Origin of the sequence: Micromonospora sp. WMMD987 (assembly GCF_029581435.1) — a bacterium.
Classification (GTDB): Bacteria; Actinomycetota; Actinomycetes; order Mycobacteriales; family Micromonosporaceae; genus Micromonospora; species Micromonospora rifamycinica.
Map to the genome: position 1 here is coordinate 3,626,537 of NZ_CP120861.1, position 461,373 is coordinate 4,087,909.

The 461,373-nt window shown below is 73.5% G+C and carries 388 protein-coding genes, 2 pseudogenes and 7 riboswitches (2 of these 397 only partly in view); of the genes and pseudogenes, 180 read left to right on the forward strand and 210 right to left on the reverse strand.

What is annotated here, in order from left to right; translation table 11 throughout:
* The 4 genes from O7612_RS15300 to gcvP form a co-directional block, all read left to right on the forward strand.
* A protein-coding gene (locus O7612_RS15300; protein ID WP_282265087.1) for a globin domain-containing protein crosses the window boundary here: on the forward strand, positions 1–539 show its end. 688 nt of this gene lie to the left of the window's left edge; 539 of the gene's 1,227 nt are visible here — the last part of the coding sequence; its start codon lies beyond the left edge, outside the window; its stop codon occupies positions 537–539.
* Positions 536–1,165, forward strand: coding sequence for a hypothetical protein (locus O7612_RS15305; protein WP_282265088.1), 630 nt, complete (start codon positions 536–538; stop codon positions 1,163–1,165). The genes O7612_RS15300 and O7612_RS15305 overlap by 4 nt, the downstream gene beginning before the upstream one ends.
* A gap of 81 nt (positions 1,166–1,246) precedes the next feature.
* Positions 1,247–2,107 carry an NAD-dependent protein deacetylase gene (locus O7612_RS15310; protein ID WP_282265089.1) on the forward strand — a complete coding sequence of 287 codons (861 nt, stop codon included), beginning with the start codon at positions 1,247–1,249 and terminating at the stop codon, positions 2,105–2,107.
* Positions 2,108–2,188: 81 nt separating this feature from the next.
* A riboswitch (glycine riboswitch) is annotated at positions 2,189–2,286 on the forward strand.
* Positions 2,287–2,365: 79 nt separating this feature from the next.
* Positions 2,366–5,188 (forward strand): aminomethyl-transferring glycine dehydrogenase, encoded by a 2,823-nt coding sequence (gene gcvP / locus O7612_RS15315; RefSeq protein WP_282265090.1) that lies wholly within the window; start codon positions 2,366–2,368, stop codon positions 5,186–5,188.
* A 128-nt stretch (positions 5,189–5,316) separates the two neighbouring features.
* Here gcvP and O7612_RS15320 read toward each other — a convergent pair whose 3' ends face one another.
* On the reverse strand, positions 5,317–5,517 hold the full coding sequence (locus O7612_RS15320) for a DUF5999 family protein (RefSeq protein WP_067311530.1): 201 nt from the start codon (positions 5,515–5,517) through the stop codon (positions 5,317–5,319).
* A gap of 123 nt (positions 5,518–5,640) precedes the next feature.
* Here O7612_RS15320 and O7612_RS15325 point away from each other — a divergent pair, with 123 nt between their 5' ends.
* Genes O7612_RS15325 through def (O7612_RS15335) form a run of 3 tightly spaced genes read left to right on the forward strand, consistent with a single transcriptional unit; the run spans position 5,641 to position 8,177 of the window.
* Positions 5,641–6,837: a chorismate-binding protein gene (locus O7612_RS15325; RefSeq protein WP_282265091.1), complete on the forward strand. Its 1,197-nt coding sequence runs from the start codon at positions 5,641–5,643 to the stop codon at positions 6,835–6,837.
* A gap of 37 nt (positions 6,838–6,874) precedes the next feature.
* On the forward strand, positions 6,875–7,660 hold the full coding sequence (locus O7612_RS15330; RefSeq protein WP_282265092.1) for a TetR/AcrR family transcriptional regulator: 786 nt from the start codon (positions 6,875–6,877) through the stop codon (positions 7,658–7,660).
* A 10-nt stretch (positions 7,661–7,670) separates the two neighbouring features.
* On the forward strand, positions 7,671–8,177 hold the full coding sequence (gene def, locus O7612_RS15335) for a peptide deformylase (protein WP_282265093.1): 507 nt from the start codon (positions 7,671–7,673) through the stop codon (positions 8,175–8,177).
* Between the two features lie 55 nt (positions 8,178–8,232).
* Here the strand turns inward: def (O7612_RS15335) and O7612_RS15340 are convergent, their stop codons facing one another.
* Positions 8,233–8,580 carry a helix-turn-helix domain-containing protein gene (locus O7612_RS15340; RefSeq protein WP_282265094.1) on the reverse strand — a complete coding sequence of 116 codons (348 nt, stop codon included), beginning with the start codon at positions 8,578–8,580 and terminating at the stop codon, positions 8,233–8,235.
* A 97-nt stretch (positions 8,581–8,677) separates the two neighbouring features.
* Here O7612_RS15340 and O7612_RS15345 point away from each other — a divergent pair, with 97 nt between their 5' ends.
* Positions 8,678–9,292 carry a malonic semialdehyde reductase gene (locus O7612_RS15345; protein WP_282265095.1) on the forward strand — a complete coding sequence of 205 codons (615 nt, stop codon included), beginning with the start codon at positions 8,678–8,680 and terminating at the stop codon, positions 9,290–9,292.
* A 36-nt stretch (positions 9,293–9,328) separates the two neighbouring features.
* Here O7612_RS15345 and O7612_RS15350 read toward each other — a convergent pair whose 3' ends face one another.
* Complete coding sequence (locus O7612_RS15350) at positions 9,329–10,102, reverse strand: TSUP family transporter (protein WP_282265096.1); 774 nt, start codon at positions 10,100–10,102, stop codon at positions 9,329–9,331.
* Between the two features lie 174 nt (positions 10,103–10,276).
* Here O7612_RS15350 and O7612_RS15355 point away from each other — a divergent pair, with 174 nt between their 5' ends.
* A complete protein-coding gene (locus O7612_RS15355; protein ID WP_282265097.1) occupies positions 10,277–11,056 on the forward strand; it encodes an endonuclease/exonuclease/phosphatase family protein in 780 nt (259 codons plus the stop codon).
* On the opposite strand, the gene O7612_RS15360 is transcribed toward O7612_RS15355, so the two are convergent.
* The 3 genes from O7612_RS15360 to O7612_RS15370 all read right to left on the reverse strand — a co-directional run bounded on the left by O7612_RS15360 (position 10,979) and on the right by O7612_RS15370 (position 14,571).
* Complete coding sequence (locus O7612_RS15360; RefSeq protein ID WP_282265098.1) at positions 10,979–11,971, reverse strand: tetrahydrofolate dehydrogenase/cyclohydrolase catalytic domain-containing protein; 993 nt, start codon at positions 11,969–11,971, stop codon at positions 10,979–10,981. The genes O7612_RS15355 and O7612_RS15360 overlap by 78 nt on opposite strands.
* 179 nt (positions 11,972–12,150) lie before the next feature.
* The gene (locus O7612_RS15365) at positions 12,151–13,014 is read right to left on the reverse strand and encodes a hypothetical protein (protein WP_282265099.1); all 864 of its coding nucleotides are present in this window, start codon (positions 13,012–13,014) and stop codon (positions 12,151–12,153) included.
* Positions 13,015–13,086: 72 nt separating this feature from the next.
* Positions 13,087–14,571 carry a PLP-dependent aminotransferase family protein gene (locus O7612_RS15370; protein ID WP_348774230.1) on the reverse strand — a complete coding sequence of 495 codons (1,485 nt, stop codon included), beginning with the start codon at positions 14,569–14,571 and terminating at the stop codon, positions 13,087–13,089.
* A 46-nt stretch (positions 14,572–14,617) separates the two neighbouring features.
* Between O7612_RS15370 and O7612_RS15375 the strand changes: the two genes are divergently transcribed.
* Positions 14,618–16,510 carry a hypothetical protein gene (locus tag O7612_RS15375; RefSeq protein WP_282265100.1) on the forward strand — a complete coding sequence of 631 codons (1,893 nt, stop codon included), beginning with the start codon at positions 14,618–14,620 and terminating at the stop codon, positions 16,508–16,510.
* On the opposite strand, the gene O7612_RS15380 is transcribed toward O7612_RS15375, so the two are convergent.
* Together O7612_RS15380 and O7612_RS15385 are read right to left on the reverse strand one after the other, a co-directional pair.
* Positions 16,460–17,500: a tyrosine-type recombinase/integrase gene (locus tag O7612_RS15380; protein WP_282265101.1), complete on the reverse strand. Its 1,041-nt coding sequence runs from the start codon at positions 17,498–17,500 to the stop codon at positions 16,460–16,462. The two genes, O7612_RS15375 and O7612_RS15380, sit on opposite strands and share 51 nt — an antisense overlap.
* A 532-nt stretch (positions 17,501–18,032) precedes the next feature.
* Entirely contained in the window at positions 18,033–18,761 is a 729-nt protein-coding gene (locus O7612_RS15385) for an SDR family oxidoreductase (RefSeq protein WP_282265102.1), read from the reverse strand.
* Positions 18,762–18,932: 171 nt separating this feature from the next.
* On the opposite strand from O7612_RS15385, the gene O7612_RS15390 reads away from it, so the two are divergent.
* Positions 18,933–19,391 (forward strand): peroxiredoxin, encoded by a 459-nt coding sequence (locus O7612_RS15390; protein WP_282265103.1) that lies wholly within the window; start codon positions 18,933–18,935, stop codon positions 19,389–19,391.
* Positions 19,392–19,457: 66 nt separating this feature from the next.
* Entirely contained in the window at positions 19,458–20,153 is a 696-nt protein-coding gene (locus O7612_RS15395) for a hypothetical protein (RefSeq protein ID WP_282265104.1), read from the forward strand.
* A gap of 66 nt (positions 20,154–20,219) precedes the next feature.
* Here the strand turns inward: O7612_RS15395 and O7612_RS15400 are convergent, their stop codons facing one another.
* The 3 genes from O7612_RS15400 to O7612_RS15410 all read right to left on the reverse strand — a co-directional run bounded on the left by O7612_RS15400 (position 20,220) and on the right by O7612_RS15410 (position 23,973).
* Positions 20,220–21,425, reverse strand: a complete 1,206-nt coding sequence (locus tag O7612_RS15400; protein ID WP_282265105.1) for a GNAT family N-acetyltransferase — start codon at positions 21,423–21,425, stop codon at positions 20,220–20,222.
* A gap of 118 nt (positions 21,426–21,543) precedes the next feature.
* Positions 21,544–22,542: a cytochrome d ubiquinol oxidase subunit II gene (gene cydB, locus O7612_RS15405; protein WP_282265106.1), complete on the reverse strand. Its 999-nt coding sequence runs from the start codon at positions 22,540–22,542 to the stop codon at positions 21,544–21,546.
* Positions 22,543–22,557: 15 nt separating this feature from the next.
* Positions 22,558–23,973, reverse strand: coding sequence for a cytochrome ubiquinol oxidase subunit I (locus O7612_RS15410; RefSeq protein WP_282265107.1), 1,416 nt, complete (start codon positions 23,971–23,973; stop codon positions 22,558–22,560).
* Positions 23,974–24,144: 171 nt separating this feature from the next.
* Here O7612_RS15410 and O7612_RS15415 point away from each other — a divergent pair, with 171 nt between their 5' ends.
* The 4 genes from O7612_RS15415 to O7612_RS15430 all read left to right on the forward strand — a co-directional run bounded on the left by O7612_RS15415 (position 24,145) and on the right by O7612_RS15430 (position 27,980).
* The gene (locus tag O7612_RS15415; RefSeq protein WP_282265108.1) at positions 24,145–24,921 is read left to right on the forward strand and encodes a lysophospholipid acyltransferase family protein; all 777 of its coding nucleotides are present in this window, start codon (positions 24,145–24,147) and stop codon (positions 24,919–24,921) included.
* A gap of 110 nt (positions 24,922–25,031) precedes the next feature.
* Positions 25,032–25,799 (forward strand): glycerophosphodiester phosphodiesterase, encoded by a 768-nt coding sequence (locus O7612_RS15420; RefSeq protein ID WP_282273925.1) that lies wholly within the window; start codon positions 25,032–25,034, stop codon positions 25,797–25,799.
* A gap of 15 nt (positions 25,800–25,814) precedes the next feature.
* Positions 25,815–27,206, forward strand: a complete 1,392-nt coding sequence (locus tag O7612_RS15425; protein ID WP_282265109.1) for an MFS transporter — start codon at positions 25,815–25,817, stop codon at positions 27,204–27,206.
* Between the two features lie 165 nt (positions 27,207–27,371).
* Positions 27,372–27,980 carry a thymidine kinase gene (locus tag O7612_RS15430; protein WP_282273926.1) on the forward strand — a complete coding sequence of 203 codons (609 nt, stop codon included), beginning with the start codon at positions 27,372–27,374 and terminating at the stop codon, positions 27,978–27,980.
* Between the two features lie 6 nt (positions 27,981–27,986).
* Here O7612_RS15430 and O7612_RS15435 read toward each other — a convergent pair whose 3' ends face one another.
* Positions 27,987–28,445, reverse strand: a complete 459-nt coding sequence (locus O7612_RS15435; RefSeq protein WP_282273927.1) for a hypothetical protein — start codon at positions 28,443–28,445, stop codon at positions 27,987–27,989.
* A gap of 111 nt (positions 28,446–28,556) precedes the next feature.
* On the opposite strand from O7612_RS15435, the gene O7612_RS15440 reads away from it, so the two are divergent.
* Positions 28,557–30,263 (forward strand): acyl-CoA dehydrogenase family protein, encoded by a 1,707-nt coding sequence (locus O7612_RS15440; RefSeq protein ID WP_282265110.1) that lies wholly within the window; start codon positions 28,557–28,559, stop codon positions 30,261–30,263.
* A 7-nt stretch (positions 30,264–30,270) separates the two neighbouring features.
* Here the strand turns inward: O7612_RS15440 and O7612_RS15445 are convergent, their stop codons facing one another.
* The 4 genes from O7612_RS15445 to O7612_RS15460 form a co-directional block, all read right to left on the reverse strand.
* Positions 30,271–31,269 (reverse strand): tyrosine-type recombinase/integrase, encoded by a 999-nt coding sequence (locus O7612_RS15445; RefSeq protein WP_282265111.1) that lies wholly within the window; start codon positions 31,267–31,269, stop codon positions 30,271–30,273.
* 117 nt (positions 31,270–31,386) lie between these two features.
* Entirely contained in the window at positions 31,387–31,812 is a 426-nt protein-coding gene (locus tag O7612_RS15450) for an Hsp20/alpha crystallin family protein (protein WP_282265112.1), read from the reverse strand.
* Positions 31,813–31,928: 116 nt separating this feature from the next.
* Positions 31,929–32,318, reverse strand: a complete 390-nt coding sequence (locus tag O7612_RS15455) for a cupin domain-containing protein (RefSeq protein WP_282265113.1) — start codon at positions 32,316–32,318, stop codon at positions 31,929–31,931.
* Between the two features lie 10 nt (positions 32,319–32,328).
* Positions 32,329–33,021: a TetR/AcrR family transcriptional regulator C-terminal domain-containing protein gene (locus tag O7612_RS15460; protein WP_282265114.1), complete on the reverse strand. Its 693-nt coding sequence runs from the start codon at positions 33,019–33,021 to the stop codon at positions 32,329–32,331.
* Between the two features lie 53 nt (positions 33,022–33,074).
* Here O7612_RS15460 and O7612_RS15465 point away from each other — a divergent pair, with 53 nt between their 5' ends.
* Positions 33,075–34,193 (forward strand): NAD(P)/FAD-dependent oxidoreductase, encoded by a 1,119-nt coding sequence (locus tag O7612_RS15465; RefSeq protein WP_282265115.1) that lies wholly within the window; start codon positions 33,075–33,077, stop codon positions 34,191–34,193.
* Positions 34,194–34,247: 54 nt separating this feature from the next.
* On the opposite strand, the gene O7612_RS15470 is transcribed toward O7612_RS15465, so the two are convergent.
* The 3 genes from O7612_RS15470 to O7612_RS15480 form a co-directional block, all read right to left on the reverse strand.
* A complete protein-coding gene (locus O7612_RS15470; protein ID WP_282265116.1) occupies positions 34,248–34,649 on the reverse strand; it encodes a nuclear transport factor 2 family protein in 402 nt (133 codons plus the stop codon).
* A gap of 358 nt (positions 34,650–35,007) precedes the next feature.
* Positions 35,008–35,880, reverse strand: a complete 873-nt coding sequence (locus O7612_RS15475; RefSeq protein ID WP_282265117.1) for an SDR family NAD(P)-dependent oxidoreductase — start codon at positions 35,878–35,880, stop codon at positions 35,008–35,010.
* A gap of 151 nt (positions 35,881–36,031) precedes the next feature.
* Entirely contained in the window at positions 36,032–36,751 is a 720-nt protein-coding gene (locus tag O7612_RS15480; RefSeq protein ID WP_282265118.1) for a TetR/AcrR family transcriptional regulator, read from the reverse strand.
* Positions 36,752–36,839: 88 nt separating this feature from the next.
* On the opposite strand from O7612_RS15480, the gene O7612_RS15485 reads away from it, so the two are divergent.
* Positions 36,840–37,700, forward strand: coding sequence for an NAD(P)H-binding protein (locus O7612_RS15485; RefSeq protein ID WP_282265119.1), 861 nt, complete (start codon positions 36,840–36,842; stop codon positions 37,698–37,700).
* A 68-nt stretch (positions 37,701–37,768) separates the two neighbouring features.
* A complete protein-coding gene (locus tag O7612_RS15490; protein WP_348774231.1) occupies positions 37,769–38,464 on the forward strand; it encodes a maleylpyruvate isomerase N-terminal domain-containing protein in 696 nt (231 codons plus the stop codon).
* Here the strand turns inward: O7612_RS15490 and O7612_RS15495 are convergent.
* Positions 38,391–38,864: a DUF1992 domain-containing protein gene (locus O7612_RS15495; RefSeq protein WP_282265120.1), complete on the reverse strand. Its 474-nt coding sequence runs from the start codon at positions 38,862–38,864 to the stop codon at positions 38,391–38,393. The genes O7612_RS15490 and O7612_RS15495 overlap by 74 nt on opposite strands.
* Positions 38,865–38,951: 87 nt before the next feature.
* Positions 38,952–39,500 carry a GNAT family N-acetyltransferase gene (locus O7612_RS15500; protein WP_282265121.1) on the reverse strand — a complete coding sequence of 183 codons (549 nt, stop codon included), beginning with the start codon at positions 39,498–39,500 and terminating at the stop codon, positions 38,952–38,954.
* 136 nt (positions 39,501–39,636) lie between these two features.
* Between O7612_RS15500 and O7612_RS15505 the strand changes: the two genes are divergently transcribed.
* Complete coding sequence (locus O7612_RS15505) at positions 39,637–40,287, forward strand: LysE family translocator (RefSeq protein ID WP_282273928.1); 651 nt, start codon at positions 39,637–39,639, stop codon at positions 40,285–40,287.
* A gap of 5 nt (positions 40,288–40,292) precedes the next feature.
* On the opposite strand, the gene O7612_RS15510 is transcribed toward O7612_RS15505, so the two are convergent.
* Together O7612_RS15510 and O7612_RS15515 are read right to left on the reverse strand one after the other, a co-directional pair.
* Positions 40,293–41,579 carry an O-antigen ligase family protein gene (locus tag O7612_RS15510; protein ID WP_282265122.1) on the reverse strand — a complete coding sequence of 429 codons (1,287 nt, stop codon included), beginning with the start codon at positions 41,577–41,579 and terminating at the stop codon, positions 40,293–40,295.
* 101 nt (positions 41,580–41,680) lie between these two features.
* On the reverse strand, positions 41,681–43,708 hold the full coding sequence (locus O7612_RS15515) for a beta-galactosidase (RefSeq protein ID WP_282265123.1): 2,028 nt from the start codon (positions 43,706–43,708) through the stop codon (positions 41,681–41,683).
* A 501-nt stretch (positions 43,709–44,209) separates the two neighbouring features.
* On the opposite strand from O7612_RS15515, the gene O7612_RS15520 reads away from it, so the two are divergent.
* From O7612_RS15520 to O7612_RS15530, 3 genes are all read left to right on the forward strand, one after another.
* Entirely contained in the window at positions 44,210–45,430 is a 1,221-nt protein-coding gene (locus O7612_RS15520; protein ID WP_282265124.1) for an ROK family transcriptional regulator, read from the forward strand.
* Positions 45,431–45,667: 237 nt separating this feature from the next.
* Positions 45,668–48,133, forward strand: coding sequence for a glycoside hydrolase family 3 C-terminal domain-containing protein (locus O7612_RS15525; protein WP_282265125.1), 2,466 nt, complete (start codon positions 45,668–45,670; stop codon positions 48,131–48,133).
* Positions 48,130–49,188, forward strand: coding sequence for a LacI family DNA-binding transcriptional regulator (locus tag O7612_RS15530; protein WP_282265126.1), 1,059 nt, complete (start codon positions 48,130–48,132; stop codon positions 49,186–49,188). Before O7612_RS15525 ends, O7612_RS15530 begins: the two co-directional genes overlap by 4 nt.
* Positions 49,189–49,218: 30 nt before the next feature.
* On the opposite strand, the gene O7612_RS15535 is transcribed toward O7612_RS15530, so the two are convergent.
* The gene (locus tag O7612_RS15535) at positions 49,219–49,728 is read right to left on the reverse strand and encodes an NUDIX domain-containing protein (protein ID WP_282265127.1); all 510 of its coding nucleotides are present in this window, start codon (positions 49,726–49,728) and stop codon (positions 49,219–49,221) included.
* Between the two features lie 98 nt (positions 49,729–49,826).
* On the opposite strand from O7612_RS15535, the gene O7612_RS15540 reads away from it, so the two are divergent.
* Positions 49,827–50,987 (forward strand): hypothetical protein, encoded by a 1,161-nt coding sequence (locus tag O7612_RS15540; RefSeq protein WP_282265128.1) that lies wholly within the window; start codon positions 49,827–49,829, stop codon positions 50,985–50,987.
* On the opposite strand, the gene O7612_RS15545 is transcribed toward O7612_RS15540, so the two are convergent.
* Complete coding sequence (locus tag O7612_RS15545; protein WP_282265129.1) at positions 50,975–53,086, reverse strand: molybdopterin oxidoreductase family protein; 2,112 nt, start codon at positions 53,084–53,086, stop codon at positions 50,975–50,977. The two genes, O7612_RS15540 and O7612_RS15545, sit on opposite strands and share 13 nt — an antisense overlap.
* 258 nt (positions 53,087–53,344) lie before the next feature.
* Here O7612_RS15545 and O7612_RS15550 point away from each other — a divergent pair, with 258 nt between their 5' ends.
* Entirely contained in the window at positions 53,345–53,686 is a 342-nt protein-coding gene (locus O7612_RS15550) for an RNA polymerase-binding protein RbpA (protein ID WP_007070998.1), read from the forward strand.
* An 86-nt stretch (positions 53,687–53,772) separates the two neighbouring features.
* Here the strand turns inward: O7612_RS15550 and O7612_RS15555 are convergent, their stop codons facing one another.
* The 9 genes from O7612_RS15555 to O7612_RS15595 all read right to left on the reverse strand — a co-directional run bounded on the left by O7612_RS15555 (position 53,773) and on the right by O7612_RS15595 (position 64,101).
* The gene (locus O7612_RS15555) at positions 53,773–54,303 is read right to left on the reverse strand and encodes an FxsA family protein (protein ID WP_282265130.1); all 531 of its coding nucleotides are present in this window, start codon (positions 54,301–54,303) and stop codon (positions 53,773–53,775) included.
* Between the two features lie 96 nt (positions 54,304–54,399).
* Positions 54,400–55,173, reverse strand: coding sequence for a polyprenol monophosphomannose synthase (locus tag O7612_RS15560; protein WP_282265131.1), 774 nt, complete (start codon positions 55,171–55,173; stop codon positions 54,400–54,402).
* A gap of 22 nt (positions 55,174–55,195) precedes the next feature.
* Positions 55,196–56,758, reverse strand: a complete 1,563-nt coding sequence (gene lnt / locus O7612_RS15565) for an apolipoprotein N-acyltransferase (protein ID WP_282273929.1) — start codon at positions 56,756–56,758, stop codon at positions 55,196–55,198.
* Positions 56,759–57,354: 596 nt separating this feature from the next.
* Positions 57,355–58,701, reverse strand: a complete 1,347-nt coding sequence (locus tag O7612_RS15570) for a glutamate mutase L (RefSeq protein ID WP_282265132.1) — start codon at positions 58,699–58,701, stop codon at positions 57,355–57,357.
* Positions 58,698–59,090: a hotdog domain-containing protein gene (locus O7612_RS15575; protein WP_282265133.1), complete on the reverse strand. Its 393-nt coding sequence runs from the start codon at positions 59,088–59,090 to the stop codon at positions 58,698–58,700. Before O7612_RS15575 ends, O7612_RS15570 begins: the two co-directional genes overlap by 4 nt.
* The gene (locus O7612_RS15580) at positions 59,087–59,860 is read right to left on the reverse strand and encodes an OAM dimerization domain-containing protein (RefSeq protein WP_282265134.1); all 774 of its coding nucleotides are present in this window, start codon (positions 59,858–59,860) and stop codon (positions 59,087–59,089) included. Before O7612_RS15580 ends, O7612_RS15575 begins: the two co-directional genes overlap by 4 nt.
* On the reverse strand, positions 59,857–61,416 hold the full coding sequence (locus tag O7612_RS15585) for a lysine 5,6-aminomutase subunit alpha (protein WP_282273930.1): 1,560 nt from the start codon (positions 61,414–61,416) through the stop codon (positions 59,857–59,859). The genes O7612_RS15580 and O7612_RS15585 overlap by 4 nt, the downstream gene beginning before the upstream one ends.
* Before the next feature lie 64 nt (positions 61,417–61,480).
* Entirely contained in the window at positions 61,481–63,046 is a 1,566-nt protein-coding gene (locus O7612_RS15590; RefSeq protein ID WP_282265135.1) for an amidohydrolase family protein, read from the reverse strand.
* A gap of 5 nt (positions 63,047–63,051) precedes the next feature.
* Positions 63,052–64,101 (reverse strand): zinc-binding alcohol dehydrogenase, encoded by a 1,050-nt coding sequence (locus tag O7612_RS15595; protein WP_282273931.1) that lies wholly within the window; start codon positions 64,099–64,101, stop codon positions 63,052–63,054.
* Positions 64,102–64,279: 178 nt separating this feature from the next.
* Here O7612_RS15595 and O7612_RS15600 point away from each other — a divergent pair, with 178 nt between their 5' ends.
* Positions 64,280–65,686 carry a lysine 2,3-aminomutase gene (locus tag O7612_RS15600; protein ID WP_282265136.1) on the forward strand — a complete coding sequence of 469 codons (1,407 nt, stop codon included), beginning with the start codon at positions 64,280–64,282 and terminating at the stop codon, positions 65,684–65,686.
* A 51-nt stretch (positions 65,687–65,737) separates the two neighbouring features.
* Here the strand turns inward: O7612_RS15600 and O7612_RS15605 are convergent, their stop codons facing one another.
* The 3 genes from O7612_RS15605 to O7612_RS15615 form a co-directional block, all read right to left on the reverse strand.
* The gene (locus O7612_RS15605) at positions 65,738–66,073 is read right to left on the reverse strand and encodes a YnfA family protein (protein WP_282265137.1); all 336 of its coding nucleotides are present in this window, start codon (positions 66,071–66,073) and stop codon (positions 65,738–65,740) included.
* Positions 66,074–66,286: 213 nt separating this feature from the next.
* Positions 66,287–68,749, reverse strand: coding sequence for an NB-ARC domain-containing protein (locus O7612_RS15610; RefSeq protein ID WP_282265138.1), 2,463 nt, complete (start codon positions 68,747–68,749; stop codon positions 66,287–66,289).
* 89 nt (positions 68,750–68,838) lie between these two features.
* Positions 68,839–69,000, reverse strand: a complete 162-nt coding sequence (locus O7612_RS15615; RefSeq protein WP_282265139.1) for a hypothetical protein — start codon at positions 68,998–69,000, stop codon at positions 68,839–68,841.
* A gap of 218 nt (positions 69,001–69,218) precedes the next feature.
* Here O7612_RS15615 and O7612_RS15620 point away from each other — a divergent pair, with 218 nt between their 5' ends.
* Positions 69,219–69,785, forward strand: coding sequence for a histidine phosphatase family protein (locus O7612_RS15620; RefSeq protein ID WP_282265141.1), 567 nt, complete (start codon positions 69,219–69,221; stop codon positions 69,783–69,785).
* Between the two features lie 43 nt (positions 69,786–69,828).
* Here O7612_RS15620 and O7612_RS15625 read toward each other — a convergent pair whose 3' ends face one another.
* The 3 genes from O7612_RS15625 to O7612_RS15635 are packed head-to-tail and all read right to left on the reverse strand — an operon-like array spanning position 69,829 to position 71,752.
* Complete coding sequence (locus O7612_RS15625) at positions 69,829–70,308, reverse strand: Lrp/AsnC family transcriptional regulator (protein ID WP_282265142.1); 480 nt, start codon at positions 70,306–70,308, stop codon at positions 69,829–69,831.
* 59 nt (positions 70,309–70,367) lie between these two features.
* On the reverse strand, positions 70,368–70,583 hold the full coding sequence (locus O7612_RS15630) for a DUF433 domain-containing protein (protein ID WP_067313206.1): 216 nt from the start codon (positions 70,581–70,583) through the stop codon (positions 70,368–70,370).
* Between the two features lie 26 nt (positions 70,584–70,609).
* Positions 70,610–71,752, reverse strand: a complete 1,143-nt coding sequence (locus O7612_RS15635) for an acyl-CoA dehydrogenase family protein (protein ID WP_282265143.1) — start codon at positions 71,750–71,752, stop codon at positions 70,610–70,612.
* Positions 71,753–71,945: 193 nt separating this feature from the next.
* Between O7612_RS15635 and O7612_RS15640 the strand changes: the two genes are divergently transcribed.
* A complete protein-coding gene (locus O7612_RS15640) occupies positions 71,946–73,073 on the forward strand; it encodes a glycoside hydrolase family 5 protein (protein ID WP_282265144.1) in 1,128 nt (375 codons plus the stop codon).
* A gap of 85 nt (positions 73,074–73,158) precedes the next feature.
* Here O7612_RS15640 and O7612_RS15645 read toward each other — a convergent pair whose 3' ends face one another.
* On the reverse strand, positions 73,159–74,226 hold the full coding sequence (locus tag O7612_RS15645; protein ID WP_282265145.1) for a DUF4037 domain-containing protein: 1,068 nt from the start codon (positions 74,224–74,226) through the stop codon (positions 73,159–73,161).
* A gap of 156 nt (positions 74,227–74,382) precedes the next feature.
* On the opposite strand from O7612_RS15645, the gene O7612_RS15650 reads away from it, so the two are divergent.
* Positions 74,383–75,282, forward strand: coding sequence for a 5'-3' exonuclease (locus O7612_RS15650; protein WP_282273932.1), 900 nt, complete (start codon positions 74,383–74,385; stop codon positions 75,280–75,282).
* A 103-nt stretch (positions 75,283–75,385) separates the two neighbouring features.
* Here the strand turns inward: O7612_RS15650 and O7612_RS15655 are convergent, their stop codons facing one another.
* Positions 75,386–76,279 (reverse strand): MHYT domain-containing protein, encoded by an 894-nt coding sequence (locus tag O7612_RS15655; protein WP_282265146.1) that lies wholly within the window; start codon positions 76,277–76,279, stop codon positions 75,386–75,388.
* A 168-nt stretch (positions 76,280–76,447) separates the two neighbouring features.
* Positions 76,448–79,261 carry a DEAD/DEAH box helicase gene (locus O7612_RS15660; RefSeq protein ID WP_282265147.1) on the reverse strand — a complete coding sequence of 938 codons (2,814 nt, stop codon included), beginning with the start codon at positions 79,259–79,261 and terminating at the stop codon, positions 76,448–76,450.
* 164 nt (positions 79,262–79,425) lie between these two features.
* On the opposite strand from O7612_RS15660, the gene O7612_RS15665 reads away from it, so the two are divergent.
* Both O7612_RS15665 and O7612_RS15670 read left to right on the forward strand, forming a co-directional pair.
* A complete protein-coding gene (locus O7612_RS15665; RefSeq protein WP_282273933.1) occupies positions 79,426–80,115 on the forward strand; it encodes an HAD-IA family hydrolase in 690 nt (229 codons plus the stop codon).
* On the forward strand, positions 80,112–81,029 hold the full coding sequence (locus tag O7612_RS15670) for an EamA family transporter (protein WP_282265148.1): 918 nt from the start codon (positions 80,112–80,114) through the stop codon (positions 81,027–81,029). The genes O7612_RS15665 and O7612_RS15670 overlap by 4 nt, the downstream gene beginning before the upstream one ends.
* On the opposite strand, the gene O7612_RS15675 is transcribed toward O7612_RS15670, so the two are convergent.
* On the reverse strand, positions 80,992–81,918 hold the full coding sequence (locus O7612_RS15675; protein WP_282265149.1) for a diacylglycerol kinase family protein: 927 nt from the start codon (positions 81,916–81,918) through the stop codon (positions 80,992–80,994). The genes O7612_RS15670 and O7612_RS15675 overlap by 38 nt on opposite strands.
* Before the next feature lie 42 nt (positions 81,919–81,960).
* A complete protein-coding gene (locus O7612_RS15680) occupies positions 81,961–82,323 on the reverse strand; it encodes a MerR family transcriptional regulator (RefSeq protein WP_282265150.1) in 363 nt (120 codons plus the stop codon).
* A 48-nt stretch (positions 82,324–82,371) separates the two neighbouring features.
* Between O7612_RS15680 and O7612_RS15685 the strand changes: the two genes are divergently transcribed.
* Positions 82,372–83,064, forward strand: a complete 693-nt coding sequence (locus tag O7612_RS15685) for an SDR family oxidoreductase (protein WP_282265151.1) — start codon at positions 82,372–82,374, stop codon at positions 83,062–83,064.
* Between the two features lie 129 nt (positions 83,065–83,193).
* On the opposite strand, the gene O7612_RS15690 is transcribed toward O7612_RS15685, so the two are convergent.
* Entirely contained in the window at positions 83,194–83,517 is a 324-nt protein-coding gene (locus O7612_RS15690; protein ID WP_282265152.1) for a TraR/DksA C4-type zinc finger protein, read from the reverse strand.
* A 411-nt stretch (positions 83,518–83,928) separates the two neighbouring features.
* On the opposite strand from O7612_RS15690, the gene O7612_RS15695 reads away from it, so the two are divergent.
* Together O7612_RS15695 and O7612_RS15700 are read left to right on the forward strand one after the other, a co-directional pair.
* The gene (locus tag O7612_RS15695) at positions 83,929–85,587 is read left to right on the forward strand and encodes an FAD-dependent oxidoreductase (RefSeq protein WP_282265153.1); all 1,659 of its coding nucleotides are present in this window, start codon (positions 83,929–83,931) and stop codon (positions 85,585–85,587) included.
* Positions 85,584–87,020: an ATP-binding protein gene (locus O7612_RS15700; RefSeq protein ID WP_282265154.1), complete on the forward strand. Its 1,437-nt coding sequence runs from the start codon at positions 85,584–85,586 to the stop codon at positions 87,018–87,020. Before O7612_RS15695 ends, O7612_RS15700 begins: the two co-directional genes overlap by 4 nt.
* A 43-nt stretch (positions 87,021–87,063) precedes the next feature.
* On the opposite strand, the gene O7612_RS15705 is transcribed toward O7612_RS15700, so the two are convergent.
* The 5 genes from O7612_RS15705 to O7612_RS15725 form a co-directional block, all read right to left on the reverse strand.
* Positions 87,064–89,199 (reverse strand): radical SAM protein, encoded by a 2,136-nt coding sequence (locus O7612_RS15705; protein ID WP_282265155.1) that lies wholly within the window; start codon positions 89,197–89,199, stop codon positions 87,064–87,066.
* Between the two features lie 10 nt (positions 89,200–89,209).
* Positions 89,210–90,631 (reverse strand): TfuA-like protein, encoded by a 1,422-nt coding sequence (locus tag O7612_RS15710; RefSeq protein WP_282265156.1) that lies wholly within the window; start codon positions 90,629–90,631, stop codon positions 89,210–89,212.
* A complete protein-coding gene (locus O7612_RS15715) occupies positions 90,628–91,788 on the reverse strand; it encodes a YcaO-like family protein (protein ID WP_282265157.1) in 1,161 nt (386 codons plus the stop codon). The genes O7612_RS15710 and O7612_RS15715 overlap by 4 nt, the downstream gene beginning before the upstream one ends.
* A 24-nt stretch (positions 91,789–91,812) precedes the next feature.
* Positions 91,813–92,187 (reverse strand): hypothetical protein, encoded by a 375-nt coding sequence (locus O7612_RS15720; RefSeq protein ID WP_282265158.1) that lies wholly within the window; start codon positions 92,185–92,187, stop codon positions 91,813–91,815.
* Positions 92,188–92,369: 182 nt separating this feature from the next.
* Positions 92,370–92,732 carry a hypothetical protein gene (locus tag O7612_RS15725; protein WP_282265159.1) on the reverse strand — a complete coding sequence of 121 codons (363 nt, stop codon included), beginning with the start codon at positions 92,730–92,732 and terminating at the stop codon, positions 92,370–92,372.
* A gap of 369 nt (positions 92,733–93,101) precedes the next feature.
* Between O7612_RS15725 and O7612_RS15730 the strand changes: the two genes are divergently transcribed.
* Positions 93,102–93,854, forward strand: a complete 753-nt coding sequence (locus tag O7612_RS15730) for a MerR family transcriptional regulator (protein WP_282265160.1) — start codon at positions 93,102–93,104, stop codon at positions 93,852–93,854.
* Here the strand turns inward: O7612_RS15730 and O7612_RS15735 are convergent.
* The 17 genes from O7612_RS15735 to O7612_RS15815 all read right to left on the reverse strand — a co-directional run bounded on the left by O7612_RS15735 (position 93,800) and on the right by O7612_RS15815 (position 120,826).
* Positions 93,800–96,898 carry an ATP-binding cassette domain-containing protein gene (locus O7612_RS15735; protein ID WP_282265161.1) on the reverse strand — a complete coding sequence of 1,033 codons (3,099 nt, stop codon included), beginning with the start codon at positions 96,896–96,898 and terminating at the stop codon, positions 93,800–93,802. The genes O7612_RS15730 and O7612_RS15735 overlap by 55 nt on opposite strands.
* A 22-nt stretch (positions 96,899–96,920) precedes the next feature.
* Positions 96,921–99,101: an NHLP family bacteriocin export ABC transporter peptidase/permease/ATPase subunit gene (locus O7612_RS15740; protein WP_282265162.1), complete on the reverse strand. Its 2,181-nt coding sequence runs from the start codon at positions 99,099–99,101 to the stop codon at positions 96,921–96,923.
* Entirely contained in the window at positions 99,098–99,907 is an 810-nt protein-coding gene (locus O7612_RS15745; RefSeq protein ID WP_282265163.1) for a hypothetical protein, read from the reverse strand. Before O7612_RS15745 ends, O7612_RS15740 begins: the two co-directional genes overlap by 4 nt.
* Positions 99,904–101,352, reverse strand: coding sequence for a SagB family peptide dehydrogenase (locus tag O7612_RS15750; RefSeq protein WP_282265164.1), 1,449 nt, complete (start codon positions 101,350–101,352; stop codon positions 99,904–99,906). The genes O7612_RS15745 and O7612_RS15750 overlap by 4 nt, the downstream gene beginning before the upstream one ends.
* A gap of 76 nt (positions 101,353–101,428) precedes the next feature.
* Positions 101,429–103,711, reverse strand: coding sequence for a TOMM precursor leader peptide-binding protein (locus O7612_RS15755; RefSeq protein WP_282265165.1), 2,283 nt, complete (start codon positions 103,709–103,711; stop codon positions 101,429–101,431).
* Between the two features lie 341 nt (positions 103,712–104,052).
* Positions 104,053–105,078: a hypothetical protein gene (locus tag O7612_RS15760; RefSeq protein ID WP_282265166.1), complete on the reverse strand. Its 1,026-nt coding sequence runs from the start codon at positions 105,076–105,078 to the stop codon at positions 104,053–104,055.
* Positions 105,079–105,229: 151 nt separating this feature from the next.
* The gene (locus tag O7612_RS15765; protein ID WP_282265167.1) at positions 105,230–108,112 is read right to left on the reverse strand and encodes a LuxR family transcriptional regulator; all 2,883 of its coding nucleotides are present in this window, start codon (positions 108,110–108,112) and stop codon (positions 105,230–105,232) included.
* Positions 108,113–108,497: 385 nt separating this feature from the next.
* A complete protein-coding gene (locus O7612_RS15770; RefSeq protein ID WP_282265168.1) occupies positions 108,498–109,178 on the reverse strand; it encodes a DUF305 domain-containing protein in 681 nt (226 codons plus the stop codon).
* 23 nt (positions 109,179–109,201) lie between these two features.
* Positions 109,202–109,957, reverse strand: a complete 756-nt coding sequence (locus O7612_RS15775) for a lytic polysaccharide monooxygenase (protein ID WP_282265169.1) — start codon at positions 109,955–109,957, stop codon at positions 109,202–109,204.
* A 218-nt stretch (positions 109,958–110,175) separates the two neighbouring features.
* A complete protein-coding gene (locus O7612_RS15780; protein WP_282265170.1) occupies positions 110,176–112,293 on the reverse strand; it encodes a transporter substrate-binding domain-containing protein in 2,118 nt (705 codons plus the stop codon).
* 314 nt (positions 112,294–112,607) lie between these two features.
* Entirely contained in the window at positions 112,608–115,658 is a 3,051-nt protein-coding gene (locus O7612_RS15785) for a M48 family metalloprotease (RefSeq protein WP_282265172.1), read from the reverse strand.
* A gap of 94 nt (positions 115,659–115,752) precedes the next feature.
* Positions 115,753–116,388 (reverse strand): hypothetical protein, encoded by a 636-nt coding sequence (locus O7612_RS15790; protein WP_282265173.1) that lies wholly within the window; start codon positions 116,386–116,388, stop codon positions 115,753–115,755.
* Positions 116,389–116,560: 172 nt separating this feature from the next.
* Positions 116,561–117,628 (reverse strand): zinc-binding dehydrogenase, encoded by a 1,068-nt coding sequence (locus O7612_RS15795; RefSeq protein WP_282265174.1) that lies wholly within the window; start codon positions 117,626–117,628, stop codon positions 116,561–116,563.
* The gene (locus tag O7612_RS15800; RefSeq protein ID WP_282265175.1) at positions 117,628–117,990 is read right to left on the reverse strand and encodes a hypothetical protein; all 363 of its coding nucleotides are present in this window, start codon (positions 117,988–117,990) and stop codon (positions 117,628–117,630) included. The genes O7612_RS15795 and O7612_RS15800 overlap by 1 nt, the downstream gene beginning before the upstream one ends.
* Positions 117,987–118,850: an extradiol ring-cleavage dioxygenase gene (locus O7612_RS15805; protein WP_067308360.1), complete on the reverse strand. Its 864-nt coding sequence runs from the start codon at positions 118,848–118,850 to the stop codon at positions 117,987–117,989. Before O7612_RS15805 ends, O7612_RS15800 begins: the two co-directional genes overlap by 4 nt.
* A gap of 36 nt (positions 118,851–118,886) precedes the next feature.
* Positions 118,887–119,684, reverse strand: a complete 798-nt coding sequence (locus O7612_RS15810; RefSeq protein WP_282265176.1) for a citryl-CoA lyase — start codon at positions 119,682–119,684, stop codon at positions 118,887–118,889.
* Entirely contained in the window at positions 119,666–120,826 is a 1,161-nt protein-coding gene (locus O7612_RS15815) for a CoA transferase (protein ID WP_282265177.1), read from the reverse strand. Before O7612_RS15815 ends, O7612_RS15810 begins: the two co-directional genes overlap by 19 nt.
* A 249-nt stretch (positions 120,827–121,075) precedes the next feature.
* Here O7612_RS15815 and O7612_RS15820 point away from each other — a divergent pair, with 249 nt between their 5' ends.
* Positions 121,076–122,536, forward strand: coding sequence for an amidohydrolase family protein (locus tag O7612_RS15820; protein ID WP_282265178.1), 1,461 nt, complete (start codon positions 121,076–121,078; stop codon positions 122,534–122,536).
* Between the two features lie 59 nt (positions 122,537–122,595).
* A complete protein-coding gene (locus tag O7612_RS15825) occupies positions 122,596–123,411 on the forward strand; it encodes an IclR family transcriptional regulator C-terminal domain-containing protein (RefSeq protein WP_282265179.1) in 816 nt (271 codons plus the stop codon).
* Positions 123,412–123,439: 28 nt separating this feature from the next.
* On the opposite strand, the gene O7612_RS15830 is transcribed toward O7612_RS15825, so the two are convergent.
* On the reverse strand, positions 123,440–124,090 hold the full coding sequence (locus O7612_RS15830; protein ID WP_282265180.1) for a TetR/AcrR family transcriptional regulator: 651 nt from the start codon (positions 124,088–124,090) through the stop codon (positions 123,440–123,442).
* A 200-nt stretch (positions 124,091–124,290) separates the two neighbouring features.
* On the opposite strand from O7612_RS15830, the gene O7612_RS15835 reads away from it, so the two are divergent.
* The 5 genes from O7612_RS15835 to O7612_RS15855 all read left to right on the forward strand — a co-directional run bounded on the left by O7612_RS15835 (position 124,291) and on the right by O7612_RS15855 (position 130,365).
* Positions 124,291–125,457, forward strand: a complete 1,167-nt coding sequence (locus tag O7612_RS15835) for an acyl-CoA dehydrogenase family protein (RefSeq protein ID WP_282265181.1) — start codon at positions 124,291–124,293, stop codon at positions 125,455–125,457.
* The gene (locus O7612_RS15840; RefSeq protein ID WP_282265182.1) at positions 125,447–126,586 is read left to right on the forward strand and encodes a CaiB/BaiF CoA-transferase family protein; all 1,140 of its coding nucleotides are present in this window, start codon (positions 125,447–125,449) and stop codon (positions 126,584–126,586) included. Before O7612_RS15835 ends, O7612_RS15840 begins: the two co-directional genes overlap by 11 nt.
* A gap of 256 nt (positions 126,587–126,842) precedes the next feature.
* Positions 126,843–128,453, forward strand: a complete 1,611-nt coding sequence (locus O7612_RS15845) for an RICIN domain-containing protein (protein ID WP_282265183.1) — start codon at positions 126,843–126,845, stop codon at positions 128,451–128,453.
* 107 nt (positions 128,454–128,560) lie between these two features.
* On the forward strand, positions 128,561–129,541 hold the full coding sequence (locus tag O7612_RS15850; protein WP_282265184.1) for an ATP-binding cassette domain-containing protein: 981 nt from the start codon (positions 128,561–128,563) through the stop codon (positions 129,539–129,541).
* Positions 129,538–130,365 (forward strand): ABC transporter permease, encoded by an 828-nt coding sequence (locus tag O7612_RS15855; protein ID WP_282265185.1) that lies wholly within the window; start codon positions 129,538–129,540, stop codon positions 130,363–130,365. The genes O7612_RS15850 and O7612_RS15855 overlap by 4 nt, the downstream gene beginning before the upstream one ends.
* Here the strand turns inward: O7612_RS15855 and O7612_RS15860 are convergent.
* Complete coding sequence (locus O7612_RS15860; RefSeq protein ID WP_282265186.1) at positions 130,325–133,549, reverse strand: BTAD domain-containing putative transcriptional regulator; 3,225 nt, start codon at positions 133,547–133,549, stop codon at positions 130,325–130,327. The genes O7612_RS15855 and O7612_RS15860 overlap by 41 nt on opposite strands.
* Before the next feature lie 49 nt (positions 133,550–133,598).
* The gene (locus O7612_RS15865; protein WP_282265187.1) at positions 133,599–134,837 is read right to left on the reverse strand and encodes a hypothetical protein; all 1,239 of its coding nucleotides are present in this window, start codon (positions 134,835–134,837) and stop codon (positions 133,599–133,601) included.
* Between the two features lie 266 nt (positions 134,838–135,103).
* On the opposite strand from O7612_RS15865, the gene O7612_RS15870 reads away from it, so the two are divergent.
* From O7612_RS15870 to O7612_RS15880, 3 genes are all read left to right on the forward strand, one after another.
* The gene (locus tag O7612_RS15870) at positions 135,104–136,753 is read left to right on the forward strand and encodes an ABC transporter ATP-binding protein (protein ID WP_282273934.1); all 1,650 of its coding nucleotides are present in this window, start codon (positions 135,104–135,106) and stop codon (positions 136,751–136,753) included.
* A gap of 50 nt (positions 136,754–136,803) precedes the next feature.
* The gene (locus tag O7612_RS15875) at positions 136,804–138,483 is read left to right on the forward strand and encodes an ABC transporter ATP-binding protein (protein WP_282273935.1); all 1,680 of its coding nucleotides are present in this window, start codon (positions 136,804–136,806) and stop codon (positions 138,481–138,483) included.
* A 61-nt stretch (positions 138,484–138,544) separates the two neighbouring features.
* Entirely contained in the window at positions 138,545–139,249 is a 705-nt protein-coding gene (locus O7612_RS15880; protein WP_282265188.1) for a VOC family protein, read from the forward strand.
* A 152-nt stretch (positions 139,250–139,401) separates the two neighbouring features.
* On the opposite strand, the gene O7612_RS15885 is transcribed toward O7612_RS15880, so the two are convergent.
* Entirely contained in the window at positions 139,402–139,701 is a 300-nt protein-coding gene (locus O7612_RS15885) for an STAS domain-containing protein (protein ID WP_282265189.1), read from the reverse strand.
* A complete protein-coding gene (locus O7612_RS15890; protein WP_282265190.1) occupies positions 139,698–143,792 on the reverse strand; it encodes a SpoIIE family protein phosphatase in 4,095 nt (1,364 codons plus the stop codon). Before O7612_RS15890 ends, O7612_RS15885 begins: the two co-directional genes overlap by 4 nt.
* A gap of 398 nt (positions 143,793–144,190) precedes the next feature.
* Here O7612_RS15890 and O7612_RS15895 point away from each other — a divergent pair, with 398 nt between their 5' ends.
* The gene (locus O7612_RS15895) at positions 144,191–145,207 is read left to right on the forward strand and encodes a LacI family DNA-binding transcriptional regulator (RefSeq protein ID WP_282265191.1); all 1,017 of its coding nucleotides are present in this window, start codon (positions 144,191–144,193) and stop codon (positions 145,205–145,207) included.
* 81 nt (positions 145,208–145,288) lie between these two features.
* Here the strand turns inward: O7612_RS15895 and O7612_RS15900 are convergent, their stop codons facing one another.
* Together O7612_RS15900 and O7612_RS15905 are read right to left on the reverse strand one after the other, a co-directional pair.
* Positions 145,289–145,978, reverse strand: a complete 690-nt coding sequence (locus O7612_RS15900; protein WP_282273936.1) for a formylglycine-generating enzyme family protein — start codon at positions 145,976–145,978, stop codon at positions 145,289–145,291.
* Between the two features lie 222 nt (positions 145,979–146,200).
* Positions 146,201–147,859, reverse strand: a complete 1,659-nt coding sequence (locus O7612_RS15905) for an FAD-binding dehydrogenase (RefSeq protein ID WP_282265192.1) — start codon at positions 147,857–147,859, stop codon at positions 146,201–146,203.
* A gap of 76 nt (positions 147,860–147,935) precedes the next feature.
* Between O7612_RS15905 and O7612_RS15910 the strand changes: the two genes are divergently transcribed.
* From O7612_RS15910 to O7612_RS15930, 5 genes are all read left to right on the forward strand, one after another.
* The gene (locus tag O7612_RS15910; protein WP_282265193.1) at positions 147,936–149,285 is read left to right on the forward strand and encodes a helix-turn-helix domain-containing protein; all 1,350 of its coding nucleotides are present in this window, start codon (positions 147,936–147,938) and stop codon (positions 149,283–149,285) included.
* Positions 149,286–149,317: 32 nt separating this feature from the next.
* Positions 149,318–150,955, forward strand: a complete 1,638-nt coding sequence (locus O7612_RS15915; RefSeq protein ID WP_282265194.1) for a copper resistance protein CopC — start codon at positions 149,318–149,320, stop codon at positions 150,953–150,955.
* A gap of 112 nt (positions 150,956–151,067) precedes the next feature.
* Entirely contained in the window at positions 151,068–152,321 is a 1,254-nt protein-coding gene (gene kynU / locus O7612_RS15920; protein WP_282265195.1) for a kynureninase, read from the forward strand.
* Between the two features lie 82 nt (positions 152,322–152,403).
* The gene (locus O7612_RS15925) at positions 152,404–153,969 is read left to right on the forward strand and encodes a Na+/H+ antiporter (protein WP_282265196.1); all 1,566 of its coding nucleotides are present in this window, start codon (positions 152,404–152,406) and stop codon (positions 153,967–153,969) included.
* A gap of 274 nt (positions 153,970–154,243) precedes the next feature.
* On the forward strand, positions 154,244–154,414 hold the full coding sequence (locus O7612_RS15930) for a hypothetical protein (RefSeq protein WP_282265197.1): 171 nt from the start codon (positions 154,244–154,246) through the stop codon (positions 154,412–154,414).
* Between the two features lie 52 nt (positions 154,415–154,466).
* On the opposite strand, the gene O7612_RS15935 is transcribed toward O7612_RS15930, so the two are convergent.
* A complete protein-coding gene (locus O7612_RS15935; RefSeq protein ID WP_282265198.1) occupies positions 154,467–155,261 on the reverse strand; it encodes a helix-turn-helix transcriptional regulator in 795 nt (264 codons plus the stop codon).
* A gap of 104 nt (positions 155,262–155,365) precedes the next feature.
* Here O7612_RS15935 and O7612_RS15940 point away from each other — a divergent pair, with 104 nt between their 5' ends.
* From O7612_RS15940 to O7612_RS15950, 3 genes are all read left to right on the forward strand, one after another.
* A complete protein-coding gene (locus tag O7612_RS15940; protein WP_282265199.1) occupies positions 155,366–155,854 on the forward strand; it encodes a VOC family protein in 489 nt (162 codons plus the stop codon).
* A 148-nt stretch (positions 155,855–156,002) separates the two neighbouring features.
* Positions 156,003–157,697, forward strand: a complete 1,695-nt coding sequence (locus O7612_RS15945) for a pectinesterase family protein (RefSeq protein ID WP_282265200.1) — start codon at positions 156,003–156,005, stop codon at positions 157,695–157,697.
* 71 nt (positions 157,698–157,768) lie between these two features.
* Positions 157,769–159,148: a glycosyl hydrolase family 18 protein gene (locus O7612_RS15950; RefSeq protein WP_282265201.1), complete on the forward strand. Its 1,380-nt coding sequence runs from the start codon at positions 157,769–157,771 to the stop codon at positions 159,146–159,148.
* 105 nt (positions 159,149–159,253) lie between these two features.
* Here O7612_RS15950 and O7612_RS15955 read toward each other — a convergent pair whose 3' ends face one another.
* Both O7612_RS15955 and O7612_RS15960 read right to left on the reverse strand, forming a co-directional pair.
* Entirely contained in the window at positions 159,254–161,137 is a 1,884-nt protein-coding gene (locus O7612_RS15955; protein ID WP_282265202.1) for a LamG-like jellyroll fold domain-containing protein, read from the reverse strand.
* 217 nt (positions 161,138–161,354) lie between these two features.
* Complete coding sequence (locus tag O7612_RS15960) at positions 161,355–163,553, reverse strand: carbohydrate-binding module family 20 domain-containing protein (protein ID WP_282265203.1); 2,199 nt, start codon at positions 163,551–163,553, stop codon at positions 161,355–161,357.
* A gap of 274 nt (positions 163,554–163,827) precedes the next feature.
* Between O7612_RS15960 and O7612_RS15965 the strand changes: the two genes are divergently transcribed.
* Positions 163,828–164,124: a hypothetical protein gene (locus O7612_RS15965; RefSeq protein ID WP_282265204.1), complete on the forward strand. Its 297-nt coding sequence runs from the start codon at positions 163,828–163,830 to the stop codon at positions 164,122–164,124.
* Positions 164,125–164,221: 97 nt separating this feature from the next.
* Here the strand turns inward: O7612_RS15965 and O7612_RS15970 are convergent, their stop codons facing one another.
* Positions 164,222–165,673, reverse strand: a complete 1,452-nt coding sequence (locus O7612_RS15970) for a pectinesterase family protein (RefSeq protein WP_282265205.1) — start codon at positions 165,671–165,673, stop codon at positions 164,222–164,224.
* 205 nt (positions 165,674–165,878) lie between these two features.
* Between O7612_RS15970 and O7612_RS15975 the strand changes: the two genes are divergently transcribed.
* From O7612_RS15975 to O7612_RS16000, 6 genes are all read left to right on the forward strand, one after another.
* Positions 165,879–166,811 (forward strand): STM4015 family protein, encoded by a 933-nt coding sequence (locus O7612_RS15975; RefSeq protein WP_282265206.1) that lies wholly within the window; start codon positions 165,879–165,881, stop codon positions 166,809–166,811.
* Positions 166,812–166,817: 6 nt separating this feature from the next.
* Positions 166,818–167,768, forward strand: a complete 951-nt coding sequence (locus tag O7612_RS15980; protein ID WP_282265207.1) for an STM4015 family protein — start codon at positions 166,818–166,820, stop codon at positions 167,766–167,768.
* Position 167,769: 1 nt separating this feature from the next.
* Complete coding sequence (locus O7612_RS15985; protein ID WP_282265208.1) at positions 167,770–168,969, forward strand: STM4014 family protein; 1,200 nt, start codon at positions 167,770–167,772, stop codon at positions 168,967–168,969.
* Positions 168,957–169,760, forward strand: a complete 804-nt coding sequence (locus tag O7612_RS15990) for an STM4013/SEN3800 family hydrolase (protein WP_282265209.1) — start codon at positions 168,957–168,959, stop codon at positions 169,758–169,760. Before O7612_RS15985 ends, O7612_RS15990 begins: the two co-directional genes overlap by 13 nt.
* A complete protein-coding gene (locus O7612_RS15995) occupies positions 169,757–171,082 on the forward strand; it encodes an STM4012 family radical SAM protein (RefSeq protein ID WP_282265210.1) in 1,326 nt (441 codons plus the stop codon). Before O7612_RS15990 ends, O7612_RS15995 begins: the two co-directional genes overlap by 4 nt.
* A 122-nt stretch (positions 171,083–171,204) precedes the next feature.
* Positions 171,205–172,095 (forward strand): STM4011 family radical SAM protein, encoded by an 891-nt coding sequence (locus O7612_RS16000; RefSeq protein ID WP_282265211.1) that lies wholly within the window; start codon positions 171,205–171,207, stop codon positions 172,093–172,095.
* A 106-nt stretch (positions 172,096–172,201) separates the two neighbouring features.
* Here O7612_RS16000 and O7612_RS16005 read toward each other — a convergent pair whose 3' ends face one another.
* From O7612_RS16005 to O7612_RS16035, 7 genes are all read right to left on the reverse strand, one after another.
* Positions 172,202–173,695 carry an MFS transporter gene (locus tag O7612_RS16005; RefSeq protein WP_282265212.1) on the reverse strand — a complete coding sequence of 498 codons (1,494 nt, stop codon included), beginning with the start codon at positions 173,693–173,695 and terminating at the stop codon, positions 172,202–172,204.
* Positions 173,692–175,476, reverse strand: a complete 1,785-nt coding sequence (locus tag O7612_RS16010; RefSeq protein WP_282265213.1) for an IucA/IucC family siderophore biosynthesis protein — start codon at positions 175,474–175,476, stop codon at positions 173,692–173,694. Before O7612_RS16010 ends, O7612_RS16005 begins: the two co-directional genes overlap by 4 nt.
* Complete coding sequence (locus tag O7612_RS16015) at positions 175,473–176,039, reverse strand: GNAT family N-acetyltransferase (protein ID WP_282273937.1); 567 nt, start codon at positions 176,037–176,039, stop codon at positions 175,473–175,475. Before O7612_RS16015 ends, O7612_RS16010 begins: the two co-directional genes overlap by 4 nt.
* 5 nt (positions 176,040–176,044) lie before the next feature.
* Positions 176,045–177,337 carry a lysine N(6)-hydroxylase/L-ornithine N(5)-oxygenase family protein gene (locus O7612_RS16020; protein ID WP_282265214.1) on the reverse strand — a complete coding sequence of 431 codons (1,293 nt, stop codon included), beginning with the start codon at positions 177,335–177,337 and terminating at the stop codon, positions 176,045–176,047.
* A 25-nt stretch (positions 177,338–177,362) separates the two neighbouring features.
* Positions 177,363–178,913, reverse strand: coding sequence for an aspartate aminotransferase family protein (locus tag O7612_RS16025; protein WP_282265215.1), 1,551 nt, complete (start codon positions 178,911–178,913; stop codon positions 177,363–177,365).
* A 173-nt stretch (positions 178,914–179,086) separates the two neighbouring features.
* Positions 179,087–180,331, reverse strand: a complete 1,245-nt coding sequence (locus O7612_RS16030; RefSeq protein WP_282265216.1) for an MFS transporter — start codon at positions 180,329–180,331, stop codon at positions 179,087–179,089.
* Complete coding sequence (locus O7612_RS16035; RefSeq protein ID WP_282265217.1) at positions 180,328–181,038, reverse strand: siderophore-interacting protein; 711 nt, start codon at positions 181,036–181,038, stop codon at positions 180,328–180,330. Before O7612_RS16035 ends, O7612_RS16030 begins: the two co-directional genes overlap by 4 nt.
* 106 nt (positions 181,039–181,144) lie before the next feature.
* Between O7612_RS16035 and O7612_RS16040 the strand changes: the two are divergent.
* Both O7612_RS16040 and O7612_RS16045 read left to right on the forward strand, forming a co-directional pair.
* Positions 181,145–183,175, forward strand: a pseudogene (locus tag O7612_RS16040) (penicillin acylase family protein); the annotation flags it as partial.
* Positions 183,176–183,199: 24 nt separating this feature from the next.
* Positions 183,200–183,760: a GNAT family N-acetyltransferase gene (locus O7612_RS16045; RefSeq protein ID WP_282273938.1), complete on the forward strand. Its 561-nt coding sequence runs from the start codon at positions 183,200–183,202 to the stop codon at positions 183,758–183,760.
* Positions 183,761–183,838: 78 nt separating this feature from the next.
* On the opposite strand, the gene O7612_RS16050 is transcribed toward O7612_RS16045, so the two are convergent.
* Positions 183,839–184,429 carry a hypothetical protein gene (locus O7612_RS16050; RefSeq protein ID WP_282265218.1) on the reverse strand — a complete coding sequence of 197 codons (591 nt, stop codon included), beginning with the start codon at positions 184,427–184,429 and terminating at the stop codon, positions 183,839–183,841.
* A 344-nt stretch (positions 184,430–184,773) separates the two neighbouring features.
* On the opposite strand from O7612_RS16050, the gene O7612_RS16055 reads away from it, so the two are divergent.
* Positions 184,774–185,214: a hypothetical protein gene (locus tag O7612_RS16055; RefSeq protein WP_282265219.1), complete on the forward strand. Its 441-nt coding sequence runs from the start codon at positions 184,774–184,776 to the stop codon at positions 185,212–185,214.
* A 19-nt stretch (positions 185,215–185,233) separates the two neighbouring features.
* Here O7612_RS16055 and O7612_RS16060 read toward each other — a convergent pair whose 3' ends face one another.
* Complete coding sequence (locus O7612_RS16060) at positions 185,234–185,731, reverse strand: DinB family protein (RefSeq protein ID WP_282265220.1); 498 nt, start codon at positions 185,729–185,731, stop codon at positions 185,234–185,236.
* 246 nt (positions 185,732–185,977) lie between these two features.
* On the opposite strand from O7612_RS16060, the gene O7612_RS16065 reads away from it, so the two are divergent.
* Positions 185,978–186,712, forward strand: coding sequence for an alpha/beta hydrolase (locus tag O7612_RS16065; RefSeq protein WP_282265221.1), 735 nt, complete (start codon positions 185,978–185,980; stop codon positions 186,710–186,712).
* Between the two features lie 114 nt (positions 186,713–186,826).
* Here the strand turns inward: O7612_RS16065 and O7612_RS16070 are convergent, their stop codons facing one another.
* Both O7612_RS16070 and O7612_RS16075 read right to left on the reverse strand, forming a co-directional pair.
* Positions 186,827–187,606: a hypothetical protein gene (locus O7612_RS16070; RefSeq protein WP_282265222.1), complete on the reverse strand. Its 780-nt coding sequence runs from the start codon at positions 187,604–187,606 to the stop codon at positions 186,827–186,829.
* A gap of 54 nt (positions 187,607–187,660) precedes the next feature.
* Positions 187,661–188,539: a helix-turn-helix transcriptional regulator gene (locus O7612_RS16075; protein WP_282265223.1), complete on the reverse strand. Its 879-nt coding sequence runs from the start codon at positions 188,537–188,539 to the stop codon at positions 187,661–187,663.
* Between the two features lie 378 nt (positions 188,540–188,917).
* Here O7612_RS16075 and O7612_RS16080 point away from each other — a divergent pair, with 378 nt between their 5' ends.
* The 12 genes from O7612_RS16080 to O7612_RS16135 all read left to right on the forward strand — a co-directional run bounded on the left by O7612_RS16080 (position 188,918) and on the right by O7612_RS16135 (position 207,162).
* Positions 188,918–189,139 carry a GntR family transcriptional regulator gene (locus O7612_RS16080; protein ID WP_282265224.1) on the forward strand — a complete coding sequence of 74 codons (222 nt, stop codon included), beginning with the start codon at positions 188,918–188,920 and terminating at the stop codon, positions 189,137–189,139.
* Between the two features lie 164 nt (positions 189,140–189,303).
* Positions 189,304–189,540, forward strand: a complete 237-nt coding sequence (locus tag O7612_RS16085) for a GntR family transcriptional regulator (RefSeq protein ID WP_282265225.1) — start codon at positions 189,304–189,306, stop codon at positions 189,538–189,540.
* 392 nt (positions 189,541–189,932) lie between these two features.
* A complete protein-coding gene (locus O7612_RS16090) occupies positions 189,933–191,189 on the forward strand; it encodes a Cmx/CmrA family chloramphenicol efflux MFS transporter (RefSeq protein ID WP_282265226.1) in 1,257 nt (418 codons plus the stop codon).
* A 288-nt stretch (positions 191,190–191,477) separates the two neighbouring features.
* Complete coding sequence (locus tag O7612_RS16095; RefSeq protein WP_282273939.1) at positions 191,478–191,945, forward strand: hypothetical protein; 468 nt, start codon at positions 191,478–191,480, stop codon at positions 191,943–191,945.
* Positions 191,945–193,342, forward strand: coding sequence for a hypothetical protein (locus tag O7612_RS16100; RefSeq protein ID WP_282265227.1), 1,398 nt, complete (start codon positions 191,945–191,947; stop codon positions 193,340–193,342). The genes O7612_RS16095 and O7612_RS16100 overlap by 1 nt, the downstream gene beginning before the upstream one ends.
* A complete protein-coding gene (locus O7612_RS16105; RefSeq protein ID WP_282265228.1) occupies positions 193,339–194,736 on the forward strand; it encodes a VWA domain-containing protein in 1,398 nt (465 codons plus the stop codon). Before O7612_RS16100 ends, O7612_RS16105 begins: the two co-directional genes overlap by 4 nt.
* A 14-nt stretch (positions 194,737–194,750) precedes the next feature.
* Positions 194,751–195,863: an AAA family ATPase gene (locus O7612_RS16110; RefSeq protein ID WP_282265229.1), complete on the forward strand. Its 1,113-nt coding sequence runs from the start codon at positions 194,751–194,753 to the stop codon at positions 195,861–195,863.
* A gap of 74 nt (positions 195,864–195,937) precedes the next feature.
* Positions 195,938–198,874: a DUF5682 family protein gene (locus O7612_RS16115; RefSeq protein ID WP_282273940.1), complete on the forward strand. Its 2,937-nt coding sequence runs from the start codon at positions 195,938–195,940 to the stop codon at positions 198,872–198,874.
* Positions 198,875–199,060: 186 nt separating this feature from the next.
* Complete coding sequence (locus O7612_RS16120) at positions 199,061–200,602, forward strand: cellulose binding domain-containing protein (protein WP_282265230.1); 1,542 nt, start codon at positions 199,061–199,063, stop codon at positions 200,600–200,602.
* Between the two features lie 295 nt (positions 200,603–200,897).
* On the forward strand, positions 200,898–202,346 hold the full coding sequence (locus O7612_RS16125) for a phosphoesterase (RefSeq protein ID WP_282265231.1): 1,449 nt from the start codon (positions 200,898–200,900) through the stop codon (positions 202,344–202,346).
* A gap of 309 nt (positions 202,347–202,655) precedes the next feature.
* A complete protein-coding gene (locus O7612_RS16130) occupies positions 202,656–205,448 on the forward strand; it encodes a M14 family zinc carboxypeptidase (protein WP_282265232.1) in 2,793 nt (930 codons plus the stop codon).
* A 142-nt stretch (positions 205,449–205,590) separates the two neighbouring features.
* Positions 205,591–207,162 (forward strand): class I SAM-dependent methyltransferase, encoded by a 1,572-nt coding sequence (locus O7612_RS16135; RefSeq protein WP_282265233.1) that lies wholly within the window; start codon positions 205,591–205,593, stop codon positions 207,160–207,162.
* 76 nt (positions 207,163–207,238) lie between these two features.
* Here the strand turns inward: O7612_RS16135 and O7612_RS16140 are convergent, their stop codons facing one another.
* Positions 207,239–208,126 (reverse strand): hypothetical protein, encoded by an 888-nt coding sequence (locus O7612_RS16140; RefSeq protein WP_282265234.1) that lies wholly within the window; start codon positions 208,124–208,126, stop codon positions 207,239–207,241.
* A 481-nt stretch (positions 208,127–208,607) separates the two neighbouring features.
* On the opposite strand from O7612_RS16140, the gene O7612_RS16145 reads away from it, so the two are divergent.
* Together O7612_RS16145 and O7612_RS16150 are read left to right on the forward strand one after the other, a co-directional pair.
* Positions 208,608–210,077, forward strand: a complete 1,470-nt coding sequence (locus O7612_RS16145) for an RICIN domain-containing protein (protein WP_282265235.1) — start codon at positions 208,608–208,610, stop codon at positions 210,075–210,077.
* Positions 210,078–210,259: 182 nt separating this feature from the next.
* Positions 210,260–211,387, forward strand: coding sequence for a helix-turn-helix transcriptional regulator (locus O7612_RS16150; protein WP_282265236.1), 1,128 nt, complete (start codon positions 210,260–210,262; stop codon positions 211,385–211,387).
* A 7-nt stretch (positions 211,388–211,394) separates the two neighbouring features.
* On the opposite strand, the gene O7612_RS16155 is transcribed toward O7612_RS16150, so the two are convergent.
* Both O7612_RS16155 and O7612_RS16160 read right to left on the reverse strand, forming a co-directional pair.
* Positions 211,395–213,644: a helix-turn-helix domain-containing protein gene (locus tag O7612_RS16155; RefSeq protein ID WP_282265237.1), complete on the reverse strand. Its 2,250-nt coding sequence runs from the start codon at positions 213,642–213,644 to the stop codon at positions 211,395–211,397.
* A gap of 130 nt (positions 213,645–213,774) precedes the next feature.
* On the reverse strand, positions 213,775–215,244 hold the full coding sequence (locus tag O7612_RS16160; RefSeq protein WP_282265238.1) for an arabinofuranosidase catalytic domain-containing protein: 1,470 nt from the start codon (positions 215,242–215,244) through the stop codon (positions 213,775–213,777).
* A gap of 306 nt (positions 215,245–215,550) precedes the next feature.
* On the opposite strand from O7612_RS16160, the gene O7612_RS16165 reads away from it, so the two are divergent.
* Entirely contained in the window at positions 215,551–216,564 is a 1,014-nt protein-coding gene (locus O7612_RS16165; protein WP_282265239.1) for a LacI family DNA-binding transcriptional regulator, read from the forward strand.
* Between the two features lie 143 nt (positions 216,565–216,707).
* Here O7612_RS16165 and O7612_RS16170 read toward each other — a convergent pair whose 3' ends face one another.
* On the reverse strand, positions 216,708–218,450 hold the full coding sequence (locus tag O7612_RS16170) for a trehalase family glycosidase (RefSeq protein ID WP_282265240.1): 1,743 nt from the start codon (positions 218,448–218,450) through the stop codon (positions 216,708–216,710).
* A 500-nt stretch (positions 218,451–218,950) separates the two neighbouring features.
* Between O7612_RS16170 and O7612_RS16175 the strand changes: the two genes are divergently transcribed.
* Together O7612_RS16175 and O7612_RS16180 are read left to right on the forward strand one after the other, a co-directional pair.
* Positions 218,951–220,783 (forward strand): RICIN domain-containing protein, encoded by a 1,833-nt coding sequence (locus O7612_RS16175; protein WP_282265241.1) that lies wholly within the window; start codon positions 218,951–218,953, stop codon positions 220,781–220,783.
* A 194-nt stretch (positions 220,784–220,977) separates the two neighbouring features.
* Positions 220,978–222,579 (forward strand): arabinofuranosidase catalytic domain-containing protein, encoded by a 1,602-nt coding sequence (locus tag O7612_RS16180; RefSeq protein ID WP_282265242.1) that lies wholly within the window; start codon positions 220,978–220,980, stop codon positions 222,577–222,579.
* A 122-nt stretch (positions 222,580–222,701) separates the two neighbouring features.
* Here O7612_RS16180 and O7612_RS16185 read toward each other — a convergent pair whose 3' ends face one another.
* The 6 genes from O7612_RS16185 to O7612_RS16210 form a co-directional block, all read right to left on the reverse strand.
* A complete protein-coding gene (locus O7612_RS16185) occupies positions 222,702–224,954 on the reverse strand; it encodes an ATP-dependent RecD-like DNA helicase (protein WP_282265243.1) in 2,253 nt (750 codons plus the stop codon).
* 111 nt (positions 224,955–225,065) lie between these two features.
* Positions 225,066–228,431 (reverse strand): M12 family metallo-peptidase, encoded by a 3,366-nt coding sequence (locus O7612_RS16190; RefSeq protein ID WP_282265244.1) that lies wholly within the window; start codon positions 228,429–228,431, stop codon positions 225,066–225,068.
* Positions 228,432–228,643: 212 nt separating this feature from the next.
* On the reverse strand, positions 228,644–229,240 hold the full coding sequence (locus tag O7612_RS16195; protein WP_282265245.1) for a GNAT family N-acetyltransferase: 597 nt from the start codon (positions 229,238–229,240) through the stop codon (positions 228,644–228,646).
* A 44-nt stretch (positions 229,241–229,284) separates the two neighbouring features.
* Positions 229,285–230,379, reverse strand: a complete 1,095-nt coding sequence (locus tag O7612_RS16200; protein ID WP_282265246.1) for a winged helix DNA-binding domain-containing protein — start codon at positions 230,377–230,379, stop codon at positions 229,285–229,287.
* A 90-nt stretch (positions 230,380–230,469) separates the two neighbouring features.
* Positions 230,470–231,126 (reverse strand): response regulator transcription factor, encoded by a 657-nt coding sequence (locus tag O7612_RS16205; RefSeq protein WP_282265247.1) that lies wholly within the window; start codon positions 231,124–231,126, stop codon positions 230,470–230,472.
* The gene (locus O7612_RS16210) at positions 231,114–232,340 is read right to left on the reverse strand and encodes a sensor histidine kinase (RefSeq protein WP_282265248.1); all 1,227 of its coding nucleotides are present in this window, start codon (positions 232,338–232,340) and stop codon (positions 231,114–231,116) included. The genes O7612_RS16205 and O7612_RS16210 overlap by 13 nt, the downstream gene beginning before the upstream one ends.
* Before the next feature lie 170 nt (positions 232,341–232,510).
* Here O7612_RS16210 and O7612_RS16215 point away from each other — a divergent pair, with 170 nt between their 5' ends.
* Positions 232,511–232,729, forward strand: a complete 219-nt coding sequence (locus tag O7612_RS16215) for a hypothetical protein (protein WP_282265249.1) — start codon at positions 232,511–232,513, stop codon at positions 232,727–232,729.
* A gap of 71 nt (positions 232,730–232,800) precedes the next feature.
* On the opposite strand, the gene O7612_RS16220 is transcribed toward O7612_RS16215, so the two are convergent.
* The 6 genes from O7612_RS16220 to O7612_RS16245 all read right to left on the reverse strand — a co-directional run bounded on the left by O7612_RS16220 (position 232,801) and on the right by O7612_RS16245 (position 238,283).
* Positions 232,801–233,814, reverse strand: coding sequence for a HEAT repeat domain-containing protein (locus O7612_RS16220; RefSeq protein WP_282265250.1), 1,014 nt, complete (start codon positions 233,812–233,814; stop codon positions 232,801–232,803).
* Between the two features lie 4 nt (positions 233,815–233,818).
* The gene (locus O7612_RS16225) at positions 233,819–234,481 is read right to left on the reverse strand and encodes a HEAT repeat domain-containing protein (RefSeq protein ID WP_282265251.1); all 663 of its coding nucleotides are present in this window, start codon (positions 234,479–234,481) and stop codon (positions 233,819–233,821) included.
* Positions 234,482–234,767: 286 nt separating this feature from the next.
* Entirely contained in the window at positions 234,768–234,947 is a 180-nt protein-coding gene (locus O7612_RS16230; RefSeq protein ID WP_282265252.1) for a hypothetical protein, read from the reverse strand.
* Between the two features lie 154 nt (positions 234,948–235,101).
* Positions 235,102–235,788, reverse strand: coding sequence for a hypothetical protein (locus O7612_RS16235; RefSeq protein WP_282265253.1), 687 nt, complete (start codon positions 235,786–235,788; stop codon positions 235,102–235,104).
* 345 nt (positions 235,789–236,133) lie between these two features.
* Positions 236,134–236,781 (reverse strand): response regulator transcription factor, encoded by a 648-nt coding sequence (locus O7612_RS16240; RefSeq protein ID WP_282265254.1) that lies wholly within the window; start codon positions 236,779–236,781, stop codon positions 236,134–236,136.
* Positions 236,782–237,005: 224 nt separating this feature from the next.
* The gene (locus O7612_RS16245) at positions 237,006–238,283 is read right to left on the reverse strand and encodes an ATP-binding protein (RefSeq protein WP_282265255.1); all 1,278 of its coding nucleotides are present in this window, start codon (positions 238,281–238,283) and stop codon (positions 237,006–237,008) included.
* A gap of 83 nt (positions 238,284–238,366) precedes the next feature.
* On the opposite strand from O7612_RS16245, the gene O7612_RS16250 reads away from it, so the two are divergent.
* Complete coding sequence (locus tag O7612_RS16250) at positions 238,367–239,521, forward strand: histidine kinase (RefSeq protein WP_282265256.1); 1,155 nt, start codon at positions 238,367–238,369, stop codon at positions 239,519–239,521.
* Positions 239,522–239,563: 42 nt separating this feature from the next.
* Here O7612_RS16250 and O7612_RS16255 read toward each other — a convergent pair whose 3' ends face one another.
* Positions 239,564–240,565: a P1 family peptidase gene (locus O7612_RS16255; RefSeq protein ID WP_282265257.1), complete on the reverse strand. Its 1,002-nt coding sequence runs from the start codon at positions 240,563–240,565 to the stop codon at positions 239,564–239,566.
* 73 nt (positions 240,566–240,638) lie between these two features.
* Here O7612_RS16255 and O7612_RS16260 point away from each other — a divergent pair, with 73 nt between their 5' ends.
* On the forward strand, positions 240,639–241,676 hold the full coding sequence (locus O7612_RS16260; protein ID WP_282265258.1) for a LacI family DNA-binding transcriptional regulator: 1,038 nt from the start codon (positions 240,639–240,641) through the stop codon (positions 241,674–241,676).
* On the opposite strand, the gene O7612_RS16265 is transcribed toward O7612_RS16260, so the two are convergent.
* Together O7612_RS16265 and O7612_RS16270 are read right to left on the reverse strand one after the other, a co-directional pair.
* Positions 241,618–242,529, reverse strand: a complete 912-nt coding sequence (locus O7612_RS16265) for a siderophore-interacting protein (protein WP_282265259.1) — start codon at positions 242,527–242,529, stop codon at positions 241,618–241,620. The two genes, O7612_RS16260 and O7612_RS16265, sit on opposite strands and share 59 nt — an antisense overlap.
* A complete protein-coding gene (locus O7612_RS16270) occupies positions 242,526–243,575 on the reverse strand; it encodes an iron-siderophore ABC transporter substrate-binding protein (protein WP_282265260.1) in 1,050 nt (349 codons plus the stop codon). Before O7612_RS16270 ends, O7612_RS16265 begins: the two co-directional genes overlap by 4 nt.
* A 103-nt stretch (positions 243,576–243,678) precedes the next feature.
* Between O7612_RS16270 and O7612_RS16275 the strand changes: the two genes are divergently transcribed.
* From O7612_RS16275 to O7612_RS16285, 3 genes are read left to right on the forward strand one after another with little or no spacing between them, the layout of a single operon-like run.
* Positions 243,679–244,704 carry an iron chelate uptake ABC transporter family permease subunit gene (locus tag O7612_RS16275; RefSeq protein WP_282265261.1) on the forward strand — a complete coding sequence of 342 codons (1,026 nt, stop codon included), beginning with the start codon at positions 243,679–243,681 and terminating at the stop codon, positions 244,702–244,704.
* Complete coding sequence (locus O7612_RS16280) at positions 244,701–245,723, forward strand: iron chelate uptake ABC transporter family permease subunit (protein WP_282265262.1); 1,023 nt, start codon at positions 244,701–244,703, stop codon at positions 245,721–245,723. The genes O7612_RS16275 and O7612_RS16280 overlap by 4 nt, the downstream gene beginning before the upstream one ends.
* Before the next feature lie 43 nt (positions 245,724–245,766).
* Positions 245,767–246,585 (forward strand): ABC transporter ATP-binding protein, encoded by an 819-nt coding sequence (locus tag O7612_RS16285; RefSeq protein ID WP_282265263.1) that lies wholly within the window; start codon positions 245,767–245,769, stop codon positions 246,583–246,585.
* A 24-nt stretch (positions 246,586–246,609) separates the two neighbouring features.
* Here the strand turns inward: O7612_RS16285 and O7612_RS16290 are convergent, their stop codons facing one another.
* The 4 genes from O7612_RS16290 to O7612_RS16305 all read right to left on the reverse strand — a co-directional run bounded on the left by O7612_RS16290 (position 246,610) and on the right by O7612_RS16305 (position 250,048).
* Positions 246,610–246,951: a hypothetical protein gene (locus O7612_RS16290; RefSeq protein WP_282265264.1), complete on the reverse strand. Its 342-nt coding sequence runs from the start codon at positions 246,949–246,951 to the stop codon at positions 246,610–246,612.
* Positions 246,952–247,024: 73 nt separating this feature from the next.
* Positions 247,025–247,663 (reverse strand): 5,6-dimethylbenzimidazole synthase, encoded by a 639-nt coding sequence (gene bluB / locus O7612_RS16295; protein WP_282265265.1) that lies wholly within the window; start codon positions 247,661–247,663, stop codon positions 247,025–247,027.
* Positions 247,664–247,699: 36 nt separating this feature from the next.
* Positions 247,700–247,899: riboswitch (cobalamin riboswitch) on the reverse strand.
* 86 nt (positions 247,900–247,985) lie between these two features.
* Entirely contained in the window at positions 247,986–248,549 is a 564-nt protein-coding gene (locus O7612_RS16300; protein ID WP_282265266.1) for an NAD(P)H-dependent oxidoreductase, read from the reverse strand.
* Between the two features lie 47 nt (positions 248,550–248,596).
* Positions 248,597–250,048 carry a DHA2 family efflux MFS transporter permease subunit gene (locus tag O7612_RS16305; RefSeq protein WP_282265267.1) on the reverse strand — a complete coding sequence of 484 codons (1,452 nt, stop codon included), beginning with the start codon at positions 250,046–250,048 and terminating at the stop codon, positions 248,597–248,599.
* 84 nt (positions 250,049–250,132) lie between these two features.
* Here O7612_RS16305 and O7612_RS16310 point away from each other — a divergent pair, with 84 nt between their 5' ends.
* Entirely contained in the window at positions 250,133–250,594 is a 462-nt protein-coding gene (locus O7612_RS16310) for a MarR family transcriptional regulator (protein WP_282265268.1), read from the forward strand.
* Between the two features lie 90 nt (positions 250,595–250,684).
* On the opposite strand, the gene O7612_RS16315 is transcribed toward O7612_RS16310, so the two are convergent.
* From O7612_RS16315 to O7612_RS16345, 7 genes are all read right to left on the reverse strand, one after another.
* Entirely contained in the window at positions 250,685–250,888 is a 204-nt protein-coding gene (locus tag O7612_RS16315) for a hypothetical protein (protein ID WP_282265269.1), read from the reverse strand.
* A gap of 445 nt (positions 250,889–251,333) precedes the next feature.
* On the reverse strand, positions 251,334–252,545 hold the full coding sequence (locus O7612_RS16320) for a hypothetical protein (RefSeq protein WP_282265270.1): 1,212 nt from the start codon (positions 252,543–252,545) through the stop codon (positions 251,334–251,336).
* A gap of 319 nt (positions 252,546–252,864) precedes the next feature.
* Entirely contained in the window at positions 252,865–254,070 is a 1,206-nt protein-coding gene (locus O7612_RS16325; RefSeq protein ID WP_282265271.1) for an MFS transporter, read from the reverse strand.
* A gap of 274 nt (positions 254,071–254,344) precedes the next feature.
* On the reverse strand, positions 254,345–255,382 hold the full coding sequence (tsaD, locus tag O7612_RS16330) for a tRNA (adenosine(37)-N6)-threonylcarbamoyltransferase complex transferase subunit TsaD (RefSeq protein WP_282265272.1): 1,038 nt from the start codon (positions 255,380–255,382) through the stop codon (positions 254,345–254,347).
* Between the two features lie 3 nt (positions 255,383–255,385).
* A complete protein-coding gene (def, locus tag O7612_RS16335; protein ID WP_282265273.1) occupies positions 255,386–255,934 on the reverse strand; it encodes a peptide deformylase in 549 nt (182 codons plus the stop codon).
* Between the two features lie 9 nt (positions 255,935–255,943).
* Positions 255,944–256,573 (reverse strand): CGNR zinc finger domain-containing protein, encoded by a 630-nt coding sequence (locus O7612_RS16340; protein WP_282265274.1) that lies wholly within the window; start codon positions 256,571–256,573, stop codon positions 255,944–255,946.
* A gap of 77 nt (positions 256,574–256,650) precedes the next feature.
* Positions 256,651–257,109: a transcriptional repressor gene (locus tag O7612_RS16345; protein WP_282265275.1), complete on the reverse strand. Its 459-nt coding sequence runs from the start codon at positions 257,107–257,109 to the stop codon at positions 256,651–256,653.
* Positions 257,110–257,194: 85 nt separating this feature from the next.
* On the opposite strand from O7612_RS16345, the gene O7612_RS16350 reads away from it, so the two are divergent.
* From O7612_RS16350 to O7612_RS16405, 12 genes are all read left to right on the forward strand, one after another.
* Positions 257,195–257,809 carry a superoxide dismutase gene (locus O7612_RS16350; protein WP_282265276.1) on the forward strand — a complete coding sequence of 205 codons (615 nt, stop codon included), beginning with the start codon at positions 257,195–257,197 and terminating at the stop codon, positions 257,807–257,809.
* 2 nt (positions 257,810–257,811) lie between these two features.
* Positions 257,812–258,072: a superoxide dismutase gene (locus tag O7612_RS16355; protein WP_282265277.1), complete on the forward strand. Its 261-nt coding sequence runs from the start codon at positions 257,812–257,814 to the stop codon at positions 258,070–258,072.
* Between the two features lie 226 nt (positions 258,073–258,298).
* Positions 258,299–260,944 carry an alanine--tRNA ligase gene (gene alaS, locus O7612_RS16360; RefSeq protein WP_282265278.1) on the forward strand — a complete coding sequence of 882 codons (2,646 nt, stop codon included), beginning with the start codon at positions 258,299–258,301 and terminating at the stop codon, positions 260,942–260,944.
* The gene (locus O7612_RS16365; protein ID WP_282265279.1) at positions 260,941–261,195 is read left to right on the forward strand and encodes a superoxide dismutase; all 255 of its coding nucleotides are present in this window, start codon (positions 260,941–260,943) and stop codon (positions 261,193–261,195) included. The genes alaS and O7612_RS16365 overlap by 4 nt, the downstream gene beginning before the upstream one ends.
* Positions 261,196–261,315: 120 nt before the next feature.
* Positions 261,316–261,529, forward strand: a riboswitch (cobalamin riboswitch).
* Between the two features lie 113 nt (positions 261,530–261,642).
* Positions 261,643–263,880: a 5-methyltetrahydropteroyltriglutamate--homocysteine S-methyltransferase gene (metE, locus tag O7612_RS16370; RefSeq protein ID WP_282265280.1), complete on the forward strand. Its 2,238-nt coding sequence runs from the start codon at positions 261,643–261,645 to the stop codon at positions 263,878–263,880.
* A 231-nt stretch (positions 263,881–264,111) separates the two neighbouring features.
* Positions 264,112–264,317, reverse strand: a riboswitch (cobalamin riboswitch).
* Positions 264,318–264,522: 205 nt separating this feature from the next.
* Positions 264,523–264,661, forward strand: a riboswitch (cobalamin riboswitch).
* 100 nt (positions 264,662–264,761) lie between these two features.
* Entirely contained in the window at positions 264,762–265,805 is a 1,044-nt protein-coding gene (locus O7612_RS16375; RefSeq protein WP_282265281.1) for a peptidase, read from the forward strand.
* 32 nt (positions 265,806–265,837) lie between these two features.
* The gene (locus tag O7612_RS16380) at positions 265,838–266,323 is read left to right on the forward strand and encodes a hypothetical protein (protein ID WP_067309705.1); all 486 of its coding nucleotides are present in this window, start codon (positions 265,838–265,840) and stop codon (positions 266,321–266,323) included.
* Between the two features lie 82 nt (positions 266,324–266,405).
* A riboswitch (cobalamin riboswitch) is annotated at positions 266,406–266,544 on the forward strand.
* Between the two features lie 141 nt (positions 266,545–266,685).
* Positions 266,686–268,131, forward strand: coding sequence for a cell wall anchor protein (locus tag O7612_RS16385; protein ID WP_282265282.1), 1,446 nt, complete (start codon positions 266,686–266,688; stop codon positions 268,129–268,131).
* A complete protein-coding gene (locus O7612_RS16390) occupies positions 268,128–269,033 on the forward strand; it encodes a hypothetical protein (protein ID WP_282265283.1) in 906 nt (301 codons plus the stop codon). The genes O7612_RS16385 and O7612_RS16390 overlap by 4 nt, the downstream gene beginning before the upstream one ends.
* Positions 269,026–270,267 carry a CbiQ family ECF transporter T component gene (locus O7612_RS16395; protein WP_282265284.1) on the forward strand — a complete coding sequence of 414 codons (1,242 nt, stop codon included), beginning with the start codon at positions 269,026–269,028 and terminating at the stop codon, positions 270,265–270,267. Before O7612_RS16390 ends, O7612_RS16395 begins: the two co-directional genes overlap by 8 nt.
* The gene (locus tag O7612_RS16400; RefSeq protein ID WP_282265285.1) at positions 270,264–271,901 is read left to right on the forward strand and encodes an ABC transporter ATP-binding protein; all 1,638 of its coding nucleotides are present in this window, start codon (positions 270,264–270,266) and stop codon (positions 271,899–271,901) included. The genes O7612_RS16395 and O7612_RS16400 overlap by 4 nt, the downstream gene beginning before the upstream one ends.
* The gene (locus O7612_RS16405; protein WP_282265286.1) at positions 271,898–272,830 is read left to right on the forward strand and encodes an ECF transporter S component; all 933 of its coding nucleotides are present in this window, start codon (positions 271,898–271,900) and stop codon (positions 272,828–272,830) included. Before O7612_RS16400 ends, O7612_RS16405 begins: the two co-directional genes overlap by 4 nt.
* A 65-nt stretch (positions 272,831–272,895) precedes the next feature.
* Positions 272,896–273,059, forward strand: a riboswitch (cobalamin riboswitch).
* A 126-nt stretch (positions 273,060–273,185) separates the two neighbouring features.
* Here the strand turns inward: O7612_RS16405 and O7612_RS16410 are convergent.
* Both O7612_RS16410 and O7612_RS16415 read right to left on the reverse strand, forming a co-directional pair.
* Positions 273,186–273,434: pseudogene (locus O7612_RS16410) on the reverse strand (MFS transporter); the annotation flags it as partial.
* Between the two features lie 240 nt (positions 273,435–273,674).
* Positions 273,675–274,094 (reverse strand): hypothetical protein, encoded by a 420-nt coding sequence (locus tag O7612_RS16415; protein WP_282265287.1) that lies wholly within the window; start codon positions 274,092–274,094, stop codon positions 273,675–273,677.
* A 787-nt stretch (positions 274,095–274,881) separates the two neighbouring features.
* On the opposite strand from O7612_RS16415, the gene O7612_RS16420 reads away from it, so the two are divergent.
* The 5 genes from O7612_RS16420 to O7612_RS16440 are packed head-to-tail and all read left to right on the forward strand — an operon-like array spanning position 274,882 to position 279,843.
* Positions 274,882–276,243: an extracellular solute-binding protein gene (locus tag O7612_RS16420; RefSeq protein ID WP_282265288.1), complete on the forward strand. Its 1,362-nt coding sequence runs from the start codon at positions 274,882–274,884 to the stop codon at positions 276,241–276,243.
* A gap of 11 nt (positions 276,244–276,254) precedes the next feature.
* Positions 276,255–277,226 (forward strand): sugar ABC transporter permease, encoded by a 972-nt coding sequence (locus O7612_RS16425; protein WP_282265289.1) that lies wholly within the window; start codon positions 276,255–276,257, stop codon positions 277,224–277,226.
* Positions 277,223–278,140: a carbohydrate ABC transporter permease gene (locus O7612_RS16430; RefSeq protein ID WP_282265290.1), complete on the forward strand. Its 918-nt coding sequence runs from the start codon at positions 277,223–277,225 to the stop codon at positions 278,138–278,140. Before O7612_RS16425 ends, O7612_RS16430 begins: the two co-directional genes overlap by 4 nt.
* A gap of 39 nt (positions 278,141–278,179) precedes the next feature.
* Positions 278,180–278,896, forward strand: coding sequence for a transporter substrate-binding domain-containing protein (locus O7612_RS16435; protein WP_282265291.1), 717 nt, complete (start codon positions 278,180–278,182; stop codon positions 278,894–278,896).
* Positions 278,893–279,843 carry a cation transporter gene (locus O7612_RS16440; RefSeq protein WP_282265292.1) on the forward strand — a complete coding sequence of 317 codons (951 nt, stop codon included), beginning with the start codon at positions 278,893–278,895 and terminating at the stop codon, positions 279,841–279,843. The genes O7612_RS16435 and O7612_RS16440 overlap by 4 nt, the downstream gene beginning before the upstream one ends.
* A gap of 430 nt (positions 279,844–280,273) precedes the next feature.
* Here the strand turns inward: O7612_RS16440 and O7612_RS16445 are convergent, their stop codons facing one another.
* Positions 280,274–281,485, reverse strand: a complete 1,212-nt coding sequence (locus O7612_RS16445) for a pectate lyase (RefSeq protein WP_282265293.1) — start codon at positions 281,483–281,485, stop codon at positions 280,274–280,276.
* Between the two features lie 545 nt (positions 281,486–282,030).
* On the opposite strand from O7612_RS16445, the gene O7612_RS16450 reads away from it, so the two are divergent.
* Positions 282,031–284,805 carry a PQQ-dependent sugar dehydrogenase gene (locus O7612_RS16450; protein ID WP_282273941.1) on the forward strand — a complete coding sequence of 925 codons (2,775 nt, stop codon included), beginning with the start codon at positions 282,031–282,033 and terminating at the stop codon, positions 284,803–284,805.
* Between the two features lie 51 nt (positions 284,806–284,856).
* Entirely contained in the window at positions 284,857–286,959 is a 2,103-nt protein-coding gene (locus tag O7612_RS16455) for a ThuA domain-containing protein (RefSeq protein WP_282265294.1), read from the forward strand.
* Between the two features lie 171 nt (positions 286,960–287,130).
* Here the strand turns inward: O7612_RS16455 and O7612_RS16460 are convergent, their stop codons facing one another.
* Positions 287,131–287,337 (reverse strand): hypothetical protein, encoded by a 207-nt coding sequence (locus O7612_RS16460; RefSeq protein WP_282265295.1) that lies wholly within the window; start codon positions 287,335–287,337, stop codon positions 287,131–287,133.
* A 23-nt stretch (positions 287,338–287,360) separates the two neighbouring features.
* Here O7612_RS16460 and O7612_RS16465 point away from each other — a divergent pair, with 23 nt between their 5' ends.
* Together O7612_RS16465 and O7612_RS16470 are read left to right on the forward strand one after the other, a co-directional pair.
* The gene (locus O7612_RS16465) at positions 287,361–287,591 is read left to right on the forward strand and encodes a hypothetical protein (protein WP_282265296.1); all 231 of its coding nucleotides are present in this window, start codon (positions 287,361–287,363) and stop codon (positions 287,589–287,591) included.
* A 1,046-nt stretch (positions 287,592–288,637) separates the two neighbouring features.
* Entirely contained in the window at positions 288,638–289,087 is a 450-nt protein-coding gene (locus O7612_RS16470; RefSeq protein WP_282265297.1) for a hypothetical protein, read from the forward strand.
* A gap of 63 nt (positions 289,088–289,150) precedes the next feature.
* Here O7612_RS16470 and O7612_RS16475 read toward each other — a convergent pair whose 3' ends face one another.
* Positions 289,151–289,600, reverse strand: coding sequence for a hypothetical protein (locus O7612_RS16475; protein WP_282265298.1), 450 nt, complete (start codon positions 289,598–289,600; stop codon positions 289,151–289,153).
* A gap of 161 nt (positions 289,601–289,761) precedes the next feature.
* Complete coding sequence (locus O7612_RS16480; RefSeq protein WP_348774300.1) at positions 289,762–290,097, reverse strand: DUF2071 domain-containing protein; 336 nt, start codon at positions 290,095–290,097, stop codon at positions 289,762–289,764.
* A gap of 250 nt (positions 290,098–290,347) precedes the next feature.
* On the opposite strand from O7612_RS16480, the gene O7612_RS16485 reads away from it, so the two are divergent.
* Genes O7612_RS16485 through O7612_RS16570 form a run of 18 tightly spaced genes read left to right on the forward strand, consistent with a single transcriptional unit; the run spans position 290,348 to position 319,166 of the window.
* The gene (locus O7612_RS16485; RefSeq protein ID WP_282265299.1) at positions 290,348–292,363 is read left to right on the forward strand and encodes a phage tail sheath C-terminal domain-containing protein; all 2,016 of its coding nucleotides are present in this window, start codon (positions 290,348–290,350) and stop codon (positions 292,361–292,363) included.
* 12 nt (positions 292,364–292,375) lie between these two features.
* On the forward strand, positions 292,376–292,894 hold the full coding sequence (locus O7612_RS16490) for a phage tail protein (RefSeq protein WP_067315563.1): 519 nt from the start codon (positions 292,376–292,378) through the stop codon (positions 292,892–292,894).
* Entirely contained in the window at positions 292,891–293,610 is a 720-nt protein-coding gene (locus O7612_RS16495) for a hypothetical protein (protein WP_282265300.1), read from the forward strand. Before O7612_RS16490 ends, O7612_RS16495 begins: the two co-directional genes overlap by 4 nt.
* Positions 293,607–294,431: a hypothetical protein gene (locus O7612_RS16500; protein WP_282265301.1), complete on the forward strand. Its 825-nt coding sequence runs from the start codon at positions 293,607–293,609 to the stop codon at positions 294,429–294,431. The genes O7612_RS16495 and O7612_RS16500 overlap by 4 nt, the downstream gene beginning before the upstream one ends.
* Positions 294,428–295,714, forward strand: a complete 1,287-nt coding sequence (locus O7612_RS16505) for a DUF4255 domain-containing protein (protein ID WP_282265302.1) — start codon at positions 294,428–294,430, stop codon at positions 295,712–295,714. The genes O7612_RS16500 and O7612_RS16505 overlap by 4 nt, the downstream gene beginning before the upstream one ends.
* Entirely contained in the window at positions 295,714–297,570 is a 1,857-nt protein-coding gene (locus O7612_RS16510) for an ATP-binding protein (protein WP_282265303.1), read from the forward strand. The genes O7612_RS16505 and O7612_RS16510 overlap by 1 nt, the downstream gene beginning before the upstream one ends.
* The gene (locus O7612_RS16515; RefSeq protein ID WP_282265304.1) at positions 297,567–297,809 is read left to right on the forward strand and encodes a hypothetical protein; all 243 of its coding nucleotides are present in this window, start codon (positions 297,567–297,569) and stop codon (positions 297,807–297,809) included. Before O7612_RS16510 ends, O7612_RS16515 begins: the two co-directional genes overlap by 4 nt.
* Entirely contained in the window at positions 297,806–305,380 is a 7,575-nt protein-coding gene (locus O7612_RS16520; protein ID WP_282265305.1) for a DUF4157 domain-containing protein, read from the forward strand. Before O7612_RS16515 ends, O7612_RS16520 begins: the two co-directional genes overlap by 4 nt.
* Positions 305,377–306,021 carry a hypothetical protein gene (locus O7612_RS16525; protein WP_282265306.1) on the forward strand — a complete coding sequence of 215 codons (645 nt, stop codon included), beginning with the start codon at positions 305,377–305,379 and terminating at the stop codon, positions 306,019–306,021. The genes O7612_RS16520 and O7612_RS16525 overlap by 4 nt, the downstream gene beginning before the upstream one ends.
* Entirely contained in the window at positions 306,018–306,440 is a 423-nt protein-coding gene (locus tag O7612_RS16530) for a hypothetical protein (protein WP_282265307.1), read from the forward strand. The genes O7612_RS16525 and O7612_RS16530 overlap by 4 nt, the downstream gene beginning before the upstream one ends.
* The gene (locus O7612_RS16535) at positions 306,433–307,584 is read left to right on the forward strand and encodes a hypothetical protein (RefSeq protein WP_282265308.1); all 1,152 of its coding nucleotides are present in this window, start codon (positions 306,433–306,435) and stop codon (positions 307,582–307,584) included. Before O7612_RS16530 ends, O7612_RS16535 begins: the two co-directional genes overlap by 8 nt.
* Complete coding sequence (locus tag O7612_RS16540; protein ID WP_145920141.1) at positions 307,581–308,087, forward strand: phage baseplate assembly protein V; 507 nt, start codon at positions 307,581–307,583, stop codon at positions 308,085–308,087. The genes O7612_RS16535 and O7612_RS16540 overlap by 4 nt, the downstream gene beginning before the upstream one ends.
* The gene (locus O7612_RS16545) at positions 308,087–308,431 is read left to right on the forward strand and encodes a hypothetical protein (RefSeq protein ID WP_282265309.1); all 345 of its coding nucleotides are present in this window, start codon (positions 308,087–308,089) and stop codon (positions 308,429–308,431) included. The genes O7612_RS16540 and O7612_RS16545 overlap by 1 nt, the downstream gene beginning before the upstream one ends.
* Positions 308,428–308,790 (forward strand): GPW/gp25 family protein, encoded by a 363-nt coding sequence (locus tag O7612_RS16550; protein ID WP_282265310.1) that lies wholly within the window; start codon positions 308,428–308,430, stop codon positions 308,788–308,790. Before O7612_RS16545 ends, O7612_RS16550 begins: the two co-directional genes overlap by 4 nt.
* Complete coding sequence (locus tag O7612_RS16555; RefSeq protein ID WP_282265311.1) at positions 308,787–311,165, forward strand: hypothetical protein; 2,379 nt, start codon at positions 308,787–308,789, stop codon at positions 311,163–311,165. Before O7612_RS16550 ends, O7612_RS16555 begins: the two co-directional genes overlap by 4 nt.
* Positions 311,162–313,618, forward strand: a complete 2,457-nt coding sequence (locus O7612_RS16560; protein ID WP_282265312.1) for a putative baseplate assembly protein — start codon at positions 311,162–311,164, stop codon at positions 313,616–313,618. The genes O7612_RS16555 and O7612_RS16560 overlap by 4 nt, the downstream gene beginning before the upstream one ends.
* A complete protein-coding gene (locus O7612_RS16565) occupies positions 313,615–315,738 on the forward strand; it encodes a phage tail protein (RefSeq protein ID WP_282265313.1) in 2,124 nt (707 codons plus the stop codon). The genes O7612_RS16560 and O7612_RS16565 overlap by 4 nt, the downstream gene beginning before the upstream one ends.
* A complete protein-coding gene (locus O7612_RS16570; RefSeq protein WP_282265314.1) occupies positions 315,735–319,166 on the forward strand; it encodes a DUF6519 domain-containing protein in 3,432 nt (1,143 codons plus the stop codon). The genes O7612_RS16565 and O7612_RS16570 overlap by 4 nt, the downstream gene beginning before the upstream one ends.
* 175 nt (positions 319,167–319,341) lie before the next feature.
* On the opposite strand, the gene O7612_RS16575 is transcribed toward O7612_RS16570, so the two are convergent.
* From O7612_RS16575 to O7612_RS16585, 3 genes are all read right to left on the reverse strand, one after another.
* Positions 319,342–320,625: a multidrug effflux MFS transporter gene (locus tag O7612_RS16575; RefSeq protein ID WP_282265315.1), complete on the reverse strand. Its 1,284-nt coding sequence runs from the start codon at positions 320,623–320,625 to the stop codon at positions 319,342–319,344.
* A gap of 136 nt (positions 320,626–320,761) precedes the next feature.
* Positions 320,762–321,655 carry a siderophore-interacting protein gene (locus O7612_RS16580; protein ID WP_282273942.1) on the reverse strand — a complete coding sequence of 298 codons (894 nt, stop codon included), beginning with the start codon at positions 321,653–321,655 and terminating at the stop codon, positions 320,762–320,764.
* A gap of 165 nt (positions 321,656–321,820) precedes the next feature.
* Positions 321,821–322,411 (reverse strand): GNAT family N-acetyltransferase, encoded by a 591-nt coding sequence (locus O7612_RS16585; RefSeq protein ID WP_282265316.1) that lies wholly within the window; start codon positions 322,409–322,411, stop codon positions 321,821–321,823.
* A gap of 385 nt (positions 322,412–322,796) precedes the next feature.
* Here O7612_RS16585 and O7612_RS16590 point away from each other — a divergent pair, with 385 nt between their 5' ends.
* Genes O7612_RS16590 through O7612_RS16605 form a run of 4 tightly spaced genes read left to right on the forward strand, consistent with a single transcriptional unit; the run spans position 322,797 to position 327,089 of the window.
* A complete protein-coding gene (locus O7612_RS16590; RefSeq protein WP_348774301.1) occupies positions 322,797–323,501 on the forward strand; it encodes a tryptophan 2,3-dioxygenase family protein in 705 nt (234 codons plus the stop codon).
* 56 nt (positions 323,502–323,557) lie between these two features.
* Positions 323,558–324,907 (forward strand): hypothetical protein, encoded by a 1,350-nt coding sequence (locus tag O7612_RS16595; RefSeq protein ID WP_282265318.1) that lies wholly within the window; start codon positions 323,558–323,560, stop codon positions 324,905–324,907.
* The gene (locus O7612_RS16600; protein WP_282265319.1) at positions 324,904–326,070 is read left to right on the forward strand and encodes an aminotransferase class V-fold PLP-dependent enzyme; all 1,167 of its coding nucleotides are present in this window, start codon (positions 324,904–324,906) and stop codon (positions 326,068–326,070) included. The genes O7612_RS16595 and O7612_RS16600 overlap by 4 nt, the downstream gene beginning before the upstream one ends.
* Positions 326,067–327,089: a methyltransferase gene (locus O7612_RS16605; protein ID WP_282265320.1), complete on the forward strand. Its 1,023-nt coding sequence runs from the start codon at positions 326,067–326,069 to the stop codon at positions 327,087–327,089. Before O7612_RS16600 ends, O7612_RS16605 begins: the two co-directional genes overlap by 4 nt.
* A 118-nt stretch (positions 327,090–327,207) precedes the next feature.
* On the opposite strand, the gene O7612_RS16610 is transcribed toward O7612_RS16605, so the two are convergent.
* On the reverse strand, positions 327,208–328,224 hold the full coding sequence (locus tag O7612_RS16610) for a methyltransferase (protein ID WP_282265321.1): 1,017 nt from the start codon (positions 328,222–328,224) through the stop codon (positions 327,208–327,210).
* A gap of 136 nt (positions 328,225–328,360) precedes the next feature.
* Between O7612_RS16610 and O7612_RS16615 the strand changes: the two genes are divergently transcribed.
* Positions 328,361–328,741, forward strand: coding sequence for a YccF domain-containing protein (locus O7612_RS16615; RefSeq protein ID WP_282265322.1), 381 nt, complete (start codon positions 328,361–328,363; stop codon positions 328,739–328,741).
* A gap of 102 nt (positions 328,742–328,843) precedes the next feature.
* Here O7612_RS16615 and mnhG read toward each other — a convergent pair whose 3' ends face one another.
* The 8 genes from mnhG to O7612_RS16655 all read right to left on the reverse strand — a co-directional run bounded on the left by mnhG (position 328,844) and on the right by O7612_RS16655 (position 336,822).
* The gene (gene mnhG / locus O7612_RS16620; protein WP_282265323.1) at positions 328,844–329,209 is read right to left on the reverse strand and encodes a monovalent cation/H(+) antiporter subunit G; all 366 of its coding nucleotides are present in this window, start codon (positions 329,207–329,209) and stop codon (positions 328,844–328,846) included.
* Positions 329,206–329,469 carry a monovalent cation/H+ antiporter complex subunit F gene (locus O7612_RS16625; RefSeq protein ID WP_282265324.1) on the reverse strand — a complete coding sequence of 88 codons (264 nt, stop codon included), beginning with the start codon at positions 329,467–329,469 and terminating at the stop codon, positions 329,206–329,208. Before O7612_RS16625 ends, mnhG begins: the two co-directional genes overlap by 4 nt.
* Complete coding sequence (locus O7612_RS16630; protein WP_282265325.1) at positions 329,466–330,029, reverse strand: Na+/H+ antiporter subunit E; 564 nt, start codon at positions 330,027–330,029, stop codon at positions 329,466–329,468. Before O7612_RS16630 ends, O7612_RS16625 begins: the two co-directional genes overlap by 4 nt.
* 182 nt (positions 330,030–330,211) lie before the next feature.
* A complete protein-coding gene (locus O7612_RS16635) occupies positions 330,212–331,792 on the reverse strand; it encodes a Na+/H+ antiporter subunit D (RefSeq protein ID WP_282265326.1) in 1,581 nt (526 codons plus the stop codon).
* Entirely contained in the window at positions 331,789–332,286 is a 498-nt protein-coding gene (locus O7612_RS16640; RefSeq protein ID WP_282265327.1) for a Na(+)/H(+) antiporter subunit C, read from the reverse strand. Before O7612_RS16640 ends, O7612_RS16635 begins: the two co-directional genes overlap by 4 nt.
* Entirely contained in the window at positions 332,283–335,105 is a 2,823-nt protein-coding gene (locus O7612_RS16645) for a Na+/H+ antiporter subunit A (RefSeq protein WP_282265328.1), read from the reverse strand. The genes O7612_RS16640 and O7612_RS16645 overlap by 4 nt, the downstream gene beginning before the upstream one ends.
* Positions 335,106–335,254: 149 nt before the next feature.
* Entirely contained in the window at positions 335,255–335,734 is a 480-nt protein-coding gene (locus tag O7612_RS16650) for a potassium transporter TrkA (protein WP_282265329.1), read from the reverse strand.
* A gap of 140 nt (positions 335,735–335,874) precedes the next feature.
* Complete coding sequence (locus O7612_RS16655; protein WP_282265330.1) at positions 335,875–336,822, reverse strand: ion transporter; 948 nt, start codon at positions 336,820–336,822, stop codon at positions 335,875–335,877.
* Between the two features lie 181 nt (positions 336,823–337,003).
* Here O7612_RS16655 and O7612_RS16660 point away from each other — a divergent pair, with 181 nt between their 5' ends.
* The 3 genes from O7612_RS16660 to O7612_RS16670 all read left to right on the forward strand — a co-directional run bounded on the left by O7612_RS16660 (position 337,004) and on the right by O7612_RS16670 (position 339,020).
* Positions 337,004–337,762: a hypothetical protein gene (locus O7612_RS16660; protein WP_282265331.1), complete on the forward strand. Its 759-nt coding sequence runs from the start codon at positions 337,004–337,006 to the stop codon at positions 337,760–337,762.
* Between the two features lie 116 nt (positions 337,763–337,878).
* On the forward strand, positions 337,879–338,433 hold the full coding sequence (locus O7612_RS16665; protein WP_348774302.1) for a DUF6529 family protein: 555 nt from the start codon (positions 337,879–337,881) through the stop codon (positions 338,431–338,433).
* Positions 338,430–339,020 carry a Rieske (2Fe-2S) protein gene (locus tag O7612_RS16670; RefSeq protein WP_282265332.1) on the forward strand — a complete coding sequence of 197 codons (591 nt, stop codon included), beginning with the start codon at positions 338,430–338,432 and terminating at the stop codon, positions 339,018–339,020. The genes O7612_RS16665 and O7612_RS16670 overlap by 4 nt, the downstream gene beginning before the upstream one ends.
* Positions 339,021–339,087: 67 nt before the next feature.
* Here the strand turns inward: O7612_RS16670 and O7612_RS16675 are convergent, their stop codons facing one another.
* The 8 genes from O7612_RS16675 to O7612_RS16710 form a co-directional block, all read right to left on the reverse strand.
* Complete coding sequence (locus O7612_RS16675; RefSeq protein ID WP_282265333.1) at positions 339,088–340,476, reverse strand: transposase; 1,389 nt, start codon at positions 340,474–340,476, stop codon at positions 339,088–339,090.
* Between the two features lie 160 nt (positions 340,477–340,636).
* Positions 340,637–342,274: a CotH kinase family protein gene (locus O7612_RS16680; RefSeq protein WP_282265334.1), complete on the reverse strand. Its 1,638-nt coding sequence runs from the start codon at positions 342,272–342,274 to the stop codon at positions 340,637–340,639.
* A 110-nt stretch (positions 342,275–342,384) separates the two neighbouring features.
* Positions 342,385–343,077 (reverse strand): urea ABC transporter ATP-binding subunit UrtE, encoded by a 693-nt coding sequence (urtE, locus tag O7612_RS16685; RefSeq protein ID WP_282265335.1) that lies wholly within the window; start codon positions 343,075–343,077, stop codon positions 342,385–342,387.
* Positions 343,077–343,832, reverse strand: a complete 756-nt coding sequence (gene urtD / locus O7612_RS16690) for an urea ABC transporter ATP-binding protein UrtD (protein WP_282265336.1) — start codon at positions 343,830–343,832, stop codon at positions 343,077–343,079. The genes urtE and urtD overlap by 1 nt, the downstream gene beginning before the upstream one ends.
* Positions 343,829–345,016 carry an urea ABC transporter permease subunit UrtC gene (gene urtC, locus O7612_RS16695; protein ID WP_282265337.1) on the reverse strand — a complete coding sequence of 396 codons (1,188 nt, stop codon included), beginning with the start codon at positions 345,014–345,016 and terminating at the stop codon, positions 343,829–343,831. The genes urtD and urtC overlap by 4 nt, the downstream gene beginning before the upstream one ends.
* A complete protein-coding gene (gene urtB, locus O7612_RS16700; protein WP_282265338.1) occupies positions 345,013–345,900 on the reverse strand; it encodes an urea ABC transporter permease subunit UrtB in 888 nt (295 codons plus the stop codon). The genes urtC and urtB overlap by 4 nt, the downstream gene beginning before the upstream one ends.
* A 63-nt stretch (positions 345,901–345,963) precedes the next feature.
* A complete protein-coding gene (gene urtA / locus O7612_RS16705) occupies positions 345,964–347,208 on the reverse strand; it encodes an urea ABC transporter substrate-binding protein (protein ID WP_282265339.1) in 1,245 nt (414 codons plus the stop codon).
* 440 nt (positions 347,209–347,648) lie between these two features.
* Positions 347,649–348,815 carry a substrate-binding domain-containing protein gene (locus tag O7612_RS16710; RefSeq protein ID WP_282265340.1) on the reverse strand — a complete coding sequence of 389 codons (1,167 nt, stop codon included), beginning with the start codon at positions 348,813–348,815 and terminating at the stop codon, positions 347,649–347,651.
* 95 nt (positions 348,816–348,910) lie between these two features.
* Between O7612_RS16710 and O7612_RS16715 the strand changes: the two genes are divergently transcribed.
* Positions 348,911–349,351: a MarR family transcriptional regulator gene (locus tag O7612_RS16715; RefSeq protein ID WP_282265341.1), complete on the forward strand. Its 441-nt coding sequence runs from the start codon at positions 348,911–348,913 to the stop codon at positions 349,349–349,351.
* 21 nt (positions 349,352–349,372) lie between these two features.
* Here the strand turns inward: O7612_RS16715 and O7612_RS16720 are convergent, their stop codons facing one another.
* The 7 genes from O7612_RS16720 to O7612_RS16750 all read right to left on the reverse strand — a co-directional run bounded on the left by O7612_RS16720 (position 349,373) and on the right by O7612_RS16750 (position 354,879).
* The gene (locus O7612_RS16720) at positions 349,373–350,173 is read right to left on the reverse strand and encodes an urease accessory protein UreD (protein WP_282265342.1); all 801 of its coding nucleotides are present in this window, start codon (positions 350,171–350,173) and stop codon (positions 349,373–349,375) included.
* Complete coding sequence (gene ureG, locus O7612_RS16725) at positions 350,173–350,910, reverse strand: urease accessory protein UreG (protein ID WP_282265343.1); 738 nt, start codon at positions 350,908–350,910, stop codon at positions 350,173–350,175. Before ureG ends, O7612_RS16720 begins: the two co-directional genes overlap by 1 nt.
* Positions 350,900–351,583 carry an urease accessory UreF family protein gene (locus O7612_RS16730; protein WP_282265344.1) on the reverse strand — a complete coding sequence of 228 codons (684 nt, stop codon included), beginning with the start codon at positions 351,581–351,583 and terminating at the stop codon, positions 350,900–350,902. The genes ureG and O7612_RS16730 overlap by 11 nt, the downstream gene beginning before the upstream one ends.
* Positions 351,583–353,286, reverse strand: a complete 1,704-nt coding sequence (locus tag O7612_RS16735; RefSeq protein WP_282265345.1) for an urease subunit alpha — start codon at positions 353,284–353,286, stop codon at positions 351,583–351,585. Before O7612_RS16735 ends, O7612_RS16730 begins: the two co-directional genes overlap by 1 nt.
* Complete coding sequence (locus tag O7612_RS16740) at positions 353,283–353,669, reverse strand: urease subunit beta (protein WP_282265346.1); 387 nt, start codon at positions 353,667–353,669, stop codon at positions 353,283–353,285. The genes O7612_RS16735 and O7612_RS16740 overlap by 4 nt, the downstream gene beginning before the upstream one ends.
* Positions 353,666–353,968, reverse strand: coding sequence for an urease subunit gamma (locus O7612_RS16745; protein ID WP_282265347.1), 303 nt, complete (start codon positions 353,966–353,968; stop codon positions 353,666–353,668). Before O7612_RS16745 ends, O7612_RS16740 begins: the two co-directional genes overlap by 4 nt.
* Positions 353,969–354,246: 278 nt before the next feature.
* Positions 354,247–354,879 carry an SGNH/GDSL hydrolase family protein gene (locus tag O7612_RS16750; RefSeq protein WP_282265348.1) on the reverse strand — a complete coding sequence of 211 codons (633 nt, stop codon included), beginning with the start codon at positions 354,877–354,879 and terminating at the stop codon, positions 354,247–354,249.
* 294 nt (positions 354,880–355,173) lie between these two features.
* Between O7612_RS16750 and O7612_RS16755 the strand changes: the two genes are divergently transcribed.
* On the forward strand, positions 355,174–355,905 hold the full coding sequence (locus O7612_RS16755) for a GAF and ANTAR domain-containing protein (RefSeq protein WP_282265349.1): 732 nt from the start codon (positions 355,174–355,176) through the stop codon (positions 355,903–355,905).
* A gap of 11 nt (positions 355,906–355,916) precedes the next feature.
* On the opposite strand, the gene O7612_RS16760 is transcribed toward O7612_RS16755, so the two are convergent.
* Positions 355,917–356,627, reverse strand: a complete 711-nt coding sequence (locus O7612_RS16760; protein WP_282265350.1) for a GAF and ANTAR domain-containing protein — start codon at positions 356,625–356,627, stop codon at positions 355,917–355,919.
* Between the two features lie 199 nt (positions 356,628–356,826).
* The gene (locus O7612_RS16765) at positions 356,827–357,441 is read right to left on the reverse strand and encodes a TetR family transcriptional regulator (RefSeq protein ID WP_282265351.1); all 615 of its coding nucleotides are present in this window, start codon (positions 357,439–357,441) and stop codon (positions 356,827–356,829) included.
* Between the two features lie 113 nt (positions 357,442–357,554).
* On the opposite strand from O7612_RS16765, the gene O7612_RS16770 reads away from it, so the two are divergent.
* A complete protein-coding gene (locus tag O7612_RS16770; protein ID WP_282265353.1) occupies positions 357,555–358,439 on the forward strand; it encodes an NAD(P)H-binding protein in 885 nt (294 codons plus the stop codon).
* Between the two features lie 67 nt (positions 358,440–358,506).
* On the opposite strand, the gene O7612_RS16775 is transcribed toward O7612_RS16770, so the two are convergent.
* Positions 358,507–359,355, reverse strand: coding sequence for an SDR family oxidoreductase (locus O7612_RS16775; protein ID WP_282265355.1), 849 nt, complete (start codon positions 359,353–359,355; stop codon positions 358,507–358,509).
* Between the two features lie 119 nt (positions 359,356–359,474).
* On the opposite strand from O7612_RS16775, the gene O7612_RS16780 reads away from it, so the two are divergent.
* On the forward strand, positions 359,475–359,840 hold the full coding sequence (locus tag O7612_RS16780) for a helix-turn-helix domain-containing protein (RefSeq protein ID WP_348774232.1): 366 nt from the start codon (positions 359,475–359,477) through the stop codon (positions 359,838–359,840).
* A gap of 79 nt (positions 359,841–359,919) precedes the next feature.
* Here the strand turns inward: O7612_RS16780 and tatC are convergent, their stop codons facing one another.
* The 5 genes from tatC to O7612_RS16805 form a co-directional block, all read right to left on the reverse strand.
* Positions 359,920–360,873: a twin-arginine translocase subunit TatC gene (tatC, locus tag O7612_RS16785; RefSeq protein ID WP_282265359.1), complete on the reverse strand. Its 954-nt coding sequence runs from the start codon at positions 360,871–360,873 to the stop codon at positions 359,920–359,922.
* 18 nt (positions 360,874–360,891) lie between these two features.
* Positions 360,892–361,272: a Sec-independent protein translocase subunit TatA gene (tatA, locus tag O7612_RS16790; RefSeq protein ID WP_282265361.1), complete on the reverse strand. Its 381-nt coding sequence runs from the start codon at positions 361,270–361,272 to the stop codon at positions 360,892–360,894.
* A 214-nt stretch (positions 361,273–361,486) separates the two neighbouring features.
* Entirely contained in the window at positions 361,487–361,735 is a 249-nt protein-coding gene (locus tag O7612_RS16795; protein WP_282265363.1) for a hypothetical protein, read from the reverse strand.
* A 10-nt stretch (positions 361,736–361,745) separates the two neighbouring features.
* The gene (locus O7612_RS16800) at positions 361,746–362,747 is read right to left on the reverse strand and encodes a YafY family protein (RefSeq protein WP_282265364.1); all 1,002 of its coding nucleotides are present in this window, start codon (positions 362,745–362,747) and stop codon (positions 361,746–361,748) included.
* Entirely contained in the window at positions 362,744–363,742 is a 999-nt protein-coding gene (locus tag O7612_RS16805; RefSeq protein WP_282265366.1) for a WYL domain-containing protein, read from the reverse strand. The genes O7612_RS16800 and O7612_RS16805 overlap by 4 nt, the downstream gene beginning before the upstream one ends.
* 108 nt (positions 363,743–363,850) lie before the next feature.
* Between O7612_RS16805 and O7612_RS16810 the strand changes: the two genes are divergently transcribed.
* Positions 363,851–364,900, forward strand: coding sequence for a cation diffusion facilitator family transporter (locus tag O7612_RS16810; RefSeq protein WP_282265368.1), 1,050 nt, complete (start codon positions 363,851–363,853; stop codon positions 364,898–364,900).
* 10 nt (positions 364,901–364,910) lie between these two features.
* Positions 364,911–365,996 (forward strand): DUF3866 family protein, encoded by a 1,086-nt coding sequence (locus O7612_RS16815; RefSeq protein WP_282265370.1) that lies wholly within the window; start codon positions 364,911–364,913, stop codon positions 365,994–365,996.
* Between the two features lie 60 nt (positions 365,997–366,056).
* Here O7612_RS16815 and O7612_RS16820 read toward each other — a convergent pair whose 3' ends face one another.
* The 4 genes from O7612_RS16820 to rfbA form a co-directional block, all read right to left on the reverse strand.
* Positions 366,057–366,254 carry a hypothetical protein gene (locus tag O7612_RS16820; RefSeq protein WP_282265372.1) on the reverse strand — a complete coding sequence of 66 codons (198 nt, stop codon included), beginning with the start codon at positions 366,252–366,254 and terminating at the stop codon, positions 366,057–366,059.
* A 56-nt stretch (positions 366,255–366,310) separates the two neighbouring features.
* Complete coding sequence (gene pafA / locus O7612_RS16825; RefSeq protein ID WP_282265373.1) at positions 366,311–367,669, reverse strand: Pup--protein ligase; 1,359 nt, start codon at positions 367,667–367,669, stop codon at positions 366,311–366,313.
* Between the two features lie 68 nt (positions 367,670–367,737).
* On the reverse strand, positions 367,738–368,361 hold the full coding sequence (rfbC, locus tag O7612_RS16830) for a dTDP-4-dehydrorhamnose 3,5-epimerase (protein ID WP_282265374.1): 624 nt from the start codon (positions 368,359–368,361) through the stop codon (positions 367,738–367,740).
* On the reverse strand, positions 368,358–369,275 hold the full coding sequence (gene rfbA / locus O7612_RS16835) for a glucose-1-phosphate thymidylyltransferase RfbA (RefSeq protein ID WP_282265375.1): 918 nt from the start codon (positions 369,273–369,275) through the stop codon (positions 368,358–368,360). The genes rfbC and rfbA overlap by 4 nt, the downstream gene beginning before the upstream one ends.
* 88 nt (positions 369,276–369,363) lie before the next feature.
* Here rfbA and rfbB point away from each other — a divergent pair, with 88 nt between their 5' ends.
* From rfbB to O7612_RS16865, 6 genes are read left to right on the forward strand one after another with little or no spacing between them, the layout of a single operon-like run.
* Entirely contained in the window at positions 369,364–370,365 is a 1,002-nt protein-coding gene (rfbB, locus tag O7612_RS16840; RefSeq protein ID WP_282265377.1) for a dTDP-glucose 4,6-dehydratase, read from the forward strand.
* On the forward strand, positions 370,362–371,249 hold the full coding sequence (rfbD, locus tag O7612_RS16845) for a dTDP-4-dehydrorhamnose reductase (RefSeq protein WP_282265379.1): 888 nt from the start codon (positions 370,362–370,364) through the stop codon (positions 371,247–371,249). The genes rfbB and rfbD overlap by 4 nt, the downstream gene beginning before the upstream one ends.
* Positions 371,246–371,653 (forward strand): DUF2304 domain-containing protein, encoded by a 408-nt coding sequence (locus O7612_RS16850; protein ID WP_282265381.1) that lies wholly within the window; start codon positions 371,246–371,248, stop codon positions 371,651–371,653. Before rfbD ends, O7612_RS16850 begins: the two co-directional genes overlap by 4 nt.
* The gene (locus O7612_RS16855; protein ID WP_204960151.1) at positions 371,646–372,347 is read left to right on the forward strand and encodes a glycosyltransferase family 2 protein; all 702 of its coding nucleotides are present in this window, start codon (positions 371,646–371,648) and stop codon (positions 372,345–372,347) included. The genes O7612_RS16850 and O7612_RS16855 overlap by 8 nt, the downstream gene beginning before the upstream one ends.
* A complete protein-coding gene (locus O7612_RS16860; protein ID WP_282265383.1) occupies positions 372,347–373,660 on the forward strand; it encodes a polysaccharide biosynthesis protein in 1,314 nt (437 codons plus the stop codon). The genes O7612_RS16855 and O7612_RS16860 overlap by 1 nt, the downstream gene beginning before the upstream one ends.
* Complete coding sequence (locus O7612_RS16865; RefSeq protein WP_282265385.1) at positions 373,657–374,685, forward strand: glycosyltransferase family 2 protein; 1,029 nt, start codon at positions 373,657–373,659, stop codon at positions 374,683–374,685. Before O7612_RS16860 ends, O7612_RS16865 begins: the two co-directional genes overlap by 4 nt.
* A gap of 55 nt (positions 374,686–374,740) precedes the next feature.
* Here the strand turns inward: O7612_RS16865 and prcA are convergent, their stop codons facing one another.
* From prcA to arc, 7 genes are all read right to left on the reverse strand, one after another.
* Positions 374,741–375,574, reverse strand: coding sequence for a proteasome subunit alpha (gene prcA, locus O7612_RS16870; RefSeq protein WP_282265387.1), 834 nt, complete (start codon positions 375,572–375,574; stop codon positions 374,741–374,743).
* A gap of 59 nt (positions 375,575–375,633) precedes the next feature.
* Positions 375,634–376,473, reverse strand: a complete 840-nt coding sequence (gene prcB / locus O7612_RS16875) for a proteasome subunit beta (protein ID WP_282265389.1) — start codon at positions 376,471–376,473, stop codon at positions 375,634–375,636.
* A complete protein-coding gene (locus O7612_RS16880; RefSeq protein ID WP_282265390.1) occupies positions 376,392–377,078 on the reverse strand; it encodes an endonuclease VII domain-containing protein in 687 nt (228 codons plus the stop codon). Before O7612_RS16880 ends, prcB begins: the two co-directional genes overlap by 82 nt.
* Before the next feature lie 21 nt (positions 377,079–377,099).
* Positions 377,100–377,312, reverse strand: a complete 213-nt coding sequence (locus O7612_RS16885; protein WP_067305652.1) for a ubiquitin-like protein Pup — start codon at positions 377,310–377,312, stop codon at positions 377,100–377,102.
* Positions 377,313–377,420: 108 nt separating this feature from the next.
* Positions 377,421–378,938 (reverse strand): depupylase/deamidase Dop, encoded by a 1,518-nt coding sequence (gene dop / locus O7612_RS16890; protein ID WP_145920211.1) that lies wholly within the window; start codon positions 378,936–378,938, stop codon positions 377,421–377,423.
* A 58-nt stretch (positions 378,939–378,996) separates the two neighbouring features.
* Positions 378,997–381,066, reverse strand: coding sequence for a hypothetical protein (locus O7612_RS16895; RefSeq protein WP_282265396.1), 2,070 nt, complete (start codon positions 381,064–381,066; stop codon positions 378,997–378,999).
* Between the two features lie 153 nt (positions 381,067–381,219).
* Complete coding sequence (gene arc / locus O7612_RS16900; protein WP_067305659.1) at positions 381,220–383,001, reverse strand: proteasome ATPase; 1,782 nt, start codon at positions 382,999–383,001, stop codon at positions 381,220–381,222.
* Positions 383,002–383,178: 177 nt separating this feature from the next.
* Between arc and O7612_RS16905 the strand changes: the two genes are divergently transcribed.
* The gene (locus tag O7612_RS16905) at positions 383,179–383,475 is read left to right on the forward strand and encodes a ferredoxin (RefSeq protein ID WP_282265399.1); all 297 of its coding nucleotides are present in this window, start codon (positions 383,179–383,181) and stop codon (positions 383,473–383,475) included.
* Between the two features lie 146 nt (positions 383,476–383,621).
* On the opposite strand, the gene O7612_RS16910 is transcribed toward O7612_RS16905, so the two are convergent.
* The 3 genes from O7612_RS16910 to O7612_RS16920 form a co-directional block, all read right to left on the reverse strand.
* The gene (locus O7612_RS16910; RefSeq protein ID WP_282265400.1) at positions 383,622–384,194 is read right to left on the reverse strand and encodes a hypothetical protein; all 573 of its coding nucleotides are present in this window, start codon (positions 384,192–384,194) and stop codon (positions 383,622–383,624) included.
* Positions 384,195–384,275: 81 nt separating this feature from the next.
* Entirely contained in the window at positions 384,276–385,265 is a 990-nt protein-coding gene (locus O7612_RS16915) for a tRNA (adenine-N1)-methyltransferase (protein WP_282273943.1), read from the reverse strand.
* A gap of 65 nt (positions 385,266–385,330) precedes the next feature.
* Positions 385,331–386,476, reverse strand: coding sequence for a site-2 protease family protein (locus O7612_RS16920; protein ID WP_282265402.1), 1,146 nt, complete (start codon positions 386,474–386,476; stop codon positions 385,331–385,333).
* 81 nt (positions 386,477–386,557) lie between these two features.
* Between O7612_RS16920 and O7612_RS16925 the strand changes: the two genes are divergently transcribed.
* The 5 genes from O7612_RS16925 (at position 386,558) to O7612_RS16945 (ending at position 393,311) form a co-directional block, all read left to right on the forward strand.
* A complete protein-coding gene (locus O7612_RS16925; RefSeq protein WP_282265404.1) occupies positions 386,558–387,469 on the forward strand; it encodes a PD-(D/E)XK nuclease family protein in 912 nt (303 codons plus the stop codon).
* Between the two features lie 227 nt (positions 387,470–387,696).
* A complete protein-coding gene (locus tag O7612_RS16930) occupies positions 387,697–388,890 on the forward strand; it encodes a sensor histidine kinase (RefSeq protein WP_282265406.1) in 1,194 nt (397 codons plus the stop codon).
* 20 nt (positions 388,891–388,910) lie between these two features.
* Complete coding sequence (locus O7612_RS16935) at positions 388,911–389,636, forward strand: response regulator transcription factor (protein ID WP_282265408.1); 726 nt, start codon at positions 388,911–388,913, stop codon at positions 389,634–389,636.
* Positions 389,637–389,991: 355 nt separating this feature from the next.
* Positions 389,992–390,759 (forward strand): ABC transporter ATP-binding protein, encoded by a 768-nt coding sequence (locus O7612_RS16940; RefSeq protein WP_282265410.1) that lies wholly within the window; start codon positions 389,992–389,994, stop codon positions 390,757–390,759.
* Positions 390,759–393,311 carry an FtsX-like permease family protein gene (locus tag O7612_RS16945; RefSeq protein ID WP_282265412.1) on the forward strand — a complete coding sequence of 851 codons (2,553 nt, stop codon included), beginning with the start codon at positions 390,759–390,761 and terminating at the stop codon, positions 393,309–393,311. The genes O7612_RS16940 and O7612_RS16945 overlap by 1 nt, the downstream gene beginning before the upstream one ends.
* A 144-nt stretch (positions 393,312–393,455) precedes the next feature.
* Here the strand turns inward: O7612_RS16945 and O7612_RS16950 are convergent, their stop codons facing one another.
* Positions 393,456–394,103, reverse strand: a complete 648-nt coding sequence (locus tag O7612_RS16950) for an HAD family phosphatase (RefSeq protein ID WP_282265414.1) — start codon at positions 394,101–394,103, stop codon at positions 393,456–393,458.
* A gap of 119 nt (positions 394,104–394,222) precedes the next feature.
* Positions 394,223–394,990 carry a neutral zinc metallopeptidase gene (locus tag O7612_RS16955; protein ID WP_282265416.1) on the reverse strand — a complete coding sequence of 256 codons (768 nt, stop codon included), beginning with the start codon at positions 394,988–394,990 and terminating at the stop codon, positions 394,223–394,225.
* Positions 394,991–395,431: 441 nt separating this feature from the next.
* On the opposite strand from O7612_RS16955, the gene O7612_RS16960 reads away from it, so the two are divergent.
* Together O7612_RS16960 and O7612_RS16965 are read left to right on the forward strand one after the other, a co-directional pair.
* Positions 395,432–395,833: a YciI family protein gene (locus O7612_RS16960; RefSeq protein ID WP_282265418.1), complete on the forward strand. Its 402-nt coding sequence runs from the start codon at positions 395,432–395,434 to the stop codon at positions 395,831–395,833.
* Positions 395,834–395,842: 9 nt separating this feature from the next.
* Positions 395,843–397,117, forward strand: a complete 1,275-nt coding sequence (locus O7612_RS16965; RefSeq protein WP_282265420.1) for a DUF6596 domain-containing protein — start codon at positions 395,843–395,845, stop codon at positions 397,115–397,117.
* Between the two features lie 81 nt (positions 397,118–397,198).
* Here O7612_RS16965 and O7612_RS16970 read toward each other — a convergent pair whose 3' ends face one another.
* The gene (locus tag O7612_RS16970) at positions 397,199–398,731 is read right to left on the reverse strand and encodes an NAD(P)-binding domain-containing protein (RefSeq protein WP_282265422.1); all 1,533 of its coding nucleotides are present in this window, start codon (positions 398,729–398,731) and stop codon (positions 397,199–397,201) included.
* Positions 398,732–398,850: 119 nt separating this feature from the next.
* A complete protein-coding gene (locus O7612_RS16975; protein WP_282265424.1) occupies positions 398,851–399,723 on the reverse strand; it encodes an endonuclease/exonuclease/phosphatase family protein in 873 nt (290 codons plus the stop codon).
* Between the two features lie 218 nt (positions 399,724–399,941).
* On the opposite strand from O7612_RS16975, the gene O7612_RS16980 reads away from it, so the two are divergent.
* Positions 399,942–400,964: a glycoside hydrolase family 43 protein gene (locus O7612_RS16980; protein WP_282265426.1), complete on the forward strand. Its 1,023-nt coding sequence runs from the start codon at positions 399,942–399,944 to the stop codon at positions 400,962–400,964.
* Between the two features lie 185 nt (positions 400,965–401,149).
* Here O7612_RS16980 and O7612_RS16985 read toward each other — a convergent pair whose 3' ends face one another.
* Together O7612_RS16985 and O7612_RS16990 are read right to left on the reverse strand one after the other, a co-directional pair.
* On the reverse strand, positions 401,150–401,287 hold the full coding sequence (locus tag O7612_RS16985) for a hypothetical protein (RefSeq protein ID WP_282265430.1): 138 nt from the start codon (positions 401,285–401,287) through the stop codon (positions 401,150–401,152).
* A gap of 201 nt (positions 401,288–401,488) precedes the next feature.
* Positions 401,489–403,150, reverse strand: a complete 1,662-nt coding sequence (locus tag O7612_RS16990; protein ID WP_282265432.1) for an LLM class flavin-dependent oxidoreductase — start codon at positions 403,148–403,150, stop codon at positions 401,489–401,491.
* A 198-nt stretch (positions 403,151–403,348) separates the two neighbouring features.
* Here O7612_RS16990 and sthA point away from each other — a divergent pair, with 198 nt between their 5' ends.
* Together sthA and O7612_RS17000 are read left to right on the forward strand one after the other, a co-directional pair.
* A complete protein-coding gene (gene sthA, locus O7612_RS16995; protein WP_282265434.1) occupies positions 403,349–404,752 on the forward strand; it encodes a Si-specific NAD(P)(+) transhydrogenase in 1,404 nt (467 codons plus the stop codon).
* Between the two features lie 133 nt (positions 404,753–404,885).
* The gene (locus O7612_RS17000) at positions 404,886–406,097 is read left to right on the forward strand and encodes an ROK family protein (protein WP_282265436.1); all 1,212 of its coding nucleotides are present in this window, start codon (positions 404,886–404,888) and stop codon (positions 406,095–406,097) included.
* A gap of 54 nt (positions 406,098–406,151) precedes the next feature.
* On the opposite strand, the gene O7612_RS17005 is transcribed toward O7612_RS17000, so the two are convergent.
* The 7 genes from O7612_RS17005 to O7612_RS17035 all read right to left on the reverse strand — a co-directional run bounded on the left by O7612_RS17005 (position 406,152) and on the right by O7612_RS17035 (position 412,318).
* Positions 406,152–406,943 (reverse strand): MBL fold metallo-hydrolase, encoded by a 792-nt coding sequence (locus O7612_RS17005; protein WP_282265438.1) that lies wholly within the window; start codon positions 406,941–406,943, stop codon positions 406,152–406,154.
* On the reverse strand, positions 406,940–407,734 hold the full coding sequence (locus O7612_RS17010) for an alpha/beta hydrolase (RefSeq protein WP_282265440.1): 795 nt from the start codon (positions 407,732–407,734) through the stop codon (positions 406,940–406,942). The genes O7612_RS17005 and O7612_RS17010 overlap by 4 nt, the downstream gene beginning before the upstream one ends.
* 1 nt (position 407,735) lies before the next feature.
* Complete coding sequence (locus O7612_RS17015) at positions 407,736–408,569, reverse strand: alpha/beta hydrolase (protein WP_282265442.1); 834 nt, start codon at positions 408,567–408,569, stop codon at positions 407,736–407,738.
* Positions 408,569–409,375, reverse strand: a complete 807-nt coding sequence (locus O7612_RS17020; protein WP_282265444.1) for an alpha/beta hydrolase — start codon at positions 409,373–409,375, stop codon at positions 408,569–408,571. The genes O7612_RS17015 and O7612_RS17020 overlap by 1 nt, the downstream gene beginning before the upstream one ends.
* 108 nt (positions 409,376–409,483) lie before the next feature.
* Positions 409,484–410,497 carry a helix-turn-helix domain-containing protein gene (locus O7612_RS17025; protein WP_282265446.1) on the reverse strand — a complete coding sequence of 338 codons (1,014 nt, stop codon included), beginning with the start codon at positions 410,495–410,497 and terminating at the stop codon, positions 409,484–409,486.
* Between the two features lie 98 nt (positions 410,498–410,595).
* Positions 410,596–411,561: a helix-turn-helix domain-containing protein gene (locus O7612_RS17030; RefSeq protein ID WP_282265448.1), complete on the reverse strand. Its 966-nt coding sequence runs from the start codon at positions 411,559–411,561 to the stop codon at positions 410,596–410,598.
* Positions 411,562–411,694: 133 nt separating this feature from the next.
* A complete protein-coding gene (locus tag O7612_RS17035; protein ID WP_282265450.1) occupies positions 411,695–412,318 on the reverse strand; it encodes a DUF1349 domain-containing protein in 624 nt (207 codons plus the stop codon).
* 97 nt (positions 412,319–412,415) lie between these two features.
* Here O7612_RS17035 and O7612_RS17040 point away from each other — a divergent pair, with 97 nt between their 5' ends.
* The 4 genes from O7612_RS17040 (at position 412,416) to O7612_RS17055 (ending at position 417,569) form a co-directional block, all read left to right on the forward strand.
* Positions 412,416–413,246, forward strand: a complete 831-nt coding sequence (locus O7612_RS17040) for a PIG-L family deacetylase (protein ID WP_282265452.1) — start codon at positions 412,416–412,418, stop codon at positions 413,244–413,246.
* A gap of 196 nt (positions 413,247–413,442) precedes the next feature.
* The gene (locus O7612_RS17045; RefSeq protein WP_282265454.1) at positions 413,443–415,686 is read left to right on the forward strand and encodes a M4 family metallopeptidase; all 2,244 of its coding nucleotides are present in this window, start codon (positions 413,443–413,445) and stop codon (positions 415,684–415,686) included.
* 173 nt (positions 415,687–415,859) lie between these two features.
* Positions 415,860–416,987 carry a glycosyl hydrolase 53 family protein gene (locus O7612_RS17050; RefSeq protein ID WP_282265455.1) on the forward strand — a complete coding sequence of 376 codons (1,128 nt, stop codon included), beginning with the start codon at positions 415,860–415,862 and terminating at the stop codon, positions 416,985–416,987.
* Between the two features lie 117 nt (positions 416,988–417,104).
* Positions 417,105–417,569: a hypothetical protein gene (locus tag O7612_RS17055; protein ID WP_282265456.1), complete on the forward strand. Its 465-nt coding sequence runs from the start codon at positions 417,105–417,107 to the stop codon at positions 417,567–417,569.
* Positions 417,570–417,748: 179 nt separating this feature from the next.
* Here O7612_RS17055 and O7612_RS17060 read toward each other — a convergent pair whose 3' ends face one another.
* From O7612_RS17060 to O7612_RS17080, 5 genes are all read right to left on the reverse strand, one after another.
* On the reverse strand, positions 417,749–418,489 hold the full coding sequence (locus O7612_RS17060) for a cellulose binding domain-containing protein (RefSeq protein ID WP_282265458.1): 741 nt from the start codon (positions 418,487–418,489) through the stop codon (positions 417,749–417,751).
* A 375-nt stretch (positions 418,490–418,864) separates the two neighbouring features.
* The gene (locus O7612_RS17065; RefSeq protein WP_067306904.1) at positions 418,865–419,887 is read right to left on the reverse strand and encodes a LacI family DNA-binding transcriptional regulator; all 1,023 of its coding nucleotides are present in this window, start codon (positions 419,885–419,887) and stop codon (positions 418,865–418,867) included.
* A gap of 59 nt (positions 419,888–419,946) precedes the next feature.
* A complete protein-coding gene (locus O7612_RS17070) occupies positions 419,947–420,786 on the reverse strand; it encodes a carbohydrate ABC transporter permease (RefSeq protein WP_282265466.1) in 840 nt (279 codons plus the stop codon).
* Positions 420,783–421,736 (reverse strand): sugar ABC transporter permease, encoded by a 954-nt coding sequence (locus O7612_RS17075; protein ID WP_282265468.1) that lies wholly within the window; start codon positions 421,734–421,736, stop codon positions 420,783–420,785. Before O7612_RS17075 ends, O7612_RS17070 begins: the two co-directional genes overlap by 4 nt.
* Positions 421,737–421,835: 99 nt before the next feature.
* A complete protein-coding gene (locus tag O7612_RS17080; protein WP_282265470.1) occupies positions 421,836–423,131 on the reverse strand; it encodes an extracellular solute-binding protein in 1,296 nt (431 codons plus the stop codon).
* Between the two features lie 244 nt (positions 423,132–423,375).
* Between O7612_RS17080 and O7612_RS17085 the strand changes: the two genes are divergently transcribed.
* The 3 genes from O7612_RS17085 (at position 423,376) to O7612_RS17095 (ending at position 427,111) form a co-directional block, all read left to right on the forward strand.
* Positions 423,376–425,001 (forward strand): glycoside hydrolase family 43 protein, encoded by a 1,626-nt coding sequence (locus tag O7612_RS17085; RefSeq protein ID WP_282265472.1) that lies wholly within the window; start codon positions 423,376–423,378, stop codon positions 424,999–425,001.
* 312 nt (positions 425,002–425,313) lie between these two features.
* Positions 425,314–426,507, forward strand: coding sequence for an endo-1,4-beta-xylanase (locus O7612_RS17090; protein ID WP_282265474.1), 1,194 nt, complete (start codon positions 425,314–425,316; stop codon positions 426,505–426,507).
* Positions 426,508–426,514: 7 nt separating this feature from the next.
* Complete coding sequence (locus O7612_RS17095) at positions 426,515–427,111, forward strand: polysaccharide deacetylase family protein (protein ID WP_282265477.1); 597 nt, start codon at positions 426,515–426,517, stop codon at positions 427,109–427,111.
* Positions 427,112–427,252: 141 nt separating this feature from the next.
* On the opposite strand, the gene O7612_RS17100 is transcribed toward O7612_RS17095, so the two are convergent.
* From O7612_RS17100 to O7612_RS17140, 9 genes are all read right to left on the reverse strand, one after another.
* Positions 427,253–428,329, reverse strand: a complete 1,077-nt coding sequence (locus O7612_RS17100; protein ID WP_282265479.1) for a hypothetical protein — start codon at positions 428,327–428,329, stop codon at positions 427,253–427,255.
* A gap of 63 nt (positions 428,330–428,392) precedes the next feature.
* Positions 428,393–430,186 carry a type IV secretory system conjugative DNA transfer family protein gene (locus tag O7612_RS17105; protein ID WP_282265481.1) on the reverse strand — a complete coding sequence of 598 codons (1,794 nt, stop codon included), beginning with the start codon at positions 430,184–430,186 and terminating at the stop codon, positions 428,393–428,395.
* Positions 430,183–431,919: an ATP/GTP-binding protein gene (locus tag O7612_RS17110; RefSeq protein WP_282265483.1), complete on the reverse strand. Its 1,737-nt coding sequence runs from the start codon at positions 431,917–431,919 to the stop codon at positions 430,183–430,185. The genes O7612_RS17105 and O7612_RS17110 overlap by 4 nt, the downstream gene beginning before the upstream one ends.
* Positions 431,916–433,409: an SCO6880 family protein gene (locus O7612_RS17115; protein WP_282265485.1), complete on the reverse strand. Its 1,494-nt coding sequence runs from the start codon at positions 433,407–433,409 to the stop codon at positions 431,916–431,918. The genes O7612_RS17110 and O7612_RS17115 overlap by 4 nt, the downstream gene beginning before the upstream one ends.
* A gap of 70 nt (positions 433,410–433,479) precedes the next feature.
* Positions 433,480–434,676 carry a hypothetical protein gene (locus O7612_RS17120; RefSeq protein ID WP_282265487.1) on the reverse strand — a complete coding sequence of 399 codons (1,197 nt, stop codon included), beginning with the start codon at positions 434,674–434,676 and terminating at the stop codon, positions 433,480–433,482.
* Positions 434,676–435,389: a hypothetical protein gene (locus O7612_RS17125; protein ID WP_282265489.1), complete on the reverse strand. Its 714-nt coding sequence runs from the start codon at positions 435,387–435,389 to the stop codon at positions 434,676–434,678. Before O7612_RS17125 ends, O7612_RS17120 begins: the two co-directional genes overlap by 1 nt.
* Complete coding sequence (locus O7612_RS17130; protein ID WP_282265491.1) at positions 435,386–435,748, reverse strand: hypothetical protein; 363 nt, start codon at positions 435,746–435,748, stop codon at positions 435,386–435,388. The genes O7612_RS17125 and O7612_RS17130 overlap by 4 nt, the downstream gene beginning before the upstream one ends.
* A gap of 115 nt (positions 435,749–435,863) precedes the next feature.
* Positions 435,864–436,190 (reverse strand): hypothetical protein, encoded by a 327-nt coding sequence (locus O7612_RS17135; protein ID WP_197700034.1) that lies wholly within the window; start codon positions 436,188–436,190, stop codon positions 435,864–435,866.
* Positions 436,187–436,720, reverse strand: a complete 534-nt coding sequence (locus O7612_RS17140) for a hypothetical protein (RefSeq protein ID WP_282265495.1) — start codon at positions 436,718–436,720, stop codon at positions 436,187–436,189. The genes O7612_RS17135 and O7612_RS17140 overlap by 4 nt, the downstream gene beginning before the upstream one ends.
* Before the next feature lie 186 nt (positions 436,721–436,906).
* Between O7612_RS17140 and O7612_RS17145 the strand changes: the two genes are divergently transcribed.
* Together O7612_RS17145 and O7612_RS17150 are read left to right on the forward strand one after the other, a co-directional pair.
* Positions 436,907–437,707: a transglycosylase SLT domain-containing protein gene (locus O7612_RS17145; RefSeq protein ID WP_282265497.1), complete on the forward strand. Its 801-nt coding sequence runs from the start codon at positions 436,907–436,909 to the stop codon at positions 437,705–437,707.
* Positions 437,708–437,873: 166 nt separating this feature from the next.
* Positions 437,874–438,293: a DUF4913 domain-containing protein gene (locus O7612_RS17150; RefSeq protein WP_282265498.1), complete on the forward strand. Its 420-nt coding sequence runs from the start codon at positions 437,874–437,876 to the stop codon at positions 438,291–438,293.
* Positions 438,294–438,388: 95 nt separating this feature from the next.
* Here the strand turns inward: O7612_RS17150 and O7612_RS17155 are convergent, their stop codons facing one another.
* From O7612_RS17155 to O7612_RS17165, 3 genes are all read right to left on the reverse strand, one after another.
* A complete protein-coding gene (locus O7612_RS17155; protein ID WP_282265499.1) occupies positions 438,389–439,450 on the reverse strand; it encodes a zf-HC2 domain-containing protein in 1,062 nt (353 codons plus the stop codon).
* A gap of 100 nt (positions 439,451–439,550) precedes the next feature.
* A complete protein-coding gene (locus O7612_RS17160) occupies positions 439,551–440,105 on the reverse strand; it encodes a sigma-70 family RNA polymerase sigma factor (protein ID WP_282265501.1) in 555 nt (184 codons plus the stop codon).
* A 221-nt stretch (positions 440,106–440,326) separates the two neighbouring features.
* A complete protein-coding gene (locus O7612_RS17165; RefSeq protein WP_282265503.1) occupies positions 440,327–441,952 on the reverse strand; it encodes a beta-1,3-glucanase family protein in 1,626 nt (541 codons plus the stop codon).
* A gap of 236 nt (positions 441,953–442,188) precedes the next feature.
* Here O7612_RS17165 and O7612_RS17170 point away from each other — a divergent pair, with 236 nt between their 5' ends.
* On the forward strand, positions 442,189–443,766 hold the full coding sequence (locus tag O7612_RS17170; RefSeq protein ID WP_282265505.1) for a ricin-type beta-trefoil lectin domain protein: 1,578 nt from the start codon (positions 442,189–442,191) through the stop codon (positions 443,764–443,766).
* Between the two features lie 133 nt (positions 443,767–443,899).
* Here O7612_RS17170 and O7612_RS17175 read toward each other — a convergent pair whose 3' ends face one another.
* Positions 443,900–445,396 (reverse strand): S8 family serine peptidase, encoded by a 1,497-nt coding sequence (locus O7612_RS17175; protein ID WP_282265508.1) that lies wholly within the window; start codon positions 445,394–445,396, stop codon positions 443,900–443,902.
* Between the two features lie 339 nt (positions 445,397–445,735).
* Between O7612_RS17175 and O7612_RS17180 the strand changes: the two genes are divergently transcribed.
* Complete coding sequence (locus tag O7612_RS17180) at positions 445,736–447,799, forward strand: hypothetical protein (RefSeq protein WP_282265510.1); 2,064 nt, start codon at positions 445,736–445,738, stop codon at positions 447,797–447,799.
* Here O7612_RS17180 and O7612_RS17185 read toward each other — a convergent pair.
* Complete coding sequence (locus O7612_RS17185) at positions 447,742–448,503, reverse strand: hypothetical protein (RefSeq protein ID WP_282265511.1); 762 nt, start codon at positions 448,501–448,503, stop codon at positions 447,742–447,744. The genes O7612_RS17180 and O7612_RS17185 overlap by 58 nt on opposite strands.
* 109 nt (positions 448,504–448,612) lie before the next feature.
* Here O7612_RS17185 and O7612_RS17190 point away from each other — a divergent pair, with 109 nt between their 5' ends.
* The 3 genes from O7612_RS17190 (at position 448,613) to O7612_RS17200 (ending at position 451,692) form a co-directional block, all read left to right on the forward strand.
* The gene (locus O7612_RS17190) at positions 448,613–448,993 is read left to right on the forward strand and encodes a hypothetical protein (RefSeq protein WP_282265513.1); all 381 of its coding nucleotides are present in this window, start codon (positions 448,613–448,615) and stop codon (positions 448,991–448,993) included.
* A gap of 1,174 nt (positions 448,994–450,167) precedes the next feature.
* Positions 450,168–450,653: a hypothetical protein gene (locus tag O7612_RS17195; RefSeq protein WP_282265514.1), complete on the forward strand. Its 486-nt coding sequence runs from the start codon at positions 450,168–450,170 to the stop codon at positions 450,651–450,653.
* Between the two features lie 43 nt (positions 450,654–450,696).
* Entirely contained in the window at positions 450,697–451,692 is a 996-nt protein-coding gene (locus O7612_RS17200) for a DUF817 domain-containing protein (protein WP_348774233.1), read from the forward strand.
* An 18-nt stretch (positions 451,693–451,710) separates the two neighbouring features.
* Here O7612_RS17200 and O7612_RS17205 read toward each other — a convergent pair whose 3' ends face one another.
* Positions 451,711–452,721 carry a DMT family transporter gene (locus O7612_RS17205; RefSeq protein ID WP_282265516.1) on the reverse strand — a complete coding sequence of 337 codons (1,011 nt, stop codon included), beginning with the start codon at positions 452,719–452,721 and terminating at the stop codon, positions 451,711–451,713.
* Between the two features lie 22 nt (positions 452,722–452,743).
* On the opposite strand from O7612_RS17205, the gene O7612_RS17210 reads away from it, so the two are divergent.
* Positions 452,744–454,138, forward strand: coding sequence for a PLP-dependent aminotransferase family protein (locus O7612_RS17210; protein WP_282265518.1), 1,395 nt, complete (start codon positions 452,744–452,746; stop codon positions 454,136–454,138).
* A gap of 46 nt (positions 454,139–454,184) precedes the next feature.
* Here O7612_RS17210 and pdxY read toward each other — a convergent pair whose 3' ends face one another.
* Both pdxY and O7612_RS17220 read right to left on the reverse strand, forming a co-directional pair.
* A complete protein-coding gene (gene pdxY, locus O7612_RS17215; protein ID WP_282265520.1) occupies positions 454,185–455,036 on the reverse strand; it encodes a pyridoxal kinase PdxY in 852 nt (283 codons plus the stop codon).
* A gap of 194 nt (positions 455,037–455,230) precedes the next feature.
* Positions 455,231–457,384, reverse strand: a complete 2,154-nt coding sequence (locus O7612_RS17220; RefSeq protein WP_282265522.1) for a copper resistance protein CopC — start codon at positions 457,382–457,384, stop codon at positions 455,231–455,233.
* A 325-nt stretch (positions 457,385–457,709) separates the two neighbouring features.
* Here O7612_RS17220 and O7612_RS17225 point away from each other — a divergent pair, with 325 nt between their 5' ends.
* The 5 genes from O7612_RS17225 to O7612_RS17245 all read left to right on the forward strand — a co-directional run.
* Entirely contained in the window at positions 457,710–458,279 is a 570-nt protein-coding gene (locus tag O7612_RS17225; protein WP_282265525.1) for a sigma-70 family RNA polymerase sigma factor, read from the forward strand.
* A 76-nt stretch (positions 458,280–458,355) separates the two neighbouring features.
* The gene (locus tag O7612_RS17230; RefSeq protein WP_282265528.1) at positions 458,356–459,213 is read left to right on the forward strand and encodes a zf-HC2 domain-containing protein; all 858 of its coding nucleotides are present in this window, start codon (positions 458,356–458,358) and stop codon (positions 459,211–459,213) included.
* A 109-nt stretch (positions 459,214–459,322) separates the two neighbouring features.
* The gene (locus O7612_RS17235; protein ID WP_282265530.1) at positions 459,323–459,919 is read left to right on the forward strand and encodes a copper chaperone PCu(A)C; all 597 of its coding nucleotides are present in this window, start codon (positions 459,323–459,325) and stop codon (positions 459,917–459,919) included.
* Positions 459,920–459,942: 23 nt separating this feature from the next.
* Entirely contained in the window at positions 459,943–461,154 is a 1,212-nt protein-coding gene (locus tag O7612_RS17240; RefSeq protein ID WP_282273944.1) for a Dyp-type peroxidase, read from the forward strand.
* A gap of 19 nt (positions 461,155–461,173) precedes the next feature.
* Positions 461,174–461,373, forward strand: the 5' end (the start) of a protein-coding gene (locus tag O7612_RS17245; RefSeq protein WP_282265532.1) for a copper resistance CopC family protein. 382 nt of this gene lie beyond the right edge of the window; 200 of the gene's 582 nt are visible here — the first part of the coding sequence; its start codon is at positions 461,174–461,176; its stop codon lies beyond the right edge, outside the window.

Here is a 461,373-nt window from a genome sequence, read left to right on the forward strand (position 1 = left end):
GTGAGCCGCTGTTGTTGGGGCATCCGACGGGGACGGCGTTGTCGTCGTACGACCGGTCGCCGCAGTTGCCGTTGTTGTTGATCGCCGGGGGGACGGGGTTGGCGCCGTTGCGGGCGGTGGCGGAGGCGGTGCAGCAGGGTCCGGGGCGGCGTACCACGCTGGTGGTGGGCGGGCGGACCCCGGACGACCTGTACGACGAGCCGGCGTTGTCGCGGTTGGTGGCGATGCCGGCGGCGGGTGGGCACGGTGGCGGGGCGGGGTGGTTGCGGTACGTGCCGACGGTGGAGTCGGGGTGGAGCTGGCGTGGCGCGGTCGGGCGGGCCGGGGACACGGCATTGCGGCTGGGTCCGTGGGCGGACACGGAGATCCTGGTGTGTGGGAGTCCGGAGATGACCCGGGAGACGGTGACGATGCTGGTCCGGTCGGGTGTGGAGCCGGAGCAGATCCTGACGGAGAGTTACGACCATTCGTTGTATCCGCCGTTGGCCGAGACGGCTGCGGGTGCGGCGCGTGACTTCAGTGGGACGGGTGTGCGGTGAGTGTGGACCGGGCCGGGGCGGAGCCGGGTGAGGTGGCCCGCCAGTTGGCGGTGTTGGAGGAGCGGCGGTTCCGGGGTAGTCACTGGTTGTCGGCGGTCGAGGTGGCGTCGGTGGTGCGGTCGGCGGACGACCGGATCGGGGTGTTGACGGCGGAGCTGGAGCGGCAGCGGCGGGAGAACCAGGGGCTGCTGAGTCAGGTGGAGATGCTGCGGCACGGGACGTTGCCGAGCAACGCGCCGCAGGGGCCGGATCCGATGACGGTCGAGTTGGCGATGCGGGCGCAGGACGAGGCGAACCGGACGATCGGTGAGGCCAGCGCGGAGGGTGCGGAGATCATCGCCGATGCGCGTCGGCAGGCCGAGGAGATCGTGGCGGAGGCGCACCGGCGGGCTGCGGAGGTGGGCGGGTCGGGTGTGCTGTCGGCCGGTGGGGCGTCGTCGGAGCTGGCCGGGAAGTTGCAGGCGTTGGAGGAGCGGCACGCGGCGGCGTTGGCGGCGGTGGCGGCGGCGCAGCAGCAGTTGAACCGGTGGCAGGCGTACCTGTCGGCGCAGTCGGAGCAGTTGCGGGCGGACGCGGCGGCGGCGGGTGGGGCGAGCGCCCAGTTGCGGGTGGTGTTGGGCGGTTGAGTGGTCGCCGCCGGCCGGTGCCGCGGCCCGCCTGACGGGGGTGGTTGGCCGTCGGGGCGGTGGTCGGGGCAGCATGGACGGGTGACGGAGACGATCGACGCGCTGGCCGGCCTGGTGGCCGCCGGTGGGGTGGTGGTGCTCAGCGGGGCGGGGTTGTCCACCGAGTCGGGTATTCCCGACTACCGGGGGCCGACGGGGGTGGCCCGCCGGCACACCCCGATGACGTACCAGACGTTCACCGGTTCGGCGGTGGCCCGGCGGCGGTACTGGGCGCGGAGCCATCTGGGGTGGCGCACGATCGCGCGGGCGGCTCCGAACGACGGGCACCGGGCGGTGGCCCGGCTCCAGGCGGTCGGCCTGGTCGACGGGGTGATCACCCAGAACGTCGACGGTCTGCACACTGCGGCGGGTAGTCGGCGGGTGGTGGAGCTGCACGGTCGTCTCGACGCGGTGGTGTGCCTGGACTGCGGTGACCGTACCGGGCGGGGGGAGCTGGACCGGCGGTTGGCGGCGGCGAATCCCGGCTTCGACGCGACGGTGGCGGTGGTGCGTCCGGACGGTGACGTGGATCTCGACGACGACCGGGTGGCCGGGTTCCGTCCGGTCGACTGCGGGTCGTGCGGGGGGATGCTGAAGCCCGACGTGGTGTTCTTCGGGGAGACGGTGCCGGCGGAGCGGGTGTCGCGGTGTTTCGCGATGGTGGACCAGGCCCGGTCGCTGCTGGTGGTGGGGTCGTCGCTGACGGTGTTGTCGGGGCGGCGGTTCGTGTCGCGGGCCGCGCGGCGGGGCGTCCCGGTGGTGATCGTGAACCAGGGTGCCACCCGTGGTGACGGTCTCGCGGCGGTGCGGGTGGACGCCCCGTTGGGGCGGGTGCTGCCGGTGTTGGTCGACCGGGTCGCCGCCGTCGTGCCGGGGGCCGCGGGAATTCCGGTGGTGTCCTGATCCGGTGTGCCCCCGATCGGGCCGTACGGGGGTACGACATCCGCCGGTAACAGCGACGCTGGTAGCGTTGACCATGCCGACACCACCCGCGCGGGAGAGATCGCCCAGCAGTATCCGGGCGGCGCCGAAGGGGCAGATTCTCCCCGGAACCTCTCAGGCAGAAGGACCGCGACGGGCAGGCACTGTGGAGCGCCCTGCGGCGTGACTCAGGGGGAGGCCGATCCGTCGACCTCGCCCCCTGGAGTCTGGAGCGCACGTATGACCGTAGAGCAGTTCGCCGACCGGCACATCGGCCCCGGCCCGGACGACGAGCGCCGCATGTTGGAGGTCGTCGGGTACGGCTCCGTGGACGAGCTGATGGACGCGGCGATCCCCGAGGTGATCCGTTGGCACGGCACCCTGGACCTGCCGGCGCCGGCCAGTGAGCGGGAGGCGATCGCCGAGCTGCGGAGCCTGGCGGCCCGCAACACGGTGGCGGTGTCGATGATCGGGCTGGGCTACCACGGCACGCACACCCCGGCGGTGATCCGCCGTAACGTGTTGGAGAACCCGGCCTGGTACACGGCCTACACCCCGTACCAGCCGGAGATCAGCCAGGGGCGGCTGGAGGCGCTGCTGAACTTCCAGACCATGGTCACCGACCTGACCGGGCTGGCCACGGCGAACGCGTCGATGCTCGACGAGGCGACGGCGGCGGCGGAGGCGATGACCCTGGCGCGTCGCGCGTCGCGCAGCGGCAGCCCGGTGTACGTGGTCGACGCGGACACGTTGCCGCAGACCGTGGCGGTGCTCGCCGGCCGCGCCGAGCCGCTCGGTATCGAGGTGCGGGTGGTCGACCTGTCGGCACAGGAGCTGCCGGCGGAGTTCTTCGGGCTGCACCTGCAGTATCCGGGGGCGTCCGGCGCGGTCCGGGACCATGCGCCGCTGGTGGACGCCGCGCACGCGGTCGGGGCGTTGGTGACGGTGGCGGCGGACCTGTTGGCGTTGACGCTGCTGCGGGCGCCGGGGCGGATCGGGGTGGACATCGCCGCGGGCACCACGCAGCGGTTCGGGGTGCCGATGGGTTTCGGTGGTCCGCACGCCGGTTACCTGGCGGTGCGGGCCGGTCTGGAGCGGATGCTGCCGGGCCGGCTGGTCGGGGTGTCGCGGGACGCGGCCGGTCAGCCGGCGTACCGGTTGGCGTTGCAGACCCGGGAGCAGCACATCCGGCGGGAGAAGGCGACCAGCAACATCTGCACGGCGCAGGTGCTGCTGGCGGTGATGGCCGGCATGTACGCCGTCTACCACGGGCCGGACGGGTTGCGGCGGATCGCCCGGCGTACCCATCAGATGGCGGTGCGGCTCGCGGCCGGGCTGCGTGCCGGTGGGGTGCGGGTGGCCGACGTCGCGTTCTTCGACACCGTGACGGCGGTGGTGCCCGGTGGGGCGGCGGCGGTGGTGGCGGCGGCCCGGGAGCGGGGGGTGAACCTGCGGCTGGTCGACGCCGACCGGGTGGGGGTGTCGTGTGACGAGACGACGACGGTGGCGCACCTGGCGGCGGTGTGGGCGGCGTTCGGGGTGGACCAGGTCGACGGGGACGTGGAGGACGTGTTGCCGGCCGGGTTGGCGCGGGACACCGACTTCCTCACCCATCCGGTGTTCCGCAGCCACCGCTCGGAGACGGCGATGCTGCGGTACCTGCGCCGGTTGGCGGACTTCGACTACGCCCTGGACCGGGGGATGATCCCGTTGGGGTCGTGCACGATGAAGCTCAACGCGACCACCGAGATGGAGCCGGTGAGCTGGCCGGAGTTCGCCCATCTGCACCCGTTCGCCCCGGACGAGCAGACCGCCGGGTACCGGGAGCTGATCGGGCGGTTGGAGGGCTGGCTGGCGGAGGTGACCGGGTACGACGCGGTCAGTGTGCAGCCCAACGCCGGGTCGCAGGGGGAGCTGGCGGGGTTGCTGGCGATCCGCGCCTACCACCGGGACCGGGGGGACACCCATCGGGACGTGTGCCTGATCCCGTCGTCGGCGCACGGCACGAACGCCGCGTCGGCGGTGATGGCCGGGATGCGGGTGGTGGTGGTCGCCTGTGACGCCGACGGCAACGTCGACCTGGTCGACCTCGACGCCAAGATCGACAAGCATCGGGACGCCCTCGCCGCGATCATGGTGACGTACCCGTCGACGCACGGGGTGTACGAGACGGGCATCGCGTCGTTGTGCGCGAAGGTCCACGACGCCGGCGGTCAGGTGTACGTCGACGGGGCGAACCTCAACGCGCTGGTCGGGTTCGCCAAGCCGGGCCGGTTCGGGGCGGACGTGTCGCACCTGAACCTGCACAAGACGTTCTGCATTCCGCACGGCGGTGGCGGGCCGGGGGTGGGTCCGGTGGCGGTGCGGGGGCACCTGGCGGCGTACCTGCCGGGTGACCCGGGCGGCGACCGGGTGCCGGGGGCGCCGGCGATCGCGGCGGCCCGGTACGGGTCGGCGGGCATCCTGCCGATCCCGTGGGCGTACCTGCGGATGATGGGCGCGGCGGGGCTGACCCGGGCGACCGGGGTGGCGGTGCTGGCGGCGAACTACGTGGCGGTGCGGCTGCGCGAGCACTTCCCGGTGCTGTACGCCGGCAACAAGGGCCTGGTGGCGCACGAGTGCATCCTGGATCTGCGGCCGCTGTCGAAGGCGACCGGGGTGAGTGTCGACGACGTGGCCAAGCGGCTGATCGACTACGGGTTCCACGCGCCGACGATGTCGTTCCCGGTGGCGGGGACGCTGATGGTGGAGCCGACGGAGAGTGAGGACCTGGCCGAGTTGGACCGGTTCTGCGACGCGATGATCGCGATCCGGGCGGAGATCGACACGGTGGCCTCGGGTGGGTGGCCGGCGGGGGACAACCCGTTGAGCAACGCCCCGCACACCGCGGAGATGGTGTCCGCAGACGAGTGGCCGCACCCGTATCCGCGGTCGGTGGGGGCGTACCCGGGCGGGGTGGACCGGGCGGGGAAGTACTGGCCGCCGGTGCGGCGCGTCGACGGCGCGTACGGCGACCGGAACCTGGTCTGCTCGTGTCCGGCGCCGGAGGCGTTCCAGGACTGAGTCGCGGTGCCGGGGCGGCGGACGTGCCGCCCCGGTGCGGCGACCGGGGGAGGGCAGCCCCCTGCCGGGGGCTAGCCTGGGGTGGCCTGCCCACGCACGGTGAGCAGGTCAGGCGACCCGTACGTGGGTCAGGCGACGAGCGCGTGCCGGGCCGGCCCGCGGTGCGGGGCGATGGTGCTGCCGTCGGGAAGGAGCTCGCCGGTGTCCTCGAAGACGATGACACCGTTGCAGAGCAGGCTCCAGCCCTGCTCAGGGAAGCAGGCGATGACCCGGGCGGCGTCCCGGTCGGTCGCTTCGGCGGAGGGACAGGTGATCTGGTGCTGGCACATCGGGTTCTCCGGACTGTGGGGGCACTGTGTCATGGTTCACATGACCAGTGACGCACAGTACCAAGGGATCGCGCACCGGATCGAGCGGGCTTCGGTCATGTCGCCCCGAAATCCGCTGAACGGATGAGCGGGAATGGTCCACCTGGCGTGGAAACGCTCCCAACGGTGCCGGTGGGCGTACCGGGAGTACCGCAACGCTGCCGCAGCGTGCTCGTCGAGCGGGACCGCTACGAGTGGCGTCTCACCGACGGTGGTGACCCGGCCGCGCGGATCGCCGGTTTCCTCACCGCGCACGGCCTGCCGGTCGACGACCTGACCCGCCCGGCCGCCCACCGCGCCGACGGCCCCTGCGGGGCCGCCCTGTTCGTCTCCGCCGCCGCCGGCGCCCGGATGGCCGGCGCACCCACCGGCCCGCCCAGCCCGGTGCCGCAGCTGCCCGACGTGGTCGTCGTCGTCTACGACCACGCCACCGCCCGCCCCGCCGGTCCCACCCGCCGGGCCGCCGGCCGGCTACGGCTGGCCCCCTGGCGGGACAGCTGGACCGCCGGGCAGCACGCCGACGCCGTGCGCACCGTCCGCGCCGCCATCGGCCGCGGCGACGTCTACCAGGTCAACGTGGTCGGTCACGCCGCCGCCGGATACACCGGCGACCCGCGTCCGGCCCTGGCCCGCCTCGCCGGCCTGCCCGGCGCCCGCTACGGCGGCACCCTGCACGGCGACGGCTGGGCGATCGGCTGCGCCTCCCCGGAGACCCTGGTCGCGGTGCACGCCGGCCGCGTCGTCACCCGCCCGATCAAGGGCACCCGCCCGGCCACCGCCGCCGGCCGGCGCGACCTGCTCGCCTCGGCCAAGGAACGCGCCGAGCACATCATGATCGTCGACCTGGAACGCAACGACCTGGCCCGGATCGCCCGCACCGGCTCGGTGACCGTCGACGAGCTGTTCGCCGTCCGCCGGTGGTGCGACCTGTGGCAGGCCGAGTCGACCGTGTCCGCCGTCCTCGCCGACGGCGCCGGCCTGACCGACCTGCTGCGTGCCACCTGTCCCGGCGGGTCGGTCACCGGCGCCCCGAAACGGGCCGCGCTGAGCCTGATCGCCGCCGTCGAGCCCGTCGGGCGGGGGGCCGGCATGGGCGCGTTCGGCTGGGTCGGCCCCGGCCACCTCGACCTGGGCCTGACCATCCGTACCGCCGCCGCCGACCGCGACCGGCTGCACCTGTGGGCCGGCGGCGGCATCACCTGGGACAGCGACCCCGCCGCCGAGGTCGCCGAGGCCGCGGCCAAGGCCGCCCCGGTGCGTGCCCTGCTCGCCGCCGGCTGACCACCCCGGCCGTACACCATACGGCTAGGCTGGTGGCATGCGCGTCGAGTACAGCGGCACCGGCGACCCCGCCCGCAGCCTCGCCCTGCTCTGGCGCACCCGGGACCGCGCCAGCCGCGGCGGCGACCTCGGCGTCGACCGGATCGTCCGGGCCGCCATCGAGGTCGCCGACACCGACGGCCTCGCCGCGCTGTCCATGCGCCGGGTCGCCGAACGCCTCGGCGTCGGCACCATGTCCCTCTACACCCACGTGCCCGGCAAGGGTGAACTGCTCGACCTGATGCTCGACACGGTGCACGGCGAGACCCCCCGCCCGACCGACGTCCCCGGCGGCTGGCGCGGCCGGCTGGAACGCATCGCCCGCGACACCTGGGCGCTGTACCTGCGCCACCCGTGGCTGTTGCAGGTCGCCACCACCCGCCCCCCGCTCGGCCCGCAGGTCACCGCCCGCTACGACTACGAACTCCGCGCGGTCGAGGGCATCGGCCTGACCGACCTGGAGATGGACGCCGTGATCACCCTCGTCGACTCGTACGTGCACGGTGCGGTACGCGGCGCGGTCGAAGCGGCCCGGGCCGTGCGGGACACCGGCCTGACCGACGAACAGTGGTGGCGGGCGCACGCCCCGTACCTGGAGAAGGTGATGGACCCGGCCCGCTTCCCGACGGCCGCCCGGGTCGGCTCCGCCGCCGGCCAGGAGTACCAGGCCGCCGCCGACCCGGCCCGCGCGTTCGAGTTCGGACTGGCCCGCGTCCTCGACGGCATCGCCGCGCTGGTCGCGCACCGGAGCGCCGACGTGACGCCCCCGACGGCCCCCCGCTAGCCTTCCGGGCATGACCGTACGCCCGATCCGGATCATCGGTGATCCCGTCCTGCGCACCGCCTGCACGCCGGTGACCCGCTTCGACGCCGCGTTGCAGCAGCTCGTGGACGACCTGATGGACACCCTGCTCGGCGCACCCGGCCGGGCCGGTGTCGCCGCCCCGCAGATCGGCGTCGACGCCCAGGTGTTCGTCTACGACGCCGACGGCCACCGGGGGCACCTGATCAACCCCACCATCGAGCTGTCCGACGAGATCCAGGACGACGACGAGGGCTGCCTGTCCATCCCCGGGCTGTACTTCCCGACCCGACGGTCCCTGCACGCCACCGTGCACGGTGTGGACCGGCACGGCGACCCGCTGACCATCTCCGGCAGCGGGTTCCTGGCCCGCGCGTTGCAGCACGAGACCGACCACCTCGCCGGCCGGCTGTACGTCGACACCCTGCGCGGCGACGTCCGTCGCCGGGCGCTGCGGGAGATCCGCGCCGGCCGGTTCGACTCACCCCGCCGCCGCTGATCGGCCGACCGCCGCCGGCGGTCCGACCCGGGGGACGGCACGCCACCGCCGCCGGTCAGCAACCGGCGGCGGGGAGGTTCTCGTCGGCCCAGCGGGCCAGTGCGTCCAACGCCGGCAGCAGGGCGGCGCCCCGCTCGGTGAGCTGGTAGCTGACCCCCACCGGCGGACCCGCGCGCACCGTGCGGCGGACCAGGTCGACCCGGGCCAGCTCGCCGAGCCGGTCCGACAGCACCGACTCGCTGATCCCGGGCAGCGCCCGGGTCAGCTCGGCGAAACCGGCCGGGCCGGCGGCGAGGGTACCGAGGATCATCCCGTTCCACCGCTTGCCGAGGAACGCGAACGCGCGCGACAGGCCCCCCGGGCAGGCGCGGGGCCCGTCGTCGATCGGGGAACACGTCGTCATCCGTCCAGCATACGTGGTGCGCACCTCACACTAGCGACTACGAAAAAGCTAGCTGCTATCGTTGCCGCAGCACATTCGAACCGACCGGAGGCACCCCGTGACCGACGTCCTGCCCGACCAGCTGATCACTCTCAGCCCCGCCGCCCAGGCGCAGCTGTTCACCGAAGCCCGCACCGCCAACACCTTCACCGACACCCCCGTCGGCGACGACCAGCTCCGCGCCATCTTCGACCTCGCCAAGTACCCGCCCACCGCCATGAACGTCCAACCCCTGCGGGTCCTGTTCGTCCGCCCCGGCGCCGGCCGCGACCGCCTCCTCACCCACGTCGCCGAAGGCAACCGGGCCAAGACCGCCCAGGCCCCCGTCGTCGCCGTCCTCGCCGCCGACACCGACTTCCACGAACACCTCGACACCCTCTTCCCCGTCCGCCCCGGCATGCGCGAACACTTCGCCGCCGACCCCACCGCCCGCGACGGCATGGCCAGGTTCAACGCCGGCCTCCAGGTCGGCTACTTCCTGCTCGCCGTCCGCGCCGCCGGCCTCGCCGCCGGCCCCATGGGCGGCTTCGACGCCGCCGGCGTCGACACCGAGTTCTTCACCGGCACCGGCTGGAAATCCCTGCTCCTGGTCAACATCGGCCACCCCGGCCCCGACGCCTGGCACCCCCGCCTGCCCCGACTGGACTACGACACCGTCGTCCGGCACGCCTGAGACCCAGCCGAAGGCCGGCCGGGCGCCACCGCACGCTCAGCCGGCCCACCACTGGTCGTACCCCAGCTTCACCAGCAACGCCACCACCACCACCAGCAACACCACCCGCACGAACCCCGCACCCCGCCGCAACGCCAACCGCGCCCCCACCGCCGCCCCCGCCACGTTGCACACCGCCATCGCCAACCCCAACCACCACCACACGTGCCCGGTCGCCGCGAACACCACCAACGCCCCCAGGTTCGTCCCCGCGTTAACCACCTTCGCCATCGCCGACGCACCCAGGAAATCCGCCCCCACCACCACGGTGAACGCCACCACCAGGAACGTCCCCGTCCCCGGACCGATCAACCCGTCGTACACCGCGATCCCCACCCCGCACACCAACACCGCCACCACCACCCGCACCGGAGTCCGCCGCCCCGGCACCGGCACCGTCCCCAACCGCGGCCGCAACACCACGAACAACGCCACCACCAACAACACCACCAACACCACCGGCCGGTACGCCGACGCCGGCACCGCACCCGCCAACACCGCACCCACCCCGGCGCACACCACCGCCGCCACCGCCGCCGGACCCGCCACCACCCAGTCCACCCGGGCCCGCCGCGCGAACGTCACCGCCGCCGTCGACGTACCCGCGATCGCCGCCAACTTGTTCGTCCCCAACGCCGTCGCCACCGGCACCCCCGGCGCCACCACCAACAACGCCGGCAACAGCAGCAACCCACCCCCGCCCACCACCGCGTCGACCGCACCGGCCAGGGCCGCGGCAACCAGCAGACCGATCAACGACACAGGATCCACGGGCCGCCATTCTTCCCACCCGCCACCCCCCGCCGCCCGCCCGGGTGGCCCACCTCACCGCCCCCGACGCCGCCGCAACCACACCCCCACCCCACCCAACGCCACGAACACCAACACCGAACAACACAACAACTTGATCATCCGGTAACTGTGCCACGGACGTAGGGTGCACAGGTGCGCCTGGCGACCTTCAACCTGCTGCACGGCCGCTCCCTGACCGACGGGCTCGTCGACCCCGACCGGCTCACCGCCGCCGTCCACGCCCTCGACGCCGACATCCTCGCCCTCCAGGAAGTCGACCGCGACCAGTCCCGCAGCGGCCACCACGACCTCACCGCCCTCGCCGCCCACGCCCTCGACGCCCCCGAACACCGCTTCGCCGCCGCCGTCGTCGGCACCCCCGGCGAACAGTTCCGGCCCCTACGCCACGACGACGACGGCCACGGCGAACCCTGCTACGGCATCGGCCTGATCAGCCGCCACCCCGTACGCACCTGGCACGTCACCCGCCTCACACCCGCACCCGTCCGCTCACCCCTCTACCTCCCCGGCCCCGGCGGTGGCCTCATCCTTCTGCGCGACGAACCCCGCGTCGTCCTCGCCGCCGTCCTCGACACCCCCCACGGCCCCCTCACCGTCGCCGCCACCCACCTGTCCTTCGTCCCCGGCTGGAACGCCCACCAACTCCGCCGCGTCGTCCGCGCCCTGCGCGCCCTGCCCGCCCCCCGCATCCTCCTCGGCGACCTCAACCTCCCCGCCGGCCCCGCCCGCCTCCTCACCGGCTGGCAGCCCCTCGCCCGCCGCCCCACCTACCCCGCCACCGCCCCCCGGGTACAACTCGACCACATCCTCGCCGACCCCCACGGCCTGCACCGGCTACCCCCGGTCACCGCCGTCGACACCCCCCGCTCGACCATCTCCGACCACCGGCCCCTCGTCGTCGACCTCGGCTGACCGCCCCGGCCGGGACACGTCAGCCCGGCCCGCCGCCCGCTGCGCCGCCCGCACCGCATTACGGAACAGCATCGCCACCGTCGTCGGACCCACCCCACCCACCCGAGGAGTGATCGCCCCCGCCACCCGCGCACACGACTCGTCCACGTCCGGCAACAACCGGCGACCCGCGTACCGCACCCCACCACCGACGACCACCGCACCCGGCCGCACATGCTCCGGCCGCACGATCCCCGGAACCCCCGCCGCCGCCACCAGGATCTCCGCCCGCCGGGTGAAACGCGGCCAGTCCGCCACCCCGGTGTGCACCACCGTCACCGCCGCGTTCGCCGTCGGCCGCTTCTGCGCCAACAACATCGCCAACGGACGCCCCAACGTCGCCCCCCGACCCAGCACCACCACCTCCCGACCCGCCACCGGCACCCCGTGGAACGCCAACAACGCCTCGATCCCCGCCGGCGTACACGGCAACGGCCCCGGCAACCCCAACGCCAACCGGCCCATGTTCACCGGATGCATACCGTCCACGTCGGCATCCGGATCCAACACCTCCAACGCCCGGTCGTAGTCCAGATGCCCCGGAACCGGATGCTGCACCAACACCGCGTGCACCCCGGCGTCGTCGTTGAAATCCCGCAACACCCGGTGCAGATCAGCCTGCGTCGCCGACCCCGGCAGCCGCACGTGCGGCGACGCGAAACCCAACTCCGCCGCCTGCCGCGACTTGATCCGGATGTACCCCACACTCGCGTCGTCGTCACCCACCAGCACCGTCGCCAGCGTCGGCACCACCCCGACCGCCCGCAACGCCGCCACCTGCTCGGCGACCTCGGCGAGAATCCGCTCCGCCACCGGCCCACCCGGCAACAACCGGGCCGTACCAGACGTGGGGGAGGAGGAAGAGGAAACAGACATGGCGCACCCCGACCACGGAGGCCCAGGCGGTCGACCCCCGCGACGAGCTCCCCGATGGTCACCCATCCCCGTGCCGCCAGTCGCGTCCACCCCCACCATGCCACAACCCCACCCCCCACCACGACCGCACACACCGGACCCGGCCGCCACACGACGACCGGGTCCGGCGGACCGACCCGCTACGAGACCGTGATCTGTGCGACCCCACCAGCCGGATTGCTGATGATGCCGACCATCGACCGGCGGCACGACCCGATGACCGGATCGTTCGCACACCCGGGCGCGCTGAAGTCCACCGCCACCACCTGGATCCGGTGGTTGGCCACCGTCGGCGAGTAGACGAACGGCGACCCCACCGGGCAGCTGCTACCACTCCACTGCGAGCCCAGCAGACCCAGATCCGTCCAGACACCCCCGGCATCCATGTCGTTGATCCAGATACGCAGCGGCCGCCGGTCGTTGTGACAGTTGTACGTCACCAACGTCCGCACCCCGGTCACCCCCGAATCCGGCGGCGTGACCATCGCATCACCCGACCAGATCAGATTGACCCCCCACGGCCGGCTGCCGTACACCACGTAGTCGTTACGGCTGCGATTGAACAACGCCTGACCACCCGCCGTGGTGATCAGATTCCACTCGTAGACCGCGGTGGCCGACCACACCAGGTCGATGCCGTAACTCTGCGCACCCCACCGCAGGTAACCGCCGCCCGGAACCCGCAACGCCACCTTCGTGGTGCTCGTGATCGGCGCGTTCGTCGGCAGGCCCTCCCCGTACACCTCCCACCGGGAATTCGGCCAGTCGGTCCAGTTCAGATTGATGCCGTAGTCGCGCTCCGCATACCGCAGCGCCTTCAGACCGTTGCTCTGGTTACGCATCGGGCCGTACCCGCCACTCCAGGTGGGCAGACCCTCCCAGTCGACGACCGCACTCGGCGGCGTCGCCGACCCACCCGGCCCGGCCGACGCCGGAACCGCACCGGTCAACCCGGCAAGGACCACCGCCACCAGCAGGCCGAGCACTCTGTGAACACGGGACATATCTCCTCCGAATCAGGACACCAACACGGACACCGGTGAGGCGTTCCACCCCGTGCCATCCCGTGCCACCCCTCAATACGCCGTACCCACCTCCTCCGGCGCACGCCGCGCGATCGCGGCCAGCAACGCCAGGCTGCCCCGCAACGTCTCCACGTCCGGCGACGACGTCGACAACCGCACCGCATCCGGCACCGGCGCCCCCCCGACCGCATAGTCGGCCGCCGGACTGACCACCACCCGCTGCCTGGCCGCGGCGGACACGAACGCCCCCGTCGACCACCCACCCGGCAACCGCCACCACACGTGGTACGACCGAGGATCAGCACGCACGTCGAACCCGGCCAACACCTCCGCCACGATCGCCTGCCGCAACCGCGCGTCCTGCTGCTTGAGCCGCACGATCCGCTGCGCCGTGCCATCGGCCACCACCGCGGTCGCACACGCCAACGCCACACCCGGCACCCCCCACGTACCGGAACGCACCGCCGCCGCGACCCGCCCGGTCAACCCCACCGGACACACCAGCAACCCCAGATTGAGCCCCGCACCCACCCGCTTGGACAAACTGTCCACCAGGATCGTCTGCTCAGGAGCATGCGCGGCCAACGGCAACTCCTCGTCGTACAGGAACGCATTGATCCGATCCTCGATCGCGACCAGACCCAACCGCGCCAGCCGCCGCCCCAACTCCGCCCGCCGGCCCGCCGACATCGTCACCCCCAACGGGTTGTGCAACGTGGGCTGGAGGTAGACCGCCGCGAGCGGACCACGACGATGCGCCTCCTCCAACGCCGACCCACTCAACCCCTCCCCGTCCATCCCGATCGGCACCAACGTCACACCGTGCCGCGCCGCGATCGTCTTCACCACCGGATACGTCAGCTCCTCCACCCCGAGCCGCTGCCCCGGCGCCACCAACGCCACCATGGCCGCCGCGATCGCCTGCCGCCCACTACCGGTGAACAACAACCGCTCCGGCTCCACCGCCCACCCCGGCCGGGACAGGAAGGACGCACCGACCCTGCGCGACTCCCGCGTCCCGGTCACCGGCACCGGATGCATCGCCGCCTCCAGCCCCGCCGGCGCCAGCACCCGCCCCAACGCCCGCGCCACCATCGACGACTGACCCGGCAGCACCGGAAAGTTCGCCTCCAGATCGACCAGGTCCGCATCCCCCGACCGCGCCGAGAAATCCACCACGAACGTGCCCCGCCCCACCGCACCGGCCACCAGACCGCGCCGCGCGAGCTCCTGATAGACCCGGGCCGCCGTCGACACCGCCATACCGCGCCGCCGGGCGAACTCCCGCTGGGGCAGCAGCCGCTGCCCCGGCCGCATCCGCCCGGACCGGATGTCAGCCGCCACCGCATCGGCCACAAGCCGGAAATCGTCCCCCACCGTCACCTCGTCTCCCGACACACCCGCACCCGCACAGCCTCCTATCAATCCGACCACAACCTCGGTGCAATCAACAGTCACCCAGCCACGCAAAACCCCCCGATGTCGGATCCCCGCCCCACAACACCGTTGACGCCACCAACCACACCGATGCGACACTCACCTCAATCACCCCATTGACTCGGTTCATTGAGAGGGGCGACCCGTGAGGACACCCACCACCACCCACCCGACCGAACTGCTCCACCGCGCCGCCCACGCCCTGTGGACCGACGGCGACCTCACCACCAGCCGCACCCACTTCGACGCCGCCTACCGCGCCGCGCAAGCCACCGGCGACCACCACACCCGCACCCTCGCCGTCGCCGGCATGGGCGGCCTCTGGGTCCACGAACACCGCACCACCAGCGACACCACCCTCCTACTCCACCGCCTCCACCACGCCATCGCCGACACCGACCCCCACACCCCCCTGGGCATCCGACTACGCGCCCGACTCGCCGCCGAACAGGACTACCGCACCGCCACCCACACCGCCACCCTCGCCCTCCTCGACCAGGCCCGCGCCACCGGCGACCCCGTCACCCTCACCGAAACCGCGAGCCTCGCCCACCACTGCCTCCTCGGCCCCGACCACACCCGCCTCCGCCACGAACTCAGCCAGGACGCCCTCACCGCCGCCCTCGCCACCGACCGCCCCGGCGACCTCCTGGTCGCCCTCCTCTGGCGCACCGTCGGACAGTTCCTCGACACCCACCCGCACGCCGAACGCAGCCTCGCTGAACTCCACACCCACCTCACCCACCACGACCACCTCGCCGTCTCCTACGTCGCCCACGCCATCGACGTCATGCTCACCATCCGCGCCGGCACACTCACCGAAGCCCTCGCCCGCGCCGCCACCTGCGCCCGACGAGGCACCGCCGCCGGCGACGCCGACACCGCCGGCTGGTACGGCGCCCACCTGACCACCATCGCCTGGTACCAGGGCAACCTCACCGACCACCTCCCCATGCTGCGCGAACTCGCCGTCTCACCCACCCTCAGCCCCGTCGACCACTCCTACCGGGCAGCACTCGCCGTCGCCTCCGCCCTCGCCGGACACCGCCGCGAAGCCACCGCCGCCCTCGCCCGCCTCCACCGCCACGACCTCACCACCCTGCCCCGCTCCAGCAGCTGGCTCGTCACCCTCCACGGCATCGTCGAAGCAGCCCACCTCCTCGACGACGGCCACCTCGCCACCGAGGCGTACGACCTCCTCGCCCCCTACGCCGACCGACCCATGCTGGCCAGCCTCGCCATCACCTGCTTCGGCTCCACCCACCACGCCCTCGGCACCGCCGCCCTCACCGCCGGAGAAACCGACCGCGCCATCACCCACCTGCACGCCGCCATACAGGACAACCTCAGCCTCGGCCACCTCCCCGCCACCACCCTGTCCCGCGCCCGACTGGCCGACGCCCTCACCCGACGCGCCGGCCCCCACGACCGCCGGGAAGCCGAACGACAACGCCACCTCGCCCACACCGACGCCACCGAACTCGGCATCACCCTCCCCACCCCACCGGCACACCGGCGCACCCCCCACCGCCCCCGCATCCAGTGCCACCGCCACGGCCGACACTGGCAACTCGCCCTCGGCCACCGCACCGCCACCATCGACGACAGCGTCGGCGTCCGATACCTCGCCACCCTCCTCGCCAACCCCGGCCACGACATCCCCGCCATCGAACTCGCCGGCAGCGCCGAACCCACCACCGGCCACCAACCCGTCCTCGACGACACCGCCAAACGCGCCTACCGGCGACGACTGAGCGACCTGGACGCCGCCATCGACGACGCCGACGCCGCCCACGACCCGCACCGCGCCGAACAGGCCCGCACCGAACGACAGTGGCTCCTCGACGAACTCGCCACCCACACCGGACTCCACGGCCGCGACCGCACCTTCACCGGCAACACCGAACGCGCCCGCATCGCCGTCGGCAAAGCCATACGCCGCGCCCTGGACCGCATCACGGCCACCGACCCGGTACTCGGCGAGCACCTACGCACGACGATCAGCACCGGCACCCGCTGCTCCTACCGCCCGAGCTGAACCCGACACCAACCCCACCAACACCCGGTTCGTCCGGTTCGACCGCACCGCCGCCCGCTGCTGACCCGCCGTCACCTCGATGTACGTCTGCGACGACGCCAACGACGCATGCCCCAGCAACCGCATGATCTCCGCCGCGCCCGCCCCGTCCTCGGCCAACCGGGTGGCGAACGTGTGCCGCAACGCGTGCAACCGCGCTCCCGCCGGCACCCGATCGGTGATCCCCGCCCGCCGGTAACAGGAGTCCACCAGGTACTGCAACCCGCCCCGCCGCAACGGCTCACCACGGCGGTCCACCAACAACACCCCGTCCGGGCGTACGCTGCGCGCCCCGAACCGATGCCGCCGACTGTCCAGGTAGGCCGCCACCACCTCGTCCAACTCCGGCTCCACCGGCACCACCCGGGGCCGGCCGCCCTTGCCGGCTACCGCCACCCGGCGCTCACCGGCCCGCCCCGACACCGACGACACCCGCAACGCCAGCAGCTCCGCCAGGCGCAACCCCGCGCACAACGCCAGCGCCAGCACCGCCACGTCCCGCTCCGGCCACGGATCACGCTGCCGGGTGTCGTCCCGCGACACCGACGCCAGCAGCACCTCCGGGGTGTCCTCGCCCCGCAACGGCTTGGGCTGGGGGAGCGGGGTGCGGGGACGCCCCACCGCCGGCATCGGGTTGCCCGCCACCACCTGCTCGGCGACCAGGAACGAGAAGAACCCGTTCCAGCTCGACCAGGCCCGGTGCACCGACGAGGCCGCCCGGGGAGCGGCGAACCGGGCGAACGCCGCCCGCATCACCCGGGGGGAGAGGGTGGAGATCATCAGGGCGTCGGGGGACAGGGGAGGGGTGTGGTCCGCGCCGATCAGCGTCGCGACGGTGCGCAGGTCACGCCGGTACGCCTCCTGGGTGTGCGGGGACGGTTTGCGGGTGGCGCGCGCGGTCAGGAACTCCTCGATGAGCCGTCCAACCGATTCGTCCTGTTTGTCATGCATAAGTGATATTATGCAGCTTTCTCGGGTTCCTGGCCACCGGGGAGGGGGAGTGGCGCACCTGCGGTGCGTCAGCCGCCCACCAGCGAACGCTCCTGCGGGGTACGCGGTACCGGGCGGAAGCGGTGCGAGCGACCCCGTCGATGCCCGGTCAGGTGATCCCGCCGTGTGCCCGTCGGGGGCCGGACGCGTCCCGGCCGGGGTTCGGCCTGCCGCCGGAGGTGCCGGTACGCACCGGATCTCCGCCTGCGACCGGAGCATCGCCGGCGAATTCGCCGGCGATGCTGGCAGCGGTTCCGCCGGAGATCAGCTGCCTCCCGACCTGCCCGGCTGCGCGGGGCCTGCCGGCGCGACCCCGGGTCAGGGGCGCGGGCGTGTCGTTGCCCTCCGGCGGCCCGGTGGAGAGGGGCACCGGGCCGCACGGCCGTCGGGAGGAGTCCCTCTCCCGGTCAACTTGACATAATGTGCATTATCGAATCGAACCCGGGGGAGGCGGACGGCCCGTCCGCCGATCGTCCGCGTCGCATCGTCGGCCTTACAGTCCGCCGGCCACCCGCAGCACGGTGCCGGTCGTGTAGGTGGCGTCGGGGCCGAGCAGCCAGGCGACGGCGCCGGCGACCTCGTCGGGTTCGCCGGCCCGGCCGAGCGGGATCCGGGCGGCCGCGGTGTCGGGGCGGTCGGGTGCGCCGGACAGGGCGTGGATGTCGGTGCGGATGATGCCCGGGGCGACCGCGTTGACCCGGATGCCGTCGGGGGCGAGTTCCTTGGCCAGGCCGATGGTGAGGGTGTCGGTGGCGGCTTTGACGGCGGCGTAGTGGACGTACTCCCCCGGGCTGCCGAGGGTGGCGGCGGCCGAGGAGATGTTGACGATGGCGCCGCCCCGGGTGAGCCGTCGGGCGGCCTGCTGGGCGCAGAGGACGTACCCGATGAGGTTGACGTCGACGACCCGGCGCAGGTCGTCGGGGCGCAGGTCGGTGAAGGGGCCGATCGGGCTGGTGATGCCGGCGTTGTTGACCAGGGCGGTGAGGGGGCCGAGGTCGGCGGCGGCGGTGAAGAGGCGGTCGACGTGGGTGGGGTCGGTGGTGTCGGCGGGGACGGCGACGGCGCGGCCGCCGAGGCGGTGGATGTCGGCGACGACGGCCGCGGCGGCGGCGTGGTCACGGTGGTAGCCGATGGCGAGGTGGTGGCCGTCGGCGGCGAGTCGTCGGGCGGTGGCGGCGCCGATGCCGCGGCTGCCGCCGGTGATGACGGTGACCGGATTCAATGTGCTGCTCCCCTGCTGTGTGTTGTCGCCGACGGTGACCGCCCGGTGTGCGGTGGGTGTCGACGGTATCGTCCGCGCGGCGGGCGGGTGGCCACGGTGGGGCGCGGGGGTGATCGCTTACGCTCACCGCGCGTCGGTCGGCGTCGGTACCGGAACTGGTGGAGGTGCGTGGTGGGTGTGAATGTCGGTGACCTGGTGGAGGATTTCGAGCTGCCGGACCAGGCGGGTGCGCCGCGGCGGTTGACGGAGTTGTTGACGGCGGGGCCGGTGGTGTTGTTCTTCTACCCGGCGGCGATGACCCGTGGGTGCACGGCGGAGAGTTGTCATTTCCGGGATCTGGCGGCGGAGTTCGCGGCGGTGGGTGCGCAGCGGGTGGGGATCAGCCGGGATCCGGTGGCGAAGCAGGCGGAGTTCTCCCGGTTGCACGGGTTCGACTATCCGCTGTTGTCGGATGTGGACGGGGTGGTGGCGCAGGCCTTCGGGGTGCGGCGGCGGTTGCCGTTGGGTCCGTTGGGCACGCGTCGGATGACGTTCGTGATCGGTCGGGACCGGCGGGTGCTGGCGGTGGTGCACAGCGAGTTGGGGATGAACGAGCACGCCGACGAGGCGTTGCGGGTTCTCGGGGGCTGATCTTCCGGTTGTCGTGGTGGGCTGGTATCAAGGCAGGATCAGACACGTGTACGAAAGAGGACTGTGATGGCGGACCAGGGTTTGTCCGATGACGAGGTGCGGGGCATCCGGGAGGCGTTGGCGGCGGGGCGGAAGCCGAAGGTGGTGTTCACCGCGTCGGCGGGGCAGATCGCCGGGCAGGTGGGTCAGGTGGTGGAGCTGACCGATCCGGCGGTGTCCGACGAGTTCGTGGTGGTGCGGTTCGGCCGCGACGAGTTGCCCTTCTCCCCCGCCGACGTGGCGGTGGCGCCGCGGGGTGCGGGTCGTCGGGTGGTGGAGGCGAAGCCGGAGCCGGCGGTGGAGCAGGTGGAGCCGGCGAAGCCGGAGCCGGCGTTCGTGTTGGACACGCCCCGGGTGCCGGGGCCGCGTCGGGAGGAGTCGAGGGTGGAGCCGGTGGCGGCGGTGGAGAAGCCGGCGGCGCGTCGGCCGGCGAAGGTGGCGAAGCCGAAGGGGCCGGCGGGGTTGACGGTGACGTTGGCGTATGCCGACGGTGAGTGGACGGTGGCGGCGCAGCAGGGTGCGAAGGCGTTGGCGAAGCCGTACGTGGTGAAGCCGGCGGAGGCGTTGCGGATGGTGGCGCTGGTGGATGTGCCGGGGGTGCAGGAGGCGGTGGAGCAGATCCTGTCGGCGGAGCGGTCGGAGGCGGAGCAGCAGGCGGAGAGGTTGCGGGCCGAGTTGGCGGAGATCGAGGCGCGGTTGGCGGAGTTGCGCGAGGCGCGCTGAGTCGCGGTGGGGTGGGGGTCGTCGGGGGTGTGGTCGGCGGTCCCCGCCGGTGTGCGGGGCGGGTGGTCAGAAGTAGTCGCCGAGGTGGGCGGGTCCGCCGGCGGCGAGCAGGTCGAGGGGGGCGGGGTCGGTGCCGGCGGGGTGGTGCAGCAGGCCGGCCTGGGCGACGGTGCGGGCGGTGGCGGCGCCGGTGTAGAGCAGGGCGAAGCCGCGGACGGTGAGGTGCAGGTCGGCGGGGGTGGTGGTGCGGCGCAGGTCGGCGTTGCCGTGGGCGATCTCCAGGTGCCAGGTGCCGGTGTTCCAGTCGGCGAGGGGGTCGTCGAGGGTGAAGGTGGCGGTGCCGTGCAGGTGTGCCGGCCAGCCCCGGTCGTGGATGGCGCGGGTGACGTCGACGGGGCGGTGCATCCAGGTGTCCTGTTCGTGTTCGCGGGCCTTTTCGACGGGCAGGTGTGGGATGAGGGGGTCGCCGGGGAGCAGGGTCAGGCGCAGGGTGGGGGCGACGCTGTGCCAGCTGGCGAGGGTGCCGACGAGGGCGCGGGCGGCGTCGGCGGTGCTGGCGGCGAGGTCTTCGATGGTGAGGGTGCCCTGGTCGCCGTAGCCGTCGCGGCGGTCCCAGCCGGCGTAGCCGACCAGGTGGCCGTGGTGTTCGACGAGGGTGAGGCCGTCGTAGGGCAGGGTGTCGTCGGTGGTGTGGCGGGTGCGGCGGTGTTGGTGCAGGGGTCCACTGCGGGCGAGTAGGCCGCGGCGGTGGCGGGTGGTGGTGGTGTGCAGGTCGTCGACGGCGGTGAGGTCGGCGGTGGTGCCGGGGCGGACGGTGAGGTGGGGCGCGGGGCGGTGCCGGGTGAGCTGGGCGGTGGGTAGGGCGACGGTGCGGAGGCTGCCGGCGGTTTCCCAGCCGCAGGTCCGGTAGGGGGCGGCGACGGTGGGGAAGAGCGCGCTGATGGCGGCGCCCCGGTCGTGTGCGCCGCGCAGCAGGGTGGTGAGCAGGGCGCGGGCGATGCCGCGGCCGCGGCTTTCGGGGGCTACGGCGACGCTGGCGATGTCGGCGGCGGCGACGGCGCGGCCGTCCCACCACTGGTCGTGGTGGAGGTCGAGGGCTTTGCCGATGAGGCGGCCGGTGTGGTCGAAGGCGCCGTAGCGGGTGGTGCCGGGGGTGGCGGTGGTGTCGTCGGGGGGTGGTTGCGGGGTGTAGCCGAAGGTGGTGCGGCCGAGGTGCCAGGCGGCGGTGGCGTCGTCGTCGGTGAGTTCCCGGACGTGGGGGGCGTCGTGCATGCGGCGACGATAGCGGTGGGTGGGGGTGGGGGCGATCGGGTTTGGGTGGGGGCGCGTTGCGGGGCCGGTGCGACCCCCTCGCTCCGGCCCCGCGTCCCCGCGCCCCTCGCGCGTCTTTTCAGTGTTGCGGGATGTTCTGTACCCCGATTCGCTTGCGGAACACCCAGTAGGTCCAACCTTGGTAGGCGAGGACGATCGGGGTGAAGATCACCGCGACCCAGGTCATGATTTTCAGGGTGTAGGGGGTGGCGGCGGCGTTGGTGGCGGTGAGGGTGCCGGCGGGGTCGCCGGTGGAGGGCATGACGTTGGGGAACAGGGCGGTGAAGAGGGTGGCGACGGCGAGGGCGATGGCGAGGGCGGTGCCGGTGAAGGCCCAGCCTTCGCGGCGTACCCGGGCGGCGGCGAGTGCGCCGATCAGGGCGAGGGCGGCGCCGGCGGCGAGGGTGACGGCGGCGGGGTTGGCGCGGATGGTGAGGGTCCAGGTGAGGAAGGCGACGGCGGTGACGGCGGTGCCGAGGCCGAGGCGGACGGCGAGGGTGCCGGCGCGGTGACGGATGTCGCCGGTGGTCTTGAGGGCGAGGAAGACCGCGCCGTGGGTGAGGAACAGGCCGAGGGTGGTCAGGCCGCCGAGCAGGGCGTAGGGGTTGAGTAGGTCGAGCAGGCCGCCGACGTACTCGTGGTCGGCGTCCAGGGGTACGCCGCGCAGGATGTTGGCGAAGGCGACGCCCCAGAGCAGGGCGGGGATGGCGGAGCCCCAGAAGATGGCGTGGTCCCAGCGGCGTTTCCAGCTGGCTTCGGGGCGCTTGTGGCGGTATTCGAAGGCGACGCCGCGGGCGATGAGGGCGAGCAGGATGAGCAGCAGGGGCAGGTAGAAGCCGGAGAAGAGGGTGGCGTACCACTCGGGGAAGGCGGCGAACATGGCGCCGCCGGCGGTGATGAGCCAGACCTCGTTGCCGTCCCAGACGGGGCCGATGGTGTTGATGAGGACGCGGCGTTGCCGGTCGTCGCGGCCGAGGACGGGGAGCAGCATGCCGACGCCGAAGTCGAAGCCTTCGAGGATGAAGTAGCCGGTGAAGAGCACGGCGACGAGGAGAAACCAGATGGTGGTGAGTTCCACGGGGGGCTCCGGGGATCAGTAGGCGAAGGCGAGCGGGCGCTCGGTGTCGTCGGTGTCGTCGGTGTCGTCGGGGGTGGGGGTGACGTCGGGTAGGCCGGCGCGGGCGTAGCGGAGCAGGAGTTTGAATTCGATGACGGCGAGGATGGCGTAGATGAGGGTGAAGGCGGTGAAGGAGGTGAGGACTTCGCCGAGGGAGACGGTGCGGGAGACGCCGTCGCGGGTGAGCATTTCGCCGAAGACGATCCAGGGTTGGCGGCCCATTTCGGTGAAGATCCAGCCGAAGGAGTTCGCGAGCAGTGGCAGGGCGGGCATGATCAGGCCGGCGCGGAGCAGCCATCTGCTGGTGGGGGTGCGGCCTTGGCGTTGGCTCCAGAGGACGAGCAGGGCGATGGCGGCGGCGGCGAGTCCGAAGCCGATCATGAAGCGGAAGCTCCAGTAGGTGACCGGGATGATCGGGGTGTAGCTGCCGGGGCCGTACTGGCTGGCGTACTGGGCCTGGAGGTCGTTGATGCCGTGGACGGTGCCGTTGGGGTCGCCGGTGCCGAGGTAGGACAGCAGGTAGGGGATCTTGAGGGCGTAGACCTCGCGGCTGCCGTCGAGGCTGCCGATGGTGAGCACGGAGAACGAGGCGGGGCTCTCGGTGGTGTAGAGGCCTTCGGCGGCGGCCATCTTCATGGGCTGCACCTGGGTCATGATCTTGCCTTGGATGTCGCCGGTGAGCAGGACCAGGGTGGAGGAGATCAGGATGACCCAGGCGCCGAAGCGGGTGGCGTGGCGGTAGGCGTCGGTGTCGGGGCTGGTGCGGTGGCGCATGAGGTGCCAGAGGCCGACGGTGGTGACGAGGGAGCCGGCGACGAGGAAGGCGCCGGCGAGGGTGTGCGGGAAGGTGATGAGGGCGACCTTGTTGGTGAGGACGGCGACGAAGTCGGTGAGTTCGGCGCGTCCGGTGTCGGGGTTGAGGCGGTAGCCGACGGGGTTCTGCATGAACGAGTTGGCGGCGAGGATGAAGTAGGCGGACAGGTTGGTGCCGATGGCGGCGGCCCAGATGCTGGCCAGGTGCAGGCGTCGGGGTAGCCGGTCCCAGCCGAAGATCCACAGGCCGATGAAGGTGGATTCGAGGAAGAAGGCGACGAGGGCTTCGATGGCCAGAGGTGCGCCGAAGATGTCGCCGACGAAGCGGGAGTAGTCGGACCAGTTCATGCCGAACTGGAATTCCTGCACGATGCCGGTGACGACGCCCATCGCGAAGTTGATCAGGAAGAGTTTGCCGTAGAACTTGGTGAGTTTGAGGTATTTCTCGTCGCCGGTGCGGTGCCATCGGGTCTGGAGGATGGCGACCAGGACGGAGAGTCCGATGGTCAGTGGTACGAAGAGAAAGTGGTAGACGGTGGTGACACCGAACTGCCAGCGGGCGACGTCCAACGCGTCCACCGGGATCCCCCTGCCGCTAATACTACGAGACGTAGTAAATACTACTGCGCGTCGTAGGATGGTGGGCAGGGTCGGGGGGCCCGATCCGGCCCGGGACCAATGACCCTGATCACCCCGGCCACCCGACCCGGGATCCGACCCGTCCCCCGCCCGTGCGACCATCGGCGACTGATGGACACCCCGCGCCCCGGCTGGCGGCCCCCACTGTTCTGGCGTGCCGCCCAACTCCTCGCCCGACTGGTCGTCGCCCTGGTGGCCCGACTGGAGGTCAGCGGGGACGTCCCCGCGCACCTGCGTCGGGGGCCGCTGATCCTGGCCGCCAACCACATCAGCCCCTTCGACCCCATCGTGCTGGGCGCCGCCTGCCGGACCCGGGGCGTCTCCCCCCGCTTCATGGCCACCGGAGGGCTGTTCCGCACCCCCGGGCTGGGCGTCCTGATGCGTCACGCCGGGCACCTGCGGGTCGACCGGGGCACCAGTGGCGTACGCCGGGCACTCGACGACGCCGCGGCCGCGGTCACCGCCGGCTCGGTGGTGCTGGTCTACCCGGAGGGACGCATCGGGCTGGACCCCGGCATGTGGCCCGAGCGCGGCAAGACCGGGACGGCCCGGCTCGCGATGGCCTGCGGCGCACCGGTGGTGCCGGTCGCCCAGTGGGGGTCGCACGAGGTGCTGCCCTACCGGGCGCCCCGGGGGATGTTGCGCTGGCTGGGCCGGGCGCTGTTACGCCGCCCGGTGATCCGGGTCCGCTTCGGCACGCCACTGGAGCTGGGTGACCTCTCCCCCGCCGCGCCCGGCGCGGCCCGCCGCGGCACCGACCGGATCGTCGACGCGATCACCGACACCCTGGTGCCGCTGCGCCCCGACGAGCCCGACCGGCCCCGGCACGTCGACCCGGGGCGTCCCGTGGACACCAGCCGGGTCCACCGCCGCCCCTCCTCGGCCTGACCGCCCCTCCCCGGCCCGTCCGGCGCGGCGGACACCGCGCGCCGGACGGGGGTCACCGTCGCCGGTCGGCCACCCGCCGGTCACCGGGGGCGGGCATACTGCGCTGCGTGGTGACCCGTCGGCCCGGCTTCCTGGACGCCCCCACCCCGCTGGCCTTCGCCCACCGGGGTGGGGCCGCCGACGGCGACGAGAACACCGTCGCCGCGTTCGGCCGGGCCGTCGGCCTCGGCTACCGGTACGTGGAGACCGACGTGCACGGCACCGCCGACGGGGTGTGCGTGGTCTTCCACGACAGCACCCTGCGCCGGGTCACCGGCGACCGGCGGCGCATCGCCGACCTGCGGTGGGCCGACCTGGCGTCGGTGCGGGTCGGCGGCGCGGCGGCCGTGCCCCGGCTCGACGAGGTGCTGGCCGGCTGGCCGCAGGTCCGGTTCAACATCGACGTGAAGGCCGACGGTGGGGTCGCCCCGGCGGTCGCGGCGGTGACCCGGGCCGGCGCGGTCGACCGGGTGCTGCTGGCGTCGTTCAGCGACGCCCGGCTGGCCCGGCTGCGGGCGGCCACCGGCGGGCGGGTCGCCACCGGCCTGGGCGCGCGGGGGGTGGCCCGGCTGTGGCTGGCGTCGCGGCACGGCCGGGCGGTGCGGCTGCCGCCGTCGGTGGTGGCCGCGCAGGTGCCGCCCCGCTATGGGCGGGTGCCGCTGGCCGACCGCCGGTTCCTGGCCTACTGCCACCGGTTGGGGTTGCAGGTGCATGTCTGGACGATCGACGAACCTGCCCAGATGCACGACTTACTGGATCGTGGCGTGGATGGCATCATGACCGATCACGTCGGCGTGCTGCGCGACGTCTACCGCAGCCGCGGCCACTGGGCCGCCTGAGCCCCGAGGACCACGATGGCCGATCCGGTCACCACCCCCACCGCCGTCGACGCCCCGGCGGGCCTGCGCCGGGAACGGCGTGGCTGGTACCTGTACGACTGGGCCAACTCGGCCTTCCAGACCACCGTGATCACGGTGTTCCTCGGTCCGTTCCTCACCACCGTCACCGAGTTGGCGGCGGGTTGCGAACTCGGTGCGGACACCTGCGACGGGTACGTGCACCCGCTGGGCATCCGGGTCGCCGCCGGGTCCTACTACCCGTACCTGATCTCGCTGTCGGTGTTCCTGACGGTGTTCGTGCTGCCGGTGGTCGGGGCGATCGCCGACCGGACCGTGCACAAGAAGCGGTTGCTGGCCGGGGCGGCGTTCACCGGTGCGGGGGCGACCATCGCGATGGCGCTGGTCACCGGGGAGCGGTATCTGCTCGGCGGGGCGTTGTTCCTGGTGGCCAACATCGCCTTCGGCGCGGCGGTGGTGGTGTACAACTCGTTCCTGCCGCAGCTCGCCGGCCCGGACGAACGCGACGCGGTGTCCAGCCGTGGCTGGGCCATCGGCTACCTCGGCGGCGGGCTGCTGCTGGCGTTGAACCTGGTGGCCGTCACGCTGCTCAGCGAGGACGACGACCCGCAGCGCACCCTGGACCTGGCCCGCTGGTCGATCGTGTCGGCCGGGGTGTGGTGGGCGGTGTTCACCCTGGTGCCGCTGCGGTGGCTGCGGGAGCATCCCACCGCCGAGGCGTTGCGCGGCACGGGCCGCAACGTGGTCACCGACGGGTTCCGGCAGCTCGGCCGGACGTTGCGGGAGATCAAGGCGTACCCGTTGACGCTGTTCTTCCTGCTGGCGTTCCTGGTCTACAACGACGGTATCCAGACGGTGATCACCCTGGCCAGCCAGTACGGCACCGAGGAGCTACGGCTGGGGCAGAGCACCCTGATCGTGACGATCCTGCTGGTGCAGTTCCTCGCCTTCGGCGGGGCGTTGGGGCTGGGGGCGTTGGCCCGGCGGATCGGCGCGTGGAAGACGGTGCTGCTGTCGCTGGTGCTGTGGACCGGGGTGATCCTCGGGGCGTTCCGGTTGCCCGCCGAGGCGCCGGTGCCGTTCATGGTCCTCGGTGGGGCGATCGGTCTGGTCCTCGGCGGCAGCCAGGCGCTGAGCCGGTCGCTGTTCAGCCAGCTCATCCCCGCCGGCCGGGAGGGCGAGTACTACGGGTTCTACGAGATCAGCGACAAGGGCACCAGTTGGCTCGGCCCGTTGGCGTTCGGGTTGGTCTTCCAGCTCACCTCCTCCTACCGGGTGGGCCTGGTGTCGCTGTTGATCTTCTTTGTGGTGGGGTTCGCGTTGCTGGCCGCGGTGCCGATGCGCAGGGCGATCCTGGCGGCCGGCAACACCCCGCCCCGGGTGCTCTGACCGGCGGACAGCCCATCGACCCGATCGGGGCGTGTCGATGGGCTAGGCTGCCCCGACGTGACCGACGACGCCGCCGCCCTCCCCTCCTGCCTGGCCCGCCCCCTCCCGGGTCCGGACGACGGGCGCACCGGCTGCGCCGTCGCGCGGGGGGTCGACGGGCGACCGTTGCACGCCGCGGCGCTGAAGTTCTTCTGGGGGCCGATGGACTGCGGCAAGTCCACCATGGCGTTGCAGATGAACTACAACCACGCCCGGCAGGGCCGCCGGGGGTTGGTCACCACCCGCATCGACCGGTCGTTGGGGCCGCAGGTGACCACCCGGATCGGGCTGGCCCACTCGGCGATCGAGGTGACCGACACCCTGGACCTGCGCGCCCTGGTCCGCGACACCTGGGCCGAGGGGGTCCGCATCGACTACCTGATCTGCGACGAGGCGTCGTTCTACGACGTGGCGCACGTCGAGCAGATGGCCGAACTGGTCGACGGCTACGACGTCGACGTGTACGCCTTCGGCCTGGCCACCGACTTCCGGTCCTGCCTGTTCCCGGCCGCCCGGCGGCTGTTCGAGCTGGCCGACGAGGTGGCCCGCATCCAGGTGGAGGTGCTGTGCTGGTGCGGCCGGGAGGGGCTGCTCAACGCCCGGGTCGTCGACGGGCGGGTCGTGCGGGAGGGCGCCCAGGTCGTCATCGGCGACACCGTGGACAGCGCCGAGGTGCGCTACCAGGTGCTGTGCCGGCGGCACTACCGCTCCGGCGACCTCGGCCCGCGCGCCTGACGGGGCTCAGTACGGGTCGCCGCAGACCCGCCAGTCGCCGTCCTCCTCCACCACCGGCAGCCGGCGCTGCTCGGCCGCGCCCCCGTCACGGACCACCCGGACGGTCACCTCGCCGGCGGGTCGCCCGCCCCGGGTGCGCACCGACACGTCGAGGATCTCGTAGCCGGTGACCACCGGCGGGGTGCGGACCCAGCCGGCGAAGCCGACCTCGCTCCACCGGCCACGGGTCTGCGCGCACAACCGCCGGTAGGCCTGGTCCACCTGCCCGGCGGACAGCTCCCGGAAGAACCCGTCGGCGCTCTGCCGCACCGGGCCGGTGGAGCCCACCACGACCTGCACGTTCCACAGGCCCAACCCGGCCACCCCGACCAGGCACAACCCGACGGCGAGGCCGGCCAGGAACAGGCCGGTGCGCACCGGGCGGTGCCGCCGCGCCGGTCTGGTCCACGCCTGGTCCACGTCCATCATCTGCGACGGTATGCGGCCGCGACGTGCCGCGGAGGCGGTTCGCCCCTGTCGCGCCGGCCGGGCGATCGTCTACCGTCGGCCGCACCCCCTGTGGTGAAGGAGCGACGGATGAGCCGCTACGTGCAGCCGGTGCCGGACGTCGAGGACCCGTACGCCGGTGACCGGCTGCTGCGGTCCTGGCTGCGGCGGCAGCTCGGGCCGGCCGGGCACGACGCCGCGCGGGAGCGGCTGACCGCCCTGGCCGCCGACGTCGTCGGGCCGCTGCGGGCCGCGCACGCCGACGCCGAGGCCCACCCGCCGACCCTGGTCCGCTACGATCCGTGGGGCGCCCGCGTCGACCGGATCGACACCAGCGCCGGCTGGCGGGCGCAGCGGGCCGCCGCCGCCCGGCACGCCGTGGTCGCGCTGCCCTACCTGGAGTCGGCGCGGGGCACGTGGGGGGCCGCGGCCCGGGTCGTCCAGCACGCCCTGCTGCACCTGTACGCGCCGGAGTCGGCGACGTTCTCCTGCCCGGTGGCGATGGCCGACGGCGCCGCCGCCCTGCTGCGTACCCCTGAGGTCGACGCGGGGGTACGGGACGCCTGGCTGCCCCGGCTGATCTCCACCGACCCGGACACGGCGATCGTCAGCGGGCAGTGGATGACCGAGGCGCAGGGCGGCTCGGACCTGTCCGGCACCACCACCGTCGGACGGTCCGCCACCGACGGGTCGTGGCGGTTGACCGGGGAGAAGTGGTTCTGTTCGGCGGCCGACGCGGCGGTGGCGGTGGCGTTGGCCCGGCCGGACGGCGCCGGCCGGGGCAGCCGGGTGCTCGCCCCGTTCCTGGTCCCCCGGTACGCCGGCGACTCGCCGCTGGCCGCGCCGGCCGCCGCGCCGGACTCCCCCGCCCCCGGGATCACGGTGCACCGGCTCAAGGACAAGCTGGGCACGAGGGCGCTACCCACCGCCGAGATCGGACTCCGCGACGCGTACGCGCTGCCGTTGGGGGATCCGGCGGTGCCGGGGCTGGTGCGGGCGATGACCCTGGTGGTGGTGACCCGGGTGCACAACGCCTCGGCCGCCGCGTCGGGGATGCGTCGGGGCCTGGCGTACGCCCGCGCGTACGCCGGGGGCCGGCGGGTCGCGGGTGGGATGCTGGCCGACGATCCGTTGCACCGGGCGACCCTGGGCGTGTTGGCGGTCGACGCGGCGGGCGCGTTCGCCCTGGCCGGGCATGCGTTCGCGCTGCTCGGCCGGGTGGAGGTGGGGGCCGATCCGCAGGCCGCCGCCGAGCTGCGGGTGGTGGCGCCGCTGGCGAAGCTGGCCACCGGCCGGCTGGCGGTGGCCTCGGCCGCCGAGTACGTGGAGGCGTTCGGCGGGGCCGGTTACGTCGAGGACACCGGCGTGCCGAGGCTGCTGCGCGACGCGCAGGTGCTGCCGATCTGGGAGGGCACCACCAACGTGCTGGCGGTGGACGTGCTGCGCGCGGTCACCCGGGAGGACTCCGGCACGCCGCTGCTGCGTCGGCTGGCCGGCGCGGTGGACCTGGCCCGACCGGCCGCGCCGGCGCTGGCCGACACCCTCGCCGCGGTGGTGCGGGAGCTGCGGAACACCCTCGCCGGGGTCGCCGCCGATCCGGGCGCGGTGGCGGTGCGGGCCGGCGCGCGGGCGCTGGCCCTACGGATGGCGTACGCGTTGACCACCGCCCTGCTGGTGGAGCACGCCGCGTGGGGTGACGAGCAGGCCGAGGTGGCGGCCCGGTTGTGGGCCCGGCGGTGGCTGCGGCACGAGGACGTCTCCGCCGACGCCCACCACCATCTGGATCTGCTCGGTTGAGGTCTCCTCAGCCGCGTCGTCGTGCCCGGGCGGCCCAGATGGCGTACGCCGGATCCCGGTCGAGGTTGTGCCGGTCGCGGTCGTAGCGGCGGGTGGTGCGCGGGTCGGCGTGGCCCATCGCGTCCTGGACGTCCTCCAGGGGCACGCCCTCCTCGCGGGCGGTGGTGGCGAAGGCGTGCCGCAGGGAGTGCGGGGAGAGTTTCGCCGCCGCGGCGATGCCGGCGGTGGTGGCCAACCGGCGGACCAGCCGGAACACCGCGTGCCGGTCGAGCCGGCCGCCGGTGGTGGTGGCCAGCAGCGGGCCGGTCAGCGCGGTCACGCTCACCCCGGCCGCCGCGGCCCGGTCGGCCAGGTAGGCGTCCACCGCGTACGCGGTGCCGGGGGTGAGGGCGCGTCGGCGGGGCTTGCCGCCTTTGCCGATGAACCGGACGCTGCGGTGTCCCCGTTCGGCTCCCAGGTCGGTCAGGTCGAGCGAGACCAGCTCGCCGACGCGGAGTCCGAGGTCGGCGAGCAGGGCGACGGCGGCCCGGTTGCGGGCGGCGGTCGGTCCGGTGTCGGCGTCGGCGGCGGCCAGCAGGGCGTCGACCTCCTGCGGGGTGAGCCCGACGGTGGCCGAGTGGTCCCGGTCGACGCGCGGGCGGTCGGCGCCGGAGACCGGGTTCGCGTCGACCGCGCGGAGCTTGACCAGGAACTCGTACCAGCTGGACAGGGCGGAGAGTTTCCGGGCGACGGTGGCGGGGGTCAGTGGTCGGCCGCTGCGCGCCGCGGGGGTGGCCTCCAGGTGCCGGGCGTAGGCGTTGACGTCGAGGAAGTTGGCCCGCAGGGGGTCCAGGTCGCCGGTGGCGCACCAGGTGAGCCAGCCGGCGATGTCGCGTCGGTAGGCGTCGCGGGTGTGCGCCGACAGCCGGCGGTTGCGCAGCCACGCCTCGGTGAAGTCGACCGGTGTGCCGGACAGGACCGGGCGGGTCGGCAGGTGGGGCAGGACGGGGACGTCGGGACGCGGCATGCGAAAAAGACTCTCAGCCCCGGCGGGGAATCACCATGAGGCGCGCCCGATGGGATTGCCAGGGATGGGCTTTCCCCCGGCGGGGTCGTATCGGTCCCGCCGGGGGAGGTGGCGCGGTCAGGCGGTGGTGAGCTGCCGGCGTCCGTTGCCGGCGGTCACCGGCACCCGGCGCGGCTTGGCGCGTTCCGCGATGGGGATGCGCAGCGTCAGCACCCCGTGTTCGTAGGCCGCCTCCAGGCGGTCGGTGTCGAGGGTGTCGCCGAGGAAGAGCTGCCGGGAGAAGGTCCCCATCGGCCGCTCGGCGGCGACGAGTTCGACGGCGTCGGAGGTGGGCCGACGGCGCTGGGCGCGGACGGTCAGCACGTTGCGTTCCACCGTGCAGTCGATGCTGTCGGGGTCCACGCCGGGCAGGTCGAACGCGGCGTGGAAGTGGTCGCCGTCGCGCCAGGCGTCGAGGTGCATCACGGCCGGTCGGCTCGTGGTGCCCAGGAGCTGCTCGGCGAGCCGGTCGATCTCACGGAAGGGGTCGGTACGCATCAGCATGGTGGTGCCTCCTCGGTTTCCTCGGGCCGAAGGTTCCTGAGTTGAGTCGGGTCGGCTCAACTCGTACTTCAGTATTTACCGCTTTTCGCCGCGCCCGTCAACCCGACGCGACCGACTCAGAGGGGGTGGCCGGTGGTGGCGTCCACGTGGGCGGGAACCTCCTCGTGCCGGTCCCCCACGCTGGACGTCCCCGACGGCTCGAACAGCAGGATCGACGCCCCGTCCGCAGCGGACGGGCGGTGCGCCACCCCGCGCGGCACCACGTACACCGCGCCCCGGGGCAGCACCACCGTCCGCTCGCCGGTGTCGTCGCGCAGGGCGATGCGCAGTTCCCCGTCGAGCACCAGGAAGAACTCGTCGGTGTGGTCGTGGGTGTGCCACACGTGCTCACCGGCCACCTTCGCCACCCGGACGTCGTAGTCGTTGACCCGGGTGACGATGCGGGGACTCCACACCTGGTCGAAGGAGGCCAACGCGGTCGCCAGGTCGATCGGCTCGTCACTCATCGCACCATCCTCACACCCCGGGGCGGGTGAGCCTGGCGGCCACCGCGTCGAGGACCCATTCCAGGCCGGTCGCGAAGGACGTCCCGGCGTCGGTGTCCGTGCCGTCGTGCACGGCCCGGCTCAGGGCCGGGAAGCGGCCGGTGGCCAGCATCCTGGTCAGGTGCGGGCCGGAGGCGCGCTGCCACTCCCGCGTGGACAGGCCGGTGGCGCGCTCGGCCCGCAGGTCCGCCACCTCGCGCCTGATCGCCCCGGTGACGTAGGCGCTGACGGTCGCCACGGCGCACAGCACGGTGTCGAGGTCGGCGAGGCCGTCGAGGGCGGCCAGCCTGGCCTCGGTCACGGCGAGGCCGTGCGGGCCGAGGGTGGGACGACCGCCGAGCAGGTCGGCCAGCCATTCGTGCCGCAGGGCCGCCTGCCGGGTGCGTTCGGCGTGGACACGCAGCGTCTCCCGCCAGTCACCGGGCGGCCGTTCGGGGAGGATCTCGGCGTGAACCTCGTCGACCATGAGGTCGAGCAGGTCGCGCTTGGTGGCGATGAATCCGTACAGCCGCATCGGGCCGACGTCGAGGCGGGCGGCGACCTTGCGCAGCGACACCGCCTCCAGGCCGCCCTCGTCGGCCAGCGCGACGGCGGCGGCGACGATCCGGCCACGGTCCAGCGGTGGCGCCGGTGGCGGCGGCTCTGGCCGGTCCCACACGGTCATGGTCACTCCCTGCCGTTGCCCTGCCGCGCAGGCGCCCAATACGGTGTATCGCCATGAGACATCGTATCGCCGTGGTCGGCGGCGGCCCCGCCGGCCTGACCTTCGCCCGGGTCCTGCACCGTCACGGCCACCCGGTCACCGTCCTGGAACGCGACGGCACCCCCGACGCCCGTCCCCCGGGCGGCACCCTCGACCTGCACGAGGGGTTGGGCCAGCGGGCGCTGGACAAGGCGGGACTGCGGGACGGGTTCCGGGCGCTGTCGCGTCCGGAGGGGCAGGCCATGCGCATCCTGGACCCGGCCGGGACGGTGCTGCGCGACTGGCGACCCCGACCGGACGAGCGGGCCAATCCCGAGATCGACCGGGGACAGCTACGTGACCTGCTGCTCGAAGGCCTCGACGTCCGGTGGGGGCGGGAGGTGACGCGGGTGACACCCACAGCCGGGGACGGTGCGGTGGTGCGTTTCGCCGACGGGCGGCAGGAGACCTTCGACCTGGTGGTCGGCGCGGACGGTGCCCGGTCCCGGGTCCGCCCGGCGGTCTCGGCGGTGACCCCGTGCTACACCGGCGTCACCTCGGTCGAGACCTCCCTGGACGACGTGGACACCCGCCACCGTGCCCTCGCCCGGTTGGTCGGCGACGGGTCGGTGTCCGTGTACGGGGTGAACCGGTCCCTGACCGCCCAGCGCAACAGCGGCGGCCACGTCAAGGTGTACGCCACCTTCCGCGCGCCGCTGGACTGGCACGCGGGGTGGGACCTGACCGACGTCGAGACCGTCCGGACGGGTCTGCTGGCGCTGTTCGAGGGCTGGGCCGCGCCCGTGCTCGACCTGCTGCGCCACGGGACCGCCTTCGTCCCCCGGCCCCACTACACCCTGCCGGTGTCCCACACCTGGACCCACGTGCCCAGGGTGACGCTGCTGGGCGACGCCGCCCACCTGATGCCCCCGCTGGGGGCGGGCGCGAACCTCGCGATGCTCGACGGCGCCGAACTCGCCGAGGCCATCGTCGCCGACCCGGACGACCTGGACGGGGCCGTCCGGGTCTCCGAGGAACGGATGTGCGCCCGGGCCGGCCGGTGGGCCGAGCGGACGACGGAGGGCCTGCGCCGCCTGGTGAGCCCGGATCCCGCCCAGGCGGTCGCCCTGTTCGACGAGGTCCAGCGGTCCTGACCATCGGCGACCCCAGCGCCGACGGACCGTCACGCAGGGAGGCCGGCCGCCGACTCAGGGGCGCAGCGGCGTGCGGCGGAGAACCACCTTGCGGTACGCGATACGCCACCCGGTGGCCTCTCTGCGGACGACGTCCTCGTAGACCACGCTGCCCGCGCGGCCGTCGGCGTAGATGCCGATCGCCTTCGAGTGCACCCGCACCGTGCCGTCCGGGTTTTCGCTCACGTAGACGTTCGAGACATGGTGACCGACCGGGTTCGCGTCACCCAATGCCAGACTGGCCTCGCTGATCGCGTCATACCCGCGCAGCTCGCCTCGGCCGAACGCGGATACGTCGTAGACGACGTCCGTGCAGAACAGCTCGTCCATACGCCCGAACTCGCCGCTGTCCATCAGGTGACCGTGCAAGGCCACGAGTTCGTGGATGGCAAGCCTGTCCTCAACCGACAGCCCCATTCTCAGCTCCTCGACGACGGGGAGCGCGTCGGCTTCCGGCTCCGCTGACGTCGATCTTCCTATCAGATCCGGCTGTCAGGCCTGTGGTCCGGCGTGCGCAGGCCGGTGTGAGCTGGAGCGGAGATCCGCCGGGTGGTCGGGCGGACGGCGCCGTGCGGGCAGGAACAACATAACCGACATTATGGTGTCCCGACGTTGTGCACCTTATGTCCGGTCTAATTAACGAATTATCGGTAATGACAATCCGTTAATTGAGTCAGGCGAGGGCGGGTGCGTCCGGGCGGGGCGACCGGCACGTCGCCCGCATCCCGGTGAACGCCGCCCCGGCTTGGCACCGGGGCGGCGGACGTGGGACGCGTCAGAACGCGCGGACCGCGGGCGGCATGCCCGGGAAGTCCGCCGACTCGCTCGCCGACGCCCACTTCTCGACGTCGGCGAGCGCCGCCCGGTAGACCCGGGTGAGATTGCGGACCGCCTCGGCGCCGAGCGGGAGGCGCAGCGGCGCGTCGGGGGCGTCGAGCACGTCGCGGATCACCTGGGCGGCGCGGGCCGGGTCGCCCTCCTGGATGCCGTCGGCCTCGGCCATGTTGGCGCGCACCGCCGCGGTCGACCTGTCGTAGTCCGCGCTCCGCTGTGCGGTGCGGAGCACACCGCCGGCGTTGAACGCGGTACGGAAGCGGCTGGGCTCGACGATGAGGACCCGGATGCCGAACGGCGCGACCTCGCCCGCGAGCGCCTCCGACCAGCCCTCCAGGGCGAACTTGCCGGCCGAGTAGCTGCCGACGGCGGGGAACGACATCCGTCCGCCCTGGCTGCTCATCTGCACGATCGCCCCCGAGCGACGCGCCCGCAGGTGGGGCAGCACGGCGCGCACGTAGGCGGCCGGGCCGAACAGGTGCTGGTCGAGCATGTCCCGCAGCGCGGCGTCCGTCACTTCCTCGGCCACCCCCACCTGTCCCCCGCCGGCGTTGTTGACCAGCACGTCGACCTGCCCGAACACCTCCAGCGCCTGCCGCACCACCGTCGCCGCCCCCGCCGTGTCGCCGACATCGTGGGTGACGGCCAGGAGGCGGTCGCCGTACCGCGCCCTGAGGTCGTCGAACCGGTCGGCCCGTCGGGCCGTCCCGACCACCTGCTCGCCCGCCGCGAGTGCCGCCTCGGCCAGCGCCAGGCCGAGGCCCGAACTCGCGCCCGTGATGATCCATGTCTTCGTCTCGTTCGTCGCGGTCATGCCCCCGACGGTAGAGCGTCGAGCGCGCTTCGCCGCACGGGCGGCCGGGAGGCGACGGGCGCTCCGGCCGGGTGCGGCGACGGTCCGCGCGAGGTCCGGCGCGGTGCCGGGACGCGGGCCGGCGGGAGGACGGTGGGCGGCGAGGTGCGCGTCACCCGTGTGGGCCGCGCAGCAGGGTCAGCGACCGGTGGATCCACTCGGTCAGGAGGGCGCGTTCGGCGTCGGTGAGCCCGGGCAGGTCCGGTGCCGCCGCCGCGAAGGTCACCGCGGCGGCGGCCACGGTCGGCTCGGACGTGACGGGGGTGGCGGTGAGGATGCCGCCGAGCACCGCGTCGAGCATGGCCTCGGCCAGGCCGGGGTCGCGCCGCGGGGCGGACGTCTCCAGCAGGGCGAGGATGACGCCGGTGCCGGCGGCGTGGATCAGCGTGGTCGCCCGTTGCTCGTCGACCCGGAGCAGGCCGGCGGCGGCGAGCCGGCGCACCCGGGAGCGCAGCACGTCGACGCCCGCGACGGTGGCCGGCGAGGGGTCGCCCGGCCGGCGCGTGCCGAGCAGTCGGAACAGCTCGGGATTGGTCAGGCCGAACTCCACGTGCCGGTGCCATCCGGCGCGCAGGTCGGCGACCGGGTCGCCGGGCTCGGTGTCCGCCTTGCTGGCGACGTAGGCGGCCAACACCTCCTCGGCGACGGCGTCGACCAGGCCGTTCTTGTCGCCGAACAGCCGGTAGATGGTGGGGGCCTGGACGCCGGCCGTCTGGGCGACGGCCCGGGTGGTCACCGCGTCGGCCCCGTGCTCGCGGAGCAGTCGGGTGGCCGCCCGCACGATGTCGGACCGTACGTCGTCACGGGGCGGGGGCTGCGGCGCCACAGTCATGGACCAATGATAACAGCATGTTGTTAGCGCTGGAATATCGATGCTAACGTCTGCGGCGTAACAGTGGATCTTCGAAGGGGTCACCACCGTGTTCGTCATCACCGGAGCCACCGGCCAGCTCGGCTCCCGGATCGTCGACCAGCTGCTCACCCGGGTTCCCGCCGAAGCCGTGGGGGTGAGCGTGCGCGACGTCGACCGGGCGGCCCACCTGGCCGACCGGGGGGTACGGGTCCGCCGGGGCGACTTCACCGAGCCGGCCACCCTGGCGCACGCCTTCGCCGGAGCCGACCAGGTGCTGATCGTGTCCGCCGCCATCCGGGGCGGCGGCGCGGTCGACGCGAACCGCGCCGCCGCCGACGCGGCCCGCGCGGCGGGAGCCCGCCGGATCCTGTACACCAGCCACCAGGCCGCCGCCCGGGACTCGCTCTTCCCCGCCCAGCTCACCCATGCCGCGACCGAGGAGTACCTGGCCACGCTCGGCACCGCCTTCACCGCCCTGCGCAACGGTTTCTACGCCAGCGCCCTGCAGTTCGCGATCGGCGACGCCGTGCGGACCGGCCGTCTGGTGGCACCGGCCGACGGTCCGGTGTCCTGGACCGCCCACGCCGACCTGGCCGAGGTCGCCGCCATCGCCCTGACCGGGCAGGGGGTGCTCGACGGGATCACCCCGCCGCTGACCGCCCCGCAACTGCTCGACCTCGAAGCGGTGGCCGGCGTCCTCACCGACCACACCGGGCGGACGGTCTCCCGGATCGTCGTCGGGGACGACGAGTGGAGATCGGCCGCCGTGGCACGCGGCATGCCCGAGGCGGCGGCCGACTTCACCCTCGGCATGTACCGGGCGGCACGACGGGGCGAGTTCGCCGTCATCGACCCGACCCTGGAGGCCCTCCTCGGTCGGCGGGCGACGCCCGTCCGGTCGGTGATCGAGGCCATCGTCGCCGGCTGAACCGGGCGCACCGACGACGGGTCGACGCACCCCGGGCGCGCGGGGCGTGACGGTGCGATGATCGCCGCATGGCCATCGAGGAACGGCTGTCCGGGAACGCGGTACGGGAGGCGGTCGGCGCGTCGACCCGGGTGCTCGGCCCGTACACCGACCGGGACTGGACCGTCCCCGCCGGCGACCTGGACTGGTCGTGCTGGACGACCGCCGCCCACCTCGCCCACGACCTGCTCGGCTACGGCACCCAGCTCACCGGCCGGCCGGAGACCGGCTACCTCCCCCTCGACCTGCGGGTACGCCCCGACGCCGACCCGGCGCAGGTACTGGCCGTGGTGGCCGCCTGCGGCGGGCTGCTCGCCGCCGCGCTCGACACCGTCCCCGCCCGGACCCGTGCCTGGCACTGGGGCGCCTGCGACCCGTCCGGGTTCGCCGCCATGGGCATCGCCGAGACGCTGCTGCACACGTACGACATCACCCGGGGGCTGGCGGTGGGCTGGCAGCCCCCGGCGGCACCGAGCGCGGCGGTGCTGCGGCGGCTCTTTCCCGACGCGCCCGCCGGCGACCCGCCCGCCGTGCTGTTGTGGATGACCGGGCGGGCGACCCTGGCAGGCCGCCCACGGCGCACCGCCTGGACGTGGCGGGCAGCCGGGTCGGATCGATCCGGGCGGGCCGGTACGCGGACACCGACGGTCGTCAGGCCCGCCGACGCCACGGCCACCGCCACCGGGGGCGGGTCGCAGGTGGCGGTGCCGCCGACACCGTCGTGACCACCGCGTGCCGGGCGGCCCGGTGGACCCGCCACTGGCGCAGCACCGCCTCGGTGTCCACCGGCCGGACCACCACCCGGGGGCCGGACGGGAATCGCAGCCAGGCGACGATCTCCCGGTTGAGCACGCCGACGAACTCCCGTACCGACTCCTCGGTGGGCAGGTCACGGACCTCGTCGGGGACCTGCTCGACCCGGCGGCGCAACTGCAACGGGGTGGGCAGCAGCAGGTCGGAGGGGAGCGCCTCCCGTTCCAGGAAGCTCTTGATCCACCAGGACTCGTCGTAGGGGAGGTCACGGCCCGGGATCGGCCTGCCCATGCCGGGCAGGTTGTCGAACTCGCCGCGCTCCTGGGCGCCACGGATCTGCGCCTCGACCGCCGCCTGCCACGCGTCCACCATCCGGGCACCTCCCCGTCCCACCGTATCCGCCCTGGCCGTCACCGGTGCAGCGACAGCGGGGTGGGATGGCATTCCCGGCGGGGCGGCTCAGGCACGACGCCGGATGTGCCGGTGCCCGTCGCGGGGGAACGGCGGCCGGGCGGGCAGTACCTCGACGAAGGGGTACCCCGACTTCTCCGCCACCCGACAGGACGCCGGGTTGTCCACCTGGTGCAGCAGTTCCAGCCGGGCCAGCCCGGCCGCGGCGAACCGGGTGAACGCCCAGCGGCTCACCGCGTCCACCGCCCGGGTCGCCACCCCCCGGCCGCGCGCCGGCCCCGCCGTCCAGTAGCCGACCTCGGCGTCGGCGCGTCCCGGCGTCACGTCCTTGAGCAGCACGCAGGCGACCAACCGCTCGCCGTCGGCGGCCGGCTCGCAGACGGCGAAGCTGAACCGGCGGCCCGCCGCCCAGCCCTGCCGGTTGGCGGCCACCCAGCGCCGGGCCTGTGCCGGGGTGGTCAGCGGGTGCCGGGTCCGTGCCCGTAGCTCCGGATCCCGGTGCGCCTCGACCAGCGCGGCGACGTCGTCGTCGCGCCAGCAGCGCAGGACCAGTCCGGGGGCGGCGAGGGTGGGGGCGGTCCGCGGGGTCACCGACATCTGTGCAGTGTGGCCGGTGCCCCCGCCCGGCCGGAACCCCCGCGGTCGCGGCCACGGGGTCGCGCGCTGCCGGGGCGCCTCGGAGCGGACCGGACGGCGTAGGGTGCCGGGCAGGGACGACGCAACGGGGGTGTCGATGGTCTCGGTCGGTGCGGTGGTGGGAATCGCCCTGGTGGCGCTCGGTCTGGTGCTCACACCCGGGCCGAACATGGTCTACCTGGTCTCCCGGTCGGTGGCGCAGGGCCGCCGGGCCGGGTTGGTCTCCCTGCTCGGGGTGGCCGCCGGGTTCGGGGTCTACCTGGCTGCCGCCGTCGCCGGCATCGCCACGGTGTTCGTGCTGGTGCCGCCGCTGTACACGGCGGTGAAGCTGGCCGGTGCGGCGTACCTGCTCTGGTTGGCCTGGCGCACGCTGCGGCCGGGTGGGCGGTCCGCGTTCACCCCGCAGGCGCTGCCGGTGGACCGGCCCCGACGGCTGTTCGCCATGGGGCTGCTCACCAACCTGCTCAATCCCAAGATCGCCATCCTGTACGTGTCGCTGCTGCCGCAGTTCGTCGACCCCGCCCGGGGCGACGTGGCGGTGCAGAGCCTGCTGCTGGGGGCCACCCAGATCACCGTGGCGCTGACGGTGAACACGCTGATCGTGCTGACCGCCGGTTCGGTCTCGACGTTCCTGGTCCGCCGGCCGGGCTGGGCGCGGGTGCAGCGCTGGGTGACCGGCAGTGTGCTCGCCGCCATGGCGGTGCGGATCGCGGCGGACCGCTCCCGGGCCGTCGTGGCCACCGGCTGAACCGGTCAGACCGGTGACGGTCGGGGCACCGCCGCCGGCAGCTCCCGGTTCACCGGGCCGTCCACGGCGGCCACCGCCAGCCCGATCGCGAAGAACATCACCGACAGGTTCATGTCGGTGAACCCGTAGAACGGGGCGAGGGCGAGAGCGACCACCGGTACCACGCTCAACCAGCGTCCGGCGGCCGACACCGCGACCGCCGTGCTGCGTACCAGCACCACGAGCAGGGCCACCAGGGCCAGCAGGGCGGGGATGCCGTGGCTGTACATGGTCAGCCAGACCTGCCCCTGGGTGCCGAGCGGCTCCGCGCCGGTGGTGGTGTCCGCGCTGCGGGGGGCGCCGTAGCCGAGCAGCGGCGAGCGCAGGACCGCGTCGAGGGTCTGCCGGTACAGGTCGGCGCGGTCCCGGGTCGAGTCGGTGTTCTCCACCCGGTTCATGATCATGTCGCCGACCGGCACGACCAGGGTGATCACCCAGGCCACCGCCACACCGGCGGCGATCGTGCCGATCAGCCGGACGTCGCCGCGCAGCAGCGCCCGCAGCCCCAGGTAGACCAGCCCCACCCCCAGGCCGATGAACATCCCCCGGTTGAGGGTGAGGAACGCCGGCACCAGGGCCAACGGCAGGGACACCACCAGCACCCTGCGCAGCGGGCCGGTCCGCACCGCCGACAGGTACGCCAGCACGCACGGCACGAGCAGCGCGAACCCCGTCCCCCAGTTGTTGGTGTACGGGTACGGGGCCGCCGTGCGGTAGTACGGGTTGCGGCCGGTGGGGTTGAACTCGGTGGAGTGCACGTGGGTGACCGCCCGGATCATCCGTTGCCCGGCCAGCCCGTCGGGCAGCAGCGACTCCACCGGGGTGGTCAACGCCAGCCGGGGGGCCAGCACGCCGACCCAGCCGAGCGCGACCATCGCCAGCCAGAAGAACAGCACCGGCTGGAACAGCCGGTCCCAGCGCGCCCCCTGCCGGGCGGCGGTGTAGACGTACAGGTAGACCACGAACGCGGTCAGCACGAACCCGAGCCGCAGGCCGTAGACAAGCAGCCCGCTGGCCTTCTCCAGGCGGGTGGCGCTGACCAGGATCAGCCCGACGAGCACGAACCACAGCGCCGAGCCGGGTGGCCACGCCACCCGGCCGTGGCTGAGCAGGACCACCGCCAGCAGCATCCCGAACAGCGCCCAGCCCAGGTACAGGCCGCCGAGCAGCCACCACAGCGGCATCGCCGCGAACATCACGTACAGCGGCCAGAGCGGCAGTGCCCGCTGCGGCGCGGTGTTCCTCGTCCCCACCGGGGCAAGGCTAGGCCCCGTCCGACCGGTCGGTCATCGGCGGACCGGCTGTGACGGGAGCCACCCCGGCGTGGTGCCGGTCGACCGGGCCGGCCCGCGGGTCACCGGGACTCCTCGCGGATCACCGCCACCCCACCGGCCGGCAGGCTGACCTCCCCGGCGGTGGGGCGGTCGGTCAGCAGGTCCACCCCCACGGCGCGGACCCGCTGCGGCCGGTCGGTGTGGTTGAGCAGGAACAGCCAGCTCGCCTGCGGGTGGGCGCGGCGGACCGCCTCCACGCCGGGCGGGGCGTCCGGGCAGACCGGCTCGACGCCGGCCGTCCGGGCCGCTTCGGTGACCAGGCGGCGGTAGGTGCCGTCGTCGGGGCGGGTGGACAGGTACCAGGCGGTGCCGGCGCCGGCCCGGTGCCGGGTCACCGCCGGTAGGCCGTCGAGCACCCCGCCGACGTACCCGCACACCGGTTCGGCGCCGCACAGCCGGACGGTCTCCGACCAGATCCGGCCGGTCCCGCCGCCGGAGAGCAGCACCTGTTCGTCGGCGGCGAGCGGGTGGAACTCCTCCACTCGCAGGCCGAGCAGGTCCCGGTAGGCGCCGGGGTAGCCGCCGAGGCGCACCCGGGCGTGTGGGTCGGCGGTCCCGCTGAGGTAGCTGACCAGCAGGTGCCCGCCCGCCTCGACGTAGCTGCGGACCCAGTCGACGGTGTCGTCGCCGGCCAGGTAGAGGGCGGGCAGGACGAGCAGCCGGTACCGGTCGAGCGGGTCGCCGGGGACGACCACGTCACAGCCGTACCCGGCCCGCCACAGCGCGCGGTGCGCGGCGGCCAGCTCGGCCGGCCCGTCGAGCCGATCCGACGGCATGCCGGGGTGACGCAGTGCCCAGTCGCTGGCGGCGTCGCGGGCCAGCGCGATCCCGGCGACCACCTCTCCGGCGGTCACCTCGGCGAGCCGGTCGAGGGTCGCGCCGAGGTGTACCGACTCCCGGAACACCCGGCTGTCCGCGCCGGTGTGCGGCACCAGCGCGGAGTGGAACCGTTCCGCGCCGCCGGCCGGTGCCCGCCACTGGAAGAACATCGCCCCCCGGGAGCCACGGGCGACGTGCGACAGGCTGTGCCGGGCCATCCGGCCGGGCTCCTTGGTGTGCGACCGGCCGGTGGTGTGGATCTGGCTGGCGGCGCTCTCCATCAACAGCCACGTCGCCGGCCCGTCGGCGCGGTGCCCGGTGGCGGGAGCGGCCCGCCGACGGCCGTGGCGGGCCCAGCCGCGGGCCAGGTCGGCGGCGAGGGCGGTCTGCTCCTCCGCGCCGCCGTCGACGGCCGACGGGTAGTGGTCGACGGCCACCAGGTCCACCTCGGCCGCCCAGCGGGCGTGGTCGACCGGCACCCAGTCGCCCAGCACGTAGTTGGTGGTCACCGGGAGCGCCGGGTTGGCCGTCCTGAGCAGGTCGCGTTGTTCGACGTACGCGGCGAGCAGGGTGTCCGACCAGAACCGCCGGAAATCCAGCAGGTGGCCGGGGTTGCCGAGGTACTGGGTGGCGCGGGGGGTGCTCACGTACGCCCAGTCGGTGTAGTGCTGGCTCCAGAAGCTGGTGGCCCAGGCGGCGTTGAGGGCGTCCAGGTCGCCGTACCGGTCGACCAGCCAGCGGCGGAAGGCGGCCTCGGTGTGCGGGCAGTGGCAGCTGGTGCCGTACTCGTTGTGCACGCGCCACAGGGCCACCGCCGGGTGGTGGGCGTAGCGGGCGGCGAGGGTGGCGGCGATGCTCCGGGCGGCGGCCCGGTAGGCGGGGGCGGCGGCGCAGTAGGTGTCCCGGCTGCCGTGGTGCAGCCGGACGCCCTGCGCGGTGACCGGCAACGCGTCGGGGTGGGCCAGCGAGAACCAGGGCGGCGGCGAGGCGGTGGGGGTGGCCAGGGCGACCCGGACACCGCCGTCGTGCAGCAGGCCGAGCACCTCGTCGAGCCAGCCGAAGTCGTAGCGGCCGGGGGCGGGTTCCAGCCGGGACCAGGCGAACACACCGACGGTGACCAGGGTGACCCGGGCCCGGCGCATCAGCTCGACGTCCTCGCGCCAGGTGGCCGCGGACCACTGCTCGGGGTTGTAGTCACCGCCGTGGCAGAGACGTCCGTCGTTCCACATACCCACCACCCCACTTGCTTTGTTTGGTAACTATCCAAACTATGTATCGGGTTTACCCATGTCAATTGGGAGTACGTGCGAACAGATCGAGCCGAATCGTTGACAGTTCGTTGGGAAAGCAAAGAAACTGACGGTGCCGCCCGACCGTTCCAGGGGAGACACCGATGCCGTACCGCCCGCCGTTGGTCCCGGACGAGACCTGCGGGTCCGACCCGCCCCACCCGCCGGTGCGGCGGCCGGGCGGGGCCGCCCCGGCGGGCACCCCGCGGGGCGGGTCGTCCCCCGGGGCGGCGTTCCGCAGCCACGACGGCGGCCGGGTGTCCCGGTCCCGGACGTGCCGCTAGAGTTAGTTGAGTTTCCAGCCGAACGGACCTCCCGACGGGGTACCGGTCCACCGTCGGCGTCACCCACCGCCACCACGGCGTACCCGCCTGCGGCGACGGGGGTGACGAGGCACCGGCGCGGCACCACCCACCGTCAGGCGCAGGGAGCGGGCCCATCGTGATCAGCATCCACAACGAACCGCAGCCGACCGACCTGGGCGACGTCCGGGTGGCCAACCGGGCCGTGGTCCTGCGCCACGTCCGCCTGCACGCACCCTGCTCACGGGCCGACATCGCCGCCACCACCGGCCTCAACAAGGCCACCGTCTCCAGCCTGGTCACCGAGCTGCTCGACCGGCGGCTGGTCCGCGAGACCGGGCTGACCGAGAACCGGGTCGGCCGCCCGGCCACCATGCTCGTCCTCGACGGCGCCCCCTACGCCGCGCTGGGTCTGCAGATCGGGGCGGACGACCTGGTGGTGGTCGCCGTGGACCTCGCCGGCAACCGGCTGCTCACCTGGCGTCGGGCGTTCCCCGCCCCGACCGCCTCCCCCGCCGAGACCGTCCGCGCCCTGGCCACCCTGGCCCGCCGCGCGATCGGCCGGGTCACCGGGCAGGGGCGCACCGTGCTCGGTCTCACCGTCGGGGTACCCGGCCTGGTCGACACCGCCGGCGGCGTGCCGCTGGCCAGCGGCCTCGGCTGGCAGGACGTCCCGCTCGCCGCCGACCTGCGGGCCGCGCTGCGGGAGACCGGCTTCGCCGTCGCCGTCGACACCGACGCCAACCTCGCCGTCCTCGCCGAGCAACGGCACGGCGGGTACGCCGCCGCCACCGACCTGGTCCACCTGACCGGCGGCGTCTCCGTCGGCGCCGGGGTGCTCGCCGGTGGCCGGCTGCTGCGGGGCAACCGTGGTCACGCCGGTGGACTCGGCCACCTCTGCCTCGACCCGGCCGGACCACCGTGCCCGTGCGGACGGCGCGGGTGCCTGGCCGCGCTCACCGCGCTGCCGGCCGTGGTCGCCCGGCTGCTGCCCGACACCACCGGGGACGGACCGGTCACCGACTACCTGCCGGAGATCGACCGGATCGTGGCGGCGGCCCGGCAGGACGACCCGTTCGTGCTGGCCGGGCTCGCCGACATCGGCCGGCACCTCGGGCACGGGGCGGCCGTGCTGGCCAACCTGCTCAACCCGGAGGCGATCGTGGTGGGCGGACACTTCGCCACCCTGGCACCCTGGCTGCTGCCGGCGGCCCGGGCGGAACTGGTCGCCCGGACCCTCGCCCCGCAGGCCGGTGACTGCCGGCTCGACGCCTCCCGGTTGGACTCCACCGCCACCGCGCTCGGAGGCGCGACCGCCGCGCTGGCCGCCATCGAGGCCGGTCGACTCCCCGCCGGCTGATCCGGGTGCCGGTCACCCCTTGACCGGCCGCCGCGCAGGTGCCAACCTCGACTCGCCGCCCCGTCGTTCGGGCACCGGGGCGGCATGTTTTCCGCGATCGTCGAAGCGCTTCGCCGCTCCCGGGCCGACGACCGCCACCATCCTCACCGCGCGATGCCGCACGTCACCACGGCCGTCGAAGCGCTTCGACCCGCCGGCCGGACGCCTCACCGCGAGCCCACCGGAAGGTAACCGCAGATGAACGACCCCACCGGACCGTCCCCCCAGGCACACGCCGACGACCTGTTGGCCCGGCTCACCCTGCCGGAGAAGATCGGCCTGCTGCACCAGTGGCAGGCCCCCGTGCCCCGCCTGGGGCTACCCGGGTTCCGCACCGGCACGGAGGCGCTGCACGGGGTCGCCTGGCTCGGCCCGGCCACCGTCTTCCCGCAGGCCGTCGGCCTGGCCAGCAGCTGGAACCCCGCGTTGATCCAGGCGGTCGGCGCGGCCGTCGGCGACGAGGTCCGGGTCAAACACCAGGCCGACCCGGCCGCCGTCGGGCTCAACGTGTGGGCGCCGGTGGTCAACCCGCTGCGCGACCCCCGGTGGGGCCGCAACGAGGAGGGCTGGTCGGAGGACCCGTGGCTGACCGGCCGGCTCGCCACCGCCTACGCCTGCGGGCTGCGCGGCGACCACCCCCACCGGCTGCGGACCGCACCCACGGTGAAGCACTTCCTCGGCTACAACAACGAGACCGACCGGGCCACCACCTCCAGCGACCTGCCGCCCCGGGTGCTGCACGAATACGAGCTGCCGGCGTTCCGCGCCCCGCTCGCCGTCGGCGCGGCGGTCGCCGTGATGGCCTCGTACAACCTGGTCAACGGGATACCGGCGCACCTGAGCCCGCTGCTGGAGCGCGAACTGCGCCGGTGGACCACCGACGAGCTGATGGTGGTCGGCGACGCCGGAGCCGCCACCAACATCGCCGGCGTGCAGCGGCACCTGCCCGACCACGTCACCGGCTTCGCCGCCGCCCTGCGCGCCGGCATCGACAGCTTCACCGAGGACGACACCGACAGCGGGCAGACCGTCCGGCGACTCACCGAGGCCCTCGACCGGGGCCTGATCGACGAGTCCGACGTGGACCGCGCGGTGCGGCGCATCCTCACCGTCCGGATCCGCCTGGGCGACCTGGACCCACCCGGGCAGGACCCCTTCGCCGGGGTCTCCCCCGACGTGCTGGACGGCCCCGCCCACCGGGAACTGGCCCGCGAGGCCGCCCGCCAGTCGATCGTGCTGCTGCGCAACGACGGTCTGCTGCCCCTGCCGACCGGCACCCCACCCCGGGTCGCGGTGCTCGGCCCGCTCGCCGACGCCGTCCACCAGGACTGGTACAGCGGCACCCTGCCGTACGCGGTCACCGTCCGGGAGGGCCTGGCCCGGCTGCTGCCGACGGTCACCCACCACTGCGGGGCGGACCGGGTCGCGTTGCGCGTCGCCGACCGGTACGTGCGCTGCCCCCGCTCCACCGAGGGCGGCCCGCTGACCGTCGACGACGACCGCGACGGCACCTGGTTCGACGTGTTCGACTGGGGACGCGACACGGTGGCGCTGCGCGCGGTCGCCAACGGCCGGCACGTCGGCGCCGACGACGACGGCGCGCTGGCCAACGACCGGCCCGGACCGGGCGGCTGGATCGTGCGGGAGACCTTCCGGTTCCACCACCGCCCCGACGGCACGACCCTGCTGCACCACCTCGCCACCGGCGCGTACGTGCGGGTCGACGACGCCGGACGGCTCCGCGCCGACGCCACCGACCCGGACTCCGCCACCGGCTTCACCGTCGAGCGGATCGCCGACGGCGCGGCCGAGGCCGCCGCGCTGGCCGCCGCCGCCGACGTGGCGGTCGTCGTCCTCGGCAACCACCCGATGGTCAACGGCCGGGAGACCGAGGACCGCGTCGACCTGGCCCTGCCGACCGGACAGGACCGGCTGCTGCGCGCCGTGCACGCGGCGAACCCGCGCACCGTGCTGGTGCTCACCAGCAGCTACCCGTACGCGGTGGGCTGGGCACAGGAACACCTGCCGGCGGTGCTGTGGTCGGCGCACGGCGGTCAGGAACACGGCACCGCCCTGGCGCAGGTCCTGCTCGGCGACGCCGACCCCGCCGGCCGGCTCACCCAGACCTGGTACGCCGACACCGCCGACCTGCCCGATCTGCTCGACTACGACGTGATCGGGGCGGACAGCACCTACCTGTACTACCGCGGCGAGCCGCTGTACCCGTTCGGCCACGGCCTGAGCTACGCCCGGTTCGACTACGCTGACCTCCGCGTGGACACGCCGACGGTCACCGTCGGCGACGAGGTGGAGATACGCGTCGAGGTCACCAACACCGGCGACCGGGAGGGTACGGAAACCGTGCAGCTCTACACCCGGCAGCGGCGCTCCCGGGTCAAGCAGCCCCTGCGGCAGTTGCGCGACTTCACCCGGCTCACCCTGGCCCCCGGTCAACGGCGGACGGTCACCCTGCGGCTGCGTACCGCCGACCTGGCCTGGTGGGACGAGCAGGTCGGCGGCCCGGTGGTGGAGGACGCCACGCACACCCTGCTGGTCGGCCGCTCCGCCCGGGACATCCGCGCGGTCGGCGCGGTCACCGTACGCGCCGGGGATGCCACCGGGCAGCCGGGTGCGCCCGCGCACGCCGTCGGTGGGTCGCGGTGAGCGGCGAGCCGGGGCGTCGCCGCAAGTCGCCCGACCAGGTCACCATCGTCGACGTCGCCCGGCACGCCGGGGTCGCGGTGAGCACCGTGTCGTACGTGCTCAGCGGCAAACGGGCCATCTCCGAGGTGACCCGTACCCGGGTGCTGGCCAGCATCCGGGAGCTGGGCTACCACCCGAACGCCGGGGCCCGGGCACTGGCCAGCCGACGGGCCAACACCATCGCCCTGGTGCTGCCGCTACGTGCCGGCATGCAGGTGCCGGTGGTGATGCAGTTCGCCATCGCGGTGGTCACCACGGCCCGCCGCTTCGACCACGACGTCCTGCTGGTCACCTCCGACGAGGGGCCGTCCGGGCTGCGCCGCATCGCCGGCAGCGCGATGGTCGACGGGATGCTGGTGATGGATGTCGAGCTGGACGACTCCCGGGTGCCGCTGCTGCGGGACCTGACCCGGCCCAGCGTGCTGATCGGCGTACCGGCCGACCCCACCGGCCTGACCTGTGTGGACCTCGACTTCCACCGCGCCGGCCAGGTGTGCGTGGAGCACCTGGCCCGGCTGGGGCACCGCCGGGTGGCGCTGCTCGGTGCCCCGGCCGCCGTCTACGACCGGGGCACCGGTTTCGCCCACCGCACCCGCGCCGGGGTGTCCGCCGCCGCCGACCGGCACGGCGTCACCGTGGTCACCCAGCCGTTCGAGGAGGGACCGGCGTCGGTCCGGCAGGAACTGGCCGCCCTGCTCGACCGGCACCCCGACCTGTCCGCGCTGGTGGTGCAGAACGAGGCGGCCGTCGGGCCGGTGCTGGCGGCCCTGCCCACCCTGGGCCGGCAGGTCCCGCAGGACACGTCGGTGGTGGCGATCTGCCCCGACCCGTTCGCCGAGCAGGCCGCACCCCGGCTCACCTCGGTGCCGGTGCCCGCCGAGGAGATCGGCCGGCAGGCGGTGGCGCTGCTGATGCGCAAGCTGCACGACGAACCGGTGCCGGAGGTGACCCTGCTGCCGCCCCGGTTGACCATCCGGGACAGCACCGCCGCGCCGGCGGTGCGGACCGGGCGGTGACCGGCCGACCCGCGCGCCACCGCCGGCCGGTCACAACGCGTCGGGCCGGCACAGGCCGGGATGCCGCTCACCCGGCCGCGCGAACCACGCGACGTCACCGGGCGTCGTGGCGGTGTCCAGGCGCAGCCGCGCCCACTCGTTGAGTTCCGGCAGCTCGTCGGGGGCGAACCAGGCCACCTCGGTGGACTCGTCGCCGTCGGCGCGGGCCCGCCCGCCGACCGGCCGGCACCGGAACCAGACGTTGAGGTACTCGCAGGCGTCACCGTTGGGGTAGACCACCGGGTGGGTGGCGAGGCCGGCGATCCGGTCGACCACGACCCGGACACCGGTCTCCTCCCACACCTCGCGGACCACGGCGTCGGCGGGCTGCTCACCCGGGTCGACCACCCCGGCCGGTAGCGACCAGCGGCCGTTGTCGCCCCGGCGGGCCAGCAGCACCCGGCCGGCGTCGTCGTGGACCACCCCGGTCACCCCGGGCAGCATCAGCAGGTCGTGCCCGATGTGGGCACGCAGGGTCGCGATGTACCGGGAGACGCTCACCGGCCCACGGTAGCGGTCACGGTGCCCGGCGGGCCATCACGGCGACCCGGGTGGGCTGAGCGCCGACGACCCCGGACAGGCTCTAGACTGGCCCGTCGATGGACCCGCAGCCCGCCCCCGCCGACCTGCGTCCCTGCGCGCACTGTGGACGTGACGTGCCGCAACGCGTCGGCGCGGGACGCCCGTTCCGCTACTGCCGGGACAACGACGGTGCCTGCCAGCGGGCGTCGCGCAACTCACGGATGCGCCACCGTAACGCCCCCGGCCTGCCCGGCCAGGTGGCCCGCACCTGGGAGGCCGTCGACCGGCTCGACCAGGTGGTGGAGACCCTCACCGAGGCGCTGCACGCCGAGTTGTCCCCGGTCGGGGTGGAACGGCAGCTCGCCCAGGTCCGCGCGGACGCGGCCACCCAGATCGCCCAGGCGCACACCGCCCGCGACGAGGCCCGCGAGGCCGCCGAGACGGCCGCCGCCGAGACCACCCGGGCCCGGCAGGAGACCCGGGTGGCGGCCGCCGCCGCCGACGCGGCGCAGGCCCGCGCGGCGCAGGCCGACAGCCGGGCCGCCGACGCGCAGCAGCGGGCCGCGCAGGCCGAGGCCGCCACCGAGGCGGCCCGCCGCGACGCCGCCGCCGCGCAGGCCCTGCGGGTGCAGGCCGAACGCGACCGCGACGCCGCCCGCCACGAACTGCGGACCCTGCGCGGTGAACTCGACGCGCAACGGCGACACGCCGCCGACCTGACCACCGAACGCGACGCCGCCCGGGCCGACGCCGCCCGGCAACAGGCCGACACCCAGCGGGCCGTCGACGCCTGCGCCGCGGCCCGGGAGGAGACCCGGCGGGCGCAGGCCGACGCCGCGGCGGCCCGCACCCGGGCCGACACCGCCGAGCAGCAGGCCCGGCAGGCCGAGGCGACCGCCGGGACGGCCCACCGGGACGCCGCCGCCGCCCGGGCCGACGCCGACGCGGCCCGGCAGGAGAGCGCCGCGCTGACCGCCCGCGCCGCCGAGGACCTGGCCGCCGCCCTGGCCCGGGTGGACACGCTGACCGCCGCCCTGACCGAGGCGCAGGCCGAGGTCACCCGGGCGCACCGGACGACCGCCGCCGACCGGGCCCGGCTGGCCGAACTGGACCGGCTGCTGCCGGCGGCACAGGCCGACCGCGACGCCGCCCGGCAACGGGCCGATCAGCTCGCCGACCAGGTCAGTGACCTGGCCACCGCGTTGGCCCGGCTCGGCGGCCCGACTCAGCCGGGCTGAGGCGACCCCGAGGGCACGTCGGGGGCCGGTTCCGGCCGCCCCGCGTCCGCCGGGGCGGCCTGCACCTCGACCCGGGTGTCGTGGAAGGTGGGACCGCCCCCCAGGTCGGTGTCGCGGACCGCGGTGACCGCGTTGACGGTGCTGCCGCCGGGGCTCAGCCGCGCCCAGTACGCCTTGTAGGTGAACGCCAGCCCGGGGCGGGTGGCGTCGTCCACGGCGACGGTGGCCAGGAACTCGCCCCGGTCGTTGTGCACCCGGGCCGGGTCGCCGTCGGCCAGGCCCCGGGCGGCGGCGTCGACAGGATGCAGGTGGATCCGGGGCGGGCCGGTCCGGCCGAGGTGCCAGGGCAGCGACGCGAACGTCGAGTTGAGGAAGAACCGGCCCGCCGGGGAGATCAACGCCAGCGGGAACCGGCGGGCCAGCGCCGGGTCCGCGACCTCCACCGGCGGGGTGTACCCGACCAGCGGGTCCACCCCCTGCGCGGTCAGCCGCGGGTCGTGGAACCGGGCCCGCCCGTCGTGGCTGGGGAAACCTCCCCGCGCGTACGGCGCGGAGCCCGCCGCCACCCCGGTGGCCCGCACGTAGGTGCGCCGGCTCAACTCGTCGTAGTCGATCCCGGTGCCGTCGAGCAACTGTCGGGCCAGCTCCTCGTCGCTGTCGCGCAGCCGGGGATGGTCCAGCCCGAGGGCGGCGGCGATCCGGCGGAAGATCTCGGTGTTGGGCAGCGCCTGCCCCGGCGGATCGAGCACCGGCCGGTTCAGGGTGGCGTAGTGGTGGCCGTAGGAGGTGTGCAGGTCCAGGTGCTCGGGTTGCATGGTGGCCGGCAGCACCACGTCGGCGAAGTCGCAGGTGTCGGTCCAGCGTTGCTCCAGCACCACGGTGAACAGGTCCGGGCGGGTCAGTCCCGCGCGCAGCCGGTTCTGGTCGGGAAGGGTGGCCACCGGGTTGGTGTCGAAGACCACCAGCGCGGTGACCGGCGGGTCGGCCTCCCCGGTGAGGGCGGCGGCGAGCCGGCTCATGTTGATCGACCGGGCCGGTGGCGCGGGCATCCCGACGGGCCGGGCGACCGGGTCGGCGTCGATGCGGTGGTGTCCGCTGGTGGTGGCCAACGCCCCGCCGCCGGGATAACGGAAGTCCCCGGTGAGCAGGGGGATCGCCGCGATCGCCCGGACCGCCTGCCCGGCCCCGGCGTGCCGTTGCAGGCCGAGGCCGATCCGGATGGCGGTGGGGCGGGTGGTGGCGATCCGCGCGCCGAGACGGCGCACCACGTCGACGTCGAGGCCGCACTCGGCGGCGGCGCGTTCGACCGGCCACTCGTCCAGGCGGGCCGTCATCCGATCCCACCCGACGGTGTGCGCGGCCACCCACTCCCGGTCGACGCCGCCGAGGTCCCGCACGTGGCGCATCAGCCCCAGGGCGAGGGCGGCGTCGGTGCCGGGCAGCGGCGCGATGTGCTCGTCGCTGCGGGCCGCGGTGTCGGTGCGCAGCGGGTCGATGGTGACGACGTGCGCGCCGCGCTGCTGGGCCTGCCGCACGAACGGCCAGTGGTGCAGGTTGGTGGAGAGCAGGTTGGCCCCCCACAGGACGATCAGGTCGGCCGCCACCACCGACTCCGGTTCGAAGCCGACGGACCCGCCGTAGACCGAGCCCAGCGCGGCCCGGGACGCGGCGGTGCAGATGGTGGTCCGTAGCCGGGACGCCCCCAGGTGGGCGAAGAGCCGCGGACCCATCGACCACCCCTGCACCAGTCCCATGGTGCCGGCGAAGTAGTACGGCAGGACCGACTCCGGGCCGTGCACGCGGATGCTGGCCCGCAGCCCGTCGGCGACCCGGCGGACCGCCTCGTCCCAGCCCGCCGGCCGGTACGACACCGGCCCCACCCCCTTGGGGCCGACCCGCACCAGCGGTGTGGTCAGCCGGTCCGCGCCGGTGACCGCGTCGAGGTAACGGTTGACCTTGCCGCACAGCGCACCCCGGGTGAACGGGTGTTCCGGGTCGCCGCGCAGTCCCACCGGCCGCCCGTCGGTGACGGTGAGCTGCCAGACACAGGTGTCCGGACAGTCCAGCGGGCACGCGCCGGGATGCACCGAGGTGGCCATGCGCGGATGCTATCGCCGCCGGGGCCGGCCGGCGGCCCCGACCGGCGTGGCACCGGTCGTCACCGCCCGCGCCACGGCACCCAACGACTACCATTGCGGTGCACACCGATGCGCACCCGGCCGGGGACGACCCCGCCGGGCCGGTGCGGTGGCCGGTTACCCTTGCCGGGGTCGTCCCACCCCGTCGGGCGGGAATGCCCGGACGGCAGCCGGCCGTTACACCGGTAGACCAGCACCACGAACGAGGGGAAGTCGATCATGGGCGAGCGTATGCTGCGCGGAAGCCGCCTGGGCGCGGTCAGCTACGAATCCGACCGCAACACGGAGCTCGCGCCACGCCAGACCCGCGAGTACCTCTGCGCCAAGGGCCACCAGTTCGAGGTCCCCTTCGCCGTCGACGCCGAGGTCCCCACGACCTGGGAGTGCAAGTTCGACGGCAGCGTCGCCCGGCTCGTCGACGGCACCGAACCGGAGCAGAAGAAGGCCAAGCCGCCGCGCACCCACTGGGACATGCTGCTGGAGCGGCGGTCCATCGCCGAGCTGGAGGACATCCTCGCCGAACGGCTCCAGGAGGTGCGCACCCGCCGCGGTCGCGCCTGACCCGACCACGACACGACGGCGCCCCCGGGAAGACTCCCGGGGGCGCCGTCGTGTCGTCACCCCGCACCGTCGGCGACCAGCCGGGGTCAGGGCCGGCGGGGCTCCACGATCTCCCCCTCGATGGCCTGACCGCCGTCGACCACCGGCGGCACCACCACGTCACCGTCCACCGGAGGCGTCGCCGCCGGCTCCCCCTGCCGCACCCGCACCGTACGCGGGCCGAACAGGTCACCGGCCACCATCGACGACACCCGCCGCTCCGTCGCCCGCTGCACGCCGGACCGCACCAGCCGGCGCACCGGCGGCACCAGCAGCACCAACCCCACCAGGCCACTCAGCAGCCCCGGGACGGCCAGCAGCAACGCCCCGACCAACCCGACCAGACCATCGGTCACCTGCCGGCCCGGCGGCTGCCGGGACTCCACCGACGTGCGGAACCCCCGCCAGGCGCGCATCCCCTCCCGGCGCAGCAACACCAGACCCAGCAGGGACGCGGCGAACACCAGCAGCACCGCCGCACCGAACCCGACGGCCCGGCCCACAGCGACGAACACCGCCAACTCCGCCACCACCGCCAGCAACAGGACCAGTGGCACGAACCTCAGGTATCGGCGCATCTCACCTCATCCGCGTCACGCGGGCCCCGCTCACCGCCACCCGACCACCGACGCCGGGGCGACCGGACCCGCCCCTCCAGCATGCCACGGCCCCTGTCACGGCCACCGGTCATGACCGCGACGCCGCCGCGACGGCCGCCGGTCCCGCAACCCCCAGGTGGTGATCCGCCACAACGCCTCGGCCACGATCAACGGGCTCATCTTGCTCGCCCCCCGCTCCCGCTCGGCGAACGTGATCGGCACCTCCACGATCCGCATCCCCGCCCGGTGCGCCAACCGCGACAACTCCACCTGGAACGAATACCCCTGCGAACACACCGAATCCAGCCGCATCACCCGCAACGCCGACAGCCGGTACACCCGGAACCCGCCCGTCGCGTCGGACACCGGCACCCCCAACGCCATCCGGGCATACAGGTTCCCGCACCGCGACAACACCAGCCGCCGCCACGGCCAGTTCACCACCCGCGCCCCACCCACCCACCGCGACCCGATCACCACGTCCGCGTCCCGGGCCGCCGCCAACAGGGCCGGCAGGTCCTCCGGCGCGTGCGAACCGTCGGCGTCCATCTCCACCACCGCGTCGTAGCCACGCTGCCGCGCCCACCCGAACCCGGCCAGGTACGCCGCCCCCAACCCCTGCTTACCGGGCCGGTGCAACACGTGCACCTGCCCGTCGGTGGCGGCCATCGCGTCGGCCAGCACCCCCGTGCCGTCCGGGCTGTCGTCGTCGGCCACCAGCACGTCCACCGCCGGCGCCGCCCGGCGGACCCGGGCCACCACGTCGGCCACGTTGTCAGCCTCGTTGTAGGTGGGAATGACCACCAGCACCCGGCCCACCCCCGGCCGCCCCGCGACTGCCCCGCCCACGGTCCACCCCCGTCCTGCCGGCTCAACCGGCGGCGGTGGCCGCCCGCCGACGACGCAGCACCCCCGCGACGACCAACGCCGCCGCAGCCAGGCCCACCAGCGCCGCCTCCGGCCACCCTCCGGCCCGGGTGGCCGGGGTCCGCCCAGAAGAGAGCGTCACCTGCCGCACCACCACCGCCCGGGTGTTGAACCCGGTGGCGTCGCTTACCCGCCCGTCCGGGGCGACGAACCCGGACACCCCGACCGTCGAGGCCATCAACGCCGCACGACCGTGCTCCACCGCCCGCAACCGCACCATCGCCAACTGCTGCCGGGCCTCCGCCACGTCGAAGGTGGCGTTGTTCGTCTGCACCACCAGCAACTGCGCCCCACCGTCGACGGTCTCCCGCACCAACCCGTCGTAGGCCACCTCGAAACAGATCACGTCACCGAGCACCACCGCGCCCGCGTCGACCACTCCCGGGGCCGCCCCCGCCACGAAATCGGCACGCACCCGGTCGACCTGCGACGACACCATCCGGGCCAGCGACCGCATCGGCACGTACTCGGCGAACGGCACCGGATGCCGCTTGGTGTACATCTGCGTCAGGTCCGGACCCGTACCCGGCCGCCACAGGATGCCCGCGTTACGGACCTCACCGGCGCCGGGACCGGACAGCACCGCACCGACCAGGATCGGCGCACCGATCGCGTCCGCCGCCGCGGAGATCCGCGCCCCGGCCGCGGCACTGCGCAACGGGTCGATGTCCGACGAGTTCTCCGGCCACACCACCAGATCGGGACGCGGCACGGCCCCCGCCGCGACCCGCCCGGCCAACTCCACCGTCGCGTCGACGTGGTTGTTGAGCACCGCCTGCCGCTGGGCGTTGAAATCCAGCCCCAACCGCGGCACGTTGCCCTGCACGATCGCCACCCGCACCGACCGGCCACCCCCACCGGCACCCGTCGGCACCGCCAATCCCACCCCCACCAGCAGCAACAACCCGACGGTCACCCCGGCCACCGGCCGCCACACCCCCTCCGGGGCCGACCACCGCCGCCAGCACCCCACCACCAGCAACCCCCCGGCCACCGCCACCACCCCGGTGACCAACGGCGCCCCACCCAGCCACGCCCACCGCAGCAACGGCGACTCGTCCTGGCTGAACGCCAACCGCCCCCACGGGAACCCCCCGAACGGCGTACGGTCACGCAGCGCCTCCTGCCCCACCCACAACACCCCGGTCACCGGCGGCCACGCCCACCGCCACCGGTCCACCACCGGCGACACCCACGCCGTCGCCGCACCCAGCAACGCCAGATAGCCGGCCTGCAACAGCGACAGCAGCACCCACGGCAGCAACCCGGTGTGCAGATTCGTCCACGCCAGCAGCGGCGCGAACAACGCCACCCCGGTCAGGAACCCCAACCCCGCGCCGGCCCGCAGCCGACGCCGGTGGACCGCCACCGCCAACCCGGCCACCCCCACCGCAGCCAACGGCCACCACCCGTACGGCGGGAACGCCAACAGCAGCGCCACCCCGGCGGCCACCGCCACCGGCACCGCCACCCGCAGCGGCAACGCCGCACTGGCCCCCCGTACCACCACCGGGGTACGGGTCTCGTCCCGGTCGAGCGTCGTCACCGGCACCTCACCACGATCACGGGGCGAAGGCTACCCGCCCCGCCCCGGCACCCCGAGCAGGACCGGCCCACCCCGGCACCCCGCCGGAGCAGGACCGCGCCACCGGCCGACCCGCCCCCGGCGACCCGCACACCACGGACACCGGGAGCAGATCACCACCATGGGCACGAAATCGGGGCGCGGCCCAAGCCGCGCCCCGATGCTCCCAGGCCCTCCCCGGCCGGTGGGGCGAGAACGAGCGGCGCCGACCTTCGGACCGACCGGGCGGTGGACTGGCTGCCCCCGCCGGGCCGTTGTCTACTGGCCGTACCCCTCGCCCTGCCCGTACACCGGTAACCGCAGCCGGTTCGCGCCGCCCCGCCGACCCCCGCCCGCTGGACCTGGCCGCCGCGACGAGATGCACCAACAATGTCGCTCGGCCAGCGGACGAAGGGACGAAGCGAACAACAGCCGCTTCCCGTAGTAGGACTCAAAGACGGTACGGCCTACACCCCCGCCACTGTCAACCCACCCCGGCCAGTCGCCCCCACCGACCCGGCGTGTCGCGTCGGCGGGTCTCAATCCCCACCGAGATGCCGACGCAGCAACGCCCCCGCCGCCACCGGATGCTCCCCGGCGAGCAACCCCCCGGCGGCCAGCACGTAGTCGGTGTCCACCACCGGCCGCGCCGCCCGCGGCAACGGCCACCCCCCGGCATGATCGGTGAGCACCCGCGTCAACACCTCCACCGCCGCCCCCGGATCGGCGTGACGCAGCACACCACCGGACCCCACCAGCAACCGCACGTCCCGCAGATCCCGACCCGCCCGCTCCCCGCTCGCCGCACCCCGGGCATGCCGGCGCAACGCCACCGTCGCCGCCAACGCCGCGATCCGCCCCTCCACCACCCGATCCGCGTCACCCACCGGCAGGAACCCCGGATCCGCCGCCCGCGCCGCCGCCGCCGACCCCAACGCCTCCTGCCCCGCCGCGTCGAGCAGCCGCTCCTCCACCGCCGCCCGCACCACCCCCGGCGCACTCCACCGCATCCCCAGGTCACCCTCCACCGTGCGCGCCCGCCACCACGTCCCGGCCACCTCCCGGCCCGGCCCGCCGGCCCGCTCATCCGGAGTCAACACCGAATACACGTCCGTCGTCGCCCCACCCACGTCCACCACCGCCAGATCCCCACCCACCACGTCGGCGAGGACCTCCACCCCGGACAACACCGCATCCGGAGTGGCCGCCCGCACCAACCCCGCGAACCGGCCACCCCGCGACAACCGCTTACCACCGATCACGTGCCGCAGGAACACCTCCCGGATCGCCGCCCGCGCCGACACCGGCGCCAACACCCCGATCCGCGGCAGCACGTTGTCCGCCACCGTCACCGGCACCCCCGCCGCCGACAACACCCCGGCCAACCCGTCACGCACCTCGACGTTGCCGGCCACCACCACCGGCACCCGCCACCGGGCCCGCGCCAACCGGGTCGCGTTGTGCGTCACCGTGTCGACGTCCCCGCCATCGGTGCCGCCGACCAGCAACACCACGTCCGGCCGGGCCGCCCGCAACGCCGCCAGGTCCGCCGCCGCCAACCGGCCGGCCGCCACGTGCACCACGTCCGCCCCCGCCGACAACCCCACCCGCCGGCCCGCCTGCGCGGTCACCAACGGCTCGTAACCGACCACCGCCAGCCGCAACCCACCCCCCGCCGACGAACACACGTACCAGGGCAACGTCGCCGCACCAGCCGCACCGGCCCGGCCCACCGCCGCCGCCACCGCCGCGTCCAGACCGTGCAACACGTCCGAGCCCACCGTCGTCGGCACCGACGCCGCCCCCGCCAACGCCCCCGCATCCAGATCGACCACCGCCGCCTTCGTCCAGGTCGACCCGACGTCGGCGCAGACCGCCAGACTCACGCCGTCGCCGGCACGACCACGGTGCCCGTCGCGGTGACCGCCACCAACGGCTCCGCCAGCACCTCCGCCGCCGACCCACCCCGGTCCGGCCGCCCCCGGCACACCACCCGCGCCACGAAATCGAGCGTCCGGCTCCGGGTACCCACCCGCACCACCGTCGCCGTCACCTCCACCACGTCACCGGCCCGCACCGGCGACACGAACTGCACGTCCGCGTACGACGCGAACAACCCCTCGTCCCCGTCGGTACGCACACACACCTCCGTCGCCACGTCCCCGAACAACCCCAACACGTACGCCCCGTCCACCAGATCACCCGCATAGTGCGCGTGCGCGTACGGCACGTAACGCCGATGGGTGACCGTCAACCCCAGCCGGGAACCACTCATGCCCTCACCCTTCCCCCCATGATCAACGCATGCACCAGATACGACGCCACCTCACCCGGGGTGGTACCCCGACCAAAGATCCGGTCCACCCCCAGCTCGGCCGTCATCGTCTCGTCGAACCGCGGCCCACCCACGATCAGCAACGGCCGCCGCCCCGCCGGCATCGCCTCCCGGAACGCCGCCGACATCTCCCGCGTGTTGTGCAGATGCGCATCGCGCTGCGTCACCACCTGCGACACCAACACCGCGTCAGCCCGCTCCACCCGCGCCGCCTCCACCAACTCCGGCACACTGACCTGCGCCCCCAGATTGGTGACCTTCAACTCCCGGTAGTACTCCAGGCCCTTCTCCCCCGCGATGCCCTTCACGTTCAGGATCGCGTCGATACCCACCGTGTGCGCGTCCGTACCGATACAAGCCCCCACCACCGACAACTTCCGGCGCAACCGCCGCTTCACCACCGCGTTGACCTCCTTGGCCGACAACAGCGGAAAATCCCGCTCCACCACCTGCACCGCCGACAGGTCCACCAGATGGTTCACCCGCCCGTACACCACGAAGAACGTGAACCCGTCACCCATCGGCTTCGCGTGCACCACCATCGCCGGATCGATCCCCATCCGGTTGGCCAACTGCACCGCCGCACCCTCGGCCCGCTTGTCGTGCGACACCGGCAACGTGAACGACACCTGCACCATGCCGTCACCCGTGGTGTCCCCGTACGGCCGCACCACCCGCTTCCCCGCCGCACCCGCCGCCACGGCGCTCATACCGGCTGCTCCAGGATCTCCGTCGCCGGGTTGTAGTAACCCGCCTCGTGCCGCGCCACCCCGTCCAGACCCTTACCCCGGTCCGCCGGCCGCTTCATGATCCCGAACGTGCCCTCGGCGATCGCCGTCAACAACGACTGCCCACCGATCCGCTCCAGCAACTCCACCGCCTCCCCCAACACCCGGTTCGCCCGCTGCTGGATGAACCCACCCGGCGCCGGCACGAAATCCTCGTGCAAGCCACCCGCCGCACCCAACACGTACCGCACGTTCTGCAGCGCGATGTCCCGGTCCGACAACCACGGCGTCACCACCGCCTCCGTCATCATCCCCACCAGCAGAATCCCCTGCCCCGTCATCGCCCCCGCCAGATTGAAGAACCCGTCCAGCAGATTCCCCCGGAACACGTCCCCCGTCATGTGCTTCGTCGGCGGCATCCACTTCAACGGCGCATCCGGAAACAACTCCCGCGCCAACAACGCGTGCGCCAACTCCAACCGGAACGACTCCGGCACCTCCGGATTGATCTCGAACGCGTGCCCCAACCCCAACTGCCAGTCCGCCAACCCCGCCTCGTGCGCGAAGAACTCGTTGAGCAACTGCGACACCGTCACCGTGTGCGCCTCGTCGACCGCGTCCGCCGTGGTCAGGTAGTTGTCCTCACCGGTGTTGATGATGATCCCCGCCCGCGCGTGCATCTGCCGGGAAAACCGCTGGTCCACGAACGTCCGCACCGGATTGATGTCCCGGAACAGAATCCCGTACATCGAATCGTTGAGCATCATGTCCAGCCGCTCCAGGCCAGCCAACGTCGCCATCTCCGGCATGCACAACCCCGACGCGTAATTCGTCAACCGCACATACCGGCCCACCTCCTTCGACGACTCGTCCAACGCCGCCCGCATCAACCGGAAATTCTCCTGCGTCGCATACGTCCCCGCGAACCCCTCCCGCGTCGCCCCCTCCGGCACGTAGTCCAACAACGACTGCCCCGTCGACCGGATCACCGCGATCACGTCCGCGCCCGCCCGCGCCGCCGCCTGCGCCTGCGGGATGTCCTCGTAGATGTCCCCCGTCGCCACGATCAGATAGATCCACGGCCGCCGCGGCGGATCCCCGAACCGCTTCACCAGCCGCTCCCGCTCGGCCCGCCGCCGGTCCACCCGCCGCACACCCGCGGCGACCGCCTTCCGGGCCACCCGCCGGGCCGCCGTCGCCGCCTTACCCGCAGGCAGCGCGAACCGCACCGACCCCGCCGCCGCCTTCTGCGCCAGCAACGTCACGTCGTCCAACTGCTCCCGCACCAACGCGTCGAACACCGGCACCGCCACCCCGTGCCCCAGACCCACATCCGCGACCACCGCGTCCACCAGACGGTTCACCCACGGAATACCGTCCGGATCCGCACCCGCCACCCCCGCCAGGCGCAGCACCGCCCGCTCCACCGACACCGTGGTGTGACCACGCGCCAACTCCACCACCGGCTGCCCGGCCCGCCGCGCCAACAACCGCGCCCGCGCCACCAGCGCCGGATCCAGGTCGAGCTTCCCGCTCACCACGTCGACCCACCGCACCCGACGACAGCACGGACCCGCGCCGGCACCCCAAAGGACCGCTCGCTCACGACACGCCTTCCTCGTAGATGACCTCACCACGCAACACCGTCGACCGGCACACCGGCAACGGCGTCGGGTCCTGCGGACCCCGCGCCTCCGGATCCTCGGCCTGCAACACCGGCAGACCCCGCTCCACCCCCGCCGGGGTGTCCCACACCGCGAACGTCGCCGGCGCACCCAACGCGATCACCCCCTCGCTGTCCAGGCGCACCGCCCGCCACCCACCCCGGGTATGCGCCGCGAACGCCGCCCGCACACTCATCCGCTGCGACGCACTGTGATGCGCCGCCGCCGCCCGCACCGCACCCCACGGATCCAACGGCGTCACCGGCGAATCCGACCCGAACGCCAACGCCACCCCCACCGCGTGCATCGCCCCCATCGGATTCGACGCCAACGACCGGTCCAGACCCAACCGCGACTCGTACATCCGACCCGCACCACCCCACAACCGGTCGAACGCCGGCTGCATACTCGCCACGATCCCGAACTCCACGAACCCGGCGATCAACCGCTTGCTCATGATCTCCGCGTGCTCCACCCGGTGCCGGGCCGCCCGCACCCGGTCCGTCCCCAGCATCTCCGCCGCCGCCGCGAACCCCGCCAACACCGTCGCGATCGCCGCGTCACCGATCGCATGGAACCCGCCCTGCACCCCGTGCACCGCACAGTCCACCAGATGGTCACGCACCTGCTCGGCACTCAGATAACCGTGCCCAGAACCCTCACCATCGAGGTAATCCCGCGACAGGTGCGCCGTCCGCGACCCCAACGCCCCGTCCGCGAACAGATCACCACCCGCACCCACCGCACCCAACTCCCGCGCCCGCGCCGCCCCCGACAACTCACCCCAGTACCCGTACACCTCCGGCAGGCCAACCCCCGACAACCGCAACAAACCCGTGAAATCCTCCTCGTCGGAGATCCGCGGACCACCACACTCGTGCACCGCCGCGATCCCCAACGACGCCGCGTGCGCCAACGCCGACCGCTGCGCCGCCACCCGCTGCGCCCGACCCACCGACGCCTGCGCCGCCGCCCGCACCACATGGTGCGCGTCCCGCCGCAACCACCCCGACGCGTCGAACCCCGGCATCGTCGCCGCCTCCGGACACGCCGCCAACAACGCCGACGACACCAACGCCGAATGGATCGACGCCTGCGACAGATAAACCCGCCGGCCACCCGCCGCCCGGTCCACCTGCGCCGCGTCCGGCAACGCCGCATCCACCCAACCCGACTCGTCCCACCCGTGCCCCAGCACCACCGCATCCACCGGCAGACCCGCCGCGAACGCCGCCACCGCGTCCAGCAACCCGGCCGCCGACCGCACCGACGACAGATCCAGACCCGACAACACCAACCCGGTGTCGGTGGCGTGCACGTGCGCGTCCACGAACGCCGGCGTCACCAACGCCCCGTCCAAATCCACCACCCGATCGGCGGCCGGCGCCTCCGCGTCCCCACCCAACCAGGCGATCCGCCCGTCCCGCACCAACAGCGCCGTCGCGGTCGGCTCCGCCGGACAGTGCAGCACTCCACCGCGGTACAACGTCGAGGGATTCGTCATGGCACTCAGTCTGCCGCCAACCGGGACTCGAACAGAGCACGTACCCCGGGCTCCGACCGCACCAACCCCAACGCCAACTCCGCGTGCCCCGGCACGAAACCGTTGCCCACCAGCATCGTCACGTCCGCCGCCAAGCCCTCCGCACCCAACGCCGCCGCCGCGAAACTCGTCGCCATCGAGAAGAAGATCACCGTGCCGCCCTCCGCCGTGGCCAACACCGCACCGTGCTCGCACCCCGGCACGTCCACGCACACCACCGTCACGTCCGCCGGCCCACCCAACGCCGAGGTCACCGCCGACGACAACGCCACCGGATCCCGGGCATCAGCGAGCGCCACCACCGACGCCACCCCGGCCGCCGCCAGCGCGTCCCGCTCCGCCTCCACCGGCACCACCCCGACGGTACGGGCCGCACCCGCCCGCCGCGCCGCCACCAACGACAACGACCCGCTCTTACCGGCCCCACCGACCACCGCCACCGTCACCGGCGACCCGTCACCCACGCGTTCCCGCCGCGCCACCTGCTCGCCCACCACCCGCGCCGTCAACGCCGGCGCCCCGCACACGTCCAGCACCGCCAACGCCAACTCCGCGGGCAGATCCGCCGGCAGCACCGCCGCGATGGACCGGGCGAACAGGATCGCGTACCCGTCGCACGGCACCTGCTCGCTGCGCCCGTCCCAGCGGGCCAACCCGTCGAGGATCGTCAACGGCGTCAGGGTCAACGACACCAGCGTCGCCACCCGGTCACCCACCGCCAGCCCCAGCGGTGACCGGCGACCGGCCTCCTCCACCGTGCCGATCAGCATCCCGCCCGACCCGGTCACCGGATTCTGCATCTTGCCCCGGCTCGACACGATCTCCAGCACCTCGGCGCGGACCCTGTCCCCGTCCCCACCGTGCTTCTGCGCCAACTGCCGGAAACTCGCCGCGTCGAGGTTCAGCCGCTCGACCCGGATCCGCACCTCGTTCGGGGCGATCCGGGGGTCGGCATCCAACCGCCAGGCCGCCTGCGGCAGCACCCCCGCCGGTTCCACGACACGGTGCAGGCCCACCGGTGACGTCACGCCTACCTCCCCCTCTCCACCGCTCGAAGCCCCGGCCAGGACTCGCATCGCGGGAAAACTTACGGCAGACTAATTTCTTCGCCGGATATTTTCCAGTAGCCTTCGGATCTACCGATCATCGCACCAGCCCGCCGGCCACCCCGGCCACGCACCACGAGGAGGGGCCGTGACCCAGACCCACCCGATGGAGACCATCCCCGGCCCCCGCCCCGCCCCGGTCGCCGTACCGACCGCCGGACAGCCCTACGAGTACCGCCGCAGCCCCCTGGTCGAACCCGACTGGACCCGCTTCCCCGGCTGGCGCCACGTCACCCGCGAGCAGTGGGAGAACGCCCAGTGGCAACGCGTCAACTGCGTCAAGAACATCAAGCAGCTCCGCGCCGTCCTCGGCGACACCGTCGACGAGACCTTCTACACCGACCTGGCCGCCGACCAGCAGGCCCTGGCCACCATGTCGATGCTGGTGCCACCCCAGATGATCAACACGATGGTGCCGTTCGCGCCGCTCACCACCGACGCCCTCCGCGCCGACCCCATCCGGCGCTACATGATCCCCATCGCGACCGACCGGCGCACCGACTGGCCGTCACACCCCTACGCCAGCCGCGACTCGCTCCACGAACACGACATGTGGGTCGCCGAGGGACTCACCCACCGCTACCCCACCAAGGTCCTCGCCGAGCTGCTCTCCACCTGCCCCCAGTACTGCGGGCACTGCACCCGGATGGACCTGGTCGGCAACTCCACCCCCGCCGTCGACAAGCTCAAGCTCGTCCTCAAGCCGGTCGACCGCTACGACGCCCACATCAGCTACCTCAAGGCCCACCCCGGTGTCCGCGACGTCGTCGTCTCCGGCGGTGACGTCGCCAACGTCCCCTGGCGCAACCTGGAGACGTACCTGATGCGGCTGCTCGAACTGGAAACCGTCCGCGACATCCGGCTCGCCACCAAGGCCCTGATGGGCCTGCCCCAGCACTGGCTCCAGAACGACGTGGTCGAAGGTCTGGAACGGGTCGCCCGCACCGCCGCCCGGCGCGGCGTCAACCTGGCCATCCACACCCACGTTAACCACGCCCAGTCGATCACCCCGCTGGTCGCCAGGGCCACCCAGACCGCCCTCGACGTCGGCGTCCGCGACGTCCGCAACCAGGGCGTCCTCATGCGCGGCGTGAACGCCACCGCCCCCGACCTGCTCGACCTCTGCTTCGCCCTCCAAGGCGAGGCCGGCATTCTGCCCTACTACTTCTACATGTGCGACATGATCCCCAACGCCGAACACTGGCGGGTTCCGGTCTGGCACGCCCAGCAGCTCCAGCACGACATCATGGGCTACCTGCCCGGCTACGCCACACCCCGGATCGTCTGCGACGTCCCCTTCGTCGGCAAACGCTGGGTGCACATGCTCACCGAGTACGACCGGGAACGCGGCATCTCGTACTGGACCAAGAACTACCGCACCTCCATCGAGTCGGCCGACCTGGAGGCGCTCGACAAGCGGTACGCCTACTACGACCCGATCGACACCCTGCCCGACGCCGGCCAACGCTGGTGGGTCACGCACCGCGACGACTGACCGGTGCCATCCGTCGCCCGGGGACAGGTCGGTCCCCGGGGCGACGGCCGTTCACGCCCCGCGCGGGGCGTACATGATCACCGCGACGCCGAGCAGGCAGATCGCCGCACCGGCCAGGTCCCACCGGTCCGGCCGGAAGCCGTCCACCACCATCCCCCAGGCCAGCGAGCCGGCCACGAACACCCCGCCGTACGCGGCGAGGATCCGGCCGAAGTTGGCGTCCGGCTGGAACGTCGCCACGAAGCCGTACACGCCCAACGCCACCACCCCGCCGGCGATCCACCACAGTCCCCGGTGTTCCCGCCAGCCCTGCCAGATCAGCCACGCGCCACCGATCTCGGCAAGCGCGGCCAGGGCGAACAACACCAGCGAACGGGCGACCAGCATGACCGCACGCTAGCGCGGGCGACCCGCGGGCTGTCCCGGAGGGCGACCCCGGTACCGAGTAACGCCGGGGTCGCTGCCCGCCGTGCCCGCAAGGAAAGTCATTGCGCCGTAGGCGCTGGTTTTTGGAGTGCGCCTTGGCGCACTACCCCTTGGCCATCCTAGGACGCTAGGGTGAGCTTTCCACAGCTGGACGCTGCGGGGTGCGACAGCTCGCTACTGCGATGCCAGGGCCGCCGGGATGGCTCTGGCGAAGGCCGAGTCCGGCCCGACCATCCGTTCCAGGTCCCGGCGGAGTGCGTCGGCTTCGGCCAGGGCACGTTCGCGGTCACCGCTGCGGTTGCGCCAGCGGATCAGCAGGAGCCGGCTGTCGAAGGTGTGCGGATGCTCCGGTCCGAGTGCCGCGAGGCGGTCCGCCAGCAGGTGCTCCATACCGGTGACCGCCGCGTCGAGCTGACCGCTGCGGGCGACCCACTCGTGGAGCTGGTGCCGGGCGGCGAGGGTGCTCGGGTGCCCGGGCAGCGTGCTCTGCAGGTGATCGGCGAGGGCGCGGTACGCCTCGACGGCACGCGGGATCTCGCCCATCTCCCCGCGGTGGCGCATGGCGGTGGCGCGCGCCCGGAGTGTCTCCGGGTGGTCCGGGCCGAGCCGGGCCTCGGTTTCGCGCAGCGCCTGGTCGTGCAGCTCCCAGGCGCCCTGGAAGTCTCCGCAGTAGGAGCGGAAGTTGGCCAGGTGGTTACGGTTACTGATGGTGTCGCGGTGCTGTGGCCCCTGGATGCGGACACGCTCGAGGTAGAGCCGTTCCAGTTGCTGCCGGGCCACGTCGAGGTCACCGCTGTGGCCCCGCCAGACCGCCGCGCTCTGCCTGGTCTGCAGCAGGTCCGGGTCCTCGGGGGCGAGCACCTTCGCCTGATCGGCGTAGAGCGACTCGAACGCGTCGGCGGCCTCGCCGTGCCGCATGGCCTGGGCCAACCACCAGGCGAGGTAACCACGGCTCTTGAAGGCCAGCGCGGAGGTGTCACCGGCGGGTCCGTCGTGGACCCGGGCGTTGATCTGCCGGAAGTGCTCGACGGCCGCCGCAGCCTGGCCCGCCTCGCCCAGGCTACGACCCATCCGGAAGAGGACCTCGTGTGGTTCCGGAGTGAACAGTGCCTCGTGTCCCCGCTGGTAGAGGACGAAGGCGTTGGCTCTGAGCATCCGGTCGAGCGCGGAGCCGGACGGTGGGTCCGCCCAGGAGTCGAGGAGAGCCTGTGCGGCGCTTCGTACCACCTCGGACCGGCGCTGCGCCGACATGAGTTCGGCGGTGGACCGCTGGTGCAGGACGTGCACCCGCAGGATCCGGGTCTCCGTGGCCGCGTCGTCGGCGGCGATGTCGAGCAGGTTGAGGCGGCGGAGGTTGTGTACCCCGTCCCGCTGGGCGTCGCGGCGCAGGTCGTCGGGCGTCGACGGCAGCAACGCGGTCGCCGCCGGTGTCCACAGGACCGATTCGGGTACGCCGTTCGGGTCGAGGACACTCAGGATCTGCAACACGGTACGGGCCGCTCCGGCCGGGCGCAGCTTGTCGGCTTCGAGGACCGACAGTTCCAGGGCCGCGTCCAGGCCGACCGGATAGTCGTCGGGCAGCGCGCTGGGCTCCGGAATGAGGTCGGCCAGTCGACGCCGGGTGTCGGCCCACCGTGCCCGGAAGGCACGGCAGTCCAGCTCCCGGTCGCACATGTAGGTGCTGACCTGGGCAAGCGCCAGAGGTAGGAAGCCGAGGTCGTGGGCCAGCGCGGCGAGGTCGTCGTCGGTGCCGGCGTCGGCGGGGAGCCGCGCGCGCAGGAACGCGACCGCCTGGTCGCGGCGGAACACCCCGACCTCCACCCGGTGCCCGTAGCCTTCGAGACTGTCGTCCTGACGACGGGTGGTGGCCAGGGTGACGCCGCGAGCCGACGGCGGCGGCCACAGTCGGTGCACGTGGGAGAGGTCGGTCAGGTCGTCCAGGACGACGCACCACCGGCGCCGGGTGCCGGCGAGCCAGGTACGCAGCCGGTAGGCCATGAGTTCCGGATCCTGGTATCTGGCCCCGGTCAGGTCGGTGGCGGCAGCCGCCATGCCGGAGACGATCGTGTCGCGGGCTCCGGCGGAAATCCAGATCGCCAGGTCGAGGTCACCCGCGGCCAGACGGCCGCGGAGGTACTCGGCAGCCGCCTGGGTTTTTCCGACACCACCGGTACCGGTCAGGATGAAGGACCCGGCCACCCGGTCGACCAGTGGGTCGAGTCGCTCCTGGAACGCCTCGACGGCCCCCGGGATACCGCCGAGGCGGCGCGGCCAGCTGCGTCCCTCCTCGTCGGCGACGGCGTTGGCGATCGTCCGGCTCCCGCGCCCGACGACGATGAGCCGCTCCTGCAGCCGGTCGTAGTGTCGTTCCCAGACACCGAGGTCGGGCTCGCCGGGGCGGCCGGCATAGGCGTGTGCCGCCCGGACGATCTGCTCCACCATCTCGGGCTTCGGGTGGGTCTTGCCGTTCAGGATGCGCTCGATCGTGCTTTTGGACAGGCTCGCCCCGAGCGCATCGATCCCGAGTGCCAGCTGTCGGTACGACGGATCGCCCGCCCCGGCCACGAACTCCCTCAGCTGGCGCGCGAACCAGAGCTGGATCTCGTCCACCTGGTTGCCTTGCCCGCTCGAAGCCATGGCGATGTCCCCGCTCGATCCGGTCGCACCGGAGAGTGTCCGACCGTCGCAGTGCGAGGGGCACTCTCCGGATCCACCAGGTGATTCCATCAGGGACGGTCGGACGTGGACGTCGTCCGGTCGGCTGGTTTCCTCCGCCGTACCTGCTGCCCGAGCCGGGCCACCGCCCAGCCGGCGGTCGCCAGGGCGGACACCAGCTTCGCCGTAAGAATGATCTCCGGTACATGCGTCCAGAGCTCGTTGATCGACATGCCGCCTGCCCCTTCGTCCGTGGATGTCTCCCACGATGGGGTTTCCCGGGGTGTCCCGGGTCGTAGTGGGACACCCCTGCGGGACAGGACCGACGCCGACGAATCATGGTGGTCCGGGCACGCGGCGGCACAGGGGCCGGCACCGTTCCTCCCGGTTACCGGTCTCCGGCGTACCCCGGCCGCGCCCGTAGGCACGGTGGGGCTGGTTGACTGGGGGGATGAGCGAGATCATCCTGATCCGGCACGGCGAGACCGACTGGAGCGCCAGCCGCCGGCACACCTCGTACACCGACCTGGAGCTGACGCCCGACGGTGAGCGGCAGGCCCGGGCGCTGGCCGGGGTGCTCACCGGCCGCCGCTTCGCCCGGGTGCTCGCCAGCCCCCGCCGACGGGCCCGGCACACCGCCGAACTCGCCGGCCTCACCGTCGACGAGATCGACGAGGACCTGGCCGAGTGGAACTACGGCGCGTACGAGGGGCGCACCACCGTCGACATCCAGCGGGAGCGCCCGGACTGGAACATCTGGACCGACGGCTGCCCCGACGGGGAGTCCCCCGCGCAGCTCGGCACCCGGGTCGACCGGCTGCTCACCCGGGCCGCACCGCTGCTGGAACGCGGCAGCGTGGCGTTCGTCGGGCACGCGCACACCCTGCGGGTGGTCGGCGCCCGCTGGATCGGCCTGCCGGCCTCCGGCGGTGGGAAGCTACGGCTGGACACCGCCACCGTCTCCGTCCTCGGCCACGAGCACGGCCGACCGGTGATCCTGCGCTGGAACGGCGGCTGAGCCGGCTCCGCGGAGGCGGCGACACGCGCCACGCCGGCGGGCTTCAGCCGCCGTCGCGGGACCGCCGGGGTGTCGCCGCCAGCGGGATCTTCGGCGGTCGCGCCTCGTACGGGGTGGACAGCACCACCGTGGTACGGGTGGTGACGTTCGCCGCGGTGCGGATCTCCTGGAGCACCCGCTCGAGGTCGGCCGGCCCGGCCACCCGCACCAGCAGCAGGTAGAAGTCCTCCCCCGCCACCGAGTAACAGGAGTCGATCTCGGGCAGGTGGGCCAACCGCTCCGGCGCGTCGTCCGGCTGGGACGGGTCGAACGGCCGGATCGCCACGAACGCGGTCATCGGCAGGTCCAGCGCCTCGAACGACACCCGGGCGGTGTAGCCGCTGATCACACCGCGCTGTTCCAGCCGGCGGACCCGCTGGTGCACGGCCGAGACCGACAGGCTGACCTTCTCGGCCAGGTCCGTGTACGACAGGCGGCCGTCGGTGGTCAGCGCGGCGACGATGGCACGGTCGATCTCCTCCACGCGTGCAACCTACCCGGTGGCGCGCGGGCGCGGCGACGGCCTCCCGCCCACGGTGACGCTCAGCGGGCGCGGCGGTCGCGCACCGCGTCGGCGGCGAAGTGCAGCACCTCCGCCAGATCCTCCTCGTCGAGGAAGGGCAGATCGGTGAGGATGTCCGTCACCGACATCCCCTCCGCCATCATCGCCAGCAGGGTCGCCACCGGGATCCGGGACTGCCGCACGCAGGGTGCGCCGCCCATCACCTCGGGGTCGACGGTGATCCGGGGGAAGGTCACCGGCACAGGTTAACCCGTCGCCCGGATCAGCCCTTCGCCAACGCCCGGGAGATCACCAGCCGCTGGATCTGGTTGGTGCCCTCGACGATCTGGAGCACCTTGGCCTCCCGCATGTACCGCTCGACCGGATGGTCGGCGACGTAACCGGCGCCGCCGAGCACCTGCACCGCGTCGGTGGTCACCCGCATCGCCACGTCGGTGGCGAACAGCTTCGCCTTGGCCGCCTCGATCGAGTACGGCCGACCGGCGTCGCGCAGCCGGGCGGCGGCCAGCGTCAACGCGCGGGCCGCCGAGATCTGGGTGGCCGCGTCCGCCAGGAGGAAGCCGAGGCCCTGGAAGTCGATGATCGCCCGGCCGAACTGCTGTCGTTCCCGGGCGTAGCCGACGGCGTGGTCCAGCGCCGCCTGGGCCAGGCCGACCGCGCAGGCGGCGATGCCGAGCCGCCCCGAGTCCAGCGCGGACATCGCGATGGTGAACCCGGCACCCTCCCCGCCGATCAGCCGGTCCGCCGGCACCCGGACGTCGTCGAGGACGAGCTGCGCGACCGGTGAGGAGCGCAGCCCCATGGTCCGCTCCGCCGCCTGCGGCGCGATGCCGGCGGTGCCCCGGTCGGCCAACAGGCAGGAGATGCCCTTCGGCCCCGGCCCACCGGTGCGGCAGAAGAGGTTGTAGAAGTCCGCCACCCGGGCGTGGGTGATCCAGGCCTTGACCCCGGTGACCCGGTAGTCGTCGCCGTCGCGGACCGCCCTGGTGGTCAGCGACGCGGCGTCCGACCCACCCTGCGGCTCGGAGAGGCAGTACGCCCCGAGCAGTTCCCCGCCCAGCAGGTCCGGCAGCAGGGCGCGCTGCGCGTCGGTGCCGAACTGGGCCAGCGGGTGGCAGGACAGGGTGTGCACGCTGACCGCCTCGGCGACCGCGAGCCACCGGCCGGCCAGGATCTCCAGCACCTGGAGGTAGACCTCGTAGGGCTGGGCGGCCCCGCCGTGCTCCTCGGCGTACGGCAGGCCGAGGAGTCCGGCCCGGCCGAGGGTACGCAGCACCTCCCGGGGGAACTCGGCCCGTTCCTCGAAGTCGGCGGCCCTCGGCGCGAGCTCGCGGTCGGCGAGTTCGGTGGCGAGGTCGAGCAGGTCGTGGGCCTCGTCGGTGGGGAGGATCCGGTCGACAGTCATAGCGCGATGAGCTCCAGGGGTGGTGTTGAGCCGTTGCCCGCCGTCGTCGGGCACCACCCGGTCAGCTTAACGGTCGTTTGGGCCGCGGCCCACTCCGGTCGCGGCGTTCCGGCCCGTCGGTGAACCGCCGCGGCCACGGCTGCGTACCACCGGATGCCCTCCCCGGGTCCCGACGAGCCCGACGGAGTCTCCGATGCACCGACGCGCAGTACTGACCTCGGCGGGGGTGGCCCTCGCCGCGCTCGTCACCGGCTGGGCCGCCCTGGCCGTCCCCACCGCGAGCGCCGAGACCGAGCCCACAGCGCCGGCCGCCTCGGCACCGGCGGCGACCACCAGCGCCGACGGGCCGACGGCCGACGCCGGGGAGCCGACGCCGACGGCCGACGCGACCGGAGCGCCGGCCGGTTCCCCGGTGGCCGTCCACGGCCGGTTGCGGGTCTGCGGCGTGCACCTGTGCGACCAGGACGACGAACCGGTCCAGCTCCGCGGGATGAGCAGCCACGGCCTCCAGTTCTTCCCGAACTGCCTCAACCCGGACTCGCTGGCCGCGCTGCGCACCGACTGGCGGGCCGACTTCGTCCGGGTCGCCATGTACGTGCAGGAGGGCGGGTTCGAGACCGACCCGGCCGGCTTCACCCGCCGGGTCGACGAGGCGGTGGCGACCGCCAGCGCGCTCGGCCTCTACGTGGTGGTCGACTTCCACATCCTGACCCCGGGCGACCCCAACCTCAACCTGGAGCGGGCGACGTCGTTCTTCGCCGAGGTCGCCGCCCGGCACGCCGCCCGCGGCACCGTGCTCTGGGAGATCGCCAACGAGCCCAACGGGGTCGGCTGGGCCGCCATCAAGAGCTACGCCGAGCAGGTCATCCCGGTGATCCGGGCCGCCGACCCGGACGGTGTGGTGCTGGTCGGCACCCGGGGCTTCTCGTCGCTCGGCGTCTCCGAGGGCGCCGACGAGACCGAGGTGACCGACGACCCGGTCGACGCCGCCAACATCATGTACACGTTCCACTTCTACGCCGCGTCCCACCGGGACCTGCAACGGGCCACCGTGGCGCGTGCCGCGCGGAGCCTGCCGCTGTTCGTCAGCGAGTTCGGCACCCAGACCTTCACCGGCGACGGCCCGAACGACCTGGACAGCGCGACCACCTGGCTCGACCTGCTGAAGAGCCTGAAGATCGGCTACGCGATGTGGAGCTACTCCGACGGCCCGGAGAGCAACTCGGTGTTCCGGCGGGGCATCTGCGCCGGCACCGACTTCACCGGCACCGCCGTGCTGACCGAGTCGGGGGCGTTCATCCGGTCCCGGATCCGGGGCTGACCGGCTGGACCGCGTCGCCCGCCGGGCGCACCCACCCCGGTGCGCCCGGTGGGGCGGACCACCCCCGACCCGGGGCGGCAGCCGGTCAGCCGGTGACGACCGCCGAGACCCGGCGGACCCGGTCGGGACGGGTCAGCACGTCCACGCTGTCGACGTACTGGTCCACCGCGCCGACCAGGGGACGGTCCCGCAGCGCGGGGTCGACGGTCGCGGCCCGCAGCGCGGCGGCGAGTCGGGGCGCGTCGAGCACCAGGAAGGGCCGCCCGTGGAAGGGCCGGACCGTGGACTCGACCGGCTCGGCCAGGCCGGTGGCGTTGGTCCAGCCGGCGACCGTCTCCAGCGCCCGGACCAGGCCCGCCTGCCGGGCCGGCCAGTCGTCCGGCCCGAGCGCGTCCGCCAGCGCCGCCACCACCGGCGCGGCGTCCGGCAGCGCGGCGAACACGCTGCCCAGCCACTTGTCGTACGGCGGCCACCGCCGGTGCAGCAGCAGGCCGAGGCGGATCAGGTCGCGGGCCACCCGGGCGGCCACCATCCGGCTGCCCAACGCGTCCCCCACCTCCGCGCACCGCCCGACGAGATGCTCGGCCTGCCCCACCCGGGTCCACCCGGCGGCCAGCACGTGCCGCCACACGTCGTCCGGATACCAGGCCAGGGCGGCCCGGACCGCCCCGACCGCGCCATGCAGGCCGTCGTGGAAGACCGCGCCCCCGGTCAGCTCGGCCAGCCGCTGCGTCGGCACGGCGAGCCAGTCGTCGCCGGTGACGGCGACGGTGGGGTCGAAGCCCAGCCGGCCGCGCAGCCAGTCCCGCCAGACGGCCACCTCGACCCCGGTGCGGTCACCGGCGACGTCGGGCACCCCCACCCGGGCGGTCGGCCAGCCGAGGAACCGGGTGGGCCGGCCCAGGAACCACGGTGGCAGGTCGGCCAACGCCGCGCGGACCGGTGCCACCGCCGCCGGGTCGGCCACGAAGACCTGGGTCCGCGGACCCCAGTCGTGGTCGGTCGAGCGTTCGGTGTCCAGGCCCAGCAGCTCCGAACCGCCGTCGAGCAGGGCGGCGGAGTACCGCAGGCCGGGCAGGCGGTCCGCCAGCAGCGGCGCGACGACCTCGTCGTGGAAACGACGGCACAGCACCAGGCCGGGCACGAACTCCATGCCGGCAGTCTCGCCCACCGGCCGGACGGCGTCACGCCGGTTTCCCGCCCGCCGGGGCACCGGGATCGCCGACGGCCCACCCCCGGTCACCGTGCCGTCCCCGTGTCGTCGGGGGGTTGTGCCAGGCTGTCGGGCGTGGCAGACCAACTCCCGATCATGCTGATCGACGCCCCCAGCCTCTATTTCCGGGCCTACTTCGGTGTCCCCGAGTCGGCCGCGAGGACCGAGGACGGTCAGCCGGTCAACGCCGTGCGCGGCTTCCTCGACATGCTCGCCCAGCTCGTCCGCACCCGCCGGCCCGATCGGATGGTCTGCGCGCTCGACCACGACTGGCGGCCCGCCTGGCGGGTGGAGCTGCTGCCGTCGTACAAGGCGCACCGGGTCGCGCCGGCCGGCGGTGAGGAGGTGCCGGACACCCTCTCCCCGCAGGTTCCGGTGATCCTCGACGTGCTGGCCGCGATCGGCGTCACCGCCGTCGGCGCCACCGGCTACGAAGCCGACGACGTGCTGGGCACCCTGTCGGTCACCCAGCCCGGACCGGTGGAGGTGGTCTCCGGCGACCGGGACCTCTTCCAGCTCGTCGACGACGCCCGGGGGGTGCGGTTGCTCTACGTCGGCCGCGGGGTGGCCAAGCTCGACGACTGCGACGACGCGGCGGTCCGCGCCCGCTACGGCGTTCCCGCCGACCGGTACGCCGACTTCGCCGCCCTGCGCGGCGACCCGAGTGACGGGCTGCCCGGGGTGCCCGGGGTGGGCGAGAAGACCGCGGCCCGGCTGATCGACCGCTACGGTGACCTGCCCGGCATCCTCACCGCGCTCGACGACCCCGGCTCCGGGTTCGCCCCGGGGCTACGGGCCAAGCTCGACGGTGCCCGGGACTACCTGGCGGTGGCCCCGAAGGTGGTCCGGGTCGCCACCGACGTGCCGCTGCCGGCGCTGTCCACCGCGCTGCCCACCGCGCCCGCCGACCCCGACCGGCTCCTCGAACTGGCGCGACGGTGGAACCTGGCCGGATCGTGCCGCCGGCTGGTCGACGCGCTCGCCCGGCAGCCGTGACGGCTCGCCGGCCGGGCGACGCGCCCGCCCCGGCACACGGGCGGACGGGGCGGTCCGCCGCCGGCCACCGGGGGCGCGACCGGCCGGGCGAAGCCGGTGGCCGTCAGCGCCGCGGCGGGGGCGGGGCGTCCCGTCGGGACGGGAACGCGGTGCCCGGCCGACCCAGCGTGGCCGACCGGCTGCGCAGGCCCACCGGGTCCGGAGCGGCCTCCGGCTCGACCACCGGCGCGTCAACCTGCCGGGCCTGCAGGTACGCGGCGGCGGCCCGGTCGTCATCGGTGGGGGCGGCGAGCAACGCGTAGACCAGCCCGACCACCACGAGGATCACCGCGAGGACGATCGGCACCAGCAGCGTGCTCACCCCCGCTCCGGTCAGCTCGCCGCGCCGCTCGTGCAGGTGCACCGACAGGGCGCTCATCCCGGTGAAGTGCATGCCGTTGACGGCGATCCCCATGACCAGGGCCGAGCCGGCGATCGCCAGCCCCCGGCGGACGGTCATCGCCAGCCACAACGCCACGGTGGCCGCCACGACGGCGATCGCCACCGACAGCCCCACCCGCGTCCCGTCGTAGGACAGGTCCCCGTTGAGCCGCATCGCGGCCATCCCGGTGTAGTGCATGGCGGCGACGCCGATGCCGGTGAACAGGCCACCCCCGAGGACCTTCACCGCGCTGAGCCGGCCGGTGCCGACGATGGCCAGGCCGATCCCGACCGCGCTGACGGCGATCACCGTACTGGCGGCGGTGAGCGGCACGTCGTACCGGATCCGGGTGCCGGCGACCGCGAACCCGAGCATGGCCATGAAGTGCATGGCCCAGATCGCGGTGCCACCGATCGCCCAGGCGGCCAGCAGCCCCCACCAGAAGCGCTGGCCGGAACCGGTGGCGGTGCGGATCCGCCCGGCGCAGACCAGCCCGAGGAACGAACCGAGCACGGACAGCGCGTAACTCAGCGCCGGTGTTATCCACCCGTACTCAAAGTGATTGATCTCCGCCACGGCGGCCTTCCCCCCACTCGTTACCGGCGCGTAGGAGACCGCGCCCGAGCAATGATCGGGGAGCCTGTCAGCAGGCGCAACAGCACCCCCCGGGTTATCCGGGGGGTGCTGTTGCGGTGACCGTCCGATGCGTCGATTCCGCCGGCCGACGGTGACCGAAAGTGATGATCAGGCCGAGGCGTAGTGAGCCAGCACACCCCGGTTGACGGCGGCGATCGCCTGCCGCGCGGTGGCCCGCAGCTCGGTCGACGCGCCACCGGAATCGGCCAGCTGACCGAGCAGGTCGGCCACCTGGCGGGCCCAGCGGACGAAGTCCCCGGCGGGCATCTCACCCTCGATCTGGTGGCCGCTGGCCAGGACCTTGGCCAGGGTCTCCCCCCGCGCCCACCGGTAGATCGGCCAGGCGAAGCCGAAGTCCGGCTCCCGGGTCGCGGTCAGGCCCCGCTGCGCCTCGTCGGCCTCGATCTCGCTCCACAGCTTGAGCGTCTCGTCGACGGCGTCGGCGACCGGGCCGCGCGGCAGCGACGCCCGCTCGTCGGCGTCCCGGCGGGCCTCGAAGACCACCACCGAGACGGCCGCGGCCAACTCCGACGGGGACAACCCGTCCCAGACGCCCCGCCGCAGGCACTCCGCGACCAGCAGGTCCGCCTCGGTCCAGATCCGACCGAGCATCCGGCCGGCGTCGGTGACCCCGCCGTCGGCCGACAGGTAACCCCGGGCGGTCAACAGCGCGACGATCCGGTCGAAGGTGCGGGCCAGCGAGCCGGTACGCCCGGAGACCCGCTGCCGCAGTTCCTCGGTGTCCCGCTCCAACCGGCGTCGCCGCTCCGCCCAGCGGGCGTGCTCCTCCCGTTCCGGGCAGGCGTGGCAGGGGTGCCGCCGCAGCTCGGTGCGGAGCTGGCTGAGCCGGTGGTCCTCGCCGGTGGCCTGCCGGGACCGCCCGCCCCGCCGCCCACCGTGCCGGTCCAGCCCGATGCCGCTGACCTCGGCGGCCAGGTCCCGCCGGGCGGCCGGTGAACGGTGGTTGAAGTGCTTCGGCACCCGGATCCGGGCGAGCACCTCGGCCGGGGTGGTGAAGTCGCCGGGGCTGACCCGGCCCGCCCACCGGTCCTGGGTGAGCACCAGCGGCCGGGGCTCACCGAACCCCCCGGTGGCCGGGTCGAGGACGACCGCGAGACCGGCCCGCCGCCCCGAGGGCACCCGGATCACGTCGCCGACCCGCAGCCGTTCCAACGCGGCCACCGCGGCCGCCCTGCGCTGGGTCTGCCCCTGCCGGGCGATGGCCCGCTCCCGGTCGGCGATGGCCACCCGCAACGCGAAGTACTCGTCGAAGTCCCCCTGGTGGCAGGCCGCCTCGGCGCCGTACGCGTCGATGGTCTCGGTGTTGCGCTGCACCTGCCTAGCCAGCCCCACCACCGACCGGTCCGCCTGGAACTGGGCGAACGACGACTCCAGCAGGGCGCGGGCCGGTTCGGCCCCGACGCTGCCGACCAGGTTGACCGCCATGTTGTACGACGGCCGGAAGCTCGACCGCAGCGGATAGGTGCGGGTCGACGCCAGCCCGGCCACCTGCCGGGGGTCGGTCTCCGGCGACCAGACCACCACCGCGTGCCCCTCGACGTCGATGCCCCGTCGGCCGGCCCGCCCGGTGAGCTGGGTGTACTCCCCCGGGGTGAGGTCGACGTGCGCCTCACCGTTGAACTTCACCAACCGCTCCAGCACCACGCACCGGGCCGGCATGTTGATGCCCAGCGCCAGCGTCTCGGTGGCGAAGACCGCCTTGACCAGGCCCCGGACGAACAGCTCCTCGACGACCTCCTTGAACACCGGCAGCATCCCGGCGTGGTGGGCGGCCAGGCCGCGTTCCAACCCGTCGAGCCACTCCCAGTAGCCCAGGACGGTCAGGTCCTCGCCGGGGATCGCGGTGACCCTGGACTCCACCACCCGGCGGATCTCGGCCCGCTCGTCCGCCGAGGTCAGCCGCAGGCCGGCGGCGAGGCACTGCTGCACGGCGGCGGCGCAGCCGGCCCGGCTGAAGATGAACAGGATCGCCGGGAGCAGCCCCTCCCGGTCCAGCCGGTCGACGATGTCGGGGCGCAACGGCCCGCGCCACCGCGGACCCCGCCGGCCGCCGCCGGGACCGGCGCTGCGCCCCTCCCCCAGCTCCAGCCGGCGGACCTGCTCCCGGGTGTAGCGCAGCAGCTCGGGGTGCACGTCGTGCTTGCGGGCCGCGTCGGCGTCGTGGAACAGGTCGAACATCCGCCGGCCGACCAGCATGTGCTGCCACAGCGGGACCGGGCGGTGTTCGCTGACCACCACCGCCGTCTCGCCGCGCACGGTGACCAGCCAGTCGGCGAACTCCTCGGCGTTGGAGACCGTCGCGGACAGCGAGACCAGGGTGACCGACGAGGGCAGGTGGATGATCACCTCTTCCCAGACCCCGCCCCGGAACCGGTCGGCGAGGTAGTGCACCTCGTCCATCACCACGTAGGCCAGCCCGGCCAGCGTCGCCGAACCGGCGTAGAGCATGTTGCGCAGCACCTCGGTGGTCATCACCACCACCGGGGCGTCCCCGTTGATCGCGTTGTCACCGGTGAGCAGGCCGACCTGCGCGGCACCGTACCGCTGCACCAGGTCGTGGTACTTCTGGTTGGACAGCGCCTTGATCGGTGTGGTGTAGAAGCACTTGCGTCGGACCGGCGGGGTCGACGGCCCGTCGGCCGCCGGGGTGGGCGTGGCGGGCGTGGCGGGCGTGCCCCGCAGCGCCAGGTGCACGGCGAACTCGCCGACCACCGTCTTGCCCGCCCCGGTCGGGGCGCAGACCAGCACCCCGCTGCCCCGCTCCAGGGACTCGCACGCCTCCCGCTGGAAGTCGTCGAGATCGAAACCCAGGTCGAGCGCGAACTCTTCCAGGGCCGGGAACTGGGCGGCCTGGGCGGCCCGACGGCGTGCCGCGGCGTACCGCTCGGCTGGGCTCGACATGTCAGCAAGATTAATCGGTACCACCGACGGTCCACCCGTCAAGGCCGTCCGGCGCGGGCGTCGGGGCGGGTCGGTAGGGTGCACGAGTGCCGGATCACGCCGAACCGCGCGACGCCTCCCACGACGTCGTGAACGCCACCCGAGCGGGCGCCTCCCGCCGCCCCGTGGAGGCGGTGCTCTTCGACTTCCACGGCACCCTCGCCCAGGTCGAGCAGGCCCACGACTGGGTGACGGCCGCGGCGGCCTCCTGCGGGGTGACCCTGGAACGGATGCGCGCCACCGCGCTGGCCGACCGGCTGCTCACCGCCGGGCGGGCCGGTGGTCCCCTGCCGGCCCGGGTACCGCCCGGCCTGGCCGAGCTCTGGGCCGACCGGGATCTCTACGAGCACGCCCACCGGGCCGCCTACACCGGGCTGGCCGAGACGGTGGACGCCGGGATCGACGGCTTCGCCGAGGCGCTCTACGAACGGGTGCTGGTGCCCGACGGCTGGGTTCCCTACCCGGACACCGGGCCGGTACTGACCGCCCTGCGGGACGCCGGGATCAAGGTGGCCGTGGTGAGCAACATCGGCTTCGACCTCCGCGGGCACTTCGCGGCCTGGGGGCTGGACGGGCTGGTCGACGCGTACGCGCTGTCGTACGAGGTGGGCCGGTGCAAGCCCGACCCGGGCATCTTCCTGCGGGCCTGCGGCATGCTCCGGGTGGACCCGGAGCGGACCCTGATGGTCGGCGACACCCCCGCCGACGCGGGCGCGGTCGCCGCCGGCTGCGGTGTGCTGGTGCTGCCGGCCGCCGGTCCGGGACGCCCCAGCGGCCTCGGCGCCGTGCTCGACCTGGCCCTGCCCGCCCCGTGATCGACCGGTCCGGGCGGACGGCGTCGGTCGGGCTGGTGCTGGGTGGGGCACTGTCGGTGCACTTCGGCTCGGCCGTCGCCGCGTTGCTCTTCCCCCGGGTCGGGGTACCCGGCACGGTAGCCCTGCGGCTGGCCATCGGGGCGGTGCTGATGCTCCTGGTGTGCCGGCCCCGGCTGCGCGGGCACGACCGGGCGGACTGGCTCGCCGTCGGCGCGTTCGGGCTGGCGCTGGCCGGGATGAACTCGGTCTTCTACCAGGCCATCGAACGGATTCCGCTCGGCCCGGCGGTGACCCTGGAGGTGCTCGGGCCGCTCACCCTGTCGGTGCTGACCGCCCGCCGGTGGACCGCCTGGTGCTGGGCCGGGCTGGCGCTGGCCGGGGTCGCCCTGCTGGGCCAGGGGGGATTCGACCGGCTGCACCCGGTCGGCGCGGGCCTGGCGCTCGGCGCGGGCGCGCTGTGGGCGGCGTACATCGTCTGCTCCGCGCGGGTCGGCGGCCGCTTCCCCCGCGCCGACGGGCTCGCCCTGGCCCTCGCCCTGGCCGCCGTGCTCACCCTGCCGTTCGGGCTGGCCGACGCGGGGGCGCGGCTGTGGCAGCCGGGGGCGCTGGCGCTCGGGGCCGGGCTGGCGCTGCTCGCCTCGGTGCTGCCGTACACCCTGGAGCTGCTGGCCCTGCGTCGGCTGGCCACCGCGACCTTCGCGGTGTTGATGAGCCTGGGGCCGGCGCTCGCCGCGCTCGCCGGCTGGCTGATCCTCGGTCAGGACCTGCACCCGGTCGAGGTGCTGGCGATCGGCCTGGTGGTCGTCGCCAGCATCGGTGCGGTCCGGGCCGCCGTCCCCCGCGCCGGTGGACCGACGCCGCGGCCGGGTGCGCCGCTCATCGCAGCAGACGCACCGCCCGGGGCACCGCGCTGATCCGCACCGGCAGGTCGAGGCAGCGCTCGCCGTCGGCGTAGGTGGTGATGCCCTCGGCCGCCAACTCCACCGTGCCGGCCCGGTAGCTGCGCACCAACGGATGCGCCACGTGGGTGCCGGCGTAGATGCGCGGTTTGACCCTGATCAGGGTGCGTCGGTCGAAACGGCCGCCGACCACCACGTCCAGCAACCCGTCGGTGGGGTCGGCGGCCGGGCAGACCCGCATCCCACCGCCGTAACTGGCGCAGTTGCCCACCGCGACCAGCACCCCGTCGAACCGGTGTTCCACCCCGTCGAGGCGCAGCGTGTACCGGCGCGGCCGCAACCGGGCCAGCTCGACGAGGATGGCCAGGTCGTACCGGCGGGGTCCGCGGGGCCAGCGCATCCGGTTGGCGCGCTCGTTGACGATCGCGTCGAAGCCGGCGGCGAGGACCGCCCCGTACCAGCGTTCGCCACCGCTGCCGGCGGACATCCGGGCCAGGTCGACCGGGTGGGTGCGGCCGTCGCGCAGCGCGGTGACGATCAGCGCGACGGCGGCGAGCGGGTCGGCCGGGAACCCGGTGGCGGCGGCGAAGTCGTTGCCGGTGCCGGCCGGTACCGGGCCGAACGGCACCGCGGTACCGGCGACCGCCTGGAGGGCGCGGTGGACCGTGCCGTCGCCACCGACGGTGACCAGGGCGGACGCCCCGGCGGCGACCGCCGCGCGGCAGGCCTGCTCCGCACCGGTCGGGGTGTCCGCGGCGAGCAGTTCCACCGGACGTCCGGCGGCGGCGAGGCCGTCGAGGATCCGGGGCAGCAGCCCCCGGTGCCGGCCCCGGCCGGCGGTCGGGTTGGCGAGCACGGCGACCGGGCCGGCCGCCGGGTGATCGTCTGGGGTCACGGCGAGCACCGTACCGGGCGTACGGCGGCGTGTCCGGCCGGTCGTGACCGGCTAGCCGTGGCCGCAGCCGGGGACGGGGCTGTTGCTGTGGGCGATCACCTCGTCGAGTCGCTCGCGGGTCCGGATAAGTGCGGCGATCTGTGCGTCGACCCGGTCCCGCTCGGCGGCCAGCAGCGCCCGCGACTCGGGCGTGGCGACCCCCGCGTCGACGCAGGGCAGCAGTTGGACGATGGTGGTGCTGGTCAGGCCGGCCGCGTAGAGGTTCTGGATCAGGCGGACCCGGTCGGCTGCCTGGTCGGTGTAGAGCCGCTGCCCGTGTGGGCTGCGGGTCGACGCCAGTAGGCCCTGCTCCTCGTAGTAGCGCAGGGCCCGGACACTGACTCCGGCCTGCGCGGCCAGCTCACCGATACGCACGTCACTTCCCTTGCCTCTGACGTCAACGTCAGGTTCTAGCGTAGCCGCATGCAGATCAACGGAGCAGTCGCCCTGGTCACCGGGGCCAATCGCGGTATCGGCCGCGAATTCGCGAGCCAGCTGCTGGAGCGTGGCGCCCGGGTGTACGCCACCGCCCGACGCCCGGAGCTGGTCGACCTGCCGGGTGCCACGGTGCTGGCACTCGACATCACCGACCCCACCTCGGTGGCGGCCGCCGCAGCGGCCGCCCCGGACGTGAACCTTCTGATCAACAATGCTGGCGTGACCACCGCCACCGACCTCGTCGGCGGGGACCTCGCCGAGGTCCGGCGCGAGCTGGACACGCACTTCTGGGGCACGCTGTCGGTGATCCGCGCGTTCGCCGGGCAGCTCGGCGACGGGGCGATCCTCAACGTGCTCTCGGCCCTGTCGTGGTTCGCGCACCCGGGCAGCGGCGCCTACTCGGTGGCCAAGGCGGCCGAGTGGAGCCTGACCAACAGCGTACGGCTCGAGCTGGCCGCGCAGCGGACCCTGGTGACCGGCCTGCACATGGGCGCGGTCGACACCGACATGATGGCCGGCTACGACATTCCCAAGCTCGACCCGGCCGACCTGGTGCGGCAGGCGCTCGACGCGATCGAGGCGGACCGGATCGAGGTGCTGGCCGATGGCACCGCCGTCGCGGTGAAGGCGTCCCTGGCCGGCGACCCGGGTGACTTCTACTTCCCGGCCCGGCGCTAGACCGGATGGCGGGTTCCGCCTCGCGTTGTGGCACACCCGCCGGTGGACCGGCCATGTTCCGGCCGGTCCACCGGCGGTGCGGCGCACCACCCGTAGAGCATCCTAGGTTGCTAGGCGACGACGTGGCGCTCAGCCCCGGGTCCGCTGCTGGCAGGGCACGCAGAAGCGGGCCTGGGGCAGCACCTCCAGCCGCTCGGCCGGGATCGCCACCTGGCAGCGCTCGCAGCGGCCGTAGCTGCCCTCGGCGAGCCGCCGCAGCGCACCGGCCAGGTGGTCGAGGCTCTGCCGGGTGGCCGCGAGCAGCGCCGCCCGGGTGTGCGCCTCGGCCGGGTCGCCGGTGTCGGCGGTCAGCTCGGTCAACCGGGCGGTCTGCACCGCGAACTGGTCGGTGAGGGTCTGGCGGAGCATGGTCAGCCGGTGCTGTTCGGCCTGGTCGTGCAGTTCGGTGGTCATGGCGGGTCCTTTCGGGTGCGGCATCCGCGGGACGGATGCGCTCGGGCGACGACGGGGCAGTGGCAGGAGAACCCCGGGAAACAGAAAAAGGGCCGAAGCCCGATGGCTTCGCCCTGTGTGGCCGTACCGGAGAATGAGCGTCTCCGGTGGGCCACGGCCGGCGGGGATCGGGCTCGGCCGCCCCGGGGCGGGCACCACGACGGGCCGCGCGGCACCGGGCAGCACCGACCGGCACCGGCCGACCACGACCACCGCCACCGGAGAACCGGTGGCGGTCGGCGGCAGCGGTCGGACGGCCGGGGACATGCGGCCACCATAGGCCGTGCCCCGGGGAAAACCAACGGACAATGCGCCCCACCGCCCCTCGGCGGCCCGGACGGCCGCCCGGGACGCTGTGCTTACATGGGCACCATGGCACAGCCGGTGATCCTCACCATCGACGACGACCCCGCCGTCTCCCGGGCGGTGGCCCGGGACATCCGCCGCCGGTACGGCGACCGGTACCGGGTGGTCCGGGCCGACTCCGGCCCCGGCGGCCTGGCGGCGCTGCGGGAGATCAAACTGCGCGGCGAACGGGTGGCGGTGCTGCTGGCCGACTACCGGATGCCCGAGATGAACGGCATCCAGTTCCTGGAGGCCGCGATGGACCTCTTCCCCGCCGCCCGCCGGGTGCTGTTGACCGCCTACGCCGACACCGAGGCGGCGATCGACGCGATCAACGTGGTCGACCTCGACCACTACCTGCTCAAGCCGTGGCACCCGCCCGAGGAGAAGCTCTACCCGGTGGTGGACACCCTGCTCGAGGCCTGGGCGGCCAGCCCCGACCCGACCAGCGACGAGATCCGGGTGGTCGGGCACCGCTGGTCCGCGCCGTCGTTCGCGGTCCGGGACTTCCTCGCCCGCAACCTGGTGCCGTACCGCTGGCTGCTCACCGACGACCCGGAGGGCGGCCGGCTGCTCGCCGCCGCCGGGGCCGACGCCACCGACGTGCCGCTGGTGGTCACCCCGGACGGCAAGGCGCTGGTGGCCCCCACCGAGACGGAACTGGCCGCGGTGGCCGGGCTCACCGTCGCGCCGTCCGCCGACTTCTACGACCTGGTGGTGGTCGGCGGCGGGCCGGCCGGGCTCGGCGCGGCCGTGTACGGGGCCTCCGAAGGGCTGCGCACCGTGCTGGTGGAGCGGCAGGCCACCGGCGGCCAGGCCGGGCAGAGCAGCCGGATCGAGAACTACCTCGGCTTCCCCGACGGGGTGTCCGGCGCCCAGCTCACCGACCGCGCCCGCCGGCAGGCGCTCAAGTTCGGCGCGGAACTGCTCAGCACCCGCGAGGTGGTGGGGCTGGAGAGCGCCGGGACGGCCCGGCTGCTGCACTTCGGTGACGGCAGCACCATCGCCGCGCACACGGTGGTGCTGGCCACCGGGGTGTCCTACCGGGTGCTCGACGCGCCGGGCCTGGCCGACCTGACCGGTCGGGGGGTGTTCTACGGCGCGGCCGCGACCGAGGCGCCGAGCTGCGTCGACCAGGACGTCTGGATCGTCGGCGGGGCCAACTCCGCCGGTCAGGCCGCGGTGCACTTCTCCCGGTACGCCAGCCGGGTGCACCTGCTCATCCGGGGCGCCGACCTGACCGCGTCGATGTCGTCGTACCTGATCCAGCAGCTCGACCGCAACGACCGGATCGTGGTGCACCCGCACACCGAGGTGGTCGGCGGCGAGGGTGACGGGCACCTGGAACGGCTGCGGCTGCGCGACTCCCGTACCGGCGAGGTCCGCGACGTGGACGCCTCCTGGCTGTTCATCTTCATCGGCGCGGCACCGCGTACCGACTGGCTGGACGGGGTGCTGGCCCGCGACGAGCGGGGCTTCATCGTCGCCGGCCCCGACCTGACCGCGGGCGGCCGGCGGCCGCCCGGGTGGACCCTGGCCCGTGACCCGTACCACCTGGAGTCGAGCCTGCCGGGGGTGTTCGCCGCCGGTGACGTGCGGGCCTCGTCGGTCAAGCGGGTCGCCTCGGCGGTCGGTGAGGGCGCGATGGCCGTCTCGCTGGTACACCGCTACCTGGAGGCACAGTGACCGACGCCGACGAACGACTCACCCCGGACCAGCTCCGCGAACTGTTCCTGTTCGCCGCCCTCGACCCGGCGCAGCTCGACTGGCTGGCCGAGCACGGTCGGGTCGAGCAGCGGGCCGCCGGCACCGTGGTCTACGCCGAGGGCGAGGAGGCGACCTGCTTCTTCACCCTGCTGTCCGGCACGGTGTCGATGAGCCGGCGGGTGCGCGGCGACGACCTGGAGATCACCCGCACCGACCAGCGCGGGGTGTACGGCGGGGCCACCCAGGCGTACCTGGGCGGGCAGGCCGACCAGGTGTACCTGAACACCCTGCGGGCGGTCACCGACGCCGCGTTCCTGGTGCTGCCCGCCGAGACGTTCGCCCACGCGGTGCGGACCTGGTTCCCGATGGCCATGCACCTGCTGGAGGGGCTGTTCGTCGGGATGCGCGACACCCAGACCATCGTCGGCGAGCGGGAGCGCCTGCTCGCCCTGGGGTCGCTGTCCGCCGGTCTGACCCACGAGCTGAACAACCCGGCCGGCGCGGCGGTACGGGCCACCTCCGCGCTGCGCGACCGGGTCGCCGGGATGCGGCACAAGCTGGCGATGATCGCCGACGGCCGGCTCGACGGCAGCCGGCTGCACACCCTGGTGGAGTTGCAGGAGGAGGCGGTGAAGCGGGCCGCCCGCGCGCCGCAGCTGTCCGCGATGGCCGCCAGCGACGCCGAGGACGAACTGGCCGACTGGCTGGACGACCAGCGGGTCACCGCCGGCTGGGACCTGGCGCCGACGCTGGTCGCCGCCGGGCTGGACGTCGCCTGGCTGGAGCAGGTCCGCGAGGTGGTCGGCCCGCAGGACCTGGAGTCGGCGGTGCGGTGGCTGTCGTACACCCTGGACACCGAGCAGCTGATGGCCGAGATCGACGACGCGGTGACCCGGATCTCCACCCTGGTCGGCGCGGCCAAGCAGTACTCGCAACTGGACCGCGCCCCGCACCAGGTGGTCGACGTGCACGACCTGCTCGACGCCACGCTGGTGATGTTCAAGGCCAAGGTCCCGGCGGGGGTGCGGGTGGTCCGGGAGTACGACCGCGGCCTGCCGCCCCTCCCGGCGTACGCGGCCGAGCTGAACCAGGTGTGGACGAACCTGATCGACAACGCGCTGTCGGCGATGGGGGCGACCGGCACCCTGACGCTGCGCACCTCGCGGGCCGGCGACCTGCTCGCGGTCGAGGTCGCCGACACCGGACCGGGCATTCCCGAGGCGGTCCGGCCGCGCATCTTCGAACCGTTCTTCACCACCAAGGCGGTCGGCGAGGGCACCGGGCTGGGGCTGGACATCTCGTACCGGATCGTGGTCAACAAGCACCACGGCGACATCCGGGTGGACAGCGTCCCGGGGGCGACCGTGTTCCGGGTGCTGCTGCCGTTCACCGCGCCGCCCCGGACCGCCTGACCGGCCGCCCCGCGCGGCGTGGCCGGTCAGGCCGGTCGGGCGGTCAGCCGGTGGCCGGGACGGTCCCCGGCAGGGCGTGCCGGCGCAGCAGCCGCTGACCGATGAAGGTGCGCCACACCCGGTCGGCGACCGTCGGTTCGACCACCCAGAGCCGGTGCTGCGCCTCGGCCAGGGTGAGCGGGGCGGTGAACAGGTCCAGGAAGAGCCGGCTGCTGCGGTTGAGCGCGAAGACCTGCCCGTCGGCCCGGCGGAACAGGTGCCGGTCGACCGGCAGCAGCGCGCCGGGGGTGCCCTCCTGCTCCTCCGCCCGCATCCTGCGGTACGCCTCCCAGGCCTGCTCGTCGGCGCGGTCGACGAAGACGCCGTTGGCGACGAACTCGGTGCGGTCGTCGTCGTGCTGGCGGACCCGGTCGTGGGCGAGCACGCCGCGCACGTCGGTGCCGTACCGGTCGTGGTAGAAGAACGAGTGCGGGGTGTCGGTGCTGCCCAGCCAGGGCCGGTGGTAATGACCGGGGTTCAGCGTGGACTTCGCCCGCATCACCTCGTCGTGCGCGGCCTCGGTGACCGGCTCGTCGTAGCGCAGCACCCGGACGATGTCGGACCCCTCCACCGGGCGGACGTTGCTGATGCCGAAGCGCTCGGGCTCCTTGGCGACGATCGCGCCCGGGGTGAGCATGAAGTCGCCGAGTCCGCCGAGGGTCCACAGGTCGGGGTTGTCGCGCAGGAAGCCGATGCTGTCCAGGGCCTCCTCCCGGGTCTCGGTGGGGAACCCGGTGAAGCCCATCATCTGCACCCCGATGTTGGCCTTGGTCATCGCGGTCATCGTCCGGCGGACCTGCTCCGGGCGGGTGCCCTTGTCGATCAGGTCGAGGATGCGCTGGTTGCCCGACTCGAAACCGACCGAGACGGCCACGCAGCCACTGCGCCGCAGCAGCTCGCACCGCTCCTCCGACCAGTACTTCTCCAGCCGGATCTCGGCCCCCCAGCGGAAGTCGAGCCCCCGCTCGACGACCTTCTCGGCGAAGCGCAGGATCGTCGCGGGGGCCAGCACGTCCACCGAGAAGTAGATGAACTTGGCGAACTTCGCCAGCTCCGTCACGTCGGCGATCATGGTGTCGGCGGTGTCCTGCCGCCAGGGGCTGGTCGGACCGTCGGTGTTCAGGCCGTAGTCGCAGAAGGTGCACTTGTTCCAGTAGCAGCCCCGGGTGGGCGAGTAGTAGACGAACTTCTCCGGGCTCAGGTAGAGGTCCCAGGGCAGGCCGGAGAAGTCCGGCACCGGGATGGTGCCGAGCCGCTCGTAGCGCAGCGGGAGCTGCCGCTGCCGACCGTACTTCGGGTGCAGCCGCACGTTGGGGTGCCCGGCCGGCAGGGTGCCGGTGGCCACCGCGTCGAGGATCTCGGTGTAGGCGCTCTCCCCCTCGCCGACGACGATCGCGTCGAAGTCGCCGAGCACCTGGAAGACCTGCTCGGGACGGCTGGCGCACTTCCACACGTCGGAGATCTCGGTGCCGCCGGTGATCACGAACGCGTCCGGGCAGGCCTGTCGGATCAGCCGGGCCAGCCAGAGGGTGAACGGGAGCTGCCACTGGTAGGTGGCGCTGATGCCGATCACGTCGTACCCGCCCGCGGCCAGTCGCGGGATCAGCACGTCCTCGTAGTACGGCTGGAAGGGCTTGTTGAGCCGGGCCAGCGTCGCCTCGTCGGTGAGCGCGGCCACCGAGCCGATGGAGACCGCCGGCGGCGCCTGCAACCGGAACCCGGCCCGGAACTGCCCCGGGAAACCGACCGCGCCGAGGGCGTCCATCCAGGAGATGACGCCCTCGACCGCCTCCTGGTAGTGCCGGTAGTCGTAGAACAGCACCGGATCCTGGAGCACCCCGATCGACCGGCGCAGCCGCTGCGGGTCCGGCTCGGGCAGGCCCAACCGGTTGGCCCGGGCCATCAACGCGTCCGGTCCGGTCAGGTCGGTCACCGGCGGCCGGGCCAGCTCCCGGCGCAGCCACTCGTACGCCGAGGGGGTGTAGGAGTGGTGGAACGCCTCGATGTTAGCGTCGATGATGTCCGCCGCCCGGTGCCCCTGGGCGCGGGCGTAGGAATCGAGGTAGTTCAGCGAGTGGTACCCCGAGGTGGGGTCGGTCAGCGGGGGATAGATCAGCGCCGTCTTCACCGTGCCGCCCATCGGATCCTCCTCAGCCCGCCCGGACCGGCGTACCGGCCCGGGACTCGTCGTTGACCAATCCGTCGTGTGTGGGCGGCGGCCCGCCGGGCACCGCCGGCAGCCGGGGCGGGCCGAACGCCCGCAGGTACCCGACCAGTGGCTCGGCGGCGTACCGGAACGACTCCAGGTCGACGAAGCCCCGGTCCCAGGCCGCCGCGGCCAGCGCGTCGGACGGGCAGCCCCACAGCGCGGCGAAGCAGCCGTCGATCACCTCGGTGCGGAAGTGCAGCCGGCCGCCGGGACGCCGCCCGCCGGTCGTGCGCGGCAGCAGCGTCTCGTTGAGCGACATCGCCGTGGCGGCGACCTGCCGGGCGGCGGCCCGCAGCGCGGGCCGGCGCAGCGGTTCGGCCACCATCCACCAGGCCAGGCTGCGGTACGGGGTGGTGCCGAAGGCCCGCACCAGCAGCCGCAGCACCGCCTCCCGGGCGTCGAGTTCCCGTTCGGCGTCGGTGAGCCAGTCCTGACCGGTCGGACCGCCGGCGGACAGCCCCTGCTCCCGGGCCACCTCGACGGCGCGGTCCTCGACGTCCGGGTCGGCGGGGTCGCACCCGGCCACCCCGGCCAGGACGCTGCGCCGGTGCCGGCTCGGCGACTCGGGGTGCAGCAGCATCAGCACCGCCGCCACGTCCCGGTCGCTGACCCAGTGCCCGCCGACGGCGACGCCGGCGTGCCGGGACCGCCAGCTGTCCAGGAACCGGGTGCGCAGGTTGTCGATCGGTTGGTCGTCCGGACCGGCCGGGCGCAGCTCGGGGTCGTCGGCCGCGGCCATCGACAGCAGCAGCCGGGCGTCGGCGCCCTTGGCGTCCCACGGGTCACGGCGGTGCCAGGTGAGGAAGCGGTCGACGAGCGCGGCGGCGTCCGGTGGCGCGGTGCGTTCCAGTGCCCGGTAGGAGCGACGCCGGAAGGGCAGTTCGGCGCAGAGCTGCCGCAGCCGGGTCGACCCGGCGTCGTCGAGCACCCCGGCGGCCACCGCCCGGCGCAGCGCGATCCGCACGTTGACCAGGGGCTCGCTCAGGATGCGGTGGCCGTCCTCGGCGGGACCGTGCACCACCGCCACCTCGTCGTCGCCGGTGACCACCCCGTCGCGGTAGAGCCGGAACACGTCGCCGACGCCACGCATCCCGAACTGCCACAGCTCGGCGGCCCGCAACGCCCCCATGCTGGCCGCTCCGGCGACGGTGACGCCCCGGGCGAGCAGGTCGAGGATCTCCCGGTGCCGCACCGGTGGATGCTGGAGGAAGAACCCGTCGATGATCAGGACGCGGTCGCCGGGGCCGACGTCGAGCCGGAGCAGGTCGCCGTGGGCCACCGGCGGACGGATCCGGGCGTCGGGCAGCAGCCGCCCGACGTCCCCGGCCGGGAGGCTGGGGCCGATGAAGACGATGTCGGTCACGCCGGCACCCCCGGTCGGGTGCTCAGCGCCCGCTCGTCGAACATCCGTAGGCCGGGCGCGAAGACCTTGCTCACCGCGATGCCGATGTCGTCGTGGGTCAGGTCGACCGCGAACGGTTCGACGCCGGTGCTGCGCTGCACCCGCAGGGCCAGTTCGCACAGCACGTCGGTGACGGTGCCGGTGGGCGGCGGGTCGGCCCGGACCGGACCGGCGGGACGGTCGACGGTGGGCGGTCGTACCGGCGGGCCGCCCACGTCGTGGTAGGCGGCGGCGTCGATGTCGTCCCGGGCGCCGGAGACCATCACCAGCCGGGACTGGGCGGCCTCGGACATGGCCCGGCCGACGGCGATCTCCGGGTCGACGTGGCAGCCGAAGCCACCGAAGGTGACCGGCAGGTCGGGCGACCAGACCGAGGCGGCGTAGCAGGGCACGCCGATGCTGTTGGTGATGTCGCAGACCTCCACCCAGCAGCCGGCCCGCAGCAGCGCCTGGTGCACCCTGCGGGTCATCGGGTTGGTGGCGGTGCCCGGGTCGGTGTAGGTCCGGTCGGCCAGCGCCGAGGTGCAGTACGGGGCGATGCAGTCCCGCTCGACCACCTCCAGCAGGGCGTGCAGGCTCGCCTCGGCGAAGGTGTTGCCGGTGGCCAGGCCGTTGCTGCTGGGGTTGAACAGGGCGCGCGCCCAGCCCCTGCGGACGGTGAAGTCCAGCTCGATGGTGGCCCGGGGCACCAGGCAGGGGGTGCCGGTGACCAGCCCCCGGCCGGCCACCCAGTCGAGCACCACGGCCGGGGTGAGAGGTGAGCGTTCCGCCAGGTGCAGCCACCGCACGTCGTACGGCAGGTCGAGCCCCTCGGCCGGGGACCGGGTGACGGTCCCCAGCCGGAGGTTCTCGGCGTGCCAGGACTCGATGCTCTCCATGACCGCGCTGACCTGCGACTGCATCGGCGTGGCGCCGGTGCCGACGCTGACCGCCATGGTCGCCCCGACCGGCCGGTAGGCCACGTGCACCGGCAGGCCGATCTCGTCGAGGCGGGTGATGTCGGCGACCCGGGTGATGCGGAACCGGTCGAGCAGCGCGGAGACGCGGTGCCAGGTCTGCTCGACGGTGGCCGTCCGGTAGGTGCCGGCGCGGAAGGCGATGGTCTCGGTGGTGGGCATCAAGGCTCCCGGCGGGGTACGAATCTAGAGGATGAGGACGGCGACGATGTTGACGTTGTTGTCGGCCGGGGCCTGGACGCCGCCGGCCACCGTCTCCAGCTCGGCCTCGGTCAGCTCGTTGAGGTCGACCAGCGGTACCTCGGGCACGTGCAGGACGTGGCGTCCGGGGGTGCCCGACCAGTCGGCGACGATCTCGTCCTTGGTGTAGAGGGTGGTGGGCTGCGCCCGGTCGACCTCGACCGTGGCGCCGGGGCTGACCGGCAGGCCGGCGGCGGTGGCGTAGCCGGTCGGGTCGGCGAGCAGCCGCTGGAGTTCCTCGTCGCTGCGCCACACCGCGGTGACCAGTTCGGAGTATTTGGTGACGAACCTGGCGCCGAACTCCTGCTCTTCGTTACTCATCGATCGCACCTTTCTTCGGGTTCGCCGCGGAAATAGCGGTTAATTGCTGTGTCGAGAACGTTAAGAACATCGCTGCTCGACTATCAAGGATTCCGGTCGGCTGCCACCAGAAGTGGCCATGGCGCACATCGGGCGGCAGACATCGGTGGCAGGCCCGCCGCCGGCACGGCAGCCGACGGCGGTCAGGTGCAACAGCACGGGCAGCAGCAGGCGCAGCTGGAGTCCAGCCCGGCCACCACGCTGTCCAGCTCGTCCTCGGCCAGTTCCACCTCGGCCACCGGCAGCAGCGCCGGCACGAAGAGCACGAAGGTTCCGGTGTCCGCCGCCTGCTGCCAGGAGCTGACCTGCACCTCCAGGTCGGGGTCGGCGTCGGCGACGTCCCGCACCACCCGGACCAGTACCTCGTCGGGCAGCCCGAGGCCGTACTCGGCGAGCAGCGTGCGGGGGTCGCTCTCCAGCACCCGCTCCCGTTCCGGGTCGGCCCAGACGTCGGCGACCAACCGGCTGTAGGCGGCCACGAAGACCGCCCGATCGACAGGTGTCACAGTTCCTGCTCCCTTCGACGGCCGGCTCGCGCCTGCGGCGCGGCGACGGCGGGAGGCGGCCCGGCCCACCCGGGCCACCCCATTCCGCTTCATCCTGGGACAGCGGAGACGGGGCGGGACCGACCAGGGGGGAATTTCATCGAATGTGGCCGCGAATGGGGCGGGAAACGGCGGAACTCGGGTAATGCGGAATTGCTGTGATCGCGTGGTCACGGAGGATAATGGTTGACCACCGCCGAAGGCAAGTAGAGGTTCCCCTTCTGTCCCGGGTGGGTCGCCCGGTCATACGCTCGGCCCCGGGGAGGCCGTCGCCCGCCGCAACCGGACGACGGCCGCCGTACCCCGTCCCCGACGCCTGCGGAGGCCACCGTGACCATCGACCGGGTGACGACCGGGCCGGCGACCGCCGGTGCGCCGGCCGGCTACACCGTGGAGGAACTCGCCCGCAAAGTAGGGATGTCGGCCCGCAACATCCGGGCACACCAGGCCCGCCGGCTGCTCGCCCCGCCGGTACGCCGGGGACGGGTCGCGCTCTACGACGACTCCCACGTCCGCCGCCTCGACGCCATCCTGACCCTGCAACGGCAGGGCTTCAACCTGGTCTCCATCGAGGCGATGCTCGGGGTGCGGGCCAGCGACGAGGCCCCCGACGGGCTGACCGCGATGCTGCAACGGCTGGCCACCGAGCGCCCCGCGCTGACCCACGCGCTGACCCGGCACGGGGTGATCGGACGGGCCCCGGACGGGACGGTGCGCACGGTGCGGCCCCGGCCGCTGCGGGCCGCACTGGACCTGCACCGGGTACGGATGGGCACGGTGCCGGCCCTGCAGGCGCTCAGCGAGGTGCTCGACAGCGTCCGGCCGCTCGCCGACGAGCTGGTCGCGGCCGTCACCGCCCGGATGCTGACCCTCGCCCCCGAACTGGGCGGCGGCTCCCGACCGTCCTGGGCGGACGTCGACCGGGAGACGATCCTACTGACCCAGGGGGTGGTCAACGTGCTCACCGAGGCGTTCCGCCTGGCGGTGGAGAACCAGGCCGAGGCGCACGTCGCCGACCTGCTGGAGAATCACCTCGGCGCGGAGCTGTCCGTGGAGGACGGCAGCCCCGTCGACAACGGCTGACCGTCAGGCGACGGCTGGTCCCCCGACGGCTGGCCCGGCGACCGGGCGTCGTCCGCCGGGGACCGGCCCCCGGGCTCGTCGAGCAGCTGCCGCCGGGCCAGCCGGTGGAACAACCCGTCCGGCTGTTCCATCAGTTCGTCGTAACTGCCCCGCTGCACGATGCGCCCCCGGTCGAGCACCACGATGACGTCCGCGTCGCGGACCGTGGACAGCCGGTGGGCGATCACCAGCCGGGTGGCCGCCAGCGTCGCCGTGCTCCGGGTCACCACCTCCTGGGTACGGTTGTCCAACGCGCTGGTCGCCTCGTCGAAAAAGAGGATCCGGGGCCGGGGGGCCACCGCACGGGCGATCAGCACCCGCTGCCGCTGCCCGACCGAGAGGGTGCCGCCACCGAACGGCACCATCGTGCTCATCCCCATCGGCAGCGCCTCCAGGTCGTCGGCGAGCCCCGCCATCCGGGCCGCCTCCCAGACCTCGTCCAGGGTGTACCCGCCGGCGCCGCAGATGTTGTCGCGGACCGAACCGGCGAAGAGCTGACCGTCCTGCAGGACCACCCCGCACTGCCGGCGGACGGCCTGGGCGTCCAGTTCGGACAGGTCCTGCCCGTCGTAGAGCACGGCACCCTGCTGGGGGCGTTCGAAACCGAGCAGCAGGCGCAGCAGGGTGGACTTGCCACAGCCGCTCGGCCCCACCACCGCGACGAACTCGCCGGGCCGGATCTGCAGGTCGACGTCGACCAGCACCGGCGGGTCGTCGGGCTGGTAGGCGAAGGTGAGCCGGTGCAGGCTGATCCCGCCACGCAACTCCCCCGGATCCACCCGGTCCGGCCGGGCCTCCGGCTCGGCCGCCAGGATGTCACGCAGGCTGCCCAGCCGGGGCACCGCGGCGACCACCTCGACCCCGGCGGAGACCAGCACCAGCAGCGCGCCGAGCAGCATCGCGAACCCGACGTTGAGGACGAAGAAGTCGGTCGGCGACACCTGCCCCGCCAGCGGTCCCATCAGGACGGCGAAGAGCACCAGTTGCCCGGCGACCGGGAGCACGGTGGCGAAGGCGATCAGCCCGGCCTGGCTCTGCCGGACGCGTTGCAGCGCCGCCCGGGCGGTGGCCGCCAGCTCGGACCACCGGGCGTGCGCGCGGGACTCCGCGGCGGCGAGCTTGAGCTTGACGATGCCGCCGAGCAGCTGGTTGGTCATCGCCGCCGCCCGGTGCTCGGCGGCCAACGCGGCCCGCTGCCGCCGCAGGACGAGCAGCGTGAACACGGTGAACGCCAGCACGCAGACCCCGACCACGCCCAACCCCCACAGGCCGAGCACCGGCTGCACGACCAGCAGCATGGCGGTGGTCACCAGCACGGTCGCCGCCGCGGTGACCAGCTGTGGCAGCAGGGCGCTGAGCGCCTCGCCGACGAAGGCGACGCCGAGCATCGAGTTGGCGATCTCGCCGCTGCTGCGCCGGCTGAAGAAGCGGGCCGGCAACCGCATCAGCCGGTCCCACAGGGCCAGTTGCACGCCGGACTGCATCCGGCCGTCCAGCCGCAGCAGCAGCAGGTTCTGCGCCACGCCGAGCAGGCCGGCCACCACGGCCGCGCTGAGCATCAGGACCAGGAACCCGGACAGGCCCTCGACCTCGCCGCGCCGGGCCAACTGGCCGAGCACCGCGCCGGTGGCCAGCGGCACACCGAGGCCGAGCACCGCCACGCCGCCGGCGGTCAGCAGCAGGGTGCGCACGTCGTGGGCCGCGCCGACCAGGCCGGCGCGCAACAGGTGCCGCAGTGCGGCGACGTGCGGCAGCGGGGCCTGGACCTGGGTGGCCGCGGCGGCCAGGTCGGCGGCGAAGGCCGGGGAGACCCGGCGGTGCACCCGGGTCTCCGGATCCACCCGGTGGTAGTGGCCCCGGCGGAACACCATCGGCACGACCACCGGCGGGCCGCCGTCGTCGCCGTCGCGCCAGCCGATCAGCGGCCCCAGGTCGCGCCGCCACCACCGTTCGGGCAGCCGGACGTCCCGCAGGAACAGGCCGGAGGCGCGGGCGACGGCGTGCACGGCGGCCCGCTCGCCGTCCGGGGTGCGGCTGCGGTCGGTCGGTTCCTCGACGGTGACGTCCCACCCGGCGGTGACCGCCCGCAGCACCGCCGCCGCTGGCCCGAACAGGTCGAACTCGGTGGCCCGCTCCGGCACGGCCACCGCCTCACCGGCGCCGATCACCCCGATCGCCCGACGGGCCGCCGCGGCCAGCACGGCGGCGTCGGCCCGGCGGCGGCGCTCGACGGCGACCAGCAGCGCGGCGTCGGCGTCGGCGACGCGCGCCTCCACCGTCCGCAGTAGTCCGGCCAGGTGCTGGTCCGCCGCCGTCCGGAGCTGACCGGCGGCGAGCAGGTCGGCGCTGGACTGGCTCTCCACCACGCACGGCGAGTCGGCCACCACCCAGTCCCGGCCGGCGAACAGCAGCAGCTCCTGTCCCCCGGCGGTCTCGCCGGGACCGCCGTCGTTGCGGCGCAGGTGGCCACCGGCACAGCGCAGCCACCAGACGCCGCCGTTGGCGGTCAGCGCGCTGCCCTGCGCCAGCGAGACGATCTCCCGGGCGGGCAGAGTGGACGCCTCCCGGGGGGCCTGGCCGGGGCGCAGCGCGTCAGCCAGGGTGAGCAGCGCCAGGTCGACGGCATCGACGAGCTGCGCGACGGCGGCCCGTGCCCGCGCCGCGGTCGGATCGGCCGGCCCCCGTGGCCGGCGGGCCTGCCGATGCAACACCGACAGTTCGCGCACGCCGAGCCCGCGCAGCTCGGTGCCGGGCAGCGGCACCAGGATGAACTGCCACGCGCCGAGCGCGGTGGACGTCGGCAGCAGCGCACCGGCGGGCAGCCGGGCCACGTGGAACCGGCGCGACGGGTGCAGCCCCGGGCGTCGTACCGCGAACAGGTCGGCCTCACCGCCGGTGACCAGCCAGCCGGCCTCCGGCCCGTCCAGCCGGCAGGTCCGGCGTACCGGGTCGCCACAGAACCCGACCAGGCCACCGGCCGGGCTGTCCGGCGTCGCACCGCTCATCGTCGTCTCCTCACCCGCTCGGTCAGTTGTCCCGGACCAGCCGGGTGTACGCCCCGCCCCGGGCGACCAGTTCGTCGTGGGTACCGCGTTCCACCTCCCGGCCCGCGTCGAGCACGACGATCAGGTCGCAGTCGCGGACCGTGGACAGCCGGTGCGCGACGATCAGGCAGGTGGCTCCGCGTCGGCGCAGGTGCAGGTCGATCTGGCGCTCGGTCTCGGCGTCCAGCGCACTGGTCGCCTCGTCGAGAACCAGCACCCGGGGGTTGCGGACCAGCGCGCGGGCGATCTCCAACCGTTGCCGCTGCCCGCCGGAGAAGTTGCGGCCCCCCTCGCGGACCGCGCTGGCCAGCCCCCCGGCCCGCGCGGTCACCTCGGCGTGCACGCAGGCGTCGGTGAGGGCGGCGTGCACGTCCTCGTCCGGCACGGTCAGGTCCCACATGGTCACGTTGTCCCGGACGGTGCCCTCGAACAGCCGCTGGTCCTGGTCGACCATGGCGACGGTGGCCGCCCACAGGCCGTCGTCGACGGCCGTCCGTTCGACGCCGTCCACGGTGACCCGGCCGGTCCACGGCCGGTACAGGCCGGCGACCAGCCGCCCGACGGTCGACTTGCCGCTGCCCGACCGGCCCACCAGGGCGACCCGGGCACCCGGGGGCAGGTCGAGGGTGAACCCGGTCAGCAACGGCTTACCCAACGGGTGGTAACCGAAGGTGACGTCCTCGATGCGCAGGTGCCCCTCCAGCGGCGTCGCCGGCAGCGGCGGCGGGTCGTCGGCCGGCAGCGGGTACCGCTCCACGTCGCGCAGCCGGTTGAGGTCGGCGCTCATGTCCTGCACCCGGGCACCCAACGCGGTGAGGTTGCCCAGCGGGCGGTTCATCGCGGCGGCCAGCCCCTGCATGCCGACCAGCACGCCGACGCTCATCGCCTCGGTCACCACCCGGTCGCTGCCCACGCCGAGCAGCACCGCCGTGGTCAGCGCGGCCAGGAACGCGGGCAGGACGGAGAGCACCGCGGTGGGTACCCCCAGCCGTTGCTGGCGGCTGGCGACGGTGGCGTTGCGGGCGGCGAACCGGGCGGCGGCGCGTTCCTCCTCGCCACCGGCCTTCACCGTCTCGATCATCTGCACCGTGGTGTAGACGGCGGTGACCAGTTTGCTGCGGTCGGCCTGCAGTCCGGCCACCGCCACCGACCGGGTCGCCGCGACGACCCGCAGCACGGTGACGTTCAGCCCGGCCAGGACCACCGCGCACAGTCCGAGCACCAGGTCGTACTGGCACAGCAGTACGCCGTACGCCAGCACCAGGGCGGTGTCGACGACCGTGGTGGCCGCCCGCCGGGTCAGCACCTCGGCGACCACGTCGTTGCCGCGCACCCGCTGGCCGAGGTCGGCGGCCTGGCGTTGGTCGAAGAACGTGGGCGGCAACCGCAGCAGATGTCGGAAGAAGCCGGCGGCGCTGGCCAGTGCCAACGCGGTCTCCGCGCGGACGGTCAACCGTTGCTGCAACCAACTGGCCAGGAAGGTCAGCACGGTCGCCACCGCCACCGCCGCGACCAGACCGGCGAAGGCCGCCTGGTCCTCCTGCAGCAGCACCCGGTCGACGAAGACCCGGGCCAGCACCGGGACGGTCAACCCGACCAGGGCGATCAGCAGGCCGAGCAGGAGCATCTGCACGATGGCGGAACCGGGGCCGCGCCAGCGTTCCACCAACGCCCGGACCATCCGGTAACGGGTTCCGCCGGGCTGGAACTGCGGCCCGGGACGCATGGTGAGCACGATGCCGGTGAAGGCGCCGTCGAACTCGTCCCACCCCACCGCCCGGGGTCCGGTGGCCGGGTCGTTGATCCAGACCTTGCGGCCCAGCCCCTCCAGCACCACGAAGTGCTCGAAGCGCCAGAACAGCACCGCCGGCAGGGCCACCGTGCGCAGTCCGGCCAGGTCCATCTGGAAGCCCTTGGCCTCCATCCCGTACCGGCGGGCGCCCCGCAGCACGGTGGCGGCGGTGGAGCCGTCCCGGCTGACCCCGCAGACCCGGCGCAGCTCCTCCAACGGCACGTGCCGGCCGTGGTGGCCGAGCAGGATACCCAGCGCGGCGGCCCCACACTCCACCGCCTCCATCTGGATCAGGGTGGGGGTGCGGATCCGTCGACGGCGGATCCGGGGTCGCTGCGGCGTCGGGACCGCCCCGGTCGTCGGCGCGCTCATCGCCGCAGCAACCAGTCGATCGGGTGTTCCCGGGCCACGGTGAACCAGGCGGTGACCTCGCTGGCCGAGTTGAGCTGGAACGGTGGCGGCGCCTTGGTCCAGCGCAGTCCGCCGGGGGCGGCCGGATCGGGCTCCAGGGCCACGGTCACCCGTACCACGCTGCCGTTGGCCAGCAACCGCCGGACGTCCTGACCGGTGCCGAGGAAGGCCCGCAGCGACGCCTCGGTCTCCGGGAACGCGCCGACGGTGAGTACCCGGCCGGCCAAGGTGCCGAACACGTTGCGCGGCGCGGCGGCGGCGGCCACCTCGACGGGGACGCCCGGTTGCAGCAGCGGCGCGGCGACCGCGGGGGCGTAGACGACGGCCTGCAACGCGTCCCCGGCGGTGTCGAGGCGTTCCAGGTCGGCCAGGTGGCTGCCGGGGGTGACGATCTCCCCCTCGGACACCAGCCAGGACACCACGTACGCGTCGCCCGGCGCGGTCTCCACCAGGATCTTGCCGGCGACGGTCCGCAGGCTGTAGAGCGGGGTGCCCTTCGTGACCCGCTGGTGCGGGGCCGCCCAGACCTTGGTGACCTGACCGGCCTCCAACGCGTCGAGGGCGGAGATGCCGTTGGAGTGGATCAGCACCCCGGCCGCCTCGACGGTACGCGGCACCACCGTGCGGACCGACCAGACCCCGGCCACCACCACGGTGATCACCAGCGCGGCGGTGGCCAACCAGCTCGGCACGGTGGTCAGCCGGACCGCCCGGTCCAGCTGCTCGGGGGCCTCGAGCTGCTGCAACGCCTGCCGACGGAACTTCACGGCCCGGCCGCCTCGGGCGCGACCGTACCGAGCAGGAAGTCGGCCACGCTCGGTTCGACCAGCGGGTCGAGGCCGGACAGCTCGGCGAAGGCGTGCGAGTCGCCGGCACCGAGGGCGCACGGGGCGAGCCCCATGGCGGTGGCGACGAGGTACATCTGGTGGGTCAGCACCCCGGCGTCCTTGAGGATCATGGCGTAGCTCATCCCTTCGTACTTCCACATCAGCCGCTGCACCCGCGCCGTGACCACCAGGACGACCTGCGGCGGGCCGGCCATCGCGCCGGCCGCGCGGGCGTAGCCCAGCAGCCGGTCGGCGGCCGGAGCCCACCCGGCGACCGACTCCAACCGGTGGCCGGTGGAGTCGTAGTGGTAGAGCCCCGGATCGAGGTCGGCGCACCGGCGTACCAGCGGATACAGCTCCAGCTCGTAGATCCCGCCGCCGCCCGGGTAGGGGCGGTGGCCCACCTGCTGTCCGCCGGACTCCCCGACCAGCGTGCCGTGCTGGACCCGGTGCAGGAACTCGGCCAGCCGGTCGAGGGTGGGCGGGGCCGCGTCGTCGTGCCGGCGCACGCTGTGCCGGGCCGCGACGACCTGGCTGAACGACGGGTCCGCCTTGGCGATGGTGGCCAGGTCCGGCAGGGGCAGCTCGATCGTCCGCCCGCCGTCGTAGGGACGCGGCAGCGGCTGCGGCGGGAACCGGTCCCGTAGCCGGTAGGTGCCGCCGACCGGCAGCGTGTGCCGGCCCACCCGGGAGCGGTGGTGCAGCCGCAGCTCCTCCGGCGACCAGTAGGCCAGCGGCGCGTCCCCGACCTCGGCGTCGAACTCGGCGGCGGTGACCAGGATCCGCGCGGTGACCAGCTCGTCGAGGACCCGGCCGGCGACCTCCGGGGGCACCGCCAGGGACCGGGCCACCGTCTCCGGGCCGACGCCCTGCACCGCCGCGGCCAGCAGCGCGCCGAGCGCCACGTCGACGCAGCCGACGGCGAGGGTGCTCAGCGGCGACGTGGCGACCAGCATGCCGCGCTCGTGTTGCAGGGCGGCGAACCGGGACAACCGGTAGCAGACCCCGGGGACGTGCCGGCGGGTCTCCGGCAGGCTGCCCCGGCCCAACCCGGTCGGTAGCAGCTCCAGCAACGGCCGGTCGGCCACCTGGGCCCGACGCTCCACCCACGAGTGGCTCAGCAGCCGGCGCAGCAGCAGTTGCGCGGGAAGCACCCGGGTCTCCCCCTCCAGGCTGCTGACCAGCCTGCCCACCTCGACGTCGCTGACCCATCCGGCGCCCAGCCGCAGCAGCAGCGCCCGCCGGCTCATCCCCGGCTGCTCCAGCCGCAGCCGGAACCGCCCCTGGCGCAGGGTGGCCGCGCCGTCCTCGTCGAGCACCAGCTCCGCGTCCCGGCGCAGCCGGTACAGGTCCTGCACGGCCGGGCCGGTCAGTGCCGTGCTCACCGCGTCCACCGGCCGGTGGCGTCCGCCACTGCGGTCATCGTCGACTCCCCTCGTCCGGCCGGGCCGGGTGGTCCGGTCAGAAGAACACGTTCAACGGGTTGGCCGACCCCTCGTCGTCGGCGTACGGGGTACGGCCCAACGCCGCCGGGACCTGCCACAGCCGGCCGGGGCCGAGCCGCCGCCAGAAGTGCCGCAGCCCCGGCACCACGACCTTCACCACCGCCAGCTCCACGTCGGGCCGGGACTGGTCGACGACGATCACCTCCAGGCCGGCCCGCGCGGCGATCCGGACGCAGCGGCGGACGTCCTCGGCGACGTCCCCCGTGGTCAGGGCCGGATGGTCGGCCAGGGTGCGGGCCGGGCGGGCCGGATCCGGGGTCAGCCAGGGCTGGTCGGCGATCCGCACGGTGCCGAACCAGCGGGCGCTGTCCGGATCGTCGACGCCGTAGCGCAGCCGTCCGCCGGCCGGGCCGGGCACCGCCGGCAGGAACTGGTTGACCTCGGTCAACGCCCGGCTCAACGCGACCCGCGCGTCGAGGTGCGCGCCGAAGCCGACCAGCACGTCCTCCGCCTGTCCGCCGACCCGCCGCGACACCGCCGCGAACGCGGGTATCCCCAGGTCGGCGGTGAGGTCCAGGGCCCACAGCTCGCGGCCGAGGGCGGTGGCGTGGTGGTCGACGCAGGCGGTCGTCCACGGGTCGGCGAACGAGGCCAGGTCCACCCCGGGCAGCCGGGAGCGGTGGTACCACCACAGGGCCACGCTGTCGCGTTCGACGAGTTCGCAGAAGCCCTGGAGGATCGCCTCCGGCAGGTTCGACCCGGCGGCGCAGCCGTTGGAGTCGGCCGAGCAGACCTTCAGCGTGGTCAACTCCGGGTGGCCGTACCAGCAGTGCGCGGCGGGCAGTTCCCGGGCGGCGTCGCGGGTGAGCGACCAGCCGGTGGTCCAGTCCAGCTCCAGGTCGTCGGGCAGCGGCCGGGGCACCCGGTGCAGGTGGCCGAGGTCCCGGTTGAGCCGGTCGGCGTCGGCGTACTGGCGGTCGGAATAGAGCAGCAGGTCACGCAGGTGCACCGCGCGGTCCGGGCCGAGCTGGCGGTAGCTGGCCCGGTGCACCGGCCGGTCGCCGCGCCACACCCCGCACCAGCGCTCCACCGCCTCCCCGATCGCGCTGACCCGCGCCTGGGTGTCGGTGCGGCCCTTGCCACCGCTCTGCCCGCGCAGGTTGCGGCGCAGCCCGGCGAGCTGCCGGGGCTGGGCGAAGTTGTGGCCCGCCGAGTAGGTGTGGGCGATCCCGTTGTCGACGGTTTCCAGGCTGGTCAACCGGCTGACCACCCCGAGGTACCGGCTGACGTGGTGGGTCAGCGCCCGGTACGTCTCGGCGGGGTCGCGGGTCCGGGAGCCGTCCGCCCGTCCGGGCAGGGCGCCGGCCGGGGGCAGCGTGATCCGGGGGTCCGCCTTGCCGACCAGGTCCGGGTCGCCGCAGGCGGGACACTGGGGCTGGCGGACCAGCTGGTGGCTCTCGGTCGTCAGGTCCCGGGTGTCCAGGGCGATCATCCGGCCGGTCAGCCGGGGTGAGCGGCCCCGGGTGGCCAGCACCGCGAGATCGGCGGCGAGCAGTCCGGCCACCGCCATGGCCACGCCGGGTACGACCGCGCGGACGGCCGACGGCACCTCGCCCGCCGGGTCCTGCCCGGTCAGGAACGCCGCCACCTGCTCGTTGGCCTCCCACCGTTGACGCAGGCAGGCCCAGCAGCCGGTCTCGCCGGGGACCAGGTGCGGGCCGAGGAACACCACGTTGCCGTGCGCCCGCAGCAGCGTCCAGGGCCGCCCGGCGGCCAGGTGCCGGTCGTTGAGGACGGCCAGCGCGGGGTCGAGCATGGACGACGGGACGACCAGCACCGGATCCCGGCCGGTCGCCGGGTCCGCCTCGGGGGCGTCCGGGCGGGTGACCGTGACGGTGAGGCCCACCGCCCGCAGCGCCTTGGCGATCTCGAACGCGGTGGGGGCGCCGAGATCGACGAGGGTGACCGTGCCGTACCGGGTCCAGTGCCGCCCGGCGGCCGGGTCGACGCCCCGGGCGTCCCAGCCGGCGGCCTCGGCGACGGGGACACCCGCCGGGCCGGAGACGAGCAGGCCGTGGCCGCGCAGCCGGGCCAGGGCGGCGGCGACCGCGGCGACCGGGTGCCGGACGGCCAGCCGGGCCAGCACGTCGGCCAGCGGCGCGGTGCCGTCGAGGAGGTCGGCCAGGTCCGCCGCCACCGGGTCGTCGACGAGCAGGCTACGGGTCTCGCCCAGGACGACGAGGTGCCCCTCGGGCAACCGCACCGGCACGTGGTCGGAGCGGAAACGCGGATGCCACATGGGTTCCTCCCCGCGTCGGCGTGCCACCGGGGATGTCCGGCGGGGTCTCGCCGACGAGCACGGCTGCTGTCATCGTCGCCGTCGGCCGGCGGTAACCGGACCGATGCCACCGGTTTCAGCCGTCGGCGCGCGGTCCGGCACGACGGGGCCGGTCAGCGCGGTGGCGGACGGACGACCGGGTCCGGCCGGGCGGTCGGGCGGAGGCGGGGCGGTCGTCGGGGGCGGGGCGATCGACCGGCACCGGGGCCGGGGCGATCGACCGGGGCCGGGGCGGTCGGGCGGGGCCGGGGCGGTCGGGCGGGGCCGGGGCGGTCGGGCGGGGCCGGGCGCGGCCGGCCCGGTCAGCCGGTGGTGACGGTCAGGGCGGTGTCGTTGAGACCCAGCACCGAGGTGCCGGTGGCCTGCGCCGGCACCAGCAGCAGGAACGTCTCGACCCGGGTGACCCGGATGCGCTTGCTCGTGACCGGGGCACGCTTGCCGGTGGAGATCATGTCGGGACTCTGCGGGACCATCGTCACCGTCGCCGGTCCACCGGGTGTCGGGCTGAGGGTGTCGGTGGCGTACACGGTCAGGAAGGTCAGCGTCCCCTCGGGCACCGTGACCGCGCAGTCCGACCACTCCGCCCGGTCGAGGGTGCGCGCCACCCGCGCCCCGGCACCGGCGAGTTGCTGCTGGTAGACCTCCCAGCCGCCGGCGAACTGGCCGTCGAGCAGTGGGCTCGACGCGACCAGCGCCCGGTTGCCGGTGCTCGCCCCGGTGGTGCGGGCGAACAGTTCCGCGGCGAGTGCCCGCCGGCTCGTCTCGTCCACGGCGGTCCCCCCGGCGGTGGCCGGTCGACCGGCGATGCCCCGGACGGTGGCCAGGGCCGGCTGGGTGACCTGGACGTTGTGGCTGAGTTTCCACCGGCCGTCGGCGTCCCGGACGAACTGGCTCACGTCGGTCGGGGCCAGCTCCGCGCCGGTCAGCCGCAGGGTGGCGGTGGCCAGGAAGCAGCCCGGCTCACCCGGCGGTACGGCGAAAGCCGGGTTGACGTGCTGGAACGTCGGTTGTGGACGCTGGTTGTACTCGGCCCGACGGATCGCCGCGATGCTGACGTCCAGCGACGGGGACACCTCCTGGGTGCGCAGGGTCTGCACGTCACCGGAGACGGACGCGGCCGAGTCGGCCTGGTCGAAGGCGGTGAGCACGAGCGCGGCCCGCTCCGCGTCGAACGCCGCGCCGGACGCGACGACGGTGGGGGTGGCGGCGTCCACCGGCTGGTTGCCGCAACCGGCCAGGACGAGCAGGCTCACCGCGAGCGCGACGGTGGGGCCGCCCACCGGCACCGTCACGGCGCGCGGCTTCCGGACGGATCGTGTGCCCACCATGTCGTTCTCCGTCCGTCGCCGGTTCCGCGGGATTCGCGTCCGATGGATCGAGTATGTGAGCGGTCGACGGCGGGTGCCGGGTGCGGTGCGGCCTCATGGTGCGGCGGGCGGCGGTGGTGCACCGTCCGGTGTCATCCGTGGCGGCGGCGGGTCACCGATCGGTGTCATCGAAGCGGGACACCCAGGCGACCAGACCGGACCGGGACTCCACCCCCGCCTTGCGGTAGATCCGGGTCAGGTGCGCCTCCACCGTGCGGGGGCTGATGTGCAGCCGGCGACCGATCAGCCGGTTGGTGACGCCGGTGGACGCCAGCCGGGCGATGTGCCACTCCCGGTCGGTCAGCGCGGTCTCGGCGAGTGCCCGGACCGGTCGGGTCAGCCGCAGGCCGACGCGTTCGGTGCCGCAGCGCACGGCCAGGTCCAACGCCTGTTGCCGGGCCCGCGCGGCGGGACCGCCCTGGTCCACCGCCTCGGCCGCCCGGGCGACCGCGACCAGGGCGAGGCTGTGCCGCAGGGTCATCCCGGCCATCCGGAACCGGTCCGCCGCGGTACGCAGGTACGGCATGGCGGCCGCCACCTCGCCCCGGGCGAGCAGCACCTCCCCGTACGCCGACTCGGCGAAGGCACGCTGCCCGGACAGATCGATCAGGTCGGCGGCCGCCATCGCCTCCCGGGCCCGCCGCTCCGCCTCGGCCAGGTCCCCGCCGGCCAGTGCGGCGGCGCAGAGCAGTTCGTGCCACATCGGCCGCAGGGAGGCCTGCAGGCGGGTCAGCCGGCCGTCGCCACCGGCGTCGGTGAGCATCTCCACGCAGGTGTCCGGATCACCGGCGAGCAGCGTCGCGGTGGCCAGCGCGGTCGCCGCGGTACGCCCGGACCAGCTGTCCAGGTCGGTGGCCAGCTCCACCGCGCCGCGGGCCAGGGCGACCGCCCGCTCGTCGTCGCGGGGGCCACCCCGCCAGGCGGTGGCCTGCGCCTCGAAGGCCAGGGCGAAGCTGAGCAGGGAGCGGCTACCGATCCGGCGGGCGACGATCCCGGCCTCGGTGGTCAGGCCGATCACCGTGCCGAGCTGTCCCCGGTGGTAGGCCACCTGGCTGCGGCCGAGCAGCAGCTGGCACAGCCCGTCGTCCCGGTGGGCGTCACGGACCAGGGCGATCCCCCGGTCCAGGTGCCGGGTGGCGTCGGTGGGCCGTTCCAGGAACAGCTCGGCCAGGCCGAGCGCCAGCAGACAGTCGGGGTGGTCGCGCAGGTCCCGGTCGGGTAGCGCGTCGACGATCGGCGCACTGGTGGCGAGCAGGTCACGGGCCAGGTCGACGGCACCGTCGTGGGCGGCGGCGAGTCCGCGTACCGCGAGGAGGCCGGCCCGGTCGATGCCGCTGGCGTCACCGTCGGGGGCGTCGCCGGACATCGGCGCGGGATGGCCGGACAGGATGCCGACCGCGCCGAGCTCGGTGGCGAGCTGGTACGTCCCGGCGGACCGGGTCGGCGTGCCGATCAGCTCCCGACGGCTGATCGCGGCGGCCTCCGCGTAGTTGCCGAGCAGCCGTTCGACCCGTACCCACTGGGCCACCGCCCGGGCCCGGCGGCCGCCCGGATCGGCGGGCAGCTCGGGGACGACCTCCCGCAGCAGCGCCCGGCTCTCGGCGAGGTTGCCGGCCTCCCCGGTGATCCGGGCCAGCAGCAGGGTGACGTCGTGGCGGCTGGTCGGCGAACCGGCCGGCGGCCGCAACGCGCGCAGCGCCGTGCGTAACCAGCGCACGGCCAGGTCCGGGGCGTCGCGGCGGATCTCCTGGGCGGCCCGGCAGAGCACGTCGACGTACGGGCCGACCGGCCGGTCGTGGGGCAGGGTGAGCAGCGCCTCGACCTGCGCCACCCGGGCGGCCGGGGGCGCCCCCCTGGCGACCAGCGCGTCCAGCGCCCGGTGCTGGGCCTCGACCCGCCAGGCCACGTCGGTGTCCTGGCGGACTGCGGTGCGCAGCACCGGGTGCCGGAAGGCGAACCCCGCCGCTGCCGGGGCGGCCCGCAGCAGGTCACGTCGGACCAACCGCCAGGCCGCTTCGGTGGCCACCGGCGTCGGCAGCTGGGCCACCTCGGCGAGCAGGTCCACCGCGCAGGGGGTGTCCAACACGGCGGCGGCCCGCAGGCACACCGCGTCGACCGACGGCAGGCCGGCCCACTCGGCGCGCAGCGTGGCGACCGCCCGGTCGGTCAGCCGGGACGGGCCGGACGGCAGGGCGACAGCCCGGTCGGCGTCGACCGGCAGGGCGACAGCCCGGTCGGCGTCGACCGGCGGGGTGTCGGCGAGCGCCGCGAGGTAGCCGGGATTGCCGCCGGCCCGGTCGTGGCGCTCCGCCAGCTCGGCCGGGTCGGAATCCGGGTACAGCTCGACGGTCTCGGCGGGACTGAGCGGCCCCAGCTCGATCCGGTCCCGGAACCGGCCTGCCGGCACGCCGGGCTCGGGCGGGCCGAACGGCATGACGGTGGCCGTCTGCCGGGGCCGGTAGACCAGGAGCAGCAGCAACGGCACCGGCACCGGGTAGCGCAGCAGGTGGGTCACGAGCCCGGTGGAGGAGGGGTCGGCCCAGTGCAGGTCGTCCAGGACGAGGGCCAGCCCGTCCCGGGCGGCCAGGGTGAGCAGTCGGCGGGCCAGTTGGTAGGTGCGGAACAGGCGCACGTCGAGCGGGCCGGCCTCGCGGGGCACCAGCGCCCCGGCGGCGTCGATCCCTCCGACGGCCTGTCGTCGGGCGCCGGAGCCGGCGGGGTGCAGGGCGCCGAAGGCGTGCCGGAAGACGTGGAACGGAATGTCCTGCTCGGCCTCCACACAGGTGCCGACGGCCCGGGGCAGGGTGGGGGCGCAGCGGTCCAGCGCGGCGTGGACGAGACGGGTCTTGCCGATTCCCGGGTCGCCGACCACTTCGCACGCCACCTGCCTCCCGGTGTGCGTGCTCTCGGTGTACGCGGCCTGGATACGCGCGATCTCCGGGCGCCGCCCGACGAATGGTGGGCCGGACAGCGCATTTTCCAGTCCAGCTGCCATCACGCAGATCACGTGCTTTCCCTGTGACACTCCAATGGGGATTCCCGGGACTATACCCGGGCGGCGGGAAGACGAGGAACATCGATGTCGGCGGGGTGGCCGAACGATTCGCCCCGATGACCGTACGGATGGCGGAATTGGCCGCTTCGGTATCACGACGGTCCTGGAAACCGATTCCGTCGGCAGTTCGCTTCGGATCGCCGGCTATCGCGCCGGATCTGTCGCGGTAATGGTGACCGGTTGTGGATTCTGCTTTTCGCGCGGTTTTCCCGGGTTGGGGATCCGGCGGGACCGGTGGTCAGTTCCACGGCGGCTCCGGGATCAGGCCCGGCCGGCCGCCGGCCGGCGGACCCCGGTGCGGGTCACCGGCCGGTACGGCCGCCGGTCAGGGCGTGGGCCGGGCGACCGGTAGCGCGGCGAGCAGCCGCACCTGCGCCGTCCGCGACTCGTCGATGCGCCGGGCCAGGTCGCGTACCACCGGGGAGACGGCCAGCGCCAGATGGGCACGGGCCAGTTCCGCGGCCTGCCGTTGCTGCGGTGCCAGCACCGCCACCAGAGCGGCGTCGTAACCGGCTACCGGGGTGTCCCGCAACCGGGCCACCGGGTCGGCGTCGCCGGTCGACCCCGGGTGCTCGTGCCGGTGCCCGTCGGGGTCCGGCTGGGCGGCCCGGATCCACTCGCGGGCACGGGCCACCTCGTCGGCCTCGGTCGCCTCCACCGCCGCGACGAGGGTCCGCAGTGCCGGCTGACGGATCCGTTCCGGGGCGACCCGCAGGATGGCCAGGGTGCGTTCCTGGTGGGCCGTCATCGCGTGCAGGAACACCAGGTCGAGCCCGCTGACCGCGGCCGGCGGCCCCGATCCGGTCGCGGCCGGACGCGGCGGGTCGGCCGGGTGGGCGGCGGGCGCGCACCCGGCGAGCGCCAGGCCCACCACGACCAGCGCGACAGCCAGGCACCGTAGCGCCGTCGGACGGGGCGCGGTCGGTCCGCACGCTACGACGGTCGCCCGTCGTCCGCCCCTGCCGAACCCGCCCGACCGCCCCCGCCCCTGCTCGACGACACCCATCGGGACACCCCGACGCGGCCGGGTCAGACCTGGGTCCACAGGGCGGGCACGTAGGGGGGCTCCCAACCGGGGAGGGCGGTGTGCGCCTGCCGGCACCGGTAGCCCACCCCCTGGTAGGTGACCAGGTCACCGACCTGGTAGCTGCGGCCGGCGGCCCAGGTGCCGCCGGCGGTCGGCGCACCGGTCGGGGTGGCCGGCGGCGGGGTGGCGGTGCGGGTCGGGGTCGGGGTCGGGGTGCGGGTCGCGGTGGGGCTCGGGGTCGGTCCGCCCCCGCCGATCTGCACGTCCACGCAGGAGTAGAAGGCGTTGGCGGTGTCGGAGATGTTCCAGACGGCGAGGATCTTCTGTCGACCGGAGAAGCCGGCCAGGCTGACGGTGTGCGCCACGGTGGCCTCGGGTTGCCGACCGCCCCCGTCGACGATCCCGACCCGGGTGCCGCCGATGAAGTACTCCCAGTTGCGGGTGGCGTGCCGGGCGGTGTTCACCCAGGTGAAGGTGACCGTGCTGCCGACCGAGGTGGCCGGCCAGCCCCGGGCGTCGTCGTCGAGGACGGCGAACTGGGTGATCCCGGCGCTGCAACTGCGCAGTCCCTTCACCCCTTCGACACTCTGCGGCTCGTACCGGATCTGGCCGCAGTCCGGCACCTTCCCCTGGGCGCAGAGGGCCTGGCGGCTGGGTGGGGCGGAGACGTAGCCGTGGGCCTGGGCGGGCAACGCGAGGCCCAGCGAGGTGACGACGGCACCTGTCGCCACCAGGGGGACGGTGATGGTTCGACGCATGACGCACTCCTCGACGGTCGAGCCGGTCCGGACGTGCCCGGTGGACCTCGGGTGGTCCCGGGCCGTCCGACGACCCCGCACCCGGTCGGATCGGATCCACCTCGGAACGATTGCCATCACGGTAAATTAAAGTTTGTTAACAGTAAAGCGTCCTTACGAATTTTCTCCGTTCGGCCGGTGGACACCGGGGAGCCGACCACCCGCGAGGGCGGCCGAGCCTAGCCGTCGAGGCGCAGCAGGCAGCGCGGGTCCTGCACCGTCGTCGGCCGCTGCCGACGGGCCAACGCCTTGAGCAACGACTCCCGCAGCGGCAGGTCGAAGAGTTCCGCCGAGTCGCCCGGCAGGTCGACCAGGCTGGGGCAGGACACCCGCGACCTGATCTGGTCGTTGGCGACGATCTCCACCCCGCCCCGGTCGGACAGTACGGTGGTCGACTCGTCGTCCGTCGAGACGACGTACCCGCGTAACTGGCGGGTCGGCGGGTCGGTGTCCGGATCGTTCGGGGCCGGTGACCCCGACGGGGCGGGGGTGGGCGGCGCGGCCGTCGGCACCGCCACCTGGATCGCGGTGGACGGCAGGATCGGCGTGCTCACCACCGCGTACAGCACGCCCAGCGTGAGAAGGACGGCCAGCAGGGCCGCGGCCCGGACGAAGGCGGCCACCTGCCCCGGACGCAACGGTCCGGTGGCGCGGGTGAGCAGCAGTACGGCCGGCCAACCGGCGATCAGGGCGAGAACCTCCTCCCCCTCGGCGAGAGCCGCCCCGACGGCCGCCCCGACGACTACGACGTAGAGCGGCAGGCCCACCGCCACCCAGCCGCGACCCGGCCGGCGGCCACCGACCCGGCCGGCGGCCCCGCGCCGACCGACGACCCGCAGCGCCAATGCCCAGGCCGGGACGAACACCAGCGGGGTGCTGGCCGCGGCGGCCAGGATGCTGCCCCACACCGCCCATCCCGGTGCCCGGTCCGTCCAGCGGGCCACCGCGTACCGGTCCCGCAGCCGCCGCCGGTCGGCGCCGTCGACCGCCGCCCCGAGCACCATCGCGCCGATGGTGAAGACCAGGGCGGGCAGAGCGGGGAAGACCCACACCACGGAGAGGCTCACCGCGGCGAGGAAATTGATCGGGTTGATGCTCTGCGCCAGCATCAGGGTGAACTGGCGGTCACCACCGGACTGGATCCACAGGTACAGCGCGGAGACCGCGACCGGCACACCGACCAGCAGCGACCACACCCCCGGCGCGGCGCCGCCCGGCCCCGGCTCGCCCGCCGGGGTGTCCCCGACGCCGGCCGGCCGGCGGGTGACCGTCCGCCCCGACGTGCGGCGGCGTCGCCGGTGTGCCAGCGTCCGCCCCCGGCGGGACCTCCCCGCCACCACGGGCGACACCGCCGCCGGCAGGCCGACGATCCCACCCGTGCCGTCCTGCCCGTCACTGCCGTCGCGCAGCAGCCGCCCCGGCGCGTACGGCTGCGAGCCGGCGAACCCCGCCTTGCGCAGGGTGGCGTCCATCGCCTTCTCCCAGGCCCCGGACTTCTTCTTCCGCAGGCTGGCCACCAGGAACGAGTCGACCAGAGCCTTCAGCGCGGGATCGTCGCGGGCCACCCCGATGCCGTACGCGATCGTCGCCATGCCGGGGAACGGGACCACCTTCCACCCCCGTCCCGCGGCCCAGACCAGGCCACGCAGCAGGATCTCGTCACCGACCACCGCGTCGGCCCGGTCGGCGCTGACGGCGGCGAGGCAGCGCCGCAGATCCGGGGCGAGCAGCAGCGGGTGCCCCGACCGCGCGGCGTCGGCCGCGGCGGCGGAGCCCGGCACCACGCACAGGCGACCCGGCTCCGAGCCGGGTGGCCAGCCGGTACGGGTGGCCATCACGGTCTCGCCGATCAGGTAGGGGCCGGCGAACTCGACGACCCGTTGCCGCTCCGCGGTGATCACCAGGCCGCCGAGGAGGACGTCGACCCGACCCGAGGTCAACGCGTCCAGCCGCTCCGTCGACTCCAGCGGCACGAACTCGGCGGAAACCCCGATCGACCGGGCCAGGAAGGTGGCCAGGCTGGCGTCGAAGCCGGTGAACTGCTTCTGGGCGTCCGGGTCCTTGGTGCCCGGGTCCTTGACCGGCGTGCTCAGCAGCGGTTGGTCGGCCAACACCCCCACCCGCAGCTCGCGACCGGCGATCGAGGACCGCCGCAGGTAGTCCGCGATGGTGGGGCTCTTCGACGCTACCAGGGAGAACGCGGCGGTGGAGACGGCCACCAGCGCCAGGGCGAGGAACGGACCGGTGCCGCGCCACGGATCCCTCCGACCGGACAGACGGCGGGCGCGCAGACGCATGGCACCATCCCGGCGGGTGACGAGCGGCAGCGGACCGGCCGCGATCGGTTCTCCGAACCTGTCCACATCGGAGTCGTCAGTCAGATCATCAGGCGGTCGATCCGCCCGCATCCCCCGGTCGGCCACATCGGCTGTCGGCAACCGGACCCGGTCGCACCGGTCGTCCTCCCCGTGGCAGCGCACCGCCACCGGCCGGTCGTACGGCGTCCGGCCCGGACCCGGTGTCCGACCGGGCGGGCAGGGGCAACGGCCCGCCGGGTTCCGACCGGCAACCAGCCGCGCGGTCGGGTGGCCGGGCCGGCGAATGCCGACGGTCAGGGCCGGTCGAGGGCGTCGACCACGGTGGTCACCACGTCGGCGAGCAGCCGCTCGTCCAGTGGCTCCGCCACCGCGACCACCGAGACGGCGACCAGGTTGTGCCCGACCCGTACCAGGACGAGGACGCTGGCGCCGGTGATCCGGCTCCGACCGCCGCCGACCGCCAGGGCGTAGTCGACCCGCCAGGACTGTTCGCCCAGCGCGGGGACGGGCCGACCCCCGACGGTGAACCGCACCCCGCCGGCGGTGAACCGTCGACAGGCGGTCCGGGCGGCCTCGGCGGCGGCGAACACGGCCCCGGGCACCGGCTCGGCGTACGAGGTGACGTCGACGGCCACCGTGGTCGAGGCGATGCCGAGCCGGCCGGGCGGGGTGGCGTACCTGGCCTCGCCCCGGGCACGTTCCCCCGACCGGAGCCGGTCGAGGTATCCGCTGCGGGCCAGGGGGCGGCAGTCGGCGGGCTCGATCGGGTCGTCGCCCTCGGGGGTGACCGGTCGGGTCACCCAGGACCCCGGCAGCGCCGACCGGGCGGCCCGGCTGACGGCCCGCGCCTCGGCGGTGGTGAGCCGCCTTCCCGGGACGGACGAGGTGCCGGACGCCGGGCCGACGGCAGTCGGCCGGCCGGGCGGCGTCCCGCCCGGCGAGGTCGGCAGGGCCGGCGGGGCCGCCGCGGTCGGCTGGGACCGTGGCACGGACGGTGTGCCGGCCGCCGGCAGCGGCACCCGGGTGCCGGGCACCCCCGGCCCGAGCGCCAGCAGCGTCAGCGTCACCGTGGTCAGCGCCACCACCGGCGGCAACGACCGTGCCGGCACCGGCCACCGGCGGCGGTCGACCCGGCCGGGCCGGGACAGCAGCAGGAACGGCACGCCGAGGGCGGTCAGGTACAGCAGCCAGACCAACGGGTTGCCCACGGTCAGCCGGAACGCCGGTCCGTCGGCGGAGCGGCCGGCCAGCACCGCGTCGAGGTACTGGAGCAGCGCGGACCCGAGGGTCGTCGCCACCGCGGCGGGCAACGCCCGGCCGAGCCGGTCCGCCATGCCCCAGGTGATCGGGCCGGACCCGGCCGGGCCGCACCCGGACGCGGTGTCGGGTGAGGAGGCGGTGGCTGCGGGGCCGGGGTCGGTCGCGGACCCGGCCGCAGTGCCCGCGCCGGTCCCTGATCGCGGGCGGGTCGCGGTCGCCAGCAGGACGACCCCGCCGGCCAGGGCGGTGAGCAGCCAGCGGGCCTGCGCGTCGGCCACCGCCTCGTCGAGGCTGCCGGGCGGGGCGAGCCGGAGCTGCCCGACGGCACCACCCGTGCAGACCAGCACGGCGACCGCGACCACCCGGACCCGCGTCGACCGGGCCACCCGACGGACCCTGGTGACGGCGGACCGGCGGCCGTTCGGCGGCCCGCCGGTCGGCCGACGCCCGGTCAGGCTCCGCAGGGCGAGCAGCGCCGGCAGCCCGAGGGCGGGCAGCAGCCAGCCGGTGGCGGGCAGGTCGTAGGCCAGCCAGCTCCGGACCAGGTCGGGGTCGTGCCACAGCGGAGGGAGCCCGGGTACCGGCCACAGCACCGCGACCGTCACGCCGAGGGCGCTCGCGTACCCGGCGAACCACCACCGGGCACCCGACCGGGCGAGTGCCGCCGCGACGAGCACGCAGAGCCCGACCGCGCCGGCACCGAGCACCGCCGTCACCACGGCGAAGGCCAGGCTCGCGGTGGCCCCCCGGTCGAGGAAGAGGTCAGCACCGCCGGGCAGGGGCAGCCAGGCGGTGCCGAGGGTCGCCACGAACAGGCCGACGCCCGTCCCGGCGACCGGTCGCCACCAGCCGACCGTCGCCCCGGACCGGCGGGCCGTGGCCGCCCGGCGGCGCAGCGACGGCAACAGCCCGCCGACGATCAACACCGCGCCGACCCAGACGTCGACCAGCCGGGGCAGCCAGCCCAGCGCCGGATAGTGCCCGTTCATGACGAGTTCGTGGACGGCGGCCATGGTCACCACCGCCACCGCGCCGACCGCCACCCCCTGGACCAGCTCGCCGGCCCGCCGGTCGGCCGGCTCCCGCAGCGAGCGGATCCGTTCCGCCGCGGTCGGATGCCGGGCGAACAACCGACGCCACAGCGCCGGCGACCGCCGGTCGACGCCGACGCCGACGCCGACGCCGGAGCGCAGCAGGGCGGTCAGCGCCCCGGCCGGGCCGCCGGCCGCCGCGTACCGGTCCGCGGCACGTTCGCGCGCCCGCAACAGCGCCGCCGCCAGCACAGCGACCAGGCCGGCCAGCAGCCCGGCCCGCAGGAACGCACCGGCGACGACCGCGTTCGGTCCGAACGCGCCGATCTCCAGCAGGCCGCCGACGGCGACCGCCGGCAGCGGCAGCCAGACGAGGGCCCGGACGGCGGCCACCCACGTCACGTCCCGCGCCCGGACATGCGCCAGTTCGTGCCGCACCACCGGGTCGAACCGGTGCGGATCCCGGTACGCCACGGCGAGCCCGACCGGGAGGACGACGGTCGGCCGCCGGCCGACGAGACCGACGGTGAAAGCCTGCCGGACCGGTGGGCCGGCGATCAGCAGGCGCGGCCGGTCCCGGCCGGTCAGCTGCTCGGCGGCGCAGAGCGCGCCGAACCGCCGCGCCGCCGCCTCGACGGTGAAGCGGCCACGATGGCGGCGCAGTCGCCACAGGTCGGCCGCTGGCACCGCCACCAGCAGCACCGCCGCGCCGGCCAGCACGACGGCGACCGCGACGAGCAGCACCAGTGCCCGCTGGCGGGCCGGTGCGGCCAGGCAGTCGGTGAACCCGGGCGGCACCGGGTTCGCGGCGGTCGCCCCGGAGGCCCGCTCACAGGCGGCGAAGGCCACCGCCCAGGGCAGGCTGCGGGACCGGTCGGCGAGGAAGTACAGGTCCCCCGCACCGACGCCGACCGCACCGAGGGCCGCCACCACGAGCAGGTACCACCAGCCCAGCCGTTCCGGTACCGCGGCGGGATCCCGGCGGAACGCACCGACCGGCCCGGCGTCGACGGACCCCGCCCCGGATGCCCCGGCCGGGTCGGTGGCGGTCATCCGGCCGGAGAGGGCGGTCGGGTGTCGGCCGGGTCGGTGGCGGTCATCCCACCACACCGCCCACAGGGGACGGTCGGGTTGCCGGCCGGCTCGGTCACCGGTCGTCCGACGTGACCGTCGCGCCGACCGCGGCGTCGGCGAGCAGGTCGGCCGCCTCCGGGGTCAGACCCAGCGCGAGCGCGTGTCGCCGGCACGCCGCCCGCAGCCGGGCCGCCTGCTCGGCGGTCAGCTCCAGCGGCTCCGTCGGCGACGGCGCCGCGGCCGGCGGGGCGGTCTCTGCCTGCCGTATGGCGGGCGGGGCGTCAACGGCCTGCCGTACGGCGGGCGGGGTGGTGTCTGCCTGCCGCGCGGCGGACGCCGGGTCGTCCGCCGGCCCGGCGGCCGCGGGGGTCGACCCCGAGCCAGCCGGCGGCGTCGGGTCAGCGCGTCGGCGGCGGCGACGCCAACCGGCGCGGATCCCGGCCCCGATCCCGGTCGCCCCGAGGACGAGCACCTCGCTGCTGGCGGCGGCGACCGCCTGGAGGAACAGTTCGCTGACCAGTGAGGTGTCGATGCCGAACCCGACCGCGCTGCCCGGTGCCCGGGAGGTGCGGGCGGGACGTGCGCCGCCGGTACGCCAGTCGACGGCGACCGTGTCGAAGACCTCCAGCTCCTCGGGTGCGTACCGGGTCACGGCCGTCCGGGCGGCGTCAACGACGAGGACGGCGAACTGCGGGGGAAGATCGGGCACCGGTCCATTTTCGCGCTGTCGGGCAAGCCGACAGCAGCCGACGGTCAGGAATCGGTCAGCCGGCGAGGCGGGACGGGCCGGGCAGCGCAACGGGCCGACGTCAGGCGGTCGGGCGGGTCGGGTCAGGCGAGGCGGGACGCGTCGGGTGGGACGGGCGAGGCGGCGGGGCGGATTAGTCGGGTGGGGGCACCAGCACGATGCGGCCGGCGGCAGTGCCGGCCCGCTGGTCGTCCCAGGCCTCCGCCGCCTCGGCCAACGGCCGTACCTGGTGGGCGACGGTCAGCCGGCCGGCGGCGGCGTGCCCGGCCACCAGGGTGATCGCCGTCGCGCGTTCGGCGGCGGTCAGCTCGTTGTTGGTGTAGCCCAGGATCCGCAGCGATCCGCCGCGCAGGGTCGCCGAGTCGATCGGCGCGGTCGGCGCGGCCGAGCCACCGAGGTTGACCAGCCGCCCGCCCGGGGCCAGGGCGCGCAAGGCCGCCGCCGCCGGCACCCCGAACAGGGGGTCCAGCACCAGGTCCACCGGGCCGTCGGCGGCCTGCCGGAAACGCCGGGCCAGGGTCTCCGGCTCGTCGTCGGCGGTGAGCCGGACCACCGCGTCCGCGCCGGACCGGCGCGCGGAGTAGACGGCGGCGTCGGACCGGCAGGCGGCCACCACCCGCCCCGCCCCGGCGAGCCGGGCGAGCTGCACCGCCGCCTGGCCGACCGCGCCACCGGCGGCCAGCACCAGCACCACCTCGCCGGGGCGCAGGCCACCGCGCAGGGTCAACGCCGCCCACGCGGCGACCGCCGAGAGCCCGAGGGCCGCCACCAGCCGGTGGTCGGCCCCCGGTGGCAGGGGCACCGGGTCGGTCGCGGGGACCACCGCGTACCCGGCCAGGCTGCCGTCGCCGGGGGCCATCCCGGCCCGGGTCGGGAACCAGACCGGGGTGCCGTCGTCCAGCGTGCCGACGCCCTGCACGCCGGGGACGTACGGCAGGGCCGGGGCGCCCAGATAGGAGGTACCCGAGGCGCAGAGCAGGTCCAGCGGGGTCAGCGGCGCGGCGGTGACCCGTACCGACACCTCGCCCTCGGCCGGGACCGGGCGGGGGCGCTCGACCACGACGGGCGGCTCGCCGTGACCGGTGACGACGACGGCGGGCATCGACGCCGCAGCGGACACCGGCGCGCCGTCCGGGCCGGCGGTCGCCGACGCGGCAGCGGGACCGGCCGTCGGCGGCGTGTCGGCGGGGTCGGCGGTCATCAGGTGGCGATGTCGGGGTAGGGCAGCGAGAAGTGGGCCAGCCGCAGGCCGTACTGCTTCTGGTAGGCCATCGGCTCGGGGTGGTCCCGCTCGAACATGGCGATGAACAGGGTGAGTGTCAGGAACGGGTGCGCACCGAGGGCGAAGAGCCGGACGTGGTCGTGGGTGGCCAGCGCGTCGCGTTCCTCGTCGGTGAAGCGCAGCCAGGTGGACGCCTCACCGGCGTGGCAGTTCAGCACGGCGTTGGCGCGTTCGGCCTCCCACCAGGTCACCGTCGCGTGCGGGTCGGTGCGGTAGCGCTCGACCAGTTCCGGGTCGCGGTCGACGGTGTAGAGGAACTTGTCGACCAGGTAGCGGCTCATGCCGGCGCTCCGTTCGGGTACCAGGTGAAGTACGCCTCCATGGTGTGGAACAGGTCCAGGGTGTCCACGTGGTCGGCCTTGGCGCCCGCGCCGGCCACCCCCATCATCAGCATGAAGTCCATGAAGCCGTGGGTGGCGTTACCGGGGGCGTGCAGGCTGTCCAGGGTCACCTCGGACAGGCAGCCGTCGAGGTCGCCGTTGGCGATCCACTCCACCGCCCGGCGGTCGAACTCCGGGTCCGGCCCCTGCGGGCCGAACTGGCGCGGTCCGCCCAGTTCCAGCGACAGGTGGCCGGTACCGATGACGGCCACGCGCAGGTGGCTGGGCCAGCTCTCGACGATCTCCCGGATGGCCGCGCCGAGCTGCACGAACCGTTTCGGCTGCGGCAGCGGCGGGGCGAAGATGTTGGTGTAGATCGGCACGATCGGCAGGTCCGCCTCGGGCCGCAGCGTGATGATCGGGCAGGTGATGCTGTGGTCGATCCGCAGCTCGTTGCTGAAGGCCAGGTCGAACCCGGCGTCCAGGCCGGCGCGCAGCACGTGGGCCGACAGGTCCTCCTGGCCGCGCAGCAGCATCCGGGGCAGGCCGAACTCGCGTTCCTCGTTGTACCAGTTGGCGTCGTAGAACGGGGCCTTGCCGACCAGGAACTGCGGCATGTTGTCCAGCCAGAGCTGGTGGAAGTGGTCGGAGCCGACCATCACCAGCACGTCCGGATTCGCCCGGGTGAGGGTCTCCCGGAACGCGAGGATCTTGCGGGCCCACTCGTCGGCGAACGGGGGCCGGTCCTCGCCGGTGGCGGTGGTGGCGCGGTAGTAGAACGGATGGTGGGTGGAGGCGATGACCGCGACGACCTGGGCCATGGCCGCTCCTCTCGCAGACGGTGGAGGTTGGGGGGATCAGTCGGCGTCGTCCGGCACGTACCGGGCGTTGCGGTCGACGGTCTGGTAGATGTCCATGCCGAGCGGGCGGCGGCGCTCCTCGGCGAGGTGGCCGAGCAGGCCGGCGGTCCGGGCCAGCAGGGCGAAGCCGCGCAGCAGGTCGATCGGCAGGCCGAGGTCGGCCAGGGCCGCGCCGCACACCCCCGCGCCGTTGAGCGGCAGGGTGCGGCCGAGCACCTGCGGGTGGACCCGGCCGATCGCCTCGAACAGCCGCAGGTGCGGCCCGCGCAACCCCTCCTGCTCGGCGATCGCGATCAGCACCGGGGTGCGCGGGTCGGTCTCCTTGTGCACCGGGTGGCCGAGGCCCGGCACCAGACGCCTGTCGGCGCGGGCGGCGCGCACCGCGTCCAGGGCGACGGCGTCCCAGCCGGCATCGTCGGTGGGCAGGTCGGTGACACCGGCGAGGGTGTCGGCCAGGAACCGGCCGCAGTCCTCGGTGACACCGAGGAAGCGGGAGCCGCCGCCGAGCAGACCGGCGGCGATCGCGCCCTGCAACGCCTCCGGGGCGCTGAGGTACGTCAGCCGGGCGGCGATCGCGGTGGGGGTGAAGCCGTGGTCGGCCAGGGCCACCAGGACGGTCTCGAAGACGCGCACCTCGCCGGGGCCGGGGCGACGCCCGGCGACCAGCCAGAACGCCAGTTCGCCGAAGCCGACCCGGCCCATCAGGTCGCCGGCCAGGTCCTGGCCGAGCAGCCGGATGGTGGTCGGGTCGGAGGTGCCGATCGAGGTCGGGAAGTCTAGCTGCCGGTCAGCCACGCGCGGATCTCCTCGCCGTGTTCGTCGAGCGCGGGCGGCGGGGTGCCGTACCGCGCGGGGGTGTCCGAAAGGGTGATCGGGTGCCGGATGCCGGGCACCGCGGCGGCGCCCTCGCCGACGGTGACCACCGGGTCCAGCCCGAGGCGTTCGGCGAGGGCGACCCCGCCGTCGATGGTGTTGATCGGGGCGCAGGGCACCCCGGCGGCCATCAGGTCGGTGAACCACTCGTCGCGGGTACGGCGGCGCAGCCGCTCGACCAGCAGCGGGCGTAGCGCCTCCCGGTTGGCGGTGCGGTCCTGGTTGCGGGTGAACCGGGGGTCGTCGACCAGTTCCGGCAGGTCGAGCACCTGGCAGAGCCGGCGGAACTGTCCGTCGTTGCCGGCGATGACGATCAGCTCGCCGTCGGCGACGGGCAGCGGCTCGTACGGGAAGAGGCTGGGGTGGGCGTTGCCCATCCGGAACGGCACCACCCCGCCCGCGACGTAGCCGCTGCTGTGGTTGACCAGCCCGGACAGCGCCGAGGAGAGCAGGTTCACCTCGACGTGCTGGCCGCGCCCGGAGTCGTGCCGGTGGTGCAGGGCGGCGAGGATGCCGATCGACGCGTGCAGCCCGGCCATCACGTCGAACACGGAGATGCCGGCCCGGTAGGGCGGGCCGTCCGGGTCGCCGGTGAGGCTCATCAGCCCGGAGATCGCCTGCACCATCAGGTCGTAGCCGGGGTAGCCCGCGCCCGCGCCGGTGCCGAACCCGCTGATCGAGGCGTAGACCACCCGGGGGTTGCCGGCGGCGACGGTGTCGTAGTCCAGCGCGAAGCGGCGCAGCCCGCCGGGCTTGAAGTTCTCGATCAGGACGTCGGCCCGGGCGGCCAGCCGGTGGGCCACGGCGAGGTCGTCGGGGTCCTTCAGGTCGAGCGCGATGGACCGCTTGTTGCGGTTGATGCCCAGGTAGTAGGTGGAGACGTCGTCGCGGACCGGGGGCATCCAGGTGCGGGTGTCGTCGCCGCCCGGCCCCTCCACCTTGATCACTTCGGCACCGAGGTCGGCCAGCAGCATGGTGGCGTACGGCCCGGCGAGGATGCGGGAGAAGTCGGCGACCACGACGCCGTGCAGCGGACCGGTCCTACCCGGTGTCTCCTCCGGCATGACCCACCCCTCACGTTGACCGTCAGGCGGACGATTGTCCGCCAAATCAGTTTCCCGACGAGCCCGCAGCACGTCAACCACCCCGAGGGAATTCCCGGGAAACTCCCAGCTATAAGCCCTAGAAAACCAACTGCCACCCGGCGGTAATGTGCTCTTGACATGGCCGGTGACCGGGAACACACTGGCGAAACCTGAACTGACCGTAGAGCGGACAGTCGTCCGCGAGCACCCCGAACGGAAGTGGCGGCGATGAGTGCGAACGAGGGGCGGACACCGGCGGCCGACCGACCGGTGGTGTTCCGCAACGGCCTGGTGCTGACCATGGACGACACCCACACGGTGCTCCCCCGCGCCGACGTGCTGGTGGTCGGCGACCGGATCGCCGCCGTCGGTGCGGAGCTGGCCGTACCGGAGGGCACCCTGGAGATCGACGCGGCCGGCGGCATCGTCATGCCCGGCATGATCGACACCCACCGGCACATGTGGCAGACCGCGATGCGCGGCTACGGCGCCGACTGGACGCTCACCCAGTACTTCGTCTGGTACTACCTGGAGTCCGGCAAGCTGTTCCGCCCCGAGGACGTCTACGCCGGCAACCTGCTCGCCGCCATCGAGGCGATCGACGCCGGGGTCACCACCACCGTGGACTGGTCACACGGCCTGCAGACCCCGCAGCACGCCGACGCCGCCGTCGACGCCCTGGAGGCGGTGCCGGGCCGGTTCGTGCTCGCCTACGGCAACCTGCAACAGGGACCGTGGGAGTGGGCCACCACCCCCGAGTTCCGCGACTTCGTCACCCGACGCATCCACGGCCGGGGCGACCGGCTCGGCTTCCAGATGGCCTTCGACGTCACCGGCGACCCGGCCTTCCCCGAGCGGGCCGCCTTCGAGGTGGCCCGGGACCTCGGCGTGCCGGTCACCACCCACGCCGGGGTGTGGGGGGCCACCAACGACGACGGCATCCGGCTGATGCACGAGCACGGCTTCATGACCGACTCGACCGTCTACGTGCACGCCGCCACCCTCAACCGCGACTCGTACCACCGGATCGCGGCCACCGGCGGCTCGGTCTCGGTCTCCACCGAGAGCGAGCAGAGCGCCGGCCAGGGCTACCCGCCCACCTGGCAGCTCCGTCAGCACGACATCCCGGTCTCGCTGTCCATGGACACCAGCGTCTGGTGGAGCGGTGACCTGTTCTCCGCGATGCGCGCCACGCTGAGCGCCGACCGGTCCCGGGAGCACCTCGAGGCGCACGGTCGACAGGAGACCGTCACCCACTGCCACCTGCGCGCCGAGCAGGTGGTGGAGTGGGCCACCCGGGGCGGCAGCCGGGCACTCGGCCTCGACCACCTCGTCGGCGCCCTCACCCCCGGCCGCAAGGCGGACGTGGTGCTGATCAAGAACGACCGGTCGCCGGTGATGTTCCCGATCCTGCACCCCTACGGCCACGTGGTGTTCCAGGCCCAGCGTGGCGACGTGCACACCGTGCTGGTCGACGGCAGGGTGGTCAAGCACGAGCACCGACTGGTCGACGTCGACCTCGCCGCCGCCCGCGCCGCCGTGGAACGCACCGTCGAGCACCTCACCGGCACCATGGGCGTCGACGCGTGGGAGAAGGGGATGAACCCGGACGTCCCCGAGACGGCGGTGCTGGACAACCCGTACACCTACACCCAGTGGGACGCCGGCTCGGCGCAGTGGAAACAATAGCCGTCCGACCACCCGGCGGGTGACCACCCGCCGGGCCGGGCAGCCAGCGAAGGGACTCCATGGGGCGCGAGACCGGATCCGACTTCATCGAGGCGCTGGCGCGCGGCCTCGAGGTGCTGCGCTGTTTCCGTCCGGGCCAGCCCACGATGACGCTCAGCGAGATCGCGGCGGTGACCGGGCTGGCCCGCCCCACCGTGCGGCGCATCCTGCTCACCCTGGAGGAGCTGGGCTACGTCCGGGCCGCCGACCGGGGTTTCGCGCTCACCCCCCGGGTGCTGGAGCTGGGCGTGGCGTACGTCAACTCGTTGGGCGTCTGGGACGTCGCCCGCCCGCACATGCGGCAGCTGGTGACCGAGACCGGCGAGTCGACGTCGCTGGCCCAGCTCGACGGCAGCGACATCGTCTACGTGTGCCGGGTGGCGGTACCCAAGATCGTCACGCTCGCGGTGACCATCGGCACCCGCTTCCCGGCCGTGGCCACCTCGATGGGCAAGGTGCTGCTGGCCGCCCTCACCCCGGCGGAGCTCACCGCCGTGCTGGCCGTCCCGGGCCGCTCCGGCATCGACGCCCGCTGGCGGCCGGACCGCGACGAGCTGGACCGGGAGCTACGCGAGGTACGGGCGCGTGGCTGGGCCCTGGCCGACCAGGACCTGGCCGCCGGCATCCGGTCGGTCGCCACCGGGGTCCGCGACGGCGACGGCCGGGTGGTGGCCGCGCTCAACGTCACGGTGCACGCCGCGGAGACCTCGCTGGAGCGGCTCACCGACGAACACCTGCCCCGCCTGCTGCGCACCGCCGCCGAGATCAGTCGGGACTGGGCGCGGCTCGACACCGTGCCGATGACCGTGCAGCCGCCCGCGGGCCGCCCGGACTGAGCCGGGACACGGCGGACGACGGCGGGGCTCAGCCGGACGGGGGGCGGACCGACGCGGGACGGTCGTCGGCGATGGCGGGGAAGACCTGCTCGACGATGGTCAGCAGGGTGGTGGTCAACAGCAGGTGCACCTGGGACCGGTCCAGGGTGCCCCGCTGGAGCCACTCCCGGGCGGTCGAGGTGGCCAGCCCGCCGTACGCCCGGATCATGCCGCGCAGCTCCGTGCGGTGGGTGGTCACGTCGGCCAGCCCCACCGCGACGAGCACGCTGTCCGCCGCGACCTCCTCGGCCCCGGCCAGCACCAGGGCGACGTCGGGGTCGTGACCCATACCCCCGGCGGTCACGGCGGCCAGCCAGGAGCCGCGGTGCCGGGAGACCACGTCGAGGAACCAGGTGACACTGGCGTCGACCCGGGTCCGCAGGTCCCCGGCGGGCAGCCGGGCGACGGCCACCTCGGGAACGGTCACCATCACCCGGACGACCTCGAGGTAGAGCTGCTTCTTGGTGCCGAAGTAGTGGTTGACCAGGCCACGGGCCACCCCGGCCGCGCGGGCGATGTCGGTGGTCGACACGTCCGCGTAGGGACGCTCGCCGAACAGCCGGACCGCGCAGGCGAGGATCTGGCCCCGCCGGGCGTCGGGCTCCAGCCGCCGTCGCCGGGGTGCGGTGTCAACGCTCACCCGGCGACCCTACCGGCCGCCCGGTGGGGCGGGATCCAGGTCGGGGCCGGTCCCGCCAGCCGGGCGGGCCGGGCGACCGGCGGCGCGGCTGTCCCGTCGCGCGCGGGCCGACCGGTCCGCCGCGCGGGCCGACCACCCCGCCGCCTCCTCGATGATCAGGACTCGTTGACACATCGCCAACACGACGTGAGGGTGTAACCATGCCGACGCCCGGACTCGACCACTACACCTCCCCCTGGCGCGAGCCCGAGCACGACGACCTCGCCGACCTGGCCCGGGACTTCTTCACCCGGGAGGTGCTGCCGCACACCGAACGGCTGCTGGCCCAGGGCCACCCGGACCGTGACCACTACCGGCGGGCCGGCGAGCTGGGCCTGCTCGGTCTCTCCGTCCCCGAGGAGTACGGCGGCGGGGGCGGCGGCTTCAGCCACGAGGCGGTGCTGCTGCACGAACAGGCGCACGCCGGGGAGAGCACCCTCGGCCTCGGTGTGCACAGCGGCATCGTCACCGGTTACCTGGTCGCGTACGGCAGCGCGGAGCAGAAACGGCGCTGGCTGCCCGGACTGTGCCGGGGGGAACTGGTCGGGGCGATCGCGATGACCGAACCCGACGGCGGTTCCGACCTCCAGGCGATGCGGACCCGGGCCGTCCGCGACGGCGACGACTACCTGGTCACCGGGGCCAAGACGTTCATCAGCAACGGCGGTCTCGCCGACCTGGTCGTCCTGGCCGTCAAGACCGACCCGCGGCAGCGGGCCGCCGGCATCTCGCTGCTGGTCTGCGAGGTCGGCGGCGACCCGGAGGGTTTCCGGCGCGGCCGGCTGCTGTCGAAGATCGGGCTGCACGGCAACGACACCGCCGAGCTGTTCTTCGACGGTCTGCGGGTGCCGGCGGCCCACCTGCTGGGCGACGCCGAAGGGCTCGGCTTCGGCCAGATGATGCGGCAACTGCCCCAGGAGCGCCTGGTGATCGGCGTGTCAGCGGTCGCGGCGATGCAGCGGGCGGTGGAGCTGACCACCGCGTACGTCAAGGAACGCACCGCCTTCGGCAGGCCGCTGATCGACCACCAGAACACCCGGATGGTGCTGGCCGAGTGCGCCACCCGTACCCGGGTCAGCCGGGTCTTCCTCGACGACTGCATCAGCCGGCACGACCGGGGCGAGCTGGACGTGGCCACCGCGGCGATGGCGAAGGCCTGGCTCACCGAGGGGCAGTGCGAGGTCGTCGACCGCTGCCTGCAACTGTTCGGCGGCTACGGCTACACCACCGAGTACCCGATCGCCCGGATGTACGCCGACGCCCGGGTGCAGAAGATCTACGGCGGGACCAACGAGATCATGAAGGAGCTGATCGCCCGTGCCCTCTGACGCCGACGCGCCCGCCGCCGGGCCGCTGGCCGGGGTGCGGGTGGTGGAGCTGGCCAGCCTGGCGCCGGCGCCGTTCGGCTGCATGGTGCTGGCCGACCTCGGCGCGGACGTGGTGCGGGTCGACCGGCCGGGCGGTCCCGGCCCGGGGCGACTGGCCGCCCCGTCGACCGGTCCGCTGCACCGTGGCCGCCGGGTCACCGCGCTGGACCTGCGGTCCCCCGCCGGGCTGGCCGACCTGCTGAGCCTGGTCGAGCGGGCCGACGTGCTGGTCGAGGCGTACCGGCCGGGGGTGGCCGAACGGCTCGGGCTCGGCCCGGGCGTCTGCCGGGAGCGCAACCCCCGCCTGGTGTACGCCCGGCTGACCGGCTGGGGTCAGGACGGCCCGCTGGCCGCCCGCGCCGGGCACGACATCGACTACATCGCGGTGGCCGGCGCGCTGGAGCCGCTGGGTCGCGCCGGTACACACCCGCACGCCCCGCTGAACCTGCTCGGCGACTTCGCCGGGGGCGGGATGCTGCTCGCCACCGGTGTGCTGGCCGCCCTGCTGGAACGGGAACGCTCCGGCCTCGGCCAGGTCGTCGACGCCGCGATGGTCGACGGGTCGGCGCTGCTCACCGCGTTCCTGCACGGGATGCTCGCCGCCGGCCGGTGGTCCGCGCCGCGCGGCGGCAACCTGCTCGACGGCGGTGCGCCGTTCTACGACACCTACCGCACCGCCGACGACCGGTTCGTGGCGGTGGGCGCGTTGGAGCCGGCGTTCTACGCCGCGCTGCTGACCGGGCTGGGCCTGGCCGACGATCCGGGGCTGCCCGCCCAGTACGACCCGGACGGCTGGCCGGAGCTGCGCCGCCGGTTCACCGCCCGGTTCGCCGCGCACACCCGCGACGAGTGGACGGCGGTCTTCGCCGACCTCGACGCGTGTGTCGCGCCGGTGCTCGCCCCCGCCGAGGCGCACCGTCACCCGCACAACGCCGCCCGGGGTACCTTCGTCGAGGTGGGGGGCGAGGTGCAGCCGGCGCCGGCGCCCCGGTTCGCCCGGACACCGCCCCGGCCGCCCCGCCCGGCCCCGGACCCGACGGAACCGCTGGACGTCGCCACCATCCTCGACACCTGGCCGGCCCACCCGTGACCGGTGGCCCGACCGTCGGCACACCCTGACCGGCGCGGGCCGGTCCGGCACGGCCGTCGGTGACCGGCGGGGCCGGCCGCTGACGACAACAGCGTCGCCGACCCGACCACCGCCGGACGGCGGGAACACTGTCCCGGTCCGGCGGTCGGCCCACCCTGGTACGGGCCGGGGACGGATTGCCACGTATTCAAATAGGTCGATATGGTGCAGGCGGGAAGCGTCCGTCCCGGCGTCCCACCCACCCCGAGGGAGTCCCATGCCACCTGCCACCCCCATCCGAGGTGCCCGTCCACGGCGGCCCGGCCTGCTGGCCGTCGCCACCCTCGCCCTGGTCGCCGCCGCCACGACCGTCGCCCCGCCGGCGGCCACCGCGGCCACCGTCGACACCGGGGCCAGCTACGTGCTCGTCAACCGCAACAGCGGCAAGGCGATGGACCTGTACGACTGGTCCACCGCCGACGGCGCCCCGGTCAAGCAGTACACCCGTAACGACCTCGCCGTGCAGCAGTGGCGGTTCGTGGACGTCGGCAGCGGCTATTACCAGATCCGCTCCGCGCACAGCGGCAAGGTCCTCGAACTGCCCAACGCCGTCGACGGCACCCCCCTGGTGCAGAACCCGGCGGTCAGCGGCAACACCCGGCAGCACTTCCGGCTCGTCGACTCCGCGGGCGGCTACGTGCGGCTGCTCAACCGGCACTCCGGCAAGGCGCTGGACGTGTGGGAACGGTCCACCGCCGACGGTGCGACGATCTCGCAGTACCAGGACGTCGACGGCACGAACCAGCAGTGGCAGCTGGCCCGGCTGGGCGGCACGGCCGACTGCGGCGGCGGCGCCTTCCAGGCCGAGGCGGTGCTCAGCGGCGGCACCTGGACCGTCCGCAACGGCGGGACGACCGTACACACCGGCACCGACCTGCGGGCCGCCGTGCAGGCCGCGGTGAACAGCCTGACCGCCGGCCGGACCAGCAAGCAACGGGTGGTGGTCCGCGGCTCGGGCTCGATGAGCGCCAACTCCCGCATCTCGCTGCCCAGCTACACCACGCTCGACGTGTGCGGCACCATCAACGTCACCGGCACCGGCTCCGGCGACCAGGCGCCCGTCTACTCCCGGGGCACCACCCAGGTCGAGGTGCAGCACCTCACCCTCACCGGCACCCCGCTGTACGGGATCTTCCTGCGCAACGTCACCAACGTCGTGCTGGGTCAGCTCGACATGCGGCTCTCCGCCGGCCTCGGCGTCCGCATCGACAACCGGGGCGACACCAGCCAGTGGACCCGCAACGTGCGCATCGACAACGTGTACGTCTCGGGTGCCAGCTCGCACGCCGTCGAGACGTACGGCGTCGACGGGCTGACCGTGGGGACCGTCACCGCCCGCAACGTCGGCGAGTCCGGTCTGTTGCTCAACCAGACCATCAACGCCACGGTGTCCACGGTGGACGCCGAGAACGCCGGCACCGGCACCGGCTACGCCGCGTTCCGGATGGCCAACCGCAACGGCCGCATCGGCGACAGCTACCCGACCAACATCCGGGTCGGCACGGTCCGGGCGCGTGGCGGCGGCCGGGGCGTGTTCTGCGTCTCCGAGTCCGGTGGCGCGACGATCGACCGGGTCGACATCGCCAACACCGGCAACAACGCCGTCCTGATCGAGAACTGCTATGGCGTGAGCCTGGCCACCAACGGCGGCACGATCAGCGGCGGCGGCGAGGTGCGGCTGGCCGAACGCGCCGAGTTCCCCGGCAACCGGGACCTCACCCTGCGCAACTTCACCCTGGTGAACAACCGCATCGTGGAGAACCCCTGCGCCGACAACCTGACCATCAGCAACGTCACCCTGAACAACGCGACGATCCAGCGCTGCTGACCCGGCCGTCCGCGCCCGGGTGTCACCGCCGGCGGTGACACCCGGGCGCGGAGGCGTGTCGGCGCCGTGTCAGCGCCGTGTCAGCCGACCGGCGCACGCTGCACGACATGACAACTGATCTGATGATCGAGGCCGAGGGTCTGGTCAAGACCTTCGGGCGCACCCGGGCGCTGCAGGGCGTGGACCTGGCCGTGCCCCGGGGCACCGTGCTCGGGGTGCTCGGCCCGAACGGGGCCGGCAAGACCACCGCCGTGCGGATCCTGTCCACGCTGCTCGCCCCCGACGCCGGCACCGCCCGGATCCACGGCCTCGACGTGGTACGCCAGGCCGAGCAGGTCCGGCAGTCCATCGGCCTCACCGGCCAGTACGCCTCGGTCGACGAGGACCTGACCGGACGGCAGAACCTCGAGTTGTTCGGGGTCCTGCTGGAACTCGGCCGGGCCGGTGCCCGGCGGCGGGCCACCGAGCTGCTCGAGTGGTTCGACCTGACCGCCGCCGCGCACCGACCGGCCAAGACCTACTCCGGCGGGATGCGGCGGCGGTTGGACCTGGCCGCCAGCCTGGTCGGCTCACCGGAGGTGATCTTCCTGGACGAGCCGACCACCGGTCTCGACCCGGCCAAGCGCGAGGACATGTGGGACGTGGTCCGGTCGCTGGTGGCCGACGGGGCGACCGTGCTGCTCACCACCCAGTACCTGGAGGAGGCCGACGCCCTCGCCGACGCGATCACGGTGATCGACCACGGCCGGGTCATCGCGCACGACACCCCGGAGGGGCTCAAGCGGGTCGTCGGCGGGCAGACCCTGGAGGTCCGGCCGGCCGACCCGGCGCACCTGGCCCCGACGGCGGCGATCCTGTCCGGAGTGGGCTCCGGCTCACCCGCCGACGAGATCCGGCGCGGGGTGCTCGCGGTGCCGGTCGCCGACGACACCGCGCTGACCGAGAGCGTGGCCCGGCTGGCCGCCGCCGGCATTCCGGTCATCGAACTCTCGCTGCACCTACCCAGCCTCGACGAGGTGTTCTTCACCCTGACCGGCCGGACCGCGGCCGACGACGACACCAGCGCCCGTACGGAGGTCGCCGCATGAGCACCCTGACCGGTACCCCGCCGAGGACCGTCTCGCGGCTGTCCAGGGCGGTGGCGAACCCGCGCCCGCTGCGCCTGCTGCGGCACTCGTGGGCGCTGGCCAAGCGCAGCCTGATCAAGACCTGGCGCACCCCCGAGGCACTGATCGACGTCACCCTGCAACCGGTGCTCTTCCTGGTCATCTTCGTCTACGTCTTCGGCGGTGCGGTCGCCGGCTCCACCCACGACTACCTGCAGTTCCTGCTGCCCGGCATCCTGGCGCAGACCATCGCCACCGGGTGCATCGCGATCGGGGTGAACCTCAACGCCGACATCGCCAAGGGCATCTTCGACCGGTTCCGGTCCCTGCCCGTGCCCCGGTCCGCACCGCTGGTGGGGGCGGTGCTGGGCGACGTGGTGCGGTACGTGATCGTCACCGCGTCGACCCTCGGGACCGGCTACCTGATGGGCTTCCGGATCGAGTCGGACCCGCTGCGGGCCGTCGCCGGCTGTCTGCTCGCGGTGCTGTTCGCGCTCTGCCTGAGCTGGCTGCCGGTCTTCGTATCGATGAAGGTGCGCACGCCGGGCGCGGTGCAGGGACTGATGTTCGCGCTGATCATGCCGCTGAGTTTCGCGTCCAACGTGTTCGTCGCCGCCGGCACCCTGCCGGGCTGGATGCAGGCCGTGGTGACGGTCAACCCGCTGACCCACCTGGTGACGGCGATGCGCGGGCTGTTCCTCGGCACCCCGGTCGGCAACCACGTGTGGTGGACGCTGGTCTGGTGCGCCGGCTTCGTGGCGGTGTTCATGCCACTGGCGCTGCGGGCGTACCGCCGGAAGGTCTGACCCGGCCGAGCAGCTCGTCCATCAGCTCCCGGATCCGGGTGACGGCCGCGCCGGGTGGGAGGGAGCGCCATCCGGCCAGCACCGGCTCCCGCTGTTCCTCGTCGACGAGGGCGGCGGCGAGCCGGTCACCCGTGCCGGGTGGGAAGAACGTCGCCGAGTTGCTGCCCAACCGGGTGCCGAGCACGTGCAGCTCCCGTGCGGTGCCGACATCGGCACGGTACGCGGCGAGTTCGGCCCCGCCCAGCGCCCATGTCCCGATCACCGGCAGGTCCCGGGAGGACACCGCCTCCCCGCCGGCCCGCACGAGCAACCCGACCGCCCGGGCCTCGGCGGTCCACTCGCCGGCCGGCCACACCTGGGCCACCCGCAGGTGGAACACCGCCACCGCGACCAGGAGCACCACCCGGGGCTGCGGCGGTGGACCGGTCCATCCGGCCAACGCCCTGGTCACCGCGTCGGCGTGGCCGAGCGCCTCGGCGTACCGGCCGCGCCGCCAGGCGAGGTGGGCCAGGCCCAGGCACGCCTGCGCGGCGTCCAGCTCCGCACCCTGCCCCGGTGTCGCGATCTCACCCAGTCGCCGCTCGGCGGCCGGGTCACCGGCCAGGGCGAGCTGCACGTCCAGCAGCACCCGGATCGAACGGGAGTCCTGGGTGGTGCCGATCAGGTCCATGTGGTGCACGCTGCGGGCCAGCCACTCGGTGGCCCGCCCACCGTCCGAGGCGGTGACCGCGTGCCCGACGGCCTGCGCGGCCATCGCCATCCCCCAGTGGTCGCCGGCCGCCTCGAAGCGGTGGTACGCCTGCTCCGCGTCGGCCACGGACGCGTCCGGCAGGCCACCGCTGTCCCGGATCGCCGCCCGGGCGAACAGCCCGAACCCCTGCACGTACGGGTCCGGATGGGCGATCAGCACCGCGGTGGTCGGCAGCGCCTCGCTCGCGTCGAACAGGGCCAGGGCGGGCAGCGCCGAGGCGAGCGCGGTCAGCCGGGAGGAGACCTGCCCGGGCCGCTCCGCCAGCAGCCGGCGCAGCGCCCGTTGGGCGAGCGCGGCGAGCCGGAGCGGACCGCTGATGCCGGCGTTCACCGACACCAGCAGACAGGCCCAGGCGAGCCGGTCGGCGTCGGGCAGCGGCCGGCCACCGGACCGCCCGGCCAGGATCGCCGAGTCGGCGCGACGGGCCGGGTCGTCGACGAGCAGCAGGCCGCGGGCCCATCCGGAGACCTCGACGTGCAGACCCCGTACGGTCCACAGGTGGAACAACGCGGTCGCGACGTCCACGGCCGCCGGCTCGTCGTCGTACCCGAGCGCCCCGCGCAGGCCGGCGACGAGGTTGTCCTGCTCGGCGGCGCACCGGGCGAACGCGTCGAGCTGGTCGGGGCCGATGAACCGGTCGGCGAACCGGATCGCCTCCCGCTGCGCCCAGCCGACCAGGCCCTCCGTCGCCGCCTGGCGGTCACCGGCGGCGTCGAGGCGGGCCTCGCCGTACTCGCGGACGGTCTCCAGCATCCGGTAGCGGGGCGGGCCGTCCCCGTCGACCAGGGTCAGCAGGGACTGCTCGACCAACGTCGCCAGCCCGCGTCGGACGTCGGCGGTCCCGGCGACGGCGGCGGCCAGCTCGGCGGTGAACGGGGCGGGGACCACAGAGACCCGCTGGAGCAGGTGCCGGTCGGCGGGCGCGAGCAGCTCCCGACTCCAGTCGACCATCGCCCACAGGCTCGCGTGCCGTTCCGGCAGGCCGCGCAGCGCGGCGTCGAGCAGCGCGAACCGGTCGGTCAGCCCGGCGAGCACGTCGTCGATCGGCATGTGCCGCAGCCGGGCGGCGGCCAGTTCCAGGGCCAACGGCAGGTTGTCCAACCGGTGGCACAGCTCCAGCACCCGGGCCGTGTCCCCGGTGGAGGCCGCGCCACCGGCCCGGGCCCGGGACTCGATCAGCTCCAGCGCGTCGGCGTCCGGCAGCACGGTCAGCCGGTGGACCCGTTCACCGGCCAGGCCGAGCGGTGCCCGGCTGGTCGCCAGCACGGCCACCTCCGGTGGGGTCACCGCGACCAGGTCGGCGACCACCGTCGCCACGGTGTCCAGCAGGTGTTCGCAGTTGTCCAGCACCACCAGACCGTCGAGGTCCGGCGCCAGCGCCCGCAGCCGCTCGCCGGGGCTGAGCACCCGACGTTCCAGACCCAGCGGGCCGCCGGCCGCCGTGGTGTCCGCCCCGCCGAGGGCGGCGAGCACGGTGGGCAGGACCTCCTCGGGGGCACGCAGGCCGGCGAGTTCGACCACCCGGGCCGGCCGTCCGGCCCCGACCGTGCGCCGCACCAGCTCGGCGGCGAGCCGGGTCTTTCCCGCGCCACCGGTGGCCACGACGGTCACCAGGGCCGTCTCGGTGAGTGCCGCCTCCACCACCTCGACGTCCCGCTCCCGACCGACCAGGGCGGTCCTCGGCCGACGCCACGCGGCGGGCACGGTGCTCCGGGGCGCGGTGACCGGCGGCGTCAGGACGGCGGCGGGGGCGGTCAGCTCGCCGCGCAGCAACGACAGGTGCACCTGGGTGATCACCGGCGACGGATCGGTGCCGTACCGGTCGGCCAGTTCGGCACGGAGCCGTTCGACCACCTCCAGCGCCTCGGCGTCGCGGCCCTGGGCGGCGAGCACCCGGACCAGCAGGGCCGCCGACGGCTCGTCCGGCGGGGTACGCGCGACGAGCCGGCGCAGGTCGGTCTCGTCGTGCCGTCCCGCACCGGCCAGGGCGGCTTCGGCGCGCAGCGCGGTGACGTCGGCGAACAGCCGGGTGTGCTCCGTGGTGTCCAGCTCCGGGACCTCGGGGAACAGCGCGCGGGCCGCGTCGGCCGCCACCCCGGCGGCCGGCACGTCACCGGCCCGCAGGTCGGCCCGCCCCCGCTCGACCAGGCTCCGGGCCCGCACGGCGTCGACGGTGACGTCCTCGGCGGGCAGCCGGTATCCGCCCGGCACGGCGACCACCGGCAGTCCGAGCCGACGGACCCGGGACATCAGCGCCTGTACGGCACCGGTCGCGCCGTCGGGTGGCGTACCGTCCCACACCGCGTCCACCAGCAGCGGGGTGGAGACCGCCCGGCCGCGGGCGTCGACCAGCGCCCGGATCACCGCGGCGAGGCGTTCGCCCCGGACCGGCCGGCCGTCGACCGCGAGCGGGCCGAGGATCGTGATCTGCACGGGTCCAGCATCCCTCACCCGCCCGTCGGACCGTCGCCCGTCCCCGGGGTCAACGACCGGTACGCCGCGCCCGTGCGGCCCCGACCATCGCCACCAGCAGCAGGCCGGCGACGATCACCCCCACCCCCAGCAGCAACGACCGGACCCCACCGGTGTCGGCCCGGCGACGACCGGCGTCGACCGCGGCCGGTGCCGGGGCGGACGACGACCCGGCGGCCGGCACGGACCCGGCCGGCGCGGCGACCGACGGGGACGGCACCGGCGACCCCGCTCCCCCGGGCAGCGCGTAACGCAGGACCGTGGGCCGGGTTCCGGCCGGCTGACCGGCGGTCTCGGAGACGGTGAGCAACGACCGGCCGTCCCGGCTGTAGCTGACCGACTCGCCCTGCGGCTCGTCCGGCAGCGGGACCACCCGGGGCGTGCCGCCGGTCAGCGCGGCCACCACGTCGCCGTCGGTGACGTCGAACTCGAACGCGTCCGCGTAGGTGCGCAGCACCACCCGACGCCCGTCCGGCGCGGTGGCCCCACCGGTGACCAGTCGACGCCCGAGGAACGAGTACGGGTTCGCGGTCGTGGTGGCCGGCAGCCGGACCTGCCCGGCCCGTCTCATCGGCACCGTCGCCCCGGCGCGCAGCGGCCCGGTCGGCAGGTACACGCCGGCCTCCCCGGCCTGCTTGGTCACCAGCACCGGTCGGCCGTCCGGGCCGAGCAGCAGCGCCTCCGCGTCGTGTGGGCCGTCGGGGTAGGACAGCCGGTGCAGCACCGGTCGGCGGGAGCCGGGCGCGAGCCGCCACAGGGCCACCGTGGACCGGACCCGGTCGTTGTCACCGATGTCCGCGACCCAGACCGTCCCGTCCGCGCCGACCGCCAGGTCCTCGGTGTCGCGGGGACGCGAGGGGTAGGGCACCGACCGCACCACCGCGCACCGGGTGTCAAGGAAGAAGATCCGCCGCCGGGACGCCTCGTCGGCGCCGTCGTTGACCACCACGAACCCGGAGTCGGTGGCGACCATCCCGGAGATCTCGGTCAGCCGCTCGTCGCGTACCCGGCACACCACGGCCGGAGCCACGGCGCGGGCCGCGCCCGGAAAAGCCACCGAAGCCGCACCAGGCAGGGCCAACGGAGCCGCGCCCGGCAGGGCCACCGAAGCCGTGGCCGGCAAAGCCGCCGAAGCCGCACCAGGCAGGGCCGCCGAGGCCGTGGCCGGGACGGCGGTGGGCAGCAGGATCGCGGCGATCAGCCCGGTCGACCAGCCGGCCCGTGCTGGCGTACCGCCACGCCGCGTCATCCGTTCTCTCCCCCGCCGTACCGGCGGCGGTTCTCCACCGCCGAGGATCCGTCGACAGGGAGCTTGTCCGTTCGCCGTCCGCCACGTCAACGCGGGGGCGGGGCGGCCGGCACGGGGGGCACCCGCCGAACGGGCCGACATGTCCGACGATCGATGGTTAGCCTGGGCCGGTGCCCCCACGGTTACCCCACCCCGATCCCGGCACCCCGGACACGGCGGGGCCGTTGCGGTACATCTGGTGGCTGGTCCGCTGCCAACCGGGGCGGGTGCTGCGGGGCGGGCTGATCGGCACGGTCTGGATGGTGGGGCTGTCGCTGCGGCCCTTCCTGATCGCCCGGGCCGTCGACGACGGGCTGCGCACCGGGGCCACCGGGGCGCTGCTGGGCTGGTCCGCCGCGATCGTCGCCGCCGGGATCGCGGTGGCCTGGGCGGGCATCCTGCGGCACCGGACGATGACCTACGTCCGGGAGGATGCCAGCGCCCGTTCGGCGGCGGTGCTGCTACGGCAGCTCGCCCGGGTCGGCGCGGTGCTGCCCCGCCGGCTCGCCGCCGGTGACGTCGCCACCGTCGGCGGGTACGACATCGTGCGCACCTCGCAGGTGCTCACGCTGACCGGTCCCGGGGTGGGCGCGGTGCTGGCGTACGCGGTCGCCGCCGTGGTGCTCTGGTCGATCGACCCGTTGCTGGCGGCGGTGACGCTGCTGGGGGTGCCGGCGGTCGCCTTGACCATCGGGCCGTTGCTGCGCCGGCTGGAGCGGGCCGAGTCGGTCTACCGGCAGCGGCAGGGGGAGCTGACCACCCGGGCCGACGACATCGTGGCCGGTCTGCGGGTGCTCGCCGGGGTGGGTGGTCGGCACCTGTTCGCCCGCCGGTACGTCGCACGGTCGCAGCGGCTGCGGGACGAGGGGTACCGGGTGGGCGCGGTGCTCAGCTGGGTCGACGCGCTGACCACCGTCGTCCCCGGGGCCTTCCTCGCCGCGGTGGTGTGGCTCGCCGCCCGGATGACCGCCGAGGGCGAACTCACCGTCGGGCAGTTGGTGGCCGTCTACGGCTACGTCGCGGTGCTCGTCGTGCCGGTCTGGTTCCTGTTGGAGGGGAGCTACCAGTTGATCCAGGGACGGGTCGCCGCCGGCCGGATCGTCGACCTGCTCCGGCTCACCCCCGACCCGGTCGGTGGCCCGGTCACCCACGCCGCTCCGGCCGGCCCGGCGGAGCTGCACGACCCGGACACCGGCCTGACGGTCGGGCCGGGCCGGTTGACCGGCGTCGCCGCCGACGACCCGGCCGAGGCGGTGGCGCTGGCCGACCGGCTGGGCCGGTACGTCCCCAGCGCGGTGACCTGGGGCGGGATCCCGGTGACCGGGGTCGGGCTGGACGAGGTACGGGCCCGGATCCTGGTCGCCGACCACGACGGGTACCTCTTCGCCGGCACGCTGCGGCAGATCCTGGCCGGCCCGGCCGGTGGGGACGCCGACGACGCCCGGATCGGCGCGGCGCTGGACGTGGCGTCGGCCCGGGACCTCGCCGAGGGCCTCCCCGCCGGCCTGGACACCCCGGTCGGTGACCGGGGCCGCACCCTCTCCGGAGGCCAGCGGCAACGGGTCCGGCTGGCCCGCGCCCTGCTCGCCGAGCCGGAGGTGCTGATCCTGGTCGACCCGACGTCGGCGGTGGACGCGCACACCGAGGCGCGGGTGGCGCAGCGCCTGCGGCAGGCCCGCGCCGGCCGGACCACGGTGGTGCTGAGCACCTCGCCCGTGCTGCTCGGCCACGCCGACACGGTCGCCCACCTCCACGCCGGCCGGGTCACCGGCACCGGCCCGCACACCGCGCTGCTGGCCGACGACCCGGGATACCGACGGCTGGTGTCCCGCGCGGGCGGCACGGACGACGAGCCGGTCGGGCGGCCGGTCCGGTGACGCGGCTCCCGGTCGCGGGTGCCGCCGTGGTGCGCCGGGCCGCGCGGGACATGCTCGCCGGTGACCGGCGGGCGGTCGTCGTCGTGCTGGTGCTGCACTGCGCCGCCGCGCTCGCCGCGCTGGCCGCGCCGTGGCTGGTCGGTCGGATGGTCGACGAGATCACGGCCGGGTCGGGCACCGGCACGGTGGACCGGTTGGCGCTCGCCATCGGCGGTTGCGTGCTGCTCCAGGGGCTGCTCTCCCGCTACGCCCAGTACGCCGGACACCGGTTCGGTGAGCGGGCGGTGGCCCGGCTACGCGAGGACTTCGTGACCCGGCTGCTCGGCCTGCCCGTCTCGGTGGTGGAGCACGCCGGCACCGGAGACCTGGCCACCCGGGGTTCGGTGGACGTGTCCACGGTGGGCACCATGCTGCGCGACGTGGTGCCGGTGCTGGTCATCACGGGCACTCACCTGGTGCTGCTGTTCGGCGCGGTGTTCCTGCTGGACCCGCTGCTCGGCCTGGTGGCGCTCACCGGACTCCCGTCGATCCTGGCGGCGGTGCGCTGGTACCTGCGCCGGGCCACCCCGGCCTACCTGGCCGAGGGGGCCGCGACGGCGGAGCTGACCGAGGCGCTGACCACGACCGCCGAGGGCGCCCGCACCACCGAGGCGCTGCGGCTGGGCGGGGAGCGAATCGCCCACGGCACCCGACGCATCGGCGCGGTGTGGGCCACCCGCCGGGCCACCCTCGCCCTGCGGTCGGTGGTCTTTCCGGTGGTGGAGGGCAGCTATCCGATCCCGATCGCGGCCGTGCTGCTCACCGGGGGCATCCTGCTGGCCCGGGGCCGGGTCAGCCTGGGTGAGGTGGTCGCCGCCACGCTCTACCTGCAACAGGCGATCGAGCCGATGGACCGGCTGTTGCAGTGGGTGGAGCAGGCGCAGCGGGGCATCGCCTCGTTCGCCCGGGTGCTCGGTGTCGGGCAGGTGCCACCCGAGCCGCGCGGCCGGGCCGCCGTGCCCGTCGGACGCGCGGTGCAGGTGCGCGGGGCGACGTTCCGCTATCCGGACGGTCCGCGGGTGTTGCACGGCATCGACCTGACGGTCGCGCCGGGGGAACGGCTCGCGGTGGTCGGCCCGTCCGGGGCGGGCAAGTCCACCCTGGCCCGGCTGCTGGCCGGGATCGACGTGCCCGCCGAGGGAGAGGTACGCCTCGGCGGCGTCCCGGTCACCGATCTCGACCCGGCCGAGCGACGTCGCCGGATCGCCCTGGTCACCCAGGAGCACCACGTCTTCATCGGATCGCTGCGGGACAACCTGGCGTTCGCCGCGCCGGGTGTCACCGACGACCGGATGCGGGCCGCGCTGGCCTCGGTGGGCGCCGACTGGTACGCCGACCTGCCGGACGGTCTGGACACCCCGCTCGGTGCCGGGGTGCGGGACCTCGGCCCGGCCGACGCCCAGCAGGTGGCGCTGGCCCGGCTCGTCCTCGCCGACCCGGACATCCTCGTCCTCGACGAGGCGACCGCCGCGCTGGATCCGACGACCGCCCGGCGGACCGAGCGGGCGCTGGCCGCGGTGCTGGCCGGGCGGACGGTCGTCGCCATCGCGCACCGGCTCGACACCGCGCACGACGCCGACCGGGTGGCGGTGCTGGAGGACGGTCGGATCACGGAGGTGGGGCGGCATGACGAGCTGGTCGCCGCGGGCGGCGGTTACGCCGCGCTCTGGCGCTCCTGGCACGGCCACTGACCTTTCCCGGCCGGCGCACAATTGCCTTGTCGTCCCACCGGGTCGTGGCTACCGTGCGGGGATGCTCTCCCGACCGCTCACGGTGACCTATGACGCGCACGATCCGGTCCGCCTGGCACGGTTCTGGGCCGGACTGCTCCACCGGGAGGTCGTCGAGGAGGCCACCGGGGGCGTGCACCTGCCCGGCACCGACACCCAGCTCGGCCTCCGCTTCACCCCCGGTGCCACCGGCAAGAGCGGGCCGAACCGGATGCACCTGCACCTGACCAGCACCGACCCCGACGACCAGCAACGGCAGGTGGCGACCGCGCTGGACCTCGGCGGCACCACCCTCGACGTCGGGCAGCGGCCCGAGGAGCGGCACGTCGTGCTGGCCGACCCCGAGGGCAACGAGTTCTGCGTCATCGGACCGGGCAACTCCTTCCTCGCCGGCTGCGGCCCGCTCGGCGAGATCGCCTGCGACGGCCACCGGGCGGTCGGTCTCTTCTGGAGCGCGGCGCTGGGCTGGCCCCTGGTGTGGGACCAGGACGAGGAGACCGCCGTCCAGTCGCCGCACGGTGGCACGAAGGTCGCCTGGGGCGGGCCGCCGGTCACCCCCAAGCGGGGGCGCAACCGGCAACGCTTCGACCTGGTACCCGCCGGCGACCCGCGGGCGGCGGTCGATCGGCTGGTCGCTCTCGGGGCCACCCGGGTCGAGGTCGGCGCGGACGGCGTCGTCGTGCTGGCCGATCCGGACGGCAACGAGTTCGGTGTGCTGGCCGGCTGAGCGCGGGACGCCGGCTGAGCCCGGCACACCGGGAGGCCGACTGAGCCCGGGACGCCGGGACGCCGGATGAGCCCGGGACACCGGCTGGCGGCCCCGGTCGCCGGGCGCACGGGGCACCCGGTTCCTCGGTGCCCGGCGGTCGACCGGTCGGGTCAGTCCCGGATCGTCACCGTGGTGAGGTCGCGGAGGCCGGAGATGGTCAGCACGCTGGCCAGCAACGGATTGGCCACCACCCGGAGCCGGTCGACGTGGGCGAACAACGCCGCGAGCGCCGCGCTGTCCAGGTACTCCACGGCGGTCAGGTCCACGGTCAGCCGGTGTCCGTCGACCACGGCCTCGGCGATCGCCGCCCGGAACAGGGCGGCGTTGCTCATGTCGATCTCACCGACGACGGTCAGCACCGGGGCGCCGTCCGCCTGGAGGCCGGTGGCCAGGTCCAGAGGCGTGTTCATGCGGGAATCCTCGTGTGCAGCTCGACGATGGTGCCGGCGTCGGTGGTCCGGATGTCGACGTGTCCCATCAACGCGCGCATCAGCTTGATGCCGCGTCCCCGTTCGTGATCGAACTCGGGCACCTTCCACCGCCCGGAGTCGACCACCGTGACGAACAGGTCGGCACCGGTGGCCACGGCGAGCAGCCGGATCAGGCCGGGACGGGCGTCGCGGTGGCCGTGCTCGACCGCGTTCGCGCAGGCCTCACCGGTGGCCACCAGCACGTCCTGGGCCAGGTGCGGGTCGGCACCGGTGCGCCGCAGCCACTGCCGCAGGGTGGACCGCACCGGGGCCATCTGCGACCGGTCGGCGGGGAAGGACAGCTCCAGCGGCGCCGGATGGCGGTAGAGCAGCAGGGCAATGTCGTCGTAGCCGCCCTGTGGGGTCATCCGGCTCATCACCCGGTCGGCAAGTTGCTCGACGTCGACGGTGTGGTCCTCGCGGACGGCCGAGGCGGCCTGCGCGATCCCGGTGTCGAGCGACTGGCGGCGGCGTTCCACCAGACCGTCGGTGTAGAGCAGCAGCACGGCGCGGGGCGGGACGACGCTGGTGGCGTCGGGGCGGCCGCCCCCCGACGGTATGCTCAGCGGACTGCCCCGCCCGCCGGCCAGCAGCTCGGTGCGACCGTCGGGGTGGGTGAGGATCGCGGGCGGGTGCCCGGCGCTGCTGTACGTCAGCTTCCCGGTGTCCGGGTCGAGGATGCCGCAGAACACCGTGGTGCAGGCCGCCCCGGGCAGCATCCGGGCGAACCGGTCCAGCGCGGTGAGCACCTGCGCCGGGCTGGACGCCTCCAGCAGCAGCGCCCGGCAGGCACTGCGCAGTTGCCCCATCACCGCGGCGGCGGGCAGGCCCCGGCCGACGCAGTCGCCGACGACGATGCCGATCCGGCCGTCCGGCAGGTCCACCGCGTCGTACCAGTCGCCGCCGACCTCGAGCGGACGGGTCGCCGGCTCGTAGCGGACGGCGAAGCCCTCGGGCAGGTCGGCCGGGCCGAGGATGGCGCGTTGCAGGGCGACCGCCACCTCGCGCTGCTGGTCGGCGGCGTGGGCGCGCTGCAACGCCTGACCGAGCGCCCCGCACAGGAGCAGCAGCAGCATCTGGTCCTCGGTGCCGAAACCGCGCGCCGGGTCGAGTTCGAGCCAGATCACCAGCGGACCCTGCGGCGAGTCGACCGTGGTACCGGCACCGGCCGGCCGGACGCCGGTGGCCGGGTCGATCGTCACCCGCAGCGCCGGCTGCGACCGGAGCGCGGTGATCGTGTCGCGGACCGGGCCGGGCAGCTGCGTCCAGTCGACGCCGGGCGTGGCGGTCAGGACGGGTGTGCCGTCCGCCTCCCAGTGGGTGGCGAAAACCCGGTGCGCCTGCCACAGGTGGCGCAGCTCCTCCACCCCGGCGCGGAGCACCTCGACGGTGCTGGCGGCCCGGGACAGCCGCTGGTTGAGTGCGCTGAGGGCGGTCTCCCGCTGCACCGCGTACCGTTCGGCGGTGACGTCACGGATGGTGCCGACGACCATCCGTCGGCCGTGGTCGTCGGTGACCGCGTTGAACGCGACGGCCGTCCAGAGCCGGTGGCCGTCGCGGTGTCGCAGCGGCACCACGAACGAGCCGTGCGCCACCGTCATGGCCTGGGCGAACGCGTCGGCCACCAGCCGGTTCGCCGACGGGTCCGCCGGGTCGTCGGGCCACCACGGGTAGCGGGGACGGTACGGCAGTCCCTCCGGGCCGTAGCCGAAGAGGTCGGCGAAGGCGGTGTTCATCTCGACCAGCACGCCGTCGGCGTCGAGGACGAAGAAGCCCTCCTGCAACGAGTTGATCATCGCGGTCCGCCAGGTGGCGTGGTGGTTGCGCAGCCGGGCCAGGTCGACGTTGGCGCGGACCCGGGCCAGAAGTTCCTCGGCGGAGAACGGCTTGACCAGGTAGTCGTCGGCGCCGGCCTCCAGTCCCTCGACGGCGGCCTCCTGACCGGCGCGGGCCGACAGCAGCAGCACCGGCACCCCCATGGTGCGGGGGTCCGCGCGCAGCGCGGCGACCAGTTCGAGGCCGTCCAGGCCGGGCATCATCACGTCGCTGACGATCAGGTCCGGCAGGTCGACGCGGGCACGGGCCAGGGCGGCGTAGCCGTCGCCCACGGCGGTGACGTCGTAGCGCGAGCGCAGCAGCCGGTGCAGGTACTCCCGCATGTCCGCGTTGTCGTCGGCGACCAGCACCCGGGGCCGGTCCGGACCGGTGTCGTCGGACTGCGCCGGTTCCGGCAGCGGCCGGTGGTCGGTCTCGTCGGCGGGCAGCCAGCGCAGCGCCTCCCGGACGAACGGTTCGGCGGTGTCCGACGGGACCGTGGTTCCGGTGTCGGAGACGACGTGCTCGGCGGGCAGGTGGGCGACGCCGAACGGAATCCGCACGGTGAAGGTGGTGCCGACGTCCGGGGCGCTGTCGACGGTGATCGTGCCGCCGTGCAGGCCGACCAGTTCCTTGACCAGGGCCAGTCCGATGCCGCTGCCCTCGTGCGAGCGGGACCGGGCCTGGGGCACCCGGTGGAACCGCTCGAACAGCCGGGGGATCTCGTCGGCCGACACGCCGATGCCGGTGTCCGCGACCTGCACCGTCGGCACGCCGTCGCGCTCGGCGACCGCGACCCGGATGCTCCCGTGGAAGGTGAACTTCAGGGCGTTGCTGAGCAGGTTGAGGACCACCTTCTCCCACATCGTCCGGTCGACGTGCACCGGACGGGACAGCGGCGGGCAGTCCACATCCAGGGTGAGGCCGGCACGTTCGACCGCCGCCCGGAAGACACTGGCCAGCTCGGCGGTGAACCGGGCCAGGTCGACGGGCTCGTAGCTCGCCTGCATCCGACCGGCCTCGATGCGGGAGAAGTCGAGCAGGGCGGTGACCAGCTTGCCCAACCGCAGCGCGTTGCGGTTGATCACCTCCAGCTCGTCGCGGACCTCCTCGTCCTGGTCGCCCAGTCGGGCACGCAACTCCTGCAACGGTCCGTTGATCAGGGTGAGCGGGGTGCGGAACTCGTGGCTGATGTTGGAGAAGAACGCCGTCTTCGCCCGGTCCAGCTCCACCAGTTCCTCGGCCCGCTGCTGCTGTACCTCGTAGGCCACCGCGCCGTTGATCAGGGCGGCGGTCTGCCGGGCCACCAGGTCGAGGAAGGTCCGGTAACTCTCGTCCAGCGCCCGGCCGGCGCTGGCGGCCAGCACGATGACACCGATGTCCTCCGCGCCGGTCTCGCCGTGCAGCGGCAGTACCACCGCCTCGGTCGGCGCGGTCTGCCAGCCGCCCGTGGGCAGCTCGCCGACCCGGGTGACGACGTCGGTGACGTGGGCCGGCCGGCCCTCGGCGAGGACGTCGGTCACCGGCCACACCGCCGTGGCGGGCCGGTCGGTCTCACCGGCCAGCGTGCTGGCGGCCAGCCGCAGGGCACCGCCTGCGGTACGCAGGTGCACCGCCGCGTACGGCACGTCCACCCCGGCCCGGCCGAGCGACGCGGCGACCAGCCCGCACGCCTCGTCCACGGTGCGGGCGGTGCCGGCCTGCGCGCCCAGGTCCTGCAGGGCGGCGAGCCGGCGTTGGCCGATCACCCGTTCGGTGGTGTCGCTCACCGCGGTGAAGACGCCCCGCACCACGCCGTCGTCGTCGTGCAGCGGGCTGTAGGAGTACGTCCAGTAGGTCTCCTCCCAGTAGCCGTGCCGGTTCATCGGCAGCAGGAGGTCCTCCGACCAGGTCGCCTCGCCGGTCTCCACCACGCCGCGCAGCATCGGCCCGATGATGTGCCAGATCTCGGCCCACACCTGGTCGCCCGGCTTGCCCAGCGCGGGGTGCTTGCTGCCGAGCAGCGGGCCGTAGGCGTCGTTGTAGATGAACCGCAGTTCCGGCCCCCACCACACGATCATCGGGAAGCGGGAGGTCAGGCAGATCCGGGTGGCCGTGCGCAGGCTCGCCGGCCATCCGTCGACCGGGCCGAGGGAGGTGGCGGACCAGTCGACGGCGCGCATCCTCGCCGCCATCTCGCTGGTGCCGGTGAACACGGAACGCCACGCCTCGGCCATCGCCGTCCTGCCCTCCCGCACGTCTCGCGCAGGGACGACCGCGTGTCCGCGGGTCGTCGCCGGCCACCGGCAGAGGTTCCCGCCGTTGCGGCACAGCATGCCGCATCGGCGGCCGGCGTCGAAATCCGGCACCTGCCGGGCGGGTGGGTGACCACGCCGGGCGGTGCGGTGCGGAACGGCTCCCGCCCGGTCGCCGTCGACCACGACGACGCCCGGCCAACGGACGACCGTTTCGGGAAAGTTTCGGCTGCCCCGTCCTCCGGTGGTACGCCTCGGCAGCGCGCGGCGGCGAACGGCGATGGCGGACCGGCCGAAACGCCGAAACGGCCGGCCCGCCCCCGACTTCCGAAACTTTCGGGCTATGCTGCCCGCGGGCGTGTGACTGTGAGGAGACGGGCATGGCGGAAGACCGGGCGACGCTGTCGGAGATCGCGACGGCCGCGGGGGTGTCCGTCCCCACCGTCTCGAAGGTGCTCAACGGTCGCCCCGACGTCGCGCCGGCGACCCGACGCCGGATCCAGGACCTGCTCGACCGGCGGTCGTACACCGCCCGCAGGGCGCCCTCGATGCCCGGGGCCGCCGGTCTCATCGACCTGGTCTTCCGGGATCTCGGCAGTCCGTGGGCGATGCAGATCCTCGATGGTGTCGAGGAGCTGGCCTACCGGGCCGGGGTCGGGGTGGTCGTCTCGGCGGTGCACGGACGCAGCCGCAGCCGTCCCGACCGGCGGTGGATCGAACAACTTTCGAAACGCCGCTGCGACGGGGTGCTCCTCGTGCTCTCCGACCTCTCCCCCAGCCAGCAGGGTCAGCTCGACGAACTCGGCATCCCGGTGGTCATCATCGACCCCGCCGGCCAGCCCGGCGCGGGCATCCCGTCGGTGGGGGCGACCAACTGGTCCGGTGGGGTGGCCGCCGCCGAGCACCTGCTGGACCTGGGGCACCACCGGATCGCCGTGATCGGCGGGCCGCCGACCGTGCCGTGCAGCCGCGCCCGGCTCGACGGGTACCGGGCCGCGATGAACGCCGCCAACCGCAAGATCCCCGCCGGGTACGTCCGGCACGGCGACTTCACCTCCCCCTCGGGTTACCGGGAGATGAACGCCCTGCTGGACCTCGCCCAGCCGCCCACCGCCGTGTTCGCCTGCGCCGACGAGATGGCACTGGGCGCCTACGAGGCGTTGTACGAGCGGGGCGCCCGGGTTCCCGACGACATCAGCATCGTCGGCTTCGACGACCTCGACTCCGCCCGGTGGGCCGCCCCGCCGCTGACCACCGTCCGCCAGCCGCTGGCCGAGATGGCCGGGATGGCGACCCGGATGCTGCTGTCGCTGGTCGCCGGCGAGGGCCTGGACAGCCACCGGATCGAGCTGGCCACCCCGTTGATCGTGCGGCAGAGCACCCGACGCCTGCCCTGACCCGCACCCGGGTTCGCCGCCTCACCCCGCACCCGCGCCGGGTGCACACCGGCGGGAAGTCGGTCCGGTGTCAGCGCCGCCTCACCCCGTACCCGCCGCCGGGCGCACACCGGTCCGGTGTCCGTGCGGCAGCGAGCGGGCCAGCCGGAAGCCGACGTCGTCGATCCGGAACGTCGGGTGGCTGCGGCGGCGTACCGAGGCCCGGCAGCTCCAGTGCTCGTCGAACCAGCCGCCCCCGCGCAGCACCCGGTAGCTGCCGTACACCTCGGCGTCGTAGACGTCCCAGCACCATTCCCAGACGTTGCCGAGCAGGTCGTGCAGGCCCCACCGGTTGGGCCGGCGGTCACCCGCCGGGTGGAGCCGGCCACCGGAGTTGCCCCGGTACCAGGCGATCTCGTCGAGCGGGCCGTAGCGCGGACCCGTGGTGCCGGCCCGGCAGGCGTACTCCCACTCCGCTTCGGTGGGCAGCCGGTAGCCGTCGGCGGTCCGGTCCCAGTCGACGCCCTCGCCGTCGTCGTGCAGCCGGTACGCGGGCGTCAGCCCTTCCTGCCGGGACAGCGCGACACAGAAGCGCACCGCGTCCGGCCAGGACACCCCCTCGACGGGCAGCCGGTCGCCGCGGGCGGTGCTCGGCCGCTCGCCGGTGACCCGCGCGTACCACCCCTGGGTGACCGGCACGACGCCCAGCCGGTACGCCGCCACCGCGACCGACCAGCGACGCTCGGTCCGCCGGTCGGACAGGGTCACCTGCCCGGCCGGGAGGGTGACCATCCCGGTCAGCGCGTCGTCGTCCACGGACGACCAGCGTAGTGAGTCCGGAGCCGGCCGCCGTCCGACCCCGGCCGGGGGGGGCGGACGGACGACCGGGCCGGGGCCACGACGACGGGGATGCCACCGGCCGGGCCGGACCGACGAACGGCCGGAGCGAGCCGGACGGGCCGGCAACGGCCGGAGCGAGCCGGGACGGCACGGGCGGCCGGGCCGGGACGGCGGTCAGGTGGCGGCTGCCGCCGCGGCCCGGCCGGCGGTCCGGCCGGAGAAGAGGCAGCCGCCGAGGAAGGTGCCCTCCAACGCGTTGTAGCCGTGCATCCCGCCGCCGCCGAATCCGGCGACCTCACCGGCGGCGTACACCCCGCCCAGCGGTTCCCCGTCGGGGCGCAGCACCCGGCCGGACAGGTCGGTGTGCAGCCCGCCGAGGCTCTTGCGGGTGAGCACGTGCAGTTGGACCGCGATCAGCGGTCCGGCCGCCGGGTCCAGCAGCCGGTGCGGGGTGGCGACCCGGATCAGCCGGTCGCCCCGGTAGCGGCGGGCGCCCCGGATCGCGGTGAGCTGGGCGTCCTTGCCGAACGGGTGGGCGATCTCCCGGTCGCGGGCCTCGACCAGGGCGGTCAGCGCGGTGACGTCGAGCTGCGGCCCGTCGGTCTCGGCGGCCAGCTTGTTCATCCCGTCCACCAGTTCCGGCAGGGTGTCCGCGACGACGAAGTCGGCCCCGTGCCGCTTGAACGCCTCCACCGGCCCGGGTGCACCCGGCCGGACCCGTTGCAGCACCTGCCGGACGCTGCGGTTGGTCAGGTCCGGGTTCTGCTCCGAGCCCGACAGCGCGAACTCCTTCTCGATGATCTTCTGGGTGAGCAGGAACCAGCTGTAGTCGTGGCCGGTGGCCCGCAGGTGCCGCAGGGTGCCCAGGGTGTCGAAGCCGGGGAACAGCGGCGCCGGCAGCCGGGCCCCGGTGGCGTCGAGCCAGAGCGAGGACGGGCCGGGCAGGATCCGGATGCCGTGCTGGGGCCAGATCGGATCCCAGTTCCGCAGCCCCTCGGTGTAGTGCCACATCCGGTCCGGGTTGATCACCTGCCCACCGGCGGCCTCGGTGATGGCCAGCATCCGACCGTCGACGTGGGCGGGAACGCCGGCGACCATCCGGGTCGGCGGGGTGCCGAGCCGGGCCGGCCAGGCCCGCCGGACGAGGTCGTGGTTGCCGCCGATGCCGCCCGACGTGATGATCACCGCCTGTGCGCCGTGGTCGAAGTCGCCGACGACCTCCCGGGAGCTGCTGCGTCCGCGCGGTGTGTCGTCGGGGGCGAGGACCGCCCCGCGTACCCCGGTGACCACACCGCCGGTGGTGACGAGTTCGTCGACCCGGTGCCGGAACAGCAGCGTCATCCGACCGTCGGCGACGGCGGCGTGGACCCGCCGGGCGAACGGCTCGACCACACCGGGACCGGTGCCCCACGTGACGTGGAACCGGGGCACCGAGTTGCCGTGCCCGTGGGCCGCTCCCCCGCCCCGCTCGGCCCAGCTCACCACGGGGAAGACCCGGTGGCCCAGCGACCGCAGCCAGGCCCGCTTCTCCCCGGCGGCGAAGTGCACGTACGCCTGCGCCCAGCGGCGCGGCCAGTGGTCCTCCGGCCGGTCGAACCCGGCGCTGCCGGTCCAGTCCTGCCAGGCCAGCTCGACCGAGTCGCGGATGCCCATCCGTCGCTGCTCGGGCGAGTCGACGAAGAAGAGCCCGCCGAACGACCAGTACGCCTGGCCACCGAGGTTCTCCGCCGACTCCTGGTCCAGCAGCAGCACGCGCCGGCCCGCGTCGACGGCCTCGACGGCGGCGACCAGGCCGGCGAGACCGGCGCCGACCACGATGACATCGGTGTTCATGCGCCGACCCTACGTACGAGGATGCCAAAATGATCCGTCCCGGGGCGCAGGATCCGGTCCCGGGATTGTCACCAGGATGACAAAGGGGGCGACCGTGTCCGACGCGCTGCTCGACATCGAACCGGGCCTCGCCGGTCTCGCGCCCGCTGTCGGCGACCACCTGCGGGGCCTGCGGGGGGCGCTACACCTGCGGATCCTCGGCACCGTCCGGGCGGCGATGCGGGAGCAGGGCCGCTCGCTGACCGGCGGGCAGGGGCAGGGCCTGGCCCTGGGCGTGCGGACCGCCGTCGACACGTTCGTCGACGCGGTCGCCGAACCGGACCGGGACCTGGCCCCCACCCGGGCGGTGTTCCACACCCTGGGCCGCACCGAGTACCGCGAGGGGCACCGGGTCGACGCGTTGCGGGCCGTGCTGACCCTGGGCGCCCGGGACATCTGGGCGTTCCTGGTGGAGCAGGCCGCCGCCCCGGCCGCGACGGGCGGCACCCCGACCGGCCCGGACGCCCGGTCGACCGGCCCGGACGCCGGACGGGCGGGGACGGCTGCCGAAGGGGCGGGGACGGCTGCCGGGCCGACCGGGACGGGCGCCGGGCCGGCCCCCGCCGACCTGTACGTGATCGCCGGGGCGCTGTTCGGTTACGTCGACGCGCTGGCCGGTGCCGCCGCCGAGGGATTCCTCGACGAGCAGCGGGACACCGCCCAGGACTGGGCCACCCTCCGCCGCCGCCTGGTCACCCTGCTCGTGCAGCCCGACCCGCCGGCCGGGGAGGTGCTACGCGCCGCCGCCGAGGCGGCCCGCTGGCCGTTGCCGGCCACCGTGGCGGTGGTCAGTGTGCACGGCACCGATGCCGAGCACCTGGCCCGCGTCGTCGGCGCGGGCACGGTCGCCACCGTCATCGGTGACGCCGTACGGCTGGTGCTGCCCGAACCGCGTACCCCCGGCCGGCTCGACCAGGCCCGGCAGGCGCTGGCCGGGCGGCGGGCCGCGGTCGGTCCGGCGGTGGCGCGGCACCGGGCCCGGCTGTCGTACCGGCTGTCCCGCCGGGCGTTGGGCCTGCACCAGCAGGGCGCGCTCGGCCCGGATCCGGTGGTGTCCTGCGACGACCACCTGCTCACCCTGCTCACCGACTGGGAGCCGGGCCTGGCCGGACACCTCGCCGACACGGTGCTGGCCCCGCTGGCCGGGCTCCGGCCGACCACCCGACGGAGCCTGGCGGAGACCCTGCACGGCTGGCTGCGCCGGCAGGGGCAGGTGGTCACGGTCGCCGAGGACCTGCACACCCACCCGCAGACGGTCCGCTACCGGATGCGCCAGCTCCGTGCCCTGTTCGGCCCGGCGCTGGACGATCCGGACGCCCGCCTCGTGCTGGCGCTGGCCCTGCGCTCCCGGCCGACCGGTGGAGAAGATCATTCCAACGCCGGTTGAACCATGTGATCATCGAATCCGAACCACTGGGTGTGCGTACCACCCGTTCCGCCGTGCTGCTGGGGTTGCTCCTCGCGCTGCTGTCCGTGCCGCTGACCCCGGCGACCCCGGCGGCGGCCCATGCCGCGCTGGTCGCCACCAGCCCGGTCCGGGACGCGGTGATCGGCGCCCCACCCGCGGAGGTGGTGCTGGTCTTCAGCGAATCGGTCTCCCCGGTCATCGGTCGGGTGCAGGTGCTCGGCCCGGACGGGCGGCGGGTCACCGCCGGGGAGCCGGTCGCGCAGGGCGCCACCCTGCGGATCCCGGTGCGGGTGCCGGACCGGCCGCTCGGCACCTACCTGGTCAGTTACCGGGTGATCTCGGCCGACAGCCACCCGGTCGCCGGGAGTTTCGCCTACTCCGCCGGTGCGCCGTCGGCGACGCCACCGGAGCCGGTCGTCGTCGACGAGCGACCCGCCGGGGCGTTGACCCCGGTCGCCCGGTTCGTCGGCTACCTGGGGCTGACGCTGGTCGCCGGTCCCGCGCTGCTCGGTGCCGCCGGGTGGCCCCGCCGTCGCCGTCGGCGCGCGGTGACCGTCACCGGGCAGGTCGGGCTGGCGCTGGTGGCGGTCGGCACCGTCGGGACGTGGGTGGCCCAGGCCGCCGACATGGTGGGCGTCCCGGTGGGTGGCCTGGCCCGGGGCGACCTGACGGCGGTGGCGGACAGCGACGTCGGGCCGGTGCTCGGTGCCCGGCTGGCGCTGGTCGGGCTCGCCGCCGTGCTGGTGCCGGCGGTGGCCGGCGGCCGGGGCGGGAGGGGCCGGCGGGCGGCGCTGGCGGTGGTGGCCCTGGCCGGGCTGCTCACCTGGCCGCTGGCCGGGCATCCGGTGGCCTCCCCGCTGCCGCCGGTGAGCATCCTGGCCGACGTGGTGCACCTGGCCGGGATGAGCGTGTGGCTGGGCGGGCTGTTCGTCCTGGCGGTGTTCGTGCTGCCCGGCACCCACCGGCGGGTGCTGGCCCGGATCCTGCCGGCCTGGTCACGGTGGGCGACCATCGCGGTGGGTTGGCTGGTCGTCTCCGGCGTGGGGCAGGCCGCGATCGAACTCGGCCGGCCCGGCGCGCTGTTCGGCACCCCGTACGGTCGGCTGCTCTGCGCGAAGGCGGCCCTGCTCGCCGCCGTGCTCGGCGTCGCGGCCTGGCAGCGCCGGCTGGTGCGGGGCGGCCGGGCCGCCGACCGGCCCCGCCGGGTCGCGCGGGCCGCCGGGGTGGAACTCGCCGCGACCGCGGTGGTGCTGGCGCTGGCCGCCGTGCTGGTACAGACCCCGCCCGGCCGGACCGCCGACACCCAGGCCGCCCGGGCCAGCCGCGAGGGTGTCGCCCAGACGCTCACCAGCGGCTACTACACCCTCCAGTTCGACATCTATCCGGTCCGGGTGGGCGTGCCGAACTCGTTGCACGCCTACGTCTACACCCCGCAGGGGCAGCCGCTGCCGGTGGTCCAGTGGACGGTCAGCCTGGCCCTGCCGGCGGCCGGGATCGAGCCGATGGTCGTGCCGGTGGACAGCCCCGAGCCGCACCACGGCAGTGCGGAGATCAGCCTGCCGGCACGCGGCGACTGGACGATCCGGTTCACGGTGCGGACCAGCGAGGTCGACCAGGCCACCGTCACCGCCACCGTGCCGGTCGGCTGACCGGCACCGACCGGTCGGGGTACGGGGTGCGGGGGCGACCGGCCGTTACCGACCACCGGGCTGATCAGCTAGCCTGCATCGGCCCGGGTGTCCCGGGCGGAGGGAGGACACCATGGCTGAGCACACGTCCCGGCAGGTCGCGCAGGAGTGGGACGCCGCCGACCCGCTGGCCGGGCTGCGGGACCGGTTCGTGGTGGACGACCTGTGTTACCTCGACGGCAACTCGCTGGGCCGGTTGCCGGCCGCCACCGGCGACCACCTGGCCGCGCTGGTCCGCGACGGTTGGGGCACCGAGCTGGTCCGGAGCTGGCCGACCTGGATCGAGTGGCCGCGCCGCATCGGCGACCGGATCGCCTCCCACGCGCTGGGCGCCCGGGAGGGCGAGGTGATCGTCTCCGACTCCACGTCGGTCAACCTCTACAAGCTGGCCGCCGCCGCCCTCGACGCCCGGCCCGGCCGGCGGACGATCCTGGCCGACGCCGAGGAGTTCCCCACCGACCGTTACCTGCTGGAGGGGTTGGCCGCCCAGCGGGGGCACACCCTGCGGCTGCTCCCCTCCGACCTGGACGAGGGGCTGGACCAGGCGACCCTGACGGCGGCGCTGACCGAGGACGTGGCCCTGGTGGTGCTGTCGGCGGTGTCGTACCGCTGTGGGGCGCTGCTGGACGTGGCGGCGGTGACGGCCGCGGCCCACCGGGTCGGCGCGCTGGTGCTGTGGGACCTCTCGCACGCGGTCGGCTCGGTGCCGTTGGACCTGACCACCGCCGGTGTCGACCTCGCGGTCGGCTGCACCTACAAGTACCTCAACGGCGGTCCCGGCGCACCGGCCTTCCTGTATGTGCGGCGGGAGGCGCAGGAGTCGCTGCGGCAACCGATCTGGGGCTGGTTCGGTCAGCGCGACCAGTTCGGGATGGGTGCCGGCTACGATCCCGCGCCCGGCCCGGAGCGGTTCCTGGTGGGCACCCCGCCGGTGCTCGGGATGGCCGCGCTCGACCCGGCCCTGGACGTGCTGTCCGCCGCCGGGATGGACCGGGTACGGGAGAAGTCGGTGCGGCTCGGCGAGCTGATCATCGAGCTGGCCGACGCCTGGCTCGTCCCGCACGGTTTCCGGCTCGCCTCCCCCCGGGATCCGCGGCGGCGCGGCGGGCACGTCTCGCTGCACCACCCGGAGGCGTTGCGGATCTCCCGTGCCCTGGTCGACGCCGGGGTGGTGGGCGACTACCGGGTGCCGGACCGGCTGCGGCTCGGCCCGGCGGCGCTCTACACCCGCTACGTCGACGTGTGGGACGCGATGGACCGGCTGCGGGACATCGCCGAGCGGCAGGCCTGGACCGGGGTGCCGGCCGAGCGGTCCCGGGTCACCTGAGCCGATCCCGGGCGGATCCCGGATTCCCCCCGCGCCACCGCCGACTTCGTACCAGCATGTCGGGTGGAGGCGGGGGGGTGCCGTGGACGTCCTGGTCCTGATCGTGGTGCTGGCCGCCACCGTGCTGGTCGGCACCACCATCGGCGGCCGGTACCGGGTGGCCCCGCCGGTGCTGCTGATCACCATGGGCGGCCTGCTGGCTCTGCTGCCGCCCCTGTCGGACGTGGTGCTCCAGCCGGACGTGGTGCTGCTGCTCTTCCTGCCGGCGGTGCTCTACCGGGAGAGCCTGGTGATCAGCCTGCGGGAGATCCGGTCGAACCTGCTGGTGATCGCCTCGCTGGCGGTGGCGCTGGTGGTGGTGACGATGGTGGCGGTGGCGCTGGCCGCCAAGGCGCTGGGGATGAGCCCGCAGGCCGCCTGGGTGCTGGGCGCGGTGCTCGCCCCCACCGACGCGGCGGCGGTCGCCGGCCTGGCGAAGCGGATGCCCCGCCGTATCCTGACCACGTTGCGGGCGGAGAGCCTGGTCAACGACGGTACGGCGCTGGTGCTGTTCTCGGTGACGGTCGGGTTGATCGTGGGCGGCGCCGCGCCGGGGGTATTCGGGTTCCTGGGCCGGTTCGTCGGCTCGGCCGGGGGCGGGATCGCCGCCGGGCTGGTCGTCGGCCTGGTGGTGGTGCTGATCCGCCGCCGCCTGGACGACCCGCTGCGGGAGGGCGCGCTGAGCGTGCTCACCCCGTTCGCCGCGTTCCTGCTCGCCGAGGTGGTGCACGCCAGCGGGGTACTCGCCGTCGTGGTCGCCGGCCTGCTGCTGTCGTACGCCAGCCCGAGGATCATCCGGGCCCGGTCCCGGGTGCTGGCGTACGCCTTCTGGGACCTGTCCACCTTCCTGATCAACGGCGCGCTGTTCGTGCTGCTCGGCATGCAGATCCCGCGGGCGGTGAACCACGTGACCAGCATCTCCACCGGGCGGTCGGTGACCATCGCCGCCTCGGTGACCCTGGTGGTGGTGGTCGTCCGGCTGGTCTGGTTGCAGTTGTTCTCGTACGGCCTGCCGGTGGTGGGCCGGGGCGCCACGGTGAGCCGGCGGGTCCGGGTGGCGGCCGGCTGGGCGGGTTTCCGGGGTGCGGTGTCGCTGGCCGCCGCCCTCGCGGTGCCGGTCACCACGGCCACCACCCACGCGCCGGTGCCGGAACGGGATCTGATCATCTTCTGCACCGCCGTGGCGATCGTGTCGATCATGCTGGTGCAGGGCACCACCCTGCCGGCGGTGGCCCGCTGGGCCGGCCTGCGCGGTGACGAGACGCGCGGCGACGAGGTCCGGCACGCCCACCGCCGGGCCACCGAGGCGGCGCTGTCGGCGCTGCCGAACGTCGCCGCCGACCTGGACGTCGACGCGGCGGCGGTGGACCGGTTGCGCGCCGACTACCAGCGGCATCTGGACCTGGTGACGGCGAGCGGTGGCGGTCGGGAGGCCGACCGGGTCCAGGAACTGGACACCCGGCTGCGGCTGGGGGTGCTGGAACACAAGCGGCGCGAGGTGACCCGGCTGCGCGACCGCAACGAGATCGACGACAGCGTGCTGCGGGAGGTGCAGGCGACGTTGGACATCGAGGAGATCCGCCTGCTCGGCCCGCAGACCGAGGACTGACGCCACCCGCGCGTGCAGCATCTGCGTACCGGCCCGGCGACCCGGGACACGTCACTCGGACGGTCAGCTCGTTGAGCAGGCGGAGGTCGCTCGCTGCGCATTGTCCGCACGGGGCTGGCGGACCTCCCGCCGCTCCACCGTGACCGAACCGTCACTGAATGCTGATACCGGGTGTGCTCGCAGGACAACTGCCGTTCCGGCCAGGAGTCGCGCCCTCGTTCGACGCGTCGGCCACCCGGCCGGGCACCGCCGCGTCCCGACCAAGGAGGACAGGGTGGACAGTGCACAGCGGGAACCTACGTCGAGTCGCGGCGAGCAGATCCAGGCGGCGGAGCACGAGGCGGCCAGGCGACGGCTGCTCGCCCAGGCCGAGAAGGAACGGATACCGGCCGAGGAGACGACCCGCGCGTTGCCCGACCGGCAGTGGCGGCGCGGGCAGCCGTGAGTCGTCGCCGACGGGCGGCCGGGAACGCCCCTTCGGGGCTGACGTGGTCCCGTCACCCCAGGCGGTCCAGCTTCTCCCGGGCGTCGGTGCCGGCCCGCGGGGTCAGCACCACCAGACGGAGGTCGGTGTCCTGCGTGGTCAGGACGTTGGCGTCCAGGCAGATGGCCCCCATGTCCGGGTGTACGGCGGTCTTGTGGGCGCTCTCGTGGGCGGCCACCTCGCGTTGCGCCCACAGCCGCCGGAACCGTTCGTTGCCGGTCAGCCGGGAGACCAGCGCCGCCACGTCGGGGTCGTGCGGATAGCGGGCGCTGGTGGCGCGCAGGTCGGCGACCAACGACTGCTCGAAGTACGCCCGCTCGGCGTCGGTCTGGCGGACCCGGTGGTTGCGGGACTCGAACTGGACGATCATCGCGTTGCGGTCGTCGGCGTCGGCGGGATCACCGAAGACCGCCGTGAACAGCGGGTTGGCGTGCAGCAGCCGCCAGGCGGCGTCGTAGACGGCCAGCGGGGTGTGGCCGAGCTGGTCCACGACGCACCACAGGCTGCGGGGGACCAGGGTGGGGATCCGGGCCGGGGCCGCCGCGAAGCCGGCGAGCCGCATCAGGTGCGCCTCCTCCTCGGTGGAGAGTCGTAACGCCCGCGCCAGGCACGAGCAGACCTGGGACGAGGGCGTGGCGGCCCGCCCCTGTTCGAGGCGTGCCACGTACTCCACGGAGATGCCGGCCAGCATCGCCAGCTCGCCGCGCCGCAGCCCGGCGACGCGGCGGGCCGTGCCGCCCACCAGTCCGACCGTGGCCGGGTCCACCCGGTCCCGCCAGGCCCGCAGCGCCGCACCAAGCTCGTTCATGTACGCCATGATCCGCCACCGGCCGGGTGGGGGCGGGTGGTACCCGCGGTACGCGGAAGATCCGTGCCTTCCTCCGGGTGGCACCCCCACCGATGATGGTGATCATGAGCAGAGTGACCAGGGTCAACCACATCGGAGTACCGGTCAGCAACCTCGCCAGGTCGATGAGGTGGTACGAGGACGTCCTCGGCATCGCGCCGAACGGCGTCACGATCTCGGCCTCGAATCCGGCGCTCGGCGCGGTGGTGGAGGTCGAGAACCCGTCGATGCGGGCGTCGTTCGCGCTGGCCGGCGACAACGTCCTGTTGGAACTCATCCAGTACGACACCCCGCGGCCGCGGCCGTTCAGCGGGCGCAACTGCGACGTCGGTGTCATCCACCTGTGTTTCGAGGTCGACGACCTCGAGGCGGCGCACCGCGAGCTGGTGGAGCGGGGCGTGCACGTCAACGCCGATCCGGTCGTGCTGGGCGACGGGGAGGGCATGGACGTGGGGGCGCTGGCCGGAACGAAGATCCTCTACCTCCGCGACCCGGACGGCATCCCGCTGGAGTTGTTCGAGCTGCCCGACCGGGAACCGGCGGGTTCCCGCTGACCCCGCGTCCACCACGTCGACCGGCGGGGCGGCGGGCCTGCGGGGCGGCGGGGCGCATTGACAGTCACGCATGGACGGGGTTACGGTGCGCCGGGAAAGCGCTTTCACACACCGTCACGCACCTCCACCCCGTCCCCGGAGGTCCGCCATGCGCAGCAACCGCCGCCCGCTCGCCGTCGCCGCCGCCGCGGCACTCACCACCGCGCTGCTCACCCTGACCACGTTCGGCGGCGCACAGGTCGCCCACGCCGCCACCCTGTTCAGCGACGACTTCACCGACGGCGACCTCGCCGGCTGGTCGCGGTCCGGCGGCACCTGGTCGGTGGCCGCCGACGACAGCCCGGCGCTCCAGCAGGCCCGGGGCGGCACCGGTGAGGCCAAGCTGTTCGCCGGCAGCGCGTCCTGGGCCGACCAGGCCGTACAGGCGCGGGTGAAGCCGCTGACCCTGCCCGGCAACGGCATGGTCGCGCTGCTGGCCCGCGCCAGCGGCGCGACCAGCTACTACCGGCTCGCCCTGCTCGTCGGCGACCAGGTCCGGCTGGAGGCGGTACGCAGCGGCCGGACCACCCCGCTGGGTTCGGTGTCCCACCCGGTGACGGTGGGCGGTTGGCACACCCTGCGGATCGAGGTCGCCGGCACGGTGGTGCGCGGTTGGGTCGACGACGTGCCGGTCGGCTCCGGCACCGGGACGCTGACCGCGACGGGGCGGATCGGGGTGCAGACCGGCAATGCCACCGCCCGGTTCGACGACGTGCTGGTGACCCGGGGCGGGCCCGCCCCGACCAGCACTCCCCCGAGCCCCACCGGCACCCCCACCGCCACTCCCACGGCCACCCCGTCCCCCACCGGCCCGACCCCGACCCCGTCCGACACCCCGCCGACCGGCGGGTCGGTGGTCGCCCGGGACGGCAGCGGGGACTTCACCAGCGTGCAGGCGGCGGTGGACGCGGTGCCGGTGGGCAACGCGAGCCGGCACACCATCCTCATCCGGCCGGGCACCTACCGGGAGACGGTGACCGTCCCGGCCGGCAAGCCGTACGTGTCGTTCGTCGGATCGACCGGCGACGCCCGGGACGTGGTGATCGTCTACGACAACGCCTCGGGCACCCCCAAGCCGGGCGGCGGCACCTACGGCACCTCGGGCAGCGCCTCGGTGACCATCGACGGCAACGACTTCACCGCCCGGCACCTGACCTTCGCCAACGACTTCGACGAGGCCGCGCACGACTACAGCGCCGAACAGGCGGTGGCCGTGCTGACCCGGGCCGACCGGCTGGTCTTCGACGACGTGCGGTTCCTCGGCAACCAGGACACGCTCTACCACAACAGCGCCGGCGTCGACGCGGTCGGCCGGGCGTATTTCCGGGACTGCTACGTCGAGGGCGACGTCGACTTCATCTTCGGGCGGGGCACCGGCGTCTTCGACCGCTGTGAGATCCGGTCCCTCGACCGGGGCTCGACCAGCAACAACGGGTACGTCACCGCCGCCTCCACCATGATCGGCAATCCGTACGGTCTGCTCTTCACGGGGTGCGCCCTGACCACCGACGCGGCGGCGGCGCAGAGCGTGCACCTCGGCCGGCCGTGGCACCCGAGCGGCGACGTGAACGCGATCGGGCAGGTGGTGGTCCGCGACAGCGTGCTCGGCGCGCACGTGAAGGACTCCCCCTGGACCGACATGTCCGGCTTCTCGTGGCGGGACGCCCGGTTCGCCGAGTACCGCAACAGCGGGCCGGGGTCGACGGTCACCGCCGACCGGCCACAGCTGACCGACGAGCAGGCCCCGACCTACACCCCGCAGCGGTACCTGGCCGGCGTGGACGGCTGGAACCCGATCCCCTGACCACGACGTCAGGCATTTACATTAAACAAAGTTAACTGATAACCTCCCGGCCATCGACGAGGAGGTATGTCATGCGACTTCGACCCGGGACGACCGCCTGGCTGGCCGGCGGCGCGGTGCTGCTCGCCGCCGCGCTGCCCGCCGCGAACGGCTTCGCCGCACCGGCCACCACGGGGGCCGCCAGCGCCCTGGCCGCCTGCTCCGCACCGGCCTGGGCCGAGGGCGTCAGCTACCCGGCCGGCACCCGGGTCAGCTACCTCGGCCACCTCTACGAGTCACTGGTGACCCACACCCCGCCGGCCGGCGCCGGCTGGAACCCGGCGGCCGTGCCGGCCCTCTGGCGTGACCTCGGCGTCTGCGCCGGAACCCCCTCCCCCACCCCGTCGCCGACCCCGACCGCCACGCCCACCCGGCCCCCGACACCGACCCCGACGCCCACCCGCACGCCGTCGCCCACCGCCACCCCCGGCACGACGACACCGCCACCGGACGGCACGGGCTGCGCACTGAAGCCCCGCCCGGCCGGCAAGGTGCTCCAGGGCTACTGGGAGAACTGGGACGGCGCGGCGAACGGCGTCCACCCGCCGCTGGGCTGGATCCCGATCACCGACCCCCGGATCACCGGGCACGGCTACAACGTCGTCACCGCCGCCTTCCCGGTGATCCGCGCCGACGGCACGGTGCTCTGGGAGGACGGCATGGACGCCACCGTCAAGGTGCCCACCCCGACCGAGATGTGCCAGGCCAAGGCCGCCGGGCTGACCGTGCTGCTGTCGATCGGCGGGGCCACCGCCGGCATCGACCTCGGCTCGGCGGCCGTCGCCGACCGGTTCGTCGCCACCGTGGTGCCGATCCTCAAGCGGTACCACTTCGACGGCATCGACATCGACATCGAGACCGGGCTGACCGGCAGCGGGGACATCACCCGGCTGTCCACCTCACAGGCGAACCTGGTCCGCATCATCGACGGGGTGCTGGGCCAGATGCCGGCCGGGTTCGGCCTGACCATGGCCCCGGAGACCGCGTACGTCACCGGCGGCAGCGTCACCTACGGCTCCATCTGGGGGGCGTACCTGCCGGTCATCAAGCGGTACGTCGACAACGGACGGCTCTGGTGGCTCAACATGCAGTACTACAACGGCAGCATGTACGGCTGCGCCGGTGACTCGTACCCGGCCGGGACGGTCGCCGGCTTCACCGCCCAGACCGACTGCCTCGACGCCGGCCTGGTCGTCCAGGGCACCACCATCCGGGTTCCGTACGACCGGCAGGTCCCGGGCCTGCCCGCCCAGCCCGGTGCCGGTGGCGGTTACCTCGCGCCGGCCTCGGTGGCCCAGGCGTGGAACACCTACCGGGGCGGTCTGAAGGGCCTGATGACCTGGTCGGTCAACTGGGACGGATCCAAGGGCTGGACCTTCGGCGACAACGTCCGCACCCTCCAGGGGCGCTGAGCCCGGACCGGGGCCGCCGCACCGGCCCGGGCGTCCGGTCGGCCAAGGGGTGCAGGCGGCGCGGTCGTGCTCCCGCCGGTGCGGGCGGGAGCGCGACCGGGTGGCTCAGAGCCGGGCACCCACCTCGGCACCGTCGGCCGGGCGCAGGAAGTCCGACGTCGGGATGGACCCGTCGGCCGCCCGGGGGCCGGTGATGGTGGTCGGGTCGGTGCTGGCCAGCGGCCAGGTGCCACCGAGGTTCCAGGAGTTGTCGGTCCCGGTCGAGGAGCCGGGCACGACGTCGGGGGTGTTGCCGACCGCCAGGTTACGGCTGAGCCGGGAGGCGGACCGGGACACGTCGAAGCCGGCCTTGCCGTTGCGCCACGCGGTGTTGCGCTCGAAGACCAGCGCACCGGGGTTGCCGTTGTCGATGAAGCCGCCGGCCGAGTTTCCCCAGGCCATGCTGTTGCGGGTGACGTGGTCGACGGCCGGGCGCGGGTCGTTGCCACCGCCGTGCTTGAACCCGTTGCCGTCACCGGCGTAGTCGGGCAGGTTCCAGTAGTTGTAGCCGTTGTCGTAGGCGACGCTGTCCTCGATCAGGATCGGTGACAGGAACAGCCAGGCGTCGAACCCGTCGTCGGAGTTGCGCCAGAGCCGTGCGCCGCGCACCACGTTGCCGCTGCCCGAGCCCTCCTTGATGGCCAGCCCGTCGGCGCTCTCGCCGTTCTTGCGGGGATCCCGGTTGCCGTAGCTGTCCAGGTCGACGATCCGGTTGCCGCTGGACGCGCCCTGCAGGTGCAGCCCGGACTCGTAGTTGTCCCGGGTGACCAGGCGCTCGTAGCTGCCGTTGTTGGTGTCGACGCCGAAGATCCCGTACGGGCCGTGGACGATCTCCAGGCCGATGAACCGCCACCAGTCCGCCTCGACGTGCAGCGCGCCCCGGTCGGCGCGGGGAATGCTGGAGCCCACCGCACCCGGGGTGTACGGCATGTTCTCGCCGTCGATGACCACCTTCTCCCCCTGGTAGTTCGTCAGGGTGATCGGGTGGTACGAGGTGCCGTCCTTGAGGATCTTGATGGTGCTGGTCGGCGCATAGGTGCCGCCGCGCACCGCGATGGTGGTGCCGGGCTGGGCCAGGTCGTGTGCCCGTTGGATGGTGCGCAACGGTCGGTCCAGCGTGCCGGGGTCGGCGTCGTCGCCGTCGGTGGCGACCACCAGCACGACGGCTCCGGGCGGCGGGCTGGTCGGCGGCGGCGTGGCCGGCGGGGTGGTGGGCGGGACCGTGGTAGGTGCGGGCGTGGTGGTGGTCGGCGGCGGGGTGCTCGGCGGGGCGGTGGTGGGGCTCGTCGGCGGGGTGGTGGGGCTCGGTGGCGCGGTGGTGGGCGCGATGCCGCCGTCCCGGACCAGGACGTCGTCGAAGGAGGCCGTCGCGGTGGCGGTCTGCACCCCGATCCGGCCGGCGCGGATCAGCGGGCTGGTGGCCTGACCGACGAGGACGCCGTCGACACTGCCCCGCACGGTGGTGCCGGCGACCTCGACGGCGAGGGTGTACCAGGTGTCGGTGGTCACCGTACGGGTGGCGCTGGCGAGGACGGTGACCGCGCCACCGTTCACCGCCTGCAACTGCACCCGGTCGCCGGAGAGCAGTGCCAGCCGGTAGTAGCGGGTCGCCCCGGACGCGCGGGCCAGCAGGCCGACCTGGCCGGCGGCACCGAGGCTGAGCGGTTTCACCCGGGCCTGGACGGTGTAGTCGGTCCAGCCGGTGCTGCCGGCGAAGAGCCGGGCGTTGTCACTGTCGGCGTTGGACTGCCGCAGGGCCGGCGAGCCGTCGGTGACGACGCCCCAACTGCCACCGGACTTCGACCAGCCGGCGGTGTTCCCGTCGGTGAAGTCGTCGCTGAACAGGGTGGCGGCCGAGGCGGGGGTGACCGGTCCGAGCAGCAGGGCGGTCACGGGGACGAGCACCCCGGCGAGCAGCAGGGCCAGCCGGCGCTGGCGGGACGGGCGCATGAGGCGTACCTCCGACGGTGGCGGGGGGATCGGACGGGCAATGAGAAAGCGCTTTCCCGGACGATACGAGGAGGTATCGACATTCGTCAACTTGCCCCCGACCCGGGTCGGCCAGTGGTGCCACCCGGGACTGGCACCGACGCCGGGCTGGCTCCCGGTGCCGGAACGGCGCGGCGGCCGACCCCCGTACGGGATCGGCCGCCGCGTCCCGCCGGTGTCACCGCCAGGTGTCGTTGGCGCTCCAGGAGCCGGTGGACCCGATGGTGGCGCTGCGGTTGCCACCGGACTCCCAGACCACCGTGCCGTCCGGGTTCTTCTTGAGGTACTTGTACTCGACCGTCGAGTTCGGCGGCAGGGTGACCGTGGCCCGCCACAGCGGGTACGCGGCCGGGGAGAGGGCCACCGCGTTGGCCGGGTTCCAGGAACCCAGCGCCGCGACGTCGCCCACCAGGTAGACGTTCTGGCCGTACGAGGTGGTGGCGTTGACCGTGAACGACGCGCCCTGGGTACCGGCCGGATCACCCCGGAAGGTGTCGGTGACCGACGAGGTGCCGCCGGTCGGCGTGGTCAGCGTCCGGTTGCTCCCCGACTCCCAGGTCACCGCACCGGCCGTGGTCTTCTTGAGGAACTTGAACTCCACCGTGGTGGCCGCCGGCAGGTTGACCACCGCCCGGTAGACCCCACCGCCCTGCGCCGTCAGCCTGACCGCGCCGGCCGGGCTCCACGAGCCCAGCGCCGGCACGCTGCCGACGACGTAGGCGTCCTGGCCGTCGGCGAGGGACGCGGTGACCGTGAAGGTCGTGGCGACCGTGCCGGCGGGAGCGGTCGGGGTGGGCGTCGCGGTCGACGTCGGCGAGGCGGTGGGCGTCGCGGTCGGCGTCGGCGTGCTGCCGGCCTTCGCGTTGGCGTGCAGCGCCACCGCGCCGTTGGCGGGGATCCGCACGGTGGCCCGCCCGCCGCTGACGGCCACCGTGGTGCCGGTGCAACCGGTGGTGCCCCGCGCCCCCGAGATCACGTCGCAGTACGACCCGTCGGCCAGGCCGGTGGCGAAGGTGGCGGTGCTGGCCGACCCCGAGTCGTTGATCCCGATCCAGGCCCGGTCACCCCGGTGGAAGCCGATGACGTTGCTGTTGACCACGGTGAAGTCGGAGACGGTCCGGACCGACTTCGCGGTGTTGGCCCAGCCGACCATGCCCTTGATCCCGGTGGACCGGGTCAGGCAGTTCCAGCTGCCGCCGCAGACGGTGTCGGTGACGTAGCCGTTGCCGTCGGCGGGCGGCGACTGGTTGCGGTTGGACCAGGTGAAGCTGTCGTAGACCGACGGCTTGCCGTGCGGGTAGGCCAGTGCGAAGTAGTTGGCCAGGACGTAGTCGCTGCCGTCGCGGTAGGACAGCACCACCCCGTCGCGCTCCAGGTCGTGGTTGGTGACCATGGCGAACACGTTGGCGCTCGGCGCGTCGAGGTTCCAGCTCGCGACGTTGGCCAGGTTGGCGATCGAGCCCTGGAACGCCGACTTCAGGCCCTTGGCGTACCCGAAGTCGAGCACGTCACCGTTGCCGGTGAAGGCGCGGGCCTTGAGGGCGTCGTTGCTGGCCCCGTCGAAGATCTCCTGGGCGACGTACGGCCGCTTGTTCTCGGCGGTGGTGTTGCGCACCTTGCCGAGGATGGCGGCGAAGTCGTCCTTCCGGACGTGCTTGACCGCGTCCACCCGGAACCCGTCGACCCCCAGGCCGACCAGGTCGTTGAGGAACCCGGCGATCTTGGTGCGGACGGCGTCCTTCTCGGTGTAGAGGTCGGTCAGGGAGAGCAGCTCACAGCTGGTCACCTGGGCCTCGTTGTTCCAGTCGTTGATCGCGCCGGAGGTCGGGCAGTTGTCCCCCGGGCGGTGGAAGTCGCCGGTGCCGTAGGGCACGGCCGGGAAGCTGTAGCCGGGGCCGGAGAAGTCGGTGCCGGCGTACCCGACGACCGACTCGGGGTTGTTGGCGCCGGCCATGTGGTTGACCACCGCGTCGACGTACACCCGCACCCCGGCGGCGTGGCAGGCGGTCACCATGTCGGCGAACTGCTGCCGGGTGCCGAACCGGCTCTCCAGGCGGTAGGACACCGGCTGGTAGACCTCGTACCAGGGGTGCACGCCGTCGGCGCTGCTCGGCAGGCTGACCGACTCCTGCGGTGGGGCGACCTGGACCGCGCCGTAGCCGGCCGGGCCGAGGTGGTCGGTGCAGGCGGCGGCGACGGAGCGCCAGTTCCATTCCCACAGGTTGGCGGTGACCTCGCTGTCGTTGAGGGCGACGGCGGCGGACGCGGGGACGGTGGCCGGCAGCGCGCTCAGCGCGGCGAGAGAGGAGGCGGTGACAGCGAGGGCGAGGAGGCCCCGTCGCAGACGGGTTCCCCGGGGGACGCGGGGTACGGACATCGGGAGTGGACCTACTTCCGGGGGTCGAAGGGTCGCGGTGCGGGGTGGACGGCTGTCCGGTGGAAAGACGATGCGGCATCGATGAAAGATTTTGCAAGACCTTGCGGCAAACTTTTCGACATCGGCCGGCAATGATCCGCAAGGTCTTGCTACTGCCGCGATCGACCGACCGGCCCCGACGGCCACCCCCGGCTATGCGCGTTTGCCCAGTTCAGCAGGGGGAACCGAAGGCGTCCGTACGTCCTGAGGCAGCCGCCGTGCCCTGTACGGCGGCGTGGTCACCTTCCTGCTCGCCCATGCGGCGTTCCAGTGGCGGCCCAGCCGGCACCTGCCGGAACCTGATCTGGCCCCGGCTGGTCGCCGCCGCGACCTGCCCGCCCTGCTGCCGGCCACCGCCGCCATCCCCGCCCTGCGGGCACTGGCCTGGCTCGCCCTGGTCTGCCTGGCCACGGCGGTCACCGAGTACCCGGCCAGCCGCCGTGAGGGGGAACGGTTGCGCCGCGTCCTCGTCGAGGGGCGCGAGGGCACCTGTGCGGCCGGGCGGCACGGGCCGGGCCGGTCGGTCGGCTGACCGGCCCGTGCCGCGGACCGTCCCGGTCCCCGCGCCGGCACCCGACGCGGGGACCGGTGTCACCCCGGGTGGCCTTCGTCCACCGTCGGCCGGACGCTCACATCGGGTTCCAGCCGTCGCTGCCGGCCAGGTACCGCTGCGGCGTGTAGGTGGCCGCCTGGGCGTCGCTGAGCTGCGGACGGTTGCCGTTGGTGCCGGCACCGGGCCCGGTGTTGCGGTACTCGCGGAACCGGGCGTTCTGCCACACGTTGCCGGACATGTCGGTCCAGGGCTGGGCGGTCTTCATGGTCGCGCTGAGCGTCGACTCCCGGTAGAGGACCTGGGCGTCCGGCCCCCACGGGCGGCCGAGCTGGGTGGTGTTGTTCGTCGCCCCGGTGATCGTCGACCGGTAGATGAGCATCCCGTACGTCTTGCTGGCCGGCGTCCGGGCGGCGGTGATCGGTCCGCCGGTCGACCGCTTCTCGTAGATCGAGGAGCTGTCGATGACGATCGTGCCGCCGCCGAAGATGAAGTCGACGGTGCCCTCCACGTAGGAGCCGACCACGTACGCCCGGGTCTTGTCGTTGACCAGGAAGGTGTCCTGGTCGCCGAGGAGCCGGACGTTGCGCAGCACCGCCCGGTCCGCGTTCAGGTGCAGGGCGACCGCCTGCTGGTCGACCCCCGAGGAGTTCTCCACGAAGTCGTTGGCGATGGTGAGGTTCTCGGCGACGAAGTTCGCCCCGTCGACGAACATGCTCGCGCTGTTGAAGGTGCCGTAGGTGGTCCCGTCCGGCTTCCGCGTGCCGGCGGAGTTGTTGTACACCAGCACCACGTTCGACGGCCCCGAGCCGAGCCCGCGCAGGGTGACGTTGGGCTTGTTCGAGGCCACCCGGACGACCTCACGGTAGGTGCCGGGCTTGATGGTGATGGTGACCCGGGCCGAACTGTTCGCCGGTACGGCGTCGATGGCGGCCTGCACGGTGCGGTACCTGCCGCTGCCGTCCGCCGCCACCGTCGGCGTCCCGCTGGGCGGCGGCGTCGTCGGCGGCGCGGTGGTCACCGGCGGCGTGGTCGGCGGCGCGGTGGTGGGCGGGGGCGTGGTCACCGGCGGCGTGGTGGGGGGTGCGGTGGTGGGGGGTGCGGTGGTGGGGGTGGTCGTGCCGGTGCAGGCGGTTCCGTTGAGCGTGAAGCCGACGGGGTCGGGGTTGCTGCCGGTCCAGGTGCCGTTGAACCCGACGTCGACGCTGCCGTTGGTGGCGATGGCGGCGTTGTAGTCGAGGTTGGTGGCGACGACGTCGCCACTGGCCGGGCTGGCGGTGAAGCCCCAGGCGCTGGTGATGGCCTGCCCGGCGGGGAAGCTCCAGCCGAGCCGCCAACCGCTGACGGGATCACCCAGGTTCCTGATCGTGATGGCGGCGGTGAAGCCGCCGGCCCACTGGGCGCCGACCTGGTAGGTGACCTGGCAGCCGGCGGCGGCCTGCGCCGACACGGCGGTGACGACACCGGCGACGAGGGTGGTGGTGACGGCGGTGGCGACGATCGATGCCACCCGCCGGGTGCGATTTCTCACGAGCGAACTCCCCAGGGGTATCCGAACACGGACGGCCGTGGGAGCGCTTTCCTGAGCCTGCCACACCCGACTTCCGCTGTAAAGCGTCACCGGCCGGGCACCCCTGGTAGGTGCGCGCCCGGTCCGGTCACCCGGCGCTGATCATCCTGTCGGGCGGGCCTGTTACGGTCGCGCCGCTGTCACACCAGTCGAGCCGGAGGTAGGCGTGATCCGTTCGCACATGTCGTCGTTCGCCGGAATGCCGGTGGTCCCCTTCACACCGGGGATGACCCTGCCCGACGACCCGTCGGCCGTCGCCTGGCGGCTCGAGGTCGAGGACTTCGAGGCCGAGCCGGAGGAGTTCGCCGCCCTGGTCACGGCGCTGCGGACGGAGGTGCCGGGCGAGGCAGTCCGCGCCCTGGTGATCGGCGAGTGGGGGTCGGCGTACGAGCGGGCGCTCCCGGTCGACCTGCTGGCCGACGCGGCGGAGGACTGGACCGCCCTGCGCGCGGTGTTCCTGGCCGACCTGGTCAGCGAGCAGTGCGAGATCTCCTGGCTCACCCACGGCGACCTCACCCCGCTGCTGACCGCCTACCCGGAGCTGGAGACGCTGTGGGTACGCGGGGCCAACGAGCTGACCCTGCGACCGGTGCGGCACACCGGTCTGCGGGAACTGGGCTTCCAGACCGGCGGCCTGCCGGCCGAGGTCACCCGCGCGGTGGGCGACAGCGACCTGCCCGCCCTGCGCCGGCTCGACCTGTGGCTCGGTCGGCAGGACTACGGCGGCGACACCGGCACCGACGACCTCGCCGCCGTCCTGGCCGGCGACCGGCTGCCGGCGCTGCGGCACCTGGCGGTCTGCAACGCCGAGTTCGCCGACCACGTCGCGCGGGCGGTGGCCACCGCCCCGGTGGTGTCCCGGCTGGAGGTGCTCGACCTGTCGATGGGGGTGCTCACCGACCCGGGTGCCGAGGCGCTGCTGGCCGGGCAGCCGCTGACCCACCTGCGCCGGCTCGACCTGCACCACCACTTCCTCTCCCCCGAGGTCGCGCAGCGGCTGACCGACGCGCTGCCCGGCGTCCAGGTCGACGTCTCCGAGCCGCAGGAACCGGACGAGTACGACGGCACGGTCTACCGGTTCACCGCGGTCGGGGAGTGAGCGGCGATGACGTTCGGTTCCCACGCGCAGACGTTCGCCGGCCGGCCGGTGGTCGAGTTCCCCGCCGACGGGCCGCCACCCGTCGTGGACGGCCCGGTCTGCTGGCGGATCGCCGACTGGCACTTCGACGGCGACCCCCGGCAGGACGTCCTGTCGGAACAGTTCCGGGACCGGTTCGACAGGTTCGTCGAGCAGCTCGGTGACCGGGTCGAGGCGCTCGTCGTCGGCGCCTGGGGATACGCGGCGTTCCACCACGCCCCGATCGAGCAGCTCTGCGCGGCGGCGGACCGGCTGCCCCGGCTGCGGGCGCTGTTCCTCGGCGACATGGTCACCGAGGAGTGCGAGGTCTCCTGGATGCGGGTCGGCGACGTCAGCCCGTTGCTGACGGCCTACCCGGAGCTGGAGGTGCTGCGGGTACGCGGCGGCGAGGACTTCAGCTTCTCCCCGGTACGGCACGAACGGCTGCGCACGCTGTCCGTGCAGAGCGGCGGGCTGTCCCGGGAGTTCGTCGCCGCGGTGCTGGCCTCGGAGCTGCCCGCGCTGCACCACCTGGACCTGTGGCTGGGCACCGACGACTACGGCGGGGACACCACCGTGGCCGACCTGGACGCGCTGCTGGCCGGCACGCTCTTCCCGGCGCTGCGCCGGCTCGGGCTGCGCAACGCCGAGATCGCCGACGAGCTGGCCGCCGCGCTCGCCACCGCCGCCGTGGTGCCCCGGTTGGAGCGGCTCGACCTGTCGCTGGGCACCCTGTCCGACGACGGGCTGGCCGCGCTGCTCGCCGGGCAGTCCCTGACCCACCTGTCCGCCCTCGACCTGCACCACCACTACCTGTCGGAGGAGGCCGCCGACCGGGTGGTCGCCGCGTTGCCCGGCGTCGAGGTGGACGTCTCCGAGCCGCAGGAACCGGACGAGGGCGACGGGGAGACCTACCGCTACACGGCGGTGTCGGAGTGACATGCGACTGACCGTGGTGGGCAACCCCGACAACCGGCGGGTCGCGCTGTTCCGGCGGGCCGTCCGCGCGGCGGGGCTGCCCGACCCGACGGTGCTGCCCTGGGCGCGGGTGCTCACCGGGGCGGCCCCACCGGACGCCGGCACCCTGGTCCGGGTCGACTCCCCCGGCGAGGACGCGGAGGTGGACCGGCTGCTGCGCGGCGCGGCCACCCCCGCCCGGCACGGGGAGCTGATCGGCCTGGCCGACACGTACGCCGGGCTGGTGGCCGGGATGGGCCGGGTGGCCGCCGGGGGCGCGACGCTGCTCAACCACCCGGACGACGTGGCGGCGCTGTGCGACAAGCGGCGCTGCCACGCGCTGCTGTCGGCGGCCGGGGTGCCGGTGCCGGCGGCGCTGCCCCCGGTCGGCGGCTATCCGCAGCTCCGGGCGGCGATGGCGGCGGCCGGCTGGCACCGGGTGTTCGTCAAGCCGGCGCACGGCTCGTCGGCGGCCGGGGTGATCGCGCTCGCGGTCGGCCCACGCCGGATCCGCGCGGTCACCCCGATCGAGGCCACCCCGGACGGGCTGTTCAACTCGTTGCGGCTGCGCAGCTACGACGACGAGGCGACCGTCGCGGCGCTGGTCGACCGGCTCGCCCCGCAGGGGCTGCACGTGGAGCGGTGGCTGCCCAAGGCGGGGCTGGCCGACCGGGTGGTCGACCTGCGGGTGGTGGTGGTCGCCGGCCGTCCCACCCACGTCGTGGTCCGGGCCGCCCGGGGGCCGATGACCAACCTGCACCTGGGCAACGCGCGGGGTGACCTGGAGGCGCTGCGGGCGGCGGCCGGCCCGCAGTCCTGGGCGGCGGCGATGCGGACCTGCGAGCGGGCGGCGGCGTGCTTCCCCCGGTCGCTGCACGTCGGCGTCGACCTGATGTTCCTGCTGGGCTGGCGGCAACACGCGGTGGCCGAGGTCAACGCGTTCGGCGACCTGCTGCCCGGGGTGCTGACCGACGGCCGGGACACCTACGCCGAGCAGGTGCACGCGCTGACCAGCGGCCGGTGGGACCGGTGGCGGGCCGCCGCGACGGCCGCCACCCCGGGCGGCGACAGCCCGACCGCGGCCGGGCGCGTCGCGGTGGCGGGACCGGCGACCGGGCCGGGTCGCCCGACGGCCGGCGGACCGGCGACGAGGCGACGGGAGTCGGTGGGATGCGCACCCTGATCGGCAGTCACGACATCTGCCTGGTCACCCTGGACACGCTGCGGTTCGACGTGGCCGACGAACTGGCCGGGGCGGGACGGACCCCCCGGCTGGTCCGGGCGTTGCCCGGTGGGCGGTGGGAGCGGCGGCACTCCCCCGCCAGCTTCACCTACGCCGCGCACCACGCCTTTTTCGCCGGTTTCCTGCCCACCCCGGTCGGGCCGGGCCGGCACGAGCGGCTGTACGCGGCGGCGTTCCCGGGCAGCGAGACCGCCGGGGACGACACCTGGGTCTTCGACGCCCCCGACCTGCCCACCGCGCTGGCCGGGGCGGGCTACCACACGCTCTGTCTGGGCGGGGTGGGCTTTTTCAACCGGCGCAGCCCGCTCGGGTCGGTGCTGCCCGGCCTGTTCGCCGAGGCGCACTGGGAGCCGGCGTTCGGGGTCACCGCCCCCACCTGCCTGGACGCGCAGCTCGACCGGCTGGCCGAGGTGCTGCCCGGCGTCCCGGCCGACCGGCCGGTGTTCACCTTCCTCAACGTCGCCGCCCTGCACCAGCCCAACCGGCACTACCTGCCGGGTGCCGCCGAGGACGGCCGGGACAGCCACGCCGCCGCCCTGGAGTACGTCGACTCCCGGGTCGACCGGCTGTTCGCCCTGCTCACCGGGCGGGGACGGCCGGTGTTCACGATCGTCTGCTCCGACCACGGCACCGCGTACGGCGAGGACGGCCACACCGGCCACCGGATCGGCCACGACGTGGTGTGGACCGTCCCGTACGCCCACTTCACTCTGCGACCGGGGGAATGGTGACCAGCATCGACACGGGCCTCGACGGCTCGCCCTACCAGCAGTACCTCTACGCGTACCCGCACAAGACCTCCTACCGGGCGCTGCGGCCCCGGCCGTTGCTGGCCGACGTGTGGCGGGCCGAGGCCCGTGACGCCCTCTTCCTCTACGTGCACCTGCCGTTCTGCGAGATGCGCTGCGGCTTCTGCAACCTGTTCACCCGGGCCAACGCCCCGCAGGAGCAGGTGACGGCCTACCTGCGGCAGTTGCGCCGACAGGCGGAACGGGTCGCCGACGCGCTCGGTGACGACGCCGGGTACGCCCGGGTGGCGTTCGGTGGGGGCACCCCCACCTACCTGACCGCCGACGAGCTGACCGAGCTGTTCGACATCGTCACCGGCACCTCGGGGGCGCGGCTGCCGGGCGTACCGCTGTCGGTGGAGACCTCGCCGGCCACCGCGACGCCGGACCGGCTGGCGGTGCTGGCGGCGCACGGGGTGCACCGGGTGAGCATCGGGGTGCAGAGCTTCCTCGACGGGGAGGCGCGGGCCGCCGGTCGCCCGCAGCGGCGCGACGAGGTGGAGGCGGCGCTCGGCGCGATCCGGGCCGCCGCGGTCCCGGTGCTCAACATCGACCTGATCTACGGCATCGACGGGCAGACGGCGACGACCTGGCGGGAGAGCCTGGACGCGGCGCTGGCCTGGCGGCCGGAGGAGCTGTACCTCTACCCGCTCTACGTGCGGCCGCTGACCGGGCTGGGTCGGCGGGCGCACGGCCGGGCCGACTGGGACGCCCACCGGCTGGGCCTCTACCGGCAGGCGGTGGAGGTCCTCGGCGCGGCCGGCTACCGGCAGGAGTCGATGCGGCAGTTCCGCCGCGCCGACGTTCCCACCCCGGGCGGGCCGGACTACTGCTGTCAGGACGACGGCATGGTCGGGCTGGGGTGTGGGGCGCGCTCGTACACCACCGCGCTGCACTACTCGTTCGACTACGCGGTGTCGGTGTCGCAGGTCCGGATGGTGCTGGACGACTACCTGGCCCGCCCGGCGGACGACTTCCGGTACGCCGAGTTCGGGTTCGTCCTCGACGGTGCCGAGCAGCGCCGCCGGTGGCTGCTCACGTCGCTGCTGCGGGCCGAGGGGGTGGACGCGGCGGCCTACGCCGCCCGGTTCGGCCGACCGCCGGGTGAGGACTTCCCGGAGCTGGGGCGGCTGGCCGACCGGGGCTGGGCCGGCGTCGACGGGCTGCGGCTGACCCCGGCCGGGTTGGCCCGTTCCGACGCGATCGGCCCGTGGCTGACCTCCGCCCGGGTCCGGCAGGCGATGACCGGGTACGTGCCCCGGTGACTCCCGCCGTCCGGCCGCCGACGCCGTTACCGCGTCCGGTCGCCCGGCCGCCGACGCCGTTACCGGATCCCGCCGTTCGGCCGCCGGCCACGCTCCCGGCGCACCCGGCCGCGTCGCTGCCGGTGGGGGGCGACGAGCCGGTCGCGGAGCTGGCGGTGCTCTACCGGGGGCCGTTGGCGAGCTGCAACTACGACTGCCCGTACTGCCCGTTCGCCAAGCGGGTCGACCCGCCGGAACTGTTGCGCGCCGACCGGGCGGCGCTGGAGCGGTTCACCGGCTGGGTGGCGGACACCACCGACCGGCGGCTGTCGGTGCTGTTCACCCCGTGGGGTGAGGGGCTGACCCGCAGCTGGTACCGGGACGCCATGGTGTCGCTGTCGCACCTGCCGCACGTGGGGCGGGTGGTCATCCAGACCAACCTGGCCGCCCGGGTGGACTGGCTGGCCGACGCCGACCGCGCGACGGCGGCACTGTGGACGACGTACCACCCGGGGCAGGTCACCCGGGAGCGGTTCCTCGCCCGCTGCGCCCGGCTGTCCGCGCTGGGCGTGCGGTACTCGGTCGGGGTGGTCGGCCTGCCCGAGCACCTGGCCGAGGCGCGGGCGCTGCGGGCCGCCCTGCCGCGGGAGGTCTACCTGTGGGTGAACGCCGCCGACGGGCACCACTACCCCGCCGGGCAGGAGGCGGCCTGGACGGAGCTGGATCCGCTGTTCGGCTGGAGCGTCCGGCCGCACCCGTCGCTCGGCCGCCCCTGCCACGCCGGGGAGACGGCGATCTCCGTCGTGGGTGACGGCACGGTGCGCCGCTGCCACTTCCGGCCCGCGCCGATCGGGAACCTCTACGACGGGTCGTGGCGGGCCGCCCTGAAGCCCCGGGCCTGCGACGCCGCGCTCTGCGACTGCCACATCGGGTACGTCCACCTCAAGCCGCTCGGGTTGCGTGACGTGTTCGCCGGTGGCGTGCTGGAACGGATTCCGGCGGTCTGGCCGGCGGCCGGCGGGCCGGACCGCTGAACGGCTGACGCCCGGCGGGGTCCGGTGCGCCCGCCGGCCGACGCCCCGCGGGTGCCGGTGTCCGGCGGCAGACGCCCCGCGGGTGCCGGTGTCCGCCGGCAGACGCTCAGCGGGTGCGCTCGGCGCGGCGCAGCAGGCCGGCGGCGAGCAGCCCACCCGCGAGCACCGCCACCGCCCCGGCGGTCTGCCCGGTGACCAGGGCGGCGGCGAACGCGTCGGTGACCTGTGCGCGTTCGGTCCCGCCCCCGGCGGCGGCCAGCGCGGCCGGATAGGAGCCGGCCCCGGCCACCGCGACCGGTGCCAGCGCGGCGAACCGGGCGTTGAGTACCGCCCCGAGCACGGCGATGCCGAGGCTGCCCCCCACCTCGGCCATGGTGCCGTCGATCCCCGCGCCGACGCCGGCCTTCGCCGGGGGGATGGAACTCATCACCGCCTCGACGATCGCGGGGTTGGCCAGGGCGCAGCCGAAGCCCATCACCAGCAGCCCGGTCAGCAGCACGGCGTAGCCGTCGGAGCGGACGTGGGTGATCAGGGTGAGGCCGGCGGAGAGCAGCACCATGCCCAGCGCGATGGCCCCGGGAACCCCGAGCCGGCGGATCAGCCGGGTGGCGACCCCGCCGAGATTGAGCAGCACGATGGACAGCGCGAACGGCACCATCCGCAGCCCCGCCTCCCAGGCCGGGTAGCCGCGGACGAACTGGAGGTGCTGGGTGAGCAGGAACAGCGCGCCGGTGGAGCCGAAGGTGATCAGGACGACCCCGGTGACCGCGCCGACGAACCGGCGGTCGGTGAAGAAGTGCATGTCCAGCATGGGGGCGGGGATCCGCCGTTCCCATGCCACGAAGGCGGCCAGCAGCAGCACCCCGACGCCGGCCGCGCCGAGCACCGGCGGGGCGGTCCAGCCCCGTTCGGGACCGTCGATGATGGCCCACACCACGCCGGTGAGGCCGGCGGTGGACAGCAGCACCCCGCCGAGGTCGGGCCGCCCGCCGACCGGATCCCGGGACTCCGGCACCAGCGTCCGGGCCGCCGCCAGGCAGACCAGCACGATCGGCACGTTGACCAGGAAGATCGCGCCCCACGGCAGGTGGGCCAGGATGATCCCGCCGATCGGTGGGCCGGCGGCGTAGCCGAGGGCGCTGGTGGCCGCCCAGATGCCGATCGCCCGGGACCGTTCGGCCCCGTCGAAGACCTGCATGGCGACGGCGAGGGTGGCGGTGACCAGCAGCGCCCCGCCGACGCCCATACCGGCGCGGGCGGCGATCAGCTGGTCGCCGGAGCGGGCCAGCCCGGCGGCCAACGAGCCGACACCGAACAGGACCAGGCCGGCGAGGAGCATCCGACGACGGCCGTACCGGTCGGCGAAGCTGCCGGCGGTGAGCAGCAGCCCGCACTGCACCAGCGCGTACGCGTTGATCATCCACTGGATGTCGGTGGTGCTGGCGTCCAGTTCGGTGGTGAGCACCGGCACCGCCACGGTGAGCACGGTGTTGTCCAGCACCACGGTCAACTGGGCGAGGCAGAGCACGGCCAGGATCAGCCACCGCGACCGCAGCGGGGTCGCCGGGCCGGGCCGGGCGGCGGACAGCGCGGTGGTCATCGGGGCGGGGCGTGCCGGGCGAGCGGATTGGTCAGGGTGCCGGCGAACTGGAGGGCCGCCGACGGGTCGGCCAGGTCGACCATCTGCTGGTTGTTGCGCAGTTGCAGCCGGTTGAGGCAGGAGAGGGTGAACTCCGGGGCGAACAGGTCGTGCCGGCGCAGCCGGTCGGCCAGGTGCGGCACCCCGGCCGCGTAGTCGGTGGCGCAGTCGGCGACGGTACGCCAGAAGTCGTCCTCGTCGAGCACCTCCTCGGCGGCCAGCACGGCGTTGAGGTGGCGGAAGAAACAGTCGAAGACGTCGGTGAAGATGGTCAGCAGCTGTTCGTCGTCGGGGATCGCGGCGCGGACCCGCTGCACCAGCGGCGGCAGGTCGGCGTCGGGGTCCATCACCACGATCTCCTCGGCGATGTCCTTGAAGATGACCCGCTCGACCACGCCGTCGTGCAGCACCAGGATGACGTTCTCGCCGTGCGGCATGAAGGCCAGCCGGTGGGCGTAGAAGCTGTGCAGCAGCGGCACCAGGTAGGCGTCGAGGTAGCGGCGCAGCCACTGACGCGCGGGCAGTCCGGACTCGGCGATCAGGGCGGCGGCGAGCGAGCGTCCGTCGCGGTCGGTGTGCAGCAGGGCGGCCATGGTGGACAGTCGCCGGCCGGGGGCCAGCCCGGGCACCGGGCTCTCCCGCCACAGTGCCGCCAACATCTTGCGGTACGGCGAGTAGCGGTCGGTGGCCGCCTCGTACTGCGGGTGCCGGTAGCCGACGGCGGCCCGTTCCCGGATGACCGTCAGTCCGGTGCCGGCGAGCACCGGGTCGGCGGCGACCAGTTCGACGAGCCAGTCGTTGATCGCCGGGGTGGCCTCCATGTAGGCGGCCGACAGGCCCCGCAGGAAGCCCATGTTCAGCACGGACAGCGCGGTCTTGACATAGTGCCGGTGCGGGTTGGTGACGTTGAAGAAGGTCCGGATGGACTGCTGCGGCAGGTACTCGTCGGGGGCCTCGCCGAGGCAGACCAGGCGTTGCCGGGCGACCTCACCGGCGAAGGTGACGGCGAGCCGGTTCCACCACTGCCACGGGTGCACCGGGATGAGCAGGTAGTCGTCCGGGTCGAGACCGGCGTCGGTCAGCGTGCCGGTGAACCGGGCCAGGGTGTCCGGGCCGAGTTCGGTGCGCAGCAGGGTCGGGTAGTCGAGGTCGGCGGCGCTGCTGAAGGTGGCGTGGTCGCGGTGCGCGGCGACCCAGACCAGCCGGACCGGTCGGCCGGTCTCCGGGGCGTACGCGTGGTATTCGTGTACGCCGAAGCCGATCCGGCCGTTGTTGGCCACGAAGCACGGGTGTCCCTCGGTCATGCCGGTCTCGATGGCCTGGAAGTCGGCGCGGGCGAGTTCGGCCGCGCTCACCGCCGGCCGGTCCAGCTTGAACGCGGTGCCGGCCAGGGTGGAGGTGATCTCCTCCAGGTAGACGGGGAGCACCTGGTCGGTGAGGCCGAGCGCGGCACGCAGTTCGAGGCAGAGGTCGACGGCGTCAGGCGGCAGGTCCTCGTCGCCGCGGTGCCGGGTGATGCTGTCCGGGTCGATGTGCCAGTGGTCGAGGGCGAAGCGGCGGGCGGTGAACCGGTACTCCACGGTGCCGTCGTCGGTGCGCACCGCCCACCGTCCGTCGTCGGTGGGGGCCGGGTGGATCAGGCGTTCGTGGGCGAACTCGGCCAGCGCCTTGCCGACCAGCAGCCGGTTGGCGCGGGTCCAGGTGGCCGGGTTCAGGTGGGCCACGGATGCGGCGGGGTTCACGCGGGCAGCTCTCCTCGGGTGGCGGCCAGGAACTGGTCCCGGGTGCAGACGCTGAGCAGGGCGTCCTTCTCGGGTTTGCGGATCGGTCCGACGACGGTGAAGCCGACGGCGGCGTTGAGGGCGTGCACGGCGGTGTTGCGCACGTCGGGTTCGACGACCACCCGGCGGGTGGCCGGGTCGGCGAAGAGCCAGTCCAGCACGGTGGTGATGACGGCCCGGGTGAAGCCGTGCACCGGCCGGTCGGTGGGCGCGCACAGGAAGTGCATGCCGACGTCGCCCTGGGCCGGTGGGTAGAGGCCAACGAGTTCGACCCGGGCCGGGTCGTAGCGTTCGGCGAGGAAGGCCGGTCCGCCGCGCCAGAGCCCGAGGTACGCGTCGTGGTGCGGGTGGTCGGCGATCGCCCGGTACTCCCGGGCGACCCGCTCGACGTCGGCGTCCTGCATCAGCCAGAACGCCGACTTCGGGTGGGTCACCCAGCCGTGCAGCAGCCGGGCGTCCCCCTCCGGGTCGAGCGTGCGCAGGGCGAACTCGCCGAGCTCCGGGTCGGGCCGCCGGTGCACGATGTCGGTCACCGGTGGGCTCCGGCCGGCACGCCGAACTCCTGGAAGGCGATCCGTTCCTCGATCGGGTAGTGCTCGCGGCCGGTCAGCTCCCGGATGATCCAGGAGTTCCGGTACGGGCCCATGCCCAGGTCGGGTGAGGTGATGCTGTGGGTGTGGGTGCCGGCGTTCTGGAGGAAGACCCGCCGGCCGGTGTGGTCGATGCTGTAGTTGCGGGCCACGTCGAACCGGCCGTGGGCGTCCCAGCGCAGCCGGTCGCGGATCGGGTCGAGGAACTCCGGCACCCGGTAGTGGTAGCCGGTGGCCAGCACCAGCCCTTCGGTGTCCAGGGTGAGGTCGCGCTCCTGCTCGACGTTACGCAGCCCGAGGGTGTAGGTGCCGGTGGTGTCGTCGTACCGGGCGCTGGTCAGTTCGGTGTTGGTCAGCAGCCGGGTCGGCACCGGTCCGTGCACCCGGTGGGCGTACAGCAGGTCGAAGATGTCGTTGATCAGGTCGGCGTTGATCCCCTTGAACAGGCTCTTCTGGGTGCTCTCCAGGCGGTAGCGGGTCGCCTCGGGCAGAGCGTGGAAGTAGTCCACGTAGTCCGGTGAGGTCATCTCCAGGGTGAGCTTGGTGTACTCGAGGGGGAAGAAGCGGGGCGACCGGGTGACCCAGTTGAGCTGGTAGCCGTAGCTGCCGAGGTCGGTGAGCAGGTCGTGGTATATCTCGGCGGCGCTCTGTCCACTGCCGACGACGGTGATGCTGCGCTTGGCCCGCAGCGCCGCCCGGTGTTCCCGGTAGCGGGAGTTGTGGATGACGTCGCCGCCGAGGCCGCGGCAGGCGTCCGGGACGTGCGGCGGGGTGCCGGTGCCGAGCACCAGGTGCCGGGCGCGGTGGGTGACCCGTTCGCCACCGGCCTCGGCGTGCACCACGTACCGGTCGTCGGCGCTGTCGAACCCGACGGAGGTGACCCGGTGGCCGAAACGCACCGAGGCCAGTTTGGCCGCCGCCCACCGGCAGTAGTCGTTGTACTCGTGGCGCAGCGGGAAGAAGCTCTCCCGGATGTAGAAGGGGTAGAGCCGGCCGACCTCCTTGAGATAGTTGAGGAAGGAGTACGGAGAGGTCGGGTCGGCCAGGGTGACCAGGTCGGCGATGAACGGCGTCTGCAACCGGGTGGCGTCCAGCAGCATGCCGGGATGCCAGTCGAAGTCGTCCCGGGCTTCGAGGAACAGGCCGTCGAGGTCGTCGAGCGGCGCGGTCAGGCAGGCCAGTCCGAGGTTGTACGGGCCCAGCCCGATGGCGATGAAGTCGTGGGTCGACACAGGGGTTTTCTCCAGGGCGGGGTGGTCAGCCGACGGGGCTGGACAGCTCGGCGGTGGCGCGGGTGCGGGCGTACCAGCCGGCGTGCTCGGCGATCAGGTCGAGCACGTGGGCGATGTCGTCCAGGGTGGTCTCGGGGTTGAGCAGGGTGAGCTTGAGGTGGTGGGCGCCGTCGACCTTGGTGCCGGCCACCAGGGCGGCGCCGGAGGCGGCCAGCGCCTCGCGGGCGTGCAGGTTGGCGTCGTCGACGACGTCCCGGCCCGCGCCGGGGGGCAGGTAGCGGAAGACCACCGTGCTGAGCTGCGAGCGGGTGACCACCTCGAAGCGGGGGTCGTCGGCGAGCAGCCGCCAGGCGGCGGCGGCGAGGTCGACCACCTCGTCGAAGAGGGTGCCGACCGCGTCCGGACCCATGATCCGCAGGGTGAGCCAGAGCTTGAGGGCGTCGAAACGGCGGGTGGTCTGCAGGCTCTTGTCGACCTGGTTGGGGATCCGCCGTTCGACCATCCGGGCCGGGTTGAGGTAGTCGGCGTGCCAGGTGGCGTGCCGCAGCACCCGCCGGTCGGCGACGATCAGGGCGCTGGAGCTGACCGGCTGGAAGAACGCCTTGTGGTAGTCGACGGTGACCGAGTCGGCGCGTTCGATGCCGGTGAGCAGGTGCCGGCGGGTGGGCGAGACCAGCAGCCCGCAGCCGTACGCGGCGTCGACGTGCAGCCAGACCCCGGCCGCGCGGCAGATCTCGGCGATCCGCTCCAGCGGGTCGATGGTGCCGAAGTCGGTGGTGCCGGCGGTGGCGACCACGGCGAGCACGGTCTGACCGTCCCGACGGCACCGGTCGAGGGTCTCGGCGAGTTCGTCGGTACGCATCCGTCGGCCGGCGTCGGTGGCGATGGTGAGCACCGCGTCGGCGCCGAGACCGAGCAGCTTGGCGGCCTTCTGGACGCTGAAGTGGCCGGCGGTGGAGGTGATGATCCGCAGTCGGGACAGCACCTCGGGCCGGCTGGGGCGGTCGGTGCCGCCGCCGACGATCCGGGCGTACGCTTCCTCGCGGGCCAGCAGCAGCGCCTGGAGGTTGGACTGGGTGCCGCCGCTGGTGAAGATGCCGTCGGCGGTCGGTCCGAAGCCGATCCGACCGGCCGTCCAGTCGACCAGCCGGCGTTCGATCAGGGTGCCGCCGGCGCTCTGGTCCCAGGTGTCCAGGGAGGAGTTGACCGCGCTGAGCACCGCTTCGCCGAGCAGGGCGGGGATGACCACCGGGCAGTTGAGGTGCGCCAGGTAGCGGGGGTGGTGGAAGTAGACCGCGTCGCGCAGGTAGACGTCGTGCAGTTCGTCGAGGGCGGCGTCGGTGTCGCCCAGCGGCCGGTCCAGGTCGATGCCGGCGACCCGGGGGGCCAACTCGTCGGGGGTGATGCCGGTGCCGGGCTGGTCGACCCCGGAGACCCGGGCGGCCACCCGGTCGATCCCCTGGATGACGGTCCGGCGGTAGTCCTCGACGGTGCCGGCGGTGAACAGGTGGGCGCGGGGCGGGGTGGGACGCGTCCCGGTCACGGGGGCCTCGACAGTGGATCCGGGCAGGCACATGGGCAGTCCTCGACAGTCGGTGACGGGCGCGTGGGCGGAGGGACGGTCGCGTCCCCGGTCGTCCCGGCGGTCCAGTTGATCGCGAGTTAGGCTACCCTAACCTAATTTCTTGTCAACGCCGACACTCCCGCGCCCCCGTCGCCGGTCGACCGGAGACACCGGATCCCGGCCGCTCAGCCGGGCGCGGCGACCGGCTCGGCGACCCGTTCGGACGGTCGCTCCGGGGTGACCCGGAACCGGCGCTGGTGCCCCAGTCCCACCAGCACACCGAGCGCGACCAGCACGACCGAGCCGACCGCGACGGCGGGATAGCCGAACCGGTCGGCCGCGGCCAACCCGACCGACGCCGCCAGGAACGAACAGACCAACCCGAACGACGACAGCACGGTGAAGTCGGTCCCCCCGGTGCCGGCCCGCGAGTAGTCCATGTTGACCACGTAGAGCACCACGTTGGCCACCGTGTACGCGGCCATGAAGCAGCACAGGGCGACCACCGTCGCGGCCAACGGCGCCCGCCCGTTCATCAGCGGCAGCAGCAGCCCGGTGGAGACCGCGAGGGCCGCTCCCCCGACCACGAGCAGCCGCCCCCGGCCGAACCGGTCGACACCGATCCCGGCGAGCAGGCCGGCGACGATCGCCGGGGCGCTGATCACCACGCCGGTCACCACGCCGATGCGGGCCAGCGACCAGCCCGCGTCGACCAGTGCCGGGGTGACCAGGGCGTAGGCCGCGCCGGCTCCGGTGTAGACCAGCGGCACCACACCGAAGGTCCACCAGCGACAGCCGGGCTGGCCGAACACCGACAGCAACGCCCGGTACGCCTGCCCGGCACCGGCCACCCGGTCGTCGCGGGACGGCTCCCGCAGCCGCCACACCACCCACAGCCCGACGGCGGTCAGCGCGGCCAGCAGACCGATCGCCGGCACCCAGCCGTACCGGTCGTAGACCAGCACGCACGCGCCACCGCCGAGCAGGTTGCCCAGGTAGCTCGCGGCGACCTGGATGCCGTTGCCGGCTCCCCTGGTCCCCGTCGACAGCACCCGGACGGCGACCGCGTCGACGGCGATGTCCTGGGTGGCGGAGAGGAAGACGTAGGCGGCGCAGATCGCCACCACCGGGCCGAGCTGCCGGGTCGGGTCGGCGAACGGCAGCAGCGCCAGCAGGGACAGCACCAGTCCGGCCTGCAGGGGCAGCAGCCAGGAGCGGTAGTGACCGTGCCGCCGGGAGCCGTACCGGTCGAGCAGTGGCGCCCAGAGGAACTTCAGCGGCCAGACCAGGCCGACGAACTGGAGCAGGGCCAGGGTGTCCAGCGAGGTCCCGCCGTCGCGCAGGATGGCGGTCAGCCCGACGGTGATGAAGCCGATGCCGAGGTACTGGGTGACGTAGAGCGCGGTGAGCGTGCCGAGGTGCCCCTTCACCGGGCGCTCCAGTAGGCCAACGCGGTGAGCTGCTGCTTGCCGACGCCGAGGGTACGCCGTACGTGTCGGGTGAGCGCCCGGGTGCTGCCCGCCTCGCAGGCCAGCCAGTAGTGGGCGTCCGGTGCGGCCGGCAGTTCCGCGCGGACGGTGTCGACGAGTTGCTGCCCGTCCTGACCGCGCGGCACCCAGGTGATCCGGTGCTGGTCGCGGGCGCGCAGGGCGAGCGCCTGCTCCCCGTCGTGGGCGTACTCCAGCCAGACCGTGGCCGGGATCGCGGGGGCGGCGTCGAGCAGGCTGTTCACCGCCGGCAGCGAGGCGGCGTCGCCGACCAGGTACAGGTGCCGGGGTGCCGGGTCGGGCAGGGCGAAGGCGCTGCCCTGGAGGGTGGCCACGATGGTGTCACCGACCTGTGCGGCGCTCGCCCAGCGGGCCGCGCAGCCGTCGTGCAGGGCGAACTCGAGGGTGAACCGGCCGGCCTCCGGGTCCGGGTCGACCAGGGTGTACGCCCGCTGGTGCGGGCGGCCGGCGTCGTCGAACCAGAGCCGGATCCACATGGTGGGGTGCACCTTGCCCGCCGCCAGCAGACCGCCGTCGTCCATGACCAGACGCTGGTAGTGCCCGCCGACCGACTCGGTGCCCCGCACGGTCAGCCGGAAGTCCCGGCCGCCCATGGCCTTGAGCACCAGGGCCTCCCAGTTCCGTTTCACACGCCCTCCAGGTAAGGTCCGCCTAAGTTAGGCGAGGGTAACTTACCTGGGGAGTCCTGTGGAGAGTGGGACCGGAAGGCCGCCGGGGGCACGGCCGGCGGCCGGCGTGCACCGCGACCGGTGGGGGGTGCCGCACCTGTGGGCGGACACCGTCGACGAGCTGGCCCGATGGCAGGGCAGGGTGACCGCCACCGACCGGGCCTGGCAGCTCGAGGTCGAGCGGTGGCGGGCCGAGGGCCGGCTCGCCGCCCACGTCGGTCCTACCGAACTCGGCTGGGACCGGTTCGCCCGCCGGGCACGGCTCGACGACACCGCCCGGCGCTGTTTCGACCAGCTCACCCCGGCCACCCGACGGTGGGTCACCGCATACGCCGACGGCGTGAACGACGCCCTGACGGCCGGCGCGGCGGCGGCACCGGAGTTCGCCGCCACCGGCAGCGCGCCCGGCCGGTGGCGGCCCTGGTCGCCGCTGGGCGTCTTCCTGGTCCAGCACATCCTGTTCGGCACCTTCCCGCAGAAGCTGTGGCACGCCCACGTCGCCGCCACCCTCGGTCCCGCCGCCCGGGACCTGTTCGCCGTCGAGGGGCCGGGGGGCTCCGGCAGCAACGCCTGGGCGCTGCCCGCCGACCCGCTGACCGGCCGCGCGCCGGTCATCGCCGGTGACCCGCACCGGCTGCTCGAACTGCCCGGCATCTACCAGCAGGTCCGGCTGGCCTGCCCGGAGTTCGACGTGGCCGGGCTGGCCTTCCCCGGGGTGCCCGGGGTGCCGCACTTCGGGCACGCCGGTGACGTCGCCTGGGCGGTCACCAATGCGATGGCCGACTACCAGGACCTCTACCGCGAACAGCTGCGCCGCGACGGCGACCGGGTCCTGGTCCGCGACGCCGACGGCTGGGTGCCCGCCCACCGGCACGTCGAACGGATCGCGGTACGCGGTGGCGCGACCGAGACCGTCGAGGTGATCGAGACGCCGCGCGGCCCGGTGGTCGACCACGACCGGCTCACCGGCGAGGCGCTCAGTCTGCGTACCCCCGCCCGGGTGACCGGGAGCCTCGGTTTCGAGGCGCTGCTGCCGCTGCTGCGGGCCCGCACCGCCGACGATGTCGCCGACGCGCTGCGCGGCTGGGTCGAACCGGTCAACAGCGTGCTGGTCGCCGACCGGCACGGCACGGTGCACCAGCTCGTCGCCGGTCTGGTGCCCCACCGTGACGACCGGTGCCGGCGGGAACCGGTGCCCGGCTGGGATCCCCGCTACCGCTGGCGTAGCGACTACGCCGCCGGCAAACCCGTCGCCGTCGGCGGGCCGGCGGTCTGCGCCAACGACCGGCGCGACGACGTGGCCGACCTCGGTGTCGACTTCGCCCCGCCGCACCGGGCCCGCCGGATCCGCGCGCTGCTCGCCGAGGGCGTCGCCGCGCCGGCCGTACACACCGACACCCGGCGCGGATCGACGGTGCTGCGCGGTCTGCTCGACCGCCTCGACCCGGGGCCGCTCAGCGGGGAGGCCCGGCGGTTGCGGGACCGGTTGACCGGCTGGGACGGTCGGATGGCCGCCGACAGCCTCGAGGCCGGGGCGTTCGCCGCCTGGCGGGCCGCGCTGGTCCGCCGGTTGTCCGCGCATCCCGTCCTGGCGCCGTTGCACACCCCGGGTGGCTACGACCCGCTCTTCGCGCCGTGGACCGACCCGCTGGCCCGGATCGGGCACGCCGTGGAGGGGGTGGTCGCCGGGCTGCACCGCCTCGGCGGCGAGGTCGAGCCGCTCGCCGTCGCCGCGCTGGAGGAGGTCGCGGCCGGCGACCCGCCCGGGACCTGGGGCCGACGGCACCTGCTGCACCCGCTGCACCTCGGGGTGTCCACGGCGGTCACGGACCGGGTCGCCGCGATGCGCGACGGCACCGCGCTCGGCGGCGACACCGACTGCGTGCTGGCCACCTCCAGTGTGCCCGGGGTGTCCGACGCCTGCTGGCGGGGGCCGGTCGCCCGGTACGTGTGGGACCTCGCCGACCGGTCGGCGAGCCGGTGGATCGTCCCCTTCGGCGTCTCGGGACGCCCCGACGACCCCCACTTCGCCGACCAGCTTCCGTTGTGGGCCGCCGGAGAGCTGATCCCCGTCGACACCGACTGGTCCGACCTGACCCGACCACCCCGAGACGAGGACCCCGTGACCTACCAGGAGACCATCCCCGGCTTCGGTGAGCTGACCCTCACCGTGGTCGACCCGGAGGCGCACGCCGCGCTGCTGCACGGGTGGGTGACCGCGCCCGGCGCGGCGTTCTGGGGCATGGGTGACCACACGGTGGCCGAGGTCCGCGAGATCTACTCCTTCGTCGACGGGCTGAGCACCCACCACGCGTACCTGATCGGGCTGGACGGCACGCCGGTCGGCCTGTTCCAGAGCTACCAGCCCGAGGCCGACCCGGTCGGCGAGCGTTACCGGGTACGCCCCGGCGACGTCGGCATGCACCTGCTGCTCGCCCCGGGCCGCCGGCCGCCCCGCGGACTCACCACCGCGATCGGCCCGGCGCTGGCCCGGTTCCTGTTCCGTGACCCCGGCCACCGGCGGATCGTGGTCGAGCCCGACGTGCGCAACCGGTTCGCGCTGCGCCGGCTGGAACGCGAGGGGTTCGCCTTCGCCGAGGAGATCGACATGCCCGACAAGCGGGCCCAACTGGCGTTCCTGACCCGCGAGCGGTTCGAGGCCGACCACCCGGTCCCGGCCTGACGGTTGCGTCCCGGCCCAGCACCGGGCCGGGCGGGCTCAGGATGTCACCGGCCGGGAGCAGCCGGCCGCAGGACGGAGTCAACAGGTACGGATCCTGCCGTTGTGGCCGGCCGGCACGAGTCGTCCGGCGTAGACCCATCCCTGCAACGGATCGGACGGCTGCGACGAGCGCATGTCGTCACCGGGATCGAGTCTCGGCCAGTGAATCTTGATCCAGACGGCCGGCACCTCGTCATCCAGAACCGGGTCGAAGTCCGTGGTGGTCGTACATCCGGCATAGACCAGGGTCTTGTCCCATGCCGCGCCGACCCGTCGGCCGTCGGTGTCCGGGGATGTCCGTACGAACAGGTGCCCGGGCGCGACGACGAGGTACGGTGCGATGTCGCCCGCCGGCGGCGGCACGTCCGCGTACTTCCCGGCCTGCTGCAACGCCTCCTCGCGGGTGAGGTCCCTGGCGCCCTGCTGGAAGATGTTGGCGTTGTTGATGACATCCGCGGCCTGGCCGCCGCCCTGCGCCTGCTTGTTGTTGGTGCCACCGTGCTGCGACTGGCTGTTGCCGGCTCCCTCGTCCTCACCGGAGTCGAGACACGCCTGCACACCGAAGACGACCGTCGCGGCCACCCCGCACACCGCCACCGCCAGGTTCTTCCTGTTCCAACTCCATGCCATGACACTTCCTCGCAGCTCTGCGGCAGACCCGAGGCGAGTAACGACGCACGACCATCGGAGGATTCGCCCGGAATATCGACCTACCCCTATAGAAGCACCGGCCAGGATGATCACCAATGCGGAGTGACTGTCCTCAAGGTGACAGTTGCCGTTTTTCGTCGTGATCTTCTCGGTCGGGCCCCGCCGCGCCCTGCTGGCCCGGCGGAAAGGTGGGCGGGAGCGCGGTTGTCAGATGCGGTGGTGGGACCGGCCGAGGCAGGTCTCCGGCGTCCGCCCGGCACCAGCTCACGCGCGCGACGCGGGGCCGGTCGCTGACCGGTGGACCGGCCGGCTAGTTTGCAGGGATGAGTCTCCTCGATGACGTCGCGAGACGGGACGACTGGCGGTGCTGGGTGTGCGACGAGCCGGTCGACGCCGCCCGGTCGGTGAACGACCCGCGCGGTCCCAGCGTCGACAGCCGCACCGCCGACCGGAAGGCCAAGGTCGTCGAGCGGCTCGCACACCGGGCCTGCAACATCCGCAAGGGTGCGGTCAAGGTGGTCATCGCCTGGCCGGACCGTCTACACGTGGTGGAGCCGGCACCGCTGATCGCCGTCGCCGAACGCCTCGAACGCAAGGGCGGCCGGGAACTGGTGGCCCGCTGCCCGAGCCGCAGGGACGCCCAGGAGGCGGCCGACTGGCTGGTCGACCGGTTCTCCCGGCTGGTCCCCGGGCTCCCGGTGACCGCCAGCGTCGACGCCGGCGGCGGGCAGTACCTCGTCGCCCTGTCCGCCGGCCGCCGCTGACCGGCCCCCGTCGCGGGGGCTACCCGTTGAGGAGCTGCTCACGCAGGATGTCCGCGTGCCCGCAGTGCTGGGCGAGCTCACGCAGCACGTGCAGGTACACCCAGCGCAGCGGGAGCGGACCCCGCCGGTGCCCGCGCAGGATGTCGTCCATCCCCAGGGAGGCCGTCGCCCGGCGGGATGCCGCGCAGGCCTCCCGGTGGGCCTGCCGGACGGTGGCGATCGTGTCGTCGTCGGCGAGGACGAACGACTCGTCCGACCGCTCCGGGATGCCGATCCGGGCACGCGACCGGCCCGTGACGGCCTCGTCGAACCAGACCTTCTCCACGAAGGTCGCATGCTTCACCAGACCCAGCAGCGTGGTCCGGGAGACCACCAACGACCGACGTGCCTGCTCCTCGGTCAGCCCGTCCAGGCAGCCGTTGAGCGCGCCGCGGTGCTCGTCGAGGAACGCCTCGCACTGGGCCTGGGCGGGCTGGGCGACGACCCGGTCGGCGAAGGTGGGCGGAAAGGCGGGCATGGAAGGAGCATTCCAGATCCGTCCGGTGGCCGCGGCCCCACCGATCGGGCGACCAGCGGCGGAACCGGTGCGGAGAAAACCCGTGGCCGGATCACGGTGGCCGCTGCTAGCTTCCTGGTGGCCGTGCCAGAGACCGAGGAGGTGGTACCCGTGAACGTGTCGACATGGGTGCTCCCCTCCGGGGCCACGGTCGGGCGATAGGTCGTCCGGGAGCGCCGTTCACCAGCACTCCCGAAAGGCACGACCATGCGATTCACCGCCGAACAACGCCTCGAAGACGGCGTCCTCGAACGCGGGTTCACCCTCGGCGAGATCCCCGGCATCCTGTGGACGCCCGCATCCGTCTCCGCACCGGTTCCGCTGATCCTGCTCGGCCATCCCCCGCTCGGCCTGCGCACGATGTACCCCCGCCTGGTGGCGCGGGCCCGGCTCGCCGCGGCGGACGGCTTCGCCGCGGCCGCCATCGAGCTTCCCGGCAGCGGTGACCGGCCCCGGTGGCCCGCCGTCGAGCAGGCCCGCGCCGATCTGCGCCGGGCCGTGCAGGACGGTGGGCGGGTCAGCGACGAGATCATCGACGCCCTCGTCCTCCCGCTGGTCGACCGGGCCGTCCCGGAGGCACGGGCCGCCCTGGACGCCCTGCTGGCCCTGCCCGGGATCGGCGGCCCTGTCGGCTATTCGGGGGGAGTGATCTCCGTCGGCATCCGGCTCGCGGTGGTCGAGCCCCGCATCGTGGCCGCCGGCCTGTTCGCCGGGAGTCTCGTGCCGCGGATCATGTTCGAGGAGGCCCGGCGGGTCACCATTCCGCTGCACGTCCTGCTCCAGTGGGATGACGAGGGCAACGACCGGCAGGCGGCCCTGGACCTGTTCGACGCCTTCGGCTCCCGGGAGAAGACACTGCACGCCAACATGGGCGGACACACCGGTGTCCCGCACTTCGCCGGGGAGGACGGGGGCAGGTTCTTCGCCCGGCACCTGCGCTAGCCGCGACCGGGGCCCCGCCGGGCCGGCGGCAGCCGGGCGGCGGGGCCGAACGCGGCCCGCACGCGATCACCCCGTCCACGGGCCTCGCCACTCCGGCACCTGTCCGAGTCCGACTCAGCCGCGGCAGATGACCGTCGCGTCGTCGGTGGGGACGCCACCGTGGGCCTCGGCCTGTCTGACCCGACGGATGACCTCGTCGGGGCCGGCGGACGTCAGCAGGGTCAGCAGTCCCGCCCAGTCGGTGAGCCCGAAGGTGTCCACCAGCCGGCTCGCCCCGTTGCTGAGCAGCGCCGTCGTGGTCACCTCGGCGGCCGGGCAACTGCCGGTGACCGCCTCGGCCACCACCCGGGGGTCGTCCTTGGCCACCCAGAAGCCACCCGGGCTGTTCCGCCGCGCCCGCAGCTCGCCCAGCAGCCGTCGGTACCGGTCACTGCCCGGGGGTACGCCCTGCAACCGCCGCTCGAAGGAGCCGGCGATCACCACCTCCCGCGGGTCGTGGGCCACGAACGGCTCGTCGCCGGCCCGGCCGAGGACGGCCACCGCGTCCCCGAGGACCAGGTGCTCGACGCGCCCGCCGACGAACCGGAGCATCGCCACCGCGGCGAACGGGCTGACCGGGTGGGCGACGTCGCAGGTGTCGCGGTGCTCGTCGGTGACCCGCTCGATGCCCCCGGCCAACACCCCACGCAGGCTGTCGCCCAGGGACAACGCGCCCAGTAGGGCACCACCGAGACGGGTGGCGTACCAGGTCACGCCGTGGTGGCAGACCTGGGCGGTGTCCGCGATGCCACCGGCGCCGTCGACCAGCACCAGACCCGCCGGGACGGCACCGGCGAAGTCCTCGTTGGCCCGCCCGGGATGCCCCGCGTCGGTCGCCATGGCCACCCGCACCACCCGGTCATCGTACGGCCGGTATCGATGCCGATGCGGCGACGGGCCGGTGGGCGGTCAGACCTCCGGTTGGTGGACCTCGGCGCTGATCGTCTCGATCAGCCGGCGGGACTCGTCGTGGCCCAGGGCCACCGCGTCCAGACCGGCCCACGCCTGCTCGTACTCGGCCACCTCCGACGCCCGGTCGAGATACAGCGCCCCGGTCAGCAACTCGCGGTAGACCACCGGCGGGTCCGGCTCGACCCGGTTGACCGGCGGAAAATCCAACAGCAGGAACGGACCCGCCAGAAGCGCCCGGTGCACCCTGACGGCGAGCGGCACCACCCGAAGCGACACCTGCCGGCTCGCCTCCACCAGGTGTCGCAACTGGGCCGCCATGACCGCCGGACCGCCGACGGTACGCAGCAGCACCGCCTCGGCCAGCACCACCTCCAACCGGGGCGCCGCCGAAAGCCGCCGCAGCACCTCCTGCCGGCGCAGCCGCACCTCGATCAGCCGGTCCCGGTCCCCCACGGCGGTGAGGTCGGCCCGTTGCCGACACACGGCCGTCGCGTACTCCCGGGTCTGTAACAGCACGGGGATCATCCCGTCGGCGTACTCGCGGAACCGCCGGGCCTCGGCGGCCAGGCTGACGTACGGCTCGCACCAGCGCGGCAGCGGATCGCCGTACGCATGCCACCAACCCTTCGCCCGCGTCTGCCCGGCGAGGGTGACCAGCGTGTCGGCCAGCTCGGGCCGCGCGGCGTACTGCGCGCACATGGTCCGCACGTCACTGCGACTCACCGCAGACCGGCCCGCCTCGACCTGCCACACCTTCCGCCGGCTGAACGACAACGCCTCCGCCGCGCCGTCCACCGTCATCCCCGCCTCGACCCGCAACTGCCGCAACACCCGCCCGAGATGCCGACGCGGCGCCGACGACCCGTCGTCAACCACCGACCCGCCGCCCCTCATCCGATCCACTCCCCCACCACCCACCCGACGACCGCAGCCCGTAACGGCCCGCCCGCTGGTTCCGCGCCACCCCCACCCCATCGCCACACCGCGGGGCCACCGGCCCATCGGGTACGCCCACCAGCCGACCCGACAGCAGCGAACACCCCGCCCCACACCCCTCCGGTAAGACCTTCCTCACCAGGTCAGCGGCTACCCGCCCCACCCGCACGAACCACTTCCACCACCGTCCCATGGTCACTCCCTTCGCCTTACCGTCCTGCTGGGCAGCGGTTTACAACTAAACACGTCAAACACACTATTAGTTGTAACGACGGCATTGGTTGTAAGATCGAACGCTGGCTGTGATGGACTCCGCCCATGGCGCCCTACGAGCCGCTGTGGCGACGGATCAGGCGGGAGATCCAGGCCAAGATCACCGCTGGCCTCCTCAAGCCGGGCGACAAGCTGCCGACGACCAGAGAGCTTGCCGACGAGTACGACACGTCGGGCGTGACAGTCAGGAAGGCCATCGAAGTCCTGATCGAGGCCGGTGTCCTGGAGGGCCGACAGGGCGTCGGAGTCTTCGTCGCCGACCGCTAGGTCAACGCCAAACCGCCCCACCCGCACGAACCACTCCCACCATCGACCCATGGTCCCCCCTTCCGCCCGGCCATCTCGCCGACAGGCTAGCAGACCTATAAAGCCTGTAAAGACAGGCTGGGGATGCTTTACTTTTCGATCTCGTCGGCTGATTTGCTGACCGCATGCCGTACGCCCAGCCACTCTGGCGTCAGATCAGAGATGATCTACGCGCGAAGATCCGGGCCGGCATCTACCCGCCGGGAAGCAAGCTTCCCGCCACCCGCCTGCTCGCCACCGAGTACGACACCAGCCACATGACGGTACGGCGAGCACTGGACTCCATGATCGAGCTTGGTGAGCTGGTCGGCCGCATGGGCATCGGCGTCTTCGTCGCCGACACCTCCGAGCAAGACTCGTAGGCAAGGGCATTCCGCACTCATCGCCCCGGCAGACCGCGCCCCGAGCCCACCGGGTAAGTACAGGTAGCGGGTCCGCAGGACGCGATCGCCCTTTGTCCAGATCGAGACGTACCAGCAGATCGGCGCGGTGTTGGCGAGCGCCGGTCCGGCCCGCCCGGGAAACACCCACTGGAGCACTGGCTGATGTCGGGGCGCTGTGACAGGCCCGGGGCGGGGCACGAGGTCGACGCACTCGCCCCGGGCGAAACCGGTTGCGTGACAGCCCACAGGCATGAGTAGTGTCTGTGGCATGTCGAGCCCTGAGGCATCCACGGTGGGGGCTTTCGGTCACGCCGTCAGCTCCCTGAACCGCTGAGTTCCTCCTCCACCTCCCCGCAGTTCTGCTGCGTGGGATGTTCACGCGCACGCTGGGCGCTGGCCGCGGTGACGAGACGTCTCCTCTCGTTTCTCTCACCTCGGAGTTCTCGATGCCTCTGCCGCTCTACCTGCTTGCCGTGGCGGTCTTCGCCATGGGCACCTCGGAGTTCATGCTCGCCGGCCTGGTGCCGGACATCGCCACCAGCCTCAACGTGCCGATCGGCGCGGCCGGGCTCCTGACGTCGGCGTTCGCCGCCGGGATGGTGGTCGGCGCACCGCTGATGGCGGCGCTTGCGCGACGGTGGCCCGCCAGGGTCAGCCTGCTGGGTTTCGTGCTGGGTTTCGCCGTGGCCCACGTCGTGGGCGCACTCACGACGAGCTTCGCGGTCCTGCTCGTCACCCGGGTGATCGCCGCCCTGGCCAACGCGGGCTTCCTCGCCGTGGCGCTGAGCACAGCGGCCACGCTCGTCGCACCCGACCAGAAAGGGCGCGCACTGGCGGTACTGCTCTCCGGCACGACGATGGCCACCATCGCGGGCGTGCCGGGCGGTGCCCTGCTCGGCACGGTGTTCAGCTGGCGTTCGACCTTCTGGGCGATCGCACTGTTCTGCCTTCCCGCTGCTCTCGGCGTCGTCAAGGGCATCCCGGCCCGCGCCGGAAAGACCCGGCCGGGGACTGCGGCGATCTCCTCACTTCGCGACGAGATCGCCCAACTCACGATGCCCAGGCTGCTCCTGTTCATGGTGCTCGGTGCCCTGGTCAACGCTGCTACCTTCGCCACGTTCACCTTCCTGGCACCGATCGTGACCGATACCGCCGGCCTGGGTGAGCTCTGGGTTCCCGCCGTCCTGATGCTCTTCGGCACGGGGTCCTTCGTCGGCGTCACCCTCGCGGGACGGCTCTCCGACAGGCATCCCGCGATCGTGATCGCAGTCGGTGGCCCGTTGCTACTGCTCGGCTGGATCGCGTTGGGTGCCCTGGCTACTCAGCCTGCGGCGCTTCTCCTCCTCGCGGTCACGCAGGGCACGCTCTCCTTCGCGCTGGGTGCCACCCTGATCACCCGGGTGCTCTACGAGGCGGCAGGCGCCCCCACCATGGGAGGGTCGTACGCCACCGCAGCGCTCAACATCGGTGCGGCTGGCGGCCCCGTGGTAGCCGCAGCGACCCTCACGGCCGATGCTGACGACCTCGGCCCGGTACGGGTCAGCGGCCTCCTGGTCGCGGTCACACTGCTCATCGCCCTGCCGTTCCTACGGGTCATCGCGCCCCGCCTCGACCGGGCGACCCCGTGATCGGCAGGAACGCCGACTACCAGAGGCTGCGAAAGCGCGATCGACCAGCGGGGAGCACCGCCTCAGCCGGCCCGCCGCTGAGGCGGTGCCCCGGGCGGGCGGCCGGGTCGTGTCGGCGAGGGGGGAAGGGGGTCGCGGAAGTGTCGTACCCGTGGGCCATGATCTTGTGGTCACGGCGACGCCGGCCCGGTCGGTGCGCGCCATCAACGCTGGTCGAAGCCGGTGTCACGGCGGGTGGGAGGACGTGTGGTGACGGACCCTGACGGGACCGCCTGGCGGCGGCGGAGCGTGCTGGCGGTGGTGCCGCCGGCCCGGTCCCGCAAGCTGGCCAAGGTACCCTTCGTCGAGCTGGCCGACGGACGCTTGCAGGGGGTGGTGTCCAGCGGCTCCGACATCGAACGGGTCTACGTCTCGTCGGTGGCCGCCGGCACCCACGCCTACCACTGCAGCACCAACAACAACCGGCCCTGCGGCGGGCTGCGGGGCGCACCCTGCAAGCACCTGGAGGCCCTCGCCGACGAGGCTGTGCTCCAGTACGGCGTCGAGCGGGTCGCCCGCTACCTGCGGGTCGACGCCGGCGAGGGGACGCAGACCGGCGTCGAGCTGCTGGCCCGGCTGGACGCCCGGCACGAGCCGACCCCGGCCGCGGTGGTGTTCAGCCGGTTCCTGCGCCACCTGGCATACCTCGAACTCCCGACCGGCACCACGGCGCTGCCCGAGCTGCACTGGTTCCCGTCGACCGGGGCGGGTCGCTGATGCTGGGCACGCAGCTGGCGCAGCTGCGCGACGGCGTCCCCACCGGGCTGGCCAACGCCGACGACGTGGTCGCCGGATTCGACGAGGCGCTGCTGCGGGGCTTCGCCCGGGTCGCCGAGGCGGACACGGCCGCGTTGACGGCCCTGGCCGACGCGGTGGCGGGCACCCCGCTGGCCGACCGGGTGGCCGAAGCGGTGGGCAAGGTGACCGCCGGTTCGGTCGGCCAGGAGCAGCTCGCCGGGCTGGCCGGGGCACGGGTCGCGCTGCTCGGCGCGGCCCACGACGCCCTGCTCGACCGGCTCGACACCGCCCTCGGGCGGGACCGGGCGGCGTGGACGTCGCCGACCGGCGAGCCGGCCGACGCCTCCCCGGCCCGCGCCGCCGCCCGGTCCTGGCTGCACGAGACGGCCCTCGCCGGGTGGCAGGGCGTCGACCACGAGTTGCTCTCCGCCGTCGGCACGCCGGTCGAGACCGCGCTGGCCGAGCCGGGTTCCCGGCGGCTGGCGGTGCTGCTCGACGGGCTCGCCGCCGAGCTGCGGGCCGGGTTGCCGGTGGCCACCATGCCCCGGGTGCCGGTGCGACGCTGGGCGGACCTGTGGTCCCGGGGCGTGCTGCTGGCCCAGGACGGGCCGACCGGGGTCACCGCCGTCGACCCGGAGCGGGTCACCGGGCGGCTGCTGCCGCTCGGGGTGGACGTCCACGAACACGAGACGGCCGTCCAGGTGCAACTGCACGCGATCCTCGAACCGGCCGACGCCGGGACACCCCGGCTGGTCCGGGTGACGGTGGGCGCGGCCAAGGTCGCCACCATCGGCGGGCCGGCGGTGTGGCGGCTGCTGTCGGCGTACCCCGTCCTGCTCACCGGGATCGCGCAGCGGCGAGCGCTGACTGTCACCGACCTGCCGGCACACGGCGGCGACCTGCTCTGGGTCGACGGGCGGGCGCAGGCGGCCGAGCCCGCCGACCCGTTCGCCACCGCCCGGGTGCTGCTCGGCGCGGCGACGGCGACGGCGACCCCACCGCTGGACCGGCACCCGGCGGCGATCGCCGAGCCGGTCCTGCTGGAGGGCTACACCGTGCACGACGACGGGCTGACCCTCGACCTCGACGGGCATCGCCTCGCGATCGCCGTCGACCGGTTGCCCACGGCGGGTCCGCTCACCCCCGCGCTGGTCGCCGCCTCGTCGGCCTGCCTGGGCCTGCTGCGCTGGGACGACGGGCGGTGGTGGGTGCAGCCGCTGGCGGTGCGGGCCACCGTCAAACGCCGGCCGGTGGAGGCGCACAACGGCGACTGGGCCGACGGGGTCACCGACCCGAAGGTCGCGAAGGCCGAGGCCAAGGCGGGCGACGCCGTGGCCGTGCTGCGCGAGCGCGCGGGACGGTTGCTGCGCCGATGAGCGATCCGACCCCGACGACCGGTGCCCTGCCCGCAGGGGCCTCCGCACCGGCGGACGACCCGGTGACCCCGGGCGACCTCGCTGCCGCCAACCGCCGACAGGTGCTCTACTGGCGACTGCTGGGGCGGCTGTTCGACCCCGACGAGCAGGCCACGCTGGAGGCGGCGAGCGTGGCCGTGGTCGACGACCTCGGCCTGCCCGCCGCGCTGCTGGACCCGACCGTGTCGGTGGACACCGTCGTGCAGCGCTTCCCGGCGCTCGCCGACGAACTCCGTGGGCTGCTCGCCCCCGACCCGGCCGACAGCGCCGACGTCGGGGCGCACCGGCCCGGCGAGGCCGAGGTACGCCGGGCCGCGCTGGTGTCGAAGCTACTGCTCAACGTCTTCGGCACCGGTTCCGGGCCGGTCAGCGCCGGCCAGTTGGCCCGGTGGCAGGCCGACGCCGGCTGGTTCGAGCAGGCGCTCGGCTGCGATCCGGGTGAGCTGCGTCGGCAGGGCGGCAACGGGCTGGGCGGCACCCTCGCCGGTCTGGAGGGTGACCTGGTCCGCCGGATGCACCTGCGGGAGGTGCTGGCCGACCCGAAGCTGGCCGCCCAGCTCACCCCCAGCATGTCGCTGATCGAGCAGTTGCTGCGGGACAAGGCGAACCTGTCCGGGGTGGCGCTGGCCAACGCCAAGGCGTTGATCCGGCGGTACGTCGACGAGGTCGCCGAGGTGCTGCGGACCCAGGTCGAACAGACCACCGTCGGCGCGATCGACCGGTCGGTGCCGCCGAAGCGGGTGTTCCGCAACCTCGACCTCGACCGCACCATCTGGCAGAACCTCACCAACTGGAGCCCGGAGGACGAGCGCCTCTACGTCGACCGGCTCTACTACCGGCAGACCGCCCGCAAGACCACCCCGTCCCGGTTGATCGTGGTGGTGGACCAGTCCGGGTCGATGGTCGACTCGATGGTGAACTGCACCATCCTGGCCTCGATCTTCGCCGGGTTGCCCAGGGTCGACGTGCACCTCATCGCATACGACACCCGGGCGTTGGACCTGACCCCGTGGGTGCACGACCCGTTCGAGGTGCTGCTGCGGACCAAGCTCGGCGGCGGCAACGACGGGCCGGTGGCGATGGCGATGGCCCGCCCGAAGATCGTCGAGCCGCGCAACACCGTCATGGTGTGGATCTCGGACTTCTACGAGTTCGACCGTTCCCAGCCGTTGTTCGACGGCATCGAGGCGGTGCACCGCTCCGGGGTGCGGTTCATCCCGGTCGGCTCGGTCAGCAGCTCCGGGCAGCAGAGCGTCAACCCCTGGTTCCGGCAGCGCCTCAAGGACCTGGGCACCCCGGTGCTCTCCGGTCACATCCGCAAACTCGTCTTCGAGCTCAAGAGCTTCCTCACCTAGGAGAATCACCCCTGATGTCCGAGATGTTGCGTGCCCCCGCCGAGGTCAAGTACGCCGACGAGCTCGACTACCTGGAGTCGGTCGACACCGGTCCGAAGCCGTTCTCGTGGCGGCTGAGCCCGCGCATGGTGCGGCTGTTCGTCCTCGGCTCGGAACGGGCCGACGGGCTGGACCGGCAGATCCCGCAGAAGTGGTTCGGCGACCGTAGTTTCGTCGAACGCAGCATCGTGACCCTGGCGTCGGACCGGGGTCTGCTGCTCATCGGCGACCCCGGCACCGGCAAGAGCTGGCTGGCCGAGCTGCTGTCCGCCGCGATCTGCCGCAACTCGACCCTGGTGGTGCAGGGCACCGCCGGGACCACCGAGGACCACATCAAGTACTCCTGGAACGTCTCGATGGTCATCGCCAAGGGGCAGTCCCGTGAGTCGATGATCCCGTCGCCGATCATGACGGCGATGGAGCAGGGCCTGGTGGGTCGCTTCGAGGAGCTGACCCGCTCCACCAGCGACGTGCAGGACGCGCTGATCTCCATCCTGTCGGAGAAGTACGTCTCCATCCCCGAGCTGAACGACGACAACATCGTCTTCGCCCAGCCCGGTTTCTCCATCATCGCCACCGCGAACAGCCGGGACCGGGGTGTCAACGACCTGTCGTCGGCGTTGAAGCGCCGGTTCAACTTCGTCCGGATCCCGGTGGTCACCAACAAGCGCAGCGAGGCGGAGATCGTCCGGTTCCGCACCGAGGAGCTGCTGCGCCGGCACCGCATCGAGCTGGACGTGCCGCCCACCCTGCTGGACATCCTGTTGCAGAGCTTCGCCGACCTGCGGGCCGCCGCCGCGTCGGCGACCAGCGACGACGAGAAGCTGGAGTCGGCGCTGTCCACCGCCGAGCAGATCGGTGTGCTGGAGGACGCGATCCTGCACAGCCAGTTCTTCGGTGACCGGGCCCTGCGGGTGGAGACGCTGGCCTCCTCGCTGGTGGGGTCGCTGGCCCGGCGCAGCCCGGAGGACCTGGCCATCCTCAACAAGTACCTGCACGGGGTGGTGGAGCCCCGGGCCAAGAAGGACGGCGAGGGCTGGGCGGGCTTCCTCGACGGTGGCCGCCAGGCGATCGCCTCGCTGTCGTGACCACCGCCGACACCGGCACCGCCGCGCCGCCCGGTGCCGCCCCGCCCGCGACCGCCGCTGACGGCCCCGGCGGGGTGGTCGCCGGCCCGTTCGGGGCGCTGCGGGAGCAGCTCACCGACGCGGCGGCCACGTTCGCCGGTTCCGCCGACGCGCTGGCCGGCATCCTCACCGGCATCGTCGACGACGTCGACCGGGCGCTGGGCGAGCGGCTGGAGATCTTCCCGGTCTGCCACCACTCGCCGGCCTCGGCGCTGGCGATGGTGCGCCGGCTGCGGCACAAGCAGCCCAAGGTGATCTACCTGGAGCTCTGCGAGGATCTCCAGCCGCTCCTCGGCGAGCTGCGCAACTGCCGGTTGCCGGTGGCGGTGCAGGCGTTCGCCTCGGAGCTGGACGGCTTCCCCGCCGAGTGGGGTCCGCTCAGCGTGGTCGCGCCGGTCACCGAGGCGTCCGCCGAATACCAGGCGATCGCGTACGCGTTGGAGACGCCGGGGGTGGAGCTGGTGCTGGTGGACCGGTCCACCGACCACGTCTTCCAGTGGTCCCCACGCCACGACGCCGCTGCGGAGGGCGACAGCGGGCGGGCGGACGACGGCGGCCCGGTGGACGACGGCGGCCCGGCGGCGGCCACCGCGTCGACCGGCGGCTCGGGTGAGCAGACCGCGTCGACCGGCGACGCGGGTGAGCAGGCCGCGTTGCACGGTGACGCGGGTGAGCAGGCAGCGTTGCACGGTGACGCGGTCGGCGTGGAGATCGGTGACCTGCGGCCCCGGTTCGCCGAGCTGGAGGCGTTCCTGCTGCACCACGGGAAGGTGCGGCACTGGTCGGAGTGGTGGGACCAGTACGTCGAGCGGCCCCTCGCCACCGCCGACCACGACACCTACCGGCAGGTGATGGTGCTGATCGGCAGCCTGTTCCGTCGACTGCGCCCGGCCGGGTCGGACCGCACCGAGCGCGACGAGGACCGGGAGCGGTACATGTGGACCCGGATGCGGCAGCACCTCGCCGCGTCCGGGGCCGATCCGGCGGACTGCCTGTACGTGTGCGGCGCGTTCCACGCCGCCAGTCGGGTCGAGCAGTTCGGGCTGGACTCCCCCGCCCCGGACTTCGCGATCACCCCCCGCACCGGCACCCGTTGGCGGTACGGGCTGATCCCGTCGAGCCACTCGGCCATCGAGGCGCAGTTCGGGCTGGCCCCGGGGTCGGTGTCGATCGCCGCCGCCGCCTGGACCAGGGCGGTGGGCGGGTCGGGGCTGACCCCGTACCGGCTGGACGGTCAACGGGGCGGCAAGACCGGCCGGGGCCGGCGCAAGGCCGTCCCGGCGGTCGTCGCGCCGGCCGGTCCGGTCGCCGACCGGCTCACCGGGTTCCTCGCCGCGCCTCCGGCGCTGGACGGGCTGGACGAGGCGGAGCTGCGCGGCTGGTGCGTGGACATCGTCCGGTTGGCCCGCCGCAACGGCTACCTGGCCAGCACCGCCGACGCGATCGCGGTGTTCGAGACCTCGATCCTGCTGGCCGGGTTGCGCAACCGGGCTCGCCCGACCCCGTACGACTTCGCCGACGCGGCGGTGACCTGCATCGAGAAGGACGTCGTACCGGGCCGGCGGGACGTACGGCGGCTCTGCGAGATCCTGCTCGGCGGGGACCGGATCGGGCAGGTCGGCTACGACGCCCTGCCTCCGCTGGCCCGCGACGTGCTCGACCGGCTCCAGCCGCTCGGCCTGGACCTGGAGAAACGCACCATCGGGCGGGCCCTGCTCGACCTGCACGCCGATCCCGGGCTGGCCGCCTGCTCGGATCTGCTGTGGGTGCTGCGGTACCTGCTTCCCGACGACGCGGTCCGGCCGATCATGGGTGAGCGCCGGTTGGGGCACCGGTCGATCCAGGAGAGCTGGGACCTGGCGCTGGGTCGCCACCAGCGGGCGTTGATCGAGCTGGGGTACGAGGGGGTGACCGTCGAGCAGGTGTTGGAGCAGCGGCTGCGTCGGTCGGTGCGGGGTCCGGACGCAACCGCCGCCGGTGCCCTGGCCGCCGTGGAGGACGCCATCCGGTTGCTGGACAGCTCCCGGTTGGTCGACGAGCTGGGTACCCGGGCGGTGGAGCTGCTGGCCACCGAGCGCACGGTGGACGACGCCCCGGAGGTGCTGCGGCGGATCCGTCGGTTGCTGGCCCACCACCGGGCCACCGCGCCGACCCTGCCGGCCTGGTGCGAGGCGTTCGTGACGACCGGCTACGCGCACTACTGCACGCTGCTGCCGACCGCGTTCGTCGAGGAGGAGACCGGGGTCCGGCAGGTGGGGGCGATGCTGGGCTTCCTGTTCAGCATGGAGAGCCTGGCGCTCTCCCTGGGCTGTGACCGGTCCCAGCTCGAACTCGCGGTGGCCCAGTCGCATCCGGAGGCACCGGCGAAGGTCGCCCTGGTCTGGGCGGCCCGGCACCAGCTCGGTCTGCTGCCGCTGGCCGAGCTGCGGGAGCGGTGCGCGGGTCTGCTGGCCAACCCGTTGGTGGTGCCGGCCTTCCCGCGTTACCTCTCCGGTTTCGTGCACGCGCTGGAACCGGTGCCGGGGCTCGCGCCGTTCGTGGTGGAGACGATGTCCAGCGCCTTCGCCCGGCTGCCCGACCCGGTGCTGCTGCCCTGGCTGCCGACCCTGATCACCACCCTGCGGGAGCACGGCCCGGAACTGGTGCCGGTGCTGGTCCGGGAGGCCGCGCGTACCTTCCCGGGGACGTTGCCCGAGCTGGACGCCTGGGTGCCGCCCTGGCGGGGGTCGACGGCGGTGCCCGCGCCGACGGCGCACCGGGCCGCGCCGGTGGGGCAGGTGCACACCCTGCTCGCCGCGCATCCGGCGGCGGTCGACGCGGTCGCCGCGCTGCTCGGCTGCGACGGCGACTGGTCGGCGTCGCCCGCCGAGCCGGTGGGGACGGCGGTGCCGGCGCTGCTGGCCGGGCATCCGGCCACCGCGCAGGCGGTCGCCGCCCTGCTCGACGGTCCGGAACCGGGTCGCCTCCGGTGAAGCGGGAGCCGGGGGACGGCTGCCGGTAGCGCGGTCGACGCACGTCCCGATCCGGGTCGTGTGAGATGTCCCATGCCCGCCGGACGACAGGTGGAGGGCAGGCCGGAGCACCGCCGACAATCCGGCGGGATTCTTGCCGATGCTTCTGCCTGTTTCCGGCGGTCCGGGGTCACTTGACTCGTCGTCATGACGCAAACCTGGAAAGCGACCCCCCGTTCGGTGGTCGCCGGCGCGCTGCTCGGCACCATGGTGCTGGCCGGTCCGCTGACGGCGCCCTCACACGCCGCGCCCAGCCAGCCGTTCGCACCGTCGGCGACGACGCCGATGCCCGAGAACGGCCGCTCCATTCTCGACCTGATCCCGGCGCAGACCCGGGACCGGATGCTCGCCCAGGCCCCGCTGGTCGACGCCGCCAACATCGTGCGCACTGCCGTGGACGCCGGTACGCCGCGCGGTTACGCCGGCATCGGGCTGGTGGACGACCACGTCACGCTCTGGTGGAAGGGCGCCCTGCCCGGCGACGTCGCGCGGGCGGTCACGACCGCGCGGCACACCGCCCCGGTCGAGGTGGTCGGGGCCACGTACTCCCGTGCCGAGTTGAAGAAGGCGGCGGCGAAGATCGCCCCCGTGGTGGACGCCGACCCGAAGGACGCCGCCCACGCCGTCCGGCTGCGTACGGACGGATCCGGCATCGAGGTCGCGGTCGACCCGAAGATCGGCGCCAGGCAGCCGAAGCTGCCGGCGACCGGGGTCAGCACCCGGACCGTGGTCCGCGAGCGGATGGTCGAGCGGTCCCGGTACAACGACTCCGCACCGTACGACGGCGGGATCGGCATCGGCCTGACCACGTACGCCTGCACCGCCGGTTTCGGCGTCCGCAACCACACCACCAACGTGGGCTACCTGCTCACCGCGGAACACTGCGGCCCGATCGGTCAGCCGTGGCACGTCGGCTGGAACACCAACACCAACACCGGCACGCTGATCGGCTACGGGGTCGCCAGCAACGACGACCACGACACCATGCTGGTCTCGACCTCCTCGCCGGGCAGCCACATCTATGTCGGTGGGCAGAACGACGAGGTACGCGCCCAGGTGACCGGCTGGACCGAGGTCTTCCCCGGCCAGCTGCTCTGCCAGTCGGGGTACACCTCGGCCGGTGAGATCGGCGGACCGGTCTGCAACCTGCGGGTCGACTTCCACTACGACGACATCGAGGACCTGGTCGAGGCCACCCAGCTCGACGGCGACGAGTCGGCCCGCGGTGGTGACAGCGGTGGACCGGTCTACTCGGTCAACGCCAACGGCACCGTCCTGGCGGCCGGTACCACCACCCGGTCGGCCGGTCGGGGCTTCGGCTTCCAGGACTTCGCCACCGCCCGGGACGACTACGGCGACATCCGACCGGCGACGGCCCTGGCGAGCACCTGCCGGGTGTCGTACGTGGTGACCAACTCGTGGGGCACCGGCTTCAACGCCAGCGTCACCGTCTACAACGACGGCCCGGCGGTCAGCGGCTGGTCGCTCGGCTGGACCTTCCCCGGCAGTCAGCTGATCCAGGGCCACTGGAACGGCGTGTTCCAGCAGACCGGCGCGACCGTCACGGTGGGCAACGAGAGCCACAACGCCAGCATCCCGACCAACGGGGCGGTCAGCTTCGGCTTCACCGCCGACGGCGCTCCCGCCACCCCGGCTCCGTTCACCCTCAACGGCACCACCTGCAACTGACCGGTCCCGGCCGCCCGGGCAGCACCGCCGGGCGGCACCCCGCAACCTGGTCGTCCGGGCAGGCCCCCGTCGCGCTGTGCGACGGGGGCCTGCGCCCCGGGTACGGTCGGGCCGTCGGACCTCCGCTGGCCGGGCGTCGTTCACCCCGGTCCCGACCACCGTGCAACGCCTGTTCATCCCGCTCTCGCAGGCTTCGTGACCGACATGGTCACCACCGGATCGAGCGGAGGGCTCCGCAGTGCGGGACAGGGATTCCGAGGACGCCACAGGCGGTCGGCTGTCGCGTCGTCAACTGGTGAGGTACGCGGGTGTCGGTGCGACGCTCGCCGCCGCCGGCCCGTTCGTGGGGGTCGAGGCGGCGCACGCCGACCCGGACCGGCAGGAGGAGGCGCGGGCCGGCGCGGGGCGGCCCGACGGCCGGAGCTGGCGGGCCGGTGACCACCACATCCACTCCGAGTACAGCGGGGACTTCGACACCACGACGAACCCGCCGACGTTCCGCAAGGGCGCCGACGCGGTGTACCCGATCGTCACCAATGCGATCATGGCGAAGAACTTCGGGCTGACCTGGGCGATGTGCACCGACCACGGTGGACCGACCCACTCGAAGGTGAACCTGGAGCTGGCGTACCCCGATCTGCTGCGGTCGCGCCGGCTGGTGCCCGAGGTGTTGCAGTTCTGGGGGATGGAGTTCGACGCCCCGGCGATGGACCACCACACCCTGATGATCCCGCGGCACGCCGACGAGGCGAAGCAGCTCTTCGAGCTGGAGAGCCGGTTCGCCAAGCGGGATCCGTTCCCGGCGGACCCCGGGCGGGACACCGAGGCCAAGATGGTGGAGTTCCTCAAGGTGGCCCGGACCATGCCGCACAAGCCGCTGGTGATCGCCCACCACACCTCCCGCTCGGCGACCGGGCTGGGGGTCTACGGGCAGGATCTCCCGCACGAGTTCCGTAACGGCAACGACGCCGCCCCGGACGTCTACGTCGGCTTCGAGGGCGCTCCGGGGCACCAGGCGGGGCCGCTCAACGGCAGTGCCCGGGGCGGCTACGGCAACCACCCGACCTACGGCGGCTACGACCAGGCGACCGCCCGGGTCGGCGGGCTGTGGGACGCGCTGCTCGGGGAGGGACGTCGCTGGTGGATCACCGCGACCTCCGACTCGCACGTGCACTGGACCCGGGGCGGCACCGACTTCTGGCCGGGCGAGTACAGCAAGACCTACGTGCTGGCCCGCCAGGAGTACCACGACATCATGGACGGGCTGCGGCACGGCCGGATCTTCGTCACCACCGGTGACCTGATCACCCGGCTCGACGTCACCGCCGGCAGTCAGGGACGGGTGGCCGGGGCGGGCGAGACCATCACGGTCAGCCGCCGCGACCGCACCGACGTGGAGGTCGAGATCCGGTTCCGGCCGCCGGCCGGCACGAACGCCAACGGCGACCGGCCGCAGGTGCGGCGGGTGGACCTGATCGTCGGCCGGGTGACCGGGCCGAGCGCCGACCGGGACGCCGACACCAATCCGACCACCGCCGTGGTGGCCCGGTTCGGTCCGCGCGACTGGCGGCAGCAGGGCGCGCAGTACGTCATCCGGCACACCCTGCGCAACGTCGAGGCCGACAGCTACCTGCGGGTGCGCGGCACCGGCACCGACGAGGCCGAGCCGCTGGCCGACGGGTTGGAGAGCCCGTGGAGCGACCTGTGGTTCTATTCCAACCCGGTGTTCGTCCAGGTGCGGTGACCGCCTGGTCCCGGCCCGTCGTCGGTGCCGACGGCGGGCCGGGCTGCCACCGCCGGGTCGACAGCGGTGGATATGGCCCCGGGTACGGCGGCGGCCGCCCGGTGGTCCGCAGGTCCATCGTGGACGCCGGGACTCGCCACCAAACGCCCGTATTCGCGCGGGTGTGAGGCAATTGACGAATCGCGTACCGGCCCCCGGTTGTGAATCTTGACCGCCCGAAAGCGCAGGTCATACGCTCCGGGCACCCTTGATTCATTTCCCGGGAAGGGAAACGGGACATCCATGCGAACTGCCGGACTCCGCTCCACGATGCATTCCCGCAGACGGTTGGCGAGCGCCACCGCCATCGTCCTACTGGCCGGAATGGCCCCCCTGGTGGTCGGTCCGTCGGCCGCCGCCGCTCCCCCGACGACCTGTAGTACCGATCCGACCGACCGGCTGGCCACGGTGCCCAGCCCGGAGAGCTTCCTCGGGTTCCCGCTCGGCACCGGTCAGGAGCGGGTGGTCACCAACGAGGAGGTGCGGGGCTACCTCGACGCCGTGGACACCGCCTCGAAGCGGGTCGTCACCGGCGTCATGGGCACCAGCGTGCTCGGCCAGCCGCTGCCGTACGCGATCGTGTCGAACGAGCGCAACGTGCGGCCGGCGGTGCTCAAGGGCATCGCCGAGGACGTCCGCTCGCTGCGCGACCCTCGCCTGGTCGACCAGCAGCGGGCCGGCGAGATCGCCGAGGCGGCCCCGGCGATCGTCTGGGTCACCGCCAACGTGCACGGCGGCGAGAAGAGCGGCACCGACGCCGCCCTCAAGACGCTGTACGAGCTGGCCGCCGGGCTGTCCTGCGAGGTGCAGGAGCGCAACGACAACCTGATCACCATCGTCGTGCCGACGCAGAACCCGGACGGCCGCGACGCCAGCCGCCGGCAGAACGAGTACGGCTTCGACATGAACCGGGACTGGTTCGCCCGCACCCAGCAGGAGACCGACGGCAAGCTCGAACTGATGCGGAAGTACCCGCCGCAGGTCTTCATCGACGCGCACGAGATGGGCGGCCGGCAGTACTTCTTCCCGCCCAACGCCGACCCGATCCACCACGAGATCTCCGGCGAGGCGGTGGACTGGATCAACCGGATCGGCGAGGCCAACAAGGCCGGCTTCGGTTACAACGGCGCGTGCGACGCCACGGTGACCACCGAGTGCTACTTCAACTACTCCACCTACGACCTGTTCTTCATGGGCTACGGCGACACCGTGCCGGCCGCCGGCTTCGGCGCGGCCGGGATGACCTTCGAGAAGGGCAGTTCGTCGGCGGTGGCCGACCGGGTGCAGCAGCAGTTCCACACCCAGTGGTCGACGCTGGGCTGGGCCGCGGCGCACAAGCGGGAGGTGCTCACCGGCTGGTTCAAGATCTGGAAGGACGCCCTCGCCCAGGGCCGGGCCGGCACGTTGGAGCCCAACGAGGTGGTCCAGCCGACCAACACCGTGCAGTTCCCGGTGCCGGCGCAGAGCATCAGGTCGTACTTCCTGCTGCCCGACCGGCAGCTCGCCGACGCCCGTCAGCTCGTCGAGCGGCTGCGCCGGATGGACGTCGAGGTCTACCAGGTGCGCAAGGCGGTCAGGCTGCCCACCGCGAAGGTCTTCGGCGGCCGGTCGGCGACCAACCTCACCGTGCCGGTCGGGTCGTACTGGATTCCGATGAACCAGCCGCAGAAGCACTGGATCCAGGCAATCATGGGTGAGGACCCGTACACGCCGTTCCCGTACTTCTACGACGTGTCGTCGTGGAGCAACCCGCTGCTGATGGGCGTCAACGCCGTCTACACCGGCGCGGACGTGAAGCCCAACGCGGAGCTGATCGACAAGATCCAGAACACCGGGGGCGGCAAGATCCTGGCCGCGCCGCCGCTGAAGGGCTCCTACACCTACGAGTTGGACTCCGCCGCCGCGGCCGAGTTCACCTTCACCCTGCTGGGTCAGGGCGTGCAGCTCGTCCGGGACCTGGACAGCGGCGAGGTGGGGATGCCGGCCGGCGCGTTGACGCCGGAGCTGAACACCACGGCCAAGAAGCTGGGCGTCACGCTCACCCCGTACACCACGGCCGCGGTCGGCACCCCGATCAGCCGGCCGGACGTCGGCCTGTTCCAGGGCACCGGGATCTCCACGACCTCCGGCTCGCACGGCGAGGCCCGGTACGTGCTGGGCAAGCGGTGGGGCCTGGACCTCACCCCGGTCACCACCGCCGACATCAACGACAACACCCTCGCGTTCACCGGCCGCACGGTGCTGCTGGTGCCGGACGGCAGCAACGCCACCGGCGGGTTGACCGCGACCGGACAGGCCAACCTGCGCGCCTGGATCGCCCAGGGCCACACCTACCTGGGCCTGCGCAACGAGGGCACCCGGATGGCCCGCGCCGCCGGTCTCACCTCCACCACGGAGAAGCCGAAGCCGACCGGTTACACGGTGATCGGTTCGCACCTGCGGGTCGACGTGGACCCGGACAGCCCGGTCGGGCTGGGCCGGCCGGCGGAGGACTTCGAGTTCAACAACAACGACCCGATCCTCACCCCGAGCAGCACCGGCCGCAACGTGCTGCGCTACCCCAGCGGGGACACCTTCTGGGCCAACGGGTACACGGTGCAGGGGGACGCGCTCAAGGGCACCGTCGCGGTGGTGGACGAGCCGACCGGGGCCGGGCGGGCGGTGCTGTTCGCGTTCAACCCGCTGTTCCGGGCGTACAACGAGAGTGGGCTGCACCTGGTGGCCAACGCGCTGCTGTACCCGACGACCGGCACGTCGGCCCGGACGGCGTCGCCGGTGCGGGTCGACCCGGTCCGGGCCGCCGCGGCGGCGGCCCCGGTCACCGAGAACCTGGGCGGGCAGTGGCGGCCGTTCACCCTCCAGGTGGCGGCCGGTGACCTGGCCCGGACCGAGGCGATCGTCGACCGGTACACCGACACCGCGCGGGTGGCGGTGGCGGACGGTTCGGCGTACCTGGTGATCCCCAACCCCGAGGGTCTCCAGATCGACGAGCACCCGTACCTGGGTGACCTGGTGCGGACCCTGCGGGCCGCGCAGGTTCCGCTACGTTCCGTGGTGGGCTGACGCCGGACGGGGCGGGGGCGGCGTCGCACGGCGTCGCCCCCGCACCCGCTCCGGACGGCACGCACCGTCCCGGCACCTCGCGCGCAGCCGCGTCGCCCACCCCGCGCGGCGCCGCCCACCACGCGTCGGCTAGGAACGGGGGATGCCCCGCTACCTGCTGTTTCCCGGCCGACATCATCTGCTGACCCGGTTCCAGGCCGACTATCTGCACCGACTCGCCACCGGTGGCGACCACGCCACCCCCGACGGTGGACACGACGTGACGGAAGGTGACCGTTCCGCCGACGTCACCGTGGTCTGGGCGGTCACCTCGGCCAACCACGAGAACACCCGCCGCAACCCGGTCCCCTACCACCGGCGGGAGGCGGCGATCGAGCGGTTCAGCGTGCTGGCGGGCCTGCGCTCGGTGGTGGTGCCGGTCTTCGACACCGCCGAGACCGACCGGTTCGCCGAGGTGACCCTGAAGAACGTGGCGGCGACCGCCGGCCTGGAGCTGACCCCGGCGGACACCGTGGTCGCCTGCTCGACGCCGCAGGTCGCCGCGATGTACGCCCGGCTGGGGTTCCCGATCGCCGGGGTGGAGGCCGACGTCGACCCGACCCCGGCCCGGCCGTGGGACGTGCTGCTGCGGCTGGCCGCCGACGACCCGTCGTGGCGGGAGCTGGCCCACCCGGCGACCCTCGACGTCTACGCCCGTTACCGGCTCGACGACCTGGTCCGGTCGGTGGTCAACGACCCGGTGGTCGGTGACGAGGGCGGGCTGACCGCCACCCGCGACTACCGGACGTACGCCGAGGCGTTCGCCGACGCGGCGCAGCGCAAGTGGGCGGCGGTGCGTGAGCACGTGCGACCCGGCCGGATCGTCGACGTCGGCTGCGGCGCGGGCGCGGTGCTGGAGCTGGCCGACCGGGAGCCGGCGCTGCGGGAGAGCGACCTGATCGGGGTGGAGGTGGCCCGCCACCTGTACGAGGAGTGCGTGCACAAGAAGGCGCAGGGGGTGTTCGCCAACCCGAACGTCTTCTTCTACCGCCGCAACGTGCTCGGCGGGGCGGTGTTCGCGCCCCGCTCGGTGGACACCACGATGACGTTCGCGCTGACCCACGAGATCTGGTCGTACGGCGACCGGATGGTGTCGCTGCGCCGTTTCGTGCAGGCCATCTACGACCACACGGTGCCCGGCGGAGTGTGGATCAACAGTGACGTGTGCGGGCCGGACGGCCGGGACCGGACGGTACGGCTGCGGCTGTCGACCACCGACGGGGCCAACCCGGCCCGGCCCCGCGAGGATCTGGCGTCGCTGCCGGCCGACCAGGTGGCCGCGCACCTGGCCGGGCTGTCCACGCGGGCCCGGCTGGACCAGTTCGCCGTCGACTACCGGTTCCCGTTCGGGTTCCGCCCGGTCGACGACAGCACCGGCGCGGTGGTCGAGCTGCCGCTCGGCGCGGCGATGGACTTCCTCACCCGCAAGGACTACACCGACAACTGGCTGTCCGAGACGCAGGAGGAGTTCTGCGGGCTGGAGTGGGCCGACTGGAAGGCCCTGCTGGCCGACGTGGGGTTCGAGGTCGACCCGGCCAGCGGCCCGTACCGCAACGACTGGATCGTCACCCACCGGCTCGCGCCGAGCGCGGCGCTGTCGACGGTGGACGGAACGTCGCTGGACTGGCCGGTGACGCACGTGCTGCTGGTCGCCCGCCGGCCGGTCAACACCTGATCGGGCGGCGGAGAGACGGAAGGCCGGGGGCGGAAGGAATCCTCCCGCCCCCGGCACCGCCGTCAGGAGCCGGTCGTCAGGACAGGAACTTGTCCAGGGCCGCCTCGATGGTGCCGCTGTCCGGCGCGGCGTACGCCTTCATCGTCGTCTTGTTGTACGAGATGAAGCTCGGGCACCGGGTGGCCGGGGCGTTCACGGTCCCGCCGTCGCCGATCTTCTCGGCCGTCTTGGCGGCGTAGAAGGTGAGCTGGTAGCGCGAGGAGATGTAGGAGACGCTGACGTTCTTGCCGTCGCTCGCCTTGTAGTCGCACTTCTTGGGCGCACCCTCGCTGCCCGGGACCATCGACATGCAGCCGACCACCGACACGGTGGTGAAGTCGGCCGACTTGGCGTAGTACCGCTTGTCGGAGCCGACCAGCTTCGACGACCAGAACGTCGGCCGCTCGGGGTTGTTCGAGAAGACGTACGCCTTGGCGGTGGCCGGGCCGCTGTAGGTGGCCGCGTTGAGGATCGGGCTGCCGTCGCAGACCGACGACAGGTCGCTGGAGTAGCGGGCCGTCACCGCGTTGTTGTTGTTGTTCGGCTGCTCCGTCGGCGGCTCGGACGGCTGCGGGCTGACCGAGGTGTCCGTGCCGGGCCCCGGGTTGGCGGCGGTCGGGGTCGGGGTCGGGTCGGGCTCGTCGTCGTTGCCGACCAGGGCGAGCCCGATGCCGGCGCCACAGAGCGCGAGGATGAGGACCACCGCGCCGACGATCAGGCCGATGACCAGACCGCGGTTCGACTTGGGCGGCGGCACCGGAACACCGAACTGCGGGGGCTGGCCGTACTGCGGGGCCTGGCCGTACTGCGGGGCCTGGCCGGGCTGGCCGTACGCCGGGTAACCGGCGGACGGGGCCGGTGGCCCGCTCCACGGCGTGACGTTCGGATCCGGCTGTTCTCCGTACGGAGGGTGACTGTTGCTCATCTGAAGCCCTTATCGCTGTCGACGGTACCCAGGCACTGGATCATCGGTCAGGGTAGTGAGCGGCACAAACCGAGGCGCTCGTTGTCGGAGGGCAAGCAAACCCCGGGCGACCACACGGGGTGACAGTTGACTACCGAGGGTGGCGAATCCACTCTCCTCGGCGGCCGTCGGGCCACCGGACAGTGCCCTTCGGTGGCGAAATGTGGGGTACGGAAAAGGGATTAGGCCCGGAACGTGCCTTCCGTGCCGGGCACTGCGAGAAGGCTTCACAATGTGACGTAGATCATTGGTAACAATCCCGACGCTCGACACCGCCCGCCGACCAGGGTGATCCGGAACACCCTTCCACCCCGCCCCCAAATATCGATATTTGTCGAATTGAAATATGGGCATGTCGCGGTACGTCGGCCTATCGTGAGGGTCGAATCAGGCCCGCGCGTCCCTGCGGGCACCTCGTGTCCACCGCAAGAGGAGGCGGCCCATGCCTGCCGCGCCCCACCCCACCACCCTCCGACGGCTCGTCCTCGCCCTCGCCGCCTGCGCGGCCCTGCTCGTCCCGCTCACCCTGCCGGCCCCCGCCGCCCGGGCCGCACCGGTCACCGTGACCAACGGCACCCAGTTCACCGACACCAGCGGCGCCGGGGTGCACGCCCACGGCGGCGGCATGATCAAGGTGGGCGACTACTACTACTGGTTCGGCGAGAACCGCAACGACAACAACACCTTCCGGTACGTGTCGGTCTACCGCTCCACCGACCTGCGCACCTGGGAGTTCCGCAACAACGTGCTCACCCAGTCCTCCGCCGGGGAGCTGGCGACGGCCAACATCGAACGACCGAAGGTGATCTACAACGCCGGCACCGGCCAGTACGTGCTCTGGATGCACTGGGAGAACGGCGTCGACTACAACCAGGCCCGGGTCGCGGTGGCCACCTCCAGCACGGTCGACGGCAACTACCGCTATCTGGGCAGCTTCCGCCCGCTGGGCCACGACTCCCGGGACCAGACGGTGTTCCGCGACGACGACGGCACCGCCTACCTGATCTCGGCCACCCGCAACAACGCGGACCTGAACATCTACCGCCTCACCGCCGACTACACCGGGGTCGCGTCGCTGGTGCGCACGCTGTGGCCGGACAACTACCGGGAGGCCCCGGCGATGTTCAAACGCAACGGGGTCTACTTCCTGGTCACCTCGGGGGCCACCGGCTGGTCGCCCAACCAGGCCCGGTACGCCACCGCGAGCAGCATCGGCGGCACCTGGACCAACCCGACCACCTTCGCCGACGGCACCACCTACGACTCGCAGTCGGCGTACGTGCTGCCGGTGCAGGGCAGCGCCGCCACGTCGTACCTCTACCTCGGTGACCGCTGGGCCGGCGCGACGGGCGGCCCGGTCAACCAGTCCCGGTACGTCTGGCTGCCGCTGAACTTCCCCTCGGCCACCTCGCTGACCATGAACTGGTTCCCGCAGCTCACCATCGACACCGCCACCGGCGTGATCAGCGGGGTCGCCGGCAGCTACACCTACGAGACGCTGCGCCCCCGGCACAGCGGCAAGTGCCTGGACGTGCTCGACCGGTCCGGCGCCGACGGCGCGGCGGTGGCGCAGTACGCCTGCAACAACGGCACCAACCAGCAGTGGCAGGTGCGGGACGTCGGGTCCGGCTACCGGCAGATCGTGGCCCGGCACAGCGACAAGTGCCTCACCGTGGCCGGCGGGTCCACCGCCGACAGCGCGGCGGTGCAGCAGTTCGCCTGCCAGGCCGGCCGCACCGATCAGCAGTGGCAGCTCGTCGACGCCGGCTCGGGCAGCGTCCGCATCGTGGCCCGGCACAGCGGCAGGTGCCTCGACGTCACCGGCTACTCCACCGCCGACGGCGCACGGGTGATCCAGTACGCCTGCGGCACCGGCGCCAACCAGCAGTGGCAGCGGGTCGGCGTCGCCTGACGACCGTCCCGACCGCTGCCCCGGCCCGTCCGCCGTCCCGCCTCCCGTAGGGCGGGACGGCGGACGGCGGACGCCCCCCGCCCCACCAGCACCGGAACGGGATGTGACGATACCCTCACCCCGGGTGGCGCTGCGGGGGCGTCTACTGGGCAGGACAGCAGACGTCCTGGCGGGGGTACGGGGTGCGGGACAACACGCAGGAACAGCTCCATCGGCTCCGGTCGCTGCGGACGGCCGCCGGGCTGACCATCGAGGAACTCGCCGCCCGTTCCGGGGTGAGCGCCCGGACCATCGGCGGGATCGAACGGCACCGGATCCGCCGCCCGCACCAGGGCACCCTACGGGCGCTGGGCGCGGCGCTGGGTCTCGACGGCGTCGACGCCGGTCGACTCCACCTGACCGGCGGGCAGGTCGCCGGGGTGACCGGCCTACCCGGGGTGACCGCGCACTTCACCGGCCGACGCGACGACCTCGCCTGGCTGGCCCGACAACTGCGCCGTCGCCCTGCGGTGCAGCTGATCGGCCTGCCCGGGGCAGGCAAGACCGCGTTGGCGGTGCAGGCCGCCACCGACCTCGCCGAGGGCTTCCCCGACGGGGTGCGGTTCCTCGGACCGGTCGCGGACGCCACCGCCGCCACGATCGCGCGCCGGGTGCTGTCACCGTCCGACCCGGCGGCGCACGGGTCCGACGCGGCGGCCGTCGGGGCGTACCGTGACCTGCTGCGCCGCCGACGGATCCTGGTCCTGCTGGACGACGTGCGCGACGACCGCCAGATCGGGCCGCTGCTGCCGTCGGACGCTCTCGGGGTCACCCTGATCACCGGCCGGCATCCGCTGACCGGCCTCCCGGTGACCGACCGGCGGCTGGTGCCGCCACTGCCGGTGGCCGACGCGCGGACCGCCCTCACCGCCATGGTAGACGGCACCGCGCCCACCTCCGCGGTCGCCGCGCTGGCCGCCGGCTGCGGCGGCCTGCCCCTGGCGCTGCGGGTGACCGCCAACCGGCTGCTGACCCGGCCGCAGTGGAGCGCGCAGTGGCTGATCGACCGGCTGGCCCGGCCGGAACGGGTCCTGGACGCGCTGGTCGCCGGGGACCTGTCGGTACGCGACGCGTTCGAGCGGACCTACGCGGGGCTGCCGGAACGGGCCCGCCGGGCCGTCCGGCTGCTGACCCGGCCGGTCGGTCCGGCACGCGCCGATGCGGGCCTGCTCGACCTGGCCGAACGGGGCTGGGTCACCGCCGGCCGGGGGCACCGTTACGAGCCGCACCCGCTGGTGTGCGCCTTCGCCCGGGTCGCCGCCGGCACCTGATCTCACCTCACCCTTCTGCCGGATGGTCGCGGGAATACTCGGCCAGCAGCGTCGCGGCCCGACCGGCCAGGTCCGGATCGTCACACTCCTCGGCCAGCTCGATCGCCCGCCTGAGGTGCGCCGGGGCGTCCCGGGTCTGCCCGGTGCGGCGCAGCGCCTCGGCCAGTTCCACCGACGCCAGCGCCTCGGTCGCCGGCATCGCGCTGGCGCGCAACCGTGCGACCGCCTCCCGCCGGGCGGCGACACACTCCGGCCACCGGCCGAGGGCGGCGAGATCGTCGCCGATCCGCCGGCAGGTCAACGCGTCGGTGGTGGCCCGGGCGAAGGCCGCGATGGGATGGCGCGGATCGCGGAGCAGGCCCCTGGTCCGCCGGTGCACCCGCAGCGCCTCGGCGGGTCTGCCGAGCGCCAGCAGCGAGGAGCCGACCGAGGCCATCGCCTGTGGCAGACCCTCCGGGTCGGCCGCGCGGCGCAGCAGCACCCAGGCCCGTTGGCGCTGCCGCAGGGCCGCCTCGTGCTCGCCCAGCCCGGTGTGGCCGCTGGCGGCGTAGAGCAACGCCCAGCCCTGCTGGGCCGGGTCGTCGGCACGGACCGCCCGGTCCAGCGCCCGGCCCGCGGTGGCCACGCTGCTGGCGTACTCCCGCTGGCAGATCGCCTGCGCCCAGGACAGGTAGTTGAGATGGACCGCCTCGGTGCGGGGGTCGTCCAGTCGGGCGGCGGACGCGGCGGACAACCGGAACACCTCGGGCCACAGGTCGAGGTGGACCCGGCTGTCGGAGAACCAGTGCAGCGCGTCGACGGCCTCGACCACCGGACCGTGCAGGCCCTCGGCGGCGGCCGACCGTAACGCCGCGAACCAGTTGCCCCGCTCGGCGTCGAGCCAGGCCGCCGCTGCCGCGCGATCGCGGAACTCCGTCAGCGACGTCGGCCCGTCCGGTTCGAAGTGCCGCCCGGCAGCGGTGGTGCGCGCCAGCCACCAGCGCAGCGACGACGTCCGCAGCGGGCCGGTCGAGCCGGGTTCCTCGACGGTCATCCGGTCGACGGCGAAGTCCCGTACCAGGTCGTGCAGTCCGTACCGGTCCGCCGGCACCGCGGCCACCAGGCCGCTCTCCACCAGCGCCTCCAGCCGTCGCTCGGCCTGCTCGGCGGGGACGTCGGTGACCGCGGCGACCGGATCCGGGCCGAAGTCCGGACCCGGCATCAGGGACAGCCGGCGGAAGGTACGCCGCAAGTCGGCCCCGAGCCGCCGGTAGGACAGGCTGAGCGCGGTGTGGATGCCGGCGGCCCCGGCGTCGATCACCCGCAGTCGGGCCTGCTCGCCGGAGAACCGCCGGTTCAGCTCCTGTACCGACAGCCCCGGTTCCTCCGACAGCCGCTGGCCGGTGACCCGCAGCGCCAGGGGCATGTGGCCGCAGTGCCGGGCCAGTTCGGTCAGCGCGGCCGGGTCGGTGTCGGGGGCGGAGCGGGCGATGGCCCGCAGCATGGCGGTGGAGTCCGCGGCCGACAACGGCTCCACCGACAGCCACTGCGCGGTGTCGAGGCCACTGAGCCGCCGCCGGCTGGTGAACAGCACCAGACTACGGCCGGCCCCGGGCAGCAGCGGTCGGACCTGGGTCTCGTCGGCGGCGTTGTCCCACACCACCAGGGCGCGGCGCTCGCACAGCGCCGACCGGTACGCCGTGGCCCGGTCGGCCAGGCCGGCGGGAATCCGCTGTTCCGGCACGCCGAGCGCCCGCAGCAGCCGGTGCAGCGCCTCGCCGGGTGGGGTCGGGACGTCGTCCATGCCCCGCAGGTCGACGAAGAAGCGGCCGTCGGGGAACTCCGGGGCCAGGTCGGCCGAGGCGCGCAGGACGAGGCTGGTCTTCCCCACCCCGGCCGGTCCGGTGACGACGAGCGCGGTGGCCTGCTGCCGGTCACCCGACGGGCGGCGGGCGATGTCACCCAGGGTCCGTAGCTCCGTCACCCGGCCGCTGAAGTAGCGCGGCGGCCCGGGCAGTTCCCCGCCGACCGGTCGGCCGGAGGCGGCCTCGGCCAGGCGACGGCGCTCGTCGTCCGGCACGGCGAGGACATCGAACAGGACGGTCAGGGTACGCCGTCGCGGACGGCGGACCCGGTCCCGTTCGATGTCGCTGATCGCGCGGACACTGACCCCGCAACGGTCCGCGAGCCCCTCGATCGACAGCCCCGCCGCCACCCGGTGGGCACGTAGCGCCGAACCCAGCGACGGGGATTCGGGTGTGCCCGGTATCTGCTCCACTGGGCACACCCTCACAGATCACCGGCCGAGGTTCCAGGCATCGATCAGTGACCTACCGCATGGTCGGCTCACCGCCCGTTGCGCCGCCAGGTCTGGTAGCCGCCGTCGTGGGTCGGTTACCGCGCTCCGGTCAGCTCCGTACGGTCCACTGCTGGTTCTGCTGCCCGTTGCAGGCCCAGAGGATCAGTTTGGTGCCGTTCGCCGTCGCCCCGCCGGAGGCGTCCAGGCAGAGTCCCGACTGCACGCCGGTGACGGTCCCGTTGGCGTTGACGTTCCACTGCTGGTTGGTGCCGGTGTGACAGTCCCAGATGATGACCTGGGTGCCGTTGCCGGTGCCCTGTCCGGACGCGTCGAGGCACTTGTTGCCCGCCGCCTGGAGCTGCCGGCCGGCCGTCTGGGTGAAGCGCTGGGCGGTCCCGCCCGTGCAGTCCCAGAGCTGGACCTGGGTGCCGTTGGTGGTGCTGCCGTTCGGCACGTCGACACAGCGGCCGGACTGGGCGCCCACGAGCTGGACGTTCTGCTGCGGGGTGCCGCCACCGGCCGGGGCGTACCCGGCGGCGGCGATGTTCGCCTGGACCGCGTCCTCGGTGGCCTGCGACGGGTAGCCCGAGGTGAGGACACCCTCGAAGAAGGTGCCGCGCCCGGAGACGCTGTTGTCGCCGCCGATGCCGAGCAGGATCGCCCCCTCCTTCTTCATCGGGTGGTATCCGTTGGGACGCCGCCCGTCGAAATAGGTCGTCAGACCACCGGACTGCGCGTTACCGCCCCGGATCGCCCAGTGGTTCGGCTCACCCTTCACCATGGCGGTCACGAATCGGTGGTTGATGGACGAAATGTTGTTGTATCCCGCGTTCACCCCGGAGAACAGTCCCCACTCGAGATCGGCCATGACCCATGGGCCGGCACCGGCACCGTAGCCCCACTGCTTGTTGGCGCCGAAGTAGACCGTCTCCATGATGGCCGGGGCGTCCGCCTGACCGTCGGTCTGCGCATTGCCGTAGTCGAAACAACACCATTGGTTGTAGTGCGTGCCGTCGACGACGGCGTAGATGCCCTCGGGCTGGTCGCCGGTCGCCACCCCGTTGGTGTTGTTGTTGCGGTAGCCGGTCCCCGGGGAGACGTAGACGCCGTAGGCCTTCCTGCCGCCGACCGTGACCGGGGCCGCCTTCGCGTCCGCCAGGTTGTCCCAGCCGCCCGGCGCGGGGCCGGGCCAGTGGCCGGGAGGCGCCTGGGTGAGGCGGTTGCCGCGACCCGACTGGTCGTAGATGATCGTGATGACGCAGCTCGTGTCAGCGCAGAAGGAGTCCTGGACGGCGGCGTCGACCACGCCACCGGCGCTCAGCACCCCGACGTCCCGGGTGGTGCCGTCCGACGTCCGTCGTAGCTGATAGAGCGGACCGCCGTACCCGCCGTACAGGGCCCGGGTGGTGCTGTGCGCGGCCACGCACGGCGTACCGCCGGAGGCGTAGATGTCGCACGGCCCGGTGGTCGCGGCACGCGCGCCCGGCGGGTCCGGCACCAGGGAGCCGCCACCGACGGTGAGGGTCAGCAGGGCCACCACGGCGACCGTCAGACGAATCGGCCTTCTCTTCACGTTCATCGAATCCTCTCCGCATCGGCGCGGGATGGTGACGACCGCTTCTGGTCAGGCGTCCTGCGGTGTGCGTGACGCCGGGCCGGGCTGCCGGTCGAGACCGCTCCCGACATAACACGTCAGATCTTTTACATTAATTGCCATCGATTCGTTGCGCCACCCTCCGGCCCCTGTCCGGCCGGCTCCGGACGGATTGCCCGCCGGGCCGGGCGCGCAGCAGTTGCGACCCCGGGTACGAATTGCGGAACCGTTATGCTCCACGGGAAGCGCGGCGCATTCCGCATCCGTGTCGGGAATTCGGTTGAGGGCGGCATGAACATCGGGGAGATCGCCCGGCGGGCCGGGGTGTCCCGCAGCACCGTGTCCTATGTGTTGAGCGGGAAGCGCGCCGTGTCCGAGACGACCCGGCTGCGGATCCAGACGGTCATCGACGAGCTGGGCTACCGGCCCAACGCCAGCGCCCGCGCGTTGAAGGAGGGCCGCACCCGCACCCTCGGCCTGGTGATCCCGCCGGCCAGCCAGCGCCTGACCGACATGCAGCTGGGCTTCGTCGCCAGCGTCGTCGAGGCGGCGGCCCGGCACGATCTGGACGTGCTGCTGTCCCCGTCCGGCGGCGACCATGACCGGTCGTTCGAGCGCATCGTCACCGGGCGACGGGTCGACGGCGTGGTCGTGATGGAGATCCGGCTGACCGACGACCGGGTGAGCCGGCTGGCCGCGGCGGGGCTGCCGTTCGTGACCATCGGCCGCACGGCGGAGCCGCACGGGACGAGCTGGATCGACATCGACTACGCGGCGTTGATCTCCCGCTGCGTACACCACCTGGCCGACCTGGGCCACCGGCAGGTCGCCCTGGTGAACCGGTCCGCCGAGCTGGTCGCCGCCGGTTACGGCCCCAGCCACCGCGCCCTGGCCGGCTTCCGGGCGGCGGTCGACGAGCGGGGCCTGACCGGTGTCGACGTCTGCTGCGGTGACGACACGGCGTCGGGCGAGGCCTGCCTGGAGCGGCTGCTGAGCACGCATCCCGAGGTCACGGCGGTGGCCACCATCAACGAGGCGGCGCTGCCCGGCATGCAGCGCGCGTTGAGCGGTGCCGGCCTGTCCGTACCGGGCGACTTCTCCGTCACCGGCGTGGCCGCCCAGCACTGGGCCGAGGACTTCCACCCGCCGTTGACCGCGGCCGACGTGCCGACGCGTCAGATGGGCGCCGAGGCCGTGGCCCTGCTGCTGGAGCTGATCGCCGCTCCGGCCGCCGCACCCCGGCACCGGCTGTACACCCCGCCCATCTCGTTGCGCGCCAGCACCGGTCCGGTCCGGCCCCGCTGACCCGGTCCGACGGCCCGGCACCGCTCCGCCCTGGGCACGCCCAGGGCGCGGCATCCGTCCGGCCGGGAATGCCCAGGGGCGCGGCGCACGTGCTGCGCCCGGCGACGCCCGGTCCCCCGGCGACGGTCCGCGCCCGGGCCTGCTCACCGCACCGGACCCGTCCGCGCGCCCCGGCCGCCCACCGGCGACCCGGCACGTTCCTGCCGGGCGGCGGCGAGGATGAGGTAGCTGCTGGCGGTCCAGGTGTACGCACGGTCGCGCAGCCCCGCGCCGGTCTCGGCGTCGAAGTTCTCCGCGAAGCCGGACTTCTCACACAGGGCCAGGAACCGGCGACTGACGTCGTCGGCGATCGTGGTGTACCCGGCCCGGCGCAGGCCGTCCTCCACCAGCACGGTGGCGGGTGCCCAGATCGGACCACGCCAGTAGCCGTCGGCGAGGTAGTCGGCCGAGTCCGTCGGTTCGGTGGCCAGCCCGTGCCGGGTCAGGTGGGTCTCGATGCCCCGGGCCAGGGCCGCGGTGACCGGGGCGGGCAGGTCGGTGCCGAGGGTGACCGGCATCAGGTCGAGCAGACTGCGGCTGGCCCGTCGTCGCCCGGTGTGCGGGCAGCGGGCGGTGAAGCGTCCGCCGTCCCACAGCTCGCGCAGCAGGGCGGCGCGCACCCGGTCGGCCTCCGCGGACCAGCCGTCGGCGGGCTCGTTCAGCTCGGTGGCGAGGTCGGCCAGGCAGCGCAGCTGGCCGACCAGGAACGCGGCGAGGTCGGCGGTCTCCAGGACCCGACCGTCGTCGAAGGTGGTGGCGTTGTCCCAGCCGCTGTCGTTGCCGTGCTGGTAGTGGGGCAGGGCGTGGCCGGGGGCACGGCGCGCGTCCAGCCAGAACCGGGTCCACCGGCTCAGCCGGTCGTACGTCTGGGCCAGCGCCGCCCGGTCCGGTGGCGTGGGCAGCCGACGGCGCAGGTGGCGCAGTGCCCAGCCGTGGACGGGTGGCTTGACGTAGTTGTACAGGACCTCCGAGTGGGTGATCGAGTCCGGCAGGGCGCCGGCGGGGTCCTGGTGGTCGAAGGGGAGCTGGAACTGGTGCCAGGCGAGGTCGGGATCGCCGGCCGCCAGGGCGATCGCGTTGAAGCAGTGGTCCCAGCTCCACACCTTGTCCATCCAGTGCTTGGACATCAGCACGGCCGGTCGGGTGACGAAGCCCGCCGGGTCGACGGTGGCCGACCAGAGCACGTACGCGGCCAGTTCGGCGGCGGGGGTGTCCACGTCCCGCCACGGCGCGACCGCGTCGACGAACGCGGCGAACTCGGCGTCGCGCTCGCGGCACAGCTGGTCGAAGGGGATGCCCGGGGCGTGCGGGTGACGGGCGGTGGCGTACTCCTCGACCGCGATCTCCCAGGGCTGGTCGGCGGGAAGGTCCAGCCACCGGTCGGCCGGACCGAGCGCCTCCACTCCCCCGGCGGCCCGTAGCGCCCCGGACAGCACGGTGACCCGGTAGCGGCGGCCCGTCTCGTAGGAGGTGAACACCGCCGATCCGTCGACCGGGTCGCGATAGAGGTAGGTGCCGCTGAACGGGGTGAGGACGGGGGCGGCGGCGGCGATCCGCAGGCCCAGGCCCCGGCCACGGATCCGCAGGGTGTCCGGCCCCTGGTAGGCGGCCTCGATCCGGGCGTCGGCACGGTGCCAGGTCAGCAGGGTGGGGGTGGCGACGACCGTGGTGCCGGGGTCGGGCGCGAGGCGGAGCACCGGGTGCAGTCCGGTCTGGTGGGACACCAGGTGCAGGTCGTCGGCGTACGTCTTCTCGGCTACCACCGGGGAGATGTTGAGCCAGGACCCGCGGTAGCTGAACGGGATGTCCTGGATGGGGAACTCCGGACCGGACGGTGCGACGGTCATGGGTGGCGAGGCCCTTCTGTGGTGCGGGTGGTCGGTCCTGAGCCGGCGCGACGGTGTACCCCGGTCGGGACGTGCCGCCGGGCCGGGACCGGCGGCGTGGTGGCGGGGGCGGCGGTGGCCGGGAGGACCCGGGCCGACCACCGCCCCACCCGGCACCCGGGCGGGACGGTGGCCGCCCGCCCACGACGGCCATCGCCCGGCGGTGGCGCTGGCCGCCGTGGTGGTCGGTGACCCGGTGGTGGATCCGATGACGGTCCGGGGCGGGGCGGCGTGATCAGCAGACGAATCGATTCGACAAACCGGTCGACACGACCATAGGTCCGCCCCTGCATCACCGTCAAGGACGCCTTCGGAAGCGGGACCAACGGCGGAAACACCGACTTCACCGGGGTGTCATCTCATTGACATCCTTCAACGCCTGGCCCTACGATCCCTGCGAATCGATTCGCACAGCGCAGCCCTCCGGAGAGCGTCCTCCGCACGCCACCAAGGAGCCGCCCGTGAAAACCCCGTCCCGCAGCCGGCCCCGACGAGCCCGGACGGTCGTCACCCGACTCGCCGTCGGACTGCTCGCCGTCGCCGCGACCGCCGTCGCCGCCACCCCGGCCCAGGCCGCCGACGAGTCGATCACCGTCAACTTCGCCAGCTCCGCCGGCACGCCGAGCTACCGCGCCTCCGGCTGGATCTACGGCATGACCGAGAACGCCAGCGGCCCGGCCGACCACTTCTACCGGGACGTCAGGTTCCAGTACATGCGGGCCGGTGGCGCGCAGCTGCCCGGCAGCGGGTGGGTCGGCGGGAACTACGACCGCCGGTGGAACTCCACGCTCGCCCAGGCCCGCCGGACCGCCGCCCTGGGGGGCCAGTTCATCATCCTGCCGCACGACCTGTGGGGCGCGGACGGTGCGGGGATCTCCCGCTTCCCCGGCGACAACGGCAACTGGACCGACTACGACAACTTCCTGACCCGGCTCATCGGTGACGTCCGGACCGCCGGGTTGACCGTGCAGTGGGACATCTGGAACGAACCCAACATCACCATCTTCTGGAACCGGCCGATCTCCCAGTACCTCGAACTGTGGCGGCGCACCTACCAGCGCCTGCGGGCGGAGTTTCCCAACCAGCTCATCGTCGGGCCGAGCTGCGCCTGCGTGCCGTCGACCAACCACGCCTTCTGGAACCAGTACCTGGACTTCGTCCGCTCCACCAACACGGTGCCGGACATCGTCAGCTGGCACTCGCTGCCCGGCGACCCGGTCGCCAACGTCGCCGCCGCCAACGCCACCCTCGACCCGCGCGGCATCGCCCATCCCCGGCCGTACCAGATCAACGAGTACGGTGCGTCCAACGAGCAGAACCCGGCGGACGGCGCGTGGTACGTGGCCCGCCTGGAACGCGCCCGGGCCGACGGCCTGCGGGCGAACTGGGCCGGCGGCGGCAACCTGCACAACGACCTGGGCAACCTGCTGGTGCGCAACGCGGCCGGTCAGCACCAGCCCAAGGGCGAGTGGTGGGTCTACCGCTACTACGCCTCGCAGACCGGGCAGATCGCCGCGGTGACCGCCAGCCAGTCGTACGACGCGTTCGCCACCCAGGCCAGCGGAGTGGCGAAGGTCCTGGTCGGCGGCGGCCGGACCACCGGGAACCTGACGGTCAACCTGCAACGGCTGGACGCCACCAGCGGCATCGTGCAGAACAACCAGGTGCGGGTGCTCACCCAGCGCATCCCGTACAACAACGGCGGTGCGGTGCAGGGGCCGGTCACGGTGTCGAACACCGTGCTCACCGTGGCCAACAACGCCGTCTCGGTGACCCTGCCGTACGGCAACCAGAACGACACGTACACCGTCACCCTGCTGCCGCCCGCGGACACCGGCTTCACCTCGGTCGCGGTGGCCCAGCACTCCCAGCAGTGTCTGGACAACACCGGCCTGGGCACCGCCGACGGCAACCCCCAGCAGCAGTTCCCCTGCGAGGGTGGGGACCAGCAGCTCTGGAACTTCCGCCCGGTCGCCGGGGTGGCCGACACGTACACCGTGGTCAACCAGCAGAGCGGCAAGTGCCTGGAGGTCGGTGGGGCGTCCACCGCCGACGGCGCGGCCGTGCAGCAGGGGACCTGCCAGAACGGTCCGAGCCAGCAGTTCGCCCTCCGCCGGGTGACCTACGGGGGCAACGACCCGCACGACTACCAGCTCGTCGCCCGGCACAGCGGCAAGTGTGTGGACGTCAACGGCGTCTCCACCGCCGCCCAGGCGCGGATCCTGCAGTGGACCTGCAAGCCGGTCGGCCAGAGCAGTCCGTTGAACCAGACCTGGCGTCTCTGGGGTCGGTAGTGCCCACCCACGGGGTCGGGTGCCGGCTGGCCGGCGCCCGGCCCTCCGCCAGCCACCGGGGGCACCGGGAACGCCCTCAAGGCATTGATTGATTTCGTTTTCTCAGTGATCCTGAGAGGGTCCGAACCGATTCGCCACCACCACCCGCAGGCGGATCCACCCCGTGCGCCGCCGACGAACCGAGGAGCCGCTCCGTGCGAACCCCGTCCCCGACCGGACCCGGACAGGTCCGTGATCCCCGCCCGCGACCCCGCCGACGCCACCGGCTGACCGTGCTGGTCGGTGCCCTGGCCGGCGTCCTCGTCGTCGCCGGGGCCGCCCCCGGCATCACCGCGCCGGTCGCCGGGGCCGCCGCGTCCGTGCTGGCCGCCATCGAGCCGGGGCAGAGCACCCGGATCGTCGGCACCGCCTCCGGCCGCTGCCTCGATGTCCCCAACGCCAGCACCACCAACGGCACCCAGACGCAACTGTGGGACTGCCAGGGCGGTTCCGGCCAGACCTGGACCTGGACGGCCAGCCGGCAGCTCACCGTCTACGGCACCAAGTGCCTGGACGCCTCCGGCCGGGGCACCACCGCCGGCACGGCCGCGATCATCTGGGACTGCAACGGCCAGACCAACCAGCAGTGGAACGTCAACGCCAACGGCACCATCGTCGGCGTGCAGTCCGGGCTGTGCCTGGACGCCAACGGCAACGGCACCGCGAACGGCACCAGGATCCTGCTGTGGAACTGCAACGGCCAGACCAACCAGCAGTGGACCTCGCCGACGAGCACGCCCCCGCCGACCACGCCCCCGACCCCCACCCCGACGACCACGCCCCCGCCCGCCGGCTCCCTGCCGTGCGACATCTACGCCGCCGGCGGCACCCCGTGCGTGGCGGCGCACAGCACCACCCGGGCGCTCTACGCGGCGTACGCCGGCAACCTGTACCAGGTGCGCCGGTCCTCGGACAACACGACCCGCAACATCGGCCTGACCGGCACCGGCGGCACCGCCAACGCGGCGACCCAGGACTCGTTCTGCACCGGCACCACCTGCGTGGTGACCGTCGTGTTCGACCAGTCCGGTCGCGGCAACGACCTGTGGTACCAGGGGTCCAGCGTGGTGCCCGGGTCGCCGCAGAGCCGGCCGGCGGTCGCCACCTCGGAGTCGCTGACGGTGGGCGGCGCGAAGGCGTACTCGCTCTACATCAACCCGGGCAACAGCTACTGGCGCGACGGTCACCTGACCGGGGTGCCGACCGGGGCCGCCCCCGAGGGCATGTACATGGTCACCAGCGGCACCCACGTCAACAACGGCTGCTGCTTCGACTACGGCAACAGCGAGACCACCCGCAAGGCCGACGCCGCCGGGGCGATGGACGCGATCAACTTCAGCACCCAGTGCTGGTTCGGCGGCTGCTCCGGCTCCGGCCCGTGGGTGCAGGCCGACCTGGAGTGGGGCCTGTTCCCCGGTGGCAGCAGCTCCTGGAACCCCAACCAGCGGGCGTTCCCGCACAAGTTCGTCACCGCCACCCTGAAGAACAACGGCACCTCCCGCTTCGCCATCAAGGGCAGCAACGCCCAGTCCGGCAGCCTCTACACCCTCTACGACGGGTCGCTGCCGCCCGGCTACAGCCCGATGAAGAAGCAGGGCGCGATCATCCTGGGCAGCGGCGGGGACTGCTGCAAGCCCGACGGTGGCGCGAACCTCAGCGCCGGCACCTTCTACGAGGGGGCGATGGTCGCCGGCTACCCGTCGGACGCCACCGAGAACGCGGTCCAGGCGAACATCACCGCCGCCGGCTACCGCTGACCCCGGCGCCGACCGCCTGACCGGACCGTCGCGCCGGTCACCGCCTGAGGACGGTGACCGGCGCGACGGCGGGCTGTCGAACCGGGGGCGGGGTGCGCGACCACCCCCGGGGGTGTCCGGCGTCAGGGCGGACCCACCGCGACCGGCGGGTCACCCCCCTCTCCGGCCGCCCCGCCGAGGCGGTGGTCCAGGGCGGTGTGGCGACGGCCGGCGCCGACGGTACGGACGGCGGCGGCCAGCGCGCGGCGGGAGCCGACGATCACCACCAGTTGCCGGGCCCGGGTGACGGCGGTGTAGAGCAGGTTGCGTTGCAGCATCATCCAGGCGCTGGTGGTCAGCGGGATGACCACGGCCGGGTACTCCGAGCCCTGCGAGCGGTGGATGGTCATCGCGTAGGCGTGGGCGAGTTCGTCGAGTTCGTCGAACTCGTAGTCGAGGTTCTCGTCCTCGTCGGTGCGTACGGTGAGGGTCTGTTCCTCGGGGGTGAGCGCGGTGACGATGCCGAGGGTGCCGTTGAAGACGCCGGCCTGGCCCTTGTCGTAGTTGTTGCGGATCTGGGTCACCTTGTCGCCGATCCGGAACACCCGCCCGCCCGTCCGCCGCTCGGGTTGGCCCTCGCGGTGTGGGGTGAGCCGCTGTTGCAGCAGGGTGTTGAGGGCGGCGGCGCCGGCCGGACCCCGGTGCATCGGGGCGAGGACCTGCACGTCCCGGCGCGGATCGAGGCCGAACCGGGCGGGGATCCGGGTGCAGGCGACGTCGACGGTCAGCGCGGCGGTGGCCTCGGTGTCGTCGCAGGCGAACAGGAAGAAGTCCGGCAGGCCGTCGAGGACGGGTGGCCGTCCGGCGTTGATCCGGTGGGCGTTGGTGATCACGCCGGACTGGGCGGCCTGGCGGAACACCCGGGTCAGCCGCACCCGGGGAATGGCGGACGCGGTGAGCAGGTCGCGGAGCACCTCCCCGGCACCGACGCTGGGCAGCTGGTCGACGTCGCCGACCAGGAGCAGGTGCGCGCCGGGCGGCACCGCCTTGACGAGCTTGTTGGCCAGGATCAGGTCGAGCATGGACGCCTCGTCGACGACCAGCAGGTCGACGTCGAGCGGGTTGTCCCGGTCGTGGGCGGCCTCCCCGCCGGGGCGCAGTTGCAGCAGCCGGTGCACGGTGGCGGCGGGGTGCCCGGTCAGCTCCGACAGCCGTTTCGCGGCCCGCCCGGTCGGGGCGACCAGGGTGACCCTGGCCTTCTTCGCGGCGGCGAGTTCGACGATGGAGCGGACGGTGAAGCTCTTTCCGCAGCCGGGACCGCCGGTGAGCACCGCCACCCGGGAGGTCAGCGCCAGCCGGACCGCGTGTTCCTGCTCGGGGGCGAGGTCGTTGCCGGTGCGTGCCCGCAGCCAGGCCAGCGCCCGGGGCCAGTCGACGTCGGTGAAATGGGGTAGCCGGTCGGCCCGGTCGTGCAGCAGCCGCAGCAGGGCACCGGCCAGCGACTGCTCGGCCCGGTGGAACGGCACCAGGTAGACCGCCGGCACCGGCTCGCCGTCGTCGCCGGGCAACATCTCCCGGACCACACCCTCCTCGGCGATCAGGTCGTCGAGGCAGCGGGTGACGAGGTCGCCCGGGACGTCGAGGATCTTCGTGGCGTCGGCGACGAGCGCGGGCGCGGGCAGGTAGCAGTGGCCCGAGTCGGTGGCCTCGGACAGGGTGTACCGCAGGCCCGCCATCACCCGCTGCGGGCTGTCGTGCGGGATGCCCACCGCCTGGGCGATGGTGTCGGCGGTCTTGAACCCGATCCCCCACACGTCGGCGGCCAGCCGGTACGGCTCCTTGGTGACCACCTCGATCGACGTGTCGGCGTACTGCTTGAAGATCCGCACCGCCAGTGAGGTAGACACCCCGACCCCCTGGAGGAAGACCATCACCTCCTTGATGGCCTTCTGTTCCTCCCACGCCGCAGTGATCTTGGCGGTGCGTTTCGGTCCCAGGCCGGCGACCTCGACCAGCCGGGCCGGTTCCTCCTCGATGATCCGCAGGGTGTCCAGGCCGAAGTGCGCCACGATCCGCTCGGCGAACACCGGCCCGATGCCCTTGACCAGGCCGGAGCCCAGATAGCGCTGGATGCCCTGGATGGTCGCCGGCAGCACGGTGGTGTAGGAGTCGACCTCGAACTGCCGTCCGTACTTCGGGTGCGACGACCAGCGGCCGGACAGCCGCAGGCTCTCGCCGGGCTGTGCGCCCAGCAGCGCGCCGACCACCGTCAGCAGGTCGGAGCCCCGGTCGGTGGCGACCCGGGCGACGGTGTAGCCGGTCTCCTCGTTGACGTAGGTGAGGCGTTCGAGGACCGCGTCCAGGGTGGCGAGCGGCGGGCGGGCGGGGGCGGTCACCCCCTCATCGTGCCGGGTGCCCGACGCGCCCCGTCCACCGCCCGGACGCCACCCGGCGTCCTCCCCCGCCGGGTGGGCGGGAGAGGACGCCGGGTGGCGCGGTGCGCCCGGTCAGCCGATGGTGAGGTTGCCGCCGGAGGCGGTCAGGGTGTTCTCCCGGGTCGACGCGCCGGTCCAGTCCGACGAGAAGAGCAGCCGGTCACCGTCGAAGACGGTGATGCCGATCCCGTCGCGGCGGCCCGGCTCGCCCCGGTCGGTGGCGGTCACCCGCATGGTCAGCCCGGTCGCCACGGCCACCGGGTTCTGCGCGGTGGAGATGTCGTACAGGGTGACCTGGTAGCGCAGGTCGGCGACCGCTTCCCCGGTCGTCGTGGCGACGCCGAACGACTCGAGCGCGGTGCTCTGGAACTTGTACCGCTTGCCGGCCGACTTGTAGCCGACCTTCGCGCCGCCGACCAGCTTCTTGCCGTTGTTGATCCGGCCGTCCAGGGTCACCTCGATGCGCCGGTCGTCGTCGAGCGGGTAACCCCCGGCGGTGGCCCCGCCCTTCAGGTAGCCCGAGCCGGCGACCGTCCGACCGTACCCGCCGGCCACCGTGACGGTGGCCGTCGCGCTGCCGGTGTACGCCCCCGACACCGTGGCGGTGACCGGATGCGCGCCGTGCGGCAGCACGGCGCGGCAACTCGCCGAGCCGTCGTCGGCCGCCGTGCCGAACGGCGTCGCGACCGCCGTGCAGAGGGTCGCGTCGCCCTCGGTGAAGGTCACCGTGGCGTTGCGGACGTCACCGCCGCCACCCCGGACGGTGGCCCGCAGCAGCACACCGGTGGAGTCGGCGTCGTCCACCGGGGAGGCCAGGGCGTCGCCGGTGTAGGTGACGGTGGCCGCCCGGACCCGGGTGACGGTGAGGTCGGCGTCGCTCAGGTCGAAGAAGACGTTGCCGACCGCCTCGATCTTCAGTCGGCCCCGGGCGGTGTCCACGTTCGGCACCGTCACGGTCGCCGTGCCGGTGTTCGGCACGCTCTCGGCCAGCACGTGCGGGAAGGTCACCCCGCCGTCGACGGACAGCGAGACCTTCACCTCGCTCACGCCGATCGGGGCGCTGGCGGTGCCGGCCACGTCCCAGGTGACACCGACGGTGTCGCCGCCCCGGTAGGCGGTGGGCGTCGCCTGCGAGGTGACCAGGAACGGTCCGGCCGTCGGGGCGACCGTCAGCGCCACGTCGGCACTGCCGATCCCGCCGCCACCGGGGTGCCCGTCACGCCCGGTGAGCCGGAAGTGCAGGGTCCGGTCGTTGGTGACGCCGACCCAGTCGCCGGTGGGCAGGAACTCCGAGTAGCAGTCCACGATGGCGGCCGGCACGTTGCTCGCCCCGCCGGTGGCCGGCGGTGCCGGTGCGGCCGGGCAGGTCCCGGTGGCGGCGTTGGTGTTGTTCGCCGCGATCTGGGTCAGGTTCGGGAAGTGCCGGGTCGGGTCGGTGGTCACCGCGTTCTGCCCCGGCGAGTGGTACTCCAGCGCGTCGCTCGGGCTGACCACCGCCGCCTCGCCGAACTGCCGGAACAGCGGGCCGTTGGTCTTGGTGTTGCTGACCAGCGCGGTGCCGGTGCTGCCGCCCCGGTCGTTCTGTTCCCACAGGTAGCGCACGGTGTCGCCGTCGGCGTCGGTCGCGCCACCGGTCAACGCGAACGGGGTCCGCGCCGGAATGGTGTACGCCGCGGCCGGCACGGTGACCACGGGTGCCCGGTTGCCGGTCTGCGTGGTCTGGAAACCGTTGTTGCCGGCCGGGCCGCCGTGGGCGGTCTCGCCGACGAAACCGGACGTGCCGACGGTGTCGGTCAGCCCGAGCGCCGGCACGTCGACCCCGGACACCGCGCCGCCACCGAAGGTGACCTGGAAGCCGGTGTCGTTGGGGGCGCCGAGCCCGCCGAAGGCCGTCACGCTGACGGTGGCTCCGGCCGGCCAGCCGGTGATCGACTCGATGGCCGCCCGGATCCCGGCCGCGGTGTAGTTGCCGCCGCGCACGACCGGTGCCGAGGACTGTCCCGCGTAGCTGAGCGTGAAGGAGTCGCCGTCGGTGTCGAAGGCGGACAGCGAGACGGTCTGCACCTCGTTGAGCGCCGGACGGGTGCCGGTGACGAACGTGCTGATCTCGGTGTAGCTGCGCTGCGACCAGTACGGGTCGCTGTGCGGCTGGAGGTTGTCCTGCTGGCAGATGCCCGCGTACGCCATGATCGACGATCCGCTGCCCGGCTCGTACGAGTTGGCGGCGCTGCGGTTGCTGCCGGAGCAGTTGTACTGGGTGCCGTTGAAGGTGTGGTTGCCGGCGAACTGGTGCCCGATCTCGTGCGCCACGTAGTCGACGGCGTAGAAGTCACCGACCGGGGTCGGCAGGCCGGTGCAGCCCCGGGCCTTGCCGTCCAGACCGACCACGCCGAGACCGGCCACCCCGCCGCCGGGCAGGCCCAGGCCGATGTGTCCCACGTCGTAGTTGCCCGCGCCGACGAGCTGGCCGAGCACGATCCGGTTGCGGTTGAGCAGCGAGCTGGTGCACGAGGAGATCTGCGCCGCGGTGTAGCAGGCCGCCGCGCCGCACGGCCCGTTCGGCTCGGTGGCCAGGGCGGCGGTGTTCAGGTTGGTCCGGTCGGTGTCGTTGACCAGCACCAGCCGGATCGCCGTCTCGTCCTCGTAGATCTGGGTGACCCGGTTGACCAGGGTGACCTTGGCGGCGGTGACGTTCTCAGCGCCGAAGAAGGTGGCGTACGAGGGGTCGGTGACCAGGGCCAGCCGGTAGGTGCGCAGGGTGACCGGTGCGCCCGCCGGCTCGTCCCCGGCCGCCTGCGGCGTGGACGCCTCGGCCGCCGCCGCGACGTCCTCCCGCTCGACCCGGGCCGGATCGGTGTCGAGCAGGTCCCGGGCGAAGTAGCTGGCGTAGACGCTCTGGTCGCCGTGGTAGTACGGGTCGAGGTACCAGTTGCCGTCAGCCGACCGGACCGAGGCGTGGAAGCCCAGCGGGGTCAGGTCGGCCCGGATGGTCGCGGTCGGGTCGTCCAGCCCTCGGCCGACGTACGTGCTGATCTCGGGATGCCGGGCGGCGAGCCCCGGCTCCATCACCGGTGAGTCGACCAGGGCGAACCGCTGGAACCGGCCGGTCGGGGTGGGCAGCGCGACGGTCAGCGCCGGCTGGTTGCGCCGGGCCGTGCCGGACCGCTCGGCCGGGGCGTCGGCCAGGGTGTCCGCCAGCGCGGCCCGGTCCAGGGTGTAGGCGGTGAACCGCTCGGCGCGGATGTCGGGCACCCGCCCGTCGCGGGCGTTCGTCGACGACTCGCCGGGCAGCTGCCGCCAGGGGCCGGGGTCGGCCGGTGCGGCGACCGCCGCCGTGCCGCCGGTGAGCGGCAGCATGGTGGCGGCCAGCACGGCGGCGAGCAGTCCGGCCAGCCTGCGGCGGCCTGGACCAGCGGAGTCGGGGGGTGGAACCGTCATCGAGAGGGCCTCACTTCACCAGGTCGGGGAACCGGCCGGATAGCGTGGCGTTCGTGGGCCACACCGGGCTGTCCCGGGAAGCACACGCTATGACGGGTCCGGTGTCGACAGACATCATCCGTAAAGTCGAAGCGGTGAGGACGCCGAGGGTGTAGACCGTCCCCTGTGGGCGGTGACGCCGAGGTTGCGGACCGCGGGAGGCCCTGCCGGGGTCAGCCGGGTGGTCGGTCGCCCCGGATGCGGGCGTGCAGATGCATGTCGTGCCGACCGTCGCTGTGGACGGCGTCGCTGCGCTTGGTGCCCTCGAGGAGGAATCCGGCCCGCAGCGCGGTCCGGCAGGACGCGGCGTTGCGGGTCGAGTGGTCCAGGTGCAGACGGTGGAAGCCCGCCCGGTCCAGCGCCCAGTCGCCCAGCGCCGTCAACGCCCGGGAGGCGACGCCCGCCCGGCGGGCGGCGGGCAGCACCCAGTACGCGCACCCGGCGACACCGTCGTCGAGGTCCATGCCGGTCAGGGCGATCCGGCCGAGCACCTCGCCGCCGTCCCGGGTGACTGCCCAACTGGCACCGGTCTCCCGCGTCCAGGCCTGGTGGTACTCCACGAACCACTCCCGGACCTGACTCTCGGAGGCAGGATGACGGACGTGCCAGTGCCGGATCTCCGGATCCTGGTAGGCGGCCAGGAACGCCGGGGCGTCGGGTGGTTCCCAGGGGCGCAGGACCAGGCCACCCGGCGCGGCGAGGGTCGGCTGCCCGCCGGCGGCGAGCGCCCCGGCGGCAATGGTGGGTGGCGTGGACAGTGGTACCCGCACGCCTCATCCTCCCCCACCGTCGCGGACCGGTGTCAAGCCGCCGGTCAGGCGTCGACGTCGACGTCGACGCGGGAGACACCCCGGTGCGTGGCGAGGCGTCGGGCCTGCGCGACGATGCTGTCGCGGGTGGCGGCGGACAGTGTGCGCCACGGCCGGACGGCGAGGGTCATCGTCCGGCCGGACTTGCGGGGACGCCAGGTGCCGACCAGTTCGCCGCCGGCCAGGACGGCACCGGGGCGGCCCAGCACCGGCCACAGCTCCTTGGCGTGGGCCGGGTCCGGCACCAGGGTCGCCCGGTCCCTGGCCTGGAGGAACAGGTCGTACGGGCCGAGCAGGCGGACGGCCGTGGGATCGCCGGGGTCGGCGAGGACCGCCTCGTCGGCGGCCAGCACCGAGCGGACCTCCCCGTCGACCCGCACCTCGGTCACGTCCGCGGGCCAGCGGGCCTGCACGTCCCTGACCGGGGCGTCGAGATAGCCGGCGACCTGCCGGGGGGTGGCCGGGCCGAGCAGCCGCAGGTAGGCGCGGATCAGGTCGAACCGGTCACCCGCGGTGGCGGCCCTGGTGAATCCGGGGATGGGTTGCAGGACCGGTGGTGAGGTGCCGGGGCGCAGCTCCAGCCCGGCCCGCACGGCGGCCAGCCGGAACGGCATCTCGTAGAGGTGGGTGGCGGCGCAGGGGCGGCAGGACCGCAGGTAGGGCTGGGGCAGTAGCTCGGCCAACCGGCCGGAGGCGTCCCCCTTGACCGTCGGTGTGGTGACGACGTCCCGCAGCTGCGCGGCCACCTCGTCGAGGGCGGCCAGGGTGCCGATGCCGGCCGCCTTCAACGGCTTGGCGGCGTCGTAGATGCGTTTGCCCGCGTCGGCGTCGGAGTACGGCGCGACCGCCGCCGCCACCTCGTTCACGTCGGCGCGTCGGTAGAGGTGTGGCGCACCGCGTACGGTCCAGAGCAGGACCAGGTCCGCCAGGGACGTTTCCGGCACGTCGAGCCCGCGCACGGCCAGCGCCCACCGGCCGCCGTCGGGGCCGGTGTCCTGCGCCCCGATGTCGAGGATCGCGGTGTCGGCGAGGGTGCCCCCGTCCCGGTCGAGTTGCTGCGCCTGGACGCGGAAGTGCAGCACCTGCCGCCGGTCGATCATCCGGCCAGCCTAGGTGGCACCCCCGACAGAACATGTCGCCGTCGGATCCGGCACGCCGGCAGCGTCCGCCCGGAGGTGGCACCGCAGGCGCTACCCCCGGCCGCCGCCGAGATGGCGCAGCACGGCGGTGACCCGGCGGTCGACCCGGTCGTCCGGGGGCAGTTGGAGCTTGGCGAAGATGCTTCGGATGTGCTTGTGCACCGCGCCGTCGGTGACGAACAGCCGCTCGGCGATCGCGGAGTTGCCGAGGCCCTCGGCCATCAGCCCCAGCACCTCGCGCTCGCGCGGTGACAGCTCGCCCAGCGCGGTGTCCGGTCGGCGGTGGCGGGCCAGCAGCTGCCCGACCACCTCCGGGTCGATGACGCTGCCGCCGGCGGCGACCCGGTGCAGCGCGGTGAGGAACTCCTCGACCCGGCCGACCCGCTCCTTCAGCAGGTAGCCGAGTCCGACCGCGCCGACCGAGAACAGGTCGGTGGCGAACGCCTGTTCCACGTAGGCCGAGAGGACCAGCACCGCGAGGCCGGGCTGGCGGCGACGGGCCTCCACCGCGGCCACGATGCCCTCGTCGGTGTGCGTGGGGGGCATCCGCACGTCGACGATCGCCACGTCCGGCGTGTGGGTGTCGACGGCGGTCAGGAACTCCCCCGGGGTGCCCGCCGTGGCGACCACGTCCAGGTCCTCCGCCCGCAGCAGCAGGGCCAGCCCCTCCCGCAGCAGTGGGTCGTCCTCGGCGATCACGATCCGCACGGCAGCTCCACCTCCATTCTCGTCGGCCCTCCCGCAGGGCTGGTCAGGGTCATCCGGCCGTCGTACGCTCCGACCCGCCGACGGATGCCGGTCAGCCCGGAACCGCGGGTCTCGTCGGCGTCGCCGTGTCCGTCGTCGGTGACGGTCACCAGCAGCCGACCCTGTCGACGGCGGACGGTCACGTCGACCCGGCCGGCGTCACTGTGCCGGACCACGTTGGTCAACGCCTCGGCCACCACGAAGTAGGCGGTGGCCTCGACCGAGGCGGCACAGCGTACCGGCACGTCGACGGTGAGCCGGCAGGGCACCGCGCAGCCGCCGGCCAGTCCGGCCAGGGCTCCGGCGAGGCCCCGGTCGTCCAGTACGGGTGGCAGGATGCCGCGCACCACCGTACGGAGTTCGCCGAGGGCCTGTTCGGCCGCGTCCTGTGCCCGCCCGAGGATCTCGTCGGCCCGGTCGGGGTCCCGTCGGACCGCCCGGCGGGCCGCTCCCAGCAGCACGTTGACCGCGACCAGCCGGTTCTGCGTACCGTCGTGCAGGGACCGTTCGATGCGGCGCAGTTCGACCGCGTGGGCGTCGAGCGCCGCGGCCCGGGTCGCGGTCAGCTCGGCGACCCGCAACGACAGGTCGATGCCCGGCGGCGGGGGCAGCAGCCACCGGCCCGGCCGGGCCTGGAGGCGGGCGAGGGCCGGGCCGACCGTGACCGTGGCGATCAGCCAGCCCAGCCCGAGCAGGCCGACCAGGAGCGCTTCGGCCAGCCCGTGGATGTGCCACCAGACGATCCCCGGTGCGCCGGCCTCGGCCGGGAGCAGCCGGTACCACAGTGGGAAGGTGATGTCCTGCACGGCGTAGAGCGGCAGGGCCAGGCCGATCAGTCCGCTGCACAGGCCGGTGACCGCGTGCAGGGCGACCCAGCCGAGTTCGCGGCGGACGAAGGGGTCGCGTACCGCCACGGGCAGCGCGGTCGGCACCGGTCCCGGGGTGGGGATCGGCGTGCCCCAGCGGGACAGTCGGGCGCGCTCGCGGTCGGCCGTCGCGCGGACCACCCGCAGCGCGCCGGGTGCCGCCGGCAGCCCCACCCAGACCAGGCAGGCCGTCGCCACGAACACCGTCCAGAGCAGCGCGGCCAACGCCAACAGGGCGGTGCCGAGCCCACCGACGAGGTGTTCGAGGGCGTCGACCGCGGCACGTGCCCGGTCCCGCAGGTGTGTCATCGCCAGACCTCCCGGCGCCAACATAGGGCACCGTGGTCCCGGGCGGCAGCGGCCGGCGCGGAAAGTACCGCCTGCTGTACCCCGGTTGGTGGCGCTGGCGGGATCGTCCCCGGCCCGTGCCCGCGCCTACCGTCGGACGGGTCGGTGTTCGTTCGTCCGAGGAGGCAGTCATGATCGATTCGACCCGTGTCGCCGAGGCTCCGGTCGCCCCGCCGCAGCCGGCAGCCGACCGGCTCCGCCCGCTGCTGTGGCTGGTGCTGTTCGCCAGCGTGGCGGCCAACGTGGTGCTGACGACCGCCGTGGACCATCCGTGGATCGGGTCGGCGTGCGGCCTGGTGGCCGTGTTCTGCGCGGGAACGCTGATCGTCCGGCACCGCCGCGGGCGGTGACCCGGTCGCGGGGCTGTCCGGTGGTGGGCCGTTCGCCGGCTCCTGCGGTGGCCGCCCCCGGCGGCCGGCGCTCAGCGGCCGTCGGGGGTGGTGCGGAGGGTGAGCAGGTAGCGGGCGGTGAGCGCGACAGCCCGGTCGTCGTCTCCGGTCAGGCCGGCCAGTGCCCGGGAGGTGGTGTCCCCCGGGATGCCGGCGAGCGCCTGGGTCAGCCGGCCGCGTGCCGACGCCCCGAGGTGGCCCGGGGTGAGCAGCTCGACCAGGCGGGCGGCGATCCGCTCTGCGGTGGCGGGATCGGTGGCCAACGCGCTCAGCGCGTCGGCGGCGTCGACGTCGTTGACCTGCGCGACGACCATGTCGACGAGCGTCGGCACGGCGTCGGGCTCGCCACGGGTTCCGAGCGCCAGCGCGGCGTGCCTGCCGACCACGGGGTCCGGGTGGCGCAGGGCGTCGCGGAGCAGCGTGGTGGCGTCCCGACCCGGGATCTCGACGATGGCCCGGACGGCCCGTTCCCGCACCTCGGCCTCGGGGGCGTCGAGCCCGTCCGCCAGCAGGGGCAGGGCGTCGACGCCCGCATGGGCCAGCGCCCAGCGCAGTGCCCCGGCGACGTTCGGGTCGGACTCGACCAGCGCCGCCGCGACCAGCGCCTCCACCGGCACCGGGACCTCGCCGGTGGAGGCCAGCGCGGCGCGTTGACGCTGGTCCGCGCGCGGTGAGCCCAGGTCCCGCAGGAGCGCGACGACCTGGAGGACGTCCTGCCAGTCGGCGGGGTCGGCGGCGTCGATCCGCCGGAGACGGGTGAGCAGTTCCCGTTCCGCGGTGATCCGCGCCTGCGTCCGCCGGATGAGGTCGTCGACGAGTTCCGCCGGGGTGAAGGCGGGATCGTCGAGCGCCCGTCCCACCGCCCGCAGCGGCAGCCCCAGCGAGCGCAGGCTCTCGATGTGGAAGATCCGTCGGAGGTCCGCGCCGGAGTACTCGCGGTAGCCGACGCCGGTACGGCCGGTCGGTCGGAGCAGTCCGAGCGACTCGTAGTGCCGCAGCATCCGGACGCTGACGCCGCAACGTCGTGACACCTCACCGATCAGCACCGCTTCACCCCTGCCCGTCGGTCCCGCCCAGCGCCGCGATGCGCGTCGCCTCCGCGAGGGAGAACTCGAATCCGGCGTCCGGGTCGCGCGCCAGCCGCTGGGTGGCGGCGGCGTGCGCGCGTACCCGGGGATCCGGATCCGTCCCGGCAGTGTGCAGCAGCGGCGCGACGACCTCGCCGAGCGCGGTCAACGCCCGGCTGAGACTCAGCCAGGTCGCCCGGTCACCCCGCCCGAGCTGGGTGGCCAGCACCGCGGCCAACCCGGGTTCCGCGCCGTCGGGCACCAGGGCGACCGACGCCCGCCAGGCGCTGCGTGCCACCTCGTCGTCGGGGTCGGTCAGCAGTGCCCGGGTGATCGCCGGCCAGACCCGCCGGTCGCCGATCTTGGACAGCGTGTGCAGCGCCTGACTGCGGGCCTGTGCCCGGGGCGACCCGAGGGCGGCCACGAGCCGGGGGACGGTCTCCTCCGGCTGGTGGCGGGTGAGCGCCCAGGTCAGCATCTCGCGGACGGAGAAGTCCGGTTCGGTCGCGCAGCGGTCGACGAGCGGGGCGACGAACGCCGGGTCGGGGGCGGTGCCGATCGCCAGCGCGGCCCGCAGCCGCACCGACGGGTCAGCACTCGCCAGCCCCCGTAGCGCCCGTGTCGTGTCCGTTTCCTGCCTGGTCATCGGAGACCACCTCCCCGACGCAGTGAAACCCCTGACACCGTGTCAGGGTCAACCGGAGCCCGCTGACACGATCATCGGCCCGCCTGCACGACGTGGCGGTACACCGGTGCGCGGACCGCACGATCGCCGCCCACGACGGCGCAGCAGCCGATCAGCGGTACCCGGTCACTCGCCCGTTCCGCCGAGGTCGATGAGGATGCGGCCGTCGCCTCGACAGCGGAGTCCCCTGTCGAGGCGACGGGCGACGGCAGCACCGAGTCCGGGCCGGCGCCGATGAGCTGCGCGGTCAGCCGTCCATACCGCTGATGGCCACCTGCACCCACAGGATCGAGGCGAGGGCGATGCCCAGGAAGGTGAGCGCCGACAGCCCCAACGCGGCGGCGAGACGCAGGCGCTCGCGGGTCACGACGAAGACGACGACGGATGCGGCCACTGCGAACAGCGCGAGGAATGCCGTGAATCCCATGGTTCGGTTTCTCTTCTCTTCGAGGAGTTCCGCAGCAGCGGACTGCTGGTGCGGGCAGGTCAGGTCGTCCGGTTACCGGCGGATCCGGTGTGGTGCGAGGAGAGCGCGTTGCTGTCCAGGTGACTGGCGTCGGCGGGGGGCCGACCGAGTGCTGTCAGGGGGCGTACGGCAGAACCTGCAGGCCTTTGTCCCCGTCGCCGGAGGCCGTGATGCGGCCGTTCTCGACGCCGATGACGCCGTAGGCGCCGTGCAGTTCGAACAGGCCGGAGTCACCGGCCAGGTCGATCCGCCAGACCTGGGACGCCTTCCCGTCCTGGCAGTTCTCCAGCTTCAAGGCGGCACCGGCGGTGTCCGCGACGCAGTAACCGCCGCCGGCCTCCTCGTTCCAGAACGGCGGCTTGATGAGCACGCGGTTCTTCGCCGCCACCGGGGCCGGGTAGAGGGCCATCATGGTGGCGTCCGTCCGGTCGGTTCCGGTGAAGTCGACCTCGCCCTGGCCCACCTGCAGGAAGCGGTCCACGCCGTCGCCGGCGACGTCGATCAGGACGCTCTTGCCGGTCCTGATGCCGGTGATGCGCAGCCCGGACAGGTCCGAGGTGACCTTCGCCCTGGTCGTCGGCTTGGCCGGGGCGGCAGAGCTGCGGGTCGGCGCGGCGGAGGTCGGCGCGGTCGGGGGCTCGGCGGGGACCGCCGTACCGGAGGGCGTTCCGGCCGGCGTGGACGTGGCGGGTGCGGACGTGCCCGACGGTGCGGCGGACGTGCCCTCGCCGCTGGCGCAGGCGGTGAGCAGGCCGGCGGTGGCGAGGACGGCCCCCATGACGAACGAACGGGTGTGGCGCATACGTTTTCCTTCAGGAGAGGGAGGATCGGGTGCCCGGTGTCACCGGCAGAACCGCGACGGTGCCGACGAGATCAGCCGTGCAGGCCGGTGGCCCGGAGGGCTCGTCTCGTACCGCGGTGCGGGGTTCATGTCGTAGAGACTGCCGAACGGACGCCGCGGTCTCTTCCCGCCACGGGCCGGCGTCGGCTCGACGCTGAGCGGAGATCGGGAGACGCGCCTCATCCGAAAGGTGGAGGCGACGGCACTGCGGTGACCGGGCCGACGACCGTGGTCATGTCCCCGGCTGGACAGGTGGTGGTGTGCCACGGCAGGCCGGGTGCCTTCGCACCCGGACATGGGGTGCCGTCAGGCGTCGACGAGACCGGCCCGCCACGCCCAGGAGGCCACCTCGACCCGGTTGCGTACGCCGAGCTTCGCCTGCGCGGCAGCCAGGTGGGTCTTGACGGTGGACACCGCCACGAACAGTTCGTCCGCGATCTCCTGGTTGGTCAGTCCCCGGGCCACCGCCCGTACGACGTCGTTCTCCCGGTCCGTCAGGGCCTCCACCGGTGCGGTCGCGCGGATCTGCGGCCGGTGCCGGAAACTGCGCAGCAGCCGGACGGTGACCTGGGGTGCCACCAGGACGTCCCCGCGGACGGCCGCGCGGACCGCCTCGACCAGCAGGGCCGGCCCGCAGTCCTTGAGCAGGAACCCGCTCGCCCCGGACTGCAGGGCGACGTCCACGTACTCGTCGTCGTCGAACATGGTGATGACGACGACGGCGATCGGATCGGCGGCGTCGGGGCCGGCGAGCAGCCGGGTGACCTGCAGTCCGTCCAGGCCCGGCATCCGGATGTCCAGCAGGCACACGTCCGGGCGCAACCGACGCGCCGCCTCGACCGCCGCCCGCCCGTCGGCGACGTCGGCCACCACGGTGATGTCCGGCTGGGCTTCCAGGATCATCCGGAACCCGACCCGCATCAGCTCCTGGTCATCGGCGATCAAGACCCGCACTGGCTACCGTCCCCGTCCTCGTGGCCGCTTCTCGGTGGACACTGGCAGCGCTCGGTCGGCATCCGACGGAGATCCCCGATCATCGAGAAGGGATGATACGGGTACGCGCGTCGCTGTCCCGGAGCCACCTGCGCCCGCCGCGCCGTGGTTCCAGGACGGCGACGATGGACGATCGGGCGGCCGGGAACAGCACTCTCCACCTTCCGGGGTCGTGCTGGGCAGGACTACGGTTCGGCCCGGTAGAGCGGCAGGTCGGCGAGGACCTGCCAGCCGCCGCTCGTGCGGCCGGCGGTGAACCGGCCGCCGAGCAGACGCACCCGCTCCCGCATGCCGACGAGTCCGGAGCCACCACGACGTCTGCCGACGACGCCGGAGCCACCACGACGTCTGCCGATCGGCCGGTTCGCCTTCCCGTCGTCGCGGATCTCGACCCGGAGATGTCCCTGCCCGGTCCGTACCGACACCTCGACCTGCCGTGCCCCGACCGCGTGCCGACGGGCGTTGGACACCGACTCCTGTACGAGGCGCAGCACCGATGTCGCGACCTCCTCGGCCACCGGTTCGGCCAGTTCGACCGTCACCCGTACCGGTGGACTGCCGGCCGAGGACATGGCCCGCAGGTCGGCCGCCAGGTCGGTGGTCCGGGTCAGCGGTGCCGGCGTCCGGCCTTCGCCCGGTTCGCCCTCCCGCAGCGCGGCGACGAGGTGCCGCATCGAGGACAGTGCCTCGATACCGGAGCGTTCGATCACGGGCAGGGCGTCGAGTGCCGCACCGGGGTCCGATATGGAGCGTTTCTGTGCGCTCTGCGCCTGGTCCATCATCGCCCTGACCTGGTGGGTCACCACGTCGCGGAGTTCCCGCGCCAGGGCGAGCCGCTCCCGTTGCTGCACCGCGATCACGGCGGCCTGCCGCGTCCGTGCCCGGTGCCGGTCGCGACTGCGCAGGTACCACCCGTACGCCACGGGCAGCACCACCATCGCGATTCCCGACAGCGACAGACTCCACCACGGCTCCGGCGTCGACTCCCCCGGTGGGGGCGCGTACTGCGGTCGTAGCTGCGCCGCCACCGTGCTGGTGGCCAGGAGCAGCCCGACGAGACCGGTGGCGGCGACCCCGGGAACCCGCCGGACCACCGCCACGATGACGATCGCCACGGCGGCGATCTCGGTCACGGCCAGGCCCGCCGTGGTCCCGGCGTCGGCCGCCCGCAGCACGCCGGTCGAGACGACGAGGGTCGCCGCGGCTCCCAGCGCCCCGGGAACCGGCCGTACCTGTGCCAGCAGCGCCAGGGCCGCCATCACGGCGATGACCGGCACCGTCCACCCGAGGCGCGCGGTGTCGGATTCCGCGAGGATCTGGATGTCGAGCAGGCCGAGGACCACCAGTGGAACAGCCCACGGCCATTGCCGCAGCACCCGCGCCGATACCACCGCCGTCACCATCCCGTGCCGCGCCTCCGCGCTCGCCGGGAGGACACCGGAGACAGTACGGTTCGTCGTCATCGCCCGCGGAACGGCTGCTGCACTATTGTCACCGGCGGCTCCCCCGGATTCGGACCGACGCGAGGAACTGCTGTGGTGGCGGCGTGAAGCTCGACTGGCGAGGTCTGACCATCTGGGACTGGCCCCTGGCCGGGCTGCTCGCGCTGGCGTTGCTGCTGGACGGGGCGACGGCGAGCGAGCTGGGGTATGACGACCGGTGGGAGCTGCCGGGTTTCCTCGTGGTGTGTGCCCTCGCGTTGCTGGCGTCGCGGTGGCCGGTCGTCGCGGGTGTCGGTGTGGTGGTGGTCCTGCTGGCATGGTCGGTGGTGCTGCGGCTGGCCGGTGTCGCGGTCCCCGCCGCCGCGGGCGGGTTGGGGGCTGCCGAGGTCGTCGCGGTCCTGGCCGTCATCGTCGCGGTGGTCCGCCGGACGTCCAGGTCCACCGCCGCCGGCCTGGTGGGGTTGCTCCTGCTCGGCTGCCTGGCGGTCGGGGTGCTGCGGCCGGAGCACCCCGGCGCTCCTCAGGAGCTGGGCTGGTCGGTGGTCCTGCCGGTGGTGGCCGTCGTGGCCGGCTGGGTTCTGCGGGTGCGCGACGCCCGGCAGGCGCGGGAGCTGCGGGCGGTCGTGGTCGCGACGCAGTTGCGTGAGCGGGTGGCCCTGGCGCGGGAGCTGCACGACGTGGTGGCCCACCACATTGGCGGCATGGTGGTGCAGGCCCAGGCGGCGCAGGCGGTGGCCCTGCCGGATCCCGGTGCTCCGGCGCGGGTGCTGCCGGTGATCGAACGTGCCGGTGCGGAGGCCCTGTCGGCGATGCAGCGGATGGTCGCCATGCTGGAGGATGTCGACGGGGATCCGGTGACGCCGCCCACGGACCTCCTCACCGACCTGCGTGCGGCGGCCGTCACCTCGGGGGACGCCACTGCGGTCCGGTTGGCGGTGGAACTCGCCGAGCCCGTGCCGGCGGCGGTCGCGACGACGGTGCTGCGGCTGGTCCAGGAGTCGGTGACGAACGCGCGGCGCTATGCCGTGGGCGCCCGTGAGATCACCGCGACGGTACGGGCCGGAGACGGGCGCGTCCACGTGCGGGTGCGCGACGACGGGCGGCACACCGACCGGCCGAGGAGGTCCGGGGGCGGCGGTTACGGCCTGGTCGGTATGCGGGAACGGGTGCAGCTGCTCGGCGGCCGGTTCGAGGCGGGCCGGTTGCCCGGTGCGGGCTGGCAGGTGCTCGCGGACCTGCCGCTGCGGCCGGAGCCCTGATCGGTGCGGCCGGCGACCGGCTCGGGCTGGGTGGGCGCGGGATCAACCTCGGGTGCGGATGTCGACGCTGGTGAGGACGGCGTCCCAGGCCAGTTCGGCGGCGACCGTGCCCAGCCGGAGCGACGGGGCGGGCACCGTCACCTCGTCGGTCGTCAGGGCGAACAGGGTGTCGCCGTCGGCGATGGTGTGAAAGGGCTGGACGGCCCGGTGCATGGAGCCGTGCACCTGGGTGGCGAACTGGGCGAGTTCGGTGTCGGTCATCCGGACGTTGGTGACCACGGCGGTGAGGGTGGTGTTCCCTCCGGTGGGCGCGAGGTCCGGGGTGGTCGCCGCGATCAGCTCGGCGTAGTCCTCGGCCGGGTGGCGACGCCGGCCGGTCGCCGGGTCGAGGTTGCCCCGCACGATGTCGCCGTCGCGGTCGACGATCACGCCCATGGCGTTCACCACCGTCAGCACCAGCAACCGGGCCGCGCCGATACGGGCGAAGGCCGCGCCCTGTCCGCCCCACTCGGCGCGAGTGTTGTCGACCTTCCCGACGGTCGCGCTGATCCCGGCGCCGACCCTTCCGACGGCCACCCGGTCGGTGCGTACCGCGCGCAGCCCGTCGGCACCGAGCCGGGCATCGGGGTAGATGGCGTTGTCCCGGGGGGTGAAGTCGTAGACGACGGCCCCGGACACCACCGGCAGGCTGCCGAAGTCGGTCGCGTAGCCGGTGCGGCGGAGCAGTTCGTCGTAGACGCCGGACGCCGCGGCGAGGCCGAAGCTCGACCCGCCGGCGAAGCACAACGCGTGGTGGTACGGGAACCCGCCGCTGACGCCGACGGCCCCGCCCCGCTTGTCGACGGCGGTACGGGCGCCGCCGGGGATGCTGAGCACGGTGACGCCGGTCGGGCCGTCGGGGTACTCGGCGGTGCCGATCGCCACGCCGGGCAGGTCGAAGTCGACCCATCCGTGGCCCGCCGCGCCGAGCACCGCGGGTCGTCGCCGGTGGTCGTTGCCGATGGGTGAGGTCGTGCGCGGCGGGGCCGGATGGGGTTCGGACACGAGGTCACCGTCTTCCGTGGGGTGGGTGGTGGTGGCGTGTTCCGACCGTGGTCGGGTTGCCTAGACTGGCTTGATGGCCCGTCCCGTCACGCTGCACGATGTCGCGCGCCGGGCGGGTGTCGGCAAGTCCACCGTCTCCAATGTGCTGTCGCGGTCCGGTCGGGTCTCCGAGGCGACCCGGGAGCGGGTCCGCGCGGCGATGGAGGAGCTGGGCTACGTCCCCAACCGGGCGGCCCGGCAGTTGCGGGGCGGGCGGACCGGCATCATCGGGGTCTACGTTCCGGGCGTGCCGTCCACGTCGGAGTTCTACATGCGGTTCGTGTTCGGCATCATGGAGCGCGCCGCCGCCCGCGACCGGGACGTCACCATCCTGACCGCGTCGGAACACCGGTCGCCCCGGGCGCTGGACGGGGTGATCGTGGCCGATCCGCACCGGGACGACGAGTTCGTGCCGGTGCTGATGCGCGGTGGGATGCCGGTCGTCTGTTTCGAACGCCCCCCGGCCGGGATGCGCCCGGAGGTCGTGCTCTGGGCGGACCACCACCGGGCGCTCACCGGGCTGCTGGACCGGATGGCCGAGGTCGGGGCGCGGCGTCCCGCCCTGGTGGTGCCCCCGGAGACCGGTGACTGGGCGGCCCAACTGGCGGCGGGGCACCGGGAGTGGTGCGCCCGGCACGGTGTGGCCCCGGTGGTGGCGCACCATCCGTGGGTGCCGTCGCCGTCGGAGGTGTCCCGGGCGGTCGAGCGGGTGCTCGCCGTGCCGGGGGTGGACGCCCTGGTGTGTGCCTCGGTGGACACCGCGCCGACGGCCGTCCAGGTGTTGCACCGGCTCGGTCGTCGGGTCGGGCGGGACGTCCTGGTGGCGAGCGCCACCGAGTCGAGCGCCCTGCGGTTGGGTCAGCCGCCGGTCACCGCGCTCGACCTGTCGCCGTTGGACGCCGGACGCCGTTGTGCCGATCTGCTCGACGACCTGATCGGTGGCGGCCCGGGTGGGGACTACGAGCATCCGGTCCACCTGTGGTGGCGGGATTCCACCCGGGGGTCGCCGCCGGTCACCGGGTCATCCGTTCCAGGGTCTCCTCCATCCGGTCCCCTGCTTCCACCGGGTTGAGTCCGGCCGCGAGGCCGTCCTGGTAGACCTGGTCGAGGAGGGGCCGGAAGCGGGCGTAGCGGCGTTCCCAGTCGGCTGCGTCGGTGCGCCAGTAGCCCACGCAGACGGCGCGGTCCCGGGGCAGCCGGTGGACGGTGCGGAGTACGGACCGGGCCTGTCGGCACTCCCCGGCCTCGCCGGCGACCCAGACGTAGCCGGGGCCGTCCGGCAGGGTGGTCTCCCGGAGCCGGTCGACCAGGCTGCCCGGGCCGTGGCCGTTGCCGACGCCGACGCGGACGTCGACGTGCACGGTGGGGTCGTCGCCGGCTGCGGCGAGCAGGTCCCGGGCGTCGGCCAGGTCGGGCAGGTCGACCAGCACCCGGGTCGGGAGGCCGGGCGGGCGTTCCGCGACGGCACGGGTCGCGGCGGGCAGCCCGGACAGGTCGGCGGCGAGCACCAGCCAGCGGGTGTCGGCGGGTGGACGGAACCAGGCGCGGCAGCGCCACAGCAGGAGACCGGCACCGGTGTCGGCCTGCCGCGCCCAGGAGGTGGCGGGGCCGTGGTCGTGCAGGGCGAAGTCGATGGTCAGCCGTGCCGCGACGGGGTCGACGGCGCGGACGGAGTAGTTGCGGCCGACGGGTGGGTGCTGTTCGTCGTGGTAGCCCCATGCCTCGCCACGCAGGGTCATCGGCGGCGGGGCCGACTCGCCGGGGCGGGGGAGGTAGATCGTCACCGACTCGTCCGGTGCGCCCAGGCGGGGGAAGTGGGCGAGGTCGGGACCGCCGAGGACGATCCGTTGCAGGTGTGGGGTCAGCCGGCGGACCTCGTGCACGGTGGCGGTCCAGAAGCCGGGTCGGGTGAGGGTGTCGGTCATCGCGCGCTGTACTCCGAACCGGTGGCCGGGTCGCCGTCGGCCGCGACGGTGAGCGCGGGGACGATCCTGTCCAGGACGTAGGGCAGGCTCAGGACGGAGGCGAAGGCGAGCGCGCCGTTGGCCTCGGTGCCGAGGAAGACGTCCCGGCGTTGGGTGCGGACGTCCAGCCGGGTGTAGAGCGGGTCGCCGAGCAGGGTGGTCACGCCCGGGTCGGTGGCCGCCTCGGACCAGACGGCGACGTCCACGTCCACCAGGTCGAACCGTTCGCGGCTGATGGTGGCGGACTGGTTGGCGTTCGCGGTGAGGGTGGTGACCTCGGGCGTCATGGTCAGTCCGAGGTCGAGCAGGACCTTCGAGGCGGTGGTCTCGGGGCTGAACAGGTAGTACTGGCCTTCGTAGGTGGAGGCGAACACGGTGCTGGCGCCCTTGAGGCGGGGGTGGGCGGCGGCGACCGCGGCGATGCGCTGTTCCAGGTCGGTGACGAGTTTCTCGGCCTGGGCGCTGCGGCCGGTGATCTGTCCGGCGGCTCTGCTCATCTGCTGCCAGGTCACCGCCCAGCTGCCGTCGCCGGCCGGTTGGGCGACGGTGGGGGCGATCTTGGTGAGCAGGTCGTACTCCTGGCGGGACATGCCGGAGGAGAGTCCGACGATGACGTCGGGGCGCAGGGTGGCGATCTGTTCGTAGTCGAGTTCGGCGCGGGCCAGTACCTCCGGCTTGGCGGTGCCGAGTCGTTCCCGGGCCCATGGCCAGGTCGCGTTCGGCTGGTTGCCGTACCAGTCGCGGATCGCCACCGGCACCTCGCCGAGGGCGAGGAAGTAGTCCTGTTCCTTGAGGCCGACCAGGACGATCCGTCGGGGCTTGGCGGTGAGGGTGGTCGCGCCGAAGGCGTGGGTGAGGGTGGTGGGGAACGCGGCGTCGGACGATCCGGACGCGGGGTCGGCGGAGCTCGCCTCGCCGGTGGCGCAACCGCCGGCCACCAGCAGGGCGAGCACCAGTGTGGCGGCGGTCAGGACAGTGCTCAGCCGGCGTGGGCGGGTGTGTGACATGGCATTCGATCCTCAGGAGGGGCAGCGAGAACGACGTTCCCAGTGGCTTAGGGTAGGTTTACCTTAGCCAGTGATGGAACGTTCCACCATGAAGTGAGTCACAGTGTCGGTCGCCACCCCCGCCGGCTTACGCCGCCCCCGCCTGCTCGCCGTCGGCCTGCTCGCCTGCGCGCTGGCCCTGCTGGCCTCGGTCACCGCCAGCCTCGCCGTCGGCGCGCTGCCCCTGACGACCGGCACCGTGCTGCGGGAACTCGTCGCCCCCAGCGACAGCGCGGCGGGGCTGATCGTCTGGGAGGTCCGGCTGCCCCGTACCGCGATCGCGGTCTGTGTCGGGGCGGCCCTGGCCCTGGCCGGTGCCCTGATGCAGGCACTCACCCGCAACCCCCTCGCCGACCCCGGGCTGCTGGGCGTCAACGCGGGAGCCGCCGCAGCCGTGGTCGCCGGCATCCTCGCCGGGGTGACCAGCCAGCGCGACCACCTGCTGCTCGCCCTGCTCGGCGCGGGCGTCGCCGCCGGCCTGGTCACCGCCATCGGCGGCACCCGGGGGCCGGGCACGGCCGACGACGGCCGGCTGGTCCTGGCCGGCGCGGCCGTCGGCGCCTGCCTGACCGGGGCCGTCGCCGGTGTCACCCTGATCGACCAGACCGCGTTCGACCGGTACCGCTTCTGGGCCGTCGGAAGCCTCGCCGACCAGCCGTCGTCCGCCCTGCTCACGGCGGCACCGGCGCTGCTCGCCGGCCTGGTCGTCACCGTGGGCGTGATCCGACCGCTGGACGTGCTGCGCTTCGGCGACGAGGGTGGCACCGCGCTGGGCGTCAGCCCCGGCCGCACCCGGCTGCTCGCGCTGGTCGCCACCACCCTGCTCTGCGGCGGCGCGACCGCCGTGGCCGGCCCGATCGGCTTCCTCGGACTCGCCGTCCCGCACGCCGCCCGGGCGATCTGCGGCCCCCGGCTCGGGTGGATCGTCGCCTACTCCTGCCTGCTCGGCCCGGTCCTGCTGATCACCGCCGACGTGATCGGCCGGCTGCTGGCCCGCCCCGCAGAGATCGAGGTCGCGATCGTCATGGGCGCCATCGGCGCCCCCGTGTTCATCGCCCTGGTCCGCGCCCGGAGGATTCCCCGCCCATGACCACCGTCCCGACCAGCGGTCCGGGCCGCCGCGCCCGCCGTCGGCACACCCGCCGTGCCACCCTGGCCTGCCTCGTCGCGCTGGCCCTCAGCGTCGGGCTGGTCGTCGTCGCCCTGACCAGCGGCCGGTACGCCACCCCGATGCACGAGCTGTGGCCGGCGCTGACCGGGGGCGGCAGCCCCGGCCTGCGGTTCGTCCTGTTCGAGCTGCGGCTCCCCCGGATCGGCACCGCGCTCGCCGTCGGGGCGGCCCTCGGTGCGGCCGGCGCTCTCTTCCAGAGTGTCAGCCGCAACCCCCTCGGCAGCCCCGACATCGTCGGCTTCACCGTCGGCGCCGCCACCGGCGCGCTCGTCGTCCTGCTGGTACTCCACGAGACCCGCCTCACCCCGGCCGTGGGCGCGGTGCTCGGCGGTGCCGCCGTCGCCGGGGCGGCCCTGCTGCTCGGCGGGACCGGGCAACGCCTCATCCTCGTCGGGATCGGCCTGGCCGCCCTGCTCACCTCCGTCAACGCCTACCTGCTGACCCGGGCCGAGGTGACCGACGCACAGAACGCCGCCGTCTGGCTCGTCGGCAGCCTCAACGGCAGCGGTCACCACCTGCCGCTGCTGCTCGGCGCGCTCGCCGTGCTACTGCCACCCGCCGTGCTGGCGGCCCGGGGGCTGCGACTCATCGAGAACGGCGGGGACAAGGCGCTCAGCCTCGGCGTACCCGTGCGCCGGCAACGCCTCACCGCGACGGCCCTGGCGGTCGCGCTCACCGCCGTCGGCGTCGCCGGGGCCGGACCGGTCGGCTTCGTCGCCCTGGCCGCCCCCCACCTGGCCCGCCGGCTCACCCGCGTCGCCGCTCCCCTGGTGACCACGAGCGCGGTGTTCGGCGCCGCCCTGCTGCTCGCCGCCGACCAGCTCGCCCAACGACTCGTCCCCGGGCAGCAACTGCCCGTCGGCGCGGTCACCGGTGTCGTCGGCGGCGGCTACCTGGCGCTCGTGCTGGCCTGGACCTGGCGGGGCAGGCCCGGGTGAGCCGCCGCCCGTCCCGCACCGCACCGCCACCCCGGAGGCAACCATGACCGCCCCACCCACGATCGAGCTGGACTCGGTCACCGTCGGCTACGACCGTCGGACCGTCTGCCGGGACGTCTCCCTGCGGATCGCCGAGGGGAGCTTCACCGTCTTCATCGGGCCGAACGGGTGCGGTAAGTCGACCCTGCTGCGTACCATCGCCCGGGTGTTGCGGCCGAGCGCGGGCCGGGTGGCCGTCCTCGGCCGCGACGTGCACGGCTACCGCCGACGGCAGTACGCCCGCACCGTGGGGCTGCTCCCCCAGGGGATCGAGGCACCGGCGGGGATGACCGTCACCGATCTGGTGCTGCGCGGGCGGCACCCGCACCGGTCGGCGTTGAGCCGCTGGACGTCGCAGGACGAACAGGCGGTCACCGCGGCGCTGGCCGCGACCGGGACCACCGGGTTCGGCGACCGGATGCTGGCGGAGCTCTCCGGGGGTCAGCGGCAACGCGCCTGGTTGGCCATGCTGCTGGCGCAGGACACCCCGATCCTGCTGCTCGACGAACCGACCACCTACCTCGACATCGCCCACCAGTACGAGGTCCTCGACCTGCTCGCCGACCTGCATGCCGGTGGTCGGACCGTGGTCGCCGTACTGCACGACCTCAACCAGGCGGCCCGTTACGCCACCGACCTGGTGGTCCTGCACGACGGCCGCGTCACCACGACCGGTCCCCCGTCGGCGGTGCTCACCCCGGACCTCGTCGCCGACGTGTTCGGGCTGCGCTGCCGGGTCGTGCCCGACCCGGTGACGGGCACGCCCGCGGTGTTCCCCGAGTCCTCCCGCCCCCGCCCGACCGGTTCCGTCTCCGACGGGTGACCCGCAGCCGGGCACGGGACGGCTCTACTGCCAGGGGCCGCTGCGGCAGATGAACTGGGTGGTGCCGCTGTACTGGGTCGTGCCGCCGTCGAGGTAGCTGTAGCTGGCCCGCACGGGGTGGCCGAGGTTGCTGGCCGGGCAGGCGGCGACGAGGGTCGGTCCGGCGGTCGTGAAGGTGCCGACGCTGCCGGAGTACCAGGTGATGCTCCACGTCGTCGTGCCGGTGCTGCTGCCGTCGCAGACGAACTGCGACGCGCCGGACTCGCAGAACGGTGCCGGGGCGGCGGCGAGGGCCGGGGTGGCACCGGCGGTGAGGCTCAGCGTGGCAAGGGCGGACACGGCCAGGATCGTGACGGTGGTACGCATGGAACTCCTCCCGACGTAGCCGAGCGATGACTCAGCGCAATGTCAGCGTAGCCTCCGCCCGGGCTTGTCCGAACTAGCTGTTCGGTGTCACCTGCGGGGACCAGCGGTCGTGGTGCACCGCCTCGGCCAGGGGCCTGCCCCGCCGCCACCCGTGCCGTTCCAGGTCCGGCACCGCCTCCAGATGGGTCACCGGCCCGACACAGAGCCAGGCCACCGGCCGGATGCCGGCCGGCACCCCCAGCAGTCCGGCCAGGAACGACTCCCGGTAGAAGGACACCCACCCGACGCCCAGCCCCTCGGCGGTGGCGGCGAGCCACAGATTCTCAATCGCCAGACACACCGAGTACAGACCGGTGTCGGCGATGGCGTGCCGCCCGAGCACGGCCGGACCCCCACGCTGCGCGTCGTACGTGACGACAATCGACAGAGTGGACTCCACCACACCGTCGATCTTGATACGCGCGAACCGATCGGCCGCCGCACCGTCCAACGTGGCGGCGAACACCGCCCGCTCGGCCTGCACGTGCCGGTGGAACCGACGACGGACGGCGGCGTCCCGGACCACGACGAAGTCCCACGGCTGCGAGTAACCGACACTCGGCGCGGCGTGCGCGGCGTCCAGAATCCGGTGCAGGGTGTCGGCCGGCACCGGTTCCCCGGTGAACTGGGCACGCACGTCCCGACGGCGGTGGATGGCATCGTAGAGTTCCACAGGCAGGCTCCCGCTGCGCTCGGCCCACCCCGGACGGGCGGGCGGTCGACGCGAGGCCGGTCTTCGGACTCCCGGATCGACACCACCCCGTCCGCCTTCCCAGCCTGACGGCCAGTGGCTGCGCTCCTCGCGCCTGGACGGTCGCTCCCCGGTCACCGCGGCGGGCCCGTGCCGGACTCACACCGGCTTCCCGATTCTCCCCACACCCACAGGGCACCTCGCACGATCATGCCGCCGACGATGCTAACCCGCCCCAGCGACACCGGTCGACAGCGATGGAGCACGCGGTGAGGTGCCGTCGTGGACGGCACCCCACCGGCCGTCACGTCTGGCGCAGCGCCGCCAGGGCACCGCCCCAGGCCACCACCTGGTCCAGCATCCGGTGCAGAATGGCCTCCTGGTGCTCGGCCGGCAGCACCTCGCCGTTCGCGCCGAACTCGGTGAAGTAGCTCAGGCAGATCTGGTCACGGACGCCGGCGACGTGCAGCTCCGCCACCACCAGCCGCAGGTGCTCGACGGCCCGGATGCCGCCGTGGATGCCGTACCCGACGAACCCGGCCGACTTGTTCTGCCACTCCGCGTAGAGGTAGTCGATGGCGTTCTTCAGCACGCCCGGGTAGGAGTGGTTGTACTCCGGCGTGACGAAGACGTACCCGTCGTACCGCGCGATAGTCTCCGCCCAGCGCCTGGTGTGTTCGCCCGCGTAGTTCTCCGGTCCCATCGCCGCCGGGACCGCCTCGTCGAGGTGCGGCAGGTCGTGGTCGGCCAGGTCGACGATCTCGTAGCTGGCGTCGCCGCGCTGGGTGGCCAGCTTGTGGACCCACTGCGCCACCGCCTCGCCCCGCCGTCCCGGTCGGGTGCTGCCGATGATGATGCCGATGCGCATGGGTTGACCTCCTGGTCGGTTGACTGTGCTGAGCGGTGTCCCGGTCACTACGCCGCCGTCCGGCGGGTGCTTCGTTGTGCCCGGGTGAGCCAGGTGGCGAGGACGAGGGCGACGGCGGCCATCGCGGTCAGCCACCAGAAGGTGGTCCGGAACGCCGTGGCGACCTCGACCTCGGACCGGGCGTCGGCCAGCGCGTCGGCGAGGACCACGACGCAGAGCGCGCTGCCGACGGCGCCACCGACCCGGGACAGGATGTTCACCTGCGCGCTGGCGTCCGGCATCTGGTGGGACCGGACCCGCGCCAGGGCGGCGGAGACCGCCGGAGATCCGGCGAGGGCCAGGCCGACGCCCCGGACCACCTGGAGGGCCTCCACGAGGACGACGTCCGGGTCGGATGGCAGGAACGCCATCGGCACGGTGCCGGCGAGGACGGTCCCGAGTCCGACCAGGGTGACGATGCCGCCGCCGTACCTGTCGGTCAGCTGTCCGGCGATCGGGAAGGTGACCGCGGCACCGAGGCTGAACGCCATCAGCAGCAGACCGGTGTCGATGATGCCCCGGTTCATGGCGAGCTGGAAGTACAGCGGCATCACGATCAGTCCGCCGAAGAGCGCCGCGCTGGAGAAGAAGATGGTGCCGGTGGCGGCGGCGTAGACCGGATCCCTGGTCAGCCGCAGGTCCATCAGCGGCTCGTCGGCGCGCAGCGACCGGTGGACGAACAACACGAGCGCGACCAGCGCGACCAGCAGTGGAGTCAGCACGGCCGGCGTGGACAGCCCGCGTTGGTCCATCGCCGCGGTGATGGCGTAGGTGAGCAGCGGTAGCCCGAGGGTGACCAGGAACAGGGCCGGCAGGTCCAGCCGCCCGGCCCGACCGGCCGCACCACGCGGGACGACCCGCAGGGCCACCAGCAGCCCGACGATGCCGATCGGCACGTTGATCAGGAACATCCAGCGCCAGGAGAAGGTGTCGATGAGCAGGGCACCGACGATCGGGCCGACGGCGGGGGCCAGGATGGACGGCACACTGGACACGGCGATCACCCGGCCCATCCGTCGGCTTCCCGCGACCTGGCCGAGGATGGTCATCCAGGTGGGGATGAGCAGTCCGCCGGTCAGCCCCTGGAGCACCCGGGCGGCGATGAGCGTGTCGGCGTCGCGGGCGAGGGCGCAGAGCGCGGAGGTGAGGGTGAATCCGGCCAGCGCCCAGATCCAGAGCCGGCCGGCTCCGAGCCGCCGGCTGAGCCAGCCGCAGACGGGCAGGACCGCGGCGAGGGCGAGCAGGTAGCCGCTGTTGATCCACTGCATCTCGCCCAGCGAGGCGTCCAGGTCCCGACCGATGATCTCGATACCCACGTTGACGAGCGAGGTGTCCAGGCCGGTCATCACCGAACCGGACGCCAGGACGACCGCGATCCGCCACACCGAGGCCGGAACCGCCGTGGCGGGGGTCCGTCCCGCACCGGTGTCCGTGTCGGCGCTCGCGCTGCCCAGCTTCATCGCCGCTCCCACCAGAGAGGTCGTTGGATGTCCAACGATAATGCCAACATCGTTGGAAGTCCAACGTTTGGCTACACTGGTCGGGTGACCGAGCACGAACCGGCCCTCCCACCGGGCGCACCACCGGCCCGGCTCCGACGGCTGACCTCCTGGCTGCTCCATCACGGGGCGGCCCGCGCGAACCGGATCGTCGGCACGTACCTGGATCGCCCCGGCGACCGGATGCGGTACGCCATCCTCGCCGCGCTCGACGAGTACGGCGGGATCAGCCAGGCGGAGCTGTGCCGCCGGCTGGGCATCGACCGGGGCGACGCCGTCACCACCCTGAGCGGGATGGAGGCCGACGGCCTGCTCCGCCGGGAACCCGACCCGGTGGACCGACGCCGCAACGTCGTTCACATCACCGACGCCGGAACCACCCGGATGCGGGAGATGGACACGCTGGTCGACGCCGCCCAGGACGAGCTGCTCGACCGGTTCACGGCGGCCGAACGCGCTCAGTTCATCGACCTGCTCCGACGCCTGGTCAACGTCCCGCCACCCTGAGCCACCAGGTCACCGGCGCCGGTCGTAGCACCGGCGGGCAGGTTGCCGCGCGGCTCCGACCGCTCCACCGGGACCGGCGCAAACGAGGTCTCAGGAGCGCTTCTTCGTCGTCCAGATGACGTAGACGGCGCAGAGGATCAGCATGAGAACGGCGATGGTGGTCCATGCCCAGCGGTCGAAGGACTCGTCGGCCACCACGGCGCGGACACCCGCCAGGACGGCAAGCGCCAACGGACCCAGGACGAACCACTCGGAGTGCTCGGACCAGGTCAGATCCTTGATCGCCCGCCTCATGCGGCCAGTCTAGGTAGTGACGGCTGCAGGGGGACAAGGCGTACGCCGCTCGCGCGAACCGGACCGTCCTGCGGGACGAGCACGTCACCACGGTCATGGCCGAATCCCACGACCAGATCGCCACCCGGAAGCGGAACGGACGACACGGCGGCCGACCACCGACGTTCGACCCGGTCGACCACCGGCACCGTAACCAGGTCGAACGCGGCTTCAACCGGCGCAAACAACCGGCGCGGCCCCGCCACCCGACACGACAGACTCGCCGCCAACGTCCAGGCCACCTCCGCCCTGGTCGAAACCCTCGACCGGCCACGCGCCGCCTGCGACAACCAAGACCCGCGAGGCGGAACCTAGCGGACCGCCTCCCGACCATCGAGCCCCGGCACAGGTGGGCGGCCGTCGGTTCCACGACGTGGCCCCGAGGTGTCGGTCAAGGCTGGACCCGCTACGTGGCGCTGCGGTTGGTCCAGTTCCACCAACTCCCGTTCCACCACCGGCTCCACAGGTTGCCGCCGGTGTCGAGGAGGAAGAGCGCCGGTCGGCTGGAGTTCTGTGGCGCGACCACGGCTGAGCCGCCCACCGCCGGCTGGAACGGTGGGTTCTGGTCGCTCCAGTACCAGTTCGACCCGTCCCAGTAGTTGATCCACAGTCCGCCCTCACCGGTACGGTGGAAGGAGAACGGGGAGGTGCCGTCGACTGAGAGGACGCCGAGCGGGGCGGATACCAGCGTCCCACCGGGAGGTGAGCCCAGGTTGTGCCACTGCCATCCGGCCTCGGACCGCCAGCGGATCCAGGCGTTGCGGTCGGAGCCGAGGGCGAAGAGGTACGGGCGGGCGTTCGGCGCCACCTGGATGGCGTTCTGCGCGCCGAGGGCGTTGCTGCCGGAGTCGAGGCTGACCCCGGGATTTCCCAGGTCGTTCCAGATCGCGGCCTGACCGTCGACCCGGGTGCTCCAGAGGTGTCCGTAGTTGCCGACGACGTAGACCTGTGGGGTGCCCTCTTCCAGCAGGACGCCGAGCGGTCCGTAGGCGGAGATGCCGTCGGGGGGCGAGCCGAGGTTGGCCCAGGACCAGACCGCACCGTTCCACCGGTTGACCCAGATCGTCTCGTCGCCGTCGCTGCGGACGAAGATGTACGGGCTGGTGCCGTCCACGGCGACGGCGGCGAAGCTCGGCCAGCTCACGAAGTTCGATCCGGGTGGTGCGCCCTGATTGCGCCACTGCCACGCGGTGAGCGACCTCCACAGGCTCCAGAGGTTGCCGTCGGTGCCGAGGACGAAGGCGTACGGCCGGCTGAAGGCGTCCACGATGGTCACGCCAACCGGCATCCGGATCCCGACCCCCGGCGGGGTGCCCATGTTGGACCAGTTCCACCCCTGGGTCTGGTCCTGCCAGTTGATCCAGAGGTTGCCGTCGGTGCCGATGGTGAAGACGTACGGATAGCGGTCACCGACGGCGACCGTCCCGACGATGGTCCGTACCGGGGGCGGGGCGGTGTCGGTGGCGGAGCGGGTGAGGAGCTGCCCGCCGGTCGCGGACCGCGTCGCCGCCGGTTCCGGCCCGGCCGCTGCGGCCGTCGGGGTGGTGCCGACCGTGGCGGCCAACGCGACGGTCGCGACGGTCGCCAGCATCCGGCGGACCATGGTGCTGCCTCTCATGGTGTCCTCTCGTGGCAGGAGCAATGCCTTGAATCATGAGGATCACTCGCGTCACCACAGTCGCCAAGCCGATCCGGTCGACTTCCCGACGCGGGTTCCGCATCCGCGGGAGCGACGACTCGGCGCTGTCCGGCGTTGGCGTGGCCGAGGCGGCGCTCGCCCTGTCCCCCGGCCAGCCCCGGTCCGGGGAACGGTGCACCTCGGACGTCGTCGACGCACGGCGGCTCCTGGCGGGCCTCCGACACCGGCTGCCGGAAACCACAGGGGGTCCAGATCAGACAGCAGGGCGCTGCTGTCTGAGAGCCGGCGGGAGTCGGAGCTATGCGGTCGCTTCGCGGAGCGGACGCCAAGCACCGACCGTCACCGCGGTCATGGCCGCGGCGGCGATCCAGAACGGAGTCGTGATTCCCCAGGCGCCCGCCAGAAGGCCGCCGAGAAGGAAGCCCAGCGCGGCTCCCCCCAGATCCAGTAGCGAGTACACGCCGCCGACCCGGCCACGCAGGCCGGAAGCAACCACCCGTTGGCGGATCGACGTGACGATCACACCCCACACCATGGCGTGGATGCTGAAGCCCACCAGGACCACGGCCGCCACCCAGGGTGTCGTCGTCACCGCCAGGGTGACGTGCGTGACGACCTCGATCACGAGTCCGGCCCGCAGCACCGCAGTGCTACCGAACGCGTGGGCGAGCTTCGCCGCGACCGTGGCCCCGAACAGGCCACCGACGGCGAACGCGGTCAGCAGGAATCCATAGCCGACCTCGGACAGGCCGAGCCGCTGCCGGCAGTAGATGACGAACACCGCGAACGCCGCGCAGAACGCCAGGTTGCCGATGCCCATGCTGATCGCCAAGGTCCGCACCAGACGCTGCCGCCACAACCACCGCACCCCATCGACGATCTCGCCGCGCAGCGTGGTCCGCGGCCCAGGCTGCTGCACCGGCGGCACCGGGCGAATGCCCGCAATCAACACGGCGGCGACCACGAACGTCAGGGCGTCGAAGCCGAATGGTGCGGCGGCTGCGACGACGAACAACCACGCGCCGAGCGGCTTGGCGACGAACTGCTGACCGATGGTGAAGGTGGCCGCGAGCCGGGCGTTGGCACTGGGCAGCCTCTCAGGCACGACCACGGCCGGCAGCAGCGCCCCCATGACGGTGTCCGCGAGAGTCTCGCCGGTCCCGAGCAGAAACACCACCGCGTAAATGATCGGCACCGTGACCGTATGGGTCGCGACGGTCGCTGCCAGGGCGGCCAGGGCCACACCGCGGGCCAGGTTCACCACCACGATGAGCAGCCGCCGGTCGAGCCGGTCGACATAGGCCCCGCTCACCAGAGCGAACAGCAGCCAGGGCAGTTGCTGGGCAAAGGCGGCACCGGCGACCAGCCGGGCATCGTTGCTGACTGACGCGACCAGCAGCGGTCCGGCGGCCATGGTGACACCGTCACCGATGTTCGACACTGCCGAAGCGGTCCACAGCCGGATGAAGTCCGCGCCGAGACGCGCGGATACAAGGGAACGCAAAAGAACTCCTCGAGCCAGATCGGAAACGGTCGGATCCAGGGACCGTCTCGCGGCGAGGAGCACCGCGCCGCCGGGCTACCCGACGGGGATGAGCAATGAGCGGGCGGTCTGCTCTCGCAGCGAAACGACGACCGTCACCATGTCAAGGCGCATCTCATCTCCCCACTGTCACTCACCGTCTTCCATAGACTACCGCCGGTGCACCACTCAGCACACGTCGCTCAACCGCGAACGGACGCTGGAACCGAGAGACCTTCGTCAGGCCCAGATGCTCTCAGCGTGGACCCCTGAGGAGAGCTCCGCGTAGGACGGCGGACGGGTCCGCGCTGAGATCGAGGGGGTCCGGCGCGACATCCGCGCGGACGAGCAGGTCACCGACGGCGGCGATCATGGCGCCGTTGTCGGTGCAGAGCCGGGGTGACGGAACTCGTAGCCACACGCCGGCGGCGGCGCAGCGCTGTTCGGCGAGTTGCCGCACCCGGCTGTTGGCGGCGACGCCACCGACGAGGAGCAGCGTGTCGGCCTGGTGGTCGCGGCAGGCGGCCAGGGCCTTGCGCGTGAGGGTGTCCGCGACGGCCTCCTGGAAGGAGGCGGCGACGTCGGCCAGCGGTAAGGGTTGGTCACCGTGTTTCTCGATCCAGCGGGCCACGGCGGTTTTGAGACCGGAGAAGGAGAATCGGTAGGGCGGGTCGTGGGGGCCGGTCATGGGACGGGGGAAGGTGATGGCGTCAGGGTCGCCGTCGCGGGCGATGCGGTCGATGACGGGTCCGCCGGGGTAGGGCAGGCCGAGGAGGCGGGCGACCTTGTCGAAGGCTTCGCCGGCGGCGTCGTCGACGGTGTCGCCGAGATGGAGGACGGGGTCACGGGCGAGGTCGCCGAGCAGGAGGAGTGAGGTGTGCCCACCGGAGACGACGAGGGCGACGCAGCGGCGGGGTAGGGGGCCGTGTTCGAGGGTGTCGACGGCGGCGTGGCCGGCGAGGTGGTGCACCCCGTAGAGGGGTACGCCGAGGCTGAGGGCAAATGCCTTGCCAGCGGCGAGGCCCACCTGCACGGCGGTGGCGAGGCCGGGGCCGGCGGTGGCGGCGACAGCGTCGATGTCGCCGAAGCTGATCCCCGCGCGGTCGAGGGCGTGCCGGACCATGGGGGTGACGGCGTGCAGGTGGGCGCGGGCGGCGATCTCGGGTACGACGCCGCCGAAGCGGGCGTGTTCGTCCATGCTGGTGGCGAGGGCGTCACCGAGCAGGACGCCGTCGGCGACGATGCCGACACCGGTCTCGTCGCAGGAGGTTTCGATGCCGAGGACGATCGGCACCGGTCAGGCGTCCTGCGCCGTGCCTGCGCCGACGCCGGGGTGTTCGGCGCTGGCGGCGAGGATCTGTTTGCGGAGTCTGGTGGGGAGCCGGTCGACGTAGGCGAGGCCGTCGAGGTGGTCGACCTCGTGTTGGAAGCAGCGGGCGAGGGTGCCGGTGCCGTCCAGCCGGATCTCCCGGCCGTGGAGGTCGAACCCGGTCACGGTGGCGGTGGCGCAGCGGGCCAGGTCGGCGTGCTGGCCGGGCACGGACAGGCAGCCCTCGGAGTCGGTCACCAGCTCGCGGTGCTCGGGTAGGTGCAGCACCGGGTTGATGACGGTGGCGACGGTGTGGGCGCCGGTGGCGTCGGGGCAGTCGACGACGAAGACCCGTGCGTCGACGCCGATCTGGTTGGCGGCCAGACCGACACCGTGGGCGGCGTACATGCTGGCGAACATGTCGGCGACGAGCTGGGCGAGGGCGTCGTCGAAGTCGGTCACCTCGGCACAGCGGCGATGCAGCACGGGGGTGCCGTAACGGGTGATCGGGCGCGGAGTGCCGGTCGAGGTCTGCACAGTTGCCCATCATAGGCAACTGCCATGCATGGGCAGTAAGGGTTCTCCTGCTGCGTGATGCAGCTGGCCAGGCACGGGGTCGGGCCGGGCGGCGGTCAGGGGAGGGGTGGCGCGGCGTCTGGCGCGGTGGGCCCGGACGTGGTTGCGGGTGGCGCACCGGTCGGAGCAGAACCGGCGGCGTCGGTTGCTGCTGTCGTCGAGGAACGCGGTGCGGCATCGGGGTTCCGCGCAGACGCCGAGCCGATCGATGCCCCGATGACACAGCCATACAGCGAGTCCCCACACGGCAGCGGCAAGATATTCAACGGAGGGAGTGCCAGGTGCGGCGACCTGGATATGCCAGTCGCCCGCGCAGGTGCCGGAGATCATCGGCCGAAACCGGTACCGGGTCAGCAGGCCGTTGAGCCGATCGACCGCCTCCCGCTCGTGTCCCGCCGTCACGGTCTGGAACACCTCGCGCAGGCGATGTCCGGCCACCCGCAATGTGTGCAGGTCGGCTTCCGTGGCGAAGTCGCGGAGCCGAGGCTGGTCCGCCGGCAGCACCCACACGTCCGTAGGGTCTTCGAGCCGCGCGTTGGCCAGTGCCGTCGCTCGGAGGGCCAGCGCGTAGCTGCCGGTCAGCCCGCTGCGATTGCCCACCCCGGCGCCGTGAGCGCGTGACGGACGCCCGGGTCTGACCGGAGCCGGGGCACATTGCGCACCGGCGGGTGCGGTCCTCAGCGGGTCGTCGTCCGGCACCGCGCGCACCGACCGTAGACGACGACACCGTGGGGATGACCCGACGGATCCGTGTCGACCCCGACGGCGCGGGCGGCGGCCAGGCTCGCCGCAACCGCCTCGGCCGGCAGCTGCCGCATGTCGCCGCAGGAGCCACAGACGGCATGGTGATGGGCGTCGTCGGCGAGCCCGAAGGTCGTCGTTCTGCCGACCGGCACGGTGTGGGCGATGCCCAGCTCGACCAGTTGCCGCAGCACCCGATGCACCGTCGACAGTTCCACGACCACGCCACGGGCGAGCAGGGCTCGATACACCTCGCTCACGGTGAGGTGCCCGCGGCCACCGACAGCGTGGGCGAGTTGGTCGAGCACTCCGCGGCGGGCCGCGGTGTTGCGCAGGCCAGCGCGGCGTAGTCGCTGCACCGCGGCGTTCACCCGCTCGGTCTCCGACGTGGTCAACCGCCGCTCCTCGCCGCGCAGTCACCGGTTCTATTGCAAGATAGTGGCAAGAGCATAGTTACGGCAGCAACCACGAGGAGTTCTGATGGCGGTCTACACCCTGCCCGATCTGCCCTACGACTACGGCGCGCTGGAGCCGGCCATGTCGGGCCAGATCCTGGAGCTGCACCACGACAAGCACCACGCCGCGTACGTCAAGGGCGCCAACGACGGCCTGGAGCAGCTCGCCGAGGCCCGCGCGAAGGGGGACTTCTCGACCCTGGTCGGCCTGGAGAAGACGTACGCGTTCAACCTGTCCGGGCACGTCTTGCACACGATCTTCTGGGGCAACCTGTCCCCGGACGGCGGTGACCGTCCCGACGGTGAGCTGGCCGCCGCGATCGAGGAACACTTCGGCACGTTCGACGCGTTCGCCGGGCAGCTGTCCGCCGCCACCAAGGGTGTGCAGGGCTCCGGATGGGGCGTGCTGGCCTGGGAACCGCTCGGGCAGCGGCTGATCGTGGAGCAGGTCTACGACCACCACGGCAACGTCGGCCAGGGCTCCATCCCGCTGCTGGTCTTCGACGCCTGGGAGCACGCCTACTACCTGCAGTACCGCAACGTCCGGCCGGACTACGTCGACCGGCTGTGGAACCTGGTCAACTGGTCGGACGTGATCGCCCGCTTCGACGCCGCCCGCGCCACCACGCCGAAGATCTGACGGTGACCAGCCCCACCCCGGCAGCGGCCGAACTGGTCCAACGCGCCGCCGGGGTCATCGCGGCCAAGCATCGCGGTGACCTCGGCGGCGCCGAGGAGCTGCTCGCCGCGTTCGGTTCCGAGCAGGCCAAGAGCCTCGGCTTCTACCTCCTGGCGGACCTGGGCCTCGGGCTGCTCCGCGCGCAGAGCGGCCAGTCCATGGACGATCTCGTACGGGAACTGTCCCTGCTCGTCGCCGTCACCGCCACCCCGCCCGACAGCTGACGGCGGTGGTCATCCGGTCGGTGCCGACGGCGCCACCAGACGTGCCGACGGCACCGACCGGAACGCCCGAGCCCGCGCGGCGCCTGCCGTCTTCCCCCGGCCGGCCCGCCGGCCGCGCCGCGCCGCGGGCCAGCGAGCGGGACGGTCGACCGTGGGGCGTCCCGAACCGCCTCACCCTCCTGCCAATATGATGCAGTTGCAAAGATGAGGCAACAAAGGGGGCGTTGTGCAGACGGCGGAGATCAAGCGGCGCTTCCTGGCGCACTTCGAGGCCAACGGACACACGGTGGTGCCCTCGGCACCGTTGCCCGCGATCTCGGATCCGAACCTGCTGTTCATCAACGCCGGAATGGTGCAGTTCGTCCCCTACTTCCTCGGCCAGCAGGCCGCGCCCTACCGGACGGCCACATCGGTGCAGAAGTGCATCCGGACGCCGGACATCGACGAGGTCGGTAAGACCAGCCGGCACGGCACGTTCTTCCAGATGAACGGCAACTTCTCGTTCGGCGACTACTTCAAGGCCGGGGCGATCCCCCTCGCCTGGGAGCTGTCGACCACCCCGGTGGAGCAGGGCGGTTTCGGGTTGGACCCGGAGCGGATCTGGGCGACGGTCTACCTGGACGACGACGAGGCGTACGACCTGTGGCTCAAGACCGGCGTGCCGGTCGAGCGCATCGTGCGGCGGGGCAAGGCGGACAACTTCTGGTCGATGGGCATCCCCGGCCCGGCGGGTCCCTGTTCCGAGCTGTACTACGACCGCGGCCCGGCCTACGGCGCCGAGGGCGGTCCGGAGGTCGACGAGGATCGCTACCTCGAGTTCTGGAACCTGGTGTTCATGCAGTACGAGATCGCCGACGTGGCGTCGAAGACCGACTTCCGGATCATCGGCGAGCTGCCGAACAAGAACATCGACACCGGGATGGGCCTGGAACGGATCGCCTCGATCCTGCAAGGGGTGGACAACCTCTACGAGATCGACGAAGTACGTCCCATTCTGGCCAGGGCCGCCGACCTGACCGGCAAACGGTACGGTGTGCACTCCGGGCAGGCGGCCAGCCAGTCCCACCCCGACGACGTCCGCCTGCGGGTCATCGCCGACCACGTCCGTACCGCGCTCATGCTCATCGGCGACGGGGTCAACCCGTCCAACGAAGGCCGGGGCTACGTGCTGCGGCGGATCATGCGTCGGGCGATCCGCGCCATGCGCCTGCTCGGCTGGCAGGGCAAGGCCCTGCCCGAGCTGCTTCCCGTCGCCCGCGACTGCATGGCCCCGTCGTACCCGGAACTCGCCGCCGACTTCGACCGCATCTCCTCGGCCGCCTACGCCGAGGAGGACACCTTCCTCGGCACGCTGCGCGCCGGTACCACCATCCTCGACACCGCGATCGCCGAGACCAAGAAAGCCGGACGCTCGTCACTGCCCGGCGACAAGGCGTTCCAACTGCACGACACGTACGGCTTCCCGATCGACCTCACCCTGGAGATCGCCAACGAGCAGGGCCTGACCGTGGACGCCGACGGGTTCCGGGCACTGATGACCGAGCAGCGCACCCGCGCGAAGGCCGACGCGAAGGCCCGCAAGACCGGCCACACCGACCTGTCGGCCTACCGGACGGTGCTGGACGCGCACGGACCCACCGACTGGTTGGCCTACGAGACGCTCGACACCGAATCCCGGGTCGTCGCGATCTGGTCCGGCGGCGCGACGGTGGACACCGCCGGGGCCGGCGACATCGTCACCGTCGCACTGGACCGCACCCCGTTCTACGCCGAGAGCGGCGGACAGGACTCCGACGCCGGCCTGCTCACCGGCCCGAACCTGCGCGCCGAGATCATCGACGTGCAGCGACCGGTCAAGGGCCTGATCGCGCACACCGTCCGGATCCTCGACGGCAGCCTCGCCGTCGGTGACCCGGTGCACGCCGCGGTCGACCCCGAGTGGCGCATCGGCGCCCGGCAGGCCCACTCGGGCACGCACGTCGTGCATGCCGCGCTGCGCCAGGTCCTCGGGCCGAACGCGCTGCAGTCGGGCTCGTACAACCGGCCCGGCTATCTGCGCCTGGACTTCGCCTGGCGCGGCGGCCTGACCGACACCACCCGCAGCGAGATCGAGGAGGTCGCCAATCTGGCGATCCGCCGTGACCTGCCCGTCGAGGTCCGCCACCTGCCGCTGGCACAGGCCCGCGCCGAGGGCGCCCTGGCCCTGTTCGGCGAGACCTACGACGACACCGTCCGGGTCGTCGAGATCGGTGGCGAGTGGTCCCGCGAGCTGTGCGGCGGCACCCACGTCGCGCACTCCGCGCAGATCGGCTCCCTCGCCCTCACCGGCGAATCGTCGGTCGGCGCCGGCCAACGTCGCATCGAAGCGGTCACCGGGATCGAGGCGTTCCGCTACCTGGCCCGCGAACGTGACCTCGTCAGCCAACTCGCCGCCCAGCTCAAAGCCCGCCCCGAGGAACTCCCCGACCGGATCACCACCCTGCTGGCGCGACTCAAGCAGACCGAACGCGAGGCCGACGACCTGCGCGGCCGGCTGATCGACCTGGACGCCGACACGTACGCCGCCAACGCCGTCGACCTCGACGGCGTCGCCTACGCCGGTATCACCACCACCGGCGACGCCCGCCGTCTCGCCGAGAAGGTCCGCGATCGCCTCGGCCGTCGCCCCGGCGTCGTCGGCGTCGTCGCCGGGGCGAGCATCGTCGTCGCCGTCACCCCCGCCGGTGTGCACCGCGGCCTGGCCGCCAACGACCTGATCAAGAGTCTGCTGGCCGGTAAGGGCGGTGGCAACGCCGCGTCCGCCCAGGGCAGAGCCGACGCGGATCCGGCGGAGCTGCTCGACCGGCTGCGGGACCTCGCCCGCGCCGCATGACACCTGACGCCGCTGACCTGCTGGCCGGGATGCAACGTGCCGTGGGGATCGTCGCCGCCCGCCACCGCGGCGACCTCCCCGGCGTCCAGGCGCTCACCGACGCGTTCACCGACGACGCCGAACGCGCCCACGCCTTCCTCCTGCTCACCGAACTCGCCCTCGCGATCACCAGCGACCACACCGGTAGGGAGTTACCCGTCATCGTCCGGGAGATCTCCCTGCGCATCGCCGCCCTCGCCGCCGCCGACTGACCCCACCACCCCAGGTCCCGCCGCCACCGTCCGGCACCCGCACAACAGGATCCGGCCCGGAGACGAACACGTCTGGCACGCGCCCCGGACGCCGGCCGCGGCGGGCGGCGGTGGGGCGGTAGGATCGCGGGCGGTGCTGGTTCGCCCCTCCCGTGCGCGGGTGGGGCGTCGTAAGAGGGAACCCGGTGCGAGACCGGGACTGCCCCGCAGCGGTGAGTGGGAACGACCGCCGTCAACGAAGCACTGGACCGCACGGTCTGGGAAGCGACGGCCAGTAGGCGACCCTGTGTCACGCCCACGAGTCCGAAGACCTGCCAGCGCTGCGCGTACCGCCGGTACGCGCCGTCGGCGGCCTCTCGGGAGGGCCAGGGCGGAATGCCGGTTACGCCGTGGCGTATCCGTCTTCCTCTCGGGTGGTCGTCGGACACCGCGAGGGAAGGACCACCTGTGACCACCTCATTCGGGCAGAGCACCGTGCTCGGCTATCCCCGTATCGGTTCCCACCGCGAGTGGAAAAAGGCCGTCGAGGCGTACTGGGCCGGCACGCTGGACGCCGCGGGCCTGGAGGACGTCGCGGCCGGGCTGCGGGCCGAGGTGTGGCGGACGCTGCGTGACGCCCGGCTCGACGCGATCCCGTCCAACACGTTCTCCTACTACGACCACATGCTCGACACCGCCGTCGCGGTCGGTGCGGTCCCCCGCCGGTTCGCCCGGCTCGGCCTCGGTCACCTCGACACCTACTTCGCCATGGCCCGTGGTGTCGATGCCGCGCCCGCGTTGGAACTCACCAAGTGGTTCGACACCAACTACCACTACCTGGTGCCGGAGATCGACCCCGACACCGTGTTCGCGGCGAATCCGGCAAAGGCGCTGGGCGAGTATGCGCAGGCACGTGACCTCGGCATCACCACCCGTCCGGTGCTGGTCGGGCCAGCCACCTTCCTGCTGCTGGCCAAGGGCGACGACCCGTTCGCCCGGCTCGACGACCTGGTCGACACGTACGCCCGGATCCTCACCGCCCTGGCCGACGCGGGCGTGGCCTGGATCCAACTGGACGAACCCGCCTACGTCGCCGACCGCACCCCGGCCGAGATCGACGGTCTGCGGCACGCCTACCGACGCCTCGGTGAGCTGCCCCACCGCCCCCGGATCTTCGTCGCCACCTACTTCGGTGACCTCGGCGACGCGCTGCCGGCGCTGCTGGACACCCCGGTCGAGGCGGTCGGCCTGGACCTGGTCGCCGGCCCGGGCAACCTGCACCGGCTCGCCGCAGCCGGTCCCCTGCGCGGCAGGACCGTCGTCGCCGGTCTGGTCGACGGGCGCAACATCTGGCGCACGGATCTACGCGCCGCTGTCGCCGCCGGTGCCACGGTCGGCGGACTGGCCGACCACGTGGCGGTGTCCACGTCCTGTTCGCTGCTGCACGTCCCGGTCGACCTGTCCGCCGAGACCTCCCTCGACCCGGAACTGTCCGCTCGACTCGCGTTCGCCCGGCAGAAGGTCGACGAGGTGGTCCTGCTCGGCCGGGCGCTGCGCGACGGCACCACCAGCCTGCCGGCCCCGCCGCCGTCCGTCCCGCCGGCGTGGCGGCACGATGACGTACGCGGCCGGTTGGCGGCGCTGCGCCCCACCGACCGGCACCGCGGCGACTACGCCGAGCGGGCCGCCCGCCAACAGGAACGGTTGGGGCTGCCGGACCTGCCGACCACCACGATCGGCTCGTTCCCGCAGACCACCGAGCTGCGCCGGGCCCGTGCCGCACACCGCGCCGGCACTCTCGACGACGCCGGCTACACGCAGCGGATGCGCGCCGAGGTGGAGCAGGTCATCCGGTTGCAGGAGCGGCTGGGCCTGGACGTGCTGGTGCACGGTGAGCCGGAGCGCAACGACATGGTCCAGTACTTCGGGGAGCAGCTCGACGGTTTCGCCGCCACCACGCACGGCTGGGTGCAGTCCTACGGCTCCCGGTGCGTCCGCCCGCCGATCATCCACGGGGACGTGGCCCGCCGTGCCCCGATGACCGTCGAGTGGTCCACCTACGCGCAGTCGCTGACCGACCGCCCGGTCAAGGGCATGCTCACCGGCCCGGTCACCATCCTGGCCTGGTCGTTCGTCCGTACCGACCAGCCCCTGGCCGACACCGCCGACCAGGTCGCGCTCGCGCTGCGCGACGAGTGCCGCGACCTGGAGGCCGCCGGGATCCGGATCATCCAGGTCGACGAACCCGCCCTGCGGGAGACCCTGCCGCTGCGCCGGGCCGACCAGACGGCGTACCTGGACTGGGCGGTGAACGCGTTCCGTCTCGCCACCAGTGGCGTCGCCGACGACACCCAGATCCACACCCACCTGTGCTACAGCGAGTTCGGCGAGGTGATCACCGCGATCGACGCTCTCGACGCCGATGTCACGAGCATCGAGGCGTCCCGCTCGAAGATGGAGATCCTCGACGACCTCGCCGCGATCGGCTACCGCCGGGGCGTCGGCCCCGGGGTGTGGGACATCCACTCGCCCCGCATCCCGCCCCACGATGAGGTGGTCGACGCGCTCCACCGGGCCGTCGCGGCCGTGCCCGCCCGGCGGTTGTGGGTCAACCCGGACTGCGGTCTGAAGACCCGTGCCTACGCCGAAGTCGAGGCGTCCCTCCGACACCTGGTCGCAGCCGCCATCGAGGTCCGCCGGAGCTGATCGGGCAGGTACGGGCGGGCTCCCTCACGGAGTCCGCCCGTACCTCCTGCGCATTCCGCCTACGGGCAGGCCCGGGCGGCTCGGGTGAGTGCCCTGGGTGCGGCTGGTGTCCGTCTCCTTTGCCGAGTCGGGTGAACTCGACAGGGAGCGGTGCGGTCGCGCGCAGCACCGGATGTCGTGCTGTCGCCGATGGCCGACCCGCCCGCGAAGGTCGCCGAGCTCTCCGCGTGCGGATGCACGTGGGCAGTGGGCAGGTCTTCGGACTCGTGGGCGTCGTGCTCAGGCCTACCGGCCGTGGCTTCCCAGGCCCTGTGGGTCCAGTGCTGATGGCGGCGGTCGTTCCCACTCACTGCTGCGGGGCAGTCCCGGTCTCGCACCGGGTTCCCGCTTGCGCCGCCACCTGGTGGGCGTGGCGGACCGACTGCGGTGTCACGATATCGCGTCGGGTTCCGACACGGCGGCGCTTCCTGCCGCAGCGTCACCTACCGGGGGCGGCAGTGAGTGAATGCGCCGTCGGTGACCATGTTCGCGTCGGGTGGTGCGAGTACGGTCGTCTTCGTCCGGGATGGACGACCATTGTGCCAACTCTCACCAGCCGTGTTCGCCTGGTTGCGCATTGACATCCGGTGTCGCGGGAGATCAGACTGTCGCGACAACTGCAGCAACGCGTGCGCGGGGGAAGTCCGGTCGAAGTCCGGCGCTGGCCCGCAACGGTAGGTCGTCGAGGTGGCAGACACCCTGACGGCGAGCCCGAATACCCGCCGCACGCGTGATGTCCGTTCCCCACCCGTCGTGGCCCACGGGTCGGAGGCCGGTCGATCCTGCCTGTCGGTGGTGGTCGTCCGGGTTCTGACGACCGCCGGGCCGGAAAGGCGCTTCCGATGGTCGTCCGCCTGAGCCGGCACCGCCTGCTCGCCCTGTTCTGCGGCGTACTCGTCGCTCTCACCCTCGCCACACCCGCGACCGCCGTACCCGCACATCCCGGCGTCGACCGGGCCGGGGCCGCCGCCGGCTGGCTCGCGCGGCAACTCGTCGACGGTGAACGATTCGAGGTGGTCTTCGACGGCGTCGCCTACCCCGACCAGGGGTTGACCCTCGACGCGGTGTTCGCCTTCGCCGCCGCCGGTGTCGCCGACGACTTCGGGACACGGGCGCTGGCCTGGGTCACCCGACCGGACGTCCGCGACGGTTACGTCGGTGACGGCGGCACCGAGGCGTACGTGGGCGCGACCGCGAAACTCGCCCTCACGGTGCAGGTACGCGGGGGCGACCCGACCGACGTCGGTGGGGTGGACCTGATCGCCCGGCTGCGGGGGCTGGAATCGTCCAGCGGCCGGTTCACCGACCGGTCGGCGTACGGGAACTACAGCAACGCGTTCAGCCAGTCCTTCGCGATCCTCGCCCTGGACCGCACCGCGCAGGGTGCGCCCGGAACCGCCGCCACCTGGCTGGCCGGGACCCGCTGCCCGGACGGCGGATACCCGCTGCTGCCCGCCCAGCCGGTGTGCACCTCCGATGTGGACGCCACCGCACTGGCGGTGCAGGCGCTCCAGGCGGCGGGCCGCCCGGCCGCCGCTGCCGCCGGGCTGCGCTGGCTGGTGTCGGTGCAGGGCGCCAACGGTAGCTTCGCCGACTCGTCGGGCGTCCCGAACGCCAACAGCACCGGGCTCGCTGCGCAGGCGCTGCGCACCGGCCACCGGCCGTTGGCCTGGGCGCGGGCACGGGCGTTCCTGGTCGGCCTGCAGGTGGGTTGCGGCGCAGCGCCGGCCGACCGGGGCGCGGTCGACTTCGACGGCGGCACCTTCGACCCGGCCACCGCCACCCGCGCCACCGGTCAGGCCGTCCTGGGCCTGACCGGGGACGGCTACGCCACGCTCTCCGCCGCGACCGCCGGTTCCGGCGCACCGGTGCTCACCTGTCCCTGACCTGTCGCGCCGACCCGAACCCGGGAGGACCTGTGTTCCGTCTCCGATCCATCGTCCGTGTACGGCTCGCCAGCCTGGTGGCCGCCGCCGTCGCCGCCGTCGCCCTGACCGCCGTGGAGCCCGCGCCCCAGGCGGCGCACGCCGCAGCCTGCACCGGCACCTCAGGGGTCACCGTCGTTGTCGACTTCGCCGCGCTCGGCGGGGGCGTGCAGGTCGCCTGTGCCCTGGGCGACCCGGCCACCGGGGTGGCCGCCCTGCAGGGGGCCGGTTTCACGGTGACCGGCACCTCGCGCTGGGGTCTGGCGTTCGTCTGCCGGATCAACGGCAAGCCCACGGCCGCGACGGACCCGTGTGTCAACACGCCGCCGGCCACCGCCTACTGGTCGTACTGGCATGCCCCGGCGGGCGGGTCGTGGTCCTACAGCTCCTCGGGCGCCAGCGGCTACAACCCGGCTCCGGGCAGTGTCGAGGGCTGGGCGTTCGGGGCGGGCGCCGCGCCGAGCATCGCCGCACCCTGACCCGGACCGCAGCCCTGGTGTGGCCGGTGCGTCGGCTGCCGGCTGCCGCCCTGGCGTCCTGTGACGCCAGGGCGGTACCGTGTCGACATCCGGTGCGCCGGGTGCTCAACTGCATACGTCCCGTGTGGGGGGAAGCCGGTAGAGGCCGGCGCTGACCCGCAACCGTGAGCGAGGGGTCCTCTCGCGAGCCGGAATGCCCCGCCCGGGACGAGCGGCTTCCACTGTCGAGGTCTACAGGGTGAGGTCCGGGCTGCCGTCGACGGTCCGTTCACCCCGCTCGCCGCAGCGCGCGGAGCGGGATGACGGGTCCGGGGAGGGTGTGTTCCGGAGTTCTCACCGACCGCTCTGCGAAAGGCACTCCCATGCTTCTGTCCCGGCGTCTCGCCACCGGTCTCGGCGCGATCGTGGCGACGACCGTCGTCACGGCAGCCGTGCCCCTGGCCGGGGTGGCCGCACCCGCCCCGGCCGATGCCGCCGCCGCGCGTGACGCCACCTCGTGGCTGGCCGGTGAATTCGCCGACGGCACGCTGCCCGGACCGTACGGTGGCCAGGACTGGGGCCTGACCATCGACGGGATCATCGCGATGTCCGCCACCGGCGGGTCGGCACCGACGCGACAGGCGGCGACCGGGCAGGTCGCGGCGCACGTCCGGTCCTACAACAGCTACGACGACTGGGGCATCGAGGGTTTCACCGACGGCGGGGCGACCGCGAAGCTGCTCTACGTCGCGTCCGCCGCCGGTGCCGACCCCACCGACTTCGGCGGGTACGACCTGCGGGCGGTGACGCTGTCCCTGCTGGCCGGGGCGGACGCCGGTCACCAGCGGGGACGGATCACCAGCCGTGTCACGGCCGACAGTGGACCGGACGCCAGCAACACCTTCGACCAGTCCTTCGCCGTGCTGGGTCTGGCCCGCAGCGGTGACCTGCCGCAGGACACCGTCGACTTCCTCGTCCGGCAGCAGTGCGCGGCCGGAGGCTTCCGGCTCTACCCGGACACCGCGGACGGCCCTTCGCCGTCCTGCGACGAGCAGCCGGGCGCGACCCTCGACGTCGACTCGACGGCGATGGCCGTGCAGGCGTTGCTGGCCGCCGCCGACGCCGGTGCCACCGGGGCGAGCGACGCCGCCCGCAGGGGCGCGGACTGGCTGGTGGGGCAGCAGCACGCCGACGGTTCGTTCGGCGGTTCCGGCCCGACCACCGGCGCGAACTCCAACAGCACCGGGCTGGCCGGGCAGGCGCTCGCCGCTGCCGGCCGGGACAGCCAGGCCGCACAGGCCGCACACGCGGTGGCCGGGGTGCAGCTCACGGCGGCGAACGGTGGTGCTGCCGCCGGTGACGCGGGGGCGATCGCCTACCACGCCGAGTCGTTCACCAGCGCCGTCACGGCCGGGATCACGGACACCGACCGGGACCAGTGGCGCAGGGCCACCGCGCAGGCCCTCCTCGGACTCGCCCAGGTGCCGCTGGGCCGCATCGGTCTCGACCTGCCGCCGACGTCGCCGACGCCGACCGGCACCGCGACTCCGACGCCGACCACCTCTGCCACTCCGACCACCTCTGCCACACCGACACCGACGACGACCCCGGCCGGTCCGAGCCCGAGCGCCACCGGTAGCCCGGCGACGCCCTCCCCCACCGTGTCATCGACCGACACCGCCGCGCCGACCACCACCCCGGCCGCTCCCCCGCTGCCCGGTCTCCCCACCACCGGCGCGGCGATCATCGGGTACGTGCTGGTCGCATTGCTGCTGATCGGCGGCGGTGTGGTGCTGTTGGTGCTCGGACGTCGACGGCGGGCAGCATGAGCAGCCGGGCCGCTCATGCCGCGACGATCGCCTTCACCGCGGCGATCACCGTGTCCTGGCCGGGCAGCCCGGCCGCGGCTGCCGGGTCGGCCGGCTACTGCCCGGATGCCTCCGGCGTCACCGTCGTGGTCGACTTCCACGAGCTGGGCGGCGGCGCGGTGGTGCGCTGTGCCTCCGGCAGCCAGGCCACCGGTCTCGCGGCACTCAAGAACGCCGGCTTCGAGATCACCGGCACGCTGCGCTGGGGTGAGGGGTTCATCTGCCGGATCGACGGCAAGCCGTCGGCGGCCTCGGAGAAGTGCGTGGACACCCCGCCGGCCAACGCCTACTGGTCGTACTGGCATGCCGCGAACGGGGGTGGCTGGGCGTACAGCGACAAGGGCGTCCTCAACCGCAAGCCGCCGGCCGGCAGCTTCGAGGGCTGGTCCTTCTCGCTCAACCGCAACGCCAGCGACGCCCCCCGGCCGGGGGTCACCCCGAAACGGCCGGCCCCCACACCTCCATTACCGGCGTCGCCGACCCCACCGGTGGCCGGAGGCGGGCCGTCCGCGCCACCGCCCGCCGCAGGGGGCAACCCGGTCGTCCCACCGGTCGGTGGAGCCGGTCGGACCACCGCCGTGCCTCCCGCCGACACACCGGGCACCGCCCCGGTGGGCACGGCGGCACCCGGCGTGTCGGCGGCGGCACCCTCGACATCGGCGGCGGCGGCGACACCCGGAGGTGTCACCGGCTCATCGGGCGGTACGGCCGGCGATCCGGCGGTGACCGAGGTCGCCTCCTCCGACAGCGGCGACGGTGGGCTGCCGCTGGGCACGATCGCCGGGGTTCTCCTGCTGGCCGCGCTCGCCGCGGGCGGCGTGGTCACCGCCCGGCGACGGCGTACCGCCGACCCCGATGACTGACCGTCGGGCCGGGGCTGACGCGGCTACGGCCGGTCCGGGGCGCGAGCTGCGCCCCTGGTCGGCCGCGCGGCTACCCCGGGGGTTGCATCCGGGCGCATGGTGGTTGTGGGCGCTCGGCCTGGCCACGGCGGCCAGCCACACCACCAATCCGTTGCTGTTGGCGCTGCTCGTCGCCGTCGCCGCGCTGGCGGTGATCCGGCGGCGCACCGATGCGCCGTGGGCGCTGGCGTTCCGGATGTACCTCGTCCTCGGCGCGGTGATCATCGTGATGCGGGTGGTGTTCCGGATCGTCTTCGGTGGCGGGCAGGGCGAGCACCTGCTGGTGTCGCTGCCGGAGATCCCCTTGCCCGAGTGGGCGGCGGGCATCCGGTTGTTCGGGCCGGTCGCCGTCGAACAGGTCCTCGGCGGCTTCTATGACGGGCTTCGACTGGCCACGATGCTGGTCTGCCTGGGTGCCGCCAACGCGTTGGCCAACCCGAAACGGCTCCTCAAGGCCGTTCCCGGGGCTCTGTACGCGGTGGGCACGGCCGTGGTGGTGGCGCTGTCGGTCGCGCCGCAACTGGTGGAGAGCGTGCTGCGGGTACGTCGGGCGCGTCGGCTGCGCGGCGCGGCCGGCCGGGGCATGCGTGCGCTCCGGGGAATTGCCCTGCCGGTGCTGGCCGACGCCCTGGACCGGTCGTTGGCGCTCGCGGCGGCGATGGACTCGCGCGGCTACGGCCGCACCGCGGCGGTGCCGGCCGGTCAGCGTGCCGTGACGGGGGCGCTGGTGCTCGGTGGGCTGGTCGGTGTCTGCGCCGGCACGTACGGGCTGCTCGACACCACCGGATCCGGCTACCTGGGCCTGCCGATGCTCCTTGCCGGCCTGGCCGTCGCGGTGACCGGGATGCTGCTGGCCGGCCGGCGGGTCCGGCGTAGCCGCTACCGCCCGGACCGGTGGCGTCCCGCCGAGCTGCTGGTGGCCGGGTGTGGTGTCGCCGCTGCCGCGTTGACCCTGCTCGCCGGTTCCGTCGCCCCGGAGTTGCTCTATCCTCCGGTCAGCCCGCTCACCTGGCCCGAGCTGACGCCGCTGATGCTGCTCGCCGTCGTGGCAGCGGCGGGGCCGGCCTGGCTGGCACCGCCACCGCCCGGGTCGCCGTCGACCCGGGCGCCGATGGCGGACACACCGGTCAGCGCCGTCTCGACACCCACCCGTGTCAGCGACCCGGCGACACCCGTACCCGGAGGTCACCCGTGATCACATTCGACCGGGTGACCGTCCGCTACACCGATGACGGTCCCCCGCCGCTGCGTGAGGTGAGCCTGCGGGTCGAGGAGGGCGAACTGTGCCTGGTCGCCGGCCGTACCGGTGCCGGCAAGTCGACGCTGCTGCGGGCGATCAACGGGCTGGTGCCGCACTTCACCGGCGGCACCCTGTACGGCAGCGTCACCGTCGACGGTCGGGACACCCGCCGGCACCCGCCCCGCGATCTCGCCGACGTCGTCGGTGTGGTCGGTCAGGACCCGCTGTCCGGGTTCGTCACCGACACCGTCGAAGAAGAGTTGGCGTACGGCATGGAGCAGTTGGCCCTGCCGGCGGCGGTGATGCGTAAGCGGGTGGAGGAGACCCTCGACCTGCTCGGCATCGCCGAGCTGCGGCACCGGCCGCTGCGGACGTTGTCCGGTGGGCAGCAGCAGCGGGTCGCGATCGGCGCGGTCCTCACCAGCCACCCCCGGGTGCTGGTGCTCGACGAACCCACCTCCGCCCTGGACCCCACCGCCGCCGAGGATGTCCTCGCCGCCGTCACCCGGCTGGTGCACGACCTGGGCGTGACCGTGGTGCTTGCCGAACACCGTCTGGAACGGGTCGTGCAGTACGCCGACCGGCTGCTCTACCTGCCCGGCGACGGCCGGGTGGTCGACGGGGAGCCGGCGACGGTGCTGGCCGGTGTCGACCTCGCACCACCGCTGGTCGAGCTGGGCCGGCTGGCCGGGTGGACGCCGCTGCCGCTGTCGGTCCGCGACGCCCGCCGACAGGCCGGTTTCCTGCGTCGACGGCTCGCCGGCACGGCACCTCCCGACCCGACGTCGACCCCGGATACTCCCCCGGTGCTGGCCGCCCGGAAGGTCGTCGTGCGGTATCCGGGCACGGTGGCCGTGGCCGGCGTCGACCTCGACCTGCATCGCGGCCGGGTCGTCGCGTTGATGGGTCGCAACGGATCCGGTAAGTCGAGCCTGCTCTGGGCGGTGCAGGGCAGCGGCCCGCGGCACCGGGGCACCGTCACCGTCGATGCCGGTGAGGGGCGGAGTCCTGTCGATCCGAAGCAGCTGTCGGCTGGCCAGGCCCGCCGGCACGTCGGACTCGTCCCGCAGACCCCGGGAGACCTGCTCTACCTGGAGACGGTGGACAGCGAGTGCCACCAGGCCGATCGGGAGACCGGCGCGGCGGCCGGCACCTGCCGCGCCCTGCTCGACCGGCTCACCCCCGGTCTGCCCGGCGACCGGCACCCCCGTGACCTGTCCGAGGGGCAACGGCTGGCGCTCGTACTCGCGGTGCAGCTCACCGCCGCCCCACCGGTGGTCCTGCTCGACGAGCCGACCCGAGGTCTGGACTATCTCGCCAAGCGACAGTTCGTGGACCTGGTTCGCGGGCTGGCCGCGGCCGACCGGGCGGTGGTGGTCGCGACGCACGACGTCGAGCTTGTCGCGATCCTCGCCGACCGGGTGATCGTGATGGCCGACGGGGACATCGTGGCCGACGGCACCACGGCCGAGGTGATGCTCGCCTCACCGGCGTTCGCCCCACAGGTGGCCAAGGTCCTCGCCCCGGCGCCGTGGCTGACGGTCGAGCAGGTCACCGCCGCGCTGGGTCCGCCCCGGGAGCCGGCATGAGTGTGCTGCGGGTCGCGCCGCGCACCGCCGTGGTGCTGGCCCTCGCCTCCGCCGCCGCGTTGGCGACCTTCACCTGGCCGTTCTTCATTCCCGCGCATCCGGAGGGCACCGCCCGCACCGGGGAAGCCCCGCTGGTCTTCCTCGTCATGCTGCCGGTGCTGGTGGCGCTCGTCCTGGCCGAACTCAGCTCCGGTGGCATCGACAGCAAGGCCCTGGCGATGCTCGGCGTGCTCGCCGCCGTCAACGCCGCGCTGCGCCCCCTGGGCGCCGGCACCGCAGGCATCGAAACCGTGTTCTTCCTGCTCGTCCTCGCCGGTCGGGTCTTCGGGCCGGGTTTCGGTTTTCTCCTCGGTTCGACGTCGCTGTTCGCCTCCGCGCTGCTCACCGCAGGGGTGGGTCCGTGGTTGCCGTTCCAGATGTTGTGCGCCTCCTGGGTGGGTCTCGGTGCTGGTCTGCTCCCCGCGCGGCTGCGCGGCCGGGCTGAGGTTGCCGTCCTGGCCGGGTACGGGGCGTTCGCCGCCTACGGCTACGGCCTGCTGATGAATCTGTGGTTCTGGCCGTTCAGCCTGGGCGCGGACACTCAACTCTCCTACGTCGCCGGTGCGCCGGTGCTGGACAATCTGCACCGCTTCGCTGTGTTCACGGCCGTCACCTCGACGTTCGGCTGGGACACCGGACGAGCCATCACCACCGCCGTGGCGGTCGTGCTGGCCGGCCCGGCGGTGCTCGCCGCGCTGCGGCGGGCCGCCCGGCGGGCCGCGTTCGACGCCCCGGTCACCTTCGCCGCCCCCGTGCTGACACCGGCTCCGTCAACGACCCTGCCGCCACCCGGGACGCCGGTGGCGGCAGCGGAGGGCGTGACGGGTTCCGCCGTAGGCGTGGCCTCACCTACCGGCCGAGGGCGGGATGCGGTGCGACCGGCGGACTGACCTGGCGTGGACAGGCTGTTTCCTGGCGTTGGTTCGCCCGGGCGGAGTCACGTCCGGGCGTCGGCAGAGGGAACCCGGTGGGAATCCGGGACCGCCCCGCAGCGGTGAGTGGGAACGACCGCCGTCATCAGCACTGGGCCCACCGGGGCCTGGGAAGCGACGGCCAGGAGGTGGTTGCGCTGTCATCGGCATCGCGGCTGGCGCCTGAGCTTCCGCCCGGCCGGCACCTCCGTCTCGATCCTGCCGCGAGGTGGGCAGGCATACGCCGCAAGCCCCTCCTGTCAACGGCCAATCGGATTTCCCCGTAGGCGGCCAGTAGTTCTCCCGGGGCGGCCAGGGCCACACCGCGGGCCAGGTTCACCACCACGATGAGCAGCCGCCGGTCGAGCCGGTCGACATAGGCCCCGCTCACCAGAGCGAACAGCAGCCAGGGCAGTTGCTGGGAAAAGGCGGCACCGGCGACCAGCCGGGCATCGTTGCTGACTGACGCGACCAGCAGCGGTCCGGCGGCCATGGTGACACCGTCACCGATGTTCGACACTGCCGAAGCGGTCCACAGCCGGATGAAGTCCGCGCCGAGACGCGCGGATACAAGGGAACGCAAAAGAACTCCTCGAGCCAGATCGGAAACGGTCGGATCCAGGGACCGTCTCGCGGCGAGGAGCACCGCGCCGCCGGGCTACCCGACGGGGATGAGCAATGAGCGGGCGGTCTGCTCTCGCAGCGAAACGACGACCGTCACCATGCCGAGGCGCATCTCATCTCCCATCCGTCACTCAACGTGTTCGATAGACTACCATCGACGCAACATTCGGCCCCCGGGGCGCGGGGAGGCGGTTACCGGCTATGCCTGACCATTGACGGAGGTCGATGCAGAGCCGCCGTGGTCGTCGGTCATCAGGCCGTTCACCGTGACCTCCCGGAAGGAGTCCCAGCCCTCGGCGACATAGACGGTGGCCTGCCAGGCGACCGGCCCGGCCGCGCAGGGCACGTCCACCTCGCCCGCGCCGAACCGGAACGGCATCAGCTGCACCACGGTGGAGAGCATGTGGGCGGTGCCGGTGGGCTGGGTGCAGGTCACCGTCCCGTTCACCTGGATCTCCCGGTCGGAGAGGGCGTAGAAGCTGGTCACCGTGATCTGCGCGGTGGTGGTGACCTGCCGGGCCGGTGGCGCGGGGGCGGCCTGCGCGGGCGGGGCCACGGTCAGACCCGCCGCGAAGACAGCGGCGGTGACCAGCATAACGCGGACGGACCCACGAACCATGACGTCGACTCTCCCGGACTGGTGCGGTACCGACCCGGCGGCGGTTGCCGCCGAGGGGTCCGATTCTCGCAGCACAGTGTCATCATGTGCAATCACAGCGTGACCAGAACGTTGCCATTCCTCGATCACCTTGGATTCACTCCGGTCGCTACCGGGCAGCACAGTGACGGCAGAGCCCGTGTCCGGACGCGAAGGGCGCAGGTCCCAGGCGGCGAAGCGACGTTTGAGCCGGGGTCCGGCCGCCTCGGCGTCGGCGGTGAAGGCGGCGAGGGACGCCCCGGTCGGTGCCCAGCCGCCGCTACAGTACCAACGTCACACCTGGGTCATCCGTCCCGACCGGACAGCGCGGCCACCAGCACCGCGAGGTTGTACTGAGCAGTGGCCAGTTCGGAGAGGACCTCGGTGAGACCAGCCGCGGCGAGGCGGTCGAAGATGTCCACCGCCTCGGTGATAGCGGTCGTCGCTCGAACACCAGGCCACGCCGCCCCAGGCAGTCGGCGTAGGTAGTCAGTCTCCGGGCCAGGTCGCGCAGCCGGTCCGCGGTAAGCGTCCACAACCGGTCCATCGGCTCCTGCGCGGCGAGGAATGCCAGCGAAAGGCGACTGCCCGCAGACAGGTGCATTGCAGTACGCGTCGAGAGCTGCGGCCGACCACACCGTCAGTCTCCGGCCAGATCAGACACATTGACTCGCAGTGCCCGAGAACTGCGGAGAGTAGCGCTTGTCGTGGATGTGTTTAGAAAACTGCCTCGACGGAAGAGAGTAGTCGTCCACATCCATCGAAGGATATGACAGTGATAGACACCCGGCGGCCTACGGCGTTGCTGACGGTCCTCGCCCTGACTGCTACGGCCGCGGTAGCCGGTTGTGGCGGGATCGGTGGCGGCGGAGGCGGCGGGGCGAAGGGTTCCGGGGCACTGACCACGATGGGTTTCGGCCTGTCCGACGAGATCGCGGAGTCCCGTGTCGACACGTTCAGGAAGGCCAACCCGGACGTCAAGCTGACGATCACCGAGGGCAGTTTCGACGAGCAGCAGTTCCTCTCCGCGGTTGCCTCGGGTAATCCGCCGGACCTGGTCTACCTGGATCGGAAGTTGATCGGCACCTACGCCCTCAGTGGTGCGGTCCAGCCGCTGACGGACTGCGTGCGGGAGCACGGCATCGACCTGGGGCAGTACCGGCCGGACGCGCGAGCCCAGGTCACCCTGGACGACACCGTCTACGGCATCCCGGAGTTCTCCAGCGTCCGGGTGCTCTACCTCGACGAGACGGTCCTCACGCAGGCCGGGCTCAGCGCCGACCAGGTCGACGTGGCCGAGTGGGCGACCCTGCCCGCGCTGGCGACCAGGCTGGCCCGGGTGGACGGCGGCAAGGTCACCCGGATCGGCCTGGACCCGAAGGTCCCGGAGTTCCTGCCGATGTGGGTCCGGGCCAACGGCGGTGAGATGATCTCCGCCGACGGCCGGACCGCGAAGCTGGACGATCCATCGGTCATCGAGGCGGTACGGACCGCCACCTCGCTGATCGAGGCGCAGGGCGGCTGGGGGAACGTCAAGTCCTTCCGGGACACTTTCGACCTGTTCGGCGCGAAGAACCCGATCGCGCGACACCAGATCGGGGTGTGGCCGCTGGAGGACTGGTTCCTCAACCAGATCGCGAAGAACTCCCCCGACGTCCCGTTCGTCGTCAAGCCGTTCACCGACCGCCAGGGCAAGCCTCTGACCATGGCCAACGGTCAGGCCTGGGTGATCCCCAAGGGCGCCAAGAACCCGGACGCCGCCTGCGCCTTCGCCAGAACGGTGACCGCCACCGACACCTGGATGGCCGCCGCGAACGCCCGACTGGCGGCCCGAAAGGCGCAGAACCTGCCGTTCACCGGCGTCTGGACCGGCAACGTCACCGCGGACAAGAAGATCTTCGACGAGCTCTACCAGCCCAGCGGCAACACCCGGTTCGACGACGCGGTGCAGGTGATCCGGGCGGCCCAGGACGCCGCGTTCTCGCTGCCGGCATCGCCGGCCGGTGCCGAGTTCGACAAGGCGTGGACCGACGGGGTGAACCGGGTGCTCTCCGGACAGGCGCAGCCGGCCGACGCGATGCGCCGGGCACAGCAGGAGGCCACCGCCGCGCTCGACCGGGCGTCGAAGTAGCAACCGCAGCCATGACCAGCCATACCACCGACGACGCCGGGGACGCTGCCCGCCCCCGGCCGACCAGGCGGCCCCGGATGACGCCGACGGCCCGCCGGGAGGCCCGCTGGGCGTACGTCTTCCTGCTGCCGTGGATCGTCGGGTTCCTGGCCTTCACCGCCGGCCCGATGGTCGCCAGCCTCTGGCTCAGCTTCACCGAGTACGACGTGGTCAACGCCCCCCGGTTCACCGGCTGGGACAACTACCAGCGGCTCGCCGCCGACCCGCAGGTGCTGCGCAGCCTGACCAACACGATCTACTACACCCTGCTGCACGTGCCGTTGACCATGGCGATCTCGCTCGGGCTGGCCGTGCTGCTGCGCCGGGTAGGTCGCTGGCAGGGCTTCTTCCGGACCGTGTTCTACCTGCCGGTGATGACCCCGGCGGTGGCTGTCGGCGTGCTCTTCCTGCTGCTGCTCAACACCCAGAACGGTCTGGTCAACCGGGCGCTGGGCCTGATCGGTGTCGACGGCCCGAGCTGGACCACCGACCCGGACTGGGTGCTGCCCGGCATCGTGCTGATGAGCCTGTGGAGCCTCGGCTCCAGCGTCATCATCTACCTGGCGGCGCTACAGAACGTGCCGCGCGACCTCTACGAAGCGGCTGAACTCGACGGCGCCGGCGGCTGGGCACGGTTCCGTCACGTCACCCTGCCGATGATCTCCGGCGCACTGTTCTTCACGCTGATCGTCAACACCATCGCCGGGCTGCAGATGTTCACCGAGGTCTACACCATGTACTTCGGCAACCGGCAGAACGCCGGCTCCTTCAACAGCGACGCGGCCAGCTTCTACGTCATCCGACTGTTCCAGGAGGCGTTCCAGTTCCTGCACATGGGCTTCGCCTCCGCGATGGCCTGGGCGCTCTTCCTGGTCATCGCGCTGATCACGCTGGTTCAGGTCAGGCTGTCCCGCCGGTTCGTCTACTACGAGGGGGACTCGTGAGCAGCGCGGTGCGCCGGGGCGTACCCGGGCAGGTGCCGGGCGCGACGGGAGAGCACCGGCCGGCGGGTGTCGGGCGGGACGGGCCGCCGTGGTGGGCACGGGCGCTGCGGCTGGTCGCCCTGCTCGGTGCCACGGTACTCTTCGTGGCCCCGTTCGTCTGGCTGGTCGCGGCGTCGCTGCGCCCCCGGGCGTACGTCTTCGACACCGGCTTCCTGCCGGTGCCGTTCGCGCCGGAGAACTACCGGACGGTGTGGCAGGCCGTGCCGCTGGCGCAGTGGCTGGGCAACAGCCTGGTGGTGTCGCTTGCCGCCGCCGCCGCGGTGACCATCTCCAGCGCCTGGGTGGCCTTCGGTTTCGCCTACTTCCGGTTCCCTGGCCGCAACCTGCTCTTCGGGCTGGTGCTGGCCACGATGATGCTGCCGTTCGCGGCGACGATGATCCCCACCTACCTGATCTGGTCGAAGGTGGGGCTGGTCGGCACCCAGGTGCCGCTGTGGGCGGGCAACCTGTTCGGCTCGGCGTTCTACATCTTCCTGATCCGGCAGTTCCTGCTGTCGTTGCCCCGGGAGTACTTCGAGGCCGCCCGGGTCGACGGCGCGAGCTACCCGCAGCTGTTCTGGCGGATGGCCTTCCCGCTGATCCGCCCGGCGCTGCTGGTCGCGTTCGTGTTCGAGTTCAAGGCGAGCTGGACGGACCTGCTCAAACCGCTGATCTACCTGCGCGACGAGCCGCTCTACACCCTGCCGAGAGGGCTGAAGGTGATGGTCGACCGGTTCGGCTACGGCGGTGAGCACCAGCAGTGGGAGGTGCTGCTCGCCGGAACGGTGATCTCCACCGTCCCGATGATCATCCTGTTCTTCCTGGCCCAGCGGCACTTCGTCGAGGGCATCGCGACCACCGGCCGCAAGGGCTGAAGCGGCTCGGAGCCGACGACCTCTCAGACAGGAGAACGGATGCGACGCGGCGGTGCGGTGCTGACTCTGATGATGCTGCTGGTCACGGCCTGTGGCCTGCCGCGAGACACGGCGAACACCCTCGCCGACGTCCGCGACGGGGTGCTGAGGGTAGGTGTCACGGAGAACCCGCCCTGGGTGACGGTGCCCGACGAGGGTCCACCCTCCGGCGCCGAGGTGACGCTGGCCGCCCAGTTGGCTGCGGAGCTGGGGGCCGAGGTCGAGTGGTACCCCGGCTCGGAGTCCGAGCTGATGGCCGCGCTGAAGGACCGTGTCCTCGATGTCGTGGTCGGTGGCCTGGACGCCAAGGCACCATGGACGAAGGAGGCGTCGCTGACCCGACCGTACGTCACGACGCGCACCCTGGTGGCCGCCCCCGCGGGCGTCCGCGTACCCGACGATCTCACCGGACACCGGGTGGCCGTGCGGGGTGGCACCGCCGACGTCGCCGCGCTGACCAGCGAAGGCGCTGTCGTCGTGACCGTGGACGAGGTGACCGGCGCAGAGGGTCTGCCCGTCGTCGTCGGCGAGTGGCGACTGGCCGAACTCGGGCTCACCTCCTCACGGCACGAACTCGGCAGCACCGATCACGTGTGGGCGTTACCACCCGGCGAGAACGCGTGGCAGGTCGAGGTGGAGCGGTTCCTGCTGGCACACTCGCACGCCGACACCATGCGGCTGCTGGTCGAGGCGCAGCGGGCGGAGGCCGCCCGATGAGGATGTACGACCGATTCGAACTCCCCCCGGACAAGGCCGCCCTGCACCGGCGTGCGATCCGACTCGAATGGTGGACCATCGCCTTCTTCGTGGCCGCCGTCATCCTCCTCGCGGTGACCCTCGGGCAGTCGCAGGCGATGAAGGCCGCCTGGATCGAGGACATGCTCGGCCTGGTTCCACCTGCGGCGTTCCTCATCGCCGCCCGGTACCGCAACCGTGCCCCGAACGAACGCTTCCCCTACGGCTACCACCGTTCGGTGAGCGTCGCCTTCCTGGCCGGCTCGGTCGCGCTGCTCGGTCTCGGCGGATACGTCGTCTACGACTCCGCTGTACGACTCATCGCACGGGAACGGCCACCGATCGGCCTCATCGAGGTCTTCGGACAACGGTTCTGGCTCGGCTGGCTGATGATCGCCGTCCTGCTCGCCACCATGGTGCCGGCCATCCTGCTCGGCCACGCCAAGCAACGGATCGCCCGCCAACTCCATGACAAGGTGTTGTTCGCCGACGCCGAGATGAACCGCGCGGACTGGCTCACCGCCGGTGCCGCCATCCTCGGCGTGGCCGGCATCGGTATCGGACTGTGGTGGGCCGACGCCGTCGCCGCGCTGATCATCGGCGGGGACATCGTCCGCGACGGAATCCGGACCACCCGCAGCGCGGTGGCGAACCTGATGGACAACAAACCCCGCGTGGTCGACGGCAACCACGAACACCCGCTGCCCCACCAGTTGCTCACCGCCGTCCGGGACCACAACTGGGTCGTCGACGCATGCCTGCGCCTGCGGGAGGAGGGCCACGTCTTCGTCGGCGAGCTGATCGTGGTGCCCCGGGAAGGCACCGACCGGCTGGTCGAACGGCTGGAAGAGTTGCAGCAGTTCGCCCGCGACTTCGACTGGCGCATCCACGACCTGATCGTCGCACCGGCCCGCCGCCTGGAAGCCTGAGTCCGAGAACCCGGATCCGGCCAGCCGGCACCCGACCGGGGCACGATGCTCACGTCGAGGCCTCCAGCGCGCAGCCGGGACCGCCCGGGTTGTCGGCGTACCGGACCACACGGCGCGGTCCCGCGCGGGGCGGGCGACCGTGCCGGCCCTGTTCGGCGTGCCGGTGAGCGCGCCGCGCCCCGCCGAGTACGTGGCGCGGCAGGCGGCCCGGACGCCGTGAGGCGACCCCGGGCCGCCGCCGGCTCTCCGAGGTGGACGAACGCGACGTCGACGTCCGCCACAGGCGCTGCCGCTGCCGACGTGACACCGACGCCCCGAACGGCAGACAGGAAGACAGGCGCTGTCCGGTGCGCTCTGGCCCATTCCGGCAGCCGCAGGGGCACCCGCCGCGCGGCGGGTGCCCCTGCGGGAAGGAACTCTTGCGGGGTGACTACCGGAAGGTGACGTCACTCCTGTTGACCTTGCAGTTGGCGTCGTTCCAGCCCTCGCCGAGGTAGCTGGGTTCGCTGCCCTTGGGCACACCCTTGTACTTGCCGCAGATGGTGGCCGAGCCGATCACGACCACGCGGGTGATCGTGGCGGTGTCGTTCCAGTTGCTGTTGATGCCGGCGAGCATGTCGATGTCGTCGACCAGGACATTGTCGATACGCACGTGGCGGGTGTACGAGGTGGTGCAGTTGCCGCAGCCGCGGTACAGCTTGCCGGACCCCTTCAGGTAGAAGCCGGAGATGTTGACCGTGCCGTTGCCGTTGTGCTGGAAGGTCTTGTCGCTGCCGCTGCGCGCACCGCCACCGATGACGTACGAGGTACCGCCGTTGGTCTGCTTGAAGGTGGCGGCGTCCTCACCGATGTCGTTCCACCACACGTTACGCAGGGTGCAGGTGCCCTCGCAGTGCACACCGTCGCCGGCCGGCGAACCCAGGATCACGTTCTGCAGCGTCCCCCCATTGGCGATCTTGAAAATCGGATCCTGCGACTCACCCTGCCCACCGTCACCGATGCAGCAGTAGGTCTTCATCCCGCCGTCGAAGGTGCCGGAGACGTTGACCGTGCCGGAGATGCCGACCGAGCCGGCCGACGACGGCCACGCCCCGGTCGGCGTGCCCGGGTTGCCGGTCGGGCCGGACGTCGGACTGCTGGTTGGGCCGGACGTCGGCCCGGTGGTCGGGTTCGATCCGCCGCTGGAGTACGTCTCGAACTCGGCGATCCGCGGGGTGCCGGACGCGCTGGTGATGACGAAGGAGATCTTCTTCAGCGACGTCGCGGAGAAGGTGATGGTGCCCGGGGCGCTGCTGCCGCTGGCCAGGACAGCGCTCGTGTCGTTGTTCTTGAGCTGCCAGCCGCTGATCGAGCCGCCGCCCGAGGCCTGCACGATGACGGCCGAGGACACGGTGGTGGCGCTGCCCCACTTGACCGAGACGGTGCCGGTCGAGCCGGCCGGCGACCAGTAGGTGCCGGTGTTGCCGTCGATGACGTTGCCGTAGCTGGTGCCGCTGGCCTTGCTGGAGCCGTCGGCGCCGGCGCCGAGGCTCAGGTTCGTGGCGGCCGAGGCGCTGGGAATCTGCAGCGCCAGCGTGACGACGGCGCCTGCGACCACGGTGGCACCGCCGGCCAGCCACCGCGAGGCGACTTTGCGTCTCATCTGATTCACCTTTCGGACGGGAGCGCCTGGGACGGGAAAGCGCTTTCCCTTGACGATAGAGAACGGTCGATGATGAGGCAAGGGTCACAGACGACGCATCCAACTCCCACCGCGAGAGAACGCCGACAGCTCCAGCAGTACACAGGCGCAGCGACTCTCGCGCCGCACCGGACCCTCCTCCGGGCGGCGGACCCGGGTCGAGCACGGAGGACCCGGCGACACACCGGCGGGGCACGGATCAGCGCAGCGGTCGACATCGACGGTGGCGGGCTTTTCGCGATTCGAGCGAAAGTACGCCGCGGTTCGACAGAAGCCATGGACAGCGGGATCGAAACAGCTTAATGTCTTCGCCATCACGAGAGTGTTTCGGCGAGGTGAACCGGCGGCGCGGTGACCCATCGCTCCCTCCCCCGCTACGGCATCCGGCGCGACGGCGCGCGCCCCGCCCTGGCAAACACAGGTCAGGAAGGGACGGACAGCCAGTGTCCTCACACGATGGCGCGTTCGGCCGACGGACGACGTCGGTCAGCTCCGCACTGCTCCTCATGGCCACGGCCGGGTTGGTCGCCCTCGCCGACCCGGTCCCCGCCCAGGCCCACACCATCAACCCCACCGACTTCCAGCAGGTCACCCTGGCCAAGGGGGAGCCCGAGGTCGGCGAGCCGATGACCATCGCGGTGCTGCCCGACCGGTCGGTGCTGCACACCGCCCGTAACGGCACGCTGCGGCGCACCGACGCGGCCGGCACCACCACCGTGGTGGGCACGATCCCCGTCTACACCCACGACGAGGAGGGCCTGCAGGGCGTCGGGGTGGATCCGAACTTCACCACCAACCGGCACGTCTACCTGTACTACGCCCCGCCGCTGTCCACCCCCGCCGGGGACGCCCCGGCCACCGGCACGGACTTCTCCGCCTGGCAGGGCGTGAACCGGCTGTCCCGGTTCACCGTCAACGCCAACTGGACGCTGAACACGTCCAGCCAGGTCACCATCCTGGACGTGCCGGCCGACCGGGGCATCTGCTGCCACGTCGGCGGGGACATCGACTTCGACGCGGCCGGGAACCTGTACCTGTCGACCGGCGACGACAGCAACCCGTTCGACTCCGCCGGGTACGCGCCGATCGACGAGCGGACCAACCGTAACCCCGCGTACGACGCGCAGCGCAGCGCGGCCAACAGCAACGACCTGCGCGGCAAGATCCTGCGGATCCGGGTGAACGCGGACGGAAGTTACTCGATCCCGGCCGGGAACATGTTCGCCCCGGGCACCGCGCGGACCCGTCCGGAGATCTACGCGATGGGGTTCCGCAACCCGTTCCGGATGAGCGTGGACAGGGCCACCGGGGTCGTCTACGTCGGCGACTACGGCCCGGACGCCGGCACCACCGGCACCCGCGGCCCCAGTGGACAGGTCGAGTTCAACCGGGTGACCGGGCCGGGCAACTACGGCTGGCCGTACTGCACCGGCACCAACACCGCCACCGAGACGTACGCGGAGTGGGACTTCGCCGCCGGCACCGCCGGGGCCAAGTACAACTGCGCCGGCGGGCCGACCAACAACTCGTTCCGCAACACCGGCCTGCCCACCCTGCCCGCAGCACAGCCGGCCTGGATCCGGTACGCCGGTGACGCCGGCAGCCCGACGGAGTTCGGTAGCGGCTCCGAGTCGCCGATGGCCGGCCCGGTCTACCGGTACAGCGCGTCGAACCCGTCCACCACGAAGTTCCCGCAGTCCTTCGACGGCCAGTTCTTCGCCACCGAGCTGGGCCGGGGCTGGATCAAGCCCATCCACGTCAACGCCGACGGCTCCCGGGGCGCCATCGACGCGTCGTTCCCCTGGAACGGCAAGCAGGTGATGGACTCCGCGTTCGGCCCGGACGGCGCGCTGTACGTCCTCGACTACGGCACCGGCTACTTCAACGGTGACGCCAACTCGGCGCTGTACCGGTACGACTACGTCGCCGGTGACAACCGCGCGCCGACGGCCGTCGCCGCCGCCGACCGGACCTCCGGGGCGGCCCCGCTGACGGTGGCGTTCTCGTCGGCCGGGTCGTCGGACCCGGAGGGCGGGACGCTGACCTACTCGTGGGCGTTCGGTGACGGCACCACCTCCACGGCGGCCAACCCCAGCAAGACGTTCGCCACCAACGGCACCTACGACGTCACCCTGACCGTCCGCGACCCGCAGGGCGCGACCGGCACGGCCAGCGTGCGGATCGGTGTCGGCAACACCGCCCCGACCGTCACCATCACCGGCCCGGCGAACGGTTCGCTGTTCTCCTACGGCGACACGGTGCCGTTCAGCGTCACCGTCACCGACCCCGAGGACGGCACCATCGACTGCGCCAGGGTCAGGATGACCTACGTGCTCGGCCACGACCAGCACGGCCACCAGATCACCGCGAAGAACGGCTGCTCGGGCACGATCACCATCCCGGTCGACGGCGAGCACGACGACGCGGCGAACATCTTCGCGATCTTCGACGCCGAGTACACCGACGCCGGCGGGCTGACCACCCACCGGCAGCACACCCTCCAGCCGCGCAAGCGCCAGGCCGAGCACTTCAAGACCTCCTCCGGGGTGACCATCTACGACAAGGCCCCGGCCGAGGGCGGCAGGACCGTCGGCAGCATCGACAACGGCGACTGGATCGCGTTCGAGCCGTACCGGCTGGACAAGGCCACCACGTTCAGCGCCCGGGTCTCCTCCAACGGCGTTGGCGGCACCCTCCAGGTGCGGACGGGTTCACCCACCGGCACCGTGCTGGGCCAGGCGACCGTCCCGGTCACCGGCGGCTGGGAGACCTTCACCACCGTCACCGGCACCCTCTCCGGCGCACCGGCCAGCACCGGCACGCTCTACCTCACCTTCGCCGGGGGCACCGGGGCACTGTTCGACCTCGACACGTTCACGTTCGTCACCGGCGGCACCGCCGGTACCGGGCCGATCGTCGGGCTCGGCGGCAAGTGCCTCGACGTCCGCAACGCCACCACCGCCGACGGCACCCAGATCCAGATCTACACCTGCAACGGCACCGCCGCACAGACCTGGACGGTCACCCCGAACAGCACCGTCAAGGCACTCGGCAAATGCCTGGACGTCTCCGGCGGGGGCACCACCGACGGCACCAGGATCCAACTCTGGACCTGCAACGGCAGCGGCGCCCAGAACTGGTCGGCGCAGACCGACGGCACCCTGCGCAATCCGCAGTCGGGCAGGTGCCTGGACGTGTCCGACAACAGCGCCACCGACGGCCAGGCCGTCCACCTGTGGACCTGCCTGGCCGCCGCCAACCAGAAGTGGACCCTGCCGTGACCCGGCGCGCGGGGCATCCGGCACCCTCCTCCACCCGTTCGGGAGAGTGACATGCGCAGACTCCTTCGACCCGTCCTCGGCGCGGTGACCGCCGCCGCCGCGGTTCTCGCCGTCCCGACGCCGGCCGGTGCGGCCGACGCCCCGTACGACGTGCTGGTGTTCTCCAAGACCGCCGGGTTCCGGCACGACTCGATCGCCGTCGGCACCCAGGCGATCCGGGAACTCGGCACGGCGAACGGTTTCACCGTGACCGCGACCGAGGACGCGTCCCGGTTCACCACCGCGAACCTGGCCCAGTACGAGGCGGTGGTCTTCCTCAACACCACCGGCGACGTCCTGGACGCCGCACAGCAGGCCGCCTTCGAGTCGTACGTCAACGGTGGCGGCGGGTACGTCGGCGTCCACGCCGCCGCCGACACCGAGTACGGCTGGTCGTACTACGGCAGCCTGGTGGGCGGCTACTTCGCCTCGCACCCGGCCGTCCAGCAGGCGAACGTCCGCGTCGAGAACCGGGCGCACCCGGCCACCGGGGCGCTGCCGCAGACCTGGACCCGTACCGACGAGTGGTACAACTACCAGACCAACCCGCGCGCGGGCGCCCGCGTCCTCGCCACCCTGGACGAGTCGTCGTACTCGGGTGGCGCGATGGGCGGCGACCATCCGATCTCCTGGTGCAAGACGGTCAGCTCCGGCCGGTCGTTCTACACCGGTCTGGGGCACACCCAGGCGTCGTACGCGGAGGCGGCGCTCCGCAGCCACCTGCTCGGCGGCATCCGGTACGCGGCCGGTCGGGCGAAAGCCGACTGCCGTCCGGAGACCGGCTACGTCACCCTCTACAACGGGTCGACGGCCGGCTGGTCGCAGGCCGGTCCGGGCAGCTTCGGCAACGCCGACGCCACCCTCACCTCCGTCGGCGGCATGGGCCTGTACTGGTACAGCGCCAGGCAGTTCACCAACTACTCGCTGAAGCTGGACTGGCAGATGGCCGGCGACGACAACTCGGGCGTCTTCATCGGCTTCCCGCCGTCGACCGACCCCTGGTCGGCGGTCGACAACGGGTACGAGATCCAGATCGACGCCACCGACGCGGCCGACCGCACCACCGGCGCGGTCTACACCTTCCAGTCCGCCGACCTGGCCGCCCGGGACGCCGCCCTGAACCCGCCGGGAGAGTGGAACACCTACGAGTTGCTGGTCGAGGGGGAACGGCTCCAGGTCCTCCTCAACGGGCGGAGGATCAACGACTTCACCAACACCGACCCGGCCCGCTCGCTCGCCGGCCACGTCGGGCTCCAGAACCACGGTACGGGCGACGACGTGTCGTTCCGCAACGTCCGGATCAAGGAGTTGGGCGGCACCCCGCCACCGGGCGGCACCACCACCGTGCAGGCCGAGGCGTTCGGCTCGGCCAACGGGGTCAGCGCGTTCGCCAAGGCCGGGGCCAACGGCGGGCAGACCCTCGGCTACGTCGACCCGGGCGACTGGGCCGCCTACCCCGGTCTCGACCTGACCGGGGTCACCTCGGTGCGCGCCCGGGTGGTCTCCGGTGGTCCGGGCGGCACCATCGGCATCCGGACCGGCTCGGCCACCGGTCCGCTGCTCGGCCAGGTGGCGGTGCCCAACACCGGAAGCTGGACCACGTACGCCGACGTCAGCACCACCCTGGCCGGGGTGCCCACCGGTACGCGGACCGTGTACCTGACCTTCACCGGCTCCGGGACCGGCCTGTTCGACGTGGACGACTTCACCCTGGTCCGGGGCGGAGGTACCCCCGGTACCGGGCCGGTCGTCGGGCTCGGCGGCATGTGTCTGGACGTCCGCAACGCAGCCACCGCCGACGGCACCCAGATCCAGATCTGGACCTGCAACGGCAGCGCCGCCCAGACCTGGTCGGTCACCCCGAACAGCACCGTCAAGGCACTGGGCAAGTGCCTGGACGTCTCGGGTGGGGGTTCCGCCGACGGCACGAAGATCCAACTCTGGACCTGCAACGGCAGCGGCGCGCAGAACTGGTCGGCGCAGGCCGACGGCACCCTGCGCAATCCGCAGTCGGGCAGGTGCCTGGACGTGTCGAACAACAGCGCCACCGACGGCCAGGCCGTGCACCTGTGGACCTGCCTGGCCGCCGCCAACCAGAAGTGGACCCTGCCGTGACCCGGTAGGCGGGCGGCCCGTGCCCCCGCTGTCGGACCGGCGGCGGGGGCACGTCCGGTCCTGCGGGCCGGGACGCCTGCGTACCCGCTGAAAGATCCACGACGGGATCCACGGAATTCTCCCGGTCCATGCGTGCCGTCACCGGCCAGCCGAGACCGGATGGCGAGAGGGCTACGCCTGGTCGGCGTTGCGGGGTCTGGTGGCTTCGGCGGCGGCGAGCCGGCGGACCCGGTCCACCTCCGCCGAGCCGGCGACCTGCCGGGCCACCCGGGCCAGCCAGGCACTCTCCGAGGCCAATGAGGCGTCCACGTCCTGGAACGGGTGCTCGGCACGGTAGTCCCGGCCGTGCGCGTGACCGACGAGGGCGGCGGCGATCACGGCCGCTTCCGCTGCTCGACGAGGTGACCTCGCAACTGGACGCCGCCAACGAAGCCGCCCTGCGCGAGGTGATCCAGGAGGTCTCCCGCCGGACCACCGTGGTCGTGGTCGCGCACCGGCTCTCCACGGTCCTCGCCGCCGACAAGATCGTCGTGCTGGAGAACGGCACGGCCCGTTCCGTGGGTTCGCATCCGGAGCTGGTCCGCACCGATGCGCTCTACGCGAGTCTGGCTGCGGAACAGGCGTTGGTCTGAGGCGGGAGGGCACACCATGGGAGCACAGGCGGCAGCCGGCGGGGTGGACGCGGTGGTGGTCGGCTCCGGCCCGAACGGGCTGGCCGCCGCACTGGTGCTCGCCTCGGCGGGGCTGAACGTCCAGGTTCACGAGGCCGGCGACACCACCGGCGGCGGCACCCGGACCGAGGAGCTGACCCTGCCCGGGTTCCGGCACGACGTCTGCTCGGCGGTGCACCCGATGGCCCTCGCCTCGCCCTTCTTCCGTGCCTTCGACCTGGCCGCGCACGGCGTACGGCTGTCGCAGCCGGAGATCCCGTACGCCCACCCGCTCGACGGGGGGCGGGCGGCGCTGGCCTGGCGGGACCTGGACCGCACCGCCGAGGGGCTGGGTCGCGACGGGGCGGCCTGGCGGTCCCTGCTCGGGCCGCTGGTCCGACGATGGTCGGGCGTGGTCGACACGGCCATGTCCGACCTGCGCCGGGTGCCCCGCGACCCGCTCGCCGCACTGCTGCTTGGGCTCCGCACCCTGGAACAGGGCACCCCGGCCGCGGCGGCCCGGTTCCGCACCGAGGAGGCGGCCGCGCTGCTGGCCGGGGTCGCCGCGCACGCGATCGCCCCACCGCGCCGGCTCGCCCCGGCCGGGGCCGGCCTGCTGCTGGCCACCCTCGGCCACGCGGTCGGCTGGCCGGTCCCCGCGGGTGGCAGCTGGGCGATCACCGACGCGATGGTGACCCGGCTACGGCACCTCGGCGGCCGGGTGGTCACCGGCAGCCGGATCGACGACCTGGCCCAACTGCCGCCGGCCCGCACGGTCCTGCTCGACGTCTCCCCCGCCGGCCTGCTGCGCATCGCCGGCGACCGGCTACCCGCCGGCTACGCGCGCAGTCTGCGTTCCTTCCGGTACGGCGGGGCCGCCTGCAAGGTCGACTTCGCGCTCTCCGGGCCGGTGCCGTGGGCGGAGCCGGCATGCGCCCGCGCGGGCACCCTGCACCTGGTCGGCGGCCACCAAGGCCCGGACCGCCGAAACCGCTGTGGTACGCGGCCGGCACCCGCAACGCCCGTACGTGCTCGCGGTGCAGCCCGGCGTGGTCGATCCGAGCCGGGCGCCCGCCGGCAACCAGGTGCTCTGGACGTACGCGCACGTGCCGAACGGCTCCCCGCGCGACGTCAGCGACCAGATCGTCGCCCAGGTGGAACGCTTCGCGCCCGGCTTCCGGGACCTGATCCTGGCCACCCACGTGGTGCCGGCGGCGCAGGCCAGCGCGCACAACCCGAACTACGTCGGCGGGGACATCTCCGGCGGGGCGGTCACCGGGTGGCAGCTGGTGATGCGGCCGGCGGCCCGCTGGGATCCGTACCGGACCCCGCTGCCCGGCGTGTACCTCTGCTCGGCCTCCACCCCACCCGGCCCGGCCGTGCACGGCATGTCCGGAGTGCACGCCGCCGGCCGCGCCCTGCGGCAGCACTTCGGCATCCGGACCGACCCCCTCGACCTGATCCGCGGCGGACACTGAGCGATCCGGGCGACGGCGGCCGCGTCGGGCGGCATCGATCGGCGCGGTGTGCGGGACGTCGGGTCAGCTCCGCTTGCGGCTCGCGATCTCGTCAGCGAGCTGCCGTACCCGGGCGGGGTCCGCGTCCCGGGCAAGGGCGACGTAGTGGTCCATGACGGCCGGTCGGTAACGCACCGGCAACGTCTGTCCCGGGGCGAGTCGGGTGAGCTCGGTGATCGTGAGGTCCTCGTCCGCGACACCGCGGAACGAGATGCCGTCGGCGGTCTCCACGTCGAGCATCAGGACCACGCGTGGCCTGCCGTCGCCGCCGACCTCCCGCCAGTCGACGAGAACACCGAGCGCCAGTACCCCCGTCCGCAGTTCCGCGTTGCGTTTGCGTGCGTCACTGCTCAGGAGCGGGTTCGGGGCGACACCCGGGAAGTCGGGCCCGACGCCGAGCGATTCCCGACTCAGGTCGGGCCTGAGCTGCGCCACCATGTCGTCGAGCTTCTTCTGCCAACCGAACATCCTCACCCCTCACCCCGGTGCCGGAATCTCGGCCTGACGCTCCACCCTCACCATACGTCGTCGCCATCTCCTTCCGGCCTGCGCGTCCCGTCGGATTCACGAGCATGCCCTCGATCAACGACCACTGCCCACCGCCCGGACGGTATCCGTTCCGGCAACCATCGGGATCATGTCCTCACCGGTGTCGGAGAACCGAACCGGACCGGCACGCCGGGCGGGTACAGCACGCTGACCGGCGGCCCGGTCGGCGTCGGCAGTCCGCCGGCGGTGACCAGTTCGTCGTCGAGGTGCAGCAGCTCGGCCCGGTGCAGCGGCCACCGCGGATGCCAGTTCGACAGGTACAGGGTGCGTCCGTAGGCCCGGGTGTGCAGGCCCCACCGGGCGGTGAGGAAGTGCTCCAGCGGGGTCGACCGGCTCGATCTGCACGTACCCCATTCTCCTGCCGCCTCCGACCGGTCGGACGGTCGGCCGGGTGCGTTCCCGGGCGGCGAGGGACGACGGATTCACCCGCCCGGGAGGAAATCGGCTTGCCTCGTCGGCGGAGGGCACCGCGGATGTCGGCGGGCACCTCACGGCGTGCCCGCCCGCGACAGCGGGGGTACCGGACCGGTCCGGTGCATCGATGTCCGGGCGGGGAACGGGTGTCGGGGATGTCGGGTAGTTGACGCGGCGTAGTCGGGTGTCCGCTAGAGGCGGGTGCGGTGTGAGCGGAGTGTGACATCAGCCGACCCGCCACTGCGAGACGAGGTAGTCATGCCCGTCACTCCGAGCTATCCCGGCGTGTACATCGAGGAAGTCGCGAGTTCCGTCCGTCCCACGATCGGGGTGGCGACCGGGGTGACCGCCTTCGTGGGGTACGTCCGGACCGGACCCGAGCACCGTGCCGTCCGGGTGAACACCTTCGGCGAGTTCGAACGCCGGTTCGGCGGGGTCGACCGGGACTCCGAACTCAGCCTGGCCGTGCAGCAGTTCTTCCGCAACGGCGGGTCCGCCGCCCTGGTCGTGCGGGTGCCCCGGGCCGATGCCCGGGCCGCCTCGGTGACCCTGCTCGACAAGATCGGCGCCGGGGCGAAGTCCGCGCTGCTGCTGGACGCGGCGAGCACCGGCGCGTGGGGCAGCGGGCTGCTCGTCGACGTCGACCACGACGGTGCCGCCGACGCCAAGTCGTTCAACCTGAGTGTTTCCGACACCGCCACCGGCGACACCGAACGGTTCACCGGCCTGTCCGCCGACCCGGCCAGCGCCGCGTACGCGGTGGCCCTGCTCAACGACCCGGACCGGGGTTCGGCGCTGGTCCGGGCGCGGGGCGGGGCCGCCGGGGCCGGCCGGCCGGTGCCCAGCGGCACGGTCGGCGCGGCGCTCGGCACGCCCACGGTGGACGACGCGAAGAACTACCGGCTGACCGTGCAGCCGGACCGGCCCACCAAACCGGACCCGAACGACCCCACCAAGACCGTGCCGGCGGTCGCCGCGGTGACCGTCACCGTGCTGGAGAAGGGCGAACGGCTGCCGTCCTCCCCCGCCGGGGTGGCCGCGCTGCTGCAACGGAAGGTCAACACCGCGCTCGGCGCCGCCGACGGCGCGGCCGGCCTGCGGGTACGGGTGGTCCCCACCGCCGCCGGTGGGCTGCGCCTGCTCGGCGACGTGGACGCGGTGGTCGCCCCGGCGGCCGTGGACGCCGCCTTCACCGTGGCGGGGGTCGCCCCCGCCGGTGACGTGGCCGACGGCGCGGCCCTGCTGGGTCTGTCCGGTGCCACCACCAACGTGGGCCGGTTCAGTCCGGTGGGCGCCAAGCGGCTCGGTCAGGGCGACCTGGTCACCGGATCCGACGGCACCACCCTGCCCGGCACCGCCGCGCTGATCGGCAGCGAGGCGGCCTACTCCGGCATCTACGCGCTGCTCAAGACCGACCTGTTCAACCTGCTCTGCATCCCCGACGCCACCCGCGCCCGGCCCGGTGACCCCGGGGTCGTCGACACCGGGCTGGACCCGGAGGCGGTCTGGTCGGCCGCCTACGACGTCTGCGAGCGTCGCCGGGCGGTCCTGCTGGTCGACCCGCCGCCCGGGGTGGACGACCCGGACCGCGCGCTGGACTGGATCAACCAGCTCGGGGTCAAGGGGCCCAACGCGGTGGCGCACTTCCCCCGGCTGCGCGTCCCCGACCCCACCGACGGGTTCCGGCCCCGTACCGTCGCCCCCGGCGGCACCCTCGCCGGCCTGTACGCCCGCCAGGACACCGAACGGGGCGTGTGGAAGGCGCCGGCCGGCACCGAGGCGCAGCTGCGCGGGGTGACCAGCCTGGTGTATCCGCTGACCGACGCCGAGAACGGGGTGCTCAACCCGTTGGGGCTCAACTGTCTGCGCACCTTCCCGGTGATCGGCACGGTCAACTGGGGCGCCCGCACCACGGCCGGCGCGGACGTGCAGGCCAGCCAGTGGAAGTACACCCCGGTGCGGCGGCTCGCGCTGTACATCGAGGAGAGCGTCTTCCGGGGCACCCAGTGGGCCGTCTTCGAGCCGAACGACGAGCCGCTCTGGTCGCAGCTACGGCTGAACCTGACGTCGTTCATGCAGGACCTGTTCCGCAAGGGCGCGTTCGCCGGGCGCACGCCGCGCGAGGCGTACCTGGTGCGGTGCGACGCGGAGACCACCACCAGCGACGACCGGGACCGCGGTGTGGTCAACGTGGTCGTCGGGTTCGCCCCGCTCAAACCCGCCGAGTTCGTGATCGTGCGGATCCAGCAGCTCGCCGGCCAGAGTCCGTCCTGAGAGGTGTGAGTCATGGTGCAGTTCGCGGTCAACCCGACGCGCTTCGACCCGTACAAGAACTTCAAGTTCCGGGTGAGGTGGGACGGCCGCTACGTGGCCGGGGTCAGCAAGGTCAGCGCGTTGAAGCGGACCACCGAGGTGGTCAAGCACCGCGACGGCGGCAACGCCTCGACCAGTCACAAGTCACCGGGGCGCACCGAGTTCGAGGCGGTCACCCTCGAACGAGGGCTGACCCACGACGCCGAGTTCGCCCAGTGGGCGGGCCGGATCTGGGCGCTGAACGCCGGGCCCGGGTCGGAGGTGTCGCTGGCCGACTTCCGCCGGGACATCACCATCGAGCTGCTCAACGAGGCCGGTCAGGTCGCCCTGTCGTACCGGCTGTTCCGCTGCTGGGTCTCGGAGTACCAGGCGCTGCCGGAGCTGGACGCCAACGCCAACGCGGTGGCGATCGAGCACCTCAAGCTGGAGAACGAGGGTTGGGAACGCGACGAGGCGGTGCCCGAGCCGGCCGAACCCCGGCTCGGGTCGTGAGCGCGGGGCCGCCGCTGACCGAGGTGGAGCTGGTCCACGCCTGGGACCGGGCGCTGGAGCAGCCCGGCGACGTCCGGGGGCTGTCGCTGCTCGGCCGCGCCGACGCCGACCGGCTGCCGGTGGGCGAGGTGACGGCGCTGCTGCTGGCCGTGGCCGGCGGCTGGGCGGGCGGCCGGGTGGCGGCCACCGTGGACTGCCCGTCCTGCGCGGAGCGCCTGGAGGTGACCCTCACCGTCGCCGAGTTGCTGGCCGCCGCGCCCGACCGGGCCACCGCACCGGAGCGCGCCGGTGGGTCGTTCACCCTGAGCTGGCAGGGACACCTGCTCACCCTGCGGCTGCCGACCACCGCCGACCTGGTCGGGGCGGCGCGGGCCGGCGACGCGGCGACGGCCGAACGGTGGCTGTTCGACGCCTGCCTGCTCGACGCCGCCCCGCCGCTGAGCGACCCGGCCGCCGCGCTGCCGGCGGTGTCCGCCGCGCTGGCCGACCGCGACCCGCTCGGCGTCGTCGCGGTCGCGCTGACCTGTCCGGGCTGTGCCGGCACCACCGAGGCGCTGCTGGACGTGCCGGCCTGGGCGTGGCACGCCGCCGACACCCGGGTCCACCGGTTGCTCGACGAGGTGCACCGGCTGGCCCGTGCCTACGGCTGGTCGGAGGCGGAGGTGCTGGGGCTGGGTCCGCACCGGCGGGCCGCGTACCTGGAGCGGGTCCCGTGACCGGCTACCTGGCCGCCCTGGCGGCGCTGGCCGTCGGCACCGCGCCCCGGCTGCGCCCGCGCGGCCACGGCCGGTTCGAGCCGGAGCCGGCCGAGGCGGGCGGCTTCGTGACCGACGACCAGGAGTGGACGGCACCCCAGCCGGTCAGCCGACCGGTCGTCCCGCAGACGACGGAACAGCCGCCGACGCGCCGCCCCCGGGTCGCGGTGCCAGCACCGCCCGCCCCGGCGGGGACACCGGCCGCACCAGCCGCCCGGATACCGGTGCCCGATCCGCCGCCCCCGGTGCCACCGCCCGGGGCCCGTGCCCACCCCCACGCAGGGCCGGACCGCCCGGCCGCCGCGCCGACCCCACCGACGGCGACCCACCCGCCGGCACCCACGCCCCCTCCCGCCTGGGTACCCCCCGCCGCCGCGCCGCCGGGCCGGGTCACCCCGCCCCGACCGCCGACCGTCCCGGCCACGGTGGACCGGCCACCGCAGCCGCCCCGCCGGGACGACCCGGACCGGCCGCCGGCCCGCACCCCCGACCCGCACCCCGTCGTCCCGCCGCCGGCCGTCGCGCCGGTGCTCGTCGGCACCGTGCCGCCTCCCGGGCCGCCCGCTCCACCCGGGTACCGTCCGCCGGTCACCCGGGCCACCGCCCGGACCCCGGATCCGGTCACCGTGCACGTGCACATCGACCGGATCGAGGTACGCCTCACCGGCGACCGGCGGTCCCCGACGACCGCCGTGCCGGTCGCCGCCACCACCCCCACCGTCGCCGCGGGGCCGGCTCCGGAACTGGAGTCGTACCTGCGCGGGCCGGGGGCGACCCGATGAGCACCGGGTACGCCCTGGCCGCCGTCACCGCCGTGCTGCGCGGGCAGCTGATGGCGTACCTGCGGGCCACCGGCGCCTCCTCGGCGGTCGGCGGGGTCTCCGTCTCCGCCGGCCCGCCGGACCGGGTCACCGTCGGCAACCAGGAGGGCAACCAGGTCAACCTGTTCCTGAGCCGGGTGACCCGGAACCCGACCTGGGCCAACCTCGGCCCGCCGCCGCGCAGCACCGGCGGGGACGACGTCGCCGCGCCGCCGCTCGGCGTCGACCTGCACTACGTGGCCAGCGTCTACGGCCACGACCCGTTGACCGGGGAGATCCTGCTCGGTCACCTGCTGGCGATGCTGCACGAGACGCCGGTGCTGACCCGGGCGGCGATCCGCCGGTCGCTCGCCCCCGACCCGCCCGACCCGACGCTGCCCGCCGCGGTCGCCGACTCCCGCCTCGCCGAGCAGGTCGAACTGCTGCGGGTCAGCGTCACCAACAGCCCCGGCGGGGAGGAGAGCTTCCGGCTCTGGTCGGCGTTCAGCGCGCCGTACCGCAGCAGCGTCTTCTTCGACGTGTCGGTGGTGCTGATCGACCCGCTGCGTGGTGCCCGGGAGCCCCTGCCGGTACGCGCGGTGCGCGTCGGCACCGTCGACGTCGACGGCCCCGAGGTCGACCTGGTCCGGGCCGACGGGCCGACCGGCACCCCGGTCACGGCGGGCGCGACCCTGGTGGTGACCGGCCGCAACCTCGCCGGGCCGGACGTCCGGGTCCGGATCGGCACCGCCTCGGCCAGCCCCGCCACCGCCTCGGCCGGCGAGTTGCGGTTGCCGCTGTCCGCCTTCGACCGGCCGGTCGCGGCCGGGGTCCGTGGTCTGGTCGTCACCCACGCGGTGGCGCTCGGTGACCCGCCGGCGCCCCGGCCGGCGATCAGTTCCGACGCGGTGCCGGTCAGCTACCGTCCAACGGCCACCGTCGCCCCCGGCGACGTGGTGGTCGCCTCCAGCCGGACGGTCGACGGGGTGGTGCTGCGTACCGGCACGGTCACCGTCGACGTGGTCCCCGAGGTCGAGGCCGGTCAGCAGGTCACCCTGGGGCTGACCGGGGCCGGTGGCACGGTGCTCGCCGCGCCCGCCGACAACGGGGTGCCGCCCGGCGGGCAGCGCACCGGGCGGATCACCTTCGCCTTCCAGGACCTGCCCGCCGGCAGCTACCTGGCCCGGTTGCGGGTCGACGGGCTGGACAGTCCCCTGCACGCCGACCCGACGGGCCGGTACGACGGCCCCGCCGTGGTGCTGTGATGCCCGCCCCGCGCCCGGCCGCCCGCTGGCCCGGCCCTCCGCCGGCCACCGGGCACGACGACGGGCTGGCCGCCGAGGTGGACCGGATCCAGCTGCTCCTCAAGGGGGAACCGGCACCCGCGCCCGGGGCCGACGGGTCGACGCTGGGCCGGATCGCCACCGGGTTCGGGCTGACCGCCTTCGAACGCGACGTGCTGGTCGCCTCGGTCGCCGGTGAACTGGGCCTGCTGGAACGGCCGGCCACCTTCGCCTGGTGCCTGGACGCCCTGCCCGGCGGGCACTGGGACGCCCTCGCCGCCGACCGTCCACTGCGCGCGGCCCGGCTGGTGGGACTGGGCGAGGGGCCGCTGCCGCACGCCCCGCTCCGGGTCGACGAGCGGATCCTGCACGAACTGCGCGGCGTCGGCCGGCTCGACGAACGGCTAGCGCCCTACCTGGTGGCGTTGCCCCCGCCGCCGGCCGTCCTGCCGGCCAGCCGCCGCCGGGCCGCGCAGCAGCTCTGCGCCGCCTGGCAGACCGGCCGGCGCCCGCTGCGGGTCTGCGGCCCGGACCACGCCGACCGGGTCGACGTGCTGGCGGCGGCCTGCGCGACGGTGGGCCGGGCCGGGCACCGGGTGGCCGCCGCCGACCTGCCCCGCGCGGTGACCGACCGGGACGCCTTCGCCCGGCTGTGGAACCGCGAGGTGGTGCTCGCCGACCCGGTGCTGGTCGTCGAGCTGACCGGTGACGAACCGCCGGACACGAGCGCCGCCGTGGCGCAGCTGCTGGCCCGGCTCGTCGGTGACGTGGTGGTCTGCACCCCCCGTGCCGTCGCCCTCGACGGGGTGACCCCCGGGCCGACGGTGGACCGGCCGACCCGGGCCGAGCAGCGGGCGCTCTGGCGGGAGCTGCTGCCCGGCCGCACCGGGCAGGCCGCCGCCGTGCTGGCCCGCGAGTTCGACCTGGGGCACCGGGAGATCCTGGACGCCACGGCCCCCGCCACCGCCGCCGCCCCCGGTCCGGCCGGCGACCCGGGGGCGCTGGCCCGGGGGCTGGTCCACGAGCGGGTCCGGCGGGACCTGGACGGGTTGGCCGAGCGGATCGACGTGCGGGCCGGGTGGGACGACCTGGTGCTGCCCGCCGCGGCCCTGGCCCAGCTGCGTCAGTTGACCGCCGCCGCGGCCGGCCGGACGCTGCTGGCCGAGCAGGGCTTCGCCGGCCGGACCGGCCGGGGCCTCGGGGTGGCCGCGCTGTTCGCCGGGCCCAGCGGCACCGGCAAGACCCTCGCCGCCGAGGTGGTCGCCGGCGTGCTCGGGCTGGACCTGCACCGGGTGGACCTGGCGACCGTGGTGAGCAAGTGGATCGGCGAGACCGAGAAGCAGCTGCGGCGGATCTTCGACGCCGCCGAACGCGGCGGCACGGTGCTGCTGTTCGACGAGGCCGACGCCCTGTTCGGCCGCCGTTCGGAGGTACGCGACAGCCACGACCGGTACGCCAACATCGAGGTGTCGTACCTGCTGCAACGGATGGAGCAGTACCGGGGGGTGGCGGTGCTGACCACCAACATGCGGACCGCCATCGACCCGGCGTTCCTGCGCCGGCTGCGGGTGGTGGTCCCGTTCGCCCATCCCGGCCCGGTCGAGCGGGCCGGCCTGTGGCGGCGGGCCTTCCCGGCCGGGGTCGCCACCGCCGACCTGGACCTGCCCCGCCTCGCCGCGCTGGACCTCACCGGCGGGGACATCCACACCGTCGCGTTGCGCGCCGCGCTGGTCGCGGCCGGGGAGGGTCACCCGGTCGGGATGCGGCACGTGCTCGACGCGGTCGCCGCCGAGTACGCCAAGCACGACCGGCCCGCCGACCCCGGGTTGTGGTCATGAACGTCGACGTCACGGCCATCGAGGTCGACATCCGCCGGCTGGTCCTCACCGGCGTGGACGGGCCGGTCGACGGCACGCTGGCGGCCGAGGTGGGCCGGCGGCTGAGCCGGCTGGTCGCCGACCGTGGCCTGCCGTCGGCGGGTACCCCGGCCACCGACCCGCCGGCCACCGGCGACCTGCCGACCGTGCTGGCCGAGACGATCTGGACCCGGCTGGGTCCGCCGGGAGTGGGCCGATGACCACCCCCGGCGGACCCGGTCGGGCCGCCCACCACGCCACCGGCGCGCAGTCGGCCGCCGATCCGGCCGTCGACCGCGCGGCCCGGCCGGCGACGCCCGCCGCACCGCACCGCGACGACGCCCTCGCCACGCTGACCCGCGAGCTGGTCGACCGGTACGCCCCGGCGCTGGGCCTGCGGCCGGACGCCGTGCGGGTGCGCCTCGGCGAGGCGGGCCGTCGGGCCGCCAACCACGGCGCGCGGGGGCTGCTGGCCGACGGCGCGGTGCACCTGGCCCCGGGCTTCGACCCGTCCCGGGCCGCCGGACGGGCCCTGCTGGTGCACGAGCTGGGGCACCTGGCCCAGGCGGACGCCGCACCGGCGTACCCCGGGAGGCGGGCGACCGACCCGGAGGCCGAGGCGCGGGCGCTGGCCGACGCCGCCGCGGCCGGGCGGGCGCTGTGGACGCCGGTGGCGTGGCTGCCGGCCGGTGCGGTCGCCGCCGACACCGGTGCGGTCGCCACCCCGCCGCGACCGGCCACCCCGCCGGCCGCCGACCGGGCACCGGCCGGCGAGGACGGGACGGGGCCGCTGGAGGCGGAGCTGGGCGCGCTGGTGGACCGCCGGTACCGAGCGGAACGGTCCCGGCTGGTCGACCTGCTCGACGGTCTCTGGGTCTCCGGCGACGACGTGCGCGGGTGCCTGAGGATCCTGGACACCCTGCCGTTCGTGGTCGCCCGCAGCCTGGTGCACAGCCTGCCGGCGGCCCGGCGCACCGACCTGGCCGGCAACCTCGACGACGACCACCACCGGGCCTACCCGCGCGCCGCGCTGGCCGCCCTCGGCGGGCAGACCCCCTACCTGCTGCGGCAGCTGGAAGCCGACAACGTGCACGGGTTGGCCACCGACGGGCTCGACCCGGTGCAGCGGCGGACCGCGCTGAACGTGCTGCGGGCGCTGCGCACCAGCGTGCTGCGGGAGCTGCTGGGCGGTGACCGCAAGGCGCACTTCCGGGCGTTGCTGGCCGAACGGCCTCCGGTGGGCAGCGACGCCGACGCCCTGCGGGAGCAGGTCACCGCGCTGCGGGACGCGCAGACCGACGACGCCCGGCTCGACCGGGACACCGAGTTGGGCACGCGGCTGCGCCGCGTCGAACGGCTGATCGGCGACCGGCAGGGCGACGAGGCGCTGCGGCTGCTGGCCGACCTGGCCCCCGCCGCACCCACCGCCGGCACCCCGACCACCACCACGCCGGCCGGCGCCGGACCGCTCGAGCCGGGGCCACGGCTGCGGTACGTGGTCCGCCGGCTCGACGAGGGCGGTCACGTCGACACCCTGCTCGACCACCTGCCGTGGGAGGAGAAGCGGGTCGACGCGCCGCTCGGCCCCCGGCTGCTGGTCGTCCTCGCCGCCCGCCCGGAGCACCGGAACCTGGCCCGGGTGGAGGGGCTGCTGTCGTACGGGCTGTTCGACTGGGCGATCCGCGACCATGAGGCCCGCTTCGCGTACCTGCTGCTGCGCAGCCTCCCGCTGGCCGCCCAGGACCGGTGGCGACGGCTGGACCAGGGCAGCTGGTTCGACCGGCTGGAGGAGAACATCCCCGCCGCCGACGTGCTGGGCGGCGGCTACACCGGGGTCGGCACCCTCGCCGAGCCGTGGGACCGCCGTCGGCGCAGCGCCGGGCAGGTCGACGCCGAACGGCTCGTCGCCGACGTCCACCGGGTGGTGCAGGGCGGGTTGGACGGGGTGAACGCCGTGGAGCTGGTCCGCCGGCTGATCGGCTACGACCGGCCCACCGGCGCGACCACCGGCCCGGACGCCCAGGGGCGGGAGGCGCTGCGGACCGCCGTGCACCGGTTGGACGCGCTGCGCGACCTGGACCGCATCCTCGCCGCGCTGCCGGACGCGTACCTGACCCACGAGAGGTGGCGGGCCGAGCTGCTCGACCTGCTCGCGCTGCGCGACCCGGCGCACCTGGAGCGGCAGGCCCGCGGCCTGCTGGCGATCGGGCTGACCGACTGGGCGGTGAACCCCCGGGAGGCGTGGCTGGCCTTCCAGCTGGTGCGCAGCCTGCCGGTGGCCGACCAGACCCGGCTGGCCGCCGACGACCCGGACCGGTGGGCCCGGATGCAGTCCGGGATGACCCCGCAGATGCGGGCCTCCCTCGCCGTCACCGCGATCACCGGTCCGCGCCGCGCCGAGGCCCGCGACCAGCTCCGCGACCGGCTGCGCGACGACCGGATCTGGCGGGCCGGGCGGGTCACCGAGCTGCGCTCGCTGATCATCCAGGCGTACGCGCTGGACGACCGGCGGTGGGTGTTCCTGCGCTCCCGCGAGGTCCGCGCGGACCTGCTGCCCGACCTGGCGACCCTGGTCGCGGAGCTGCGGCTCTACCACGCCACCCGAAGGCCCTCGTTCGAGCCGGAGGCGCTGCGCACCGACGGCCTGCCGACCGTGGTGGGTGACCTGGCCCGGCTGGTCGCGGTCGGGCTGAAGCTGCTGTTCCTCAGCCGCACCGGGTTGAGCCTGTTCACCGACGAGGTGACCGTCGACGAGTTCGACCTGCACGACGCCCAGTGGATCAGCGGCGACCTGGGCGGCGCCCGGCTGCGCGACACCGACCGGGAGCGCACCAACCGGCTGTCGCTGTCGGTGGACGCCCGGCAGGGGGTGCTGCGGGTCCGGCTGCCCCGGCTGGAACTCGACGGGGTGAACCGCACCTTCACCGGCAGTTCGCTGCGGACCGGCCGGGTCACCCTGACCGACCTGGACATCGTCGCGTCGTTCTCCGACCGGGGCTACGACCGGCCGGTCGGCGCGCAGGCCGGGATGGGTTCGTTGAGCGTCGCCGACGTGGTGTACGCCAGCGACGGGCTGCCCGGCGGACTGCTCGGTCTGAGCCGGTTCGGGCTGTCCACGCTGGCCTTCCGGGCCGGGGCCACCGGGCAGGAGAACCTGACCGAACCGGGCCGGCAGGGCTGGGTCGGCATCCCCATCATCGATCCGCTGATCCACCTGCTGCACAACGTCATCTCGTTCTACGGCGGGCTGCCGTTCCTGTCCAAGATCAGCGACGCGCTGCTGGCCCCGTACACCGCCGGAGCGCCCTTCCTGGCCCAGCAGTTCACCTCGCTGACCGCCGGGGAGATCTTCACCCCGCTGGCCAACGCCACGATCGGCCTGCTCACCGACGGGGTGTTCCGTCCACCCCGCACGGTCGGCGAGCGGGTCACCGACGCGGTGGAGATGATGCACTCGCTGCGGGTCAGCTTCTCCAGCGCCACCGCCGAAGGGCTCTCCTTCGCCGGCCTGCAACAGGTCGGCCGGATCGAGGTGGGACGCACCCTGATCGGGGTGGCCACCAGCCTGCCGGCCCGGCTGCGCGCCGAACAGGAGTCGCTGCGGCTGCGGCGCGACGCCGCCCCGCCGACGGACCGCACCGCCCTCGACGAGCGGCTCCGCACGGTCGACAGCCTGCTCGCCGAGCTGGAGCCGGCGGAGCGGGAACTGCACCGGTTGGAGGCCCGGCACCGCTGGCACGCCGAGTCGCTGTCCCAGGCCGAACGTCGCCGGCTGGTCGAACTGTCCGACCGGCTCCGCCAGTCCGTCGGCGGCGCGATCGACGTCGGCGGCATCCGGGTCACCGGGCTGACCGGCCGGGTCGAGGCCGCCGGCGTGGAGATCGATCCGATCCACGCCGAGGCGTCCCTGCCGTCGCGCGCCGGGGAGTACCTGCCCGACGACGAGCTGATCACCCGGTTCCGCCGCGACCGCCGGCCCACCGACGCCGCGACGACGGCCCGGGGCAGCACCGGGTCGGCCACCCTCGCCGGGGTACGGCTGCTACCCGGCCCGACCGGCGCACCGGCGCTGCGGCTCACCGCCGGTGCCCTGCCCACCCGGGCCGACATCACCGCCCAGCTCGCCGCGCTGCCCGACGAACCGCGGTGGGCGGACCGGCGGGCCGAGCTGACCCGCTGGCTGACCGACCTGGACCGGTTGCGGGAGCTGGAGTCGCTGGCCGCCGAGCCGGTCGACCCCGCCGGCCGCCCCCTGCCGCGACACCGCACCCGCGCCCAGGAGCAGGAGCTCCAGCTGCTGCGGGAACGGGCCGGCCGGTACTTCGGCGTCACCGCCGGCGGGCTGACCGTCGGCGGGCTCGACGTCACCCTGGACCCGGCCACCCTCGGGGTGGAGGTACGGCTGGCCGAGCTGACCGCCACCGACGTCCGCGCCGGGGCCACCGCCGTGGAACGGCTGGCGGCGTCCCGACTGCGGGTGCGCGCCGACCTCGACACCGTCGGCGGCGGCCGGCTCCCCGCCGAGCTGGCCGGCCCGGCCACCGCCCAGGGGTTGCCGGTCGGCCGGACCGCCGTCGGTTTCGGCGTCGGCGAGCTGGCGGTGACCGGGTTCTCCGGCCCCGGCATGCAGGCCCGACGGATCGCCTTCACCGCGCCGGCCCGCGCCGACGGCACACCCGGCACCGCGATCCACGGCCGGGTGCTGCCCGACGGCGACGACCTGCGCCTACCCGACCTGGTGGTGGAACAGACCGAACTGACCGGGCTGGCCATGAGCTCCCCCGGCCGCAGCCTCTACTCCCGGGGCAGCACCCGGATCGGCCGGATGAGCCTCGATGTGCGGGTTCGCACCGGCGTGACCGCCACCGGCCGGCAGGTCCGTGGCGCGCTGGTCCGCAACCTGGTCATCGACCGGATCGACGCCGACCGGATCGGCATGGACGTCACCGACCCGGCACCGGGCATGAGCATCGAGGTGGTCTCCGGCGCGCTGATCGGGGTGCGGCTGCGCGACCTCACCGTGGACCTCAGCGGCGAGGAACTGGCCTACGACGGGCGGTTGACCGTCGGCCAGATCGACCGGCTGCGGTTCAGCGTGATCTCCCGCGCTCTGCAGGGCGGCCCCACCACGATCACCGGCACCGTGGGCGGCCGGCCGACCGCCCCGAACGCCGCCTCGGTCACCGTGGACCTGATCCGGGCCGGGCCGCACCGGGTCGACCCGGTGACCGGCCGGATCGTGAGCGACCCCACCGACAGCCAACACGTCCAGCTCGACGGGCTCACCCTCACCGACACCACCCTGCGGACCCCGGACGGCGCGGTCACCGTGCGCCGGGCCGGGCTGGGTGGCCGGCTGGTCACCGAACGGACCGGCGGGCTGCGCTTCGCAGACGTCGGCCCGGCCCGCATCGAGCTGGGCGCGATCGACTGGCGGGCCGGCGACGGGCGGATCGTGTCCCGGGGGCCGACCGTGCTGGACGGGCTGACCGCCAGCGGGCGCTGGGACAGCACCCCGGAGCAGCGCGACGCCGCCGGCCGGGTCGTCCCGGCCACCGCCGCGCTGCACCTGGAACGGCTGCACATCGCCCGGATCACGGGGCGGGACCTGCGCTACCGCGACGGGGTGCTCGACGTCGGCCTGGGTCGGGCCGAGCCGATCCCGGCGGGTCAGCCGGACCTGCCGCCGCTGGAGATCCTCGACGTGAACCTGCGCGGCCTGCGCTGGTCGGCGGCGGCGGGGGTGACCGCCGGGCGGCTCACCACCGGGGCCACCCGGGTGGAGATCGCCGGCCGGATCGACGCCGCGCTGCATGTCGACGGCGCGTTGTGGGCCGCCCAGCTCACCCTCGCCTTCGGCCGGGGTGGCCGGATCCAGGCCCGGGTGGTCGGCGGTGAGGCCCAGCTCGGCGTCGGCCCCCGCCCGGGCGAGTACGAGCAGCACGTCGGCATCCAGGGGTTGGACACCGGCGTGGTCAGCGTCGGCCCGGACCACATCGAGATCGGCCCGGAGGGACAGCCGGGGCTGAACCTGGCCACCATCTCGGTGGACGCGCTGAACTGGCAGGGCGCGGCGCTCGGCCTGCGGATCCCGTCGGGCGCGGGGGCGATCACCCTGCTCGGCATCAGCGCGCGGGCCCGGGTCGACCTGTACCCGGCCGGCACGCCCGGCGGCCGGTTCCGCCGGTTGCTGCTGCGGGAACTGGTGGTGCAGCAGACCCGGGCCAGCGGGCTGCTGGTCGACCTGCACGACGGCGTCACCATCCGGCTCAACCCGGACATCGAGGCGGTACTCGGGGAACTGCGGCTGGTGCCGGCCGCCGGGCAGGACAGCTTCCTGGTGGAGGCGACCCGCACGGCGGAGGGGATGCGGATCCTCGGCGGCCTACGGATCGGGGCGATCGAGGCGGCCCGGGTCGGCTTCGACATCGGTACGTTCCTGTCCGGCGGCACGGCCGACTTCACCGCCGGTGGGCTCAGCGTCGACTTCCTCGACCACGGCGGGCTGCGGCTCAACCTGGCACAGCCCACCCTGACCGCGATCAGCACCCAGGTCACCGCCGACCCGCGCCGGCAACTGCTGTTCCTCGGCGCCCCGACCGGCCGCCCCGAGTACGGGCTGCGGTTCACCGCGATCGGCTACGAGCAGGACCCGGCCGGACCGGACGGCACGACGGCCCCGGGCAAGCGGATCGCCGTACGCGGTGGTGAGGTGACCGGGCTGAGCTTCGCCGACAGCGGGCTCGGGTTGTACATCTTCGTCGAGCAGGGGCTGCTCGGCGACCTCACCCACGACCTGACCAGCGGGTCGGGGGAACTGCCGTCGCTGGACATCCGTAACGCCCGGTTCGTGCTGGACCTGGCCACCATGCTCGGCGGCGGCTCCCCGATCCCGGCCCCGCCGCCCGCCCGGACCACCAGCGCGCAGCGGCGGGCCGCGCTGGCCGGGAAGTGGGACGCGCTGGTGCGGGTGCTGGACGCCTACCGCATCGGCGAGGTGCTGGACAGCCTCAACGGGCACATCGACTTCGACGTCACCCACGACGGGTTCCTGTGGGGCGAACGGAGCTGGGAGGTCCGGCTGACCCTGCGCGACGGGGCGGTCGACTACCGCCGGCTCACCGGCGCGCTGCCGTGGTGGACCCCGGGCCGGTTCCTCGTCGAGGGCGACGACCTGGTCTACCGGGTGCACCTGCCCAGCTTCGCCGCGGAGGGCGCTCCCCCACCGGACAGCGACATCGACGTCCTGCGGTGGCAGCTCGACACCGGCGAGGTCAGCCAGGCCCGCAGCGCGCACCTGGTCCGGCTCAACCGGCTGCTGCGACCGACCGCCGCCTCCCGCGACGACCTGCTGCACACCATCGCCGACGTGCAGAGCGACGAGCCGTCGACCGGCCCGCCCGGCCTGCTGGCGATCGGCAACGTCGACGTGGACCTGTCGGTCAACAACCCCCGGGAGATCACCCTGCCGCTGGGCGGCAGCAACGAGATCGTGCTGGCCCCCGACGCGCTGGTGCACCTCGCCGTCGGCGGCGGGGTGCGGCGGGCCGCCGGTGGCGTCGGCCGACCGGGCCGGCTGCGGCCGGTGTCGTTGCAGAGCGCCACCGTGGCCCGGGTGAACCTGCTCTTCGACGGGCTCGGCCTGTCCACCGGGCAGATCCGGATCACCGACCTGACCGACTGCACGGTCGACTTCAGCGGGTTGGACCCGCTGCTGATGCAGGGCCGGATCACCCGGGCCGTGGCGGAACGGATCCGCTGGCGGCGTCCCACCTCTGGAGGCACCCCGTGACCAGTCCCCTCAGCCCCCGGCTGCTCCGCGCCGGCCTGGTCGTGCTCGACCCGGACAGCGGACACAGCCGGCGGGTGATCACCCTCCAGTACAACCCGGACTCGTTGACCCGCGGCTTCCAGCTCAAGACCGCCGGGGCCGAGGGCGGGGCGCGGGGCGAGGCGTTACGGATCACCGGCCCGCCGGTGCAGACGCTCACCCTGGAGGCCGACCTCGACGCCGCCGACCAGCTCACCGACCCGGACGCGGTGGAGCTGGGGCTGACCGCCCAGCTCGCCGCCCTGGAATCACTGGCCTACCCCAGCCTGGCCGCGGTGCAGGACGCGGCGGCGCTGCTGGCCGCCGGCACGCTGGAGGTGGTGCCGCCCCCGGCGCCGCTGGTGCTGCTGGCCTTCGGACGACGCCGGCTCTGGCCGGTACGGATCACCGAGCTGACCATCACCGAGGAGGCGTTCGACCCGATGCTGAACCCGATCCGCGCCAAGATCCGACTCGGTCTGCGGGTGCTGACCGTCAACGACGTGGGCACCGACGGCCGGGCCGGTGGCCTGGCCATGGCCGCCCACCAGCAGCTCGAACAGCTCGCCGGACGAGCGCGCGGCGGACGGCTGGCCGACCTCGGCATCGACCGGCTGCCATGAGCGACCCGACCGACAGCGACCCGGCCCTGGTCGCCGCGCAGAGCCGGGTCGCCGAGACCCTCTTCGCCGCCACCGGCGCGGGTGGCATCGGTACGCCCGCCCCCGGCGCGGTCGCCCCGGACAGCCGGTACGCCGCCGTGGGCACCACGGTCACCGTCGACCCGGACACCGGCGAGGAGATCGTGCACCTGCGTCGCCGGTTCGTGCCCCCCGCCGAGCGGCTCGCCACCGCCGGCTGGGAGGCGGTCGCCGACGGGGACCGGGTGGACCTGCTGGCCGGTCGCACGGTCGGTGACCCGACGGCGTTCTGGCAGCTCTGCGACGCCAACGGCGTCTTCGACCCGGCCGAGCTGGAACAGCCGGGCCGGGTGGTCCGGGTGGCCCTGCCCGAGGGGTTCCCGGGAGGTGGCGATGCCTAGCGGGGTGCGGTTGCAGGTGCTGACCGGGCCGTTGACCTTCCGACCGGCCCCGATGGAGCTGGTGGCGGCGGTGCAGGAGGCGCAGGTCACCGAGAACGCCGGCCAGCGCTCGGGGTTCCAGTTGCGCCTCGCGCTGGGCCGCGGGTCGCTGGTGGAACGGATGCTCGCCGACGGCAGCCTCGACCCGCCGACCCGGATGCTGCTGGTGCTGCACCTCGACGGCCGGCCGCAGGTGCTCTCCGACGGGGTGGTCACCCGGCACGACGTGGCCCGCAGCAACGACGCGGGCGCGTCGACGCTGACCCTCACCGGCGTCGACGTCAGCCAGATGATGGACCTGATCGACCTGTCCGACCTGCCGATGCCGATGCCGGCCGAGGCCCGGGTATTGACCCTGCTCGCCCCGTTCGCCGCGTACGGGGTGGTGCCGATGGTGGTGCCCAGCGTCCTGGTGTTCGCGCCGAACCCGGTGCAGCGGATCCCGGCGGTGCGCGGCACCAGCTTCGCGTACGTGTCGCAGCTCGCCGACGAGGTGGGCTACACGTTCTACGTCGAGCCGGGGCCGACCCCGGGGATGAACACCGCCTACTGGGGGCCGGAGGTGCGCGCCGGTCAGCCGCAGCCGGCGTTGACGGTCAACGCCGACGCCGGCGCGAACGTGGAGTCGCTGTCGTTCTCCTTCGACGGGGTGCAGAAGACCGTCTACCTGCTCACCGCGTTCCCCGAGCAGGTACGGGTACCGATCCCGCTGCCGGTGCCGGACGTCAGCCCGCTCAACCCGCCGCTGGGCCGCAAGATCCCACTGCCGCTGTCGTACCGACGGATGAACATCGGACGGTCCAACCCGAGCGGCACCGACGACGCCACCGCCCGGATGGACGTGGTGCAGACCCTCGCCCGGGGCCTGGCCCGCGCCGCCCAGTCGGCGAACGTGATCAGCGGATCCGGGTCGCTGGACGTGCTGCGCTACGGCCGCCTGCTGCGCTGCCGCCGGCTGGTCGGGGTACGCGGCGCCGGCCGCGCCTACGACGGCGAGTACGTGGTGCGCAGCGTGACCACCACCGTCAAGGCCGGCGAGGTCAAGCAGCGGTTCACCCTCGGCCGCAACGCCCAGGTCTCCAGCTCCGGAAGGGCACAACCATGACGACGAGGTACTACGGCAAATATCGCGGCACGGTGGTCAACCACCTCGACCCGTTGCAGCAGGGCCGCATCCAGGTGACCGTCCCCGACGTCACGCTCCCCCCGTCGAGCTGGGCGATGCCCTGCTTCCCGCTGGCCGGCATCCAGGCGGGCATGTTCGCCGTGCCGTTGCCGGGCACCGGGGTGTGGGTGGAGTTCGAGCAGGGCGACGCCGACCATCCGATCTGGACCGGCTGCTGGTACGGCTCCAAGGCGGAGATCCCGGCGCTGGTGTCGTCCGCCCCGCCGCCCACCCCGCCGATCGTGTTGCAGACCCCCGGCCAGGCCACCCTGATGATCTCCGACGCCCCCGGCCCGACCGGCGGCATCCTGCTCAAGACGCTGACCGGGGCGATGATCTCGATCAACGACACCGGGATCATCATCTCCAACGGCAAGGGCGCCTCGGTCACCCTGGTCGGCCCGACCGTGGCGGTCAACCAGACCGCGTTGACGGTGACCTGATGCCCGGCCCGTTGCTGCACGTCGGGGCGGTGCTGACCTGCCCGCACACCGGCCCGGTCACCCCGCAGACCGGCAACGCGCGGGTGCTGGTGGGCGGCCTGCCGGTGGTCACCGCCACCGACGCGTACCCGGTCACCGGGTGCCCGTTCCAGGTGCCGGTGGGCGCGGGCACCAAACCGCAGCCCTGCGTCCAGGTCCGGTGGACCACCCCGGCGGCCCGGGTGCTGGTCAACGGGCAGCCGCCCGTGCTCGCCACCAGCGTCGGGCTTGGGGTCAGCGCGGAGGGCATTCCGCAGGGGCCGCCGACGGTGGCCGGCGTGCAGGTCCGGGCGGTGGCGTCATGACGTACCCGGCGTTCCCGTGGCGGCCGGACAACCGGGGCCGCTCCGGGCTGGCCGGCCCGGAACGGCACGTCGCCGACCTGGTGGAGGCGGTGCTGTTCACCGCGCCCGGCGAGCGGGTCAACCGGCCCGACTTCGGTGCCGGCCTCGGTCAGTTGCTGTTCGCCCCGGTCGACGACGCGGTGGTGGGCACCGCCGAGTTGCAGGCCCGCAGCGCGTTGCAGCGCTGGCTCGGCGAGCTGATCGAGGTCGACGACGTCCGCGTCGACCTGGCCGAGGCGGCGGTGCGGGTGCACGTCGGGTACCGGCTGCGGGCCACCGGCCGGCCGGCGCAGGTGTCGGTGGAGAGGGGCGACGGATGAGCGTGCGGTGCGACGACGACGAGCGCCGGGCCGAGGTGGCCCGGCCCGGCAGCGCGTTCAACGGCATCGACTGGGTCGAGGTGGACGCCGCCGACCAGCGGTTGCTGCACGTCGGGTTCCTGCACCCGCTGCCCGGCCAGCCTGGCCAGGTGCCCGCCGGCCCGGCCCTGGCGGTGGGCAACGTGCTGGTCGACGGCGGGGTCCGGATCACCGGCGTCCGGGTGCTCAGCGTCGCCGCCACCGGCACGGAACTGACCGTCCGGGTGGACCGGGCCGGCGACTTCTCGCCGTACACCCTGCGGCTGGTGCGCTCGGCGGTGGACGACCGGGTGCCGCCCGGTTTCGACCCGGTGCTGTCCGCGCAGACCTTCTCCTTCAAGGCCAACTGCCCCAGCGACCTGGACCCGGCCCCGGCCGCCCCCACCGTGGCGCCGCCCCCGGCGACCACCGCGCCGACCGACTACCTGGCCAAGGACTACGCCGGTTTCCGGCGGCTGATGCTCGACCGGCTCGCCGCCCTGCCCGGCGGGTCCGCACGGCACCCGGCCGACCCGCTGACCACGGTGGTCGAGGCGTTGGCGCACGTCGCCGACCGGCTGTCCTACCGGCAGGACGCCGCCGGCACCGAGGCGTACCTGGGTACCGCCCGCAGCCGGATCTCGGTACGCCGGCACGCCCGGCTGCTCGACTACGCGGTGCACGACGGTTGCGCGGCCCGCGCCTGGCTCAGCGTCCGGGTGGCCGCCGGGTCCGACGTGGAGAGCCGGGGCGTGCCCGCCGGAACCCCGGTGCTGGCCGCCGACCGGGCCACCCCGGCGGTACGGCCCGCCGACGCGACGGCGCTGCTGGCCGGCGGCGCGACCGGCTTCGAGACGCTGACCCCGCTCGCCCCCCGGGCCGCCCGCAACGAGATCGCCCTGTACGTGTGGGGTGGCCGGGACTGCGGCCTGCCCGCCGGCGCGACCCGGGCCACCCTGGTCGACCTGCCCGCCACCGGGCTGGCCGCCGGTGACCTGCTGCTGCTGGAGGAGGTGCTCTCCCCACGGACCGGGCGACACGCCGACGCGGATCCCACCCACCGGCAGGTGGTCCGGCTGGTGTCGGTGCGCCCCACCACCGACCCGGTGACCGGGGTGGCCGTGCTGGAGGTCGAGTGGAGCGCCGCCGACCGGCTGACCTTCGGGCTGACCGTCACCGCCTCCGTCGCCGGCACGGGCACCGGCCACCTGGTGACCTGCGCGGTGGCCCGGGCCAACCTGGTGGCCGTGCAGCACGCCATCGCGGTGTCCGGGCAGCTCCCGGCGGCCGCCGAGCACCGGTGGCGGCCGGTGCTCACCGCCGACCCGGTGGCCGCGGCGGTGCCGTTCCGGACCGACACCCCGGCCAGCCAGGCGCTCGACCAGGATCCCCGCGCCGCGGTGCCGCTGATCCGGCTGGAGACCACCGAGGGCAGCTGGCGGCCCCGCCGGGACCTGCTCAACGCCGACCGTTTCGACCAGGGTTTCGTCCCCGAACGCGAACGCGACGGCCGGGTGACCCTGCGGTTCGGCGACGACGTGTCCGGGCGGCGGCCACCGGCCGGCACGGTCTTCCAGGTCGCCTGGTGGCGCGGCGGCGGCGCGGCCGGCAACCTCGGCCACGACGCGCTGACCACCCTGGTCACCGACCGGGTCGGGCTGCTCGGCGCGACCAACCCGCTGCCCGCCGTCGGCGGCACCGACCCGGAGGACATCGAGCACGCCCGGCAGCACGCCCCGGTCGCCTTCGCCGTCCAGGAACGGGCGGTCACCACCGCCGACTGGGTGGCGGCGGCGCGGCGGCTGCCCGAGGTGGCCAACGCCACCGCCCGGGTCCGCTGGACGGGTTCCTGGTGGACGGTCTTCCTCACCCTCGACCTGGCCGGCGGGCAGCGGCTCACCGACGAACCGGAGCTGGCCCGCCGGCTGGCCGGACGACTCGACCGGTTCCGCGTCGCCGGCTACGACCTGCAACTGCGTGACCCGGTCGACCTGCCGGTGGAGCTGCGGCTGTGGGTGTGTGTCACCCCGGGCGCGTTCCGTTCCGACGTCCGCCGTGCCCTGCTGGACCTCTTCTCCGCCCGCGACCTGCCGGACGGGGCCCGCGGCTTCTTCCACCCCGACCGGTTCAGCTTCGGCACCCCGCTCTACGTCAGCCAGCTGCTGGCCGCCGCGCTCGGTGTCCCCGGGGTCACCGACGTACGGGTCACCGAGCTGCACCCGGTGGGGGTGGCGGCCGGCGGGGAACTGGCCGACCGGGTGCTGCGGGCCGGCGACACCGAGGTGATCCGCCTCGACAACGATCCCAGCGTGCCGGAGCACGGCATCCTGCACCTCGATCTGGTAGGTGGACTGTGACGGCACGAGTGGGCCGGGGGCCGAACCCACCCGGCCGCAGCGGCATCGCCTACCGGCTGGGCCGGCAGGCCGACTTCGCCGCCGACCTGGTGGCCCGGCTGGGAGGCAGGCCGGAGTTGGCCGGGCTGACCACCCGGGAGGTCGACGACCCGGCCGTGGCGCTGCTGCACGCCTGGGCGACCACCCTCGACGTGCTGGCCTTCTACCAGGAGCGGATCGCCAACGAGGGGTTCCTCGGCACCGCCACCGAACGCGGATCGGTGCTGATGCTGGCCCGCGCGATCGGCTACGAGCTGCGCCCCGGGGTGGCCGCGACGACGTGGCTGTCGTTCACCGTCACCGCCACCCCGGGCGCCCCGGACGGAGTGCCGATCCCGGCGGGCAGCCAGGCGCAGAGCGTGCCCGGCCCCGGTGAGCTGCCGCAGGTCTTCGAGACGGTGACGCCGCTGGTGGCCCGCCCGGAGCTGAACGCGGTGGGGCTGCGGGTCACCGCGCCCCGCGCCCCCCGCCCCGGCGACACCACCCTGCACCTGGCCGGCACGGACACCGTCCTCGTCCCGGGCAGCGTGCTGCTGGTGCTGGGCCCCGACTGGTTCGACGTCCGCCGGGTGCGCGCGGCCAGCGCGGTACTGCCGGCGGCGGCCACCGCGCTCGACGGCGGTGCGGTGGTGCCGGCGTACACGGTGGTCGGGTTGGACGCGGCGGTGACCGCCCGGTCGCTCGGCACGGAGCTGCGCCAGCCGGGACGCGAGGTGCAGGTGCACCTGTTGGCGCAGCGGGCGGCGCTGTTCGGGCACCAGGCGCAGCCGTGGTCGGCGCTGCCGGTGGCGCTGCGGGTCGGCGAGCTGAACCCGGGCACCAACCAGGTGCTGCCGGGGGCGTACGCCAACCGCAAGGACTCCTGGGTGGACGCCCCGCTGGGCGCCGACGAGCGGGCACTGCACCTGGACCAGTCGTACCCGTCGGTCATCGCCGGGTCGTGGCTGGTGCTGGAGACCGCCGGGGTGCCGCAGCTGCGCCGGGTCGACGCGGTGGCGGAGCTGCCGGTGGCCGACTTCGGCATCGCCGCCCGCACCACCCGGGTCACCGTCGCCGGCGGCGACTCGAACACCTTCTCCCGGCGCACCACCACCGTGCTCGGCGACAGCCGGCTGCTGCCGCCGGCCGACCCGCCGCTGACCACCCCGCTGGCCGCGACGGCGACCCTGGAGCTGGCCCGGCCGACGCCGGGCCTTGCGCCGGGCCGGCCGCTGGTGCTCACCGGTGTCGACCCGGCCGGCGAGCCGGTCGGCGAGGTGGTGACCGTGCTGCGGGTCCGGGACGCCACCACGGTGGACCTGACGGCGAACGTGGCACGGCGGTACCGGCGCGACAGCGTCCGGGTGCTGGGCAACGTGACGTCGGCGACCCACGGGGAGAGCCGGGCGGAGGTGCTCGGCGGCGGCGACGCGCGGCGGGCGTTCCAGCGGTTCACCCTGCGGCACGTGCCGCTGACCCACGTCCCCGCCGCGACCGCCAGCGGCTCCCGGACCACCCTGGCGGTCTGGGTCGACGGGGTGCGCTGGCAGGAGGTGCCGGCGCTGCTCGGGCAGGCCCCCACCGCCCGGGTCTACACCGTCCGCCGGGCCGACGACGGCACCGTCACGGTCACCTTCGGCGACGGCCTCACCGGTGCCCGGCTGCCCACCGGGCAGGACAACGTGGTGGCCACCTACCGCAGCGGCATCGGGCGGCTCGCGGACCTGGCACCCGGCCGGTTGACCATCCCGCTGTCCCGGCCGCTGGGCCTGATGGAGGTGGACAACCCGGTGCCCGCCGCCGGGGCCGACGACCCGGAGGGGGTGGACCGGGCCCGCCGCAACGCGCCGCTGGCCGTCCGGACCCTGGGCCGGGTCGTCTCACTGGACGACTACGCCGACTTCGCCCGCGCGTTCGCCGGGATCGGCAAGGCCCGCGCGGACCTGGTCTGGGACGACGCCCGGCAGGTCGTCCTGCTCACCGTCGCCGGGCCGGACGGCGCGGAGATCCCGCCGAGCGCCCCGGTCCACGCCGACCTGCTGCGGGCCCTCGACGCCGCCCGCCAGGCGGCGGTGCCGGTGCGGATCCTCGGCCACCACCGGCGGCGGGTGGCGGTGACCGCCCGGCTGCTGCTGTCCCCCGGGCACCGCTTCACGCTGGTCGCGGCCGCCGCCCGCGCCGCGGTGGTCACCGGGCTGAGCTTCGACGCCCGCGACTACGCCCGGCCGGTGCGCGCCAGCGAGGTGCAGGCGTTGCTGCACGGGGTGCCCGGTGTCGCGGCAGTCGTGCTGGAACTGCTGCACGACGCCGAGCAGCCACCGCAGCGCCTCGACGTGATCCCCGCCGCCCCCGGCCGCCGGGTCGGTGACCTGCTGCTCCCCGCCGACCTGCTCACCGTGGACTCCGGTGACGTCACCCTGCTGGAGGCATCGTGAGGGCCGAGGAGATCTGGAACCTGCTGCCGGCCGCCCTGCGCAGCCAGGACGAGGCGGCCGGCGGGGTGCTGCACGCGCTGGTGGAGGTGCTGGCCGAGCAGGCCGCCGCGCTCGACGCCGACATCGACCAGCTCACCGACGACTGGTTCGTGGAGACCTGCGCCGAGTGGGTGGTGCCCTACCTGGGTGAGCTGGTGGGGGCGGGCCGGCTGCATCCACTGGCGGACGGCACCGGGCTGTCCGACCGGGCCCGGGTCGCCGACACCATCCGGTTCCGGCGGCGCAAGGGCACCGCCGCCGCGCTGGAGGAGCTGACCCGCGCCAACACCGGCTGGAGCGCCGCGGTCGTCGAGTTCTTCGAACGGCTGGTGGTCACCCAGCACGTCAACCACGTCCGGTCCGCGCCGGCCACCGCGTCGATCCGGGCCGCCGCGCCGCTGGAGCTGGTCGGTGGGCCGTTCGAGACGGTCTGCCGGACGGTGGACGTGCGGGCCATGGACGCCGGGCAGGGCCGCCCCACCATCGGGCACATCGGCCTGTACGTGTGGCCGCTGCCGTCGTACCGGCTGGACCGGGCCACCGCCGCCCCGGCGGTCGTACCCCCGGACGGCCGGTGGTGGATCGATCCGGTGGGGGTGGGCCGGCAGCTCACCGGCCCGACGGTGACCGAGCCGGACATCGACCACCGGGCCGACGAGGCCAACGTGCCCGGCCCGCTGCGCCGCCGGCCGTTGCGCGACGAGCTGGTGGCGCTCGCCTCCGACACACCGCCCCCACCCGAGCAGCGGCGCTGGTTCCGCGACGACGACCCGTCGTTCGTGGTGTGGATCCAGGCGACGCCGGCCGACGAGCTGCGGCCGGTCCCGCTGGACCTGCTACGGATCTGCGACCTCGCCGGGTGGGAGCTGCCCACCGGTAGCGTGGTGCGGGTCGACCCGGTGCGCGGCCGGGTCACCGTCGCCGCCGGCCGACCGGTGCACCGCCTCGCGCTGTCCTGGTGGTACGCGTTCAGCGCCGACGTCGGTGCCGGCCCGTACCCGCGCCGGGGTGACCTGGGCACGGCGGACGGCCCGGTGGACTGGCAGCTCGCGGTCAGCGTGACCGAGCCGCCGCGCGCCGGGGAGGTGGTCGCCTCGCTCGGCGAGGCGGTGACCGCCTGGCACGACTACCAGGCCGCGCATCCGGGCAGCACCGGCCGGATCGTGGTGCTGGACAGCCACCGGTACCGGGACGACCTGGCGGTACGGGTGGGTCAGGGCAGCCGGTTGAGCGTGCTGGCCGCGCAGTGGCCCCGGCCGCCGGACCGGCCCCGCCGCCAGGGTGACCTCGACCCGGTCGGGGTGCGCCCCTGCCTGCTCGGCGGGGTGACGGTCACCGGTGTCGGCGTCGGGGACCGCCCGGGTGAGCTGGTCGTCGACGGGCTGCTGGTGGTCGGGGCGGTGACCGTCGCCGCGCCCGGTGACGGCGGGCCGGGCCTGGGCCTGGTGGAGCTGCGGCACTGCACCGTCGGCCCGGCGGCGACCGGGCTCACCGTCACCGCCGGCAACGACCGGACCCGGGTGGTGGTGCACCGCTGCGTGACCGGCGCGTTGAGCACCACCGACGGCCCGCTGACCGTGACGGACACGCTGGTGCACGGCCCGGTCGCCGCCGGGCAGGCCGCGGCCGAGCTGGTCGGGGTGACGGTGCTCGGCACCACCGCGGCGCGGGTGCTGACCGCCACCGACTGCCTGTTCGACCAGCCGGTGACGGTGGCCCGCCGGCAGCAGGGATACGTCCGGTTCAGCTACCTGCGCCCGGGGTCGGTCACGCCACGTCGGTACCGCTGCCAACCGGACCTCGCCCAGCAGGCCCACCCCGGCGACCCGGACGTCGCCACCCGGGTCGGCCCGGCGTGGGCGAGCACCCGCTACGGCGACGCCACCTACGGCCGGCTCGCCGCCACCGCCGCCGTCGAGCTGCGCACCGGTGCGGAGTCCGGTGCCGAGCTGGGCGCGTTCCGCCGCGCCCTGACCCCGCAACGCCTCAACAACCTCACCCTCGCGCTGGCGGAGTACCTGCCGCTGGGCCGGGTGGCCGCTGCCCTGCCCGTCCTGCCGACCGGAGGAACCACACCATGAAGGGCGACATCAGCCGCGTCACGTTCGACCAGCGGCGACACGCGACGAGCGTCCGCAAGCAGCAGGGCCGCGTCGACCTGGACGCGGACTGGAACGAACAGCAGGACATCCAGGCGCACCTGCGGGCCACGGCGCTGACCGACGTGGTCGGCCCGGCGGGTGCGCCGCTGGTCGGCGGGGCGTTCGGGTTGACCGGTGGGGCGGATCTCAAGCTGTCGGCGGGCCGGTACTACCTCGACGGGGTGCTCTGCGAGAACGACACCGCGGTCTCCGTGTTCGGCCAGCCGGACCTGCCGGCGACCGGGCCGTTCGTCCGTAGGCTCGACGGTACCTGGCTGGCCGCCGGCGCCCCGGTGCCGCCGGGGGTCTACGCCGCCTGGCTCCAGGTGTGGTCGCAGCACGTGACCGCGATCGAGGACCCGACGCTGCGGGAGGTCGCCCTCGGCGGCCCGGACACCACCACCCGGCTGCGGACCGTGTGGCAGGTGCGGTTGTTGCAGGCCGGGCCGCCGAACACCCCGGTCGGCTGCGCGGACACCCCACCCGGCTGGGCGGACCTCACCGCTGCCTCCACCGGCACCCTCGCGGTCCGCGCCGACCCGACGGGCAGCTCCGGCGGTGACTGCGTGATCCCGACCGGGTCGCCGTACACCGGCTTGGACAACCAGTTCTACCGGGTGGAGATCCTCACCGGTGGGGCTCCCGGGACGGCCGGTTTCGTCTGGTCCCGGGACAACGCCGCCACGGTGGCGACCTGGGAGAGCATCGACGTCGACGTGCTGACCGTGAAGGTGCCCGGCCGGGACGGCAGCGCCGGTTTCACCAACGGCTCCTGGGTGGAGCTGACCGACGACGGTCGGGAACTCAACGGCCTGCCCGGCACGTTGGTGCAGGTCGACCGGGTGGAGGGGGACCGGATCGTGATCCGGCCGGGCACCGCCACCGGCAGCCTCGACCGGGCCGACTTCCCGTCCCGGCCGCGGGTCCGCCGCTGGGACGGCCGGGGCACCGTGCCGGCCGGTGGCGTCGAGCTGGACCTGGAACTCGGCATCAAGATCCGGTTCTCGGCGGTGGGCAGCTTCCGCACCGGCGACTGGTGGTCGTTCCCCGCCCGGTCGGCGCTGCACGACGTCCAGTGGCCTCGGGTCGGCAACACGCCGGTGGCGCAGACCCCGCACGGGCCACGCCGGGCACACGGCCGGATCGGCATCGTGAGCTGGGACGGCAGCCAGTGGAGCGTGCTGCGCGACTGCCGGCCGGTGTTCGCCCCGCTGACCGGCCAGGCCACCCTGAGCCTGCTCGGCGGGGACGGCCAGGAGGCGGTGCCGGTGCCGGCCAACCCGGCGGCCCTGGTGCCGCTCGGCCACGACCTGGTGACCGGGGTGGCCGTCGGCGGCCAGCCGGTCGCCAAGGCCCGGGTCCGGTTCACCGTCACCGGCGGCGCGGGCCGGGTCACCGCCGGGGCGGTCACCGCCACCACCGTCACCGTGGAGACCGGCACCGACGGCCGGGCCCGCTGCGCCTGGCAGCTCGACTCGGCCGCCGCCACCCAGGAGGTCACCGCCCAGCTCCTCGACGAGGCCGGGCAGCCGGCCCACCTGCCGGTGACCTTCACCGCCGCGCTGTCCCGCGCCGACCGGGTGTCGTACGACCCGACCGGGCGGCCGTCGCTGGCCGGGGCGACCACCGTGCAGGCCGCCATCAACCAGCTCGCCGCGTCCGCCACCGGCGGCTGGGCGACCATCACCCTCCGGCCCGGCATCGACTGGGTGCAGGCGCTCAACACCCTGCCCGCCGGCGACGTGCTGGTCTGCTTCGCCCCCGGCCTCTACACCAGCACCGTCCCGGTCACCTTCGCCGGCCGGGCCAACATCCGGCTGCTCGGCAGCGGGCCGGCCAGCCGGGTCCGGGTGCAGAACCAGGAGTTCGCGCTGATGTTCGTCAACTGCGGCACCGTCTCGGTGTCGCACCTGGCGGTGGAGACTCCCGGACCGGCCACCGCCGAGGGACGGCTCGGACCCGTCTCGGCCGTCAACTGCGCCGAGGTGACGATCGAGCACTGCCAGCTCACCGGGGTGGCCGGCGGGTCACCGAAGAGCACCTGCCTGACCGTGCGCAACGACCAGGGCACGCCGCCCGGGAAGGTCCGGGTGCTCGACTCGGACTTCCTCGTCGGCCACGGCCAGCAGGGCGTGCTGCTGGTGAACCCGGACCACGCGGTGATCACCCGGTGCCGGTTCTCCTGTCCGCCCCGACCGGCGTCGCTGACCCTGGCCGAACTGGTCAAGGATGAGAAGTTCCGCAGCCAGCTCGCCACCCAGCTGGTGGGGCGGCTCGTCCTGGACCGCGACGACCGGCTGGAGACGGGCGAGTGGAACACGGTGGTCCGGGTCGGCCGGTGGGCCGTGCGGATGAACTCGATGGTCCCGCAGAGCGAGTGGAAGACCCTCACCACCCTGCGGGCGCCCACCGCCGAGGACCAGCGCACCGCCGACGCCGCCGAGGCGTACGTGCTACGGCTGGCGGACGTGGCCACCGAGGACCCGGCGCAGCTGCCCTCGTACAAGCGGCAACTGGCCTCGCTCAAGGGGCGGCTCGGGCAGAACGCCGGGCGGATCTTCGACACCGACGAGGGTCGCCAGACGCTGCGGGACTACCTGGTCGGTGAGGGGATCGACGTGCGGGAGGCCGACGAGATCGCCCGCGACCGCCGGGAGGTGGCGCTGCCGGTTCCCGGGGCGAGCCTGCGTTTCGACTCCGCGTTGACCCAGGGCGCCTGGGAGGCGGCGGTGGCCGCGTCGCCTCCGTCGCGCCCGGTGCAGACCCCGTCGGCGGCGGCCCGGCACCTGCGCACGGTGGCCGACCGGATCCTGTTGGAACCCGCCTTCGGCGAGAAGTACGCCGGCGCGTACCGGCAGGAGCTGACCGCCGCGGCGGAGGTCTCCGTCGGCGCCTGCGCGGTGGTGATCGGCGGGGGGACGGCGGTGGGCGACGTGGAGGTCTCCGACTGCCGCATCGACCAGGTCGCCGAGGGCGTCCACATCGGGGTCTCCCACCACACGGGGCCGCCGATCCAGGGACGCACCATCCGGGTCACCGGCAACGACATCCACCTCTACAAGGCGTGGTGGCGGGTGCCGAGCACGATCCGGGGCATCAAGATCGGTAGTGTCCGGCACGTGTTCGTCTCGGACAACCGGATCTCGGTGACCGCCGGCACGGGCGTCGGCATCTGGGCCCTGGCCGCCGGCGGCCCGATCATGGCGATCCGCGACAACCTCGTCCAGAACTGCGAGTCGGCGATCCTGTGCAACCCGTTGTGGAGCGGGGCACCGGCGAAGCGGCTGTGGTCGGTCACCGACAACGTCTCGTCGAACGGCGTCATCCAGGTGGGCGGGGGTGCCCGCAGCTCCGGCAACGTCAGTTGAGCTGTCACATCGCCGACTGCGGCGACCCGGCGCGCGGGTCTACGCTTCCGGTGACTGCCACTTTGCGCGGTTGCGGATCACCGATGTGGTCTAGGGGTTCAAATCCCCTGGTAGTCACTGCCGACAGGGCGGGTCCATCCGGACCCGCCCTGTCCCCGTTGCCGGACACCGGCGATCAGTGCACCACCACGACCGCCGAGGGCGGCGGTTCCAGGCCGGCGAGCCGGGACGGTCGCACCACGAGGAACAGCACCGCCAGCGCCGCCACCATGCCACCGGTCACCACCAGCGCCATCGCCACCGCGCCGTTGCCCAGCACCCCCACCATCGGCGCGGCCACCGCGCCGACGCCGAACTGCACGGCACCGAGCAGGGCCGACGCGGTGCCGGCCGCCTCGCCGTGCCGGGACAGCGCCAGCGCCGGGGCGTTCGGCATCGCCAGTCCGGCCGAGCCCAGCACCGCCCAGAGCGCCACCAGCAGGGCGGGCAGCCCGCCGAAGCCGGTCACCGCGAAGGCCAGCAGCGAGAGCCCGGCCAGGGTGCCGATGGTCAGCGAGGTGACGAGAATCCGCTGCGGCGGGTGGCGACGCAGCAGTCGCACGTTGTACTGGGCCGCCCCGATCAGCCCCACCGCGCCCGCCCCGAACGCCAGCCCGAACTGCTGCTCGTCGAGCCCGTACCGTTCCTGGAGGACGAACGACGAGCCGGCCACGTACGCGAACAGCGCCGCCATGGCCAGGCCGGCGACCAGGACGAGCCCCACGAAGACCCGGTCGCGCAGCAGCGAACCGTACAGGCCCACCGTCGTCCCCACGCCGCCACGTTGGCGGTTGCGCGCCGGGAGGGTCTCGGGCAGGCCGACCACGGCCAGCACGACGAGCAGCACGCCGAGGACGGTCAGCGTCACGAAGACGCCCCGCCAGTCCGTCCAGCGCAGCACCCCGCCGCCGAGCGTCGGGGCGAGGATCGGCGCCGCGCCCATCACCAGCAGCAGCCGGGACAGCAGGGTGGCGAAGGCGGTACCGCTGAACAGGTCACGGAGCACCGCCATCGCGACCACCGTGGCGGCGGCGACCCCGAGGCCCTGCACCACCCGCAGGCCGCCGAGGACCACGATGTTGGGGGCGACGACGCAGAGCGCGGACGCCACGATGTGCAGGGCGAGGCCGGCGATCAGCGGGCCGCGTCGTCCGACGGCGTCGGAGAGCGGTCCGATCAGCAGTTGACCGAGGGCCAGCCCGGCGAGCGTGCCGGTGAGGGTCAACTGGACCGCCGCCGAGGTGGTGGCGAGGTCCGCGGCGATGGCGGGCAGCGCCGGCAGGTACATGTCGATGGTCAGCGGGCCGACGGCCAGCAACGAGCCGAGGACGAGGACGAGGCGTACCCGCTGCCCGCCGGTCATCAGCTCACCGGGCGTCGGCGCGACCTTCGCCAGCGGTTCGTGGGCGACACCGGTCATCGGGGAAGCACCGCCCGGTCACGATGTGGTCGGGCGGGGGTCAGGGCGACAGTCACACCTGGCTTCAAATCCGGATCCGCCGGTCTGATTCCCGCTCCGCCGAGAGGTAACGCGGGTCACAGCGGCAGCTCAGGCCTCAGGCCGGGTCCGGGCGACCGTGCCGCCAGTACCCCATGAACGCGACCGCGCGCCGGTCCATGCCCCGTTCGGCGACCAGGTGCCGGCGCAGCGCGCGGATGACCCCGGCCTCGCCGGCCAGCCAGGCATACACCGGTACCGGCGCGGTCGGGGTGGGCACCTCCCAGAGCGGGGTCCGGTCGACGTCGACGTCGACGATCGGCCCGGTGGGGACCACGTGGGTGTCGCACAGCAGGCGTCGCGCCACCGTGGCGACGGCGGGCAGCAGTCGGCTGCCGTGCCCGCCACCGTCGCGGGCCAGCCAGTCGACCGTCACGGCGGACGGGGTGACGACCGGCAGCACGTCGGCCCGGTCCGGCACCTCCAACAGCACGTGTCCCCGGGCGTCGAGGGGCAGGCGTTCCAGGATGGCGCAGATCGCCGGTACGGCGGTCTCGTCACCGGCCAGCAGCAGTTGGCCGGCGGCCGGCGGCCGGAACTCGATGCCGCCGTGGTCACCGTGGTAGCCGGCGTCGGGCCCGAGGAGGCCGGCCTCGTCGCCGGGGCGGGCCCGCAGCGCCCACCGGCCGGCCGCCCCGCTGTCGCCGTGCAGCACCAGGTCGATGTCGACCTCGGCCAGGTGCGGCCGGACCGCCCGGACGGTGTACGTGCGGATGGGGCAGCGCTCGTTCTCGGGCAGTGCCCGCCAGTGGGCGTACCAGTCGACGCCGCCGGGAAGGTGCACGCCGGGTCGGCCGGGCAGCGGCAGCACCAGCTTCATCCGCTGGTCGTAGCCGTTGTCGGCGAACCGGTCGAGGTCCGCACCGGTGAAGGTGACCCGCAGGAAGGACGGGCTGAGCCGACGCGTCGCGCGGACCTGCACGTCGAACAGCCGCCACGGGGCGACGGGCAGGGTCGCGGTGCCGGTGGCGGTGCCGGTGGCGTGGTGGGGCTCCCCGGCCGGGCGAACTCGATCACTAAGCACGTAGGTGAGGCTAACCTAAGCAGAGAGATGAATGGCCACCCGGCCCCCCACACCCCCGATCGGAGGACCCGCCACCCCTGCCGCGACGCGCGGTCAGCCGGCGGCACCACCGGGCCGCCGACCGCCGGGACACCCCGCACCCCGGTCGAGGAACAGCAGCCGGGCGCGCTTGTCGGGCAGGTCGACCAGGGGGCCGGGCACGAAACCGGCCCGGACCAGCCGGTCGACGGCCCGCGCGTTGCGGGCGTCCGGCTCGGCCACGATCCGCAGCCGGGTCGGATCGGTCAGCACGAACGCGAGGAAGGCGTCGAGGAGCACGCCGGTGAAGCCGGGCTCCACACCGCCGTCCGGGGGGCTGATGAGCAGGTGGATGCCGAAGTCGCCGGGGCGCACGTCGTAACACCGTCCGACCGGGTCGGCGGCCGGCTCGTAGGTCTGGAACAGCGCCACCGGCCGACCGTCGCGATGGACCAGGTAGGCGTGATGGGTGGTCAGCGAGTCGAGGTACGTGTAGATCTCGTGGACCCGTTCCCGGCTGGCGTCGCGCATGCCCCAGAACCGGGACCGCTCCCGGGTCACCCAGTCGTGGATCACCTCGACGTCCCGGTCGGGCTCCACCGGCCGGATGGAGATCTCACCGAAACCCTCGACCGGACGCCGGACAGAGGTCGGCACCGCCGTCATGACACTCCTTCCGGGGTCGACCGGGCGACCACCGTCGACCACCGCGCGCCGCCGCCCGACGGGCGTGACGACCTAACCACGCTTTCGCACGGTAGGCAACCGAACACGCCGCGCACCGCCCGACGGGAGCCGGCAGCGGCGAGCCGGCGACGCCGCGTACCCACGGCGGCCCACCCCGACCGGACGCCGGAAGACACCAGGCATTGACGACGACAATTTCCTGTGTCAGCGCTCACACATCGGGCGGACCAGGGAACATTCATCCCGTGAATCGACGGAACAGCCCCGCGAAACAGGGGGTGACACATTGCCATTCGTCGTTGAATAATTGTCTCTGTTGAGCGCCGACACCCGCGCCGCGCCGGCGCTCACCGGAGGGACACTCGTGAAACGTGACCAGGCACCCGTGCTGCCGGGCGACGGCTCCACCGACTACGCCCGTTACATGCGCATCGACGAGTTGCTCGATCTGCAGCGCCGCCCGGAGGAGATGCTGCACCGCGACGAGCTGCTCTTCCAGGTGGTGCACCAGTCCGCCGAATTGTGGCTCAAGCTGGCCGAGGCCGAGCTGACCGCCGCCGTCGCCCGGGTGGTGGCGGCGGACCCGGCGACGGCGGAGGCACTGCTGACCCGCGCCACGCTCGCGGTGCGTCTGGTCACCGACCAGTTGGTGATGTTCCGCCACCTCTCGCCGGTCGACTTCCAGACGATGCAACCGGCGCTGGGCAACGGTTCCGGGGCCGAGTCCCCCGGTTGGCGACGGGTCACCCTGGCGAGCCGGCAGCTCGGCAGGGCGTTCGCCGAGCACCTCGGCAGCCGGGGCGGCCCGCTCGACGGGCTGCCGCCGACCGACCCGACCCGCCGGCTCGCCGACGCGATGGCCGCCTGGGACGAGCAGGTCTCCCAGTGGCGGGCCCACCACTACCAGGTCGCGCTACGGGTCGGCGGGCACGCCGCCGACGGTTCCCCGGGCAGCCCGGCGACGGTGCTCGCCAAGCTCCTCGACCACCGCTTCTTCCCCGAGCTGCGCGCGACCCGGCCGGACGCCGGCCACCCGGCGGCGGCCCATTCCCGCACCGCAGAGGCATGACGAGCCGCGTCACTCGAAGAATTGTCGACGCTGTCCCCGACACATCCCCAGCCGAGGTGCGGTCCGTGCGTGAGCTGACGAGCTGGTCGTCCGGTACGGCCGACCCCGAACAATTCCCATACCACGTGGTGGTCGCCGAATTCAACCGGGTCGGCAAACACTTCGTCGACAGAGAACTCCTGGCCCGGCTGGACCGGATCCGCGGCCAGGTGACCGCCCGGACGCCCGCCGCCCACCGGTTGTCCGCCTTCCTCGACGTGGCCCTGGACAAGTGGGACGCCCGGTACGACTACCGCAGCTACCTGGCCCTGCCCCTGCTCCCCCTGCCCATCACCACCCCCACCCGCCCCCGGGACCAGGTGCCCGCCGGGCCGCACGGACCGGCCGGGCCGGGCGGACGGCACGGACCCGCCCGGCCGGGCGGACGACACGAGCCCGCCGGGGCGGACGGCGGACGGCGCGAGCGCGACCGGCTCCTGGTCGACCTCGTCGCCGACGCCGTCGCCTTCGAGCTGGCCGCCTCGGCCGGCGCCACCGACCTGCTCCCCGAGCAGCGACCGGGGCCGACCCTGGTGACCAAGCGGTGCCGGCTCGCGGTGCGGGCCGCCTTCGCCGCCCTCGCCCGGCTCGGTCTGGCCGCGACGGTCACCGACCCGGACCCGGTCACGGCGGCGGTGGCGCTGCACCGGCTCGCCGTCGCCGACCGGGATCCCGCCCGGGAGCTGGCCCTGCGGCTGAGCATGCTGCCGGTCTACGTCTCCCACGACGAGTACCTGTTCATCCGGGTGCTCCAGGCGTACGAGTGTCTCTTCGCCGGGGTCGCCGAGGAGTTGCGGGCCACCATCACCGACCTGGCCACCGGCCGGCCCCGCCCGGCCGCCGCCCGACTGGCGTACGCCCGGGACCTGATCGGCGGGGCCGGTGCGCTCTTCTCGCTGCTGGCCACCATGCAACCGGCGGCGTTCCGGACGTTCCGCGAGTACACCGAGGGGGCCAGCGCGATCCAGTCCCGCTCCTACAAGCTGATGGAGTCCCTGTGCCGTACCCCCGAGCCGGCCCGGCTCGACTCCACCGCGTACCGGTCCGTGCCGGAGGTGCGGGACCTGGTGCGCGCCGGCCACCCGTCGATCGACCAGGCCTACCGGGCGGCGGTCCGGGACGGCCGGCTCCGCGACGCCGACCACACCCTGGTCCGGCAGCAGATGGCGGCCTTCGCCGAGGCCGTGCTGACCTGGCGACGCACCCACCACCGGCTGGCGGTCCGGATGCTCGGCTCCCGGTCCGGCACCGGCTACACCGAGGGCACCCCCTACCTGGCGGCCGTCCGCTCGGTGCCGGTGTTCACCGCCGTGTCCACCGACCCCCGGCCGACCCCGACCGACCCGATTGGAGGACGCCCCGAGTGAGCGGATCCGACACCCTCCCGGCCCGCTGCCTGGACACCGCCGCACACACCGCCCTGCGCGCCGAGTTCCCGGTGGTCGAGACGTGCGTCTACCTGAACAACAACTCGACCGGCGCGGCACCGCGCGGCGTCGAGCGGGTGCTCGCCGACTACTGGCAGACCCTGCGCGGCTGGCGCGACGAGGTGTGGCAGGACTGGCACGTCGGCCTCGACCGGTACGCCGACTCGGTGGCCGCGCTGCTCGGCGCACCCCCGGGCAGCGTGGTCACCGACGCCAACCTGAGCACCCTGCTGGCCCGGGTGCTCTCCTGCTTCGACTACCGCCCGCCGCGCGACCGGATCGTCACCACCGATCTGGAGTACCCGACGGTGCCGTTCATCGGTGCCGCGTTCCGCCGCTACGGCGCGCGGCTCGACGTGGTCGGCACCGGCGGCCCCCGGTTCGACGAGGACGCCCTCGAAGCCCGCATCGACGAGCGGACGCTGCTGGTCTGCGTACCCCATGCGAGTTTCTCCTCCGGGGCCACCGTCGACCTGGCCCGGCTGGTCGCCCGCGCCCACGCCGTCGGCGCCCTGGTCGTGGTGGACGCCTTCCAGACCGTCGGGGCGGTTCCGCTGGACGTGACCGCGCTCGGCGTCGACGTCGTCCTCGGCGGCGCGCACAAGTGGCTGTGCGGGGCCGGCACCGCCTTCCTCTACGTCCGCCCCGACCTGGCCGAGCGCCTCGAACCGGCGGCGACCGGGTGGCAGGCCGGCGACCGGGCGTTGACCTTCCGGGTGTCGACCGGATGGGCGGCGGGGGCGCAACGCTTCGCCGGCGGCACGCCGTACCCGTTGACCTCGCTGATCTCCCAGGTCGGCCTGGACCTGCTCGCGGGCGTCGGCGTCGGGGCGATCCGGGCGCACTCGCTGGTGCTGACCCAGCGGGTCCTGGACCGGGCGGCGGCGGCCGGCATCCCGGTGGTCAGCCCCACCGACCCGCAGCGCCGGGGCGGGGTGGTGTGTCTGGACGTCCCGGACGGCGAGGCGGTCAAGCGGCGGCTGGCCGCGCGGAACATGATCTGTAGCTGGCGCGGCTGGCTGCGGGTCGGCCCGCACGTCTACAACACCCCCGACGAGGTGGACGCGTTCATGGACGCGCTGGTCGAGGAGCTGGGCCGGTGAGCGTCACCCTGTCGCCGCGGGCGCTGATGAGCCTGCTCGTCAACGGCCCCAAGGCCGTCGACGTGTTGGAGACCGCGCTGACCCTCGGCCTGCTCGACGCGCTGGAACCCGGCCCGGTACGCCTGGACGCGCTGGCCGACCGGTTCGGGGTGCGCCCGCTACGGCTCTACAAGTTCCTCGACTGCCTGGAGAGCCTCGGCTGCGTCACCCGCCTCGAGTCCGGCGACGACATCGCCGGGACCGGCTACCGGGCGGTGCCGGGGCTGCGGGACGCCGTGCTGGCCGTGGTCGGCCCGGACGCGATCGAACGCGACCGGGACCGCTACCCGTGGCGGCTGCTGCACGGCCGGCTCGCCGAGAGCCTGCGCGGCGAGGTCGGGATGACCGACGACGACTTCGCCTGGCCCCCGAAGACCGACGCGCAGACCGCCGACTTCGAGCGCAGCATGGCCGCCGGGCTCGGCCCGGTGATCGAGACGCTGCGCCGGCACGCCGACCTGCTCTGGCCGGACCGGCGACGCCTGCTGGACGTCGGCGGCGGGGACGGCACCCTCGCCGCGCACATCCTCGACACCGCTGCGGGCCTGCGCGCCGACGTGTTCAACCTGCCGCCGGTGGCCCCGCTGGTGGCGGCCACCCGGGTCGACCGGGGTCACCCCGACCGGTTGGGCTTCGTCGGCGGCGACTTCCTGGCCGGGCCGCTGCCGTCGGGCTACGACGCGATGTCGTTCGTCCGGGTGCTGCACGACTGGCCCAACGAGGTCGCCCGGCACCTGGTGGAGCAGGCGTACGCGGCGTTGCCGCCGGGTGGGCTGCTGCTGATCGGTGAGGAGTTCCGCACCCCCGACCGGCTGGCCGTGCAGTTCTTCTGGAGCTACTTCCTGATCGGGGTGGACACCTGTGTGAGCCGGCTGCGGGAGGTCGAGTTCTACACCGGGCTGCTCACCGAGGTCGGCTTCACCCGGGTGGCGGTGCTGCCCGGCGGGTGGGAGCTGGTCACCGCGTACAAACCGGGCTGACCCGCCTGACGCCGGCCCCGACCCGCCGACACCGGGGCGTCAACGCCGGTCCCGACCCGCCGACACCGCCGGCCCGCCCGCGCCGGTCGTCGGCGTGGGCGGGCCGGGCGGGGCCGGGTCAGGGCCGGCGGGCCAGCACGGCGCCGTTGGCGCCGGGAGCCTCGAACGGCACCGTGCGGACGTCGACGAAACCGGCGTCGGCCAGCCATGCGGCGTACTCGGCACCGGAGTAGTTCTTGCCGCCCTCGGTCTCGACGAGCATGTTCATGCCCATCAGGGCGGCCTCCGCCGGACCGGTGCGCTCGTCGTTGAGCAGCAGTTCACTGATGACGATCACGCCGCCGGGCGGCAGCGCGGCGTGGCACCGGGCGAGCAGTGCCCGGTTGGTCGGCTCGTCCCAGTCGTGCAGGATCATGCTGAGCAGGATGACGTCGTGCCCGTCCGGCAGGGCCGGGTCGGCGAGGAAGTCACCGGCGACCGCGTCGATCCGGTCGGTCAGCCCCGCCTCGGCGATCCGTTCCCCGGCCCGGACGCAGACGTGCGGCAGGTCCAGGATGGTCGCCCGCAGCTCCGGCAGGCGCAGGCAGAACTCGATCGGGAACGCCCCCGCGCCACCGCCGACGTCGAGCAGCCGGCGGTGCGCGCCGAAGTCGTACGCGTCGGCCAGCGCGCGGGCGGTGAACCGCGAGGTGGCGAACATGGCGTCCCAGAACTCGGCGACCATCTTCGGGTCGGCGGTGTCGAACAACGAATCCTGCTGCTGCGGATCCCAGGTGAGCGGCCGGTTGCCCCGCAACGCCTCGCCCACCCGGTGCCAGGGCAGGTAGGTACGCAGGTCGGAGTAGCGCACCTGGGCGCCGAAGTAGTACGGCTGCCCCTCGACCAGGAACTGTTCGGCCAGGGCGGAGTTGCGGTAGCCGTCGCCGACCTTCTCCAGCAGGCCGAGCGACGCGCTGGCGGCCAGCAGCAGGTCGGCCGGGCGTTCGTCGAGTCCGAACTCGGCGGCGGCCTCGGCGAGGGTGACGGTGCGCCCGCCGGCCAGCCGGGTGAAGAGGCCGAACTCGACCCCGACAGCGAGGGTCTTGAAGGCCCAGACACCGCCGACGATACGCATGAGAGGAGTGGGAGTGATCACCGGTACATAAAATCATGAATCTTGGTACGACTGAAAGAAACCTTCGGTGTGCCGCGTCCCGACGTCATCCGGTGGCGCACCACCGCCGTCGCCGGGCTTCCCGGGCACAGTGGCGGGCACCGGTCATCATGGGAGAATGATTCGCTTCGTCCTGAACGTCCTCTGGCTCATCCTCGGTGGCGGAATCGTGCTGGCGCTCGGCTACTTCGTCGCGGCGGTGATCTGCTTCGTCCTCGTCATCACCATCCCGTTCGGGGTCGCCTCGCTGCGGCTGGCCGCGTACTCGCTGTGGCCGTTCGGCCGCACCCTGGTCGCCAAGCCGGGGGCCGGGGTGCCGTCCGGGCTGGCGAACGTGCTGTGGGTGCTGCTGGCCGGCTGGTGGCTGGCGCTGTCCCACCTGCTGGCCGGGATCGCGCTCTGCGTCACGATCATCGGCATCCCGTTCGGCATCGCCAACTTCAAGCTGGTCCCGGCGGCGTTCTGGCCGCTCGGCCGCGAGGTCGTCGAGGCCCCCTGACCGACGCAGCCGCCGCCGCGCCGCCGGCCCACCCGCCGGTCGATCCCGGCGGTCAGGCGCGGCGGTCACCCCGCCGCTCCAGCACGGCGGTCACCCCGGCGGTCAGGCGCGACGGTCGGCGTGCAGCCGGTCGAGGTGGGCGGCGAGTTCGTCGGTGATCAGCAGGTCGGTGCGGATCCGGTCGTGCGGGTAGCCGGCCCGGCCGATCATGTGCGCGGCGACCGGCGCGGTGGCCAACTGGAACGCGCCGACCAGCACCAGCGTGGTGACGTCCACCCCGGTCCGCAGCCGCAGCGCGCAGCCGAGCAGCACCAGCAGCAGGCCGAGCACCTGGGGCTTGGCCGCCGCGTGCATCCGGGACAGCAGGTCGGGGAAGCGGACCAGGGCGACCCCGGCGGCCAGGCTGAGCAGCGCGCCGCCCAACAGGCAGGCCGCGGCCACCACGTCCAGCACCGCGTCGACGCTCACCGGTCGTCCCGCCGGCTGGCGAACCGGGCGACGCTGACCGACCCGACGAAGCCGAGGATGGCCAGCACCACGAGGATGGGCAGGGCGGTCGCGTCCCGGCTGTAGGCGGCCTCCGTCGCCACGGCGGCCACCACGATCGCCAGCAGCACGTCGGTGGCGACCGCCCGGTCGAGCACGGACGGCCCCCGGACGATCCGGGCGAGGGTGAGCGCCCCCGCCACCGCCAGCAGCACGGTGACGATCACGGCGACAGCGGTCATGTCGAGGTCCCTTCCATGACGGGGGGTGTGTGCTCGCGGATCAGGCGTTGCTCCTCGGCCGAGCCGATCGCCGCGATCAGCCGGGCCTCCAACTCCAGCACGCCGGTGCGGAAGCGTTCGACCTCGGCGCGGTCGCGTACCCCGAGGACGTGGACGTAGAGGACGCCGGCGTCCCGGTCGACCTCGACGATGAGGCTGCCGGGCACCAGGGACAGCGCCTCGGCGGTCAGGGTCAGGTTGAGGTCGGAGCGGACCCGCAGCGGCACCGCGATGATCGCGCCCAGCGGGGGGTGCCCGAACCGCAGCGCCAGCGCCGCGATCTGGACGCTGGCCACCACCAGGTCGCGCAGGAAGCGCAGGGCGAACCGCAGCAGCGGCAACGGGTGCAACCGCCCGGCGAAGGTCACCGGGGGCAGCGGGAAGACGGTCAGCACCACCAGCCCCACGACCAGCCCGCCGAGCACGTTGGCCCAGCTCAGCGTCCCCCAGAGCAGCACCCAGACGGTGACCAGCACGATCATCGCGACGGCCCGGTTGCGGCGGCGGGCCGCCGGGGTCAACGGCAGGTCCTCGGGATGCTCCGGCGGCGACGGCTCCCCGGCGCGCGGCGACGGCGGCGCACCGGGCGGCGGGTCCGTAGACCGCTGCGACGGCAGCGCGCCGGGTGGCAGATCCGCGGACCGCGGCGACGGCGGCGCTCCGGGTGGCGGGTCCGTGGACCGTGGCGGCGGCGGATCGTGGCTCACGGGGTACCCCCGGGGTAGACGGCCTCGACGTACGGGGTGCGCCGCAGCAGGTCGTCCGCGGCGTCGGAGCTGAGGTCGAACAGCGGCCCGGCCACCACGGTCAGCCCCAGCCCCAGCACCACCAGGGCGACCGTCGGCGCGATCATCAGGCGGGGCAGCATCGCGCCCGGGTGGGCGTCACGGTCCGGCCCCTGGTACGGCTGTTCCACCCCGTCGGTGCGGACGGTGTGCACACTGTCCTGCGGTTCGGGCATCTCCGGGTGCGGACGACGCCAGAACGCCAGGTTCCACACCCGGGCGATGGCGTAGAGGGTGAGCAGGCTGGTCAGCAGCCCACCGGCGACCAGCACCCAGGCCAGCACGCCGCCGTCGTCCACGCCGGCCTGGACCAGGCCGAGCTTGCCGAGGAACCCGGAGAACGGGGGGATCCCGGCCAGGTTCAGCGCGGGCACGAAGAACAGCACGGCGAGCAGCGGCGACAGCCGGGCCAGCCCGCCGAGCCGGTCCAGCGCGGTGCTGCCGCCCCGGCGTTCGACCAGACCGGCGGCGAGGAACAGGGTGGTCTGGATGGTGATGTGGTGCACCACGTAGAAGATCGCGGCGGCCAACCCGAGCGACGAGCTGAGCCCCACCCCGAACAGCATGTAGCCGATGTGACTGATCAGGGTGAACGACAACAGTCGCTTGATGTCGGACTGGGCGACCGCGCCGAGGATGCCGACCAGCATGGTCAACGCCGCCACCACCAGCAGCAGGTCGGCGGTGCGGCCACCGGGGAACAGCAGCGTCTCGGTACGGATGATGGCGTACACGCCAACCTTGGTGAGCAGGCCGGCGAAGACGGCGGTGACCGGCGCGGGCGCGGTCGGGTAGCTGTCGGGCAGCCACGCCGACAGCGGGAAGACCGCCGCCTTGATGCCGAAGGCGAGCAGCAGCATCCCCTGGAGCACCAGCCGCAGGTCGTCGGGGAGGGCGTCGAGCCGGTCGACGAGCTGCGCCAGGTTGAGGGTGCCGGTGGCCGAGTAGACCAGCCCGATCGCGACCAGGAAGATCAGCGACGACAGCAGGCTGACCACGACGTACGTGGTGCCGGCCCGGATCCGGGTCTCGGTGCTGCCCAGGGTGAGCAGCACGTAGCTGGCGACCAGCAGGATCTCGAACCCGACGTAGAGGTTGAACAGGTCGCCGGAGAGGAAGGCGTTGCACACCCCGGCGGTGAGCACCAGGTAGGTGGGGTGGTAGACCGACAGCGGGGTGTCCTCGTGCCCGTCGGCCATGCCCTGCCCGATGGAGTACACCAGCACGCAGAGGGTGACGGCGGCGGACACCACCAGCATCAGCGCGGCGAGCTGGTCGGCGACGAGCACGATGCCCAGCGGGGCGACCCAGCCGCCGACCTCGACGACGAGCGGCCCGTCGATCGAGGAGCGGACCAGCAGGGTGGCCGCCACCGCCACGGTCGCGGTGAGCACGGTGAGGCTGACCCACCGCTGCGCGCGGGGCCGGCTGGCCAGCAGCAGGGTCAGGGCCGCGCCGAGCAGCGGCATCACCACCGGCAGCGGAACGAGGTAGTTCACGCGTCCCTCCCCCGCTCGCCGGCCGCCGCCACCACCGGGGCCGCCGAGGGCCGCCGGCTGTCCGGGTCGGGCCGGCCGTCGTCGAGCTGGTCGTCGGAGTCGGGCTGGTCGGCGTCGTCGGTGCCCGGCCCCTCGTCCCGGTCGGCGAGGTCCATGATCCGGCGGTCCTCCACGTCGTCCTGCACCTCGTCGTGGCCGTTGAGGTGCCAACTGCGGTACGACAGCGCCAGCAGGAACGCGGTCATGCCGAGGGTGATGACGATGGCGGTGAGCACCATCGCCTGGGGCAGCGGGTCGCTCATCTCCCCCTGCTCGGTGGTGCCGACGATCGGCGGGCCGCCGGCCCGGCCCCCGGTGAGCAGCAGCAGGTTCGCGCCGTTGCCGAGCAGGATGACGCCCATCAGCACCCGGGTGAGGCTGCGCTCCAGCAGCAGGGTCACCCCGGCGGCGAACAGCACGCCGACCACCACGATGTAGGTGAGGTTCGGGGTCACACCAGCTCCTTGTCGTGTACGTCGTCGCGGGCGTCCTCCTGCTGGCGGTCCATCTCGGCGCCGAGGCTGCGCAGGATGTCCAGCACCAGGCCCACCACGATCAGGTAGACGCCGACGTCGAAGAAGACCGACGAGACGAAGTGGACCTTGCCGAGTAGGGGCAGGTGCAGGTCGACCACCGCGCTCTGGAGGAACTCCCCGCCCAGCGGCATCGCCACCACTCCGGTGCCGACGGCGAGGAAGAGCCCCGCGCCGAGCACCGCCCCGGCGTCGACCGGCGCGGCGGCGTTGAGTTCCCGGCGGCCGCCGGCCAGGTAGCGCACGGCCAGGGCCAGGCCGGCGACCAGGCCGGCGGCGAACCCGCCCCCGGGGGCGTTGTGGCCGGAGAAGAGCAGGTAGACGGAGAAGAGCACGATGGCGTGGAAGAGCAGCCGGGTGACCACCTGGAGGATCACCGAGTGCCGGTGCGCCTCGAAGCCGGCGGTCAGCCAGCGGGGACCGCCGGTGGTCACCGGTCGGGGGCCGGGGAAGGCACTGCGCCGGTCCAGGTCCCGGGAGCGGCGGAAGATCAGACTGGCCACCCCGGTGGCGGCCACCACCAGCACGGCGATCTCCCCCATGGTGTCCCAGGCCCGGATGTCGACCAGGGTCACGTTGACCACGTTCTTGCCACCGCCGTAGGAGACCGCCTCGTCAGGGAACCGCTCGGAGATGGGGGTGGCCAGCCGGCCGCTCGCCGCCACCCAGGCCATCCCGGACACGACCGCGCCGACGGCGACCCCGATCGCGATCCGGCCGCGCCGGCTGGCCCGGATCGGCCGTTCGGAGAACTTGACCGGCAGCCGGCGCAGCACCAGCACGAACATGACGATGGTGACGGTCTCCACCAGGAACTGGGTCAACGCCAGGTCCGGTGCGCCGTGCAGGACGAACATCAGGGCGGTGCCGTAGCCGGCGACGCCGACCAGGATCATCGCGGTGAGCCGGCGCAGCGCGCGGGCGGCCATCACGGCGGCGACGATCACCAGGGCGGCGACGACGGCCTGCAACGGGGTGTCCCAGGCGCGGAACTGCCGGGGCCACGGTCCCCCGGTGAGTAACGCCCCGCCGGGCAGCGCGACCAGCACCACCAGGATGATCCCGAGATAGAACGGCAGCGAGCCCCGCTGGGTGGCGCCGGTCAGCTCGACCGCGAGCCGGTCCACCCCGGCGACCAGCCGCTCGTAGCCGGCCGCGCCGTCCAGCGGCGTCCACCGGGCCGCCCGCACCCGCCCCCGGTGCAGCAGCAGGAACAGGCCGCCGCCGGCCGCCACCGCGAGGGCGGACAGCCCCAGCGCCGGGGTCAGGCCGTGCCACAGCGCCAGGTGGTAGCCGGCACCGGTGGTGGAGAACCCGTCGGCGTACGGGGCGAGCAGGCCGTCGAGGGCCGGGGCGGCGACGCCGACGGCCAGACCGGCGACGGCGAGCAGGGCCGGGGCGGCGAGGAACGACCGGCCCGCCGGGTGCGGTCCGGCCGCCGGCACACCGGGCTTGCCGGCGAACGCCCCCCACAGGAACCGCAGCGTGTACGCCACCGTCAGCGCCGAGCCGGTCACCACCCCGGCCAGCACCAGCAGGTCCGCCGTACCCCCGTGTTGGAAGGCGTCGAGGGCGGCCTCCTTGGCGACGAAGCCGGCCGTCGGCGGCAGCCCGGCCATCGACGCGGCGGCCAGCACGGCGACCCCGGCCAGCACCGGCGCCCGCCGACCGAGGCCGCTGAGTTCGCGCAGGTCCCGGGTGCCGGTGGTGTGGTCGATGATCCCGACGACGAGGAACAGGGTGGCCTTGAACAGGGCGTGCGCCAGCACCATCGCCGCACCGGCCAGCGCGGCGTCCCGGGTGCCGGCGCCGAGGATCACCATCAGCAGCCCGAGCTGGCTGACCGTGCCGTAGGCGAGGAGCAGCTTCAGGTCGGTCTGGCGCAGCGCCACCCAGCCGCCGAGCAGGAGGGTGGCCAGGCCGGCGACGAGCAGCACCACCCGCCAGGCGGTGACCCCGGCCACGGCGGGGCCGAGCAGGGCGACCAGGAACACCCCGGCCTTGACCATCGCGGCGGCGTGCAGGTAGGCGCTGACCGGGGTGGGCGCGGCCATCGCACCGGGCAGCCAGAAGCTGAACGGCACGATCGCCGATTTGCTGAGCGCGCCGAGCAGGATCAGCATCAGCGCGGTGACCAGGTAACCGCCGCCGGGCAGATCGGGGGCGACGACCGACCAGCGGTAGCTGCCGGCGTGCTGGCCGAGCATCACGAAACCGGCCAGCATGGCCAGCCCGCCCAGGGTGGTGACCAGCAGCGCCTGCATGGCGGCCCGCCGGCTGGCCCGCTTGGCCGGGTCGTACCCGATCAGCAGGTACGAGAAGACGGTGGTGAGTTCCCAGAACACGTAGAGCAGCAGCAGGTCGTCGGAGACGACCAGACCGAGCATCGAGCCGGCGAACGCGACGAAGACCGCGGCGAAGCGGCCCAGCCCGGGGTCGTCGGAGCGGAAGTACCGGGCGCTGTACGCCAGCACCAGCGCGCCGACCCCGCCGACGAGCACCACCATCAGCCAGGACAGGGTGCCCATCCGGAGGGCGAGTTCCAGGCCGATCCGGGGCACCCACGGCCAGGTCTCCACCACCGGCTCACCGGACCGCACCCCACCGGTACGGGTCAGCGCCCAGACCAGCGTGGCGGCCGGGGCCAGCGCGACGGCGTAGAGCGCCCGGCGACCGAATCGGCGTACCAGCCCGGGGGCGACCACGGCTGCCAGGGCGTGGACCGCCACCAGGACCAGCACATACCCTCCTCGAAGATCGGTGTCGGGTCTCCCCCGCCCGCTCGGGGCTGCGTGGGACCGGCGGCACGGGGACGGGCGTCCCCGGGTCGCACGGCCACCGCGACGGTGGCGTAACCCTGGTTGGTCGTTCGGTCTGTCGTGGTGGCCGGTCAGTGACCGGCGAGCACGTCCGCAGCGGAGGTGGTGGCCGCCTCCGTACCCGCGACGGCCACCTCGTCCCCGGCGAGCAGGACGAAGTCGTCACCGGGGGTCGGGACGACCCGGCCGGCGCGGACCACCGCCAGCAGCGACAGCGGCCGGCCGGACAACCCGGTGTCCCGCCAGCGTTTTCCGTCACCGACGCTGTCCACGGCGACGGGTATTCGCACCACGGCGACGCCGGGGAGCTGGCGTTCCAGCTCGGCCAGGTGGTCGACGGTGACCGCCTGGTTGAGCACGGCGGCGACGGCCTGCGCCTCGGACTGGTCGAGCACCAGGGTGCCGAGGGCGGTGTCGCCGTCCTCCGGGTGGTAGATCACGATGTCGCGCCGGCCGCCCGGGTGGGAGATGACGCTGGCCCACTGGCCGTTCGTGGTGGCGAAGCGCTGGCAGAGTCCGACCCCGGGAAGAACCGTCCGTTCGAACCGCATGCCTACCTCCCTCGCCCATCACCGAAGGGGCGTCCGGCCGTTACCGGCCGCGCGCCCCTTCATCCCTATCATGATCAGGGCGTGATCGCCCACCTCCGCCGTCCCGGCGACACGTCGGCGGTGGACACCGATGCCCGTCGTCACCGGGCGTCGGTGCGTTCGGCGGACCGGTGCCGGCTCGCCGGCTCGTCCCGGTCGATGCGCAGTTCCCGTTCCAGTTCGGCGATGACCGCCCGCAGGTCGTCCAGCCGTTGGGTGAGGGCGATCCGGTCCACCTCGTCGGGCACCCCGTCGCCGTCAACGTCGTACCCGGGCGCCAGCCGCTCGGTCATCTCCAGCCGGCGGGCCTCCTCCATCGAGTTGACGATGACCGCGATCAGGATGTTCAGCAACAGGTTCACCGTGATGACCACGTAGCTGACGTAGTAGACGAGGGTCCACGGCGACAGCGCCAGGCCCTGCTCGACCAGATCCGGCAGGGTCTCCAGGGACAGCAGCACGAACAGGGTCAACAGGGACCGGCCGATGTCGCCGTACTGCTCCGGATAGGCCCGGCCGAAGATCAACCAACCGGCCATGCCGTAGACGTAGAGCGTCACCATGGCCAGCGCGAGGAACCCGCCGACACCGGGCAGGCTGCGCCACAACGCGGCCACGATGGTGCGCAGGCCCGGCGAGAACCGCACCAGCCGCAGCACCCGGGCGACCCGGACGACCCGCAGTAGCGCCGAGTCCCCGTGCAGCCCGGGTAGGAAGATCGCCGCGATCACCACCAGGTCGAACACGTTCCACCCGTGCCGGAGGAAGTCCTGCGGCCGGCGACCGTACGCCAGCACCCGGACGGCGATCTCAGCGACGAAGGCGGCCCGGAAACTCAGCTCCAACCAGTGCAGCACCGGCCGGGCCACCCCGAGGTCGGGATAGGTCTCCACCCCGAGCACCGCGGCGTTGGCCATGATGAGCACCACGATCGCCGCCTCGAAGGGACGCGACCGGGAGACCCGGGCACACCAGCCGGCCAGGCCGGACGGGCGGGCGGTCCCGGGATCGGGGGACCGCCGGGGCGCGGGAGGGGACGCGGAGGGCACCGGTCACCCCGTCCCGCGGTGGTACGGGAACAGGGCGGCCATGCCGACACCCTATCGGCCCCACCGGACGGTCACCGACGGTGACGGGTCGGTCGTCCGTCCGCTCCCGGCACAGCGATCTCGTCGCGGATTGAACGACCTGCGCCCCGACTTCGTACATCCGGGGTGAAGGGAGTTGCTCATGAAGCGCATGACCCCGTTGCTCACCCTGCTGACCGGGACGGGCATGGCCGCCGTCCTGTTCGCGATGAGCGCCCAGGCGGCGCCGCGTACGGTCGACCCCCGGACGGCCACGAACGCGGCGGCCTCGCCCGGGGCCGCCGTCGAGTCACCCGCCGTGCCGGCGGAGCCACCACCGGACGCCGCCCCGGCCGAGCCGGCCGCCCCGGCCGAGCCCGCCGAACAGCGGGGCCAGCCCGCCCCGTCGCCGACCTCCACACCGGCCGCCCCACCGGCGGCCGGGGCCGACTCCAACTGGACCGGACGGCTCGACGGCGGCGCCACCATCGCGATCACCGTCACCGACGGCAAGGCGGTGGCGTACGTCTGCGACGGCAAGAAGCTGGAGGTGTGGCTCAACGGCACCGCCGCCGACGGCCGGATGAAGTTGACCGGCAAGAAGGGCGAGGTGCTCACCGGCTCCTTCGGCGACGGTGTCGCCTCCGGCGAGATGGTGGTGGGCCAGCGCCGGTGGAAGTTCACCGCCAAGCAGACCAGCAAGCCCGACCCGGTGCTCTACCGCGCCACCTCGCAGCAGCGTCGCTCCGGTGTCGACGGCGGCTGGATCATGCTGCCCGACGGCAGCCAGATCGGGGTGGTCACCCGCGACGGCGAACCGGTGTCGGCACCGCCGCTGGACCCGGCGTTCGGCACCACCATCCTCGACGGCCGGACCCTCACCGCCGCGCCGGTGACAGCCGACCCGGGGGCCGGTGAATGACGACGGCCCGCCGCAGGTTCGAAACCGACGTGGGACGCGGCCCGGACGACGGTCCGTCGGTCCGGGTCCTGCCCGACCGGGACACGTTCGACCGGGACACGTTCGACCCCCCGCCCATCGTCGCCCCACCCGCCCCGACCGGTGCGCCACCCGCCTCCGTGGTGGTGCCGCTGCTGGTCGGGGCGGCGGTCGCGGTCGCCATCGGGGCGTACGGGCGGGTGCACCAGCCCACCGGGATCGCGGTCAACGTGGCCGGCTTCTCCAGCCCGCAGGCGGTCAAGGTGTGGTTGGGCAGCGGCGCGGCCTTCTTCGCCGTGGTGCAGTTGCTCACCGCGCTGTCGATGTGGGGCCGGCTCGGCGGCTTCTCGCCCTCCTGGGCCGGCGGGCTGCACCGGTGGAGCGGGCGGATCGCGTTCCTGCTGACCGTGCCGGTGGCGGTGCACTGCCTGTACGCGTTGGGTTTCGCCGACTACGACCTGCGGACCCTGGCGCACTCCCTGCTCGGCTGCCTGTTCTTCGGGGTGTTCACCATGAAGATGCTGTCCCTGCCCAAACGGGGGTTGGCCGGTTGGGTGCTGCCGGTGGTCGGCGGGGTGCTCTTCACCGTCCTGATGGGAATCTGGGTGAGCTCGTCGCTGTGGTACTTCACCACCTTCGGGGTGGGCACGTGACCGACGGGCTCGGCACACCGGACGGGTACGCGACACGGGAGAGGAACGACGGGCAGATGTGCGACGAGCGTGGGGCGGGTTGTCCGTCCCGACGGACCGTGCTGGCCGGAGCTGGTGGGGTGGGTGTCGCCGCCCTGCTCAGCGGCTGCCAGACCTACGGCGAGTCGACCGCGCCGACCGCCGCCGGGCAGGGCAGCGCGCCGGCCGCCGCCTCGCCGGACGGGGCGGGCCCGGGCGGGGCCGGGCCGTCCACCGGGGCGAGCGGATCCCCCGCCGGTGGCGGCGAGCAGCCGCCCGCGCCCGCGGCGCTGGCCGCGGTGGCGGACATTCCGGTCGGCGGCGGCAAGATCTTCAAGGCCGAGGGGGTGGTGGTGACCCAACCGGCCGCCGGCACCATCAAGGCGTTCTCGGCGACCTGCACCCACCAGGGGTGCATGGTCACCTCGGTCAAGGACGGCACCATCGTCTGCGGCTGCCACAACAGCGTCTTCGGCATCGCCGACGGCGCGGTGCAGAGCGGCCCGGCCGGTCGGCCGCTGACGCCCCGGGCGGTGACCGTGGACGGTGACGACGTGCGGCTGGCCTGACGCATGAGTCCCGACACCCCCGCGGGGCTGCGGTTCGTCCCGGGCACCCACCCGGGGCGATTCCGTTCTAGTCCAGGATCGCCTCGATCAGGCGCATGGTGCCGTCACGCTCCCAGGTCGACCGGTACCTGCCGACGACCCGGGCGGGTGGGTAGCGCTCCGGCAGGTTCGTCAAGGCGCAGCCGGTACGTCTGTGGTGGTGGATCGCTTCCACGATCAGCCGGCGGTCGTACAGCCGGCTCCGCCGCGGATCGGGGACCGGCAGGATCGCCTCGACCTGCCGCCACTGCTCGTCGGTGATGCCGCCCGGCGTCGACTGCCCGCCCCGCTCGGACTGGCCGGACGGTGGTCGCGGCACCGCGACGGCTGTCGGCGCCTCGACCGGTTCCGGCGGTTCCGGACCGTCCTGCCGGCTCTGTCTGGCCGACAGCCGGGCCCGCGCCGCCGCCGCGATCTGTTCCCGGACCGACAACGGCTGGGCCGGCGGATATCCGGTGAAGTCGGGTTCGAGGGCGGCGGTGAGGGGCTCGCAGGCCTGGCGGAGCTGCTCCCACTGCGGGGCGAGGGCCAGCAGGTGGGCGGTCGCCGGATCGGCGGGCTGCCCCTGCGGCCCGCCGAACGCCTGGAGGCGACCCAGGATCACCGGTTGACGGTGGGCGTACCAGGCCAGGACGCGGGCGAGGGCATCGTGCACCGACGACCGGTACTCCTCCTGGTACGGTCCGGCCAGGTTGAACGCGTACGCCTGCGTGTTGTAGTCGGCAATCCCGGCGGCGAGGTCCGGGCAGTCCGCCAGCACCTGCGGGAACCGGTCGGGGTCCAGGTAGTCCAGCCACCGGGACGTCGGCTGGTCGCCGCCGTCGGGTGCCGCGTCCCCGGGCTGACCGGGCAGGTCCGGTGGCGCGACGGGGCCGGTCAGATACCACTGCCGCAGGTGCTCGTCGCAGGCCGCGGCGAAGTACGGCAGGTACGCCCCGGCGACCTCGACGGCGAGCGCCTCGGCGGCCACCGACCAGAGGGCGAACGTGAACCCGGTGTCCACCGCGAACACCTGCGCCAACCGGGCGACCAGCGCGAACATGTCGTCGATCTGCGCGAACTCCGCGACGAGCGTCGGATCGACCTCCCCGAACGCCACCGCCAGGGGGTGGTCGACCCACGGCGGCCGGACGGTGTCCACCAGCATGACGACGAGGTGGTCCCGGTCCAGTTGCCCACCGGCGTGCTGCTGGAGCAGCGTGATCGTGGCCAGGCTACGGCGCAGCTGGTCGACGCCGGTGTGGGCGGCCTGCTCGTCGGCCCAGGCGTGGAACATGGCCAGGCAGGTGTGGTTCTGCTGGGTCTCGGCCCAGGTGAGGTGCTGGAAGTACGCCGGCTCGTGCTCGGCGATCCAGGCGAAGGTCGTGGCGAACGTGTGTTGCCATGGCGCCGGCTGGACGTCCTGATGCGGTTGCACGCCTGTCTCCCGGTCGGTGGGCGGGTCCGCACCAGCGTGCGCCGGATCTGCCGGTCCGTTCCCCGGTCGCCGGCCGGTCCTGCGGGCAGTCCGGGTTGCCCCTGCGGGCAGCGCGACACCGCCGGTGCCGGGCGCGGCGACGTCGGGACGTATCCCTTGTCTAGAGGTTCGCGTCCAGCCACGCCACCCGTTGGGCCAGCCAGTCCCGTAGGTGGGCGACCTGCCCCTGCCAGGTGTCCGCGGTCGGGGTGACGATGGGGCCGATCTTCTCGGTGGTCAGGTTGGGCCACCGCTGGAAGTTCCGGTCGGCCGCACCGGCCAGTGGCGCGGTGAGCCGGGCGACGCGGGTGTCGAGCTGGGCCGGGGAGAGCGGACCCTGACGCAGCTCGGCCCAGCGGGTGCGCACCGACGCCATGAAGGCGGGGTCCGTCACCAGCCGGTTCATCCAGTTGTTGGGCCTCGGCCACCGCTGCTGCTCGTACTGCCAGCCGGCGGGATCCAGGTTGTCCCCGCCGCCGACGCCGTAGGTGAGGTCGAGATCCCACAGCGGCCCGGCGGTGATCTTGCCGCCCCGGTCCTTGTGGAAGTACGAGCTGCGGGCGTAGGCGTCGAAGTTGCGGGTCAGCTCGTTGAGGAGGAACGAGTCGACGAACGATCCCACGTCGATCCAGGCGGGATAGCCGGTGGTCGGGTCGGCGAAGTGGCGCGACTGCAGCACGTCGTTGAACTGCTGGAGGTGACCGGTGAGCCAGGCCTGCTGCTCCGGGGGCAGCGGCGACGGGTCCACCACCTCCAGGTAGTGCCAGCAGGTCGCGGACCGGCCCGTGCACGGCAGGGTGGGCTCCTCGGCCGTCAACCACTCGAACTTCACGATGTAGCCGCCGGAGATCGCCGGCAGGGTCACGTCGTCGGGGTCGAGTTTCTTGAGGTCGAGCCGGTTCTTCGCATTCTTGATCGTCTCGACGACGAGGTAGACGCCCTGGTAGTCCTCGGCGCCCACCGGCCGGTCGGCGACGTTGTGGTAGAACTCGACGAAGGCGTACCGGGGGGCCGGGAAACCCATCTCGCGGGCCAGGTCGAAGGTCAACGCCTCCCGGATCAACGCCTTGTCGGTGTACGGCCCGCGCAGCACCCAGTCGGATTCGGCGGGCATCCCCAGCACCGGCAGGTCGACGTCGTCGTCCTCGTTGTCGCGGAACTCGACCCGGTAGGGCGCCTTGTCGAACAGGGAACTCGACGTGCCGCGCAGGTGGTAACCGATCCGGGTGGCGAGGGTGGGCGGCGCGGAGAGCGAGGCCTGTCCCCCGACCGGCGCGAACAGCAGCGCGGCGGCGTCGACGAACTCCCGCCCGGGCGCCCCCTGGCCGTACCCGTCGACCAGCAGGATCGGCAGGTCGAGGCTGACGTCCACGGCACGCTCGACGTAGAGGGCGGTGCCCGGGTCACCGGTCGCCGCCCCGTCGACGAACGCCCACGCCCGCAGCTGGGTGGTGTCGGTGAGGAGCAGCGGGGTTCCGTCGTACCGCGGGGAGTCCACCCGGGGCAGCGTGCCGTCCGTCGTGTAGCGGATCTCGGCACCGGCCACCTCCGTCCCCAGCGACACCGCGAGTTCGTCCCGGAAGGTGCCGCTCGGGACGGAGAAGACGATGTCACCGGTCAGCCCGCCGGAGGCGTCCGCCACCCGGGCGGGGCTCCCCGGCGTCCCGCCCGGCCGGTCCGGGGCCGGCGCGGGGCCACCGAAGGCACCGAGGGAGATCGCGGTCAGGATGCCCAGGATCCGGGCCGTCAGGTCACGCACGATCACTCCCACTGCTCCAGGGCGGCTGGACCACACTCCCGTTCATTGATCAATGATGATATTACTCCATGAACCCGATCGGACACTCCGCGCGACCGGTCGACGGACGGTCACACCGCGAGCGCCCGGCGGACCGACTGCTCGGCGGCCCGACCCCCGTCACCGGTGGCGGTGACCCGACCGGACTCCAGCACGTAGTGCCGGGTCGCCACCCGCAACGCGAAACCGAGGTGCTGCTCCACCAGCAGCACCCGGATGCCGGCCCCGGTGGCCAGCCCGACGATCCGGTCCTGGATCTCGGCGACCACCGAGGGTTGGATGCCCTCGGTGGGTTCGTCGAGCAGCAGCAGCCGGGGCCGGGTGACCAGCGCTCGGGCGATGGCCAGCTGCTGCCGCTGGCCGCCGGAGAGCAGGCCGGCCCGCCGCCGCAGCAGGGGACGCAGCGCCGGGAACAGGTCCAGCGCCTCGGCGGTGGCGGCGGCCCCGTCGCGCCGGCCGTCGGCCACCAGCCGCAGGTTCTCCGCCGCCGTCAGGTACGGGAAACACTGCTGCCCCTGCGGCACGTACGCCAGCCCCCGGGCGACCCGCTGGTGCGGCGCGAGCCGGGTGACGTCCTCACCGTCGAGGGTCACCGTGCCGGCGCGGGGGCGCAGCAGGCCGACGGCGACCCGCAGCAGGGTGCTCTTGCCCGCGCCGTTGTGGCCGAGCACGGCCGCCACCCCGTCGGCGGGAACGGCCACGTCCACCCCGTGCAGCACCTCGCTGCGGCCGTAGCCGGCGTGCACGCCGCGCAACTCCAACATCATGCCTCCGGTGCGGTGTCGACGCCGAGGTAGACCTCCTGCACCCGGGGGTCCGCCTGGACCTGGGCGACGGTGCCCTCGCTGAGCACCTTGCCGGCGTGCAGCACGGTCACGGTGCGGGCGAAGCGGCGCAGGAAGTCCATGTCGTGTTCGATGACCACCACGGTGCGGTCCCGGCTGACCGTCTCCAGCAGGGCGCCGGTGGCGTCGCGTTCCTCGTGGCTCATCCCGGCGACCGGCTCGTCGAGCAACAGCAGCCGGGCGTCGGAGACCAGCAGCATGCCGATCTCCAACCACTGCTTCTGCCCGTGCGCCAGCGCACCGGCGGGCTGGTCGCCCCGGTCGGTCAGCCCGATCGTCTCCAGCGCGGCGGCCACCTCGTCGGGAATCCGGCCACGTCGCCGGGCGAGCGTCCACCAGCTCCGGGTCGCCCCGGCGGCGATGTCGAGGTTCTGCACCACGGTCAGCTCCTCGAAGACCGAGGCGGTCTGGAAGGTGCGGCCGATGCCGAGGCGGGCGATGCGGTGCACGTCCCGGCCGAGCAGTTCCCGGTCCCCGAAGCGGGCCGAGCCGGTGGCCCGGACCAGCCCGGTCACCGCGTCGACCAGGGTGGTCTTGCCCGCCCCGTTGGGACCGATCAGGAACCGGATGTCACCGGGCGGCACGTCGAGGTCGACCCCGTCGACGGCGGTGAAGCCGTCGAAGGTGACCCGCAGGTCGCGTACGCACAGGCCGTCGAGCTGCCCAGCGGTCATGCCGCCGACACCTCCGTCCGGTTCTCGGCCGGGTCCGCCGCCCGGGTCCGCCGCCACCACCGCGCCCCCGCCGGGTCCGACCGACGCTTGCGGGCCAGCGCCCACAGCGACGCCAGACCCCCGGGCAGGAACGCCACCACCAGCACGAACAGCAACCCCTGCAGGTACGTCCAGGTGCCCGGGAACCGTTCCGACAGGGCGGTACGCGCCCAGGCCACCGCCACCGCGCCGAGCACCGGGCCGAGCAGGGTGGCCCGGCCACCCACCGCGACACCGATGACGAACTCGATGGACGGCACGATCCCGATCAGCGCGGGCGAGATGATCCCCACCGCCGGGACGAACAGCGCCCCGGCCAGCCCGGCCATGCCGGCGGCGATCACGTAGCCGACGAGCTTGACGCCGGCCGGGTCGTAGCCGAGGAAACGGACCCGTTCCTCCCCCTCGCGGACCGCCACCAGCAACTCGCCGTACCGGCTACGGATGAGCTGCCGGGCCAGCGCCAGCAGCGCCAACAGGCTGGCGGCGATGATGAAGTAGACCATCCGCTGGTTGACCGGGTCGTCCAGGTCGTACCCGAAGAAGCCCTGGATGTCGGTGAGGCCGTTGGTACCGCCGGTGGTGCCCTGCTGGCCGACCAGCAGGATCACCATCGCGGCGGCGAGCGCCTGGCTGAGGATGGCGAAGTAGGCGCCGCGCACCCGGCGACGGAAGACCAGCGAGCCGAGACCGAACGCGACGGCCATCGGCAGCAGCACGGTGGCCGGCAACGCGATCCACGGACTGGCGAACGGCCGCCACCACAGCGGCAGCTCGTCGAGCTGGCCGTAGAGCTGCATGAAGTCGGGCAGCTCGCCGGGGCCGGCGTCGGCGAGCTTGAGGTGCATCGCCATCGCGTAGCCGCCCAGACCGAAGAAGACCCCCTGGCCGAGGGTGAGCATGCCGCCCCGACCCCAGGCGATGCCGATACCGACCGCGACCATCGCCACGCACAGGTACTTGGCCAGCAACGACAGCCGGAAGTCCGACAGGGCCAGCGGGGCGACGGCGAACAGCAGCGCCGCGCCGAGGGCGAACCCGGCGGCGGTACGGGCCGGGCCGTCGAACCGGCGGCCCCGCCGGCCGCCCGGCGGGGTGCCGGCCGCGCTGGCGGGATCGGTGCGGACCAGCGGCGCGGCGGTCATGCGAGGCTCCTGGTCCGCAGGGTGAACAGCCCCTGGGGCCGCCACTGGAGGAACGCCACGATCGCCACGAAGACGATCACCTTGGCGACGCTGAGGGTGGTGAGGTACTCGCCGGTGGCCTGGAGCACGCCCAGCGCGAAGGCGACGATCACGCTGCCCTTGAGCTGGCCGATGCCGCCGACCACGACGACCAGGAAGGCGTCGATGATGAGGTTGGTGCCCATCGTCGGGCCGATCGGCCCGAGCAGGGTCAGCGCGACCCCGGCGACGCCGGCCAGCCCGGAGCCGATGAAGAAGGTGGTCCGGTCGACCCGGGCGGTGGGGATGCCGGAGACGGCGGCGAGGTCACGGTTCTGCACCACCGCGCGGATCCGCCGCCCGAGCGGGGTGAGCCGCAGCGCCAGGGTCAGCGCGAGCACGGCGGCCAGCGCGAGGGCCAGGATGAACAACCGGTTGTTGGCGACGGTGAGCCCGCCGGGCAGGGACACGTTGCCGGTCAGCAGCGCCGGGGCCCGGGTCTGCACGTTGGGGCTACCGAAGACGTCCCGGGCCAGTTGCTGGAGCATCAACGAGACACCCCAGGTGACCAGCAGGGTGTCCAGCGGGCGGGCGTAGAGGCGGCGGATCAGCAGCACCTCCAGCAGCACGCCCATGGTGCCGGCCACCGCGAAGGCGACCGGCAGCGCCACCAGCAGCGACCAGCCGGCGACGGTCACGGTCTGCTGGAGGACGTAGGTGGTGTAGGCGCCGGCCATGATGAACTCGCCGTGCGCCATGTTGATCACGTTCATCTGACCGAAGGTCAACGCCAGGCCGAGGGCGATGAGCAGCAGCACCGCGCCGATGCTGATGCCGGTGAAGAGCTGGCCGAAGAGGACTGTCACGTTCGCGCTCCGCAGTGGTGGGTCGGCCCGGACGGGGGTGCCTCCCGTCCGGGCCGGGATCGGTCAGCTCAGGCCGCTCGCCCAGGGGTAACTCTTCAGGTACGGGTCCGGCGTGATCGGCTTGCCGGAGTTCCACACCTCGGTGATCAGCCCGTCGCCGCCGACCTTGCCGATCCGGGCGGTCTTGGCGATGTGCTGGGTGGGGCCGTCCACGGTGACCAGGCCCTCCGGGGCGTCGTAGGTGATGCCGCCGGAGGCGGCCCGGACCTTCTCCACCTCGAAGGTGCCGGCCTTGTCGACCATCGCCTTCCACAGGTACACCGCCACGTAGGCGGCCTCCATCGGGTCGCTGGTCGGCTTGTCCGCGCCGTACCTGGCCTTGTACGCGGCGACGAACTTCTGGTTCGCCGCGCCGGGGGTGGTCTGGTAGTAGTTCCAGGCGGTCAACTGGTCCTTGAGGTACTGGGTACCGATTCCCTTGACCTCTTCCTCGGCGATCGACACCGACACCACGGGCATGCCCGCGGCGGTGAGCCCGGCCGAGGTGTACTCCTTGAAGAACGCCACGTTGCTGTCGCCGTTGAGGGTGTTGAACACCGCGTCGGCCTTCGCCGAGCGGACCTTGTTGACGATGGTGCCGAACTCGGTGGAGCCGAGCGGGGCGTAGTCCTCGCCGAGCACGGTCATCCCGTTCGCCGCCGCGTACGCCTTGATGATCTTGTTGGCGGTACGCGGGAAGACGTAGTCGCTGCCCACCAGGTAGACCGACTTCTTGCCCTGCGCCTTGAGGTAGTCCAGGCCGGGCACGATCTGCTGGTTGGTGGTGGCCCCGGTGTAGAAGATGTAGGGCGACTGCTCCAGCCCCTCGTACTGCACCGGGTAGAACAGCAGCGCCTTGTTCTTCTCGAAGACCGGCTTGACCGCCTTGCGGCTGGCCGACGTCCAACAGCCGAAGACGGCGGCGACCCGGTCCTGCGAGATCAGCTTCTCGGCCTTCTCGGCGAAGGTGGGCCAGTCCGAAGCACCGTCCTCGCCGACCGGCACGATCTTCTTGCCCAGCACGCCGCCGGCCGCGTTGATCTCCTCGACGGCCAGCATGATGGAGTCCCGCACGGTGACCTCGCTGATGGCCATGGTGCCGGAGAGCGAGTTGAGCAGCCCGACCTTGACGGTGTCGCCGGAGACGTCGGCACTGACACCGGCGGTCGACTTCCCGTCGGAGGTTCTGCTGCCGCAACCGACGAGTGCGGCGGCGGCGATCAGGGTCATGGCGCCCGCCAGGATGCGGCGGCCCCGGAACTGTGACATTCAATCTCCCTGCGGAGCGATGTTCGCCGAATGATTTCCGTGCCGACCCGCACTGGCCGGCAGGTATTGCTGTCAATGGTTTAGGGCGGTGCGGTAGCGATGCGCGTCAGCGGACCCACCCGGGCGACGGGTGGGCGTCGCCGCTGGCGGTCCGTAGTGGACTTACGGGCAGGGAAAGACTCTGCCCCGTTGGTTGCCGCCATGTTTCCCAGCCCTTAATTGACTGTTTCCCACATCGATCGCGGCACATAGAAAAGGCCACCGTCACAACGGACGGTGACCCGGGAAGAATGCGTGGCGCACACCTGAAAACTCTTCAGGACAGGCAGCCGCTCCAATACTGGAACACACCCTCGATAATGGGCGGAATAGCGGTTACTTCACGCAGGAAGCATCCTAGAACTCCCACCCACCCCCCTGTCAACCACCCGGGTGGTGGGTCAGAGTTCGGAGAGGACGGTGAAGTCGAGGCCGTGGGCTTCGGCGAGGTAGATGCGTTGGCGGACGTGGCGGTGGCGCAGGTGCAGCTCACCCCGGGGGCCGTGGTAGGTGACCGCGTCGGCCGCCGCGCCGATCGCCCGCACGTCGAGGGTGCGCGCCCGCGCGATCAGGGCGGCGAGCAGCATCACCCCCTCGTAACAGGACTCCCCCAGGCTGCCCAGCGGCGGGGCGTCCACCCCGAACCGGCGGGCAAACGCGCCGTGGAAGTCCAGGTTCTCCCGGGTGACCAGACCGGCGAAGAACCCGGCCGTGCTGAACAGTCGACGGGTGCCGCCGGTCCCGCTGGCCAGCAGCATGTTCTCGTCCATCAGGGTGCTCAACCGCAGGCACCGCTGGTCCAGTCCGGACCGGCCGAAGGCCCGGTTGAACCGGACCGCGTCCGCACCCACCAGCAGCATCAGCACCCCGTCGGCCTCGGCACGTTCGATCTCCCGCAGCACCGGGCCGAAGTTCTCGGTGCCCAGCGGCAGGAACGTCCGCCCGCACACCCGCGCCCCGCTGTCGCGGGCGTACCGCTGGGCCGCCCGTGCGGTGCGACGCGGCCAGACGTAGTCGTTGCCCACCACGAACCAGCGGCGGACCCCCTGCTCCCGGGCGAGCAGCCGCATCGCCGGCCAGAGCTGCGCATCGGGGGTCTCGCTGGTCAGGAAGACCCCTTCGGTGCGTTCCCCGCCCTCGTACAGGGCGGTGTAGACGTACGGCACCCGGTGCGCGATCCGGGGGGCCACCGCCTGCCGGACCGAGGAGATGTGCCAGCCGGTCACCCCCTGCACCGCACCGGTGGACACCAACGCCTCCACCTCGGCGGCCACCTGGGCCGGTGCCGCCCCGCCGTCGACCGGCACCAGCCGCAGTTCCCGGCCGAGCACCCCGCCGGCCCGGTTGACCTCCTCGACCGCCAACTGGGCACACAGCTCACAGGTGGGGCCGAACATGCCCGCCGGCCCGCGCATGGGGAAGACCAGCGCGACACTGACCACCGACCGGTCGACGGTCAGCCAGGGCACCCCGGCGGCGGTTCCGCCCGGGCCGGGGAACGGCACGGTCCCGCCCGGGCGGGGGAACGGCTCCGGCACGCCGCGGGGACCGGGCACCGGCACGGACATGCTGACATGATTGCCGGCAACCCTGGCGGGCCACCAGAGCAGACCGAAAACCGGGACGCTTCGGTAACATGGCAACCCACCGAACGGGGAGAGACATGGCCGACGATCCCATTACGCCCGTCGACCTGATGCGTGCGCTCACCCGCGCCGAACGGCTGCTCGCCCGGCGGATCGGCGCGGTTCTCGCCACCGAGGGGCTCACCGTCGAGGCCTGGCGGGTGCTGTGCCGTCTCGCCGACGGGCAGGGCCACCCGATGAGCGAGGTCTCCACCGAGGAGTCGTTGCCGCCGGGCACGCTGACGAAGATCGTCGACCAGCTCGTCGACCAGAACCTGGTCCACCGCCGGATCGATCCGTTCGACCGACGGCGCATCCGGGCCTACCTCACCCCCCGGGGCCACCGCGAACAGGACCGGATCGACGGCCTCGTCCGCGCCGAACTGGCCGGGATCATCGACGACGCGGCGCTGACCGGCCAGCTCGTCGACCTGGCCGCCCGGCTCGGCCCACATCGACACCCCGTCCGGGCCGGCTGACCGGCAGGCTCCCGCCAGCGGTCAGCGGCCACCGGCGGCGACCGTCTCGGCCCTCTCCTCGGCGGGGGTGGTGAGCAGGGCGCGCAGGGTGTGCGCGTCGGCGGCGGTGGCGGTGAGCAGCGCCGCCCGGCCACCGGCCAGCGGCAGCCAGGCGGCGGTCCCACCGGGCCGGGCGGGCAGAACCCGGCCCCGGCTGCCACCGGTGGCGTCCGGCACGGCCGGTCCGGGCGGGGAGGCGGGGTCGACCAGCAGCAGCGAGCCGGTCGCGGTCGCCCCACCCAGCACCGCCGGCCCGGCCCAGCCGGGTGCCGCCGGACCGACCGCCAGGGACTGCCGCAGCAGCGGCCGGCCGGCGTGGTCGACCGAGGTGGTCACCACGACGTTCCCGGCGGGCTCGGCGTACCGGCCGCACACCAGTTCCTCGCGCCAGCTCAGCCGGGCGTCCCCGGCCAGCTCCACCCGGGACTCGGCGACATGGTCGCAGCCGGCCGCCGCCACCAGTTGCTCCGGCAGCCAGAGCAGGGTGCCGGCGGCGTGCACCACCGCGTCCACCCGCATCCGGGACACCGCCCCGGCCCGGCCCGGCAGGGCCACCGAGGCGGCGACGGTGCGCACCCGCAGGGCCGCCCCCGGCCCCACCTCGACCGTCAACCGCAGGTCGTCACCGGCCAGCGGACCGGCCGCGCCGCCGACGACGTACACCGTCGGGATGTCGTCGGTGGTGGCCTGCCGCAGCAGCAGCGGTGACTCGCCGCGCAGCTCGCGCAGCACCGTGCCGCCCCGGCCGTCGGCCACCGCCACCACCCGGGCGACCGCCCGCATCAGCCGACGACCAGCCGGCCACGGTGATGGGCCAGCTCGTGACGGACCCAGTCGGCCACCGCGCCGGCCAGCGGGTCGGCCACGATGGACAGGAACACCGTCGGCAGGTCCCCCCGTCGGGCACGGGCGTCCCGGTCCATCACCGACAGGTCGGCCCGGACCAGCGGGGCCAGGTCGGTCTTGTTGACGACCAGCAGGTCGGCGGCGGTCACCCCGGGGCCGCCCTTGCGGGGCACCTTGTCGCCCCCGGCGACGTCGACCACGAAGATCTGCCGGTCGACCAGGCCCCGGCTGAACGTGGCGGTGAGGTTGTCCCCGCCGCTCTCCACCAGCACCAGGTCCAGCGGTCCGACGCCGTCGACCAGCTCGTCGATGGCGTCCAGGTTGGCGCCGATGTCGTCGCGGATCGCGGTGTGCGGGCAGCAGCCGGTCTCCACCGCCCGGATCCGGGCCGGGTCGAGCACCCCGGCCCGGCGCAGGAAGTCGGCGTCCTCGGTGGTGTAGATGTCGTTGGTGACCACGCCGAGGCGCAGCTCGTCGGCGAAGGCCCGGCACAGCGCGGCGACCAGGGCGGTCTTACCCGACCCGACCGGCCCGCCGATGCCCACCCGCAGCGGACGGATGGTGGACGGCAGCGGCGCGTGCGGGTCGACCCCCGGCTCGGGGTGGGTGTGCGGAACGGTCTCGTCGTGCGCGATCTGCTCGTGCGGGATCGGCGATACGGTTTCAGGACGCAAAGAGACGCACCTCCCAGGTGGTATGGACTTCGGCGTGGATGTCGGTGAGCGGGGCGGCCGGGGCCGGCAGCCGCTCGGGTGGGTCGGCGGCGGTGGCGACCGCGCGGGCCGCCGTGGCGTCAGTGTCGACGGCCAGTGCCGCCAGCACCGCGTGCACCCGGTACGGGTCGAGGCCGAGCAGCCGCACCGCGGCACTGGCCGGGGCGGTGACCGACCCGTACGCGGCGACGGTCGCCACCGCCACCGGGTCCAGGCCGGCGGCGGCGGCGACCAGGCCGAGCACCAGCGGCTGGTGCGGCCCGGACGGGTCGGTGGGCAGGGCGTCGAACCCGCCGCCGGGCCAGATCTCCCGCCCGGCCCGCAGCAGTGCCCGGCCCTGCCGGCGGGAGACCGCCCGCAGCGCCGGGGCGGCGGTCCGGGCGTCCAGCTCGACGTCGAGCCGGGCCAGCGTCGCGCGCCGGTCGGCGGCAGCGGCGGCCCGGTGCGCCGCCACCGCGAACGCGGCGGCGACCAGCCCACCGGTCGCCAACCGGCCGCGCAGGAACCCGGCCAGGGTGGCCGGGTCGGTGACCAGGCCGGCCGCCACCGCGGCCTCCAGGCCGCCGGAGTGGGCGTGCGCCCCGGCGGGGAACCTGCCGTCGGCCAGCAGCAGCACCATGCTCGACGGGGTCATCAGAACAGGTGGTACCGCTGGGCCATGGGCAGCTCGGCGACCGGTTCCGGGTCGACCACCACCCCGTCGATCCGGACGGTGAAGGTGTCCGGATCGACCTCGATGCGCGGCAGCGCGCCGTTCTCGGGCAGGTCGGCCTTGCCCCGCGAGCGCACGTCGGCCACCGGGACCAGCGGGCGGCGCACGTCCAGCCGCAGGCCCGCCTCCAACGCGGCCGGCGCGACGAAGGCCACGCTGGTCGCGGCCGGCACCACGCCGTACGCGCCGAACATCGGCCTCGGCAGCATCGGCTGCGGGGTGGGGATGGAGGCGTTCGCGTCGCCCATCTGCGCGTACGCGATCATCCCGCCCTTGATCACCAGGTGCGGCCGGACGCCGAAGAACGCCGGATCCCAGAGCACCAGGTCGGCGAGCTTGCCCGGCTCCACCGAGCCGATCTCCCGTTCCAGCCCGTTGGCCATCGCCGCGCAGATGGTGTACTTCGCCACGTACCGGCGGGCCCGGTGGTTGTCGGCCGGGCCGTCGCCGGGTAGCGCGCCCACCCGGCGCTTCATCACGTGCGCGCTCTGCCAGGTCCGGGTGATCACCTCGCCGACCCGGCCCATCGCCTGCGAGTCCGAGCCGATGATGGAGATCGCGCCGAGGTCGTGCAGCAGGTCCTCGGCGGCCATCGTGGACGGCCGGATCCGGCTCTCCGCGAAGGCCAGGTCCTCCGGCACCGACGGGTTGAGGTGGTGGCAGACCATCAGCATGTCGAGGTGCTCGGCGAGGGTGTTGCGGGTGTACGGCCGGGTCGGGTTCGTCGACGACGGCAGCACGTTCGACTCCCCGGCCACCGTGATGATGTCCGGCGCGTGCCCGCCGCCCGCCCCCTCGGTGTGGTACGAGTGGATCGCCCGCCCGGCGATGGCGCGCAGCGTGTCGGCCACGAAGCCGGCCTCGTTCAGGGTGTCGGTGTGCAGGGACACCTGCACCCCGGACGCGTCGGCGACCCGCAGACAGGCGTCGATCGCCGCCGGGGTGGTCCCCCAGTCCTCGTGCAGCTTGAAGCCCCCTGCCCCGGCCCGCAGCTGCTCCCACAGCGCTTCGGTGGAGACCGTGTTGCCCTTGCCCAGCAGCAGCACGTTCACCGGGAAGGTGTCCAGCGCCTCGTGCATCCGGGCCAGGTGCCAGGCGTTCGGGGTGACCGTGGTGGCCCGGGTGCCCTCGGCCGGGCCGGTGCCCCCGCCGACCAGGGTGGTGATGCCCGAGGTGAGCGCCTCGGTGACGATCTGCGGGCAGATGAAGTGCACGTGGGTGTCCACCGCCCCGGCGGTGAGGATCCGCCCGTTGCCGGCGATCACCTCGGTGGACGGCCCGATCACCAGGTCGGGGTGGACGCCGGGCATGGTGTCCGGGTTGCCGGCCCGGCCCAGTGCCACGATCCGCCCGTCGCGCAGCCCGACGTCGGCCTTCACCACCCCCCAGTGGTCCAGCACCACCGCGCCGGTGATCACCGTGTCCAGCGCGCCCTCGGCCCGGGTGGCCCGGGACTGACCCATCGACTCGCGGATCACCTTGCCGCCGCCGAACACCGCCTCGTCCCCGCCGACGCAGTGGTCGACCTCCACCTCGATCAGCAGGTCGGTGTCGGCCAACCGGATCCGGTCGCCGGTCGTCGGGCCGTACAGGTCGGCGTAGCGCCGCCGGTCCACCGCGCTCACCGGCCGACCTCCCCGACGCCCGGGCCGGGCCTGCCGGCTGCCGGGTCGGGCTCTCCGGCGGAGGGATCGGGCTTCCGGTCGAGCGGGCCGGCGACCTCGCCGCGCAGCCCCGGCACGATCCGCGCGCCGCCCAGCGGCACCAGGTCGACGGTGCGGCTGACCCCCGGCTCGAACCGCACCGAGGTCCCCGCCGGGACGGCGAGCCGCTGGCCGTACGCGGCGGACCGGTCGAAGCGCAGGCCCGGGTTGGTCTCGGCGAAGTGGTAGTGCGAGCCGACCTGGATCGGCCGGTCGGCGGTGTTGACCACCAGCAGGGTGGTCACCGGGCGGCCCGCGTTGATCTCGACCGGGCCCTCGCCGGGCAGGATCTCCCCGGGGATCACGGGATCGGGTGGTGCACCGTCACCAGCTTGGTGCCGTCCGGGAACGTGGCCTCCACCTGCACCTCCCCCAGCATCTCGGGGACTCCGTCGAGCACGTCGTCGCGGCTGAGCACGGTACGGCCGGCAGCCATCAGGTCGGTGACCGAACGGCCGTCCCGGGCGCCCTCCAGCAGGAAGACGGTGATCAGGGCGACGGCTTCGGGATAGTTCAGGCGCAGTCCGCGCTCGCGTCGTCGACGGGCGACGTCCGCGGCGACGTGGACGAGCAGGCGGTCCTGCTCGTGGGGCGTGAGGAACACGGGATCTCCCGGGCGGCTCGGCGTGTTTCCCACCGTACCGACCGGCACGCGCGCAGGGGCGCGGACCGGCCAGGGCAGGAGGGACACGCGGGAACGCCGACGGGGCACCGGCGGGGCACTCCGGGGCCCCACCGGCCCCGGCCCGCCACGGGGCCGCTCGGCGGTGGTGGTTGGAAAGGACCGCACCGCCAACCGCTGGACCGACCGTAGAGGATCACCCCCGACCCTGGCAACGCCCGGATCCGGACGGCCGGCCCGGCCGCCGACGCGGCGCGGGATCAGGTGGCCGGGGTGACCGCCGCCAGCCACCGCTGGGCCAGCAACGCGTGGCCGGGCGGGGTCAGGTGCACCCCGTCGTCGGTCCACACCCGGTCGTCGGCGTCGGCGGAGCCGAACACCGCGTCCACCGCGACCAGCGTCGCGTCGAACTCGGCGGCCAGCGCGCGGACCACCTCGACCTTCGGGTCCAGGTCCTCGCGCCAGCGCCGCTGCGAGTCGTCGAGCGGAATGAGGAACGGCTCCACCAGCACCAGCCGGACGTCGGGCAGCGCGTCCCGGGTGGCGGCCAGCACGTGCCGGTAGTCGGTGCCGAACTCCCCGGCCGTGGTGGGCTCGTCGCTGCTGTACCGCCGCCAGGTGTCGTTGATCCCGATCAGCACCGACACCACCTGCGGGGCCAAGGCCAGGCAGTCGTCGGTCCACCGGGCGCGCAGGTCCCGCACCCGGTCGCCACCGACGCCCCGGTTGCGGAACACCGCCCGGTGACCGGGGTGCCGCGCGGTGAACCAGGCGGCGGCCATCATCGCCCAGCCCACGCCCAGGTCGGCGCCGTCGGCCCGGTCCCGTCCGGCGTCGGTGATGCTGTCGCCGATGAACAACACCCGGCCCGCACGCGGAATCTCCACCGTCATCCGTCCGCTCCCCTGTCGTCGTCGGCTGCCATCATCCCCCGGCGCCCGGCCCGGACACCACCTCGGAAACGACCGCCGCGGCGGTGTCCGTCGCATGTCGCCGCCGGCCGACCGGTACAGTGGTACTCCGCGTCCGACGCCCCTGGCGGCGTCGTGAGCGAGCGTCAAGCAGTGGCGCGGTCCCCGGTCCGTCCCCGGTGGAGCCGCAGCGACGGCCCACCGAAACGGACCGATCGTCACGCGCCGCCGGCTGCACCGGTGGGTTCGCGCCGGTTCGCAAGGACGTCCAGACGCATGCCGCAGTCACCGCTCGACATCACCGAGGCTGTCCTCCGGTTGGGGTCCATCCGCCACGACGAGATGGACCTCGACGCCGTCCTGTACCGAATCACCGAGGTGGCCCGGGACAGCATCCCGGACGCCGCCGAGGTCACCGTGACCCTGGTGCACGGCACCGAGGCGAAGACCGCCGCCCACACCGGTGAGCTGGCCCTCAAGCTCGACACCTGGCAGTACGAGCAGGGGCGTGGCCCGTGCCTGGACGCGGCCGCCACCGGTGCCGTGCTGATCGTCGCGGACACGACCGGGGAGCGGCGCTGGCCGGAGTGGTCGGCCCTGGCGTACGCCGCCGGGGTGCGCTCCTGCATGTCCATCGGCCTGCCGATCCAGGAGGCGGTGGTCGGCGCCCTCAACCTCTACGGCACCCGACCGGACGCGTTCGACCGGGTGGCCGAGCCGGCCCGGACGATCGCCGGTCATGCCGCGGTGGCGCTGGCCAACGCCCATCTGTACGACAGCACCGCCACGCTGGCCGCACAGATGCACGAGGCGATGCGCAACCGGGCGGTGATCGAGCAGGCCAAGGGGATCATCATGGGTCAACGCCGGTGCACGGCCGACGAGGCGTTCAGCATGCTGGCCCGGGTGTCGCAGAACTCCAACCGCAAGCTACGGGACGTGGCGGACGCCCTGGTCCAGCAGGTCGTCCGACCGGTGCCCGGTCAGCCCACCGCCGCCGACCGCTGAGACACGGGGGTTCAGCGGGTGCCCGCGGTGGCCCGACCGACCAGGGCGGCGGCGACGTCGCGCAGTCGGCGGTTGGAGTGCTGCGAGAGGGTGGCGAGGATGCCGAACGCCTCGTCGGCGGTGCACCGGCGTTGACCCATGATGATCCCCTTGGCCTGCTCGATCACCGCCCGGCTCTCCATCGCCGTACGCATCTGCGCGGCCAGCGTGGTGGCGCTGGCATACAGGTGGGCGTTGGCCAGCGCCACCGCGGCGTACGCGGCGAAGGTCTGGGCCAACTCCACCGTCTCGGCGTCGAACGCGTGCCGGGCGGTGCCGTAGAGGTTGAGGGCGCCGACCACCGCCTCCTGGATCGGCAGGCCGATGGCGACCGCGCTGCCGACACCCGCGTCGACGGCCCGGGACGCCCAGGCCGGCCAGCGTTCCTCCGTGCCGGTGTCGGCCACGATGAGGGTGTCACCGGTGATCGAGGCGTCCAGGCACGGCCCGTGCGCCTGCCGGTACTGCCACTCGTCGAGCAGCAGCGCGCGGTCACCGGTGACCACGACGCTCTGCGGGTCGCTGCCGCGCAGCAGGGTGACCGACACCTCCGACGCGCCACGCAGGCTGCGCCGGGCCAGGTCGGCGATCAGCTGGAGCACCTCGTCGACGCCGGTCTCGTCGAGTCGGAGCCGGCCCAGTTCGGCCAGGGCTTCGTGCGGGGTCGGCGGCAGTGGTGCCATCGCGCGGTTCCTTCCCGGCGGGCGTTCCGGTGGTGGCGGCGGGAACGCGGGGCGGTGTCGGCGGCGGCCCCCGACCGTGGCGGCGGTCGGCGCTGCGCACGCTCGCCGGCGCCCGCCGGACACGACCTCCGCACCATACCCGCGGCGGCGGGGACCCGCCCGGTTCACCCCGCCCGACGGGTCGACCGGGCGGGTCGGATCAGCGGTCGCGTGTGGAGTGTCGGAGCCGGTCGAAGGCGTCGTCCGCGTCGGCGACCGCCTCCGGTAGCACCTGGCGCGCGGTCCGTCCGTCGGCGATCTTCTGCCAGTTGGTCCGGGCCAGCACCCGTTGTACCGCGATCACCTGGGCCGCCAGCAGGCGGCCCCGGACACCCGGCTCCAGGACGGCGGCCAGGGCCTCCTCGTCGTCCTCCAGATACCGCAGCAGCCGTCCCGCCAGGCTGGGGGTGCTGAACACCAGCCGGTGGAACGCCACCACCTCGGGATGGTCGTTGAGGCCGGTGACCGGCTCGCCGCGGTCGAGACCGGCCCGGAAGTGACGGTGCAGCGCCACGATCGGCGGTACCCCGCCCGGCCGGTCGCGGACCACCCGGGCGGGCTCACCGTGGTGGTCGGCGAAGCGGTGCAGGAGGAGGTCCTCCTTGGTGGCGAAGTAGCGGAACAGGGTCGGTTTCGACACCTCGGCCGTCGCGGCGATGTCGGCGACCGACACCTGGTCGAACCCGCGCGCCAGGAACAGCGTGATCGCCACGTCGGCGATCGCGTCCCGGGTGCGCAGCTTCTTGCGGGCGCGCAGTCCGACCGGCTCACTCACCGACCGACCGTAACATTATTTACCAGGTTGCTTTTTTGACTGGGTAACGAAAAAATACCGACCATGGGACAGACCGGCATCCGCGACACCCACTCCACCCCGACGAGGCCGCGATGACCGCCCCGGGCCGACCTCCGGTGCTCGTCACCGGGGCGACCGGGCGCATCGGCCGCGCCGTGGTCGACCTGCTGACCGACGCGGGCGTGCCGGTCCGCGCCCTGGTGCGCGGCACCGGGGCGGCGGTGGACCTGCCCGGCACCGTCGAGACCGTCACCGGTGACCTCACCGTGCCGGACTCCCTCGCCCCCGCGCTGCGCGACGTCGGCACGGTCTTCCTGGTCTGGACCGCCCCGCCAGGGACCGCGGCGGCCGTCGTCGACCGCCTGGCCGCCGACCCCCGGCGGGTCGTCTACCTGTCCGCACCGCACCGGACCCCGCACCCGTTCTTCCAGCAACCGAACCCGATGGCGGCGGGGCACGCCGAGGTCGAACGGCTCATCGCGGCCACCGGGCTCGACGCCACGATCGTCCGGCCCGGGATGTTCGCGTCGAACGCCCTGCACTGGTGGTCCGCCGCGGTCCGGGGCGACGGCGTGGTCCGGTGGCCCTACGGCACGGCCGAGACCGCACCGGTCGACGACCGGGACGTGGCCGCGGTCGTCGCGCGGACCCTGTGCGAGGACGGGCACGGCGGCGGCGACTACGTCCTGACCGGCCCGGAGTCGCTCACCCAGGCCGAACAGGTACGCCTGCTCGGCGACGCGCTGGGCCGCCGGCTGACGTTCGAGGAGCTGCCGCCCGACGAGTTCCGGCGGCGGAGCCCGGTGGACGCCCGGCCGGCCGTGGACATGCTCCTGGCCGCCTGGAACGCCGCGACGGGCCGCCCGGCGTACGTCACCCCGACGGTCGCCGACCTCCTCGGCCGGCCGGCGCGGACCTTCCGCCAGTGGGCCACCGACCACGCCACGGCGTTCACCGGGGCACCCCCGCCCCGCTGAGCCGACCGCCGGCCCACCCGGGCGGGTGGGCCGGCGGCGACGGCTCCCGTGCCGGCGCGACGGGTCGTCAGCGGGCGGCGCGGATCGCCTCGGCCAGGCTGGTGGGGCGGCGGCCGAGCAGCTTCTCCAGGTCCTCGACGGGCGCGTACAGCTCACCCCGGGCCAGGCCACGGTCGGCGTCGGCCAGGACGGCCGCGTACGCCTCGGGCACCCCGGCCGAGACCAGCAGCTCGGTGTACGCCGCCTCCGGCAGGTCGGTGTAGCGGACGTCGCGTCCACTCTGGCGGGACACCTCGGCGGCCAGCTCGGTGAGGGTGAACGCCTCACCGCCCAGCTCGTAGACCCGGCCGGCGTGCCCCTCGCCGGTGAGCACCTCGGCGGCGGCCTCGGCGTAGTCGGCCCGGGTGGCGGCGCTGACCCGACCGTCACCGGCCGAGCCGGCGATCCCGTGGTCCAGGTAGCCGGCCAGTTGACCGGTGTAGTTCTCCAGGTACCAGCTGTTGCGCAGCAGCACGTACGGCAGCCCGGAGGCGCGCAGGTCCTCCTCGGTGGTGCGGTGTTCGCCGGCCAGCACCATGTCCGAGGTGTCGGCCCGGGTGATGCTGGTGTAGACGACCAGACCGACCCCGGCCTGCCGGGCGGCGGCGATCACGGCGCGGTGCTGGGGCACCCGCTGGCCGACCTCGCTGCCGGAGACGAACATCAGCTTCTCGGCGTCGGTGAAGGCGGTCCGCAGCGTGTCGGGGTCACCGTAGTCGGCGGCCCGGACCTGGACGCCCCGGTCGGCGAGATCGCCCAGCCGGCCCACGTCCCGCCCGAGGGCGACGATCTGCGCGGCGGGCACGTCCCGGCGCAGCAGGGACTCGACGATCAGGCGGCCCAGGTGACCGGTGGCTCCGGTGACGACGACGGACATCTCGCGCTCCTTCGGATCGGTACTGCTGTCGTACCGGGTAACGCGGGGCCGGGTGTCAACACTTCCCGAAAGAGAGCAGGCACCTTGCGGTTCGTAGCAAACTGATGGAGAGTAAACAGGTGGAGCCCGATGTTTTTCAGCGCAACTGCGGCAGCAGACAGGTCATCGACCGGATCGGCGACCGGTGGAGCGTGCTGGTCGTGCTGACCCTCGCCACCGGCAGCCGACGCTACGGCGAACTCGCCACCCGCATCGACGGAATCAGCCAGAAGATGCTCACCCAGACCCTGCGCGGGCTGGAACGCGACGGCCTGGTCACCCGGACGGTGCACGCCAGCGTGCCGCCCCGGGTCGACTACGCCCTCACCGACCTGGGCCACAGCCTGCGCGACCTGGTATCCGGACTGGAATCCTGGGCCACCACCCATCTGGCCGAGGTGCAGGCGGCCCGGCTGCGCTACGACGCCGACGACCCACCGCGCTGAACGCGCCCGGCCAGGGCACGACGAACGACGCCGCTCCCGACGGGCGGGAGCGGCGTCGGGTGACGCGGGACCGGGACGGTCAGGTCATGTCGTCGTAGCGACGGTCGACCGGCCGCGGCGGGGCCACCGGCTCGACACCGCCCACCGGGCCGGACAACTCCAGCTCCGGCGTGGCCACCACCGGCTCCTCGTTCAGTTCCAGCGGCGACACCTCGTCGTCGCCCAGGCCGGCGTAGGCCTTCTTGCCCCGACCCTTGCGCCGGTCGTTGAGGAACGCCACCCCGACCGCGGCGAAGTAGAGCGCGGACAGGCAGAGCGCCAACGCGGTCATCCCAAACGGATCCGGGGTGGGCGTCACCACGGCGGAGAAGGCGAAGAACACGAAGATCGCCACCCGCCACCAGCTCAGCAGCTTCCGCGCACTGGCCAGCCCGACGAAGTTGAGCATCAGCACCAGCAACGGGAACTCGAACGCCACCCCGAACAGCAGGATCAGGTTGGTGATGAACGAGATGTAGCGGGTGATGTCCAGGGTGGTGGTGATGTCACCGCCACCGGAGACGTTGAGCAGGAACTCCAGGCCCTTGGAGGTGACGAAGTAGGCCAGCACCGCGCCCGCCGCGAACAACGGCGCCGCGAGCCCGGTGAAGACGTACGCGTAACGCCGCTCGTGCCGGTGCAGGCCCGGGGCGATGAACGCCCAGAGCTGGTAGAGCCAGACCGGGGCGGCGACGATCAGGCCCACCCAGAGCCCCACCTTGAGCTGGAGCAGGAACAGGTCCGCCGGACCCAACTGGACGAAGTTGCACGTCCCGTTGGCGAGCCGGGCCTTGGGCAGGTCGCAGTAGGGCTGCTGGAGCAGGTGCAGCACCGGACCCGCGAGCCAGATGCCCACCCCGAAACCCACCACGATCGCCAGCGAGGCGCGGAACAGACGGTTGCGCAGTTCGCGGATGTGCTCCATGAGGGTCATGGAGCCGTCGGCGGCCCGTTCGAAGGTGCTCGGGCCGCGCTTGCGGAGCGCGAAGGCCACGGTGATCGGGCCCTTCGGTCAGTTGTCGCGGACGCGCTGCACCGGGTCGACCGGCGGGGCGACCGGCTGCTGCGGAGCCTGCTGCGGGGCGTACTGCTGCTGCTGCGGCTGCGGCGCGTACTGCTGCTGCGGCTGAGCAGCGTACTGCTGCTGGGGCTGCGGCGCGTACGGCTGCTGCTGCACGGGCTGCTGCTGGGGCGGCAGCGGCTGGTAGCCGGCCTGCGCGTCGGCCTTCTCGGCCAGGTCACGATCGTCATCGGCCAGGCTCTTGGTCTCCGCCTTGATGATCCGCAACGAACGGCCGAGCGAACGGGCCGCGTCGGGAAGCCGCTTCGCGCCGAAGAGCAGGATCAGCACGACCACGAGTACGGCGATGTGCCACGGCTTGAGGGCACCCATGGGAAGCTCCAGTCGCTCTGTGTCGAAGGGTGTGTCGTCGCCCATCGTACGTGCGCGACGGGCTGCCGCCACCCGCCGGGCCACCGCTGATGCGGCCCGGCCGGTGAAGTCTCGACCACCGCTGACTGTCCCGTCAACCACCTGGACGGGTGCGGAGCTGCGGAAACCGGACGCCGGACGGGCGGCGGACACACCGCCCACCGACCGGTGTCGATCACTGCCCGCGCTTGGCCCTGATGAGTTCCAGGCGCTGCTGGGTCGTGTCGGTCTGCCGCTGGAGCGCCTCGGCGCGTTCCTGCAACGCCTCGGCACTGTGGCGCAGCGCCTCCGCGTCGGCCTGGCGACGCTGCAACGCCACCGCCGCGCGGCGCAACCGGGGCAGCCGCACCAGCACCGGACGGACCGCCAGGGCCAACACGACCAGCGCGAACAGCAGCACCGCGAGAACGATCCACTTCACCACGGCGGTCAGCCTACCGGGCGGTCCCCGCGCCCGTCGGGAGCACCGGGGTGGCGTACGCCTCCAGCGCGGCGGCGGCCTGGTCGCGGACCTGGACGGCCAGCTCGGCCGGGGCGACCACGGTGACCTCCGGCCCGAGCCCGAGCACGAAGCGGCGGGCCCAGCCCAGATCGGTCACCCGCAACGACACCACCCACCGGTCACCGTCGACCTCGATCCGCTCACACGGGTAGTACTCGGTGATCCAACGCTCCCCCCGGCCGATCCGCAGGGTGATCAGCGGCAGGTCCGGCGCCGGGCGGAACACCCCCTGCCGCAGGTCGTGCGGTCTGGCCTGCGGCGGCACCACGGCCGGCTCGTCCAGCTCGACCACCGCGTCGATCCGGTCGACCCGGAACAACCGGACCGCCTCGGCCCGGCGGCACCACGCCTCGACGTACGCCCGGCCGTCGACCATCAGCATCCGCAGCGGGTCGATGGTGCGCTCGGTGCTCTCGTCCCGGGCCACCGTGTAATAGGTGATCCGCAGCGCCCGACGGCGCTCCACCGCGGCCCGCAGCTGCCGCACCCGTGGGCTCTCGCCGGGCAGCCGGACCTCCACCGGGGCACCCACCAGGTCGCCGGCCGCGTTCTCGATCTTGGCCAGGGCGCGTTCGATGGCCTCCCGGTTGGCCACCCCCGGCGTCTCGGCGAGCATCCGCAACGCCACCACCAGGGCCAGCGCCTCGTCCGGGGTGAGCCGCAACGGCCGGTCGATGCCGGCGTCGTAGGTGATCGTCACCCGGTCGCCGTCGAAGGCCATGTCGATCAGGTCACCCGGGCCGTAGCCGGGCAGCCCGCAGACCCAGAGCAGTTCCAGGTCCTCGCGGAGCTGCCGTTCGGTCACGCCCAGGTCGCCGGCGGCCTCGGCCACCTCGATGCCCGGCCGGGCCAACAGGTAGGGCACCAGGTTGAGCAGTCGGGCCAGCCGGTCGGCGGAGGTGCGGGAGCCGCCCCGGGCGGCGGGGCGGGTCACCGGGCACCACCGGTCACGGTCAGCTCGTCGTGCCGGGCGGCGATCTCCTTGAGCCGTTGGATCACCGCGTCACGCACCTCCGGTGGCTCCAGGACCCGCACGTCCGGGCCGTAGCCGACGAGCTGACCGGCCAGGGAGTCCGGATCGGCGTAGGGCAGCACCAGCCGGTCGCCGTCCGGGCCGGGCACGCTCTGCACCGCCCACCGGCGCAGGCCGGCGGCCCGGCCGGCGGCGGCCAGCACGGTGGCCCGGCCGGTCCGCTCGACCGGGCCGGACCAGCGGGCCACATGACTGATCAGGTCGATCCCCTGGGGTGGTTCGTAGGCCCCCGGCGCACCGGTGACCCGGACCGCGCCCACCACCCGGGAGAGCCGGAAGCAGCGGGTCGCCGCCCGGTCCCGGTCGTGGCCGACGACGTACCACCGGCCCTGCCAGCAGACCACGCCCCACGGCTGCAACCGACGGCGGGTCGGCGCGTCCCGGTCCGGCACCCGGTAGTCGAAGGTGACCTCGCGGCGGTCCCGGGCGGCGGCGGTGAGCGGGGCGAAGGACGGGTCGACGGTGACCATCGGCTCCAGCCCGAGGGTGGCCTGGGGGTCGACGTCCACCCCGGCCGCGCGGAGCTTGGCCAGCCCCGAGGAGGCGGCGGCGGCCAGCCCGGCGTGCTGCCACAACCGGGCCGCGATACCCACCGCGGCGGCCTCGTCCGGTTCGAGCGGGATGTCGGGCAGGGCGTACTCGCGGGGGGCGATCCGGTAACCGGGCTCGGTGTCGAAGACGCTGGCGGTGCCGGTCTCCAGGGGCACGCCCAGCTCGCGCAGCTCCGCCTTGTCCCGCTCGAACTTGCGCTGGAACGCCTCGTGCTCCCGGGCGTCCTCCGGATCGTGCTCGTAGCCGGGCACGGTCGCGGCGATCTGCGCGGCGGTCAGGAACCGCCGGGTGGACAGCAGACAGATCACCAGGTTGACCAGGCGTTCGGTACGACTCCGCGACACGGGTGAACGCTAGCAGCCCGGACCGGATACCCGTGCATCCACACGGGGGTGGCACGCCGGGCGCCCGCCCACCCGGCGCGCACGCCCCGGTGGGCCTACCGTGAGCGCATGTCGGAAGCCGAGGTCAAGACCGAGAGCGTCGGCACGGTCGTGGTGGCGGGGGCGGCGAACCTCGCCATCGCGGTGGCCAAACTCGTCGCCGGGGTGCTCTCCGGCTCGGCGGCGATGCTCTCCGAGGCGGCGCACTCGGTCGCCGACACCACCACCGAGGTGCTGCTCTACCTGGCGCTGCGCCGGGGCGCCCGGCCCGCCGACGTCCGCCACCCCTTCGGGTACGGCAAGGAGAGCTACGTCTGGGCGTTCCTCGCCGCGCTGTTCACCTTCGTCGCCGGGGCCGGCTTCGCGATCACCCACGGGGTGACCACCATCCTGGTCCACGAGCACAGTGGCAACTACCTCGTCTCGTACGTCGTCCTGGCGATCTCCTTCGTCATCGAGTCGGTGTCGCTGGCCCGCGCGGTACGCCAGGTGCGCCGCGAGTCCCGCCGCTGGCACACCACCGCCCGCCGGTTCCTACGGGTCACCCCCGACACCACCGTCAAGGCGGTGTTCCTGGAGGACAGCGCCGCCCTGATCGGCCTGCTCCTCGCCGGTGTCGGCCTGGGCCTGTCCGAGTGGACCGGCGACGAGCTGTGGGACGGTGTCGCCTCGATCCTGATCGGCCTGCTGCTGCTCGTCGTCGCGGGCATCCTCGCCAAGAGCAACATCTCGCTGCTGGTCGGCCGGGCGGTGCCCGAACGGCTGCACCGGGAGATCGAACGGGAACTGGCCGCCCTGCCGACGGTGGACCGGGTCGACACGCTGCTGACCATGCAGCTCGGCCCGCAGGACATCATGGTGGCCGCCAAGGTCGACTTCCGGGACGAGGCGACCGGGGCCGACATCGAGGCCGCCGCCGACGAGGCCGAACGGCGGCTCACCGGGCGGTACCCGGAGATCGGGTACGTGTTCCTCGACCCCACCCGCTCGCTGCCCGGCGTCGCCGGTCGACCCGCGCGGCGTACCCAGCAGGAGTCCGACCCGGTGACCGAGGCCCGGATCACCCGGGGCGGTTCCGGCGACGGCCCCGCACGCGGCGGCCCGCGCGACCGGCGATAGCGTGCCGGGCATGGTGCGATGGCGGTCGGGGACGGTCACGGTGGTACGGCGACGGTGGACCGGCGCGGTGGAGATCGACGTCGCCCTGCCCGACGGGGCCACCCTGCGCGCCCTGGCCTACCCCCGGCTGGTCGGTGACCCGCAACCCGGCGACCGGGTGCTGCTCAACGCCGGTGCGCTGCTGATGGGCCTCGGCACCGGCGGGTACGCCATGGTGGTCGCCCTGCCCGACCGGCTGCCCGCCGATCCGCCGCAGGCCGGCGACACCCGCGACGCCGGGCACCTGGTCAAAGCCCGGTACACCCCGCTCCAGCCGATCATGCTGGGGGTCGACGAGGAGGCGTCGCCGCACCACGCGCTGCTCGCCGCCGTCGACACCCTGGACGGGATGCCGGTGGTCACCGCCGACCTGCACTCCGCCCTGCCGGCGGTCCTCGCCGGCATCCACGCCGACGCCCCGCAGGCCCGGGTGGCCTATCTGCTCACCGACGGCGGCGCGTTGCCCGCCTGGTTCTCCCGCACCCTCGACGGGCTGCGGGAGGTGCTGGTCGGCACGGTCAGCGTCGGGCAGGCGTTCGGTGGCGACCTGGAGGCGGCCACCCTGCACACCGGACTGCTGGCCGCCCGGCACGTGCTCCACGCCGACGTGGCGATCGTCGCGCAGGGCCCCGGCAACCTGGGCACCGGCACCCGGTGGGGCTTCTCCGGCGTCGCCGTCGGCGAGGCGGTCAACGCGGTGGCCGCGCTGGGCGGACGACCGGTCGGGTCACTGCGGGTCTCCGACGCCGACGCCCGCCCCCGGCACCGGGGCGTGTCGCACCACAGTCTCACCGCGTACGGCCGGGTGGCACTGGCCCCGGCCGACCTGGTGGTGCCGGACGGCCTACCGGCCGGGCTGGCGGCGCAGGTGGACACCGCGCTGGCTCCGCTGGCCACCCGGCACCGGTTGGTCCGGGTCGGCACCGACGGCCTGGACGCCGCGTTGCGCGCCCTGCCGGTGAAGCTGTCCACCATGGGTCGTGGCCTGGACGCCGACCACGCGTACTTCCTCGCGGCGGCGGCCGCCGGCCGGCACGCCGCCGCCCTGGCCGGCTGACCCCGGGTCAGCGCGCCGGGACGGCCCGGTCACGGCACCCGGCCCGGCGCGGACCGCGGCTCACCCGACCAGGAAGATCAACGCGAGCCAACCGCCCACGATGGCGACCAGCGCCACCGCCAGCACCCAGGTCGGCACCGTGTACTCGCCCCGGCGGTTGCGGGCGATCTCGTCCCGGATCTTCGCCCGACGGCGCTCGATCCAGGTCAGCCGCTCGGTGTCGCCGCGCTCACCGTCGGCGGGTTCGGAATTGTTCATCGCCCCGCCAGCGTACCGGTGGGCCGGCGGGGCGGTGCCGCCGCCGGCCCACCGGGTCACATGCTGGCGATCAACCGCTCCACCCGCTCGTCGTACGCCCGGAACGGGTCCTTGCAGAGCACCGTGCGCTGCGCCTGGTCGTTGAGCTTCAGGTGCACCCAGTCGACGGTGAAGTCGCGCCGCTTCTCCTGGGCGTGCCGGATGAACTCGCCACGCAACCGGGCCCGGGTGGTCTGCGGCGGGGTCTCCTTGGCCTCGAAGATCTCCGGGTCGTTGGCCACCCGGTCCACCTGGCCGCGCCGTTCGAGCAGCCCGTACAGGCCGCGACCGCGGCGCAGGTCGTGGTAGGCCAGGTCCATCTGGGCGACCCGGGGGTGCGACAGCGGCAGGTCGTGCTTGCGCTGGTACCGCTCGATCAGCCGGAGCTTGCTCACCCAGTCGACCTCCCGGGCCACCGGGTCCAGGTTGCCGCTCTCCACCGCGTTCAGCACCCGGCCCCACAGCTCGACCACCCGCTTGGCGGTCTGGTCGCCGCCCCGCCGCTCGACGAACTCGGTGGCGCGGGCCAGGTACTCCTGCTGGATCTCCAGCGCGCTGACCTCCTTGCCGGAGGTGAGCCGCACCTTGCGCCGGCCGGTGATGTCGTGCGACACCTCACGGATGGCCCGGATCGGATTCTCCAGCGACAGGTCACGCATCACCACCCCGGCCTCGATCATGCGCAGCACGATGTCGGCCGAGCCCACCTTGAGCAGCGTGGTGACCTCGTTCATGTTGGAGTCACCGACGATGACGTGCAGCCGGCGGTACCGCTCGGCGTCGGCGTGCGGCTCGTCACGGGTGTTGATGATCGGCCGGCTGCGGGTGGTGGCCGAGGAGACGCCCTCCCAGATGTGCTCGGCCCGTTGCGACAGGCAGTAGACCGCCCCGCGCGGGGTCTGCAACACCTTGCCCGCCCCGCAGATCAACTGCCTGGTGACCAGGAACGGGATGAGCACGTCGGCGAGCCGGCCGAACTCACCGTGCCGGGACACCAGGTAGTTCTCGTGGCAGCCGTACGAGTTGCCGGCCGAGTCGGTGTTGTTCTTGAACAGGTAGATCTCACCCGCGATGCCCTCGTCGTGCAGCCGCTTCTCCGCGTCGACGAGCAGGCCCTCCAGGATCCGCTCCCCGGCCCGGTCGTGGGCGACCAGGTCGGTGACCGAGTCGCACTCCGGTGTGGCGTACTCCGGATGCGACCCGACGTCCAGGTAGAGCCGGGCACCGTTACGCAGGAACACGTTGCTCGACCGACCCCAGGACACCACCCGACGGAAGAGGTACCGGGCTACTTCGTCAGGGGACAGCCTGCGCTGCCCGCGGTAGGTACAGGTGACGCCGTACTCGGTCTCGAGGCCGAAGATTCGCCGCTCCATGGTGTGACACTAGCCGCCCGGAGGGTCGGTTCGTCACTGTCACAGCACACCTGGTGTGGTCCGGCCGGTCAGATCCCGTCCGAGTACGACATTCCGGTCGGCCCCAACCCGGCCACGAAGGACCGGCAGGACGCGTAGTCCGGCAGCAGCCCGGCCGCGCGGGCCTGCGCGAACGACGGGGCCGCCGCGTCCCGGGCGGACAACTGCGGCTGCTCGACCGGCCACTCGATGCCCAGCTCGGGGTCGAGGGGGTGCACCCCGTGCTCCCCGGTCGGGTTGTAGGTGGTCGAGCAGAAGTAGGTCAGGGTGGCGTCCTCGGTCAGCGCGCAGAAGCCGTGCCCGAGCCCCTCGGCCAGATAGACCGCCCGCCGGTCGGTGTCGTCGAGCCGGACACCCTCCCAGCGACCGAAGGTCGGCGAGCCGATCCGCAGGTCCACCACCACGTCCAGCACCGCGCCCCGGACACAGGTGATGTACTTGGCCTGGCCGGGCGGGACGTCGGCGAAGTGGATGCCGCGCACCACACCCCGTCCGGAGATCGACAGGTTGGCCTGGGCCAGCCGCAACGGATGCCCCACCGCCTCGGCGAGGTGGTCGAACCGGTACCACTCCATGAACAGGCCCCGCGGGTCGCCGTGCTGCTGCGGCGTGACCTCCCAGGTGCCCTCGATGCTCAGCGGACGAATCTTCACCGCGGGTTCTCCGTTCCCGGCTGCGCGGCGCGCAGCACCGCCTCGTCGTGCTTGTCGGCCAGCAGGTCGAGCAGGTAGTCACCGTAACCGCTCTTGAGCAGCGGCTCGGCCAACGCGCGGAGCTGGTCGTCGTCGATCAGGCCGGCCCGCCAGCAGACCTCCTCGACGCAGCCGATCTTCATGCCCTGCCGCTCCTCGATCACCCGGACGAACTCGCCGGCCTGCATCATCGAGGTGAAGGTGCCGGTGTCCAGCCAGGCGGTGCCCCGGTCCAGCACGGACACCGACAGCTCCCCGGTCCGCCGGTACGCCTCGTTGACCGCGGTGATCTCCAACTCGCCCCGGGCGCTCGGGGTGAGCCCGGCGGCGATCCCGACCACGCGGTTGTCGTAGAAGTAGAGGCCCGGCACCGCGTAGCGGGACTTCGGGTGGGTCGGCTTCTCCTCGATCGACAGCACCCGCCCACGGGCGTCGAAGTCGACCACGCCGTACGCCTGCGGGTTGGCCACCGGGTACGCGAAGACCCGCCCGCCGACCAGGTCACCATTGTCGGCCAACTGCCGGCCGAGGCCGGCGCCGTGGAAGATGTTGTCGCCCAGCACCAGCGCCACCGCGTCGTCGCCGATGAAGTCCGCGCCGAGGACGAAGGCCTGCGCGATGCCCTCCGGGCGGGCCTGGACGACGTACTCCAGCCGCAGCCCCCACTGGCTGCCGTCGCCGAGCAGCCGCCGGAACTGGTCCTGGTCCTCCGGCGTGGTGATCACCAGGATCTCCCGGATCCCGGACATCACCAGCGTCGACAGCGGGTAGTAGACCATCGGCTTGTCGAAGATCGGCATCAGCTGCTTGGACACCGCACGGGTGAGCGGCCACAGCCGCGACCCGGTGCCACCAGCGAGAAGGATTCCACGCACCGGGGGAGCCTACCGGGACCGACGCGAACCGGACACCGGGGTCGCGGTCCCCGGACGGGCGGCCGGATGCGCGTACACTTCCGTCCCCGTGAGGATTCTCGTCACCGGCGGAGCCGGATTCATCGGGTCGGAATACGTACGGATGCTGCTGGGTGTGCCCGGTGGCGACGCCTCCGGGGTGCCCGCCGTCGAGCCCGCCGTGGTGACCGTGCTGGACAAGCTCACCTACTCCGGCAACCTCGACAACCTCCTCCCGGTGCGCGACGACCCCCGGCTGCGGTTCGTCCGGGGCGACATCTGCGACCCGGCGACGGTCGACGAGGTGGTGGCCGGGCACGACGTGATCGTGCACTTCGCCGCCGAGTCGCACGTCGACCGCTCGATCACCGGCGCCGCGCCGTTCGTCACCACCAACGTGCTCGGCACCCAGACCCTGCTGGACGCCGCGCTGCGGCACGGCACCGGCCGGTTCGTGCACGTCTCCACCGACGAGGTGTACGGCTCGATCGACGAGGGGTCCTGGACCGAGACCTGGCCGCTCGCGCCGAACTCGCCGTACTCGGCCGCCAAGGCCGGCTCCGACCTGCTCGCCCTGGCCTACCACCGGACCCACGGGATGGACGTGGTGGTCACCCGCTGCTCCAACAACTACGGGCCGTACCAGTACCCGGAGAAGGTCGTCCCGCTGTTCGTCACCAACCTGCTCGACGGCGGGACCGTGCCGCTCTACGGCGACGGCGGCAACGTCCGGGACTGGCTGCACGTGCACGACCACTGCCGGGGCATCGCGATGGTGGCGCACGCCGGCCGCGCGGGCGAGGTCTACCACATCGGCGGCGGCACCGAGCTGAGCAACAAGGAGCTGACCGGCCGGCTGCTGGAGGCGTGCGACGCCGGTTGGGACCGGGTCGTCCCGGTGACCGACCGCAAGGGCCACGACCGCCGCTACTCGCTGGACATCAGCAAGATCAACGCCGAGCTGGGGTACGCCCCCAGCATCGACCTGGAAACGGGCCTGGCCCGGACCGTCGCCTGGTACCGGGACAACCGGGTCTGGTGGGAGCCGCTGAAGACGGCACCGGGCGCATGACCCGGATCCTGGTCACCGGCGCGGGCGGCATGCTCGGCCGGGACCTGCTGGCCGTGCTCGCCACCCGCGACGACCTCGAGGTGACCGCCGCCACCCGCGGTGACCTCGACGTCACCGACGCCGGGGCGGTCCGGGACGCCGTCACCGGCCACCAGGTGGTGGTCAACGCCGCCGCGTGGACCGACGTCGACGGCGCCGAACGGGACGAGGCGGCGGCCACCGCCGTCAACGGCGACGCGGTCGCCCACCTGGCCCGCGCCTGCGCCGAGCACGGCGCGCGGCTGGTGCACGTCTCCACCGACTACGTCTTCGCCGGCGACGCGGACACCCCGTACGCCGAGGACGCCCCCACCGACCCGATCAACGCGTACGGCCGCAGCAAGCTCGCCGGGGAACGGGCCGTGGTCCGGTTCCTCCCCGAAACCGGCTACCTGGTGCGGACCGCCTGGCTCTACGGGGCACACGGCCGCAACTTCGTGACCACCATGATCGGGCTGGCCGCCACCCGTGAACACCTCGACGTGGTCGACGACCAGCAGGGCCAGCCCACCTGGTCGTACGCGCTGGCCGGTCAGCTGGTGGCGCTCGCCGACGCGGCGCTGGCCGGCCGGGCCCCGGCCGGGGTGTACCACGGCACCTGCACCGGTCGGACCACCTGGTACGGCCTGGCCCGCGCCGCCTTCGCGCACGCCGGACTCGACCCGGACCGGATCCGCCCCACCACCAGCGACCGGTTTCCGCGACCGGCCGCGCGGCCGGCGTACAGTGTGCTAGGGCACGACCGGTGGGCCGAGGCCGGCCTGCCTCCGCTGCCGGACTGGCGCGACGCGCTGTCCGACGCCTTCGACTCCCCCAGTGCACCCGCCCCGTGGAAGGTCGCATGAAGCTCACCCTCGTCACCGGTCTGACCGGCCTGATCCTGCTCGCCACCATCGTCGAGCTGCTGCGCCGCCGCCAGCTCCGCGAGAAGTACGGCATGCTCTGGCTCGGCGTCCTGGTCATCGTGATCCCGTTGTCGCTGTTCCCCCGGCTGCTGGACAACGTGGCCGGCTTCTTCGGCGTGGTCTCCGGCGTCAGCCTCGTGCTCTTCCTCGGCATCGTCTTCCTGCTGCTGGTCTGCGTGCACCTGAGCTGGGAGGTGAGCGCGCTGGAGGAAGAGACCCGCACCCTGGCCGAGGACTTCGCCCTGCTCCGCGCGCAGATCGACGCGGAACGCGCCGCCCGCCTCGCCGAAACCGCCCCGACCGGCGCCGCCGCCCGAGACGAACTGGTGTCCCACGATGGTTAACGGCAAGCGCGTCCTGATCATCATCCCCGCGCTCAACGAGTCCGGGTCGATCGCCGACGTGGTCGGCGAGGTCCGTGGCGAGTTGCCCGGCGTCGACGTGCTCGTGGTCGACGACGGCTCCACCGACCGCACCGCCGCGGTGGCCGCCGCCGCCGGCGCCCGGGTGGCCAAGCTCCCGTACAACCTCGGGGTGGGCGGGGCGATGCGGCTGGGCTACCGCTACGCCCGGGACAACGACTACGACGTGGCGATCCAGATCGACGCCGACGGCCAGCACGACCCGCGCTACGTACCCAAGCTGGTCGACCTGCTCGACGACAACGACCTGGTCATCGGTGCCCGGTTCGCCGGCGAGGGCGACTACTCCGTGCGCGGTCCCCGACGGTGGGCGATGGTCATGCTGTCCGGGGTGCTCTCCCGGGTCGCCAGGACCCGGCTGACCGACACCACCTCCGGCTTCCGGGCCGCCAACCGGCGGGTGATCGAGATGTTCGCCGGCTGGTACCCGGCGGAGTACCTGGGCGACACGGTGGAGACGCTGGTGCACACCGCCCGCCGCGGCTACCGGATCCGTCAGGTGCCGGTGGCCATGCGCAAGCGTATGGCGGGCACCCCCAGCCACTCCCCCGCCAAGGCGATGATCTACCTGGGTCGGGCCTTCGCGGTGCTCACCCTGGCGCTCATCCGCCGGTGATGCGGCGGCTGCTCCACCTCGTCCCGCCCGGCACCCTCGCCGTCGGAGGCGGGCTGGCCCTGCTCGGGCTCGCCTCCTACGTGCACCTCGCGGTGGCCGGGCACGCCCTCGACCTCGCCGACTACTCCTCGCTGTCGGTGCTCTGGTCGATCGTGTTCACCGTCGGCATCGGCGTGTTCATCCCGGTCGAGCAGGAGGTGGCCCGGGTCGTCGCCGCCCGCCGCAGCCAGGGACTGCCGCCCGGCCCGGTGCTGGCCCGGGGCGCGGTCGTCGCCGCTGTCGTGCTGGCGTTGCTGGTCATGGCCACCCTCGCCGGCCGCCGGGCGCTCACCGACCGGCTCTTCGCCGGCGACGACACGATGGTCGCCGTGCTGATCGGCGCGCTGGTCGCGATGGCCGTCGCGTACACCACCCGGGGCGTGCTGTCCGGCCTGCAACTCTTCCCCTGGTACGGCACCCAGCTCGGGGTCGACGGCGGGCTGCGCATCGCGCTGGTCGCCGCGCTCGGCGTCAGCGGCGTCACCGACCCGGTCTGGTACGGCGCGGTGCTGGTCGTCGCCCCGCTGCTGTCGGTGCTGGTGACCCTCCCGCCGGTGCTGCGGGCCGTCGGCGGCGGCCTCCCCGTGGCCTGGGGCACCCTGCTGCGCGGCCTCGGCCTGCTCACCGTCTCCAGCCTGCTCTCCCAGGTCGTGGTCAATGTCGGCGTGATCAACGCGCGGCTGATCGACCCGGCCGACGTGGCCACCGCCGGGGCGCTGCTCTCCGCCCTGGTGCTGGTCCGCATCCCGCTGTTCGTCTTCGGCTCGATGCAGGCGTCGCTGCTGCCCGGCCTGGCCACCACCGCCACCACCGGCGACGTCGCCGGCTTCCACGGCCTGCTGCGCCGGGCGCTCGGCGTGGTCACCGCCCTCGGCGTCGCCGGCGCCCTCGGCGCGGTGGCGCTCGGCCCCTGGCTGGTCCACCGGCTCTTCGACGCCCCCGGCGTGCTCGGCCACGGCGACTTCGCCTGGCTGGCCGTGGGCACCCTGGCCTACCTGTGGGCGATGGTGCTCGGCCAGGCCCTGCTCGCCCTGGACCGGCACCGCGCCCAGGCGGTGTCCTGGACGGTCGGAGTGGCCGCCCTGCTCGCCGTCACGGTCGTCCCGGCCCCGGTCGCGCTCCGCGTCGAGCTGGCCTATGCGGTGGGTTCCGTGGTGGTGGCCGCCACCATGGCCGTCCTGCTGCTGCGCCGGGGCACCCGCCCGGCCACCCCCACCCCCATCCGGCCGCTCGACGACGTGGTGGCCCCTGGAGTTTCCGGAGGCATCCGATGACCCGCCCCCAGGTGTCCGCGGTGATGCTCGCCTACGGCGCCGAGCCCTACCTGGTCGACGCGGCCCGCGCCGTGCTGGACAGCACCGGCGTCGAGATCGAGTTGATCGTGGTCGACAACGGTTGTACCGGTGACGGCATCGACGTGGTCAAGGGCTTCGCCGGGGTACGGGTGGTCCGGCCGGAGGAGAACACCGGCTACTCCGGGGGCTGCCGGGTCGGTGCCGCCGAGGCCACCGGCGAGTGGCTGGCCTTCGTCAACTCCGACGCCGTCGTCACCCCCGACGCGCTGGCCCGCACCGTGGCGGTGGCCGGCGAGCCCGGCGTCGGCGCGGCGATGGCCTCGATCCGGCTCGCCGAGAACCCCGACCTGATCAACACCTCGGGCAATCCGCTGCACTACATCGGGCTCTCCTGGGCGGGCGGCAACGGCGAGCCGGCGAGCGCGCACGCCCGCCGGACCACCGTGCCGTCGATCAGCGGCTGCTGCTTCGTCATCAACCGGGCGCTGTGGCGGGAACTGGACGGCTTCGCCGCCGAGTACTTCGCCTACCACGAGGACACCGAGATCAGCCTGCGGCTGTGGCAGCGCGGGCTGCGCCAGGAGTACGTCCCGGACGCCGTGGTGGTGCACCACTACGAGTTCTCCCGCAACAAGCTCAAGCACTACCTGCTGGAACGCAACCGGCTGATCTCGCTGCTCACCGCGTACGAGACGCGGACCCTGGTGGTGCTGGCCCCGATGCTGCTGCTCACCGAGGCGGCCCTGCTGGTGGCCGCGCTGCTCGGCGGCTGGGGGCGGGAGAAGATCCGGGGCTGGGGCTGGCTGTGGACCAACCGGGCCTGGGTGCGGGACCGACGCCGACGCCTCCAGCAGGAACGGATGGTCCCCGACGGGATCATCGCCGAGCTGATGACCGCGAAGGTCGACCCGTCCAACGTCGAGTCGCCGCCCGGGATGGGCGTCTTCAACGTCATCGCCGCCGGCTACTGGGCGCTGGCGAAGCCGCTGCTGCGCAGGGCCTGACCGCAGGAACGCCACCGGGGCCGGGGTTCACCACCCCGGCCCCGGTGCGCGTACGTCAGGCTTCCGGCTTCTCCTGGGGCTGGCCCTCCAGGTCGGCCGAGCCGGCCGAGGTGGTGGGCTTGTGCGCCTCCTCGGTCGGTACCGTCGGGGTCTCGGCCCGGCCGCCGGCCGGAGCGACGTCACCCGCCGCGTCGCCCTCCAGCAAAGCGGTCAGCGCCGCCCCGGTGATCCGCCGGAAGGTACGCCCCACCCGGTTGCGGTCCAGGACCGCCACCTCCAGCTGGTCGGGCGAGATCGTCCGGGCCGCGCCGCCCTCACCGCCGACGCTGCTCAACGCCTTGCGGGCCACCGTGACCGCCTCGCTGAGCGACAGGTCGGCCCGGTGCTCGGCCTTGAGCACTCCGGTGATCGCCTCGGCCTGGCCGCCCATCGCCATCCGGCCCGGCTCGTCGTTGACCGACCCGTCGTAGGTGAGCCGGTACAGCTCGTCCTCGTCGGCCGTGGCACCGACCTGCGCCACGCAGATCTCCACCTCGAACGGCTTGGACTGCTCGGTGAAGATCGCACCGAGGGTCTGCGCGAACGCGTTGGCCAACGCCCGGCCGGTCACGTCACGCCGGTCGTAGCTCAGGCCGTTCAGGTCGGCCATCCGAACCCCGGCGCGGCGCAGGTTCTCGAACTCGTTGTACCGGCCGACGGCGGCGAACCCGATCCGGTCGTAGATCTCACTGACCTTGTGCAGGGCGCTGGAGAGGTTCTCCGCGACGAAGAGCACCCCACCGGTGTAACTCAGGACCACCGCGCTGCGCCCCCGGGCGATGCCCTTGCGGGCCAGCTCGGAACGGTCGCGCATGATCTGCTCGGGCGAGGCGTAGAACTGCATGGCCACGGCGGCGGTTCTCCTTCTGGCACTGTGCTGACGACTGAGGCTGGTCGGGGTGGGCAGGGTCAGCCGCCCGGGTTCTCCATCCGTCCGGCGACGACGCCCTCGGCGATGGTGGCCGTCTCGGCCTCGGTGAGCCGGCGGGTGCCCTCGGCGGTCGCCGTCATCACCACCGGGTAGATCCGCCGGGTCAGGTCCGGTCCACCGGTGGCCGTGTCGTCGTCGGCGGCGTCGTAGAGCGCCTCGACCGCGAGCCGGGTCGCGTCGTCGATGGACACGCCCGCCCGGTACCGCTTCTTCAACGCCGACTTGGCGAACAGCGAACCGGAGCCGATCGCGTCGTAGCCGGTCTCCTCGTAGGGGCCACCGGTGACGTCGAAGCTGAAGATCCGCCCGGCGCGGGCCGGATCCCGGGCGGCCAGGTCGAAGCCGGCGAAGAGCGGCACGACCGCGAGCCCCTGCATCGCCGCGCCGAGGTTGCCCCGGATCATGGAGGCGAGCCGGTTGGCCTTGCCGTCCAGGGAGAGCATCGCGCCCTCGATCTTCTCGTAGTGCTCCAGCTCCACCTGGAACAGCCGCATCAGCTCGATGCCGATGCCCGCCGTGCCGGCGATGCCGACCAGCGAGTACGCGTCGGCGGGGTGCACCTTCTCGATGTCCCGCTGCGCGATCAGGTTGCCCATGGTGGCCCGGCGGTCGCCGGCCAGCACCACCCCGCCGACGGCCGAGATGGCCACGATGGTGGTGGCGTGCGGCGCCAGGTCGGCGGCCATGCCCGGCGGCAGCGGCCGTCGGCCGGGCAGCATCTCGGGGGCCACCCGACTCAGGAAGGTCGTGAAGGAGGACGTCCCCGCGTTGGTGAACACATCTGGTAGACGCCCGGATGGATCAAAGCCCGCTGCCACGTGGTTCCTCTCAGGTACGTGATCGCCCTGGCCAGCCTCGTGGGACTGTCACGGAACTGGCCAAGACCACCGTTGCAGTTGAAGCAGAGTATCCCGCGCACCCATCCGGTGCGGTGATCGTGGTCCACATGTTGAGGATCTTCCGCGCCGCAGACGGCACAGACGCCGCCCTGCTCGGCGAGAAGCTCCTGGAACTCCTTCTCGCCGATCCCGTAGCGGCGGCGCAGGTGGTACTCGCGACTGCCGCCGTAGAGCCGCTGCCTGACTTCCCTTGTCCGGCTGTTGTGGCATGGCTTGCAGTACGTGGCATAGCCCGTGCTGTCGGCCCGGTTACGGGGGAAGTCGACCACAGGCTTGACGGTTCCACAGTCGGCGCAGAAGCGATGACCTTCCGGAACTTCCCGGGTGGCCTTCACCTCCCGGCCGTGCTGCTCCCTGACCCGTTTGGCGTAACTGGCCTTCGAACGGGTGTTGAAGCACGGTTTGCAGTAGCTGCCACGACCGCTGGGACGCTTGCTGTTCGCAGAGAACTCGACGAGCGGCTTCCATTCCCCGCAGTCGCGGCAACGACGACGGCTGTTCTGATCATCCAGGGGGAGCGGCATATCCGTTTCGACCCAGTTTGTTCACTGACCTCCTTTTTGTACGTAACCTCGCACAAATTCCTCGGCGTTCTCCTCCAGGACCGAGTCGATCTCGTCGAGCAGGTCGTCGACGTCCTCGGTGATCTCGGCGTGCCGTTCCGCCACCTCGGGGTTGGCCTCGGTGGTGACGTCCTCGATCTCCTCGGCCTGGTGCGACTTGCCCGCCTGCGACTGGCCGCCCTCTTGTGAAGCCATCTCGGTGCCTCCTCCACGATCGCCTGCGATGAACTTACCTCGCGCAGGCGACGAAAAGCCCGCCGCACGCCGGCATCCGACGCACGACGGGCCGTCGCACCGGCCGGCTCAGCCGCCCGTCAACGTCTCCAGCAGGTCCTTGGCGGTGTCGCACCGGTCGAACAACGCGCCGACGTGCTTACGGGTGCCCCGCTCCGGCTCCATCATCGGCACCCGGACCAGCGACTCCCGACCCACATCGAAGATCACCGAGTCCCAGCTCGCCGCCACCACCTCGGACGCGTACTGCGCCAGGCAGCGGCCCCGGAAGTAGGCCCGGGTGTCCTCCGGGGGCTCGGTCATCGCCCGGCGGGTCTGCTCGTCGTCCAGCAGCGTCTTCATCGAGCCCCGGGTCACCAGCCGGTGGTAGAGGCCCTTCTCCGGCCGGACGTCGGAGTACTGCAGGTCGACGAGTTGCAGCTTGTGCGAGCCCCAGCCCAGCTTCTCCCGCTCCCGGTAGCCCTCCAGCAACCGCAGCTTGGCCACCCAGTCCAGTTCGTCGGCGCAGAGGAACACGTCACGGCCCAGCCGGTCCAGCACCCGCTCCCAGCGGTCCAGCACGTCCCGGGTCTGCGCGTCGGCGTCCGCGCCGTACCGCTCGTCCACGAAGGAACGCACCCGCTCGTAGTAGGCCCACTGGAGGTCCAGAGCGGTCAACCGGCGGCCGTCGCGCAGCCGCATCCGGTGCGTCAGCGACGGGTCGTGGCTGACCGCCCGCAACTCGGCGACCGGGTCGGCGATGCCCAGGTCGGCACCGAGCGCCTTCTCCTCGATCATGGTGAGGATCAGCGCCGTGGTGCCCACCTTGAGGTAGGTGGAGATCTCCGACAGGTTGGCGTCGCCGATGATGACGTGCAGCCGACGGTACTTGTCGGCGTCAGCGTGCGGCTCGTCCCGGGTGTTGATGATCGGCCGCTTGAGGGTGGTCTCCAGGCCGACCTCGACCTCGAAGAAGTCCGCCCGCTGGGAGATCTGGAAGCCGCTCTGCCCGCCGTCCTGCCCGATGCCGACCCGACCCGCGCCGCAGACGATCTGCCGGGTCACGAAGAACGGCGTCAGGTACGCCACGATGTCGGCGAACGGGGTCTGCCGGCGCATCAGGTAGTTCTCGTGCGCGCCGTAGCTGGCACCCTTGTTGTCGGTGTTGTTCTTGTAGAGGTGGATCGGCTGGGTGCCGGGGATGGTGGCCGCCCGCCGGGCCGCCTCGGCCATCACCCGCTCCCCCGCCTTGTCCCACCGCACCACGTCGAGGGGGTTGGTCACCTCGGGGGTGGAGTACTCCGGGTGGGCGTGGTCGACGTAGAGCCGGGCACCGTTGGTGAGTATCACGTTGGCCAGGCCGAGATCCTCGTCGGCGAGCGCCTCCGCCGGGTCGTAGGCGGCCCCGGAGTAGGTGAACCCCCGGGCGTCGCGCAGCGGCGACTCCTCCTCGTAGTCCCACCGGGCCCGGCCGCCCCGGTTGAGTTCCGGGCGCGCACCGTACGCGTTGACCACCTGGGACGAGGTGACCATCGGGTTGGCTCCGGCCTGGCCGGGCACGGAGATCCCGTACTCGACCTCGGTGCCCATGATCCTTCTGACGCTCATCGACCTACCCGCTCCGCTCGCCTCACCCGGTCCGCCGTCACGTCGAGCGTAGTCCGCCTCACCGGGGAAGGGGGCACGCCGCCTCGCCCGGGTCGGGTGTCGCGGTCTCCAGCGTCGGCGGGGGCGGCTCGTCCGAGGGGGCCACGTCGCAGTCCGGGACGGTCAGCGGCACCCAGCTGAGCCGGTGCCGCAGCGCCGGTTCGTCGCGCAGCATCCGGTGCACCCGGCGCTCCCCCTTGGGATCGGAGGTGATGAACCGGATCGGGCCGGCCACCCGCCGGACGATGAGGTCGGTGCGGTCGGGTTCGAGGAACGGCAGGCTGTAGATGCCCGGGTCGGTGGCCGCCGTGGTGCCGTGCAGCGCCGACAAGCACAGCGAGATGAGGTACGACCGCATCGGCCCCCGGTCGATGACCAGGGTGGTGGTGCCGGGCACCTCGGGATAGCGCTGCTGGGCGTCGGCACACACCCAGGCCACTCTGGACGGCAGGGTGAGATCCTGGTGGACCCACTGCTGTGCCCAGGTCTTCTCGTCGACCAGCAGCAGACTGCGGTGCCAGCCGGTGACCCCGCAGAGCGCCACCGCGACCGTCATGGTGAGCGCGGCAGCGAGCACCCCCGCCACGGTGCTGCCGGCCCCCCGCCAGGTCAGCGCCGGCCGGGGCACCGGCAGCAGCCGGACCACCGCGGCGGTGCCGACGACGAGCAGCGCGGTGGCCAGGTGGGTGGCCTTGACGAAGTAGTAGCCGGGCTGCACCCCGTCGTTGACGTTGAGCTGGGCGATGGTCAGCGGGAGGGCCGCGCCGACGACGCAGACCAGCAGCCAGCGCCGCCACGCCGGATCGGCGCGGGCGACCTGGACGAGCAGGGCCACCCCGACGATGCCGCCGAGCCAGATCAGCGCCCGCCATCCCTCGACGGCCTGCGACGAGCCGATGACCAACGCTTCGGTCTGCCCGGCCCGCAGCACGCCGAGCAGCGGGGCGATCAGGGCGAGGGCGGCACCGGCCAGGCCGACGGTGAGCACGGTGAACCACCGGCGCAGCGCCTCCCGCCAGTGGGTGAGCACCCAGCACAGCACCAGCACGGCGGCGGCCGGCAGGAACAGGTAGTAGGTGAACCCGACGGCGGCGAGCAGGGCGCACAGCAGCACGACCTGCTCCCGGGTGCCCGGGACCGGCCGGGCGACCAGGGTGGCGACCAGCACGGTCAGCGTCAGCCCGAGCACCTCGGTGGGGTAGCCGGCGTTGAGCAGCCGGGGTAGCTGGGTGCCCAGCACCACCGCGCCGACGACCACGGTGAGCACCGTGCGGTGCAGCAGGTGGATGGGGCCGGACAGCCGCTGGGCGGCCCAGATCAGGGTGAGGGTGAGCAGCCCGAAGCCGGCGATGGTCCAGCCGAAGTAGTGGGCGACGAGGTCGTCGGCGCGCGGCGCGGTGGGGCTCAGGAAGCCGTCGAGCAGGGCGGTGATCAGGTGCCAGCCCTGCGGGTAGTAGACGAGTTGGGCGGTGATCTGCTCCCGGGCGGCGGCCGGGTCGACGAAGGTGTAGCCGTCCAGGCGGCCCATCACGTCGAACAGCGCGAGGTGCCGCCAGTTGTCCTCACCCATGCCGAGGACGGTGAGCCGGTCGGCGAGGTCACCGGCGCGCTGCCAGGGCTGCCGCAGGTAGACCACCATGGCGGCGGCGCCGGCCAGCGGGAACAGGTCGGCCCAGCCGGGGCGGGGCAGCCGGGGCGTACGTCGCAGCGCGGCGGCGGCCAGGACCAGCACGGTGAGGGCGATCCCGGTGACCGGCACCGGTCGCATCCCCCAGGGCCAGACCGGGAAGAGCAGGCCGCCGACGGCCGCCAGGCCGAGCAGCAGCCCGAGGGCGAGCATCAGCCGGTCGAGCAGGGTACGACCACCGCGCAGCAGGCTCGCCGTGGCGATCAGGACGACCGGGGGGAGCAGCCATTCCCGGTGCAGGGCATGCCCGGCGAGGGGCACGGCCCACGCGGCGACCAGCGCGACGAGCAGAAGCGGAATCCACCGCCAGCGACGGGCCGGCGAGCGCCTCGGGACGGTGGGGGGTACCTGGTCCACCGCCGGGGACAGCGGCGGATCAACGACGGAGAGCTCGGGCGGCACGCGGTTCCTCGGAGTCGACTACGCGGTGGCGGGAAGTCTACCGACGCGTCCGGCGGAGCACCCACCGGAAGCGGGGGCGGCCCGGTTAACAGTGGGTGACACAGACCACCGGGTCCGCGACGCGTGGCGTCGCGGACCCGGTGGGCCGACCGGTCAGAGGTACTGACCGGTGTTGCTGGCGGTTTCGATGGAACGCCCGGCCTCGGTGCCCTTGCCGCCGGAGACGAGCGTGCGGATGTAGACGATCCGCTCGCCCTTCTTGCCGGAGATCCGGGCCCAGTCGTCCGGGTTGGTGGTGTTGGGCAGGTCCTCGTTCTCGCGGAACTCGTCGACGCAGGCGTCGAGCAGGTGCTGCAACCGCAGCCCCTTGCGCCCGGAGGTGAGGAACTCCTTGATCGCCATCTTCTTGCCCCGGTCGACGATGTTCTGGATCATCGCGCCGGAGTTGAAGTCCTTGAAGTAGAGGACTTCCTTGTCGCCGTTGGCGTAGGTCACCTCGAGGAAGCGGTTCTCCTCGGTCTCCGAGTACATCCGCAGGACCACCGCGTCGATCATGGCCGCGACGGTGGCCTGGGGCTCGCCGCCGTGCTCGGCCAGGTCGTCGGCGTGCAACGGCAGCCCGGCGAGGATGTACTTGGAGAAGATGTCCTTGGCCGCCTCGGCGTCCGGACGCTCGATCTTGATCTTCACGTCGAGCCGGCCGGGGCGCAGGATGGCCGGATCGATCATGTCCTCCCGGTTGGAGGCGCCGATCACGATGACGTTCTCCAGCCCCTCGACGCCGTCGATCTCGCTGAGCAGCTGCGGGACGATGGTGTTCTCCACGTCGGAGGAGACACCGGAGCCACGGGTCCGGAAGATCGAGTCCATCTCGTCGAAGAACACGATGACCGGGGTGCCCTCCCCGGCCTTCTCCCGGGCCCGCTGGAAGATCAGCCGGATGTGCCGCTCGGTCTCGCCGACGTACTTGTTGAGCAGTTCCGGACCCTTGATGTTGAGGAAGAAGCTGGTGTGCCGGTCCTTGCCCAGCCGCTCGGCGATCTTCTTGGCCAACGAGTTGGCCACCGCCTTGGCGATCAGCGTCTTGCCACAGCCCGGTGGGCCGTAGAGCAGGATGCCCTTCGGCGGCCGGAGCTGGTGCTCGCGGAACAGGTCGGCGTGCAGGAAGGGCAGCTCCACCGCGTCACGGATCTGTTCGATCTGCGACTGGAGGCCGCCGATGTCGGTGTAGTCGACGTCGGGCACCTCCTCCAGCACCAGTTCCTCGACCTCGCTCTTCGGGATCCGCTCGTAGGCGTACGCCGAGCGGGGCTCGATCATGAGCGAGTCGCCGGCCCTGATCGCCGAGCCGATCAGGGTGTCGGCCAGGTGGACGATGCGCTCCTCGTCGGAGTGCGAGACCACCAGCGCCCGGTCACCCGGGCTGCCCTCGGGACCAGCGAGGATCTCCTTGAGCATCACCACCTCGCCGACCCGCTCGTAGCCGAACGCGTCGACGATGTTGAGCGCGTCGTTGAGCAGGACCTCCTGGCCACGCCGCAACTCCTCGGCGTCCAGCGAGGGTGAGACGGCGACCCGGAGCTTGCGTCCGCCGGTGAAGATGTCCACCGTGCCGTCGTCGTGCCGCGCGAGGAAGACGCCGTAGCCGGACGGCGGCTGTGCCAGCCGGTCGATCTCCTCCTTGAGCGTCACGATCTGCGCGCGAGCCTCCTTGAGGGTGCTCACGAGCCGGTCGTTGTTCTCGGTGAGCCGCGCCAACTGTGCCTGGGTGGCCGCCAGCCGCTCTTCGAGCTGCCGGACGTGTCGGGGGCTTTCGGTCAACTTGCGCCGCACCAGAGCGAGTTCCTCCTGAAGGAACGCGACCTGCGTGGAGAGATCGTGGGCCTCCTTCTCCCACCGTGCGGCGCGCGAGTCCGCGTCGTCACTGCGTGCCACGTCCCACCTCCCCGGGGGGCTTGAACGTTCTGCCCTAACACTAGCCGCTATGAGGCCGATTCGGTCCCACGCAACGCCCTCGTCACCGAACCTTGATCGCCAAGGGACGCCCGGGGGGCAGGTCCGGCCGTTCGGGTACCGTCGGGGAGTGGGACGGGAGAACATGGGGGGTGCGGGGTGAGCGACGTCGCTACCGACGAGTTGCAGGTCTGGGTCGACCAGGATCTCTGCACGGGTGACGGGCTCTGCGTGCAGTACGCGCCGGAGGTTTTCGAGTTCGACGTCGACGGTCTGGCGTACGTCAAGGGCACCGACGGTGAGCTGCGACTCGCCCCCGGTAGCCGGGTCGACGTGCCGGAACACCTGCGGCTGGAAGTGATCGACTCCGCGAAGGAGTGCCCGGGTGAGTGCATCCACGTGGTGCGCGGCGGCGACGGTGTGGAGGTGGCCGGCCCCGAGGCCGAGGAGGGCTGACACCGCCGGGCGCTCCGCACCCCGGTGCCGGCGGACCGACCCCGGGGCGGTGACCACCCCGGGGCCGATCGTCGGAAAGACGACTCCGCCGGACGACGGCGGTCGGGCCGTACGTGACGACCGTCACTCACGATCCGACCGGCCGGCTACAGCAGCGGACGGCCGACCACCGAGGCGACCAACCGGGCGAACTCCTCCAACCGGGCGATCTGACCGGCCCCGCCGTCGTCGAGGGTCTTGCCGAAGCGCAACGCGTCGTGCCGGGGCGCACCGACCATCTCGTCACCGGGCGGGGCCTCGTCCAGCGAGGTGAGCAGCAGGTAGACGTCGATGCTGTCGACCCGTACCTCACCGTTGTCGGCCCTGGTCAGCCGACGTCGGCAGCCCACCTCGGTGACGGTGGAGACCGGCACCACCCGCAGTGAGGACGTCATCGACCCGGGCGGCCCCTCCCCCGGCGGCACGTCCTCACCGTGCCAGAGCACCAACCGGCTGCCGTCGCAGACGACGACCTCCTGCCACACCCCGTTGACCTCGTTGACGAAGCGTTCCAGGGTGAACCCGAGCACCGAGGCCCCCCGCAGCACCCCGCCGAGCGCCTCCAGGGCGATGTCCGGGTCGCGCAGGTAGGCCCGCGTGGCGGACTCCAGATCCTGGTACGGCGACCAGTCCGGGAACACGGCCGGCAACTCGCCGCCGCCGAAACCCGGCTGACTCATGCCCTCTCCCCCAGGTCACACCGTCGGCCCGCACGCGCCGCCGGAATCCGCCCGTTCACGCCCAGCCGCTCCGATCCGCCGTCACGACCGGTCCGTCCCGTCGGCAGACCCACCGGCGGCGACGGTCGCCCCGTCGACTCCGCCGGTCGCCCCGCCGGCGGCGACGGCCTGTGCCGCCGCCTCCCGGGCCGCCGCCGCCTCGCGCAGCGCCTGCTTGCGCTCGGCGTAGGCCTCGGCGCCCTTGCTCGGCTTGCGGCGACGCGGTGGCGCGGTGACCCCCGGCGCGAGCTTACGCGCGCAGACCAGGAACGCGGTGTGCGCGATCATCCGGTGGTCCGGCCGGACGGCGAGCCCCTCGGCGTGCCAGTCGCGCACCAGGGACTCCCAGGCCCGCGGCTCGGTCCAGCCACCGCGCTCGCGCAGCGCCTCGACCAGCTCGGACAGCTGCGGGGTGGTCGCCACGTAGCCGATGAACACGCCACCGGGCACCAGTGCCCGCTCGACCATGTCGAGGGTCTCCCACGGGGTGAGCATGTCCAGGATGATCCGGTCGAAACCGGTCTCCGGGCAGTCGGCGACGTCACCGACGTGCAACCGCCAGGCCGGGTGCGGCGCACCGAAGAACGCCTCCACGTTACGCCGGGCGATCTGGGCGAAGTCGTCGCGCACCTCGTAGGAGTGCAGCTCGCCGCCGGTGCCGACGGCGCGCAGCAGCGAGCAGCTCAGCGCCCCGGAGCCGGCGCCGGCCTCCAGCACCTTGGCGCCGGGGAAGACGTCACCCATGGCGACGATCTGCGCCGAGTCCTTCGGGTAGATCACCTGGGCGCCGCGCGGCATCGACAGCACGTAGTCCGACAGCAGCGGGCGCAGCGCCAGGAACGCTGTCCCGCCACCGGCGGTGCTCACCACGCTGCCGTCGGGCTGCCCGATCAACGCGTCGTGGGCCAGGATGCCCCGGTGGGTGTGGAACTCCTTGCCGGGTTCCAGGGTGACGGTGTGCATCCTCCCCTTGGGGTCGGTCAGCTGTACCCGGTCGCCGGGGCGGAACGGCCCCCGGTGCACCGGGGGCAGCTCGGCGGTGGCGGCGGACGGCGGTGTGCCGTCGCCGGCCGGGAGGGTGGGGGGATGTGCTGCGGTCACCTGTTCATCTTCCGTGTGGGTTCGAGGACCTGGGCGAGATCCGCGATGTGCAGAACGCCGACGACATCTTCGCCTGACGTCACCACGAACCGCGCGCCCGGGTGGGCCTGGACGGCCGCCAGCACCCGCTCGCCGTCGAGATCGTGCGGCAGGGCCGGCAGGGCGGCCAGCGGCCGGGCCACCGCGTCCACCGCCAGCCAGGGCCGGCGGCCCGGGGGTACGGCGTCCGCCGCCGCCGGGTCGACCAGGGCGACCGGCCGGCCGGTGCCGTCGGCCACGACGACGGTGGAGCCGGGCGGGCCGTCGGCGGCGTGCCGGCGCTGCGCCTCGGCCAGCGGCGTGCCGGTGGGTACGGCGAAGACCGGCCGGGTCAGCCGGGCCAGGTCGATCAGCGGCACCCGGCGGCTGATCCGGGCGTACCGGATCGACTGGCCGGCGCCGCGCCAGAGGGTGATCGCGACCAGCAGCATCAGCGGCAACACCAGCGGGGCCAGGATCCGCTGCACGGTGAGCAGCACGACCAGCGCGGCGGTGCCCACCGCGACGACCCGGCCGACCCAGCCGGCGGCCTCGGTGGCCCGGTGCCGGTCCCGGGTGATCCGCCACAGCACGGCGCGCAGCGCCCGGCCGCCGTCCAGGGGCAGCCCGGGCAGCACGTTGAAGACCGCCACGATCACGTTGCTCAGCGCCAGTTGCACCGCGAGCTGGCGGGCCAGGGTGTGGTCGGGGGTGGCCAGCGTGACGGCCACGGCGATCCCGCCGAGCACCGCCGACACGGCCGGTCCGGCCAGGGCGACCAGCAGCTCCACCCGGGGGGTGGGGGCGTCCCGCTCCATCTCGGTGTAGCCGCCGAGCAGTTCCAGGGTGATCCCGCGCACACCGATGCCGTACCGGCGGGCGGTCAGCGCGTGCCCCAGCTCGTGCAGCAGGACCGAGCCGAGCAGCGACACCACGAAGCCCAGGCCGATCAGGTAGCCGCCGACCGGGGACAGCCCGAGCCGGTCCCGGGCGAACTCGGCGTAGGTGACCGTCACCAGCAGGGTCAGCAGCAGCATCGACACGTTGAGGTGCAGCGGCACCCCGAACACCCGGCCGACGGTCAGGCCGGTACGCCGGCGGGGCTCGGGGGGACGGGACTCCACCGGCCCGATGCTACGCGCCGCGCGATCATGCCCGGTGCGGCGAGCGCGGGCCTGTCGGACCGGTGACCTAACCTTCGGGGCATGACGGCGGATCCGATGATCGACCAGCAGCATTCCCCGGCGGCGTTGCCCGCCACGGTCCGGGCCTCGCTGTCGCCGTCACGGGCCGCCGACTTCAAGACCTGCCCGCTGCTCTACCGGTTCCGCAGCATCGACCGGCTGCCCGAGCGCCCCAGCGTCGAGCAGGCGCGGGGCACCCTGGTGCACGCGGTGCTGGAGCGGTTGTTCGACCTGCCGGCGGGCGGTCGCACCCCCGAGGCCGCCGGTGACCTGGTCGGCCCGCAGTGGGACCGGCTGGTCGCCGGGCAGCCCGAGCTGGCCGGCCTGTTCGACCCGGCCGACGAGGCGGGCACCGCCGGGTTCCTCCGGTCGGCGGCGGCGCTGTTGGAGGGTTACTTCGCGGTGGAGGATCCGCGCCGGCTGGAGCCCGCCGAGCGGGAGAGCCTGATCTCCGCGGTGGTCGACGACGAGCTGCTCATCCGGGGCTACCTCGACCGGCTCGACGTGGCCCCGGACGGGGCGTTGCGGGTGGTCGACTACAAGACCGGCGGCGCACCGAGGGAGGCGTTCGAGGCGCGGGCGCTGTTCCAGCTGAAGTTCTACGCCCTGGTGCTGTGGCGCACCCGGGGCGTGGTGCCCCGGGTGCTGCGCCTGCTCTACCTCAAGGACGCCGAGGTCTGCGACTACTCCCCCGACGCCGAGGAGCTGCTCCGCTTCGAGCGCACCGTGGTGGCGCTCTGGCAGGCCATCGAGCAGGCCACCGCACGGCAGGATTTCCGGCCCCGGCCGAGCCGGCTCTGCGACTGGTGCAACCACCAGGCGCACTGTCCGGCCTTCGGCGGCACCCCGCCGCCGTTCCCGCAGCGGGCCGCGGCGGCCGACCCGCTGCGCGACGCCCGCTCCCGGCCGGCCGCCCCGGGCGCCGACGCGTGACGGTCGCCGCCCCGGAAGGGCGACGCGTGACGGTCGCCGCCCCGCAAGAGCGACGCGTGACGGTCGCCGCCCCGCAAGAGCGACGCGTGACGGTCGCCGCCCCGCAAGAGCGACGAGCGACGGCCGTCGCCGCGCCCGCGGGGCGGAGACCGGCTCGTCCGCGAGGAGGAGACGAGGTTCGTCGTCGGCGACGACCCGGCGGCCCGACGGGCGGCTAGCGTCGCGGTATGACCGAGGGGCCCAGGCGATGGTGGGTACGCCGGCCACTGGCCGGTGACGCCCTCCTCGCCGTCGCACTGGTGGTGGTGGAAGCCGTCTTCGTCCTGCTCACCCCGCACGAGTTCTGGCCCCGGCAGTTGTCGTCCATGCTGGTGTGGAGCGTGCTGTGCGCGGCGCCGGTGGCGCTGCGCCGGGTCGCGCGGTGGCCGGCGGTGGCCGCGGCACTGGGCACCCTGGCGGTGCCGGCGCTGCTCGGGCACGCCCCGACCACCCAGAGCCTGACGTTTCTGGTGCTGACGTACACCATGGCGGTCGAGCGGACGGTGTCGGCGGCGGTCGTCGCCACGGTCCTGCTCTGGACGCCGGTGGCGGCGCTCAACGTGCTCGCTCCGCTGGACACCGGGCTCGACGTCGGCCCGGCGTACCTGGTGCTCAACAACCTGCTCACCGCGTTGCTCGCCTACGCGGTGGGGCGTGCGGTGCGGTCCCGGCGCATCTCGCTGCGGGCGCTGCGGGAGCGCGCCCGGGTGGCCGAGGAGAACCAGCGGTCGCTGGCCGAGCAGGCGGTGGCCGACGAACGGCGGCGGATCGCCCGCGAGCTGCACGACGTGGTCGCCCACCACGTCAGTGTGATGGGGGTGCTGGCCACCGGGGCGCGGCGGGTGCTGCGCCGGGACCTGGCCGCCGCCGACGAGGCGATCACCACCATCGAGGACACCAGCCGGGCCACGCTACGGGAGCTGCGCCGGCTGCTCGACGTGCTGCGCACCGACGCGGAGCCGGCCGCCGACCTCACCCCGCAGCCCGGTCTGGCCGGCATCGCCACGCTGGTGGACCAGGTACGCGAGGCGGGGCTGCCGGTCGTCCTGGAGGTCGCGGACCCGGTGCCGGTGGTCGAGGAGGGCGTGTCGCTGACCGTCTACCGGATCGTGCAGGAGGCGTTGACCAACGCGCTCAAGCACGCCGGGACGGCCGTCGCCACGGTCCGGCTGGGCGTCGACGCGGGCGGCCTGGTCGTGGAGATCACCGACACCGGCCGGGGTCCGGCCCCGGGGCCCGACCGGATCGGGCACGGACTGGTCGGCATGCGGGAACGGGTCGCCCTCTACGGTGGAACCCTGCGGATCGGGCCACGGCCCGGCGGCGGCTTCCGGGTGTACGCGAGAATTCCGGTGGAACCGGTCGGGACGGTCCCGGTATGACGGGGGAACGGGGACGGCAGATGGGCGAGACGCACGGCGGTGCCCCGCCCTTCCCGCAGGACGAGGGCCGGTCCTCGTCGGGACGGCCGGTGCGGATTCTGCTCGCCGACGACCAGCCGTTGCTGCGCACCGGGTTCCGGATGGTGCTGGGCACCGAGGACGACCTGGACGTCGTGGCCGAGGCCGGGGACGGTCAGGAGGCGGTGGAGCTGTCCCGCCGGCTGCTGCCCGACGTGGTGCTGATGGACATCCGGATGCCCCGGATGGACGGGGTGGCCGCGACCCGGGCGATCGTCGACGCCCGGCTGCCGGTGCGGGTGCTCATCCTGACCACCTTCGACCTCGACGAGTACGTGGTGGGGGCGCTGCGGGCCGGGGCGAGCGGTTTCCTGGCCAAGGACGTGCCGGCCGACGACCTGGTGACCGCCATCCGGACGGTGGCCGCCGGGGAGGCGGTGGTGGCACCGCGCATCCTCCGGCGGCTGCTGGACCGGTTCGCCACCGCGCTGCCCGACCCGGCGGCGACCCCGCCGAAGGCGCTGGGCACGTTGACCGAGCGGGAACGGGAGGTCCTCGTCCAGGTGGCCCGGGGGCTGTCCAACGCGGAGATCGCCGCCGCGCTGTCGGTCAGCGAGACGACCATCAAGACCCACGTCGGGCACGTGCTGACCAAGCTGCGGCTACGCGACCGGGTGCAGGCGGTGGTGCTGGCGTACGAGTCGGGGCTGGTCCGCCCCAAGGCGTAGCCGGGTGGTGCCGGGTCCACCGCAGGGCGTACCCGGAGTAGGGACGGCGGGGCGACGACGGCGTTGCCGTGCTCACCTACCGTGACGAAAGACGGCGCGGCGCGGTTGACCATGACGGAACGTCAGGTCCTAGCGTCGACGCCGACGTCCCGCCGGCCGGTGGGGCGTAGCGCGGTCGACCGTCGGCTCAGGGGCAACCCTGAGGCGGTCTCCGGGCCGACCCGCAGCGGTAAATCCGCCTCGGGTCCGCCCGTGGTCGGACGGATACCCGCCGACCGGCACCGAGGATGGGACCAACCCCACCGGCCAGCGGGGGCGGTGGGGACGACACAGCCAGACGGAAGAGGTAGATGACGTGACCGTGACGGTAGGCCGGCAATCGCCGGCCGCGGCCCGGGCGAACGACGTGTGGAAGGTCTACGGCACCGGCGAGGCGCAGGTCGCCGCGCTGCGCGGGGTCAGCGTCGAGTTCGAGCGGGGCAGGTTCACCGCGATCATGGGCCCGTCGGGCTCGGGCAAGTCGACGTTGATGCACTGCCTGGCCGGGCTGGACTCGGTGAGCAGGGGCACCGTGCAGATCGGCGACACCACGGTGACCGGGCTGGGTGACTCGGGCCTGACGAAGCTGCGCCGGGACAAGGTGGGTTTCATCTTCCAGCAGTTCAACCTGCTGCCCACGCTCACCGCCCAGGAGAACATCCTGCTGCCGATGTCGATCGCCGGCCGTAAGCCCGACCCGGCCTGGTTCGACACGGTGATCGACACGGTGGGCCTGCGGGACCGGCTGGGACACCGGCCCTCGCAGCTCTCCGGCGGTCAGCAGCAGCGGGTCGCCTGCGCGCGGGCGCTGGTCGCCCGCCCTGAGGTGATCTTCGCCGACGAGCCGACCGGCAACCTGGACTCCCGCTCCGGCGCGGAGGTGCTCCACTTCCTGCGCAACTCGGTACGCGAGCACGGCCAGACCATCGTGATGGTCACCCACGACCCGACCGCCGCCGCGTACGCCGACCGGGTGGTCTTCCTGGCCGACGGGCAGATCGTCTCGGAGCTGATCGAGCCGACCGCCGACACGGTGCTGGACACCATGAAGAAGCTGGACACCCCGGTCGAGGTGGCCGGCTGATGGTGCGGGCCACCCTCAAGAGTCTGCTGGCGCGCAAGGTGCGCCTGTTGCTGTCCGGCCTGGCCGTGGTGCTGGGCGTCATGTTCGTCTCGGGGGCGTTCGTGCTCACCGACACGCTGGGCCGCTCGTTCGACGCGGTCTTCGCCGACGCGTACGAGGGTGTCGACGTCAACGTCGCCGGCAAGCCCAGGGTGGCGCTCAGCGAGATGCAGGGTGAGCAGGTGCCGGCGACGGTGCCGGCGGCGACGGTGCAGCGGATCGGCGCGGTCGCCGGGGTCGCCGAGGCCACCGGTGTGGTCACCACCGACGGCGCCCAGCTGATCGGCAGTAACGGCAAGGTGGTCACCTCGTTCGGGCCGCCGCAGCTCGGGTCGAACTGGCAGGGCGAGAGCGACCTGGTGAAGCTGCGCGAGGGGCACGAGCCCCGGGCGGACGACGAGATCGTCGTCAACGCGGCGCTGGCGCAGGCGGGCAAGGTGAAGGTCGGCGACCGGGTCGGGGTGCTGACCCCGCTGGTGCCGAAGCAGACCTTCACCCTGGTGGGGATCTTCGGTTACAGCGGTGACCGGGACTCGATCGGCGGGGTCAACGAGGTCGCCTTCACCACGCCGGTGGCGCAGCGGCTGCTGCTCGGCGAGCGGGACGTCTTCACCAACGTCACGGTCCGGGCGGCCGACGGGGTCAGCGACGCGACGTTGCGCGACGACGTGGCCCGCACCCTGGGCGGGGACTTCGAGGTCAAGACCGGCGCGCAGCTGTCGGCGGACGCCTCGGCGAGCCTGAAGGAGGGGTTGTCGTTCTTCAACAAGATCCTGCTCGGGTTCGCCGCCGTCGCGCTGCTGGTGGGCACGTTCCTCATCCTCAACACCTTCTCGATCATCGTGGCCCAGCGGACCCGGGAGCTGGCGTTGATGCGGGCGATCGGGGCCAGCGGCCGGCAGATCATCGGGTCGGTGGTGCTGGAGGCGGTGGCGATCGGCCTGATCGCCTCGGTGCTGGGGCTGGGCGCCGGCATCGGCATCGGCGCGCTGCTGGCGTACGTCTTCGGCAACCTGGCCGGTGGGTTGACGCTGGCCGGGATCGGGGTGCCGGCGTCGGCGGTGGTCGGCTCGTTCGCGGTCGGCCTGGTGATCACGGTGGTGGCGGCGCTGTTGCCGGCGCTGCGGGCGGCGCGTATCCCGCCGATCGCGGCGATGCAGGACGTGGCCAACCCGGACCGGCCGTTGACCCGGGTGACCGTGACCGGCGGGGTGGTCACCGGGATCGGCGCGGTGCTGTTGTTCCTCGGGCTCAGCGGCAACGCCGGGGACAACACGCTGCCGGTCATCCTGGGCGGGGTGCTGTTCGCCTTCATCGGGGTGGCGCTGCTGACCCCGCTGATCAGCCGCCCGGTGGTGTCCCTGCTGGGGGCGGTCTTCGCCTGGTCGGTGCCGGGCAAGCTGGGTCGGCTCAACTCCGGCCGCAACCCGCGCCGCACGGCGATCACCGCGGCGGCGCTGATGGTCGGCATCGCCCTGGTGACCGGGGTGACGGTGATCCTGGACTCGGCGAAGGGCAGCATCGGCGCGCTGGCCCAGGACACCATCAAGGCCGAGCTGGTGATCTCCGGGGCGTCGACCGGTCCGCGTCCGGCGAGCTTCGACCCGGCGGTGCTGACGAAGGTCGCCGCGCTGCCCGGGGTGCAGCTGGCCGACGGCGAGTACGGCGACATGGGCATGGTCGACGGGAAGGTCACCTGGCTGGCCGCGTCCAGCGACGTGACCGCGTTGCAGCGGATCTTCGGGGCGAAGGCGACCGCCGGTGACATCAGCCGGCTCGGCCCGGACCAGATGCTGTTCAGCTCCGACGCCGCGGAGTCCCGCGGCATCTCGGTCGGCTCGACGGTGACCGTGCAGGCCTCCCGGGGCGAGCCGCGCACCTACACGGTCAGCGGCATCTACGAGAGTTCCGAGCTGACCAGCCCGGTGCAGCTGCCGCCGCAGGCGGTGAAGGACTTCGCCATCCCCAAGCCCAACCAGGGGTTCATCCAGCTGGCCCCCGGCACCCGGGTGGCGGACGTGCAGCCGCGGGTGGAGGCGCTGCTGGCCGACAGCCCGGAGGTGTCGGTGGCCGACCGGGACGCGTTCATCGAGCAGCAGACCGGTTCGCTGGACAGCCTGCTCACGATGATCCAGATCCTGTTGGCGCTGGCCATCGTGATCGCGGTGCTCGGCATCGTGAACACCCTGGCCCTGTCGGTGCTGGAGCGGACCCGTGAACTGGGCCTGCTGCGGGCGATCGGGCTGCGCCGGGCGCAGACCATGCGGATGATCACCGTGGAGGCGGTGGTGATCTCGGTCTTCGGGGCGCTACTCGGGATCGTGGTGGGCGTCGGTCTCGGTGCCGCGGTGGTCCGGGCGCTCAAGGACGACGGCATCACCGACCTGATCCTGCCGTGGGGGCAGATGGGGCTGTTCCTGCTGCTGGCGGCCGTCATCGGCGTGGTGGCGGCGGTGCTGCCGGCGATCCGGGCGGCCCGGATCAACGTGCTGGGCGCGATCGCCCACGACTGACCGCGCACACCACGAGGGGGGTTCCGCCGACCGGCGGAACCCCCCTCGTCGTGACCACCCGGGCCGGGCGGACGGCACACCCGGGCGGACGGCACACCCGGGCGGACGGCACACCCGGGCGGACGGCACACCCGGGCGGACGGCTCAGCCGGGCGGTTCGCCGAGCAGCGCCGCCAGCAGCTCCAGGTCCGCCGCGGTCAGGCTCTCCACCTGGTGCACGCCGTCGGTCGGCGGCAGCGGCACCTCCGCCGGCACGGCCAGCACCGCCGCACCGGCGGCGAGCGCGCTGGCCACCCCGGCCGGCGAATCCTCGATCGCCACGCACCGACCGATCGGCACGCCCAGCAACCGGGCCGCGGTCAGGTACGGCTCCGGGTGCGGCTTGGCCGAGTCCACCTCGTCACCGCAGACCACGGCGTCGAAGCTGCCCCGGCCGAGGGTGTCCAGGGCTACCTCGACCAGCGCCCGGCCGCTGGAGGTGACCAGCGCGGTGGGGATGCCGGCCGCGCGGACCGCCCGCAGCAGCGTCAACGCCCCGGGCCGCCAGCGCAGACCGGTGCGGAACAGTTCCAGAATCCGGGCGTGGATCCACTCCGCGCTGACCCGGGGATCCCGGTCGGGCTGGCCGAGGTCGTCGTGGAGCAGGCGCATCGACGCGGCCATGCTGGTGCCGATCATCGCCCGCCGGGCCGCTGCGGTGAGCGTGCCGCCGTACTCGGTGGCCAACTCGTACAGGGCGACGTCCCAGAGCTTTTCGCTGTCGACCAGGGTGCCGTCCATGTCGAAGAGCACGGCGGCGGGGGGTGGGCTGCTCAGCGGATCCTCCTGGCGGTCACGTGGTGTTCTCCGGGCGATCCTGCCAGCCCGGCCCGGACCGCCCACCGCCGTGCCGCCCGGACGTGACCTGCTCCTCAGCCGAGGTTGCAGGCGTCCAGCGACCGCTCGTAGCCGCGGAAGAACCAGTCGGTGCGCTGTTCGGCGGTGCCGTGCGACCCCTCGGCGAACCACGGCTGGTCGGGGTCGTCGCCGACGGCGAGCAGGCCCTCGCGGAACTCGTCCAGGTCACCGGCGTCCAGTTTCAGGGTGCCGTCGCGGACCGAGTCGCCCAGGTACGCCCCGGCCATACAGTCGGCCTGCAACTCCTGTTGGATGGTGAAGTCGGCGCGCAGGCCGAGCCGGACCTGGATGCCGTGGGCGTACTCGTGGCCCAGCAGGTAGAACACGAACGCGTCACCGACCTGCCGGAACGCCGAGACCGACCAGTTGACGTCGTAGGCGATGAAGTCGCCCCGGGAGCAGTAGACCGCGTTGTTGCGGGGCAGCGGCTGCCCGGCGCAGGAGACCTCGCCCTCCCGCTGGTAGGGCACGATCCGGCGGATCGGCCGGAACTGCTCGCCGGTGGCCCGGAACCGGGCGGCCCAGTAGCGCTCGGCGATGGTGACCGCGTCGTCGATGTCGCTCTTGAACTCGGCGACGCTGGTGGTGCCGTCGGCGCGGGTGGTCTGGGCGTCGGGCGAGGCCGGGGCCGCCGGGCGGGAGGACTGCCGGGGGGCCGGTTCGCGGGGTTCCTGCGGGCCGCTCTCCCCCACCCCGCCGGCCGCGCAGCCGACCGCCACCACCAGCGCCGTCAGCACCGCGACCAGCGGTCCGTACGAGCGGTGTCCCGAGCCTGCCCTCACCGTGTGCCTCCCAGGCGTCCCGCTGCTGCGGTCGGTGTACCCCGACCGTCAGACGATCATGCCCGGCCGGCGTCCCGTTGACCATGGGCGACCCGGATCGAGCCGCCCCGGCGGTCGGTGGTGCGGCCGGCCACGCCGGATCGTCCCGTCCCGGGCGAGGTGCCGCCGTGCCTCGTACCGCTGCTGTCCGGCCTGGGCGTCCTGCCCTGCGGCGCGGGGCCGGCCGCGCCGGGCGACCCGACCGACCGTGCCGATCGTCACCAGCGCCGGCACCCCGACACCGGCCACACCGTCGTCGCACCGACACGGTGGGTAGTCCCCCCCGTTACCGGTGTCCGTCGACCGGCCGGCGGTTAACCTCGGGGCCGGTGTCCGGATCGGTCCGGCGGCACCGACGTCTCTGATGTCCGGCCGGGCCACGGCCGGTCGAGAGGAGAGACCATGAAATACATGATCATGTTGTACGGCTCGCAGCGCGACTACGACGCGATGGCCGGGCGGCCCGGCGCGCAGCCGCCGATGACGCCGGAGCAGGTCGCCGCGATGCACGCCCACATGGCCGCGGTGCACCAGGAGCTGGCCGAGTCCGGCGAGCTGGTCGACGGGCAGGGACTGACCGCGCCGGTGCACGCCCGTCGGGTGCGGCTGCGGCAGGGCTCCCCGGTGGTCACCGACGGTCCGTACCCGGAGACCCAGGAGGTGCTGGCCGGCTTCACCATCGTCGACTGCGCCAGCTTCGACCGGGCGACCCAGATCGCCGCCCGGTTCGTCGACCCCGACGCCGAGAGCGGGTACGTGGACGTACGACCGGTCGCCGACGGCATCGACGACCTGGACGGCTGAGCCGGAACCGTGCGCCCACCCGCCGTCGAGGACCTGCTGCGCGTACTCGCGCCGCAGGTCCTCGGCGCGCTCGTCCGCCGGTACGGCCACTTCGACACCGCCGAGGACGCCGTCCAGGAGGCGCTGCTGGCCGCCGCGACGCGCTGGCCGGTCGACGGCCTGCCGGACAGCCCCCGGGGCTGGCTGGTCACCGTGGCCGCCCGCCGGCTGACCGACCTGCTCCGCAGTGAGCAGGCCCGCCGCCGGCGGGAGGACGACGCCGGGCGGGCGGTCCCGGCCGGCCGGTGGCTCGCCCCGCCGGCCGACCACCCGGATCCGGGCGACGACAGCCTGGTCCTGCTGTTCCTGTGCTGTCATCCGGCGCTGCCGCCGGCCGCCCAGATCGCGTTGACCCTGCGGGCCGTCGGCGGGTTGACCACCGGCGAGGTGGCCCGGGCGTTCCTGGTGCCCGAGAGCACGATGGCCCGCCGGATCACCCGCGCCAAGCAGCGCGTCCGGGACAGCGGGCTGCCGTTCGCCCTGCCCGACGCCGCCGCGCGCGAGGCCCGGCTCGACGCGGTCCGCCAGGTGCTGTACCTGATCTTCAACGAGGGGTACGCCAGCACCGCCGGCACGCACCTGCGCCGGGTGGACCTGTCCACCGAGGCGATCCGGCTGACCCGGATGCTGCACCGGCTGCTCCCGGCCGACCCGGAGGTCACCGGGCTGCTGGCGTTGATGCTGCTCACCGACGCCCGGGGACCGGCCCGGGTGGGCGCGGCCGGCGAGCTGGTGCCGATGGCCGAGCAGGACCGCCGCCGCTGGCGGGCCGACCAGATCGCGGAGGGGGTGGCCCTGGTCAGCGCGGTGCTGCCGCGCGGCGACGTCGGACCGTACCAGCTCCAGGCGGCCATCGCGGCGGTGCACGACGAGGCACCGGGCGCCGAGGAGACCGACTGGGCGCAGATCGTCGCCCTCTACGAGGTGCTGATGCGGATCGCGGACAACCCGGTGGTGGCCCTCAACCACGCGGTGGCGGTCGCGATGGCCCGGGGCCCCGGGGCCGGGCTGCGCCTGCTCGACGCCCTGGCGGCCGACGACCGGATCGGCGACGACCCGAGGTGGTACGCCGCCCGCGCCCACCTGCTGGAGCGGGCCGGGGATCCGGCCGGGGCCCGGCGGGCGTACGAACAGGCGGCCCGACGGTCGCTGAACCTCCCCCGCCAGCGCTACCTGTACGGCCGGGCGGCCCGCCTGCCCGAGCCGTCGACCGCCGGTGCCGCACCCGACCCGGGTGGCGGCTGAGCGCGGACCCCGGCTGGATCCCGGCGCGCAGCTGCTCACGACGATGGGCGACGCCCCGGCGCGGCCGGACCGCCCGACCCGTCACGATCCGCCGTTGAGGTTCCCCATCAGGAACTCCACCAGCGGCTGGACGTGGCGGTCCGGCCGCCGCCACCCGGCCGACAGGTCCGCCGGCAGGTGCCGCTCGGCCAGCAGCTGCCCGTGGCGGTACCGCCGGACCACCGGATGGAGGGCGGCGTTCACCCGGCCCGGGGTCGGGTGCCGTTCGACAGCCGGGGCGTCGCCGTGGTCGTCGCGGCCCCAGCACAGGGTGAGGGTGTACCAGTGGGCGGCGTCGGCGAACCGGGCCAGCGCGTAGTCCTCCGGCAGGTCCTCGTGGTGCCGGAAGTCACCGGTGGCCCGGTCGCGGACGAGGACGTCGCCGAGGTACTCGAACTGGGTCCACAGCGCCGAACTCCCGTTCACCCGGTCGAGCATCACCTTCGCCAGCGACGCCGGCTCGCCCGGCGTCGTCGCGACCGGCAGCGGCACGTCGTCGTAGCGTTCCCGCAGGATCCGGGTGAGGGTCCGCAGGTTGTACCGGAACCCGTCGATGAAGGGCGACGAGGCGTGCCGCAGGTCCCGCGCCTGGGCGACGGTGCCGGCGAAGTACAGGTCGTCGACGTTGCTCGACTGCCAGTCGGGGCGCAGCGCGGGGATCCGGCCGTCGTCCACCAGCTCGGGCCGGCACCCGGCGTCGAACACGGTGGTGTCCATCCGGAAGCCGGTGCAGCGCAACACCTCGTGGTAGTCCAGCTCGGTGGTTTCACCCCCGGTGTGGGTGACCCGGACCCGTAAGCCCCCGTCGACCGGCCGGATCCGGTCGACGGTGCCGTCGAGCACCGCGTGCGGCGCGGTGGACCGGTGGCTGTCGAGAACCGCCCCGAACCGACCCCGGACGTCGCCGGGGTGCCCGGTCTGCCAGGCCAGCCGCACCGGCCGCCGGCTGACCAGGTGCACCGTGGACGCCCGGCCGAGGATGGCCGAGGCGGTCTCGAACGCCGCGTTGCCCTTGCCGAGGATCAGGACCCGTCTGCCGGCGTACCGGTCGGGGTCGACGTCCATCTCCTCGTACCCGGTGGCGTGCTCGATGCCCTGGATGTCCGGCACGAACGGCCGACCCCATCCGGTGGCCACCACGAGGCAGCGCGCCCGCACGCCGCCCCGGTCGGTGCGGACGCTGAACCCGTCGTCCTCCCGGGTGATCCGCTCGACCGTGGTGCCGTAGCGGACCCGGAGCTGGTGGACCCGCTGGAACTCGGCGAGGTAGCGCACCAGGTCGTCGGCGGCCGGCTGGTACTCCTGACTGAAGTTCGGGAACAGCAGCTCCGGGGAGTCGTTGAGCAGCGAGTTGCCGTCCCACCGCAGCCGGGTCCGCCCGTCGGCGCCGTCGGCGTGCACCGTGTTGGTCGAGATCAGCCGACGGTGGCGGGGGAACCGTCGGAAGAACCCGCCGGGCTCGGCGCTGCGTTCGAGCGTCAGGTAGTCGGCGCCCTGCTGCTGGAGCTGGTAACTGAGCTGCAGGCCGGCGGGACCGGCTCCCACGATGACGTACGTGTGGGCGGTGTCGACCATCAGGCGAACCCTTCGACACGGAGGCGGTTGCCCCGACGATGAGGTGGACCACGATACGTGTCAATGATCGACGACCGGCGACGGCGGGGCCTGTCGGGCAGGCCCCGCCGGGCCGGTGGCTACGACGAGATGGTGAACGCCGCCACCACGCCGTTGTGGTCGGAGTTGGTGCCGCTGACGATGTTGTAGTCCGTCATCCACATCTCGCGGTGCTCCTCGACGCGCTTCCAGAAGTAGATGTAGTCGATGTGCCGGTTACCGTGCGTCCCGTTGCCCTTCTCGCCGTACAGGTTGTAGCAGGACCGCAGGTTCGGCAGGTCGTTGGCCTCGAAGACCTTCCACGGGAACTTCTGGTACCCGTACGCCCGGTCGGCGCTGAAGTCGACGTTCAGGTCGCCGCTGACGATGACCTGGCCGGAGTCCTTCTTGGCCGCCGCCAGGTTCTTCAGGGCCTGGAACTGCTGCTCGGCGCACGCGGTCCGGGGCAGGTCCTCGGGCCGCCCGTTGTTCTCGATGCTCGCGTTGGCGTGCGCGTTGAGGTGGTAGACGCTGCGGCCGGTCGCCTTGTGCCGGTAGCGGATCCAGTTGTTGTAGCGGGCCGGCGGCACCTCGCCGGGCCCGTTGGTGTCGCACACGAAGTTCGACCCCTTGTCCAGCACGTCGAACATGCTCTTGCGGGCCAGCAGCGCCTCGTTGGCCGCCTGCGTCGGCTCGGGCGCGTACAGCCACCAGCCGTTGTCCGCCGCCCAGTTCTGCAGGTACGCCTTGCGGTTGCCGACCTCGTTGAGCCCGACCAGGTCCGCCTTCGCGGTGATCAGCTCCAGGTCGTGGACGAAGTCGGCCTGGTTCAACTCGTTGAGGATGTTGAGGGTCGCCGCCTTGAAGGTGGAGTTCGCGGCGGCGGGGGTCGCCGGCACCAGGCTCACCAGCAGCACCGCCGCGCCGACCAGGGCACCCGCCCCGCGCATCGACCAGAGTTTTCCGCGTGCCATGGCAACCCTCTCCCGAACACCGACGACGGCCCGGCAGGACCCGGTCGTGAAGAATTTAATCTTGCCCAACGACGGCACGGTAGCTTACTTTCAAGCCGTTGACCAACGGTGCCACATTGTCGGGAGTAAATCGCTGACCCTGTCCGGCGACGTCGCGCGGCACGGTCGACGTCGGCCCCGACGGCCCGCCCGGCCGCCTGTCACGTCAGGGAGACCCCATGCATCCACGAAGGATCTGGCGACCGGCGCTGACCGCCGTCGTGGTGGCGCTCGTCGCCGGCACCGCCGCCGCACCCGCCGCGGCGGCCACCCCGCAACCGGTGTACGCCCCCTCGGGCGGGATCGCCGATCCCGGCGTGGTGCGGCACAACGACACCTTCGTCGTGTTCGCCACCGGCACCCGCGCCCCAGCCCACCGGGGCGACACCGCGTCCGGGCCGTGGAGCGCCCTCGGCACGGCCCTCGGGTCGGTCCCGGACTGGGCCGAGAACGGCGCGGTGTGGGCACCCGACGCGGTCCGTACCGCCACCGGATGGGTGCTCTACTACTCGTTGCCCGCCAAGGGCAAGAACGGGCAGCGGTGCATCGGGGCCGCCACCGCCGACACCGTCGACGGGCCGTACACGCCGGTGGGCGACGCGCCGCTGGTCTGCCCGGGTGGCGCGCACGGCGCGGACGACGTGGTGGCGGGGCGGCCGGTCGCGGCCGCCGGGGTGATCGACCCGTCCCCGTTCGAGGACGCCGACGGCAAGCGGTTCGTGCTCTACAAGACGCAGCAGACCCCGTCGTCGATCCGGATGCTGCGGCTCGACGACACGGGCACCCGCTGGGTCGGCAACGCCAGCGGCGAGCTGGTCCGCAACAGCGGCATCATCGAGAACCCCGTGCTGCGCCAGCGGGGTTCCACGTACGTGCTGTTCGCCTCCCGGTACGGCTACGACAACTGCAGCTACGCCACCGTCTACCTCACCTCCACCGACCGGTGGGACTTCCAGGGCAGGACCGAGCACTCGTTGCTCACCACGGCCGGCACCGGGATCTGCGGCCCGGGAGGCGCGGATCTCGTCCCGGCCCTGGTCGACGACGAGCAGCGGCTCTTCCTGCACGGTTGGGTCTGCTCCGGCACCACCCCGTGCCGGCAGCGGGCCGACGGTTCGCTGCCGGCCGACGCCCGCCGGGCGCTGTACGCGGCGATCTTCCGCTGGGACGGCGCGACGCCCCGCGTCGGTGGCTTCCTCTGACAGTGGGGAGGTAGGAGCGGACCACCCGGCCGGTCCGGCTCAGCCTCGGACGGCCTGCCGGGGTGGCGACGACCATCACCCTGCTGCAATGGTGAGCGTCGTCGCCCTGCCGGGGGTGCAGGTCACCCTGCCGGGGTGGAGGGGGACGCCCACCGTCCACCGTGGTCGGGTCAGTCGCGGTCGGGTCAGTCGTCGCGCTGGCGGCCCGAACGACGGCCGGCCCGGGCCACCACCACGGCGGTGGTGAGGCTGAGTGCCGCCGCGCCCAGTTGCAGCAGGCCGTCGAGCAGGTCGACGAGATCGGCGAAAAAGGTGGGATCCACTGTGGCCTCCGGGGGTCGGTGTCCCCCGCCGTCCGCGTGGTGCGGAGGCGGCCCCCCGGGCCCGGGGATGACCTCCACGGGCGCCACCGGAATTATGGCACGGCACGCCGAACGCCGGCACGCACCGACCGCTCCGCCTCGTCACCCGTGGGCCGGACCGGTCCGGGCCGGCTCGACCAGCCGGGCCGGTCGGCGCGTCGGTCAGAGCTGGCCGGGGTAGAAGCCGTACCGGGCCAGGGGTTCGACGATGCTCTGTTCCTCGTAGGACAGATGCGACAGCAGGGTGTCGGTGAGCACGTCCACCGCCTGCTGGAGGCCGGTGAGCCGCTCCGGGTCGCCGATCAGCGCGACCAGCGCCCGGTCGACGCCCTCGACGACCTCGTGGATGACGACGTGTTCCTGCTCCAGCCGGTCGATCACCGGGACCAGCCCCGGATCGGCCTGCCGCAGGTGCGGGAAGATCGCGTCGTCCTCCAGCCCGTGGTGCTGGGTGACCAGCGTGCAGTAGGCGGCGCAGTACGCCCCGAGCGTCCAGTTGTTCTGCCGCAGGGTCATCCGGTTGAGCACGCCCCGGGCCTCCCCGGCGGACACCACCCCCCGGCGGACCTGGTCGAGCAGGTCGCGGATCTCGCTCAGCTCCCGACGCAGGTTGTCGTGCACGTCGACCAGGTGCCCGCCGACGGCCCGGGCCTGCGGGGAGTAGACGTGCCCGGCCGGGGCCGGCGGGGCGACCGGCCGGGTCGACTCGTCCCAGAGCCGGTGGTCGCTGTGCCGTACCTGCGGGGCGGGGGTGGGGGTGACCGCCAGTCCGGCCGTCTCCCCGGCCCGGACGGCTTCCCGGGCCCGCCCACCGGCCGGCCCGTCGGAGCGCACCACCGGTGAACCCGCGCCCGATCCGGCCCGGACCCCCTCGTCCGGGTCGACCCGGGCGGTCGACCCCGATCCCGCCGGATCCGGACCGGTCGCCGCGCTGCGCTCGGCGGCGACCAGCTCGCGGACGGCGGGGGCGACCTCCTGAGCGAACACCTGGAGGCTGGCCGGGTCGTCCGCGCCGAGGATGAACCCGGAGGTGCCGTGGGCCAGCACCAGGTCGGTCAGCTCCCGCACCCACTGCTGCGGCGGCCCGTCGAGGAAACCCGCGCCGGTACGGGCGAACCGGCCGGAGACGTTCAGCAACCGCCGCACCTCCGCCGGCTCCCGCCCGGCCGCCGTCGCGCCCTCGTCGACCAGCGCGGTGAGGTCGGCGAGTCCCGCCGGCCCCTGCGGCAGGTACGACAGCGACGGCAACCAGCCGTCCGCCAGCCGCCCGACCAGCCGCAGCAGCCTCGGCTTGTACGCGCCGACCCAGATCCCCACCGGGTGCGCCGGAGCGGGACCGCGCTTCGCGCCCACCACCCGGTAGTGCCCGCCGTCGACCCGCACCCCGCCCCGCCGGTCGGCGGCCCACACCTCCCGGATGATCCGGATCGCCTCGTCCAGCGCGTCGACCGCCTGGCCGGGGGCGAGCCGGCGGCCCCCGTTGGCCTCGATGGCGTCCCAGAACGCGCCCGCGCCGAGGCCGAGTTCGACCCGGCCGCCGCTGAGCAGGTCCAGGCTGGCGACGCTGCGGGCCAGCACCACCGGCTGCCGCAGCGGCAGGTTGAGCACGTTGCCGGCCAGCCGGATCCGGCTGGTCGCCGCCGCCAGGTAGGACATCAGCGTCCAGGTGTCGAGGAAACCCGGCTGGTAGGGGTGGTCCTGGAAGGTGACCAGATCCAGACCCACCTGCTCGCAGAACCTGGCCCGGGCGACGACCTGCTCCGGCTGCCGGGCGTCGGGGGTGAGGAAGGCGCCGAACAGCAACTCGTGTCCGTAGTCGGTCATGACGCTGCCGTCACCTGTCCCCTCGTCGCGTCCCGGGTCGCCCGTCGGCGCGTCCCACCCGGGGCGCGACCACGGCCGGGTGGGCCGGGGCGACCCTGCCAACGTAGCGCCGGCCGGCGGCACCGCACCGGGCAACGGCGGTCCCGGCGGGACGACCACGACTGGCGGATCTTGCGCCTGCTTGCGAGGCTAGGAGCCGTGTATGACTACGACCTGTTGGTGCTGGGCTCCGGGCCCAGCGGTCAGAAGGCGGCCATCGCCGCCGCGAAGCTCGGTAGGCGGGTCGGCATCGTGGACCGCCGCGACATGATCGGTGGGGTGTGCATCAACACCGGCACCGTCCCCTCCAAGACGCTCCGCGAGGCCGTGCTCTACCTGACCGGCCTCAGTCAGCGGGACCTGTACGGCAGCAGCTACCGGGTCAAGGAGGAGATCACGGTCGGCGACCTGGCCGCCCGGACGCAACACGTGATCAACCGGCAGACCGACGTCATCCGCAACCAGCTGGCCCGTAACCGGGTCGCGCTGATCACCGGCACCGGCCGGTTCGCCGACCCGCACTCGATCTGGGTGGACGGCGGCTCCGGGCACGAGTCGAAGATCACTTTCGACAAGATCGTCATCGCGGCGGGTACCCGGCCGGCCCGACCGGACAGCGTCGACTTCGACGACCGCACGATCGTCGACTCCGACGGGGTGATCAACCTCCAGGCGGTGCCGCGCAGCATGGTGGTGGTCGGCGCGGGCGTGATCGGCATGGAGTACGCCTCCATGTTCGCCGCGCTCGGCACCAAGGTGACCGTGGTGGAACGCCGTGACGCGATGCTCGACTTCTGTGACGAGGAGATCGTCGAGTCACTCAAGTACCACCTGCGTGACCTGTCGGTGACGTTCCGCTTCGGCGAGGAGGTCGCCGCGGTGGAGAAGCACCAGACGGCGGCGCTGTGCATCCTCAAGAGCGGCAAGAAGATCGTCGCCGACACGGTCATGTACTCCGCCGGCCGGCAGGGACAGACCGACAACCTCGCCCTCGACGCGGCCGGGCTGGAGGCCGACAAGCGCGGCCGGATCGCGGTGGACGAGCACTACCGCACCAGCGTGGAGCACATCTACGCGGTGGGTGACGTGATCGGCTTCCCGGCGCTGGCGTCCACCTCGATGGAGCAGGGCCGGATGGCGGCGCTGCACGCGTGCGGGGAGCCGGTACGCGAACTCCAGGAGCTGCAGCCGATCGGCATCTACACGATCCCGGAGATCAGCTTCGTCGGGAAGACCGAGGACGAGCTGACCAACAGCGCGACCCCGTTCGAGGTCGGCATCGCCCGCTACCGCGAACTGGCCCGGGGGCAGATCGTCGGCGACTCGTACGGCATGTTGAAGCTGCTCGTCTCCCCGCAGGACGGTCGGCTGCTCGGGGTGCACGTGTTCGGCACCGGCGCGACCGAGATCGTCCACATCGGGCAGACGGTGATGGGCTGCGGTGGGACGGTCGACTACCTGATCGACACGGTGTTCAACTACCCGACGCTGTCCGAGGCGTACAAGGTCGCCGCCCTGGACGCGGCCAACAAGATCCGCAACATCACCCGGATCGACGGCTGACCGCTCCCCCGGCCCGGGGCCGCGCGCCGCGACCGGCACGCGGCCCCGGGCCGGGGCGCGAGGTGACCCACCGGGGCACCGGCAACTACGCTCGACGGGCCGTCAGCCACCGATCGACAGGGTCCGTCTCGTGATGCCGAAGAGTCCGACCGTGGACGGGCAGCCGCCGGGGGACAGCCGCCGCCGGAGCCTGGGGGCGCTGCTGCGGCGGGTGCACCTCGGCGGGCCGGTGTCCCGCGCCGGGCTGGCCGAGTGGCTGGGCGTCAACCGCAGCACCGTCCTGGCGCTCACCTCGGAGCTGGTCGCGGCCGGGCTGGTGCGCGAGGGCTTCCCCGAGCTGACCGGCCGGGCCGGGCGACCGTCCCTGGTGGTCCGGCCGGCGTCCGACCGGGTGTACGTGCTCGCCTTCGACATCGCGGTGGACCGGCTGGTGGCCGCCCGGGTGGGGTTGGGCGGGGAGATCCAGGACCGCCGGGAGGCGCACCGGACCCGGGCGGGGGTCGACCTGGAGACCGTGGTGGGGGTGCTGGCCGACCTGGGGCGTCAGCTGCACCGGTCGGCGGCCGAGGGGGCGGTCTGCGCGGGGGTCGGCGCGTCGTACTGCGGGATGATCCGGCCCGGCGACGGGATGGTGCGGTTCGGCCCGGACCTGGGCTGGGTGGACCAGGCGTTCGGCGCGGAACTGGAGCGTCGGCTCGATCTCGGCCTGCCGGTGCTGGTCGGCAACGAGGCGCACCTGGGCGCGCTGGCCGAGCACCAGCGCGGCGTGGGCGTCGGGGTGCGGAACCTGGTCTACCTGCACGGCGACGTCGGAGTCGGTGGCGGGATCATCGTGGGCGGCGAACTGCTCGGCGGCGACGGCGGGTACGGCTCCGAGGTGGGCCACATGCTGGTCAACCCGTACGACGGCAGGCCCTGCGGGTGCGGCTCACGCGGCTGCCTGGAGGCGGAGGTCGGCGAGCGGGCGCTGCTCGATGCCGCCGGTCGGCCCGCCGACCTGATCGGCCGGGACGCGGTCCGCGAGGTGGTCGAGGCGGCCGGTCGCGGCGAGCCGGCGGCCCGCGACGCGCTGCGGACCGTCGGCGACTGGCTGGGCATCGGGGTGGCGAACGTGATCAACCTGTTCAACCCCGGCATGGTGGTCTTCGGCGGCGTGCTGCGCGAGGTGTACCGGGGCGCGGCCCCCCACGTCCAGCGGAGGATCGCCGCCAACGTCCTGCCGGTCTCCCGGACCCGGGCCCAACTACGGGTCTGCGCCCTCGGCGACGACGCCACCCTGGTCGGCGCGGCGGAACTCGGCTTCGCCCGGCTGCTCGCCGACCCGCTGGGCGTCCGGGTCGGCTGAACACCCCGGCCGCTCGGCCCGGCGCCGGCCGGGGTGCCGGCGCCGGGGTTCCGATCAGACCCGCAGGGTGGTGGCCTCGCCCGGGGTCAACCAGCGCAGGCTGCGCCGGACCGCCTCCGGTGCGGCGTCGAACGCGGCCTCGACGGCCGGTCGTCCCTCGGTGAAATGGCCCCAGCCCTCGTAGTGCACCGGCAGCACCGTGTGCGCCCCCACCAGGGTGCACAGTTCGACGCCCTCGGTGGCGCTCATGGTGTAGCGCAGCGGCCCGGTCAGCCCGAACCGCACCGCGCCCAGGTGCAGCACCATGGTGCCGACGGTGAACCGCTCGGCCACCTGGCGTACCCCCCGGTACAGCACCGTGTCCCCGGTGAACCAGAGGGCACCGTGCCGCTGCCCCGGCCACCGCAGCACGAAACCGGTCACCTCACCGGCCACCGGGCGGCTCAGCGGCGGCCCGTGCCGGCACGGGGTCGCGGTCACCTCGACGGTCGGCCGGCCGGGCGCGACGAGTTCGGTGCTGTCCCACGCCCGCAGTCCGCTGGCCGGTCCGCCGAGGCGGCGGGCCGCGGCGACGGTGGTCACGACCCGGCCGACCGAGGGCAGCAGCGCCCGCCCGGCGTCGTCGAGGTTGTCGCCGTGGTGGTCGTGGGTCAGCAGCACCGCGTCGAGGTGGCCCAGGGACTCCACCGGGACGGCCGGGCCGGTCAGCTTGCGGGAGGCGGTACCCCAGCCGAACCGGTAGGTCCGGCCGGGGACGTCGAACGTCGGGTCGGTCAGGATCCGCCAGCCGCCCACCTCGACCAGCGTCGTCGGCCCGCCCACATGGGTGATCCGCAGTTCGGTCACCGGGCGTGCCGCAGCGCCCAGTCGAGCACCTCGTCGGCGATCGTCTCCCAGCCCTGCTGTGCCGGCAGCAGATGGGCGTAGCCGTCGTACTCCCGGCGTTCGGTGACGGTCCGCGACCGGTAGTGCCGGGCGTTCGACTCCTGGACCGCCGGCGGCATGATGTGGTCCTCCGAGCCGGAGACGAACAGCAGCGGCGCCCGGTCGTCGTTGTGGTAGTCCACCCAGGTGTCCTGGTGACCGGGCTGGAAGTTGGCCAGCACGCTGCCCCAGAGGATGCCGCCGTTGGCCGGAATGGCGTACCGCTGCCACAGCGCCCGCCCCTCCTCCTCGCTGAACGTGTTGGTGAAGGCGTACTGCCACTGCTCGAACGTCAGCGGCACCGCCCGGTGCCGGTTCGCCGGGCTCTTGAGCACCGGGAACGTCGACTTCACCTGGGACAGGGGCACCACCCGCACCCCCTCGGTGGGTGCCGAGTTCATGGCGACACCGACCGCGCCCAGACCGTGGTCGAGCAGGATCTGGGTGAACGCGCCGCCGGCGGAGTGCCCGATGATGACCGGCGGGGTGGGCAGCTTGCTGATGATGCTCTCGTAGTGGTCGATGATCTGCGGCACGGTGGAGCGCAGGATCGGCGTCGGATCCGCGTTGAGCGCCTCGACCTCGACCTCGTAGCCGGGATACGCGGGGGCGAGGACCCGGAAGCCCCGCTTCTCGTAGTGGCGGATCCAGTGCTCCCAGCTGCGCGGGGTGACCCAGAAGCCGTGCACGAGCACGATGGTGTCGGGTGCCATGTCAGGCGTCCTTTCCGGACAGGAAGGCGAGCAGGTCGCGGCCGAGCTGTTCGCGGTGGGTGTCGGTGATCCCGTGCGGGGCACCCGGGTAGACCAGCAACCGGGCATGGGGGATCCGCGCGGCGGACGCCTGGCCGCCCACCGGGAACGGCACGATCTGGTCGTCGTCGCCGTGGATGACCAGGGTCGGCACGTCGATCGCGTCAAGGTCGGGGCGGAAGTCGGTGGCCGAGAAGGCGGCGATGCACTCGTAGGCGTTGCGGTGCCCGGCGGCCATCGACTGCAACCAGAACGCCTCCCGGATACCGGCCGAGACGTCCGCGCCGGGCCGGTTGTTGCCGAAGAACGGCCCGTCGGCCAGGTCGCGGTAGAGCTGGGAGCGGTCGGCGAGCGAACCGGCCCGGATACCGTCGAACACGTCCACCGGCACGCCGTGCGGGTTGTCCGGCGTCCGCAGCATGAACGGTGGTACGGCCGAGACGAGCGCGACCTGCGCGACCCGGGCGGTGCCGTGCCGACCGACGTACCGGGCCACCTCACCGCCGCCGGTGGAGAAGCCGACCAGGGCGACGTCCCGCAGGTCCAGCGCGTCGAGCAGGGTGGCCAGGTCGTCGGCGTAGGTGTCCATCTCGTTGCCGTGCCAGGTCTGGGTGGACCGACCGTGCCCGCGGCGGTCGTGGGCGACGACCCGGAAGCCGTTGCCGGCCAGGAACAGCGCCTGGGCCTCCCAACTGTCGGAGTTCAGCGGCCAGCCGTGACTGAGCACGACCGGACGTCCGGCCCCCCAGTCCTTGTAGAAGATCCGGGCTTCGTCGGCGGTGGTCACGTACGGCATCAGGAGACCCCCCGGATCGCGGCGAGGATGACGTCGGTGGTGCGGTCGGGTTGGGAGACCATGACGACGTGGGAGGCCTTCACCTCGGTCGTCCGGGCGTGCGCCCGCTGCGCCATGAACCGCTGGGCGGCGGCCGGGATGACCCGGTCGTCCCGGGCGACCAGGGTCCAGGTCGGGATGGTCCGCCAGGCCGGCTCACCGGCGGGCTGGCCGAGGGTGGCCAGTTCGGACGGGCGCTGGGTGGCGGCCATGACCGCCGCGGTGCGGGCCGGCACGTCGGCGGCGAAGACCTCCCGGAACAGCGAGGCCTTGAGGTAGCCGTCGTCGCCGCCCGGGTAGGGGCGGACGTCGAGCGCCTCCGGGCCGAGCAGGCTGCCGGGGAACCGGGTGGACAGGCCGCCGACCGTGTCACCGGCGTCCGGCGCGAACGCGGCGACGTAGACCAGCGCCTTCACGTTCGGGTTGCCGGTGGCCGCGGTGGTGAGCACGAACCCGCCGTAGGAATGGCCGACCAGCACGATCGGGCCGTCCACGGTGGCCAGGACGCTGCGCAGGTAGGCGGTGTCGGAGTCGACACCGCGCAGCGGATTCGCCGGCGCGAGCACCGGGTACCCCCGGCGCGTCAGGTTGCCCGCGACGCCGGACCAGCCGGAGGCGTCGGCGAACGCGCCGTGCACGAGCACGACGGTGGGTTTCGGGCCGCTGTCGCCGCCGCGGCCCGCGGCGGCGGAACCGGCCGCGCCGAGCACCAGCACGACCACCGCGACCAGGGCCGCCCACGACCGTTTCCACGTGGATCTGAACATCGGAACTCCTTGCTCCTCACCCTGCCGGCCGCCGTCCGGCCGGCCAGGTGAGCAATGTCGCACCGTCGTGGCGTCCACGGTGTGCTGACGACGCACGGCTCTGTCGTGTCAGCGCACGCCGTCGGCACCGGTCGGCACGCGGTCGCGTCCCGGTCGGACGGCGGCGGGGTCCGCGGCCGCGGCGGTCGCCGCGACCAGTTGCCGGGGTGAGACGCCGAAGGCGCGGCGGAACCTGCTGGAGAAGAAGCTCGGGTTGGCGAAGCCCCAGGCCCGGGCGACCGCGGCGATGGAGGTGAACCGGCGGTGCGAGGCGGTCAGGTCGGCACGGGCGCCCCGCAGCCGCTGCTCGATGATCGACTGCTCCAGGCTCTGCCCCATGCTCTCGTACAACGTGTAGAGGGCGCGCAGGGACATGGCGTTGGCGGCGGCGATCCGGGCCGGGCTGAGATCGGGGTCGCGCAGGTTGGCCCGGACGTACGCCTCGACGCGGGCCTGCATCGAGGAGTGCATCGTGTCACGCAGCGGTCGGCCACCGCCGGCGGCGGAGACCACCAACGCCCGCATCAGTTCGGCGGAGGCGACCCCGAGTTCGGCCGCGGCGGCGGTGGCGGCCAACTGCTCGGCCTGGGTCGTCACCCGGGCGACGTGGTCACGCACCAGGTCGTAGAGCGGGCTACGACGCGGTTCCCGGGCGGCGGCGTGGATCATGTCCCGGGGAAGGCCCAGGTGGTCCACGTCGACGTGCAGCGCGTAGGAGGCCCCGCCGCCCCGCCATCCGTAGACGTAGGGCAGGGACAGGTCGACCAGCATCAGGTCCCGGGGACCGAACAGTCGTTCCTCCCGTGCCCAGGTGAGTTGGTTGTCGGTGCGCATCGGCAGTGCCAACACGATGGACGACTCGGTGGAGGACCGCGAGATGCGCGGCGTCCGACGCAGCGTGACACCCGATGCGTCGATGTTGAAGACCTTCGCCGGGCCGAAGTCCGAGACGGTCATCCGGGCCCGGATCGCGTCCGGATTCTCGAACGACGCCATGCTGGACGAGCAGTTGGCGCTGACCGTGGCCTGGAACGCCTCGGCGCGGTCGCCGACCGGCAGTGCCCGGGTGTCGAGAACGAGCATGGCCCTCCCCCATCCGCAACTGGCGAGGGGAAAGGTAGCGCCGGCGGCGCGGGGCGGGAACCGGCCCTGCGTGCACGGCTGTTTCCCACCGTGCACGATCAGCGGGACGGGTCCTGCCCGGCCAACCGCCGCCACTGGCCCGGTGAGACGCCGTACCGGGCCTTGAACCGTCGGGCGAAGTGGGTCGGATCCCGGAACCCCCAGCGACGGGCGATCACGGCGACCGGCAGCCGCTGGTGGTGCGGCTGCCGGAGGTCGTGCCACACGCGCTGGAGCCGTTCGCTGATGATCCACTGTTCGAGACTGATGTCGGCGTCCGCGCACACCTTGTACAGGTGGCGCAGGGACACGTTGTGCGCCGCCGCGATGTGGCCCGGCGTGAGGTCGGGATCGGCCAGGTGCTGTCGGACGTAGGTACGGACCCGGGTGAGCAGGGTCTCGGCGAGCACCTGGCCGGTGAGCCGCTCGGCGTGACCGGCGGAGGTCAGCAGGGCGCGGGCCAGTTCGATCGTGGTGGTGGTGACGACCGCCGCCGCGGGATCGGCCGTGATCCGCGCCGGCTCCCGGGTGAGGTTCGTGATGTGGTCGGTGACCATCCGGTACAGCGGGCTGGCCCGCAGCCGGTGGATGGCCCGCCGGACGACGTCGATCGGCAGCCCGAGCTGGTCGCTGGGGATCTGGACGCACCGGGCCGCCCCGGTGCCGGACCACGAGTAGTCGTACGGCCCGGACAGGTCGACGGCGAGGAGTTCGCCCGGCGGGACCACCTGAAGGTGCCGGTGCTGTTCGAGGTGGCCGTGGCCGTGGTGCTGGACCGACAGCGCGACGACCGGCATCGCGTCCTGCCTGGCGAGTTTGGCCGTCCGCAACAACCGGATCCCCGAGGAGCGGCTGGTGAAGATGTTCGCGCCACCCAGGTCCCACAGTTCCATCCGGCAGAAGACGTCGCCGCCGGGATCCTCGTGGATGACGTGGCACGGCGCGGACGCGTACATCATCGCGGTGTAGACGGCCTCGATCCGGTCCCCCGGTGGGATGTCGGCGGTGTCGAGAACGTACGCCATGAGTTCCGCTCCCACTGTCCGGGCGTCCCACCACAGAGGATAGTTCAGGCGGCGGGCACACGGCCGGAGCGGTCGACGGCGGGCACGACCCGCCCACCGCCCCGCACCGCCGGGTGCCCGCCGGGTCGGTGGCTCAGGAGCCGTCGCGCAGGTCGGCCAGCCGGTCGCGGGTGAACCGGATGTCGTCGAAGGTGACCCGGCAGCCGTCCCCGGTCGGCGACTGCGCCTCGAGGCCGATCGTGGCGGTGGCCGCGCCGTCGACGGTGAAGTGCCGGACCATCCGCCAGCTCCGCCCGTCGACCGAGGCGTGGTAGGCGAACGCGTGGCCGATCCGGGACACCCGCAGCCAGACCGTGCGGGTGTCGACGACGAAGGCGTTGGCGTCGTCGGCGACCCCCCGGGCGACCACCGAAACGATCATGGGCGTGCCGTCGGGAGAGAACTCGAAACAGAGCTTGCCCCAGTGCCGCTCGTCGACCCAGAGCAGCAGCACCCCCGCGTCGTAGGTGGCGGTGAAGTCGACGGTGACCCGCGCGCTGAACTGGAAGTCGCCGTCCGGGGGGAGGCCGAGCAGGGTCGGCGCGTCGAGCGTCGCCCCGACGTCGGACGGGGTGCCCGCACCCGGGTCGATGAAGATGTCGCTGTGCGGGGTCGCCATGGCGGTCACCGTGCCGCTCTCCTCGGCGACCGTCCACGCCGTCCCGGGGGACGGCGACACGGCGAACGGTAGGCCCGGTACGTTCCAGGTGGTGGTCATGGCGTCCATTGTCCGTGGGCGCCCCCGCCCACGTCGCCCCGGTGACCCGCCCGGGCCGGTACCCACCGTCGTCGATCGGGACGCCTAGGGTGAGGGCATGGCTGAGCGAGGTCTGACCCTGATGGCGGTACACGCGCACCCCGACGACGAGGCGACGAGCACCGGTGGCGTGCTGGCCAGGTATGCGGCGGAAGGCATCACGACAGTGCTCGTGACCTGCACCGACGGCCGGTGCGGCGACGGCCCCGGCGGGGTGAAGCCGGGTGACCCGGGGCACGATCCGGCCGCCGTGGTGGCCATGCGGCAGCGCGAGCTGGAGGCCAGCTGCGCGACGTTGAAGGTCACCCACCTGGAGACCCTCGGTTACGCCGACTCCGGGATGATGGGCTGGCCGACCAACGAGCTGCCCGGCGCGTTCTGGACCACGCCGGTGGTGGAGGCGGCGGACCGGCTGGCGGAGCTGATCCGCCGTTACCGGCCGGACGTGGTGGTCACCTATGACGAGAACGGCTTCTACGGCCACCCGGACCACATCCAGGCGCACCGGATCACCATGGCCGCCGTGGCGATGACCGACATCCCGGCGAAGGTCTACTGGACGACCGTCCCGCGGAACGCGTTCGCGGAGTTCGGCCGGGTGATGAAGGAACTCGGCATCGACTGGGCCGAGCCGGACGCGGCGGACGAGCCGGGACCGCAGCTCGGCCTGCCCGACGAGGAGATCACCACCTGGGTGGACACCAGCAGCCACGGTGCGCAGAAGTTCGACGCGCTGGCCGCCCATGCCAGCCAGACCGAGAACATCTTCTTCCTGCAACTGGGCCAGGACCGGTTCGTCGAGCTGATGGGTCGGGAGACCTTCGTGCGGGTCCGCGACACCACCGGGGCGGCGCTGCCCGAGGACGACCTGTTCGCCGGCCTGCGCTGACGGGCCGGACTGTTGCCGGGGTGTTCCCTCCTTAACCGGACCGGAACGCCCCGGTCACAACTCTTCGGTCATAGCATCACCGGGATGCACGATCCGGTATGAATATCCATCGACAACCGTCTTCACAGACCCTCCCCGGCCGACGATGATCGCGCTATCGAAAGATGCGAAAGCATCTCGGATTGGGGAGGTCAGTTTGAGATCAGCCCTAGCGCTGGCCGGCGTCACCGTGCTGGTCGGCAGTGGGCTCGTGGTCACCACCACGAGCGCGTCCGCCGCCCCGCCCACCAACCCCGCACCGGCGTTGGTCGCCGCCGCCGACGCCGCCCTGAAGGAGCACACCCGAGCCGTCAGGGCCTCGGCGAAGGACCGCTACGCCGTACACAGCAGCAGGCGGGACGCCCAGGGCCGCGGCGCGGTCCGCTACACCCGCACGTACGACGGGCTCCGCGTCTACGGCGGGGACTTCGTCATCCGTACCGAGGCCGACGGCGACTACGCGGGCAGCTCGGTCGGCCTGGCCGCGCCGCTGACCCTCGCCACCACCCCGAAGATCAGCGCCGCCGAGGCCCGCAAGGCGGCGACCGCCGGGTTCTCCGGCCGGGTCACCGGCACCGGCGCGGCCGAGCTGTTCGTCGACGCCAGCAGCGGCACCGGGCGGCTCGCCTGGGAGACGGTGGTCACCGGGTGGGCGCCGGACGGGCAGACCCCCTCCCGGCTCCACGTGATCAGCGACGCCCTGACCGGCGCGCGGATCGGCGCGTACGACGAGATCGAGTCCGTCGTCGGCACCGGCAACAGCATCTACGCCGGTCCGGTCTCGATCGACACCACCCAGTCCGGCGCGACCTACAGCATGATCGACCCGACCCGGGGCAACGGCCGCACCTGCGACATGAACAACGGCACGTCGACCTGCACCACCTTCACCGACGCCGACAACGTCTGGGGCACCGGGGCGGCGTCGAACCGGCAGTCCGCCGCGGTCGACGCGCACTTCGGCGCGGCCACGACCTTCGACTACTTCACCGAGGTCCACGGCCGCAACGGCATCTTCGGCAACGGCACCGGCGTGCCGAGCCGGGTGCACTACGGCAACGCCTACGTCAACGCCTTCTGGGACGGCGCGCAGATGACCTACGGCGACGGCGCGGGCAACGCCAAGCCGCTGGTCGCCCTCGACGTGGCCGGGCACGAGATGTCCCACGGCGTCACCGAGAACGTGGTCCCCGGGGGCCTGACCTACTCCGGGGAGTCCGGCGGCCTGAACGAGGCCACCAGCGACATCTTCGGCAACATGGTGGAGTTCTACGCGAACACCCCGGTCGATCCCGGCGACTACGAGGTCGGCGAGAAGATCGACATCCGGGGCACCGGCGCACCGCTGCGGTACATGTACAACCCGACGTTGGACGGCTCGTCGCACGGCTGCTGGTCGACCAGCACCAACAGCCTCGACGTGCACTACTCGTCGGGCGTGGCCAACCACTTCTTCTTCAACCTGGCCGAGGGATCCGGCGTGACCCCGTACGGCACCTCGCCGCTGTGCGGTTCCGCCCCACCGGTGACCGGGATCGGCCGGGAGAAGGCGGAGAAGATCTGGTTCCGCGCGCTGGACGCGTACTTCGTCTCGAACACCCGCTACGTCAACACCGCCCAGCCGACCAACACCGCGCGCCTGCACACCCTGTCGGCCGCCACCGACCTGTACGGCCTGTGCAGCACCGAGTACAAGGCCGTGATGGCCGCCTGGACCGCGGTGAACGTGACCGGCACCGAGTCGTGCGCCGCCAACGACTTCTCCGTCGCGGTCGCCCCGGGGACGCTGACCCTCGACCCGGGCACCTCGGGCACCGCCACGGTCTCCACCACGGTGATCCGGGGCACCGCCGAGACGGTGACCTTCTCGACCGGCCCGCTGCCGGCCGGGGTGAGCGTGTCGTTCAGCCCGTCGTCGGTCACCGCCGGTGGGTCGACCACCGTCACGGTCACCGCCGCCGCGACCGCCGGCAGCGGCACGGTGCCGATCACGGTGGTGGGCACCGCCCCCTCGGTGGCCCGGACGACCACGCTGAACGTGACGGTGAACGGGCTGCCGGGCTGCTCGGGCAGCAACGGCACCGACGTGCCGATCGCCGACAACTCGACGGTGCAGAGCACCATCGTGATCAGCGGTTGCGCGGCGACCCCGTCGACCGCGAGCAAGGTCGAGGTGCACATCGTGCACACCTACATCGGTGACCTGGTGGTCAGCCTGATCGCCCCGGACGGCAGCGTGTACACGTTGCAGAACCGCTCCGGGGGCAGCACCGACAACATCGACCAGACGTACACCGTGAACCTCTCCTCGGAGACGGCGAACGGGAGCTGGCAGTTGCGGGTCCAGGACGCGGCGAGCCTGGACACCGGCTACCTCAACAGTTGGAGCCTGAACCTCTGACAGCGGTTCCGTGGGCGGGTCATCCGGGGCGTCCCGGGTGGCCCGCCCCGCGTCGTGTCCACGGTCAGCACCACCGCAGGCCGCTATAGTCATACATCAATGTCGATCGGTGTCGCGGTGTCGACACCGCACCGGCGCGGCACCCCCACCACACCACCACCGAGGAGGTCCGGATGACTCCGTACCGCGCCCGCCTGCGGGCCTGGGCCGTCGCGTTCCTCGCGGCGGTCGCCCTGCCCGCCGCCCTGCTCGGCCCACCGGCACCGGCCTCGGCCGCGAACACCCTGACCATGCTCGGCGCGGACGTCTCCTCCGTGCAGCGCAGCCTGGATCTCGGCGCGCGGTACTACGACGCCGGCGGCACCGCCCGGGATCCGCTCGACATCCTCAAGGGCCTCGGCGTCAACTACGTCCGGCTCCGGGTCTGGAACAACCCGGCCAGCGGGTGGAACAACAAGGAGAAGGTGCTGGCGTACGCCAGGACGGTGAAGGCCAAGGGCCTCAAGCTGATGATCGACTTCCACTACTCCGACACCTGGGCCGACCCGGGCAAGCAGTACAAGCCGGCGGCCTGGGCCAACCACGGCATCGGCCAGCTGCAGACCGACGTCTACAACTACACCTCCGACGTCTGCACCAGCCTGCGCAACCAGGGCACCACGCCGGACAGCGTGCAGATCGGCAACGAGATCAACGTCGGCATGCTCTGGAACGACGGCAAGGTCGTCAACAACGACTTCACCAACCTCAGCCTGCTGCTCAAGGCCGGCTACCAGGCGACGAAGCAGTGCAACGGCGGCACCCAGGTGATCATCCACACCGCGAACGCGGACAGCATGGACCACGCCCGCTGGTTCTACGACGGCATCCGGGCCAAGGGCGTGCAGTGGGACCTGACCGCGCTGTCGTACTACTGCATGTGGCACGGCTCGCTGGCCAACCTCTACAACGTCATCACCGACGTCCGTTCCCGGTACGGCAAGCCGGTGGTGCTCACCGAGACGGCGTACCCGTTCACCGCCGCGAACGCCGACAACGAGGCGAACGCGATCAACGGCGGCGAGCCCTGCGCGGGTCACCAGGCGAGCTGGACCGGCCAGGCCACCGAGTTCTCCTGGGTCCAGGACACCGCCCGCAACGCCGGTGCGATCGGGGTCTTCTACTGGGAGCCGACCTGGTACGCGGTGCCCGGCAACGGCTGGGATCCGGCGAACATCAACGGCACCGGCAACCAGTGGGACAACATGGCCATCTTCAACTGGACCGGACAGGTGAACCCGAACATCCGCTGGCGGCCGTAGGCGTCGCGGGTGCCGGCCGGAGCGCGGTGTCCCGGCCGGCACCCCGGCCACCGTCGGCGTCCCGCCGGCACCCCGGCCACCGTCGGCGTCCCGCCGGCCGGGCACTACCCTGGCGCGGTGCGATACGACGAGTGCGAAGCGACCATCCGTGAGCTGGTCGACGCGGCCGACGGGGACGCCCTGCACGCCTTCGGGCTGGCGACCGTCACCCGCCTGCTGGCGGCCGACCTGGTCGACGAGGCCGGCGCGGACGACCTGGACGAGGACGCCCGGGCGGCGCTGACCGCCGCGCGGGAGCAGATCGCCACGGCCGGCGCGACCGAGCTGCGCGGCTACCTCGACCGCGTCGACGAGGGCATCCTCGCCGACGGCGACATGGACCCGGGCCTGCTGATCGCGCTGTCGGCGCTGGAGCACTGGACCAGCTACCTGGAAGAGCACCGGCGCGGTGAGCTGCACGAACTCGCCCTGCGCTCTGTCGAGGAGGTCGACTACCGGGTCTCGGCCGCGCTCGACGACTTCCTGGCCACGCCGGAGATGGCCGCCGAGTACGCGCGGATCACGGGGTCGCTCACCGCGTAGCGCGGTCGCCGCACCGCGTCGACCCGTCCCTGGTCACCGGGACCGCCCGGTCGCCCACCGTCCGGAGCACCGACCGCGGTGCCGCCGCCCGGTGGGCGACGGCACCGTGGTGCGGACCCGGCCCCGCCCGGTGGCGGACGCGCGCGGCGGGTCCGCCGTCTGCCGACCGGGGCTGACGGTCACCGGCCGCAGTTCAGCGTCAGCGCGGCCGGCGCGTTGGTCCAGACGAGCATGCCGAACGTCGTGCTGGCACCCGGGGCCAGCGTGCCGTTCCAGGAGGCGTTGCGCACCGTGACGTCGGCGCCGGAGGTGCTGAGCACGCCGTTCCAGAGGGCCGAGATACGCTCGTCGCCGTACCACCGCCAGTCGACCTGCCAGCCGTTGAGCGGCTCCTCGGCGGTGTTGCGCACGGTGACCGTGGCGGCGAACCCGCCGGTCCAGCGGTTGTCGACGGTGATCGTCGCCCGGCACGACGCCGACCCGGCCGGCAGCGTCCGGACCGGCCCGCTGATGACGTACGGGTCGTGCTTCTCCCCGGCGCTGAACCGGTACCAGTACGCGCTGTCCGGGGTCAGCCCGGTGACCGTGATGTCCCCCTGCCGTTCCGGGCCGGACACCGCCGAGGCCACCGGGTTCCGCCACGCCACGGCGTCCTCCTGGCTGGCGAAGAGGACCAGGGTCATCGGCGGGTTGTAGCCGCACGGCGGCGTCATCAGCATCGAGTACCGGACGGTGATGCTCGTGGCGCTGGCCGACACGAACTGCCCGGAGACCGGCAGCGCCGGGGGGCAGGCGTAGGTGGGGGTGGGAAGGGGGGTGGTCGAGAGCGCCGGCTGGGCCTGGGCGCCGGTGAGGGTGCCGGCCCAACCGGCCAGGGTCAGGGTCGTGGTCGCCAGCACCACGCCGAGCGTGCGGAGCATCCGTACCTCCGAGAGGGTTGCGGGGCACCGACGGCCGGGACGGGCCGGCGATGCCGGATTCTGTCGCCCAGCGGGCGGGTGGGTGGGGTCATCGCCGGTCGCCGTGGACCGGCGGCTGCCGGACGCCCGGCCGACCGCGTGCCACGGGACGACGGGTCGCGGGCCGCCGTCAGGTGCTCGCCGTCGCGGACTGCCCGGCGCAGGGTGGCACGGCCACCTCGCGTGTCCGACGGACGAGCGCACGAGTGGTCACGCCGGCTCCTGAGCGTGACAACGCCAGGACAGTCTGGCATTCGATGACTGTCGATGCAATCCGTCCGATCGGTCGACGGACCCGCCCAGCGGGGGTACCCGCAAAGCCGACCGGGGCGGGGGTCAGCGACCGCGCGGTGCGGCGGCGCTGTCCCGGACGACCAGGTCGGTGGCGAGTTCGACGCGCGGGCTCTCGATCGTCTCGCCCCGGGCCAGCCGCAGCACGGTACGGGCGGCCAGCATGCCCATCTCGGCCAGCGGCTGTCGGATCGTGGTCAGCGGCGGGGAGCACCACCTGACCTCCGGCAGGTCGTCGAAGCCGACCACACTGACGTCGTCGGGCACCCGCAGGCCGCGCTTGCGGACCGCCTCGTAGACGCCGAGCGCCATCTGGTCGCTGGAAGCGAAGATCGCGGTGGGCGGTTCGGGCAGGCCCAGCAGGTGCATGCCGGCGGTGTAGCCGGACTCGTGGTAGAAGTTGCCCGGCCGGACCAGGCGGTCGTCGATGGCGAGGCCGGCGGCGTCGAGCGCGGCCCGGTAGCCGTCCATCCGGGCCCGGCTGCACATCAGCTGCGGCGGGCCGGCGATGAAGCCGATCCGCCGGTGACCGAGGCCGAGCAGGTACTGGCTGGCGCGCAGGCTGCCCGCCCAGTTGGTGGCGCCGATCGTCGGGGCCTCCTGGGGGGCCACCCCGGCGGGATCGACGATGACCACCGGCAGGCGCAGCCGGCGCAACTCGGCCTGCAACGGCGGTTCCACCATCGAGGTGACGAAGATGACGCCCTCGGTGGAGCGGGTGCGCAGGTTGTCCAGCCACTGCTTGGCCGACGAGGTACGCCGGTGGATGGCCGAGACGACGGTGCCGGCCCCGCTGGCCTGGGCGACGTCCTCCACCCCCCGGATGATCTCCACCGCCCAGGGGCTGTCCAGGTCGTTGAAGACCAGGTCGATCAGGGCGGACTGGGTACGTCGCGCAGCCGAGCGGGGACGGTAGCCGTGCCGGGTGAGCAACTCCTCCACCCGTTCCCGGGTCTGCGGGGCGACGTCCGACCGGCCGTTGATCACCCGGGAGACCGTGGGCACCGAGACGCCCGCCAACCGCGCGATCATCGCGATGGTGACGTTCCTGCCGTTCTCGGAGCCCACGGTCACCCTTTCGTCTGGTGGGAACTACGGTCGCAGAAGGCTATCGCAGCAGGTCGGCGTCACCCCTTGACGCTGCCGGACAGCCCACCGATGAGCTGACGTTCGGCGATGGCGTAGAAGCCCAGCGCCGGGACCATCGACAGCACGACGTACGCGAGCACCTTGGCGGTGTCGTCGGAGTACTGGCCCTGGAACGCCTGGACCCCGAGCGGGAGCGTCCACCAGCTCTGGTCGGTGAACACCACCAGCGGGAGCATGAAGTTGTTCCAGCTGCTCACCAGGGCCAGCACCGAGACGGTGGCCAGGGCCGGCCGGGCCATCGGCAGCAGCACCCGCCAGAAGAACCCGAACGGGCCGCAGCCGTCGAGGGTCGCCGCCTCCTCGACCTCACCGGGAATGGTCCGGAAGAACTGGCGCAGGATGATGATCGTGATCGGCAGACCGAAGGCGGCCTGCGGCAGGATCACCCCGAGCGGGTTGTCCAGCAGCCCCATCCCGCGCAGCAGGATGAACAGCGGCAGGATCGCCACCGCGAACGGGAACATCAGCCCGATCGCGAAGAGGGTGACCAGGAACTCCCGCCCCCGGAAGGCGAAGCGGGCGAACACGAACGCAGCCATCGCCGCCGCGGCGACCACGACGAACGTGCTGGCCACGGCGATGAAGACGCTGTTGCCCACGTTGCGCCAGAACACCCCGGCGGTGAAGATCTCGACGTAGTTGCCCGGCACCCACGGGTCGGGCAGGCCGAGCGGATTGGTGGAGAGCTGCCCGTTGTCCTTGAACCCGCCGATCACCCCGAACCAGACCGGCACCACGATGAGCGCGCCGACGGCGATGGAGATGAGGTGCAGCAGGAGGCGGCGGGCCCGCTGGGCAGGGTTCGCCGGGCTGGTCATCGCTGGTCTCCTTGGACGGTGAGGGCGCCCTCGGTGTCACGACGCAGCACGATGCGCTGGTAGACGAGGGCGAAGACGAGGCTCAGGAGGAACATGATGATGCTGATCGCGCTGGCGTAGCCGACCTCGAAGCGGCGGAAGCCGAACTGGAACATCGTCACGGCCATGGTCTCCGAGGCGTGGATCGGGCCGCCGCCGGTGAGCACCCAGACCATGTCGAACAGCTGGATGGTGCCGATGACCGACAGGAACACGCTGATCCGGATGGTCGGACCGAGCAACGGCAGGGTGACCAGCCGGAACGCCTGCCAGGCGCTGGCGCCGTCGGTGACCGCCGCCTCGTTGAGTTCCTTGGGGATGTTCTGCCGGGCGGCCAGGAAGAGGATCATGTAGAGGCCGAAGTACTTCCAGGAGACCACCAGGAAGACGGCGTACAGGACGGTGTCCGGGTCGGCGAAGACGGCGCCGGCGTCGGCCCCCAGGAACCGGGAGATCGCGTCACCGAACCCCCGGTTCGGCGAGAACACCAGGTTGAACAGCACCGCGGTGGTGACCTCGGAGAGCACGTACGGGGCGAAGAAGATCACCCGGTAGATGGCCCGTCCGCGCAGCGGCTGGTTGAGCAGCATGGCCAGGCCCATCGCGACCGGGAGCTGCACCGCCAGGGAGAGCACGATCAGGATGAGTCCGTGCCACAGGTCGCCCCGGAACACCGGGTCGCCGAAGGCGCGGGTGTAGTTGTCCAGCCCGATGAAGTTCTCCGGCAGGCCGAAGCCGTTCCACTTGTACAGGCTGGCGTAGCTGGCCACCAGGATGGGTGCGAGCACCAGCAGCAGGAACAGCAGCAGGGACGGGGCCAGGAAGACGGCCAGGGCTCGACGGCGTCCCGGCCGGGGCCGGCGGCCGGTACGGCGGACGCCGCCCGGCCCCGGCCCCGACGGTTCGGTCACGCGGCCGCCGGGTCCAGCATCCGACAGGATCGATGGCGTGGTCATGCCTGCTCCACTCAGTTCTCGCCAGCGGCTGGTGATCGATGGGACGGGACGTCGTTACTGGGTCTTCGCCACCTGCGTGATGTCCTTGAGGATCTGCGCGGGCGACTTGCTGCCGGCGACCAGCGCGGCGACGCTGTCGTTGACCTGCTGACCGACGGCCGGCGGGTACGCCTGGTCGAGGTAGAGCTGGAAGCCGGTGGCGGCGGCCAGGGTCTGCGCGACGACCTTGTTGTTCGGGTCGGCGACGGCGTCGGTGGCTTCCTTGACCGTCGGCAGCACCGCGCCGGTCTTGGTGCTACGACGCTGCACGTCGACGCTGAGCAGGGTCTTGAGGAAGTCCATGGTGGCCGGCGGGGCGTCCTTGCCGACGGCGAAGCCGTTGCCCCCGCCGAAGACCTCGGTGGCGCTACCCTTGCCGCCGTCGACGGCCGGGAACGGGAAGAAGCCGAGCTTGTCGCCGAGCCCCTTCTTGCTGGTGGAGCTGGACGCCTGCACCGACGGCGCCCACTGTCCCATCAGCTCCAGCGCGGCACCGCCGTTGCCCATCGTCGCGGCCTGGCCGTCCGGCGAGCCGTACTCGGCACCGAGGAAGCCCTTCTGGAACGGCTGGAGGTCGATCAGCTCCTTGAACCGCTCGCCGGCGGCCACGAAGTCGGGGGTCTCGAAGTTCTTGTCCTTGGCGGCCTGCTGGAGCGCGCCGAGCCCGCCGATGCGCATCGACAGGTAGGCCCAGTAGAAGTGCGCCGGCCACTTGTCCTTGCCGGCCAACGCGACCGGGGTGACCCCGGCGGCCTTGAGCTTGCGGACCACCTCGAGGAGTTCGGCCCAGGTGGCCGGCGGCGCGGTGATCTGCGCCTTGGCGAAGAGGTCCTTGTTGTACCAGAACCCGACCATGCCGATGTCGAACGGCACCCCGTAGATCTTGCCGTCGACCGTGTAGGGCTCCAGCGAGAGCGGCAGCAGGCCGTCCTTCCACGGGGCGATGGTCTCGGTGAGGTCCTTGACCAGACCCGCGTCGACCTGCTGCTTGAGCACCCCGCCGCCCCAGGACTGGAAGAGGTCCGGCGGTGACCCGGCCTGGGTCGCGGTGGTCAGCTTGGCCTTGAACGCCTCGTTCTCCAGCGGCTGGATCTCGATCTTCACGTTGCTGTGCGCGCCCTGGTACTCCTGGGCGACCGCCGCCCAGACCGGCAGCATCGGCTCGGTGTTCTGGATGTGCCACCAGTTGATGGTCTGCGGGGCGTCCGGGTCGTCGGAGGAGGCGTCGTCACTACAGCCGCTGAGCAGATAGGCGCCGGCACCGGCGCCAACGAGGCCGAGCAGCGATCTGCGGGAGAGGTGCGCTGACATGATCCATCCCTTCAGGGACTCACGAGGTGCTCGGGCGCCGGCCGGGCCGGCGGTTTCGAAATGTGTATCTCCGGAACTTCCAGTGCGTCGCCGGTATTACCGATCGATGGCGGGCACGCTACGAGCTGTTTCCACGCGGGTCAAGCCCTCTGTCCTATCGCGGCGAAAACGGCTAGCGTGTGCAAGGCCGCACAGACCGTGGACCTGATCCCGAAAGTTTCGAAAGCTGCCCAGAGGAGTGCCCGTGTCGACCGACACCGCTGAAGTGGCGACCGCTGCCCGGTCGATCCGCAATCCCGTGCTCTCCGGGTTCCACCCGGACCCGTCGATCCTGCGCGTCGGCGACGACTACTACCTGGCCACCTCGACCTTCGAGTGGTACCCGGGGGTACGCCTGCACCACTCGCGCGACCTGGTGCACTGGCGGGCGCTGGGCGGGATCATCACCGACCGCCGCCTGCTCGACCTGCGGGGCTGCGGCGACTCCAACGGGGTGTGGGCGCCCGACCTGACCTACCACGACGGCGAGTTCCACCTCGTCTACAGCGACGTGGCCAGCTTCGCCAGCGGCTACTGGGATCCGCAGAACTTCCTGATCACCGCGCCCGACATCACCGGCCCCTGGTCGGACCCGGTCAAGCTGCACGGGCGCGGCTTCGACGCCGCGCTGTTCCACGACGACGACGGCACGAGCTGGCTGCTGGCCATGAGCGCCGACTGGCGACCCGGCCGGGACCGCTTCGGCGGGATCGAGATCCAGCAGTACGACCGGGCCACCCGTCGCCTCGTCGGCCGGCCCCGCATCCTGTTCACCGGCACCCCGGTCGGGGTCACCGAGGGTCCGCACCTCTACCGCCACGACGGCTGGTACTGGCTGATCACCGCAGAGGGCGGCACCAGCTGGGAGCACCAGGTCACGGTGGCCCGCTCCCGCGAGCTGTTCGGGCCGTACGAGGTGGACCCGGACGGCCCGTTGCTCACCTCGGTCGGCCGGCCCGACCTGCGGTTGCAGAAGGCCGGCCACGGCAGCCTGGTCCGCACCCCGGACGGCGGGTGGTACCTGGCCCACCTGGTCGGTCGCCCCTACTCCCCGCTGGGCAGCTGCGTGCTGGGCCGGGAGACCGCGATCCAGCAGGTCGAATGGCCCACGGGCGGCTGGCCCCGGATTCCCGGCGGGGTGCCGGCGGACGAGATCACCGCGCCCGACCTGCCGGCGCACCCGTGGCCGGCGGAGCCCGCCACCGACCACTTCGACACCGCCGAACTGGGTCCGTCCTGGTCGACGCTGCGCCGACCGGCCACCCCGGACTGGATCGACCTGCGGAGCCGCCCGTCGCACCTGCGGGTGCACGGCGGGCAGTCCCCGGTGGGCCGGCAGGCCCCCAGCCTGGTCGCCCGCCGGGTCGGCGCGAGCCGCTGCGCGCTGGAGACCGTGGTCGAGTTCGACCCGGTCGACCACCGCCAGCTGGCCGGCATCACCGCCTACTACAACACCCTCAACTGGCACCACCTCTACCTGACCCGGGCGGACGACGGGCGGACCGTCCTGGAGCTGCTCAGCTCCGACAACGGCCGGCGCACCGCCCACCCGGAGCTGACCGTCGACACCGGTGACGCGACCCGGGTCGGCCTGCGCGCGGAGTTCGACGGCCCGGTGGTGCGCTTCGGCTACGACCTGGGCGCCGGCTGGCAGCCGCTGCCGATCGAGCTGGACGCGACCATCCTGTCCGACGAACACGCCGCCCTGATCATCGACGGCGAGCCGGCGGCCTGGGGGTTCACCGGGGCTTTCCTGGGCCTCTGGGTCCAGGACCTCGGCGGCGACGGAGCATTCGCCGACTTCGACCTGGCCACCTACCGGGAACACTGACCGACCACGCCCACGACCGGCTCCGGGTGGGGCCGGTCGTGGGCGTGCCCGGCGACGCCCACCCATCACCGCACCGCACGCCGCCGAAACTGTTGCGATGATCGTCCATCGCGCTGACCAGGAGTTCCGGAAGTTTCGATGGTTGACCCGGCCGGCTCGCGCTCGTAACGTTCCAGTCGGCTTCCGGAAATTGATCGCCGACTATCGGTTGGCTCCGGTGCGGCCGGCCCCGCGCGCTGCGCTGGCGGTGCCGCACCCCTCCCCCACCTCACCGCCGTCGACCCGTCGACGTGCCCCGGGAAAGGAACGCGGATGATGCTCAGACGGTGGATGGCTGCCGGGTTGGTCGCCGTCGCGACCGCCGGCGTGTTGAACGCCGTGCCGGCGACGGCGCAGCGACCGTACGACCCGACCGCGCAGAGCCTGCGCGCCCTGGGCCAGCGCCACGGCCTGTACGTGGGCACCGCGGTCGACATGGCCGCCCTCGCCGACCCGGCCGAACCCCGCTACCGGGAGATCGTGCGCGACGAGTTCTCCACGGTCACCGCGGAGAACGTGATGAAGTGGGAGGCCCTGGAACCCACCCGGGGCAGCTACGACTGGTCGGCGGCCGACGAACTCGTCGCCACCGCCCGACGTAACGGCCAGAAGGTCCGCGGCCACGTACTGGTCTGGCACAGCCAGCTGCCGAAGTGGCTGACCGACGGGGTGGCCGACGGCTCCATCGACAACACCGAGCTGCGGTCGATCCTGCGCAAGCACATCACCACCGTCGCCAGCCGCTACCGGGGCAAGATCTGGCAGTGGGACGTGGTCAACGAGGCGGTCAGCGACCCCTGGGACACCCCGCCCACCCTGCACTACAAGGGTTTCTGGGCCGAGCACCTCGGCCCGGGCTACGTGGCGGACGCGTTCCGCTGGGCCCGCGCCGCCGACCCGACCGCCCTGCTGTTCTACAACGACTACAACATCGAGGCGTTCGGCTCCGGCGACCCGGCCAACGACAAGACCCAGTTCGTCTACGACATGGTCAAGGGGCTGCTGGCCCGGGGCGTGCCGATCGACGGGGTCGGCAGCCAGGGCCACCTGGGCACCCAGTACGGCAACTACGACACCCTCCAGGTCGCCGACGCGCTGCACCGCTTCGCCGGGCTGGGACTGTCCACCGCGTTCACCGAGGTCGACGTGCGCAGCCGGTTGACCGACGGGGTGCAGGCCGGCGACTCCGAGGAGATCAACCCGCGGCTCCAGGCGTCCGCCGCGAACTTCCACGTGCTGTTGCAGGCCTGCCTGGCCGAGCCGCGCTGCCTGTCGTTCACCGTCTGGGGCTTCACCGACCGGCACTCCTGGGTGCCCGGCACCTTCGACGACCCGCCGCAGGGCCTGGCCACCATCTACGACGAGAACTACCAGCCCAAGCGGGCCTACCAGGTGATGAAGGCCGACCTGATCTACGCCGGCCCGCCGTACGTACGGATGCGGGCGACGCCGAAGCCGCGCCGGTAGGCCGGCGGTGAGCGCCGACATCCTCGACACGGCCCGGGGCGGCGGACGGGTGGTCAGCCTCACCTTCGACGACGGCCCGAACCCCACCGACACGCTGCGGCTGCTCACCGTCCTGCGGCGGCACCGGATCACGGCGGTGTTCCTCCTCTGCGGTGAGCAGGTGCAGGCCCACCCCGACGTGGTCCGCCGGATCGTGGCCCACGGTCACCGGCTGGGCAACCACAGCATGCACCACGACGACATGACCTCCTGGTCGCCCGAACGGATCGAGGCGGATCTGCGGGAGACCAACGAGGCCATCCGGCGGGCCGTGCCGGACGCCCGGATCCGGTACTTCCGCGCTCCCTACGGGGCGTGGGGGGCGAGCCCCGCCGTGGCCGCCGCGCTGGGCATGCGGCCGCTCGGCTGGCGGCTGGCCGTCGGGGACTGGGAGCCGCCGGGCACCGACGAACTCGTCCGCCGGCTGCTCGACGGGGTCACCCCCGGCGCGGTGGTGCTGCTGCACGACGGCGGCGGGGACCGCAGCCAGAGCGTCGCCGCGGTCGACCGGGCCGTACCGGTGCTGAGGTCACGTCGCTGGCGGTTCGCCCTGCCGGCCCACTGAGCGGCGACGGCCGGTGCGGGTGCTGGGGCGGGCCGGGGGCGGGGTATGCCCCCGCCCACCCGCCACGACGTCGGGGTGCCGCCGGGTCCACGTCCCGGGAGACGGCGGCACCCCGACAAGGGCGGTCACGACCGGCGGGTGCTACCGGACGACACCGCCACCGCCACCACTGCTGCCACCACCGCCCCGCCGGTGCTGGTCACGGGTGCGGTCGGTGCCGTTGCGCCGGCTCGCCGGCTCGTGGGACGAGCCGCTGTCGCGGCCGGTGGTGCGGGAGGTGTGGCCCCGGGAGGTGTGGTCGCGCGAGGTGTGGCCCCTGGAGGTGTGGTTGCGCGAGGTGTGATCACGGGAGGTGGTCCCGCTCCTGCGGTGCGAACTGGCGGTGTCGGCGATCTCCCCACGGGACTCCGTGTCCTGGTGGGAGCGCCTCGGCTGCTCCCGGGGGCCGCGGGTGACCATGAGCCCGGAGCCCACCCCGTGCACGATGGCCCCGGAGTTGCCGGACGTGACGTCCTGACCCGGGGCGTAGCCGACGCCCCAGGTGAGCGCGCCGGCGGCGGCCACCGCGCCGTAGGCGGCCCGGACCAGGTCGCCCTGCTGGCCGCTGCGCAGCGAGTTGATCACCTCCTTGCCCACCACGTACATGCCGGGGCCGGCGGCCAGGGCCAGGCCCACGCTGTTGGCCACCGCGTTGCCCCGCAGGCCGGCGCTGCCCTGCACCCCGGGCGAGGCGACCAGCGACACGAAGTTGACGATCTTCTCGTCGTTCTCGTAGATCCACTGACCGGCCTGCTGCGCCCAGGTCATCAACCGGTTCTGCCCGTCGAACGAGTGCTCGCTGGTCTCCTGCTCGCTCCACTGGATGCTGATCGAGTCCCCCGGGCCGGGGCTGCTGCGGCCCGAGGAGTTCGACGATTCGTGCGGTTGGACCACGTCGGTCTGATGATCGGCCGCTCCGTACGGCTGGACCACCAGGTCCTGGTAGTCGGCCGCGCCGTACTGGCCGTAGCCCGACGCCACCGACGAGCCGCTCGGCGCGTCCTGGCTGTAGTTGCTCGGGGTGTAGCTGACCGGCCCGTAGCTGGTCTGGCTGTAGTTGCTCGGGGTGTAGCTGACCTCCCCGTACTCGTTCTCGGTGGGTGGGTAGTGGATGCTGTTGCCCTCGCTGCCGGTGGGACTTCCGGTCCCGCCCCACGGCCTCTGATGGGGTGACGACACCTGCGCTCCTCAGTGCTCGACCAGCGGTTGACACGCCCTCTACGAACGGTCCGGACGACCGGTTCAGCCGGTGGTCGGACTTTCTCGCCAGCCGGCCTGCCACGGCGTCGCGGTGGCCCTGCCGGCGGCCCGCTCGGTGATCGCCGCGACCTCCTGCCGGGCCTGGGCCGAGATCCGACCCGCGTCCGGCTCCTTGTACCAGGGCCGCAGCCTGATCACCGCAGGCCGGATGCCCGTGGCGAGCAGCAGCGCGGTCCCCTTCGGCAACGCCCGGATCCGGTCCGGCGGCAACACGTGCTCCTGCCGGTACGAGGTGGACCGGGACGAACCGTCCCGGCTGCGCGAGACGCTGACCGTGCTCACGTCGTGCTGGCCGACCAGCTTCGAGACCTTCTCCACGAAGTCCGCGTCGTCCAGGCCCGCGCCGAGCAGCTTGATGGTGGCCGCACCCCACAACGCGTCCATCCCGGCCTCGCCCCAGACCCGCGACCCCTGCCGGTAGCTCTGCAACAGGGTCACCACGTTGATCCCCCGGGATCCGAGGTGCGAGTAGAGGTCGGGCAGGTCGGAGATCCGGCACACGTTCGCCGCCTCGTCCAGCACCGCCGTCATCGGCGGGTCGAGGCGGCCCCCCATCCGTTCGGCGGCCACCACCCCCGCCCGCAGGGTCGCGTCGGCCAGGCCGGCGATCACCCCGGCGGCGGAGCCACCCCCGTCCTTGGAGAGCAGGTAGAGGGTGTCCCGGCCGAGCACGTGCCGCTCCGGGCGGAACTGCGGCAGGTAGGGGTCCGGGGACACCCAGGCGAGGATCTCCGGGTCCAGCAGGCACGCCACGCACTGCCGGGCCGTCTCGTAGATGCCGTCGCGGGTCTCCACCGCCCCGCGTACGGTGCCCTGGAGCTGCTCGGCCATCGCCGCCATCCCGGCGTCGCGGAGCAGGTCGATCGGGGTACGGTCGGCCGGGTCGGCCAGCCAGCCGAGCAGCTCGGCGACGGGTGCCCGCCCCCGGGCGGCGGCCAGGAAGAGCGCGGTCAGGGTGTTCTGCGCCGCCGAGATCCAGAAGTCCTTCTTGGCGGTGTCGTCGTTGACCGACGCCACGAAGTGCCCGGCCAGCCGGCGGGCCCCCTCGATGGTCACGCAGTCGGCCAGCAGGTCCCACCACATCCGGCGGGGCACGTGGGCGATGCCCTGCGGATCGAACGTCCACACCGTACCGACGCGTTCCCGCTCGGCCCGGGTCACCGCGTACACGTCGGACTTGTTGGAGGTGAGCAGCACCGCGCCCCGGGCCCGCAGCACCCGGGGTACCGCGATGCCGGTGGACTTGCCGGCCCGGGGGGCCATCAGGTCCAGCTCCACGTCCTCGAAGGAGGAGCGCAGCTCGGGGCCGTTCGGTGCGAGGTCGCCGAGCAGGTTGCCGGTCTCGTCCGGGGCCAACTGCCGCACCCCGGCCAGTGAGGGACGCAGCTCCCGGGCGCGGGCCGCGATCCCGGCGGGCGTCAGCGGGGCCAGGTCGCGCACCCGGGCCAGCCCGACGCCCCGCCCGCGCCGGTCGAGCAGCCCGCGCCCGACCGTCACCGCCGGCACCACGACCAGCACCGCCACCACCAGCATCCCGGAGTAGACGGCGTACGGCGACACACCGGGCCAGAGCGTGCCGATGTCACCGGAGACCAACGCCAGGTACGCGCCGAGGGTGAACGGCGGCGGGTGCCAGCCGTGCCCGGTCACCGCGGCACCCAGGGTGCCGCCCAGCCAGGCGACCGTGAACAGCGCCGCGTTGGCGAGGACCACCAGGCAGAACGCCCAGAAGAACAGGTCGGCCCCGCGGGGGGCACCCGACGACATCCGGCTCATCCCCGCCACCCCGGACCGCCCGCTACGGCCTCGTCGGCGAGGTGGGCCAGCTCCGGCCGGGTGGCCAGGTTGCCCAGCTCCGCCTCGGCCTCGAAGACCGCCTGTCGGGCCGCCGCCCGCTCGGCGGCCTGCTGCGCGGCGTACCCGTTCTGCACCCAGCGTTGGTTGGTGTCGTGCAGCCGCCGCTCGGTGTCGGTGATGGACACCCGGATCGGGATGCCGGGCCGACCACCCACCTTGATCAGGAACCGGCCCCGCCCGGGTGGTTCCTCGTCGCTGCCGGTGCTCGCCCAACCCGGCGGCGACGACCAGGAGGAGACCAGCTCGATCTCCCGTTTGGACAGGCCGATCACCCGGCCCAGGTCGGTCATCTCCGCCGCCGGCAGGCCGGCGCAGGCGACGATCCCGGCCCGCTCCACGAAGCCGCGCGCCTTGGCCCGGTCGGCGTCGGAACCCAACGCCTCGGCGTCCTTCAGGGTGTGGGTGATCTTCGCGTCGCCGAGACCGAGCGACCGGTTGAGCCGGGTCAGCGCGTCGATCCGGTCGACGATGCCGGAGGCCGCCCGCAACGGCCTCCACAGCTCGTCCAGGATGGTGAAGAACCAGCGGCGCGGGGCCAGCCCGGCGTCGGCCATGGCGTGCGAGGCGGCGACCGTGCCCAGGCCCTCGGACCAGGCGGCAAGCATGGCCGCCGCGGTGAGCTGGGTGTCCGACTCCCCGATCCGGGAGATGTCGATGCAGACCGCCGGGGCGTCCGGGTCGATCCGGGTCGAGGTGGTCGAGCCGAAGGTGTCGCCCAGCGCGCCGTCGAGGATGCCCAGCAACGAGCGGTGCAGCGGATCCACCGCGTCCCGGTAGCGGCTCTCCTGGCCCCGGTCCAGGGTCACCGCGCGGACCCGGTCGGGCCCCTCCTCCAACACCCGCAGCAGGTCCGGCAAGAGCGGCGCCCGGTGCTGCGGGGTCCGGTCCCGCAGATGCCGCAGGCAGGCGGAGAGCACCGACTGCTCGTGGTCGTCGAGCGCCCGGCCCCGCACGATGGTCAGCAGCGCCGCCACCATGTTCAGCACCCGGCCGTGCGTCTCGGCGGCCAGCGCCCGGCCGGCCCGGCCGCCGATCCGTTCGGCGGCCAACCCCATCGCCCCCGGGTCCAGCACGTTGATCCCGCCGACGCCCCGGCCGATCGGGATCACCTGCCCGCCCAGCGCCCGGACCGTGTCGGCGTAGTCCGGCTTGAGGTCGCCGAGCACCAGCGGCACCACGCCGGTCGCGGCCAGGCCCACCGCCATCCGGTTGATCAGCGTCGACTTGCCCAGGCCGGGCATGCCCAGCATGAACAGCGACGGGTTCGAGATGTACCGGGCGCGGGTGAACCAGGAGATCGGATCCCCGCAGACCGTGGCACCGGTGAACAGGTGCTGACCGAGCGGCACCCCGGACATCGGCGCACCGGAGCCGGCCGAGAACGGCCACAGCCCGCACGCCTGGACGGTGGTGGCCCGCCACATGGTGGGCGCGTCGAGGTAACCGACCCGGCCGCCACCGGCACCCTCCCAGCCCCGGGTCGGCACGGGCAGCTCACGGCGGGGTCGTGGCGGCCGGGTCTTCCTCGGCGGGGCGGGGGCCTCGTCGTCCGGGTCGCCGACCAGCCCGGTCAGCGCGGTCCGCGCCCCCGAGGTCCCGGCCGGCCAACCCGCGCCGAGCCCGTCCACCCGCGGTGCCGGTAGGCCGGTCACATCGCCTCCTGGAGTTCGTGTGGCAGCACGGTCTGCTCCCACGGAAGGATTCCGGTCGGCAGGGTGCAGCTGAACGCCGCCGCCTGCATCCGGTGGGCCGGTCGCATCGCGATCCGGGTGGCCCCGGTCATATTGCGGACCAGCACCGACGCGTCGTCCAGCTGGGACCGGTCGTCGACGGTGACGGTGAGCATCAGCGAGAACTCCACCAACCCGGCACCGGTGGCCTCCTCGGCGGCGGCCTGCTCGGCGGCGCGTACCTCGGCGGCGGCCCGGGCCTGCACCATGCCCCGCCCGGAGGTGGCCATGAACTGCGCGGTCCGCCGGTCCGCCTCGACGATCCGGGCCGAGGTCGCCGGGTCGATCGGCCGGTAGAGCAGCGCCACCCGCTTGCGCCGGGTTCCGGCCGAGGCGTCGAGCATGGTGCGCAGCACGCTGGAGCGCACCGTGCCCCGGGGGGCCAGGGTGAGCAGCCAGGTCCGGGAGACCCCCGAGTCGTGCTGGTAGGCGTCCACCGACTCGACCGCGGCGACCGGCCCGCAGTCGGCCCACTCCAGCCCGGTCCGGCCGTGCTCGGCCCGGACGCTGAGCACCTCGGCGGCACACGCCGGGTCGTACGCCACCCGGACCACCTCGGCGATCTGCTCGGCCGACAGCGGCTCGGCGACGCCGCCGCCGGCACCGATCAGCCCGGTCAGCAGGCTGGGCACCCGGATGGCCAGGTCGGTGACCACGTCCTCCGGATCGCGCCGTGCCCCGCCCACCGGGGCGTAGCTGAGGGTGATGTACGAGTTCATCTCCGACGACGCGGACGGGTAGTCGTCGACCACCTCCTCCAGCACGGCGCGGGCCGCCGCGGGAGCCGCCGCGTCCAGCCGGGGCAGCACCTCGGCGGCGAGCCGGGTACCCGGATCCGGGGCGGTCTCCACCACCACCGAGGCACCCCGCAGCCCCGGCTCGTGGGCGAGCCGGGACAGCCACTCGCCCCACAGCGACACCCAGGTGTCCACCTGCTCCGGGTCGACCAGCGACCCGCCGTCGGGCTCACAGCGCAGGACGATCGTGTACAGGTTGCGGCTGCGGTGGTGCAGCACCCCGAACGGCCGGTCGTAGGCGTCCCGGCCCTCCCGGGCGAGCACCCCGGCGAGCAGGCCGGGCGGGGGGAACCGGCCACCCGGGCGGGCCGACAGCGGCCCCGAGACGTACAGGTGCTCCCGCCGCGCCACCCGGCGGGACCAGCCGACGCGCAACGCCAGGAGCTGGTACAGGTTGCGGCCGTCCTGGGTGCGTACCGCCATCGGCAGCAGGGCCACCACGAGCGGTGCGCCGACCACCAGGGCCGCCTGGAGCGACGCCAGCGAGGCCAGCAGCACCAGCACCAGCCCGCCGAACACCCCGACCGTGCCGACCAGACCGAGTGGACCCAGCCCGGCCCGACGGGGTCGACGCCAGTTGCCGTACGTCGGTTCGATGGTCGCTTCCGTCGACATCGTCTCTCCCTCGTCTCACCGGGCCGACGGCCCGGCCGGGGCTCTCCCCGGCGGTCGTCGGCCCGCGCCGTCAGTTGTGTCCGGCGTCGCCGTCCGCGCCCGACACCGTGCCGGCCGCCATGTTCCGACCGGTCCGGGCCGCGCGGTGCGCCCCGTCGATCGCGACCCCGACCGGTCCGGCCAGCCGGGCCGCGGAACCCGCGGCCGCCGCGCTGCCGCCACCGGCGCCACCGGTACGGCCGGTGCGCCCTTCGCCGCCGGCGGGGCCCCGCCCGCCGGTGTCGCCCCGCCGGCCCTGCGGTCCCCGAGCCCCGGACGGGGCGCCGCCTCCGCCACCGCCCTGCGACAGCGCGGAACCCGCGACCCGCTTCGCCCCGGAGGCGACCATGCCCCCGGCGGCCGAGACGGCGGTCCCGGTGGGGTCGCCGGTGCCCAGCGCCGCCGTGGCCGGCACCACGATCTTGAGCAGCGCCGGCAGGGCCACCGCCGACAGCAGCAGCACGCCGATGCCGGCGATCCGGATGTGCGAGGAGTTCTGCGTCCGGCTGCCGACGGCGAGCATCTCCGCGCCGGAGAACATGATCAGACCCACGGCGGGCTTGTAGAGCAGCCACGCCACCGTCCAGCCGATGTGCTTGCGCCACCAGCCGGCCCCCCAGTTCGTCATCGACGCGGCGGCGGCCAGCGGCAGGGTGCCGAGCATGATGGTCATCACGCCCAGCCGCAGGTAGAGCATCAGCACGTGCACGATGGCGGCGATCAGCAGCAGGAACGCCAGCACCAGCAGCAGGAACGACTCGATGGTGGAGCCGTTGTCCACACACGGCACCCCCATCACGACCTCCATGGCCGCCGACCTGAGCAGGTGGTCGGAGAAGCCGTCGGAGAGGCTGGCCGCGCGGCCCACCACCCACGAACCGGCCCCGGCGACCAGGATGACCCGCAGGAAGCCCTGCAACGCGGTCCGCCCGGCGGTGCCCTTGCGCTCCATCGCCATCCGGGCACCGGCGAACAGCACCGACCCGATCGCCAGATAGGTCACGACCCACTCGATCTGGTCGCTGATCAGGCTCGGCACGTCGTCCGGGCCGCCCTCGGTCGTGGTGCCCAGCGTCGGCACCGAGGCGCTCAGCTCGGCGAAGATGGAGATCGCGGCGGCCAGCATCAGGTTGGCGATCATCCGGACCAGGGTGCCGATCGGATCGGCGAGGAACGAGAAGAAGCCAGTGATGATGTCGAGCGGACTCGGGGGGGAACACCCGCCCATCACTTCCTCCAGAGGGTGTAGCCGGCGCTGCCGGTGACCGTGCCGATGGAGGCGTGCACCACCCCGGCCCGGGACGGCACCAACTTCCAGTCCCCGGCGTCCCAGCGCAGCTCGACCAGGGTCGCCACGTATCCCCCGGCACCGGTCTTGACCAGCAGCTGCACCCGCGCCGTGTCGGCCGCGTAGCGGGCGAGGGCGAAGCCGGCGTAGCTGCCGCCACCACGGCTGGTGACCACCCCGGCGGCGGCCTCCAGCCGGGCCACCAGCACGTCCCGGGCCGGTCCCGGCAGCACCTGCCGGTCGGTGACGGCCCGCCAGGCCGGTCCACCGAGCTGGGTGGGCACGGCGTGCGCCGCCAGCACCGCACCGATCGGGGTGTGCGCGAAGCAGCCGAGCACCCCGTCGGCGGTGCGCGACGGCCCCTGCGTCGCGGAGACCGGCACCCGGTCCCCGCCGTCGAGGGTCCGCCAGGTGACGTCGGCCGGCGGCACCGCCGGTCCCGCCGCCACCACCGGCCGGGGCGGGCACTGCGCCACCTGCTCGGCGGCGGTACGGCCCACCGGGTCGACCGGCGTCTGCCCGGTCCCGCCGGAGGACACCCAGGCCACCGCCGCCAGCAGCGCCATCCCGGCCAGGAACGCCACGGAGAGGAGCCAGCCGCGTTCGGTCCAGAACGGCGGGTCCGCCGGGGACCGGCCTCGCCCGCCGATCACTGTGGCTGCCCGGCGGTGGTGCCGGCGCCACCGAGGAAGAAGTTCGCCAGCGGGCCGGCGACGGCGACCAGGATGCAGCCACCGAGCACCAGGCCGAGCCGGGACATGTGCTCGGAGCTCTCCCCCCGCTTCACCGAGATCGCCATCATCGTGCCGGTGATCAGCACGCCGGCCACCCCGGCGGCGGTGCCGGCCCAGGCGATCAGGCCCAGCAGCTTGTTCACCAGGCCGGTCAGCTGGCCCGGTGCGTTGGGGGTCGGGTTGATCCCACCGCCCCCGGCGGGGGTCGGGTCCGGGGCCATCGGGAGACGGGCGACCAGGTAGGCCGCGGCGTGCTGGGACAGGCTCGTGAACGACATCGGAACGGCTCCTTCGGGCAGGGGGCAGCGTCGGACGCGTCGACGACGCCCCGACGGTGACGGGGTGGGACGGGCCGGCAGTGCGGGATGCGCTGTCGGCCGGCGGCGATCCGGCTCAGAGTCCGAGGTCGCCGAAGAACATGACGAGTGGTCCGGCGGTCGCGCCGAGCACGCAGCCCAGCGCGACGAACGCCGCCCCACGGAAGTGTTCGCTCATCTCCCCGGGCACGCCCCGGTTGAGCTGGACGGCCATCGAGATGCCGAGGATGAGCAGCCCGGCGACACCGGCGGCGCTGACCCCCCAGGCGAGCAGGTTCAACAGGTCGTCCGCCGCGCCGCCGGCCGGGTTGTAGGGCGGTGGAGGGGTGAAGGCCGGCAGCGGGGAGGGCCCGGCCGGCCCGAGCACCGGCAGCCGGGTGAACAGCCCGTGGTCGACGGTCACGACGTCCTCCCGTCCCCGGCCAGTCCGGTCGCCGCCCGGAGCTTCTCCAGCGCCCTGGGCGTGCGCGCCGGCTGCTGTCCGAGCCGCCAGGCGGGTATCCAGGGCACCCGGTGCACCGGGGTGACCGAGCGCAGCACCCGGATCCGCCGGGCCAGCGGCGGCGGCAACCGGCCCGGGGCGTCGGCCAGCAGCACGAGGCCGACCAGCCGCATCCCGGGTGGGTGCCGGCCCTCCCGCAGGGCGTTGAGCGCCCGGGACACCGCCCGCATACCCTCGGCGTCGGTCCGGCCGACCAGCATCACCGTGGCCGGCTCCGCGCGAGCCGCGTCCGGCCACCGACAACCCAGGTCGGTGCCGCCGAAGAGTCGGCTGAGCGTCGTCGCGCCGGCACCCCCGTGCGCCGCGATCCAGCCCAGCCCCGCCTCGGACAGCGACCGTCGGGGCGGTCCGCCCGGCCCGGGGCCGGGCCGGGCGGACGTCGGCCCCGGCGGCACCCGTGCTGCCAGGCCCCCCGTCGTCGCGGACCCCATGCACCCCACCTCCTCGCAAGAACGTCGATCCAGTTCGTCGGCGTCCCGGTTGAACCACCCCGGGTCCGGCTCCGTCTGTACGGCGGGCCGGGCGGTCGACGGACGCCTCTACGGGGGCTCCCGCCCCCCGGTTCACGCCGAGCACGAACTTTTTCCACAGCGGTGGCGATCAGCCTGGGAGGCGACATGGCAGCGTCCGACAACGACGGCGCGGAGCCGACGCAGAAGTCCAACCGGAGCACCGCGGCCCTGATCGGCGCGGCCGTGGCCGCCGGGCTGAGCTGCCTGGCCACCCCGGTGGCCGGGGTGATCGGCGCCGCCGGCGTCTTCGTGATCGGCGCGCTGGGCGTGCTGCTGGCCCCGCTGGTCGCGTTGATCCTGCTCTTCGGTGGTGGCGGCTCGGCCGACCCGGTCAGCGCCGCCGACGACTCGCTGGCCGCCGCGCAGGGCGACGGCAAGGGCACCCTCGATCCGGACCAGGTGCCCGAGGGGCTCGCCGACAGCATCGAGGAGGCCGGGAAGACCTGTCCCCAGATCGGTCCCGTGGTGATCGCCGCGCAGATCGAGGTGGCCTCCGGGTGGGATCCGGCGAAGGTGGGCGCGAACGGGGAGAAGGGCATCTCCCAACTCCCACCCGAGGTGTTCACGAAGTACGGCGAGGACACCGACGACGACGGCGACACCGACGCGACCGACGAGGAGGACTCGATCGCGGCCCAGGCCGCCCACGTCTGCGCGCTGGCCGGACAGGCCCAGTCCCTGCTCGACGACGGGCAGGCGATCGGCGAGGTGCTCGATCTGACGCTCGCCGCGTACGCCGTCGGCATCGACGAGGTACGCCGGGCCGGCGGCGTCCCCTCGACCAACGAGGCGCAGCTCTACCTGGCCCAGGTGCGGTCCCTGTTCGCGAAGTACCAGGGGCTCGGCGGCCCACCGCCGTCGTTCCCGCCGACCGCGACGCCCAGCGCCGAACCCACCGGCGACTGAACCACCCAGCGCCGAACCCACCGGCGAACGAGCCATCCAGTGCCGAACCCACCGGCGACCGAGCCGGCTCCCCGACCACCGGCCGGCCCCGGGGGGGGGCGACCCGACCGACCGCCAAACGACCGGCGGACCCTGATCCGACCGGCAGACCGACGAGGAGATCCCGATGACGGTGACGCAGCAGGAGCAACGCCCCGCCGAGGACGGGTCGCCGGGCGACGACCCGCCGGCGACCTCGCCGTTCATCCTCTATCTGCGCGACGACGAGTACACCGAGGAGCTGACGCTGCTCAGCAACTGGGTCCGGTTGCTCCTGGTACCGGTGTACGCCCGGGAGGTCTCCTCGGCCGCGCCCTGGTGCGGGCAGTGGTGGCGGCACCCCGAGGCGGTGGCGCAGTTGCACGGCCTGTGGCTGGCCTGGCAGGAGCTCACCGGGCCGGAGGCCGGGTTGTGCGGTCCGGCGAACTGGCACCGCGACTACCTCGAACCGGTGCTGAACAGCCTACGCAACCCGGCCGGCCCGTTCGCCGGGTGCAAGGGGGGAGCGCACCGGGCCAAGGAGGTCCCGCACACCGACCCGTACTGACGGCGACGGGCGGACCCGGGCCGGGACCGAGCCGTGCCGGGAGGGGGCAGGGATCGAGCCGGGCGGACCGGGGCCGGGTCAGGGGCGGGGGCGGCTCAGCGGGAGATCGGTGCGGTGACGATCGCGGTGCCGTCCACCAGCCCCACCGTGACGAAGGCGAGGTCGGCGACCGGCAGGGACAGTTCCCCGGTGACCTCCTGCGGCCCGGTGGAGGCCGTCCAGTCGCGTACCACGTGGGTGACGCCGTCGCGGGTGACGGCGAACAGGCGGTAGCGCAGACCCTGACGCAGACCGGTCGCGGTGATCCGGATGGTGGATCCGGTCCCCTCGTCGGTGGTGATCGCCACGGAGAGGCTCACCCCCTGGGCCGGCGCCTCGCCGGTGGCGGTGAGCACCACCCCGCTGCGGTCACCGAACCCGGTGACGGCCGCGACCCCACCGGCCAGGACGACGGCCACCACGGCGGCGGCCACCCCGCTCCAGAGCACCAGCCGGCGACGCCGGGCCGGGTCGGCGGGTCGGGTGCCGGCCGCTGCGGACGTCGTCCCCGGTCCGCCGCCTCCGGGGCGGCTGCCCGCCGGCCGGCTCCCGGCCGGACGGCCGGTGTCGGCGGCACGCGGACCGGTGCCCCGGCGGGTGGTCCCCCCTGCCGAGGTCGGGGTCGCCCCGGTGCCGGGCTCCGCGCCGGCGGTGGTGGACGCCGGTTCCACCGGAGATGGCTCCGCCCCGGTGTCGACGTCGGTGCCGGGGGCCGTGCCGTCCCCGACCCGGCCGCCGGAGGCCGCGCCGGCAACGGTGGACGCCGCGCCGGAAGCACCGGCCACCATGCCGGCGTCCGCAGTGGCACCGCCGGGCGGGGTGTCGGGGGCGACGGACGGCGGCAGACCGGCGGACGGGACCGGGGTACGGCCCGAAGGTGGGGTGAGCTCCGCAGGCGGCACGAACTCCGGCAGGCCACCCAGGTCGTCCCAGTCGGCGGCGTCCAGCCCGCCGAGGGCGCTGGTCACGCTGCCCATCTCCCCCGCCGCGGACAGGCACTCCCCGCAACCGGCCAGGTGGGCCTCGAAAGCGACCCGCTCGGCCTCGTCGAGCGCGCCGAGCAGGTAGAGGGCCAGGGCGGCATGCTCAGCGGTGGGATGTTCGCCGCCGGTGCGCATCACGCCCTCCTTCTCGACCCGGAGACACCGCTGACGGTGTGACGACCCCCGGGACGGCAGCCGTCCGGAGGGTCGAGCGGGAAATCGACACGTCGCGTCATCAGGACGACTCGGTCGGGCCGATCGCTGCGTGCAGCGCGCGTACCGCATAATACGTTCTGGACTTTACCGTACCCTCCGGGATTCCCAGTCGCTGCGCGGCCTCGGCCACCGAGGATCCCTTGTAGTACATCTCGACGAGCACCTCGCGGTGCTCCGGCTTGATCTGTCGCAGCGCCAGCCGGACCGTGTGGGTGCTGACCACCCGGTCCGTCTCGTCGTCGGCCGAGGCGAGCCGGTTGAGGTCGGGGATGGCCACCTCGGGTGGGCGGGCCTGCCGGGCACGCATCGCGTCGATGGCCACGTGCCGGGCGACCGTGTAGAGCCACGGGGCGATCCGGCGCGGATCCTCCGCCAGGGTCGGCAGGTTCCGCCAGGTGCGCAGGAACGTCTCCTGGACCAGGTCCTCGGCGAGTTCCTGCCGCCCGAGCACCAGCCGGGTCAGGAAACGCAGCAGCGGCCCCCGGTACTGCTCGTGGATCCAGCGCATCAGCGCCTCGGGGTCGGCCCGCTCGGCCGCCGCGTCGCCGGTGACCCCGGGCGCTTCGTTGGGCACCGCCGACACAGAACGCCTCCCCCTGACGTACGGGTCGCACCCGTACGGCCGCGCCGTCGTCGCGACGCCGAGCCCGCCTAGGAAGAGAGCATAACCGTGCTCATCGGACGGTTGACCGGGCCGTCGACCGTCCGGCCGGCGACCCGGGTTACCGGCCGGGGTGGCCGGCACCCCGCCCCACCGGTCGGCGCGGTCGGTACGGGCGGCGAGGGCGGTCGGGCTCATCGGCTGAACCGCAGCCAGCGGACGTTGACGAACTCCTCCGGCTGTCCACTGGCGAAGATCAGGTAGACGTCGTGCACGCCGGTCACCGGGGCCAGGTTCCCCGGCACGGTCACCCAGTTCTGCCAGCCACCGGTACCGGCCACCGCGATGCTGCCCACCGGCGGCAGACCCGGGGCGTCGAGACGTACCTCGATCAGGCCGGAGACGCCCGCCGGGGCGCCGGAGGCCACCCGGAGCTGGAACTGCGTCGCGGGCTCCCGGCCGAAGTCGACGCCCTGGTAGCCGACCCAGTCGCCGTGGGCGAGGAACCCCAGGTGGGCACCGCCCTCACTGGACGGTTCGACCCGGACGCCCTGCTGCCGGTCGAAGCCCGCCGCCGCGATCTCCTGCCCCACGCCCCGCTGCCCGCCGACGACGACGGGGACCGGCTCGACGACCACCGGAGCCCGCTCGACGACCACCGGGGACCGGACCCCGTCCGGCGGGGTCTCTCCGGGGCCGGCGCCGAACGGGGTCAGCGTGATCGTCAGCTCCTGCGGCCTGACGTCCTGGAGGTACGACGCGTGGCCGGCGACGTCGTCGAAGGGGAAGCCGTACGCCCGGCCGTCGGCGCTGTGCCGGTGTAGCACCCGGGAGTAGTGGTTGGTCACCGGATGCTGGTAATAGGCGTCCCGGTTGGTGGTCGGCTGGTCGGGCTGGTCGAGCACCGAGCGGTTGAACCCGGCACCGAGGACCGCCGCCACCGGCCCGGAGTGCTTGTCGTTCGGCGCGGCGAGCGCCCCGTCGCAGTGGAACACGTTCAGCGTCGAGGGCCGGTCGAAGGCCCGTACGCCGCCGTCGAAGGCCAGCCGTCCGTCGACCACCCGCCCCCGGTGGTCGCCGACGCGCAGCTCGGTGCGGCTGTACCGGTCCCACGTCTCGGCGATGTAGCCGTCGTAGTACCCCGGGTCGAAGCGGCCCGTCTCGATGCCCTTACCGGGCGCGAGGATCCGCAGCCCGCCGACCACCAGCCGTTCGAAGCCGGGCTGGCGGGCCAGCTCGGCGAAGATCGCGTCCCGGCCGCCGTCGACCAGCTTGCCGGTGGCCTGCTCCGCGGTGCCGAGCAGCCGGATCGACAGCGGGATGCTGAACATGTCCACGGTGGTGGTGTTGCAGTACATCCCGCTCTCGTCGTAGGTGAACTCGCAGCAGTCGTGCAGCACCCCGAAGCTCGGGTCGTCGGCCACCCACCCGACCGGGTACTGCAACGCCGGCCGCCCGTTGCCGTCGGTGACCACGGTGAACCGCAGCTGGCCGTCGATGGCGAAGTAGATCCGGCCCGACATCATCGGCAGCACGAACCGGGTCGTCCCGGACCCGGCCAGCGGCACCCCGATGTCGGCCGCGCCGTCCGGCCCGTTGTGCGCCGGGTCCGCCGGGGTGAACTGTCCGCTCTCCCGGACGTAGCCCATCGCGCCGGTCGTCGGGTCGGTGCCCACGACGTACATCCGGACCGCCGAGTTGGCGTACCGGCCGGTGCTGTTCACCACGTTCAACGGCAGACCACCCGCGGCCCGCGCCCGGGAGATCAACGGGGCCGCGACCAGCGGCACACCGACAGCGGCGGCACCGCCCAACCCCATGGCGAGTATCCTGCGGCGAGTCACCATCACAGCTCCGATCAACGACACGGCCATCGCCGCCGGCACCCGGTACGACCACGGCCCGGCCCGGCGGTAGCCACGTTGACGGCCCGCCACCGGCCTCGGTTCAATGTCGACCGGACCAAAATCATCCGATCCGATCCGAGCCCGGTGAACCGAGGACATCGCGCGTCCGTCACGACGGTGACGTCGCCACCCCGGAAGGGACACCTCCCGTGAAATCCGATCATCCCTCCGTACGCTCCCGACTGGGGTCGATCCCCCGTCGCACCGCCGCCACCGTGCTCGCCGGCCTCGCCGTGTCGTCCATGGTGGTGGCCGCCGTCGGCTGGGGCGCGGCCTCCGCCCGGGACGACGACCTGACCGGTCGGACCGTCTCGGAGGAGCACCTGACGACCATCACGGCCGCCGCCCGTTCCTGCCCGACGCTCACCCCGGCCCGGCTGGCCGGTCAGCTGATGGCCGAGTCGGGGTTGGACGGCCGGGCCACCCGGACCGCCTCCGGTGGCCAGGGCATCGCCGGTCTCGACGCCGCCGCCTGGAAGGCGTGGGCGCCGTGGCCGGGTGCGGAACGTTCCGACCCCGCCGCCAACATCCTCGCCCTGGCCCACCTGATGTGCGACCTCAACGGCCAGGTCCGGCTGGCGGACGTCCCGGGCGAGGCCTGGCGGCTCTCGCTGGCCGCCTTCCACACCGGCCTGGACGAGGTGCGCGACGCCAAGGGGGTGCCCGCCGACGCCGTCGAGTACGTCGACCAGGCCAGCGGGTACGCCGCCTACTACGGCAAGCTGACCGCGTTCGGCGGCTCCGGCCAGCCCCGCCCGAGCGGCGGCGTCCAGCAACCCAAGGCGGTGCCCGGCGGGTACACCGCGCTCGTGGTCCGGGCCGGCTCGGTCTGCCCCGAGGTCACGCCCCCGCTGGTCGCCGCGCAGCTGATGGCGCTGTCCGGCTTCGACGCCAACCTGCTCGGCCCCGAGGGTCAGCGGGGCATCGCGCAGTTCCGCCCCGAGGTCTGGCAGGCGTACGGTCCGACCGACGCCTCGGCCTGGGATCCGCAGGTGGCGATCCCGGCGGTCGGCACCGCCCTGTGCGCCCTGCACCGGGAACTGTCCGGGCTGGAGGGTGACCCGTCGCTGCTGGCGCTGGCCGCGTACCGCAACGGTCCGGCCGCCGTCCGGCAGACCGGTGGCGAGCTGGACGCTGGGACGCAGGCGTTCCTGCGGACCGTCCGGGACCACACCGACTACTACGCCCTGGACGGCCGGCTCCGGCCGGCGGCGTCGCCGTCTCCCCGTCCCTCGTCCACGCCGACCAGCACACCGTCGGCCACCCCCAGCGGCACCCCGGCCGCCCCGACGACGACCCCCGCGAGCACGCCGGCCACCAAGCCGAAGCCGGCACCGACCCGGCCGGCCGGCACCAAGCAGCTCGTCGGCAAGGAGACCGGGCTGTGCGTCACCGCCGGCACCAGCGACGGGGTACGCGCCGTGCTGCGCAAGTGTCAGGAAGAGAAGTCGCAGTGGTGGGACTTCCGCTCCGACGGCAGCGTCCGGGCCAACGGCCTCTGCCTCGACGTGGCCTGGGGTGAGAAGAAGGACGGCACGCCGGTGCAGGTCGCCGTGTGCAGCGGCAACCCGGCCCAGAAGTGGGAGTGGGTCACGTACAACAACCGCACGTCCCTGTTCAACCGGGAGACCGACCGGTGCCTGGACGTCGACGGCCACGGTGTGGGCGCCCCGATGATGTCCTGGATCTGCGTGTTCAACCCGAAGCAGACCTTCACCCGGCGCTGACCGACCACCACGGCCGGATGCCCGGTGCCCCCGTAGCGCGGGGGTACCGGGCATCCGGCCGGTGACCGGCTGCCGCACGGGCAGCACAGGGGCACCGGGCACCGACCCGTGGTCGGCGGCCGGGCGGCGAGGGTCAGCCGCCGAACCGGTTGCGGCGCAGCCGGAGCCCGAAGACGACACCGGCGCCGCAGAGCAGCGCGATACCGAGGATGACGGCGAGCGCCACCCCGGTGTTGCCCTGCTGCTGACTGGCCACCTGGTTGCGGTCGTCCACCGCCACCGACACCGAGGCAGCCGGGTTGATCATGCCGGAGCCGTACCTGTCGTCCTGGGCCGCCGTACCTATCGCGTCGGCGGTCCCCCGGATCCGCTCCTTGACCTGGGCGGCGGTCAGGTCGGGCTGGGCCGCCCGGATGAGGGCGGCCTGACCGGCCACGAACGCCACCGCGAACTCGGTGCCGGTGTTGCTGACCGCCCGGCCGCCGCCGACACCGAGACTCGCCACGTCCACCCCGGGCGCGACCACCTCGACCGCGCCCGCCGCGTACTGCTCGGCGAGCTGGTCACCGGCCCCGACCCCGCCGGTGAGCAGCAGCGCCCCTCCCCCCGACCGGCCGGCGGGCGACGGCGGCGGCACCGCCCTGGTCGGCGCACCGGCCACCAGCAGGACGTCGTGGTCGAGCGCGGTGGCCACCGAGGTCGCCACCGCCGGGTCGGTGAGATCGACGTGCGACCCGACCGCGACGACCGAGGCACCCGCGCTGACCGCCACCTCGATGGCGTTGGCCGCGTCGCCCGGCCGGGCCGCACCCGAGCCGCGGACGACCCGCACGGGCAGGATGGTGGCGTCCGGGGCGATGCCGACCGGACTGCCGTCGACGCTGCTGTCCCCGGCGATGATGCCCGCCATCGCGGTGCCGCTGCCCAGGCAGTCGGTGTCCCCGCGCCCGTTGCCGACGGTCACGTCCGCGCCGACCGCGACCCGGCCGCTCAACTGCTGGACGGTCGCGTCGACACCGGTGTCGACCACGGCCACCTTGACCCCGTTGCCCCGGGTCAGGGTCCAGGCGCTGTCGGCGGCCATTCGCAGCTGCGCCCAGTCCGAACGGCTGCTCGACGCGGTGGTGGCCGTGCACTTCGGACCGCTACCCCCCGGCCGGGGCGAACCACCGGTCCGGCTCGGAGTCGGGCTCGGGCTCGGGCTGGACTTCGGGCTGCCGGTGGGGTCCGGACCGGTCGCCCCGGTGGGTCGGGCACCCGGGGTGGGGCTCTTCCCGGTCGGGAGCTGGCCGTACGTCACCCCGGCACCGGCGGCGTCCCAGGGCAGCACCAGCTGCCACCCGGCCTTCAGCCGGCCCGGGTCGGTCAGCCGGGAACCGTCCGGCTGCACCCGCCCGGTGTTGAGGTGGTAGATCTCCGCCGACCGTTCACCGCTGCCGAGGAACCGCCGCGCGATCTCCGTCAGGTTCTCCGGCTGACCCTGGTACTGCGCCACGACCACGTAGTACTTCACGTAGGGCTGCGGGTCTTTCTTGGCTTTCGCGACCGCCGGCCCGGTCAGCGTCATCAGCACGCAGCCGGCCATCGCCACCGCGAGCAGGCGGGCAAGGATCGAGCGCTTCGCCAGCACTGGGTGTCCCCCTTCAGTCACCATGGCCGAGCGTCACCGGCCTCCACCGTCTATTGCGGATCTGCGGCCGGTCCGTTCAAATCAATCTGAACCAGATTTCCATGATCCTCGTCATGAGGTCAGCCGAGAGTACCGGCAGCTGATGACGGGAAGATCTCCTCGGGCCGTACCCCTCGGCGGGAGCGGGTGACCGGTAGGCGCACGGGCGTCCACCGTCGACGGCGGCGGCGGGCGGGCGGGCGGCACGGACGGACCCGTGCCGGTGGAGACGGAAGTGGGGCGACGGTGCACGGGTCTGGGCGGGCGATAGGGCCGGCGGGCGGTCACGGTCTGGACCGGGTGCCGGCCACCCGGCGCTTCGACCCGCGCCGCCACCGCCGGATCGCCGGGCTGTTCGACCTCTGGCTGGCCCCCGGGCCGGGCGGCCGGCTGGTGGTGCCCACCGCCCCCGACCGGCCGCTCGACGCCCGTGCCGTCGCCACCCTGGTCCGGCGGGGCGGGGACGCCGCCCAGGACGTGAGGATCCTCGCCGACGACGGGGCGCGGCACCTCGACCTGTTCACCGAGGTGGCCGGACTGCTCGGACACGACGTGCTGGTCAGCCCGGACGGTTCCGACATCCGGCACGCCACCGACCGGAGCACCGGCGGGACCACCCGACCGGGCACCGACGTCGCCCCCCTGGACGCGGTGCCGTTGGACCGGGTGACCCGCCAGCCGATGGACTGGCTCGTGCTCCAGCCACCGGATCTCGCCACCTCGCTGCCGGGCTGGTTCGCGGTGGACGACGGTCTGGTCCGTCCCCGTACCGGGGTGGTCGGCCTGCCGCTGCCGGACGGGCTCGCCCTCGCCACCCGGGCCGACTTCGTGACCAGGCGGGCCACCGCGCACCGGCTGGGCGCGTCGACCGGCGTGGTCACGGTGGCCGTCACGGCCCGTTCCGGGGGCTTCCTGGTCGGCGACTACAGCGGCACCCAGGACGTGCACGGCGGCGGCCAGCTCGCCGCGCTCCTCGGCGACCTGCCGCTCTACGGCGCCGACCTGCGCCTCTGGCTGACCTGGCCGTCCGACGCCGACGAGCAGGCCCGACTCCTCGCGCAGGTGGTCGAGCTGGCCGAGACGACCGGGGCCACCGTCTGGACCCCACCCGCCGGCGGCCGGGCCGACCTGGTCGACGACCGGCGTGACCTGCGCGCGTTCGACCCGGCCGGGGCGGTCGCCGCCTGGCGGGCGCACCGACCGCGGTACGCCGACGGCGCGTCCACCCTCGACGCCACCCCGGAGGGGCTGCTGGTGTCCCGCCGGGAGCGGCAGCGGATCGCGGTGGCGGCCGTCGCCAGCGTGGGCGACGCCTCCCCGGCGGTCGACGGCACGGCCGCCGACGACCCGACGACCGGTACCGGGCTCCCCGCCCCGGCCCCCGGTGGTGTCGCCGTCGGGTCCGCCGCGGTCGACGGCCCGCCCACCGGGGGTGCGGCGGCCGAGCAGCCCACCGGCCCTCTCCACCGGCCCACCGTGGTCACCGAGAGCCGCCGCACGGCGGGCTACGGCCCGCCCTGGTTGCGGGGGGGCCAGCAGGTCAACGCCGAGGCGTTCGAGGCGTTCGTCCTCACCGAGGGCGATCCCGCCGGCGCGGTCGCCGAGGGCGTGCCGAGCGTCGAGCTGTTCCTGGCCGCCTTCCTCGATCCCCGGTCCGCGCCGACCGGCAGCGACCTGCTGCGGGTCCGGATCGGGCCGGGGGGAGCCATCCCGACAGGGGTGTTGCGGTCACACGTCCCGGCCCGGTTCAAGCACGTCCTGGGTGGTCCCGACACCTATCTGCTGCCGGCGGCCCGACTCGACCGGGTACGGGTGCTGGGCGCGTTCCGCTGCGAGGGCTTCGGGCTGCTGCGGTCCACCGTGGAGACCACCGGGGGACCGCTGCGGATCCGCTCCGCACCGACCAGCCGGTCGCTCGCCGGGCTGCCCCACGACGTGCGCCGCTGGCCGGGCTTCGGCACCCGCCAGGCGTACGCCCTGCTGCCGGCGCGGTCACGGGGGCTGCCCCGGGGCTGGCTACCGCTCTACCAGCAGCGGCCCGTGGCCCGGCCGGGCCGACTGCTGCTGGAGGTACGGGTGCCGGCCGGCCGCACCGTCGACGTCGACGCCACCCACACCGCGCTGTCCGGGCTGCGCCTGGTGCGGACCAGGGTGGAGCGGCTGCACCGGGCCGGCGTACCGCTGGTCCTCGGCAGCCGGTCGTACGACCGGATCGTGGTGCAGCGCGCCTTCCGCGCGGAGGCGGGCGGTTGGCAGCGGATCCCGGAGGTGGCTCCCGGGCCGCTGCCGTCCGCCGTCGCCGGCCTTCAGTCCGCCGTACCCGGCCGGGCCGCCGACCCGCGCCCGTCGACCGGGTCCACCTGAACCGACCACCGTCCGGCGGGCACCGGCCCGATCACCACCGGCACGCACCGCCCACCGGTGTCGGTGGCGAGCCGACGCGCCCCGGCCAGTTCCGTGGCGGCCAGACCCGCGGTGAACACCACGTACGGCGGGGGCGGATCCGCACCGGGAGCGGGGGCGGCCGGCAGTCCCGGCAGGGACCGGCAGCCCTCCGGGGCCTGCCCGCCGAGCACCCCGCCCACCGTGGCCACGCCGATCCCGGCGGCGCGCAACTGCCGGGCGAAGAGGGCGGCGGTGTGCCGGCAGTCCTCGGTGTCACCGACCAGGGTCAGCACGTCCGGTGCCCGCCCCAGGTCGACGTGCAGCCGCCACGGCCCCCGGTGCCCCAGCACCAACGGCAGGCTCGCCGGTGGCGCCGCCTCGTCCGGGCCGAGCCAGGCGTAGGCGGGGGCGCCCCGGCCCGCCGCCACCCCGACCAGCCTGACCCGGATCGCCCCCAGCTCGGTCTCCAACTCGGTGTGCAGGTAGGGGACGTCGTTCCCGCTCGGCACCGCCGGTCGGGGCAGCTCGGGTCCGGCGGGCGTGGCCGGGGCCGCGGTCGCCGACCGGGCCGGTTCCGACCCCACCGGCGCGACGTCCCGGGCCGGCCCCACCGGTGGGGCCGGTGCCGCCGCTGGCACGATCTCCCCCGCGATCGGGGCCGCCGCTGGCACGACCTCCGCCACGGCCGGAGCCGGTGCTGGTACGACCTCCCCCGCGATCGGAGCCGCCGCTGGTACGACCTCCGCCGCGGTCGGAGCCGGAGCGGTCGGAGGCGGTGCCGCGTCGACCGCGGTGGGTCGGGGCGGTGCCGACTGGGGTGTCCGGGGCGGCCAGACCGGCTTCGGCGGCCGGACCGGGGCCGGCGACGAGGCGGCGGTCGCGGATTCGGTCGGCTCCGTCTCCGCGCTCCCCGCCGGTGCCGGTGCCGCCGACGCCGGCCGGATGCCGGGTGCCGGTGGCGGCGGACCCGACGGCGGCGACGCCTGCGGAGCCGGTGGGCTCGACGACGGAGCTGGCCGGCTCGACGACGGCATCGTCTGCGGTGCCGGTGCCGGTACCGGTACCGCCGCCGATTCTGGTGCTGGTACCACCGCCGATGCCGGTGCCGGCACGTCCGGCGACGGTGACGGCGCAGCGGCGGGTGCGGGCGGCACCGGTGACGGTGACGCTTGAGACGGCGCAACCGCGGGCAACACCGGCGACGGTGACGGCTGTGGTGGCGCAGCTGCGGGCGGCACCGGTGCCGGTCGCGGCGGCGGTGCCGGTCGCGGCGGCGGTGCCGGTCGCGGCGGCGGTGCCGGTCGCGGCGGCGGTGCCGGCCGGGTCACCGGCGCGGGCAGCGGGCGGGTCGGCCGGGCCGGCAGCGGCAGGACGGCCGGTGGCGGTGGTGCGGGCAGGACGGCCGGTGGCGGTGGGGCTGGCAGCGTCGCCGGTGCCGGTGGCGGCTCCGGACGGTCGGTCGCCGGACCGGCGGCGAGTTCGGCGGGGGTCGGGGTGTGGTGCCGCGACGGCGGCCAGGGTCCGTCGTCCTCCAGCACCACCCGGCGGCCCCCGCCGCGACGCAGCAGCATGACGGCGACGGCGGCGAAGAACACCGCCAGTATCCCGGCGCCGGCCCGGATCAGCAGGGGGCTCAACGGGCCGGTCGACTGGGGGGCGTCGGGAGGGCGCCCGACCGCCCGGGTGCCCGCCTGCGCCGGGGTGGCGGCGGGACGGGACGCGACCGTCGTGGACGGGGCCGCCGTCCGGGGCGTCGCGCTGGGGCGGGACGGGGTAGAGGCCCGTGCGCTCGGGCTCGGTGGGCTCGGTGGGCGTGAAGCGACCTGCGGCAGGCGTCCGATCCGTACCCCCTGGCCCTTCGCGTCCCGGGGCAGCACGAGCCGCCAGCCGGGGCGCAGGACCACGCCGTCGGTGAACGTCTCACCGTCCGGTTGCACCCGTCCCACGTTGAGGTCGACGATCTCCCGGAACCGGTTGCCGTTACCGAGGGTGCGCAGCGCGATGGCGTAGAGGTACTCCCGTTGCCCGTCGACCGGGGGTCCGACCACGTAGTACCGACCGGTCTCGGCGGGCACCGCACCGGCCGGTCCCGCCGGTACGACCAGCGCGATCCCGACCAACAGCACCATGACAAAGGCTCGCCGCATCCCCACCATCGCTTTCCACACCCTCGGTCGCACCGACATCCTCCCGTCCCGGCCCCCTTCTACGAACCGGGGTGCCGACGGTTCAACCCGAGCGGCACCGACCTGCCGTCGCGGGCGGTTCGTCCGCCGACGCGTCCCCTCCGCGCCGGGCGGAGGGCGGCGGCGTGAACCGTGACCAGGGGCCGTGCCAGGATGTGCCGGTGTCGTATCCCCCTCAGCAGTCGTACCCCTCCGCTCCCGGCGGCGTCACGCCGATGATCGCCTACCCGCAGCCGGTCCCGCCGCCACCCGGGCACGCGGTGCTCGTCGTCTCGGTCAACCGGGGGCCGTACCTGGTGCCCGTCCCGACCACCAGCCGCTTCAAGATCGACGGCCGGCTGGTCTCGATCCCCGGTGAGGGCACCTGGTACGTGGCCGTCCCGGCCGGGTCGCACGACGTCCGCTACACCGATTTCATGGGTATCCCCATCGTCACCACCGCGCTGACCGTCCAGCCCGGGGTGGTGTACCCGCTGGCGTTCAACTTCGGCGGTTGGCGCAACCGGGTCCGTGACGGACACGGCACCGACGTGACGAAGTTCGGCATGTGGTCCAACTACAGCATCGCGCTCGTCGTGCTGCCCGTGGTGGGTCTGCTCTGCTGTGGGGGCCTGGGCCTGATCAGCGCGCTCTCGACGTCCCCCTGACCGTCGGCAGCCGCCGGCCCGGGACACGGTAGCGTCGCCACCGATGCCCCCGGTACCCGGACCGACCCCCCTGACCACGGCGGAACGCGCGATCGACGTCCGCCTGCGCGCGGTCCTCGCCCGGTTGCCCCGCCACGGGCCGGCCGGCTGGCTGACCGAGTTCCTGGCCTTCGGGCTCAAGCAGGCCTGGGCCTGTGTGTTCGGCGGGGCGATGCTGGCCGTCATCCTGGCGGCCCGGCTCTGGTATCCGCCGGACGCCGCCCTCGCCCGCAACGACCTGCTGACCGTCGCCGCGGTCGCCCTCCAGGTGGCCATGCTGGCCGGCCGGCTGGAGACGCTGCGCGAGCTGCGGGTGGTGGTCCTGTTCCATCTGGTCGGGACGGCCATGGAGTTGTTCAAGACGCACGTCGGCTCGTGGTCCTACGCCCCGGAGGGGGTGCTGCGGCTCGGCGCGGTGCCGCTGTTCAGTGGCTTCATGTACGCCGCGGTCGGCTCCTACCTGGTCCGGGTCAACCGCCTGTTCGACCTGCGCTTCACCCGCTATCCCCGGCGCTGGGTGACGGCCGTCCTGGCCACCGCGATCTACGTCAACTTCTTCACCAACCACTATCTGCCGGACGTCAGATGGCTGCTCATCGCCGCCGTCGCGGCGGTTTTCGGCCGCTGCGTGATGCACTTCCGGGTCTTCCGGCACCGGCTGCGCATGCCGCTACCGGTGGCCTTCCTCCTGGTCGCCTTCTTCATCTGGCTGGCGGAGAACATCGCCACCTGGTCACAGGCGTGGCTCTACCCCGGCCAGGTCGCCGGTTGGGATCCCGTGTCGCCGACCAAGCTCGCCTCGTGGTTCCTCCTCATGATCATTTCGGTGGTGCTGGTCACCTGGGTCTCGCCACCACAGCCGCCGGAGAAACCGCAGTCACCGGAACTCCGACCGGCGGCGGGGACGACCCCGCCGCCGGAGACGACAGCGGCACCACCGTCACCGGGAGGCGCGTTCCCGTCGTCCCGTTCCGGTCCGACGCGACCCACCGGCGGCTGACGGGAACCCCGCCCGGGACTACCCCCGGGTGGAATCGCGTTCCGGATGCGGGGCCGGGGCCGGGAACGGGTGCAGGGCCGGGCGCGGGTCAGGGAAGGGGAGCAGATGCGGATCCGGGTGCGGGGCCGGGAGCGGTGGCACGGCCCGGTCCCGGGTGCGCTGGATCAGCACGACGCTCACCAGCACCAGCAGGGCCGCGCCCAGCGAGCCGGCCGGGACGCGTTCTGCGAGCAGCAGCGCCGACCAGAGCAGGGTGAGCACCGGCTGGGCAAGCTGGAGCTGGCCGACCCGGGCGATGCCACCCCGGGCCAGCCCCGCGTACCAGGCGAAGAAGCCCAGGAACATGGAGACCACGGTCAGGTAGCCGAATGCCGACCAGGCGACGGCGTCGGCCCGCGGCGGACGGGCCACGACGGTGACCAGGGTGACCGGCACGGTGACCGGCAACGCGTAGCGCAGCGCCCAGCAGATCGTCCGGGCACCGCCCAGTTCGCGGGCGAGCGCGCCGCCCTCGGCGTATCCGAGGCCGCAGAGCAGGACCGCGACGAGCAGGAACAGGTCCGACGGGGACGGCGCACCGCGCACCACGCCCCCGACGGTGAGGAAGACCAGCACGGTCAGCAGCCCGCCGCCGCTGGCGATCCAGAACAGCGGCGGCGGACGTTCCCCGCTGCGCAGCACCGCGAACACGGCGGTGACGGCCGGCAGCACGGTGACGACGACCGCACCGTGCGCGGCGGTCTGGTCGAGCAGCGCCAGCGAGGTGAACAGCGGGAAGCCGACCACCACGCCGAGGGCGACGACCGCCAGTCGCCGTCGCTGGGCACGGGTGGGCGGCGGGGTGCCGGTGAACCGGAGGTACGCCCAGGCCAGCAGCGCCGCGCCGACGGCCCGGCCGAAGGCGACGAACCACGGGTCGAGCTGCTGCACCGCGACCCGGGTGGCCGGCAGCGACATGCTGAAGGCGCACACGCCCAGCGCGCCCAGGACGAGGCCGGCCGACCGGTCGGCCGTTACCGTGGCGGGCACAGTAGCGTTACTCTCGGCTCTCATGGAAGACGATAACGCTGTCGACCGTGTTATCCAAGACCTGCGCCGTTCGGCGGCCGGCGCGGCTCCCGGCGCCCGGCTGCCGTCGGTCCGCGAGCTGACCGCCCGGCACCACGCCTCCCCCGTCACCGTCGCCGCCGCCGTCCGCCACCTGGTCGCCGAGGGGCTGATCGAGGCCCGCGCCGGCCGGGGCACCTTCGTGGCCATCCCGCCCCGGCCGGCTCCCGTCGCCGACCTGTCCTGGCAGACCGTGGCGCTCGGTCCCCGCCGGCCCGGTGAGGACGAGATGCGGGCACTGCTGGCGCTGCCGCCCGCCGGGGCGATCCCCCTGTCCGGCGGCTACCTGGACGCCGAGCTCCAGCCCGCTGCCGCGCTCGGCGCGGCGCTCACCCGCGCCGCCCGGCAACCCGCCTCCTGGCAGCGCGATCCGGCACAGGGCCGGGCCGATCTGCGCGCCTGGTTCGCCCGGGAGGCCGGGGGTGGCCTGCGCGCCGACGACATGGTGATCTGCTCCGGTGGCCAGGCCGCCCTGTCGTCGGCGCTGCGCGCCCTCGCCGCGCCCGGCGACACCCTGCTCGTCGAGTCACCGACCTACCTGGGCGCGCTGGCCGCGGCCCGGGCCGCCGGGCTGCGGGTGGTGCCGGTGCCCACCGACCCCGACGGGGTACGGCCCGACCAGCTCGCCGCCGCGTTCGCCCGGACCGGTGCGCGGTTGTTCTACTGCCAGCCGCTGTACGCCAACCCGCACGGCGCGACGCTCGCGGCGCGTCGTCGGGCCGGGGTGGCCGAGGCGGTCCGCGACGCTGGGGCGTTCCTGATCGAGGACGACTACGCCCGTGATCTCACCATCGACGGGCCGCCCCCGCCGCCGCTGGCCACCGACGACCCCGACGGACACGTCGTCTACCTGCGGTCGCTGACCAAGTCCGCCGCTCCCGGGCTGCGGATCGCCGCGATCGGCGCCCGCGGCCCGGCCGGTCTCCGGTTGCGGGCGGCGAGACTGCTCGACGACTTCTTCGTCGCCGGACCGCTGCAACAGGCCACCATGGAGTTCGTCAGCGGCCCGGCCTGGGAGCGGCACCGACGCACCCTGCGTACCGCGCTGCGCGCCCGCCGCGAGGCGTTGCTCACCGCGCTGCGCCGGCACCTGCCCGCGCTCGCCGGGCAGCCGGTCCCGCGCGGCGGCCTGCACCTGTGGGTCCGCCTACCGGAGGGGACCGACGACGTCGCGGCGGCCGCCGCGGCCGCCGCGGAAGGTGTCACCGTCTTCCCCGGCCGCCCCTGGTACGCCGCCGAGCCGCCGGCTGCGCACCTGCGCCTGAGCTACGCGTCCGCCCCGCCCGACCTGATGGACGAGGCCGTGCGCCGGCTCGCCCGTGCCCTGCGCGCCGGTTGAGCCCACCGGGCGCGGCCGCCGCGGGTGGCACGGCCGACCGGCCCGGTCAGCGCAACCGGCGCGCGGCGAACCGGGCCGGCGGATCGGCGATCGCGTCCTGCGCGGCGACCAGCTGGATCTCCCGGGTGCCCGCCGCAAGGGTCCGCTCCAGCACGGTGAAGACCGAGGCGACGGTGCGTTCCAGCGCCGTCGCGGGTGAGCCCGTCGTGCGCAGGTGGGCGAGGTAGAGCGCCGCGGTCACGTCGCCACCGCCGTTGGGGTTGATCGGCAGCAGTGGCGTGGTCACCGCCCAGGCGCCCGCGTCCGAGACGGCCATCACCTCCAGCGAGCCGGCCGGCGCGTCGTCGTGCAGCACGCTGGTCACCAGGACGTCGCGCGGCCCGGTCGCGCGGACCACGTCGACGGCGTCCAGCACGGCGGCCAGCGAGGTGGTCGTCCGACCGGCGAGGAAGTCCAGCTCGAAGTGGTTCGGGGTGATGATGTCGGCGCGCGGGACCACCACGTCGCGCAGGTACTCCGGGATGCCGGGCCGGACGAACATCCCCCGGCCGGTGTCGCCCATCACCGGGTCGCAGCAGTACACCGCGTCCGGGTTGGCCGCCCGTACCCGGTCGGCCGCGGCGAGGATCACCGCGCCCATCGCCGGGTCGCCCTGGTAGCCCGACAGCACCGCGTCGGCGGTGCCGAGGACCCCACGGTCGGCGATGCCCTCGATCACCTCCGCCACGTCGGCCGGGGCCAGCAGCGGCCCGCGCCACGCGCCGTACCCGGTGTGGTTGGAGAAGTGCACGGTGAGCACCGGCCAGACCTCGTGCCCGAGGCGCTGGAGGGGGAACACGGCCGCCGAGTTGCCGACGTGGCCATAGGCGACCGAGGACTGGATGGACAGGATCTTCACCGGCCCATCATGGCCGCTCCCGCCGACACCCCGGGTACGGGCCCACCGATTCGCCCCGGACGACCCCGCCGGGTCGTCCCCCGGCCCTGCCCACGGACGGTCCCGGCGGTCCGCCTCCGGCCCTGCCTCCCGGGGCGGCCCGCGCGGTGCGCGCCGTCCCGGGAACCCCTGGGACCGGTCGCCGGAGCCGGCCCTCAGCCCAGGTCGAGGGTGTACTGCGCGGTGTGCACCTTCCCGTCGATCTGAAAGTCGAAGAACGCCCGGTACCGGCCGGTGCTCGGGGCGGTCAGCCAGAACCGCACCGTCCCGTCCACCAGTTCCTGGTCCGGGTGGACGTGCACGTAGCCCAGGTCGCCCTCGCGTACCACCACCAGGTGCCCGTACGCCCCCAGGTAGCGCTCCAGACGGGCCGGGTCGACACCGTCGGGGCGGAAGGACAGCGGCACCGTCACGCCCACCGTGGGCGTGCCCCCCATCGTCACCGTGAACGGCCCGGCCGTCGACTGCGACGCGGCCGGCGGCAGCGGGACCGGGGTGTGCGCGCCGGGCACCTGGTGGTCGACGCCCAGGACCAGCGGCACCGTAGCGCCGTCGGCACCGGTCACCGAGAAGTCGGCGTAGATCCGGTAGCCGCCGGGGCGGGCCAGCGTCAGCGGGACGCTCCAGGTGCCGTCCGCCGCCATCGTCGGGTGCAGATGCTGGTAGCCGCTCAGGTCCCGCCCCACCACGACGAGGTGCAGCGGCTTGTCGTGCACGACCGCGAACCGGGTGGCCGCCTGCCCGTCCGCGCCGACGATCCGGAACCGGTAGTCGGCCCGTACGCCCGCCGGCTGGGTGCGGGCCGTCGGCTGCACGGTGTAGCCACCGGCGTTGACCGACAGCCCGGTCACCTGCGCCTGCGCCCCACCGGCGTCGCCGGGGTGGGTGTGCGCCCCGGTGCCGGGCCCGTGCTGGTGCCCGTCCGCCGCCGACAACCCGGCGCCGGTGGCCGGCGGCGCGACGGTGGTGGTGCTGCCGGCCGGTCGGGTGCCGGAGCCGATCCGGCCGAGCCCGAAGCCGGCCAGCAGGGCCACCACCAGTCCTCCGACCAGCAATGCGAGACCCGTGTTACCCAGTCGGGCCCCGGCGGTCGACGCGGCCCCGGCCGCTGCGGCCGGCTCCCCGTCGACGCCGGACGCCGTCACGTCGGGTGCCGACCCGCCGGATGCCGACCCGCCGGTGCCGGAGATCGCCTCGCCCGGTGCCGTCCCGCCGGTGCCGGGGATCCGCTTGTCGGGTGCCGTCCCGTCGGTGCCGGTGGCCCCCTCGGCCGGTGCCGTCCCGGCGGTGACCGGTGCCACCCGCACCGTCACGGGCGTCGCGTCGGCCGTGGCCCGGTTCGCCTTCGTCCTGGCCGGTACCGCCCCGGTCCTGGCGGAGGCCGCCTGTGCCCTGGCGGGTGTGGTCACCGGTGCGGTGACCACCGCACGACGGGCGGCGACGGGACGGTTCGCCTTCCTGCCGGCGTCCGTCGCCTTCGACCGGTTGGCACCGGCGCCGGACCGGCCGGCCGTTCCCCGGGCGCGCGGTCGGCCGGCCGAGCGACCGGCGGGCCGGGTGGCCGGAACCGGGCGACGTCGCCACGCAGCGAAGCCGACCGCGGCCGCGACCAGCACCGCACCGCCGGCCCAGGCCAGCCAGCCGAGGCCGCCCTCGTCGTCGGGGGCGGCGGCCGGTGGGGCGGCCGGGGCCACCGCGGTCACGGGGGCGGTCGGCACCGCGGAGGCCGCCGAACCGCCGGTATGGCCGGAGGTGGCGTGCTGTTCGGCGGCGGCCACCAGCGCCGGGTCCGGCTGGTCGACCGGCGGCTGCCAGCCCTGCGGCGCCGTGGTCGCGCGTCCGGTGTAGCGGAAGGTCATGGTGCCCCGGACCGGCTCGCCGTCGGAGGCCACCGACAGGTAGCTCACCGCGTACTGTCCCGCCGCCGGCAGGTGGGCCAGCGTCACCACCGCCGGGAAGCCGGTGCTGTACTCCTTGGGCTCGAACTTCCCGTCGACCAGCAGGTACTCCCGGACCGGCTTGTCCAGGGGCCGGGGTGAGCCCTGCCGCCAGCCGTTGTCGACCCGACCGCCGCCGGGTGCGGTGACAGTGAAGTACGCGTTCGCCGCGACCTGCTCGGTGAAGTACAGCTCCACTTCGGTCAGCGGCTCGGCCACCGTGGCGTTGGCCGCCGGGGTGGACATCGCCAGCGTGCCGTGCGCCTGCGCCGGGCCGGTGGGAAGCAGCACCACCGCCGCGGCGAACACGAGGGCGAGCAGGCCGGCGAGGGCACGTCCGGCGGGTCCGGCGGCCGGAGGGGAACAGCGCATCGGATCATCCTCACGAAGAGCCGACTTCAATCAATAGTTCACTAACTTTTTACGCAGATGGCAAAAGTTTTGGCTACAGCATCCCAACCTCGGATCAGGATGATCAAAACTCGGCCACGGCTCTCCACCCGTACTCGCCGGGTCACGGTGAGCCTCCGTTTCCGCCCGGGACGGGTGATCCGTCGACGCCTCGCGTCCGTACCAGTGGGCGGGGGTGACGCCGGGTATGCCGTACGCTCACCCGGGACCTACTACACCCCGTCGTTACCGTGGGACGGACGACGACGGCCACGGCGAGCGGCAGGACCGGACACGGAGGTGGCAGGTGAGCGACGACGACGCGGAGGTCACCGCGTGGGCGCTGGCCGCGGGTCGGGGTGACCGGGAGGCCGCGGCCCGCTTCATCCGGGCGACCCAGCAGCACGTACGGCGGTTCGTCGCCCACCTGATCAGTCCCGCCGAGGCCGACGACCTCACCCAGGAGACGTACCTGCGGGCGATGCGGTCACTGCCGTCGTTCGCCGCCCGGTCGTCGGCCCGGACCTGGCTGCTCGGCATCGCCCGCCGCACCGCCGTCGACCACGTCCGGGCCGCCACGTCGCGCCCGCGTACGGTGCCGCTGTCCGAGTGGCACGACGCCCCGGACGCCCGGGGCAGCGGCTTCGACGGCGAGGTGGTCCTCAACGACCTGCTGCTCGCCCTGCCCGCCGACCGTCGGGAGGCGTTCGTCGCCACCCAGGTCCTCGGCCTGTCCTACGCCGAGGCGGCCGAGGTGTGCGGCTGCCCGGTCGGCACCATCCGGTCCCGGGTCGCACGGGCCCGGGAAGACCTCGTCGCGGCGGTCGACGGCAACCCCCAGGCGATCCGCCGCCGGCCCGGAAGCGCCGCCGGCTGACCGCTGACCTGGGCCGTCACGGCGAGCCGGGGAAGGCTGCGGGAACCACGACGCCCTGCGATCCGACTACCGGTACATGGGGTGTGAGCAGTGGCGTGAGATCCTGTCGGCGCAGCTGGACGGCGAGGAGACCCCCGCCGAGCGGATCGCGGCCGACGCCCACCTGGACCGGTGCGTGGGCTGCCGGGAGTGGTGCGACCGGGCCGCGACGGTGACCAGACGGTCCCGGCTGACCCTGTCCACCCCCGGCCCCGACCGGCAGCGCCGCACGACAGTCGCCCCCGGACCCGGCCGGCAGCCCCGCACGGCGGCGACCCCCGGCCCCGACCGGCGGCACCCGACGGTCGGCGGTCCCGGCTCCGACCTCTGCGACGTCGTCCTGGCCACGCTCCCCGCGCCCCGCCGGCTCCGCAACCGGATCGTGGTCGCCCTGCGCGCCGGGCTGGCCCTCATCGGCGCCCTGCAACTGGTGCTGGGGCTGGCCCAGGTCGGTCGGGGTCCGGCGGTCGGCCACGCCCATGGCGCACTCGACGCGCTGGCGTCCGGACACCTGTGGCACGAGTCCGCAGCCTGGAACATCGCCGTCGGCGCCGGCTTCCTCGTCGTCGCGACCCGACGCACCCCGACCGGCGGGCTCCTGCCGACCCTGAGCGCCTTCGTCGGGGCGCTGGTGCTGCTCTCGGCCAACGACCTGGTCACCGGCCGGGTGGAGCCGGCCCGGCTGGTCAGTCACGGCTTCCTGGTCACCGGTTACCTGATCGTGGTCGGCCTGTCCCGGCCCCGGCTGCGACCGGACGGTCCGGCGGGACGCGACCGCCACGACCGTCCCGCCTGGCGGCTGCCCGCGCACGACGTACCCACCGCCACGCCGACGCTACGGCTGTTGCCGCCCCATCCGGGTTCGGCCCGGGTCCGCGACCGGTCGGCGGCCTGACCGGACGCCGCCCGGACAGCCGACGGAAGACGATCCCGACCGGCCGGAACTTTCGGTGCCCGGTGCCCGACCAACGGGACAGAACATCAGCACAACGGAGGAAGAACCCATGCGCCCCACCGGCCCGCTCGGCTCACACCGACGCCCGTCCGTCGTCCTCGCCACCACCGCAGCGCTGCTGGCGCTCGGCATCGCCGGCTGTGGCCCGGCCGACCCGGCTGCGGGCCCGCAGCCGGGCGGCCCGGCCTCGGCGAGCACGGCCGCCGGGGCGGTCGAGATTCGTGACCCGTGGGTCAAGGCGGCCGACAAGGGGATGACGGCGGCCTTCGCGACCCTGGTCAACGGCGGCGACACCGACGTGACGGTGACCGGCGCGACCACCTCGGTGTCGCCGATGGAGCTGCACGAGATGACCATGAAGGACGGAAAGATGGTCATGCGGCAGAAGGAGGGTGGCATCGTGATCAAGGCGAGGGGCACCCATGTCCTGGAACCCGGTGGCGACCACCTGATGCTGATGGACCTCCGCCAGCCGGTGCGGGCCGGTGACGCCCTCACCGTGACCCTCACCTTCGGTGACGGTCGGACCGAGCAGTTCACCGCCGTGGCGAAGCCGTTCACCGGCGCACAGGAGAGCTACGCCCCCGGCCACGGCGCTCCCATGCCGAGCATGAGCGGGCAGCCGACGACGAGTCCGGCGTCGTGACCACGACTCCGCCCGCGCGGGCGGTGAGCCGGCGGGGTCTGCTCGCCGGCGGGGCGTTGGCCGCGGGGGGCGCGGTGGCCGGCGGGACGGTGGTCGCCACCGCCGGTGACCGGGGTGCCGCTGGTCGGCCGGCGGTGGCCGGGCCGAGTCCGGTGGCGGCCGTCGGCGCGCTGGTCGAGCCGTTCCACGGCCCCCGCCAGGCCGGGGTGACCACCGAGCCACAGGCCCACGGCGCGTTCGTCGCGTTCACCCTGCGGCCGGGAACCGACCGGGCGGCGCTGGGCCGGTTGCTGCGGCTGCTCAGCGACGACGCGGCCCGGCTCACCCAGGGTCGGCCCGCGTTGGCCGACACCGAGGCGGAACTCGGCCTGCTGCCCGCCCGACTCACCGTGACCTTCGGTTTCGGCCCCGGCCTGTACCGGGCCGCCGGGCTCGACGACCGCCGGCCGCCGTCGGTGGTCGACCTGCCCGCGTTCCGTGTCGACCGGCTCCAGCCGGCCTGGAACGGCGGCGACCTCCTCCTGCAGATCTGCGCCGACGACGCGGTCACCGTCGCCCACGCCCAACGGGTGCTGATCAAGGACAGCCGGCCCTTCGCCACCGTCCGCTGGGTGCAGCAGGGCTTCCGGCGCAGCCCCGGCGTCGAGCCCGCCGGTCACACCCAACGCAACCTGTTCGGCCAACTCGACGGCACCGCCAACCCGCGCCCCGGCCCGCCCGTGGACACCGCCGTCTGGGTTCCCGACGGCCCGGCCTGGCTCAAGGACAGCACCACCCTGGTGGTACGCCGGATCAGCATGAACCTGGAGACCTGGGACCTGCTCGGTCGCACCGACCGGGAACTCGCCGTCGGCCGTCGCCTCGACACCGGCGCCCCGCTCACCGGCACCGCCGAGCACGACGAACCCGACTTCGCCGCCACCGGCGAGGACGGTCTCACCGTCATCCCCGACTTCTCCCACCTCACCCGGGCGCACGTCACCGACGACCGCCTGAAGATCCTGCGCCGGCCCTACAACTACGACGGCACACCCACCGCGCAGGGGCACGCCGACAGTGGACTGATCTTCGCCGCCTACCAGGCCGACATCACCGCGCAGTTCCTGCCCATCCAACGCCGGCTCGCCGACCGGGACCTGCTCAACGAGTGGACCACCCCGATCGGCTCCGCCGTCTTCGCCGTCCCGCCCGGCTGCCCCCCGGACGGCTGGATCGGCCAACAGGTGCTCGGATGAGCCGGCCCGACGGAGCATCATGATCACCTCGTCCCGCCGTTCCGCCGTCGTCCGGTTCGCCGCCGCGCTGCTGGCCGCCGGGCTGGCGCTGCTCGTCGCCGCGACACCGGCCCGGGCGCACAACAGCCTCACCTCGGCCTCCCCGGCCCGGGAGGCGACGCTGCCCAGCGCGCCCACCGAGATCACGCTCGAATTCCTGGCCCGGCTGGACCCGGCCTT

Excerpts from the sequence above, each read along its gene's own strand:
- gcvP (WP_282265090.1), top strand. The coding sequence starts at position 2,366 with ATGACCGTAGAGCAGTTCGCCGACCGGCACATCGGCCCCGGCCCGGAC.
- O7612_RS15320 (WP_067311530.1), bottom strand. The coding sequence starts at position 5,517 with ATGTGCCAGCACCAGATCACCTGTCCCTCCGCCGAAGCGACCGACCGG.
- O7612_RS15325 (WP_282265091.1), top strand. The coding sequence starts at position 5,641 with ATGAGCGGGAATGGTCCACCTGGCGTGGAAACGCTCCCAACGGTGCCG.
- O7612_RS15330 (WP_282265092.1), top strand. The coding sequence starts at position 6,875 with ATGCGCGTCGAGTACAGCGGCACCGGCGACCCCGCCCGCAGCCTCGCC.
- def (WP_282265093.1), top strand. The coding sequence starts at position 7,671 with ATGACCGTACGCCCGATCCGGATCATCGGTGATCCCGTCCTGCGCACC.
- O7612_RS15340 (WP_282265094.1), bottom strand. The coding sequence starts at position 8,580 with ATGACGACGTGTTCCCCGATCGACGACGGGCCCCGCGCCTGCCCGGGG.
- O7612_RS15360 (WP_282265098.1), bottom strand. The coding sequence starts at position 11,971 with ATGTCTGTTTCCTCTTCCTCCTCCCCCACGTCTGGTACGGCCCGGTTG.
- O7612_RS15365 (WP_282265099.1), bottom strand. The coding sequence starts at position 13,014 with ATGTCCCGTGTTCACAGAGTGCTCGGCCTGCTGGTGGCGGTGGTCCTT.
- O7612_RS15380 (WP_282265101.1), bottom strand. The coding sequence starts at position 17,500 with ATGCATGACAAACAGGACGAATCGGTTGGACGGCTCATCGAGGAGTTC.
- O7612_RS15395 (WP_282265104.1), top strand. The coding sequence starts at position 19,458 with ATGGCGGACCAGGGTTTGTCCGATGACGAGGTGCGGGGCATCCGGGAG.
- O7612_RS15400 (WP_282265105.1), bottom strand. The coding sequence starts at position 21,425 with ATGCACGACGCCCCCCACGTCCGGGAACTCACCGACGACGACGCCACC.
- O7612_RS15415 (WP_282265108.1), top strand. The coding sequence starts at position 24,145 with ATGGACACCCCGCGCCCCGGCTGGCGGCCCCCACTGTTCTGGCGTGCC.
- O7612_RS15425 (WP_282265109.1), top strand. The coding sequence starts at position 25,815 with ATGGCCGATCCGGTCACCACCCCCACCGCCGTCGACGCCCCGGCGGGC.
- O7612_RS15435 (WP_282273927.1), bottom strand. The coding sequence starts at position 28,445 with ATGGACGTGGACCAGGCGTGGACCAGACCGGCGCGGCGGCACCGCCCG.
- O7612_RS15440 (WP_282265110.1), top strand. The coding sequence starts at position 28,557 with ATGAGCCGCTACGTGCAGCCGGTGCCGGACGTCGAGGACCCGTACGCC.
- O7612_RS15445 (WP_282265111.1), bottom strand. The coding sequence starts at position 31,269 with ATGCCGCGTCCCGACGTCCCCGTCCTGCCCCACCTGCCGACCCGCCCG.
- O7612_RS15450 (WP_282265112.1), bottom strand. The coding sequence starts at position 31,812 with ATGCTGATGCGTACCGACCCCTTCCGTGAGATCGACCGGCTCGCCGAG.
- O7612_RS15455 (WP_282265113.1), bottom strand. The coding sequence starts at position 32,318 with ATGAGTGACGAGCCGATCGACCTGGCGACCGCGTTGGCCTCCTTCGAC.
- O7612_RS15460 (WP_282265114.1), bottom strand. The coding sequence starts at position 33,021 with ATGACCGTGTGGGACCGGCCAGAGCCGCCGCCACCGGCGCCACCGCTG.
- O7612_RS15465 (WP_282265115.1), top strand. The coding sequence starts at position 33,075 with ATGAGACATCGTATCGCCGTGGTCGGCGGCGGCCCCGCCGGCCTGACC.
- O7612_RS15470 (WP_282265116.1), bottom strand. The coding sequence starts at position 34,649 with ATGGGGCTGTCGGTTGAGGACAGGCTTGCCATCCACGAACTCGTGGCC.
- O7612_RS15475 (WP_282265117.1), bottom strand. The coding sequence starts at position 35,880 with ATGACCGCGACGAACGAGACGAAGACATGGATCATCACGGGCGCGAGT.
- O7612_RS15480 (WP_282265118.1), bottom strand. The coding sequence starts at position 36,751 with ATGACTGTGGCGCCGCAGCCCCCGCCCCGTGACGACGTACGGTCCGAC.
- O7612_RS15490 (WP_348774231.1), top strand. The coding sequence starts at position 37,769 with ATGGCCATCGAGGAACGGCTGTCCGGGAACGCGGTACGGGAGGCGGTC.
- O7612_RS15495 (WP_282265120.1), bottom strand. The coding sequence starts at position 38,864 with ATGGTGGACGCGTGGCAGGCGGCGGTCGAGGCGCAGATCCGTGGCGCC.
- O7612_RS15500 (WP_282265121.1), bottom strand. The coding sequence starts at position 39,500 with ATGTCGGTGACCCCGCGGACCGCCCCCACCCTCGCCGCCCCCGGACTG.
- O7612_RS15505 (WP_282273928.1), top strand. The coding sequence starts at position 39,637 with ATGGTCTCGGTCGGTGCGGTGGTGGGAATCGCCCTGGTGGCGCTCGGT.
- O7612_RS15515 (WP_282265123.1), bottom strand. The coding sequence starts at position 43,708 with ATGTGGAACGACGGACGTCTCTGCCACGGCGGTGACTACAACCCCGAG.
- O7612_RS15525 (WP_282265125.1), top strand. The coding sequence starts at position 45,668 with ATGAACGACCCCACCGGACCGTCCCCCCAGGCACACGCCGACGACCTG.
- O7612_RS15540 (WP_282265128.1), top strand. The coding sequence starts at position 49,827 with ATGGACCCGCAGCCCGCCCCCGCCGACCTGCGTCCCTGCGCGCACTGT.
- O7612_RS15545 (WP_282265129.1), bottom strand. The coding sequence starts at position 53,086 with ATGGCCACCTCGGTGCATCCCGGCGCGTGCCCGCTGGACTGTCCGGAC.
- O7612_RS15550 (WP_007070998.1), top strand. The coding sequence starts at position 53,345 with ATGGGCGAGCGTATGCTGCGCGGAAGCCGCCTGGGCGCGGTCAGCTAC.
- O7612_RS15555 (WP_282265130.1), bottom strand. The coding sequence starts at position 54,303 with ATGCGCCGATACCTGAGGTTCGTGCCACTGGTCCTGTTGCTGGCGGTG.
- O7612_RS15575 (WP_282265133.1), bottom strand. The coding sequence starts at position 59,090 with ATGAGTGGTTCCCGGCTGGGGTTGACGGTCACCCATCGGCGTTACGTG.
- O7612_RS15580 (WP_282265134.1), bottom strand. The coding sequence starts at position 59,860 with ATGAGCGCCGTGGCGGCGGGTGCGGCGGGGAAGCGGGTGGTGCGGCCG.
- O7612_RS15590 (WP_282265135.1), bottom strand. The coding sequence starts at position 63,046 with ATGACGAATCCCTCGACGTTGTACCGCGGTGGAGTGCTGCACTGTCCG.
- O7612_RS15605 (WP_282265137.1), bottom strand. The coding sequence starts at position 66,073 with ATGCTGGTCGCCCGTTCGCTGGTGTTGTTCGCCCTGGCCGCGCTTGCC.
- O7612_RS15610 (WP_282265138.1), bottom strand. The coding sequence starts at position 68,749 with ATGGCTTCGAGCGGGCAAGGCAACCAGGTGGACGAGATCCAGCTCTGG.
- O7612_RS15615 (WP_282265139.1), bottom strand. The coding sequence starts at position 69,000 with ATGTCGATCAACGAGCTCTGGACGCATGTACCGGAGATCATTCTTACG.
- O7612_RS15620 (WP_282265141.1), top strand. The coding sequence starts at position 69,219 with ATGAGCGAGATCATCCTGATCCGGCACGGCGAGACCGACTGGAGCGCC.
- O7612_RS15635 (WP_282265143.1), bottom strand. The coding sequence starts at position 71,752 with ATGACTGTCGACCGGATCCTCCCCACCGACGAGGCCCACGACCTGCTC.
- O7612_RS15640 (WP_282265144.1), top strand. The coding sequence starts at position 71,946 with ATGCACCGACGCGCAGTACTGACCTCGGCGGGGGTGGCCCTCGCCGCG.
- O7612_RS15645 (WP_282265145.1), bottom strand. The coding sequence starts at position 74,226 with ATGGAGTTCGTGCCCGGCCTGGTGCTGTGCCGTCGTTTCCACGACGAG.
- O7612_RS15650 (WP_282273932.1), top strand. The coding sequence starts at position 74,383 with ATGCTGATCGACGCCCCCAGCCTCTATTTCCGGGCCTACTTCGGTGTC.
- O7612_RS15660 (WP_282265147.1), bottom strand. The coding sequence starts at position 79,261 with ATGTCGAGCCCAGCCGAGCGGTACGCCGCGGCACGCCGTCGGGCCGCC.
- O7612_RS15685 (WP_282265151.1), top strand. The coding sequence starts at position 82,372 with ATGCAGATCAACGGAGCAGTCGCCCTGGTCACCGGGGCCAATCGCGGT.
- O7612_RS15690 (WP_282265152.1), bottom strand. The coding sequence starts at position 83,517 with ATGACCACCGAACTGCACGACCAGGCCGAACAGCACCGGCTGACCATG.
- O7612_RS15695 (WP_282265153.1), top strand. The coding sequence starts at position 83,929 with ATGGCACAGCCGGTGATCCTCACCATCGACGACGACCCCGCCGTCTCC.
- O7612_RS15705 (WP_282265155.1), bottom strand. The coding sequence starts at position 89,199 with ATGGGCGGCACGGTGAAGACGGCGCTGATCTATCCCCCGCTGACCGAC.
- O7612_RS15715 (WP_282265157.1), bottom strand. The coding sequence starts at position 91,788 with ATGCCCACCACCGAGACCATCGCCTTCCGCGCCGGCACCTACCGGACG.
- O7612_RS15720 (WP_282265158.1), bottom strand. The coding sequence starts at position 92,187 with ATGAGTAACGAAGAGCAGGAGTTCGGCGCCAGGTTCGTCACCAAATAC.
- O7612_RS15735 (WP_282265161.1), bottom strand. The coding sequence starts at position 96,898 with ATGAGCGGTGCGACGCCGGACAGCCCGGCCGGTGGCCTGGTCGGGTTC.
- O7612_RS15740 (WP_282265162.1), bottom strand. The coding sequence starts at position 99,101 with ATGAGCGCGCCGACGACCGGGGCGGTCCCGACGCCGCAGCGACCCCGG.
- O7612_RS15755 (WP_282265165.1), bottom strand. The coding sequence starts at position 103,711 with ATGTGGCATCCGCGTTTCCGCTCCGACCACGTGCCGGTGCGGTTGCCC.
- O7612_RS15760 (WP_282265166.1), bottom strand. The coding sequence starts at position 105,078 with ATGGTGGGCACACGATCCGTCCGGAAGCCGCGCGCCGTGACGGTGCCG.
- O7612_RS15765 (WP_282265167.1), bottom strand. The coding sequence starts at position 108,112 with ATGGCAGCTGGACTGGAAAATGCGCTGTCCGGCCCACCATTCGTCGGG.
- O7612_RS15770 (WP_282265168.1), bottom strand. The coding sequence starts at position 109,178 with ATGGGTGTCGTCGAGCAGGGGCGGGGGCGGTCGGGCGGGTTCGGCAGG.
- O7612_RS15775 (WP_282265169.1), bottom strand. The coding sequence starts at position 109,957 with ATGCGTCGAACCATCACCGTCCCCCTGGTGGCGACAGGTGCCGTCGTC.
- O7612_RS15780 (WP_282265170.1), bottom strand. The coding sequence starts at position 112,293 with ATGCGTCTGCGCGCCCGCCGTCTGTCCGGTCGGAGGGATCCGTGGCGC.
- O7612_RS15785 (WP_282265172.1), bottom strand. The coding sequence starts at position 115,658 with ATGACCGCCACCGACCCGGCCGGGGCATCCGGGGCGGGGTCCGTCGAC.
- O7612_RS15795 (WP_282265174.1), bottom strand. The coding sequence starts at position 117,628 with ATGACCGCCGACCCCGCCGACACGCCGCCGACGGCCGGTCCCGCTGCC.
- O7612_RS15800 (WP_282265175.1), bottom strand. The coding sequence starts at position 117,990 with ATGAGCCGCTACCTGGTCGACAAGTTCCTCTACACCGTCGACCGCGAC.
- O7612_RS15805 (WP_067308360.1), bottom strand. The coding sequence starts at position 118,850 with ATGGCCCAGGTCGTCGCGGTCATCGCCTCCACCCACCATCCGTTCTAC.
- O7612_RS15815 (WP_282265177.1), bottom strand. The coding sequence starts at position 120,826 with ATGCCGGAGGAGACACCGGGTAGGACCGGTCCGCTGCACGGCGTCGTG.
- O7612_RS15820 (WP_282265178.1), top strand. The coding sequence starts at position 121,076 with ATGAGTGCGAACGAGGGGCGGACACCGGCGGCCGACCGACCGGTGGTG.
- O7612_RS15825 (WP_282265179.1), top strand. The coding sequence starts at position 122,596 with ATGGGGCGCGAGACCGGATCCGACTTCATCGAGGCGCTGGCGCGCGGC.
- O7612_RS15835 (WP_282265181.1), top strand. The coding sequence starts at position 124,291 with ATGCCGACGCCCGGACTCGACCACTACACCTCCCCCTGGCGCGAGCCC.
- O7612_RS15845 (WP_282265183.1), top strand. The coding sequence starts at position 126,843 with ATGCCACCTGCCACCCCCATCCGAGGTGCCCGTCCACGGCGGCCCGGC.
- O7612_RS15850 (WP_282265184.1), top strand. The coding sequence starts at position 128,561 with ATGACAACTGATCTGATGATCGAGGCCGAGGGTCTGGTCAAGACCTTC.
- O7612_RS15855 (WP_282265185.1), top strand. The coding sequence starts at position 129,538 with ATGAGCACCCTGACCGGTACCCCGCCGAGGACCGTCTCGCGGCTGTCC.
- O7612_RS15865 (WP_282265187.1), bottom strand. The coding sequence starts at position 134,837 with ATGACGCGGCGTGGCGGTACGCCAGCACGGGCCGGCTGGTCGACCGGG.
- O7612_RS15875 (WP_282273935.1), top strand. The coding sequence starts at position 136,804 with ATGCTCGCCGGTGACCGGCGGGCGGTCGTCGTCGTGCTGGTGCTGCAC.
- O7612_RS15880 (WP_282265188.1), top strand. The coding sequence starts at position 138,545 with ATGCTCTCCCGACCGCTCACGGTGACCTATGACGCGCACGATCCGGTC.
- O7612_RS15885 (WP_282265189.1), bottom strand. The coding sequence starts at position 139,701 with ATGAACACGCCTCTGGACCTGGCCACCGGCCTCCAGGCGGACGGCGCC.
- O7612_RS15890 (WP_282265190.1), bottom strand. The coding sequence starts at position 143,792 with ATGGCCGAGGCGTGGCGTTCCGTGTTCACCGGCACCAGCGAGATGGCG.
- O7612_RS15895 (WP_282265191.1), top strand. The coding sequence starts at position 144,191 with ATGGCGGAAGACCGGGCGACGCTGTCGGAGATCGCGACGGCCGCGGGG.
- O7612_RS15900 (WP_282273936.1), bottom strand. The coding sequence starts at position 145,978 with ATGGTCACCCTCCCGGCCGGGCAGGTGACCCTGTCCGACCGGCGGACC.
- O7612_RS15905 (WP_282265192.1), bottom strand. The coding sequence starts at position 147,859 with ATGAACACCGATGTCATCGTGGTCGGCGCCGGTCTCGCCGGCCTGGTC.
- O7612_RS15910 (WP_282265193.1), top strand. The coding sequence starts at position 147,936 with ATGACAAAGGGGGCGACCGTGTCCGACGCGCTGCTCGACATCGAACCG.
- kynU (WP_282265195.1), top strand. The coding sequence starts at position 151,068 with ATGGCTGAGCACACGTCCCGGCAGGTCGCGCAGGAGTGGGACGCCGCC.
- O7612_RS15935 (WP_282265198.1), bottom strand. The coding sequence starts at position 155,261 with ATGAACGAGCTTGGTGCGGCGCTGCGGGCCTGGCGGGACCGGGTGGAC.
- O7612_RS15940 (WP_282265199.1), top strand. The coding sequence starts at position 155,366 with ATGAGCAGAGTGACCAGGGTCAACCACATCGGAGTACCGGTCAGCAAC.
- O7612_RS15945 (WP_282265200.1), top strand. The coding sequence starts at position 156,003 with ATGCGCAGCAACCGCCGCCCGCTCGCCGTCGCCGCCGCCGCGGCACTC.
- O7612_RS15950 (WP_282265201.1), top strand. The coding sequence starts at position 157,769 with ATGCGACTTCGACCCGGGACGACCGCCTGGCTGGCCGGCGGCGCGGTG.
- O7612_RS15955 (WP_282265202.1), bottom strand. The coding sequence starts at position 161,137 with ATGCGCCCGTCCCGCCAGCGCCGGCTGGCCCTGCTGCTCGCCGGGGTG.
- O7612_RS15960 (WP_282265203.1), bottom strand. The coding sequence starts at position 163,553 with ATGTCCGTACCCCGCGTCCCCCGGGGAACCCGTCTGCGACGGGGCCTC.
- O7612_RS15980 (WP_282265207.1), top strand. The coding sequence starts at position 166,818 with ATGACGTTCGGTTCCCACGCGCAGACGTTCGCCGGCCGGCCGGTGGTC.
- O7612_RS15985 (WP_282265208.1), top strand. The coding sequence starts at position 167,770 with ATGCGACTGACCGTGGTGGGCAACCCCGACAACCGGCGGGTCGCGCTG.
- O7612_RS15990 (WP_282265209.1), top strand. The coding sequence starts at position 168,957 with ATGCGCACCCTGATCGGCAGTCACGACATCTGCCTGGTCACCCTGGAC.
- O7612_RS16005 (WP_282265212.1), bottom strand. The coding sequence starts at position 173,695 with ATGACCACCGCGCTGTCCGCCGCCCGGCCCGGCCCGGCGACCCCGCTG.
- O7612_RS16025 (WP_282265215.1), bottom strand. The coding sequence starts at position 178,913 with ATGTGCCTGCCCGGATCCACTGTCGAGGCCCCCGTGACCGGGACGCGT.
- O7612_RS16050 (WP_282265218.1), bottom strand. The coding sequence starts at position 184,429 with ATGGCATGGAGTTGGAACAGGAAGAACCTGGCGGTGGCGGTGTGCGGG.
- O7612_RS16055 (WP_282265219.1), top strand. The coding sequence starts at position 184,774 with ATGAGTCTCCTCGATGACGTCGCGAGACGGGACGACTGGCGGTGCTGG.
- O7612_RS16060 (WP_282265220.1), bottom strand. The coding sequence starts at position 185,731 with ATGCCCGCCTTTCCGCCCACCTTCGCCGACCGGGTCGTCGCCCAGCCC.
- O7612_RS16065 (WP_282265221.1), top strand. The coding sequence starts at position 185,978 with ATGCGATTCACCGCCGAACAACGCCTCGAAGACGGCGTCCTCGAACGC.
- O7612_RS16080 (WP_282265224.1), top strand. The coding sequence starts at position 188,918 with ATGGCGCCCTACGAGCCGCTGTGGCGACGGATCAGGCGGGAGATCCAG.
- O7612_RS16085 (WP_282265225.1), top strand. The coding sequence starts at position 189,304 with ATGCCGTACGCCCAGCCACTCTGGCGTCAGATCAGAGATGATCTACGC.
- O7612_RS16090 (WP_282265226.1), top strand. The coding sequence starts at position 189,933 with ATGTTCACGCGCACGCTGGGCGCTGGCCGCGGTGACGAGACGTCTCCT.
- O7612_RS16100 (WP_282265227.1), top strand. The coding sequence starts at position 191,945 with ATGCTGGGCACGCAGCTGGCGCAGCTGCGCGACGGCGTCCCCACCGGG.
- O7612_RS16105 (WP_282265228.1), top strand. The coding sequence starts at position 193,339 with ATGAGCGATCCGACCCCGACGACCGGTGCCCTGCCCGCAGGGGCCTCC.
- O7612_RS16110 (WP_282265229.1), top strand. The coding sequence starts at position 194,751 with ATGTCCGAGATGTTGCGTGCCCCCGCCGAGGTCAAGTACGCCGACGAG.
- O7612_RS16120 (WP_282265230.1), top strand. The coding sequence starts at position 199,061 with ATGACGCAAACCTGGAAAGCGACCCCCCGTTCGGTGGTCGCCGGCGCG.
- O7612_RS16130 (WP_282265232.1), top strand. The coding sequence starts at position 202,656 with ATGCATTCCCGCAGACGGTTGGCGAGCGCCACCGCCATCGTCCTACTG.
- O7612_RS16135 (WP_282265233.1), top strand. The coding sequence starts at position 205,591 with ATGCCCCGCTACCTGCTGTTTCCCGGCCGACATCATCTGCTGACCCGG.
- O7612_RS16140 (WP_282265234.1), bottom strand. The coding sequence starts at position 208,126 with ATGAGCAACAGTCACCCTCCGTACGGAGAACAGCCGGATCCGAACGTC.
- O7612_RS16145 (WP_282265235.1), top strand. The coding sequence starts at position 208,608 with ATGCCTGCCGCGCCCCACCCCACCACCCTCCGACGGCTCGTCCTCGCC.
- O7612_RS16160 (WP_282265238.1), bottom strand. The coding sequence starts at position 215,244 with ATGAACGTGAAGAGAAGGCCGATTCGTCTGACGGTCGCCGTGGTGGCC.
- O7612_RS16165 (WP_282265239.1), top strand. The coding sequence starts at position 215,551 with ATGAACATCGGGGAGATCGCCCGGCGGGCCGGGGTGTCCCGCAGCACC.
- O7612_RS16170 (WP_282265240.1), bottom strand. The coding sequence starts at position 218,450 with ATGACCGTCGCACCGTCCGGTCCGGAGTTCCCCATCCAGGACATCCCG.
- O7612_RS16190 (WP_282265244.1), bottom strand. The coding sequence starts at position 228,431 with ATGACGGTTCCACCCCCCGACTCCGCTGGTCCAGGCCGCCGCAGGCTG.
- O7612_RS16200 (WP_282265246.1), bottom strand. The coding sequence starts at position 230,379 with ATGATCGACCGGCGGCAGGTGCTGCACTTCCGCGTCCAGGCGCAGCAA.
- O7612_RS16210 (WP_282265248.1), bottom strand. The coding sequence starts at position 232,340 with ATGACACACCTGCGGGACCGGGCACGTGCCGCGGTCGACGCCCTCGAA.
- O7612_RS16215 (WP_282265249.1), top strand. The coding sequence starts at position 232,511 with ATGATCGATTCGACCCGTGTCGCCGAGGCTCCGGTCGCCCCGCCGCAG.
- O7612_RS16225 (WP_282265251.1), bottom strand. The coding sequence starts at position 234,481 with ATGACCAGGCAGGAAACGGACACGACACGGGCGCTACGGGGGCTGGCG.
- O7612_RS16230 (WP_282265252.1), bottom strand. The coding sequence starts at position 234,947 with ATGGGATTCACGGCATTCCTCGCGCTGTTCGCAGTGGCCGCATCCGTC.
- O7612_RS16235 (WP_282265253.1), bottom strand. The coding sequence starts at position 235,788 with ATGCGCCACACCCGTTCGTTCGTCATGGGGGCCGTCCTCGCCACCGCC.
- O7612_RS16245 (WP_282265255.1), bottom strand. The coding sequence starts at position 238,283 with ATGACGACGAACCGTACTGTCTCCGGTGTCCTCCCGGCGAGCGCGGAG.
- O7612_RS16260 (WP_282265258.1), top strand. The coding sequence starts at position 240,639 with ATGGCCCGTCCCGTCACGCTGCACGATGTCGCGCGCCGGGCGGGTGTC.
- O7612_RS16265 (WP_282265259.1), bottom strand. The coding sequence starts at position 242,529 with ATGACCGACACCCTCACCCGACCCGGCTTCTGGACCGCCACCGTGCAC.
- O7612_RS16270 (WP_282265260.1), bottom strand. The coding sequence starts at position 243,575 with ATGTCACACACCCGCCCACGCCGGCTGAGCACTGTCCTGACCGCCGCC.
- O7612_RS16280 (WP_282265262.1), top strand. The coding sequence starts at position 244,701 with ATGACCACCGTCCCGACCAGCGGTCCGGGCCGCCGCGCCCGCCGTCGG.
- O7612_RS16285 (WP_282265263.1), top strand. The coding sequence starts at position 245,767 with ATGACCGCCCCACCCACGATCGAGCTGGACTCGGTCACCGTCGGCTAC.
- O7612_RS16290 (WP_282265264.1), bottom strand. The coding sequence starts at position 246,951 with ATGCGTACCACCGTCACGATCCTGGCCGTGTCCGCCCTTGCCACGCTG.
- O7612_RS16300 (WP_282265266.1), bottom strand. The coding sequence starts at position 248,549 with ATGCGCATCGGCATCATCATCGGCAGCACCCGACCGGGACGGCGGGGC.
- O7612_RS16305 (WP_282265267.1), bottom strand. The coding sequence starts at position 250,048 with ATGAAGCTGGGCAGCGCGAGCGCCGACACGGACACCGGTGCGGGACGG.
- O7612_RS16315 (WP_282265269.1), bottom strand. The coding sequence starts at position 250,888 with ATGAGGCGGGCGATCAAGGATCTGACCTGGTCCGAGCACTCCGAGTGG.
- O7612_RS16320 (WP_282265270.1), bottom strand. The coding sequence starts at position 252,545 with ATGAGAGGCAGCACCATGGTCCGCCGGATGCTGGCGACCGTCGCGACC.
- O7612_RS16350 (WP_282265276.1), top strand. The coding sequence starts at position 257,195 with ATGGCGGTCTACACCCTGCCCGATCTGCCCTACGACTACGGCGCGCTG.
- O7612_RS16365 (WP_282265279.1), top strand. The coding sequence starts at position 260,941 with ATGACACCTGACGCCGCTGACCTGCTGGCCGGGATGCAACGTGCCGTG.
- O7612_RS16375 (WP_282265281.1), top strand. The coding sequence starts at position 264,762 with ATGGTCGTCCGCCTGAGCCGGCACCGCCTGCTCGCCCTGTTCTGCGGC.
- O7612_RS16385 (WP_282265282.1), top strand. The coding sequence starts at position 266,686 with ATGCTTCTGTCCCGGCGTCTCGCCACCGGTCTCGGCGCGATCGTGGCG.
- O7612_RS16390 (WP_282265283.1), top strand. The coding sequence starts at position 268,128 with ATGAGCAGCCGGGCCGCTCATGCCGCGACGATCGCCTTCACCGCGGCG.
- O7612_RS16395 (WP_282265284.1), top strand. The coding sequence starts at position 269,026 with ATGACTGACCGTCGGGCCGGGGCTGACGCGGCTACGGCCGGTCCGGGG.
- O7612_RS16405 (WP_282265286.1), top strand. The coding sequence starts at position 271,898 with ATGAGTGTGCTGCGGGTCGCGCCGCGCACCGCCGTGGTGCTGGCCCTC.
- O7612_RS16415 (WP_282265287.1), bottom strand. The coding sequence starts at position 274,094 with ATGGTTCGTGGGTCCGTCCGCGTTATGCTGGTCACCGCCGCTGTCTTC.
- O7612_RS16420 (WP_282265288.1), top strand. The coding sequence starts at position 274,882 with ATGACAGTGATAGACACCCGGCGGCCTACGGCGTTGCTGACGGTCCTC.
- O7612_RS16425 (WP_282265289.1), top strand. The coding sequence starts at position 276,255 with ATGACCAGCCATACCACCGACGACGCCGGGGACGCTGCCCGCCCCCGG.
- O7612_RS16435 (WP_282265291.1), top strand. The coding sequence starts at position 278,180 with ATGCGACGCGGCGGTGCGGTGCTGACTCTGATGATGCTGCTGGTCACG.
- O7612_RS16440 (WP_282265292.1), top strand. The coding sequence starts at position 278,893 with ATGAGGATGTACGACCGATTCGAACTCCCCCCGGACAAGGCCGCCCTG.
- O7612_RS16445 (WP_282265293.1), bottom strand. The coding sequence starts at position 281,485 with ATGAGACGCAAAGTCGCCTCGCGGTGGCTGGCCGGCGGTGCCACCGTG.
- O7612_RS16450 (WP_282273941.1), top strand. The coding sequence starts at position 282,031 with ATGGCCACGGCCGGGTTGGTCGCCCTCGCCGACCCGGTCCCCGCCCAG.
- O7612_RS16455 (WP_282265294.1), top strand. The coding sequence starts at position 284,857 with ATGCGCAGACTCCTTCGACCCGTCCTCGGCGCGGTGACCGCCGCCGCC.
- O7612_RS16485 (WP_282265299.1), top strand. The coding sequence starts at position 290,348 with ATGCCCGTCACTCCGAGCTATCCCGGCGTGTACATCGAGGAAGTCGCG.
- O7612_RS16490 (WP_067315563.1), top strand. The coding sequence starts at position 292,376 with ATGGTGCAGTTCGCGGTCAACCCGACGCGCTTCGACCCGTACAAGAAC.
- O7612_RS16505 (WP_282265302.1), top strand. The coding sequence starts at position 294,428 with ATGAGCACCGGGTACGCCCTGGCCGCCGTCACCGCCGTGCTGCGCGGG.
- O7612_RS16510 (WP_282265303.1), top strand. The coding sequence starts at position 295,714 with ATGCCCGCCCCGCGCCCGGCCGCCCGCTGGCCCGGCCCTCCGCCGGCC.
- O7612_RS16515 (WP_282265304.1), top strand. The coding sequence starts at position 297,567 with ATGAACGTCGACGTCACGGCCATCGAGGTCGACATCCGCCGGCTGGTC.
- O7612_RS16520 (WP_282265305.1), top strand. The coding sequence starts at position 297,806 with ATGACCACCCCCGGCGGACCCGGTCGGGCCGCCCACCACGCCACCGGC.
- O7612_RS16530 (WP_282265307.1), top strand. The coding sequence starts at position 306,018 with ATGAGCGACCCGACCGACAGCGACCCGGCCCTGGTCGCCGCGCAGAGC.
- O7612_RS16535 (WP_282265308.1), top strand. The coding sequence starts at position 306,433 with ATGCCTAGCGGGGTGCGGTTGCAGGTGCTGACCGGGCCGTTGACCTTC.
- O7612_RS16540 (WP_145920141.1), top strand. The coding sequence starts at position 307,581 with ATGACGACGAGGTACTACGGCAAATATCGCGGCACGGTGGTCAACCAC.
- O7612_RS16545 (WP_282265309.1), top strand. The coding sequence starts at position 308,087 with ATGCCCGGCCCGTTGCTGCACGTCGGGGCGGTGCTGACCTGCCCGCAC.
- O7612_RS16550 (WP_282265310.1), top strand. The coding sequence starts at position 308,428 with ATGACGTACCCGGCGTTCCCGTGGCGGCCGGACAACCGGGGCCGCTCC.
- O7612_RS16555 (WP_282265311.1), top strand. The coding sequence starts at position 308,787 with ATGAGCGTGCGGTGCGACGACGACGAGCGCCGGGCCGAGGTGGCCCGG.
- O7612_RS16570 (WP_282265314.1), top strand. The coding sequence starts at position 315,735 with ATGAAGGGCGACATCAGCCGCGTCACGTTCGACCAGCGGCGACACGCG.
- O7612_RS16575 (WP_282265315.1), bottom strand. The coding sequence starts at position 320,625 with ATGACCGGTGTCGCCCACGAACCGCTGGCGAAGGTCGCGCCGACGCCC.
- O7612_RS16585 (WP_282265316.1), bottom strand. The coding sequence starts at position 322,411 with ATGACGGCGGTGCCGACCTCTGTCCGGCGTCCGGTCGAGGGTTTCGGT.
- O7612_RS16615 (WP_282265322.1), top strand. The coding sequence starts at position 328,361 with ATGATTCGCTTCGTCCTGAACGTCCTCTGGCTCATCCTCGGTGGCGGA.
- O7612_RS16625 (WP_282265324.1), bottom strand. The coding sequence starts at position 329,469 with ATGACCGCTGTCGCCGTGATCGTCACCGTGCTGCTGGCGGTGGCGGGG.
- O7612_RS16650 (WP_282265329.1), bottom strand. The coding sequence starts at position 335,734 with ATGCGGTTCGAACGGACGGTTCTTCCCGGGGTCGGACTCTGCCAGCGC.
- O7612_RS16660 (WP_282265331.1), top strand. The coding sequence starts at position 337,004 with ATGAAGCGCATGACCCCGTTGCTCACCCTGCTGACCGGGACGGGCATG.
- urtE (WP_282265335.1), bottom strand. The coding sequence starts at position 343,077 with ATGTTGGAGTTGCGCGGCGTGCACGCCGGCTACGGCCGCAGCGAGGTG.
- urtD (WP_282265336.1), bottom strand. The coding sequence starts at position 343,832 with ATGACCGCTGGGCAGCTCGACGGCCTGTGCGTACGCGACCTGCGGGTC.
- urtC (WP_282265337.1), bottom strand. The coding sequence starts at position 345,016 with ATGACCGCCGCGCCGCTGGTCCGCACCGATCCCGCCAGCGCGGCCGGC.
- urtA (WP_282265339.1), bottom strand. The coding sequence starts at position 347,208 with ATGTCACAGTTCCGGGGCCGCCGCATCCTGGCGGGCGCCATGACCCTG.
- O7612_RS16710 (WP_282265340.1), bottom strand. The coding sequence starts at position 348,815 with ATGTCCGTGCCGGTGCCCGGTCCCCGCGGCGTGCCGGAGCCGTTCCCC.
- O7612_RS16715 (WP_282265341.1), top strand. The coding sequence starts at position 348,911 with ATGGCCGACGATCCCATTACGCCCGTCGACCTGATGCGTGCGCTCACC.
- O7612_RS16720 (WP_282265342.1), bottom strand. The coding sequence starts at position 350,173 with ATGCGGGCGGTCGCCCGGGTGGTGGCGGTGGCCGACGGCCGGGGCGGC.
- O7612_RS16730 (WP_282265344.1), bottom strand. The coding sequence starts at position 351,583 with ATGACCCCGTCGAGCATGGTGCTGCTGCTGGCCGACGGCAGGTTCCCC.
- O7612_RS16750 (WP_282265348.1), bottom strand. The coding sequence starts at position 354,879 with ATGACGGTGGAGATTCCGCGTGCGGGCCGGGTGTTGTTCATCGGCGAC.
- O7612_RS16755 (WP_282265349.1), top strand. The coding sequence starts at position 355,174 with ATGCCGCAGTCACCGCTCGACATCACCGAGGCTGTCCTCCGGTTGGGG.
- O7612_RS16760 (WP_282265350.1), bottom strand. The coding sequence starts at position 356,627 with ATGGCACCACTGCCGCCGACCCCGCACGAAGCCCTGGCCGAACTGGGC.
- O7612_RS16770 (WP_282265353.1), top strand. The coding sequence starts at position 357,555 with ATGACCGCCCCGGGCCGACCTCCGGTGCTCGTCACCGGGGCGACCGGG.
- O7612_RS16775 (WP_282265355.1), bottom strand. The coding sequence starts at position 359,355 with ATGTCCGTCGTCGTCACCGGAGCCACCGGTCACCTGGGCCGCCTGATC.
- tatA (WP_282265361.1), bottom strand. The coding sequence starts at position 361,272 with ATGGGTGCCCTCAAGCCGTGGCACATCGCCGTACTCGTGGTCGTGCTG.
- O7612_RS16810 (WP_282265368.1), top strand. The coding sequence starts at position 363,851 with ATGTCGGAAGCCGAGGTCAAGACCGAGAGCGTCGGCACGGTCGTGGTG.
- O7612_RS16815 (WP_282265370.1), top strand. The coding sequence starts at position 364,911 with ATGGTGCGATGGCGGTCGGGGACGGTCACGGTGGTACGGCGACGGTGG.
- O7612_RS16820 (WP_282265372.1), bottom strand. The coding sequence starts at position 366,254 with ATGAACAATTCCGAACCCGCCGACGGTGAGCGCGGCGACACCGAGCGG.
- pafA (WP_282265373.1), bottom strand. The coding sequence starts at position 367,669 with ATGGAGCGGCGAATCTTCGGCCTCGAGACCGAGTACGGCGTCACCTGT.
- rfbD (WP_282265379.1), top strand. The coding sequence starts at position 370,362 with ATGACCCGGATCCTGGTCACCGGCGCGGGCGGCATGCTCGGCCGGGAC.
- O7612_RS16850 (WP_282265381.1), top strand. The coding sequence starts at position 371,246 with ATGAAGCTCACCCTCGTCACCGGTCTGACCGGCCTGATCCTGCTCGCC.
- O7612_RS16855 (WP_204960151.1), top strand. The coding sequence starts at position 371,646 with ATGGTTAACGGCAAGCGCGTCCTGATCATCATCCCCGCGCTCAACGAG.
- O7612_RS16860 (WP_282265383.1), top strand. The coding sequence starts at position 372,347 with ATGCGGCGGCTGCTCCACCTCGTCCCGCCCGGCACCCTCGCCGTCGGA.
- O7612_RS16865 (WP_282265385.1), top strand. The coding sequence starts at position 373,657 with ATGACCCGCCCCCAGGTGTCCGCGGTGATGCTCGCCTACGGCGCCGAG.
- O7612_RS16880 (WP_282265390.1), bottom strand. The coding sequence starts at position 377,078 with ATGCCGCTCCCCCTGGATGATCAGAACAGCCGTCGTCGTTGCCGCGAC.
- O7612_RS16885 (WP_067305652.1), bottom strand. The coding sequence starts at position 377,312 with ATGGCTTCACAAGAGGGCGGCCAGTCGCAGGCGGGCAAGTCGCACCAG.
- dop (WP_145920211.1), bottom strand. The coding sequence starts at position 378,938 with ATGAGCGTCAGAAGGATCATGGGCACCGAGGTCGAGTACGGGATCTCC.
- O7612_RS16910 (WP_282265400.1), bottom strand. The coding sequence starts at position 384,194 with ATGAGTCAGCCGGGTTTCGGCGGCGGCGAGTTGCCGGCCGTGTTCCCG.
- O7612_RS16925 (WP_282265404.1), top strand. The coding sequence starts at position 386,558 with ATGACGGCGGATCCGATGATCGACCAGCAGCATTCCCCGGCGGCGTTG.
- O7612_RS16930 (WP_282265406.1), top strand. The coding sequence starts at position 387,697 with ATGACCGAGGGGCCCAGGCGATGGTGGGTACGCCGGCCACTGGCCGGT.
- O7612_RS16935 (WP_282265408.1), top strand. The coding sequence starts at position 388,911 with ATGGGCGAGACGCACGGCGGTGCCCCGCCCTTCCCGCAGGACGAGGGC.
- O7612_RS16945 (WP_282265412.1), top strand. The coding sequence starts at position 390,759 with ATGGTGCGGGCCACCCTCAAGAGTCTGCTGGCGCGCAAGGTGCGCCTG.
- O7612_RS16960 (WP_282265418.1), top strand. The coding sequence starts at position 395,432 with ATGAAATACATGATCATGTTGTACGGCTCGCAGCGCGACTACGACGCG.
- O7612_RS16970 (WP_282265422.1), bottom strand. The coding sequence starts at position 398,731 with ATGGTCGACACCGCCCACACGTACGTCATCGTGGGAGCCGGTCCCGCC.
- O7612_RS16975 (WP_282265424.1), bottom strand. The coding sequence starts at position 399,723 with ATGGCACGCGGAAAACTCTGGTCGATGCGCGGGGCGGGTGCCCTGGTC.
- O7612_RS16980 (WP_282265426.1), top strand. The coding sequence starts at position 399,942 with ATGCATCCACGAAGGATCTGGCGACCGGCGCTGACCGCCGTCGTGGTG.
- O7612_RS16990 (WP_282265432.1), bottom strand. The coding sequence starts at position 403,150 with ATGACCGACTACGGACACGAGTTGCTGTTCGGCGCCTTCCTCACCCCC.
- O7612_RS17000 (WP_282265436.1), top strand. The coding sequence starts at position 404,886 with ATGCCGAAGAGTCCGACCGTGGACGGGCAGCCGCCGGGGGACAGCCGC.
- O7612_RS17010 (WP_282265440.1), bottom strand. The coding sequence starts at position 407,734 with ATGGCACCCGACACCATCGTGCTCGTGCACGGCTTCTGGGTCACCCCG.
- O7612_RS17015 (WP_282265442.1), bottom strand. The coding sequence starts at position 408,569 with ATGCCGTACGTGACCACCGCCGACGAAGCCCGGATCTTCTACAAGGAC.
- O7612_RS17020 (WP_282265444.1), bottom strand. The coding sequence starts at position 409,375 with ATGTTCAGATCCACGTGGAAACGGTCGTGGGCGGCCCTGGTCGCGGTG.
- O7612_RS17025 (WP_282265446.1), bottom strand. The coding sequence starts at position 410,497 with ATGCTCGTTCTCGACACCCGGGCACTGCCGGTCGGCGACCGCGCCGAG.
- O7612_RS17030 (WP_282265448.1), bottom strand. The coding sequence starts at position 411,561 with ATGGCGTACGTTCTCGACACCGCCGACATCCCACCGGGGGACCGGATC.
- O7612_RS17035 (WP_282265450.1), bottom strand. The coding sequence starts at position 412,318 with ATGACCACCACCTGGAACGTACCGGGCCTACCGTTCGCCGTGTCGCCG.
- O7612_RS17040 (WP_282265452.1), top strand. The coding sequence starts at position 412,416 with ATGGCTGAGCGAGGTCTGACCCTGATGGCGGTACACGCGCACCCCGAC.
- O7612_RS17050 (WP_282265455.1), top strand. The coding sequence starts at position 415,860 with ATGACTCCGTACCGCGCCCGCCTGCGGGCCTGGGCCGTCGCGTTCCTC.
- O7612_RS17060 (WP_282265458.1), bottom strand. The coding sequence starts at position 418,489 with ATGCTCCGCACGCTCGGCGTGGTGCTGGCGACCACGACCCTGACCCTG.
- O7612_RS17070 (WP_282265466.1), bottom strand. The coding sequence starts at position 420,786 with ATGACCAGCCCGGCGAACCCTGCCCAGCGGGCCCGCCGCCTCCTGCTG.
- O7612_RS17080 (WP_282265470.1), bottom strand. The coding sequence starts at position 423,131 with ATGTCAGCGCACCTCTCCCGCAGATCGCTGCTCGGCCTCGTTGGCGCC.
- O7612_RS17090 (WP_282265474.1), top strand. The coding sequence starts at position 425,314 with ATGATGCTCAGACGGTGGATGGCTGCCGGGTTGGTCGCCGTCGCGACC.
- O7612_RS17105 (WP_282265481.1), bottom strand. The coding sequence starts at position 430,186 with ATGAGCCGGATGTCGTCGGGTGCCCCCCGCGGGGCCGACCTGTTCTTC.
- O7612_RS17115 (WP_282265485.1), bottom strand. The coding sequence starts at position 433,409 with ATGTCGACGGAAGCGACCATCGAACCGACGTACGGCAACTGGCGTCGA.
- O7612_RS17120 (WP_282265487.1), bottom strand. The coding sequence starts at position 434,676 with ATGGGCGGGTGTTCCCCCCCGAGTCCGCTCGACATCATCACTGGCTTC.
- O7612_RS17130 (WP_282265491.1), bottom strand. The coding sequence starts at position 435,748 with ATGTCGTTCACGAGCCTGTCCCAGCACGCCGCGGCCTACCTGGTCGCC.
- O7612_RS17140 (WP_282265495.1), bottom strand. The coding sequence starts at position 436,720 with ATGGGGTCCGCGACGACGGGGGGCCTGGCAGCACGGGTGCCGCCGGGG.
- O7612_RS17145 (WP_282265497.1), top strand. The coding sequence starts at position 436,907 with ATGGCAGCGTCCGACAACGACGGCGCGGAGCCGACGCAGAAGTCCAAC.
- O7612_RS17150 (WP_282265498.1), top strand. The coding sequence starts at position 437,874 with ATGACGGTGACGCAGCAGGAGCAACGCCCCGCCGAGGACGGGTCGCCG.
- O7612_RS17155 (WP_282265499.1), bottom strand. The coding sequence starts at position 439,450 with ATGCGCACCGGCGGCGAACATCCCACCGCTGAGCATGCCGCCCTGGCC.
- O7612_RS17165 (WP_282265503.1), bottom strand. The coding sequence starts at position 441,952 with ATGGGGTTGGGCGGTGCCGCCGCTGTCGGTGTGCCGCTGGTCGCGGCC.
- O7612_RS17200 (WP_348774233.1), top strand. The coding sequence starts at position 450,697 with ATGCCCCCGGTACCCGGACCGACCCCCCTGACCACGGCGGAACGCGCG.
- O7612_RS17210 (WP_282265518.1), top strand. The coding sequence starts at position 452,744 with ATGGAAGACGATAACGCTGTCGACCGTGTTATCCAAGACCTGCGCCGT.
- O7612_RS17220 (WP_282265522.1), bottom strand. The coding sequence starts at position 457,384 with ATGCGCTGTTCCCCTCCGGCCGCCGGACCCGCCGGACGTGCCCTCGCC.
- O7612_RS17230 (WP_282265528.1), top strand. The coding sequence starts at position 458,356 with ATGGGGTGTGAGCAGTGGCGTGAGATCCTGTCGGCGCAGCTGGACGGC.
- O7612_RS17235 (WP_282265530.1), top strand. The coding sequence starts at position 459,323 with ATGCGCCCCACCGGCCCGCTCGGCTCACACCGACGCCCGTCCGTCGTC.